At 67.6% G+C, this 352,707-nt stretch carries 330 protein-coding genes, 1 tRNA gene, 1 pseudogene and 1 riboswitch; of the genes and pseudogenes, 140 read left to right on the forward strand and 192 right to left on the reverse strand.

Annotated elements, in window-relative coordinates; all coding sequences use genetic code 11:
* Nucleotides 1–266 precede the first annotated feature (266 nt).
* Entirely contained in the window at nt 267–1,793 is a 1,527-nt protein-coding gene (locus HWX87_RS04860; RefSeq protein ID WP_176046041.1) for a mannose-1-phosphate guanylyltransferase/mannose-6-phosphate isomerase, read from the forward strand.
* Nucleotides 1,794–1,919: 126 nt separating this feature from the next.
* Here HWX87_RS04860 and HWX87_RS04865 read toward each other — a convergent pair whose 3' ends face one another.
* The 8 genes from HWX87_RS04865 to HWX87_RS04900 form a co-directional block, all read right to left on the reverse strand.
* Complete coding sequence (locus tag HWX87_RS04865) at nt 1,920–2,861, reverse strand: DUF6566 family protein (RefSeq protein ID WP_176046346.1); 942 nt, start codon at nt 2,859–2,861, stop codon at nt 1,920–1,922.
* 724 nt (nt 2,862–3,585) lie between these two features.
* A complete protein-coding gene (locus tag HWX87_RS04870) occupies nt 3,586–4,167 on the reverse strand; it encodes a DUF3501 family protein (RefSeq protein WP_176046042.1) in 582 nt (193 codons plus the stop codon).
* Between the two features lie 30 nt (nt 4,168–4,197).
* The gene (locus HWX87_RS04875) at nt 4,198–5,535 is read right to left on the reverse strand and encodes a heterodisulfide reductase-related iron-sulfur binding cluster (protein ID WP_176046043.1); all 1,338 of its coding nucleotides are present in this window, start codon (nt 5,533–5,535) and stop codon (nt 4,198–4,200) included.
* A gap of 122 nt (nt 5,536–5,657) precedes the next feature.
* Nucleotides 5,658–6,080, reverse strand: a complete 423-nt coding sequence (locus tag HWX87_RS04880; RefSeq protein WP_034185149.1) for a rubrerythrin family protein — start codon at nt 6,078–6,080, stop codon at nt 5,658–5,660.
* A gap of 221 nt (nt 6,081–6,301) precedes the next feature.
* Entirely contained in the window at nt 6,302–7,570 is a 1,269-nt protein-coding gene (locus HWX87_RS04885) for an RNA polymerase sigma factor (RefSeq protein WP_176046044.1), read from the reverse strand.
* The gene (locus tag HWX87_RS04890; protein ID WP_176046045.1) at nt 7,567–7,983 is read right to left on the reverse strand and encodes a glyoxalase/bleomycin resistance/extradiol dioxygenase family protein; all 417 of its coding nucleotides are present in this window, start codon (nt 7,981–7,983) and stop codon (nt 7,567–7,569) included. Before HWX87_RS04890 ends, HWX87_RS04885 begins: the two co-directional genes overlap by 4 nt.
* A 38-nt stretch (nt 7,984–8,021) precedes the next feature.
* Nucleotides 8,022–8,441 carry a YciI family protein gene (locus HWX87_RS04895; RefSeq protein ID WP_176046046.1) on the reverse strand — a complete coding sequence of 140 codons (420 nt, stop codon included), beginning with the start codon at nt 8,439–8,441 and terminating at the stop codon, nt 8,022–8,024.
* A 125-nt stretch (nt 8,442–8,566) separates the two neighbouring features.
* On the reverse strand, nt 8,567–8,920 hold the full coding sequence (locus tag HWX87_RS04900; protein WP_176046047.1) for a YciI family protein: 354 nt from the start codon (nt 8,918–8,920) through the stop codon (nt 8,567–8,569).
* Nucleotides 8,921–9,127: 207 nt separating this feature from the next.
* On the opposite strand from HWX87_RS04900, the gene HWX87_RS04905 reads away from it, so the two are divergent.
* From HWX87_RS04905 to HWX87_RS04920, 4 genes are all read left to right on the forward strand, one after another.
* Nucleotides 9,128–10,975: an ExeM/NucH family extracellular endonuclease gene (locus HWX87_RS04905; RefSeq protein WP_176046048.1), complete on the forward strand. Its 1,848-nt coding sequence runs from the start codon at nt 9,128–9,130 to the stop codon at nt 10,973–10,975.
* Nucleotides 10,976–11,260: 285 nt separating this feature from the next.
* Complete coding sequence (locus tag HWX87_RS04910) at nt 11,261–11,647, forward strand: DUF883 family protein (protein WP_176046049.1); 387 nt, start codon at nt 11,261–11,263, stop codon at nt 11,645–11,647.
* Nucleotides 11,648–11,723: 76 nt separating this feature from the next.
* Nucleotides 11,724–12,308 carry a YSC84-related protein gene (locus HWX87_RS04915; RefSeq protein ID WP_176046050.1) on the forward strand — a complete coding sequence of 195 codons (585 nt, stop codon included), beginning with the start codon at nt 11,724–11,726 and terminating at the stop codon, nt 12,306–12,308.
* A gap of 236 nt (nt 12,309–12,544) precedes the next feature.
* Nucleotides 12,545–13,597 carry an AI-2E family transporter gene (locus HWX87_RS04920; protein ID WP_176046051.1) on the forward strand — a complete coding sequence of 351 codons (1,053 nt, stop codon included), beginning with the start codon at nt 12,545–12,547 and terminating at the stop codon, nt 13,595–13,597.
* Between the two features lie 51 nt (nt 13,598–13,648).
* On the opposite strand, the gene HWX87_RS04925 is transcribed toward HWX87_RS04920, so the two are convergent.
* From HWX87_RS04925 to HWX87_RS04955, 7 genes are all read right to left on the reverse strand, one after another.
* On the reverse strand, nt 13,649–14,167 hold the full coding sequence (locus tag HWX87_RS04925) for a thioesterase (protein WP_176046052.1): 519 nt from the start codon (nt 14,165–14,167) through the stop codon (nt 13,649–13,651).
* Between the two features lie 194 nt (nt 14,168–14,361).
* The gene (locus HWX87_RS04930; RefSeq protein WP_176046053.1) at nt 14,362–15,378 is read right to left on the reverse strand and encodes an NADP-dependent oxidoreductase; all 1,017 of its coding nucleotides are present in this window, start codon (nt 15,376–15,378) and stop codon (nt 14,362–14,364) included.
* A gap of 37 nt (nt 15,379–15,415) precedes the next feature.
* Nucleotides 15,416–16,204 (reverse strand): SDR family oxidoreductase, encoded by a 789-nt coding sequence (locus HWX87_RS04935; protein WP_176046054.1) that lies wholly within the window; start codon nt 16,202–16,204, stop codon nt 15,416–15,418.
* A 435-nt stretch (nt 16,205–16,639) separates the two neighbouring features.
* Entirely contained in the window at nt 16,640–17,230 is a 591-nt protein-coding gene (locus HWX87_RS04940; RefSeq protein ID WP_176046055.1) for a phosphatase PAP2 family protein, read from the reverse strand.
* Between the two features lie 81 nt (nt 17,231–17,311).
* Nucleotides 17,312–18,628 carry an Nramp family divalent metal transporter gene (locus HWX87_RS04945; protein ID WP_176046056.1) on the reverse strand — a complete coding sequence of 439 codons (1,317 nt, stop codon included), beginning with the start codon at nt 18,626–18,628 and terminating at the stop codon, nt 17,312–17,314.
* Nucleotides 18,577–19,641 carry a helix-turn-helix domain-containing protein gene (locus HWX87_RS04950; RefSeq protein WP_176046057.1) on the reverse strand — a complete coding sequence of 355 codons (1,065 nt, stop codon included), beginning with the start codon at nt 19,639–19,641 and terminating at the stop codon, nt 18,577–18,579. Before HWX87_RS04950 ends, HWX87_RS04945 begins: the two co-directional genes overlap by 52 nt.
* 270 nt (nt 19,642–19,911) lie before the next feature.
* Nucleotides 19,912–20,061, reverse strand: a complete 150-nt coding sequence (locus HWX87_RS04955; RefSeq protein ID WP_176046058.1) for a hypothetical protein — start codon at nt 20,059–20,061, stop codon at nt 19,912–19,914.
* Nucleotides 20,062–20,127: 66 nt separating this feature from the next.
* Between HWX87_RS04955 and HWX87_RS04960 the strand changes: the two genes are divergently transcribed.
* Both HWX87_RS04960 and HWX87_RS04965 read left to right on the forward strand, forming a co-directional pair.
* Entirely contained in the window at nt 20,128–21,051 is a 924-nt protein-coding gene (locus tag HWX87_RS04960; protein ID WP_176046059.1) for a LysR family transcriptional regulator, read from the forward strand.
* Between the two features lie 101 nt (nt 21,052–21,152).
* Nucleotides 21,153–21,554: an OsmC family protein gene (locus HWX87_RS04965; RefSeq protein WP_176046060.1), complete on the forward strand. Its 402-nt coding sequence runs from the start codon at nt 21,153–21,155 to the stop codon at nt 21,552–21,554.
* A gap of 105 nt (nt 21,555–21,659) precedes the next feature.
* On the opposite strand, the gene HWX87_RS04970 is transcribed toward HWX87_RS04965, so the two are convergent.
* Nucleotides 21,660–22,541 (reverse strand): Dyp-type peroxidase, encoded by an 882-nt coding sequence (locus HWX87_RS04970; protein WP_176046061.1) that lies wholly within the window; start codon nt 22,539–22,541, stop codon nt 21,660–21,662.
* A 489-nt stretch (nt 22,542–23,030) separates the two neighbouring features.
* Here HWX87_RS04970 and HWX87_RS04975 point away from each other — a divergent pair, with 489 nt between their 5' ends.
* The gene (locus HWX87_RS04975) at nt 23,031–24,893 is read left to right on the forward strand and encodes an ABC transporter ATP-binding protein (RefSeq protein WP_176046062.1); all 1,863 of its coding nucleotides are present in this window, start codon (nt 23,031–23,033) and stop codon (nt 24,891–24,893) included.
* 205 nt (nt 24,894–25,098) lie between these two features.
* The gene (locus HWX87_RS04980; protein ID WP_176046347.1) at nt 25,099–25,812 is read left to right on the forward strand and encodes a riboflavin synthase subunit alpha; all 714 of its coding nucleotides are present in this window, start codon (nt 25,099–25,101) and stop codon (nt 25,810–25,812) included.
* Nucleotides 25,813–26,106: 294 nt separating this feature from the next.
* Here HWX87_RS04980 and HWX87_RS04985 read toward each other — a convergent pair whose 3' ends face one another.
* The 11 genes from HWX87_RS04985 to HWX87_RS05035 all read right to left on the reverse strand — a co-directional run bounded on the left by HWX87_RS04985 (nt 26,107) and on the right by HWX87_RS05035 (nt 41,897).
* Nucleotides 26,107–27,348 (reverse strand): voltage-gated chloride channel family protein, encoded by a 1,242-nt coding sequence (locus HWX87_RS04985; RefSeq protein ID WP_176046063.1) that lies wholly within the window; start codon nt 27,346–27,348, stop codon nt 26,107–26,109.
* A 79-nt stretch (nt 27,349–27,427) separates the two neighbouring features.
* Nucleotides 27,428–27,531, reverse strand: a riboswitch (Fluoride riboswitch).
* A 49-nt stretch (nt 27,532–27,580) separates the two neighbouring features.
* Nucleotides 27,581–28,600, reverse strand: a complete 1,020-nt coding sequence (locus HWX87_RS04990; protein ID WP_176046064.1) for a chemotaxis response regulator protein-glutamate methylesterase — start codon at nt 28,598–28,600, stop codon at nt 27,581–27,583.
* A complete protein-coding gene (locus HWX87_RS04995) occupies nt 28,597–30,906 on the reverse strand; it encodes a hybrid sensor histidine kinase/response regulator (protein ID WP_176046065.1) in 2,310 nt (769 codons plus the stop codon). Before HWX87_RS04995 ends, HWX87_RS04990 begins: the two co-directional genes overlap by 4 nt.
* Nucleotides 30,903–31,610, reverse strand: coding sequence for a chemotaxis protein CheW (locus HWX87_RS05000; RefSeq protein ID WP_176046066.1), 708 nt, complete (start codon nt 31,608–31,610; stop codon nt 30,903–30,905). Before HWX87_RS05000 ends, HWX87_RS04995 begins: the two co-directional genes overlap by 4 nt.
* A 45-nt stretch (nt 31,611–31,655) precedes the next feature.
* Complete coding sequence (locus HWX87_RS05005) at nt 31,656–33,056, reverse strand: CheR family methyltransferase (RefSeq protein WP_176046067.1); 1,401 nt, start codon at nt 33,054–33,056, stop codon at nt 31,656–31,658.
* Entirely contained in the window at nt 33,053–33,565 is a 513-nt protein-coding gene (locus HWX87_RS05010) for a chemotaxis protein CheW (protein WP_176046068.1), read from the reverse strand. The genes HWX87_RS05005 and HWX87_RS05010 overlap by 4 nt, the downstream gene beginning before the upstream one ends.
* The gene (locus HWX87_RS05015; RefSeq protein WP_176046069.1) at nt 33,562–35,238 is read right to left on the reverse strand and encodes a methyl-accepting chemotaxis protein; all 1,677 of its coding nucleotides are present in this window, start codon (nt 35,236–35,238) and stop codon (nt 33,562–33,564) included. The genes HWX87_RS05010 and HWX87_RS05015 overlap by 4 nt, the downstream gene beginning before the upstream one ends.
* Nucleotides 35,239–35,364: 126 nt before the next feature.
* Nucleotides 35,365–36,498, reverse strand: a complete 1,134-nt coding sequence (locus HWX87_RS05020) for a hybrid sensor histidine kinase/response regulator (protein ID WP_176046070.1) — start codon at nt 36,496–36,498, stop codon at nt 35,365–35,367.
* Nucleotides 36,499–36,976: 478 nt separating this feature from the next.
* On the reverse strand, nt 36,977–38,560 hold the full coding sequence (locus HWX87_RS05025; protein WP_176046071.1) for a Na+/H+ antiporter: 1,584 nt from the start codon (nt 38,558–38,560) through the stop codon (nt 36,977–36,979).
* A gap of 232 nt (nt 38,561–38,792) precedes the next feature.
* Nucleotides 38,793–40,226, reverse strand: a complete 1,434-nt coding sequence (locus tag HWX87_RS05030) for an aldehyde dehydrogenase family protein (protein WP_176046072.1) — start codon at nt 40,224–40,226, stop codon at nt 38,793–38,795.
* A gap of 30 nt (nt 40,227–40,256) precedes the next feature.
* A complete protein-coding gene (locus HWX87_RS05035; RefSeq protein WP_176046073.1) occupies nt 40,257–41,897 on the reverse strand; it encodes an acetolactate synthase large subunit in 1,641 nt (546 codons plus the stop codon).
* Between the two features lie 349 nt (nt 41,898–42,246).
* Here HWX87_RS05035 and HWX87_RS05040 point away from each other — a divergent pair, with 349 nt between their 5' ends.
* From HWX87_RS05040 to HWX87_RS05055, 4 genes are all read left to right on the forward strand, one after another.
* Nucleotides 42,247–42,564 (forward strand): type II toxin-antitoxin system RelE/ParE family toxin, encoded by a 318-nt coding sequence (locus HWX87_RS05040; RefSeq protein WP_176046348.1) that lies wholly within the window; start codon nt 42,247–42,249, stop codon nt 42,562–42,564.
* 3 nt (nt 42,565–42,567) lie between these two features.
* Nucleotides 42,568–42,867, forward strand: coding sequence for an addiction module antidote protein (locus tag HWX87_RS05045; protein WP_176046074.1), 300 nt, complete (start codon nt 42,568–42,570; stop codon nt 42,865–42,867).
* 360 nt (nt 42,868–43,227) lie between these two features.
* Nucleotides 43,228–43,515, forward strand: coding sequence for a type II toxin-antitoxin system RelE/ParE family toxin (locus HWX87_RS05050; protein WP_279612949.1), 288 nt, complete (start codon nt 43,228–43,230; stop codon nt 43,513–43,515).
* Between the two features lie 12 nt (nt 43,516–43,527).
* The gene (locus HWX87_RS05055; RefSeq protein WP_176046076.1) at nt 43,528–43,830 is read left to right on the forward strand and encodes a HigA family addiction module antitoxin; all 303 of its coding nucleotides are present in this window, start codon (nt 43,528–43,530) and stop codon (nt 43,828–43,830) included.
* A gap of 37 nt (nt 43,831–43,867) precedes the next feature.
* Here the strand turns inward: HWX87_RS05055 and HWX87_RS05060 are convergent, their stop codons facing one another.
* The 5 genes from HWX87_RS05060 to andAc form a co-directional block, all read right to left on the reverse strand.
* The gene (locus HWX87_RS05060; RefSeq protein WP_176046077.1) at nt 43,868–45,154 is read right to left on the reverse strand and encodes a DUF445 domain-containing protein; all 1,287 of its coding nucleotides are present in this window, start codon (nt 45,152–45,154) and stop codon (nt 43,868–43,870) included.
* A 201-nt stretch (nt 45,155–45,355) separates the two neighbouring features.
* Nucleotides 45,356–46,576 (reverse strand): anthranilate 1,2-dioxygenase system ferredoxin--NAD(+) reductase, encoded by a 1,221-nt coding sequence (gene andAa / locus HWX87_RS05065; protein WP_176046078.1) that lies wholly within the window; start codon nt 46,574–46,576, stop codon nt 45,356–45,358.
* Entirely contained in the window at nt 46,566–46,892 is a 327-nt protein-coding gene (andAb, locus tag HWX87_RS05070) for an anthranilate 1,2-dioxygenase ferredoxin subunit AndAb (protein ID WP_006479527.1), read from the reverse strand. The genes andAa and andAb overlap by 11 nt, the downstream gene beginning before the upstream one ends.
* Nucleotides 46,893–46,909: 17 nt before the next feature.
* Entirely contained in the window at nt 46,910–47,386 is a 477-nt protein-coding gene (gene andAd / locus HWX87_RS05075; protein WP_176046079.1) for an anthranilate 1,2-dioxygenase small subunit AndAd, read from the reverse strand.
* 14 nt (nt 47,387–47,400) lie between these two features.
* Nucleotides 47,401–48,672, reverse strand: coding sequence for an anthranilate 1,2-dioxygenase large subunit AndAc (gene andAc, locus HWX87_RS05080; RefSeq protein ID WP_176046080.1), 1,272 nt, complete (start codon nt 48,670–48,672; stop codon nt 47,401–47,403).
* A 213-nt stretch (nt 48,673–48,885) separates the two neighbouring features.
* On the opposite strand from andAc, the gene andR reads away from it, so the two are divergent.
* On the forward strand, nt 48,886–49,845 hold the full coding sequence (gene andR / locus HWX87_RS05085; RefSeq protein WP_176046081.1) for an anthranilate 1,2-dioxygenase regulatory protein AndR: 960 nt from the start codon (nt 48,886–48,888) through the stop codon (nt 49,843–49,845).
* 152 nt (nt 49,846–49,997) lie between these two features.
* On the opposite strand, the gene HWX87_RS05090 is transcribed toward andR, so the two are convergent.
* Complete coding sequence (locus HWX87_RS05090) at nt 49,998–50,888, reverse strand: LysR family transcriptional regulator (RefSeq protein ID WP_176046082.1); 891 nt, start codon at nt 50,886–50,888, stop codon at nt 49,998–50,000.
* A 91-nt stretch (nt 50,889–50,979) separates the two neighbouring features.
* Here HWX87_RS05090 and HWX87_RS05095 point away from each other — a divergent pair, with 91 nt between their 5' ends.
* Genes HWX87_RS05095 through catC form a run of 3 tightly spaced genes read left to right on the forward strand, consistent with a single transcriptional unit; the run spans nt 50,980 to nt 53,381 of the window.
* Nucleotides 50,980–52,113: a muconate/chloromuconate family cycloisomerase gene (locus tag HWX87_RS05095; RefSeq protein ID WP_176046083.1), complete on the forward strand. Its 1,134-nt coding sequence runs from the start codon at nt 50,980–50,982 to the stop codon at nt 52,111–52,113.
* Between the two features lie 31 nt (nt 52,114–52,144).
* Nucleotides 52,145–53,047: a catechol 1,2-dioxygenase gene (gene catA, locus HWX87_RS05100; RefSeq protein ID WP_176046084.1), complete on the forward strand. Its 903-nt coding sequence runs from the start codon at nt 52,145–52,147 to the stop codon at nt 53,045–53,047.
* Nucleotides 53,048–53,090: 43 nt separating this feature from the next.
* Complete coding sequence (gene catC / locus HWX87_RS05105; RefSeq protein WP_059237400.1) at nt 53,091–53,381, forward strand: muconolactone Delta-isomerase; 291 nt, start codon at nt 53,091–53,093, stop codon at nt 53,379–53,381.
* Between the two features lie 101 nt (nt 53,382–53,482).
* Here the strand turns inward: catC and HWX87_RS05110 are convergent, their stop codons facing one another.
* Together HWX87_RS05110 and HWX87_RS05115 are read right to left on the reverse strand one after the other, a co-directional pair.
* A complete protein-coding gene (locus HWX87_RS05110; RefSeq protein WP_176046085.1) occupies nt 53,483–54,670 on the reverse strand; it encodes a hypothetical protein in 1,188 nt (395 codons plus the stop codon).
* A 129-nt stretch (nt 54,671–54,799) separates the two neighbouring features.
* Entirely contained in the window at nt 54,800–55,585 is a 786-nt protein-coding gene (locus HWX87_RS05115; protein ID WP_176046086.1) for an NAD(P)H-dependent oxidoreductase, read from the reverse strand.
* A gap of 86 nt (nt 55,586–55,671) precedes the next feature.
* On the opposite strand from HWX87_RS05115, the gene HWX87_RS05120 reads away from it, so the two are divergent.
* Both HWX87_RS05120 and HWX87_RS05125 read left to right on the forward strand, forming a co-directional pair.
* Entirely contained in the window at nt 55,672–56,565 is an 894-nt protein-coding gene (locus HWX87_RS05120) for a LysR family transcriptional regulator (RefSeq protein WP_176046087.1), read from the forward strand.
* A 138-nt stretch (nt 56,566–56,703) separates the two neighbouring features.
* Nucleotides 56,704–57,114, forward strand: a complete 411-nt coding sequence (locus tag HWX87_RS05125) for a DUF2471 family protein (RefSeq protein WP_176046088.1) — start codon at nt 56,704–56,706, stop codon at nt 57,112–57,114.
* A 24-nt stretch (nt 57,115–57,138) separates the two neighbouring features.
* Here the strand turns inward: HWX87_RS05125 and HWX87_RS05130 are convergent, their stop codons facing one another.
* Complete coding sequence (locus HWX87_RS05130) at nt 57,139–59,172, reverse strand: NADPH-dependent 2,4-dienoyl-CoA reductase (protein ID WP_176046089.1); 2,034 nt, start codon at nt 59,170–59,172, stop codon at nt 57,139–57,141.
* 75 nt (nt 59,173–59,247) lie between these two features.
* Between HWX87_RS05130 and HWX87_RS05135 the strand changes: the two genes are divergently transcribed.
* Entirely contained in the window at nt 59,248–60,354 is a 1,107-nt protein-coding gene (locus HWX87_RS05135) for an AraC family transcriptional regulator (RefSeq protein ID WP_176046090.1), read from the forward strand.
* On the opposite strand, the gene HWX87_RS05140 is transcribed toward HWX87_RS05135, so the two are convergent.
* The 3 genes from HWX87_RS05140 to HWX87_RS05150 all read right to left on the reverse strand — a co-directional run bounded on the left by HWX87_RS05140 (nt 60,294) and on the right by HWX87_RS05150 (nt 62,634).
* Entirely contained in the window at nt 60,294–60,788 is a 495-nt protein-coding gene (locus HWX87_RS05140) for a DUF126 domain-containing protein (protein ID WP_176046091.1), read from the reverse strand. The genes HWX87_RS05135 and HWX87_RS05140 overlap by 61 nt on opposite strands.
* Nucleotides 60,781–62,028, reverse strand: coding sequence for an aconitase X (locus tag HWX87_RS05145; protein WP_176046092.1), 1,248 nt, complete (start codon nt 62,026–62,028; stop codon nt 60,781–60,783). Before HWX87_RS05145 ends, HWX87_RS05140 begins: the two co-directional genes overlap by 8 nt.
* 177 nt (nt 62,029–62,205) lie before the next feature.
* Nucleotides 62,206–62,634, reverse strand: coding sequence for a MarR family winged helix-turn-helix transcriptional regulator (locus tag HWX87_RS05150; RefSeq protein WP_176046093.1), 429 nt, complete (start codon nt 62,632–62,634; stop codon nt 62,206–62,208).
* 91 nt (nt 62,635–62,725) lie between these two features.
* On the opposite strand from HWX87_RS05150, the gene HWX87_RS05155 reads away from it, so the two are divergent.
* The 5 genes from HWX87_RS05155 (at nt 62,726) to HWX87_RS05175 (ending at nt 68,356) form a co-directional block, all read left to right on the forward strand.
* Nucleotides 62,726–63,646 (forward strand): LysR family transcriptional regulator, encoded by a 921-nt coding sequence (locus tag HWX87_RS05155; RefSeq protein WP_176046094.1) that lies wholly within the window; start codon nt 62,726–62,728, stop codon nt 63,644–63,646.
* An 81-nt stretch (nt 63,647–63,727) separates the two neighbouring features.
* Nucleotides 63,728–64,159: a MarR family winged helix-turn-helix transcriptional regulator gene (locus HWX87_RS05160; protein ID WP_176046095.1), complete on the forward strand. Its 432-nt coding sequence runs from the start codon at nt 63,728–63,730 to the stop codon at nt 64,157–64,159.
* Between the two features lie 64 nt (nt 64,160–64,223).
* Nucleotides 64,224–65,315 (forward strand): HlyD family secretion protein, encoded by a 1,092-nt coding sequence (locus HWX87_RS05165; RefSeq protein WP_176046096.1) that lies wholly within the window; start codon nt 64,224–64,226, stop codon nt 65,313–65,315.
* Nucleotides 65,316–65,328: 13 nt separating this feature from the next.
* A complete protein-coding gene (locus HWX87_RS05170; protein ID WP_176046097.1) occupies nt 65,329–66,903 on the forward strand; it encodes a DHA2 family efflux MFS transporter permease subunit in 1,575 nt (524 codons plus the stop codon).
* A 10-nt stretch (nt 66,904–66,913) separates the two neighbouring features.
* A complete protein-coding gene (locus HWX87_RS05175) occupies nt 66,914–68,356 on the forward strand; it encodes an efflux transporter outer membrane subunit (RefSeq protein ID WP_176046098.1) in 1,443 nt (480 codons plus the stop codon).
* Nucleotides 68,357–68,406: 50 nt separating this feature from the next.
* Here the strand turns inward: HWX87_RS05175 and HWX87_RS05180 are convergent, their stop codons facing one another.
* The 5 genes from HWX87_RS05180 to HWX87_RS05200 form a co-directional block, all read right to left on the reverse strand.
* Complete coding sequence (locus HWX87_RS05180; RefSeq protein WP_176046099.1) at nt 68,407–68,589, reverse strand: hypothetical protein; 183 nt, start codon at nt 68,587–68,589, stop codon at nt 68,407–68,409.
* A gap of 6 nt (nt 68,590–68,595) precedes the next feature.
* Nucleotides 68,596–69,228 carry a glutathione transferase gene (gene yfcF / locus HWX87_RS05185; RefSeq protein WP_176046100.1) on the reverse strand — a complete coding sequence of 211 codons (633 nt, stop codon included), beginning with the start codon at nt 69,226–69,228 and terminating at the stop codon, nt 68,596–68,598.
* Nucleotides 69,229–69,371: 143 nt separating this feature from the next.
* Nucleotides 69,372–69,782 carry a TIGR02594 family protein gene (locus HWX87_RS05190; RefSeq protein WP_176046349.1) on the reverse strand — a complete coding sequence of 137 codons (411 nt, stop codon included), beginning with the start codon at nt 69,780–69,782 and terminating at the stop codon, nt 69,372–69,374.
* A 230-nt stretch (nt 69,783–70,012) separates the two neighbouring features.
* On the reverse strand, nt 70,013–70,237 hold the full coding sequence (locus tag HWX87_RS05195; protein ID WP_176046350.1) for a hypothetical protein: 225 nt from the start codon (nt 70,235–70,237) through the stop codon (nt 70,013–70,015).
* Nucleotides 70,238–70,517: 280 nt separating this feature from the next.
* Nucleotides 70,518–70,721: a cold-shock protein gene (locus tag HWX87_RS05200; RefSeq protein ID WP_006485974.1), complete on the reverse strand. Its 204-nt coding sequence runs from the start codon at nt 70,719–70,721 to the stop codon at nt 70,518–70,520.
* 377 nt (nt 70,722–71,098) lie between these two features.
* On the opposite strand from HWX87_RS05200, the gene HWX87_RS05205 reads away from it, so the two are divergent.
* The 3 genes from HWX87_RS05205 to HWX87_RS05215 all read left to right on the forward strand — a co-directional run bounded on the left by HWX87_RS05205 (nt 71,099) and on the right by HWX87_RS05215 (nt 74,712).
* Entirely contained in the window at nt 71,099–72,010 is a 912-nt protein-coding gene (locus HWX87_RS05205; protein WP_176046101.1) for a LysR substrate-binding domain-containing protein, read from the forward strand.
* A 131-nt stretch (nt 72,011–72,141) separates the two neighbouring features.
* Nucleotides 72,142–73,458, forward strand: a complete 1,317-nt coding sequence (locus HWX87_RS05210; protein WP_122171927.1) for an MFS transporter — start codon at nt 72,142–72,144, stop codon at nt 73,456–73,458.
* A 12-nt stretch (nt 73,459–73,470) separates the two neighbouring features.
* Nucleotides 73,471–74,712, forward strand: a complete 1,242-nt coding sequence (locus HWX87_RS05215; RefSeq protein ID WP_176046102.1) for an amidohydrolase family protein — start codon at nt 73,471–73,473, stop codon at nt 74,710–74,712.
* A 200-nt stretch (nt 74,713–74,912) separates the two neighbouring features.
* On the opposite strand, the gene HWX87_RS05220 is transcribed toward HWX87_RS05215, so the two are convergent.
* A complete protein-coding gene (locus HWX87_RS05220; protein ID WP_176046103.1) occupies nt 74,913–75,209 on the reverse strand; it encodes a hypothetical protein in 297 nt (98 codons plus the stop codon).
* Nucleotides 75,210–75,826: 617 nt separating this feature from the next.
* Here HWX87_RS05220 and HWX87_RS05225 point away from each other — a divergent pair.
* Entirely contained in the window at nt 75,827–77,035 is a 1,209-nt protein-coding gene (locus HWX87_RS05225) for an AAA family ATPase (protein WP_176046104.1), read from the forward strand.
* The gene (locus tag HWX87_RS05230) at nt 77,001–77,783 is read left to right on the forward strand and encodes a DUF4276 family protein (protein WP_176046105.1); all 783 of its coding nucleotides are present in this window, start codon (nt 77,001–77,003) and stop codon (nt 77,781–77,783) included. Before HWX87_RS05225 ends, HWX87_RS05230 begins: the two co-directional genes overlap by 35 nt.
* Nucleotides 77,784–77,903: 120 nt before the next feature.
* Here HWX87_RS05230 and HWX87_RS05235 read toward each other — a convergent pair whose 3' ends face one another.
* The 6 genes from HWX87_RS05235 to HWX87_RS05260 all read right to left on the reverse strand — a co-directional run bounded on the left by HWX87_RS05235 (nt 77,904) and on the right by HWX87_RS05260 (nt 84,301).
* Nucleotides 77,904–78,365, reverse strand: a complete 462-nt coding sequence (locus HWX87_RS05235; RefSeq protein WP_176046106.1) for a lysozyme inhibitor LprI family protein — start codon at nt 78,363–78,365, stop codon at nt 77,904–77,906.
* A gap of 250 nt (nt 78,366–78,615) precedes the next feature.
* On the reverse strand, nt 78,616–80,478 hold the full coding sequence (locus HWX87_RS05240) for a methyl-accepting chemotaxis protein (protein ID WP_176046107.1): 1,863 nt from the start codon (nt 80,476–80,478) through the stop codon (nt 78,616–78,618).
* A gap of 169 nt (nt 80,479–80,647) precedes the next feature.
* Nucleotides 80,648–81,316 carry an OmpA family protein gene (locus HWX87_RS05245; protein WP_176046108.1) on the reverse strand — a complete coding sequence of 223 codons (669 nt, stop codon included), beginning with the start codon at nt 81,314–81,316 and terminating at the stop codon, nt 80,648–80,650.
* Between the two features lie 57 nt (nt 81,317–81,373).
* On the reverse strand, nt 81,374–82,138 hold the full coding sequence (locus HWX87_RS05250; protein ID WP_059237425.1) for a flagellar motor protein: 765 nt from the start codon (nt 82,136–82,138) through the stop codon (nt 81,374–81,376).
* Between the two features lie 13 nt (nt 82,139–82,151).
* Nucleotides 82,152–83,402, reverse strand: a complete 1,251-nt coding sequence (locus HWX87_RS05255; protein WP_176046109.1) for a cyclic nucleotide-binding domain-containing protein — start codon at nt 83,400–83,402, stop codon at nt 82,152–82,154.
* Nucleotides 83,403–83,638: 236 nt separating this feature from the next.
* Nucleotides 83,639–84,301 carry a glutathione S-transferase family protein gene (locus HWX87_RS05260; RefSeq protein WP_059237427.1) on the reverse strand — a complete coding sequence of 221 codons (663 nt, stop codon included), beginning with the start codon at nt 84,299–84,301 and terminating at the stop codon, nt 83,639–83,641.
* Nucleotides 84,302–84,590: 289 nt separating this feature from the next.
* On the opposite strand from HWX87_RS05260, the gene phaZ reads away from it, so the two are divergent.
* Complete coding sequence (gene phaZ, locus HWX87_RS05265; protein ID WP_176046110.1) at nt 84,591–85,946, forward strand: polyhydroxyalkanoate depolymerase; 1,356 nt, start codon at nt 84,591–84,593, stop codon at nt 85,944–85,946.
* A 108-nt stretch (nt 85,947–86,054) separates the two neighbouring features.
* Here phaZ and HWX87_RS05270 read toward each other — a convergent pair whose 3' ends face one another.
* The 8 genes from HWX87_RS05270 to HWX87_RS05305 all read right to left on the reverse strand — a co-directional run bounded on the left by HWX87_RS05270 (nt 86,055) and on the right by HWX87_RS05305 (nt 93,240).
* On the reverse strand, nt 86,055–86,519 hold the full coding sequence (locus tag HWX87_RS05270; RefSeq protein WP_176046111.1) for a hypothetical protein: 465 nt from the start codon (nt 86,517–86,519) through the stop codon (nt 86,055–86,057).
* Between the two features lie 62 nt (nt 86,520–86,581).
* Entirely contained in the window at nt 86,582–86,719 is a 138-nt protein-coding gene (locus HWX87_RS05275) for an HHHH-motif protein (RefSeq protein ID WP_006488624.1), read from the reverse strand.
* A 295-nt stretch (nt 86,720–87,014) separates the two neighbouring features.
* Entirely contained in the window at nt 87,015–87,449 is a 435-nt protein-coding gene (locus tag HWX87_RS05280; protein WP_176046112.1) for a cupin domain-containing protein, read from the reverse strand.
* Nucleotides 87,450–87,528: 79 nt separating this feature from the next.
* Nucleotides 87,529–88,524 (reverse strand): ABC transporter permease, encoded by a 996-nt coding sequence (locus HWX87_RS05285; protein WP_176046113.1) that lies wholly within the window; start codon nt 88,522–88,524, stop codon nt 87,529–87,531.
* A 1-nt stretch (nt 88,525) separates the two neighbouring features.
* Nucleotides 88,526–89,503 carry an ABC transporter permease gene (locus HWX87_RS05290; RefSeq protein ID WP_176046114.1) on the reverse strand — a complete coding sequence of 326 codons (978 nt, stop codon included), beginning with the start codon at nt 89,501–89,503 and terminating at the stop codon, nt 88,526–88,528.
* 33 nt (nt 89,504–89,536) lie between these two features.
* Nucleotides 89,537–91,093, reverse strand: a complete 1,557-nt coding sequence (locus HWX87_RS05295; RefSeq protein WP_176046115.1) for a sugar ABC transporter ATP-binding protein — start codon at nt 91,091–91,093, stop codon at nt 89,537–89,539.
* Between the two features lie 50 nt (nt 91,094–91,143).
* Entirely contained in the window at nt 91,144–92,172 is a 1,029-nt protein-coding gene (locus HWX87_RS05300) for an ABC transporter substrate-binding protein (RefSeq protein WP_176046116.1), read from the reverse strand.
* 132 nt (nt 92,173–92,304) lie between these two features.
* Nucleotides 92,305–93,240: an aldose 1-epimerase gene (locus HWX87_RS05305; protein ID WP_176046351.1), complete on the reverse strand. Its 936-nt coding sequence runs from the start codon at nt 93,238–93,240 to the stop codon at nt 92,305–92,307.
* A 306-nt stretch (nt 93,241–93,546) separates the two neighbouring features.
* On the opposite strand from HWX87_RS05305, the gene HWX87_RS05310 reads away from it, so the two are divergent.
* Nucleotides 93,547–94,587 (forward strand): LacI family DNA-binding transcriptional regulator, encoded by a 1,041-nt coding sequence (locus HWX87_RS05310; protein ID WP_176046117.1) that lies wholly within the window; start codon nt 93,547–93,549, stop codon nt 94,585–94,587.
* Between the two features lie 384 nt (nt 94,588–94,971).
* Nucleotides 94,972–97,290, forward strand: coding sequence for a PA14 domain-containing protein (locus HWX87_RS05315; protein WP_176046118.1), 2,319 nt, complete (start codon nt 94,972–94,974; stop codon nt 97,288–97,290).
* A gap of 72 nt (nt 97,291–97,362) precedes the next feature.
* Here the strand turns inward: HWX87_RS05315 and HWX87_RS05320 are convergent, their stop codons facing one another.
* The 9 genes from HWX87_RS05320 to kdpA form a co-directional block, all read right to left on the reverse strand.
* Nucleotides 97,363–98,130, reverse strand: coding sequence for an ATP-binding cassette domain-containing protein (locus HWX87_RS05320; RefSeq protein ID WP_176046119.1), 768 nt, complete (start codon nt 98,128–98,130; stop codon nt 97,363–97,365).
* 33 nt (nt 98,131–98,163) lie between these two features.
* Nucleotides 98,164–98,877, reverse strand: coding sequence for an ABC transporter permease (locus HWX87_RS05325; protein ID WP_014900181.1), 714 nt, complete (start codon nt 98,875–98,877; stop codon nt 98,164–98,166).
* Nucleotides 98,874–99,563, reverse strand: a complete 690-nt coding sequence (locus HWX87_RS05330) for an ABC transporter permease (protein ID WP_176046120.1) — start codon at nt 99,561–99,563, stop codon at nt 98,874–98,876. The genes HWX87_RS05325 and HWX87_RS05330 overlap by 4 nt, the downstream gene beginning before the upstream one ends.
* A gap of 174 nt (nt 99,564–99,737) precedes the next feature.
* Entirely contained in the window at nt 99,738–100,511 is a 774-nt protein-coding gene (locus HWX87_RS05335) for an ABC transporter substrate-binding protein (protein WP_176046121.1), read from the reverse strand.
* 281 nt (nt 100,512–100,792) lie between these two features.
* Nucleotides 100,793–101,515, reverse strand: a complete 723-nt coding sequence (locus HWX87_RS05340; protein WP_014900184.1) for a response regulator — start codon at nt 101,513–101,515, stop codon at nt 100,793–100,795.
* Complete coding sequence (locus HWX87_RS05345; RefSeq protein ID WP_244137599.1) at nt 101,512–103,152, reverse strand: DUF4118 domain-containing protein; 1,641 nt, start codon at nt 103,150–103,152, stop codon at nt 101,512–101,514. The genes HWX87_RS05340 and HWX87_RS05345 overlap by 4 nt, the downstream gene beginning before the upstream one ends.
* Before the next feature lie 125 nt (nt 103,153–103,277).
* Complete coding sequence (kdpB, locus tag HWX87_RS05350; protein WP_176046352.1) at nt 103,278–105,326, reverse strand: potassium-transporting ATPase subunit KdpB; 2,049 nt, start codon at nt 105,324–105,326, stop codon at nt 103,278–103,280.
* 59 nt (nt 105,327–105,385) lie between these two features.
* Complete coding sequence (gene kdpC / locus HWX87_RS05355) at nt 105,386–106,084, reverse strand: potassium-transporting ATPase subunit KdpC (protein ID WP_176046123.1); 699 nt, start codon at nt 106,082–106,084, stop codon at nt 105,386–105,388.
* A gap of 10 nt (nt 106,085–106,094) precedes the next feature.
* Nucleotides 106,095–107,798, reverse strand: a complete 1,704-nt coding sequence (gene kdpA, locus HWX87_RS05360) for a potassium-transporting ATPase subunit KdpA (RefSeq protein ID WP_176046124.1) — start codon at nt 107,796–107,798, stop codon at nt 106,095–106,097.
* On the opposite strand from kdpA, the gene HWX87_RS05365 reads away from it, so the two are divergent.
* The 4 genes from HWX87_RS05365 to hutC all read left to right on the forward strand — a co-directional run bounded on the left by HWX87_RS05365 (nt 107,797) and on the right by hutC (nt 110,812).
* The gene (locus HWX87_RS05365) at nt 107,797–107,967 is read left to right on the forward strand and encodes a hypothetical protein (protein WP_175845364.1); all 171 of its coding nucleotides are present in this window, start codon (nt 107,797–107,799) and stop codon (nt 107,965–107,967) included. The genes kdpA and HWX87_RS05365 overlap by 2 nt on opposite strands.
* Before the next feature lie 387 nt (nt 107,968–108,354).
* Nucleotides 108,355–108,669: a hypothetical protein gene (locus tag HWX87_RS05375; protein ID WP_244137600.1), complete on the forward strand. Its 315-nt coding sequence runs from the start codon at nt 108,355–108,357 to the stop codon at nt 108,667–108,669.
* A gap of 137 nt (nt 108,670–108,806) precedes the next feature.
* Nucleotides 108,807–109,934: a porin gene (locus HWX87_RS05380; RefSeq protein ID WP_176046125.1), complete on the forward strand. Its 1,128-nt coding sequence runs from the start codon at nt 108,807–108,809 to the stop codon at nt 109,932–109,934.
* A 182-nt stretch (nt 109,935–110,116) separates the two neighbouring features.
* Nucleotides 110,117–110,812, forward strand: coding sequence for a histidine utilization repressor (gene hutC, locus HWX87_RS05385; RefSeq protein WP_034205366.1), 696 nt, complete (start codon nt 110,117–110,119; stop codon nt 110,810–110,812).
* A gap of 15 nt (nt 110,813–110,827) precedes the next feature.
* Here the strand turns inward: hutC and HWX87_RS05390 are convergent, their stop codons facing one another.
* On the reverse strand, nt 110,828–112,069 hold the full coding sequence (locus tag HWX87_RS05390) for a glycosyltransferase (protein ID WP_176046126.1): 1,242 nt from the start codon (nt 112,067–112,069) through the stop codon (nt 110,828–110,830).
* Nucleotides 112,070–112,163: 94 nt separating this feature from the next.
* On the opposite strand from HWX87_RS05390, the gene HWX87_RS05395 reads away from it, so the two are divergent.
* The gene (locus HWX87_RS05395; RefSeq protein WP_176046127.1) at nt 112,164–112,784 is read left to right on the forward strand and encodes a TetR/AcrR family transcriptional regulator; all 621 of its coding nucleotides are present in this window, start codon (nt 112,164–112,166) and stop codon (nt 112,782–112,784) included.
* 122 nt (nt 112,785–112,906) lie between these two features.
* Here the strand turns inward: HWX87_RS05395 and HWX87_RS05400 are convergent, their stop codons facing one another.
* Entirely contained in the window at nt 112,907–113,521 is a 615-nt protein-coding gene (locus HWX87_RS05400) for a TetR family transcriptional regulator (protein WP_176046128.1), read from the reverse strand.
* 385 nt (nt 113,522–113,906) lie between these two features.
* Here HWX87_RS05400 and HWX87_RS05405 point away from each other — a divergent pair, with 385 nt between their 5' ends.
* From HWX87_RS05405 to HWX87_RS05415, 3 genes are all read left to right on the forward strand, one after another.
* Nucleotides 113,907–114,578, forward strand: a complete 672-nt coding sequence (locus tag HWX87_RS05405) for a DUF3313 domain-containing protein (protein WP_176046129.1) — start codon at nt 113,907–113,909, stop codon at nt 114,576–114,578.
* 34 nt (nt 114,579–114,612) lie between these two features.
* On the forward strand, nt 114,613–116,205 hold the full coding sequence (locus HWX87_RS05410; protein ID WP_176046130.1) for an MlaD family protein: 1,593 nt from the start codon (nt 114,613–114,615) through the stop codon (nt 116,203–116,205).
* A 177-nt stretch (nt 116,206–116,382) separates the two neighbouring features.
* A complete protein-coding gene (locus tag HWX87_RS05415) occupies nt 116,383–116,736 on the forward strand; it encodes a hypothetical protein (RefSeq protein WP_124455866.1) in 354 nt (117 codons plus the stop codon).
* A 35-nt stretch (nt 116,737–116,771) separates the two neighbouring features.
* Here HWX87_RS05415 and HWX87_RS05420 read toward each other — a convergent pair whose 3' ends face one another.
* From HWX87_RS05420 to HWX87_RS05435, 4 genes are all read right to left on the reverse strand, one after another.
* Nucleotides 116,772–117,569, reverse strand: coding sequence for an alpha/beta hydrolase (locus HWX87_RS05420; protein ID WP_176046131.1), 798 nt, complete (start codon nt 117,567–117,569; stop codon nt 116,772–116,774).
* 109 nt (nt 117,570–117,678) lie between these two features.
* Nucleotides 117,679–118,596 (reverse strand): LysR family transcriptional regulator, encoded by a 918-nt coding sequence (locus HWX87_RS05425; protein ID WP_021157347.1) that lies wholly within the window; start codon nt 118,594–118,596, stop codon nt 117,679–117,681.
* 166 nt (nt 118,597–118,762) lie between these two features.
* Complete coding sequence (locus HWX87_RS05430; RefSeq protein WP_012338561.1) at nt 118,763–119,008, reverse strand: DUF3717 domain-containing protein; 246 nt, start codon at nt 119,006–119,008, stop codon at nt 118,763–118,765.
* Between the two features lie 264 nt (nt 119,009–119,272).
* The gene (locus tag HWX87_RS05435) at nt 119,273–120,808 is read right to left on the reverse strand and encodes an amino acid permease (protein ID WP_176046132.1); all 1,536 of its coding nucleotides are present in this window, start codon (nt 120,806–120,808) and stop codon (nt 119,273–119,275) included.
* A gap of 587 nt (nt 120,809–121,395) precedes the next feature.
* On the opposite strand from HWX87_RS05435, the gene HWX87_RS05440 reads away from it, so the two are divergent.
* From HWX87_RS05440 to HWX87_RS05460, 5 genes are all read left to right on the forward strand, one after another.
* Nucleotides 121,396–122,928, forward strand: a complete 1,533-nt coding sequence (locus tag HWX87_RS05440) for a sensor domain-containing diguanylate cyclase (RefSeq protein ID WP_176046133.1) — start codon at nt 121,396–121,398, stop codon at nt 122,926–122,928.
* A 139-nt stretch (nt 122,929–123,067) separates the two neighbouring features.
* Nucleotides 123,068–124,138: an FUSC family protein gene (locus tag HWX87_RS05445; RefSeq protein WP_176046134.1), complete on the forward strand. Its 1,071-nt coding sequence runs from the start codon at nt 123,068–123,070 to the stop codon at nt 124,136–124,138.
* A gap of 329 nt (nt 124,139–124,467) precedes the next feature.
* Nucleotides 124,468–125,802, forward strand: coding sequence for an argininosuccinate synthase (gene argG / locus HWX87_RS05450; protein WP_176046135.1), 1,335 nt, complete (start codon nt 124,468–124,470; stop codon nt 125,800–125,802).
* A 212-nt stretch (nt 125,803–126,014) separates the two neighbouring features.
* Nucleotides 126,015–126,512 (forward strand): shikimate kinase, encoded by a 498-nt coding sequence (locus HWX87_RS05455; protein WP_176046136.1) that lies wholly within the window; start codon nt 126,015–126,017, stop codon nt 126,510–126,512.
* 370 nt (nt 126,513–126,882) lie between these two features.
* On the forward strand, nt 126,883–127,677 hold the full coding sequence (locus HWX87_RS05460) for a polysaccharide lyase family 7 protein (RefSeq protein ID WP_176046137.1): 795 nt from the start codon (nt 126,883–126,885) through the stop codon (nt 127,675–127,677).
* A gap of 81 nt (nt 127,678–127,758) precedes the next feature.
* On the opposite strand, the gene HWX87_RS05465 is transcribed toward HWX87_RS05460, so the two are convergent.
* A complete protein-coding gene (locus tag HWX87_RS05465) occupies nt 127,759–129,069 on the reverse strand; it encodes an MFS transporter (RefSeq protein WP_176046138.1) in 1,311 nt (436 codons plus the stop codon).
* Nucleotides 129,070–129,266: 197 nt separating this feature from the next.
* Nucleotides 129,267–130,349 (reverse strand): tartrate dehydrogenase, encoded by a 1,083-nt coding sequence (locus tag HWX87_RS05470; protein ID WP_176046139.1) that lies wholly within the window; start codon nt 130,347–130,349, stop codon nt 129,267–129,269.
* A 108-nt stretch (nt 130,350–130,457) separates the two neighbouring features.
* Between HWX87_RS05470 and HWX87_RS05475 the strand changes: the two genes are divergently transcribed.
* The 3 genes from HWX87_RS05475 to HWX87_RS05485 all read left to right on the forward strand — a co-directional run bounded on the left by HWX87_RS05475 (nt 130,458) and on the right by HWX87_RS05485 (nt 133,356).
* The gene (locus tag HWX87_RS05475) at nt 130,458–131,378 is read left to right on the forward strand and encodes a LysR substrate-binding domain-containing protein (protein WP_176046140.1); all 921 of its coding nucleotides are present in this window, start codon (nt 130,458–130,460) and stop codon (nt 131,376–131,378) included.
* 131 nt (nt 131,379–131,509) lie between these two features.
* The gene (locus tag HWX87_RS05480) at nt 131,510–132,088 is read left to right on the forward strand and encodes a helix-turn-helix domain-containing protein (RefSeq protein WP_244137601.1); all 579 of its coding nucleotides are present in this window, start codon (nt 131,510–131,512) and stop codon (nt 132,086–132,088) included.
* The gene (locus tag HWX87_RS05485; protein WP_176046141.1) at nt 132,085–133,356 is read left to right on the forward strand and encodes a HipA domain-containing protein; all 1,272 of its coding nucleotides are present in this window, start codon (nt 132,085–132,087) and stop codon (nt 133,354–133,356) included. The genes HWX87_RS05480 and HWX87_RS05485 overlap by 4 nt, the downstream gene beginning before the upstream one ends.
* Nucleotides 133,357–133,381: 25 nt before the next feature.
* Here HWX87_RS05485 and HWX87_RS05490 read toward each other — a convergent pair whose 3' ends face one another.
* From HWX87_RS05490 to HWX87_RS05500, 3 genes are all read right to left on the reverse strand, one after another.
* A complete protein-coding gene (locus HWX87_RS05490) occupies nt 133,382–134,383 on the reverse strand; it encodes a LysR family transcriptional regulator (RefSeq protein WP_176046142.1) in 1,002 nt (333 codons plus the stop codon).
* 99 nt (nt 134,384–134,482) lie between these two features.
* The gene (locus HWX87_RS05495; RefSeq protein ID WP_176046143.1) at nt 134,483–134,902 is read right to left on the reverse strand and encodes an ATP--cob(I)alamin adenosyltransferase; all 420 of its coding nucleotides are present in this window, start codon (nt 134,900–134,902) and stop codon (nt 134,483–134,485) included.
* Nucleotides 134,903–135,026: 124 nt separating this feature from the next.
* Nucleotides 135,027–135,827 carry a helix-turn-helix transcriptional regulator gene (locus HWX87_RS05500; RefSeq protein ID WP_176046144.1) on the reverse strand — a complete coding sequence of 267 codons (801 nt, stop codon included), beginning with the start codon at nt 135,825–135,827 and terminating at the stop codon, nt 135,027–135,029.
* 170 nt (nt 135,828–135,997) lie between these two features.
* Here HWX87_RS05500 and HWX87_RS05505 point away from each other — a divergent pair, with 170 nt between their 5' ends.
* Both HWX87_RS05505 and HWX87_RS05510 read left to right on the forward strand, forming a co-directional pair.
* On the forward strand, nt 135,998–136,624 hold the full coding sequence (locus HWX87_RS05505; RefSeq protein ID WP_176046145.1) for a LysE family translocator: 627 nt from the start codon (nt 135,998–136,000) through the stop codon (nt 136,622–136,624).
* A gap of 13 nt (nt 136,625–136,637) precedes the next feature.
* Nucleotides 136,638–137,390, forward strand: a complete 753-nt coding sequence (locus HWX87_RS05510; RefSeq protein ID WP_176046146.1) for a class I SAM-dependent methyltransferase — start codon at nt 136,638–136,640, stop codon at nt 137,388–137,390.
* A 30-nt stretch (nt 137,391–137,420) separates the two neighbouring features.
* On the opposite strand, the gene HWX87_RS05515 is transcribed toward HWX87_RS05510, so the two are convergent.
* The 4 genes from HWX87_RS05515 to HWX87_RS05530 form a co-directional block, all read right to left on the reverse strand.
* Nucleotides 137,421–138,110: a DUF2848 domain-containing protein gene (locus tag HWX87_RS05515; protein WP_176046147.1), complete on the reverse strand. Its 690-nt coding sequence runs from the start codon at nt 138,108–138,110 to the stop codon at nt 137,421–137,423.
* Between the two features lie 67 nt (nt 138,111–138,177).
* On the reverse strand, nt 138,178–138,564 hold the full coding sequence (locus HWX87_RS05520) for a cupin (protein WP_176046148.1): 387 nt from the start codon (nt 138,562–138,564) through the stop codon (nt 138,178–138,180).
* A gap of 50 nt (nt 138,565–138,614) precedes the next feature.
* On the reverse strand, nt 138,615–140,093 hold the full coding sequence (locus HWX87_RS05525; RefSeq protein ID WP_176046149.1) for a 4-hydroxyphenylacetate 3-hydroxylase N-terminal domain-containing protein: 1,479 nt from the start codon (nt 140,091–140,093) through the stop codon (nt 138,615–138,617).
* A gap of 36 nt (nt 140,094–140,129) precedes the next feature.
* The gene (locus tag HWX87_RS05530; RefSeq protein ID WP_244137602.1) at nt 140,130–140,657 is read right to left on the reverse strand and encodes a flavin reductase family protein; all 528 of its coding nucleotides are present in this window, start codon (nt 140,655–140,657) and stop codon (nt 140,130–140,132) included.
* 273 nt (nt 140,658–140,930) lie between these two features.
* Here HWX87_RS05530 and HWX87_RS05535 point away from each other — a divergent pair, with 273 nt between their 5' ends.
* Nucleotides 140,931–142,142 (forward strand): IscS subfamily cysteine desulfurase, encoded by a 1,212-nt coding sequence (locus tag HWX87_RS05535; protein WP_176046151.1) that lies wholly within the window; start codon nt 140,931–140,933, stop codon nt 142,140–142,142.
* Between the two features lie 40 nt (nt 142,143–142,182).
* Here the strand turns inward: HWX87_RS05535 and HWX87_RS05540 are convergent, their stop codons facing one another.
* On the reverse strand, nt 142,183–142,725 hold the full coding sequence (locus tag HWX87_RS05540) for a MarR family winged helix-turn-helix transcriptional regulator (protein WP_176046152.1): 543 nt from the start codon (nt 142,723–142,725) through the stop codon (nt 142,183–142,185).
* Between the two features lie 128 nt (nt 142,726–142,853).
* On the opposite strand from HWX87_RS05540, the gene HWX87_RS05545 reads away from it, so the two are divergent.
* Nucleotides 142,854–143,447 carry a nuclear transport factor 2 family protein gene (locus HWX87_RS05545; protein ID WP_176046153.1) on the forward strand — a complete coding sequence of 198 codons (594 nt, stop codon included), beginning with the start codon at nt 142,854–142,856 and terminating at the stop codon, nt 143,445–143,447.
* Nucleotides 143,448–143,477: 30 nt separating this feature from the next.
* Here the strand turns inward: HWX87_RS05545 and rtcR are convergent, their stop codons facing one another.
* Nucleotides 143,478–145,094: an RNA repair transcriptional activator RtcR gene (gene rtcR / locus HWX87_RS05550; RefSeq protein ID WP_176046154.1), complete on the reverse strand. Its 1,617-nt coding sequence runs from the start codon at nt 145,092–145,094 to the stop codon at nt 143,478–143,480.
* 338 nt (nt 145,095–145,432) lie between these two features.
* Here rtcR and HWX87_RS05555 point away from each other — a divergent pair.
* The 4 genes from HWX87_RS05555 to HWX87_RS05570 all read left to right on the forward strand — a co-directional run bounded on the left by HWX87_RS05555 (nt 145,433) and on the right by HWX87_RS05570 (nt 149,631).
* Nucleotides 145,433–145,505: transfer RNA gene (locus HWX87_RS05555), tRNA-Phe, on the forward strand.
* Nucleotides 145,506–145,762: 257 nt separating this feature from the next.
* Nucleotides 145,763–146,902: a slipin family protein gene (locus HWX87_RS05560; RefSeq protein WP_176046155.1), complete on the forward strand. Its 1,140-nt coding sequence runs from the start codon at nt 145,763–145,765 to the stop codon at nt 146,900–146,902.
* Nucleotides 146,903–146,962: 60 nt separating this feature from the next.
* Nucleotides 146,963–148,186, forward strand: coding sequence for an RtcB family protein (locus HWX87_RS05565; protein WP_279612951.1), 1,224 nt, complete (start codon nt 146,963–146,965; stop codon nt 148,184–148,186).
* A gap of 293 nt (nt 148,187–148,479) precedes the next feature.
* Nucleotides 148,480–149,631, forward strand: coding sequence for a DUF1176 domain-containing protein (locus HWX87_RS05570; protein ID WP_176046156.1), 1,152 nt, complete (start codon nt 148,480–148,482; stop codon nt 149,629–149,631).
* 9 nt (nt 149,632–149,640) lie between these two features.
* On the opposite strand, the gene HWX87_RS05575 is transcribed toward HWX87_RS05570, so the two are convergent.
* The gene (locus HWX87_RS05575; RefSeq protein ID WP_176046157.1) at nt 149,641–150,309 is read right to left on the reverse strand and encodes an O-methyltransferase; all 669 of its coding nucleotides are present in this window, start codon (nt 150,307–150,309) and stop codon (nt 149,641–149,643) included.
* A gap of 150 nt (nt 150,310–150,459) precedes the next feature.
* Here HWX87_RS05575 and HWX87_RS05580 point away from each other — a divergent pair, with 150 nt between their 5' ends.
* Complete coding sequence (locus HWX87_RS05580; protein WP_176046158.1) at nt 150,460–151,755, forward strand: aminotransferase class I/II-fold pyridoxal phosphate-dependent enzyme; 1,296 nt, start codon at nt 150,460–150,462, stop codon at nt 151,753–151,755.
* Nucleotides 151,756–151,917: 162 nt separating this feature from the next.
* The gene (locus HWX87_RS05585) at nt 151,918–152,643 is read left to right on the forward strand and encodes a hypothetical protein (RefSeq protein WP_176046159.1); all 726 of its coding nucleotides are present in this window, start codon (nt 151,918–151,920) and stop codon (nt 152,641–152,643) included.
* A 14-nt stretch (nt 152,644–152,657) separates the two neighbouring features.
* On the opposite strand, the gene HWX87_RS05590 is transcribed toward HWX87_RS05585, so the two are convergent.
* Together HWX87_RS05590 and HWX87_RS05595 are read right to left on the reverse strand one after the other, a co-directional pair.
* Nucleotides 152,658–153,161, reverse strand: coding sequence for a hypothetical protein (locus tag HWX87_RS05590; protein ID WP_176046160.1), 504 nt, complete (start codon nt 153,159–153,161; stop codon nt 152,658–152,660).
* A 66-nt stretch (nt 153,162–153,227) separates the two neighbouring features.
* Complete coding sequence (locus HWX87_RS05595) at nt 153,228–153,503, reverse strand: DUF4148 domain-containing protein (RefSeq protein ID WP_176046161.1); 276 nt, start codon at nt 153,501–153,503, stop codon at nt 153,228–153,230.
* Nucleotides 153,504–153,818: 315 nt separating this feature from the next.
* Between HWX87_RS05595 and HWX87_RS05600 the strand changes: the two genes are divergently transcribed.
* Nucleotides 153,819–154,979: a porin gene (locus tag HWX87_RS05600; protein ID WP_176046162.1), complete on the forward strand. Its 1,161-nt coding sequence runs from the start codon at nt 153,819–153,821 to the stop codon at nt 154,977–154,979.
* Between the two features lie 199 nt (nt 154,980–155,178).
* Here HWX87_RS05600 and HWX87_RS05605 read toward each other — a convergent pair whose 3' ends face one another.
* Nucleotides 155,179–155,430, reverse strand: coding sequence for a hypothetical protein (locus tag HWX87_RS05605; RefSeq protein WP_244137603.1), 252 nt, complete (start codon nt 155,428–155,430; stop codon nt 155,179–155,181).
* 296 nt (nt 155,431–155,726) lie between these two features.
* Between HWX87_RS05605 and HWX87_RS05610 the strand changes: the two genes are divergently transcribed.
* The gene (locus tag HWX87_RS05610; protein WP_176046163.1) at nt 155,727–156,014 is read left to right on the forward strand and encodes a DUF4148 domain-containing protein; all 288 of its coding nucleotides are present in this window, start codon (nt 155,727–155,729) and stop codon (nt 156,012–156,014) included.
* Between the two features lie 79 nt (nt 156,015–156,093).
* Here the strand turns inward: HWX87_RS05610 and HWX87_RS05615 are convergent, their stop codons facing one another.
* The 15 genes from HWX87_RS05615 to HWX87_RS05685 form a co-directional block, all read right to left on the reverse strand.
* Nucleotides 156,094–157,527 carry a heavy metal sensor histidine kinase gene (locus tag HWX87_RS05615; protein WP_176046164.1) on the reverse strand — a complete coding sequence of 478 codons (1,434 nt, stop codon included), beginning with the start codon at nt 157,525–157,527 and terminating at the stop codon, nt 156,094–156,096.
* Entirely contained in the window at nt 157,524–158,207 is a 684-nt protein-coding gene (gene irlR, locus HWX87_RS05620) for a heavy metal response regulator transcription factor IrlR (RefSeq protein ID WP_006490455.1), read from the reverse strand. Before irlR ends, HWX87_RS05615 begins: the two co-directional genes overlap by 4 nt.
* A complete protein-coding gene (locus tag HWX87_RS05625) occupies nt 158,207–161,419 on the reverse strand; it encodes a CusA/CzcA family heavy metal efflux RND transporter (RefSeq protein WP_176046165.1) in 3,213 nt (1,070 codons plus the stop codon). Before HWX87_RS05625 ends, irlR begins: the two co-directional genes overlap by 1 nt.
* Nucleotides 161,420–161,544: 125 nt before the next feature.
* The gene (locus tag HWX87_RS05630) at nt 161,545–163,020 is read right to left on the reverse strand and encodes an efflux RND transporter periplasmic adaptor subunit (RefSeq protein WP_176046166.1); all 1,476 of its coding nucleotides are present in this window, start codon (nt 163,018–163,020) and stop codon (nt 161,545–161,547) included.
* A 34-nt stretch (nt 163,021–163,054) separates the two neighbouring features.
* A complete protein-coding gene (locus tag HWX87_RS05635; protein WP_176046167.1) occupies nt 163,055–164,380 on the reverse strand; it encodes a TolC family protein in 1,326 nt (441 codons plus the stop codon).
* Nucleotides 164,381–164,694: 314 nt separating this feature from the next.
* The gene (locus tag HWX87_RS05640) at nt 164,695–165,447 is read right to left on the reverse strand and encodes a hypothetical protein (protein ID WP_176046168.1); all 753 of its coding nucleotides are present in this window, start codon (nt 165,445–165,447) and stop codon (nt 164,695–164,697) included.
* Between the two features lie 13 nt (nt 165,448–165,460).
* Nucleotides 165,461–166,147, reverse strand: coding sequence for a M35 family metallo-endopeptidase (locus tag HWX87_RS05645; RefSeq protein ID WP_176046169.1), 687 nt, complete (start codon nt 166,145–166,147; stop codon nt 165,461–165,463).
* 5 nt (nt 166,148–166,152) lie between these two features.
* Nucleotides 166,153–166,695 (reverse strand): hypothetical protein, encoded by a 543-nt coding sequence (locus HWX87_RS05650; RefSeq protein ID WP_176046170.1) that lies wholly within the window; start codon nt 166,693–166,695, stop codon nt 166,153–166,155.
* Nucleotides 166,692–167,375 (reverse strand): PAAR domain-containing protein, encoded by a 684-nt coding sequence (locus HWX87_RS05655; protein WP_176046171.1) that lies wholly within the window; start codon nt 167,373–167,375, stop codon nt 166,692–166,694. The genes HWX87_RS05650 and HWX87_RS05655 overlap by 4 nt, the downstream gene beginning before the upstream one ends.
* Nucleotides 167,376–167,950: 575 nt before the next feature.
* Nucleotides 167,951–169,141, reverse strand: coding sequence for a phosphotransferase (locus HWX87_RS05660; protein ID WP_176046172.1), 1,191 nt, complete (start codon nt 169,139–169,141; stop codon nt 167,951–167,953).
* A 42-nt stretch (nt 169,142–169,183) separates the two neighbouring features.
* The gene (gene pnuC / locus HWX87_RS05665; RefSeq protein ID WP_176046173.1) at nt 169,184–169,816 is read right to left on the reverse strand and encodes a nicotinamide riboside transporter PnuC; all 633 of its coding nucleotides are present in this window, start codon (nt 169,814–169,816) and stop codon (nt 169,184–169,186) included.
* Nucleotides 169,817–169,875: 59 nt separating this feature from the next.
* Complete coding sequence (locus HWX87_RS05670) at nt 169,876–172,107, reverse strand: TonB-dependent siderophore receptor (RefSeq protein ID WP_176046174.1); 2,232 nt, start codon at nt 172,105–172,107, stop codon at nt 169,876–169,878.
* A 578-nt stretch (nt 172,108–172,685) separates the two neighbouring features.
* Entirely contained in the window at nt 172,686–172,889 is a 204-nt protein-coding gene (locus HWX87_RS05675; protein WP_021164122.1) for a DUF2970 domain-containing protein, read from the reverse strand.
* A gap of 123 nt (nt 172,890–173,012) precedes the next feature.
* Complete coding sequence (locus HWX87_RS05680; RefSeq protein WP_176046175.1) at nt 173,013–175,106, reverse strand: pyridoxamine 5'-phosphate oxidase family protein; 2,094 nt, start codon at nt 175,104–175,106, stop codon at nt 173,013–173,015.
* A 36-nt stretch (nt 175,107–175,142) separates the two neighbouring features.
* Nucleotides 175,143–175,787, reverse strand: coding sequence for a glutathione S-transferase (locus HWX87_RS05685; protein WP_176046176.1), 645 nt, complete (start codon nt 175,785–175,787; stop codon nt 175,143–175,145).
* 127 nt (nt 175,788–175,914) lie between these two features.
* Here HWX87_RS05685 and HWX87_RS05690 point away from each other — a divergent pair, with 127 nt between their 5' ends.
* A complete protein-coding gene (locus HWX87_RS05690) occupies nt 175,915–176,868 on the forward strand; it encodes a LysR family transcriptional regulator (RefSeq protein ID WP_176046177.1) in 954 nt (317 codons plus the stop codon).
* A gap of 207 nt (nt 176,869–177,075) precedes the next feature.
* Complete coding sequence (locus tag HWX87_RS05695; protein WP_176046178.1) at nt 177,076–177,339, forward strand: fucose-binding lectin protein; 264 nt, start codon at nt 177,076–177,078, stop codon at nt 177,337–177,339.
* A 255-nt stretch (nt 177,340–177,594) separates the two neighbouring features.
* Here the strand turns inward: HWX87_RS05695 and HWX87_RS05700 are convergent, their stop codons facing one another.
* Nucleotides 177,595–178,248, reverse strand: a complete 654-nt coding sequence (locus tag HWX87_RS05700) for a TetR/AcrR family transcriptional regulator (RefSeq protein ID WP_176046179.1) — start codon at nt 178,246–178,248, stop codon at nt 177,595–177,597.
* Nucleotides 178,249–178,336: 88 nt separating this feature from the next.
* Here HWX87_RS05700 and HWX87_RS05705 point away from each other — a divergent pair, with 88 nt between their 5' ends.
* Nucleotides 178,337–179,239, forward strand: a complete 903-nt coding sequence (locus tag HWX87_RS05705; RefSeq protein WP_176046180.1) for an SDR family NAD(P)-dependent oxidoreductase — start codon at nt 178,337–178,339, stop codon at nt 179,237–179,239.
* A gap of 17 nt (nt 179,240–179,256) precedes the next feature.
* Here the strand turns inward: HWX87_RS05705 and HWX87_RS05710 are convergent, their stop codons facing one another.
* The gene (locus tag HWX87_RS05710; protein ID WP_176046181.1) at nt 179,257–180,318 is read right to left on the reverse strand and encodes an RNA-guided endonuclease TnpB family protein; all 1,062 of its coding nucleotides are present in this window, start codon (nt 180,316–180,318) and stop codon (nt 179,257–179,259) included.
* A gap of 92 nt (nt 180,319–180,410) precedes the next feature.
* Here HWX87_RS05710 and HWX87_RS05715 point away from each other — a divergent pair, with 92 nt between their 5' ends.
* Both HWX87_RS05715 and HWX87_RS05720 read left to right on the forward strand, forming a co-directional pair.
* Nucleotides 180,411–181,994: an NAD(P)/FAD-dependent oxidoreductase gene (locus HWX87_RS05715; protein ID WP_176046182.1), complete on the forward strand. Its 1,584-nt coding sequence runs from the start codon at nt 180,411–180,413 to the stop codon at nt 181,992–181,994.
* A gap of 7 nt (nt 181,995–182,001) precedes the next feature.
* Nucleotides 182,002–182,985 carry an alpha/beta fold hydrolase gene (locus HWX87_RS05720; RefSeq protein WP_176046183.1) on the forward strand — a complete coding sequence of 328 codons (984 nt, stop codon included), beginning with the start codon at nt 182,002–182,004 and terminating at the stop codon, nt 182,983–182,985.
* 57 nt (nt 182,986–183,042) lie between these two features.
* Here HWX87_RS05720 and HWX87_RS05725 read toward each other — a convergent pair whose 3' ends face one another.
* Entirely contained in the window at nt 183,043–183,441 is a 399-nt protein-coding gene (locus tag HWX87_RS05725; protein WP_176046184.1) for a carboxymuconolactone decarboxylase family protein, read from the reverse strand.
* A gap of 360 nt (nt 183,442–183,801) precedes the next feature.
* On the opposite strand from HWX87_RS05725, the gene HWX87_RS05730 reads away from it, so the two are divergent.
* The 4 genes from HWX87_RS05730 to HWX87_RS05745 all read left to right on the forward strand — a co-directional run bounded on the left by HWX87_RS05730 (nt 183,802) and on the right by HWX87_RS05745 (nt 189,266).
* Nucleotides 183,802–185,964, forward strand: coding sequence for a collagen-like triple helix repeat-containing protein (locus HWX87_RS05730; protein ID WP_176046185.1), 2,163 nt, complete (start codon nt 183,802–183,804; stop codon nt 185,962–185,964).
* A 120-nt stretch (nt 185,965–186,084) separates the two neighbouring features.
* Nucleotides 186,085–187,368, forward strand: coding sequence for an isoprenylcysteine carboxylmethyltransferase family protein (locus tag HWX87_RS05735; protein ID WP_176046186.1), 1,284 nt, complete (start codon nt 186,085–186,087; stop codon nt 187,366–187,368).
* Nucleotides 187,369–187,968: 600 nt separating this feature from the next.
* Complete coding sequence (locus HWX87_RS05740) at nt 187,969–188,637, forward strand: histone acetyltransferase (protein WP_244137604.1); 669 nt, start codon at nt 187,969–187,971, stop codon at nt 188,635–188,637.
* Between the two features lie 56 nt (nt 188,638–188,693).
* Entirely contained in the window at nt 188,694–189,266 is a 573-nt protein-coding gene (locus HWX87_RS05745) for an NADPH-dependent FMN reductase (protein WP_176046187.1), read from the forward strand.
* 79 nt (nt 189,267–189,345) lie between these two features.
* Here HWX87_RS05745 and HWX87_RS05750 read toward each other — a convergent pair whose 3' ends face one another.
* The gene (locus HWX87_RS05750; protein WP_176046188.1) at nt 189,346–189,651 is read right to left on the reverse strand and encodes a DUF4148 domain-containing protein; all 306 of its coding nucleotides are present in this window, start codon (nt 189,649–189,651) and stop codon (nt 189,346–189,348) included.
* A 246-nt stretch (nt 189,652–189,897) separates the two neighbouring features.
* Here HWX87_RS05750 and HWX87_RS05755 point away from each other — a divergent pair, with 246 nt between their 5' ends.
* Complete coding sequence (locus HWX87_RS05755; protein WP_176046189.1) at nt 189,898–190,401, forward strand: DM13 domain-containing protein; 504 nt, start codon at nt 189,898–189,900, stop codon at nt 190,399–190,401.
* A gap of 33 nt (nt 190,402–190,434) precedes the next feature.
* Here the strand turns inward: HWX87_RS05755 and HWX87_RS05760 are convergent, their stop codons facing one another.
* The 5 genes from HWX87_RS05760 to HWX87_RS05780 all read right to left on the reverse strand — a co-directional run bounded on the left by HWX87_RS05760 (nt 190,435) and on the right by HWX87_RS05780 (nt 196,230).
* Nucleotides 190,435–191,043 (reverse strand): DUF2894 domain-containing protein, encoded by a 609-nt coding sequence (locus HWX87_RS05760; protein ID WP_176046190.1) that lies wholly within the window; start codon nt 191,041–191,043, stop codon nt 190,435–190,437.
* Nucleotides 191,040–191,684, reverse strand: coding sequence for an OmpA family protein (locus HWX87_RS05765; RefSeq protein WP_176046191.1), 645 nt, complete (start codon nt 191,682–191,684; stop codon nt 191,040–191,042). The genes HWX87_RS05760 and HWX87_RS05765 overlap by 4 nt, the downstream gene beginning before the upstream one ends.
* A 3-nt stretch (nt 191,685–191,687) precedes the next feature.
* A complete protein-coding gene (locus HWX87_RS05770) occupies nt 191,688–194,495 on the reverse strand; it encodes a DUF802 domain-containing protein (protein ID WP_176046192.1) in 2,808 nt (935 codons plus the stop codon).
* A 10-nt stretch (nt 194,496–194,505) separates the two neighbouring features.
* On the reverse strand, nt 194,506–195,285 hold the full coding sequence (locus HWX87_RS05775; RefSeq protein ID WP_176046193.1) for a DUF3348 domain-containing protein: 780 nt from the start codon (nt 195,283–195,285) through the stop codon (nt 194,506–194,508).
* 306 nt (nt 195,286–195,591) lie between these two features.
* Entirely contained in the window at nt 195,592–196,230 is a 639-nt protein-coding gene (locus tag HWX87_RS05780; protein ID WP_176046194.1) for a LysE family transporter, read from the reverse strand.
* 151 nt (nt 196,231–196,381) lie between these two features.
* On the opposite strand from HWX87_RS05780, the gene HWX87_RS05785 reads away from it, so the two are divergent.
* From HWX87_RS05785 to HWX87_RS05810, 6 genes are all read left to right on the forward strand, one after another.
* Nucleotides 196,382–196,846: a GNAT family N-acetyltransferase gene (locus HWX87_RS05785; protein ID WP_176046195.1), complete on the forward strand. Its 465-nt coding sequence runs from the start codon at nt 196,382–196,384 to the stop codon at nt 196,844–196,846.
* Nucleotides 196,847–196,921: 75 nt separating this feature from the next.
* The gene (locus tag HWX87_RS05790) at nt 196,922–197,791 is read left to right on the forward strand and encodes a hypothetical protein (protein WP_176046196.1); all 870 of its coding nucleotides are present in this window, start codon (nt 196,922–196,924) and stop codon (nt 197,789–197,791) included.
* 52 nt (nt 197,792–197,843) lie between these two features.
* The gene (locus HWX87_RS05795) at nt 197,844–198,413 is read left to right on the forward strand and encodes a hypothetical protein (RefSeq protein WP_176046197.1); all 570 of its coding nucleotides are present in this window, start codon (nt 197,844–197,846) and stop codon (nt 198,411–198,413) included.
* Between the two features lie 171 nt (nt 198,414–198,584).
* Nucleotides 198,585–199,964: an FAD-containing oxidoreductase gene (locus HWX87_RS05800; RefSeq protein ID WP_176046198.1), complete on the forward strand. Its 1,380-nt coding sequence runs from the start codon at nt 198,585–198,587 to the stop codon at nt 199,962–199,964.
* A gap of 86 nt (nt 199,965–200,050) precedes the next feature.
* Nucleotides 200,051–200,953 (forward strand): LysR family transcriptional regulator, encoded by a 903-nt coding sequence (locus tag HWX87_RS05805; RefSeq protein WP_176046199.1) that lies wholly within the window; start codon nt 200,051–200,053, stop codon nt 200,951–200,953.
* A 123-nt stretch (nt 200,954–201,076) separates the two neighbouring features.
* On the forward strand, nt 201,077–202,066 hold the full coding sequence (locus HWX87_RS05810; protein ID WP_176046200.1) for a zinc-dependent alcohol dehydrogenase family protein: 990 nt from the start codon (nt 201,077–201,079) through the stop codon (nt 202,064–202,066).
* A 32-nt stretch (nt 202,067–202,098) separates the two neighbouring features.
* On the opposite strand, the gene HWX87_RS05815 is transcribed toward HWX87_RS05810, so the two are convergent.
* Nucleotides 202,099–202,992 carry an SDR family oxidoreductase gene (locus tag HWX87_RS05815; RefSeq protein WP_176046201.1) on the reverse strand — a complete coding sequence of 298 codons (894 nt, stop codon included), beginning with the start codon at nt 202,990–202,992 and terminating at the stop codon, nt 202,099–202,101.
* Between the two features lie 95 nt (nt 202,993–203,087).
* Between HWX87_RS05815 and HWX87_RS05820 the strand changes: the two genes are divergently transcribed.
* The 3 genes from HWX87_RS05820 to HWX87_RS05830 all read left to right on the forward strand — a co-directional run bounded on the left by HWX87_RS05820 (nt 203,088) and on the right by HWX87_RS05830 (nt 206,245).
* On the forward strand, nt 203,088–203,945 hold the full coding sequence (locus tag HWX87_RS05820) for a helix-turn-helix transcriptional regulator (RefSeq protein WP_176046202.1): 858 nt from the start codon (nt 203,088–203,090) through the stop codon (nt 203,943–203,945).
* A 160-nt stretch (nt 203,946–204,105) separates the two neighbouring features.
* Entirely contained in the window at nt 204,106–205,335 is a 1,230-nt protein-coding gene (locus HWX87_RS05825) for a cyanate transporter (RefSeq protein ID WP_176046203.1), read from the forward strand.
* Nucleotides 205,336–205,474: 139 nt separating this feature from the next.
* Nucleotides 205,475–206,245, forward strand: a complete 771-nt coding sequence (locus HWX87_RS05830) for an ABC transporter substrate-binding protein (RefSeq protein ID WP_176046204.1) — start codon at nt 205,475–205,477, stop codon at nt 206,243–206,245.
* An 89-nt stretch (nt 206,246–206,334) separates the two neighbouring features.
* Here the strand turns inward: HWX87_RS05830 and HWX87_RS05835 are convergent, their stop codons facing one another.
* Both HWX87_RS05835 and HWX87_RS05840 read right to left on the reverse strand, forming a co-directional pair.
* Complete coding sequence (locus tag HWX87_RS05835) at nt 206,335–206,931, reverse strand: DJ-1/PfpI family protein (RefSeq protein WP_176046205.1); 597 nt, start codon at nt 206,929–206,931, stop codon at nt 206,335–206,337.
* An 83-nt stretch (nt 206,932–207,014) separates the two neighbouring features.
* Nucleotides 207,015–207,908, reverse strand: a complete 894-nt coding sequence (locus tag HWX87_RS05840; protein ID WP_176046206.1) for a LysR substrate-binding domain-containing protein — start codon at nt 207,906–207,908, stop codon at nt 207,015–207,017.
* A gap of 165 nt (nt 207,909–208,073) precedes the next feature.
* Between HWX87_RS05840 and HWX87_RS05845 the strand changes: the two genes are divergently transcribed.
* From HWX87_RS05845 to HWX87_RS05855, 3 genes are read left to right on the forward strand one after another with little or no spacing between them, the layout of a single operon-like run.
* On the forward strand, nt 208,074–208,610 hold the full coding sequence (locus tag HWX87_RS05845) for a sugar ABC transporter (RefSeq protein WP_176046207.1): 537 nt from the start codon (nt 208,074–208,076) through the stop codon (nt 208,608–208,610).
* A complete protein-coding gene (locus HWX87_RS05850; protein WP_176046208.1) occupies nt 208,598–208,924 on the forward strand; it encodes a hypothetical protein in 327 nt (108 codons plus the stop codon). Before HWX87_RS05845 ends, HWX87_RS05850 begins: the two co-directional genes overlap by 13 nt.
* An 18-nt stretch (nt 208,925–208,942) precedes the next feature.
* Nucleotides 208,943–209,788 carry an MBL fold metallo-hydrolase gene (locus tag HWX87_RS05855; protein ID WP_176046209.1) on the forward strand — a complete coding sequence of 282 codons (846 nt, stop codon included), beginning with the start codon at nt 208,943–208,945 and terminating at the stop codon, nt 209,786–209,788.
* A 106-nt stretch (nt 209,789–209,894) separates the two neighbouring features.
* On the opposite strand, the gene HWX87_RS05860 is transcribed toward HWX87_RS05855, so the two are convergent.
* A complete protein-coding gene (locus tag HWX87_RS05860; protein WP_176046357.1) occupies nt 209,895–210,278 on the reverse strand; it encodes a hypothetical protein in 384 nt (127 codons plus the stop codon).
* Between the two features lie 79 nt (nt 210,279–210,357).
* Entirely contained in the window at nt 210,358–211,251 is an 894-nt protein-coding gene (locus tag HWX87_RS05865; RefSeq protein WP_176046210.1) for an AraC family transcriptional regulator, read from the reverse strand.
* 148 nt (nt 211,252–211,399) lie between these two features.
* Between HWX87_RS05865 and HWX87_RS05870 the strand changes: the two genes are divergently transcribed.
* The 3 genes from HWX87_RS05870 (at nt 211,400) to HWX87_RS05880 (ending at nt 213,885) form a co-directional block, all read left to right on the forward strand.
* Nucleotides 211,400–212,143: an SDR family oxidoreductase gene (locus HWX87_RS05870; protein ID WP_176046211.1), complete on the forward strand. Its 744-nt coding sequence runs from the start codon at nt 211,400–211,402 to the stop codon at nt 212,141–212,143.
* A gap of 73 nt (nt 212,144–212,216) precedes the next feature.
* The gene (locus HWX87_RS05875) at nt 212,217–212,738 is read left to right on the forward strand and encodes a GNAT family N-acetyltransferase (RefSeq protein ID WP_176046212.1); all 522 of its coding nucleotides are present in this window, start codon (nt 212,217–212,219) and stop codon (nt 212,736–212,738) included.
* 199 nt (nt 212,739–212,937) lie between these two features.
* Nucleotides 212,938–213,885: a helix-turn-helix domain-containing protein gene (locus HWX87_RS05880; RefSeq protein ID WP_176046213.1), complete on the forward strand. Its 948-nt coding sequence runs from the start codon at nt 212,938–212,940 to the stop codon at nt 213,883–213,885.
* 91 nt (nt 213,886–213,976) lie between these two features.
* Here HWX87_RS05880 and HWX87_RS05885 read toward each other — a convergent pair whose 3' ends face one another.
* The 8 genes from HWX87_RS05885 to HWX87_RS05920 form a co-directional block, all read right to left on the reverse strand.
* A complete protein-coding gene (locus tag HWX87_RS05885; RefSeq protein WP_176046214.1) occupies nt 213,977–214,459 on the reverse strand; it encodes a nuclear transport factor 2 family protein in 483 nt (160 codons plus the stop codon).
* A 124-nt stretch (nt 214,460–214,583) separates the two neighbouring features.
* The gene (locus tag HWX87_RS05890; RefSeq protein ID WP_176046215.1) at nt 214,584–215,438 is read right to left on the reverse strand and encodes a DJ-1/PfpI family protein; all 855 of its coding nucleotides are present in this window, start codon (nt 215,436–215,438) and stop codon (nt 214,584–214,586) included.
* 153 nt (nt 215,439–215,591) lie between these two features.
* Complete coding sequence (locus HWX87_RS05895) at nt 215,592–216,338, reverse strand: glucose 1-dehydrogenase (protein ID WP_176046216.1); 747 nt, start codon at nt 216,336–216,338, stop codon at nt 215,592–215,594.
* 197 nt (nt 216,339–216,535) lie between these two features.
* Nucleotides 216,536–217,996: an amidohydrolase family protein gene (locus HWX87_RS05900; RefSeq protein ID WP_176046217.1), complete on the reverse strand. Its 1,461-nt coding sequence runs from the start codon at nt 217,994–217,996 to the stop codon at nt 216,536–216,538.
* 103 nt (nt 217,997–218,099) lie between these two features.
* Entirely contained in the window at nt 218,100–219,578 is a 1,479-nt protein-coding gene (locus tag HWX87_RS05905; protein ID WP_176046218.1) for a sodium:solute symporter, read from the reverse strand.
* A complete protein-coding gene (locus tag HWX87_RS05910) occupies nt 219,575–219,787 on the reverse strand; it encodes a DUF3311 domain-containing protein (protein WP_176046219.1) in 213 nt (70 codons plus the stop codon). Before HWX87_RS05910 ends, HWX87_RS05905 begins: the two co-directional genes overlap by 4 nt.
* Nucleotides 219,788–219,826: 39 nt before the next feature.
* Nucleotides 219,827–220,897 (reverse strand): porin, encoded by a 1,071-nt coding sequence (locus tag HWX87_RS05915; RefSeq protein ID WP_176046358.1) that lies wholly within the window; start codon nt 220,895–220,897, stop codon nt 219,827–219,829.
* A 357-nt stretch (nt 220,898–221,254) separates the two neighbouring features.
* Complete coding sequence (locus tag HWX87_RS05920; RefSeq protein ID WP_176046220.1) at nt 221,255–222,151, reverse strand: IclR family transcriptional regulator; 897 nt, start codon at nt 222,149–222,151, stop codon at nt 221,255–221,257.
* A 294-nt stretch (nt 222,152–222,445) separates the two neighbouring features.
* Between HWX87_RS05920 and HWX87_RS05925 the strand changes: the two genes are divergently transcribed.
* Genes HWX87_RS05925 through HWX87_RS05955 form a run of 7 tightly spaced genes read left to right on the forward strand, consistent with a single transcriptional unit; the run spans nt 222,446 to nt 229,276 of the window.
* The gene (locus HWX87_RS05925) at nt 222,446–223,528 is read left to right on the forward strand and encodes an ABC transporter ATP-binding protein (protein WP_176046221.1); all 1,083 of its coding nucleotides are present in this window, start codon (nt 222,446–222,448) and stop codon (nt 223,526–223,528) included.
* A complete protein-coding gene (locus HWX87_RS05930) occupies nt 223,529–224,518 on the forward strand; it encodes an ABC transporter permease (protein ID WP_176046222.1) in 990 nt (329 codons plus the stop codon).
* Nucleotides 224,515–225,309 carry an ABC transporter permease gene (locus HWX87_RS05935; protein WP_176046223.1) on the forward strand — a complete coding sequence of 265 codons (795 nt, stop codon included), beginning with the start codon at nt 224,515–224,517 and terminating at the stop codon, nt 225,307–225,309. The genes HWX87_RS05930 and HWX87_RS05935 overlap by 4 nt, the downstream gene beginning before the upstream one ends.
* The gene (locus HWX87_RS05940; protein WP_176046224.1) at nt 225,309–225,659 is read left to right on the forward strand and encodes a (2Fe-2S)-binding protein; all 351 of its coding nucleotides are present in this window, start codon (nt 225,309–225,311) and stop codon (nt 225,657–225,659) included. Before HWX87_RS05935 ends, HWX87_RS05940 begins: the two co-directional genes overlap by 1 nt.
* Complete coding sequence (locus tag HWX87_RS05945) at nt 225,656–227,089, forward strand: NAD(P)/FAD-dependent oxidoreductase (RefSeq protein WP_176046225.1); 1,434 nt, start codon at nt 225,656–225,658, stop codon at nt 227,087–227,089. The genes HWX87_RS05940 and HWX87_RS05945 overlap by 4 nt, the downstream gene beginning before the upstream one ends.
* Complete coding sequence (locus HWX87_RS05950) at nt 227,082–228,233, forward strand: FAD-binding oxidoreductase (RefSeq protein ID WP_176046226.1); 1,152 nt, start codon at nt 227,082–227,084, stop codon at nt 228,231–228,233. Before HWX87_RS05945 ends, HWX87_RS05950 begins: the two co-directional genes overlap by 8 nt.
* Nucleotides 228,230–229,276 (forward strand): ABC transporter substrate-binding protein, encoded by a 1,047-nt coding sequence (locus HWX87_RS05955; RefSeq protein WP_176046227.1) that lies wholly within the window; start codon nt 228,230–228,232, stop codon nt 229,274–229,276. Before HWX87_RS05950 ends, HWX87_RS05955 begins: the two co-directional genes overlap by 4 nt.
* A 33-nt stretch (nt 229,277–229,309) precedes the next feature.
* Here HWX87_RS05955 and HWX87_RS05960 read toward each other — a convergent pair whose 3' ends face one another.
* From HWX87_RS05960 to HWX87_RS05990, 7 genes are all read right to left on the reverse strand, one after another.
* The gene (locus HWX87_RS05960; RefSeq protein ID WP_176046228.1) at nt 229,310–230,650 is read right to left on the reverse strand and encodes a serine hydrolase; all 1,341 of its coding nucleotides are present in this window, start codon (nt 230,648–230,650) and stop codon (nt 229,310–229,312) included.
* Nucleotides 230,651–230,698: 48 nt separating this feature from the next.
* Nucleotides 230,699–231,094: a BON domain-containing protein gene (locus HWX87_RS05965; RefSeq protein WP_176046229.1), complete on the reverse strand. Its 396-nt coding sequence runs from the start codon at nt 231,092–231,094 to the stop codon at nt 230,699–230,701.
* A 40-nt stretch (nt 231,095–231,134) separates the two neighbouring features.
* On the reverse strand, nt 231,135–232,193 hold the full coding sequence (locus HWX87_RS05970; protein WP_176046230.1) for a porin: 1,059 nt from the start codon (nt 232,191–232,193) through the stop codon (nt 231,135–231,137).
* Nucleotides 232,194–232,306: 113 nt separating this feature from the next.
* Nucleotides 232,307–233,605 carry an MFS transporter gene (locus HWX87_RS05975; RefSeq protein ID WP_176046231.1) on the reverse strand — a complete coding sequence of 433 codons (1,299 nt, stop codon included), beginning with the start codon at nt 233,603–233,605 and terminating at the stop codon, nt 232,307–232,309.
* A 44-nt stretch (nt 233,606–233,649) separates the two neighbouring features.
* Nucleotides 233,650–234,813, reverse strand: a complete 1,164-nt coding sequence (locus HWX87_RS05980; RefSeq protein ID WP_176046232.1) for a CoA transferase — start codon at nt 234,811–234,813, stop codon at nt 233,650–233,652.
* Nucleotides 234,810–235,997, reverse strand: coding sequence for an acyl-CoA dehydrogenase family protein (locus tag HWX87_RS05985; RefSeq protein ID WP_176046233.1), 1,188 nt, complete (start codon nt 235,995–235,997; stop codon nt 234,810–234,812). Before HWX87_RS05985 ends, HWX87_RS05980 begins: the two co-directional genes overlap by 4 nt.
* An 11-nt stretch (nt 235,998–236,008) precedes the next feature.
* Nucleotides 236,009–237,562: an AMP-binding protein gene (locus tag HWX87_RS05990; protein ID WP_176046234.1), complete on the reverse strand. Its 1,554-nt coding sequence runs from the start codon at nt 237,560–237,562 to the stop codon at nt 236,009–236,011.
* Nucleotides 237,563–237,664: 102 nt separating this feature from the next.
* Here HWX87_RS05990 and HWX87_RS05995 point away from each other — a divergent pair, with 102 nt between their 5' ends.
* Complete coding sequence (locus HWX87_RS05995; protein ID WP_176046235.1) at nt 237,665–238,555, forward strand: LysR family transcriptional regulator; 891 nt, start codon at nt 237,665–237,667, stop codon at nt 238,553–238,555.
* A 138-nt stretch (nt 238,556–238,693) separates the two neighbouring features.
* On the forward strand, nt 238,694–240,031 hold the full coding sequence (locus tag HWX87_RS06000) for an MFS transporter (protein ID WP_176046236.1): 1,338 nt from the start codon (nt 238,694–238,696) through the stop codon (nt 240,029–240,031).
* 11 nt (nt 240,032–240,042) lie between these two features.
* Here the strand turns inward: HWX87_RS06000 and HWX87_RS06005 are convergent, their stop codons facing one another.
* Together HWX87_RS06005 and HWX87_RS06010 are read right to left on the reverse strand one after the other, a co-directional pair.
* Nucleotides 240,043–241,053 (reverse strand): 3-hydroxybutyryl-CoA dehydrogenase, encoded by a 1,011-nt coding sequence (locus tag HWX87_RS06005; protein WP_176046237.1) that lies wholly within the window; start codon nt 241,051–241,053, stop codon nt 240,043–240,045.
* A complete protein-coding gene (locus HWX87_RS06010) occupies nt 241,050–242,156 on the reverse strand; it encodes an NAD/NADP-dependent octopine/nopaline dehydrogenase family protein (RefSeq protein WP_176046238.1) in 1,107 nt (368 codons plus the stop codon). Before HWX87_RS06010 ends, HWX87_RS06005 begins: the two co-directional genes overlap by 4 nt.
* 149 nt (nt 242,157–242,305) lie before the next feature.
* Between HWX87_RS06010 and HWX87_RS06015 the strand changes: the two genes are divergently transcribed.
* Nucleotides 242,306–243,274: an AraC family transcriptional regulator gene (locus HWX87_RS06015; RefSeq protein ID WP_176046239.1), complete on the forward strand. Its 969-nt coding sequence runs from the start codon at nt 242,306–242,308 to the stop codon at nt 243,272–243,274.
* Nucleotides 243,271–244,308, forward strand: a complete 1,038-nt coding sequence (locus HWX87_RS06020) for a LysR family transcriptional regulator (protein ID WP_176046240.1) — start codon at nt 243,271–243,273, stop codon at nt 244,306–244,308. The genes HWX87_RS06015 and HWX87_RS06020 overlap by 4 nt, the downstream gene beginning before the upstream one ends.
* A gap of 44 nt (nt 244,309–244,352) precedes the next feature.
* On the opposite strand, the gene HWX87_RS06025 is transcribed toward HWX87_RS06020, so the two are convergent.
* On the reverse strand, nt 244,353–245,471 hold the full coding sequence (locus tag HWX87_RS06025) for a porin (protein ID WP_176046241.1): 1,119 nt from the start codon (nt 245,469–245,471) through the stop codon (nt 244,353–244,355).
* A 410-nt stretch (nt 245,472–245,881) separates the two neighbouring features.
* Here HWX87_RS06025 and HWX87_RS06030 point away from each other — a divergent pair, with 410 nt between their 5' ends.
* A complete protein-coding gene (locus HWX87_RS06030; protein WP_176046242.1) occupies nt 245,882–247,279 on the forward strand; it encodes an MFS transporter in 1,398 nt (465 codons plus the stop codon).
* Between the two features lie 151 nt (nt 247,280–247,430).
* Nucleotides 247,431–248,420: a PDR/VanB family oxidoreductase gene (locus HWX87_RS06035; protein ID WP_176046243.1), complete on the forward strand. Its 990-nt coding sequence runs from the start codon at nt 247,431–247,433 to the stop codon at nt 248,418–248,420.
* 171 nt (nt 248,421–248,591) lie between these two features.
* On the opposite strand, the gene HWX87_RS06040 is transcribed toward HWX87_RS06035, so the two are convergent.
* The 6 genes from HWX87_RS06040 to HWX87_RS06065 all read right to left on the reverse strand — a co-directional run bounded on the left by HWX87_RS06040 (nt 248,592) and on the right by HWX87_RS06065 (nt 254,445).
* A complete protein-coding gene (locus HWX87_RS06040) occupies nt 248,592–249,512 on the reverse strand; it encodes a LysR family transcriptional regulator (RefSeq protein WP_176046244.1) in 921 nt (306 codons plus the stop codon).
* Between the two features lie 92 nt (nt 249,513–249,604).
* Complete coding sequence (locus tag HWX87_RS06045; RefSeq protein ID WP_059494762.1) at nt 249,605–250,525, reverse strand: LysR family transcriptional regulator; 921 nt, start codon at nt 250,523–250,525, stop codon at nt 249,605–249,607.
* Between the two features lie 65 nt (nt 250,526–250,590).
* The gene (locus tag HWX87_RS06050) at nt 250,591–251,304 is read right to left on the reverse strand and encodes an ethyl tert-butyl ether degradation protein EthD (RefSeq protein WP_176046245.1); all 714 of its coding nucleotides are present in this window, start codon (nt 251,302–251,304) and stop codon (nt 250,591–250,593) included.
* A gap of 3 nt (nt 251,305–251,307) precedes the next feature.
* On the reverse strand, nt 251,308–251,829 hold the full coding sequence (locus tag HWX87_RS06055; RefSeq protein ID WP_176046246.1) for a flavin reductase: 522 nt from the start codon (nt 251,827–251,829) through the stop codon (nt 251,308–251,310).
* Between the two features lie 38 nt (nt 251,830–251,867).
* Nucleotides 251,868–253,061, reverse strand: coding sequence for an acyl-CoA dehydrogenase family protein (locus tag HWX87_RS06060; protein ID WP_176046247.1), 1,194 nt, complete (start codon nt 253,059–253,061; stop codon nt 251,868–251,870).
* A gap of 49 nt (nt 253,062–253,110) precedes the next feature.
* Nucleotides 253,111–254,445, reverse strand: coding sequence for an MFS transporter (locus tag HWX87_RS06065; RefSeq protein WP_176046248.1), 1,335 nt, complete (start codon nt 254,443–254,445; stop codon nt 253,111–253,113).
* A 322-nt stretch (nt 254,446–254,767) separates the two neighbouring features.
* Between HWX87_RS06065 and HWX87_RS06070 the strand changes: the two genes are divergently transcribed.
* The 3 genes from HWX87_RS06070 to HWX87_RS06080 all read left to right on the forward strand — a co-directional run bounded on the left by HWX87_RS06070 (nt 254,768) and on the right by HWX87_RS06080 (nt 257,003).
* The gene (locus tag HWX87_RS06070; RefSeq protein WP_176046249.1) at nt 254,768–256,051 is read left to right on the forward strand and encodes an aromatic ring-hydroxylating dioxygenase subunit alpha; all 1,284 of its coding nucleotides are present in this window, start codon (nt 254,768–254,770) and stop codon (nt 256,049–256,051) included.
* Nucleotides 256,048–256,551, forward strand: coding sequence for an aromatic-ring-hydroxylating dioxygenase subunit beta (locus HWX87_RS06075; protein WP_176046359.1), 504 nt, complete (start codon nt 256,048–256,050; stop codon nt 256,549–256,551). Before HWX87_RS06070 ends, HWX87_RS06075 begins: the two co-directional genes overlap by 4 nt.
* A gap of 65 nt (nt 256,552–256,616) precedes the next feature.
* Nucleotides 256,617–257,003, forward strand: coding sequence for a tautomerase family protein (locus tag HWX87_RS06080; protein ID WP_176046250.1), 387 nt, complete (start codon nt 256,617–256,619; stop codon nt 257,001–257,003).
* A 44-nt stretch (nt 257,004–257,047) separates the two neighbouring features.
* Here the strand turns inward: HWX87_RS06080 and HWX87_RS06085 are convergent, their stop codons facing one another.
* A complete protein-coding gene (locus HWX87_RS06085; RefSeq protein ID WP_176046251.1) occupies nt 257,048–258,601 on the reverse strand; it encodes an ATP-binding protein in 1,554 nt (517 codons plus the stop codon).
* Between the two features lie 166 nt (nt 258,602–258,767).
* On the opposite strand from HWX87_RS06085, the gene HWX87_RS06090 reads away from it, so the two are divergent.
* From HWX87_RS06090 to HWX87_RS06110, 5 genes are all read left to right on the forward strand, one after another.
* The gene (locus HWX87_RS06090) at nt 258,768–259,961 is read left to right on the forward strand and encodes an acyl-CoA dehydrogenase family protein (protein WP_176046252.1); all 1,194 of its coding nucleotides are present in this window, start codon (nt 258,768–258,770) and stop codon (nt 259,959–259,961) included.
* Nucleotides 259,962–260,074: 113 nt separating this feature from the next.
* Complete coding sequence (locus HWX87_RS06095) at nt 260,075–260,452, forward strand: hypothetical protein (RefSeq protein WP_176046253.1); 378 nt, start codon at nt 260,075–260,077, stop codon at nt 260,450–260,452.
* Between the two features lie 8 nt (nt 260,453–260,460).
* Complete coding sequence (locus HWX87_RS06100; RefSeq protein WP_176046254.1) at nt 260,461–260,982, forward strand: nuclear transport factor 2 family protein; 522 nt, start codon at nt 260,461–260,463, stop codon at nt 260,980–260,982.
* Between the two features lie 31 nt (nt 260,983–261,013).
* A complete protein-coding gene (locus HWX87_RS06105) occupies nt 261,014–262,138 on the forward strand; it encodes an amidase (protein ID WP_176046255.1) in 1,125 nt (374 codons plus the stop codon).
* A gap of 59 nt (nt 262,139–262,197) precedes the next feature.
* On the forward strand, nt 262,198–262,941 hold the full coding sequence (locus HWX87_RS06110) for an SDR family NAD(P)-dependent oxidoreductase (RefSeq protein WP_176046256.1): 744 nt from the start codon (nt 262,198–262,200) through the stop codon (nt 262,939–262,941).
* 87 nt (nt 262,942–263,028) lie between these two features.
* Here the strand turns inward: HWX87_RS06110 and HWX87_RS06115 are convergent, their stop codons facing one another.
* Nucleotides 263,029–263,664: a response regulator gene (locus HWX87_RS06115; RefSeq protein WP_176046257.1), complete on the reverse strand. Its 636-nt coding sequence runs from the start codon at nt 263,662–263,664 to the stop codon at nt 263,029–263,031.
* Nucleotides 263,665–264,017: 353 nt separating this feature from the next.
* Between HWX87_RS06115 and hpaC the strand changes: the two genes are divergently transcribed.
* Nucleotides 264,018–264,563 carry a 4-hydroxyphenylacetate 3-monooxygenase, reductase component gene (gene hpaC, locus HWX87_RS06120; protein WP_176046258.1) on the forward strand — a complete coding sequence of 182 codons (546 nt, stop codon included), beginning with the start codon at nt 264,018–264,020 and terminating at the stop codon, nt 264,561–264,563.
* An 11-nt stretch (nt 264,564–264,574) separates the two neighbouring features.
* Here the strand turns inward: hpaC and HWX87_RS06125 are convergent, their stop codons facing one another.
* Together HWX87_RS06125 and HWX87_RS06130 are read right to left on the reverse strand one after the other, a co-directional pair.
* On the reverse strand, nt 264,575–265,825 hold the full coding sequence (locus HWX87_RS06125; protein ID WP_176046259.1) for a YbfB/YjiJ family MFS transporter: 1,251 nt from the start codon (nt 265,823–265,825) through the stop codon (nt 264,575–264,577).
* Between the two features lie 176 nt (nt 265,826–266,001).
* The gene (locus tag HWX87_RS06130; protein ID WP_176046260.1) at nt 266,002–266,547 is read right to left on the reverse strand and encodes an alpha/beta hydrolase; all 546 of its coding nucleotides are present in this window, start codon (nt 266,545–266,547) and stop codon (nt 266,002–266,004) included.
* A 116-nt stretch (nt 266,548–266,663) separates the two neighbouring features.
* Here HWX87_RS06130 and HWX87_RS06135 point away from each other — a divergent pair, with 116 nt between their 5' ends.
* The 3 genes from HWX87_RS06135 to HWX87_RS06140 all read left to right on the forward strand — a co-directional run bounded on the left by HWX87_RS06135 (nt 266,664) and on the right by HWX87_RS06140 (nt 268,615).
* Entirely contained in the window at nt 266,664–267,119 is a 456-nt protein-coding gene (locus HWX87_RS06135; RefSeq protein WP_176046261.1) for an Lrp/AsnC family transcriptional regulator, read from the forward strand.
* A gap of 361 nt (nt 267,120–267,480) precedes the next feature.
* Nucleotides 267,481–267,603 (forward strand): hypothetical protein, encoded by a 123-nt coding sequence (locus HWX87_RS38210; RefSeq protein WP_006766865.1) that lies wholly within the window; start codon nt 267,481–267,483, stop codon nt 267,601–267,603.
* A 58-nt stretch (nt 267,604–267,661) separates the two neighbouring features.
* Nucleotides 267,662–268,615 (forward strand): leucyl aminopeptidase, encoded by a 954-nt coding sequence (locus HWX87_RS06140; protein WP_176046262.1) that lies wholly within the window; start codon nt 267,662–267,664, stop codon nt 268,613–268,615.
* A gap of 19 nt (nt 268,616–268,634) precedes the next feature.
* Here HWX87_RS06140 and HWX87_RS06145 read toward each other — a convergent pair whose 3' ends face one another.
* Together HWX87_RS06145 and HWX87_RS06150 are read right to left on the reverse strand one after the other, a co-directional pair.
* On the reverse strand, nt 268,635–269,144 hold the full coding sequence (locus HWX87_RS06145) for a GNAT family N-acetyltransferase (RefSeq protein ID WP_176046263.1): 510 nt from the start codon (nt 269,142–269,144) through the stop codon (nt 268,635–268,637).
* Nucleotides 269,145–269,199: 55 nt separating this feature from the next.
* Nucleotides 269,200–270,231: an AraC family transcriptional regulator gene (locus HWX87_RS06150; protein WP_176046264.1), complete on the reverse strand. Its 1,032-nt coding sequence runs from the start codon at nt 270,229–270,231 to the stop codon at nt 269,200–269,202.
* A 263-nt stretch (nt 270,232–270,494) separates the two neighbouring features.
* On the opposite strand from HWX87_RS06150, the gene HWX87_RS06155 reads away from it, so the two are divergent.
* The 5 genes from HWX87_RS06155 to HWX87_RS06175 all read left to right on the forward strand — a co-directional run bounded on the left by HWX87_RS06155 (nt 270,495) and on the right by HWX87_RS06175 (nt 276,404).
* Nucleotides 270,495–272,210 carry a choline dehydrogenase gene (locus tag HWX87_RS06155; protein ID WP_176046265.1) on the forward strand — a complete coding sequence of 572 codons (1,716 nt, stop codon included), beginning with the start codon at nt 270,495–270,497 and terminating at the stop codon, nt 272,208–272,210.
* Nucleotides 272,197–274,647, forward strand: coding sequence for an alpha/beta hydrolase fold domain-containing protein (locus HWX87_RS06160; protein ID WP_176046266.1), 2,451 nt, complete (start codon nt 272,197–272,199; stop codon nt 274,645–274,647). Before HWX87_RS06155 ends, HWX87_RS06160 begins: the two co-directional genes overlap by 14 nt.
* Before the next feature lie 182 nt (nt 274,648–274,829).
* Entirely contained in the window at nt 274,830–275,384 is a 555-nt protein-coding gene (locus tag HWX87_RS06165) for a protein tyrosine phosphatase (protein WP_176046267.1), read from the forward strand.
* Nucleotides 275,385–275,745: 361 nt separating this feature from the next.
* Nucleotides 275,746–276,078 (forward strand): type II toxin-antitoxin system RelE/ParE family toxin, encoded by a 333-nt coding sequence (locus tag HWX87_RS06170; RefSeq protein WP_176046268.1) that lies wholly within the window; start codon nt 275,746–275,748, stop codon nt 276,076–276,078.
* Nucleotides 276,075–276,404 carry a transcriptional regulator gene (locus HWX87_RS06175; protein WP_176046269.1) on the forward strand — a complete coding sequence of 110 codons (330 nt, stop codon included), beginning with the start codon at nt 276,075–276,077 and terminating at the stop codon, nt 276,402–276,404. Before HWX87_RS06170 ends, HWX87_RS06175 begins: the two co-directional genes overlap by 4 nt.
* Nucleotides 276,405–276,419: 15 nt before the next feature.
* Here the strand turns inward: HWX87_RS06175 and HWX87_RS06180 are convergent, their stop codons facing one another.
* Complete coding sequence (locus HWX87_RS06180) at nt 276,420–278,438, reverse strand: LssY C-terminal domain-containing protein (RefSeq protein WP_176046270.1); 2,019 nt, start codon at nt 278,436–278,438, stop codon at nt 276,420–276,422.
* Between the two features lie 102 nt (nt 278,439–278,540).
* A complete protein-coding gene (locus HWX87_RS06185; RefSeq protein WP_176046271.1) occupies nt 278,541–278,993 on the reverse strand; it encodes a hypothetical protein in 453 nt (150 codons plus the stop codon).
* Between the two features lie 322 nt (nt 278,994–279,315).
* On the opposite strand from HWX87_RS06185, the gene HWX87_RS06190 reads away from it, so the two are divergent.
* Together HWX87_RS06190 and HWX87_RS06195 are read left to right on the forward strand one after the other, a co-directional pair.
* Nucleotides 279,316–279,963: a response regulator transcription factor gene (locus tag HWX87_RS06190; RefSeq protein ID WP_176046272.1), complete on the forward strand. Its 648-nt coding sequence runs from the start codon at nt 279,316–279,318 to the stop codon at nt 279,961–279,963.
* On the forward strand, nt 279,960–281,747 hold the full coding sequence (locus tag HWX87_RS06195) for a sensor histidine kinase (protein ID WP_176046273.1): 1,788 nt from the start codon (nt 279,960–279,962) through the stop codon (nt 281,745–281,747). The genes HWX87_RS06190 and HWX87_RS06195 overlap by 4 nt, the downstream gene beginning before the upstream one ends.
* Before the next feature lie 26 nt (nt 281,748–281,773).
* On the opposite strand, the gene HWX87_RS06200 is transcribed toward HWX87_RS06195, so the two are convergent.
* Nucleotides 281,774–281,965, reverse strand: coding sequence for a hypothetical protein (locus HWX87_RS06200; RefSeq protein WP_279612950.1), 192 nt, complete (start codon nt 281,963–281,965; stop codon nt 281,774–281,776).
* A 223-nt stretch (nt 281,966–282,188) separates the two neighbouring features.
* On the opposite strand from HWX87_RS06200, the gene HWX87_RS06205 reads away from it, so the two are divergent.
* The gene (locus HWX87_RS06205; RefSeq protein WP_176046274.1) at nt 282,189–282,866 is read left to right on the forward strand and encodes a hypothetical protein; all 678 of its coding nucleotides are present in this window, start codon (nt 282,189–282,191) and stop codon (nt 282,864–282,866) included.
* Nucleotides 282,867–282,878: 12 nt separating this feature from the next.
* On the opposite strand, the gene HWX87_RS06210 is transcribed toward HWX87_RS06205, so the two are convergent.
* Nucleotides 282,879–284,189 carry an MFS transporter gene (locus HWX87_RS06210; RefSeq protein WP_176046275.1) on the reverse strand — a complete coding sequence of 437 codons (1,311 nt, stop codon included), beginning with the start codon at nt 284,187–284,189 and terminating at the stop codon, nt 282,879–282,881.
* Between the two features lie 123 nt (nt 284,190–284,312).
* Nucleotides 284,313–285,329: an ABC transporter substrate-binding protein gene (locus HWX87_RS06215; RefSeq protein WP_176046276.1), complete on the reverse strand. Its 1,017-nt coding sequence runs from the start codon at nt 285,327–285,329 to the stop codon at nt 284,313–284,315.
* A 238-nt stretch (nt 285,330–285,567) separates the two neighbouring features.
* Between HWX87_RS06215 and HWX87_RS06220 the strand changes: the two genes are divergently transcribed.
* Both HWX87_RS06220 and HWX87_RS06225 read left to right on the forward strand, forming a co-directional pair.
* Nucleotides 285,568–286,233 (forward strand): response regulator transcription factor, encoded by a 666-nt coding sequence (locus HWX87_RS06220; RefSeq protein WP_176046277.1) that lies wholly within the window; start codon nt 285,568–285,570, stop codon nt 286,231–286,233.
* Entirely contained in the window at nt 286,220–287,641 is a 1,422-nt protein-coding gene (locus HWX87_RS06225) for a sensor histidine kinase (protein WP_176046278.1), read from the forward strand. Before HWX87_RS06220 ends, HWX87_RS06225 begins: the two co-directional genes overlap by 14 nt.
* Nucleotides 287,642–287,698: 57 nt before the next feature.
* On the opposite strand, the gene HWX87_RS06230 is transcribed toward HWX87_RS06225, so the two are convergent.
* From HWX87_RS06230 to HWX87_RS06265, 8 genes are all read right to left on the reverse strand, one after another.
* Entirely contained in the window at nt 287,699–288,151 is a 453-nt protein-coding gene (locus tag HWX87_RS06230; RefSeq protein WP_176046279.1) for a hypothetical protein, read from the reverse strand.
* Nucleotides 288,152–288,438: 287 nt separating this feature from the next.
* Nucleotides 288,439–289,299, reverse strand: coding sequence for an SUMF1/EgtB/PvdO family nonheme iron enzyme (locus tag HWX87_RS06235; protein ID WP_176046280.1), 861 nt, complete (start codon nt 289,297–289,299; stop codon nt 288,439–288,441).
* A gap of 186 nt (nt 289,300–289,485) precedes the next feature.
* On the reverse strand, nt 289,486–291,111 hold the full coding sequence (locus tag HWX87_RS06240; protein WP_176046281.1) for a sulfatase: 1,626 nt from the start codon (nt 291,109–291,111) through the stop codon (nt 289,486–289,488).
* 128 nt (nt 291,112–291,239) lie between these two features.
* Nucleotides 291,240–291,644 carry a BON domain-containing protein gene (locus tag HWX87_RS06245; protein WP_244137605.1) on the reverse strand — a complete coding sequence of 135 codons (405 nt, stop codon included), beginning with the start codon at nt 291,642–291,644 and terminating at the stop codon, nt 291,240–291,242.
* A 66-nt stretch (nt 291,645–291,710) separates the two neighbouring features.
* Nucleotides 291,711–292,748 (reverse strand): porin, encoded by a 1,038-nt coding sequence (locus tag HWX87_RS06250; protein ID WP_176046282.1) that lies wholly within the window; start codon nt 292,746–292,748, stop codon nt 291,711–291,713.
* A gap of 160 nt (nt 292,749–292,908) precedes the next feature.
* Entirely contained in the window at nt 292,909–294,396 is a 1,488-nt protein-coding gene (locus tag HWX87_RS06255; RefSeq protein ID WP_176046283.1) for a sulfatase-like hydrolase/transferase, read from the reverse strand.
* Nucleotides 294,397–294,427: 31 nt separating this feature from the next.
* Nucleotides 294,428–295,675 carry an MFS transporter gene (locus HWX87_RS06260; RefSeq protein ID WP_176046284.1) on the reverse strand — a complete coding sequence of 416 codons (1,248 nt, stop codon included), beginning with the start codon at nt 295,673–295,675 and terminating at the stop codon, nt 294,428–294,430.
* 34 nt (nt 295,676–295,709) lie between these two features.
* On the reverse strand, nt 295,710–297,767 hold the full coding sequence (locus HWX87_RS06265) for a glycoside hydrolase family 3 C-terminal domain-containing protein (RefSeq protein WP_244137606.1): 2,058 nt from the start codon (nt 297,765–297,767) through the stop codon (nt 295,710–295,712).
* A gap of 369 nt (nt 297,768–298,136) precedes the next feature.
* Here HWX87_RS06265 and HWX87_RS06270 point away from each other — a divergent pair, with 369 nt between their 5' ends.
* Nucleotides 298,137–298,757 carry a TetR family transcriptional regulator gene (locus tag HWX87_RS06270; protein ID WP_176046285.1) on the forward strand — a complete coding sequence of 207 codons (621 nt, stop codon included), beginning with the start codon at nt 298,137–298,139 and terminating at the stop codon, nt 298,755–298,757.
* A 169-nt stretch (nt 298,758–298,926) separates the two neighbouring features.
* On the opposite strand, the gene HWX87_RS06275 is transcribed toward HWX87_RS06270, so the two are convergent.
* Genes HWX87_RS06275 through HWX87_RS06295 form a run of 5 tightly spaced genes read right to left on the reverse strand, consistent with a single transcriptional unit; the run spans nt 298,927 to nt 303,895 of the window.
* On the reverse strand, nt 298,927–299,688 hold the full coding sequence (locus HWX87_RS06275; protein WP_176046286.1) for an ABC transporter ATP-binding protein: 762 nt from the start codon (nt 299,686–299,688) through the stop codon (nt 298,927–298,929).
* Complete coding sequence (locus HWX87_RS06280; protein WP_176046287.1) at nt 299,685–300,542, reverse strand: ABC transporter ATP-binding protein; 858 nt, start codon at nt 300,540–300,542, stop codon at nt 299,685–299,687. Before HWX87_RS06280 ends, HWX87_RS06275 begins: the two co-directional genes overlap by 4 nt.
* Before the next feature lie 13 nt (nt 300,543–300,555).
* Complete coding sequence (locus HWX87_RS06285) at nt 300,556–302,367, reverse strand: ABC transporter permease (RefSeq protein WP_176046288.1); 1,812 nt, start codon at nt 302,365–302,367, stop codon at nt 300,556–300,558.
* Between the two features lie 38 nt (nt 302,368–302,405).
* Nucleotides 302,406–303,599 carry an ABC transporter substrate-binding protein gene (locus tag HWX87_RS06290; RefSeq protein ID WP_176046289.1) on the reverse strand — a complete coding sequence of 398 codons (1,194 nt, stop codon included), beginning with the start codon at nt 303,597–303,599 and terminating at the stop codon, nt 302,406–302,408.
* Between the two features lie 14 nt (nt 303,600–303,613).
* The gene (locus HWX87_RS06295) at nt 303,614–303,895 is read right to left on the reverse strand and encodes a hypothetical protein (protein ID WP_176046290.1); all 282 of its coding nucleotides are present in this window, start codon (nt 303,893–303,895) and stop codon (nt 303,614–303,616) included.
* A 60-nt stretch (nt 303,896–303,955) separates the two neighbouring features.
* Between HWX87_RS06295 and HWX87_RS06300 the strand changes: the two genes are divergently transcribed.
* Genes HWX87_RS06300 through HWX87_RS06315 form a run of 4 tightly spaced genes read left to right on the forward strand, consistent with a single transcriptional unit; the run spans nt 303,956 to nt 307,556 of the window.
* Nucleotides 303,956–304,969 carry a LysR family transcriptional regulator gene (locus tag HWX87_RS06300; RefSeq protein ID WP_176046291.1) on the forward strand — a complete coding sequence of 338 codons (1,014 nt, stop codon included), beginning with the start codon at nt 303,956–303,958 and terminating at the stop codon, nt 304,967–304,969.
* A complete protein-coding gene (locus HWX87_RS06305; protein ID WP_176046292.1) occupies nt 304,966–306,390 on the forward strand; it encodes an NAD(P)/FAD-dependent oxidoreductase in 1,425 nt (474 codons plus the stop codon). Before HWX87_RS06300 ends, HWX87_RS06305 begins: the two co-directional genes overlap by 4 nt.
* Before the next feature lie 45 nt (nt 306,391–306,435).
* Nucleotides 306,436–306,966 (forward strand): hypothetical protein, encoded by a 531-nt coding sequence (locus HWX87_RS06310; protein WP_176046293.1) that lies wholly within the window; start codon nt 306,436–306,438, stop codon nt 306,964–306,966.
* Complete coding sequence (locus HWX87_RS06315) at nt 306,963–307,556, forward strand: peroxidase-related enzyme (protein ID WP_176046294.1); 594 nt, start codon at nt 306,963–306,965, stop codon at nt 307,554–307,556. Before HWX87_RS06310 ends, HWX87_RS06315 begins: the two co-directional genes overlap by 4 nt.
* Nucleotides 307,557–307,593: 37 nt before the next feature.
* Here the strand turns inward: HWX87_RS06315 and HWX87_RS06320 are convergent, their stop codons facing one another.
* Nucleotides 307,594–308,025, reverse strand: coding sequence for an Lrp/AsnC family transcriptional regulator (locus tag HWX87_RS06320; RefSeq protein WP_059687614.1), 432 nt, complete (start codon nt 308,023–308,025; stop codon nt 307,594–307,596).
* Between the two features lie 295 nt (nt 308,026–308,320).
* Between HWX87_RS06320 and HWX87_RS06325 the strand changes: the two genes are divergently transcribed.
* Both HWX87_RS06325 and HWX87_RS06330 read left to right on the forward strand, forming a co-directional pair.
* Nucleotides 308,321–309,400 (forward strand): ornithine cyclodeaminase, encoded by a 1,080-nt coding sequence (locus HWX87_RS06325; RefSeq protein ID WP_176046295.1) that lies wholly within the window; start codon nt 308,321–308,323, stop codon nt 309,398–309,400.
* 59 nt (nt 309,401–309,459) lie between these two features.
* Nucleotides 309,460–310,461 carry an arginine deiminase-related protein gene (locus HWX87_RS06330; RefSeq protein ID WP_176046296.1) on the forward strand — a complete coding sequence of 334 codons (1,002 nt, stop codon included), beginning with the start codon at nt 309,460–309,462 and terminating at the stop codon, nt 310,459–310,461.
* Nucleotides 310,462–310,596: 135 nt separating this feature from the next.
* Here the strand turns inward: HWX87_RS06330 and HWX87_RS06335 are convergent, their stop codons facing one another.
* The 4 genes from HWX87_RS06335 to HWX87_RS06350 form a co-directional block, all read right to left on the reverse strand.
* Nucleotides 310,597–313,398, reverse strand: coding sequence for an Hsp70 family protein (locus tag HWX87_RS06335; RefSeq protein WP_176046297.1), 2,802 nt, complete (start codon nt 313,396–313,398; stop codon nt 310,597–310,599).
* Between the two features lie 5 nt (nt 313,399–313,403).
* Nucleotides 313,404–315,245: an Hsp70 family protein gene (locus HWX87_RS06340; protein ID WP_176046298.1), complete on the reverse strand. Its 1,842-nt coding sequence runs from the start codon at nt 315,243–315,245 to the stop codon at nt 313,404–313,406.
* Entirely contained in the window at nt 315,242–315,823 is a 582-nt protein-coding gene (locus tag HWX87_RS06345; RefSeq protein ID WP_176046299.1) for a DUF2760 domain-containing protein, read from the reverse strand. The genes HWX87_RS06340 and HWX87_RS06345 overlap by 4 nt, the downstream gene beginning before the upstream one ends.
* Nucleotides 315,824–316,083: 260 nt before the next feature.
* On the reverse strand, nt 316,084–316,524 hold the full coding sequence (locus HWX87_RS06350; protein ID WP_176046300.1) for an Rrf2 family transcriptional regulator: 441 nt from the start codon (nt 316,522–316,524) through the stop codon (nt 316,084–316,086).
* A 140-nt stretch (nt 316,525–316,664) separates the two neighbouring features.
* Here HWX87_RS06350 and HWX87_RS06355 point away from each other — a divergent pair, with 140 nt between their 5' ends.
* Nucleotides 316,665–317,579: an NAD(P)/FAD-dependent oxidoreductase gene (locus HWX87_RS06355; RefSeq protein WP_176046301.1), complete on the forward strand. Its 915-nt coding sequence runs from the start codon at nt 316,665–316,667 to the stop codon at nt 317,577–317,579.
* Between the two features lie 25 nt (nt 317,580–317,604).
* On the opposite strand, the gene HWX87_RS06360 is transcribed toward HWX87_RS06355, so the two are convergent.
* From HWX87_RS06360 to HWX87_RS06370, 3 genes are all read right to left on the reverse strand, one after another.
* Nucleotides 317,605–319,050, reverse strand: a complete 1,446-nt coding sequence (locus tag HWX87_RS06360; protein ID WP_176046302.1) for an MFS transporter — start codon at nt 319,048–319,050, stop codon at nt 317,605–317,607.
* A 16-nt stretch (nt 319,051–319,066) separates the two neighbouring features.
* A complete protein-coding gene (gene psrA, locus HWX87_RS06365) occupies nt 319,067–320,203 on the reverse strand; it encodes an iron-containing alcohol dehydrogenase PsrA (protein ID WP_176046303.1) in 1,137 nt (378 codons plus the stop codon).
* Nucleotides 320,204–320,446: 243 nt separating this feature from the next.
* The gene (locus HWX87_RS06370) at nt 320,447–321,322 is read right to left on the reverse strand and encodes a LysR substrate-binding domain-containing protein (RefSeq protein WP_176046304.1); all 876 of its coding nucleotides are present in this window, start codon (nt 321,320–321,322) and stop codon (nt 320,447–320,449) included.
* Between the two features lie 129 nt (nt 321,323–321,451).
* On the opposite strand from HWX87_RS06370, the gene HWX87_RS06375 reads away from it, so the two are divergent.
* From HWX87_RS06375 to HWX87_RS06390, 4 genes are all read left to right on the forward strand, one after another.
* Nucleotides 321,452–322,411 (forward strand): LysR substrate-binding domain-containing protein, encoded by a 960-nt coding sequence (locus HWX87_RS06375; protein ID WP_176046305.1) that lies wholly within the window; start codon nt 321,452–321,454, stop codon nt 322,409–322,411.
* A gap of 128 nt (nt 322,412–322,539) precedes the next feature.
* On the forward strand, nt 322,540–323,670 hold the full coding sequence (locus HWX87_RS06380) for a DSD1 family PLP-dependent enzyme (protein ID WP_176046306.1): 1,131 nt from the start codon (nt 322,540–322,542) through the stop codon (nt 323,668–323,670).
* Between the two features lie 108 nt (nt 323,671–323,778).
* Complete coding sequence (locus HWX87_RS06385) at nt 323,779–324,750, forward strand: ornithine cyclodeaminase family protein (RefSeq protein ID WP_176046307.1); 972 nt, start codon at nt 323,779–323,781, stop codon at nt 324,748–324,750.
* A 23-nt stretch (nt 324,751–324,773) separates the two neighbouring features.
* Nucleotides 324,774–325,496 (forward strand): HAD-IA family hydrolase, encoded by a 723-nt coding sequence (locus tag HWX87_RS06390; RefSeq protein WP_176046308.1) that lies wholly within the window; start codon nt 324,774–324,776, stop codon nt 325,494–325,496.
* A 36-nt stretch (nt 325,497–325,532) separates the two neighbouring features.
* Here HWX87_RS06390 and HWX87_RS06395 read toward each other — a convergent pair whose 3' ends face one another.
* Entirely contained in the window at nt 325,533–326,150 is a 618-nt protein-coding gene (locus tag HWX87_RS06395) for a glutathione S-transferase family protein (protein ID WP_176046309.1), read from the reverse strand.
* An 82-nt stretch (nt 326,151–326,232) separates the two neighbouring features.
* Entirely contained in the window at nt 326,233–326,601 is a 369-nt protein-coding gene (locus HWX87_RS06400) for a YciI family protein (protein WP_176046310.1), read from the reverse strand.
* A gap of 81 nt (nt 326,602–326,682) precedes the next feature.
* Here HWX87_RS06400 and HWX87_RS06405 point away from each other — a divergent pair, with 81 nt between their 5' ends.
* The 4 genes from HWX87_RS06405 (at nt 326,683) to HWX87_RS06420 (ending at nt 329,633) form a co-directional block, all read left to right on the forward strand.
* The gene (locus HWX87_RS06405) at nt 326,683–327,150 is read left to right on the forward strand and encodes a MarR family transcriptional regulator (protein WP_176046311.1); all 468 of its coding nucleotides are present in this window, start codon (nt 326,683–326,685) and stop codon (nt 327,148–327,150) included.
* A 134-nt stretch (nt 327,151–327,284) separates the two neighbouring features.
* Nucleotides 327,285–328,046 carry an isocitrate lyase/phosphoenolpyruvate mutase family protein gene (locus tag HWX87_RS06410; protein WP_176046312.1) on the forward strand — a complete coding sequence of 254 codons (762 nt, stop codon included), beginning with the start codon at nt 327,285–327,287 and terminating at the stop codon, nt 328,044–328,046.
* A gap of 135 nt (nt 328,047–328,181) precedes the next feature.
* On the forward strand, nt 328,182–328,739 hold the full coding sequence (locus HWX87_RS06415; RefSeq protein ID WP_176046313.1) for a carboxymuconolactone decarboxylase family protein: 558 nt from the start codon (nt 328,182–328,184) through the stop codon (nt 328,737–328,739).
* Between the two features lie 48 nt (nt 328,740–328,787).
* The gene (locus tag HWX87_RS06420; RefSeq protein ID WP_176046314.1) at nt 328,788–329,633 is read left to right on the forward strand and encodes a helix-turn-helix transcriptional regulator; all 846 of its coding nucleotides are present in this window, start codon (nt 328,788–328,790) and stop codon (nt 329,631–329,633) included.
* Between the two features lie 33 nt (nt 329,634–329,666).
* On the opposite strand, the gene HWX87_RS06425 is transcribed toward HWX87_RS06420, so the two are convergent.
* Nucleotides 329,667–330,566, reverse strand: a complete 900-nt coding sequence (locus HWX87_RS06425; protein WP_176046315.1) for a LysR family transcriptional regulator — start codon at nt 330,564–330,566, stop codon at nt 329,667–329,669.
* A gap of 96 nt (nt 330,567–330,662) precedes the next feature.
* Here HWX87_RS06425 and HWX87_RS06430 point away from each other — a divergent pair, with 96 nt between their 5' ends.
* Nucleotides 330,663–331,541, forward strand: coding sequence for an aldo/keto reductase family oxidoreductase (locus tag HWX87_RS06430; RefSeq protein WP_176046316.1), 879 nt, complete (start codon nt 330,663–330,665; stop codon nt 331,539–331,541).
* A 51-nt stretch (nt 331,542–331,592) separates the two neighbouring features.
* Here the strand turns inward: HWX87_RS06430 and HWX87_RS06435 are convergent, their stop codons facing one another.
* Nucleotides 331,593–332,795 (reverse strand): MFS transporter, encoded by a 1,203-nt coding sequence (locus HWX87_RS06435; protein ID WP_176046317.1) that lies wholly within the window; start codon nt 332,793–332,795, stop codon nt 331,593–331,595.
* Between the two features lie 70 nt (nt 332,796–332,865).
* Between HWX87_RS06435 and HWX87_RS06440 the strand changes: the two genes are divergently transcribed.
* Complete coding sequence (locus HWX87_RS06440; protein WP_176046318.1) at nt 332,866–333,915, forward strand: AraC family transcriptional regulator; 1,050 nt, start codon at nt 332,866–332,868, stop codon at nt 333,913–333,915.
* A gap of 21 nt (nt 333,916–333,936) precedes the next feature.
* Here the strand turns inward: HWX87_RS06440 and HWX87_RS06445 are convergent, their stop codons facing one another.
* Both HWX87_RS06445 and HWX87_RS06450 read right to left on the reverse strand, forming a co-directional pair.
* Nucleotides 333,937–334,104: a hypothetical protein gene (locus HWX87_RS06445; protein ID WP_176046319.1), complete on the reverse strand. Its 168-nt coding sequence runs from the start codon at nt 334,102–334,104 to the stop codon at nt 333,937–333,939.
* A 56-nt stretch (nt 334,105–334,160) separates the two neighbouring features.
* Nucleotides 334,161–336,026 (reverse strand): DUF3857 and transglutaminase domain-containing protein, encoded by a 1,866-nt coding sequence (locus HWX87_RS06450; protein WP_176046362.1) that lies wholly within the window; start codon nt 336,024–336,026, stop codon nt 334,161–334,163.
* Between the two features lie 252 nt (nt 336,027–336,278).
* On the opposite strand from HWX87_RS06450, the gene HWX87_RS06455 reads away from it, so the two are divergent.
* On the forward strand, nt 336,279–336,437 hold the full coding sequence (locus HWX87_RS06455) for a hypothetical protein (RefSeq protein ID WP_176046320.1): 159 nt from the start codon (nt 336,279–336,281) through the stop codon (nt 336,435–336,437).
* Nucleotides 336,438–336,505: 68 nt separating this feature from the next.
* Here the strand turns inward: HWX87_RS06455 and HWX87_RS06460 are convergent, their stop codons facing one another.
* From HWX87_RS06460 to HWX87_RS06515, 12 genes and pseudogenes are all read right to left on the reverse strand, one after another.
* Nucleotides 336,506–338,476 (reverse strand): APC family permease, encoded by a 1,971-nt coding sequence (locus tag HWX87_RS06460; protein WP_176046321.1) that lies wholly within the window; start codon nt 338,474–338,476, stop codon nt 336,506–336,508.
* 193 nt (nt 338,477–338,669) lie between these two features.
* Nucleotides 338,670–339,668 (reverse strand): annotated as a pseudogene (locus HWX87_RS06465) (glucokinase); the annotation flags it as partial.
* A 39-nt stretch (nt 339,669–339,707) separates the two neighbouring features.
* A complete protein-coding gene (locus HWX87_RS06470) occupies nt 339,708–340,631 on the reverse strand; it encodes an aldo/keto reductase (protein WP_244137607.1) in 924 nt (307 codons plus the stop codon).
* Nucleotides 340,632–340,636: 5 nt separating this feature from the next.
* A complete protein-coding gene (locus HWX87_RS06475; RefSeq protein ID WP_176046324.1) occupies nt 340,637–342,055 on the reverse strand; it encodes a carbohydrate porin in 1,419 nt (472 codons plus the stop codon).
* Between the two features lie 148 nt (nt 342,056–342,203).
* The gene (locus HWX87_RS06480) at nt 342,204–343,352 is read right to left on the reverse strand and encodes a Gfo/Idh/MocA family oxidoreductase (protein ID WP_176046325.1); all 1,149 of its coding nucleotides are present in this window, start codon (nt 343,350–343,352) and stop codon (nt 342,204–342,206) included.
* A complete protein-coding gene (locus HWX87_RS06485; protein WP_176046326.1) occupies nt 343,349–344,158 on the reverse strand; it encodes a ThuA domain-containing protein in 810 nt (269 codons plus the stop codon). Before HWX87_RS06485 ends, HWX87_RS06480 begins: the two co-directional genes overlap by 4 nt.
* Before the next feature lie 105 nt (nt 344,159–344,263).
* Entirely contained in the window at nt 344,264–345,400 is a 1,137-nt protein-coding gene (gene ugpC, locus HWX87_RS06490; RefSeq protein WP_176046327.1) for a sn-glycerol-3-phosphate ABC transporter ATP-binding protein UgpC, read from the reverse strand.
* A gap of 35 nt (nt 345,401–345,435) precedes the next feature.
* Nucleotides 345,436–346,266 carry a carbohydrate ABC transporter permease gene (locus HWX87_RS06495; protein ID WP_176046328.1) on the reverse strand — a complete coding sequence of 277 codons (831 nt, stop codon included), beginning with the start codon at nt 346,264–346,266 and terminating at the stop codon, nt 345,436–345,438.
* A 1-nt stretch (nt 346,267) separates the two neighbouring features.
* Nucleotides 346,268–347,224, reverse strand: a complete 957-nt coding sequence (locus HWX87_RS06500; RefSeq protein WP_176046329.1) for a sugar ABC transporter permease — start codon at nt 347,222–347,224, stop codon at nt 346,268–346,270.
* Nucleotides 347,225–347,292: 68 nt separating this feature from the next.
* A complete protein-coding gene (locus HWX87_RS06505; RefSeq protein WP_176046330.1) occupies nt 347,293–348,570 on the reverse strand; it encodes an ABC transporter substrate-binding protein in 1,278 nt (425 codons plus the stop codon).
* 157 nt (nt 348,571–348,727) lie between these two features.
* Nucleotides 348,728–351,301, reverse strand: a complete 2,574-nt coding sequence (locus HWX87_RS06510; protein ID WP_244137608.1) for an ATP-binding protein — start codon at nt 351,299–351,301, stop codon at nt 348,728–348,730.
* Between the two features lie 34 nt (nt 351,302–351,335).
* Entirely contained in the window at nt 351,336–352,058 is a 723-nt protein-coding gene (locus tag HWX87_RS06515) for a response regulator transcription factor (RefSeq protein ID WP_176046332.1), read from the reverse strand.
* Nucleotides 352,059–352,707: the final 649 nt, after the last annotated feature.

The following is a 352,707-nucleotide window of genomic DNA, read 5'->3' on the forward strand; positions in this document are numbered from 1 at the left end:
TTTGAATTAATTCGGCAGGTTTTCCCGAATTGATCGGGAATCGAGAAGTTTTCGGAAACTTTACGTTCGCCGCGATCCCTTTCCAGTCAAGCGCTTGACGCCGATGCGCGGAATTATTTTTTATTTTTTTATTTGCATCCGATGCTATCGCGGAAAATTTTTCCAGATGAATGCCTGATGAATATCAAGCAATGGGCCCGGTTTTATTGTCGATTTACTTCATGCTACAACGACAGGCACTGACTTCAACCGTGGAGAGTGTCATCATGAATGCTCCGGCCGTGGCAGCCGAAACGCGCCATTCTTCTTCCGCCGCCCCCGCTACCGGCACGCGCCTCGCGGTGCAACCGGTGATTCTTGCCGGCGGCTCCGGCACACGCCTGTGGCCGATGTCGCGCGAACGTTTTCCGAAACAGCTGATCGGCCTGCTCGGCGATCATTCGCTGTTGCAGTCGACCGCCCTGCGCCTCGACGGCCTCGCGGCCGCTCATCCGCTGAACGACGACGTGCTGATCGTGTGCGGCGAGGATCACCGCTTCACGACCGCCGAACAGCTGCGCCTGACGGCCAAGCGCGCGACGATCATGCTCGAGCCGCTCGGCCGCGACACCGCGCCCGCGCTGACGCTCGCCGCGCTGCGGCTCGTCGCCGGCGGCAACGATGCGGTGATGACCGTGATGCCGGCCGACCATGCGGTCGCCGACCTGCCGCGCTTTCACGCAGCCGTCGCGGCCGGCGTGCACTGCGCCGCGCAAGGCAAGATCGCGACGATGGGCATCGTGCCGAAGCACGCGGAAACCGGCTACGGCTACATCCGCGTCGGCGCGCCGCTCGGCGATGCCGCGACGGGCAGCCTCGACGTGCGCCGCCTCGACCGTTTCGTCGAGAAGCCGCACCTCGAACTCGCGCAGCAGTACGTCGCGTCCGGCGAGTACTGGTGGAACAGCGGGATCTTCATCGTGCGCGCATCGGTCTGGCTGAAGGCGATCCGCCAGCTCGAACCGGCGATCTACGCCGCGTGCGAACAGGCCGTCGCCCAGGGCAAGGAAGACGGCGATTTCTTCCGCGTCGACCGCGACGCATTCGCCGCGTCGCCGTCGAACTCGATCGACTATGCGGTGATGGAGCCGCTCGCGAGCCTGCCGCAACTGTGCGAGAGCGTCGTCGTGCCGCTCGACGCCGGCTGGTCGGACGTCGGTTCGTGGGATGCGATCTGGCAGATCTCGCCGAAGGACGATGCGGAGAACGTCGGCCGCGGCAACGTGCTGTTCGAAGACGCCGAATCGACTTTCGCGCATTCGGAAAGCCGGCTCGTCGCGTGCGTCGGCACGCAGAACCTCGTCGTCGTCGAAACGCCCGACGCCGTGCTCGTCGCGGATAAATCGCGCGTGCAGGACGTGAAGAAAATCGTCGGCCGCATCAAGGCGCAACGCGGTGCGGAAGCCACCGATCACCGCAAGGTGCACCGCCCGTGGGGCCACTACGACTCGGTCGACATGGGCGAGCGCTTCCAGGTGAAACGCATCGTCGTGAAGCCGGGCGCGCAACTGTCGCTGCAGATGCACCACCACCGCGCCGAACACTGGATCGTCGTGCGCGGCACCGCGCGCATCACGCGCGGCGACGAAACGTTCCTGCTGTCCGAAAACGAATCGACGTACATCCCGCTCGGCGTCTCGCACCGCCTGGAGAACCCGGGCAAGATGCCGCTCGAACTGATCGAAGTGCAATCGGGCGCGTATCTCGGCGAGGACGACATCGTCCGCTTCGACGATACCTACGGGCGCCAGTGATGCATCAAACGCCGGCGGGCGCCGCTGTCGAAGCGGCGCCCGGCCGGCACGGCAGGCTTGAAGAGACGGCATTGCCGCGCGGGCGTCGTGGCACACGACGGCCCGCGCGTCGCATCGACACCGCGGTCAACCGACGCGGTATTCGTACTCGCGGCGCTCCGGCTGCACCGGATCGTTGCGGCCTTCGGTCAGCGCGCTCGCGTGACGCTCGGCGATGAAGCGCTTGATGTCCGACTCCGCACGCGCCAGCGCGGACAGGCCGGCCAGCACCTCGCTTTGCGGCTCGCGCGCCGGCTCGTCGCTCGCGCCGTGGCGATCGATCCACTGGCGCGCCCAGTCGAGCGCGAACTGCTCGGCTTCCTCGGCATCGGTGAAGCGCGGGCCGATGAGGCCCGAGCGCTCCACGCGCCGGTCGTCCTGCGAGATCTCGGCCCACGCGCGATACATCAGGTTCTGCACGGGCTGCGCGATGCCGCTGATCGTATAGCCGCGATACTCGTCGACTTGCGGTTCGGCCGCGGCGAAGCTCGCCGACGACGCATGTGCGTGGCGCAGCTCCGTCGCCGGCGCACCGGGCACGACGAACGACGTGTCGGACGGATCGATCACCGCATCGTCCTGCATCGCACTGACCGACGCACCTTCGCCCTCCCAAACGTTTGCCTGCGCAACCGGCAATTGCCACGACTCGGGGTTTTGCCAGAACACGCCGCGCAAGCGATCGTTGTCGGGTACGGGTTCCACCCGGCGCGCGGGAACGACCGGCACCGGCGGCGGCGGAATATACGCGAACGTGCGCCCGCTGAACTGGGTCAGCACGTCGATCATCTGCAGCAGCGTGCCGCTCGCCAGCCACTCTTCGTAGCGGCGACGGCACGTCGGCCCGGACGGATAACGACCGGGCAGCTTGGACCAGGCTTCCCCGGTCGTCAGGATCCAGAGCACCGCGTTCGCGACGACGCGCGGTTCGGCACGCGGACGCCCACGGCGATTCAGCCGGATGGGTTCATCGGCGATCAGCGTTGAAAGACGAAACCACTCTTCATCGTTAAGCTCATCGAAGAACATAGTAGATCTCTCCACGCAGCCAGGCCGGGCTGCGATTGGCGGCGCCATCGCGACACATCGGGTCGCGCGGCGGCCAGGTTGCACATTATGGTTATCCGGTGTTGTGCATGCCGGCTCGACACCGCACTTTCACGGTGCCGCGATTCCCGGCAATGGCGCACAAATCACGGTCTCACTCCAATGTGGGAATTTTTGTGCACGAAGCATACCATCCTCAGGGTTTATCTCAATATGACAATGACTTAATGTTACGCACTGAAACATCCAGCCATTGATGCGCAATCTATTTACGCTTGAATTTTTTTGCGAGATCTTTATGCCCGTCGCTGCAAAGGCCCGTCCGGCGGGGCTCTACAGGGTATGAAGAATAGCCTGAAATAAGCTGTTACAGGCTGATCCGGCCCTTGCCGGAAACAATTTCCCGGATTGCTTCCTAAAATCGGTAAATCACGGGAAAATTCGTAACAAGATATTCACGAATCGGTAAATCATTCAATTTCCGTTCACCTTAATTATCTCCGTGCACAATCTTTTTATTGTTTCTCTGCGAGTGATGAAAGTGCGGTGACGCGCGATGCACGGTATGTCTCCGCACGCAAACTCGTGACGCCTGTTACATCTTCTCGGCGACAGGCGCGCGGCAGCGCCGCCCGGCGAGCGGACATCCTGATTCGGGTCGGAACGGAAAAACGGAAACCGCCGTGCGGGACGCGCGGCGGTTGCGTCAGCGCAGATCGCCGGCCAGCGATGCGCTCACGTCCGCGTCCACGCGCTGCGGCGGCATTGCGTAGGCCGGGTGATCGCAGCCGATCGACAGCGCCGCCCCGCCCTTGAGCGCCGCGCGCATCGGCGCATCGAGTTCGAACCGCACGAAATGCACGGCCGACGTCTTCTCGGCGGTGTCGCGTTCGAGATCCTCGTCGGCGATCGCGTAGACGTTCGCATGCCCGTCGACCTGCACGTACACGCGATCCTCGACGCCGATCAGCCGCGCGAGCGCCGCGCGCCGCTCGGCCTCGTGCTCGTATTCGATCTGCATCGTCGCCTTCAGGTTGGTGCCGTCGGGCACCAGCGGCAGATAGGCTTCCAGTTCGCCTTCGATGCCGGCCTCGTCGAAGATCTTCTCGATGTGCAGCATCTCCTGGATCTGATAGCGGATCGTCGTCTCGTCCTCGAACAGGAAGCGCAGGTGGTTGCCGAGCGCCACCGCGCGGCGGCGCTTGTACGCGACGAGCCGCGCGTGTTCGGTCCTGCGGATCTTTGCGTATGCTTCGAGCGTCAGCAGGGAGTCGCGGGTCAGCGTCATGAGCAGTCCTCGTGGATGGCAGGCGTCGGATCAGATCCCGTATGCGCGGCGCAGCAGCGTGAGCGGATGCGCGAGCGGCGCGGACGGCAGCCCCTTCTCGTCAATGCCCTGCACGATGTGATGGCCTGCCAGCGCGCAGTCGGACGACACGACATCCGGTTGCGGCTCGGCCATCGCCTTGAACACGGGTGCGCCGATCCGCATCGCGTCCGCATGGAATTCCTTTTTCACGCCGAACGTGCCCGCATGGCCCGAGCAACGCTCGACGACGTTCACGCGCGTATCGGGCACGAGCGACAGCGCGTCAGCTGTCTTGCGGCCGATGTTCTGCACACGCGCATGGCACGGCACGTGATACGACACGGTACCGAGGCCGGTCTTGAAATCGGTCTTCAGCAGCCCGTCGCGATGCCGCGCGATCACGTATTCGAACGGATCCCAGAATGCGTCGGCCACCGCGCGCACGGCCTCGTCGCCGGGGAACATCAGCGGCAGCTCGCTCTTGTACATCAGCACGCAGCTCGGAATCGCGCCGATCAGCGCATAGCCTTCGCGCGCGTAGCGTTCGAGCACGGGCATGTTCACGGCCTTCTTCGCGGCGACGCCAGCGAGGTTGCCCTGCTCGAGCAGCGGCATCCCGCAGCAGGCTTCGCGTGTGACGAGTTCATACGGGATATCGTTGTGCGCGAGGATCGCGAGCAGGTCGTGGCCGATACCGGGTTCGTTGAAATTCACGTAGCACGTCGCGTAGATCGCGACCTTGCCGGGCGTGCGTTCGCCATCGCGCACGGGCGGGTTGCCGGAGCGCTTCGCGGCGCGCCGGAACTTGCGCGGCGCGAACTCAGGCAGCCATGCGTTGCGATCGACGCCGAGCGCCGCTTCGAGCGCGTGGCGCGCCGGCGGCGTGCGGTTCACCGCGTTCACCGCCTGCGTGACGATCGGAATGCCCGCGAAATGGCCGAGCGCGTCGGTATTCGACAGCACCTTGTCGCGCAACGCCACTTCGCCGCGCTGGTAGCGCGCGGCCTTGCCGCGCAGCATCAGGTGCGGGAAGTCGACGTTCCATGCGTGCGGCGGCACGTACGGGCATTTCGTCATGTAGCAGAGGTCGCACAGATAGCACTGGTCGACGACCTTGCCGAACGCTTCCTTCGGTACCTCCTCGATGTCGCCCATCGGCGTGTCGTCGACCAGGTCGAACAGCGCCGGAAACGCGCCGCACAGCGACACGCAGCGCCGGCACCCGGCGCAGATGTCGAACACGCGCGTCATTTCAGCGTCGATCGCGGCCTGGTCGTAGAACGCATCGGACTGCCAGTCGAGCGGATGCCGGGTCGGGGCTTCGAGACTGCCTTCCTTGTGGGGCATGGGGCGCTCCAGCGTGGCGCGCATGCGCGCGAGCGCGCCGCCCGCGCACGGCGGGCGGCGATGAACGAACAGCCGGCCGCGTGCCGGTCGCACGGCGCTGCCGTGCGGCCTGCGGCGGCCCGTCAGTCGACGAGACTGTCCAGCGCCTTCGTATAACGGTTTGCGTGGCTGCGTTCGGCCTTCGCGAGCGTTTCGAACCAGTTCGCGATTTCGTCGAAGCCTTCGTCGCGCGCGGTCTTCGCCATGCCCGGATACATGTCGGTGTATTCGTGCGTCTCGCCGGCGATCGCCGATTCGAGATTCAGCCGCGACGAACCGAACGGCAAGCCCGTGGCCGGATCGCCGACGGCTTCCAGGTATTCGAGATGGCCGTGCGCATGGCCGGTTTCGCCTTCGGCGGTCGAGCGGAACAGCGCGGCGAGGTCGTTTTGCCCTTCGACGTCAGCCTTCGAAGCGAAATACAGATAGCGCCGGTTCGCCTGCGATTCACCCGCGAATGCGGCCTTCAGGTTCTCTTCGGTCTTGCTGCCCTTGAGGTGAGCCATTTGCGCCTCCGTTCGAGTCGGCGCGGCCGCATGCGAAGCCGGGCCGATGAAGTATGTGGGGAACGATGCGTGTGCCGGGGCGCGCGCATCGTGCTCTTCAATCTAGGCGCTCGCGTTCGCATCCCCCAATAGGCTTTTTCAATGCGCGCGATAGTGTCGGGCCGGACGCGGGTGGCGCCGGGGGCAGCAACGACGGGGCACGCTCACGCGTGCATCATGCGTCACGCATCCGTCGCGCGCTTCAGCAGCAATTCGCGTTCACGCTCGTTGCGCGTCAGTTCCGCCGCGCGGCGGAACTCGCGCCTGGCCTCGTCGGCACGGCCGAGCTTCGCGAGCAGGTCGCCGCGCACGCTCGGCAGCCAGTGATAGCGCGCCAGTGCGGGATGGTCGCGCAGCGCATCGACGAGTTCGAGCGCCGCGGCCGGCCCGAAGGCCATCCCCACGGCTACCGCGCGATTCAGCTCGACGACGGGCGACGGCGCAACCTCGACGAGCGCGTCGTACAGCGCGACGATCTGCGCCCAGTCGGTATCCGACGCGTGCCGCGCACGTGCATGGCAAGCGGCCAGCGCGGCCTGCAGCGCATACGGCCCGTGCACGCCGCCGGGCTTCGTCGCCCGCTCCAGCGCCGCGAGGCCGCGCCGGATCAGCAGCGGATCCCAGCGGCTGCGATCCTGGTCGAGCAGCAGCACGGGCCGGCCCTGCGCATCGGTGCGCGCATGCATGCGCGATGCCTGCAGTTCCATCAGCGCGACGAGTCCGAGCACTTCGCTTTCGTCCGGCGCGAGCCCGGCCAGCACGCGGCCGAGCCGCAGCGCCTCGTCGCACAGCGCCGGACGCGTCCAGTCGTCGCCGGCGGTCGCCGCATGGCCTTCGTTGAACACGAGGTAGATCACTTCGAGCACCGACGCGAGCCGCGCGGGCCGCGCATCCGCGGCCGGCACCTCGAACGGCACGTTCGCGGCCGAGAGCGTGCGCTTTGCGCGCACGATCCGCTGCGCGATCGTCGGCTCGGGCGTCAGGAACGCGCGCGCGATCTCGCCCGTCGTCAGCCCGCCGAGCAGCCGCAGCGTCAGCGCGACGCGCGCATCAGTCGACAGCACCGGGTGGCACGACGTGAAGATCAGCCGCAGCAGGTCGTCGCCGATGTCGTCGTCGCTCGCGTCGGCGAGCGCCTCCGCGATGTCGGGGACGACGTGCGCTTCGAGCGCGTCCATCTCGTGCCCGAGCTGGTCGCGCTTCGCCGCATGCAGCGACTCCTGCCGGACGCGATCGAGCGCGCGACGCTTCACGGCCGTCATCAGCCAGGCGGCCGGGTTGTCGGGCACGCCGTCGACGGGCCAGTGCTCGAGCGCCGCGACGAGCGTGTCCTGCGCCAGCTCCTCGGCCACGCCGACGTCGCGCACCACGCGCGCGGCGCGCGCGATGATCTTCGGCGCCTCGATTCGCCAGACCGCTTCGATCGCACGATGCGTCGCCTCAAGCGTCACGACACCTGCCCCTGGCCGGACGCGTCCAGCGGCATGGCCATCAGCTCCCATGCGTGGCCGTCCGGATCGTCGAACCCGTGGCCGTACATGTTCGGGTACTCGCGCGGCGGCTGCGGCGCGGAACCGCCGGCCGCGAGCGCCTTCGCGACGATCGCGTCGACCTCGGCGCGGTTTTCGCACGACAGGCACGACAGCACCTGCACCTGCGTCGCCGGATCGATGATCGCCTTGCCGGTAAAGGTCTGGAAAAACGGCCGCACGAGCAGCATCGCGAAGATCGTGTCGCTGATCTTGATGCAGGCGGCCATGTCGTTGGTGTATTCCGGCACGACCTCGTAGCCGAGCGCCTGGTAGAACGCCTTCGAGCGCGGCAGGTCGGCCACGGGCAGGTTGATGAAGACCATCTTGTGCATGACGGGTGCTCCCGGTGAAGTTGGATTCAGATGGACGTTCAGGCGCCCTTGCGGCCGACGTCGAGCTCGCGGAACCGCTCGACCGCATCGCTCGGCGTAAGGTCGTCGAGTTCGAACAGCGGCCGCACCTCGATCTCGCAATCCATCTCGGCGCCGAACGGCGCGGGAAACCGGCGCGTCCATTCGAGCGCCTCGTCGCGCGAACGCACCTGGATCAGCGTGTAGCCGGCGATCAGTTCCTTCGTTTCGGCGAACGGGCCGTCGACCACCGAGCCCTTGCCGCCCGAGTACCGCACGCGCCAGCCGCGCGCGCTCGGCCGCAGCCCGTTCGCGTCGAGCAGCACGCCGGCCTTGGCCAGTTCCTCGTGATAGACGGTCATGGCCTCGACCAGCCGGTTGTCCGGCAACGCGTCGGATTCGCTGACGGCGTTCGCCCGGATCATGATCATGAATCGCATCGTTCACTCCTTGTCGTTGATGGAAGGAGGCGCCCGTTCATCGGAGCCTTATCCGGACGACGCGCGAACGACGGCCGGATCGACACGCGCCGCGACGCATCAGGGTAAATACCGAGTCGCGGTCGTTACAGGAAGCACGGACCGACCGCGCGAACCTCGACCGTGCACCATTGCGCCGCCGGGCACTGGCGTGCGATCTCGATCGCCTCTTCGCGTGTGTCGACGTCGACGAGGAAGAAGCCGCCGACCATTTCCTTTGCCTCCGCGAACGGGCCGTCGACCAGGCGCGTCTCGCCGTCGCGCACCTGCACGCGCGTGCCGCGCTCGGAGCGCTCCAGCGACTCGACGCCGCGCAGCACGCCACGCGCCTTCAGCGACTCGGCGAAATCGACCATCCGCGCGTACAGCGCCTGACCTTCGTCGAGCGTGCGCTCGGCGCGCTGTTCGGTTGGTTCGACTATCAACAGCATGTAAGACATGGACTTCTCCTGTGGGAACGGGGTGCGGCGACGTTCGCCGTGCGATCGGCAAGCGACACCCGATGCAAAAGCGTAGCAGCCGCGCTGCGACCTGCCGACATCGTTAGCCGATCGGCACTGGCCTGACGGCCAATTCGGCCGCTTCCTGACATTTTGCCTTCAGGATTCAGTCCCGAACTGTCGGATTTTCTTCCTGAGGATCGTCCCATGTCACGCCTGCTGCCACTGCTTGCCGTTGCACTGTCGCTCGCCCTCTCCGTCCGCACGGCCATGGCCGTGCCGCCGGTCAGCGCCGGCTGCGGCGGCGCGACCTCGGCGATCGCCGACCTCCGCCGGGGCGACGGCCCGTCGCCGGTGGCAGGACACACGACGTCGATCGAGGCCGTCGTCACTGCGGCGTTCAGCGGACCCGACGGCCTCGGCGGCTTCTTCGTCCAGCAGGCCGACGCGCAGCGCAAGCGCAGGCCGGGCGTCCCGGAAGGCCTGTTCGTGTACGCGCCGAACGCGCGCACGAACGCAGGCGATCTCGTGCATCTCACCGGCAGGGTCGACGATCGATACGGTCGCACGCAGTTCACGCTGACGGGCGGGATCGCCGTCTGCGCACGCGGGCAAAGCGTCACGGCCGCCACGCTCACGCTGCCGGTCGCCACGCCGGCCGTGCTGGCCGCGCACGAAGGCATGCTGGTGCGCCTGCCGCAAACGCTGACAGTCAGCGACACGCATGAACTCGGCCGCTACGGCAGCATCGTGCTCAGCAATGGCCGGTTGCGCATCCCGACCCAGGTCGCCCCGCCCGCCGAAGCCGCTGCGCTCGCAGCGGCCAACGCGCGCAACCGCATCGTGCTCGACGATGGCTCGAACCGCCGCGATCGCGCGGCCGTACGCTATCCGCCGCCCGCGCTGAGCGCCGCCAACACGCTTCGCTCGGGCTACACGGTGCGCGGCGTCGAAGGCGTGCTCGAACTGCGCCACGGCGCGTGGCGGCTGCAACCGGCCGCCGGCGCCGCGCCGGTGTTCGACGCCACGGCGAACCCGCGCACCGATGCGCCGGCCCGGCATCCCGACGCCGACGTGCGCATCGTGTCGTTCAACGTGTTCAACTATTTCAATGGCGACGGCCAGGGCGGCGGATTCGGTGCGGCGGCCAATCGTGGCGCAAAAACGCCTGCCGCGTTCGCGCGGCAGGAGGCGAAGATCGTCGCGGCGTTGCGCGCGCTGCGCGCCGACGTCATCGGGCTGATGGAAATCGCGAACAACGGCCACGGCGACGCGAGCGCCGTGCGGCGTCTCGCCGCCCAACTCGGCGACGGCTGGCGCGCGGTCGATCCCGGTACCGCGCGGCGCGGCCGCGATGCCATCGCGGTCGCGCTGCTGTACGACAGCCGCACGGTCGAACCGGTCTGGCGTGCCGCCACCGTCGCGCTCGGTGGCCGGCACCGGCCGCCGCTCGCGCAGACATTCCGGCGCGTCGGCGGCACGCGCGCGTTCACGGTCGCGGTCAATCACCTGAAGTCGAAGAACTGCCCGAACGCGAGCGGCGCCGATCGCGACCAGTCGGACGGCCAGGGCTGCTGGAATGCGGCGCGCACGCGGGCAGCCGTGCGCATCGCCGACTGGCTCGCGACGTCGCCGACCGGCGCCGCCGCCGACGGCGTGCTGCTGATCGGCGACCTGAACAGCTACGCGAAGGAAGATCCCGTTCGTATGCTCGAAGCGCGCGGCTACGCGAACCTCGTGGCCCGCTTCGCCGGCGATGCTGCGTACAGCTACGTATTTCGCGGCGAGGCCGGCAGCCTCGATCATGCGCTCGCGACGCCGGCACTCGCCGCGCGCGTCAAAGCCGCGCATGTCTGGCACATCAACGCCGATGAACCGCTTGCACTGCAACCCGTGCCCGATTACAAAACGGCCGCGCATCGGTCGTCCTATTACGCCCCCGACGCATATCGATCGTCGGACCACGATCCCGTCATCATCGACCTCGCACTGGGCAACCGCTCGCGGATGCCGGTCGCGGGCACAAACCCTGCTCGTCAGTACACCGTCGATTAGTGCATTTGCATCAGACCATCGCCTGCAACGGCACTATTTACCTCGCACCCCGCGCGACGCCATATTTACCGGACATTCACTGCGTGTCGCTGTCCGCTGCATGCGTTTTGCCCAATTGAGAATTTTTTGCAATCTTCGCGCCGCCCCGCACGACGGGGCTTCCCGGCGATCCTGCCGACGAATTGAAAAATTGTCTCGAAACTCAATCGGATCAAGTGAATCACATTAGTTGCTGGGATTCGTCTTATCTTCAAATTGGCCTTGAATCGAAGGAGGATAAACATCATGGCGCTCACCGACTCGATCGAACACAAGCTGGACCGCGGCCTGGCCGACATCCGTCGCACCGGCCGCCGCGTGGGACGCACGACGCGCTCTGCCGCCCGCGACCTGCATGCCGATGTGACCGACGATCTGCGCGGGCTGGTCGACGAACTGGAAGACCTGCTGAAAAACGATGGCGACGGCGATATCGCCGCGCTGCGCAAGCGCGTGCAATCCAGGCTCGATGAAGCGCGCAGCACGCTCGACTACGCGTCGGGCAGCGCGGCCGCCCGGCTGCGCGAATCGGCCGAACGCGTGTCGCAGGCCGTGCACGACAACCCGTGGCAAACCGCCGGCGTCGTCGCGGGTCTCGCGTTCGTTGCGGGCCTGCTCCTTGCCCGGCGTTGATCGCGGCCGGCCGCCCTGCTGCTCGCCCCGCTGCCCGCACCGCCCATCCTCAATCAGACAACGAAGGAGAACCGCCATGCAGAAATCCCTCGCCATGAAAGCCGCCGCCGCCGTGATGCTCGGCAGCCTCGCGCTCGCCGGCTGCACGACCACGCCCGACAAACCCGAAAACGCGTCGACCAGCGCATCGAAGCGCCAGTCGATCGACGCCAGCGTGAACGCCACGCTGTCGCGCCTCTATTCGACGGTGCCGGGCTCGCGTGAACTCGTCGCGAAATCGCGCGGCGTGCTCGTGTTCCCGAACGTGCTGCAGGCCGGCTTCATCGTCGGCGGCCAGTCCGGCAACGGCGCACTGCGCGTCGGCGGCAGCACCGTCGGCTACTACAACACGTCGTCGCTGTCGGTCGGCCTGCAGGCCGGCGCGCAGTCGAAGGCGATCGTGTTCCTGTTCATGACGCAGGATGCGCTCGACTCGTTCCGCAGGTCGGACGGCTGGGCCGCCGGCGCCGATGCATCGGTCGCGGTCGTGAAGGTCGGCGCGAACGGTGCGGTCGACACCACCACGGCCACCGCGCCGGTCGAGGTGCTGGTCCTGACCAACGCGGGCCTGATGGGCGACCTGTCGGTGAACGGCACCAAGGTCACGAAGCTCAACATCTGACGATGCGTCACGCGGCGTTGCGCCGCGTTCGCTTCCCGGCAGCGCCGCGGCCCCGGCCGCGGCGTTTTCGCTTGGGTCACGCGCAGCGGCTATGATGGCGGGACCTTTGCGGGCATACTCCCGTTCGGGCCGCCCCACGCCGCGTTCCGCCGCGAACCCGTGACGTTCGCGAGCCGATCGCGCCCCGGGCAACGCAATTCAATCAAACGAAGCAACAATCTGCGCGAACGCCATCCATGGAAAGCGGACACGATCACCAAAAATTCTTCTATTTCCTGCTGGCCGCGGTCACCGTCGGACTCTGCTGGATCCTCGCGCCGTTCTCCGGCGCCGTGTTCTGGGGCACCATACTCGCGATCCTGTTCCAGCCCGTGCAGCGCTGGCTCGCCGCGCGCTTCGGCAAGCGGCGCAACCTGGCCGCGCTCCTGACGCTGTCGCTGATCGTCCTGATCGTGATCCTCCCGCTCGTGTTCGTCGCGGCGACACTCGTGCAGGAAATCGCATACGTGTACCAGGAAATCAAGACCGCGCAGCCGAACTATTCGCAGTACTTCCAGGACATCATCCACGCGCTGCCGTCGTCGATCCAGCACCTGCTGCAGAAGTACGGGCTGACCAACATCCCGAGCATCCAGAAGAAACTGACCGATGGCGCCGCGCAGATCAGCCAGCTCGCCGCGGCCCAGGCACTCAGCATCGGTCAGAACACGTTCCAGTTCGTCGTGAGCTTCGGCGTGATGCTGTACATGGTGTTCTTCCTGCTGCGCGACGGCGGCGAAATCGGCCGCCGCGTGCGCCGCGCGCTGCCGCTCGACGACGAGCACAAGAACCTGCTGCTGGCCAAGTTCACGACGGTCGTGCGCGCGACGGTGAAGGGCAACATCGCGGTCGCGCTCGTGCAGGGCGCGCTCGGCGGGCTGATCTTCTGGATCCTCGGGATCGAAGGCGTCGTGCTGTGGGGCGCGCTGATGGCGTTCCTGTCGCTGCTGCCCGCGATCGGCGCGAGCCTCGTATGGGTGCCGGCCGCGCTCTACCTCCTGATGATCGGCGCGGTGTGGAAATGCGTGATCCTCGTCGCGTTCTGCGTGGGCGTGATCGGCCTCGTCGACAACCTGCTGCGCCCGATCCTCGTCGGCAAGGACACGAAGATGCCCGACTGGGTCGTGCTGATCTCGACGCTCGGCGGGATGGCGCTGTTCGGCATCACCGGCTTCGTGATCGGGCCGCTCGTCGCCGCACTGTTCATGGCGAGCTGGGACATCTACGCACGTTCGGAACAGGGCGAATGACGCGCCGCATGGCCGGCGTGCAGTGATCTGCACACCTGCGGAAACCGTCCGTCAAGGATGACGGATGCGGATCACGACGGGCGCTACGGCGCCCGTTTCACCATCTGCCGCAACCGTCATCACCCCGCCATACGGGCCGACGCGATGCGCACGGCCCGATACCAGCGGCACGCTTCGATCATCGCGTGCATCGCGCCACGTTGCGCGCACGCCCGCAACGGCATCCGGCTCGAACGGCGTGCCCCCGGCCGCGGCCAGCGTCACCTGCGCGCCCGGCAAGCGCCGGCCGTGCGCATCGAACCGGAGCGTCGCCGCCGCGCTGCCTGTCATCTCCCGCCCTTCAACAAAGGCGCCGGACGGCGCTTCGAACGTTACGTCGTAGAGATCGACGAGTGCGCCCGTGAAATGCACGACGCCGTCCGACGTGGCCTGCCCGTTTGCCATCGCATTCGACATGGCCAGCACGACACCGAGCCCGAGAGCGGTCCTCTGCACGGCGCCCGTACACCACACCATTCGATCGCACACCGCATCCGTTGCCGATGCAGCCCGTTTCGCGTCGTTTCGCATGTTCCCTCTCCCCTGCGCGTGGCCAGAAAAAAAGCGGCGTGACGCGTCGGTCACGCCGCCTGTCTGCTGGCAATCACTTTAGGGAGAGCGGCCGGAACAATATATGGGACAAGTCCTAAACTGCGGCCTGGTTGATCGTACTCACGGCCGTCGACCCCCGGTCGCGGCAACCGGCGGCCGGCATCGCACGCCCGTCACGCGTCCGGATCGACGCGCAGCACGAGCTTGCCGCGATGATCGCCGTCGAACAGGCGATTGAGCACGTCCGGTGCGTTTTCGAGACCGTCTGCCACGGTTTCCTCGGCCTTGAGCCGGCCGTCGCGCAACCAGCCTGAAAGCGTCTGCACGGCTTCGCGGCTCTTGCGGTAATCGAGGATCAGGAAGCCGCGCATCGTCAGCCGCTTCGAGATCAGCACACCGACGTCGTCGGCCGCGCGGCCGCTGTTGTAGTTCGAGATCACGCCGCACAGCGCGACGCGCCCGCCGATCACCATCCGCGACAGCACCGCGCGCATCACCTCGCCGCCGACGTTCTCGAAGTTCACGTGCACGCCGTCCGGCGTCGCGGCCTTCAATTGCTGACGGAAATCGTCGGCCTTGTAGTCGACAGCCGCGTCGAAGCCGAGTGTCTCGGTCAGGTAGCGGCACTTGTCCGCGCCGCCCGCGATGCCGACCACGCGCGCACCGTGAATCTTGCCGATCTGCCCGGCGATCGAGCCGACCGACCCGGCCGCCGCCGACACGACGAGCGTCTCGCCCGCCTGCACCGGCGCGATGTCGGTCAGCCCGTAATACGCGGTCAGCCCGCTCATCCCGCATGCGCCGAGCAGCGTCGGCAGCGGCAGGCCCGAGTGCGCGGGCAGCTTCACGAGCTGTGCGGCCTGGTCGGCCGGCACGACCGCATAGTCCTGCCAGCCGACGAGCCCCTGCACGAGCTCGCCTTCCGCGAAACCGGCATGGCGCGAGGCGACCACGCGCCCGATGCCGAGCGCACGCATCACCTCGCCGATCGCGACGGGCGGCAGGTACTGCGGCACGTCGCTCATCCACACGCGGTTGGTCGGGTCCATCGACAGGTACAGCACGCGCACGAGCACCTCGCCGTCTGCGAGCGCCGGCACCGGCGTCTCGACGAGCGAAAAATGTTCGCGGCCGACGCGCCCTTCGGGGCGCGTCTTCAGCAGCAGTTGGCGGTTCACGAGTGTCGACACGGTGTTCTCCTCCAGTCGTTGTGGTTCGGGATGCGCGTCAGACCGCGCACATGCCGCCGTCGATCACGAGTTCGGCGGCCGTCACGAAGCGGCTCTCGTCGGAGGCGAGATACACGGCCGCATGCGCGACGTCGTCCGGCTCGCCGAGCCGGCGCAGCGGAATGCCGCGCGCGAGCTTGCGTGTCGCGTCGCGTTCGCCGAGCGACTGGAACAGCGGCTCGACGATCCCCGTGCGGATGAACGCCGGGTGAATCGAATTGCAGCGCACGTCGATCTCGCGGCGCGCACAGTCGATCGCGACCGACTTCGTCAACGACGCGACCGCCGCCTTCGACGCGTTGTACGCGGTGAAATCCGGCTCGACCTTGAACGCGGCGACCGACGAGATGTTGATGATCGATGCGGGATGGCTCTCGGCCAGGTACGACAGCGCATGCTTGCAGCCGAGCACGATGCTCTCGACGTTGATCGCCATCACGCGCCGCCACTCGTCCAGCTCGATCTGCGCGGGCGAGCCGATCGAGCCGACACCCGCGTTGTTGACGAGCACCGACAGCCCGCCCATCGCATCGACCGCCTGTGCGAGCAGCGCCTGCCAGCGCGCTTCGTCGCGCACGTCCTGCGTCGCGGCGAACGCGACCGGCGTGGCGTGGCCCGCGTTGAGTTCCTGCGCGAACGCGTCGAGCACCGTCGCTTCGGCGATGTCGGTCAGGAACACGCGCGCACCCTGCTCGACCATCCGGCGCGCGATCGCGCGGCCGAGGCCGCCGGCGGCGCCCGTGATGTATGCGCACTTGCCTGCGAGGCGCGATGAAACGGCTGTCATGTGACTGGCTCCTGTCGTGAATCGTCGTCGCGGAACGCTGCCGCGACGGGGTTTTCGTGCGTATCCCGGCCGACACGGGCCGGTTGACCGTGCGTCGCCGTAACGACGCGCCGCACGGTTTCCGCGAGTATATCGAGATGACTGCGACGCGCACCGGGCAGTCCCGGCAGCCGGCCCCGGTTGAACGTCAGCCAGCGTACGCGAATGCCGCCAATCGATGAAATGAATATTCGTTATGCCCGGTCATAGAAATCGTTCATGACTTTCACGCGCCTGCGCCAACGCGCAAGCGGGCGCCGCCGATCCGGTGGAGCGGCCGATTCGTCTATTCGGGGAATGGCAAGGATGACGTTCCGCAACGCGGGACGTGCAATGGCGTTCGGGACAAGCAATCAGGGAACCGCCGGACGAAGGCCGGCGGGGCATCGCCAACCGTCAGAATCCGTCGCCCGACGGCGCGCGCACGAACGCGCAGAGCTGCGGCGAATGCATGTCGATCATCTGCTGGAACGGTGCGCGGTGCCCGTATGCGATGCCCGACACGAGCAGCAGGCAGACTGCCGCGATGCGCGGCGAGAACGCGCGCTGGCGCGCGCCGTCGTAGCCGCGCAGGAACACCAGCGCGACCAGCGCGCCGAGCATCCAGCCGACGACGACTTCCGGCACGGTGTGCGAGTGGTCGAACACGCGCGCGACGGCCGTGATCGCGCCGATGGCCAGCCCGGCCGCGATGCCGGGCGCCTTGCCGGACCGGAACGCCTGCCACAGCATCGACAACGCGACCGTCCACACGGACGTCGACAGCATCGTATGGCCGCTGATCACGCGGAAATCGAATTGCGGAAGCTCGATGCCGCACCCGGCATACAGGATCTTCGTTGCGCCGACGACGCCCATGCCGGCGGCGAGCAGCCCGCCCCAGCGGGCGGCGAGGCGCCAGTCGGTCAGCGCCAGCCATGCCGCGCACGTCAGCGCGATCGGCAAGGTCAGCGCGGCATCGCCGATGTTGCTGATTTCACTCCACATAACGGACTTCGGACAACGATGGAAAGGCAGCAGTTTACCGCATGCGCGCCCCGCGCCTGTGTCAGCCTGTGACAGGCTGTATCAGCCCGCGACACCGGTAATCAACAGCAGGTTCGTGCCGCTGATGACGACGAACAGCGCCCACGCGGCAACCTGCATCCCGCGGCCGATCGTGTGCTCGCCCATCGTGTTGCGATCGCTGACCGAGCGGATCAGCGGCCACATCGCGAACGGCAGCTGCAGGCTCAGCAGCACCTGGCTCCACACGAGCAGCTGCCCGACCGAGCCGTCGCCGAGCCACAGCACGCCGATCAGCGCCGGTACGAGCGCGAGCCCGCGCGTGATCAGCCGGCGCTGGTAGCACGGGATCTTCGTATGCAGGAAGCCGTCCATGATCACCTGGCCGGCGATCGTGCCGGTCAGCGTCGAACTCTGCCCCGACGCGAGCAGCGCGATGCCGAACAGCAGCGCGGCCGCACCGCCCGCGATCGGCGTAATCAGTTTGTAGGCCTGCTCGATGTCGGTCACGTTGTGCTGGCCGGTCGCATGGAACGCCGCGCCGGCAACGACCAGGATCGCCGCGTTGACGAGCATCGCGACGAACAGCGACACGCAGGTATCGATGCGCACGAGCGCGAGCGTGTCGCGGATCATGCCGCGCGCACCGCCGACGACACGCCGCGTCTGCACGACCGACGAATGCAGGTACAGGTTGTGCGGCATGATCGTCGCGCCGACGATGCCGAGCGCGAGCACGATCGCGTCCTTTCGGTCATGGCCCGGATCGCCCGGCACCAGCCCGCCGACCACCGCATGCCAGTCGGGCGGCGTGATCGCGACCTGCGCGACGAAACAGAACGCCATCGTCGCGATCAGCCCGAGCACGATCGCCTCGATCTGCCGGAAGCCCTTGCCCTGCAGGCCGAGCACGATCACCGTGTCGAGCGCGGTCAGCACGATCCCCCACGCGAGCGGCACGCCGAGCAGCAGCTTGAACGCCAGCGCGCAGCCGAGGACTTCGGCGATGTCGCACGCGATGATCGACACTTCGGCGGTCACCCACTGCACGACGCGGCCGAACCGGCCGTAGCGGTCGTAGCTGGCCTGCGCGAGATCCTTGCCGGCGACGAGGCCGAGCCGCGCCGCGAGCATCTGCAGGAAGATCGCCGCGAGGCTCGAGAACGCGACGACCCACAGCAGCGAATAGCCGAACTGCGAGCCGGCCTGGATGTCGGTTGCCCAGTTGCCGGGATCCATGTAACCGATCGCGACGAGCAGGCCGGGGCCGAAGAAACGCTTGAGCTTCTGCCAGCGCGGCGCGCCGGCGTCGATCGTGATGCTGCCCTTTACTTCCGACGGGCAGAAAGGGGCAGTGGCGGTAGTGGGGAGGAAGGGCATGGAAACCGGGAATCGAGATCGCGACAGGCCGATTCTACGGGTATCCGTCCCGTTTTCTCGTGCGCGTCGATGCACGCGTCGCAACTCGCCCCGCCGCCAGCGCAATACGCGGCGCCGAGCCCCTCGTCCGCATCGGGCGACACGGCGCCGCGATTCAGGATCTTGTCCCGCTCGGCGACGCGAAATTCGGTCGGCGACATCAGGAGGCGCTGGCGAAACAGCTTCGCGAGCCGCTCGCCGCTGCCGAACCCGGTACGCCGTGCAACCTTGTCGGCCGGCAGCGTCGTATGGATCAGCATGTGGCACGCGCGCTCGAGCCGGACGTGCTGGACGAACTCGGTCGGCGTCACGCCGATTTCCTTCTTGAAGCGCCGCAGGAAATTGCGCTCGCTCATCGCGGCCGCCTGAGCGGCGTTCGCGATCGAGATGCGGTTCACGCTCTGCGCGCGCAGCCGCTGCGCCGACATCCGGATCGACGGGCTCGCGCTCAGTTCGCGGAACGCCCACATCGACTGCGCATAGCGCTGCTCGACCGGCCGCATCAAATTGCAGGCGATCTCCTGCGCGGCGCTGTCGCCGAGGTCGACGCGGAACATGTCGAGCGCGGCCGCGAACACGTCGGTCTCGCCGGCCTGCAGCTCGATCGTCGTCGCGGTACGGCGCCCGCCTCGGCCGGGCCGCACGTCGATCGCCGCCGACGGCCACCGGGTGGCCGCGAGCGCGGGCAAATCCATCGCATCGACGATCCAGCGCGCATGCCGGCGAATGTCGGTCAGACGCCGCTGCAACGCGTCGTCCCAGTTGACGGCCGCGCGGTCGCCGTGAAGATGAAAGAACGCGAGTGCGCGACGGCCATGCTCGTCACCGAGCGGATCGGCAGCAATTCTCACGCCGGACGACGACTGCAACAGTCCCCCGCTTTCGGATACGTACTTCAACTGGTAATCCGCACTGTACGCATGCAGGCGATTCGCCAGGTTGAAGGCCTCGCCAAGACGCGCGGCCTGGGCCAACGAAAACCCCGTACTCAAATAGATAACGACCCACCTCTGATCTGCTGCATTCACTGGCCAAGCCCCCGACTTGTTCGACTTCTTCTAATACCGTCGAACTGTCAGGCTTATATTTGGTTTGAATGCGTGCGACAGGACGGCTATCCCGAAATATGAAGCGACGGCATCTTAGCCGAACGGGTAGCGCCTTTGGCACGAAATGGCCGACGTGGACAGCATGATGGCGGATTACTACAGGCTGTCATGCATTGCCGGTATGCCGGCACAGAATCACGCGTGCGACGACGTGCGATTGTTGCGGCCGTCTTGCGCGACGATGCTCGCGTCGTGTTGCACCGCGTATCGGATGAAGCCGTGCTCGCGTACCGGCTCGAACGGCATCGATACGCATCGAACGCGCTCGATCGACACGCACGACATGCGGCGCATCCGTTGCCTGCGCATCCTTTAGAATCGATCCACCGTCCACCACGCCAGCCGCGCTCCGTGCCCGCCGATCATCGTCTCGACCTGAACCTGTTTCGCGTGCTCGACGCCGTCTACGTGCACGGCGGCATCGGCGCGGCCGCCCGCGCGCTGCATCTCACGCAACCGGCCGTCACGCACGCGCTCAACCGGCTGCGTGCGCATTTCGACGATCCGCTGTTCGTGCGCCAGGGCAATCGCGTCATACCGACCGAACGCACGCGCTCGATCATCGCGGAGGTGCAGCTGCACCTGAAAGGCCTGCAACGCACCGTGCACGATCCGTCGGCATTCGATCCCGCGACGCTCGACCTGAGCATCGCCGTCGGCATTCGCGACGTGCTGGAATCCATTGCGTTGCCGCGGATCGTCGCCGCATTCGCCGACGAAGCGCCGGGCCTGCGGCTCGTGAGCCGCCGTATCGCGGTGCCCGACATCGAGCGCGAGCTCGCATCGGGCAATGCCGATCTCGTCGTCGATCGTCGCGTGCAGACGGGCCCGCGCATCGCGACCGAACACCTGCTCGACGATTCGCTCGTCGTCGCGCTGCGCCGCGATCATCCGCTGGCGTGCGACCCGCTGCGGCGCGGCGACTATTTCGCGGCGCAGCATATCGCGGTGTCGTCGCTCGGCGAGCCGCAATCGCTCGACGTGCTGCTCGGCAACGACGGACGCTTCCGCGATATCCGCCTCACCTGCCAGCACTATTTCGCCGCGTGCCAGATCGCCGCGACCGGCGACCTGCTGGTCACGCTGCCGCACACCTATGCGCTGCGGATGGCCGCGCTGCTGCCGATCATCGTGCGGCCGCTGCCGTTGCGGCTCAAGCCGTTTCCGCTCCTCGCGTACTGGCACGACTCGCGCGACACCGATCGCGCGCACCAGTGGGTACGCGAACGCATTGCCGCGCTCGTGCGCAGCAGCGCCGGCGTCGCGGACGCATAGATTGCACGGTGCGCGCACCGTCGCGACCGGGACGGTATGCTGACGGCTGCGCGCCGTCACGCGGCGCCCGCCTTCCACTTCCCGCTTACCGGAGACTTGCCATGTCGCTCATTCAAGCCGCTGCCGTACTCGATGCGGACGCACCCGATTACGTCGTCCAGCTGCAGGCCGGCACGCATGCGCTGACCGGCGACGAAGCGCCGCGCGAAGGCGGCCAGGGTCGCGGGCCGGCGCCGTACGAATTCGTGCTGGCCGGTCTCGCGCAATGCACGGCCGCGACGCTGCGCATGTACATGCAGCGCAAGACGTGGCCGGCCGTGCGCATCGCCGTACGCACCGAGCTGCATGCCGATCGTGAAGGCGTGCAGTACGTGCGACGCGTCGTGACGCTCGACGGCCCGCTCGACGACGCGCAACGCCAGCGTCTCGCGGAAATCTGCGAGAAGACGCCGGTCACGCAGTTCATCAAGCGCGGCACGCGGATCGAAACGACGTTGAACTGATGCACGCGGCGAGCGACATGCGACAAGTGTGTCGCCGCCTGGAATGCAAAACGGGCGGGCCGCGCATGATGCGCGACCCGCCCGTTCGTCGATGCTGCCTGGCGCTTACAGTCCGAGCGCGGACAAGTCCAGCTTGCCGCCCTTCATCGGCGGGCACCAGAAATACGCGCCCGTCAGCGGCCGCGTGAAGCGGAACAGGCCGTCGACGATCCCGTCGTCCGCACCGCTCATCCGGCGCATCTGCACGTCGAACGCGCGGAACGAGCAACCGAACGCGACGAAGTAAAGGCCCGCGCGACGCGCGTCCGACCACGGCGACGAACGGCGCAGCATGAACGCCTCGGGCTCGAAGCTTTCCTGCGCGGTGCGCTTCACGTGCGCGAACTCGGGTGCGTCGTCGAGTTCCTCGTTGTCCGAGCGGCGGCGCCCGATGATGTTGTCCATGTCGCCCGACGGAATGCGCTCCATCTGGTCGAAGTCGTGCAGCCATTGCTGCACCGCGACGAAACTCGCACCGTCGAGCCCCGCGCCCTGCCCCGTCACGACTGCCGCCGCTACCGCGTCGTCGCCTTCCGGATTCTCGGTGCCGTCTTCATAACCGGACAGGTCGCGATCGTTCGAATAGCGGAACCCGTCGACGGCATCCTGCAGCGCAAATGCCGGCGCGAGCGCGCGTTCGATCGCCCGCGCACGCAGCACGATCTCGCCGCGGTCGTCGGCGCGCAGCCAGACCCACACGTCGGCCGGCGTGGCCGGCAGCGTGCGGTCCTTCACCGCGAACGCCGGGAAGTCGGTCAGGCCCGGCACCGGACGCCCGAGGTGCGCAGCCAGCGACTGTCCGAAACCGACGACCGTGTCGCGTCCGTCGACGATCTCGCGCAGCGCGGCCAGTGCCGCTGCCACATTGCCGTCATTCGAAATCGTGAAAGTGAGGTATCGGGCTGCCGTGTCGATCGGAGCCAGGATGCCTTGCTGAACGTCGCTCATCGTTTCCTCAGGAGTGTATCGGGGGTGAATCTGCAGGGCCGCAGCAACGTGCGCCGCTGGACGCCGAAGTGTAATCGATGCGCCTGCCGGCCCCTGCGTCGTCGCGCCGCGGAACGCCCGCGAAAGCAGGGCCGAAACCCTGAATACTAACCGTATCGACGCCGCAACGCCCATTCGTCAGACGTTGCGGCGCGCCGTACACTGCTGATAGAATCTTTTCACGTCTTTTCGGCGTCCTTTCAACGTTCACTTCAGAGGAGGTGCAGATGTTCCGAATGCCAGCCACCTTCTCGAACGTGGTCCCACGGCGCAGCTGATCCAGCCCGCCGTCCGCGCCGGCTCCCGAGTTTTCCGCTAACCCGTCAGCCGCGCTTTTCCCGACAGCCCGTTTTTGCGCTCCGCCCGCGTTTGCCGCGCGGCCCGGCTGTTGCGTTTTCGACGTTCTCCGAACCGGAAAGTCCCGTCGCGCGATGCGCCGGGCAACGATAAATGACCAGAAAAACCTCCCATCTGGGCGGCCACGCATTCCAGGCCGTCTTCGGCTTCACCCTTCGTTACTGGCGCAAGCAGCCGGCGCGCATCGCCACGGTCGCGGGCTTCGCGCTGCTCGCCGCGCTCGCCGACGTCCTCACGCCGCTGTTCGCCGGCCGCCTCGTGGACGCGCTGTCGACCGGCCTGACCGACCGCGCCGCCGCGTGGCATTCGGCGCTCGTCGCGTTCGGCACGCTTGCCGCGCTCGGCATCGGCGCGACGGTGCTGCGCCAGGGCGTGTACCTGAACATCATCACGCTCACGCTGAAGATGATGAGCGAGATCGCCGCCGCGTCGTTCCACCGCGTGCAGCGCTTCTCGACCGACTGGCACGCGAACAGCTTCGCGGGCTCGACCGTGCGCAAGATCACGCGCGGCATCTGGGCGCTCGACCTGCTGAACGACACCGTGCTGATCGCGCTGTTGCCGTCGGTCACGATGCTGGTCGGCGCCACCGTGCTGCTCGGCACGCACTGGCCCGTGATGGGGCTCGTCGTCGGCGCGGGCTCGCTGCTGTACATCTCGGTGACGGTCGCGGTATCGCTCGGCATCGTCGCGCCGGCCGCGCGGCTCGGCAACCTGTGGGACACGCGCATGGGCGGCGCGCTCGCCGACGCCGTGAGCTGCAATGCCGTGGTCAAGGCATTCGGCGCGGAAACGCGCGAGGAAGCACGGCTCGCGCGCGTGATCGGCAAGTGGCGGCAGCGCACGCGCCGCACGTGGGTGCGCGGCACGTTCAACGGCGGGCTGCAGGGTGCGATGCTCGTCGCGATGCAGGCCGCGATGATCGGCGTCGCGCTGCGGCTGTGGGCGAACAACGAGGCGAGCGTCGGCGACATCGCGTTCGCGCTGACGATGTTCTTCATGCTGCAGGGCTACCTGCGCGACGTCGGCATGCACATCCGCAACCTGCAGCGCTCGGTGAACGACATGGAAGAACTCGTCGCGCTCGAGCGCCAGCCGCTCGGCATCGACGATCGCCCCGATGCGCCGGCCATCCGGATCGGGCAAGGCGAGATCCGCTTCGAGCACGTGACGTTCCGCTACGGCAACCATCCGGTGCCGCTGTACGACGACTTCTCGATGCGCATCGCACCGGGCGAGCGCGTGGGCCTTGTCGGCCATTCGGGATCGGGCAAGACGACGTTCATCAAGCTGATCCAGCGCCTGTACGACGTGTCGGACGGCCGCATCACGATCGACGGCCAGGACATCGCGCGCGTACGGCAGGATTCGCTGCGCAGCCAGATCGCGATCGTGCAGCAGGAGCCCGTGCTGTTCCACCGCACGCTTGCCGAGAACATCGCGTATGCGCGCCCCGACGCGAGCCGCGCCGACATCGAGCGCGCCGCGCGCCTCGCCAGCGCGCACGACTTCATCGTCGCGCTGCCGGACGGCTATGACACGCTCGTCGGCGAACGCGGGATCAAGCTGTCGGGTGGCGAGCGCCAGCGCGTCGCGATCGCGCGTGCGTTCCTCGCCGATGCGCCGATCCTGATCCTCGACGAAGCGACGTCGAGCCTCGACAGCGAAAGCGAACTGCTGATCCAGCAGGCGATGGAGCGGCTGATGGTCGGCCGCACGACGCTCGTCGTCGCGCACCGGCTGTCGACCGTGCGCGCGCTCGACCGGCTGCTCGTGCTCGATCGCGGCAAGGTGATCGAGGAAGGCAACCACGACGCGCTGATCCGCATCGACGGCGGCATCTACCGCCGGCTGTTCGAGCGGCAGGCGCTGGAGCTCGCGAAGGGGTTGACCGATTCGCCGCGGCGCATGGTGGACGACGCCGCCGGGTCGGTCGGCGAGCCGGCCGAGGTGTGACGCAGGCAGGTCGCGATGCGGCCCGACGGTGAGGTCATCACCGCCGGGCCGTGCCGGCAACCGGATCGAGGCCGTGCCACGCGCACGGCCTTTTTTTCGTCTGCGCGACGCGTTCGCCGCCCGCCGCCGAACCGCGCGCCGCCGCGTCGTCGTTTCCGGGATCACTTATCATGTCGACCAGGAAATTTGCAACGAGGGATCGACCATGTTTACAGGCATTGTTCAGGGTGTTGGCACCATCAAGACCGTCGCGGATCACGGGGAACTGAGAACCTTCAGCATTGCATTCCCCGAGCGGTTCACCGACGACATCGAGATCGGTGCCAGCGTGTCGGTCGACGGCGTCTGCCTGACGGTGACGGCCATCCATTCGCCGGAGCTGATCGACTTCGACGTGATGCTGCCGAGCCTGCGGATCACCACGCTGGCCGATCTCGTGACCGGCGCCCACATCAATGTGGAGCGGGCCGCGAAGGACGGCGCGGAAATCGGCGGGCATCCGTTGTCCGGCCATGTCGACTTCACCGGGACCATCCTGCACATCGCGGAGTCCGAGCACAACCGGATGGTACGCATCGGCGTGCCGGACGATTTCAAGCGGTATGTGTTCGCAAAGGGCTATATCGCGATCAACGGCTGCAGCCTGACGGTGTCCGACGTCAACCGCGACGAAGGCTGGTTCGATGTCTGGCTGATTCCCGAAACGCGACGCGCGACGACCTTCGAAACGAAGGGCGTGAACGACAAGGTCAACATCGAGATCGAGCGCAGCACGCAGGTGGTCGTCGATACGATCCGTGAGTCGGTCAAGGAAACGCTGGGTGAGCTGACCGGCGTCGTCACGGCGCTGCTGGCGGAAAAAGGCATCGACATCGAGGAACTGCTGGCGCGCAACGTCGCGCGACTGCCGAAAAAGTAACGGATGCCCGCGTACCCGGTGATCCGCTGGATCACCGGGCACCGGCCGCCGTCAAGAAACACCTCGACCCACGGTTCCGATTCCTCGAAGGTCCAGAGGACGAGATCGAGATCGACCGGTTCGTCGTCGTCCGCGAAGCGGTAGCGCTGGCACGGCCTGGCAAGACGTTTCGCCTCGGCCAGAAAGTCGTCGAGCGTCATCGAATGTCTCTCGGTTGGTGTCCGGTGTCCAGTGAACTGAAACACCGCTCGGCCGATGGAGACAGCCGGTGGTCACGCTCCCTTTCGCCCCGCCTCACTCCGCTTCGGCCTGCGTCCCCTTCCCCACCGCCACGCGCTGCGCGCGGTAAATCCCCGCGTGCCCCGAAAACAGATACGCAACGACACACGCGACGATTGCATACACGCCGATGTCCGCGCCGAACAGTTCGATCGCCATGATCGTCGACGCGATCGGCGTGTTGGCCGCGCCCGCGAACACCGCGACGAACCCGAGCCCCGCAAGTACCGGCACCGGCAGCGCCAGCACCTGGCCAAGCGCGTTGCCGAGCGTCGCGCCGATGTAGAACAACGGCGTCACTTCGCCGCCCTTGAACCCTGACGCGAGCGTGACGACGGTGAACCCGAACTTGCCCGCGAAATCGTACAGCGGCAGCGGGCCGTGAAATGCCGCTTCGATCGTCGGGATGCCGAGGCCGAGATACTGCGGCACGTTCAGCACGGTGGCCGCCACGGCGACCAGCAGGCCGCCGAGCACCGGCTGCAGCGGCGCGTAGCGGACGACGCGGCGGAACCACGCGGTCAGCGCATGCGTCGCGAACGCGAACAGCCGCCCGACCACGCCGAACGCGACGCCCGCGACGATCGTCACGGCCAGCCCCGTCGCCGACACGGCCGGCACGAACGGAATCGCATAGGCCGTGTGATGCACGCCCCATGCGCGGCACACGACGTCCGCGACGATCGCGGACGCGACGCAGGTCAGCAGCGCGTCGTACCGCACGCGCCCGATCGCGAGCACTTCGAGCCCGAACACGGCGCCCGCGAGCGGCGTGCCGAACACCGACGCGAATCCGGCCGCGATGCCGCCCATCAGCAGCACGCGGCGATGCTCGCGATCGAGGCGGAACACCTGCGTGACGCGATCGGCAAGCGCGCCGCCCATCTGCACGGCCGTGCCCTCACGGCCGGCCGAACCGCCGAACAGGTGCGTGACGACGGTCGCGACGAGCACGAGCGGCGCCATCCGCTTCGGCACGAGCGCCTTCGGATCGTGGATCTCGTCGATCAGCAGGTTGTTGCCGCGCGCGACCGACTGGCCGAAACGGTGATAGATCCAGCCGGTCGCGAAACCGGCGGCCGGCAACCCCCACAGCAGCCACGGATGCGTGACGCGCGTGCCGGTCGCCCAGTCGAGCGCGATCAGGAACAACGCGGAAGCCGTGCCGGCGAGCACGCCGAGCAGCGCCGAGAGCGCGAGCCAGCGGCACACGTAGCGCACGGTCGCGAGAAGATCGGAAGAAGTCGTGAAAAACATGATTTCCAGATTCGACGGAACATCAAAACCTGGGCGGCAGAATACCGCATGGACGGCCTGCGACCTCCTGACGACCCAGGAACACGCAGGCATCATCAGCCGGGCAAACCGGCGGTTGAGGGTCGCACCGCGCACAACGCGCCGGGAGCGGCCGCAGGGAGGCATGCCATCTCCGCAGGCCGCCATTCTACGCGATGCCGCGCATCGCCTGCAATGCGGCCCCGGCGCGCCGTCAGTCCCGCAGCGGGCGCGTGATGCGCGAGATCAGTTGGGGCGCGATCCGCTCGAGCGGCAGGATCGCCGACGCCGCGCCGATCGCCGCGGCCGCCTTCGGCATCCCGTAAACCGCGCTGGTCGCCTCGTCCTGCGCAATCGTGTAGCACCCCTTCGCGCGCATCGCCTTCAGGCCGAGCGCGCCATCGCGCCCCATTCCCGTCAGCAGCACACCGAGCGCGTCGCCCTGCCAGCCGTCGGCGACGCTGTTGAAGAACACGTCGATCGACGGCCGGTACGGCGTCTCGACCGGATGCTGCGTGTAGCCGAGCACGCCGCGCGGCGACAGGTAAAGGTGATCGTTGGTCGCCGCGAGCAGCACTTCGCCGGCCTGCGGCACGCTGCCCTGCCGCGCGACGCGCACCGGCAGCCGCGTATAGCCGTCGAGCCACTCGGCCATCCCGTACGCGAACGCCTGGTCGACGTGCTGGACGATCACGAGCGCGGCCGGGAAATCAGCCGGCAGCGCGCGCAGCAGCGCGGTGAGCGCAGTGGGCCCGCCCGCCGACGCGCCGATCGCGACGAGCGTCGGCTGGCCGCGCGCGGGCGCCGGCCCCGGCGCCACGAGCGCCGCGGTCCGGCTTTCGAGCAGCCGGCCGATCTGGTCGATCTTCGCGAGCAGCGCCTGCGGCGACGCGTCGGTCGACAGCCCGAGCGCGAGCGTCGGCGTGTCGACCGCATCGAGCGCGCCGGCCCCCATCGCCTCGTAGACCGACGACGTGTTCGCGCTGACGCTCGCCGTCACGATCAGGATCGCGCACGGCGCGCGCGCCATGATCTGGCGCGTCGCCGCGACGCCGTCGACCTTCGGCATCACGAGATCCATCAGCACGACGTCGGGCGGATGCGCGACGCAGAAATCGACAGCCTCGTCGCCATCGGTCGCGACCCACAGCACGCGATGATCCGCGCGCAGCGCGATCACGCGGCGCAGCGCCTCCACGGCCAGCGGCAGGTCGTTGACGATGCCGATGTTCATCCGCGCGCATCCCCGATCAGGTCCTGCACGGCATCGAGCAGCGCCTCGTCGTGGAAGCTGCTCTTCGCGAGGTAGTAGTCGGCGCCGGCGTCGAGCCCGCGGCGGCGATCCTCGTCGCGATCCTTGTACGACACGATCATCACCGGCACGCGCTTGAGCATCGGGTCACCCTTGATCAGCGTGACGAGTTCGATGCCATCCATGCGCGGCATGTCGACGTCGGTCACGACGAGATCGTACGCATCGCTGCGCACCGCGTTCCAGCCTTCCATCCCGTCGACCGCCACCGTCACGTCGTAACCGCGCTTTTCCAGCAGCTTGCGTTCGAGTTCGCGCACCGTCAGCGAATCGTCGACGACGAGCACGCGGCGGCGGCGATCGGCGAGCGCGAGCTGCGGGTCGCGCGTGAGCCGCGCCAGCTGCCCGCCGCGCACGAGCTTGTCGACCGAGCGGATCAGGTCCTCGACGTCGACGATCAGCACGGGGTCGCCGTTCTCGAGCAGCGCGCCGGCCGCGATGTTCTGGATCTTGTTCAGGCGGCTGTCGAGCGGCTGCACGACGAGCATCCGCTCGCCGAGGAAGCGGTCGACCGCGACGCCGTACAGCTCGGGCTCGCCGCCGACGACCACGACGGCCGTGCTGGTGCGCGCGGCGTCGGGTTCGCCAGCGTCGAGCAGCTGGTGCGCGGCGACCAGGCCCGCACGCCGGCCGTCGAACGGAAAATGCGGCTGCCCTTCGAGTACGTCGATGTCGGCGTGCGCGAGTTCGAGCGTGCGGCGAACATGTGCGAGCGGGAACGCATACGGCTCGCCGCCGACTTCGACGAGCAGGCTGCGGATCACCGACAGCGTGAGCGGCAACTGCAGCACGAAGCGCATGCCCGCGCCCGGCTCGTTGAAGATCCGCACCGCGCCGCGCACGCCGCGCACCATCTCCTGCACCGCATCGAGGCCGACACCGCGCCCCGACACGTCGGTCACCGCATCGCGCATCGAGAAGCCCGGCAGCAGCAGGAATTCGAGCAGCTCGGGGTCGGACAGCCGGGCGGCCGTCTCGTCGTCGGTCAGGCGCTGGCGCACGACGGCCGCGCGCAGCGCGTCCATGTCGACGCCCGGCCCGTCGTCGATCACGCTGACGAGCAGCGAACCGGCACTGTGGCGCGCCTCCAGCGTCACGCTCGCCTCGGCCGGCTTGCCGCGCGCGCGCCGCGCCTCCGGCGAATCGACGCCGTGGTCGATCGCGTTGCGCAGCAGATGGCCGAGCGGCGCGTCGAGCAGGTCGAGGATGTCGCGATCGACCTGCGTGCCCTCGCCGACGATCGAGAAGCGCACCTGCTTGCCGAGCGAGCGCGCGAGATCGCGGACGATGCGCGGATACGCACGCGTCGCATCGCCGAACGGCCGCATCCGGCACTGCAACGCCTCGTCGTACAGCTGCTCGGCGATATGCGTGCTGCGCCGCTCGAAGCGGTCGAATTCGTCCATGCGCTCGGCCAGCGAACGCTGCAGGTCGTTGAGCATGTGCCGCACTTCGTTCATCGACGCGAGCATGCCCGCGTCGAGATCGTCGGCGAACTGCTCGACCATCAGGTCGAGCGAACGGGCCGCATCGCGCTGCGCACGCTTCACGCGCAGCATCGATTCGGCGAACGGCTTGAGCCAGCGCGATTCGACCAGCGATTCGCCGGACAGGCTCAGCAGCCGGTTCAACGTATCGGCACGCACACGGCGCATCGCGCCGGCACCGGCCACGCGGCCGGCCTGCGCCGGATCGGGCACTGCGCCCGACACGGCGAGCGGCGGCACCGCGGCGCTCGCGCCGACCGGCTCGTTCGCGGCGCCTTCGTGGTCGCGATACGGCATGACCGACGGCGGGACCGGCGGCGGCATCGCGACAGGCGCCTGCATCGTCTGCGCGCCGTCCGCGCCCGTCAGCGCGGCCGCGAACACGTCGATCTCGGTCGACGTGACGGGCTGCGCCTGCGGATCGCCGACGCGCACGAGCAAATCGACGCCGGCGAGCAGCACGTCGACATGCGTGGCCGTCAGCGAGATCGTGCCGGCCTGCGCAGCGACGAAGCATTCCTCCATCCGCCCCGCGATGTCCACGCCGAGCGGCACGCCGACGATGCGCGCGGCGCCTTTCAGCGAATGCGCGGCGCGCATGCAGGCCTCGAGCGCGACGGAATCGGGCTCGCCCGATTCGAGCGCGAGCAGCCGCTCGGACAGCGCCTGCGTCTGCGTGCGCGTCTCCTCGCGATACAGCTCGAGCAGCGACAGGTGGCTCAGGTCGTCATCGCCGCTCATCGCATGCTCCGTGTCACGGCGTCGAACAGACGGTCGTCGTCGAGCAGGCCCACCGACTTGCCGCGCCACGACAGCACACCGCGCGACAGGCCGGCGCTCGCGCGCCCGACGGTCGCCGGCACGGGCACCCAGTCGGATGCGCCGAAGCGCAGCACGCCCTCGACTTCGTCGACCGGAAACACGACCGGTTCGCCCTGGTGCGCGGCGACCAGCAGCCGCGTGAAACGGCCGTCGCCGTCACGGTTGCCACCCTTGCCCGCATCGAGGCCGAGCAGCGCGCCGATCGAGATCGCGATGCGCAGCGTGCCGCGAATGTTGACCACGCCGCGCACGGCCGAATTGCGGCGATGCGGCAGCGAATGGATCGGGCGCGTGCCGGCGATCTCGCGCAGCACGCCGATCGGCAGCGCGAGCCATTCGTCGGCCACGCGGAACGCCAGCGCCGCATGGTGCGTGTCGCTGTCGCCGTCGCGCGCGTGCGGCGCACCGAACGCACTGATCCGGCGCGTCGCGTCGGCCAGCTCGGCGGCGTCGAGCGGTCGCTCGAGCAGCTTCGCCGCGTGATACGCGTAGACCGGGCAGTTCAGGCAGCGCAGGCAGTCGTTGAGCCGCTCGCACGAGCGGTCGCCGCGCGTGCCGATCCGGTTCCAGCAATCGTCGACGTCGATCGTCGTGTCGTCAATGGCAGCGGCGTCGCGGTTCATGAATTCCTCTGGTCATCGCGGTGTCGTCCCGATCCCGTCATTGTGTCAGCCGGCCGAGCGCCGTGCGCGCTCGAGCAGCCATTGCGCACCTGCGCGATCGCCGCCGACGTCGAGCAGCGTCGCGAGATGGGTCAGCGCTTCGTGGTGCGTGGGTCGCAGGTACAGCGCCTTCCGGTAGAAGTCGCCCGCTTCCGCGGCGCGCCCGCGCGCATCCGCGATCAATCCGTTCAGGTAGAACGCATCGGCATGCGGCCCGACACGCGCCGAGAACTGCGCGAGCACGCGCTCGGCCTCGTCGAATGCGCCCGCGTTCGCGAGCGCCTGCGCATCCTCGAGCGTCGGCGCGGTGCCTTCGGCATCCGGCGCCACTGCGTCGGCCATCACCACCGACAGGTCGGCCCGTGCGTCGAAGGTGGCCGTGTTCACGGCCGGCGGCGGCACCGCGAACGGCTGCCCCGCACCGCCAAGCCAGGACGGCGGCGCGACGGCCAGCACCGAGCGCGTCGCCGCGAGCGGCGCGACCGTGAAGCGCTCCGCGCGACGGTACGGCGCCGCTGCCGGCAGCGGCGCCGACGACCGGGCCGAGCCCGCATCGGCCACCGCGCCGGCCGGCTCACGATGAAACGCGAATGCCAGCGGCACGCGCGCCGAGCGCATCCCGTGCCGCATCGCGACGCCCGTTTCGGCCGGCCCGACGAACAGCATGCCGTCATCGACGAGCAGCGCGTCGAGCGAGCGGATCACGCGATCCTGCGCATCGCGGTCAAAGTAGATCAGCACATTGCGGCAGAACACGAAATCGTAGCGAATACCCGTATCCACGACCGGTTCGACGAGGTTGGCGTGACGGAATTGCACGCATGCGCGCACACGCTCGTCGAGCAGCCAGCCGTCATTGGCCGGCGTGAAGTGCCGTGAACGAAACTCCGTCGCCGTCCCGCGAAACGCGTTGCGTCCATAACAGCCGAGCCGCGCCTGGTCGATCGCGCGCGCACTGAGGTCGATCGCGTCGATCGTGAAACTGGCCGGGTCGAGCCCCGCGTCGAGCAGCGCCATCGCCGCCGAATACGGCTCCTCGCCCGTCGAGCACGGCGCGCTCAGCACGCGGATCACGCGGCCGGGCAGCGCGGCGAGCCGTTCGAGCGCGAGCCGCGCGAGCGTCGCGAACGCCTCGCGGTCGCGGAAGAACCACGTCTCGGGCACGACGAACAGATCGATCAGCGCACGCCGCTCGTCGGCCGATGCGTTCAGCTGCTGCCAGTACGCGTCGAGCGCCTCCGGCGTGACCGGCGGCCGCGCCGCCGACGGCAGGCGCTCGCCGTCCGCCTGCAGCGTTTGCACGCGCTCCGTCAGCGCCCGCGTCAGAAAATCGTTGCCGAGCGAATCGGGGTCGATGCCGGTCTCGCGCAACAGCCAGTCGCGAAATCGCGATTCGGACGCTTTCATGCGAACTCCCCCCCGTGGCCCGGCAGGCCGTCGAACAGATACTGGCGCGCCACATCGTCGATCAGGTCGGACACCGACACCTGCTGCACGACGCCGTCAGGCGTATTGGCGACGTGCCCGAGCCAGCGCGTGCGTGCGGTCGAGATGCCGCTCGCGTGAAACGCCGCGCGGTCGATCCGCATCGTCTGCGTCGCTCGTTCGACGATCAGGCCGAGCGTGCGCTCGACGCCGGCCTCGCCCGCGCGGTAGCGGACCATCACGAGCCGCGTCGAGCGCAGCGCATGCGCGCGCCGCCCGAGCGCCAGCATCGGCACGTCGATCACCGGCACCGGCTGGCCGCCGCGCATCAGCAGCCCGGCGATCCAGTCGGGTGCGCCGGGCACGGCCTTCGTGTCCGCGAGCGGCAGCACCTCTTCGATGCCGGCCGCGTCGAGCGCATAGCGCTCTCCGTCGAGCTCGAACATCAGGAACAGCGCATGCGCGCCGCTCTGCGGATCGGCGCGCGTCACGCGTCGACCTTGAAGCGCGACACGCTGGTACGCAACTGGTTCGCCACCAGTGTCAGGTCGTCGATTGCCTGCGACGACTGGCGCAGCGACTCGGCCGTCTGCTGCGCGGCCTCCGACAGCTGCGACAGCGCCTGCGTGATCTGCTCGGCGCCGTTCGCCTGCGTCTGCATCCCTTCGTTGACCATCTGGAAGCGCGGCGCGAGCGTCTGCACTTCGGCGATGATCTGCGACAGCTGCCCGCCGACCTGCTGCACGTCGAGCATCCCGCGGCGCACCTCTTCGGAGAACTTGTCCATCCCCATCACGCCCGCCGACACGGCCGACTGGATTTCCTTCACCGTCTGCTCGATGTCGTAGGTCGCCACCGCCGTCTGGTCGGCCAGGCGGCGGATCTCGGTCGCGACGACCGCGAAGCCGCGGCCGTACTCGCCGGCCTTCTCGGCCTCGATCGCCGCGTTCAGCGACAGCAGGTTGGTCTGGTCGGCCACCTTGGTGATGGTCGCGACCACCTGGTTGATGTTCAGCGCCTTCTCGTTGAGGATCGCGAGCTTCGCGTTCACCGAGCCGGCCGCGTCCATCACGCTGCGCATCGTCTCGCCCATCCGCGTGAGCCCGCTCTGGCTCACGCCCGCGAGCGTCGCCGACTGCTCGGCCACGCCGGCCACCTCGTTCATCGTGCGCAGCAGGTCGCGCGAGGTCGCGAAGATCTCGCGCGACGTCGCGCCGATCTCGGTCGTCGTCGCCGCGGTTTCGTTCGCGGTGGCCTGCTGCTCGCGCGAGGTCGCCGCGATCTCGGCCACCGACGTCGTCACCTGCAGCGACGACTGCTGCGCGCGTGCGACGAGCTCGGTCAGCTCGTCGGCCATCCGGTTGAAGCCCGTCTCGAGCGTGCCGAATTCGTCGCGGCGGCGCAGGTCGAGGCGGCGCGTCAGGTTGCCGGTGCGCATCACGTCGTGCACTTCGACGAGCCGCGCCATCGGCACGGTCACCGAACGGTACAGCACGTAGCCGAGCCCGAGCGCGGACAGCAGCACGACCGCGAGCGCGGTTGCGAGCACGACCTCGGTGTCCTGCACGGACTCGCGGATCAGCTTCGCGGACTGCTCCGCGAACTTGCGGTTTTCCTGCACCAGCACGTTCGCGTTGCGCACGACCTCGGTCCACGCGGGCAGCGCTTTCGCGTACGCGGCGACAGCCTCCTCGCGCGACACGCGGCTCTTCTGCACGGCATCGTTCAGCAGCGGCACGTAGCGGTCGTACGCGCCGCGGAACGCCGCGAAGCGCTGCCGGTCGTCGTCGCGGAACGTCGTGCTCTGGTAGTCGACCGACAGCGACTCGACGTCCTTCAGCGCATCGGAGATCTTCGCGAGATCGCGCTGCACGGTTTCGGACTCGGTGTCGACGAAGGTCGCCTGCTGCAGCAGCGTGAACGATTCGTTGACCGAACCGCGCAGCGACGACGCGAGGTAGACGCCGGGCAGCGAGTCGCGCTCGATGCTGACGGCTTCGGTATTGATCGCGCGCAGTCGCTCGTACGACACGCCGGCTGTCACCAGCATCAGCACGAACAGCACGCCGAAGCTGAGCAGGATGCGATTGCCGAGCGTCAGCCGGGCAGCGCCGATCGTCGGATGCAGGCTTTCATTGGTCGCGCGGGGCGTCACGGTGGCCATGTTCGTTATGGGCTTTCTAATATCAGCGTTGAAAAAATCCGCGCCCGCCTGCGCGCCGGAAGGCGCGCCACGAGCGCATCGGGGTCGGATGCGGACGACGCGGCGCCGGCAGGCCGCGCCGTGAAATCACCGCTCCGCTTGCGCCGGCAGCCGAAGCGCGACCATGAAGCCGCGCGCCGTATTGCGCATCAGGATCTGGCCGCGGTGCCGCGCCGCCGTCGCGCGGACGAACGCAAGCCCGAGGCCGAAGCCGCCGCGCGCCGCGCCGTGCGCGGATTCGAGCTGCACGAACGACTCGGTCGCGGCCGTGCGCTGCTCCGGCGCGATGCCGGCACCGGTATCCTCGACGCCGATCAGCCAGGCGCCGTCCTCGCCGCTCAGCGTGCAGTGCACGTCCGTGCCGGCCGGGCCGTACTTCAGCCCGTTGTCGATCAGGTTCGCGACCGCGCGCGTGAGCATCATGCGGTCGCCCATCGTCACGCACTCGGCGTCGGGCACGTGCGCGACGACCCGGCAGCCGAGCCCGGCGGCCTTCTCCCACAGCTGGTCGACGGCATCGACCACGATCTCGTTGAGACTCACGACCTCGTGCGCGCGGCGCTCGGACTGCGCGCGGGTCAGGTGGATGAAGCCGTCGGCGAGCGCGAGCGCGCGCCGCGCATGGCCGGCGATGCGCTCCATGATCGCCGGCATGTCGCCGTGTTCGGTGCGGTAGACGTCGAGCAGCGCGAGGATCGACGTCTGTGGGGAACGCATGTCGTGCGACAGGAAATCGAGCGCCTCGTCGCGCTGCCGGGACATCAGGTACGAATTCGAGTGATAGCGGATGCGCGCGGTCAGCTCCATCGCGTCGGGGAGCTTCACCAGATAGTCGTTCGCGCCGGCAATGAACGCCTCGCGCTTGACGATCGGCTCCTCCTTCGCGGACAGCACGATGATCGGCACGCGTGCGGTGCCGGCATCCGCGCGCCACGCGCGGACGAGATCGAGGCCGTCGATCTCCGGCATCACGAGGTCCTGCAGGATCACCGTCGGCTTCACGTCGCGCGCGACCGCCATCGCCCGGTGTGCGTCGGTGCACACATGCAGGTCGATGTCGTGTTCGCTGCGCAGCGCGCGACGGATCACCTCGCCGACGAACGGTTGATCGTCGACCAGGAGGACCGATAACCCCGATTCAAGACAATCCGAGGCATTATCACTGCTCGATTCTTTCATAAATACAGTTTCAAACGCCGAATCTCCAATCGATTCTTTCATAGGAGTTGTTTATCCGACTTGGACGCTATCTTATTTTGGCGGTTGAAAACCCCGCCTGATTCCGCCGATTTAGCCTGTCGGCACTGCCTTGCAGGGCTTCGGACGCCGATTCTTTCCCCGTTGGCGACCGCATTACCTCCGCATTCTTTCTCTCAATAAACATAACCGGCTGATTCTAAATGAAATTAGAACACAGCATCTATCTCCTTCCGGTTTAGTTTTGCCAAATATGCAGAAAGAGACGGAATCAGATAAATCAGATCATTTCCGGATTCGAAAGACGATAACGTTTGCGAGACCGGCGCCACAAGGTTTGCATGGGCTGCAAGGCTGTTTGCCGGACGTATTGAGGGCCGGATTCCGATACGTCGCATCGGCCGGCAGGCGGGAGCAAAAATCGCGCGGCGGGCAAGGGTCGGCCCGCGCGCCGTTCGGCGCCGGCAAGACGCCGGCCCGTGTGATGGCAGGTCGCGCCCGCTTACCCGCGCGCGTGCTGCGCGGACACTTCCTGCAGGTCGAGATCGCGTTCGAGCGCATGCAGCATTTCGTCGTGGATGCGCCCCGACCGATGCAGGCGCAACAGCTCCGCGCGCCCGGCACGGATCGCGGCCAGCACGACGTCGTAGTGCGCGGTGCGCACTTCCGCCGGGTACTCGGGCTCGTTCTTCGCGCGCTCGGTCAGCTCCGCGCGATACGTGTACTGCTCGAGCAGGCGCGGATGGATCACGACGCCGCGCTCGTCGCGCACGAGCGGCTGGATCGCCGCGAGTTGCGCAGCCTCGACATGCGCCCACGTCTGCGGCTCGGTCAGGTGATGCGCGGCGCGCTCCTCGCGCTGCGGCAGGCGCAGCAGCCGGATCAGCGGCCCGATCGTCGTGCCCTGCAGCAGCACCGTGACGAGGATCACCGCGAACGACGCGACCAGGATCACATCGCGACCGGGTAGCGCCTCGGGCAGCGACAGCGCGATCGCGAGCGTCACGACCCCGCGCATCCCGGCCCAGCTCATGATCGTCGCGGCCTTCCAGTCGGGTGCTTCGCCGCGCCGGGCAAACCCGCGCACCGGCCACTTCAGCGCCTCGACCGCATAGATCCACACGAAGCGCGACACGATCACCGCCGCCAGCACCGCGGCCACCGGCGGCACCATCGTGGCGAGCACCTGCTCGAAACCGCCGAGCCGGTGAATCGCGCCGCGCAGCGACAGCCCGATCAGCACGAACACCATCGATTCGAGCAGGAACACGATGACCTGCCAGAACGCGGTGCCGCGCGTGCGCACGGCCGCCGAGAACACCTCGTGCTGATGCCAGCCGATGATCATGCCGGCCGTGACGGTCGCGATCACGCCCGACACCTCGAGCATTTCGCCCGCGATGTACGCGATCCAGCCGGCGATCACCGCGACGGTGATCACGAGATAGTCGTCGTCGAGCAGCTTCAGGAACCACACGACGAGCTTGCCGACCACGAAGCCGACCACCACGCCGCCGAGCCCGAGCTCCGCGAAACGCACGACCGCGTGCTCGAGGCTGAACGCCCCGGTGAGCGCGGCCGCGACCGCGAAGCGGAACAGCACGAGGCCGGCCGCGTCGTTCAGCAGGCTCTCGCCTTCGAGCAGCACCATCAGCCGGCGCGGCAGCGCGACGCGTTCGAGCACGGCCTTTGCGGCGACCGCGTCCGGCGGCGACACGATCGCGCCGAGCGCGAAGCACGCGGCCCACGGCAGCGCCGGCACGACCCAGTGCACGGCGAAGCCGACCGCGAACGTCGTGAACACGACCGCGCCGATCGCGAGCATCAGGATGCCGCCGACGTTGCGCTTGAACTCCTCCCACACGGAGAAGTACGCACCGTCCATCAGCAGCGGCGGCAGGAACACCAGCAGCACCAGCTCGGGATCGAGGTTGATCGGCGGCAGACCGGGAATGAACGCGATACCGATGCCGCCGATCAGCAGCGCGGCCGCGGGCGGCAGCCGCAGCCGCTTGGCGATGCATTCGAGCGCGACGATCGCGAGGAATGACAACAGAACCAGCTTGAATGCCGAGACGGGGGACATGAATCGACCTCGTGAAGAATGAATTCGCGCTTCCCGGTGTCGCACCCCGGTCGGCAGTTTGGCGCGATTACATCACGAGGCGAGGCCCGTAGTCGAGCGTGCGTCGGGTGGGCCGTCATTCAGCGCACACACCGTGCCGGCCCGACGCGCGCACCGCAATGAAAAACGGCACGCAGGCCGGCCTGATCGCCTACCTGCGTGCCGTCGCGGAACCGCGCCGCGTGCCTGCGCGTTACCGGCGCCGCACGACCATCAGCCGCGGTTCGGTCATGTCCTCGATCGCGTAGCGGATCCCTTCCCGGCCGAGGCCCGAATCCTTCACGCCACCGTACGGCATGTTGTCGACACGGAACGACGGCACGTCGTTGATCACGACGCCGCCGACCTCCAGTTCATCCCACGCGCGCTGCGCATGCGTGAGCGAATCGGTGAACACGCCGGCCTGCAGCCCGAAGTCGCTGTCGTTCACACGTGCGAGCGCGTCGTCGAAGCGGTCGAACTTCTCGAGGATCGCGACCGGGCCGAACGCCTCCTTCCGGTACAGGTCCTGCTCATGCCCGACGTTTTCCAGCAGCGTCGCCTCGAACATCGCGCCGTCGACCTTGCCGCCCGCGACGATCTTCGCGCCCGCCGCGACGGCCGCGTCCATCCAGCCCGACAGCCGGCGCGACTCCGATTCGGAGATCATCGGGCCGACGAACGTCGACGGATCCTTCGGATCGCCCATCTTCAGCGAACGCGTCTTCGCGATCAGCTTCTCGCGCAGCGCGTCGTAAAGATCGGCATGCACAAGGATCCGCTGCACGCCGATGCAGCTCTGGCCCGACTGGTAGTACGCGCCGAACGCGAGACGCTCGACCACGTAGTCGAGCCGGTCGCGCTGGTCCGCATCGACGATCGCGGCTGCGTTGCCGCCGAGCTCCAGCACGACTTTCTTCTTGCCGGCCTTCTCCTTCAGCGCCCAGCCGACGGCCGGCGAACCCGTGAACGACAGCAGCTTGAAACGCTCGTCGGTCGTGAACAGGTCGGCGCCGTCGCGATGCGCGGGCAGCACCGAGAACGCGCCCTTCGGCAAATCGGTTTCCGCGAGCACCTCGCCGATGATCAGCGCGCCGATCGGCGTGCGGCTCGCGGGCTTCAGCACGAACGGGCAGCCGGCCGCGAGCGCGGGCGCGACCTTGTGCGCGGCGAGGTTCAGCGGGAAGTTGAACGGCGAGATGAACGAACACGGGCCGACCGGCACGCGCTTCGTGTAGCCGGTATAGCCCTGCGCACGCGCGGAGATCTCGAGGTTGATGATCTCGCCGTCGATGCGCACCGATTCCTCGGAGGCGACGCGGAACGTATCGATCAGCCGCGTCACTTCGCCCTTCGAATCGTTGATCGGCTTGCCGGCCTCGATGCACAGCGCCTCGGCCAGCTCGTCGAAGCGCTCGCGAAAGCGCGCGACGCAATGGTCGAGCACGGCCTGCCGCTTGTAGGCCGGCATCTCGCGCATCGGCTTCGCGGCGTCGACAGCCGCGGCAATCGCCGCATCGATCGCCTTCGCGTCGGCCAGCGCGACGCGCGTCGCGACCTTGCCGCTGAACTTGTCCGTCACGTCCAGATCGGTATTCGCGTAGACGGCTTCGTTGGCGAGGTAGTACGGATAGGTTTCCTTCAACATGGAACGACTCCTTCCTGTGAACGGGGGAATTCAGAGCTGCGCCGACAGGCGCTTGATCTCGCGGTTCAGTACACGCTCGTTGTCCGAGTAATCGATCGGCACGTCGATCACGTGCACGCCCGGCGACGAGAAGCACTCGCGCAGCAGCGGCTCCAGATCGTCCGCCGATTCGACGCGATGCCCGTGCGCGCCGTAGCTTTGCGCATACGACACGAAATCGGGGTTCTGCAGCGTCATCGCGTAATCGGGGAAATTCATGTTCTCCTGCTTCCAGCGGATCATCCCGAACGCGTCGTCGCGCAGGATCATCACGACGAGGTCGAGCTTCAGCCGCACGGCCGTTTCGAGCTCCTGCGAATTCATCATGAAGCCGCCGTCGCCGCACACGGCGATCACCTTGCGCTGCGGATGCACGATCTTGGTCGCGATCGCCGACGGCAGGCCTGCCCCCATCGACGCGAGCGCGTTGTCGAGCAGCAGCGAGTTCGGCTCGTGCGCACGCCAGTAGCGCGCGAACCAGATCTTGTACATCCCGTTGTCGAGACAGACGATGCCGTCGACCGGCATTGCGTTGTACAGATCGTTGACGATGCGCACCGGGTACATCGGGAAACGCGGGTCGTGCTGGCCCTTCTCCAGGTGCGCGTCGAAATGCTCCTTGATCATCGCGAAGCGCGCGAAATCCCAGTGCGGCTGCGGCGCGATCGCTTCCGTCATCTGCCACACCGCGTTCGCGATGTCGCCGACCACCTCGATCTGCGGGAAATAGACGGGATCGACCTGCGCGCCGAGGAAGTTCACGTGAATCACGGTCTTGTCGTCCGCACGCATGAAGAACGGCGGCTTCTCGATCACGTCGTGGCCGACGTTGATGATGCAGTCGGCATGCTCGATCGCGCGATGCACGAAATCGCCGTCGGACAGCGTCGCGTTGCCGAGCCACAGCGGGTGCGTCTCGTCGATCACGCCCTTGCCCATCTGTGTCGTGAAGAACGGGATGCCGGTCTTGTCGACGAATTCGACGAGGATCTTGCGGGTCGTCTTGCGGTTGCCGCCCGCGCCGATCATCAGCAGCGGATGGCGCGCGGCCTGGATCGCGTCGACCGCATGCGCGACTGCCTTCTCCTCGGCCACGGGCCGCCGGCTGTAGCTGCGCGGGATCGGCTTGCCGTCACCCTCTTCGTGCGCGATGTCTTCCGGCAGTTCGAGGTGCGCGGCGCCCGGGCGCTCCTCCTCCGCGCGGCGGAACGCCTCGCGCACGGCCGACGGGATGTTGCCGATCGACACGATCTGCCGCGTGAACTTCGTGAGCGGCTGCATCATGTCGACGACGTCGACGATCTGGAAGTGGCCCTGCTTGCTGGACTTGATCGGCTTCTGCCCGGTGATCATCAGCATCGGCATGCCGCCGAGCTGCGCATACGCGGCGGCCGTGACGAAGTTCGTCGCGCCGGGCCCGAGCGTCGCGAGACACACGCCGGTGCGCCCCGTCAGGCGGCCGTAGGTGGCGGCCATGAACCCGGCCGCCTGCTCGTGCCGGGTCAGCACGAGCTTGATCTTCGATCGCCGCAGCGATTCGAGCAGATCGAGGTTTTCTTCGCCGGGAATACCGAACACGTACTCGACGCCTTCGGCTTCCAGCGCCTTCACGAACAGATCCGATGCTTTCATGGGGGACTCTCGGTTATGCCGCCTGCCCGGCCTACGGACACGCGGCGTTCACAACGCGCGCCGGCCTACGGCACGCGGACGCTCTACCTACTGGACACAGACCACGGCACTTCCCGCCACGCAACGAACGATGCACGGCGGCGCCTCCTGATGCAGGAGGACGAACGGACCCGCCCGTGCGCGGCAAGCGCGCACGGGCGGCAAAGACGTGTTTGATTGTAGACGGATTCGGGAAATTTCGACTTCGGCCGAACGGCCATTTGGCGCCCGAACGACGCAGGCGGCCCTAATGTAGCGGCAACCGAACAGCCCGATACATCTGTGAACCATGGTTGACATGCCGCAATCAATGCCCTACAGTGCGCCTACGTTCAGCATCCGGACCACCGACGTCTTCGACGCATGGTTCGCCGGCCTGCAGGATCGCGTCGCGAAGCGCCGCATCCAGGCACGCATCGACCGCCTGTCGATGGGCAATCCGGGCGACTGGAAGTCCGCCGGCTCGCCGGTCATCGAAATGCGGATCGACCACGGCCCCGGCTATCGCGTCTACTACGTCCGGCGCGGAACGATCTGGGTCATCCTGCTTTGCGGCGGCGATAAATCGACGCAACAGGCCGACATACGCGCTGCGCACGCGATGCTCGCGCATCTCGACATGGAGTGATCGATGAACAAGATCAGCACCCGGCCGTGGGATTCGGCCGACCACCTGAAAACCGAAGACGACATGGCCGACTACTTCGAGGCCTGTCTGCAGGAAGCCGGCGACGATCCGGCCTTCATCGCGCACGCGCTCGGCGTGATCGCGCGCGCGCGCGGCATGTCGAAGGTCGCGCGCGATGCAGGCCTGTCGCGCGAAGGGCTGTACAAGGCGCTGTCGCACGACGGCAACCCCAGCTTCGGCACCATCCTGAAAGTCATCAAGGCGCTCGGCCTGCAACTGCACGGCGCAAAAGCGCACGCGTGACGCGCGGGCGCACGGCATCGCGCCTGCTGCGCGATCTCCGCGGCTACCTCACCGCAACCACCCCGTCGCCCGGCGCGCCAGCGGCGACGCCCGATACAAGCCCGACCCGGTCAGCGTTCCGTTGACGCAACAGATCGTCCGAATGGCATATCGGGCCCGTCAAGGCGCGGGGCGCCCCCATACTCGTCGGAACGACAGGAACCGACGGGCATGCATTGACGATACCCGTCATCCCGCATCGATCTCGCCCGTTCCCGATCGTTCAGGGTTCCTGTTCGTCATTTCACGTAGCGGCGCTTCGACACACGTCTCGCCGAATTCATCCCATTCTCATTGACGTATTACGCTTGACGTAATACCATGCCCGTAATGATCACATCGTTTCGATGCAAGGATACCCGGCTGCTGTTCGCAGGAGAGTCACCCAAGCGTTTCCGCACGATCGAAACCGTTGCCACCCGAAAACTGCAAATGCTCGCTGCCGCGAAAGAACTGCGCGACTTGCGGGCCCCGCCCGGCAACCGGCTCGAAACGTTGCACGGCGGTCGGGAGGGCCAGCACAGCATCCGCATCAACGAGCGATGGCGGATCTGTTTCGAATGGACCGACGATGGCCCCGCCCAGGTCGAGATCGTCGACTATCACTGACTGGAGCTTCGCATGGTCAAGAACGGCATGCGCCCGATTCATCCGGGCGAAGTCCTGCGGGAAGAATTCCTCGTACCGCTGGAAATGAGCGTCAATGCACTGGCGCTCGCGCTGAACGTGCCGGCCACACGCCTGCACGAAATCGTCAAGGAACGGCGCGGCATCACCGCCGATACGGCTTACCGGCTCGCGCGCTACTTCGATACGTCGCCGGAATTCTGGCTGAACCTGCAGGCCGCCTACGACCTGAAGACATTGCCGACGCGCAGCGAGATCGACCGCAAGGTCGAGCCGCGCGAGCGCACCCACGTTTAGGCCACGACCGGCGCCGCCGTTCGCCGGCGTGGCCGCGTCAGTGCAGCCAGCCGGCCGCCCAGCGCGGCACCAGCGACACCAGATACAGCCCGAGCCCGATCAGCCCGCCAACCAGTGTGCCGTTGATGCGGATGTACTGCAGATCCTTGCCGATGTTCAGCTCGATCTGCCGCGACATCTCGCGCGCATCCCAGTTGCGCACCGTATCGCGGATGTGGCGCATCAGGAAATCGGCGAAATCCGGCGCCATCTCGTGCACGGCCTTCTCCACGTGCTCGTTCAGCGACGCGCGCAGCGCGGGGCTCTCCGAAAGCCGCGCGCCGAGCCAGCCGCCGAGCGTCGCGGCCTGCCGGTGCAGTGAAGAATCGGGGCGCGCGAGATCGGCCTTCAGCCACGCACGCAACTGGTCCCACAAGTCGCGCACATACTCGTTGAACGCGTCGCCGTCGCGGATATAGCGCTTGATCTCCTCGCCCTTCGCGACGAACGCCGGATCGTGCTTCAGCCGCTCGGTCAGCCGTGCAACCGTCCGGTCGAAGCGCTGCCGCAGTTCGTGCTCGGGGTCGGCCGCCACGCCTTCGAGCACGCGGCTCACCGCACTCGCGAGCATCCGCGCGCCGTTCTCGCCGAACCACTGCGTCGGCATGATCTTCTCGACCTTCGGGTACTGCGTCTTCAGCCATTCGACGATGAAGCCCGCGATCACCTCGCGGTTCTCTTCCTTGTCGAGCACATCGACCACCTGCTCGATCGCGTCGTCGAGCAGCACCTGGTGGCGGCCGTCCTTCGTCAGCGTATCGAGGATCGCACCCGCCGATTGCGACAGGTCGACACGGTCGATCACCGCGCGAAACGCGTCGTGCACGAACGACTGGATCCGCGCGTCGTCGGTCATGTCGAGCGCGAAGCTCATCAGCTTCGTCACGTAACCGCCGAGCGCCTCGGTGTTCTGCGGTTCCCCGAGCCACGCGCCGAGCTTCTGCGCGGGATCGTGCTGGCGGATCTGCGCGGCAAGCGCGTCGGGGCCGAGGAATTTCTCGCGCACGAACACCGCGAGGTTGTCGGCGATCTTGTCCTTGTTCTTCGGAATGATCTCGGTATGGCGCGACACGAACGGAATCGGCACGCGGCGGAACAGCGCGACGACCGCGAACCAGTCGGCGAGCGCGCCGACCATCGCGGCTTCGGCCACGGCCTTGACGCCGTCGACCCACGGGCCGCGCGGCAGCAGGATCGTCGTGACGAACACCGCGACGGCGGCCAGCAGCAGCCACAGTGCGCGGCGTTTGCTGCGTTTCAGTTCGAGGGCTTTGTCTGGTGTCATGGAGGACCGGCGGATCGGCGATGCCGCTAATATCCCCGATTTCGCACCGGCCGACAAACGCGCGGCATGATCCGCGACGGGCCCGCGCGACCGCCGCCGCGCATCACGTCACCCGCCACGTCGCGCAACCGTCCGGCAAGCGACAGGATTGCCGACGCAATCCGCCCGCCGCGCCGGCCATCCTCGCCGCACCTGCTGCCGTTACAGAAACGTCTTCAGGTTCACCGCCGGATCGGCGAGTTTCACCGGATCGGGCACGGCCGCTGCCGCGATCAGCCGGCGCGATGCGCCGATGTCGCGCCCGAGGTTCGCCGCGGCCACCGCGACGATCCTGCCGTCGTCGCCCAGCCCGAACACCGTGAACGGCCCGCTCGCCGGATCGCCGCGCACGACGCTCGTGCGTTCGCCGCCGAACAGCCCGAGCATCTGCAGGTTGCAGTCGTACTGATCGGACCACAGCCACGGCAGCTCCGCATAGGCGTCGTCGGCGCCGAGCAGGTTCGCGGCCGCGACGGCCGGCTGGTTTTCGGCCACCTGCCACGACTCGATCCGCACGTGGCGCCCGAGCAGCGGATTGAAGTGCATCGTCACCTCGCCCGCCGCGAAGATCGCCGGATCGGCCGTTCGGCATCCGGCGTCGACGCGTATCCCGTTGTCGACGTCGAGCCCGGCCGCCTGTGCAAGCTCGACGTTGGGCACCACGCCGATGCCGACCACGACGATATCGGCCGGCACGTCGCCGCGATCGGTCTCGACGATCGCGCCGCCGCCCGGTGCGCGACGGATCGCGCGCGGCAGCGTCGCCATCTGGAACACCACGCCGCGGCCGTCGTGCAACTGGCGCGCATACGTACCGACCACCTCCGGCAACGCACGCTGCAACAAGCGCGGCGCCGGATCGATCACCGTCACGTCGCAGCCGAGCTGGCGCGCGGCAGCCGCCACCTCGAGCCCGATGAAACCGCCGCCGAGCACCGCTACGCGGCGGCCCGGCGCAAGTCGCGCCCGCAACGCACGTGCATCGTCGACCGTGCGGACGTAGTGCGGCGTGACGCCTGGGTCGACCGCCCCGCCGAACGTCCGTACGCGCGAACCCGTCGCGAGCACGAGCCGTGCGTAGGGCACCGTCGTGCCGTCGCCGAGCCGCACGCGCTGCGCATCGCGCTCGATCGCGTCGACGCGCATGCCGAGCCGCAACTCGATGTGTTGCGCGTCGTACCACGCCGCATCGCGCACGAACGCGCGCTGCTCGCCGCCGTCCGTCAGCAGCGCATCCTTCGACAGCGCGGGCCGGTCATACGGCAGTTCGCGCTCCGCGCCGATCATCACGATGCGCGCCGCCGCATCGCGTTCGCGCAGCGCTTCGGCCGTGCGCCGCGCCGCGTGGCCGGCACCAACGATCACGAACGGATCAGCCGACATTGACTTCCACCTGCCCGTCAACGATCCGGATCGGATAAGTCCGCACCGGCTCCGTGATCGGCGCACATTTCGGCGCGCCGGTGCGGATGTCGATCAGCCCCTGGTGCAGCGGGCATTCGACGCAGCCGTCCTCCACATAGCCTTCGGACAGCCGTGCATGGCCGTGCGTGCAGAGGTCGTGCATCGCGAACAGTTCGTCGCCGATCCGGAACACGGCGATCGGTTTCTGGCCGGCGACGCGCGCCGCCGGTTCGTCTTCGGAGAATTCGTCGAAAGCGCCGAGCGGATGCCACTCGGCCAGCGTTGCTTCGGTCATGTCGGTTCCTTGCTTCGTCAGATCGGCGTCGCGAGCAGCGTCTGCACGCGCGACGTGTCGTAGATCACGCGCTTGGTCTTGTAGCGCAACCCGTCGGGCGTGCGCACGACCGTGTCGTAGTACTTGCCGGCCTGGTACACGTTCGACTCGCCATTGCTGCGCGTCTGCACGACGACGTAGTTGCTCTCGGTGTCGATCTCGCCGTCTCGTTCCGCAACAATCGTCAGGCCCGACGTCATGTGCCGGTACGTGTGCTCTTCAAAGATGTTCGCGTGCCGCAGCGACACCACGCGGTCGCGCAGCATCCGCTGATTCGTACAGTGGACGATCCCGACCGGCAGCCCGAGATCGGCGTTCTCCTTCGGCACGATTTCGTACGTGCAGTCCTCGGTAAACATCGTCGGCCATGCTTCGAGCCGGTTGTTGTCGAGGTGTCCGATATAGCGGTTCTGGAGCATGTAAATCTCGAACCAGGTCTTCATGTCTTCCGTCATTTCGCGCTCCCGCCTCAATAGCCCATCAGCTTCTGGTAGCCGACCCAGAACTTGCGGATCAGGCTTTCAGTGATCACCGTGTCCTGCTGGTCCGGATTGCCGCGCGACATCTCGATCACCGACGTCGCGTCGCCGTCGCGCACCGTGCCGCGCTGCACGAGCTCGGTCGCCTCCGTGTCCTCCATCGAGATATAGCCGGCCGGCCCGACGAGGTTCGCCTGCTTGATGCGCAGCGCGCGCAGCTCGGGCGTGTCGTCCGCGTAACCGAAGAAATGGAAGATCAGTTCGAAGTTGTCGGGGCCCTTCGGCAGGATCTGGCGTGCAACCAGCGTGTTGTGGATCTGCTGGATCACGAGCTGCGGGAAGATCGGCTGGATATGGTTCGTGCAGTCCTCGTCGTATTCCGACACGAGATCGAGAATCGATTCGTCCTCCAGATGAAAGCCTTCGTCGAACGAGCGAATGTTCTGCTGCTTGTACGCGGCCGACGTATCGTCGCCCGTCTTCGTCACCGTGATGATGCTGTGCAGCCCGTGGTTCGCATCCGGGATCGAGCGCGCCTTCATCCCGACGCGGAAGATGTTGAAGGTCGTATGGAACAGGTGCAGCATGCTCGCGTGATACGGGTCCTTCACGTTCTCCATGTAAAGCTTCCAGTTCGACTTCGAATACTGGCGCGTGCAGCCGAGATACTCGATCGGCTTGTGGAAGATCCGGTCGATCCACGGGCGCATCTGCTCGCCGAGATAGTCGGGCAGCGGCATCACGTCGTCGCTGAAGGTGGCGAACACGAGCCCGCGATAGCTGTCGACCCGCAGCTTGCGCAGCCCGTGCTGCTTCGGATCGAAGTCGGCCGGCATCCCCGACATCCCCTTCTGGCCGCGCCGGAACGGCACGCCGAGCAGGTTGCCCGAGTTGTCGAAGCTCCACTGGTGATACACGCACGTGTGCGAACTCGCGTTGCCGCGCGACTTGCGGCACACCTGCGCGCCGCGGTGCGCGCAGCGGTTCACCCACGCGGAAAGCGTGCCGTCCTCGGTGCGCGTGACGACCACCGGCGTATCGCCGACGAACGTGCTCTTGAAGTCGCCGGCGTTCGGGATTTCCGCTTCCAGCGCGACGAAGTTCCACGTCGGGCCGCGAAAGATGCGTTCCTGCTCGCGTTCGTAGACGGCCTGCGAACTGAACACCTTGTACGGCACGCGCGAGCCGTCGTCGTGCGGAAAGCTCACGGCGGACGCGTCGTCGCGCGGGGCGAACACGACGGGCGATTCTGTCTGCTCCATGTCGGACTCCTTGTGGTTCCGTTTCATTAACAAGATGGAGTCCATTTTTGAAAGGCTAATATTCGCCGTCTATCCGGAAAGTGCGATTGCGGCGGTGCAATATCCACTTTCGGCGGATTTCTGCGCTAGCATGGCGGCACACACGACCCTGCGCACGATCGCGTCCCATTCATCGGATCGAAGCGCGCGTCGCACATACAAAGGCTGAGGCCCATGTCCCCAACGTCGTTCGAGCCGCTCGCGCTGCGCGCGCACCGGCTGTTCGAATCCCGCGATCTCGACGAGACGCGCGAGCGGATCTCGCGCGTGATGCAGCCGCATGCGCTGCTGCCGAACGGCCGCACGCATGGTGCGTCGCACATGGATTTCGTCAGGCTCGGCGGGCTCGGGATCGGCACGATCGCATTCGGCGACGCGATGCGCGTGCAGGTCGACGCGGTCGACGGCTACTACCTGCTGATGTTCTGCCTGTCCGGCCAGGCCGAGGTGCGCGCGATGGGGCGGCAGCTCGGCGTCGACGGCCAGACCGGCGTGCTGTGCGCGCCCGGGGAGCCCTTCGACGCGGTGCTGTCAGCCGATTGCGAGCAATTCGTGCTGCGCATCGACGCGGCAACGGTCGGCTCGCTGACGGGCGACCCGCGCGCGACGCTCGATCCCGTGCTGCATGTCAGCGACGCCGCACTCGCCGCGTGGCGCCAGCAACTGATGCTCGTCGCGCGTTCGCCTGAACTGCTCGAACGCGCGAACGCGAACCCGCGCGTCGCGTCGCAGCTCGAGCACCTGCTGATCGACCTGCTGATCGAAGGCCACCCGCCGTCCGTGCTGCACGCGTCACACCGCGACCCGGCGCCGGGCTTCGTGCGGCGTGCGCAGGAGTTCGTGAACGCGCACTACACGCAGCCGCTGCAACTCGCCGATATCGTCCTGGCCGCCAACGTGCCGGAGCGGACGCTGCGCGACGCGTTCCTGCAGTTCCGCGGAATGAGCCCGATGCAATACCTGCGCGCGACGCGGCTCGACCATGCGCGCGAGCTGTTGCGCGGCGCGATGTCCGACAGGCGGATCGCCGATGTCGCGCTCGATTGCGGGTTTACCCACCTCGGGCGATTCGCGATCGCGTATCGGGAAAAGTTCGGGGAATCGCCGTCGGAAACGCTCGACGCGAAGCGATAGCGGCGCATTCGCTGGCGCAGGCTGCGGCCAGTGACCTGTACGACCGGCGCGAAGCTTGCATCGGCACGCGCGACATTGCGACATCCTCTCCGCATTCGCGGCGCGCGCCGAAACAGACCGTTAGTTGCGATGCTTGAAGGCGGCAGCGCCCATCAGGCCGCCGCCCCGATCATCTCCCGCGCGATCGCGCAGAACGCGGCCGTGGCGGCGCTTTCGCCGTGCAGCCGTCGGCTCATGATGATCGGCGACGTCGCGGCCGGCTCCGGCAACCGCCGGTAGACGACCCCTTTTACGCGCACGCCCTCCACGCTCTCCGGCACGAGCGACACACCCACCTGGGCGGCCACGAGCCCGAGCGCCGTCTGCAGCTCGCGCACCTCGTGCACGGCGGCCGGCACCAGCCCGCCGTCGCGCAACGCGGACAGCTGCTGATCGGCAAAGCTTGGCCGCGGCGTGCTCGGATAGACGATCAGCGTCTCGTTCGCGATATCCGCGAGCGTCAGCAGCCGGGCCGGATCGGCGAGCGGATGCCCGACCGGCAGCGCCGCGATCAGCTTTTCCTCGATCAGCGCCTCGCGCACCAGTTGGTCGTCGTCGAACCGCAGCCGGCCGAAGCCTACGTCGATCCGCCCGCCCTTCAGCGCGCCGAGCTGCTCCAGCGTGAACATTTCGATCAGCGACAGCTCGACGTCCGGTTGCGCCTCGCGAAACGCGCGGATCACGTCCGGCAGCGCGCCGTACAGCGTCGACGGCACGAAGCCGATCACGATCCGCTCCGACAGTTGCGCGAGCCGCCGCGTCAGCGGGCCGAGTTCGTCGGCCTGGTCGACGAGGCGCTTCGCCTGCGCATAAAACACGCGGCCGGCATCCGTCAGCTTCAGCGGCCGCGCGCCGCGCTCGAACAGCGGCAGTCCGATCTCGTCCTCGATCGCCTGGAGCTGGCGGCTCAGCGGCGGCTGCGTCATGTGCAACCGCTCGGCCGCCCGCGTGATGTTCATTTCCTCGGCGACGGCAATGAAGTAGCGGAGCTGACGCAATTCCATTTCATGCCTCAAAGGTATGGAAGTAGTCGGAAAGAGTGTTGGACGACGCGGGGCGGGAATTCCTACCATGTGCACCAACAGGAGGAATCGCATGATAGCAACTGCCGCCACCATCGAACGCATCGAGACGTTGCTCGTCGACGTGCCGACGATCAGGCCCCACAAATTGTCGGTCGCCACGATGAACTGCCAGACCCTCGTACTGGTCCGTGTTCGATGCACGGACGGTATCGAAGGCGTCGGCGAGGCGACGACCATCGGCGGCCTCGCCTACGGCGAGGAAAGCCCCGAAAGCATCAAGGTCAACATCGACACCTACTTCGCGCCGCTGCTGCAGGGCATGGACGCGACGCGTCCGGGCGCCGCGATGGCGCGCGCCCGCAAGCTGTTCCAGGGCAACCGCTTCGCGAAGTGCGCGATCGAGACCGCGCTGTTCGACGCTCAGGCGCGGCGTCTCGGCGTGCCGCTGTCCGAGCTGTTCGGCGGCCGCCGGACCGATGCGGTGGACGTCGCCTGGACGCTCGCGAGCGGCGATACGCAGCGCGACATCGCGGAAGCCGAAGCGATGCTCGACGCGCGCCGCCACCGTGCGTTCAAGCTGAAGATCGGCTCGAACGCGGTCGCGGACGATGTCGCGCACGTGGTCGCGATCAAGCGCGCGCTCGGCGAGCGCGGCGACGTACGGGTCGACGTGAACCAGGCATGGAGCGAGACCGACGCGATCTGGGCCGGCGCGCGGCTCGCGGAAGCCGGCGTGAGCCTGGTCGAGCAGCCGATCGCCGCGACCAACCGTGCGGGACTGAAACGCCTCACGCAGCTCGCACAGGTGCCGATCATGGCCGACGAGGCGCTGCACGGCCCCGTCGATGCATTCGCGCTCGCGCAGGATCGCGCGGCCGACGTGTTCGCGGTGAAGATCGCGCAATCGGGCGGCCTGCAGGGCGCGGCGAGCGTCGCGTCGATCGCGGCGGCGGCCGGCATCGAACTGTACGGCGGCACGATGCTCGAGGGCGCGGCCGGCACGATGGCGTCCGCGCAACTGTTCAGCACGTTCGACTCGCTGAAATGGGGCACCGAGCTGTTCGGCCCGCTGCTGCTCACCGAGGAAATCCTCGTCGAGCCGCTGCGTTACCAGGATTTCAAGCTGCACCTGCCGGCGACGCCCGGCCTCGGCATCACCTTCGACTGGGCCCGCATCGAACGGATGCAACGCGGCACCCGTTGACCCCACACGACAACCGCAACCGGAGACACAGATGAACAAGCAAGCCATCGACGCACTGCTGAAGACCTTCGACGACGCCGCCGAGAAGCCGGGCAATCCGCGCGTGCGCGCGATCGTCAACCGGATCGTGAAGGACATCTGCTACACGATCGAGGATTTCGACGTGCAGCCGAGCGAGTTCTGGACGGCACTGAACTACCTGAACGAAGCCGGCCGGGAATTCGGGCTGATCGCCGCAGGCCTCGGCCTCGAGCGCTTCCTCGACGTGCGGATGGACGAAGCCGAGGAACAGGCCGGCATCCAGGGCGGCACGCCGCGCACGATCGAAGGGCCGCTGTACGTCGCCGGTGCGCCGGAATCGCTCGGCCATGCGCGTCTCGACGACGGCACCGACCCGGGCCAGACGCTGATCATGCGCGGCCAGGTGCTCGGCCACGACGGCGCGCCGCTTGCGAACGCGCTGGTCGAGGTGTGGCACGCGAACCATCTGGGCAACTATTCGTACTTCGACCAGTCGCAGCCCGCGTTCAACCTGCGCCGCTCGATCCGCACCGATGCCGACGGCCGCTACAGCTTCCGCAGCGTGCTGCCGGTGGGCTACAGCGTGCCGCCGGGCAGCAAGACCGAGCAGCTGCTCGACCAGCTCGGCCGCCACGGCCATCGTCCGGCGCACATTCACTTCTTCGTTTCGGCCGACGGTTATCGTAAGCTGACGACGCAGATCAACATCGACGGCGATCCGCATCTGTGGGACGACTTCGCGTTCGCGACGCGCGACGGGCTGATCCCGCCGGTCAAGCAGGCGGAAGGTGCGGAAGGCAAGCCGTATGGCGTCGACGGGCAGTTCGCGCTGATCGACTTCGACTTCTCGCTGCTCAAGGAAAAGCAGGACGTACCGGGAAGCGAAGTCGAGCGGGCACGCGCACAGGCCTGAGCGCCCTTCCCGTTCGACGTATCGACAACTCAAGGAGTGCAGGATGCTGTTTCATGTGGAAATGACCGTTCGCCTGCCGGCGGACATGGATCCGGTCAAGGCGGCGACGCTGAAGGCGGAAGAAAAGGCGATGTGCCAGCGGCTGATGAACGAAGGCGTCTGGCGTCATCTGTGGCGGATCGCCGGGCAGTATGCGAACGTCAGCATCTTCGACGTCGAAAGCGTACAGCAACTGCATGACCTGCTGAGCCAGTTGCCGCTGTTCCCGTACATGGAGATGGAAGTGCGGGCGCTGTGCCGGCATCCGTCGTCGATCCGCGACGACGATCGCTAGGCTCGCGGTCGAGCACTGACAAAACGGGCGGCCTGCGATTGCATCGCGGGCCGCCCGTTTCACTTCGTCATCCGCGGCGGCGGATCATGCCGCCGCGCGGCTTACTTCTGCGCATCCATCTTGTCGGCGACTTCGTCGCCATACACCTTGGCGACACGTCGTGCGACGATCGCCTGCATCAGCGTCTTGTCGAAGTCGTCGGCAGTCTTCCAGCCGGCGCCGTCCTTGACGAACGTGAAATCACCCTTCAGCTGCAGCATCGACGGCGCGCCGATCGCGCCGAGCAGCCGGTCGCGATAATCGATCAGCAACGGACACGACACATGGTCGCCGTCGATCTGCTTGCAATCGGCGGACGGTATGACGCCCAGCACGCTGCTCGTCAGCGTCGTCGGTTCGTCGCTGCCGGGCATCGGCTTGCCGTAGCTCGGCGAGCGCTCCGACACGCTCTTGTCGAGTTGCGCGACGCCCGTCATGAACGCCGTGCTGATGACGTCGCGCCCGAGCGGCGCGCCGAGCTTCGGGTTGAGGCCCTGCGCGCTGTAGCGGGCCGTCACGTATTCCGCCGGGAACGTCTGCACGACGAACTCGCTCTTGTCCTTGTCGTCGTGCCGGACCACATAGCCGAGCGTCGTGTGCTCGTCGGCGACGGTCAGGTCCGCCAGGCAGCCGCGCGCCTGGTTGGCTTCGTCGTAGCCGACTTCGCGGTGGTTGCTGACGCGCGGAAAAGGCGTGCTGCCCTTGTCGAGCATCTGCATCGGGTTCTTGCGCATCATGTCCATGCGCGCGTCGAACATCAGCGAATTCAGCGTCTTGACGGTGCTTGACGCACTGCACGCGGGCGCCGATGCGGGCCACAACAGGTAAGCGCCGACCGCCAGCGCGGCAGCCAGGCCGCCGAAGCCGATCAGCATCTGCTTCTTCTTTTGCTCGCGCTGGATCGATGCGACCGTTTCGTTCAGGCGCTGCTCGAACCAGGGCGGATCGATCTCCTCCAGCATCTGCATCAGGACGAGTTTCGCGCGGACGTCCATGGCGCGGCCGTCCAGCAGCGCCTGCGTCGCTTTCGCCTCGGCATCCGACGTCGTGTAGCCCTCGGCGATCAGCCAGTCGAGCAGTGTGCGGGCGGAATCGGTATCGGGAAGCTCGGCCGGGGTGTCCTTCAGGCGCTGCGTGACGCGCCCCGCCTGTTCCTCGGTGAGATAGCCGCCGGCTTCGAGCGCCATCAGCAGGCTGGCGCGATCGTCGTGTTCGGCCGGTTCCGATTGGCCCGTGGGTTCGAAAGGCATGATTGTTGTTCTCCGTCGAGACCGATTCGCGGTACGGGCCGCGCCGGCCCATTGTGCAGACGAATCGCGTCGATCTCCGGAAACTACTTGATTTGGCCGCACGTGTCGACATGACCGCGCGGCCCGCAATCAATGCTCATGCGCCAGATGCGCCGCAAACCCCACCTGCCCCGGCGCGATCCCGTCCTTCAGCGTCAGCGCCGGGATCGCGTAATCACCTGCGTTCTGCCGACGAAACGGAATCGGCTGCTCGGTCCACAGATCGTCGAGACGCCGGCCAAGCGCCGCACGCGTTTCCTCGAAGCGCGCGTCGTTCATCTTGCCCGTGCGGTAGATCACGAACGGCGGCAGCACGTCGAACCCCGGGTAATACAGCACGCCGTGCTGGATCGGGAACAGTATGTCGTCGATCGGCCCGTTGATGCCGCGCGGGCTGTAGTGCGATTCCCATCCGCCCGTCGTGACGATCACCATCGCCCGCTTGCCGGCAAACGAGCCTTCGCCGTAGCGATCGCCCCAGTGCGTATCGGAGTGCTCGCCAACGCCATACGCAAACCCGTATGCATACACACGCTCGACCCAGCCCTTCATGATCGCCGGCATCGAGAACCACCACAGCGGAAACTGCAGGATCACCGCATCGGCCCACTTCAGCTTGTCCTGCTCGCGCGCGATGTCTTCGCTTTGCGTGCCCGTCGCGAACGCGTGCTTCGAGTCCAGCGACGGATCGAACCGCGCGTCGGGCGCGCGATCGGTCACGTCGTTCGCGTCGAACGCCGCCTTCCAGTTCATCGCATACAGGTCCGTCACCTGCACGCTGTGGCCCGCCGCTTCGAGATGCTCGACGGCAAAGTCGCGCAGCGCGCCGTTCAGCGAACGTGGTTCGGGATGGGCATACACGATCAGCACATTCATGTTCGTCACTCCGTTGATTGAATGACTGCAGGATGCCGCCGCCGAAGGTATATTTAAAATGAATTCCTGATATTCCAGGTATAGCCATGAATAATCTCAGGCGACTCGATCTGAACCTGCTCGTCACGCTGGACGTGCTGCTCGCCGAGCACAACGTCACGCGCGCGGCCGAGAAGCTGAACATGTCGCAACCGTCGGTCAGCGTGCAGTTGCAGAAACTGCGCGACGTGTTCGGCGATCCGCTGCTGTTGCCGGGGCCGCGCGGGATGCGGCCGACCGCGCGCGCGGAAGCGCTGCGCGAGCCGTTGCGCGATGCGCTCGAGGCGGTCGAGCGCGCGGTGGTTCCGGCCACACCGTTCGATCCCGCTACCGCGACGAACACGTGGCGCGTGGCCGCGACCGACTACGGCGAATCGACGATCGTGTTGCCCGCGCTGAACACGCTGCGTTCGGCCGCGCCCGGTACGCGGCTCGCCGTCGTCGAACTCGTGCCGCCGCGCATCGAGCAGGATGCCGAACGAAACGGCATCGACCTCGCGTTCCATACGACCGAAGGATCGCCGGCCGGCATGCGGCGCCTGCCGCTGTTCGTCGAGCGCTACGTGCTCATCGGCCGCGCCGGGCATCCGAAGCTGAAGCGGCGCCCCACGCTCGCGCAGTTCGGCGCGCTCGAACACGTGATCGTGTCGCCCGACGGCGGCGGCTTCTTCGGCGTGACGGACCAAGCGCTCGCGAAGGTCGGCGCCGCGCGGCGCGTCGTGCTGTCGGTGCCGCATTTCCTGTTCGTGATGTCGGCCGTCGCGAGCACCGATCTCGTCGCGATGCTGCCCGAGCGGCTGGTGCGCGACGTGCCCGCGCTGCGCGTGGTGGATGCACCGGTCGACGTGCCCGGCTATGAAATGTCGATGCTGTGGCATGAACGCGTGCATCGCGACCCGGCGCATCGTTGGCTGCGGGAGACCATCGCGGCGGCGGTCTGAAACGGCCCGGTTGCCGAACGGCTGCCATCTGCTGTCATCGGGGGCTTGAAAGTGCGCCAGACACTGTATATATTTACAGTGTTTCTGCGTCATTTGACCCGAATTCCGTCCCCCGAGACGGTCTTTAGTGAGGCGACCATGTTCCAGTCATCCGCATTCGATCCCGAGCAACCCGGCTTCAACCCCGTCCACTTCGAGCGCGCCGCGCGGCAGGCGGTCGTCGATCTTCAGCGTGTCGTCGGCGGCCCCGCGCAGCGGGCGCTCGGCTTGCGGCGCCGCAGCCATCCGGCCGCCGTCCGCACGATGAGCTGGCAGGCGCTGCTGAATGTCGAGGAGCTGGCGTTCTCGAACTCCGGCTTCCTGAACCGCAACGATCCGATGGTCGTCGACGCCTTCATCCGGTTGCGCGACAGCCGGATGGTCGCCGCGGACGTCGAGGAATCCGTGGACTGGAAGCGCGACGACGACGATTTGCCCGCCGTCTACCTGATCGTCAAGGCGATGCTGGAAGCGGAAGAGCGCGAGGCGCAGCGCGTCGAGATGGAGTGACGGCGGCGACGCGCGGCCGTACCGTTACAGCCGCGCCGCGAGCCGCGCACCCTGATCGATCGCGCGCTTCGCGTCGAGTTCGGCGGCCAGTTCCGCACCGCCGATCAGGTGCACCGAGCGCCCGGCCGCCTGCAGTGGCGCGAGCAGCGCGCGCTGCGGCTCCTGCCCCGTGCAGAGCACGATCGTGTCGGCTTCGATCAGCTCGTGATCGGTACGCTGCTCGCCGTACGACACGTGCAGCCCGCGCGCGTCGATCAGCTCGTAGTTCACGCCGCCGATCATCTTCACCTGCTTCATCTTCAGCGTCGCGCGGTGAATCCAGCCGGTCGTCTTGCCGAGCCCCTTGCCGAGCGGCGCGGCCTTGCGCTGCAGCAGCGTCACCTCACGCGCCGGCGCCGACACCTGAGCACGCGTCACGCCGCCGCGCGTCGCGGCCGGGTCGGTCACACCCCACTCGGCCTTCCACTCTTCCAGATCGAGCGCCGGCGATTCGCCGTCCTGCACCAGATATTCGGCGACATCGAAGCCGATCCCGCCCGCACCGACCACCGCGACGCGCCGGCCGACCGGCTGCTTGCCCGCGAGCACATCGATATAGCTGAGCACGTTCGGCCCGTCCTGCCCCTGAATCTTCGGGTCGCGCGGCGCGACGCCCGTTGCGAGCACGATCTCGTCGTAACCGCCCGCGATCAGGTCGCTCGCATCGACACGGCGGTTCAGGTGCAGGTTCACGCCGGTCAGCTCGACCTGGCGGCCGAAGTAGCTCAGCGCTTCACGAAACTCTTCCTTGCCCGGCACCTGCTTCGCCATGTTGAACTGGCCGCCGATCTCCGACGCGCCATCGAACAGGTCGACGTGATGGCCGCGCTGCGCGAGCACGGTCGAACATGCGAGCCCGGCCGGCCCCGCACCGACCACCGCGATTCGCTTCGGCTGCTGCGCGGGCGTGTATTTCAGCTCCGTCTCGTGGCACGCGCGCGGATTCAGCAGGCACGACGCGACCTTGTTCTTGAACGCGTGATCGAGACACGCCTGGTTGCAGCCGATGCAGGTGTTGATTTCGTCGGCGCGGCCTTGCGCGGCCTTGACGACGAATTCGGCATCGGCGAGCAGCGGGCGCGCCATCGACACCATGTCCGCGCAGCCGTCCGCGAGGATCTGCTCGGCCACTTCCGGCCGGTTGATCCGGTTGGTCGTCACGAGCGGAATGCCGACCTCGCCCTTCATCTTCTTCGTCACCCACGCGAACGCGCCGCGCGGCACCGACGTCGCGATCGTCGGCACGCGCGCCTCGTGCCAGCCGATCCCCGTGTTGATGATCGTCGCGCCCGCGCGCTCGACGGCTTTCGCGAGCTGCACGGTTTCGCTCCAGTCGCTGCCGTCGGGAATCAGGTCGAGCATCGACAGCCGGTAGATCAGGATGAAATCGCGGCCGACCGCTTCGCGCGTGCGCTCGATGATCTCGATCGGCAGGCGGATGCGGTTTTCGTACGATCCGCCCCACTGGTCGGTGCGCTTGTTCGTATGCATCGAGATGAACTGGTTGATCAGGTAGCCCTCGGAGCCCATGATCTCGACGCCGTCGTAACCGGCTTCGCGCGCGAGCTTCGCGCAACGCACGAACGCGCGGATCTGCCGCTCGACGCCGCCCGCGCTCAACTCATGCGGCGCGAACGGCGAGATCGGCGACTTGATCTTCGACGGCGCGACCGCGAACGGGTGGTAACCGTAGCGGCCCGTATGCAGGATCTGCAGCGCGATCTTGCCGTCTTCTGCGTGCACGGCGCCGGTGATCTCGCGATGCCGCCGCGCGGCGGCCGACGTCATCAGCGTGCCGCCGAACGGCTTGGTCCAGCCGGCCACGTTCGGCGCGAAGCCGCCCGTCACGATCAGGCCGACGCCGCCGCGCGCGCGTTCGGCGAAATATTCGGCGAGCCGCGGCAGCGTCTTGCGGCTGTCTTCGAGGCCCGTGTGCATCGAGCCCATCAGCACGCGGTTCTTCAGCGTCGTGAAGCCCAGGTCGAGCGGCGCGAGCAGGTGGGGAAAGGTGGTTGTCATGATGGTCGAGCCTATAAGCGATGCCTGTCATCGTAGGCGCGCGCCGCCTTGAGCGTGAGGGGGCAAACAGCCATAATGCTTGTCATTTCCGGCCAAAACGACATGACCTCCCCACTCGCCAAGGACCGCCTCGGGCTGCGTCGGCCGACGATTCCGGTCGCCTATACGCGCCTGCTGCTGCAGGCGCTGGCCGCCCGCGGCGTCGACCTGGCCGCCGTGCGCGCCGGCACTGGCCTGCGCGATGCGGTGCTGGCCGAACCGGACGCGCGCGTCGCGCCGTCGCAATGGGGGCGGCTCGTCCTCAATGCGATCGAGATCGGCGGCGATCCGGGCATCGGGCTCGCGTTCGGGCTGCTGCTGAAGCCGACCGTGCACGGCTTTCTCGGCTACGCGACGCTGACCGCGCGGGACATCCGCGAAGCGCTGTCCGTCACGCAACGCTACTTCCGGATGCGCAATCGCCAGTACCGGCTGACCCATGCGGACGACGAACGCGGCGCGACGCTCGAACTGCACGGCGTGCAGGCCAGCCCCGTGCTGCAGCATCACGTGATGTTCGAGTTCGTGTTGACGGGGCTCGCGCAGAACATCTCGCAATGGTCCGGGCGCGCGTCGCCGCCGATCGAGCTGCAGTTCGCGTGGCCGGAGCCCGCGTATTTCGCGCGCTATCGCGACCAGTTGCCACCAGTGAAATTCGGCTGCGCGGCCAACGCGCTGTGGATCGCGCGCGACGTGCTCGACTGGCCGCTGCCGCTCGCCGATGAAGTCGCGCACCGGCAGGCGCTCGTGCAGGTCGAGCGCGAGTATGCGCAGGTGCGTCAGGAGGAAGGTGACCTCGTCGAACGTGTGCGCGCGGAACTGGCGCGTGCGGCAGGCGATTACCCTGGGCCGGACACGCTCGCGGATGCGCTACTCGTATCGACACGCACGCTGCGGCGCCGGCTCGAGGAAGCCGGGTCGAGCTATCGGCAGTTGCTCGACGAAGCACGGTTTCGCGACGCGAAGCAGTTGCTCGCCGCGTCGGATCTCGACCTGAAGACGATCGCCGAGCGGCTGCAATTCACCGACCCGGCGAATTTCACGCGCGCATTCCGGCGCTGGGCCGGGCAGACGCCGAGTGCTTACCGGGAGGCAGCCGGCCGGTTGGGGGAAACGGCGTCAGGTCCTGCGTCACCGAGGTAGATCCGCGCCCCACCATCGCCCTCGCCCGCTTCGATCCGCACATCGCCCGTCGCGGCGACGATCGCGTCGTACACGGCGTCGCTCACGCACACCACCGGCACCGCGATCGCATACAGCTCGGCGGCCACGATCGCGCCGATCGAGATGATCAGGTCACGCTCCTTCAGCACGATCGCGACCGGCCCCGTGCCGTTGCGCACGGCTTCCGCGAGCACGCTGCTGCTCGAACTCGAGCCCTTCGCATGCGGCATCACCATCACCTTGCCGGCGAGGCTCGCGCCGGCCTGCGGATGCCCGCGATCGACGATCCTGCCCGCGCCCGAGTCGTAACCGCCCCAGAAGCTGAGCGGCTTGTCGAGCACGAAGGGCCGCGCGCATGCGCTGCCCGGCACGAGCGTGTCGCCCGTCAATCCCTTGCCCGTCGCTTCAGTCATCGAATCGCACCTTTCCTTCGTACGCCGAGCGCACGCATTCGCGCATGCTGCCGTACGCGACCGTCACGCCGATGTTCGCGGGCGCATACGACGCCCATTTCCCCGAGTTGGTCATCACCAGCCCCGACAACTGCTTCATCACCGGCGTGATGTACGTGCAGGTATCGACGACGATCTGGATGCCGCGCGCCGCGAACTTGCCGGCGAGGCCGGTTTCCTCCAGCTCCCACAGGATGAAGCGGCTCGTGTTCACGTAGAAATCGCAGGCCGGCTTGCCGTCGAACGCGTCGAGCAACGTATCGAGCGTGCGAAATTCGGCCAGCGAAAAGTGCGGCGTGCCGAGCGCCACCGCGACGAGTGCGTCGCCGGCCGCGCCGTGGTTCAGCGTGCGGCGAATCTCGTCGAGATCGGTCATCGCGACGTCGACCGTGCGTTGCGCCGCTCGCCCATGCAGCGCGGCGTCCAGCGTCGGCGCCTCGGGCGTGATGCCCACCGCATGAAACAGCGCGACGGCGCCACTCGATGCGGCCGCCGCGCCGAGCGCCTTGAGTTCGTCTTCGGTGGTGTCCGCCGGCAGCCCGACGATCGCCGGCACGACCGCGCCCGCGATCTTGCCGATCAGCAGACCGAGCGCGGCGAAATAAATGTCGCGCGACGCCAGGCCGCTGAAATCCGGCGCGTTGAACACGATCCGCGCGGCGCGGTTCGCTTCGACATGCAGGCCCGCATACGGCGCGCGCCCGGTGATCGCGGCCGCCAGGTCGAGAAAATCGCCATACCGGCTCGTGCGCGCGCCCAGCACCGAGTTCGCGAACACGATCGCATTCGATTCGGCCCACGCGATCTGCTCGCCTTTCGCGGGACGGTTCTTCAGTTGATACGGCGCGCACGTGAAGCTCGATTCGCAGCCGAGTTGCAGATGCGCGTCCATCAGGCGCTGCGCATCGCGCTGGATCGTGCGGTCGCCGTGATACAGCTCGGGATGGATCAGGTCGAGCGACCCGACGTTCAAGGTGGTCGGCACCGCGACCTTCGCGCCGGTGTCGACGAAATACTCGACGAAGTCGAGGCTCGTCTGGCCGTGATAAAGACAGCCGTCGATATGGGCAGACGTAATGTCGATCAGGTGCGGCGCGGACATCACCTGCGCCGTACGCGCGACGATCCGCATCGCGCGCGCGACGCCATCGCCGAAATCCCCGCGCAACATCGCGTCGTCGCGGTCACTCAACTGCAGCATCGGTTGCTCCTCGTGACTCGTACCCGGCCGTGCGCCGGCCCGTGAAATCCGTCAGAGGACTCTACAACTGGAAATAAAAACTGTCCAGATCAGCATCGATCCGGACAGATTCAAAACCAATTCACACCATGAGAGGCCGCCAAAGCGACCGATGGCTCGAATTCCGTTCCAGTTCGCCTAACGTTCCGCCGTCAGGCTGAACAGCTCGCCGCGCAACGCCTTCGCGCGCTCGCTGCCGAACTGCGTCTCGAATTCGTCCTGCGCCGCCTGCCACGCGACCTTGGCTTGCGCGAACGTGCGCTCGCCGAGCTTCGTCAGGTGCAGCGCATGCGCGCGCGCATCGTGCTCGGACGCGGCCGTCGCGACGAAACCGTCGCGCTGCAGCGGCTTCAACGCGCGCAGCAGCGTCGTGCGATCCATCACGAGCTTGTCGGCGAGTTCGCTCATCAACAGGCCGGGCCGGGACGTCAGGTTCGCCATGATCGAGAACTGCGCGGGCGTCACGCCGACCGGGGCCAGATGGCGTTCGTACAGTTGCGTGACGAAGCGCGCCGCCTGACGTAGCGCGAGGCAGTTGCACGCTTGGGCAATCGAAGTGTCGTTCATGTTCGGCAATTTATATGTGCATATGCATAAAGTCAATGTACACTCCGCCGTAACCAGGCCGGCGGCCGGCCATCGCGTCAAGGAGACGGACATGGACTACATCGACAAGCTGCGGATTTTCCGGTCGGTGGTGGAAATGCGCAGCTTCACGCGCGCCGCCGACATGCACGGCCTCGCGCGGCCGGTCGTGTCGCGCGCGGTCGCGGATCTCGAAGCGCGCTTCGGCAGCCGGTTGCTGCACCGGACCACGCGTCAGGTGTCGCTGACCGAAACGGCCGAGCGCATCTACGAGCGCTGCGCGGCCGTGCTCGACGAACTCGACGCGCTCGAAGTCGAAGCGCAAACGCAAACGCGCGAACCCGAGGGCCTGCTGCGCCTCGTCGCGCACACGACGGCCGCGCTGAACCGGCTCGTGCCGCTGATCGCCGGCTTCAAGAGCGCGCACCCGAAGGTGCGCCTCGACGTCACGCTGACCGAGCGCCCGGTCGATCTGGTCGGCGAAGGCTACGACATCGGCATCGTCGTGCCCTACATGCTGACGAGCGAATCGACCGTCGTGCGGCTGGTCGAGCGCATTCCGGTCGTGATCGTCGCGACGCCCGCCTACCTGCGCGAGCATTCCCGCCCCGAGACGCCGGCCGATCTCGCCGAGCATCCATTCGTGCCGCTGTCGCCGTCGCTGCGCCGGCCCGCGCTGTCGTTTCGCGTCGACGGCGACCTGCTGACCGTGCCGTTTCGCTTCGACATCTCGTCGAACAGCCCCGTCTTCAACCGCGAAATGGTGATGCACGACTTCGGCATCGGCGTCGTCCCGAAAACGCTCGTCCAGAACGAACTCGCGTCGGGCGCGCTCGTGCAACTGCTGGCGGACGCCGACCTCATCGACGCGTTCGTCGAAATCAAGCTCGCGTACGCCAACCGCGTGCTGCTGCCCGCGAAGGTAAAGGCGTTCATCGACTACACGGCCGCCTATTGCGACCGCGAAGGCTGGATCGTCCCGGCGGCCGCCTGATGGCGATTGGTACAGCCACGACACCAATCTGATCCTGCCCCGCCCATCGCTTCACACAGCCCTGCGCCCTAACATGTGCACATGCACAAGATCACCCTCACCGACGACGATTGCTTTGCGGTCCGGCAAGCCGCCCGCCGGATCTCGCAGTTCTACGAGCGTTATCTGTCGCAGGCGGGCGTGACGCCGTCGCAGTACAGCATTCTCGCGCTGCTGCGCGACCGGCCGGGCCTGACGATGGCGGCGCTCTCGAGCGTGCTGGTGATCGAACGCACCGCGCTGCTGCGCGCGCTCAAGCCGCTCGTCGGCGCGGCGCTGGTGACGGGCATGATCGAGCCGCCGTACCGCCGCCAGACCTTCACGCTGACTGCCGACGGCGAAACGAAGGTCGCCGACGCGCACGTGCACTGGCTCGCCGCGCAGGAAGCGTTCGAGCGGCGCTTCGGGCCGACGCGGGCGGCCCGCCTGAGAGACGAACTGTTCCGGATCACGCACAACCTGCAGGAACGCTAGCCCCTTCCCCGATCGACGCGATGCCGTCGATCGTTTTGATTAGTGCATATACATAGGTGAAACGATGGAAACGACCCAAGCCGCTGCCGCGTCACGCGAAGCAGCCACAACCGAGCGGCCCGCAAAGCAGCGCAGCGTGCCGTGGATGCGCATCGCGGTAGGCGTCACCGTCGTCGTCGTGGCCGCGGCCGTGCTCGACTGGCTGTTCGTGCTGCGTTTCCAGGAGCGCACCGACGATGCGTATGTCGGCGGCGACGTGACCGTGCTCGCGCCGAAGGTCAACGGCTTCGTCGACAAAATTCTCGTGACCGACAACCAGCGCGTGAAGGCCGGCGACGTGCTCGTGCAGCTCGATGCGCGCGACTACGACGCGAAGCTCGCACAGGCGACTGCCGAAGTCGACAGCGCGCGCTCCGCCGTGACCGAACTCGAAGCGAAGCAGCAACTGCAGTTCGCGGTAATCGGCCAGCACGCGGCGGACAAGAACGCCTCCTCGGCCGAACTGACGCGCGCCGCCTCGGACCGCGTGCGCTACCGCGAACTCGTGAAATCCGACGCCGTGTCGAACCAGATCGTCGAGCGCGCGGACGCCGATTACTCGAAAGCCGGCGCGGCCGTCGAACGCAGCGACGCCGCGCTGCTCGCAGCGAAGCGGCAACTCGACGTGCTCGGCGCGCAACTCGCCGATGCACAGGCCCGCGTGAATACCGCGCTGGCCGCGCAGCGCGTCGCGGCGCTCAACGTCGAATACACGACGATCCGCTCGCCGGTCGACGGCTACGTCGGCAACCGCACGGGCCGCGTCGGCATGCTCGCGAACGTCGGCGTGCCGCTGCTGACGGTCGTGCCGGCTTCCGGGCTGTGGATCGATGCGAACTTCAAGGAAGACCAGTTGCGCAAGATGCGCGCGGGCGATCGCGTCGACGTCGCGCTCGATGCATCGAGCACGCGGCTGCACGGCCGTGTCGACAGCGTCGCGCCCGCGACCGGCGCGACCTTCAGCGTGCTGCCGCCCGAGAACGCGACCGGCAACTTCACGAAGATCGTCCAGCGCGTGCCCGTGCGCGTGCACCTCGATCCGCAGCCCGGTATCGAACACGTGCTGCGCCCCGGCCTGTCCGCGGTCGTGACCGTGCATACCGATCACGCGAACTGAGCGGGAGCAGGCGATGACCACCGCGTTTTCCGGCGACCCCGCGTCGCAACCGACCAGGCAGCGCGTATTCGCGTTCGCGCTGATGTGCATCGGCTTCTTCATGGCGACGCTCGACATCCAGATCGTCGCGTCGTCGCTGCGCGACATCGGCGGCGGCCTTTCCGCCAGCCAGGACGAACTGTCGTGGGTGCAGACGGCCTACCTGATCGCCGAGATCATCGTGATCCCGATGTCGGGCTGGCTGTCGAAGGTGATGTCGACGCGCTGGCTGTTCGTCGCATCGGCCGTCGGCTTCACGATCACCAGCATGCTGTGCGGGCTCGCGTGGGACATCAACTCGATGATCCTGTTTCGCGGGCTGCAAGGCGCGCTCGGCGCCGCGATGATCCCGACCGTGTTCACCACCGCGTTCGTGCTGTTTCCCGGCAAGCAGCGGCTGATCGCGTCGACGACCATCGGCGCGCTCGCGTCGCTCGCGCCGGCGATCGGCCCCGTGATCGGCGGCTGGATCACCGACCAATGGTCGTGGCACTGGCTGTTCTACCTGAACCTCGTGCCGGGCATCGCGGTGGCCGCGCTCGTGCCGCGCTACGTGCATATCGACGAGCCCGACCTCAGCCTCATCAAGCGCGGCGACTATCTCGGCATCGTGCTGATGTCGGGCTTCCTCGGCTGCCTCGAATACGTGCTCGAAGAAGGCCCGCGCAAGAACTGGTTCGGCGACGACGCGATCGTCATCTGCGCGTGGATCTCCGGCATCTGCGGTTTCCTGTTCCTCGTGCATGCGCTGACCGCGAAAGATCCGATCGTCGACTTGCGCGCGCTCGCCGTGCGCAACTTCGGGATCGGCAGCCTGCTGTCGTTCGTGACCGGCATCGGGATCTTCGTGACCGTGTTCCTCACGCCGCTGTTTCTCGCGCAGGTGCGTGCGTTCAGCTCGCTGCAGATCGGTATCGCGCTGCTGTCGGTCGGTGCGTTCCAGTTGCTCGCGCTGTGTGCGTATGCGTTCGCGGCGCGCTACTTCAGCATGCGTGCGCTGCTGGTGTTCGGGCTGATCTGTTTCGGCCTCGGCTGCTACCTGTACACGCCGATCACGCACGACTGGGGTTGGCAGGAACTGCTGCTGCCGCAGGCGCTGCGCGGCATCGGTCAGCAATTCAGCGTGCCGCCGATCGTGACGATGGCGCTCGGCTCGCTGCCGCAATCGCGACTGAAATCGGCGAGCGGGTTGTTCAACCTGATGCGTAACCTCGGCGGCGCGATCGGTATCGCGGTGAGCGCGACGATGCTCAACGACCGGCTGAATTTTCACTATCTGCGGCTGAACGAGCACGTGAGTGCCGGCGAACCGCAAGTCGCGTCGCTGCTCGATCGTCAGGCGGCTTACTGGGGCTCGGTGGCAGGCAATACGCTGAATACCGCGCAGGCCGGGCTCGCGAACCTGCATCGGCTGATTTATCGCGAAGCGCTGACGCTCACGTATGCCGACGCGTACTACGCGCTGTCGCTGTGCTTCGTCGTCGCGCTGCTTGCCGTCGTGTTTTCCAAGCCCATTACGTTGAACGCGCCGCCGCCGGACGCGCACTGAGATCTTCATCATGAAAAAGCTACTTCTCGCGCTGGCTGTCAGCGCATTCGCCGCCGGGTGCGCGGTGCAGCCCGCGCAGCATCCGGCGCTGCCCGAATCCGTTCGGACGCTCGCGCCCACCGCCTGGGACACGGACGTGCCGCGCGCGGACATCGACGCCGCCGCATGGTGGGCGCAATTCCACGATCCCGTGCTCGACAAGCTGATCGCAACCGTGCTCGACGGCAACCTCGATCTGCAGGCGGCCGCCGAACGCGTGAAGCAGGCGCAGGCGCTGACCGTGCAGAAGCGTGCGGTGCTGCTGCCCGAACTCGACGCGACCGCGCATGCGGCCGACGCGCGGCAGAACACGCCGCCGCCGCTCGGGTATGTCCGTCAGGCTGGCGCGGGGCTTGCGCTGAGCTGGTCGCCCGATGTATTCGGCGGCGAGCGGCTCGATTTGCTTGCCGCGCAGGCCGAACTCGTCGGGCAGAAACATGCGGAAGATGCGATGCGGCTCGCGCTTGCTGCCGATGCGGCATCCGCGTATGTCGATCTGCGCTGGGCGCAGCAGGAGTTGAAGATCCTGCAGGACAACGCGAAGATCCGGCAGCATGCGCTCGAACTCACGCGCAAGCGGCAGGCGTTCGGGTTGTCGACGGAACTCGACGTTACCCGTGCGCAGAACCAGCTCGATGCGCTCGAAGCGCGGATTCCGCCGACGCAGGCGCAGATCTCGCATCAGCTCAATCTGATCGCCGTGTATTCGGGGCGCACGCCGGAATCGGTCGATCGGCTCGTGTTGGTGCAGGCCGGGGACATTCCGGCGCCGCCGGTTGGCGCGCCGGGGACGCTGCCTTCGCAGGCGCTGTTGCGGCGGCCCGATGTACTGACGGCGTATGCGCAGGTCGAGCGGCGCGCGGCGCAAGTGGGCGTGGCGAAAGCCGAGCGGTATCCGAAGTTTTCGTTGAACCTGACGGACGGGATTCTGGCGGCTTCGTATCTCGGGTTGCCGACGTTGACCGATAACCTGTTCAGCGCGGCGTTGAGTGCGACGAGCCCGATCTTCAACGCGGGGCGGATTACCGCCGATATCTCGCAGAGCGAAAGCCGGATGCGTGAGTCGGAACTCGGGTTGCGGCAGACGATGCTGCAAGCGTTGCGCGAAGTCGAGGATGCGCGCGCGAATCTCGTCAGTTCCGATGAGGCGACGCGGAAGCTGGGTAGCGCGCTCTCGGCGTCGGACAAGGCGCTTGGGTTGGCGAATCAGCTCTATAAGGGTGGCGCGACGGATTTTCTGGATGTGCTGTCAGCGCAGGAGGTTTATCTGCGGGATTCGGATTCGCTCAATCAGCTCAAGCGGGAGCACGCGCTGGCGGCGGTGGCGTTGTATCGGTCGCTTGGGGGCGGGTGGAGCAGGAATGACGCGGCGGGTGGGCCGCAGACGGAAACTGACGCTGTGGCGAAAAACTAGGCGGGATCACGATACGGCGCCGGCTTCAATACTTGCCGGCGCCCCGCTCTTCAGCCGCACGATCCGAGACACTGGACCGTCGTCAACGCGATCGAGTAAGCCACGATCCACGCAATACCAAGCCCGACGATCACGGTGACGATACGTGTGACGAGCATGTGCCAGAACCGGACCGCAACGAACACGCCTGCCGCCAGCAGGAGCACGATGACGATCGGCCCGATCACATTCATCGCGAATTACAGCGGCGGCCGCTTCAGCTTCACCCAGCGCTGCACCGACGCCCGCTCCCACTGCGCACGCGCATAGTCGGCGAGGCGCTGCGGCACCGGATCGTCATTCAGCACCAGACGGTTCAGCATCACCGCCAGATCGACATCCGCAATGCTCCACTCGCCGAACAGGTTCACCGCGCCCGGCGCGAGCAGCTTGTCGGCAGCCGCGAACAGCTTCTGTGCGGCGGCCTGCGCGAGACTCGACAGCGGCTCGCTCGACGGGCCGTAGAACAGCACTTCGGTCGACCGTTCCGTGCGGATCGGCATCAGGTCGCTGCGCAGCCACGCCTGCACCTGCCGCGCCCGCGCACGCTGGCGCGGCTCGGCCGGATAGAGCCGTGCGCCGGGGAACGTCTCGTCGAGATACTCGGTAATCGCCGACGATTCCGACAACGCGAAATCGTCGTGCACGAGCGTCGGCACGCGTTGCGTCAGCGACGTCGCCGCATAGTCCGGCGCGAAATGCGCGCGGTTGCCGAGATCGACGGTCACCAGTTCGTAAAGCAGCGCCTTTTCCTCGAGCGCGACGAAGACCGACATCGCGTAGGGGCTCGTGTATTGCGCATCCGCGTAGAGACGGAGATTGCCGGTTTGCACTGCAGGCTCCTTGTGGGTGCGGAGATCGGCGACTGCCGGTTGGCGCGCCGACGGGCTCCGGGTGGTCGATGCGGTGTGTTCGACAGATTAGCAGCGGCGGGAATCGCGTTGTTTGCCGTTTTGTGTGCGCTGCCGCTGCGTGGTCATGCGGTGGCGGGCCAGCGGTATCCGATCACTTCGTTCAACGGGTACGCGAGTTCGCGGACTTCTTCCAGCTGGTTGCCGCCGAAGAGGTACACCTGTTCGGCGTCGTGACGCAGGTAGAAACCGACGTGCCCTTTCCAGCTCGTCGGGTCGTCACGCGTCAGGATCGCGATGCAGCCGTAGACCGGGCGGTCCAGCGGGCGGCCCCATTCGAGCCATGAGCGTGCCAGTGCGGAGCCGGTGCCGCGGAATCCGGCGTGTTTCATGCACCAGTTGACGAAGGACGAGCACCAGGAAATCTTGTCGTCGTAACCGACCAGGTTCGTCTGGTTGTTGTACTCGACGATGCGCGGGTTGATGCTACCGGGCGGATGGCGACGGATGCCGAGTTCGGCCAGGGCGACGGGCATCCACGGCGGATGGGCGGCCTCCGGGTTGCGCTCAGGATTTGATAGGGTCACGTCGTTCTCGGGCGAGTGTGATGTGTGCACAATCTTCGCACGAATGCGGAGGTTGGCAGCATCGTTCGGCCATCCAGCCGGATGGGTAGAGAATCGATCGCAGGCGAGGTTCGGGCGCGCGTTGTTGCGCGCCCCCGGGGACTCACATGTGCTGGGTGTCCGGTACCACGGTGTTGCCTTTAACCGCGCGTATCGACCCAGCGGCGTGCCCAGCGTGCCGAGTGCCGCAGCGCTTGCGCTTCACTCGCGAAGTAATCGAGCGAATAGAACTGGTAGCGGCCTTCCCCGGACGCGCTATCGATGCGTTCGAGCTGCAGGTTGGCTGAAAAACTGCCGTCGGGCAAACGATGCGCCGAGGGTTGGACGGCATAGCCGTTGTATTGATGATTTTGCATGTTTTGAATTTTTAATTTTAATAATGTTCGACTGCGCGCGTGCCGTGCGAAATGTGCACGGATGCGCCGACTCAAAGCCATTGCGGGCTGAATCAGAAGCAGTCGGAAAGCGAAAGCGAGGCGCTGTGGCCGGAGGGGGGAATGAAGTGCAACGAGGCGTGTGGCGCTTGATTAGCTGCTGAATGAACAGACGCAGCCAGGAACAATCGCGCCAACTTTAGGAGACAAAGCTCCGTGAGGATGTCGCTGCGACCCGGCGCCCATCGTGGGAGGCCGGGCCCTTCAAACTTTACAGCGGCTTGATGTTGGCCGCTTGCAGACCCTTCGGGCCCTGCTTCGTCTCGAAGCTCACTTTCTGGTTTTCAGCCAGCGTCTTGAAGCCGTCGGCACGAATTTCCGAGAAATGAGCGAACAGGTCGTCGCCGCCGTTGTCCGGCGTGATGAAGCCAAAGCCTTTGCTGTCGTTGAACCACTTGACGATACCGGTATCCATGAAGATTCCTTGAGAAAAAATATGAAGATTTGCCCTGTTGGAGAGCGCGTGAAGTTTCAAGGAGGGAGAGGACAACGAATACCGCCGAGGACAGCGAGCAATTGATGAACAGCAATCGGACTTCTTGGACTTCGGCGCATACACTAACCGCCGGGTTTGCTTGCGTCAACCGCTAACTTGTAACTGTTTTACCTCGCGATCCGCTTTTCGGACGAATCGATACGGCCCTAACAGGCTGCGCGCGTTGCCTGGCCGGGCGCGCGTTGCCCACGATCTCCGCACGAATACGCCGATCGGCCAGGCCCTTCCCGCCTTGTGATTTCCGTTCGATCCGACCGTATCATGTCGGCAGCCCCCGCCCCGATTCCCCGCCCGCCATGCGCATCACGCCGCTTCCGCCCCTGCAGTGCCTCGTCGCGTTCGAAGCCGCCGTGCGGCACGCGAGCTTCACGAAAGCCGCCGCCGAACTGCACCTGACCCAAAGCGCGATCAGCCGCCAGATCCAGCAGCTCGAGGAATTCCTCGGCCGCTCGCTGTTCGTGCGCGAGCATCGCTCGCTGCGGCTGACGATCGCCGGCGAGCAATACGCGGCGCAGGTCCACCATCTGCTCACGCAATGCGCGGAAGCCACGCACGACGTGATGAAACCGTACGGCGATCTCGAACTGACGATCGCGTGCTCGTCCGGCGTCGCGGTGCTGTGGCTGACGCCGCGGCTGCCGGACTTTCGCGCCGCGTATCCGAACATCAAGCTGCGCCTGATCGTGCGCGACGGCCTTGCGTCGATGTCGCCGGCGGAATTTGACGTCGGCGTCTACTACGTGCGCCAGCAGGCACCAGCCGAATACACCGTGCGCAAGCTCTTCGACGAGGAAGTGTTTCCCGTCTGCGCGCCGGGCTATCTGGCCGGCCGCACGCTGAACGCGGCCGACCTCGCGAACGAAACGCTGCTGCGCCTCGAAGACGGCCAGCGCCAATGGATGTCGTGGCCCGAATGGTTCGACATGAACGACGTCGACCGGCAGAAGCTGCAGCCGCAGGACATCATGATCAACTCGTATCCGCAGATCGTGCAGATGACGATTCTCGGCCAGGGCGTGTCGCTCGGCTGGCGCTACATGATCGACGCGTGCATCGAAGCTGGGCTGCTCGTGCGCGTAACCGAAGCGTCCGCGAGCCACGGCGGCGGCTATTACGTGATCTCGCCCAACGACCGCATGCAGAACCAGGCCGCCCGCCTGTTCACGCGCTGGCTGTTCGAACAGGCGGAGAAACAGACCGCGCCCTGAAGGTCTGAGCGCGATGCATGCGTGCAGCGCATGCGTGCATGCGAATCTTTCGTTTCAGAAAAAAATGCGCCTATCCGTAGCATGGGATTCACGCGGGGCAGCCGTCCCGTCTTCTGACAAAGGAAGAGACCATGCAAGGAACGCTTTCCCCGCGCGCCGCGCCTTCCGTCGATGCGGCCGTGCAGCAACGCCGCCGCGCCATCGTCGCGACCGTGATCGGCAACGGCCTCGAATGGTTCGACTTCACCGTCTACAGCTTCTTCGCGGTGATCATCGCGAAGCTCTTCTTTCCGACCGGCAACGAACTGACGTCCGTGCTGCTCACCGTCGCGACGTTCGGCGTCGGCTTCTTCATGCGACCGGTGGGCGGCATCGTGCTCGGCGTCTATGCCGACAAGGTCGGACGCAAGGCCGCGCTGTCGCTCACGATCCTGCTGATGGCGGCCGGCACCGCGCTCATCGGAATCGCGCCAACCTACGAACAGGCCGGCATCGCCGCGCCGCTCCTGATCGTCGTCGCGCGGCTGCTGCAAGGCTTCTCGGCCGGCGGCGAGATGGGCGGCGCCACCGCGTTCCTCACCGAATACGCGCCGCCGGAGAAACGCGCGTATTACTCGAGCTGGATCCAGTCGAGCATCGGTTTCGCGGTGCTGCTCGGCGCGGCGACCGGCACGTTCGTCACCACGTCGCTCGATACGCAGGCGCTGCATAGCTGGGGCTGGCGGCTGCCGTTCCTGCTCGGGATCATCGTCGGGCCGGTCGGGTACTTCATCCGCAGCCATATCGACGAGACGCCCGCGTTCAGCGCCGTCGAATCGCAGGCGAAGGAAAGCTCGCCGCTGAAGGAGGTGCTGTCGACCTACCCGCGCGAAACGTTCGCGAGTTTTTCGATGGTCATTCTGTGGACCGTCTGTACCTACGTGCTGCTGTTCTACATGCCGACGTATTCCGTGCGCACGCTGCATCTGCCGCAATCGACCGGCTTCGCGGCCGGCATGGTCGGCGGGCTGATGATCATGTGCTGCTCGCCGATCGTCGGCCGGCTCGCCGACGTGTGGGGGCGACGCGTGTTCCTGTCCGGCTCGGCGCTCGCGATCCTCGTGCTCGCGTGGCCGATGTTCGCGTGGATCAACCATGCGCCCGGGTTCACGTCGCTGATCGTGTTCCAGGCCGTGTTCGGCGTGCTGATTGCGACTTATACGGGGCCGATCCTCGCGGCATTCGCGGAGCTGTTTCCGACCAAGGTGCTGTCGACCGGGCTTTCGGTTGCGTACAACTTCGCGGTGACGATCTTCGGCGGGTTCGCGCCGTTTCTGATTACGTGGCTGATCGCACGCACGGGCAGCAACATGGCGCCCGCTTTCTACGTGATTCTCGCGGCGGCAGTCAGTTTCGTCGGGACGCGCTTCGTGAAGGATGCGAAGCGTGCGGCCTCCATGACTCGATAAGGAAATATCTCCATGACCATTACCGTGCTTCAAGGCGGCAACGTGCTCGACCTCGAACGAGGCGTGTTGCTCGAACATCATCATGTCGTGATCGAAGGCGAACGGATCGTCGAAGTCACCGATCGGCCGGTGGATTTTCCGAATGCGCAGGTGATCGATGTACGCGGCAAGACCGTGATGCCGGGGTTCATCGATTGCCATGTGCATGTGCTGGCTTCGAATGCGAACCTTGGTGCGAATGCAACGCAGCCGAATATTCTCGCGGCCATTCGGTCGCTGCCGATTCTCGATGCGATGTTGTCGCGCGGGTTTACCAGCGTGCGGGATGCAGGGGGAGCGGATTGGAGTTTGATGCAGGCGGTCGAGACGGGGCTGGTTTCAGGGCCGCGGATTTTTCCGTCGGGGAAAGCGTTGTCGCAGACCGGCGGGCATGGGGATTTTCGGCCTCGTGGCGATTTGCTGGAGCCCTGCTCTTGTTGCTTTCGGACGGGGGCGATTGCGCGGGTCGTTGACGGTGTCGAAGGCGTGCGGCTCGCCGTGCGTGAGGAGATTCAGAAAGGCGCGACGCAGATCAAGATCATGGCTTCGGGTGGGGTCGCTTCGCCGACTGATCCGATTGCGAACACGCAGTATTCGGAGGATGAGATTCGGGCGATCGTCGAAGAGGCCGAAGCTGCGAATACTTATGTGATGGCGCATGCGTATACGGGGCGAGCGATCGCGCGGGCGGTGCGATGCGGCGTGCGGACGATCGAGCACGGGAATCTCGTGGACGAAGCGGCCGCGAAGATCATGCATGAGCATGGGGCGTTTGTCGTGCCGACGCTCGTGACTTATGACGCGCTTGCCAAACATGGCGCGGAGTTCGGGATGCCCGCGGACTCCGTCGCGAAAGTGGCTTCCGTGCAGCAGAAAGGTCGCGAGTCGCTTGAGATCTATGCGAAGGCCGGCGTGAAGATGGGGTTCGGGTCGGATCTGCTCGGCGAGATGCATGCGTTTCAGTCGGGTGAATTTCGGATTCGGGCGGAAGTGCTCGGGAATCTGGAAGCGCTCAGGTCAGCGACGACGGTGGCGGCGGAGATTGTGAATATGCAGGGGCTGCTTGGGGTGGTTGCGGTGGGAGCGATCGCCGACCTCGTCGTGCTGGATGGGAATCCGCTCGAGGATATTGGGGTGGTGGCCGATGAAGGTACGCGGGTCGAGTATGTGTTGCAGCGGGGAGCGATTGTGAAGCGGCGTGACAGCGGGCGTTGATGTGGAGTCGTGCGGCTATTTCGGCAGGCGCAGTGCGGCCTCACGGGCCTTGAAGTCGTGACAGTTGTTGAAGGTGGCAGTGGGTGTGGGGCGCGGCGTTTGCGGCGATGGCCAGGGCGGTATCGCCCCGGCGGTCACTCGCGTTCGGGAAACGCCTGCGCTTCACTCGCTAGAGCTGCATCAAGCAGCTCTTGCAGGCGCTATAGCGACGACGGCTCCCAATCAGGATCGTGGTACGGCTGCTCTCGCAGAGCCAACTGGCTGTAGTCCGGCGTGATCGTGATCGTCCGGGTAACGTCGTTGACGTTGAGATACACGCGGTCGCCGGGCTTGAAGCCGAAGATCTTGAAATTGATATCGATCGCCTTCATCCACGGCAGGTACGGCCAGCCACGCTTGGGAAGATCCGGGTAGTTGCGCAGGACCAGTTCGAACGTCTTTTTCATGTTGACCGGTTTGTTCTTCCGGCGACGTGGCTTAGTATTGGCGTCAGCCATTTTCAACTCCTAGGGTGAGTTGTTGGTGGTCAGCGGGTCGTATGGGTTGCCGCCCATGCGGCCCGCGCTTCTTTAATGCCTCGGGTTTCCCCTTCTTTCTCCCCCTCTCGCTGTGTCTTGTTGGGCAAGACCGCTTTCTTTCGACCATCGGTGCGGAGGGGGACGTGGTCAACTTCCGATGGTGAGAAGCAAGGCTTCATGACCAGTGTAGTCGCGCTGGCATCTCAGAAATGGGGAATTGAGGGGGATTGGCCGTTAGATATAGGGAGACGGATGCTGTGAATTGGCCCCGAAACGCTCCAGAGTGTTCGTCGAATCGCTAAAGCCATTCGACCGAGGAAAATACAACTGACTGTTGCCGCCCCGTTTCCGTCACTCGGTGTGTTGAATCGTCAGAGGCCGTTCAGCAACGTTGTACGGTCATTGGATGCTGCGCGATCAGGAAAGTGTGCAAGCGCGGCGGTACGACCATCGAGCTACGTGCATGGAAGCTGCGATGTAGCTAATGTTGCGCAAGATCGCATGTTTTGAGTTCTGCCCGACACGCGTTGTCCTCGGGACATGCTACGATCCGCTCAAACTATGCTCCGTCAAGCATCTTCAACTGCCGGCATCCCATGAAACTACAATCTATCAGCTACAGCGAGTGGGAGAACAACCCCCAAGAGTGGAGCATCAACGACCTTACATTCGGCGATCGAAATCTGCTTGTTGGCCGCAATGCATCGGGAAAATCGAGGTCATTGGCGATCATTGGTTCCCTTGCAGGAAATCTGACTGGCTCGAGTCCACCTGCTCAATCGGGAAGCTATAGGTGTGTTTTTGACAATGAAGGCGAAACATATCTCTATGAAGTGGCCTACCACGAAGGTGCCGTCGTTCGTGAGAGGGTTGAGATAGGCGGCAGAGAGCTATTGTCGCGAGGACCCACGGGGATAGGCAAGATTATCGCGGAAAGAGTCAATAGCAATACGCCTATCGACTTCCAAACCCCAACCAATACATTTGCCGCTTTTGCCCGACGCGACTCAGTTCAGCACAGTTTCCTTGATCCTCTGGCCTCTTGGGCGGACTCACTTCGCTTCTATCACTTTGCCGGCAACCTCGGCAAGGGGCTTCTAACTCATTTTGTGCCGGGCACGCCAGCCCCTAGCGATCGCGATGAGCACGCCGTCGTTCCGCTATTCAGACAGGCTGAAAGAGAGTTCCCGGAGGATTTCGCGGAAGTAATGAAGAGCGACCTTAGAGCGCTCGATTATCCGGTCGACTATATAACCACGGGGACGCCGATTACCCTTCGCGTCAACGTTGTTGCGGCGCCACCAGGTATTCCGAGCGCCCAAATGCCTCCATCATTCCTGTGTTTGCAGGTAAAAGAATCAGGCTTAGAGGCGATAACGGACCAATACAGCATGTCGGACGGCATGTTTCGAGTCGTTGCTCTTTTGATCCACGTCAATCTGGCTCTATTACGGGGATCGGCGACAACAATCCTGATCGATGACATCGGCGAAGGTCTCGATTTTGAGCGTTCGATCGCTTTGATTCAACTGCTTCGCGACAAGGCTAGCGAATCAAATATTCAGTTGATAATGACAACAAACGACCGATTCGTGATGAACAAAGTCCCATTAGATGAGTGGACTGTTTTGCATAGACGAGGGCAGGAGGTGATCGTGAGAAATTACGGCAATTCCAAGGATCACTTTGATAATTTCATGTTCACCGGCCTCAGCAACTTCTCGTTTTTCGAAATGAATGTAAGTGATCTCGCCACTTACGATTCGAACGATGACGAAGAATACGACGAGGATGACGATGCGTAGGATCGCGTTTTTTGTCGAAGGAAAGACGGAACGCCTGTTCGTCACGCGTCTTCTAAAGGAGGCGGCCAATGAAGGTCAGCTTCTTATTGACGAAAAAACAGCGAGAGGGGGTGGCAAGACCGGGAAGCCGCTTATTTACACACAAATAAGCGCGACTCGTGCCACCACCAACGAGAAGTACTACGCACTTATAGTCGATTGCGGTAGCGAAGACAATGTCAAGGTCCGGCTCCATGGCGATCATTCGGATCTGACAAACAAAGGCTATGAGCGGATCGTCGGAATACGCGACGTTCGGCCCACATACGACCGCACTTCAGTCGATTTACTTCGAAAGAAGATGCGGGCGGCGATAAACAAACAACTCGCCCCCGTCAGCTTTGTGTTTCCGCTTATGGAAATTGAAGCATGGTTCCTTGCGGAACACTCGCACTTCATTAAAATTGCACCGGAAATTAGTCTGCCTGCGATTCAGCAAGCATTAGGGTTCAATCCAGAAACGGACGACATGTCAGAGCGCGACACGCCCGCGGACGATTTGCACGACTGCTATCAACTAGCCGGATTCGCCTACAAGAAAACGAATGCAATGCGTACCGTGAATGCGTTGGATATGACGTTTATGTGGGCTGACTTAGCCGAGAGAGTCCCGGCACTGCGACACCTAGTCCGCATTGTTAACGATTTTCTTGGATTGCCCCCCCCGCCTCAGGCAACTCTCGCAGACTTGACAGGCGAGGTTCAATAAGCGACGCGCTTGGCATCGGCCAACGGAGATCGGATGGCTATTCCCTCGGTGCGGAGGCCGTCCGAATCTTTGTTGGCATACGAGTTGCGACCAAAACGCCCAATGCCAACACTGGGCGGCTCATCTAGCGCCGCGCCAATCATGGCTCACTTGCTTAAGCCACACGCTTAACTCACGCGTCCGATTACGTGTTCTGTCGATTTCGCAAGTCAGTAGATCAAGATTACGATCCGCGCCTGCCTCGTTTATCAGATACCAAGCGGTACACTCCTTGTCGATAAAACGGACCCATTGCCGCTGAGCCTCGACAAACTTCACCTTAAGTTCCGGATAGTTGACGTACTCGTCACGTGGCCGAGACATCGACTTCAAAACCTTTTGGTAAGTGCGGTTCAATTCGTCGTCGGCTTGCTGCAATTCATCTTGACTACGCTGCAGCAAGCACTCGGGCGCCACGCTATCAGGTGCGCAACTCTCCGCTTGCGCAGCGGTGAACCACGAAAGTGTCATCGCCAGGGCGACGCCGAGCGCTGCGCGACGGGGGCTGGGCGCCAATGCGGCGATGTGCATTCTTGCTCCCATGCCTGTTTTCCTCACTCATATGGCGATCCGAGTAATTCTGGCGTCGGTCGCGGTCGACAGCACCGATTGAAGCACATATTGTCGACTTGCTTTAAGCAAGCGCGACCAACTTTGGAAAAAACGATTGTCAACGAACTACACGACCATGTCGAGTGACTGAAAATCGCCGGCAAGCGACCGCCCGCCGGCGCGATGCCATCAAACATCCATCTGCTCAGAGAGGCCCCAATTCCAAATCGCGAACCACCCCTTACTCATCCACCTTAAAAGCCGACACCAGCTTGGTCAATTCCGCCGCTTGCTGCTTCAAACTCGCCGCCGCCGCCGCGCTTTCCTCAACCAAAGCCGCATTCTGCTGCGTCATCTGATCCAGCGACTGCACCGCATCCCCAATCTGATCGATCCCGGCACTCTGCTCCAGGCTCGCCTCTGCGATCTCGCTCATCATCGCGCTCACGCCTTGAACCTGCGACACAACATCACTCATCACCTTCCCCGCCTCACTCACCAACCGCGACCCGGTATTCACCGTCCCCGCGCTATGCTCAATCAACGCCTTGATCTCCTTCGCCGCCTGCGCGCTACGCTGCGCCAGATTCCGCACTTCCGAAGCGACAACAGCAAACCCCCGCCCCTGCTCCCCCGCCCTTGCCGCCTCCACCGCCGCATTCAACGCCAGAATATTCGTCTGAAACGAAATACTGTCGATCATCACGATGATCTCGGAGATTCGCTGCGACGCGTCGCTGATCTGCTCCATCGTCGTCACGACCTCGCCCACCACCTGCCCGCCGCGCGCCGCCGTATCCGATGCGCCGTTGATCATCTTCGCGGCCGTCGTCGCCGTCTCGGTGTTGTTGCGCACCACGGCCGTGATCTCTTCCATCGACGAAGCCGTCCGCTCCAGGTTGCTCGACTGCCCTTCAGTCCGCTCACTCAGATCCGCATTCCCCGAAGCAATCTGCGCCGACCCGGTCGCAATCGACGCCGAAGCCGCGCGAATCCGGTGAACCAGCGTCGACAGCGACGACACGAACCGGTTGAACGCATCCGACAACTGCCCGATCTCGTCCTGGCTCTCGACCGTCATCCGGCGCGTCAAATCACCCTGACCGCTGGCGATCTCCGACAGCAGCGTCGCCGCGCGGCGGATCGGCGCGGCGATCGCGCGGCCCACCAGCCAGATCACGAGCAGCGCGACCCCGAGGCCCACCACTGCCGCAACCAGCGCCGCGCTGCGAATAGCGCTCGTCACCGGCCCGAGCAATTCAGCCTGCGGCACCTCGACAACAACATACGCATTCAACTCCGGAATGAACGAAGTCGCGATGAAGCGCGCGCCGCCGTCGCCCTCGTAGCTCAGGTACGCATACGGCTTGCCGGCGAGCAGCGTCGACGACGCATCACCCGGCAACCCCGGCTGATCCTTCAGGAAATGCTTGCCGTCGATCAGCGACGTATCGCGATGCATCATGAACGCGCCGTCGGGACGCACGAGATACGCGAACCCGGTCTGGCCGATCCGGTACGCAGAGATACCCTTCGCGAGCGCATCGACGGACAGGCTCATGCTCGCCGCGCCGATCGGCACGCCGTCGAGTTCCACGCGGCTGTTGATGAACATCATGTAGCCGCCGACGGTCACCTCGCGGTCCATGTTCACGTCGAACGCCTTGCCCGACGACAGGAAGCTGGTCAGCCACTGATCCTTGTCAGTGACCTTTCGTTGCAGGCCGGCTTCGTTGTAGTAGTTGCCGCTCTTCACCGACACCCACTGCACGGACGCGGCCTTCTGCTCGTCCTTCACGTTCTTCGCGAGCTGGATCCAGTTGCGCGTGCCGGCATCGGGTTCGCCGTCTGCTTCCCACTGCAGCAGGAACGCATCGCGCGCGAGGATGCGCGACGCGGCGATCGGGCCAGCCATCTGGCGCTGCACGTCGGCACGGATGCCGTTCACGGCGGTCGGCAGTTCTTCGCGGACGACGCGATCGCGCACCGCGTTGCCGATCAGGCGGACACTGAGTCCGCTCGAAATCGCGACGAACACGAGCAGACAACTCGTCATGCTGAGAATCAGCTTGTTCTGAATGGAAAGCTTGCGCCAGAGATGCATGGGGAACCCTCGATAACCGCTCGGTCTGAGCCAGTTTGGGTTATCGGCATGCACGCGCAGAACCGCATCGCTGATTTCAGATACCAGACATGCGAGATTCTTTATGTTGGTGACAGGCGGGCATATGCGGCCGCCTATAGATGTTGGAACAACGGAAATACAACGCCGATCAGTATGCAACGAAGATCGTGACACGCCGGTTTCGCGCCCTTGAAGCCGCGTCGTCGCCCGCCACGAGCGGCTGCGTATCGGCCCGCCCGATCGCCGCCAGGCGATGCGGTGCAACACCGCGCTCGGTCAGATAGCGCACGACACTCCCCGCACGCGCCGACGACAGTTCCCAGTTCGATTCGTATTTGGCGTTCGCGATCGGCACGTTGTCCGTGTGGCCTTCGACGAGGATGTCGCCAGTCGCGTGCTCGCTCAGTGCCTGCGCAATCTGATTCAGCACCGGCGATGAATCGGGCAGCAAGCGCGCATCGCCGACATTGAACAGGATCTTCGCGTCGATGCCGATCTCGACGCCGTGCGGCGCCTTCACCAGCGAAATCCGGCCATTCGACTTCAACGAATCGAGCAACGCGATCCACGGCGGCGCATGGTCGGGCGTAGCGGCATCGGCAGCACTCGGAGCACCACCGGCCTGCCGCGCAAGCGTCTGGTATCGCGCATCGAGCGCGTTGTATTTCGCGAGCTGCAGCACGTACAGCGCGAGAAACAGCACCATCAGTGTCGTGATGAGATCCGCGTACGAAATCAGCCAGCGTCCGGACTGCGAGCCTTCGAGTTCGTCATCGTCGCGATCGGCAGCGGATGCGCCGTCAGTTCGAGCTGTCATGCGGTCGAGAATCCCGGTTCGTCATACGGCGCTGGCGCCTGAACAAGCACACGCCCATCATGCAAGCGATTCCGCTGCACGCCCGCGCACATCGCCGGTCAGGCGCGTTTCGATCGTATGCGGCGACTCCTTGCGCGAAATCGCGAGCAAGCCGTCGAGATACAGCTTGCGGAATCGCATCTCGCTGTCGATCTGCGCGCGCAGCTTGCCGTACAGCGGCAGGAACACGAGGTTCGCAAACGCAAGCCCGTACAGCGTCGCGACGAACGCCACCGCGATGCCCGGCCCGAGCTGCGCGGGTTCGAGAATATGGCTCGTCACCTGCACGAGCCCGAGCACCGAGCCGAGAATGCCGAACGTCGGCGCATAGCCGCCGGCCTGCTGCCACACGCGCACGGCCGCCAGGCGGCTGCGCTCGTACGCATCGAGTTCGCGCTGCAACGCGTCCTCGAGCACGGCGGTCGACACGCCGTTCGCCAGCAGTTCGAGCCCGCGGCGCGCGAAAGGATGGATGCCGCTCACGTCCATCGATTCGAACGCGAGCAGCCCGTCGACTTTCGCGCGATCGCCCCATTCGAGCAGGTCGGACAGGTTCTTGCGATCGACCTCGCGCGCCCGCACGAACGCGAGCCGCAACTGCTTCACCGCGTCGAAGAAACGCGCCCATGTGTTCTGGATCATCACCGCGCCGAGCGTGCCGCCGAGCACGATCACGAGCGCCTCGAACTGGAACAGCATCGAGAAATGCCCGCCTTCCAGCGCGAAACCGAACACGATCGCCGCGCCGCCGAGCACCACACCGGCCAGGGTCAACAGATCCATATGCCTCTCCGTTTCACGCATCCGACGACGACGTCGACGCCACCGGCGCCACGCCCGCCGCAGGCGCCTTCGCGGCGCGCACGGCATCGAGCACACGCTGCTCGATCTCCTCGACCTCGATCGGATCGAGCTTGATCTCGCGGCGCATCACCCACGACACCTCGTTGCGCCGCGCCTCGGTCATCACGGAAAACAGCTTGTCGGCCACCGCGCGATCGTCGAGGTTCGCGATCAGCTTCGCGAGATCGTACGTGTCGAACGCGCTGATCACGTCGAACAGCGTGCGCTGGTCGACCCACACGAGATCCTCCAGCGCGCGCACGTCGCCGCCGCGACGCCCGTTGCGGCGCGAAAAGTACGCCACGCCCTTCTGCTCGACGTAACTGAGCACCTTCGATTTGCGGAACGCGAACACTTCGTCGGCGATCTCGCCGTTCGACAGCTTGTTGAGCAGCAGCGTCTTGTCGACGCCGATCAGCGATTCGAGATCGGCCAGTTCAATGAGTTCGAGTTCGCTGTTGATCGACAGGTCGAGATCGTGATCGGCCACCTGCTGCGCGCGATCGATCACGCGGGCGGCGTCGAAGGTGACGACCTGGCGCGCATCCGACGAAGCCGCATAGTCGGTTGCGCCACCGGCAGCGTCGGCCTGCGCGGCTTCGATCGAGACGAGATTGAGCTTCTCCATGCGCCGCAGCATCGCGAGCACGTGCGGGCGCGAGTGGCCGGCAATCGCACGGCATTTGCGGATCACTTCGGCGAGCGGCACCGAGGTTTCAGCCGCATGGGCCTGCATCGGCCGGCGCGCCCACGAGTCGCTGGTTTCCCGCGCATCGGCGTTCGCCATCAGCGCCAGCAGATGCGCATACGACAGCACGCCCGGCATGAAGTCCGCATGCGTGTAGGTCGCGAGCTGGTCGTCCTTGCGCTTCACGCGGCGTATCATCGTCCGCACGATATGGCGCAGCAGCGCGGACACACGCTCGATTTCGTCATCGAGCATGCCGGCCGGCACGACAGTGAGCTGACAGAACGACAGCGCCTTCGCGGTATGCGCACGTGGCTCAGCCGCGAGCAACGCCGATTCGCCGAAGAACTCGCCGCGGCCGAGCGTCGCGACGATGACGCGCTTGTCGTCGCATCGCGTGGACAGCTCGACCTTGCCGTCGGTAATCAGAAAGATGACGGGCTCGCCGGCGAAGCCCTCGGAATAAATGATTTCCCCGGGCGCCGCCGTACGCGTCCACGATTGCTGACGATTCAAGTCGATTCCCCTGCTGCGCTGGTTATTGCGGACTGCGCGTCGCACGTCGAAAGCATGCGATCACGAGTCATCCCCGTGACTCGTTTACGTCAGCGGGCTCAACATCCTTTAGGGAATTCATCCTCGTTTCGAACCGAAATCAAGGTAAAACGTTTGCGAGTTGCGCAAACGCATCGAACGTTCGTTTCGCCCCTTGCGCATGTAGTGAAATTGAAAGCGCGCGGCGGTCGCGTGCGTCAGAACTCCATGTCGAGTTCGTCGATGTCTTCATGCTCGGCCTTCGCCGCTTCGATCCACTCCGCGACGAACGGATGCGCGAGCACGCGCATGCAGTATTCGGCGACGTCCGGTTCGAGCTTCACGTCGTAAGTCAGGAAGCGCGTGACGACCGGCGCGTACATCGCATCGGCGATACCGATCTCCGCGCCGAACAACCAGGGCCCGCCGTATGCGGCCAGGCACTCGCGCCAGATCGTGACGATCCGCTGGATGTCGTGCTGCGCGCGCGACCAGATCCGGAAGCCGGGGAAATGCGCGCGCAGGTTCATCGGCAGCGCGGATCGCAATGCGCTGAAACCGGAATGCATCTCGCCGCAGATCGACCGGCAATGCGCGCGCGCATGCCGGTCGTCGGGCAGCAGCCGCGCCTGGGGCCGGATCTCGTTCAGGTATTCGGCGATCGCGAGCGTGTCCCACACCGTGCTGCCGTCGTGCGTCAGGCACGGCACGAGGATCGACGGCGACAGCAGCAGCAATTCCGCGCGCGATGCGGCATCGATCGGCACGCTGACCGTCTCGAACGCGAGCCCGCTCAGCTTCGCGAGCAGCCAGCCGCGCATCGACCACGACGAGTAATTGCGGCTGCTGATGGTCAGCGTCGTCTGTCCGGTGGATTCCATGTCGCTCCCTTGCTGATTGCCGTTCGTGCCCCTGCACCGAAAACGGACGCATCGCGCCGTTATCCGCACCACGCCTGTGCGGCCCATTCGCCGAACTGGCGCAGCGCGGCACCGTGGCGCGGCACGCATCGCACGCGAGGCCGGCGCGGCGGCGCATCGCCTTCGCCCATCCGTCGTCACGTACCGCTTGCGCCGCCGCGTTCCCGAACCGCGTGCAACGCGCGTGCCAGCCGCACGCTGGCACACGGCTTGCCTCGTTCCCTGCAACGCGGCGCAACGAGCGACGGTCATGAACCTGCTTGCCTATCCGTTTTATCAATGGTCTGCCGAATGCCTGCGCCCGGCGCGTGCATGGGCGGCCGCCACGCGCGCGACGATGTCGCTGTGGCCACCCGCGACGTCGACGCCCACCGGCCGCATGCTCGACGCGCTGTGCGAGCTGCTCGAATGCTGCGCGTTCTCGCACCGGCGTCCGCCGTTCGGGATCGAGTCGATCGTGGTCGACGGCGAAACGGTGCCGATCGTCGAGGAAGCGGCGGCCGTCACGCCGTTCGCGACGCTGCTGCATTTCCGCAAGGCGCGGCCGGTCGCGCGCCAGCCGCGCGTGCTGATCGTCGCGCCGATGTCCGGGCACTTCGCGACGCTGCTGCGCGGCACGGTGCACACGATGCTGGCCGATCACGACGTGTACATCACCGACTGGCACAACCCGCGCGACATCCCGCTGACCGCCGGGCGCTTCGGCTTCGACGAATACGTTGCGCACGTGATCGACTTCATCCACCAGATCGGCCCGGACGCGCACGTGCTCGCGATCTGCCAGCCGACCGTCGCCGCGCTCGCGGCGGTCGCGCTGATGGCGGCCGGCGGCGATCCGGCGCAGCCGGCGAGCCTGACGCTGATGGCCGGCCCGATCGATTGCCGCGTGAATCCGACCAAGGTCAACGCGCTCGCGACGAGCCAGCCGATCGAATGGTTCGCGCGCAACCTGATCAGCGTCGTGCCGGCGGGCTTCGCCGGCGCGCAGCGATGCGTGTATCCGGGCTTCGTGCAGGTGGGCGCGTTCATGTCGATGAACCCGGACCGGCACGCGGCATCGTTCGCCAATCTGTACTACGAGCGCGCGAAAGGCGATCCCGCGAAAGCCGACACGCTGCGACACTTCTACGACGAATATTTCGCGACGGCCGACCTCACCGCGGAGTTCTATCTGGAAACGGTCGAGAAGGTGTTCCAGCAATACGCGCTCGCGCGCGGCGAACTGACGGTCGGCGACCGGCTCGTCGAACCGGCGGCGATTCATCGCACCGCGCTGTTGACGATCGAAGGCGAGAAAGACGATATCTGCGCGGTGGGCCAGACGGTGGCCGCGCAGGAACTGTGTTCGGGGTTACCGCCGTATCTGAAGACGCACCACGTACAGACGGGTGCGGGGCACTACGGCGTATTCAACGGCAGCCGGTGGGAAACGCAGATCTATCCGATCGTGCGGGCGACGATCCATGACAACGAGCCGTACGATCGCACCGCGGCTGCGGACGGCGACACGAGCGGCACCCACTACGTGACGCTGCGCGCCCTGCTCGATGCGCGCACCACCGGGAGCGATGCGGCGACGGAAACACGATCGAATCACGCGCACTGAACGCGGGTGACGATACAAATGAATCGCCCCGCCGGAGAGGCGGGGCGACGTGTGCTGCAACGTCCGGACGACGCGCGAGCGCATGCACTCGCGCGCCGGCCCTGTGCGTTACGAGCAAGCCTTGCCGTGCGACGCGTGGTAGCCCTTCGCCTTCGCGTCGGCTTCCGACATGTAGCTGCCGTGCTTCGTCTTGCCGTAGTACTTGTCGGTCGAGCAGTGATAGACCTTCGTGCTGTCGTTCGCCCACACCTTGCCTCCACCGCCGCCCGGCGCGGCTGCCGTCGTCGCGGCGGCGCTCTTCGCGGGAGCGGCGCCCGATGCCGGCGCAGCGGAAGCCGCCATGGCCGGCGCCGCGGCCGGTGCGCTCGCCGCAGCGGCGGCCGATGCGCCGTACCACGTCTTCACGCCCTTGTGGCCGGCACATGCGCCCTTCTTCGACGCGCCCGAGTAGAACGAGCCGTCCTTGCACAGACCGGTCGTGCCGGCCGGCGCGCTGGCCGGAACCTGGGCGAACGCACCGATCGACACACCCATGCCGGCGACCAGCGCGGCGATCAACATCGTCTTTTTCATAGTCCTCTCCTGATTTGCCTGAATGATGAAAGCGTCCGGGACATCCCCGGGAATACCCACGGTTACCGCACCCAGCGGCACACGCGATGGTGGTGATGATCGAAATGGCACACGCGGTGCGAATGCGCTTCGGCCAGTGCCGGTACGAGCACGGCGCAAGCCAGTGCGGTTGCCGTCAGGATCTTCGCGATGCGGTTCATGGTGAGACTCTCCCGGATAGGTCAGCCGGTGATCCGGCTGGTACCTCCTTAACGCCGGCCGTCGACAGGCCGTGCACCGCCCATCCGTGCAATTGACGATCTTTGACATCGCATCGCCAATCGGCGGCCGAAGCTGACGAATGTCTTTCTTTTCTTTCCGGATCTTCAGCTTCCCGACCCTTCGGAATTCGAAGAAACGCGTTGAAGCGAAGGAAGCAGGTCGTGGGTGTCGGCGGATCAACAAAAAACCGCCCGAAGGCGGTTTGTCGAATGCGTGCGCAGAAGCGCGTGAAGGCTACGCGCCCGCCTCGCCCCACGGCGTCGGCGGCGGCACCGCGCACGGCCCGTCGACGTCGATCGACTTGAAATCGGCGGGCCCGACGATTTCCAGATACTCCATGTCCGGCGAGTAGTCGAACAGGTAGTGGACGATCCCCGGCGCCTGATGCACGCAGTCGCCGGCGGCCACCAGCGTCTCCTGTTCGCCGTACATGAAGCGCGCCCAGCCCTTCAGCATGATCACGATATGGAACTCGGCCTCGTGACGGTGCCAGCCGGTGCCCGCCACCGGTGCATGATTTGCCCTGACGAGTTGCGCGACGACCTTGCCGTTCGTCGCGGCCGCGATGCCGAGATCGCGATACAGGAAGAAGTCGCGCAGGCCTTCGCCGCGATACGCGGTGTCCTGCGGCCTGACGTGGGAAAAGGACGTGGTGGTCGGTGTGCTCATCGTCGTGCTCCTTCATCGAAAGGATCACGCGTGACAAGCATTTAGCGTTCCAGTTTGCAGCCGCGCGAAACCGCGCGCGTCACCGCTTGCGCCGCTTGCCGGTCAGCAGCGTCTGCGCGATCACCGCGAGCAGCAGGAACGCGCCGCTCGCGAGGTTCTGGTAGTACGGGCTCAACGTGCCGACCTGGTTGATCACGTTCTCGATCACGCCGAGCAGCAGCACGCCCGCGAGCGGCCCGAACAGCGTGCCGACGCCGCCCGTCAGCAGCACGCCGCCGATCACCGCCGCCGCGATCGACTGCAGCTCGTAGCTGTTGCCGGCGCCCGGCAACCCCGAATCGAGCCGCGACGCGAGCAACGCGCCGGCGAGCCCCGCGAGCGCCCCGCTCAACCCGTACGTGACGACCTTGAGCCCTTCGACGTTCACGCCGAGCATGCGCGCGGCTTCCTCGTTGCCGCCGATCGCGAACACGCCCGCGCCGTAGCGCGTGTGATTCAGCACGAACGCGGCGACGAGATACGCGACGAGCACGATCCACACGAGATTGCCGATCCCGAACAGCGAGCCGTTCGCGATCGTCGCGAAGAACCCGGGGTTCGCGATCAGCATGTCCTGGCTCGCGAGCACGAGCGACAGCCCTTTCAACCCGAGCAACGCGGCAAGCGTGACGATGAACGGCGCCATCCGCGCCCGCGCGATCAGCCAGCCGTTCATGAGCCCGACGATCAACCCGACGCAAACGGGGGCCGCCAGCGCAGCACCCCATCCGTACGGCGCCGCATACGCGGCGATCACGGTGCCGAGCCCGACGAGCGAGCCGACCGACAGGTCGAACCCGCCGAGGATGATCACGAAGCTCTGCCCGATCGTGATCAGCGCGACGAACGCGGCGGCCGCGACGATGTCGAGCAGGTTCGGCGCACTCAGGAAATGCGGAAATACGCGGCCGGCGATCAGGCACACGAGCACGAGGATCGCGATCGCGCCGCGCGCCTGCACGAGACGAACGATCTGCGCGCGGCGGGCGCGGCCGGCGTCATGCGCGGTATGCGTGGAAATCGGCGCGGTCGACATGTCAGGCTCCCGAGCGCTGCAGGTACAGCGCGCCGAGGATGAACGCGGCCTTCAGGATCTGCGCATACGTGAAGCTGATGTTGTTCATGATGAAGCTGGCATCGAGCAGTTGCAGCAGCAGCACGCCGAACACGGTACCGACGATCGATACGCGCCCGCCGGACAGCGGCGTGCCGCCGATCACCGACGCGGCGATCGCATCGAGTTCGAAATTCACGCCGACGTAGTTCGGATCGCCCGCGCCGAGCCGCGCCGTGGCGAACAGGCCGGCAAGCCCGGCCAGCGCACCGCTCGCCGCATACACCGCGAGCAGCGTGCGGCGCACGGGCACACCGGCGAGATGCGCGGCATCGCGGCTCGCGCCGACGAGGATCGTGTAGCGCCCGAAGGTCGTGTTGCGCACGACGAAGAACACGACGGCCGCGCACACGAGCGCGATCAGCATCACGACCGGCAGCCCGAGGAACGTGCCGATACCGATGAAATCGAACGCATCGGAAGGCGGCAGGCTCACGCGCGAACCGCCGAGCAACGCCTGCGCAAGCCCGCGCGCGGCAACCAGCAATGCAAGGCCGGAAATCAGCGGATCGATGCCGAGCCGCGCGACGAGCCCGCCGTTGAACAGGCCGACCGCCAGCCCGATCGCGATCGCCGCCGCGAATGCCGCGCCGGCGCCATACGGCAAGCACACGGCGATGATCGCGCTCGACAGCGCCATCACCGAGCCGACCGACAGGTCGATCCCGCGCGTCGCGATCGCCAGGTTCTGCCCGAGCGCGATCAGCACGATCGGCGCAGCCTGGAACAGCAAACTGCGTGCGGCAAGCGGATTCGAGAAACCGGGCGTGACGATCAGGTTGAAGACGGCAAGCGCGACGAACGCGAGATACACGCTGTGGTCGCGCGCCTGAGCGAACAGCGAGCGACGCGACGTTCGGCGTGCTTCGTCCGGTTCGCTCATCAGGTTGGCAAGGTTCACGCTTTCCTCATCCTCCAATCGATATCCGGCGCGCTAGGCCTGGTTCGCGAGCAGCGCGGTCACGTCGTCGGGGCTCGCGCCGCGCGTCGACAGCTCGCCGCTCGTCGCGCCTTCATGCAGGATCACGAGCCGGTCGGCCAGTTCGAGCAGTTCTTCCATTTCCGAGGACGTCGCGACGACCGCGAGCCCTTCATCGGCGAGCCGTTTGACGAGATCGTGCACTTCCGCCTTCGCGCCGACGTCAATGCCGCGCGTCGGATCGTCGAGCAGCAGCACCGACGGTTCGGTCGACAGGCAGCGCGCGATCAGCGCCTTCTGCTGGTTGCCGCCGGACAGCGTCGAGATCGGCGCGCCCGCATGCGACGTCTTGATGCCCAGCTCGCGGATGTAGCGCTCGACGAGCGCCTCCTGTTTGCGCACGGAGATGAAACCGAAGCGCGCGATGCGCGGCAGCACGCAGACGACGATGTTCTCGCGCACCGACAGCTTCGAGAAAATGCCTTCCGAGCGGCGATCTTCCGACAGGAATGCGAGCCCCGCGCGAATCGCCCGCGCCGGGTCCGCACCGTCGAGCGCATGGCCGCCGACGCGCACCGCGCCGCCATCCGGCGGCTGCGCGCCGAACACGGCCTTGAACGTTTCGGTACGGCCCGCGCCGAGCAGGCCCGCGAGCCCGACGATTTCCTTCGGCGCGACGCGGAACGACACGTCGCGCAAGCGCGTGCCCCAGCGCAACCCGTCGACGGCGAGCGCCGGTGCCTGCGCCGTATCGGCGGCGGCCGCTTCGGCCTGTTCGCGCGGGCCATGCGCGCCGACTTCGCGGCCGAGCATCGCCGAAATCAGCGCCATGCGCGGCAGCCGGTCAGGCGTATCGCTGCGCACCACCGCGCCGTCGCGCAGCACGGTGAGCCGGTCGCACATCCGGTAGCACTCGGACAGACGATGGCTCACGAGCACGATCGCAATGCCGGTCGCACGCAACTGGCCGACGACACCGAACAGCACTTCCACTTCCGCACCGCTCAACGCGGACGTCGGCTCGTCGAGAATCAGCACGCGCGCGCCGAGCGACACGCCGCGCGCGATCGACACCATCTGCTGCTGGCCGAGCCCGAGCGACCCGACCTTGTCGGCCGGATCGACGTCGAGCCCGTAGCGCTCGACGATCTCGCGCGTACGCGCCAGCATCTCGCGGCGATCGATCCACGGGCCGAAGCGGCGCGGCTCGTGACCGAGGAAGATGTTCTCGGCCACGCTGCGCTCGGGGATCAAGTTGATTTCCTGGTAGACCGCGCAGATGCCCGCGCGCTGCGCGGCACGCGGGCTGTCGAACGACACCGGCGCGCCGTCGACGCGGATCTCGCCCGCATCGGGCTGGTGGAAGCCGGTGAGGATCTTGATCAGCGTCGACTTGCCGGCGCCGTTCTCGCCCATCAGCCCGTGCACCTCGCCCGCCCGCAGCGTCAGCGACACGCCGTTGAGCGCGCGCACGACGCCGAACGTCTTGCCGACGCCGCGCGTCTCGAGCACGACGGGTTTGCCGCCGGCGCCCTCGTCGGCGCCGGGTGCGGCGGGAAGCATTGCGTCCATCGCGCGCCTCGCGTTCGCGTGTGAGCCGTTGCCGCTCGTTTGCCGGCCGGTCAGTAGACGAGGTTCGCTTCGAGCGAATGCTTCGCGTTCGCCTTGTCGTACAGCGCGTCGTCCATGATCTGCTTCTGCGCGACCGGCTTGCCGGCGAACCACGCTTCGAGCGACTTGAACGCGAGCGGGCCGAAGCGCGGGTTCGTCTCGACGCTCGCGGCGGTCGAGCCGTTCGCGATCGCGGTGACGAAATCCTTCGTGCCGTCGATCGACACGACCGTCACGCCGCGCTGCTTGCCGGCCTGCCGCAGCGCGGTCATCGCGCCGAGCGCCATCGTGTCGGCCTGCGCGTAGACGGCAGTCACGTCCGGGTGCGCGAGCAGCACCTGCTCCATCACCTTCTGCGCTTCGGTGGCCGACCAGTTGGCAGTCTGCGACGCGACGATTTTCATGTTCGGGAATTTTTTCAGGCCGTCGGCGAAACCGTCGGTGCGCTGGCTCTCGACGGTATTGCCGTAGCCGCCCTGGATCTCGACGATCGTGGCTTTGCCGCCGGTCGCATCGGCGAGCGCCTGCGCGGCGCGCTGCCCTTGCCGGAAGAAGTCGGAACCGAGGAACGTGATGAAATCCTGGCACGGCGTGCCGGCCGTCTGGCGGTCGATCGTGACGACGGGGATGCCCTTCGCGCGCGCCTGCGCGAGCGCGGGCTGCAGGCCGGTCGAATCGTTCGGCGCGACGATCAGCGCCTGCGCGCCCTGGTTGATCATGCTTTCGATATCGGCGACCTGCTTCGCCTGGTTCGCGTTCGCATTCGTATACAGCAGCCGCTTGACGCCGGCCGCCTTCGCGGCCGCACGCACCGACGCGGTTTCGGTCGCGCGGAACGGGTTCTGCTCGTTTTCCGACTGCGAGAAGCCGACCACCAGATCGGTCAGCTTCACGCTGCCCGGCTTCGGATTCGTGCAGGTCTGCGCGGAGCTCGACCCGACCTTCTGCGCATTGTCCTGCGCCTGCGCGATCGCGACGCATCCGAGCGTCACACCCATCGTCACCACGATACGTTGCAGCTTTGCACGGCTCGGCATCATCGTCTCCAAGTGTTGTGATCGGCCCGCACGCCGTGGCACACACGGTCGGCTTCGGCGTCACGAATTAATATTATTACTCGATATTATCGCCTGCCCGACTCGGGATAATCCCGTACCGCCGGGCCCCCTCGCTCAGATCGGGCCAGGCGTCCAGCGCAGCGTCGCTTCCAGCGACTCGCCGGGCGCCAGCACGCAGCCGCCGACCGGCGCGGCGCGGTCGCGCGCGCCCACGTTGAAGCAGTCGGTCGTGTTCGTCACGGGCTCGACGCACAGCGCATCGGCGCCGGCGGGCGCGAACACGACGAGCTGGTCGAACGGCTGCTGCGCGGACAACACGACCTGGCAGCCGCGCTCCGGCCAGATCACCGCGGCCTCGCGCGCCCAGCCCACGAAATTGTTGTCGAGATCGAATGCATCGACCCGCAGCCCGTCGCGCAGTGCATCGACGGCCGGATGCTTGCCGACGCGGGTCGGCAGCACGTCGTCGTCGATGTGCCACATCGCGTCCACGTGCGCCCTGACGAGCGTGCGCGACGTCCTGACGTAATACGGATGGTGGCCCATGCCGAACGGCATCGGCAGCGCGTCGAGATTGCGCGCGAACAGCGTGATCGACAGGCTGCCGCCATCCAGCCGGATCGTCTGGCGCGCCTCGTAGCGGAACGGCCAGTCGCCCTGCCGGCGGGGATCGGGCCGGTGCTCTAAGTGCAGTTCGACCGAGGTGGCGTCCTGTCGTCCGACCTGCCACGGCCGGCTCCAGCCGTGGCCGTGCAGCGCATGCCGGAACGCATCGTGCGGGCCCGACAGGTCGATCGTGCGGCCGTCGAATTCGAATTTCGCGTCGCGGATGCGATTGCAATAGGGGAACAGCGGGAAACTTGCCATGCCGAGCGGGTCGCCGCTCGCAAGCGCCTCGCCGGTGGCGGGCCGGAACCAGTGCCGCTGGCGGTCGCGCTCGTACTCGTAGTAGGCGGCGATCGAGCCGCCGACCTGCGGCGCGACACACACGCGGGCCGTGGCGCTGGTCAATTCGATCAGGTTGGCGCTGCGCGGTATTTCCATCGGCATCATCGATCATCCCCGGACGCGAGACTGACGACCCCGCCGGCCGGCATACGGCACCGGCCGCGGGCATGTGCGGCAAAGAATGGCACGGCGCGGCACGCATGGTCAATAATATTTGTTGATATTATTATCTAACCGTCGACGCATCCGGCAAAGCACGCGTAAAGCTTGATTGCCGGCCCGATTGGCCGATGTTACCGTCGGGTCAGATTGATCCGACCCGCTGTTCATTACCGATTTTATTTGTCCATCCTGCCGAGGCCGGACCGCGCCCCTACCGTGAAACGCTCTACTCAACGTCGCCCCACGATGACCGACATCGCCAAGCTTGCCGGCGTGTCGCAATCCACCGTCTCCCTCGTGCTGAACAACGCGGCGGGCACCAAATTCTCGGACACCACGCGCGAGAAGGTGCTGAAGACCGCGCACGAGCTCGGCTACCGCTTCCTGCCGCGCGAAGTGGCGATGACGCACGACGGCGAGCGCGACCTGATCGTCTATCTCGCCGACGAAATCTCGACGAGCCCGCACCCCGTCGTCAACATCGACGGCGCGCGCGACGCGGCCTATGCGAACGGCAAGCTGCTCGCCGTGTACTCGACGCACGGCAACGTCGACATCGAGCGCCAGGTGCTCGATTCGGTGCTCGCGATGCCGAACCTGCTCGGCGTCGTCTATGCAACCGTCTATACGCGCAAGGTCACGCTGCCGTCCGAACTGCTGCGCGTGCCGGCCGTACTGCTCAACTGCTATACGACGGACAGCGGGCTGTCGTCGATCGTGCCGGCCGAAGTCGCGGGCGGGCATGCGGCGACCGAATACCTGCTGCGCGCGGGCCACCGGCGCATCGGCTACGTCAACGGCGAGCCGTGGCAGGACGCCGCCAAGGATCGCCTGAAGGGCTATCGCACCGCGCTCGCGACGGCCGACATCCCGTTCGCGCCGGAACTCGTGCGCGACGGCGACTGGGGCTCCGATACGGGCTTCGAGCAGACGCTGTCGCTGCTGCGCGAGCCGCACCCGCCCACCGCGATCTTCTGCGCGAACGACCTGATGGCGATCGGTGCGATCGAGGCCGTCAAGCATCTCGGGATGCGCGTGCCCGACGACGTGTCGGTGCTCGGCTACGACGACCAGGAAATCGCGCGGCACACGCACCCGCCGCTGTCGACGATCGTGCTGCCGAACTACGAGCTCGGCCGCTGGGCCGTCGAGATCCTGTTGCAGGAAGAGCAGAACCGCGCGGTCGGGATGCCCGTGCGCCGCCGCGCGATCAAGCTCGACGGGCCGCTGGTCGAGCGCGGATCGGTGCGCACCGTCGAGACGGCCGCGCAATCGGCCAGCGCGTAAGCACCCGCCTGCCTTCCCGCTGAATTCCACACGGCGCGGCGCATGCGCCGCCCGCTCCCCTTGCCGCGCGCATCCCGCGCCGCCCTTCCCGTCCCGCTTGCCCGTGGCCGCCGCCTGCTTCAGGGTAAACACCATCGCTAAATTATTAGTAATAATTTAAAAGCATTTCTATACTTGCGTCGGCATCGGGCAGAACCCCGAGCCACGACACGGCAACACGACGAGACGGTGACCGGAAGCGAATGCGCGCGAACCCGCCGCGCTGCCCGCTCCGCCCGTCCGCACCTCACACGCCTACCGTTCCGCGACACGTCCTGTCCGGCACGGCTTCATCCGCATCGAGTCACCAGTCGTCCGCTTCTCCTCATTCATCCGGAGTCCAGAATGACTATCACGTCTCGTCTCAAGCCCGCCGCGCTGGCGGTCGTCGTACTGCTCGCGTCCTGCGGCGGCGATGATTCGTCCGCCCCGTCCGCATCGGCACTCGCGGCGCGCGCGTCCGTCGACGCCGCGTCGAGCGACAGCGCCGCCGCCGCGAATGCAGCTGCATCCGGCGATTTCATGAATGCCGGGCACGGCGGCCCGTCGCACTTCCCGAACCAGCTCGTCACGCTCGGCCTGCCGGGGCCGACGCCCGCGCTGCGCGTGTCGTCGCGCGGCGTGCCGCCCTACGCACCGCCGGCGCCGCCGGCCGCGACCGGCACGCAAACGCTGACGCTCGCCGACTTCGATACGTACGGCCCGGCCTGGACGAGCGGCGGGACGAACACGATCCAGATCGACGGCACGAGCACGGACGGCGCGAAGCTCGTCACGAACGCACAGCACCCGGCGTACGGTCACGCATCGTACGAAGCGGACGTCACGATCGGCGCACCGGCGCCCGGCGCAAATACCGCGAATGCGGGCTTCATCGTGCACGTGACGAACCCGGCAGTCGGCACCGACGCGCTGACGGGCTACTACATCGGGCTCGACGCGGTGCGGCACGTGGTGCAGGTCGGCCGCGAGCAGAACAACTGGACCGACTTCATCGACTATCCGGCGCCCGCGATCGTGCCGGGCAGCACGCATCACCTGAAGGTCGTCACGCGCAACAACGCAATCGACGTTGATGTCGACGGCACGCAGGTGATCAGCATCAACGACGCGACGAGCGGCCTGACGACCGCGCTGCGCGCGGGTGCGTTCGGGCTGCGCCGCTTCGGCGCGAGCGTCGCATTCAGCAACGTGACGGTGAACCGCTATCCGGACGTCGCGCCGGCAACCTACGACTTCTCGCGCGTGGTCGGCGCGGTGTACAACCCGTGGAACGCCGTCAACGCGATCGACTTCTGGCAGAACTACGATCCGGCGATCGTCGACCGCGAGCTCGATTACGCACAAACGTACGGGATGAACACGATCACCGTGTACCTGCACTACCTGAACTGGGTCAACGACCGCGACGCGTTCCTCGCGAAGTTCGACAGCCTGCTCGAGATCGCCGCGCGTCATGGCCTGAAGGTCGCGCCGATCTTCTACGACGATTGCTGGCACGTCGATCCCGCCTACGGCCCGCAGCCCGCGCCGATCTTCGGCGTGCACAACAGCCGCTGGGTGCAGTCGCCCGGGCAGTCGGTCGAGCAGCAGTACCTGCAGCCGATCGCGGCCGGCGGGTCGACGACGTACAAGCAGGACCTGCAGCACTACATCGCCGATTTCGTGTCCGCGCACCGCAACGACCCGCGCATCCTGTACTGGGAACCGATGAACGAGCCCGGCTGCAGCGGCAACGGCGCGTTGCAGCCGACGCGCGCGCTGATGATGAACGACGCGCGCATCGCGATCCGGAATGCGGGCGCGACACAGCCGATCAATTCGCCGAACGTGCAGGAACCGGAAGGCGACTACTTCTCAGACTTCCACGCGTTCCACCCGTACGCGATCAATGCGACGACGCCCGACTACGCGCTGCCGCCGAGCCTGCTCGACAGCCTGAATTCGGAAACGCTGCAGCGCGGCTGGCCGGGCGGCCAGGCAGGACAGACGATGGCCGGCATCGCGTCGACCTACGGCGGCAAGACCGGCTTCCTCGTGTGGGAACTGATGATCGGCCGCACGAACACGCGTTTCCACTGGGGGCAGACGGCATCCGCGCCGGCGACCGTCGAGCCGGCGACGCCGTTCCAGGGCACGCTCTACCCCGACGGCCATCCGTGGAGCACGGCCGAGGTGCAGGCGCTCGCGAGCGCATTCAGCTCGCGGCTGCGCGTGCTCAATGCGACGTACTACAACGACACGACGTTCACGACGCCGGTGTTCTCGTCGATCACGCCGCTGGTCGACTTCGACCTGAACACCGAGCGCGGCACCGATTCGCCCGATGCGTCGAAAGGAATGAATGCGACGAACTATGCGATCCGCTGGACCGGCGCGCTCGATATTCCGCAGGCCGACAACTACACGTTCAGCGTGACGAGCGACAACGTCGCGCGCGTGTGGATCGACGGGCGCAAGGTGATCGACAAGGAACAGCCGGGGCTCGCGACCGCGAAGGGCCGCATCCACCTCGCGCAGAAGCGGAACGTGCCGATCCGCGTGGAGTACGTGCATGCGAGCGGGCCGGCCAGCATGCATCTGCAATGGTCGAGCCCGGGTGCGGGCCGCGACAATCTCGTGCGGGTCGCGCAGCGGCCTTTGACGGACGCGCTCGCGCAATAGCAGGCCGCATTCGCGTCAACGCCCGTGAAGCCGCAACGGCATCACGGGCGCCGACGCCAAACCCGCGCGAAGTTACTTCAACCGCCCCGACAGGAACTGCCCGAGCCGTTCGCTCTTCGGATTCACGAGAATCTCCTGCGGATTCCCTTCCTCCTCGATCTTCCCCTGATGCAGGAAGATCACGTGATTCGACACGTTGCGCGCGAAGCCCATCTCGTGCGTGACGACGACCATCGTGCGGCCTTCCTCGGCGAGCTTCTGCATCACCTTCAGCACTTCGCCCACCAGTTCGGGATCGAGTGCGGACGTCGGCTCGTCGAACAGCATCACTTCCGGCTCCATCGCGAGCGCGCGTGCGATCGCGACACGCTGCTGCTGGCCGCCCGACAGGTGCGACGGATACATGCCTTCGACGCGCGACGCGAGGCCGACCTTCTCCAGATACTTGCGCGCCCGTGCGATCGCTTCATCCTTGCCGATCCCGAGCACCGCCATGGGCGCCTCGATCACGTTCTCGAGCACCGTCATGTGCGCCCACAGGTTGAAGTGCTGGAACACCATCGACAGCTTCGTGCGCATCCGCTGCAGCTGCTTCTGGTCGGCCACGCGCAGCGAGCCGTTGCGGTCGCGCGTGGTCTGGATCGGCTCGCTGCCGATCGTGATCTGCCCCGAGCACGGCTGCTCGAGGAAGTTGATGCAGCGCAGGAACGTGCTCTTGCCGGAGCCGCTCGAGCCGATGATGCTGATCACGTCGCCGGCCTTCGCCTTCATCGACACGCCCTTCAACACCTCGTTGTCGCCGAATTTCTTGTGCAGGTTGTCAACGGTAAGCTTGTACATGCTGGGTCCTTCCTTGCGAATCTTGCGAATGCGTTAATGGCCGCGCGGCGAGAGGTACGCGAGCCAGCGCGTCTCGAGCTTGCGGAACGCCCAGATGAGCGTGAACACGACGACGGCGTACAGCACGGCGGCAATGCCGTAGGCCTGGAACGACATGTACGTCGCCGAGTTGACGTCGCGCGTGACCTTCAGGATGTCGGGCACGGTCGCGGTGAACGCGAGCGTCGTCGCGTGCAGCATCAGGATCACTTCGTTGCTGTAGCTCGGCAGCGAGCGGCGCAGCGCGGAAGGCAGGATGATGCGCGTATAGAGCTTGAAGCGCGACATCCCGTAGGCCATGCCGGCCTCGATCTCGCCGGCCGACGTCGACTTGATCGCGCCCGCGAAGATCTCCGTCGCATACGCGCATTCGTTCAGCACGAACGCGAGCAGCGTGCAATTCATCGCGTTGCGGAAGAACGTGTCGAGCAGCACGTGGTTGTGCACGACCTGCAGGCTGTAGATGCCCGTGTAGCACATCAGCAGCTGCACGTAGAGCGGGGTGCCGCGGAACACGTACGTGTAGAGCCACACGGGGCCCGAGATCCAGCGGTTCGACGATGCGCGTGCGATCGCGAGCGGCACGGCGAGCGCGAAACCGAGCGCGATCGACACCACCAGCAACCACAGCGTGATCGCGAGGCCGCTGAAGCGGTAGCCGTCGGTATAGAGATAGCTTTGCCAGTACTGGCTGACGAGTTCGATCACAGTGCGAGCCTCCGGACACCGACGGAATAACGCTTCTCGAGGTGATGCAGCACGAGGTTGGACACCGTCGTGATCGCGAGGTAGATCGCGCCCGCAGCCAGCGTGAAGAAGAAGAAATCGAGCGTGCTCTTGCCCGCGTCCTGCGATGCCTTGACGACGTCGGCGAGGCCGATGATCGACACCAGCGCGGTGGCCTTCACGAGCACCTGCCAGTTGTTGCCGATGCCGGGCAGCGCGAAGCGCATCATCTGCGGGAACAGGATGCGGCGGAACACGCGCCAGCCGCTCATGCCGTACGCGAAGCCGGCTTCGAGCTGGCCGCGCGGCACCGAGAGGAACGCGCCGCGGAACGTCTCGGTGAAGTACGCGCCGTAGATGAAACCGAGCGTGATGACGCCGGCCACGAACGGGTCGATGTCGATCTGGTCCCAGCCGAGCATGTCGGTGAAGTTGTTCAGCAGGATCTGGATCCCGTAGAACAGCAGCAACATCAGCACGAGGTCCGGCACCGCGCGGATCAGCGTCGTGTAGAAGGTGCCGATCGACTTGAGCACACGGTTCGTCGACAGCTTGGCGCTCGCGCCGATGAGGCCCAGCACGAGCGACGCGGCGAGCGACAGCACCGCGAGCTTCACGGTCTCGACCGTACCGGCCCACAGCAGCGGGCCAAATCCTTGGAAGATCATATGAGGGATCCAGAACGAGGTGGCTGGATTGTCAATAGCCATTAGCCGCGCATCAAACGATATCTGCGCACTACCTGATGCAGGCTGCTCATCAAGTCGAACGCATCACGCGAAGCGGGTTGCACCCACGACAGACGCGGCGCGCGCCACAGCCGGTGCGCGCCGCATGGTGGGTCAGCCGCCGTAGACGTCGAACGCGAAGTACTTCTTCTCGAGCTTCTTGTACGTGCCGTCCTTGATGATGTCGGCGATCGCATGGTCGATCTTCGCCTTCAGGTCGCCATCGTCCTTGCGCAGGCCGATGCCCGCGCCGTTGCCGAGCGTCTTCGGATCGTCGATGTCCTTGCCGGCGAATTCGAAGTTCGCGCCGCGCGGCGTCTTCAGGAAGCCGATATCGGCCTGCACCGCGTCCTGCAGCGCCGCGTCGAGGCGGCCGGACATCAGGTCCTGGTACACGCCGTCCTGGTTCTGGTAAGGCACGACCTGCACGCCCTTCGGCGCCCAGTAGGCCTTCGCGTAGGTTTCCTGGATCGTGCCCTGCTCGACGCCCACCGACTTGCCCTTCAGCGATTCGGCCGTCGGCTGCAGGTTCGCGCCCTTCTTCGCGACGAGGCGCGTCGGCGTGTTGAACAGCTTGTCGGAGAACGCGATCTGCTCGGCGCGCGCCGGCGTCATCGACATCGACGACAGCACGCCGTCGAACTTCTTCGCCTTCAGCGCCGGGATCATCCCGTCGAAGTCGTTCTCGATCCACACGCATTTCGCCTTCAGGCGGGCGCAGATCTCGTTGCCGAGATCGACGTCGAAGCCGACGACCTTGCCGCTTGCGTCCTTCGATTCGAACGGCGGGTAGCTGGCGTCGACGCCGAACCGGATCGTCGACCAATCCTTGGCGTGGGCACCGACCGCGATGCAGGCAAGGGCAATACTGAGCGCGAGTTTCTTCATGGCGTTCCTGTCAGAGGCGAACTGGGCCGGGTTCCGGTCGGACTGCCCGCCGTGAACCCTTCCAACCCGGGAATCGCCTCTCCCGGCGACGCCCCAAGTTGTACATACAACTTTGCCTTTTCCGGGGTAGAGCCAGCAATCCGTGTTTATCTCTAATTGTCGGCGGATTCTTGCCGTGGGCTGCGATTTTCCTTAATTTTCAATTAATTATCGATTACATGATGCTGAATTCCGGCTTTCTCGCGGCGTAAGGCGGCAGCCGGACGAGGCGCGAAGCCTGTCTATACCTCCCGTGGCAAGCCGACCGTTTCCAGACCGACCAGCCGGTAGCCGAACTGCAACTCCGTCAGCAGGTGCCGCGGCCGCGCGGGCACCGGCTCGAGCTTCTGCCGCAGGTTCGTCATGTACACGCGCACGTAGTGCGCGCGATCGGCGTCATGGATGCCCCACACCTCGGCCAGCAACTGCCGCGCGGCGACCACGCCGCCGCGCGCGCGGATCAGCGCGGCGAGCAGCCGGAATTCGAGGCGCGTCAGATGGACGGGCTCCCCGCCACGGGCCACTTCGTGCCGGCCGAGATCGACGGTCACGTCGCCGAACCGCACGATCGACGACGACTGCCCGTCGGCCGTCACGAACGCCGCGCGCCGCAACTGCGCCCGCGCCCGCGCGAGCAGTTCGGGCACGCCGAACGGCTTGGGCAGGTAATCGTCGGCGCCCGCATCGAGCGCCGCGACCTTCTCCACCTCCTGCTGCCGCGCGGACAGCACGATCACCGGTACCGTCGACCATTCGCGCAACTCGCGGATGAAGGTCTTGCCGTCGTCGTCCGGCAGCCCGAGATCGACGATCACGAGATCGGGCTTGCTGCTCGACGCATACATCCGCGCCTCGCGGGCCGTCGACGCCTCGCAGGTGTCGAGCCCCTCCTGTTCCAGCGCCATCCGCACGAAGCGGCGGATATCCGCTTCGTCCTCGACGATGAGTACGCGCGATCTGATCATGTCCGGCTCTCGGGTTCGATGTCGGGCGGCGCGCCCAGTGGCAGACGAATCTCGAACCGCGCGCCGTGCGGAGCGAGCGGCACTGCGCGGATCGAGCCGCCGTGCGCGTTGACGATACTGCGACACAGCGCGAGCCCGAGCCCGACGCCGCTGATCGACGATTCCTTGCGTTCGCGCTCGAACGGCTCGAACAGCGGCTCGGTGTTGCGCGCGATGAAACCGGGCCCGTCGTCCTCGACGAACACGTACAGCGTTTCGCCGAACACGCGCGCGCGCACCGACACGGCCGCTTCCGCGCCCGCGTATTTCGCGGCGTTGTCGAGCAGGTTCATCAGCACGCGCTCGATCAGCAGCGCGTCGACGTCGATCAGCGGCAGGTCGGCCGGCAGGTCGGCGCTCACGTCGCGGCCGGCCAGCACGCCGGCCGAATGCGCGAGCGCGCTGCCGACGATCTCGTCGAGCATGTGCCACTCGCGATTGAGCCGCACGCCCTCGCTCTGCATGCGCGCGAGATCGAGCAGGTTCACGACGAGCCCGTGCAGCGCCTCGGCCTGGTTGCGGATGCCGTGCGCGAGCGCGGCCGGCTGCCCGTCAGCGAGCCGCTCGGGCCGTTCCAGCGTTTCGGCGAGCCCGCGGATCGCGGTGAGCGGCGTCTTCAGGTCGTGCGACACGGCGGCGAGCAGCGCATTGCGCAACCGCTCGCCTTCGATCCGCACCAGCGTGTGCTGCGCGACGCCGACGTAGTGCACGCGTTCGAGCGCCATCGCGATCGACGAGCACAGCGCGTCGATCAGGCGGCGATCGTCGGGATCGGTCGGCACCGGCTGCGCATCGCCGAACAGCACGAGCACGCCGCGCACGCGCATCGGCGCCTTCAGCGGCAGGTACTGCGCGGCCGCGCGCTCGAACGGCGGCATCCCGCAACCGGCAGCGCGTGCATGCTCGTAGACCCAGCGTGCGGTCGGCGCTTCGACGAACCGTGCATGCCGCGCCGGCGTCAGGTGATCGTCCGCATCGGGCAGCACGAGCGCGACACGCACGCCGAGCAGCGGCGCGATCGTGCCGGTGCAGATCGATGCGATCTGGTCGGTCTCGATCGCGGCCGACAGATCGTGCGCGACGCGCGCGAGTGCAGCCGAGCGTTTCTCGTTCGCACGCGCGGCGCGTGCCTCCGCGCGCAGGCGTGCCGCGAGCTGGCCGATCGCGAGCGCGACGGCGAGCATCAGCGCGAACGTGAACACGTATTGCGTATCGGACACCGCGAACGACAGCCTCGGCTCGACGAAGAAGAAGTCGAAGCAGCCGACGCAGACGAACGCGGCCCATGCGCCGGCCAGCCGGCCGAGCCGCAGCGCGATCAGCACGACGGTCATCAGGAACAGCATCACGACGTTCGACAGGTCGAACACGCGCAGCAGCGCGCTCGCCGCGAGCGTCGCCAGCGCGCAGACGAGCGTGGCCAGCAGCAGCGGCACCGCGTGCCGCGACACCCACACGTGCGTGCGCGGGCGCGCCTCGCGCACGGCCAGCGCGGGCTGCGTATCGGGCCCGGCGCCCGCGATGCGGTCGGCCATCGCCGCGCAGGCGCGCAGCATGCCACGCCAGCGGTCGCCGCCCGCGGCGGATTCCGGCGGCATCCTCGTCCGCCGATTCGCTTCGTTCACGTTCACATTCACATCCATGATCGCTTCCGGCAATAAAAACGCCGAACGGCCCCGCGCACGCCGCGAAGGCGTGAACGGGGCCGCGACGGCGCGTTCGGTCAGATAAACGGCGTCAACAGCATGTCGATCAGCTTGATGCCGATGAACGGCGCGACGATCCCGCCCACCCCGTAGATCAGCAGGTTGCGCCCCAGCAGCTTCTCGGCCGGCTCCGCGCGATACGTCACGCCCTTCAGCGCGAGCGGAATCAGCGCGACGATGATCAGCGCGTTGAAGATCACCGCCGAGAGGATCGCCGACGTCGGGCTGTGCAGCCCCATCACGTTCAGCGCGCCGAGCGCCGGATAGGTCGCGACGAACGCGGCCGGGATGATCGCGAAATACTTCGCGAGATCGTTCGCCACGCTGAAGGTGGTCAGCGCGCCGCGCGTCATGATCATCTGCTTGCCGACCTCGACCACCTGCATCAGCTTCGTCGGGTTGCTGTCGAGGTCGACCATGTTGGCCGCCTCCTTCGCCGCCTGCGTGCCGCTGTGCATCGCGACGGCCACGTCGGCCTGCGCGAGCGCCGGCGCGTCGTTGGTGCCGTCGCCCGTCATCGCGACGAGATGGCCCTTCGCCTGGTGCTCGCGGATCAGCCGCAGCTTGTCTTCGGGCGTCGCTTCGGCGAGGTAGTCGTCGACACCGGCTTCCGCCGCGATCGCGGCCGCGGTGAGCCGGTTGTCGCCGGTGATCATCACCGTCTTCACGCCGACCTTGCGCAACTCGGCGAAACGCGCGGCGATCCCGTGCTTGACGATGTCCTTCAGCTCGATCGCGCCGAGCACCGTCGAGCCATCGGCGACGACGAGCGGCGTACCGCCGCGCCGCGCGATGCCGTTGACGGCCGTTTCGACCGCTTGAGGAAACACGCCGCCGAGCGCATCGACATGCGCGCGGATCGCGGACGCCGCACCCTTGCGCACCTGGCGCTCGCCGATGTCGAGGCCGCTCATCCGCGTGCGTGCGCTGAACGGCACCGTGACGCTGCCGTCGGCGGCCGCCACGTCCAGCGAGAAGCGCTGCTTCGCGAGCGCGACGATCGAGCGCCCCTCGGGCGTTTCGTCGGCCAGCGACGACAGTTGCGCGGCCTCGGCCAGCGCGCGCTCGTCCACGCCGGGCGCCGGCCGGAACTGCACGGCCTCGCGGTTGCCGAGCGTGATCGTGCCGGTCTTGTCGAGCAGCAGCACGTCGACGTCGCCGGCCGCCTCGATCGCGCGGCCCGACGTCGCGAGCACGTTCGCGCGCATCATGCGGCTCATCCCCGCGATGCCGATCGCCGACAGCAGCGCGCCGATCGTCGTCGGGATCAGGCACACGAGCAGCGCGATCAGCACGGTCAGGCTCACGGCCGAGCCCGACGCGTTCAGCAGCACGCTGAACTGCGAGAACGGCAGCAGCGTCACGCATACGAGCAGGAAGATGATCGTCAGCGCGACGAGCAGGATCGTCAGCGCGATCTCGTTCGGCGTCTTGCCGCGCTTCGCGCCTTCGACCATCGCGATCATCCGGTCGAGAAACGCTTCGCCCGGTTGCGCGGTGATCTTCACGATGATCCAGTCGGACAGCACGCGCGTGCCGCCCGTCACCGACGAGAAATCGCCGCCCGACTCGCGGATCACCGGCGCGGATTCGCCGGTGATTGCCGACTCGTCTACCGACGCGACGCCGTCGATGACTTCGCCGTCGGCCGGAATCGTGTCGCCGGCCTCGACGAGCACGATGCTGCCGGCCGCGAGTTCGTCGCTCGGTACGCGATGGCTGGTGCTGCCGGCTTGCTTCGGCTCGTCGAGCACCTTCGCGTACACGCGCTTGCGCGCCGCCCGCAATGCGTCGGCCTGCGCCTTGCCGCGCCCTTCGGCCAGCGCCTCGGCCGCGTTCGCGAACAGCACGGTGAACCACAGCCAGCACGCGACCGCGAAGATGAAGCCGGCCGGCGCGTCGGCGGTGCCGGTCAGCGCCTGCAGCCACAGCACGGTCGTGACGATGCTGCCGAGATAGACGACGAACATCACCGGGTTCTTCAACTGCACGCGCGGCGCGAGCTTGCGGAACGCCTCGCGCAGCACCGCCGTCCAGCGCATCGGCGGCACGGCGCCGACCGGCATCGCCGCCGGATTGATCGGGGTTTCGATATGGGACATGAGTGACTCCGTGGTTCCTGCCATTACTTCACGCCGGCCGCGTGGCCGAACGTGCGGTCGAGCCCGAGGTTCAGGTCGAGCACGCGCACGCGCGGTTCGCCGAGCACGCCGAGTTGGCGCGGCGACGCGATACGATCGACGAGCGTCGCCACCTGCGCGGCATCGACGCCGCGTGCATGGGCGACGCGTGCCGCCTGCAACCGCGCGTTCGCGACCGAGATCTCGGGATCGAGCCCGGACGCCGATGCGGTGACGGCGTCCACCGGCACCGGCGTGCCGTCGGCGAGCGCGTTCTCCTGGCGGTACGCGCGCACCCGCTGCGCGATGTCGGCGAGCAGCTTCTTGCTGGTCGCACCCTGGTTGCTGGCGCCGCTGCCGGCCGCGTTGTACGGTTGGTCGACCGTCTTCGACGGATCGGCCGGATCGGTGCCGACCGTCGCGCTCGGCCGCGCGTGGAAGTAGCCGGCGCGCGTGAATGGCTGCCCGATCACCGCCGAGCCGACCGTCGTGCCGTTGCGCTGCACGAGACTGCCGCGCGCCTGCGACGGGAACAGCACGTTCGCAACGCCCGTGGTGAGCAGCGGATACGCGAGGCCGGTGACGAGCATGAACAGCACCGACGATGCGATCACGGGCCGCACGAGGCCGCGCGTCGCCGCGCCGAACGAAGAACCGGGTGCCGGCGCGGCGGCGGCCGCTGCCTGGCGATTGCCTTGCATCATGATGTTTCCCTCAGAACAGTTGGCCGCCCGACATCAGCAGGTGCTCGACGACCGGGCCGAGCGCGAGCGCCGGCAGAAACGTGAGACCGCCGACCACCAGGATCACGAAAACCAGCAGGCCGGCGAACAGGCCCGTCGACGTCGACAGCGTGCCCGCGCTTTCCGGCACGCGCTTCTTCGCGGCGAGGCTGCCCGCGACCGCGAGCATCGGCAGCAGCGTGAGGTAGCGGCCGATCAGCATCGCGAAGCCGATCGTCGTGTTGAAGAACGGCGTGTTCGCGTTCAACCCGGCGAACGCGGAACCGTTGTTGGCCGTACCCGACGTGTACGCATACAGCACTTCGCTGAAGCCGTGCGGGCCGAGGTTCGCGAGGCTGTCCATCGTCGAGTGCAGCATCGCGGCCAGCGCGGTGAAGCCGAGGATGCTGAACGGATGCGCGAGCACCGCGAGCATCACGAACTTCATCTCGCGCGCCTCGATCTTCTTGCCGAGGAATTCCGGCGTGCGGCCGATCATCATCCCGACCAGGAACACCGTGAGGATCGCGAACGTGAACAGGTTGATCAGCCCGACGCCGTCGCCGCCGAACACGTTGTTCAGCATCATCTGCGCGATCGGCACGAGCCCGCCGAGCGGCGTCAGCGAGTCGTGCATCGCATCGACCGAACCGGTGGTCGCGGCCGTCGTGACGGTCGCGAACAGGCTCGTCTGCGCGATGCCGAAGCGCATTTCCTTGCCTTCCATGTTGCCGCCCGGCTGCGCGGCGCTCATCTGCTGGTCGACGCCGAGCCCGGTCAGGAGCGGATTGCCGTGCTGCTCGGCCGAATAGATCACGGCGAGGAAGCCGACGAACATCACGACGAACGCGCCGAGAATCACCCAGCCCTGGCGGCGCCGGCCGATCATCGTGCCGAGCGCATAGGTCAGCGCGGACGGGATCAGCAGCATCGACAGCATGTGCAGCGTGTTGGTGAGCGGCGTCGGGTTCTCGAACGGATGCGCGGCGTTCATGCTGAAGAAGCCGCCGCCGTTCGTGCCGATATGCTTGATCGACTCGAGGCTCGCGACGGGCCCCATCACGATCTGCTGGCGCGCGCCTTCGAGCGTGGTCGCCCATGCATCGGCGGCGAGCGTCTGCGGCATGCCCTGCCATACGTATACGAGCGCCATCACGAAGCTGAGCGGCAGCAGCACGCGATAGGTCACGCGCGTGAAGTCGACCCAGTAGTTGCCGATGTCGGCCGCGCTCTTGCGGCTCAGCCCGCGGATGAAGCCGCCCGCGGCCGCGACGCCAGTCGCCGCGCTGACGACCATCAGGAACGTGATGACGGCCATCTGCGAGAAGTTCGACAGGCTGCTTTCGCCCGCATACGCCTGCCAGTTCGTGTTCGTGATGAACGACGCGGCCGTGTTGAACGCGAGGTCGGGGCTTTGCGACGCGCGCTGCAGCGTATCGAACGGCAGCGCGTCCTGGATACGCAGCAGCAGGTAGCCGAGCAGCATCATCCCGGCGTTACTGAGCAGCAGCACCATGCCGTAGCGCTGCCACGACATCGCTTCGTCGGGGTTCACGCCGAGCAGCGCATAGGTGCGGCGTTCGACCCACGCGTGGCGCGGGCTCGTGAAGGCGTGCGCAAGCCATTTCCCGACGACGGGCACCAGCGCCAGCATGATCGCGAGAACGATCGCGAATTGAATGAGATTGTTGAACATGTCGACGCTCGCTCAGATCCGGTCGAGGCCGGTGATGAAACCGGCCGTCAATGCAAAGAACGCGAGCGTGAAAAAAATGAAAAGCAGATCGCTCATGACATTCACCGATATTTTCGAATTCCTGTTGAATCGCGCCGATCAATACCGCTCGGGCTTGATCAACGCATGAAACAGATAGATAAAGAGCGCGAGCGATAGCGCGCCGGTGATCCACAACATGGCTTTCCCCTTTTGTTCGTATGCGCGGCAACGCCGCGCTACCGTCGCCGTAGCGGGCCATGCCGTGTCGGCACAACCCCCGGTGACGCCCCCATGCTCATCTGGCGAATGGGATGCGACAGTGTAGAAATCCGCGTATCAAAGCGGTGTTCAATTTCCTTGCAGGGAATAAAAAAGCCGTAAAGACGAAAGCCGGCGCGCACTGCGTTTTTATGGGTTCTTTTCAGGGCCGGGGCGAGTCTATACACCGTATCGTCATCGCGATTCTTAAAATGAGCGCCATGTCTAGGACGAGCTTTTCGCGTTGCGGAGCACGATGCGACCAGGGGAAGAAAGCATGAAACCGACCAGAACCGAATCCGCTGCTTCACACGATCTGCCACCCGTGCGTTCGCGGCGTCGCTTCCCCGCGGATGACCTCGTGCTGCTGTCGATCCGCGTCGAATCGGACAACCTCGCGGCCGTGCGACGCCGGCTGCATCAGGCCGTCGGCGCCGCGCTCAATTTCTACACGGCCGCGATCGACCGGCGCACCGGGCGCGCGTGCATCGAGCTCGAAGTCGCACGGTCGCAGGCATCGCCCGCGATCCTGTCGATCCTCCGCCTGCTGCCGGCCGCCGAGTTCGGCACGATCCGCCTGTTGCAGCACTAGTCGGCATTCGCCGCGGCCGCGCGTGACCCGCGTCACGCGCGCCTCCCTTTTCATCGATTCGAACGCGCGTGTCCGCACGGATGCGCGCGACGAATCGTCGTTCCCGTCGCAACGGGCCTTTCCAGGAAGCACACGCAATGAAAAAAGCAGTCGTCGGTACCCTCTCCCTCGCCTTCTTCGGCGCCGCCGCGCATGCGCAAAGCAGCGTCACGCTCTACGGGATGCTGGATGCCGGTATCGCCTATACGAACAACCAGTCGGGCAAAAGCGCTTGGCAGCAAGGCAGCGGCCTGCTGTCGAATACCGTCTTCGGCCTGAGCGGCAACGAAGATCTCGGCGCCGGCCTGCATGCGCTGTTCCGCCTCGAGAACGGCTTCAACCTGAACAACGGCACGCAGTCCTACAAGAACACGATGTTCGGCCGCCGCGCGTACGTCGGCCTGCAGAGCGACCGGTACGGCACGCTGACGCTCGGCCGCCAGTACGACGCGGTGGTGGACTATCTCGGCCCGCTCGCGATGGCGAACAACGGCGACGGCAACAACCTCGCGTCGCATCCGTTCGACAACGACAACATCGACGATTCGTTCTACATCGACAACGCGGTGAAATACACGAGCCCGACGCTCGCCGGCTGGCAGTTCGGCGGCCTGTACGGGTTCAGCAACGCGGCGGGCGGCTTCGCGAACAACCGCGCGTACAGCGCGGGCGTGTCGTATGCGAACGGGCCGGTCAGCCTCGGCGCCGCGTACCTGCAGCTCAATCGCGGCGGGCTGACGGCCGGCGGGGCACTGTCGACGAACGACGGCGCGAACTTCCCGGCCGTGCGCCAGCGCGTGATGGGCGCGGGCGGCAGCTACGCGTTCGACCGGCTGACGGTCGGCGCGCTGTGGACGCATTCGATGTTCGACGAAACGGCTGCGTCGTCGCTGCCCGGCGCGCTGAATGCGCTGCGCTTCGACAACTACGAGGTCAACGCGCGCTACGCGCTGACGCCGGCCGTCTCGCTCGCGGGCGCGTATACGTTCAGCGACGGCCGCTACGACGACGCAACCGGCAGCCACCGGCCGAAATGGCACCAGGTGACGCTGATGGCCGATTACGCGCTGAGCAAGCGCACCGACGTGTATGCGGAAACCGTGTACCAGCACCAGTTCGGCGTGCCGTCCGGCGCGACGCTCGGGTTCGCGAACGTGACGGGGCTCGCGGCTTCGTCGACGAACACGCAGGTCGTCGCGACGGTCGGCATCCGGCATCGGTTCTGACCACACGCCGGCGGTCGAAGGCCGGCCGCTCTGTGCAATCCCGCATGGACGCGCGCCGGCCGAACAGGGATCATTCGGGGAATCCGGGCCCGCTCGCCCGCGAAACCGGTACACTCGGCGCCGGGCGCGCGCCGGATCGGCATTCGGCAGCGAGCCGCCGCCGACTCTGGAATCGCGATCTCATGACCACACCGATCTATCAGGAAATCAAGGACTTCATCCTCGCCCGCATTCATGCCGGCGAGTGGGCGGAAGGTGACCAGGTGCCGTCGGAGAACGAACTCGCGCGCGAATTCAACGTCGCACGGATGACCGTGAACCGCGCGCTGCGCGAACTGACGGCCGAACAGGTGCTCACGCGCACGCGCGGTTCGGGCACGTATGTCGCATCGCCGAAGTACGAATCGACGCTCGTCGCGATCCGCAGCATCTCGGACGAAGTCGCCGCGCGCGGCCACGGTTATCGCGCGCAGGTGCTGCAGGTCGGCGCGGCCGTCGCCGATGCGAAGCTCGCCGACGAACTGCAGCTCGATACGGGCAGCCCGATCTTCCATTCGCGTGTGCTGCATTTCGAGAACGACACGCCCGTGCAGCTCGAGGAACGCTGGGTCAATCCGGCCTGCGCGCCGGAATATGCGTTGCAGGACTTCACGACGACGACGCCGAACCAGTACCTGACGCGCGTCGCGCCGCTGCAGCGCGTCGAATACCGGATCGAGGCCGCGATGCCCGACGCCGAAACGCGCCGCCACCTGACGATGGACGACCGCGAGCCGTGCCTGTTGCTGCATCGGCGCACGTGGTCGCAGGGGATGGTCGCGTCGGTCGCCAATCTGTGGCACCCGGGCAGCCGTTACCGGTTCACCGGGCATTTCTGATCCCGCGGCGCGGGTTCACCGCGCTGCGGCGCGCCCCCATCGCTCGATCGCACTGGCGGCGAGCGTCAAACCGTCCTCTTGCGCGATGCGCGTACCGAGTTCCGTGGCGCGCGCCTGCGTCTCGCCGCGATCAGCAAACGCGATGGCCCGCGCCAGCGCCGCCGCATCCACGCGCCGCCCCGCCACTGGCGCATCGGCCACACCGAGTCGCTGCAACCGGTTCGCCCAGAAGAACTGATCGCCCGCGAACGGCACGACGACCGACGGAATCCCGGCACGCGCAGCCGAATGCGTGGTGCCCGACCCGCCGTGATGAATCGCCATCGATACGCGCGGGAACAGCCAGTCGTGCGGCGTGTCGCCGATCACGCGGACGTGTGCCGGCAGCATCGACGCGTCGATGCCGCTCCAGCCCGGATAGAACAGTGCGCGCCGGCCGGCGAGCGCATGGTTCAGCGCGTCGACCATGGCAGCCCGGTCGAAGCCGGCCATGCTGCCGAATCCGATGTACACGGGCGGATCGCCCGATTCGAGAAACGCCGAAAGATCGGCGGGCGGCGCCCATGCACGCGCATCGATCCGCCACTGGCCGCATGCCTGCACATTCGACGGCCAGTCGGTCGGGCCCGACAGCAGCGCCGGCGACACACCGTACAGCATCGGATGATCGTTCCACACGTGCTTGCGCGGCGGCAACCCGCACACGCCGGCGCGCGCCGCGTTCGTCGACTTCCTGAACGCCTGCCACAGCAGCGCGTTCACGAACCGGTGGCTCACGCGGTTCAGCCCGCGCGGCACCTTCCCCGGCGGCAGGAACGGCGACGCGAATTCGGCGGTCGGCGTGATCGGGATCATTCCGGCGCCGATCGCCGGCACACCGCGATACTCGGCGACCGACAGCCCGACGAACGACGCAAGCCCCGACACGAGGATCGCGTCGCAGCCGTCCGACGCGTCCGCGACTTCGCGCATCCACGCAGCCGTGTTCGCATTCGCGATCGCCGCGAGCGCCTTCGACGTGTCGTTGAAACCGCCGCGCCCACGCACCGCATCGGCCAGCGCACCCTCCGGCGCGATCGCGCGGCGGATATCGCCGGACAACGGCGCAGACGGCACGCCGAGCATGGCGGCCGACCCGAGCGTCGCCGCGTCGGCCAGCAGCCGGACGTCATGGCCAGCATCGATCAGCGCACGGCCGAGCGCCGCGAGCGGGCGCGTGTCGCCTTCGGTGCCGTAGGTGGCGATGACGAGCTTCATGCGTCACTCCTCGTGCTCGATGGAAACGGGTGGAATCATAAAAATGCACGTCGTATACTAATGCAACTTGTGCACTTTCAGTCAATCCCCCGCCATGCCGATTCCGACCGACGATCCGGGCCGCCGCGCACGCAAACGCATCCAGATGCTCGCGCATCTCGCCGCCACCGGCGCGCGCCTGTTCGATGCGCACGGCTACGATGCCGTCACGATGGAGCAGATTGCGGCCGAGGCCGATGTCGCGAAGCGCACGCTGTACAACCACTTTCCGACGAAGGAAGCCGTGCTCGCGCACTGGCTCGAAGGCGAACTCGCGCGCGATCTCGCACATCTGCAGCGCGACGTCGCACGGCGCAGGACCTTCGCATCGCGCATCGGCTGCGTGCTCGACGCGTCGGCCGCGTGGTGCGAACAGCATCCCGCGTACCTGCTCGCGTACCTGCGGCACCGACTCGTGAGCATCGGTGCGGTCGAACCGGAAATTGATGGAGAGAACGGCAGCGATATCGCGCAGGTGTGGTGGCAACTGATCGTCGCCGGGCAGCGGGCCGGCGAACTGAACGGCACGCTGCAGGCCGAGCAGCTCGCCACCTGGTTCCACCACCTGTATCTTGCGGCGATGCTGCGCTGGCTGACCGTGCCGGGGTTGTCGCTGAAACGGGAGTTTCAGTCGATCGCGAAGCTGTTTATCGAAGGTGCGGAAGCGAAAAACTGAACAACGCCCGCCTTCGCATCGGGCATTCACACGCTCTTGCGCTTACAAGCGCCCGAGTACGACCGCGAGCAACGAGCGCCCGAAACGGGCGACCGCTGCACCGCATGCGACCAATGCGCGCTTCATTTTTTCCGCGACGCGTTCGCCGCCGGCGCACCGCGTTGCGCGGCGGCGTCACCGCCCGACGGCCATTGCGTCTCGTCGAGCAGCCGGTCGAACAGCCTGGCGCGCTCATCGGCCGACAGCGGGCACAGCCCGAACATCGCCGATAGCGCGAGCCCCCACGCGGCCTTCCATCGCAGCAGCGCGAGATCGGGATCGCCGGATTCGGCCGCCATGCGCTTCACGTTCCCGGCATCGGTCTCCCGCACCTTCTCCAGCGGCGCGGGATCCTCGACGAGCGCCGCCATGATTGCGAGCGCCGCCGACGGCTGCTGGTTGATCACCTCGCGCATCGTCGCGATCTGCGCGGACAGCGTCGGCTGCGCTTCGCGCGGATCGCGCGCGGCCAGATAGTCGCGCTGGAAGCGTTGGTAGGTGTCCTGCTGATGTTCCATCAGCGCGTTCAGCACATCGCCTTTCGTGCGGAACTGATGCATCAGCCCGCCCTTGCTGATCCCGCTTTCACGCGAAATCGCATCGAACGTGAGCTTGCCCGGACCGTCGCGCTCGAGGATCGCGAGCGCCGCCTGGATCGCGGCAGTGCGCGTTCGCTCGGAACGCGTCGGGTTATCCATGAACTGTCCCCGGTATGGAGTGATGCCATGCGACCGCACCGTACCGGTGCGATCGTATGAAGGAAGTGCGCGGAGTCTATCACAAACAAACCGCCTGGTCGGTTTACATCCGGAAATGGCGGTGCTACGATCGGCTCCCGCATCGGCCCCGGCCGGATGACGGGCGCGTCGCGCAACGCATGGTGCGACGCAAGGGCCGCCTGTGGCCGGGCTTTCCGGCCGACGACCGCCGCCGGATGGTCCATCGTCCCCGATCGTCATGCGGTCAATGCACCCCAAAAACAAACCGTCTGGTTGGTTTTTTTCATGAACCCGAGTGGCGATGCCACTCTGTTGCCCCCTTCGCACCGGCTCCACCGGCGCGAAGCCCGACCCGGAGAGTCAGATGAACCGAACGATCAAGCCCAGCCACCTGCTCAACGCCGCGCTTTGCGCCGCACTCGTCGCACTCGCCGGATGCGCCGGCGTCCAGCCCGCCCGCTACAGCGGTATCGAATCGTCGCCGTACCTGCGCAGCGATCCGCAGGACAAGTCGGGCCGCGTGCCCTACCGCTACGCGCTGCCGGCGGACTGGCACGCGTACCGGAAGCTGATCCTCGACCCGGTCGCCGTCTATCGCGGCACCGATCATCAGTTCGGCGACCTGACCGACCAGGACAAGTCGACGCTCGCCGCGTACATGGGCGACACGTTCGCGAAGAAGCTGGGCAAGCGCTTCGAGCTGACGAGCGCGCCGGGTCCCGACACGCTGCGCGTGAAGCTGACGCTGACGGGCGCCGTCACGACGACGACGTTTGCCGGCGCATTCGCGCATTTCGATCTCGCGGGCAACGTCTACAACGGCGTGCAGGCAATCCGCGGCCGCGAAGGCGCGTTCACGGGGTCGGTCATCTACGCGGTGGAGATCCGCGACGCATCGACGAACCGGCTGATCAACGCCTACGTGACGAAGCAGTATCCGAATGCGATGAACATCGGCGCGAGTTTCGGCGCGCTCAGCGCGGCGAAGACCGGCATCGACAAGGGTGCCGATGCGCTCGTCGCGCAATTCGACTGAAGCGTGCCGGCGTACGTTGGCACGCGTTGCGCGGATGCGTGCCGGGTGGGCGCGGGCGGCAATCTTCTGGATCGTTCCGCTCGCGGCCGCTGCATGCTGTCTCGCATGGGGCGTATCGTTGCCCGGCAGCCGCGGGCCGATGGTCACGATCGCATTCGCGACCGCCGACGGACTGCAAGCCGGCCGATCGACACTGCGGCTGCGCAACGTCGAAATCGGCCGCGTCACGCGTGTTCAGGCATTGCACGGGCGCCCGGGCGTGCTGATCGACGTGCGGCTGGACACCAACGCACGCGCACTGGCGGTGGCGGACACGCGTTTCTGGATCGTGCGGCCGCGCATCGGGCCCGGCGGCCTCTCGGGTCTCGACTCGCTGCTGTCCGGTTCGTACATCGCAGCCGCACTCGGTAGCTCGCACGAACCGCGCGCGCATTTCACCGGGCTCGATGCGCCGCCCATGACCGAGGACGGCGGCCGTCACTACACGTTGCGCGCGACATCGCTCGGCTCGGTCGCGATCGGCTCGCCGGTCTACCACCGGCGCGCACGCGTCGGCCAGGTCATCGGCTTTGCGCTCGATGCGGATGGGCACGGCGTGTCGATCGACGTATTCATCGCCGCGCCGTTCGCTCGCTACGTCGACGTCGATGCGCGCTGGTGGCAGGCCGGCGGCCTCGGCCTGCGACTCGACGCGGGCGGCATGCAACTCGACACGCCGTCGATTGCCGCGCTGCTCGCCGGCGCGCTCGCGTTCGCATCGCCGCCCGGACACGCATCGATCACGGCTGCGCCGGACGGCACGCGCTTTCGCGTGGCCGACAACGAGATCGACGCGATGCGCACGCCGAACGCGCCGGCCGCGCCGGTGGTGATGCGTTTCGATCGCTCGCTGCGCGGCCTCGCGGTCGGTGCGCCGGTGGATTTTCGCGGGATCGAACTCGGCAACGTGACGGCAGTCGGCACCGAATACGACGCAACACGCGGCGACGTCACGATGCGCGTGACGATGGCGCTCTACCCCGATCGTCTCGGGCAACGCTACCGCGCCGTGCTCGGCAACGGCGACACCGATGCAGGCAGGGCGCTGCTGCACACGCTGGTCGCACGCGGCTTGCGCGGCCAGTTGCGCATCGGCAATCCGATTGCGAACCGCTCGTATGTCGCGCTCGACATGTTCCCGCACGCGCCGCCCGCGTCGGTCGATACGGATCGCGAGCCGATTGCACTCCCGACCGTGCCCGGCACGCTCGACGTACTGCGCGACCAGATTGCCGACATCGTCGGTACCGTTTCCCGATTGCCGCTCGACAGAATGGGCGCACACCTGAACGCCGCGCTCGTGAAGACCGATGCGCTGTTCGCACAGCTCGATACCGAACTCGCGCCGCAAACGCACGATGCGCTGGGTGCCGCACGCCAGGCATTCACGACTGCGCAGGCCATGCTTCGGCAAGAGGGTGCGAACACATCGAATGTCCGCCGCACGCTGGCGCAGTTCGCGCGCACATCGAGCACGCTGCGCGCGCTGGCGGACGACCTGGAGCAGCATCCGGAATGGTTGCTGCCGACCGGTTCAGGCGCCACGCGGCGGGACAACGCACCGCATCCGGCCGGTACGGCGCGGTAAATGCGTCGCGCGCCGCACACACATTTTTACGACGAACGCACGCACCGCAAGCCAAATTTCCCGCGCGGCAGTATGCTGATGTCGTACGGCTGCGCACTGTGCATCGGGTAATCCCTTCGTTCGCACGTGATCGCGCCGCCGTCGCGACTGCAATCACGCGTTGCAAGGAGGGTTGTGATGGCTACCACGCATCAGCACTTCCACCTCGAACTACGGCACGCTACCGCGCCGACCTACTTCATCAGTTACCTGTTCCCCGCCTTGCTGTTCGTGTACGAACTGCTGCGCGTCGGCCAGTGGATCCGCGATCACGGGATGCAATTCGCCGCGTTCAAGCAGATGGGTTACGAGTACCTGCTGATGCTGCTGTTCGTCGGGCTGCAGATCGTCGTCGAGGCGATCTTCCTGCTCGGCGCCGCGATGCGCCGCGACAATCGCGACTTCGAGCACCGGCTGCCGAACGTGATCCTCGGCATCGGCTGCTCGATCGCGCTGCTCGCGATCGATCTCGCGATCCAGCTGTCGTTCTGACGGCCGGCGGGCCCAGCCCGCCGGTTGCCGGGCGCTCAGGCGCCCGCGTCGCGCAGGAACGTCGCGATGGCGGCCAGCACGTCGTCCGTCCGCTCGCGATGCGGCATGTGCCCGCATCGTGCCAGCAGCAGGAACGACGACGGCCCCGCGACGCGCGCGGCGATCCGCTTCGGGTGCACGTCGGACCCGTATTCGTCGTCTTCGCCGTGAATCGCGAGCGTCGCGCATTGCACGCGCGGCAAGTCCGCGTCGAGATTCCAGTCGCTGAATGCCGGCGACAGCCACGTGTCGACCCACGCGCGCAGCACCCATTCGGCCTTGTCGCCGTGATAGCGCGCGAGCCGGTCGAGCTGACCCGGTTCGTCGAACTGCTGCCCCGCCGCGCGAATGCCGTCGAGCGTGCGATCCTCGGCGAACGCCTGCGCGGCGACCGTCACGAGCGCGCGGCAGCGACCGGGATGCGCGGCGGCGCAACCCACCGCCATCCCGCCGCCGACGCTGTGCCCGAATGCGACGAACGCATCGACACGCAGTTGCTCGAGCACAGCGGCGAACGCATGATCGGCCTCGTCGCGCACGAACGTCGTGCCGAGCGTTCCCGGATGACGCTCCGAGCGGCCGAAGCCGAGGCGATCGTAGGCGATCACGTCACGCCGCGTGGCACGCGCGAGTTGCTCGGGAAAATCCCGCCACAGGTCGACGCAACCGAGCGAATCGTGCAGCAGCACGATGGGCGCTGCCGCATCCTGCGCCGGGCTCGCACGCCAGCGTTTCGCAAAGAGACGCCCTTGCGGCGTCTCGACGGTAGTCTCCTCGGTCACGATATCGGTCATGTGTCTGTCGTCTGCGTGAAAGCGGCCGCACGCCGGCGGCCGCATCGAATCCGGACATGGTGGCCTGCCGGCGCGCACAGCGTCAAGCAAGCCCCTACGGCCCGCGTGTTCATTCGGGCTGCGGCGGCAGGTACTCCATCTGCGCTTCGTCGTAGAGCCGGTAGATCAGCGCCTGCATCGCGCGGATGTCCTCCGATTCGTCGAGCATCCGCATGCTCATGATGATCGGCGACACGAGGTTCGGATCGTCGAGCGGCTTGTAGCTGATGTCGTCGCGCTTCAGCCCGTACACGCTGTGCGGCACGACCGATACGCCCTCGCCCATCGCGACGAGGCCGAGCGCGATCTGCAGCTCGCGCGTCTCGTAGATCTTGCGCGGCTGCAACGCGCGATCGTGGAAGGCCGCGAGCACCTGGTCCGCATAGCTCGGGCGCGGCGCCTTCGGGAAGATGATCAGCGTGTCGTTCACGAGATCGTGCAGCGACAGCACGGGCTTCGCGCTGTCGAGCACATGGCCGACCGGCAGCGCGACGATCATCCGCTCCTCGCGCAGCACGACGCGCCGTACGCTCGGATCCTCGTGGCGGATGCGCCCGAACCCGACGTCGATGCGCCCTTCCTTCAGCGCCTTGATCTGGTCCATCGTCGACATCTCGTGCAGGCTCAGCTCGACGGCCGGATACTCGCTGCGAAAGCGCCGGATGATCTTCGGCAGCATCCCGTACAGCGTCGAGCCGACGAAACCGACCGACATGCTGCGCTCGATCTTGCCGACCCGCTTCGTCATCGATTCGAGTTCGGTCGTCTGCGCGAGCAGCTGCACCGCGTGCGAATAGAAGAAGCGCCCCGCGTCGGTCAGTTTCAGCGGCCGCGCGTTGCGCTCGAACAGCGGCACGCCGAGCGCTTCCTCGAGCTGCTGGATCTGCCGGCTCAGCGGCGGCTGCGCGATATGCAGCCGTTCCGCCGCACGCGTGAAATTCCGCTCTTCGGCCACCGCGACGAAGTAGCGGAGGTGTCTCAACTCCATTTTGATGTCTCCCGGACAGCGTTCCGGCGCAACCCACCGCCGGATGATGTCGTCACGATACCGCAGGCGGCGCCCGCCGCCACGCGCCGCCCAAAGCAAAACGGGAAGCCCGCGAGCTTCCCGTTGCTTCATCGACGCCGTGTGGCGATGACGTCACGACCGCGCGTCACACCTCGGTCGCGTAGAGCGCATCGCGCTGCTCGTGGCTCAGCGAGTCGAGCGGCACGTCCGGCAGCTGGTAGCAGATCATCGTGCCGTACAGCTCGGCGAGGCAGTTGCTGCCGGCGTCCAGCGCGTAGCCGTCCTCGCCGTCCGGCGCGGGCGGGTACACTTCGCGCCACGCGTTGATCGCGGCTTCGATTCGCACGATGGAAACGGGTCCGGCCTTCCGCTCGGCGGGTGATGCGCTCATGGATTCCTCTGGGTTGCGCGCTCCGCGGGCCGTGCCGGCCCGGATGGAACGATGAAAACGCCGGGTATGCCGCCGGCCGCCGCGCGCCGCGCACGCCGGATGCCGATCCGCGCTGCGCCTGTCGCGCCGGCCGGGCCGTGGCCCGGTAGGGTCGGGCAATATAACCGGCTTTGACCCCGTGCAGGCAAAAGCCGGGCAAAAAAAACGGGAAGCACGTGGCTTCCCGTTTCATCGTGCGTCGCGCGGCCGCCTGCCGCGCCCGCGTCAGCCCGCGGTTTCGCGGTTCGCCACCGGCTGCCCCTGCGCGCCGCGGCTCGCGGCGATCCACGGCGCGATCTCCATGTCTTCGTAGCGCACGAAGCGGCTCTTCTTCAGGAACCGGTAGCCGAGCCACACGACGAGGAACAGCGGAATGCCGACATAGGTCGCGGTGACGCCGGCCCAGTCGACCCGGTTCGCGAGGAACGCCTGGTAATCCTGGCCGAGCGCGATCACGAGACACAGCACGAACGCGAACAGCGGGCCGAACGGGAACCACTTCGACTGGTACGGCAGCTGGTCGAGCGCATAACCCTGCTTCACGTAGCCCTTGCGGAAGCGGTAGTGGCTGACCGCGATGCCGAGCCACGCGATGAAGCCGGTCATCCCCGACGTATTCAGCAGCCACAGGTACACGGTCTTGTCGCCGTACAGCGACGTGAAGAAGCACAGCGCGCCGACGGCGGTGGTCGCGTACAGCGCGTTGCGCGGCACGCCGCCCGCCGACAGCTTCGCGAACACCTTCGGCGCGCGGCCTTCGGTCGCGAGGGTGTAGAGCATCCGCGTCGACGCGTACATGCCCGAGTTGCCGGCCGACAGCACGGCCGTCAGGATCACCGCGTTCATCACGCCGGCCGCGAACGCGAGGCCCGCGTGGCGGAACACGAGCGTGAACGGGCTCACGCCGATGTCGGTCACGTCCGTCTTCAGCAGGTTCGGGTCGGTGTACGGAATCAGCACGCCGATCACGAAGATCGCGAACACGTAGAACAGCAGGATCCGCCAGAACACCTGGCGCACCGCGCGCGGAATCGTCGTGCGCGGGTTTTCCGATTCGCCGGCCGCGACGCCGATCAGCTCGGTGCCCTGGAACGAGAAGCCCGCGATCATCGCGACGCCCATCAGCGCCGGCAGGCCGCCCGCGAACGGCGCGTCGCCGATCGTCAGGTTGCCCCAGCCGTTGCTCGGCGCGCCCTTCAGGATGCCGAAGATCATCAGCAGGCCGACGCCGATGAACGCGACCACGGTGACGACCTTGATCAGCGCGAACCAGTATTCGGCTTCGCCGAAACCGCGCACGGTGAGCGCGTTGAGCAGGAACATCACGCCGAGGAAGGCCGCGCTCCACCACACGCCCGGCACGTCCGGAAACCAGTAGTGCATCACGAGCTGCGCGGCGACGAGTTCCACCGCGATCGTCACGGCCCAGTTGTACCAGTAGTTCCAGCCGAGCGCGAAGCCGAAGCCTTCGTCCACGTATTTCGCGCCGTAGGTCGCGAACGAACCCGACACCGGCATGAACGCGGCCATTTCGCCGAGGCTCGTCATCAGGAAGTACACCATCAGGCCGATCAGCATGTACGCGACCATCGCGCCGCCGGGGCCGGCCTGCGAGATCGACGCGCCGGACGCGACGAACAGGCCCGTGCCGATCGAGCCGCCGATGGCGATCATCGTCAGGTGGCGCGCCTTCAGCGCGCGATGAAGCTTGGGTGGGTTCGCGGACGAACCGGGTTGGTCGGAATTCGGAATTGCGGACATAAACGAGACGAACGTTGAGCGGGCCGGCATCCGTAGCCGGCGCATGCGGAATCGGAGCGCGGTGCGCGTCCTGCGATGCATTCGATGCGGCCCCGATACGCGTTGCGCGGCGGGCGCCTGCGGCGAAGCGCGGATTCTACCTGATTCGCCACGGGGACCGCTCGGGTCGGCGCGCCCGCCATCGCGGGGAGATTTCGCAGAATCAAGGAGTTGGCTGCGTCGACGCGGCCATCACCGCGTGCCGGCACAAAAACCATGCGTTATTCGGGGTTATTCGGTTTTCCATTCGAGCCTGAATGCAGGCAATCCTGTCTCGATCCGCCAAATACCGCGTGGATATGCAAAATCGACCGGTCTTCACATCATTAATCAGACAAAACGACCGGGACTGATAATTGATTCAAATCAAATCGCCCGCGCGCGATGCGGTAATGATGCGTAACAGTTTCGAATCGCCGTTTCCGCATGCATGTTTTGCATGCGCACGCGAAAATCAGGAATTCGCGAGATAATGCCGATTAATTCGAAATAATCAGCGCGCGGAATCGCCAGCCACGCGAATATCCGCCGCCCCGCCACTCCCGAGGATGAAGTCACTCCCGCTGCCCGCCACGCTGCGCCGCCATACCGCGTCGATCGTGGCACGCATTCTGTCGCCCCGCGGCGTGCTCGTTGCGGGCATCCTGCTGCTGATGTTCAGTTGGGGACTTTCCACGTCGCTATTAATCGAGGCACGGCGCGACGCGTATGGCCATGCGGTCGAAAATGCGCGCAACCTGATGCTGCTGATCGAACGCGATATCGCGCGCAATATCGAACTCTATGATTTGTCGCTGCAAAACGTCGTCGACGGCGTCACCGATCCCGAACTGATGACATTGCCGCCGCGCCAGCGCCACCGGCTGCTGTTCGACCGCGCAGCGACCGGCGAGTATCTCGGCTCGATTTTCGTGATGGACCTGCACGGCAATATCGTGATCGATTCGAGTGCGTCGCCTCCCCGGCAAGGCAATTTCGCCGACCGCGATTATTTCGCCGTGCATCGCGACGGGCTCGCGCAAGGCCTCTACATCAGCCGGCCCTACGCTTCCCGGCTGCGCGGCGGCGCACTGACGATCGCGATCAGCCGCCGGATCACCCTGTCCGACGGCAGTTTCGGCGGCATCGTCGTCGGCACGCTCAGCATCGACTACTTCCGCGCGCTGCTCGACGGCCTCGCGGTCGGCCGGCACGGCAGCGCGGCGATCGTCGAGGACAACGGCACGCTCGTGTCGCGCCTGCCGTACGACACGCGCGTGGTCGGCCTCGACCTGCACGACTCGCCGCTGTTCATCGAGTCGCAGCGCAGCCGCAGCGGCGAGCTGACCGGTACCGGCGCGATCGACGGCGTGCGGCGCATCTATGTCTACAAGCATCTCGCCGGCCTGCCGCTGGTGGTCGACGTCGCGCCGGCCGAGATCGACATCTACGCGTCATGGCACCACCGCGCGGTCTGGACCGTCGTGCTGATGTGCCTGTTCACCGGGTTCATCGCGTGGGGATCGCTCGCGCTGTCGCGCGAACTGAAGCGGCGGCAGATCGCCGAGTCGAAGCTGTACCGGCTCGCCCACACCGATTCGCTGACGGGCCTCGACAACCGCGGCACGTTCGACACGGTGCTCGCGAAAGAGGCGCAGCGCGCGGCACGCAGCGGCCGGCCGCTGTCCGTGCTGTTCGTCGACGTCGATCACTTCAAGGCATTCAACGACTACTACGGCCACCCGGCCGGCGACGACGTGCTGCGCCGCGTCGCGCAATCCGCGTCGGGCTGCCTGCGCCGCAACAGCGACCATGTCGCGCGCTACGGCGGCGAGGAATTCGTCGTCACGCTGCCCGATACCGACGCGCAAGGTGCGGCCACGGTCGCCGAAGGCATCCGGCGCGCGATCGCGGGGCTCGGCATCGAGCACGTGAAGAGCCCGTACGGACACGTCACGGCCAGCATCGGCACGGCGACCACCGCCGACGGCCGGATGAACGCCGCGACGCTGCTGAGGCGCGCCGACGAAGCGCTGTACCGCGCGAAGTCAGGCGGCCGCAACCGCGTGCTGGAAGCGCCGCCGACCACGGCCGACGCGTGACGTCCCGCGTCGCGACCGGGCGCGGCACCTGCGCCGTGGACAGCCCGCGCGCGTTCGGTTAGCGTGACGTCTGCTGCGCAAGCGGCGTGCGCCGGCCCGCGCACGCCGCCGTGCGCGTTCCGGCCCCCCCCGCTCCGTCATGACCACCCCGCTCCCTACCCGGCTGCCGCCCCTGCTGCGCAATGCGCTCCGCCCGCTGCTCGACCCGTACCGCCGCTACCGGCACGCGAAGCTGATCCATGCGGCGCGCGTCGCGCTCGCGATTCTCGTGTCGATCGCGCTGTCCACCGGCCTGCACGTGCCGCACGGCGAGTGGTCGACGATCACCGTGCTGATCGTCGTCGGCGGGCTGCAGCATCACGGCAACATCCGCAAGAAGGCGGCCGAGCGCGCGCTCGGCACGTCGATCGGCGCGCTCGCGGGGCTCGGGCTGATCGTGCTGTATTCCGTCTCGCATGCGCCCGTCGCGATCTACCTGCTGATGGCCGTCGCATGCGGCTTCTGCGCGTATCACGCGATCGGCAAGGCCGGCTACATCGCGCTGCTGTCGGCGATCACGATGGTGATCGTCGCCGGGCACGGCGACAACGAGATCGTCGACGGCCTGTGGCGCGCGGTGAACGTGCTGACCGGCATCGCGATCGCACTGGCGTTCTCGTTCGCGCTGCCGCTCTATGCGACCTACTCGTGGCGCTACAAGCTCGCCGATGCGTTGCGTGCGTGCGCGGCCGTGCACGCACGGCTCGCGGGCGACCGCCAGGTCAGCGACGACGCGCACCTGAAGGAAATGGCCGCGCTGAGCGCGCTGCTCGTGCAGTTGCGTTCGCTGATGCCGTCGGTGTCGAAGGAATGCGAGACGTCGATGGCGCAGCTCGAGGCGATCCAGCGCAGCCTGCGCCTGTGCATCGGCTATCTGGAGATCCTGTCGAGCGCGGTGCCGGCCCGCGACGACGTGACGGCCCGCGAATACATGCGCGTCGAGATGAAGGCCGTGAACCGGCGTATCCGCGACACGCTGGTCGGTGCAAGCCGTGCGCTCAAGTTCGGCACGCCGAGCCGGCTCGCGGCGCGCCGCCGCCCGGCCGCCCCGCCGCACGACGCGCCGCCGCAGCAGCTGTCCGGCTATGTGTCGATCACGGCCAAGCTGGCCGGCGAAGTCGATCAGCTGCGCGAGAAGCTGCTGGATACCGCGCAGTCGTGGAATATCTGAGGGACTGACGGATTCCGGGTTTCGAGCGGTCGCCTTTCATATTTCTTTCGACTCGACCAGCCGGCATCCTGACGGCCGCAGCCGCGCCCGCCGGCCGGTCCGGCCCCGTCAACCCGGCCCGCGACCGTGCTCGCGCGGGCCCGTTTCAGCCGCGATTTCGTGCCTTCGGGCATCACGTTCTCCGCCTGGTTAACCGCCCGCCAGGCCCGCCCGACGGGCCGGACGACGATTTCGCGCGAAAATCAGCCCTTGCCCCAACTTCCCGGACAGCCGATACTCGCATATTCCGCGAAATACGATCCCACCGGCTTCAATCCACGGTTATTCCTATGAGCACGATTCTCGAAAGCCTCCCGACCGGCCAGAAGGTCGGTATCGCCTTCTCCGGCGGCCTGGACACCAGCGCAGCGCTGCACTGGATGAAACTCAAGGGCGCCGTCCCGTACGCATACACGGCGAACCTCGGCCAGCCCGACGAAGACGATTACGACGCGATCCCGAAACGCGCGATCGAATACGGCGCAGCCGGCGCCCGCCTGATCGACTGCCGTGCGCAGCTCGTCGCCGAAGGCATCGCGGCGCTGCAAAGCGGCGCGTTCCACATCACGACGGCCGGCGTCACGTACTTCAACACGACGCCGATCGGCCGCGCCGTGACGGGCACGATGCTCGTCGCCGCGATGAAGGAAGACGGCGTCAACATCTGGGGTGACGGCAGCACGTACAAGGGCAACGACATCGAGCGCTTCTACCGCTACGGCCTGCTCGTGAACCCGGATCTGAAGATCTACAAGCCGTGGCTCGACCAGACGTTCATCGACGAGCTCGGCGGCCGCGCCGAAATGTCCGAATTCATGAACCAGGCGGGCTTCGCGTACAAGATGTCGGCCGAGAAGGCCTATTCGACCGACTCGAACCTGCTCGGCGCGACGCACGAAGCGAAGGATCTCGAAAGCCTCGAAAGCGGCATCAAGATCGTGAACCCGATCATGGGTGTCGCGTTCTGGCGCGACGACGTGAAGATCGCCGCGGAAGAAGTGACGGTGCGCTTCGAAGCCGGCCAGCCGGTCGCGCTGAACGGCGTCGAGTTCACCGATCCGGTCGAGCTGCTGCTGGAAGCGAACCGCATCGGCGGCCGCCACGGCCTCGGCATGAGCGACCAGATCGAAAACCGGATCATCGAGGCGAAGAGCCGCGGCATCTACGAAGCCCCGGGCCTCGCGCTGCTGTACATCGCCTACGAGCGTCTCGTCACCGGCATCCACAACGAAGACACGATCGAGCAGTACCGCGAGAACGGCCGCCGCCTCGGCCGCCTGCTGTACCAGGGCCGCTGGTTCGACCCGCAGGCGATCATGCTGCGTGAAACGGCCCAGCGCTGGGTCGCGCGCGCGATTACCGGCGAAGTGAAGATCGAACTGCGCCGCGGCAACGACTACTCGATCCTGAGCACGAAGTCGCCGAACCTCACGTACCAGCCGGAACGCCTGTCGATGGAGAAGGTGGCATCGACGTTCTCGCCGCGCGACCGGATCGGCCAGCTGACGATGCGCAACCTCGACATCACCGATACGCGCGACAAGCTGCGCGTGTACTCGCAAGTCGGGCTGCTGACGCCGGGCGAAAACACGGCGCTGCCGCAGATCAAGGGCGACGACAAATAAGTCGTTTTGCTCGATACCGTGCCGCATCGCTGCATGCGGCACGGTCGGGCAGGCTGCATGAGTGGCGCATCATCGCGCACGCAGCCTGCCACCTCTTCCCTCTCCCGCTTTCCCCCTCCGCATACGCATCACGCCGCGTGACGCACCGACGGCACTGCATCGCCGCGCCCGTCATGGCAAGCTGCGAGTCGTTCGACTCTCCGCCTCTGCTCATGACCACCCTTACCGTCATCCACCTGAATGGCCCGATCAACAGCGGCAAGACGACGATCGGCCTCGCGCTCGCACGCGTGCTGCCCGACGCACGCTTCATCGACGGCGACGATCACGATGCGCCTGACGATGCGCCGTTCGACGTGAAGTGGGCCATCGCGCTCGAACGTCTCGTCACGCAGATCACGACCGCGCGCGAACGCCATCTGGTGATCGCCTATCCGATCGGCGAAGCGGAACACGAACGGCTGCGCGCCGCGTGCAACGCGCGTGAGGCGCGGTTGTTCGTCGTCACGCTTGCGCCGCCTGAGGCGATTGCCGCGTCGAATCGCGGCTCGCGCGCATTGACGGACTGGGAGCGCAACCGGATCGCCGAGATGTATCGCGAAGGCTATGCGTCACGGCCGTTCAGCCAGATGGTGCTCGATACGTCGGGCGCGACGCCCGATGCCTGTGCGGCGCGCATCGCGCAGCACGTCGCTGCTGCCGCGTCGTAACGTCCGCGCCTGTACGCGCGCCTCGGTATCGAAACGCGCATTACGCGCGCCGCGGCTCGGCGGAAAACGGCTTCATCACCCCATGAAGGAAAACGTTTACTCTTTTGAGGCTTCTTGCTAGCATCGTCCCCGACCGGCTGACCAAACCATCCGGAAAGCCGATCGCAAGCATCGAGCATTTCAGTGTCTTCCGCTTTAAACGTCTAGTTTCTCCAGTCGCGTTCGAGCCTTACCTGCTTTCTGTATTTTGGAGTGCTTTCTACAGGCTGCCGATCGCCTTCGCGGCGATCTCACGCCAAAAAAGGAAAACGTTATCCACAACGTGGCGCCCAGCCACGGACAATCAGAGAGAGAGAGAGAGAGAGACATCATGAAGAACCGGATCATCCCGTGCGTCGCCGCCGTCCTGTCCGTTGCGTTCCTGTCCGCCTGCGGCGGTGACGACCCGGCCAGCCCGGCCGCCGCCGCGCGCCAGCAGGCCACCGTCATGGCGCTCAGCCCGTCGAATCCGCCCGGCTCGAACTTCAACCTTGCGCCGTTCACGCTGCAGTTGCCGACCGGCTCGTCCGGCAACGTCACCACCGTGAGCGGCTCGTCGCTCGCGGGCGGCTACGTGAACCCGACGTATTTCTACACGGACGGCAGCGACGGCTCGATGGTGATGATGGACCCGACGCAGGGGTGGACAACGTCCGGCTCGCTGCATCCGCGCACGGAGCTGCGCGAGAACGCGATCTGGCCGACGTCCGGCACCAACCGGCTGAATGCGACGGTGGCCGTCACGCAAGTGCCCGATCACACGACGATCGGCCAGATCTTCCAGGGCACCGGCCCGAGCAAGCCGCTGTGCGAGTTGCAGTTCACGTCCGGCGGCGTCGTGCAGCTGCTGCTCGAAAGCACCAACCAGGGCGGCAAGTCGACCACCACGCCGATCACCACGGTTGGCGTCGGCAAGACGTTCAGCTATGCGCTGAGCCTGAGCGGCACGACGATCACCGTCACCGCGAACGGCACGACCAAGACCTTCACGATGGATTCGAGCTTCGACGGCGAGAGCTTCTACTTCAAGGCGGGCGACTACGACCAGACGGCCGTGTCCGGCACGCCGCTCACGACGCCCGGCACCGTCGTGAAGTTCTATGCGCTGACGCTCACGCACAGCTGAAGGGGATCGCGCGTCACGACGCACGGAGCCGGACGGGTATGCAACGCACACCCGCCCGGCTTTTCTGCGCGCATGCCACGCTTACGAGTGATGCCGCACGCCCGGCACGACCGCTTCCCGCGCGCTCTTGCGGCTCAGCATCAGCGTGACGACCGCCGACACCGCGAGCGTGCCGGCCACCACGTACAGCCCCGCCGCATACCCGCCCGTCGCATGCTTCAGCCAGCCGATCGCGAACGGCCCGACGAACCCGCCGAGATTGCCGATCGAGTTGATCATCGCGATGCCCGCCGCCGCGCCGGCACCCGACAGGAACGCGCTCGGCATCGCCCACAGCGGCGCCTTCGCGGCGCTGATCCCGATGTTGACGACGACCAGCGCGAGCACGGTCAGCAGCGCGGTGCTCGCCTGCCCCGCGAACACGAAGCCGATGCACGCGAGCACGCACGGAATCACGACGTGCCAGGTGCGCTCGCCGGTGCGATCCGAATGCCGCGCCCACACGATCATCGCGACGACGGCGGCGATGCTGGGGATGCCGGTCAGCAAGCCCGTCTGCAACGCGGTGAAGCCGAACTGCCTGACCATCAGCGGCGCCCACAGCCCGAGCGTATAGAGCCCCGCCGACGTGCCGAAGTAGATCAGCGCGAGCGCCAGCACGCGCGGATCGCGCAGCGCCTGCCACGCGCCGGCCGTGTGCCCGGCGTGCGTATGCCGTGCGTCGGCTTCGGCCTTCAGCTTCGCGATCAGCCAGTCGCGCTCGTCGGCGCGCAGCCATGCGGCCTTCGACGGCGAATCGGTCAGGCACTTCAGCACGACGAAGCCGAGCACGACCGCCGGCAGCGCTTCGACGATGTACAGCATCTGCCAGTCGGCGAGCCCGAACATCGGCGGCATCTGCATGATCGCGCCCGACAGCGGCGAACCGATCGCGGTCGAGATCGGCGCGGCCGCCATGAACCATGCGGCGGCCACCGCGCGCTGCTTCGCGGGGAACCACAGGCTCAGGTACAGGATGATGCCGGGGAAGAAGCCGGCTTCGGCCATGCCGAGCAGGAAGCGCAGCACGTAGAAGCTCGTCGGCCCGGCCGCGAATGCGGACACGGCCGACACGATCCCCCACGTGATCATCACGCGCGCGATCCAGATGCGCGCGCCGACACGATGGAGGATCAGGTTGGACGGCACTTCGAACAGAAAGTAGCCGATGAAGAACAGGCCGCCGCCGAACCCGAACGCGGTCGGCGACAGGCCGATCGCCTTGTTCATCGTCATCGCGGCGAAGCCGACGTTGACGCGATCGAGAAAGCTGACGAAGTAAAGCAGCATCACGAACGGAATGATGCGCCACATCAGTTTCCGCGAGACGCGGGTTTCCAGATCCGCTTGCATGTGTCTCCTCCTTCGAGGTCGAGCCGTGCTCTGTCTGTGAATGTTCGGCGGCGCCGGGATGAAGCCGGCGACGGGCAGCCGGCGACGGGCAGCCAGCGGCCGGCGCCCGGCTCGCGTCGGATGCGCGAGTCCCGGGCAGGAAAATCCGCGGACGGCGCCCGCCTGCCGCTTGCGCAGGCGCGCCGCCAGCCCGTTCGTCAGGCCGCGACCGCCGCGTGCGCGACGCGCTCGCACACGGCCGCCGTCACCTGCGCGGTCGTCGCACTGCCGCCGAGATCGCGCGTATGCAGCGACGGGTCGGCCGTCACGGCCTCGATCGCTTGCATCACGCGCGCGGCGGCGTCCGTTTCGCCGAGATGCTCGAGCAGCATCACGACCGACCAGAACGTGCCGACCGGATTCGCGAGCCCCTTGCCCATGATGTCGAACGCGGAACCGTGGATCGGCTCGAACATCGACGGGTAGCGACGCTCGGGATCGATGTTGCCGGTCGGCGCGATGCCGAGGCTGCCGGCCAGCGCGGCGGCGAGATCGCTGAGGATGTCCGCGTGCAGGTTGGTCGCGACGATCGTGTCGAGCGACGCCGGCCGGTTGACCATGCGCGCGGTCGCTGCATCGACGAGTTCCTTGTCCCACGTCACGTCGGGGAATTCCTGCGCGATCTGCTTCGCGATCTCGTCCCACATCACCATCGCGTGGCGCTGCGCGTTGCTCTTCGTGATCACGGTCAGCAGCTTGCGGGGGCGCGACTGCGCGAGCCGGAACGCGAAGCGCATGATGCGTTCGACACCGGCGCGCGTGAGGATCGACACGTCGGTCGCGGCTTCGATCGGATGGCCCTGGTGCACGCGGCCGCCGACGCCCGCGTATTCGCCTTCGGAGTTCTCGCGGACGATCACCCAGTTCAGGTCGTCCGGCCCGCAGCGCTTCAGCGGCGCGTCGATGCCCGGCAGGATGCGCGTCGGGCGCACGTTCGCGTACTGGTCGAAGCCCTGGCAGATCTTCAGGCGCAGCCCCCACAGCGTCACGTGGTCGGGCACGTCGGGGTCGCCCGCCGAGCCGAACAGGATCGCGTCCTTGCCGCGCAGCGCGTCGAGGCCGTCGGCCGGCATCATCGCGCCGTGCTGGCGGTAGTAATCGGCGCCCCAGTCGAAATCCTCGAACTCGAAGGCAAAGCGGTCGCTGCCGCGGGCCAGCGTTTCCAGCACCTGCTTGCCGGCCGGCACCACTTCCTTGCCGATGCCGTCGCCGGGAATCGTTGCGATACGGTAGGTCTTCATGCGGACATCCTCGATTGATCGTGAGCGTGAACGCACTTTACCGAACCAGGAGTGTAGAAACCGGGGCTATACTCAAAGCATCTTTAACTTCAATTCACAAATCCCGTCATGTCGGATACTGTCCAGCCGGCCGATCTCGGTTTCTTCTCGACGCTGGCCGCGTCGGGCAGCCTGAGCGCGGCCGCGCGCGAACTCGGGCTGACCGCCGCGGCCGTCAGCAAGCGGCTCACGCAGATGGAGCGGCGCGCGGGCGTGACGCTCGTCAACCGCACGACGCGGCGGATGATGCTGACGCCCGAGGGCGACGTGTATCTCGACTACGCGCGCCGGATCCTCGACCAGATGGACGAACTCGGCGAACTGCTCGGCAGCGCGAAGCAGCGGCCGAAAGGGCTGCTGCGCGTGAACGCGACACTCGGGTTCGGGCGCAGCCACATCGGCCCCGCGATCTCGCGCTTCGTCGCGCGCTATCCGGAGGTGTCGGTGCAGCTGCAGTTGTCGGTGATGCCGCCGCCGCTCACCGACGATGCATTCGACGTGTGCATCCGCTTCGGCGAGCCGCCCGACACGCGCGTCGTCGCGCGGCGGCTCGCGCCGAACCGCCGGCTGCTGTGCGCGGCGCCCGCCTACCTCGCGCGGCACGGCACGCCCGGCACGCCGCACGACCTCGCGCGGCACAACTGCATCGGCATCCGGCAAGGCGACGAAGGGTACGGCGTCTGGCGCCTGACGAGCGGCCGCGGCGCGGCGCGCCACACGGAAGCCATGCGGATCAACGGCAACCTGACGACGAACGACGGCGAGATCGCGGTGAAGTGGGCGCTCGACGGACACGGGATCCTGATGCGCGCGGAGTGGGACCTGCGCGACTATCTCGCCGACGGGCGTCTCGTCGTCGTGCTGCCCGATCACGAAACGCCGAGCGCCGATATCTACGCGGTGTATGCGCAGCGTCACCAGATGTCCACGCGGATTCGCGCGTTCGTCGATTTTCTGGCGGAAGAACTGGGGCGGTTGAAGGCGGCGTAGGAATCGGAACGGCACGCGTGGCGGCTCCGCGCGCAGGGAACGCACACAAGAACGCCAATATTTTGGCTATTTTTTGTTGAAATCACCAAAATATTAGCATCGCGGACATCCATCCAGCCCTCAAGATGTCCATGAACCATGCCAATGGTGCTAATATTTTGGCATCTTCGTTAGCAAAATATGGAAATATTGGCTTCATGGCAAAGAAGACCGCCCCGCTCCTGCCTGTATCGAACCAGTTGCTCGCCGAATTCGGCGAGCGGCTGAAACTTGCGCGCCTGCGCCGCAAACTGACGGCCAAGCAGGTCGCGGAACGCGCCGGCATGTCACCAATGACACTCCGCTCACTGGAAGCCGGTGGGTCGGGCGTCACCATTGGCGCTTATCTGTCCGTCATGCAGGTTCTGGGGCTCCAGAACGATCTGGAAAATCTCGCCGCCACGGACGAATTCGGCCGCCAGCTTCAAGACGCGCGGCTCGTCCAACCGCGGCCCGAACGACGAACCGCGCCACGTCCGTCCTCTGCCGCATCGTCTGGGCCCGAGCGGCACAATCGTGCAACCGCTTCTTCCGCCACGAAAACGACCGACGCAGACAGCGCAGCCTCCGACACCACCGACCGCGGCGATGCCCGCAGCACGACGGCCGCCGATCTTGCCGCGTTGCTGAAGCCGGCACGAAAACGGCATGGGGAGCATCACGGGAAATGACCACGATCGGTGTCTACGCAGATTGGGACGGCTTGCCGGCTCCGCAAAAGCTCGGACTCCTGCACAGCCGCAAGACGCGGGCGAGCGAGCGGTTCGAGTTCCAGTATGCGTCTGCCGCGCTGGCGGCACCCGAATTCGCAAACGTGCAGATCGATCCGGCAATCGGTTGCTTCGAAGGCCCCCAATATCCGGCCCCGCCGCGCGACGCGTTCGGCGCCTTCGCGGACTCCAGCCCCGATCGATGGGGCCGCATGCTGATGGATCGCAGGCTGGAGCGTGACATTCGCGCCGGCCTGCAACCGAAAGGCACTCGCCTGCACGAATCGGACTACCTGCTTGGCGTGCACGATCTGTATCGCGTCGGCGCATTGCGTTACAAGCTCGACGACGCCGGAGCGTTCCTCGACGACCGTCACGATCTCGCCGCCCCACCGTTCGCCGAGATTCGCGAACTGGAGCACGCGAGTCGCGCGCTGGAGGAAGACGTCGACAATACCGCCCCGAATGGCCGCGACTGGCTGTCGATGCTCATCGCCCCTGGCGGCTCGCTCGGCGGCGCAAGACCCAAGGCAAGTGTGGCCGACGATCAAGGCCGCCTTTATATCGCGAAGTTTCCAAGCGCACGCGACGACTACGATGTCGGTGGTTGGGAGATGGTCGTCAATGCGCTGGCGGTGGGTTGCGGCCTCAACGTCGCACACGCCGAAGCAAGAAAATTCGCCAGCGATCACCACTGCTTCCTGGTCAGGCGATTCGATCGGACGGAGAAGGGCCGACGCCTGCATTTCGCATCGGCGATGACCATGACCAACCACGTCGACGGCGACGATGCGTCGACTGGCGTCAGCTACCTGGAACTGGCCGAAGTGCTCATGAGGCACGGCTCGCAGCCGAACGCCGACTTGCGCGAGCTGTGGGCGCGAATCGTCTTCAACCTGCTAGTTTCGAACACCGACGATCATCTCCGCAATCACGGCTTCATTCTGGTGCCGGGTGCGGGGTGGCGGCTCTCGGCGGCCTACGACATGAACCCAGTCGCGATCGCGGACGGGCTCAAGCTCAACATTACGGAAGCCGACAACGCACTCGACCTCGAACTCGCCCGCGAGGTCTGCGAGTATTTTCGGCTCAAGCTGCAGGACGCCGACGAGATCATCGACGACTTCAGCGACATCGTCGGCCAGTGGAGAACGCTTGCGACGCGGCTCGCGCTCCCTGCCAGGGAACAGGAGCGAATGGCCGGCGCGTTCCATCTCGCGAGCGCTTGATCGTTCTTCGCCCACCGCGCATCCTTCACGCCATCGCGACCTCACTACCCTCGCGATCGTCGACCTCGATCGTTTCCGGCGCCGGCCGCCGCGCCACGCCTCCCGCGACGACGAGCCCTTCGAGGTCCCGCGACGCGTCCGAAAAACGCTCGGCGATCCAGTCGACGAACGCGCGCACGCCGGGCGATACATGCGGGCGCTTCACGTAGACCGCCGACACGGCAGCCGCCTCGGGCTGCCAGCGCGGCAGCACTTCCCGCAGCCGACCGGCGTCGATCAGCGGCTGCGCGGCGATGCGCGTCGGCTGGATCAGCCCGAGGCCATGCACGCCGCAGGCCAGATACGCCTGCTCGTCGTCCACGCTGACGATGCTGTCGAGCCGGATCTTGCGCACGACGTCGTCCGCGACGAAATCGAGCTCGGCCGTGCGCTGGCCGGACACCGGCGTGCCGCCGACCGCACGGTGCGCCGTCAGCGCGTCGAGCGTGCGTGGAATGCCGAAGCGGTCGAGATACGCGGGGCTCGCGCACGTCACGCGCTCGAGCGTGCCGAGCCGGCGCGCGACGAGTGACGAATCGGGCAGCGCACCCAGCCGGATACGGCAGTCGATCGCGTCGGCATCGCGATCGCCCGCGCGCCCGGCCACGCCCAGCATCAGCACGAGATCGGGATGCCGTGCATGAAACGCGTCGAGCGCCGGCAGCACGATCGCGCCGGCCACCGACGCCGGCACCTCGACGCGCAGCGGCCCGCTCGGGTGCCGCGCTGCGCCGCGAATGCTGGCTTCGAGCTCGTCGACGTCCGCCGTGATGCTCACGCAGCGCCGGTAATACGCATCGCCTTCGGACGTCGCCCGCAGCGCGCGCGTCGTGCGCACCAGCAGCGGCGTGCCGAGCGCCGCTTCGAGTTCCTGCACGGTGCGCGTCGCGGTGGCGCGCGAGATGCCGAGCGCCAGCGCCGCGCGTGTAAAGCTCTTCATTTCGACGATGCGCGTGAAGATGCGCATCGCGCGGATCGGATTGTCCACCGCTCACCCCTGCGTGGTTGCGACATGCCGCGGCGCGCATGCGCACCGTGCATGTGTGTCGTTGTCGACGAAAGCCGCGCGGCTCGCGCGGCGGCCGGTTCAGGCGTTCGCCGCCGCCATGCTGCGCGCGGGTTCCGCAAGCAGCCGCTGCGCGAGCGCCAGCGCGTCGTCGCGGGTCGCCGCCGCGTTCAGCGGATAGCCCCAGACCTTCTCGAACGTGCCCGAAAATGCATCGAGCGCGACACGCCGCGCCGCATCGGGCTCGATCGCGATCATCGCGGGGATCCACTCGCGCGACTGCGCACGGTTGGCCTTGCTCCACTTCGCGAGCTGCTTGCGCATTTCGTGATCGGCGTCGCCGCGATCGTCGCCGGACGGCGCATCGTCGGTCAGAAGAACGAAACGTTCGCCGCGTGCCAGCAACGCATCGAGCTCGGCGATCAGTTGGGCGGGTTCGAGGTGCGTCGAACCGCTGTAATGCAGCCAGACAAACGGGAATTCAGTCGTGGTGATTTGCATGTCGACCTCCAGATGAGAACGATTCTCATTTTATGGATCGAGGCCAGACACGTCATTTCTCATCCCGGCCAACTGCTTTTTCAATCCGGCCAAACGTGCGTGAACGCCGGTGTGCCGCGGTCGTTCAGCGCTGCCGGTCGGTCAGGAATTGCGTCGGCGACTTGCCGGTCGCCTTGCGGAACATCGTTACGAAGCTGCTCGCGCTCTCGTAGCCGAGGTCGATCGCGATCTGGTGCACGCGGCGGCCGGTCGTCAGCATCCGCAGCGACAACGCGACGTGCAGCCGCCGGCGCCAGTCGCCGAGGCTCATCCCGAGCTCCTTCGTCGCGAGCCGTGTGAGGCTGCGCTCGCTGACGCCCGCGCGTCGCGCGAGTTCGGGCAGCGGCGACTTGTCGGCCGGATCGTCGAGCAGATGATCGATCAGCTTGCGCAGCCGGCGGTCGGTCGGCATCGGCAGGTACAGATCCTCGACCGGCGCCGCCACGAGTTCGTCGAGCAGCGTCGCCATCAGCCGCCCTTGCGGCCCGTCGACGTCGTACAGGTTCGGGAAGCTCGCGGCTTTCAGCAGCAGCTCGCGCAGCAGCGGCGACACGGACAGCGTGCAGCAGCGTGCGGGCAGGTCGAGCGCGGCGTCGGGTTCGACCAGCACCGCATAGAAGGTCGCACCGGCCGAGCCGCGCGCGGCATGCGGGACGTCGCCGGGAATCCATACCGTGCATTGCGGCGGCGCGCTCCACACGCCGCCGTCGATCTCGCAATAGACGACGCCGCTCAGCGTGTAGAGCAGCTGCGCCTGGCGATGGCTGTGCCGTTCCAGCCGCCATTCGGGCTCGACGACCGAGCCGCCGAACACGACGAGCGGACGCGGCACGTGATAGACGTCGGCGTCCGCGGCGGGATCGGTGGTCGGTGGAAGCTCGCGCATGAAACGATGGGCGGTGGAGGAAGCCGGACGCCGTGCTGCGCGCCCTTTCGTGCTTATACCAGAAAGGCGCGCGTCCAACCGGGTCGTCCAGCGGCCCGCCAGCGGCCGCGCGCCGAACCGAATACAATGCCCCGATCCCCCCGCCGCTGCGCCAACCTGCCGGAGCCGCCATGTTCGACCTGACCACGCTGACCACCTTCACGGCCGTCGTTCTGGGCCTGTTTCTGATCCCCGGCCCCGCCGTGCTGCTCGTGCTGAGCCGCACCGTGCAGGGCGGACGCAAGACCGGCATCCTGACCGGCCTCGGCGTCGCGAGCGGCGACTTCGTGCACACGCTGTTCGCGGCCGTCGGGCTGTCCGCGCTGCTGATGACGTCGGCGCTCGCGTTCAACGTCGTGAAACTGGTCGGCGCCGCGTACCTGATCTATCTCGGCGTGCGGGCGCTGCTGGAAAAGGCGTCCGATCCGTCGCTGCCGCAAGTGTCGCCCGTCACGCCGCTCAAGGCGTACCTGCAGGCCATTCCCGCCGAAGTGCTGAATCCGAAGACCGCGCTGTTCTTCCTCGCGTTCATGCCGCAGTTCGTGCATCCGGAGCGCGGCTCGACGTTCGTGCAGTTCGCGGTGCTCGGGCTGATCTTCGTCGTGCTCAGCTCGATCTACACGACGCTGATCGCGTGCTCGATCCGCCCGCTCGGCCGCATCGTGAAACGGCTCACGTGGCTCACGCGCTGGCAAGGCAAGATCATCGGTTCGATCTTCATCGCGCTCGGGCTGCGCGTGGCCGTGCAGCAGCGCTGATACGCGCGGCCGCATGACGCCTGCCGACCCGGAGCGCCTCTACGCCGATCCGCGCCTCGTCGCGGTTTACGACCTGTTCAACGCGGGCGATCACGACTTCGCGTTCTACGCATCCGTGATCGGCGCCGCGCCGCAACGCATCCTCGATCTCGGCTGCGGCACCGGCACGTTCGCGCGCCGGCTCGCGGCGGCCGGACATGACGTCGTCGCGATCGATCCGGCGCCGGCGATGATCGAATACGCACGACGCCAGCCGCGCGCCGACACCGTGCGCTGGTTCGCGTGCGAACTCGGCAGCCTCCCGCCCGGCGCGCCGTTCGATGCGGTCGTGATGACCGGGCATGCGTTCCAGTGCCTGCTGACCGATGACGAAATCGACGCGGCGCTGCGTGGCGTGCGGCACGTGCTCGCCGATGGCGGCCGCTTCCTGTTCGACACCCGCAACCCTCGCCTCGAGCCGTGGCGTGCGTGGACCCCCGCGCATTCGGCACGCAGCGTCGAATCGCGCGACTTCGGCCGCGTCGATCTCCATCACGCAGTGCGTGCGGTCGACCGCGCAATCGTGACGTTCGACACGCACTACCGCTTCCACCGCGACGATACGGTGCTGACGAACACGAGCCGGCTGCGTTTCATCGGGCAACCCGAATTGCAGGCACGCGTGGCGGCAGCCGGATTCGCGTCGGCCGACTGGTACGGCGGCTGGCAGCATGCGCCATTCGACGAAGCGGCCAGCGCGGAGATCATCGCGATCTGCCGCGCCTGAGTGCGCTTGAGTGCGCGAGCGTCGACGACGTCAGCCCGCAATGGGCAGCGCATCGACCGCATACGCATGTCGAATCGTGCGGCCCAGCACCGGATCTTCCAGCTCGACCTCGAACCGCTCGGCCGGCCGGATGCCGCCGATCGCGGCCAGCGTGCCGCACAGCATCGCGGTGCCGTCGACGAAGCGGCCATCGTCGCGCGCGAACTGTGCGAGCAGATCGTCCGGCGCGCGCATCGCCGTCACCTTGCCTTCCTGATACAGCACGCGCTCGCCGTCGATCGTCGCGTACGCGCGCAGCACGAGCTGATCCCAGTGCCCGGCCACGTCGTCGAATTTCCACAGAGTGTTCGCGCACGGCTTGCCGCACATCTGCTTCGAGACGGTGATCCCGTACGTCTCGACCTCGCGATCGGTGTGGTCGGACGCGATGCCGACGAACGTCTCGCCGCCGTCGCGCACCAGCACGAACTCCGCCTCGCCGCTGCTCTGCCCGCCCGATACCTGGATCGCGGGCGACAGGTCGAGGCGATCGGCCGCGACGCGGTAGAACACCGGTGTCGTCGCCGGGCGCTTGACGCCGAGTGCTTCCAGCTCGCGGATGTGCTTCTCCATGGCGACCGTGTCGCGTCCGGTCCAGCCCGCGATCACGAGCGTGTCGATCGCGATCGCGCGCTCGGTGCGGCCGTCGCGACCGTCGATCGCGAACGTGATGGTTTTCATCGAATGCTCCTCGTGGCGGGCAGCGCACGATACTGCGCTGCCCGCGATGTGTCGTGAATGGCCGCGCTTATGCCGGGTCGTAGTAGTGGATCTCGAGCAGCACGCAGCCGCCGTTCGACTTGAACGGGCCGTGCCATGCACCGGGCGGACGCACCGCGTACGTGTAGCCGTTGAACGGCGTGCCGCCGTCGCCGTGCTCGTCGTTGCCGACGGTCAGGTCGCCTTCGACCAGAAACACTTCTTCCCAGTAGTCGTGCACGAACGGCTTCTTCGTATGCAGTCCGGCCGGCAGGCGCAGCAGGCGCGTGCGGCTGCCGCGCTTGCGCTCGGTATCGAGCGCGCCGGACAGGATCAGCTCCTGCGCGCCGGATGCCGGGTCATAACCTTCCGGCAACTGCCAGTCGCGCTGCATGTCCAGCGTATGGAATTCGTCGTGAAGCTTGTTGATGGCCATCTGTCTCTCCTGAATGCGATAGCGGGTGAAGTTGGATGCGACCGGACGCGTCAAGCGGCGCGTGGCGTCGACAGTTCCTGGTTCAGCGAATAGCTGCCGAGCATCGAATCGACGAGATGCGACGCGCGCTGCCAGTCGTACGTGCGGTACGCATGCCCCTTCGTGACGAACGACGCACCGGCATAGAACAGTTCGTACTGGTTGTGGCGCGACGCGAATTCGGAGCCGACCGCGTCCCACGCGAGCTTGAAGAACTTCACGCGCTCCTCGGACGAGCACACCGGCGACTTCTGCGTCTTCTCGATGATGCGCAGCAGGTCGGGGTTCTCGAAATCGCGCACGCTGGACGGCAGCATGATCATTCCGCCGCCAGCAAGCTCGCGCAGCGTGTTGAGCACCTTCGAATACAGCTGCTGCGTGACGACCTGCGAGCCGTACAGCATGTTGCGGTCGGGCACGTAGAAGCCGTTGACGACCGTGCCCTTCGCCTCCATCCCGTAGACCCACGCCTCGACCATCGACGCTTCGGCCGCGAGCTGGCCCAGCGTCTCGCGCACCTGCGGGAACGCGTTCGTCCCGTTGACCTCGGAGATCTTCAAGCCGAGCCCCACCAGGAAGCGCAGCTTCGTCATCAGGCGCACCTGGCATTGATAGTTCTGGTACACGTGGGCAGGCGTCGCGTGAAACTGCTTCGCGCACATCGCCGTATTGCCGGCGACGAAGATCCGTTCCCACGGCACCTTCACGTCGTCGAAGTACAGCACCGCGTCGTTCTCGTCGAAGCGGCTCGACAGCGGGTTGTCGAACACCGACGTCGCGTTTTCCTCGTACGACTTGCGCGACATGATCTTCATGCCCTTCGCGTTCATCGGCACCGCAAACGACAGCGCGTACATGTCGTCGCCTTCGCGCAGCGGCTGGATGCAGCTGCAGAACACCTCGTTCGCCATGATCCCGCTCGTCGCGAGCATCTTCGCGCCGCGCACCGTGATGCCTTCGGCATCCTGGTCGACGATGCCGACCGCGAGGTACTTGTCTTCCTGTTCGTGTGCGGCCTTCGACTGGTTCGCCTGCGGATTCACGATCACGTAGGTCAGGAACAGGTCGTTGTCGCGTGCGTAACGGTAGTAGTCGCGCAGCGCGCCTGCACGCGCCGGATCGTATTGCTCGAATACGTCGGCGCCCATATACATGCCCGCCAGGCACGACGCAACGTGGTCGGGCGAACGGCCCATGAAGCCGTAATGCAGCTCCGACCACGCTTCCAGCGCGGCACGGCGCTCGACGAGTTCGGCATAGGACGCCGGCAGTTGCCAGATCCTGCTCACGCGGTTGCCCGTGTCGGGCGACACGAACGTCATCTTCTCGACGTTCTCGTCGCGCGCCTGGTAGTCGTACAGGCTCGCGTAGCTGCGAATCGAATTGCGGAATGCCGCATGCGCGGTCACGTCGCCGACCGGCTGCCCGTTCAGGTAAACCTGCCGACCGTCGCGCAGCGACGCGATGTGCTGGGTCCCGTTCTTGATCATGATGTCCTCCTGGGTGGAATGAATCGTGGGTTGCGTTCACACGGACGGCGCGAGCGCGCCGTCGAGCGCGCGGTAGCGACCGCCGAAGAAGATCAGCGGGCGCCCTTCCGAGCGCGCGCGGTGCCGCGTCACGCGGCCGACGAAGATCACGTGGTCGCCGCCGTCGTACTGCGCATAGGGTTCGCATTCGAACGTCGCGAGCGCGTCGGGCAGCAGCACCGCGCCGTCGTCGTCCGCCGCGCCGGCGCGCCAGCCCCATTTGTCGCCGTTCGCTTTCGCAAAGCAGTTCGACAGGTGCTGCTGCGTCTCGTCGAGCACGTTGACCGCGTAGCCGTCCGCGCCGGCCAGGTCGCCGAGGCTCAGGCTGCGGCGATCGACCGAGAACAGGATCAGCGGCGGATCCAGCGACACCGAATTGAACGACGCGACCGTGATGCCGACCGGCATCCCCTCTTTGCGCGGTGCGGTAATCACCGCGACGCCCGTCGCGAACATCGACAACGCGCTGCGAAAGCGCCGCTGCTCGTCGGCGCCCGCGCCGGCTCCGGCATGGTTCTCGCTCATCTCGTCCTCCTTGGGTTGCATCGCTGGATCCCGCCGTGGAATCCAGCCCAACAAAGCACCGTTATTTAGCTTTGTTATTTAGCTTTTATTAAATGTAAACACAAAGGCGGGTTCAAGCTGTCGTAAACCCTGATCTTGAAAGCTTTGTTTGAAAGACAACCCTACTGGCGTGATGGATGTTGCGCGGCGCCCGCGAATGTCCACGTACACTGCGGCAACCGTATTCCCCGGCTTTCGCGCCCCGCGAGAGACCCGCTTTCCGGAGCCCTTTCGATGTCATCCCGTCCAATCTACATGGACTACAGCGCGACGACGCCCGTCGATCCGCGCGTGGTCGACAAAATGGTGCCGTTCCTGCACGAGCAGTTCGGCAACCCCGCGTCACGCAGCCACAGCTATGGCTGGGATGCCGAGCAGGCCGTCGAGGAAGCGCGCGCGCACGTCGCCGCGCTGCTGGGCGCGGACCCGCGCGAAATCGTGTGGACGTCCGGCGCGACCGAGGGCAACAACCTCGCGATCAAGGGCGCCGTGCACTTCTACCAGGGCCATGGCAAGCATCTCGTCACGGTGAAGACCGAGCACAAGGCCGTGCTCGATACGTGCCGCGAACTCGAACGGCAGGGCTTCGACGTCACGTATCTCGACGTGCGGGAAGACGGCCTCGTCGATCTCGATGCGCTGCGGCAGGCGCTGCGCGGCGACACGATCCTGGTGTCGGTGATGCTCGCGAACAATGAAACGGGCGTGATCCAGCCGGTTGCCGAGATCGGCGCGCTGTGCCGCGCGCGCGGCATCGTGTTCCACTGCGACGCCGTGCAGGCAGCCGGCAAGATTCCGGTCGACGTGAATGCGTTGAACGTCGACCTGCTGACGGTGACCGCGCACAAGGTGTACGGCCCGAAGGGGATCGGCGCGCTGTACGTGCGCCGCAAGCCGCGCGTGCGCATCGAAGCGCAGATGCACGGCGGCGGCCACGAGCGCGGGATGCGTTCGGGCACGCTGCCGACGCACCAGATCGTCGGGATGGGCGAAGCGTTTCGGCTTGCGAAGGAAGAGATGGGAGAAGAAGGCCGCCGCGTCGGCGCGTTGCGCGACCGGCTGCTGGCCGGGCTGTCGACGCTCGACGAGGTTTACGTGAACGGCGACCTGACGCAGCGGATTCCGCACAACCTGAACGTCAGCTTCAACTTCGTCGAAGGCGAATCGCTGATCATGGGGATCAAGGGCGTGGCGGTATCGTCAGGCTCCGCGTGTACGTCGGCGTCGCTGGAGCCGTCTTACGTGCTGCGTGCGCTCGGCCGCAGCGACGAACTCGCGCACAGCTCGATCCGCTTCACGCTCGGCCGCTTCACGACCGAAGCCGAAGTCGACAGCGTGATCGCACAGGTGCGCGACACGGTCGGCAAGCTGCGCGCGCTGAGCCCGTTGTGGGACATGCATCTGGAAGGGGTCGACCTGAACACGATCGAGTGGGCCGCGCACTGAGCGTGGCCGAGGCATCGCGCCGGCCCGCGGCCGGCGTGCGTCAGCTTTTTTCCTGGCGCGCGATCATGTGCGCGAGATCGAGCGTCGCGCGATCACCGTTGGTGACGAGGCGGTCGATCACCGAGCACATCACCTTGAATTCGGTCTTGGTCACGCCCTCGAACAGCACGTTGTTGATCCGCTGCTGGGTGGGCGCCAGCGCCTTCAGCAGCTTCGTGCCGGCCGACGTGACCGTGAGCCGCATCTTGCGCTTGTCGTCCGGGTCCGCCCGCTTGTCGATCAGGCCGAGCTTCTTGAGCTTGCCGGTTTCGATCGTCACGAACGCGCCGCTCAGGTGCAGGTGATCGGCCAGGCGGTTGACGGTCACGACGTCGTCGTGAGACAGGTGCGCGACCGACACGAGCAACGAATACTGGATGCCGGTCAGCCCGGCGATCGAGCCGAAACCGTCGCGCACCGACAGCAGGCGCGCCGCGAACGGCAACAGCCCGTTGATCAGGTGACGGAATTCCGTGTCCGTGCCGTCGATCAGGCAGGCCGGGTTGGTAATGGTCAGAACGGACTCCTCTTGCTGCTTGGCCATGACGTCGACGCTCCATGCAGTCATGCGAATTTAGCTTTGAAACGAAATTATACGGCAAAGGCACATGCGCCCCGGCCAGGCCCGGCCGCCCGCATGCGGCCCGATTTTCCGACACTGGAGGTTCGACCATGCCCTTCCCGCTTCATCCCGCGACGGTTCGCGCGCTGCTCGAATGCTATCTGCGCGCGAAAGACCTGAACCGTCCGTCACTGATCGCCGACTGCTTCGCGGCCGATGCCGAGCTGAGCTTTTCGCTCGCCAACGACGATATCGATTTTCCGCCGCGCGTGACGGGCGCGGCCGCCATTGCGCGCACGCTGGTCGAGGAATTCGGCGAGCGATTCGAGCGGTGCCGGACCTATTACGTCTGCACGGAACCGGATGTCGACAACCATGGCGTCAGCAACATGCCGTGGCTGGTCGTGATGCGGCAGAAGGACAGCGGCGCGCTACGGATCGGGCATGGCGCGTATCGCTGGCAGTTTGCGGGAGATGACAGCGGCGACGACGTTGCGCGGATCGCCGCGCTGCACATTCACATCGCGCGGATGGATACCGTCGACGATCCGCAGTCGGTGAAGCTCGGCGCGCTGCATGCGGCGCTCGGGTATCCGTGGCTGCCGGCGCGTGCGTTTGCGCACGGGCTGGCGGATGTCGCGGCGGCGCACCCGGATTGGGGATTCCTGGCGCCGTTTCACGACGCGGCGACTGCGGCGGCCTGACCGATCGCGCCGGCTGCGCCGCGGCGCGCGTCATGCCCCGTCGAGCGCCTGCCTCACCGCCTCCCAATCGAGCCCGAACCGCGCGAGATACTTGCGCAGCCGGTCCGCATCGTTCGGCTGCTTCTTGCTCTGCCGCGACACCGCGAACAGCGTGCGCCCGGCTTCCGACAGGCTCGCCGAGGTGCGGCACACGTCGAGCACGCGTTCGAGCTGCGCCCGGTCGAACAGGTCGAGTTCCGCCGCGCGCATACCGAACACCGCGTCGACGCACGATTCCGGCACGCGCGCGCCGCCCGGCGACGACCACGTGCGCGTCAGCCGCTCGACTTCCTGCTCGGCAAGCGCCTCGGTAATCCGCCCTGCATCGGCCAGCGTCGCCATCCGCGTGACCGACGCCGACAGTTCGCGGAAGTTGCCGGCCCACGTTGCGCGCGGTGACGCCGCGAACGCGAGATAGCGCCGCTTCGCCTCCACGTTGAATCGCACCAGCTCGCCCTGCTCGCGGCCGAAGCGATCGAGTTCGAATTCGAGATTCGGCTCGATGTCCTCGCGGCGTTCGGCGAGCCCCGGCAGTTCGTACGTCCACAGATTGATCCGCGCGTAGAGATCCTCGCGGAACGTGCCGACCGCCACCATCTGCCGCAGGTCGCGATGCGTGCCCGCGATCAGCTCGAAATCGCTGGTCGCCTCGACGTCCGCGCCGACCGGCAGGAAACGCTTCTCCTCGATCGCCTTCAGCAGCATCGCCTGCTCGTCGAGCCCGAGTTCGCCGATCTCGTCGAGAAACAGCAGCCCGCCGTCCGCCGCGCGCAGCAGGCCCGCGCGCGCCGTCTGCGCGCCGGTGAACGCGCCCTTCACGTGCCCGAACAGCGTCGACATCGCCGCGTCGCCGCGCAGCGTCGCGCAGTTGATCTCGATGAACGGCCCCGCGAGCCGATGGCGGCCGCGCTTCAGCTCGTACACGCGCTTCGCGAGAAACGATTTGCCGGCGCCCGTCGGCCCGACCAGCAGCATCGGCGCGCGCGACCGCACGGCCACACGCTCCAGTTGCTCGATCAGCGCATTGAAACGCGCGTTGCGCGTGGCGATGCCGGCCTTCAGGAACGACACCGTTTCGTCGCGCTCGCGCGTGAAGCGTTGCGCGATCCGGTTGTAGCGCGACAGGTCGAGATCGATCACCGATATCGTGCCCGGCCCGCTCGGGCCTTCGTCGGTCCGCTGCGGCGGGCCCGTCTGCACGAGGCGCGCGGGCAGGTAGCGCGCTTCCGCCAGCAGGAACCAGCAGATCTGCGCGACGTGCGTGCCGGTCGTGATGTGGATCAGGTAATCCTCGTGCTCGAGGTCGAACGGATACGCGCGCGCGAAGTCGTGCAGCGTCGCGTAGACCTTCTCGAAATCCCAAGGATCGTGGAGCGTGACCGGCGTCAGCCGCACGTCGGTATACGGCGACAGCTGCGCGAGATCCTCCCGCACGTGACTGGCGAGACGCAGGTACTCCTGCGGATACAGCAGTTCGAGCCGGTCGATCGGCAGGTCGGGGTGCTCGCACAGCGAAATCGTCGGCCGCCATTTCGGGTAGCGACGCGCCGTGCGATCGCCCTGGTCGAGCACGGTACCGAGAAAACCGATCGCAACGGTCTTTCGCATGTTTATCTCATGAGATAAAAGACGATCTGATTGTATCGGAATTCCGTAATCACGCGAGGCTGAAAGCATCGGCACCCAATACTGCACATCAAACAAAACCCCTTTATTTTCAACGAACTAAAAAATATCCCGAGCGCAAACACGCCCACTGGCACGCTCCTCGCTAAATAGAACACGCCGGATGTCCCGCTGGCCCGCGAGCCAGGGTTCAACAAGCCCTGCTGGTGCGCCGCCGCCGAACCTCGTTCGTCGCGGCAGCGCATGCCGCCATGGACAGATGAAGGCAAAGGGGCGCGCGCCAGGATGCCTCGTCCGGGTTCGAATCCCGGAGCGCCCATTGTTCGGAAGCTCAGCCAGGTGGAGCAGCCGGCGAAAGCCGGCCGGTGGCGGGTTCGAATCCCGCTCGAACACTGTCCGTAAAGACAGTCTTGTGATGAAAGCAGTACCCGCCGGTGCGGGCCGACAGGCCCGCCGCGCGTCGGACCGGTCGAGGTTCCGCGCGATCGGCCGGGCGGCCGCACGGCCTGCGCGGATGCGCACGACGACGCGATGCAGGATGCGTCGCCGTGTGCTTCGACGCCGGCCGGCGCGCCGCCCGCCCGGTTGCGTCGCACCCCGATTCGCACGATGCGCGTCACCCGGCGGCCGTTGAAAAAAAGGACAAAAATATGTGGATGCGACATGTAGTGAAAAAGAACGAACGCGCGCTGCTGATGAGCGAAGGCGATTTCGTGAAGGTGCTGGAACCGGGCGTGTTCAAGGCCTTCGATCCGTTCAAGCGTCTGTCGGTGCAAACCGCGCGTCTCGACGCGCCGCTCGCCGACGCCGCGCTGGCCGACTACCTGCGTCACGACGCACCGGACGTGCTCGCGCAGTCCTTCGTCGCGATGGATCTCGCCGACGACGAAGCGGGCCTGCGCTATGAAGACGACGTGCTCGTCGAGATCCTGGCGCCGGGTACGCGCCGGCTGTACTGGCGCGGCCTGACCGCGCACCGCCTCGAACGCGTCGACCTCGCGCAGGACAGCATGCTGCCGGCCGCGCTCGTGAAGCGCATCGCGCAACCGGCGCTGCGGGCGCGCGGCGTGGCGGGCCTGACGGGCGTGCTGCTGGCGCAGGTGCCGGCGTACCACGTCGGCGTGCTGAAGATCGACGGCAAGATCGAGCGGTTGCTGGATGCGGGTACGTCGGCGTTCTGGCGCTTCAACCGCGACGTCGCGGTCGACCTCGTCGACCTGCGCCTGCAGGCGATCGAAGTCGGCGGACAGGAAATCCTGACGCGCGACAAGGTCGCGCTGCGGCTGAACCTGTCGGCGACGTGGTGCTATGCGGACGTCCTGCATGCATTCGGCCAGTTGCAGAAGCCGGTCGAGCACCTGTATCGCGAGCTGCAGTTCGCACTGCGCTCGGCGGTCGGCACGCGCTCGCTCGATGAACTGCTGGAGGACAAGCAGTCGATCGACGAGGTCGTGATCGCGCAGGTGCGTGCCCGTCTCGGCGATTCGGGCGTCGACGTGCGCAGCGTCGGCGTGAAGGATATCGTGCTGCCGGGCGACATGAAGACGATCCTCGCGCAGGTGGTCGAGGCGGAGAAATCCGCGCAGGCGAACGTGATTCGCCGCCGCGAGGAAACGGCGGCCACGCGTTCGCTGCTGAACACCGCGAAGGTGATGGAAGAAAACCCGACCGCGCTGCGGCTCAAGGAGCTGGAAACGCTCGAGCGCGTCGCGGAACGGATCGACCGCATCTCGGTGTTCGGCGGCCTCGACCAGGTGCTGAACGGACTCGTCAGCATCAAGGGCGCGTAATGCAGGACACGGCGCGGCACGCGTGTGCCGCGCCGGACAACGGAATGAAGGGTGAAGCAAATGAATGACATGGGTTACCAGGTGATGGAACTGGCGAACGGCAAGCCGGTGAAGATGTGGACGCAAGGCGTCGCCGTCGAGGACGAAGCGCGCGCGCAGCTGCGCAACACCGCGCAGATGCCGTTCGTCTTCAGCCACATCGCGGTGATGCCGGACGTCCATCTCGGCAAGGGCTCGACGATCGGCAGCGTGATCCCGACGAAGGGCGCGATCATCCCGGCCGCGGTCGGCGTCGACATCGGCTGCGGGATGATGGCGGCACGCACGACGCTGACGGCGTCCGACCTGCCGGATTCGCTCGCGGGGCTGCGCAGCGCGATCGAACGCGCGGTGCCGCACGGCCGCGCGCCGGGGCGTCGCGATCCGGGCGCGTGGGGCGATCGCACGCCGGCCGCCGTGACCGAATCGTGGAAGTCGCTGCTGCCCGGTTTCCAGCGGATCGTCGACAAGTATCCGAAGCTGGAAAAGACGAACCACTACGCGCATCTCGGCACGCTGGGCACCGGCAATCACTTCATCGAAGTGTGCGTCGACGAGGCGGACCACGTGTGGTTCATGCTGCACAGCGGCTCGCGCGGCGTCGGCAATGCGATCGGCAGCCTGTTCATCGAACTCGCGCAGGCCGACATGCGTCAGCACATCGCGAACCTGCCGGACCGCAACCTCGCGTATTTCACCGAAGGCAGCCGGCACTTCGACGACTACGTCGAAGCGGTCGGCTGGGCGCAGGACTATGCGCTTCGCAACCGGCAGGCGATGATGGACGCGGTGATCGCCGCGGCGCGCGGCGTGATCGCGAAGCCGTTCGCGGTCGACGAGCACGCGGTGAACTGCCACCACAACTACGTGCAACGCGAACGTCACTTCGGCGAAGACGTGTTCGTGACGCGCAAGGGCGCGGTGTCCGCGCAGATGGGGCAACTGGGGATCATTCCGGGCTCGATGGGCGCGAAGAGCTTCATCGTGCGCGGGCTCGGCAACCCGGAAAGCTTCTGTTCGTGCAGCCACGGCGCGGGCCGGACGATGAGTCGCACCGAAGCGAAGCGCCGCTTCACGGCCGACGACCAGGCGAAAGCCACGCAAGGCGTCGAATGCCGGAAGGACGCGGGCGTCGTCGACGAAATCCCGATGGCCTACAAGGACATCGACGCGGTGATGGCGGCCCAGCGCAGCCTCGTCGAAGTGGTGCACACGCTGCGCCAGGTGGTGTGCGTGAAGGGGTAGCGCGGTGCGGCGTGTCGATGCCCGACACGTTCCCGTGCGAGGTTTTCGACAGTCGATGAAAAGCAAACGGCGCGGTGCCTGGCGGCATCGCGCCGTTTGTCCGTCTGCAGCGGCCTCTGCGCGGCCAGCAACGCACGCACGCGCGCACTACGGGTCGCCACATCGGGCGCCTCCCGTCGCAGCGGTATACTTGACGCCGTTCGCGCCGCTGCACTCGACCTGCACCGCTTGCTGACGATGCGCTTGCAGTCCGGCATCTTCCGCCCGCCCTTTCACCGTCGATACGAACCGTCATGTCGCACCGTTTTTCGCTTGCCCTCGCCGTCCTCCTCTCCGTTTCCCCATTCGCCGCACAGGCCCGTCCGCTCGCGCGGCCGCCGGTCGAGCGCGATTTCAAGAACTGGTCGGTCGTCTGCGACAACGGCAATCGCTGCGTGGCCGAAAGCCATGCGGACGATATCGACGATGCACGCACCCGCCTCATCCTGCGCGTGACGCGCGACGCCGGCCCCGATGCGCAACCGTCGCTCGACCTCTACGCGTCGGCGCCGCTGGACCTGCGTACCGCACGCGTCGACGGCCGCCCGTTCGATGCGGTGCCGGCCCAATGGCATGCGTTCGGCGACAAGCCCGACGACGAAGCACACCCGTTCCGGGTCCGCACGAACGATCCGGCAACGGTTGCCGCGTGGCTTTCCGCGTCGCGCAACGCACAGCTGCTGAGCTTCGGCGATCCGGCGTCGGCACACACCGCGCGCACGCCGTTGTCGGGGTTGAATGCCGCGCTGCTGCTGATCGACGATACGCAGGGCCGCGTCGGCACGGTCACCGCGCTGCTGCGCCCCGGTACCAGGCCTGCGTCGTCGGTGCCGCCCGCACCGGCGCTGCCGCCCGCCGTCACGCCGGCGCCGCCGCCCGTCTCCAGCCTGTCGGCAGCAGAACAGCGTCCGCTCGTCGACGCGGTGCTCGCGAAATTCGGCACGGACGTGAAGCAATGTGCGGCCGATGTCGAAGACGAAATGTCGGCAAGCGATCGCAGGAAGGCATCGACCGCCGTCGCGATCTCGGCCGACGAGGCGCTCGTCGCGATCCCGTGCCAGACCAGCAGCATGTATAACCACACCGACCTGTGGTATCGCATCCGCCGCACCGCACCGTACGCACCGACGGCCATGAATTTCGGCGAGAACGCAAATGCGGGCCTCGATTCGGCATCCTTCGCGAACGAACTCACCGACGCCGGCTACGACCCGTCCAGCGCGATGCTGTCGAGCAAGGTCCGATTGCGCAGTGCCGGCGATTGCGGCTCGACCGCGTCGTGGATCTTCGACGGCCGGCGCTTCCTGCTCGCCGACATCGCAACGCACGGCACCTGCAACGGCCTGTTCCAGGATCAGTGGCCGCGCCTGTATCGCCGCGCCGACGCGACCGCAAGCGCGCACTGACGCATCACGTCACGCGCCGACGATCGAGATCGAGAACCCGTCCCAGCCCTTCTGCCCGACCGTCTGCACGGCCGTCGTCGTGAGCGCCGGCTCGGCCACGAGACGCGCGAACCCGTCGCGCACGCCGACCACGTCAGGCTCGCGATTGTCCGGATCGGCCACGCGCCCGCGCCGCACGACGTTGTCGACGACGATCACGGTGCCGGGCCGCGACAGCTTCAGCGCCGCGTCGAGATAGACCGCGTTGTTGTCCTTGTCCGCATCGATGAAGATGAAATCGAACGGCGCCTCACCGGCGTCGACGAGCCGCGCGAGGCTGTCCTTCGCGCTGCCGACCACCACCGACACGACCTCCGCGAACCCGGCGCGCGCGATGTTCTGCGTCGCGACCTTCGCATGGTCGGGGTTCAGTTCGAGCGTCACGAGCGCGCCGCCGGGCGGCAATGCGCGTGCAAGCCAGATCGTACTGTAGCCGCCGAGCGTACCGACCTCGAGGATGCGGCGCGCGCCGCGGATCGTCGCGAGCAGCTGCAGCAGCTTGCCCTGGTTCGGCGCGACGTTGATCGCGGGCAGCCCGGCCGCGTCGCTTGCCGCCAGCGCGGCATCGAGCGCATCGTCGGACGGCACGAGCGTCGCGGAGAAATACGCATCCACCTGGTTCCACTGATCCTGATCCATCGCGCACCTTTCGTCTGCGGGAAAAAGGCATTCTATGCGCGACGCCCCCATAAGCAACACACCATTCGTTCTAAGGACAGCAGCGCACGTGCTCCTATAATCGCCGGACGGCAGGACCCCTCGACCTTCACAACAACAAACGGAGCACCCATGACCGATCAGGCCAATCCGAACTGGCGTCTCGAAACCATCGCCGTGCACGGCGGTTATCGTCCCGACCCGACCACCCGCGCGGTCGCCGTCCCGATCTACCAGACCGTTGCGTACGCATTCGACGATACGCAGCACGGCGCCGACCTGTTCGACCTGAAGGTCCAGGGCAACATCTACACGCGGATCATGAACCCGACGACGGACGTGCTCGAGCAGCGGATCGCCGCGCTCGAGGGCGGCATCGGCGCGCTCGCGCTTGCATCGGGGCAATCCGCGGTCACGTACGCGATCCAGACGATCGCCGAAGCCGGCGACAACATCGTGTCCGCGAGTTCGCTGTATGGCGGCACCTACAACCTGTTCGCGCATACGTTGCCGCAATACGGGATCACCACGCGCTTCGCCGATCCGCGCGACCCGGCGTCGTTCGAACCGCTGATCGATGCGCGCACGAAGGCGATCTTCGCGGAATCGGTCGGCAACCCGCTCGGCAACGTCACCGACATCGCCGCGCTCGCGGAAGTCGCGCATCGGCACGGCATCCCGCTGATCGTCGACAACACGGTGCCGTCGCCGTACCTGCTGCGCCCGTTCGAGCATGGCGCGGACATCGTCGTGCACTCGCTGACGAAGTACCTCGGCGGGCACGGCACGAGCCTCGGCGGCGCGATCGTCGATTCGGGCAAGTTCCCGTGGGCCGAACACGCCGACCGCTTCAAACGGCTGAACGAGCCGGACGTCAGCTACCACGGCGTCGTCTACACGGAAGCGTTCGGGCCGGCCGCGTATATCGGCCGCGCGCGCGTGGTGCCGCTGCGCAACATGGGCGCGGCGATCTCGCCGTTCAACGCCTTCCAGATCCTGCAGGGCATCGAGACGCTGGCGCTGCGCGTCGAACGGATCAGCGACAACGCGCTGACGATCGCGCAGCATCTCGCGCGCCACGAGCACGTCGAGTGGGTGAACTACGCGGGCCTGCCCGATCACCCCGACCATCCGCTCGTCGCACGCTACCTGTCGGGTCGCGCGCCGGGCATCCTGACGTTCGGCGTGAAGGGCGGCCGCGACGGCGGTGCGAAGTTCCAGGACGCGCTGAAGCTGTTCACGCGGCTCGTCAACATCGGCGATACGAAGTCGCTCGCGACGCACCCCGCCTCGACGACGCACCGGCAACTGTCGCCGGCCGAGCTCGCGAAGGCCGGCGTGAAGGAAGAAACGGTGCGACTGTCGATCGGCATCGAGCATATCGACGACCTGCTCGCCGATCTCGACCAGGCGCTCGCGCAACTTTGACGGGAACGGGCGCGCCGGCTGGCCGGTACGCCCCGCGTCAAATGCCTTGACCTTGAAGCGGCTTCAAGGTGTTCAATCCCCGGTTGATGCCGGGGCACCGCCCGGCGCGTACGAACCGTGCAATGCAGCACCTGCTGTTGCACGCCCACTGCCCGAGGCCACATGACACCGACCGCGAAGCTTGCGCTGCTCACGTTACCGCCCGTGCTGGCGGCCTGTTTCGGCGCCCTCGCGGCCGCGTGGCGTGCGCCCGGCCCGAAAACGTCGAGCGTCATCCAGCATTTCACCGGCGGCATCGTGTTCGCGGCCGCGGCGCTCGAACTGCTGCCGCAAGACCGCGCGCATGCGCTGTTTCCGGTCGTCGTCGGGTTCGTGCTCGGCATCGCGCTGATGCTCGCGATCCGTGCGCTGTCGGGCACGATCGAGACGCGCTTCGAGGACGCGCGGCTGCCCGTGAGCCTGATCATCGTCACCGCGATCGACCTCGTCATCGACGGCCTCGTGCTCGGCATCGCCTTCTCCGCCAGCGACGAAAGCGGCATCATCCTGACCGTCGCGCTGACGCTCGAAGTGCTGTTCCTCGCGCTATCGGTCAGCGCCGCGCTTGCCGCCGCAGGGATCGGCCGGATGCTGTCGATCGTCGTGCCGGTCGGGCTTGCCGCATTGTTGAGCATCGCGGCCATTGCCGGCAATGCGGCGTTTGCCGGCCTGCCGACGAATATCTACGCGGCGCTGCTGGGGCTCGGCACCGTCGCGCTGCTGTACCTCGTGACCGAAGAACTGCTGGTCGAAGCGCACGAGGTGCCCGAAACGCCGTTCGCGACGGCCGCGTTCTTCATCGGCTTCATCGTGTTCTTCCTGATCGAAGGGTCAGTCAAGGCGGGATAAGCCGGACGCGGCGGCTACCACGTCGTCGCGCCTGCCGGATAGGTGTCGACGATCCGCGTGCCGTTCACGGGCGTGACGCCCTCGTTGCGCAACGCAGCCCACAGGTCGATCGCATGTTCGCGCGACTTGCGGCTGCCGTCGTCGGTCAGCACGTTCAGTGCGATCACTTCGTCGCGCGTCGTCAATTGCAGTTGTTCCTTCAACTTGCGCGACTGATGCGACGCGGTGCGGACGTCGCCGAGCACGATCCGCTTCTCCGTCATCGTCGCCCCGCTTCCCGCATCGGCCGGCACGAACGTCAGCCGGCCGTTGGCGACTTCGCATTGCCCGCGCGTGAACGTCGCCGTCCACGCGCCAGCAGGCACCGCCGCGAATTCGCAGTGCATCCGCTCGTTTGCACGGCTGCCGACGTCATGCGCCGGCGCGTGCGACAGCGCACGTTCCGGCCAGCCGGCCGCCATCGCGGCCGTCGACATCAGGCACACCGCAAGCACGATTCCTTTCGCGATAGTACGCATGGCACTCTCCTTTACGCGGGTGGATCCAGCCGGCGGGCATCGCGCCGCCCGGCCGTGAATGAACGATCAACGCACCGCAAAGCGGTTGTCGTGCGCATCGACCATCGGCGCCGGCTCGCCGCGATGAACGGTCGAGCGATGAATTTCCTGATTCCGCGCGACAGCAGCCGGGCTCGCCGGGTAATCGTGATTCGGGCTCGGGATCACGCCGTCGTGCCGCGCGCGCACCAGTTCCTGACGCACTTCCTGCCGGGTCTTCGATTGGGCGGCGACCGCCGGTGAGAAGGCCGCAATCGACAGTGCGGCAACGGCGATGGCGATCATCGGTCGCGGAATGTTCATGTTGTTGGCTCCTTGCTGGAAATCCGTGACGGGAGCGTTCACTGTGAGCCGACGCCGGTGCGAAATCGTGATCGCAGCATGACGGTTTCGTCACCGTCCCGGCATCTGCTGCGTCGCAGTACGAATGAAATTCCCCGCCTGATTCCGCGCACATGACACGGCGATGACATTTTTCTCATTTGTCCCTCACCTCCACGATCCGAACGCTTTCCAGAATCGCCAGCGCAATCGCGATATTCCGGCTCGCCCCCATAAGGCTCCACACCGGAATCGAGCGATGCACGAAACGATCTTCTTGAACCTCAGGGGCACACCATGAAAACTCCAGTTCGGCTCGTCATGATGTCGAGTACGTTGCTCGCGGCTACCCACGCGGCGCATGCGACGGAAGTCACGCTGTACGGGCTGTTCGATACGTCGCTCACGTACGTGTGGAACGCCGACGCGGGCGGCAAGAACCTCGTCGGCCTCGGCAACGGCAATCTGCTCGGCAACCGCTTCGGCGTGAAAGGCGCGGAAGACCTGGGCGGCGGGCTGAAAGCGATCTTCACGCTGGAAAACGGCTTCAACCCGAACACCGGCGCGCTCGGGCAAGGCAACCGGATGTTCGGCCGGCAGGCGTTCGTCGGCCTTGAAAGCGCCCGCTGGGGCACGCTGACGCTCGGCCGCCAGTATGACGCGCTTGCGGACGTCGCATGGCCGGTCACCGGCGACTTCTACTTCGGCAGCGTGTATGCGACACCCGGCGACGTCGACAACTACGACACGTCGTCGCGCACCGACAACGCGGTGAAGTACACGTCCCCCGTAATCAGCGGATTCCAGTTCGTCGGCATGTATGCGCTCGGCGGCGTGGCCGGCAAGAGCGGCGCGGGCCAGACCTGGTCGGCCGGCCTGTCGTACAGCAACGGCCCGGTCGACGTCGCGGGCGGCTACTACTACGCGGCCAACCGTTCATCGCTCGCCAACGGGATCCGGACTGGCTGGAACGGCACGTCCGACGGCACGTTCGACGGGTCGCTGGTCAACGGCGGCTACATCTCAGCGAAATCGATCGGCATCGCACGCGGTGCGCTGCGCTACAACTTCGCCCCCTTCGCGATCGGCATCGACTACAGCAATGCGCTGTACAAGGCCGACGCGATGTCCGCGTTCCGCAGCACGCAGAAGTACGACACCGCACGCGGCTTCTTCAACTATCAGGCGACGCCGAGCCTGCTCGTCGGCCTCGGCTACAGCTACACGCGTGCCCGCGGCGATACGGGCGCGACCTACCATCAGGTGTCCGCCGGGGCCGACTACGTGCTGTCGAAGCGCACCGATCTCTATGCGGTCGGCGCCTGGCAGCGCGCGAACGGCGAGCAGCGCACGCTCGACGGCGGCACGCAAACGGCGCAGGCATCGATCGGTTCCTACGGCTACGGTGGCACGCGCACGCAGGGCATCGTGAATCTGGGGTTACGCCACCGGTTCTGATCGCGGCGGCCGGCTCCACGCGCTGCGTGACGAAAATTTCATGTTGCGATCAGGTTCTCGATGCGTGAGGTCGCTACGATCGGAACGGTAACGGGCCCTGCCCGTTCCCACCCACGCAGCGGGTCGTTGTCGCACGGCACGATCACGCGTTAGGCCCGGACTCGTCGAGTGCCGGGCCTTTTTTTCGCGCGCAGGACGATCACTGTGCGGAATTGCGTTGCGGAAACAGGCACGGATGCGTTTTCACATGCAGGTTCGGATTGCCGCAGCGGTGACCGGCATAGTCGATCTGCTCGCCGGGCATCAGGTCGGCCGGCACCGGCTGGCGTGCGGCCGAAGACGTGGCGGCAGGCGTGGCCGCGGAGGTGCCGGAGCGAGTCGATGCGCAGCCTGCGAACAGCGGGACGATCAGGACTGCGATCAAGGTCAAACGAATGGCGGGACGATGCACGTTTCGGTCCGGAATGGGAGGCTGGACAGGGCCGCCCGCTTTCCATGCTGCTGTCGCGAACGGCGCGAATGCCGTTGGCCCTGTCGGCCAACGGCAGACTTCATGTTCCGCTTCCCGCTCATCGTGCCCATGACGCGAACATGACGGTTACGTCATGTCAGTCAGGTTCCAACGACGCGCTGCCTGCTTGCGTTATCTGACGATTTTTTCATCTTGCGATCACGATCACGCACGGCTGCTTTCGCATACTGGGTCCATGGTTCGCCACCCGGCGACCTGATCAAGGAGAGCACTCGATGAAAACGGCAAAACTCGCAGCACTGTTCGTCACCGCCACGCTGTCGCTCGGGATGGCCACGCAGGCCGCCTTCGCGGAAACGCAAACGCAGGGCAAGACCCGCACGCAGGTCGTCAACGAACTGAAGCAGGCGCAGCACGAAGGCGTCGTGCCGACGGGCAAGACGCAATACCCGCCGACCAGCGAGATGGTCGCGCGCAACAAGGAGCTTCACGGGATTTCGGTGCATGGCGGCGAGAAGAAGCCGCAGGCCGACAACCACGACAACCTGACCGCGCAGAAATGACGCTCGGCCGCACGACCGCGGGCAGCACGCCGCGCGCTACCGCCTCATGGCGAACGCGCGAGCGTACCCGCCCGCGGTGTCAGGTGCCGATGGCCGCCGGCCGGTCCGGCTCGGCCGGCCGGCGCGGAAAGCGCAGCCAGAACGTCGTGCGCCGGCCGGGATCGCTGTCGACACCGCATTCGCCGCCGTGATTGTCCATGATCGACCGGACGATCGCGAGGCCGAGCCCCGTGCCCGACGCGGAATTGTGCCGCGACGGATCGACACGATAGAAGCGCTCGAAGATCCGCCCGACATGCTCCGCGGCGATGCCGGGCCCCGTATCCGACACGGCGATCGTCGTCGCGCCGCCCTGCTCGACGCAATCGATCGTCACGACGCTGCCGCGCGGCGCATAGGTCAGCGCATTGGACAGCAGGTTGCTCAGCGCACGCTGGTACAGCGTCAGGTCCGCATCGACCCACGCGTGGCCGTCGACCTTCACCGTCACGCCCTCGTCTTCCGCCAGCGGCTCGTAGTAGCCGGCCACCCGCTCAGCCTCCTCCGCCGCATTCAGGCGCCGCACGCCGATTGACGTGCCGGCCTGTTCCGAGCGCGCGAGAAACAGCATGTCCTCGATCATCCTCGACAAGCGCTGGTATTCGTCGATGCTCGACTCGATCACGTTCCGGTATTCCTCCGCGCTGCGCGGCTGCGACAGCACGACCTGCGCGGCTGCCTGCAGGTTCGTGAGCGGCGTGCGCATGTCGTGCGCGAGATTCGACGAGAACTGGCTCAGCCGCGTGAACGACTCGTTCAGCCGTTCGAGCATCCCGTTGAAGGCATGCTCGAGCTCCTTCAGTTCGCCGGACGTATCGAGTTCCGGCAGCGGATGCGCGAGCCGGCTCGTCGACATCTGCTCGGCCCGCGCCGCGAAGCGCCGCAACGGGCTCAGCCCGAGCGCCGCGATGCCGTATGCGATCGCGGCCGCCAGCACCACGCCGAACACCTCGATCACGACAATCGTATAGGCATGCGTGCGCAGCAGCAGCACGTCGGCGCTGCGGTCGTACTGCACGGCGACGCGCACCACGGGCGCACCCGCCCCGGCGCCGCCCGCGAGCGGCACATTCGTCACCAGATACTGGTGCCGCGCGCCGGGCGGTGTGACGGCGACCGGCACGCGCCCGGCGTTCAGCGACATCAGCGGCGCATAGGGACGGAATCCGGGCGTACTGACGAGGCGCGCGCCCGTTGCATCGAAGATCGCAAGATCCATGTTCTGGTGACCGTGCAGCTGGTCGATCCAGATGCCCGGGTTGCGCGCGACGTCGGCCGTCGTGTCCGCTCCGCCCAGGTGCGTGCCGAGCGCGGCGGATATGCCGGCCATCTGCTCGGCGGCCGTCATCTCGACACGGCTGCTCAACGCCTTGTAAAGCGCGACGCCGCTCGATGCGAGGATCACCGACGTCGACAGGATGATCAGCGCGGTCAGGCGTCCGCGCAGCGTGCGCGGCAGCAGACGCGCGATCATGCGGCCGCGCCGCCGCGCGCTTCGAGCACGTAGCCCATGCCGCGCACCGTGTGGATCAGTTTCGGTTCGTACGCGTCGTCGATCTTCGAGCGCAGCCGCCGGATCGCCGAATCGACGACGTTCGTGTCGCTGTTGAAGTTCATGTCCCACACCTGCGACGCGATCGTCGCGCGCGGCAGGATCTCGCCCTCGCGGCGCATCAGCAGCCACAGCAGCGCGAATTCCTTCGCGGTCAGCAGGATCGTGTCGCCCTGCCGCGTGGCCTTGCGGCGTGTCAGGTCGAGCTCGAGATCGGCCACGCGCAGCGTGTTCGAATCGCGCGGCTGGCCGCGCCGCAGGATCGACTTGATGCGTGCGGTCAGCTCGACGAAGTCGAACGGCTTCGCGAGATAGTCGTCGGCGCCGAGCTCGAGGCCCTTCACGCGATCGCCGACGTCGTCGCGCGCGGTGAGGAACAGCACGGGCGTCGACTTGCTGCGCCGCAGGTTCTGCAGCAGCGTCCAGCCGTCCTGGCCGGGCAGCATGACGTCGAGCACGAGCAGGTCGTACTCCTCGGTTTCGGCCTGGTGCTGGCCCGTGATGCCGTCCTCGACCCAGTCGACGACGTAGCCGGCCTCGGTGAGGCCCTTGCGCAGGTACGCGCCCGTCTTCGGTTCATCCTCGACAATCAGAATTCGCATCACGCATTACCCTTGAAGAAACCCAGCCGGCGCAGCACGCCCGCGCCGAGGCCGCCGCGAAACGCCGCGCGCCACGACACCGCATGGCTCACGCGGTACAGCACCGGCAGCACCAGCAGCGTCAGCGCCGTGGACGACAGGATACCGCCGATCACGACCGTCGCGAGCGGGCGCTGCACCTCGGCGCCGGTGCCGGTCGCGAACGCCATCGGCAGGAAGCCGAGCGACGCGACCAGCGCGGTCATCAGCACCGGCCGCAGCCGCGTGAGCGCACCGTCATGCACGGCAGCCTCGAGCGGCATCCCTTCGTCGCGCAGGTTGCGGATGAACGAGATCATCACGAGCCCGTTGAGCACCGCCACGCCCGACAGCGCGATGAAGCCGACCGCCGCCGTGATCGACAGCGGAATCCCGCGCAACCACAGCGACACCACGCCGCCGCTCAGCGCGAACGGGATGCCGGTGAACACGAGCAGCCCGTCCTTCACGTTGTTGAACATCACGAACAGCAGCACGAACACCATGAACAGCGCGAGCGGCACAACAAGCTTCAGGCGCTCGCTCGCGCTTTGCAGCTGCTCGAACTGGCCGCCCCACGACACCCAGTAACCGGCCGGCACGCGCACGTCCTGCTGCAGCTGCTCGCGCGCATCGGCGACGAACGAGCCGACATCGCGGCCACGGACGTTCGCGCTGACGACGACGCGCCGCTTGCCGTCCTCGCGGCTGATCTGGTTCGGGCCCGGCGCGACGTCGATCGTCGCGAGTTCCGCGAGCGGCACGTACGGCGCCGCCGCGAGCGGCGCGCTGGCGCCGGCGGCCGGCGCGGGCAGCGCGATCGGCAGCCGCTTGATCGCCTCGATGTCCGAACGCAGCTCGTCGGGCAGCCGCACGACGATGTCGAAACGGCGGTCGCCCTGGAACAGCGTGCCGGCCTTCTGCCCGCCGACAGCCGCGGCCACCGAGTCCTGCAGGTCGGCGACGCTCACGCCGTAGCGCGCGAGCTTGTCGCGGTCGAGGTTGACGGTCAGCACCGGCAGGCCGGTGGTCTGCTCGACCTTCACCTCCGATGCGCCCGGCACTTTCTGCAAGGCGGCCGCGATCTGCTCGCCCGTCTGGTTCAGCACGGCCATGTCGTCGCCGAAGATCTTCACCGCGACGTCGCTGCGCACGCCCGAGATCAGCTCGTTGAAGCGCAGCTGGATCGGCTGCGAGAACTCGTACGCGTTGCCCGGCAACTCGGCGAGCGCCGCCTCGATCTCGCGCACGAGCTGGTCGCGCGGCTTCTTCGGGTCGGGCCACTGGTCGGCCGGCTTCAGCATGATGTAGCCGTCCGACAGGTTCGGCGGCATCGGGTCGGCCGCGATCTCCGCCGTGCCGGTGCGCGCGAACACGCGTTCGATCTCGGGGAAGCGCGCCTTCAGCGTCTTCTCGATCGACTTCTGCATCTCGACCGACTGCGACAGGCTCGTGCCGGGAATCCGTAGCGCGGAGACGGCGAGATCGCCTTCGTTGAGGCTCGGGATGAACTCGCTGCCGAGCCGCGTCGCGAGCCCGAGCGTGACCAGCACGATCGCGCCGGCGCCGATCATCACGCGCGCCGGGCGCGTCATGAACGCGGCGAGCACCGGTTCGTACGCGCGCCGCGCCCAGCTCATCACCCGGTTCTCCTTTTCCTCGACACGCTCGCCGATGAACAAGGCGACTGCCGCCGGAATGAACGTGACGGTCAGCACCATCGCGGCCGCAAGCGCCATCACGACGGTAATCGCCATCGGGTGGAACATCTTGCCTTCGACACCCGTCAGCGCAAAGATCGGCAGGTACACGACCATGATGATCAGTTGCCCGAAGATCAGCGCGCGCCGCGCTTCCTGCGACGCGCCGAACACCTCGGCGAAGCGCTCGTCGCGCGTGAGCGGCCGGCCGGCCGTCGCCTGCGCATGCGCGAGCCGCCGCACGCAGTTCTCGACGATCACCACCGCGCCGTCGACGATGATCCCGAAATCGAGCGCGCCCAGGCTCATCAGGTTCGCGCTCACCTTCGCGTTGACCATGCCGGTGAAGGTCATCAGCATCGACAGCGGAATCACGAGCGCGGTGATCAGCGCCGCGCGGATATTGCCGAGGAACAGGAACAGCACGGCGATCACGAGGATCGCGCCTTCGAGCAGGTTCTTCTTCACCGTCGCGACGGCCTTCTCGACGAGCACCGTGCGGTCGTACACGGGAATCGCCTTCACGCCGGCCGGCAGCGTGCGGTTCACGTCCTCCATCTTCGCGGCGACGGCCTTCGCGACCGTGCGGCTGTTCTCGCCCATCAGCATGAAGACCGTGCCGAGCACGACTTCCTCGCCGTTCGCCGTCGCGGCGCCGGTACGCAGTTCGCGGCCGATGTCGACGACGCCGACGTCCTTCATCCGCACCGGCACGCCGCCGACGTTGGTCAGCACGATGTTCGCGATATCGTCGACGGTACGCGCCTGGCCCGGCACGCGCACGAGATACTGCTCGCCGCGCTTTTCGATGTAGCCGGCGCCGACGTTGTCGTTGTTGCGTTCCAGCGCGCGCACGACGTCGGCGAGCGTGAGCCCGTACGACATCAGCTTGGCCGGATTCGGCGCGACGCGGTATTCCTTCACGTAGCCGCCGATCGAGTTGACCTCGGTCACGCCGCGCACGTTGCGCAGCTGCGGCCGCACGACCCAGTCCTGCAGCTCGCGCAGGTCGGCCGCCGTATAGCGCGTGCCGTCGGGCTTGCGCGCGTTGGCGTCGGCCTCGACGGTCCACAGGTAGATCTCGCCGAGGCCCGTCGACGTCGGCCCCATCGCGGGTGCGATGCCGGCCGGCAACTTGTCCTTCGCTTCCTGGATGCGCTCGTTGACGAGCTGCCGCGCGAAGTAGATGTCGGTGCCGTCCTTGAAGATCACGGTGACCTGCGACAGCCCGTAGCGCGAGATCGAGCGCGTCTGCTCGAGGCCCGGCAGCCCGGCCATCACGGTCTCGACCGGATAGGTGATGCGCTGCTCGGCCTCGAGCGGCGAATAGCCGGGCGCGGACGTGTTGATCTGGACCTGCACGTTCGTGATGTCGGGCACCGCGTCGATCGGCAGCTTCTGGTAGCTGAACACGCCCAGCGCGGCCACGGCCGCGATCGCCAGCATCACGAGCCAGCGATGCGCAATCGCAAAGCGGATCAGGCGCTCAAACATGTCGGGATTCCTTGAAACGGGGAACGGTCGCCCGCACCGGACGGGCCGCCCGTCCGGTCACTCGACGGGCCGGAAAGCGGGCCGCATATCGGGCCGCGAGCCGGGAAACGGCGCACACGTATCGCTCATTCATGTTCGGCGCTCCCCTTGCCGAGCTCGGCCTTCAGCACGAAGCTGTTCGACGCCGCATATTCCTGACCCGGCTTGAGCCCCTTCAGCACCTCGGTCGCGCGCTCGTCGCGCCGCCCCGTTTCGACGGCCTGCGCGACGAATCCCTTCGGCGAGCGCACGAACACCGACGGCGCGCCGTCGACGTCCTGCAGCGCGTCGCTCGCGACCGCCAGCGGCACCGCCTGCTTGCCCGCGTCGACCGACACGTTCACGAACATGCCCGGGCGCCACACGCCGTCCGGGTTCGGCAGCACGACACGCGCCGGCGCGGTGCGCGTCTGTTCGCCGAGCAGCGACCCGACGTACGCGATCGGGCCGCTCGAACGCGATTCGAACGCCGTCGCAATCACGGTTGCGTCGCGGCCGACGCGCACGTCGTTGAGCCGCTGTGCCGGCACGGCCATCTCGGCCCAGACGGTCGACAGATCGGAGATCACGAACATGCTCGCATCAGCGGCGATCGCCTCGCCGGGCGTCGCATGCTTCTCGACGATCGTGCCCGCGAACGGCGCACGCAGTTCGTAGCGGTTCAGCGCGCCCGCACCGACCGGCGCGTTCAGCGCGGCGAGCTTCTGCCGGGCGTTCTGCACGGCGATCTCGGCCTCGCGCAACTGCACCTGCGCCTGCTGGTAGTCCTGCTCGGCGGAGATGCGCTCCTTCCACAACGTGCGTTCGCGCTCGTAGGTCGCGCGCGCACCCGACAGCCGGCGCTCGGCCGTCAGCAGTTCGCTGCGGCGGTCGGCCAGATCGGTGCTTGCAATCACGGCGAGCACCTGCCCCTTCGCGATGTTCTGCCCGAGCGATACCGACACCTGCTCGACGATGCCGGCCACGCGCGGGACGACGTGCGCGGTACGGTCCTCGTTGAACTTGATCTCGCCCGGCAACTGGAACGGCGTCGCGATCTGCGCGGGGCCGGCCTTCGCGAGCGCGATCTTCGAGGTCGCGAGTTGCGCGTCGGTCAACGCGATCGCACCGTCGGCGCGTGCGAACGGGAACGACGCGGCTTCATTGCCCGACTTCACGTCGATCGTCGCATCGAACACGTGCGGCTTGGCGATCGACTGCGCGGACACGAACTTCTGGCCTGCCGCGTCGAAACGCAAGGGTTCGTGGGTGCGGTCGTAGCGCACCAGCGTGCCGGACACGGTGACGCCCTTGGTCGCAGGCTTGCCGTCGACGAACGGATAGACGACGAGGCGCGCATCGCCGGGCTTCTCCGTCATCACGATTTCGACGGACAGCTTGCCGCGCTTGAGCACGACACCGCCGCGCTCGCCGGCGGCTTCGGCGGATGATGCGGCTTCGGGAGCCGCCGACGCGGACGCGCCGTTGCCGCCGCTGTTGCGCGTGACGCCGAGTGCGCCGAGGACGATCCCGGCACTGCCGAGCACGACCGCCGCGATGATCAGGATTCTGCTGCGTGACATGATGATCCTTCAGGTAATGGACGCGTCTGTTGCGCTATTGCGTGACAGGTGCAAGCGGCGCGAGCGGCGTACCGACGAGCCGGCCGATGTCGGCACGCGCCGTATGGGCATCGGCAAGCGCGCGCACGTATTGCGACTGGCCCTGGAACAGCGTGCGCTGCGCGTCGAGCACGTCGAGGAAGCTGAACTTCCCGAGCTCGTAGCCGCGCGACATCGCATCGAGCGCGAGGCGCGCGGCCGGCAGGATGTCGGACTTCAGCCGCTGCGCCTCCTGCGCGGCGGCTTCGAAATTCGCATACGCCTGCGTGAGTTCCAGCCGCAGGCGCGTGCGTTCGCGATCGAGATCGGCGTTCGCGCGCTCGGCCTTGTGCGTCGCCTCGAGCAGCGCGCCCTTGTTCGTGTTGAACAGCGGAATCGGGATCGACACGCCGACCACGGCCTGGTTGTCCGGCACGCCGCCCGTGGTCACGCGCTTCACGCCCGCGCTGATCGTCACGTCCGGAATGCGCCGTGCGCGTTCGAGCGATACGGCCGCGTTCGAGCGCAGCATCTCGGCACGCGCGATCCGCGCGAGCGGCGCGTCGTCGAGCTGCGCGGTCAGCGCGGACAACGACTCGACCGGCGGCACGGTTTCCAGGTCGCCGCGCACCGCGAGGCGGCCGTCGCGCGCTTCGCCCATCACCGCGTTCAGCTTCTCGCGTGCGACCTCGACACGGCCGCGCGCAGTCACGACTTCGATCTGCACGCCGGCCGCCGCCACATGCGCCTTGGTCGCTTCGACCGGCGACACCTTGCCGGCCTGTGCCCGGCGGCTCGCGAGATCGGCCGAGCGTGCGGCGATCGCGGCCGATTCCTCGGTGACCTGGAACTGGCGCTGCGCGGCGAGCAGCCCGTAGAACGCGGCGATCACGTCGGCGCGCACGACGGCACCCTGCTCGTCGAGCGAGGCATTGGCCGCTTCCCTGCCGTACGACGCGACGTCGAGCCGCGCGCTGCGCTTGCCGCCGAGTTCGATCGTCTGGTTGATCAGCGCGGTCGACGTACGTTCGGCGCGGCGAAAGCCTTCCTGCAGGAACGACACTTCGGGATTGGGGCGCGCGCCGGCCTGCATCAGCGCGCCGGCCGATGCATCGACGTCCGCGCGCGCACCGCGCAGCGCCGGATTGCTGCGCGCGGCCGTGTCGAGCGCATCGGCGAGCGTCAGCGGCGCGGCAGCGGCCGTGTCGGCTTGTAGCGAAACGGACCGGTGCGCAACGGCTGCGGGCAGCTCGCCTGGCGCGACGGGTGGCGGGTACGATTGGGCGTGCGCGGTCGCCGCCGTCGCAAGGACGGCGAGCGCAACCAGAGTGTGCGTAAACATGTGCGAGCCTGCGGTTACTGTTTCGCGACCGATGCTACGGAGCAACCGCAGTGCAAACATGAGGCGAAGATGATATTTCCGTCATCTTCGGCGCCGCGGCGCGTGAGCGCGCAGCAATTGGATAAAGCGATGTATCACCGCACTGATCTGCTGGAGCGACGTAGGCCGCTCATCGATAGGTGAGCGGCGCACATCGCATCGAATGCGGTAATTGTCCAGCAACGCGCCGGAGATCACGGTGCCATGAACCTCGCGGTGCCGCTTCACTGTCCGTGGAGTGCCCACCTCCCGGTGGACAATCCGTGTTACCCGATCTAGTTCTTGGTCGCGTCGACCTTTACCTCAATCCTCGTATATTCCGGTCCTAACAATTGCATTCGCTCAGTTTGCCCGCGCTCGTCCGTCATCCCGACATAGCGTGTCGCACTCGTGGTGATTCGGTAACAAACGTGCGCAAGCGGCTTCGAGGAAGATCCAAGGAGCAACGCTTTATCTTCGGTGCGCGGTGTCCATCTTTCCGTCGTGACGATACGCGCCGTTGCAGGCTGGCGCTCGTCGCCACAGGCAAAAAGATCGACGTCACGCGCGGGACCGGGTGTAGCCGCCGTAACTGCATAGCTGCTAACACCCCGCAAACCCGGCAGATTGCATAGACTCTGACAACCTTCGGATGGGCATTTCGGAACAAATTCAACGCCGACTTGATGCGCGTCGTCGGGGGCACGATTGCCGTCCTTGCCCTGAATGATCCGCTCGTTAATCCATACGTCCTGGGGATTCATTCCCAGTTGTACAAGGAAGGATTTCATCGCCTCGCCGCGCAATTTTGCCAACTCCTTCGGATTGCGCTCCCACGCAAACGCGGCCGCATCTATAGTTGCGGATGCCCCTTCACGTGTCCACTCTCTCGCAGTCAGGAAGTGCCTAACAAGGCTCAACCGATCGCTGTTGCCAATCTCGATAGAGTTCAACGCCAATTGCATATTGTCTTGTTCCAGAACCTTACATGCATAGGCCTGCGACGAGCAGTTCGCAAACACCAGAAGAAGCAATATCAATCGTTTCATTTTTTTGGACCGGCTAACGCGCCAAAACGAACCACGCGATGCTGTCTGCATTTCCAATAGCCTGCTCAGGATGTTCTTTCGCCAATCGTTCGCAAGCCCAACGACCATACGCATTCGGGTAGTCCTCGGAACCAAACGTATCTATAAAATGCGAACACTCGTGAACTATAGTAAGTTGCTTCGAGGATAGATTGCTCGCGGAGCGATCAGGCAGCGAGCAGAAATGGATATTAATCGCAATCGTATGCGTCGCAGTATCCGGACGACAGACGTGTGCCACTTCTCCGTCGAGATCCTTCATGTTTGGCAAGCAGCCAGTAGCCAAATCCGCGTCAGAGCCGGGACGCACGAAGTTCTTGGCGGTCAGGTCCGACATGACTATCACGAGAGCCCTGAGGCCCGCAGCCAACCAGGTTCTGATCGCTTTGTCAGGCGAACCAAACCACACGGCAACCCGGGCCTGTATATCGGGTGTCCAACGCGCCAGCTCGGCTATTCTCTGCTTGGTAATGACGACGGCCTCATCTCGCAACCCCAGAACAAGCTTCCTGAATTCTGCATCGGTCATGTTAGGGCAGATAGGCGGACCATTCAGTGACAACGGAATGACGACTTTCGAACCGAGGACCGTGTTCGACTCCCCCTTCCCGACGTGAATCCAGTCACCATTGTCTTGCGTATTTGCATCGTCTGTTGCCATGTTCTTTACTCTCCCACATGAATCTCGACGTCCATTGTTTCTCGGCTCGACGTAACAATTCGGCTGGTATGGCCGGTAGCATCCGTAGCGCCGCAGAATACTTTTCCGGACGCGGTACGGATGCGATATTTCACGTGTGCCAAGGGTCGGCCAGTATCGGCGTCGCACAGAAAAAATTGTTCGTCGTGTTCAGTGTGAATCTCCAACAACGAACGTGGAGTGCCTTTCCCCGTCAGCGCTGCCGCTTCCTCTGTCGTGAAAATCATCCTCATGTTGCGTTCCGCGTAGAAAACCGGCGGCGGACTGCAGTCGCACACGTTGACATCGCCGCTCAATGCCCATTGCTTGCCGTTCGGGCCCGTGCCGGGCCAGCGCGGCCCCTTCGGCGCAATAAACCCTTCTTGCTTGCAAGCCGTGCAGTAGGTTTTCATGCCGAGCGTGGCGATTTGTACTGCCGGCGGCGGATTAGAACAGGTCACAGTGTCGAGACCCTCGGTGATGATCGCGCTCCCGGCGCGGTCGCCCTGGGCGAGAAAAGTCCGGATCATGTCGCTGCCTCTTGGTCAACCATGATCGCCAATTTCACCACCGTGAAGGTATCGGCGAAGCCCCTGCCTTCACGCTCCGGGGAGTCCGTCACCGTATCGCCGTTTGAGAGTTCGCTACCAACGAAGGCGAGCGGCGTGAAGTCCGGGTAATCCGCGATGCCAAGGCCGCTGACTATTCGGGCGGTTGAGCCGTCCTCATAGTGGACGACGTTTCCCACGACAGCAGACTTGCCGAGCGATTCGCCCACGTCCCACGTTCCGGTTGCTTCGCGCAACACGCCGCCCCTTGCGGTCGTCGCCCCTTTCACGGCCAGCCGATAGCGTGGGCGCGCGGGCGGCGGTACGTAGGCCGAATCGAACAAGCCGGGAATCGACTCGTCATCGGTTACCTGGATGCCGGCTCCGTCTTGTAATGTTTGAGTGATGACGTCACCGTTGCTCAGTCGCGAGCCGACCAGCGCGATCGGCTTGCCCTCCGACGTGGCGGCAAACCCCGCCCCGTCGACGACAACGGCCTCGCTGCCGTCGTCGTATTGAACGACGTCGCCGACGCGGGCCAGCGTCAGCCCGCGATAGCTCGTCTTACCCGCGACTTCGGCAACCCAGCCGCCGCGCTCGGTACGTGAGCCGATGGTCGCGAAAAGATGGATAAGCGCTTTTGCTTCTTGTTCGGTCGGCATACTGCATCCCTCTCCGGTTAAGTGGGTGAAATGTGCTCCACGCCAACTTAAAGCCAACCCGACAGGGGGATCAATCGTCCGTGTACGAAAATTCGGAAACAATTATCTGGTATCCGAACGAATTTTACGAAAAACTATCCAACGCACAGTTGTGGCCATGATTTCCGGGCATCGGGCGGTGCGGTGTCGGGCCGGATGCCTGCGCTGTTCGAAATTTTTGTCCGCGATGCCCACACGTCACCCAGTTCGCCTAAAGCAACTGAACGCCCGGATTCGCGAGTTCAGACACCGGACGCACGTTTCTGGCGCTCGTCTTTATTGACCGCTGACTCCCACCCGGATCGGCTGTGCGGTGGATTTCGTATTGGAGTGGTGCGGGAACGCGCTGCGCGATGACAGCACCCGCCATCCGGGGCACGTAGCGCGCCGCCGCAATCAGCCATCAGATCGCCATAATCATTGGCCACAGCGCGCAAACTAGCTGCGATCTCAGGCTTGCGGGCGGCCGCTCCGGGGGGAATTCACGCGCGATGCGACAGCACGCGCCACACACGTCCCAGTGCCAGATACATCACTCACGTCTGCCGGCTCCTCATCCTCCGGCGACGTTGCAGCCATGCGAGCAACTGCCGACCGTCACGTTCGCCGAACCAGCGCGCGTGCCCGATCAGGTAGCCGTCGTACGCGATGTCGACGATAGCCGGCGCATCGATGATGCAGCCGAAGTAAGCCACTTCCGACAGGGCGAACTCCGTATGCACGATCGGCAGCAGCGCGACCAGCGCCGCATGGGCTTCGTCGCCCAGCGGTTCGAGCGACTCATACCCGTCGAGCAGCGCGTCGATCTGCGCGTACTCGACGCGGCGCGCATCGGCCGGCGCCATCCAGTCGACCGTATTGCGCTCGATCGCGAGCGCGAGGTCCATCACCGCGCAGGTGCGATCCGACAGCCCGAAATCGAGCACGGTCCGCACCTGCGCGCCGGGCCCCGCCTCGGTCCACAGCAGGTTCGACGCGTGCCAGTCGCCGTGCGTCCACAGCGGCGGCAGCGCGGGCAGCAGCGGCGCGAGGCGCGCGTGATACGGGCCGATCGCGTCGGCCACGTCGCCGCGCCAGTCGCGCGCGCCGAGCGCACGCACGAGCAACGGCTGCGCCTCGACCCAGCGTTCGAGCGCGCCCGCCAGATCGCCGGACGACAGCACGCGAAAACTCGACAGCAGTGTGCGCACGGGCCGCGCCGGCGCATCGTAGCCGGCCGACGCGCGATGCAGTTCGGCCAGCGCGCGGCCCGCCGCGTACGCGTGCGACACATGCGTGAACGGCTGCCACGACATCACGCCGCGATACGGGTCGACGCCGGGCGCGAGCACATGCACCTCGTAGGTCCAGTCGCCGGACGAGAATGCGGTCGCACCGTCGCGATCCGCGAGCACGTCGACCACCGGCATGCCGCGTTCGCGCAGATGCGCGATGAAGCGATGCTCTTCCTCGAGCCCCGCGACGTCGCGCAGGCTCGCGTGATGCCGCTTGACGAACAGCCCGCGCCCGTCGGCCATCCGCACCAGCACGGCCGCCGCGAACTGCCGCGGGCTGTGCCATGTCAGCCGCACGGGCTCGCCGGCGCCGTCGATGCGTGCGAGTACCGCCGCCACCTCATCGTGCGTCATCAACGGCCAGTCGCGTTCGGCCTGCTCGCCGTCGACACCGAATTGCGGCGGCGCGACGTCACGCGACAGGGATCCGTCCGGCTCGAGTGGGAATGACATGAACGACGTTGCTCCGTAGTTGAATCCGAATCGGCGCGCGGATCAGCGCGCGCCGCCGCCCGTTGCCAGCGCTCCGCCGGCCGCCGCGCGCAGCGCCGCGGCCGTGCGACTCCAGTCGCGCCAGCCGACGACGGCCAGCCCGATGAACAGCGCATAGAGTCCGGCTGTCAGATACAGTTCCTTGAACACGAACATCCCGACGTACACGACGTTCACGACGATCCACAGCCCCCACGACGCGATGTAGCGCCGCGCGGTCCAGTATTGCGCAACGAGGCTGAATGCGGTCAGCGACGCATCGACGAACGGCAGTGCCGCGTCGGTCCAGCGCGCCATCATGCCGCCGAGCAGCGCGCTGCCGACGACGGCCGCGATCAGGTCGGGCAGCATCTGCATCGGCCGCACGCCGGTGACGGGCGCGACATCGCCCGCCGGCGCCGCGCTGCCGTCGGCAACGCTGGCGCGTTGCGCGAGCCAGCGTTGCCAGCCGTACACCTGCAGCACCGCGAACGCGCCCTGCAGCAGCATGTCCGAATACAGCTTCGCATCGAAGAAGATCCAGCCGTACAACGCGACCGACACGAGCCCGACCGGCCAGCACAGCATGCGGCGCTTCGCGGTCAGCCAGATCGCGAGCGCGCTGACGATCACGCCGGCGATTTCGAGTGGGGACATCGTCTGTGCTCTCCTGGTTGGCTGCCGGGGCCGCGCGTCACGCGGCCGGATCCGGACGATCAGAAATCATAGGTCAACGACACGCGGGCGGTACGCGGCGCACCCGGGAACAGGTACGCGTCGCCCTGCTGCTCGCCCGCATCGCGCCAGTAGAACTTGTTGAACAGGTTGTCGACCGACACGCGCAGCACCGTGCGATGCCCGCCGATCTTCGTCGTGTAGCGCGCGCCGAGATTGAACACGAACCACGACGGCACGCGTGCGGTGCCCTCCTCGTTCGCGTTGCGCGCCGCGCTGTACTCGACGCCGCCCAGCACGTTCAGCCCCGCGACGCCCGGCACCGCGTAGTCCGCATACACCGACGCGCGCAGCGCGGGCACGTTGATGATCTGGTGCCCTTCGTACGCCGGCGAACCCGAATCGTACGCGCGCGCGCGAATCGCCGCGACGCTGGCCGTCAGCCCGAGCCGCTCGGTCACGCGCCCGGCCGCGCCGAGCTCGATCCCCTGGTGGCGCTGCGTGCCGCGCTGCACGAACGTGTACGACGTGCCCGACGGATCCGGGTCGGCGAACTGGAACGGCTTGCTGATCGAGAACACGGCGGCCGTGAGGCTCAGCCGGTCGAGCCAGTCGTATTTCGCGCCGACCTCGATCTGATGGGATTCGACCGGCGGCAGGAACGCATACGCGTTGGTCGCGCGCACGGGCGCCTGGTCGCCGAGCGACAGCGCCTTGCTGTACGACGCATACAGCGAAAGCACGTTCACCGGCTTGTAGACGAGCGCGACCTGCGGCAGGAACACCGAACGGTCGGTATGCGTCGTGTCGCCGTCGAGGCTGCTCCAGCTGCGCTGGCGCAGCAGCACTTCCTTGCCGCCCGCGAGCACCTGCCAGTGTTCGCCGATGCTGATGCGATCGAGCCCGAACACGCCGTACTGCCACGCGTCGAGGCGCGGATACGACGGCCCAGGCGAATTCGGCGACGGCGAGAAGGTCGTGTCGGGCCCGTAGATGTTCTCGCTGCCCACGTAGTCGTACACGGCGTCGGCCATGCTCACGACGCGGCGCTGCACGCTCACGCCGAGCGTCAGCTCGTGCCGCAGCGGCCCCGTCGCGAACTTGCCCGTCGTGACCGCGCGCAGGTCGTCGTTGCGCCGGTATTCGCCGGGGCTGCGGAAGTCGTACACGTCGTAGTCGCCGTTCGCGCCGAAGAAGAACGGCGACGTCGCGCCGGCCGTGCAACTCGCCGCATACGAGCAGCCGTATGCGAACGCGCTGTTGTCGTCGATCATCGTGCGACTGCGGCCGGCCGCGATGGTGGCCTTCCAGTCGTCGTTGAACTGGTAGTCGAAGCGCGCGTTCAGGTTCAGCGCGTCGGTCGTCACCGGTTTCGCCCACGGCTGCGTGCCGAGCGCCTTCGACGTCGTCTTGACCGACGGCACGACGGTGCCGCCGAGCAACTGGTAGCCGGGCGCGGAACGCTGGATCCACTGCTGGAACTCGGCGTTGAGCTGCAGGCTTGCGCGCGGGCTGATATCCCAGTCAGCGGCGATCGAGCCGAACGTACGCCGCCCGTTCGTGCCGTCGATATACGAGTGCATGTTCTCCTTCGCGGCATTGATCCGGAAGCCGAACTGATGGTCGGGGCCGAAGCGGCGGCCGAGATCGACGGCCGCCGACGTCGAGCCGCGGCTGTCGACGCCGCCCGTCACGCTTGCGACGTTCGCGGAACGCTTCGTCACGAAGTTGATCACGCCGCCGGGCGCGACGACGCCGCTGTCGATGCCCGCGAGCCCCTTCAGGATCTCGACGCGCTCCTTGTTCTCGAGCGGCACGTTCTGCTCGCCGGACACCGTCAGCCCGTCGATCCGGATCGCGCTCGCGAGATCGACCGGAAAGCCGCGGATCGCGAAGCCTTCGAAATAACCGACCGGCGCATAGTCGTTGACGACCGATGCGTCGTTGCGCACAACGTCGCTCAGCCGCTTCGCCTGCTGGTCGTCGATCAGCGCGCGCGTGATGACGTTCACCGAGGCCGGCGTGTCGCGCAGCGGCGCGTCGTCGAGCCCGGCGACCGAGGCTTCGCGCGCGCGCAGCGTGCTGCCGCGCTCGCCGCTCACCGTGATCGCGGGCAGCGTCGCGGTGCCGGCCGCGTCGGCGTCCGGCGCGGGCGCGTCGCCCGGTGCCGCGGCGGCCTGCGCCGCGAAAAGCGTGATGCCGAGGCCGACTCCGAGCCCGACCTTCGTGCGCCGCCGCCGTGCGGGCGTCGCTGTTGTTCTATTCACCGTCATTGTTCTGGATGGAAAACTCGCCACTCGACCCTGTCGAAACACGTTACGAAGCTGCGAAGCGTGCCCCCGCGGACGCGTGCGACGACACGATATTCATCAGACGAATCGGACGATACGGCACGCACGCGTGCCGGTCGGTCAGGAAGACGCAGGATGGGACATCGGATACAGGTGACGCACCGGGCACCGACGCAGCCGTCGACGGATTCGTCGGGAGCGGGCGGGCGGCCGGCGGCATCGCGCGGTCGTGTCATGCGGGGGACGCTTCGAACGCCCCGGCGCAGGCGGCGGGCGCTTGCGCCGGCCGTTCATCGGAACGGCGGCCTGCCCGTCGCGCGCGACATCGCGGCGTGGCGCGCATTTTACCCCGGGCGGGAACGATGGCCGTGGAATCGGGTGGAACGGGAGGCGGGAACGGCGGAATGGGGGAAAGGTACGGCGGGTGATGCGACAGCGGCGGCGATGCGATCGTTGTGCTCGTCCTGCGAGGCAACCGCGACAACCGGTGCAGTCACGCGCCGGTCGAACGGGCGAAAACCGGCGCGGGAATGACGGCCCGCTGCCGGTTCACCCGCCCCTCAGAACCCCTGCATCGTCGCGGTCGGATCGACGACCAGGTGCACGACGCCGTAGATGACCGCGCCGACGAGCAGCGCGAGCACGATCGCCACGAACGGCAGCAGCGTGTAGTTGACGTTCGCGAGATCGGCCGCGTGCGCCTTGCTGTTGCGTACGCCGAAGAAACTCCACAGGACCAGCTTGATCATGCCGAGCAGTTTCATGGTTGTGCTCCTTTCATCGAATCGGTTGACGCTATCGTCGATCCGACCGGCATCCGAAAAAAGAAGCAGTTGCGCACGCTTTTCGCGCAGCAGGCCGTCTGCGGCGGCATGTCGCAGGGGCCATCAGCGGTCGAGCACGAGCGGCTCCGTGGCGCCTGTCGCGGGCCGCGCGACGCACAGCAGCGCGCAGCCCGGTTCGACCTGTGCGTCGGGCATCTGCTCGTAGTCGACCGCACCGGACAGCACGCGCGTCGCGCACGTGCCGCATGAGCCCGACCGGCATTCCGACGGCACGGCAACCCCCTGCCCCTCGGCGAACTCGAGCAGCGGGCCGTCGGCGGATGTCCATGCGGCTTCGCGCCCCGTGCGCCGGAAGACGACCGGCACGCTCGCCGCCGGCGTGGCAGACGTGCGGGCCGCGCTGCGCGCAACGCTCGACGGCCCGAACGCTTCGAAGCGGATGCGTTCGTCCGGCACGTTCAGCGCGCGCAGCCCGTCGTACAGGTCGCGCATGAACGCCGCCGGCCCGCACAGGTAGAAGTCGTAGTCGTCGAACGACAGGATCCGCTTCAGCTGTGCGATGTCGATGCGGCCGGCTTGCGCCGCCGAGCGTTCGTCAGGATGACTGTCGAACCAGTGGAGCGAGAACCGTCCGTCGGCGGCCGCCATGCGCGCCAGCTCCGCCGCGAACGGCCGGTCTGCCGCTTCACGCGCGCCGTGTACGAACACCACGCGGCGCGCCGGTTGATCGTCGGCCAGCGCGCGGCGCAGCATCGCAACCATCGGCGTGATGCCGATGCCGGCCGACACGAGCACGGCCGGGCGCGGGCTCGCGACATCGAACGTGAAGCGGCCGCGCGGCATCTGCGCGTCGAGCGTCATGCCCGCCTGCGCGTGATCGTGCAGCCACGCCGATACGCGCCCTTCGCGCTTCACCGTGATCCGGTAATGCGCGCCGCCCGGCGCATCGGACAACGTGTAGCTGCGAATCGCCCGCGCTTCGCTGCCCGGCAGCGCGACGCGCAACGTCAGGTGCTGCCCGGCGTCATAGGCCGGCAGCGCGCCGCCATCCGCCGGTTCGAAATGAAACGAGCGAATCGCGCGCGCTTCGTCGACGATCTTCGCGATGCGCAGCGGCCGCCAAGCGGGTGCCGATGCGGAGAGCGATTCGGATGCCGTTGCCGGTGGGGTTGCCGATGCCGATGCGGACTGCACCGGGCTGCCCGCCGCACCCGCACCCGCGCCCGCCGCCATCGCCGCAAACTGCGGCGCGCGTTCGACCGCCGACCACCGGAAAGGCAGTACCGCGCGCAGCCGTCGCACTTCCCGCACATGGAACCGCACGACGCGCTGCGCGCCGTCGAACGACGCGACGAGCGGCCCGTCCCATACGATTTCCGCCCGCGCGGCGACGACCAGCAGGTCGCCGCTGTCGAAATCGATGAACAGCAGCCCCGCGCGCGGATCGTGCTGCAGGTTGCCGAGCGTGTTGAAGAAGCGGTTGCCGCTGAAATCCGGCGTCGTCAGCGTGTGTGCATCGTCGACGCGCACGAAACCCGGCATCCCGCCGCGATGCGACACGTCCGCGCCGCGCGCGGCGCCGGCGTCCGCCGACGTGTTCGCGCTCGCGACGAAGAACGTATCGGCCTGCGCGAGCAGCGCACGATCGGCCTCGCTCAATGCGTCCGACACGTCGGGCTCGACGGCGGCATCGACTTCGCGTGCCACGAAAGTGGGCTTGCGGCCCTGGATGTACTTCGCGCAGTTGCCGAAGCTCTGCTCGACCGCGATCGTCAACGCATCGCCGTCGACCGCGCGCACGACGCCGTTCACGCGATTGCGCCGCCGCGTGTCGAATTCGATCCCGAGCCCGCCGAGCGGCGCGCCCGGCTGCCACGCGCCCGCCAGCGGGTCGCCCGGCAGCGCGCGCGCCGCGATGCGCAGCGTGCGGGCGTCCGGCGACGCGACGAAACCCGGCTCGCCGGCGCGCAGCGTCGCCCACGGCTGGCCGTGCGCATCGACGCCGCCGAGCACGAAGAACGGCAATTGCGCGAAGAACGTCCGATGCTGGTCCGGCATGAAGCGCCGGATCCCGCGCCGGCCGGCCGCGCCCGCAGCCTCCGTCACGCCCGCGCGCTGCTGCACGGCGAGCTCGCCTGCATGAAACGGCGCGGTATCGAGTTCCCAACCCGGTACGACGGCGGCCGGTGCGTTCATCGCGTTCTCCCTGAACAGGCGCGGCTTCGTTGGTCGTTACGCGGCGAGCAGGCCCGCGCGCGTCGTCGGCATGCCGACGAAGCCCGGCAGCGCCTCGACACGCGCCAGCCACGCACGCACGTGCGGATACGGTTCGAGCGACACGCCGCCTTCCGGGGCGTGCGCGATATACGTGTACGCGGCGATGTCCGCGATCGTCGGCTGCGCGCCGGCCGCGAACGGCTTGCCGGCCAGCTCGCGATCGATCACGTCGAGCACCTTCGCGGCCGTGCGCTTGGCCGCCTCCGGATCGAGCGGCGCGCCGAACACGGTCACGAGCCGTGCAGCGGCCGGGCCCGACGCGATCGGGCCGGCCGCATACGACAGCCAGCGCTGCACCACGGCCGCGCCGACCGGATCGTCGGGCAGCCAGTGCGCGTCGCCGTAGCGCTTCGCGAGGTACACGAGGATCGCGTTCGAATCGGCGATCACGGTGCCGCCGTCGTCGATCACCGGCACCTGCCCGAGCGGATTGAGCGCGAGGAACGCCGGCTCGCGTTGCGCGCCGGCCGCGAGATCGACATCGACGGTCTCGGACGGCAGGCCGAGCAGCGCCAGGAACAACCTGACGCGATGCGCGTGCCCCGAGAGCAGGAAGGAATAGACGCGGATCGGCGACGCGGGCTTGCTGGCGGCAGACATGGAAAACACTCCGGAATCTCGCGCCGCCGGGAGTCGGCGACGAACGGCTCCAGCGTAGCGCTCGCCGTTCATCGCCAGAAGACGGATAATCGCTGAAACATTATCCGCTCTCATAGGACAATCGACGATGGCCGATCTGCGCGACGTGAACCTGAACCGGCTGGCGATCTTCGTCGCGGTGGTCGATGCCGGCTCGCTGACGGCCGCGGCCGAGCGGCTCGGCCTCGCGAAGACGGTCGTCAGTACGCACATGCAGCGCCTCGAATCCGAGATCGGCGCGAACCTGCTGGTGCGCACGACGCGGCGGCTGAGCGTCACCGATGCGGGGCGCACGTTCTACGATGCGTGCCGCGACATCGTGCGCGCAACCGAGACCGCGCTGGATGCGGTGTCGTCCGACGCGGGGCCGCTGCGCGGCACGCTGCGCGTGAGCGTGCCGATCGACTACGGCGCGCTGGTCGTCGCGCCGGCCGTCGTCGCACTGCGCGACCTGCATCCGGGGCTCGATGTCGAACTGGTCGCGAACGACCGTGTCGTCGACCTCGTCGCCGACAACCTCGACGTCGCGATCCGGATCGGCCGCCTCGCCGATTCGAACTATCGTGCGGTGCAGCTCGGCACCTACGAGAAATGGCTGGTCGCGAGCCCCGCGTTCATCGCGCGACACGGGCTGCCGCGCGATACGGATGCGCTCGCCGCGCTGCCGTTCGTGATGCTGTCGACGCTGCCGCGCCCGCATACGCTCGAACTCGACCACGTCCGCGGCGGCAGCGCGGCAGTCCGCTGCGTCGCGCCGGTCGTGTCGAACACCGCGACCGCATGCCGCGCGATCGTGCTCGCGGGCGGCGGCTTCGGGCTGCTGACGGATTTCTCGACCGCGGACGACGTCGCGGCCGGCCGGCTCGTGAGGCTGCTGCCGGGGTGGCACACCGCGCCGGCCGGGATCCATGCGGTGTATCCGTCGACGCGGCTGCCGTCGCCGAAGGTGCGGGCGTTCATCGACGCGATGAAGACGCGGATCGGCGAGACGCCGCCGCCGGCGCCCGCGCGCCCGGTTCGATCGACACGCGCGGACGGCTGAATCCGGATCGCCACGCACTCATATTCCGCTTCGAACCCCTTTCGCAAAACTTTTACGCCCCCGAACAAATACGCCCCTTTATTCTTCATAAAAATATCGCTTTGCTTTCCAGATTTTCTACTAGTCTTGTTTCCGGTAATACGCAAACACGCGTTTACCGAAACGTTTCAATTCTCCATTTTGTTCAATCAATCAAGGAGTCTGGAAATGCAAACCGCCGCAATTTCATGGGGAACCACGCCGTCGATTCGTGTCTACACGGCCAACGGCAACAAGATCACCGAACGCTGCTACGACGGCCAGAACTGGTACACGGGCGCGTTCAACCAGGCAGGCGACAACGTGTCGGCCACGTGCTGGCTGGTCGGGAGCGCCATCCACATCCGCGTGTACGCGACCAGCGGCGGCACGACGACCGAGTATTGCTGGGACGGTGACGGCTGGACCCGCGGCGGCTACACGGGTTCCTGATTCCGTGTCCCGCCCGCGCGGCACCGTCCGCGCGTGACACCGCGCAACGCCAGTCTCGATTGGCGTTGCGTTTTATTTTTCAATTCCAATTCAAATTTCTTAAATTCACCAATCGGAAATAAAAACCCGAATTCTAAAAATGACAACCAGGTTAAATTCTGCGCCTTGCGAATATCAATCCGCACCCGTTAATTATCAAAACGGATCGCGAATATATTCACGAAACGGGATGCGCGGGTAATTCGCCGATCGGAATCAGGTCGCCTGCAATGTTCCCAGCAGCACTTTTCTGCAACTCGCGATCATCTGCGCCTCCGAATCGCGATATTCGGTGAGCAACCACGCCGCGCCGACGTTCGTCATCGCGCCGACGAGCGCGAGCCCGATCAGCCGCTGCTCGGTGCGCTCCGCGGGCGTCGCCGCTTCACGCGGCGCGCCGATCGCCATGATCAGCTTGCCGAAGTCGATCAGCATGCGCTGGTACGTCATGTCGGTGTCCGCGCTCACGCCCATCACCTCGAGCAGCAGCACGCGCGCCGCGCACGGGTCGCGCAGGAACGCGAAGAACGCGGCAAGCCCCGCGTCGACGCTCTCGCGCAGGTCGCCGCCGCGCGCGGCCACCGCTTGCGCGACCGCGTCATGCAGCTGCTGCGCGTGATGCAGGTAGGTGCAGCGCAGCAAATCCTCGGTGCTGTCGAACGCCGCATAGAAATAGCGATCGTTCAGCTTCGCTTCCTGGCAAATCGACCGCACGGTCGCCTTGCGGAACCCGACCGTGCCGAACACGCGCGTCGCCGCGCGGATCAATGCGTCGCGGCGCTCGGCGGCCCGCACTTCGGGCGCGACGCCGCCGTACGACCGGCCCCTTTTTTCCGTTTCGAGTGCTTTCTCCATTCCGCTATTTGACATCAGGACACCCGAAAACTAAAGTGGTGACGACCAACACCACAATAGACGCGCCGCCGGTGCAGCGCAAGCGGAACGGGAGGAACGACGGATGAAGGGGTTTTCCGGGAAGGTTGCCGCGATCACGGGCGCCGGTTCGGGCATGGGCCGCAGCCTCGCGGTCGAGCTCGCGCGGCGCGGCTGCGAGGTCGCGCTCGCCGATGTCAACGAAACCGGGCTCGCCGGCACGGCGGCTGCCTGCGCGCAGCACGGCGTGCGCGTGAGCACGCGGCGGCTCGACGTCGCCGACCGCGACGCGGTGTTCACGTGGGCCGATTTCGTCCGCGCCGAGCACGGCAAGGTCAACCTGATCTTCAACAACGCGGGTGTGTCGCTGGCCGCCAGCGCCGAGACCGCGCGCCTCGCCGATCTCGAATGGATCGTCGGCATCAATTTCTGGGGCGTCGTGCACGGCACGCAGGCGTTCCTGCCGCACCTGCGCGCGTCGGGCGACGGTCACATCGTCAACACGTCGAGCCTGTTCGGCCTTGTCGCGATGCCGACGCAAAGCGCGTACAACGCCACCAAGTTCGCGGTGCGCGGCTTCACCGAGGCGCTGCGGATGGAACTCGAACTCGACGGCGCGCCGGTGAGCGCGACCTGCGTGCATCCGGGCGGCGTCGCGACCAGCATCGTCGACGCGGGCCGTGTCGACACCAGCATCCACGCGCTCACGGGCCAGGACGAAGCGACCCATCGCCGCCAGGCGAACCGCCTGATCAACGCAACGACGGCCGACGACGCCGCGCGGCAGATCCTCGCGGGTGTCGAGCGCAATGCGCGCCGCGTGCTCGTCGGCGTCGACGCGCGCCGGCTCGACCGGATCGCGCGCCTGCTCGGCGCCGGCTACCAGTGGCTGATGCTGCGCCACGTGCGCCGCGCCCGCGCACGCAACCTCGACCGCGCGCATGCTCCGGCCGCGCTCCCGACCACGCCGACCAAGGACCCCGCTTGACGTCCTCCTCCGCCTGCCTAAGGGCGGGGGATTCCCACATCTGGCGATGCACGTCCGCATCGGAGAATGTTCAGCGCAGCGTTGATATCACGATCATGTGCGACACCACAGTTACTGCAAGCCCACTCTCTTACTCGCAGTCCCGCGATACCTTTCGGCCGCGTCGTGCTGTCTTTCGACCCGCACGCCGAACAGGACTGGGTGGAACCACTTTCGTCGACTTCCTCAAACGTGACTCCGTGCGCCATCGCCTTGTAACGGAGCTTGTCCCGGAAGGACGACCAGGATGCGTCATAGACGCTCTTCGCCATCCTGGTTCTGGCGAGTTTGACGGCCGACACGTTGCCGACCGCGATGTAGTCGAAGCGTCGCATCAAATCGAGCGCGAGCTTGTGCTGGAAATCGGCGCGGGCGTTCGCCACCTTGGCGTGCAGCTTCGCGATATGCCGCTTGTGCTTGCGTGCTCGCTGCGCTTTCGCCAGCTTGTCCGCTGCACGGCGGCCGAACTGGTCGTTGGGCAGTTTCTCACCGGTCGAAAGTGTGGCGAACTCTTTCAAGCCGAGATCAATGCCGACGCCAAAACGGATCGGGCGAGCCTGAACATCGGGCATCTCGATCACGATGTTGAGAAACCAGTTGCCCCGCGCATCCTGCGCAAAGTTGGTTCCGTCCTTGATCTTGCCTTCGGGAAGCGGGCGGCTGTTGAACACGCGAAAGGTGTTGCCGGAGAAACGGAACGCATCGCCCTCGCGCTTCAAGTCTCGGCCCTTCAGCGGCACCCAGCCGAGCGATTTCCTGCCGCGATAGCGCAGGTAAGGTGGTCGATGCGGTCGATGCTGGCTACGCGACTTCGCGTATTGCTCGCACGTTGCGTTGACCGTTCCGGAATGGATGCCGAGTTCCTTGCTGCTGCCGGTCGTCAGCATGTTGAGGTCAAAACCCGTCGGCCACTTCTTGTGCCACTTGAGCGCGTGCTTCTGCGTGTCGTTGCAGAAGTTCCAGACGTAGCTCACCGCACGGCTCTGTTTGTTAAGCAGTCCGTTGAGCGACTTCACTCGGTAGCGGTAGACAAGAATCATACCGATGATCCTAACCCGTGGAAGAAGCTGCCTGTCAACAGCATTCCTTTCCTTCCCGCCATCAATGGCGGGGTTTCTCGGAGCAATTCGCGATGACCTCGACGACGACCGACCGGCGCGATGCGCCGCCCGCCCCCGGCACCCGCCGCGACAGTGGCGACAACCGCGACCTCGACGTGCTGATCGTCGGCGCCGGCCTGTCCGGCATCGGCGCCGCGTACCACCTGAAGCAGCGCTGCCCGTATGCGAGCGTGGCCATCGTCGAAGCGCGCGACGCGATCGGCGGTACCTGGGACCTGTTCCGCTATCCGGGCGTCCGTTCGGATTCCGACATGTTCACGCTCGGCTACAGCTTCCGCCCGTGGCACAGCGACAAGGCGATCTCGGACGGCCAGACGATCCTCGACTACATCCGCGACACCGCGCGCACGTACGGCATCGACAAGACGATCCGCTACGGCCAGAAGGTCGTCGCGGCCGACTGGGATTCGAACCGCGCGCGCTGGACGGTACGCATCGAGCGCACACAGGGCGGCTCGACCGACACGCTCGTGTATACGTGCCGCTTCCTGTTCATGTGCAGCGGCTACTACGACTACGACGCCGGCTACCGGCCCGACTGGCCCGGCATGGACACGTTCGGGGGCAAGCTCGTGCATCCGCAGCACTGGCCGAAGGACCTGTCGTACGCGAACCGGCGCGTCGTCGTGATCGGCAGCGGCGCGACGGCCGTCACGCTCGTGCCGTCGATGGCGGCCGACGCGCAGCACGTGACGATGCTGCAGCGCTCGCCGACCTACATCGTGTCGCTGCCCGCACGCGACAAGATCGCGAACGCATTGCGGCGCGTGCTGCCGTCGCGGCTCGCACACCGGCTCGTGCGCGTGAAGAACGTGCTGCTGACGATCTACCTGTACAACGTGTCGCGCCGCAAGCCCGACCAGACGAAGAAGTTCATCATCCGCGCGGCCAGCAAGCAGCTCGGCCCCGACTTCGACGTCGCGAAGCACCTGACGCCGCGCTACATGCCGTGGGACCAGCGCGTGTGCCTCGTGCCGAACGGCGACCTGTTCAAGTCGATCCGCGCGGGCCGCGCGTCGATCGTCACCGACGAGATCGAGCGCTTCACGCCGACCGGCCTCAAGCTGAAGAGCGGCCAGCAACTCGACGCGGACGTGATCGTCACCGCGACCGGGCTGAAGGTGAAGATGCTCGGCGGCGCGCGCGTCACGGTCGACGGCCGCGCGGTCGACCTGCCGGAGACCGTGTCGTACAAGGGCATGATGTACAGCGACGTGCCGAACCTCGCGTCGTCGTTCGGCTACACGAATGCGTCGTGGACGCTGAAGGCCGAGCTGATCGCGCGCTACGTGTGCCGGCTGCTCAACCACATGCGCGCGAACGACTACGACACGTGCGTGCCGCGGCTCGGCGCCGGCGAACTCGGCGACGTGCCGGCCGTCAACCTGAGCTCGGGCTACATCCAGCGCGCGGCCGGCATCCTGCCGAAGCAGGGCCATCACAAGCCGTGGAAATTCCACCAGAACTACGTGCGCGATCTCGCGTCGCTGAAGTTCAGCGCGCTCGCCGATTCGGCGATGCATTTCGAACGCCGCGCGAAAGCCGGCACGGCCGCCGCGGCGCCGGTTGCCGAACCCGCACTCGAAACCCGTTGAGGTCCACATGACTGCTACGCTCCATCTGATCCAGAACGTGCTGCTCGGCGTCGTCGCGGTGCTCGCCGCGCTCGCGCTGTTCACCGGTTACGTGGCCCGGCGCGTGACGCGCGCGTTTCCGCCCGAAGGCCGCTTCGTCGACATCGGCGGCGACCGCATCCATTACGTCGAATACGGCAACGGCCCGCCGATCGTGTTCGTCCACGGGCTCGCGGGGCAGTTGCGCAACTTCGCGTACCTGCCGCTTGCGCGGCTCGCGCAGCAGCATCGCGTGATCCTCATCGACCGGCCGGGCGCCGGCCGCTCGCTGCGCGGTGCGGGTTCGCAGGCGAACGTGTACGCGCAGGCCCGCACGGTCGCCGCGTTCATCGACGCGCTGCGGCTCGACAAACCGGTGCTGGTCGGCCATTCGCTCGGCGGCGCGATCGCGCTGGCGGTCGGCCTCAACCATGCGGACCGCGTGAGCCGGCTCGCGCTGATCGCGCCGCTGTCGCACGAGCAGACCGAGCCGCCGGCGCCGTTCAAGCCGCTGATGCTGCCGTCGCCGCTCGTGCGCCGCTTCGTGTCGTGGACCTTCGCGATCCCGCTGACGATCCTGACCGGCCGCAAGGCCGTGCGTCAGGTGTTCGCGCCGGAAGACGTGCCGCGCGACTTCCCGGTCAAGGGCGGCGGCCTGCTCGGGATGCGCCCGCACGTGTTCTACGCGACGGCGACGGACCTGCTGTCGGCGCCCACCGACCTGCCCGCGATGGAGCGCCGCTACGCGGACCTCGCGCTGCCGGTCGACGTGCTGTACGGCCGCGCCGATCCGATCCTGAACTGGCGCGAGCACGGCGACGCGCTCGCGAAGAAGTCGGCGCGCGTGCGGCTGAAGGTCGTCGACGGCGGGCACATGCTGCCGGTCACGATTCCGGATGCGACGGCCGACTGGCTGCTCGAAGTCGCCGCCGCGCCGGCCGAGGTGGCCGCGCCGACGGCACGCATCGCGTAAGCCGCGGCCGCTTGGCCGCGCCTGATTCCGCGCCCCGCAGCCGGCGCGGCGGCGAAATCAGGCTTCTTCGTCGGGCACCGACAGCCCGAGATCCGATATCACCTCGCGCGCGCTGCGGAACGCCTCGACCGCGGCCGGCGCGCCCGCATACAGCGCGCTGTGCAGCAACACCTCGCGGATCTCGACGAGGCTCGCGCCGTTGTTGAGCGCGCCGCGAATGTGCCCCTTCAGTTCCGTGCCGCGGCCGAGCGCCGCCAGCATCGCGCACGTACACAGGCTGCGCGTCTTCAGGTCGATCCCGCCCCGCTGCCACGTGCTGCCCCACGCGTGTTCGTTCAGCCAGTCCTGCAACGGACGCGAAAATCCGTCGAGGTCGCGCATCGCGCGCTCGACGAACGCCTCGCCCATCACCTCGATCCGCCGCGCCTTGCCGTATTCCCTGTCCTGTTCGCTCATGTCCGTGTCCTGGTTGAAGTCGTGGCCGCTTCGGCATCGCCGGCAGCCGGGCGTTTTCGGGCCATGTTCCCGGGGCCCGGACGTTTCGTCAAAGACGCGGCCCTCGGTTCGCGGCCGCCCGTGTCGCGCGATGTCGAACGCTACGTAACATCGTGCCGCGCGTTACGTCGGCTTACGGGAACATCGCAACGAACCCGTCCGCGCACCGTACGTGCCCGTCGCGCGAAACCGCCATTACTCCGTTTAAATCGCGTCGATATTCCCGATTCCTGCAACAAAGCGCCACACCGTTTCGGGAAACCGGTCGTGGCGCGGAATTTGCAGAGGAGGCTTGGACACACTTCCAATGTCGAGGCCAACATGCACAAATTCTTCAAGAAGACGACGGTAACGATGGCCGTCTCGTCACTGCTCGCGCTGTACGGCTGCGGCTCGGTCGATGGACCGACGACCCCGCCGACGATCAAGCCGAGCACGTCCGGGACGGGTGGCAGTTCGGGGACTTCGGGTACGTCAGGCGGTGGGACGTCGGGGGGCGGGACGTCGGGTAGTTCCGGTACTTCCGGTACGTCGGGTACTTCCGGCACGTCGGGTACTTCCGGCACGTCGGGCACTTCCGGCACGTCGGGCACCTCCGGTACGTCGGGCACTTCCGGCACTTCCGGCACGTCAGGCACTTCCGGCACGTCGGGCACCTCCGGTACGTCGGGTACTTCCGGCACCTCGGGCACGTCGGGTACTTCCGGCACCTCGGGCACGTCGGGCACGTCGGGTACTTCCGGCACTTCGGGCACCTCCGGTACGTCAGGCACTTCCGGCACGTCGGGTACTTCCGGCACCTCGGGCACCTCCGGTACGTCAGGCACTTCCGGCACTTCGGGTACTTCCGGCACTTCGGGTACTTCCGGCACCTCGGGTACTTCCGGCACCTCGGGCACCTCGGGCACTTCCGGTACGTCGGGCACTTCCGGTACGTCGGGCACTTCCGGTACGTCAGGCACTTCGGGCACTTCGGGTACTTCCGGTACCTCGGGCACTTCCGGTACCTCGGGCACCTCGGGCACTTCCGGCACCTCGGGCACTTCCGGCACGTCGGGCACGTCGGGCACTTCGGGCACCTCCGGCACGTCGGGCACCTCCGGCACTTCCGGCACGTCGGGCACCTCCGGCTCCGGCGTCACCCCCCTCGGCAATGTCCTCCAGAAATCCGGCAACCTCGTCACGGCGCTCGGCACGACGGTCGCGAACGGCGGCGGCCAGATCGGCGGCGTGCAGATCCCCGGCACGAACCCGACGACGGCCACCAGCGTCGGCAACGCGGTCACGAGCCTCGGCAACGGCGTGCAGGCGCTCGGCAACGGTGTCGCGGCGGGCCTCGGCTCGATCGGCGTGTCGGCGAACCCGCTCGGACCGACGCTCACGTCGACCACCGGCCTGCTGACCGGCGCCGGCGGCGCGGTCAACAACCTCGGCAACGCGGTGAAGAGCCTCGGCTCGGGCCCGCTGTCGCCGCTGTCGCCGGTCACGACGCTCGTCGGCGATCTCGTCAACACCGTCGGCGGCGCCGTCAACTCGACCGCGTCGGGCCTGAACACGGCGCTGAACAGTTCGCCGGTCCAGCAGCTCGAAACGCAGATCGGCAAGGTGATCAACCCGATCACGAACACGCTGACCGGCGGCGTCACGACGCCGGGTGCGACGCAGACGCTCGGCGGCGTCACGCTGCTCGGCACGCCGCTCAACGGCCTGCTGAGCACGCTCGGCAACGGCCTCGCGCTCGCGGGCACGAAGGTCGGCGGCGCCACCGACAACCCGGTCGGCACGGGCCTCGGCGGCGTCGTGGCCCAGCTCGGCAACACGGTGACGTCCGCCGGCGGCCTCGTCCACGACACCAACGCGGGCAGCTCCAGCAGCGGCTCGGGCGGCAGCAACCCGCTCGCCCCGATCACCGGCCTGCTCGGCACGCTGACGGGCGGGCTCGGCGGCGGCAGCTCGAGCGGTTCGGGCGGCACCAGCGGCACGAGCAGCGGTGGCCCGCTCGGGCCGGTCACGGGCCTGCTCGGCTCGCTGACGGGCGCGCTCGGCGGCCTCGGTGGCACCAGCGGCACCGGCGGGACGAGTGGCACCGGCGGCACCAGCGGTACCGGTGGCGCGGGCCTCGGCAGCCTGCTGGCGCCGGTCACGAACCTCGTCAACTCGCTGACACCGCTCGGCGCGAGCCTCACGGGCACGGTCACGACGCCGGGCGGCAACGTGACGGGCACCCTCGGCGGCCTGCTGTCGAGCGGCCCGGTCGGCACGCTGACGGGTGCGTTGACGACGCCGGCCGGCGCGGCCGGCGCCACCGGCACGGTCAGCCCCGGCGGCGCAGCCGGCACGGTGACGACGCCGGCCGGCAGCGGCTCCGTGGTTGGCGGCCTGACCGGCGGCTCGAACGGTGGCGCCGCGGGCGGTGCCGGCAACCTGCTGTCGCCGGTGACCAACCTGCTCGGCGGTCTGCTGGGCGGCGGCACCAAGAAGTAACGCTTCACCTATCAGAACGACAGGCCAATGGCCGGGCGCGCATCCATACAAAGCCCGGCCGACGGCCGGCGTCACCCGCCAAGCGGGGGCGCCGGCCCTCATCCGTACGAGGATCCGATCATGAACTCCACGCTCGACGGCATCGTCGCTGCCCAGGACCGCCCGCCGCGTTCCGCCACGCCCTTCCGTGCCGGCCTGCTCGGCATCACGGCAGGCCTCCTCGCGCTGTGGATCACGCGCGACCATCCGACGCTCGACGCGGCCACGCGCGCGGTCATCGCCAGCCTCGCGATCATCGGCACGATCGCGCTGCACGAACTCTTCATCTCGCGCGTCTACCTGCGCCCGAGCGCGGGGCTGTCGCGCCAAGCCGTCCGGCCGCTCGGCATCGCGCGCGTCGCGACGCGGCTCGGCGCGCTGACGTCGATCTACGCGGGCATCGGCACCCTCTACTGGCTGCTGCCCGAATACCATGGCGCGTTCTACCTGCCGTTCTGGTCGCTGCTGCGCTCGCTCTCGCCATACGTGATCGTCGCCGCGCCGTTCTACTTCGCGTGGATGGACCGTCACCAGCGCGAAACCGACGACGCGTACCTGCTGTGGGGCCGCTTCCTGTTCCGCCGCGAGCAGCCCGCGAGCTGGAAGCCGGTGCGCGAGATGCTCGCCGGCTGGGGCGTGAAGGCGTTCTTCCTGCCGCTGATGACCGTCTACCTGTCGAAGGACGCCGATCACCTGAGCGCGTCGCTCGCGAACGCGATGCACGCGCCGATGTCGATCGCGGCCTTCGTGTTCATGTACGACCTATCGTTCACGATGGACCTGATGTTCGGCACGGTCGGCTATCTGTGCACGTTCCGCATCCTCGACAGCCACGTGCGCACCGTCGAGCCGACGACGCTCGGCTGGGTGGCCGCACTGATCTGCTACCAGCCGTTCTGGTCACTGATCTCGAACAACTACATCCGCTACGAAGGCTCGGTGTTCTGGGACAACTGGCTGCTGTCGGCGCCGACGCTGCGCGTGATCTGGGGCGCGGTGATCATCCTGCTGCTGCTGACCTACGCGCTGTGCACGATCTCGTTCGGGCTGCGGTTCTCGAACCTCACCAACCGCGGGATCATCACGTCGGGCCCGTACCGCTTCACGAAGCATCCGGCGTACATCACGAAGAACCTGTCGTACTGGATGGTGTCGGTGCCGTTCGTCGAGCCGCTCGGCTGGCAGATCGGGCTCATGCACTGCGCCGGGCTCGTTGCAGTCAACCTCATCTACTACACGCGCGCGAAGACGGAAGAGCGTCACCTGATGCGCGATCCCGACTATCGCGCGTATGCCGAATGGATCGCGCAGCACGGGCTGTTCGCGCGGGTCCGGCAGGCGTTCGGGGGGCGGCAGCCGGCGTGACGTCTCCGGTTGCGGCCGGTGCCGGGGCGGCGGTGCACGCCGTTCCGGACGTCGCACGGGTGGCAGCAGCCTCGCACTGACACCGGGTTCGCCACGCACGCCTTCCGCCACCTGACGGGCGCATGCCCGCCCGCATCGCCGAACGCATCGATGCACGGCCCCTTGCGGCCAATTGTCGCGAAACGACGCGATTCTCCGCTTTTCGTCGCTTTTCTCCGCCGGCCCGATTGCCCGCCCCTGGCACCTCGCGTATGGTGCTGGCCGTCCGCGTGCAATACGACGCCCGACTGGTGCGCCGTCGCCCGGACTCCGACCGTCGTCCCGCACGACGGCCGTGCGGGCCGTGCCCGCCGCTCACCGTCTCCGCGATGCCGCCCGCCGGCGCCGCGCATTCATGAGGAAAGAGGCGTGATCCACAAAGTCCTGATCCTGTTCGCACTCTGCATCGCGGGCCTCGCCGCGATCGCCGCCGGTTTCCAGCATATCCCCAGCTGATTCGCGGCCCCGGCTCGCCTCGCCGAGCCCGGGGGCCGCACCCATTCCTGTTCCCTTTTGCGATGAACCACTTTCTCGAACCGCCCGGGACGGGCGACCTTTGCCATGCGTATCGACGTACAGCATTCCCAGCACGACATCGACGACGAACTCGACACACTTCATGAGCGCCTCCACCAGCCGGGCCACCGCCTGCACGGCCTGCCGGCCGTCGCGCTCGGCCGCTCCGGCCTGGTCGTCCGCCACCGCGAAGCGGACGGTGAATACTTCCTGTACGTCGAGGATCCGGCCGCGCGCCAGCTCGCCGGCTACACGGTATTCAACCGCCTGCCCGAAATCCCCCGCCGCGCCGATCGCTACCTGCGCGCGCCGCATACGCGGCTGCGCGGTTCGGCGCAACGCAAGGGGCTCGCGACGACGCTGTACCGCTGGGGGCTCGACGCGGGCCTGTGCCTGATCAGCGGTGCGCGCCAGTCGGTCGGCGCCGCGCAGCTGTGGACGGCGCTCGCGCACGATTACCGGCACGGCTTCGTCGATGTCGAGGGCCGCGCGCTGCGCTATCTCGGCGATACCGTTGCCGACGACGTGCATGGCGCACTGCATACACGGCGGCTGTTGCTCGGCCATGGATGGACGATGAAGGAATTCGCGCGGGCGGCCGGGATGAGCGACGCAGACCCGGCCCGATGCGATCCCGCGACGATTTTCAACGCGGCACCGCGCGGTGCAAGCGTCGGCAGCGCCCGCCACGCCACGCGAACGCCGATGCGATAATCCGTCCGGACCGCGCGATGCGGCTACGCACTGCGCGCCAACCGACACACCCATCGATGACCACCGATCCCCGAACCGACGCCGAGCGCCGCATCGACATCGTCGCGCTGTGCGGCAGCCTCCGCGCGCAGTCGTACAACGCCGCGCTGCTCGACGCGGCCGCGCTTGTCGCGCCGCGCGGCATGCATGTCACGCGCTTCGATCGCCTCGGCGAATTCCCGTTGTTCAATCCCGATGCCGAATATCCGTCGCCCGCCGCCGTGCGCGACCTGATCGATCGCCTGAACGCAGCCGACGGCGTGCTGATCGCAAGCCCGGAATACGCGCACGGCGTGACGGGCGTGATGAAGAATGCGCTGGACTGGGTCGTGGGATGCGAGGCCGTCGTATACAAACCGGTCGCGGTGCTGAACGCGTCGCCGCGCGCGACGCATGCGGACGCGGCACTGCGCGAAACGCTGTCGGTGATGTCGGCGCGCATCGTCGAACCTGCATCGATCACGCTGCCGGTTCTCGGCAGCCAGCTCGACGCGGCGGGCATCGCCGCGCATCCGCCGTTCGCGGCGGCGCTGGCCGACGCGTTGCACGCACTCGGCGCCGTGATTGCCGAAAGCAGGTCAACGCGCTGACGTTGGGTATCCGGAAATCCATCGCAGTCCGGATTGATTGGACGCTGCGCCCGCCAACAGGCGCAACGTCCGGCCCGGATCATCGTCCGCGATAGATCGGCCGGTCGGCTGCGATCGGACCCGATTCGCTCGCGGCCGGTGCTGCCGTTCCGTATCCGCTGGTATCGGCCGTCGACGTGCCGGTCGAGCCGATCTTCTTCAGCGCTTCCGACAGCCGCGCCGGATAGTACGGGTCTTCGCCGGACTGGCGGTAGCCGGCCGCGCGCAGTGCGGCCAGTTCGGCCTTCACCTCCGCGCGCGTCACGGTGGACTGCGGCGCGGCCCATGCGGAAACGGAAGCGGTCGCGGCAACCGTTGCAAGAACATACAGAGCAAGCTTGTTCATTTGATCTCTCCTGAGCATCGACGACGTTGTCGATGGAGAGTGAGTCGATCCGTGTGCGCAAAGATGACACGCGCCGACGAAAAAAATCCGGCGCCGCACTGCGATGCAGCAGTCGCGCCGCGTGCCCGGCAGAAACGGCGAATCCAGCGGAAAGGGAAAGCCGATCGGCTGTCAGATTCCGCCGGCCCGCGCGACTACAGGCATGTGGCGCTGCGCCACCCTCTGTTCTCGTTCAAAGGGTCCGACATGAAAACCGGAATCTGGATACTGATCGCATCGCATCTCGCGACGGGTCTCGCGGCGTTTGCCGCGGGCATCTACGTGCTGCCGATCCTCACGGCAGCGGAAGGCGCGAGCGCCGTCGAACTGCAACTGGCCGCGGAAAACGCACGCCATACCGGCCGCTTCGAACGCGGCCTGCCGGGAAGCGACGCGTTGCACTGGGCAGACGGCAAGCTGACGATCACCGATACGTCGATCGCGTTCGAAGGCGACGTCGCACCGGGGCCCGACTACAAGATCTATCTCGTGCCGGAATTCGTCGACACGCAGGCGTCGTTCGTCGCGATCAAGGCGCGTGCCGCGCGCGTGGGCGACCTCAAGACCTTCGGCAATTTCGTCGTGCCGCTGCCCGCCGACGTGAATCCCGCGCAATACACGTCAGTCGTGATCTGGTGCGAACGCTTTTCGAAATTCATCAGCGCGGCCCGGTATCAACACGCGGCGACGTCGGGCCAGCGATCGATGTAGCCGGCCGCCGCTTCCACGGTGCACGCTCGCGCGCTAGCGGCTCTTGCTCCGCGTGGCCTTCTTCACCGTCTTCGCACGCGGCGCTTCCTTCTCGGGCTGCGCGCCGCCGCCGGCGAGATCCTCGAGCCATGCGAGCGCATCGACGTACGACAGGAACTGCTGCAGATATTCCGGCGACAGCTCGCGCATCGTCGCGAGCGACCGGTGCACGAGACTGTTCGAATTGAGCGGCCCCGCGTTGCGCGGCACCTGGTCGAGCGACTGCCGGTACTGTTGCTCCGTGCGGACTTTCGACCACATCGTGCGGAAGTAGTCGACCAGTTCGGGATCGAGCCCGCGCCGGTCGGCCTGCGCATCGCGCGCGAGCCGGTCGACCAGCGCCGAGAGCGTGCCGCGCGGCGACGCAACCCGTACCGCGTCATCCATGACCGGAGCTTGCTCCGCCCGCGCGACCACGTCCGCGTAGCCTTCGATCAACGTCGCCAGCCGCGCGTCGAGCAAGGCGCGCGCGTCGCCGCCGAGCGCGGCCGCGCGCCGTTCGAGCGCGTCGATCCGGTGAAAGCGCACGGGATCGAACCGGTCGGCGCCCTGCTCGCGCCATGCGTCGAGCGTCGCGCGCACGTGCGTCGCGGCGTCGGTCACTTCGCCTTCCCTCCGTTCGATGCCGACTTGCGCGGCACCGGCGCAATCTCCACGCGGCGGTTCTTCGCGCGGCCTTCGTCATCCGCATTCGAGCTGACCGGCTGCTCGGAACCGAACGCGGCCGCGAACACCGACGACGCCGGCACGCCGGCGTCGATCAGCGCACGCGTGACCGTCAACGCGCGCTTGGCCGACAGTTCCCAGTTGTCCGCGAACAGGCGGTTACTGGCATGCACCTGCTGGTCGTCGGCGAAGCCGCTGATCATCAGGATCTCGTCGCGCGTCTTCAGGTACGTGGCCAGCGGTACGGCCAGCGTCTTCAGCAGGTCGCGGCCCGCGGGCTGCAACTGGTCGGAGTTCAACGCGAACAGCACGTTGCCGCTGATGCCGATGCGCCCGTTCACCAGCGTCACCCGGCCGGCCGCGAGCGGCCCGGCGAGCGCCTGTTCGAGCGACTTGCGCTGCTGCGCTTCGAGCTGGCGCGCCCGCACGGCTTCCTCGAGCTTCGACGTGAGTTGCAGCTGCATGCCGATCACGCCGACGAGGATCAGCACGAACGCACCGAGCAGCACCGACATCAGGTCGGCGAACGCGGGCCATACCGGCGCCGATTCCGCGCCGCCGTCGATTTCGTCGTGCATGCGTTACGCTCCGACGGGCGCGCGCCGGCCGGCGAGCTGCTGCAGATCCTCGACGATCTGCTTCTGCGACATCATGCTCAGGTCGATCACCTCGCGCGCCTGCGCGACGTAGTACTCGAGCTGCTCGTCGCTGCGCGCGAGCGATTTCTCGAGCGCGGCCTCGATGCGCTGCAGATGGGTCAGCAGCTTGTCGTTCGATTCGCCGAACACCTGCACGGCCATCCCGAACGCATCGCCGAGGCTCGCCACCTCGACGGCGCCGGCCGTGACCTGCGCGGCGACCGAATCGAGCTTGCGCGTTTCGGCATCGACGGTGTCGTTGAAGCGTGCGCCGACGCGATCGAGCAGGTCGGCCGACGTGCTGACGAGCGCGTCGATCGCGGTGCGCTGTTCGGTCGACGCGTGGTTGACCGCGCCGAGCAGCGTTTCGAGCGTCGCGAGCAGGCGGCTGCGCTCCTCGACCATCGCGGTGTCGTGCACCAGGCTGTCGGACAGGCGCTGGCGCAGCTCGGCGACGACGTCGGCCGCGGCCTTCGGCGCTTCCGACGCGGCTTGCACGAGGCGCGCGATCTCGTTGATCGTGTCGCTGGCGTGCACCTGCGCCTGTGCGGTGATGTCGTTCGCGGTGCGGGTCAGCGTGTCGCAGATGTCCTGCTGGCGCGTCGCGGCTTGCGCGCTCGTCTGCGCCCATTCGTCGCGCAGCGCGGCCGCCATCGCGGCGAGCGAATCGTTCCATGCGCCGAGGCGCTGTTCGTCGCGCGCGGCCAGTTGCGTCTGCAGGCCCGTGTGCGAATCGCGAATCGTCGACAGCAGGTCGTTCGAACGTTGTTCGAAGGTCGACGCCTGTGTGGTCAGGTCGCGCGTCGTTTGTGCAAGCGCGTCGCAGATTTCCTGCTGACGGCCCGCGCTGTGCACGCCTGCGCGCTGCCATTCGTCGCCGAGCTTCGTGGCCATCGCGGCCAGCGAGTCGTTCCATGCCGACAAGCGTTCTTCGTCGCGAGCGGCGAGCTGCGATTGAAGACCCGTGTGCGATTCGCGGATCGTCGACAGCAAATCGGTCGAGCGTTGCTCGAACGTCGAAGCCTGCGTGGTCAGATCACGCGTCGTTTGTGCAAGCGCATCGCAAATTTCCTGCTGACGGCCCGCGCTATGCACGCCTGCACGCTGCCATTCGTCGCCGAGCTTCGTGGCCATCGCGGCCAGCGAGTCGTTCCACGCCGACAGGCGTTCTTCGTCGCGCGCCGCCAGTTGCGATTGAAGGCCCGTGTGCGAATCGCGGATCGTCGACAGCAAATCGGTCGAGCGTTGCTCGAACGTCGAAGCCTGCGTGGTCAGATCACGCGTCGTTTGTGCAAGCGCATCGCAGATTTCCTGCTGACGGCCCGCGCTATGCACACCCGCACGCTGCCATTCGTCGCCGAGCTTCGCGGCCATCGCAGTCAACGCACCGTTCCAGGCCGCGAGGCGCTGTTCGTCGCGCGCAGCCAGTTCGGTCTGCAGCCCCGCGTGCGACTCGCGCATCGCGGCGAGCGTCGCGCCCGAATGGCGCTCGAACGTCGCGGCGGCGTCGCCCAGCGCGCGCGCGTGCTGGCTCGCGAGCGTCTCGCCGGCCTGCGCCTGGCGCGACAACGCATCGCGCCACGCATCCGACAGGCGGCCTTCGGTCGATTCGAGGCGCGTCGCGACGCCGTCGAGCAAATCCGTCGAGCGCTGCGCGAAGGTTTCGGTGAACTGGCCGAGCGTCGTCTGCAGTTGCTGCGCGACGGCGTCGCCCGCCTGCCGTTGTTCGTCGATCGCGCGGTGCCAGACGGCCGTCACGTTGCCGGTGGTCTTCTCGAAACCGTCCGTCAACCCGTCGAGCTGACGCTGCACGGCGCCCGTCACGGTGTCGCGCAGCGCGGCCATCTCCTGCGCAAGCCCCGTCATCGTCGCGGCGACGACCGGCTGAAGCGCCGCGCCGGCCACACGTGCGCTTTCGGCGGCGCTTTCCTTCAGCGCATCGCCGACGTTCGACGCGAGGCCCGCGTACGCGCGCTCGGTCCGGTCGAAAAACGCCTGCTGGCTTTCGATCTGGCGATCGTGCAGCGCGATGCTGCGCGCTTCGAGCGTCGTCATCATCGTCTGCAGCCGGTCGACCAGCGCCGGCATCACGTCGGCCTGGCGCTGCAGCAGCCGGAACGATTCGTCGCGCTGGTGCGCGGACGAATGCACGCGCAGCGTCGTCGCGATCTTCGCGTCGAGCTGCCCGGCCGCGTCGATCCGCTCGCGTCGCACGAGCGCGGACAGCAGCCCGAGCATCGCGGACGTCGCGACGCCGGCGATCGACGTGCCGAACGCGAACCCGAGACCCTTCACCGGCGCGATCAGCGATGCGCGGATCGCATCGAGATCGGTCGCGCTTTCGAGCGCGGCGCCCGTGCCCTTCAGCGTGACGACCATCCCGAGCAGCGTGCCGAGCATGCCGAGCAGCACGAGCAGGCCGACGAGGTAAGGCGTGAGCGCCGGGCCCGGCAGCGCGACGCGCGCGCCTTCGACCCGTGCGCGCACGGCGCCGCGCAGGCCCGGGGGCAGCGTGTCGAGCCACGCGTCGAGCTTCGCGGGCGGTTCGGTCAGGCCGGCCACCGCGCGCGACAGCGTGGCGGTCGCCTGGCGGTAGCGCAGCAGTTCCCATGCGCCGGCGACGTAGCACGTGCCGATCAGCAGCGTAACGGCCGACGCCAGCGGGTTCGACGCGACATAGCCGACACCGATCCAGCCCACTGCGAGCAGACCGGCGACGAAGACAACGAGATCAAGGCGAATTCTGGACATAGCGTGTTGATTAGCAGGTGCGAAGAGCCGCGAGCAGCCCGTCTACCGTTTGAAACCGGACTTCGAGTTCGGCAAGCAGGATGCTTTGCATCTCGTCGCGAAACGTATCGAGCCATGTGCCGGGCACGATCGCCGCGACGGCCGGGCCGTCGGCGACCACCGCGCTGTTATCGGCCGGATCGGCTGCGGCTGCGGCCGTGGCTGCGGATTCGGCATCGGCCAGCGCCTGCCGTTCCGCGTCGCGCAACCGCCCGAAACGCGTGCCGAGCAGCGCGGGCACGGCCGACAGCAGGCCGCGCTCGCGCGCGCCGAGCACGCGCTCCATGATCGTGTCGAGCGTCGCGAGCCGCGCCATCCCGGACGAGCGCGCGGCGAGCGCGACCCGCAGGCGGCCGCGCAACTGGCCGATCGCCGTCTCCATATCCTGTTGCAGCGTCAAGTAACGCTGGCGGAAGTCCGCGAAATCGGCCGTATCGGCGGCCGGCGGCGGCAGGTCGCCGGGCCGGCGCCGCGCACGCGGCCGGTTGGTGGCCGTGATCGCCTGCGCAAGGTCGTGGCGCACGCGCGCGCAGTCGCGTTCCGCATCGTAGCCGCGCACGCCGGCCGCGACGCCCGGCGGGCTCGCGGTCAGCGCGGATGACAGCGTGATCGCGTCGGTCCAGCCGAGCCACTGGCTCAGCCGGTCGGACAGCGTCTGCCGGGATTCAGCGACGTCGGCATCGGCCAGGCGCGCGAGCAGCCGGACGAGCGTCGGACCGCTCAGCGCCGGACGCGGAGGTGCTTGCACCATGCTGCAAACCGTCAAAAAAGGCAGCAGTTTACACGTCGCCGGGAGGTCGCCCGTCAGAATCGGGGAAGCGGCGCCGGCCGGCGCGCCGTGCGGCACACGCGAACGCCCGTCACGCAAGGCTCGGCGGGCGGTGGCCGGTATCCGGGAGGAGGGGCGGCGGCGGCCCGCTGAACGGCCGCATCAAGAGAAAAGGAAGGCGTTTCGGGAAACCTGCTGCGCATTCGCGCGGCGGCCCCGGCGGTTCGCTCCGGCGGCCAGCCCGGGGGAATGGCCGGCCGCCGTGCGATGCCGATCGGGAATGAACGGTCAGATCCCCGCTTTCGGCGCGTTCAGGATCAGCCGCAGCCCGAGCAGCGTGATCGCGCCGGCCGCGATGCGGTCGACCCACTTCTTCGCGCGCAGGTAGAGCTCGCGCGGCCGGCGCGTCGAGAAGCACAGCGCGACGATCGTGTACCAGCCGAATTCGACGGCGAACACGAGCGGCGGCAGCGCGAGGTAGCACCACAGCGGCGGATGCTGCGGGAGCAGCGCCGCGAAGATGCTGCCGTACCAGATCGCCGTCTTCGGGTTGCTGAGCTGGGTCGTGAGGCCCGTCAGGAACGACTTGCGCGCGCTGCCGCTGGCCATCGCCTGCGGATCGTCCATCGCGATCGGCCGGTCGGCGCCGCGCCAGATCTTCGACGCCATGTAGATCAGGTACGCGCCGCCCGCGACCTTGAGGCCCACGTACAGCCATTCGACGGCCTGCAGCAGCGTGTAGAGCCCCGCCAGCGCGACGCCGCCGAACACGATGCCGCCGATGCCCATGCCGAGCGCGGTGGCGAGCCCGTCGCGGCGCGACAGCCCGATCGAATTGCGGGCAACCAGCACGAAGCTGGGGCCCGGAATCATCGCGCCGAGAAACAGCGCAGCCAGGATGGCGAGTACGGCAGCGGATGCAGTCATCGAAGTCTCCTTGGTCAGCGACGCCGATTCGCCGGCGCCGGCGTGTCGTTTCCGACGGTCGAGCCGCCGATTCTGGCACGCTTCGCGCGTGGCCGAAAGCGGCTGCACGCTGCTATGCTGGCCCTCTTTCCAGCCATCCCGCACCGCCGCCATGATCGAGATCCGCGCCGCCCGCTATCCCGACGACGCCGCAGCCGTCGAAGCGATCTTCCGCGAGTACATCGCCAGCCCGACCGTCAGCCTCGCATTCCAGGACTACGAGCCGGAGATCGCCGCGCTGCCCGGCAAGTACGCGGCGCCGCGCGGGCTGCTGCTGCTCGCGTGGCACGGCGGGCGCGTGGTCGGCTGCGCGGCGTTTCGCGAAATCGACGACACGGCGTGCGAGATGAAGCGTGTGTACGTACGCCCCGAGGCGCGCGGGCTGAACGTCGGCCGCCAGCTCGTCGAACGGCTGCTGCACGACGCGAAGGCGGCCGGCTACGCGCGCATGTGTCTCGACGTGCTGCCCGAGTTCGTCGCCGCACGGCAACTGTATGCGTCGCTCGGTTTTACGCCCGCGCCGCCCGTCGCGTTCAATCCGGTGCCGGGCACCGAATTTCTCGGGCGCGATCTTTAACCGCCGCACCTTGCACGACCGGCCGCGCGCCCTGCCCGGCGCACGACGGCCGGCACTCGACCACCCGGAGCCCCCGTGACCAACCCGACGATGACGCGCGAACAGTTCGAGCGCGACGATTTCAACGACCGCTGCCTGTTCACGGGCGTACCGATCGCAGGCAAGAAGAAAGGCGAGCATGTGATCCCCCGCTGGCTCATCGAGGACTACGGGCTCAAGGCCCAGCGAATCGAGATGGGCGACGCGGCGCGCCAGGCGGCCATGAAGGAATTCCGCTCGCCGGCCGATCCGGTTGCCAACGGGAAATTCGGCCCACTGGAAGACAAGATCAAACGCGGCGTCGCAAGCATCGACGAACTGCATCTGTGGCAAAAGAAGATTTCCGCCGGCATGGTGCTGAATCACTGGCGCATGGCCCGCAACGACCGCCATCCCGGTGCGCCGCTCCAGTTCGACGCACGCTATCTCGCGTTTGCACTCCAGGACTTCCGGAACGAATTCGGCGCGTATCTGGCGGGCCCCTACACGCGCACGGGTTCGACCCTGTGCCTGCCGACCTGCATTCCGTCCGGCTGGATCGCCCATGCGTTCGGTTCGACCGTCAAGGAGCACGATGCGGGCCACGACGCGATCCTGCCGTTCGCCATGGTGGCGGTCAGTCACGGCGGGCAGTTGATCGTGTCCGTCCTGTTCGACCCGGAACACACCTTCGAATCCCACCGGTTGAAGCAGGAATGGGCTGCGTGCAAACTCGACGTCAGCGCGTCCCCGCTGCCCGTCCAGGCCGCGTTGGCCACCGGCTTCGCGGAGCACATCACGACAGCCGGCGAGGCCGCATTCGGCGAGCCGCTCGCATTCGATCCGCTGCTCGAGCTGGTCGCCTGTCAGCTCGGCGTCGAAGTCGATCCCGAGACCGCGCAATATCGCCCGCGTGCAGCCGGCTGACACCGCGCTCGCCCGATCCATCCGTCACCCTCGCGAGATCCCGCCCCCGATCATGCCGCCCCTCCGCCCGCTGCTCCCGCTGCTTGCCGCCCTGTCGTTCAACGCATGGGCCGGCGACCTGCCGAAGTCGATCGCCGCGCAACTGCCGCCCGGCTACCAGCCGCTGCTCGCGCAAGCCGGGCCGGAGCTCGACAACGGGCGGCACAGCTTTCTCGTCGTCGTGCATCGCGCGGTCGATACGCGCGAACAACCGTCGCCGCGCCCGCTGCTGATCTACGAGGAACAGGCCGATCACACCTACCGGCTCGCCGCGCGCAACGACCAGGTCGTGCTGCGCGCGAACGAAGGCGGCCAGTGCGATCCGTTCGATCCCGAAGATGCCGCCGACAACGGCGTTGCGGTGAAGGGCCGCTATTTCACCGTGCAGAACGTCGTCGCATGCGGGCAGCACTGGAGCGACTACGTCACGTTCCGCTACGACCCGCGCACGCACGGATGGCTGTTCTCGAACCAGATCGTCACCGAATCGTTCCCGCTCGACGACACGCCCGACCACGTCACCGTCACGCGCGCCGACACGCACCGGCCGGTGTCGTTCGGCCAGTGGAAACGCAAGGACTGACGCCGCCACGCTGCCCGGACCGATCGTCCCCGCCCGTCACCCGCCGGCCGGTACTCGCGAGCGCACGCCAACAGGACTACCATAGGCGCTCGCCGTCGCGCGACCGTGCGCCGGCATCGCACGCGGCTCGCCCGCACGCCGTCCCTCGCCGCACCCGCACAGGAGGACGTCATGACGCAACACTTCGACGCGATCGTCATCGGCACCGGCCAGGCCGGGCCACCGCTCGCCGCGCGGCTGTCGGCTGCCGGGATGAAAGTCGCGATCATCGAACGCGGCCGCTTCGGCGGCACCTGCGTGAACACCGGCTGCATCCCGACCAAGACGCTGATCGCGAGCGCATACGCCGCGCACCTCGCGCGGCGCGCCGGCGAATACGGCGTATCGGTCGGCGGCCCCGTCACCGTCGACATGAAAGCCGTGAAGGCGCGCAAGGACCAGATCTCCGGCCGCTCGACCCACGGCGTCGAGCAATGGGTGCGCGGCCTCGCGAACACCGCGGTGTTTCAGGGTCACGCCCGATTCGAGCGCGCCGACGCCGTGCGCGTGGGCGACGAACTGCTGGAAGCCGAACGCATCTTCATCAACGTCGGCGGCCGCGCGCAGGTGCCAGCGATGCCGGGCCTCGACTCGGTGCCGTACCTGACCAATTCGACGATGATGGACGTCGACTTCCTGCCCGAGCATCTCGTGATCGTCGGCGGCAGTTATGTCGGGCTCGAATTCGGCCAGATGTATCGCCGCTTCGGATCGAAAGTCACGATCGTCGAGAAGGGCTCGCGCCTGATCCGCCGCGAGGACGAAGACGTGTCGCAGGCCGTGCGCGAGATTCTCGAGAACGAGGGAATCGACGTGCAGCTCGACGCGAATTGCCTGAGCGCGCGGCGCGACGGCGAAGGCATCGTGATCGGCCTCGATTGCCCGGGCGGCGGCCGCGAGGTCGCGGGCTCGCACCTGCTGCTCGCGGTCGGCCGCGTGCCGAACACCGACGACCTCGGGCTCGACCGCGCGGGCGTCGGCACCGACGCGCGCGGCTACATCGCCGTCGACGAGCAGTTGCGCACGAACGTGCCGGGCATCTGGGCGCTCGGCGACTGCAACGGACGCGGCGCATTCACGCACACCGCGTACAACGACTACGAGATCGTCGCGGCCAACCTGCTCGACGACGATCCGCGCAAGGTGTCCGACCGCATCACGGCCTATGCGATGTATATCGATCCGCCGCTCGGCCGCGTCGGCATGACGCTCGCGGAAGCGAAGCAGACGGGCCGCCGGCTGCTGGTCGGCACGCGCCCGATGACGCGCGTCGGCCGTGCGGTCGAGAAAGGCGAAAGCCAGGGTTTCATGAAGGTGATCGTCGACGCGGACAGCCACGCGATTCTCGGCGCGTCGATCCTCGGCGTGACAGGTGACGAAGTCGTGCACGGGATGCTCGACGTGATGGCCGCCGGCGCGCCGTACACGACGATCAGCCGCGCGATGCATATTCACCCGACCGTGTCGGAACTCGTGCCGACGCTGCTGCAGGATCTGCATCCGGCCGAATGACGCACGGCGTGCGGCGGTGCATCGCCGCCGCACGGGTGTCGATCGGTATGCGAAGATGACCGCTCGCCACGACACCCGGGAACGCCATGGACCGCCTGCAAGCGATGCAGATCTACGTACAGATCGTCGAGCGCGGCAACTTCACGCAAGCCGCCGACGCGCTGCAACTGCATCGGCCGGCCGTGACGAAAGCCGTGCAGCAGCTCGAGCAGGAACTCGGCGTGCGGCTGCTGAACCGCAGCACGCGCCGCGTGAGCGTGACGGCCGAAGGCGAGGCGTTCCATGCGCGCTGCGTGCAGCTGCTCGGCAGCATCGACGACGCGTTCGCGTCGTTCCCCAAACAACGCGCGGTGCCGAAAGGCCGGTTGCGGATCGACATCGCGCTCGCGCTCGCGAAGACGGTCGTCATTCCGGCGCTGCCCGAGTTCCAGCAGCGCTATCCGCAGATCGAGCTCGTGCTCGGCGCGAGCGACCAGCCGGCCGACCTGATCGGCGAAGGCATCGACTGCGTCGTGCGGGTCGGCACGCTGAAGGATTCGAGCATGGTCGCGCGCACGGTCGGCGCGGTGCCGATGGTCACGTGCGCATCGCCCGCCTATCTCACGCGCCACGGCTTGCCGCGCACGCTCGACGAGCTTCGTACGCATCGCGCGGTGAATTTTTTCACCGGCGGCAATCGCCGCATACTCGAATGGACGTTCCGCCCGCACGGCGAAACCGTCGCGGTGAAGCTCGCGAGCAGCCTGCTCACCGACAACTCGGAAGCGCTGCTGTCCTGCGGGCTCGCCGGCCTCGGCATCGTGCATGCGCTGCGCCCCGCGCTGCAGCCGAGCATCGACGCGGGCCTGCTGATCGAACTGCTGCCCGGCGTGCCGGCCGTGCCGAAACCGGTGTCGGTGCTGTACCCGAACCGCGCGCACCTGTCCGACAAGGTGCGCGTGCTCATCGACTGGCTGACCGAGCTGTTTGCGCGCCGGTATCCGGCGTAGAACAGGTTCGCGCCGATTGTTATTTCTCGAATAACAATCAATGATTCCGGTGCGCGTTTATCCAGCGCGATCCCCCGCCTACGATGCTGCTTCATCGACACCCGTTCATCGAAGGAGCATCCCATGTCCCGCATCGTCCGTTTCCACCGCATCGGCGGCCCCGAGGTCCTGCAGATCGACACGGTCGACGTACCCGCGCCGGGCCCCGACGAGATCCAGCTGCGCGTGAAGGCGATCGGCCTCAATCGCGCGGAAGTCATGTTCCGCAGCGGCGAATACACGTTCATGCCGCGCTTTCCGGCAGCGCTCGGCTATGAAGCGTCGGGGGTGGTCGCGGCCGTCGGCAACCACGTGACGGCGTTCGCCGCAGGCGACGCGGTGAGCGTCGTACCCGCGTTCTCGTTCGCCGACTACGGGATGTACGGCGAAGTCGTCAACGTGCCCGCGCATGCCGTGGTCAAGCATCCGGACAGCCTGTCGTTCGAGGAAGCGGCCGCGACGTGGATGATGTTCGTCACGGCCTGGGGCGCGCTGATCGAACTCGGCGGGCTGCAGCGCGGCGATGCGGTGCTGATCGGCGCCGCATCGAGCAGCGTCGGGCAGGCGGCGATCCAGGTCGCGAACCACATCGGCGCGGTACCGATCGCGCTGACGCGCGGCGAATCGAAGCGCCAGGCACTGCTCGACGCGGGCGCGAAGCACGTGATCGCCGGCAGCCCGGCCGACCTGCCGCAGCAGGTGGCGGAGATCACCGGCGGTGTCGGCGTGCGCCTCGTGTTCGATCCGGTCGGCGGCCCCGATGCGGCGAACCTGCTGCGCGCGCTGGCCACGAACGGCACGTTCTTCCAGTACGGCGCGCTCGACACGCGCGACATCCCGGTGCCCGTGATGGACCTGCTCGCGCGCCACCTGACGCTGCGCGGCTACGAGCTGTTCGAGATCACCGGCGACGCGCAACGGCTCGAGCGCGCGAAGCGCTTCATCGTCGACGGGCTCGCGGCCGGTGCGCTGAAGCCGCTGATCGACCGCACGTTCGCGTTCGACGACATCGCCGATGCGCACCGCTACATGGAAGCCGGTGCGCAGGTCGGGAAGATCGTCGTCACGGTCTGACCCGTGCGCGGCGGGCGGCGCACGCCGCCCGCTCAGCTTTCGAAGTAGCGCGGCCGGTCGATATCGGCCAGCAGCCGCGGCTGCGTCGGCGCCCAGTCGAGCCATGCCCGCGTGCGCTCGCTGGTTGCCGGCGCATCCATCCCGGCAAACATCGCGAACCAGCCGAAATGCTCGCCGGCTTCCGCCACCGGCTTCGCGACGACCGGCACGTTCAGCCGACGGCCGATCACTTGCGCGATCTCGCGAAACGGCACACCGGTATCGTCGACCGCGTGATAGCGCGCGCCGGCCGCGCCGCGTTCGATCGCGAGCCGGTACACGCGCGCCGCGTCGAGCCGGTGCACGGCCGGCCAGCGATTGTCGCCGTCGCCGACAAAGGCCGACGCTCCCTTCTCCCGCGCAAATGCAATCAGCCGCGGCACGAAGCCGTGATCGCCGTCGCCGTGCACGGACGGCGGCAGGCGCACGACCGACGCATGCACGCCGCGCGCCGCCAGCGCGACCGCGGCCGCTTCGGACGCACGCGGATAGGTCGACGACACGGATACGTGCGGATCGTCCTCGGTCGCCGCGCGGCCGGGCGCGACGAGCGCGAGCCCCGACGTGACGACCAAGGGCCGCGACGAGCCCGCGAGGACCGCGCCGATCGTCTCGATCGCGCGGCGGTCGAGTTCGCAGTTCTGCGCGAAGCGCGAGAAGTCGTGATTGAATCCCGTGTGGATCACCGCGTCGGCGCGTTCCGCGCCGCGCGTCAGGCTGTCGAGATCCTCCAGCGACCCGCGATGCACGTCGGCTCCCGCGGCCGCCACCGACGCGGCGGCCGCATCGGAGCGCGCCAGGCCGAGCACCGAATGCCCGGCGGCCACGAGTTCGGCAACGACGGCCGAGCCGACGAATCCCGACGCTCCAGTTACAAAGACACGCATGTTCAGCACCTCCGGATGGAATGGAGGCTTACTATCTGCCGAGGGCCGCGCGCGGTGAAGTCGTGACGGTTTACCGGTAAACGAACTAACAGGATATGGCTGACGCCCCCGACAACCTGCTCGGCGCGTACCTGCGGGACCGCCGCGAGAAACTCGACCCGGCCGCGCTCGGGCTGCCGGCCACGCGCCGCCGCACGCCGGGCCTGCGACGCGAGGAAGTCGCGCAGCGCGCCCACGTGAGCGCCGCGTGGTACACGTGGCTCGAACAGGGGCGCGGCGGCGCACCGTCGGCCGACGTGCTCGACCGGCTCGCCCGCGCGCTGATGCTGAACGACGCCGAACGCGAGCACCTGTTCCTGATCGGTGTCGGCCATCCGCCCGAAGTGCGCTATCACGCACCGGCCAGCGTGACGCCGCGCCTGCAGCACGTGCTCGATTCGCTCGACGCGAGCCCCGCGATCGTGCGCTCCGCGACGTGGGACGTCGTCGCGTGGAACGACGCGGCGGCCGCCACGCTGACCGACTATGCGACGCTGCCGCCGGCCGCGCGCAACATCCTGCGGCTGATCTTCGTCGACGCGGGGGTGCGCTACGCGCAGCCGAACTGGGAGCGCGTCGCGCGGTTCGCGGTCGGCGCGTTTCGCGCGGACGTCGCGCGCGGCGGCGCGACGAGCGCCGTGCAGACGTTCGTCGACGAGATGCGCGCGACGAGCGCCGAATTCGACGCGATGTGGCGCGACCACGATATCCATTCGCATGACGAAGGGACGAAAGAGATCCGCCACCCGCAGGCCGGCCGGATCGCGCTCGAATATTCGGCGTTTTCGGTGACCGGCCGCCCCGACCTGAGTCTCGTGATCTTCACGCCGGCGACGCCGGCCGACCGCGCACGCATCCGGGCGCTCGTCGCGGCCCGCGAACGGGCCGGCGCGATGCAGGCACCGGCCGCATAGGCACGCGGCGGGCCGCGCCCATCCGGCCCCGCCGGCCCGCGCGCGCCATCGTATTCCGCACTGATTCCCAGTCGAATATTTAATTTTCTCCTGGCGTAGCGCGCGCTTACCCTTTCGGCATCGCATCACAGGGCCACCGGCCCCTCCCTGGAGCATTCCGATGACCGACCCCGGCACCGCGCAAGCCGCACCCCGCCCGCACGCGGCTTCCGTGTCCTATGGCGCGCTCGCGCTGCTGGTGCTGGCCGGCCTCAACCTGCGCCCGTTCCTGACCGCGTTCGGCCCCGTGCTCGACCTCGTGCGCGCCGACACGGGCCTCGGCTTTCGCGCGGCCGCGCTGCTGACCACGCTGCCGTTCGTGCTGATGGGCGTCGTCGCCGGTGCCGGCGTCGGGCTCGCGCGGCGCATCGGCGAGCGGCGCGCGCTGACCGCCGCCCTCGCGCTGATCGCGGCCGGCTGCACGGCGCGCCTGTGGACCGGCGGCAGCACGGGCCTGATCGCGACCGCGATCGCGGCGGGCGCCGGCGTCGCGGTCATCCAGGCACTCGTGCCGGGCCTCGCGAAACGCTGGTTCGTCGATCGGCTGCCGCTCGTGATGGGCCTCTATTCGGCCGCGCTCGTCGGCGGCGGTGCGTTCGGCGCGGTCGCCGCACCGTGGCTTGCCGCACACGGCGGCTGGCATCTCGCGCTCGCCGTGTGGGCCGTGCCTGCGCTCGTCACGCTCGCGCTGTGGCGCGCGAAAGCGCCGCGCGACACCATGCACGCTGCCGCCGCCACGTCGTCGATCAGCGCGTTCGCCCGCGTTCCGCGCGCATGGCAGCTCGCGCTGTTTTTCGGCCTCAGCAACAGCGGCTATGCGAGCCTCGTCGCGTGGCTGCCCGCGTTCTACCGCAGCGTCGGCATGAGTCCGCAGGCGAGCGGCAACCTGCTCGCGTGGATGGCGCTGTTCCAGGCGACCGGCGCACTGGCGATGCCGATGCTCGCGAAGCATTCGCCCGACCGCCGCCACGTGCTGTGGCTCACGCTCGCGCTGCAGGCGGCCGGCTTCGCCGGGTTCGCGACGCTGCCTGCCCTCGCGCCGTGGCTCTGGGTCGCAAGCGTCGGCCTCGGTCTCGGCGGCTTCTTCTCGATGAGCCTGATCGTCACGCTCGACCACCTGCCCGACGCGCGGCTCGCGGGCGCGCTCGCCGCGTTCGTGCAGGGCATCGGCTTCCTGACCGTCGCGGCCAGCCCCTGGCTGATCGGCTGGCTGCGCGACGCGGGCGGCGGCTTCGCGATCGCGTGGTGGATGCATCTCGGCGTGATCGCATCGATGGCCGTGCTGAACGCCGCGCTCTCGCCCGCCGGCTACCGGCACAGCATGGCGCGCATCACCGGCGCCGCCCGCTGACCCCCTTCGAATCCGGACGTTTCGCCGCCGCTTCCGGCGGCCGTCCAGCCGCCCGCGCATGGCCGGGCGCGGGTCGTCACGCCCATCGGCCGCCTGTTCGCTTCACGACAAACAACATCAACCGGTAATGGAGACACTCATGAAAAAGCTCGTTCTGGCCGTCGCGCTCGCGCTGACGGCAAGCGCCGCCGCCGCGAAAGACCCGGCGGTGCTGCGCCTCGGCGTCGATCCCAGTTATGCGCCGTTCGAATCGCTCGCACCCGACGGCAAGCTCGTCGGCTTCGACATCGATCTCGGCAACGCGATCTGCGAGCGGATGAAGGTGCGCTGCGTGTGGGTCGAAAACGCCTTCGACGGCATGATCCCGGCCCTGAAGGCGCGCAAGTTCGACGGCGTGCTGTCGTCGATGAGCGTGACCGAGAAGCGGCTCGCGCAGATCGCGTTCACCGACAAGATCAACAACGTGCCGCCGCGCCTCGTCGCGCGGCGCGGGTCGAACCTGCAACCGACGGCCGAGTCGCTGCAGGGCAAGAGCGTCGGCGTCGAGCAGGGGTCGACGCAGGAAACCTATGCACGCACGTACTGGGAACCGAAGGGTGTGATCGTCCGCACGTACCAGACGCAGGATCTCGTGTACCAGGACTTGCTGTCGGGCCGGCTCGATGCGTCGCTGCAGTCGTCGGTGCAGGCCGACCTCGGTTTCCTGAAGACCGCGAAGGGTGCGAACTTCGAATTCGCGGGGCCGGCGCTGCATGATCCGAAGACGCTGGGCGTGGGTTCGGCAATCGGCGTGCGCAAGGACGACGACGCACTGCGTACGCAGATCAACCAGGCGCTCGCGAGCCTGATTCAGGACGGGACGTATCAGCGGATCGCGAAGAAGTATTTCTCGTTCGATATCTACAACTGACGGACGCGGGTGGAGTCGACGAAGGGGCGTCGCGCATCGGCGCGCGACGCCCCTTCGCGAATCGTCGTGAATGCCGTTCGGGAACGCGATCAGAGGAACGGCGCAATGTTCCCGATCGCACGCGTCACGTAAGCCTCCTTCTCCCCCACCGGCGCGACGTAGTGGATCGCGCTGCGCGCGGCCTCGACGCCCTCCAGGCGCGCGATGACCCAGGCCGCCAGATAGTGCGACGCCAGGCAGCCGCCTGAGGTCGCCACATTCCCCCGCGCCACGAACGGCTGATCGAGCACGGCCACGCCCGCCTCCTCGACCCACGGCTTGGTGGTCAGGTCGGTGCAGGCCGGCACGTCGTTCAGCAGGCCCAGCTTCGCGAGTATCAGCGTGCCCGAGCATTGTGCGCCCAGCAGCTGGCGCGCCGGATCGAGCTTCAACTGCGCCATCAGCGCGGCATCGCGCACGACATCCCGCGTCAGCGAGCCGCTGCCGACCAGCACGGCGTCGGCATCGCATGCCTCCTGCAACGACACGTGTGCGTCCAGCACCAGACCATTCATCGACCGCGGCCGCGGCACCGGGCTTGCAATCGATACGCGCCAGCCGGGCGTCTTGACCCGGTTAAGCAGGCCGAAGGCGATCAGCGAATCAAGTTCGTTGAAGCCCTCGAAAGTCAGGATGGCGATGTGCATGGCGTCCTTGCATCGTGGCGTGGTTGTATCGCGCCTATCGTAGATCAATCACGACGCATTCGCGGCGCGCATCGGTGGCTGCTTCAACGCGCGACGCCGCCGGCCTCTTCCAGCATCCATGTCGCGAAAGCCCGTACCGGCCCCGCGCTCGATTCGACCGGCTCCGGAAGCACGAGGCAGAAGGTCTTGGTCACGGCCTTCCCGTCCGGCCAGGGCGCGACCAGGCGGCCCTGCTCGAGCTCCGCCCCGATGTAAAGACGCGGCACCAGTGCCACGCCCAAGCCGGCCAGTGCCGCCTCGATCAGCATCGAATGGAGATCGTAGCGGGGGCCGACCGCCGAATTGGTCAGCGCAATACCGGCCGCTTCCGCGTACGCCTGCCAGGCATCGGGATTCTGCCGCCGGTGCAGGCGCGGCAGCGCGTCGAGCGACACGTTCTTCCCCGCGCCCTTCAGGAGCGCCGGACTGCAGACCGGCACCAGCACCTCCTCCAGCAGAGGATGCAGATGCATGCCGGCCCATGCCGGATGCTCGAAATGAATGGCCGCGTCGAACCCGCTGCCCGCGAGCAGGAACGGGTCCATCCGTTCGGCGAGATGCACGGTGATGTTCGGGTGACGATCCTGAAACCGCTTCAACCGGGGAATCAGCCAGCGCGTGGCGAAGGTCGGGATCGCGGCAATCTCGAGGCTCGCGCCCTCGACGGGCTGCCCCATCAAATACAGGCTGTCGCGCTCCAGCCGGTCCAGGATCTCGCGCACCTGCACCGCGTATCGCGTGCCGTTCGGCGCCAGCCGGACCCGGTTTCCGACGCGCTCGAACAACGTCACGCCCAGAAACGCCTCCAGCCGGCCGATCTGGCGGCTGACCGCGCCTTCGGTGCGTGCCAGCTCGTCGGCCGCGCGGGCGAAGCTCCCGTGTCGGGCCGCCGCCTCGAAGGCCAGGAGCGCGGAATTGCTTGGAATCTTGCGTCGCATGGAGGTCTCGCCGATCGGGGGGATTCGACGCCAGCTTGAGCAAACATCACTGAAGGCTGACTTTTTGTCGATATTGACGCGGGAAACATCAGATTAGCATTACGTCACTGCACTGAGCATCGTGCGCTCGCCGCAGGATGCCCCTCCGTTACGAAGGACGAACTGATGATCTACACCGTGGAATGCAGCTTCGCCGACCGCGACAGCGAAGCCGAATGGAACGACTTCTACAGCCTCGACAAGCTGCCGGCCCTCATCTCGGTGACGGGTTTTCATACGTCGCAGCGCTTCAAGGCGATCGGCGACGGTTGCCCCGTCTACCTGGCCGTCCACACGATCGATGGGCTCGACGTGCTGGCCGGGGACGAATATCGCCGGAAAGGCGGTGGCAATTTCGCGAGATGGCAGCAGCACATTACCGACTGGCACCGCAATCTCTACAGCGATATCGGCGTCGCGCCGGCGGTCGCGGCCGACGAACTGCTCGTGCTGTGCGAAAGCGGCCCCGAGCCGCTGATCCGCATGGGCCTGACCCCGCTGGCCATGCAGGCCGTCGCGCTGGAGAAGTTTCCGGCGCGCCGCTGGCTCGGCGTCCTGCCCCGGCGCGACGCCCGGCTGGCCGGGCACGCCGCGGCCGGCCTTTACCTTTACGCACCGATCACCACGCAACTGACCAAGGCAGGCCAGCCATGCCGAACGTGACTTTTCATATTCAGGCGGGACGCATGCCATCTGACGGCGATCTTGCCGCGCTGTCCGGCGACTGCGTCGACCTTTGCACCGAAGTCCTCCACGCAGCGCTCGAGAACGTTCATGTGATCTTCATGGAAGTCCGGCACGGACACGGGCATCCCGTTTTCGCGGAAATCCAGTATCGCGTCGACGCGTTTCGTTCGCCCGACATCATGAACCGGTTCATGGCGGCGCTCGATCACGCGATCGTGCGCCGCACGGGCCTGACCGCGCGCATCCGCTGTTTTGGCCATGCCGCGCCGAACATTCACGCGCGAAACTAGCTTGCCTGGAGAAGCCTTGTGTCCACCGTTACTTTTCCCTTTCAGCGAGTCGGCGATTTCACGGTCACGGCGATCAGCGACGGCTACCTGACCGCCAGCCTCGATTTCCTGTCGAATATCGACACGGCGGAGGCCTCCCGAATGCAGCACGATGCCGGGCAGCAGGAACCGTCCGCCATCCATATCAACTGCTACGTGGTGCGCGGCGCGGACCGCACGATCCTCATCGACGCCGGGGCCGGCGGCATCAGGCAATGGGGCGGCCGCCTGATCGCCAATCTGTTGCTGGCAGGCATCGACCCGTCCGCGATCGACACGATCCTGCTCACGCACGCGCATCCCGACCATGTCGGGGGGCTGGTGAATGCCGCCGGACACGTGACGTTTCCGCAGGCGGAGCTGGTCGTCCATCGGCGGGAGGTCGGCTTCTGGCAGGACGACGCCAATCTGAGCCGCGCCAGCGAGCGCGCCCGCGGCAACTTCCTGATCGCGCGCCAGGTATTCGACGGCTATCGCGACAGGCTGCGTCTGTTTGACGAAGGCGACGTGTTGCCGGGCATCCGCGCGATGCCGCTACCGGGGCATACCGATGGGCACACGGGATACGTCGTCGAATCCGGCGATCAGGGCCTGCTCGTGTGGGGAGATATCGTGCATTTCCCGCACATCCAGATCAAGCGGCCCGACGTGTCGATTGCATTCGATCAGGACTCGACCCTGGCCGCGACCACGCGATCGCGGCTGCTGGACCGGGTCAGTTCGGAGCGGCTATTGATCGCGGGCATGCATTTAGGAGAACCCGGTTTCGCCCGCATCGCGCGAACGAAAGGGGAATATGGTCTGCTTTACGAGACCGAAGCGTGATTTCATGAACGGAGCAAGTCACATCCGGCGCGCGGATCCGCGGTCATGACATCCGCGTCGATCCGCGCGTGGCGCGGTGTCGCGCCATTCGGCGTGCGGCCGGATACTACGCCGCGCGTTGCAACAGATCCGTTGCGAACGACTGCGCGTGCGCGACGGCTTCCTGCGCGTCGCCGAATACACCGAGCTGATCCCAGTGCTCTTCGGCCGCGAAGGTTCCTTTCACCGCGAGCGCGCGCTGCACGCACAACTGCGCCGCATAGGTGCCGTCGTCCAGCGGCCTGGCTGTCGCGACGACCTTGTGCGGCGGGCTCGCCCGCTCCGGCTGAACCAGCTCGACGTGGCCGACCACCGTGCCGATATCCATCAACTCGTTCCTGGTCTTGCAGTCCGGACAGTAGAAACACCACCCGGCGTCCTCCTGGCGAGTCTTGACCTGCCCGCGCGCCAGCACGGCACGACATTCAACGTTTTCGCAGATGAACGGCATCACGGCGTCTCCGAAGTTGTTTGACGGAAATCCTAGCATGTCCGCCGGCGGTCAACCATCGGCATTGTTGCCGCACCCGTCAGGCGCTCGCCAGCGCCTTTCGTGTTGCCGTGTCGCGCTTCGGCGGCGTGTTGAACAGGCGCCCGTACTCGCGGCTGAACTGCGACGGGCTTTCGTACCCGACACGGAACCCCGCCTCCGCCGCCCCCAGCCCTTCGGCCAGCATCAGCCGACGCGCTTCCTGCAAGCGGATCTGCGCACGAAAACGCAGCGGGCTCATGTGCGTCGCGACCTTGAATTGCGCATGGAACGTCGACACGCTCATGTCCGCCAGCGCGGCGAGGTCATCGATCGCGAAGTCTTCGGTGAAGTGATGGCGGATGAACGCGATCGCCCGCTGAATCCGGTTGATGCGACCGGTCTGATACGCGACCTGACGCAACATGTCCGCATGCGGGCCGCGCAACAGGCGATAGAGAATCTCGCGCTCGATCAGCGGCGCGAGCGCCGGGATGTCGTCCGGCGCGTCGAGCAGATGCAGCAGCCGCGCGGCCGCGTCGATCAGGTGCGGCGTCGCGGCTTCCACCGCGATCGCCGGTGACCCGCGCGCGTCGCCGCGCCCGGGTTTCGTCGAATCGTGCATCAGCATGTCGGCGAGCGCCGGACGATTCAGCGGCAACCGCACACTGAGATACGGCTGCGCGACGCTGGCCTCGATCACCGCGCCGATCACCGGCAAGTCGAGGCCGACGATCAGGTAGTTCGACGGATCGTACCGATACTCGCGGCCACCGACCACCGCGCGCTTCCGGCCCTGCGCGACGATGCAGCAGGAAGGCTCGTAGAGCGTATGCACGGGCTCCGTCGCGGCCGACGAGCGCAACAGGCCCAGACCCTTTATCGCCGTTTCCACCGCGCCGTCCGCCTGCGCATGGCGTGCGATCAGCGCCGCGAGATCGTCGATTTTTTCCATGTGCCGAGTGTCGCACGCCGAATCGCGGCGCGTATCGCCTTCGCTGCATTTTCGGAGAATCGTGCAAGAAATGCGGATTCGCAGGATAACGGCCGCGCGCCCTTCCGCGCGATCCTGTCGACTCTTCACCCTGAACCGAGGAACGAACATGTCCAGCCACAACATCGAACAGAAAGTGATCCTGATCACCGGCGCAAGCAGCGGGATCGGCGAAGCCACCGCCCGCTATCTGGGCGAGCGCGGCGCGCGCCTGATGCTCGGCGCGCGTCGCACCGAGCGTCTTGCGGACCTCGCCGGCAACATCCGCGCCAAGGGCGGCACGGCGGCGTGGCGTGCGCTCGACGTCACGAAGCGCGACGACAACGACGCGTTCGTCGAAGCCGCGCTCGCCGAGTATGGCCATATCGACGTCATCGTCAACAATGCGGGCGTCATGCCGCTGTCGCCGATGGCGTCGCTGAAGGTCGACGAATGGGACCGCATGATCGACGTCAACATCAAGGGCGTGCTGTACGGCATCGCGGCCGCATTGCCGGTGATGAATCGCCAGGGTTTCGGCCAGATCATCAACGTGTCGTCGATCGGCGGGTTGCGCGTCTCGCCGACGGCCGCCGTCTATTGCGCGACGAAGTATGCGGTGCGCGCGATTTCCGACGGCTTGCGGCAGGAGAACGACAAGCTGCGCGTCACGAGCATCTGCCCCGGTGTCGTGACGTCCGAGCTGGCCGACACGATCACGGATCCGGTCGCCGCCGAAGCGATGGCGCGGTATCGCAGCATCGCGCTCGAACCGGAAGCGATCGCGGCGGCCATTGCGTATGCGATCGCACAGCCCGCCGATGTCGACGTGAACGAGATCGTCGTGCGCCCGACGGCGACGATCACCGGTTAGCGGGTAACGATGCACCGGCCGGATGTCGCTCGCGATACACTGTTCGCCCGACTACCGAAGCGAGACACTTCCGATGTTGATCCGCGTTGCGACACTGGCCGATGCAGCCCCGCTTGCCGACTTGAAGCGCGATACGTTTCGCGAAACCTTTCTGCAGGACGGCTTCGACATCAACTACCCGCCGAACGATCTTGCCGCGTACGAGGCCCGCAGTTACTCGGTCGCAACGGTCAGCGAGCAGCTCGTCGACCCGCAGTGCCGTACGTGGGTCGCCGAAAGCGACGACGGCACGCTGGTCGGCTATGCACACGCGGGGCCATGCAAACTCCCGCACCCGGAAGTCGCGGAAGGGTCGGGCGAGATCCATCAGATCTACCTTCGACGCGGTACGCAAGGTACCGGCGCCGGACGCGCGTTGTTCGACGCCGCGCTGGATTATCTCGCCGACGAACGCCCCGGGCCGGTATGGCTGGGCGTGTGGTCCGGCAACGCGAAGGCCATCGCGTTCTACGAGAAGGCGGGCTTCCAGCAGGTCGGCACGTACGATTTCCAGGTCGGCGAATCGACCGACCTGGAATACATCTACCGTCGCTGATCTCCGCAACCGCATGACGACCGCGCCCCGCCGGCAAACGACGGGGCGCTTCGCGTTTACGGCTCGCCACGTCTTGTCGGCCATGCAGGCAATCGATGGTGACGTCAACGACGTTTCTCCCTCGTTTCAGGCCGAATGACACTATTTGAGGGTTCTCGGTAAAATACGCCCTTCCCGAGTTTCCGGTATCCGCCCTGTCATGCATCGAATTGGATTCTTCGTTTGCCGAGGCTACGATGCGCTTGATCTTGGCGGGCCGCTGTCGGCCTTCAATCAGGTGGCCACGGCGGCCGGCCATACGCCCTATGACCTTCATGTCATCTCGCAAGCCGGCGGGCCGATTCAGGGCAATACGGGTCTGTCGATCGAGACCAGGCCGGTCGGAAGGCGCACGTTCGACACCGTCGTGTTCGTGGGCGGCGACATCGAGCCGATGCAGACACCGGAAAATGTCGCCGCGGCCAAAAGACTGACCGCCAGGACCTCGCGGGTCGCCAGCGTGTGTACGGGCGCGTTTCTGCTCGCGGAAACCGGCTCGCTGGACGGCCTGAGGGCAGCGACGCACTGGCGGTACGCCGCGCTGATGCAGTCGCGCTTCCCTCGCATCAAGGTCGACGGCGACAGTATCTATGTCGTGGATGGCCGCGTCTGGACGTCGGCGGGCATCGCCTCCGGCATCGACCTGGCGCTCGGCATCATCGAAACCGACATGGGTGCGGAGATTGCGCGCGCCGTCTCCCGGCTGCTGGTCGTTCCGTATCGCCGGCCAGGCGGGCAGTCGCAATTCTCCGCGATGTCGCAGATGGAACCGGAGTCGGATCGGATCCGCATCGCGCTGAATTTTGCGCGGGAACATCTGGCAGAGGCGTTGCCTGTCGAACGACTCGCGGATGCCGCGCGACTGAGCTTGCGGCAGTTCGGGCGCGCGTTCCGGCGGGAAACCGGTGAAACACCCGCGAAGGCGGTCGAGCGCTTGCGCGTCGAAGCCGCGAGGCTGCGCCTGCAGGGTGGCAGCGAACCGATCGAACAGATCGCGCTGGCGGTGGGATTCACCGATCCGGAACGGATGCGGCGGGCCTTCATCAAACTGCACGGGCACCCGCCGCAAGCGATTCGGCGCGAGAGCCGATCGAACGCGGCGCGCTGATCGACCGCCGGCCGATCAGCACGCCGTGCGGTCAACGTCCGTCTGGCGGGCTAGCAACGCATCGGTACGCGACGCGCCAATCGCCGGACGTTCAATGGCCGTCCGTCTTGACGGGCGCGTAATCGTTCCACATGTCGCGATGCAGCTTCCAGGCGCCCCCCTGCTTCAGAAAGACGAGAATCTGCTTCGCGCGAATCTTGAGCTTTCCTTCGTGGTCGCGAACCTCCGCATCCGACACCTCCGTCACGACCCGATCGTCACCGTAGAACTCGTCATTGCTGAACGAGACGGTGCCGGGTTTCGATCCGGCGTAACCGCTGGCGAAGTACGCCACGATCGCGCGGCGCCCCGTGACCTTGTCGCCGCCGGGCGGCAAGAGTGCGCCGTCGTCGGTATAGAGGCGGCCGATCGCCTCATAGTCCCCTCGCGCAAAGGCATCGGCCCACCGCGCGTTTTCGGCCTTGATGGCCGCTTCGGGCAGGCGTTGCGAACCACCGGCGACAGCCGGCGCGGTGGATGCGAAAAGGGACACGCACGCTGCAAGCGCAGCAGTACACAAACGAATCTGTTGCATCGAGTGATTTCCGGTTTGGGCTTGAATTGAAGCGCCTGCCCGAATGGGCAGGTTACGCAGGCAGCGTCGCCTGCGGCGTTCGTCGAGGCCGGCGGATGGCCTCGCGCACATCGACTGCAGGCGTTCAGCGAACGCCGGGGATTCGTGCGAGCCCCCTCGATGCGCCCGGCAGTTCCTTGTCGACCATCGCGATCACGTCCGGCCGTGCGTCCCTCGGATGACCGGAATGGAACGGCGGAGCGGGATCGTATTCGATCACGAGTTGCGTGAATTCGGCGGCCCGTTGGCCGCGCAGCTTCGCGGCCACGCGAAGGGCGAAGTCGATGCCTGCCGTCACGCCGCCGCCGCTCATGAAGCGGCCGTTGTCGTCTTCGACGAAGCGCTCGGGAACGGGAATGGCGCCGTATTCGGACAGCTTGTTGACGAACGCCCAGTGACAGGCGCTGCGCTTGCCCTTGAGCACGCCCGTTGCGGCAAGCACGAGCGATCCGTTGCACACCGACGTCACGTGTTTCGCGCCTTGTGCCAGACGCCGGATCTGCGCCTGATACGCCGGCCGCATCGGCACACTCAAATCGGACCCGCCGGGCACGAGAATCACGTCGGTCTTCTCGATATCGGCGAGCCGTTCGGTATTGCCATACACGACGCCGAATTCGAGCGTCACGTTGCCGCCATCGAGGCTCGCGTAGCGAACGTTCGTATTCGGCAGCCGGTGGAAAATCTCGCTGGGCCCCGCGAAGTCGAGAAGCGTTCCGCCGTCGTAATTGACGATCAGGATATTGAGCGGATCGTTCGGGGCAAGGACGCCGTCGCTGCCTGCCTGTGCGAGCGCGGGTGTTGCATGCCCGAGCAAGGCGCCGCCGCCCAGCACGGCGCCGAGCGTGGCGACGCTGCCCAGCTTGAGAACATCGCGGCGCGAACGACCGGCCTGGGTGAGTTGGCTTACGGAAGCCTCGTTATCGCTACTGTCGGTCAAGATGATTTCTCCTTGCACTGCGGCCCCCTCTGCGAACGCATCACGGCCGGGCCGGATTGAACAACCGCCACGACGAACGGCGTGGCGGACGTGAGATCAGGGTGTGGATGAGCCGCGATGACGTATCGGGCTCCGGAATCGCGAGCTGCGGGCTTAAAGCTGCGACGCACCGCCATCGACGACCAGTTCGGTGCCGACAACGTAGGAGGATTCGTCGCTGGCGAGATACAGTGCCGCGTTGGCAATGTCCTCGGCCTTGCCCATGCGGCCAACCGGGATCGTTTCGGCGAATTCGGCCTTGCGGTCGCGAACCCATTCGTCGGGCATGCCCCACCTGGAGAGCAGCGGGGTGTCGATCGCACCGGGGGCGATCGCGTTGAAGCGGATTTTTCGATCGAGGAACTCGTAGGACCAGCTGCGGGCCAGCGATCGCACTGCTGCCTTCGCGGCCGCCGTCAACGAGATGCCATGCTTGCCGGTCTGCGCGACGAACGATGTATTCAGGATGACGGACGAACCTTCCCGCAAGTCCGGCAACACCGCCTGAAGCGTGAACACCACGCCCTTGACGTTGATGTCCATGATCTCGTTGTAGAGTGCGTCGTCGATGTCGTTGGCCGCGGACGGAAACGCCCAGCCGGCGTTGGCGAACACGATATCCAGGCCGCCGAACTTTTCCTTGACCTCCGCGGCAATCGCCCGCATGTCCGCGAGCGAACGGACGTCGCCCTTGAGGACGATCGCGTTCTCGCCAAGCTCGGCCTTCACGCGCTCGAATACGGCATCGTCGCGGCCGGTAACCGCTACGCGGGCGCCTTCCTCAATGAAGCGCTTCGCGGTGGCGAGACCGATGCCGCTGGTGCCACCCGTGATCAACGCTGTCTTGTTCCTGAGCCTCATCTTCGGTTCCTTTTCATGTCGTGATGAATCAGGCCGGAAGCTCGAAACGCCATCGCGTTCGTGCGCTGTTCCCGGCTTGATCTTCGACTGAAGTATGGAACCTGAGGCAGAGGGCGCAAAGGTCGTATAACCCTCGAAAAACGCCACTCGATTCAAACGGGCGCCGCGCCATCCGCCGGCCGCGACCTCGCGATGCCTCAGTAGTGACTACGCCCCCACAGCGTCTTCGGCTCGTCGAGCAGATGATGCAAGCCACTGCGCCGAATCATCGTTTCCGCGACTTCGTTCACGCGCTCGAGCACCTCGCCTTCATCGACCGACAGCACGCGACGGTCCTCCATCAGCACACGGCCGCCGACCATCGTCATGCACACGTCGGCCGCATTCGCGAAGCACGTCACGCGATACACCGGCATGTTCATCGGCATCATGTGCGGCCGGAACAGATCGACGAGGATGATGTCGGCGAACTTGCCGGCTTCGAGCGAACCGACTTCGTGATCGACCGACAGCGCCTTCGCCGCATCGATCGTCACCATCTCCAGCACCTTGCCGTGCGGCAGCACGTCCGGGTCGCGGAAATGCCGGCGGTGGTAGTGCATGCACTGCCACATGTGGCGGAACATGTCGTAGCCGCGATCGGGCGCCGCACCGTCCGACGCGATCGCCACCGTCACGCCCGCATCGATCAGCTCGGGCACCGGGCAGCGCCCGATGATCGACATGATCGCGCTCGGGTTGTGGACGATCGCCGTGCCCGTTTCCACGCATGCCGCGATGTCGTCGTCGGTCAGGTCGATGCTGTGCGACATGAACGACGTCGGCCCGAGCAGCCCGAGCTCGCGATGCGCGAACGCGAGCGTGCCGGCACGATGGCCGTCCTGCGTGAACGTCAGCCCGCGCCCGCGCGCGAGTGCGCCGTAGCGCACGGCCTGGTCGCGGAAGTCTTGCTCGTACTGCGCGAGCTCCGGGTCGTGCTCGGGGCCGTACACCGGCAGCGTCAGCGCGATCCGGATGCGGCCGTCGGCATCGCCGTGGCATTCGTCGACGATGCGCTCGCATACGTCGTACATCGTGTCGAAATCGATGTCGCGCGTATTGCTGCCGTCCGGCGTATGGCGCGTGTACGCGCGCGGCGCGGGCGGACGCGACGGGCCGACCGCGACGATCGAGCGCGTGCCGGTGCGCACGACCGCGTCGCAATGCCGTCGCGCATAGACCGGGTCGTCGACGCGCATGATCGAGTTGCCGCCGCCGAGCAGCGACACGCCCGTCGTCACGCCGGCCTTCAGCCGTTCGAGCGCGGCGAGATGCGATTCGGTTTCCCAGAACGCCTCGTCCGATGCGCGCGTGTAAATCGTCTCGGCCGCGGCCGACCATGCATCGCCGTCCGCGCCGCCGATCGTGCGCAGCATCGCGTGGCCCGCGTGCGCATGCGCATCGATCAGGCCCGGCAGCACGGCCTTGCGGCGCGCGTCGATCGTGCGCGTCGCACGGTAGCGCGCCTGCAGTTCATCGGTGCTGCCGACGGCGACGATGCGATCGCCCGCCACGGCAACCGCGCCGTTCTCGATCACGCGCCGCTGCGGGTCCATCGTGATCACGCAGCCGTTCGCGATCAGCGTGTCGATCGTTTCGCGCTTGTCCTCGGTAGTCATGACGTGTCGTCCTGTTGTCGTTCGAATGGGTCGGGGCGCCGTCGAACGGCAAAGCCGCCGGGCGGCTGCCCGGCGGCCTGACCGCGAAACGGCGAAGCAACTGTCACGCGGAGCGCACCGGCGCCGCAACACGCGCCTTCAGCTTGCGCTGTACCGCGCTGATCGCGATGAACACCACCGCGTTCACCGCGAGCGCGACGAGCCCGGGGTTGATCGACGTGAACGTGTTCGATGCGCCGGGGAACAGCGATGCGAGCGTCACGCCATAGTAGTTCGTCATCGCGATCACGATCGCGCCGGCGACGATGCCCGCGAACGCGCCTTCACGCGTGCCGAACGGCCGCTTCAGGAAGCTCGATGCGAGCATCGGCACGAGCTGCGTGAGCAGGCTCGACGAGAAGATCGCGAGCGTCACGAAGGTCGCACCGCCGCGCAGCACGAAGTAGACGACCACCAGCGTGAAGATCGGCAGCGCGATCCGCGCGACGCGCGTCACTTCGCGGTCGGTCGCGTTCGGCGCGAAGCCTTCGCGGTAGATGTTGCGCGCGATCGTCGTCGACGCGTTGAGCATGATCAGCGAGCCCGGCACCAGCGCGGTGAGCAGGCCCGTGCCGCCGACGATGCCGACGAACCACGCGGGGAACGTCTGCTTCACGAGGCGCAGCAGCGCGAGATCGGTCTGCGCGCCTTCGAGCCCGTGCACGGTCATCACGGCCGCGAAGCCGACCAGGAACAGGAACGCGATCAGCACCTGGTACAGCGGCATCAGGATCACGTTGCGGCGCAGCGCGCGCTCGTCCTTCGCGACATAGATCGCGGTGAAGCCGTGCGGATACAGGTAGTAGCCGAGCGACGTGAGCAGGATCGTCGAGTTGTACCAGCTCAGGTTGAAGCCGTGCTCGGGCATGCGCAGCAGTTCGGGATGCGCGGCGTCGATCTTCGCGAACATCTCGCCGAGGCCGCCGTAGTAATGCATCGGCAGGTACAGGCCGAGGAAGATCGCGATCGCGAGGATCAGCACGTCCTTGAAAATCGCGATGCTCGCCGACCCGTGGATGCCCGACACGACCATGTACACGGCCATCAGCGTCGCGGCGATCCAGATCGCGGCCGACTGCGGAATCAGCCCGTACGACATCTCCGACACGATCACGCCGAGCCCGCGCAGCTGGATCATCAGCAGCGACACCATCGCGAACACCGCGACGATCGACACCAGCACGCCGATCGCGCGGCTGTCGTACTTCGACGCGAAGTAGTCGGCGAACGACACGAGCCCGCGTTCCTTCGCGTAACGCCAGATCGCGGGCAGCATCCAGTAGCCGATCACGAACGCGAGGCAGCCGTACGACAGGATGTAGAACGCCGGCACGCCCTTGCTGTAGGTCCAGCCGCTCGCGCCGAGGAACGAGAACGTCGAGAACGCCTCGCCGGCCATCAGCAGGAACGTGAGCAGCGAGCCGAAGCCGCGCCCGCCGACCGCCCACTGTTCGAGCGTGAGCTTGCGGCCGCGGCGCGCCATCACGCCGATCGCCAGCGCGAATACGGCGAACGCCGCGATGATGATGATCGAAGCGTTCATCGCTCGTCTCCCGAACAGCCTGCGCGGGCCGCGTCGCGCTCGTCGAGATGGAACAGGATCGCGAGGATCACGGCGGTCGCCGCCATCCAGATCAGGTTCCAGACGAGCAGGAACGGCAGCCCGAACAGCAGCGGACGCGCCTCGGCGAGCGAGCCGCCTGCATACATCCCGACGAACGGCAGCGCCGCCAGCAACAGTTTGAATTTCATGTGAGTCTCCTCCGGAAGACGCGCGAACGCGTCAGGACATCAGAACTTCGTGCGGATGCCGGCCACCACCGCCACTTGCGACGTCGTCGACGACGGGCCGTCGGCGCCCTCGATCCACGCGTTGCCCACCGACGACGACGCCTTCTGGTAGAAGCCGTTCACGTACACGTCGGTGCGCTTGGACAGCAGGTACTGCACGCCGGCCGACACCTGCTGGTAGTGGCCGCTGTCGCCGCCGCGCGCGACCTTCGTATAGGTGTAGCCGCCGGCGGCCATCAGTGCGGGCGTGACCAGGTAGCGCAGGCTGCCTTCGTAGTTGTTGAAGCGCAGCGCGCCGCCCGTCGCCTGCCCGAAGTTCGAGCCCGTGTACAACAGGCCGAGCGTCGCCGGCCCGATCGCGTAGCTGCCGCCCGCGCCCCAGATCTGCTGGCGCACCGCGCTCGACAGGCCGGCGCCGAACACCGAGGCCGACGCGGGGAAGTAGTTGTCGGACGCGACGGCGCCCGTCGCGCTGCTCGCCGGGTGGTTCACGCGCGCATAGGCGGCGCCCGCGTTGAGCGGCCCGTTCACGTACGTGACGCCCGCGCTCCACGTGTTGTCGTTGGAGAAGCCCGTCGAGTTCGAGAACCCGACCATCAGGTTCGCCTGCAGGCCGGCGATCGTCGGCGAGATGTACTTGACCGCGTTGTTGGTGCGGAACGTGTTGTTGATGTCGTCGTTGTCGAACGGGTGCGTCGAGTACTGCGCGAGGAAGCTGCTCATCTGCAGCGAACCGAGGATGTCCTGCGTCGAGTTGTACTGGCGGCCGAGTGTCACCGCGCCCCAGTTCGCGCCGCTCAGGCCGACCCACGCCGACCGCCCGAACATCCGGCCGCCCTGCCCGAGCGCGCCGTTCGCGACGTTGAAGCCGTTCTCGAGCTTGAAGTTCGCCTTCAGGCCGCCGCCGAGATCCTCGGAGCCGATCAAGCCCCAGCGCGGGCCCGACTCGTTGCCGCCCGTGAACTGCCACAGCGAATGGCCCTTCGTGTTGTTGGTATAGGTCACGCCCGCATCGACGATCCCGTACAGCGTCACCGTCGACTGCGCGTGCGCGGCGCCGGCGAACAGCATCGCGATCGCAGCACCCGCTGCGGCGCCCGTCTTCCCACCCTTGATTCGCACCATCTCCATCATCTCCTCTCCAGACCTGCTCATCGATGTTGTGATTTATTGATCCCGCCCATACGCGCCGGTCGGCTTGTCTAGACAGTGGCTGGATGGTATCCAGCCGTAACGGCATCAAGAAATGAAATGTTCAACTGGGCAGCAGTTGAAAATCGAATGGGAGGCGATGAAGAGAAAATGAGCGGGGATCACGCGACCCCGCAAGAGAAACGAAAGCCCGCAGGCCGGCTGGACGCGGTGCGTTTTGATCGGACGTGAATGGCACGCGTAAGCAAGCTGACGAAACGGCGACGTACGAAGCGGCTATGCGGTTTTCCCTGATAGCCCGTGCATCGGCCGCCGCAACGCGGCATCGAACGGATTGGTCCGTGGCCCGATCGTGTCGGCCTGGCGCCGCAGCAGTTCGACGACCATCGGCATCCGGTCGTCGCCGAGGCGTGACGCGAGCGTGCCGACGCTCAACGCGCCGACCGGATAGCCGGTGCGATCGAGGATCGGCACCGCGACGCCGGCCATTCCGTCGAGCACGCCGCTGTTGCGGCCCGCGTAGCCGAGCTGCCGCACGCGTTCGATCTCGGTACGCAGGTACACCTCGTCGAGCACGCCGTAGCCGCGAATGCGCGGCACGTTGAAGCGGATCACTTCCTCGCGTTCGGCGTCGGGCAGGAACGCGAGGATCGCAAGGCTGCCCTGCCCGACGCCGAGCGCGATGCGGCCGCCGATGTCACCGGTAAACGAACGGATCGGGAACGGGCCTTCGCACAGGTCGAGACACACCGCGTCGAAGCCGCTCTTCACGAGCAGGAAGATGGTCTCGCCGAGGCTCGCGCACAGCCTCAGCAGCGCGGGACGGCACAACGTGCGCATGCTGCTCGGGTTGCCGGCCTGCGCGGCGAGCGCGAAAAAGTCGACACTCAGCCGGTACAGCTTCGACTGCTCGTCCTGTTCGACCATCCCTTCGGCGATCAGCGATTGCAGGATCCGGTGCGCGGTGCCCTGCGTGAGACCGACGGTCTTTGCCAGATGCGTGACGCGCACGCCGTCCTGCTGCATGCCGGCCAGCGCGCGCAGGATCGCGAACGCGCGCTGCAGCATGCCGGCGCCCGGTGCGCCGCCCGCATCGGCCGGGTCCACGGCGTCCTCGTCCGCGCGCGGCGCGCGTGCAGCCGGCGACGTTCCGGTCGAATGGGGTTCCTGCATGCCGGCTCTCCTCGATGATTTCATTGAACGGAATACGGTAGCCGCCATTGTCGTCCCGCCGAAATGCCACGGGCATCCGGGTGTGCACGGGATTGACGCGTGCGTTTCGCGGCTTTGCCACGCATCATCCAGCGGAACGATTCGCTCGCGATTCCCTCAACCGTTCCGTTCAATGGAATTTTTCCGAAATTCCTCCCGTTCAGCAGAATTCGAAATTGACGCTCCGGAATATGGCTGGCTAGAGTCCGCCACATCGGTACACCGGCCACGCGGTGTGCGAACCCGGAGCTTCCCATGTCGTTTCTCACGCTTACGGATCTGACGAAAACCTTCGGCGAGCTCACCGCCGTCGCCGACGTCAACCTGTCGGTCGAACAAGGCGAATTCGTGTCGCTGCTCGGGCCGTCCGGCTGCGGCAAGACCACCACGCTGCAGATGATCGCGGGCTTCGTCGACGTCACACGCGGCCGCATCGCGCTCGACGGCCAGGACATCACCGACCTGAAGCCGAACCGGCGCGGGCTCGGCATCGTGTTCCAGAGCTATGCGCTGTTTCCGCACATGAGCGTCGCCGAGAACGTCGGCTTCGGCCTCGACATGCGCGGCGTCGACAAGGCCGAGCGCGCCGAGCGCATCCGCGCGGCCCTCGCGCTCGTGCGTCTCGACGCGCTCGCGCACCGCTTCCCGCGCGAGCTGTCGGGCGGCCAGCGGCAGCGCGTCGCGATCGCGCGCGCGGTCGTGATCGAGCCGCCGGTGCTGCTGCTCGACGAACCGATGTCGAACCTCGACGCGAAGCTGCGCGAGGACATGCAGTTCGAGCTGCGCGCGATCCAGCGCAAGATCGGCACGACGACGATCATGGTCACGCACGATCAGTCGGAAGCGCTGTCGATCAGCGACCGCGTGGTCGTGATGGAAGCCGGCCGCATCACGCAGACCGATACGCCGTACCGCGCGTACGAGCGCCCGGAAAACCGCTTCGTGTCGCAGTTCATCGGCAAGGCGAACCTGCTGCCCGGCACGATCGTCGCGCACGACGGCGACGCCATCCGCATCGACCTCGGGCACGACCTCGCCGAGACGGGCCGTACGGCATACCTGCCGCCGCGCGAGCGCGACGTGCGCGTCGGCGATGCGGTGTCGGTCTGCATCCGTCCGGAGAAGCTGCGGCTGTGCGCGCCCGATGCCGGCCGCTTCGCCGCGACCGTCACGAGCCGCTTCTTCCTCGGCAGCCAGTGGCTGTACCGCGTCGACAGCGCGCTCGGTGAAGTGCTCGTGTGCTGCCAGAACGAAGGAGCGGAGCCGCTCGCGGAAGGCGCGCCGGTCGGGATCGACTGGCACAGCGACGCGGTGCGCGTGATGCGCCGGGAGGCCTGAATGGGACACCCTGCCCGTCCGCTCCCGACCGATGGCGCGCCGGCCGCGCTTGCGCAATCGGCCGCGGTTCCCGCCGACGCCGTGCCGGCACGCGCAGCCGGGCACACGACCCACACGATGCGCGCGACGTGGCGCGCGCATGCGCCGCTGTGGCTGATGTGCGCGCCCGCGTTCGCGCTGTTCGCCGCGCTCGTGCTCGTGCCGCTCGCGATGACGTTGATGCTGACGTTCTACCGCTTCGATCCGGCCACCGGCCCGATCGCCGCGTTCCAGTTCGGCAATTACGCGGAAGTGCTCGGCTCGTCGTACTTCCACACGATCTTCGCGCGCACGTTCGGCATCGCCGCGCTGACGACCGCGATCTGCGTCGCGATCGGCACGCCGGAGGCGTACGTGCTGTCGAAGATGCGCGATCCGTGGCGCTCGCTGTTCCTGCTCGCGATCCTCGCGCCGCTGCTGGTGTCGGTCGTCGTGCGCGCGTTCGGCTGGAGCATGTTGCTGAACACGAGCGGGCTCGTGAACCAGGCGCTCGGGCTCGCCGGCCTCGGGCCGTACAAGCTCGAGTACACGACCTTCGCGATCGTGATCGCGCTGGTGCACGTGATGCTGCCGTTCATGGTGATCCCCGTGTGGACCGCGCTGCAGCGGCTCGATCCGCAGACCGAGCATGCCGCGCTGTCGCTCGGCGCATCGCCGTTCACGACGCTGCGCCGCATCGTGCTGCCGCAGCTGATGCCGGGCGTGCTGTCGGGCAGCCTGATGGTGTTCGGGCTGTCGGCGAGCGCGTTCGCGATTCCGGGCCTGCTCGGCGGACGCCGGCTGAAGGTCGCGGCCACGGCCGTCTACGACGAATTCCTCGGCTCGCTGAACTGGCCGCTCGGCGCGACGATCGCGGTGCTGCTGCTGGTCGCGAACCTCGTCGTGATGCTCACTTACTACCGCGTGCTCGAACGCCGCTACGCGCGCAGCCTCGGAGGCGCATCGCGATGAGAAAGAACGGCCCCTTTGCCCTCGCGTTCCACACGCTCGTGATCCTGTTCGTGCTCGCGCCGCTCGTGATCGTCGTGCTCGTCGCGTTCACGCCCGACGAAACGCTGACGCTGCCGACGCACGGGCTGTCGCTGCGCTGGTTCCGCGCGATCCTCGACTATCCCGACTTCGTCAGCGCGTTCTTCAACAGCGTGAAGCTCGCGTTCGCGTCGGCGACGCTGTCGCTCGCGATCGCGCTGCCGGCGGGCCTCGCCATCGGCCGCGCGACGTTTCCCGGCCGCGCGTTCCTGAACGGGCTGCTGCTGTCGCCGCTCGTGATTCCCGGCCTCGTGCTCGGTATCGCGTTGCTGCGCTTCTTCGCGCTGATCGGCGCGACCGGCTCGTTCGCCTGGCTCGTGCTCGCGCACATGATCGTCATCACGCCGTTCGTGATGCGGCTCGTGCTCGCATCCGTCGCGGGCCTCGACCGCAGCATCGAGCAGGCCGCATGCTCGCTCGGCGCGGACCCGTGGACGACCTTCCGCCGCATCACGCTGCCGATGATCGTGCCCGGCATCACAGGCGGCTGGCTGCTCGCGTTCATCAACAGCTTCGACGAACTGACGATGTCGATCTTCGTCACGTCGCCGCAGACGGTCACGCTGCCGGTGCGCATGTACATGTATGCGACCGAGTCGATCGACCCGATGATGGCGTCGGTATCGGCGCTCGTCATCTTCATCACCGCCGGCGCGATGCTGCTGCTCGATCGCGTGTACGGCCTGAACCGCATCCTGATCGGCCAACACTGATGACGACTTCCGTTTCCCGTTCCACCCGCATCGCGGACGACGGCGCGCAGTTCGTGCGCGTCGCCGAACGCGAGCGTGCCGCCGTCGCGTTCACGCTGGACGGCCGCCCCGCGCTCGCACTCGCCGGCGACACCGTGCTCACCGCGATCCTCGTCGCGCAGCGCCGGGTGCGCGTGAGCGAATTCAGCGGCCAGCCGCGCGCGGGCTTCTGCCTGATCGGCGCGTGCCAGGACTGCTGGGTGCGCACCGAAACCGGCGCACGCGTGCGCGCATGCTCGACGCCGATCGCCGAAGGCATGCGGATTCTCACGGCCGCCCGGCCGGCCGCCGCCGCCGGAGACGCATCGTGAACGCCGCACTGCAACCGGTGATCGTCGGCGCGGGGCCGGCCGGCGTGCGCGCGGCCGAAGCGCTGGTCGACGCGGGGCTGCGCCCGGTCGTGATCGACGAGAACGCGCGCTGGGGCGGACAGATCTACCGGCAACCGCCGGCCGACGGCACATTCGCGCGCGACAAGCGCACGCTGTACGGCTTCGAGGCCAGGAAGGCCGACGCCGTGCACCGGACGATGGCCGCGCTGCTGCCGCACGTCGACTACCGGCCGAATACGCTCGCGTGGTCGTGCGGTGCAGGCCGCGTCGACACGTTGCAGGACGGCCACGAAGTAACGGTGCCGTACTCGCACCTGATCATTGCGAGCGGCGCGACCGACCGCATGCTGCCCGTGCCGGGCTGGACGCTCGCGGGCGTCTATACGCTCGGCGGCGCGCAAGTGGCGCTGAAGGCGCAGGGCTGCGCGATCGGCCGGCGCATCGTGTTCGCGGGCACGGGCCCGCTGCTCTACCTCGTCGCCTACCAGTATGCGAAGGCCGGTGCGCAGGTCGCGGCCGTGCTCGACACGAGCCCGCTGCGCCGCCAGGCCGCCGCCGCGCCCGCGCTGCTGCGCATGCCGTCGACCTTCGCGAAGGGGCTCTATTACATCGGCTGGCTGCGCGCGCACGGCGTCGCGATCGAAACGGGCGTCACGCTCGAGCGCGTGCTCGGCGACCAGCACGTGACGGGCGTCGCTTGGCGCGCCGCCGGTGACGGCGCACCGCCGCGCCTGCTCGACTGCGACGCGCTCGGCCTAGGCTTCGGCCTGCGGTCCGAAACGCAGCTCGCCGATCTCGCCGGCTGCCGGTTCGGGTTCGACCCGCTCAATCGCGCGTGGCTGCCCGAGCGCGACGCGGCCGGCCGCACGTCGGTGCGCGGCCTCTACGTCGCCGGCGACGGCGCGGGCATCGCGGGCGCCGACGCGGCCGAAGCATCGGGCCGGCGCGCGGCGCTCGCGTTGCTCGACGACGCCGGCATCGCGTCGCCCGCGCCATCCGGCAAACCCGATGCGGCGACGCTCGAACGCACGCTCGCGCGCGTCGGCGCATTCCGCGCGGGCCTCGAAGCCGCGTTCGCGCCGCCGGCCGAGCAGGCCGCACGCTGCCCCGACGACACGATCGTGTGCCGCTGCGAGGAGATCGACGCCGGTACGCTGCGCCGCTGCGTCCGCGACGGTGCGGCAACCGAGCTGAACCGGCTGAAGGCGCTGACGCGCGTCGGAATGGGCCGCTGCCAGGGCCGCATGTGCGGCGACGCGGCCGCGCTCGTGCTGGCCGCCGAAACCGGCCGCCCGCTCGCCGACGTCGGCCGGTTGCGTGCGCAACCGCCCGTGAAGCCGTTCCCGATCTCGGCCGCGCTCGCGGGCGACGAAGTCGCGGCGATTCCCGACGAGGCGCGCGATGAATGAGATCAGGCATTACGACGTCGCGATCGTCGGCGGCGGCCTCGTCGGCGCGTCGGCCGCGCTCGCGCTCGCGCGGCGCGGCTTGCGCACCGGGCTGTTCGAGCGGCGCGACTGCGGTGCGCAGGCAAGCGGCGTGAACTACGGCGGCGTGCGCTGCCAGGGCCGGCCTGCCGAGCAACTGCCGCTCGCGCTGCGCGCGCGGCGCATCTGGGATCGCCTGCCCGAACTGATCGGCATCGACGGCGAATTCGTCGTGTCGGGCCACCTGCGGCTCGCGCGCAGCGACGCCGATCTCGACGCGCTCGATGCCTACGCGACGCTCGCCGGCGAACACGGCCTGGCGCTGCAGGTGATACGCGGCGATGCGTTCCGCCGCCGCTACCCGTGGCTCGGCCGCGCGGCGCTCGGCGGCTCGCTGTGCGAGACCGACGGTCACGCCAACCCGCGCCTCGTGTCGCCCGCGTTCGCGCGCGCGGCCCGCGCGGCGGGCGCGGACGTGTTCGAGCACACCCCCGTCGACGACGTTCACCACGACGGCACGCGCTTTCACTTTCAGGCAGGCGGCCGCGCCTGCACCGCGACGTGGCTGATCAACTCGGCCGGCGCGTGGGCGAACACGATCGCCGAACGCTTCGGCGAAGCCGTGCCGATGGAGCCGATCTACCCGAACATGTGGGTGACCGAACCGTTGCCGCCGTTCATCACGCACAACCTCGGCGTGTACGGCGGCGGCGTGTATGCGCGGCAGGTCGCGCGCGGCAACTGCGTGATCGGCGGCGGGCGCGGCCGCGGCGACGGCGAGTTCGGCCAGCCGTCGGTCGATACGACGCGCGCGGTGATGCGCGATGCGTGCGCGCTGCTGCCCGCGCTGCGTGACGCGCTGCTGATCCGCACGTGGAGCGGCGTCGAAGGCTGCACGCCCGACCACAATCCGATCATCGGCGCGAGCCGCACGACGCCGCGCCTGCTGCATGCATTCGGCTTTTCCGGCGGCGGCTTCCTGCTCGCGCCGGGCGTCGGCGACGTGCTCGCCGATCTCGTCACGGCCGGCGAAACCGCCACCCCGCTCGATGCATTCTCGATCGGCCGCTTCTTCCGCGAAGCCGCGCCGACCGCCCCTTTCCGTCAAGAGGAGACCCAACGATGAAACTGTTCGGAACGATCGCGGCCGCCGCCGCCCTCTGCATCGCGGGCGCCGGCGCGCCCGCGTTCGCGCAAACGAAGACGATCTACGTCGGCATGAACGGCGGCCCGATGGAGAAGGCCTACACGAGCCAGGTGCTGCCCGACTTCGAGAAAGCGAACAACGTGAAGGTGGTCGTCGTGCCCGGCACGTCGTCGGACGTGCTCGCGAAACTGCTCGCGAACCGCAACAAGCCGCAGATCCACGTCGCGTTCCTCGACGACGGCGTGATGGCGCGCGCGGTCAGCCTCGGCGTGTGCCAGAAGCTCGACGATTCGCCGGTGCTGAAGGAGTTGTATCCGTTCGCGCGGATGAAGGACGACGTCGGCGCGGGCGTGCAGCTCGGGATGACCGGCATCGCGTACAACAAGAAGCTGTTCGCCGAGAAAGGCTGGACGCCGCCGACGTCGTGGATGGATTTCGCCGATCCGAAATACAAGGGCAAGGTCGTGTTCCAGTCGGCGTCGAGCAGCACGTTCGGGCTGCACGGCTTCCTCGCGATCAACCGGCTGCTCGGCGGCAGCGAGCAGAACGTCGAGCCCGGCTTCAGCAAGTGGGCGAGCACGGTCGGGCCGAACGTCGTCGAATACATCCCGAACTCGGCGAAGATCTCGGAGATGGTGCAGACCGGCGAAGCCGGCCTGTTCCCGCTCACGCCGACCGGCGTCGGCGACCTGCAGGACAAGGGCATCCCCGTCGCGTACGCGAACCCGAAGGAAGGCCCCGTGCTGCTGCTCGTCGACCTGTGCGTGGTCGCGAACAATCCCGATCCGCAGCTCGCGCAGAAGCTCGCGCAGTTCCTGCTGTCCGCGCCCGCGCAGACGAAGGCGGCCGAGGCCGGCAAGCAGATTCCGACCAACCGCGTCGCGAAAATGCCCGCCGCGATGCAGCAGAGCCTCGGCAATGTCGACGATCTCGTGCGCAAGGTGACCGTGGTCGACTGGACCGCGATCAACGCGCGCCGCGCGCAGTGGGATACGCGCTGGAACCGGCAGATCGAGCGGTAACGCCGCGCAGGTGCGGTTGCGGGTGAGGTTGCGTTACCGCAGCTTCTCCGCGACCGCGCGCGCCACCATGCTCAGCGCGTCGCCTCGTTCGAGCGCCGCGCGCGGCCGTGTCGTCTGGCCCTGCGCATCGAGCGCACGCGGCGCGAAATCCGGCGACGACGAGAACTTGACGATCGTCAGCGCGGTCTTCGGATCGACGAGGATCGACTGGCCGAACCGCCCCGCCGCGGCGAACGAGCCGTCACCGTCGTTCACCTGATACCAGTAGTCGCGATACGCATAGCCGTCCTTGCCGGGAATCACGTTGCCCTGCGCGAACAGCGCCGCGTTGTTCGCCGGTTGCAGTGCCGCGCGAACCGTCGCGGCCGGCAGCGTGCCACGCACGCCGCCGAGCCCCGTGCGCACGCGCTCCGCGAAGCGCGCGGCGTCGCGCAGCGTCGTATACAGCCCGCCGCTGGCCATCGCCATCGCGTTGCGGTCCACCGCGACGTACGCATCGTCTTCCGCGAAATCGCGCCACAGCCAATGCTCCACCAGCGCACTCCACGACTGCCCCGTCGCGCGCTGCATCGCCCACGCGACGGCTTCCGGCGAACCGTTCTGGTAGAACCATGCGCTGCCGGGCGCCACATCCGGCACGCGCCGCACGGTCAGCAGGAAGTCGGCGATGCTGGCCGGCGCGCCTTCGTGGCGCGGCACCAGCCCGACCGCGCCGAACAGACCGATATCAGGCGCAATGCCCGGCGTATAGGCAGTCGGCACTTCCATGTCGAGGTTCTGCTGCAGCGTCGCGCTGCCGAACGGCGTGTCGGCGAGTTCCGGCACCGTGCGCGACAGTGGCGCGCCTGCGTCGAGCACGCCCGATTCGATCATCTGCGCGGCCAGCAGCCCCGTCACCGATTTCGTCATCGACGCCCAGGCGTGTGTCTGGTCGGGCCGGAAGCCGTCGAAATAGCGTTCGTAGACGATCCGGCCGCGCTGCAGCACGATGAAACCGTCCGTATGCGTCGCGCGCAAATACGCGTCGAGTGTCAGCGTCTCGCCGCCGATCGTCACGGGCAGCGCGTCGAAACCGGGTACCGGCTGCTCGGGGAGCGGCATCGGCGCCGCCGCGTGCCGGATGCCGGCCGTCGGCGCGAGCAACCGCGTATTGCTCAACGCCCAGCGCAGGCTGGCCGGCGTGAACACGTTCTTCTTGTTGACGATCTGGTCTGCCGGCGGCGGGAAGCCCTGCATCATGCCCGCCGGCGTCGCGCCGTCGGCTGCGGTGGCGGGTGCGGTGGTCGCGGCGAGCGCGAGCCCGCCGGCCAGCATCAAGGTGCCGGCGAGCCGGCGGGGACGCCGGTCGGCCGTAAAGCGTCGATGAATTCGCATCGAATGAGTGCCTCGTCGTTAAAAGAGAATGGGCGGCACGCCCGGACGTTACGGCTGCTGGCCGTCGATACGCAACAGGTTCGACACCGACGTCACGCCGTCGACGCCCCGCGCGACCGTCGCCGCGAGATTCACCTGGGTCGTATCCGTGACCGAGCCGGACAGCGTCACGCTACCGTCGCGCACGCGCACGAGGATGCGCGTCACGTTCAGGTTTTTCGTCCGGGCCAGCGCCGTGCTGACGCGACGCTTCAGCTTGCGGTCGGCCGCCTTGCGTTGCGCCGGCGACGGGCTGGCCGATGCCGGCGCTAGCGCCGCTTCCCGCGCAACCGGGGCCGCCAATGACGGAACCGCCGCGCTCGCGGCATCGGGTTGCGCGCAGGCCGTGATGCTCCAGCACGCTGCCGTCAGCAGCGCCGCGACAAGTCGGAATGAAGTACGCATGATCGGATCACGCTCCTTGAAAGCCATTGAAAAGAACACCTCAGAACTGCGTCATCAGCCCGATCGACACGCCGGTCGTCGCACTCGCACCGCGCCGCAGGTTCAATGCCGCGATCGTCGCCGGATCACGCATGTACGCGCCGGTCATCCCGTTGCGGTCGACTTCGACATACAGCTCGGTACGCTTCGACAGGAAATACTCGGCGATCGCGTAGGTCGTCAGCTTGTGGCCGTCCGCACCCGATACGTTGCCGAGATTGCGCGCACGGTCGTAGAACGCGGCCGCGCTCAGTTGTACCGACGGCAGCGGCTGCACGACGACGCCGAACGACGGGATGTCGTCGCGCCGCGACGGTGCGCCGGCCTTGTTCGCGCGCACGTTCAGCGACGCATAGCTCAGGTAGAAACGCGCGCGGCCGAGCTGCAGCGTGCCGCCCGCCTGGATCGTCTGTGCGGATTGCGAGCCGTCCGGGCTATACGTCTTCGCATATGACACGCCGCCCATCAGGTCCGAATACGTGTACATCGCGGCCGTCGAATAGCTGGTGCCCGCGTGCGCGCTGCCCGCGACGCCGCCGGGCGAATAGTTCGCGCCGAAGCGCAGGCCGCCCACCTGCCCGAGATACTTGATCGTGTTGTTGAAGCGCGAATCGAGCGTGAAGAAGTTGCCGTCGAACAGCACGCCCGGCTCGACCGCGAGCGACTGCCCGCGCCCGCCGAGCGGATCGAGCGCGATGCCGAGATCCTCCGCGACGTTGAACTGGCGGCCGAACGTCACGCGGCCGAAATCGCCCGTGAGGCCGACGTACGCGGCCTGCGAGAACAGCGTGCCGGACGTCTTCAGCGCGCCGGTGCCGCTGCTGAACGCGCCGTCCAGCACGAACAACGCCTTCACCCCGTTGCCGAGATCCTCCCGGCCGCGAATGCCGAACTCGTTGCCCGCGATGATGTTGTTGTTGAAGCCGACCTGACTGCCGCCCGGCAGCCCGTTGACCCAGCGCACGCCGCCGCCGATCCGGCCGAACAGCGTCACGCTCGACTGCGCGTGCGCACTCCCGCACAGCGCGCCGACCAGCGCCGCTGCAATCATCTTCTTCATGTCTCCTCCTGCCGCGTCGTCGCGCGGCGTATCGTGGTGCTGCTACCGTCGAAAGGCGCCGCCGCCCGGCAAGCGGGCCGCACGCCGAAAGCGATGTGATGCGATGTGCGGCGCTAGCGGCCGCACGCGCCGACCGGCGGCGCGGCGTGTTCCGCGTCACCGGCGAGGCGCCGCAGCGAGCGTTGCGGATCGAGGCACCAGGCGCCGAGCACGCCGCAGGCGATCAGCACGACGCCGCACACGATGCTCGCCTGCTCGAAGCCATGCGCGACCGACGCGCCGGCCCCCTCGATCAGCATCCCGGTAATGACCGGCGCGCCGAGGCCCGCGAGCGATGCGAAGCCGTTGCTGAGTGCGAGCACGCCGCCGCGCTGCGAATCCGGCGTCACTTCGGCGAGCATCGCGGGACCGATCGAGTACATCGTCAGCGTCAGCCCGCTGCCGAGCGTCAGCAGCACGAGCTTCGCCACGCGCGGCATCTCCGGCACCGGCAGCAGGGCCAGCATCGCGCCGGCGATCGCGAGCGTGACCGCGATGAACGTGCCGCGCCCATGCCGCGACGGCATCCCGCGCGCGAGCAGGGTTTGCGACAGCCACGCGAGCGCGAGGCTGAGCGGCGACGTGACCGCGACGAACAACGCGAACATCCGGCCGGCCTCGTGCGGCCCGAAGCCGAGCCCGAGCTGCAGGTAGGTCGGCATCCACGTGAGCGTCATCGCGAGAATCCAGTTCGCCGCGAAATGGCCGAGGAAGTTGCCGAGCACCGTGCGGTCGGTCAGCAGCCGCCCGTACGGCACGCGGTCGCCGCCGGCCGCGCGTGGCGCCCGCGACAGCGTGCCCTCCTCGCCGGCCACGGCCCACGCGATGCACCACACCATCCCGAGCAGCGCCAGCACCGCGAAATTCGCGCGCCAGCCCCAGTGCGTCGTGATGACCGGGATCGAGAGCCCCGCGATCAGCAGGCCGAGCGCGCTGCCCTGGTGCAGCAGCGCAACTGGGAGGTTGCGCCGCGTATCGGGAAACCACTTGTAGATCGCGTGCGTCGCGACCGGCGACGCGGGCCCTTCGCCGATGCCGAGCAGCACGCGGCACGCGATGACGACCCAGATCGAGCTCGCGGCGAGCATCGGCAGTTGCAGCAGCGCCCACGCCGCCGCCATCGCGAACAGCAGCCATTTCGCGGGCCAGCGGTTCGCGGCGATGCCGCCCGCGACCGCCGCGACCGCGAACAGCCAGTTGAGGCTGCCGCCGATCAGGCCGAACTGCGTCGGGCTCAGATGCAGGTCGCGCATCATCGGCACCGACACGAGGCCGAGCACGACCTTGTCGAGAAAATTCACCAGCATCATCAGCGCGAGCATCGTCGCGATGGACCACGCCCGTCCGGGGCGGTATTGCGCGCCATTCGTCATGGCTGTCTCCTGTTTCGTTATCGTCGGCGACCGGGTGCGTCGCGCTACCCGCCGCCGTGCTCGCCGGGTGCCGGCACACGGTCATCGCCGTCCGGCAAGCCGAGCGAGAACTTCACCGGAAAGCGCACCGCGAGCGTGTGGTCCGCCGCCACTTCGCGCGCGACGCCGCGTGCACGCACGTGCGGATCGTCGAACACCTCGCCGGCCGCCGGCACGCGCGACACCGGCAAACCGAGCGCACCGAGCACGCGCATCCAGTCGTCCAGCGTGCGGGTTGCGAACGTGGTGCGCAGCAGCGCGCCGAGTGCGTGCCGATGCTGCTGCCGGCCTGCCCGTCGGGCGTAGCGCGGGTCGCGCAGTGCCGGATACGCGTCGCCGAGCGCATCGGCGAACGCGACCCAGAACTTGTCCTCGAACGTCGCGAGCACGATGTACCGCCCGTCGGCGGTTTCGAACAGGTCGTTGTCGGGCATCACCCAGCGTGCGGTGTCCGGCGTATCGCGGCCCGTGCGCAGTGCCCATGCGGCCGGTGCGGTCCACGCGAACATCGCGTCGTGGATCGACACGTCCAGGTGCTGGCCGACCCCGTTCGCGCGCGCGCTCATCACGGCGACGGCGAGCGCGAGCGCCGCATGCATGGCGGCCGCATGATCGGCCAGCCGCACGCGCGGCCGCGCGACGGCGTCATGCAGTTGCGCGGGCACCGACCAGTAACCGGCGTCGGCAAGAAAGTTCAGGTCGTGGCCGGGACGGTTCGCATACGGGCCTTCCTGCCCGTAACCGGTGATCGAACACAGCACGACGCGCGGGTTCACGCTCGCCAGCGCGGCGTAATCGAGCCCGAGCCGCGCCATCACGCCCGGCCGGTTGCCTTCGACCACCGCATCGGCAGCGCGCACGAGATCGAGAAAGCGCGCGCGGCCATCGGGCGTTTTCAGGTCGAGCACGATCGAGCGCTTGCCGCGGTTGAACTGCGCGAACGTATCCGCGCCGAAGTGACGCAGCGCGTCGCCGCCCGGCGGCTCGACCTTGATCACGTCGGCGCCGAGCTGGCGCAGCAGCGCGCACGCATGCGGCCCGGGCAGCAACTGGCCGGCATCGATGATCCGCACGCCGCGCAGGCACGACCAGGCGGGCGCGTGGTCGTCGCCGGCCGGCCACGGGTCGTGCAGGCCGGCTGCACGTTCCGTGTCGTCGCGCGCCGTCATGCTTCGCGCCCCGCGCCGGCCGGTTCGAGAATCGCCTTCGCGATCGCGTTGCGCTGGATCTCGCTCGTGCCGGTCAGGATGCGGAACATCCGCAGCTTGCGGAACGTCTGCTCGACCGGGTGGCCGCGCGTCACGCCGACGTTGCCGTGGATCTGAACAGCCTTGTCCGCCACTTCGAAGCAGCGCTCCGACACATACAGCTTGCATGCCGATGCCGTCATCCGCAGGTCGGCTCCCGCGTCGGCCAGCGCGGCCGTGTGCGCGATCATGCTTTCGCACGCCCACAGCGCGGCGGCCATGTCGGCGAGCATGTGCTGGATCGCCTGGAAGCGCGCGATCGGCCCGCCGAACTGCCGGCGCGTGCGCGCATGATCGAGCGACGCGCGATATGCGGACATCGCGAGGCCGAGCATCGTCGGGCAATGCAGCAGACGGTTCACGTTGATGCGCGACATGCCGAGCTTGAAGCCGTTGCCGACCCCGCCGAACACGTTCTCGCGCGGTACGCGCACGTCGACGAAGCGGATGTCCGCGTCGATGTGCTGGCCGGACATCGGCACGTACTCGTGCTCGACGCTCACGCCGGGCAGGTCGAGATCGACGAGCACGGCCGTGATCTGCGGCGGCGTCGCGGTCGCATCGGTCACGCACATCACGATCGCGAAATCGGCGAACGGCGCGCCGCTGATGTAGTGCTTCGTGCCGTTGATGACGAGCGAATCGCCGTCCTCGACCGCCGTCGTGCGGATGCTCATCGCGTCCGAGCCCGAGTGCGGCTCGGTCAGCGCGAAGCACGTCGATTTCTCGCCGCGCATCACCGGCTTGAAATAGCGTTCGAGCTGCGCGGGCGTCGCGTACTTCAGCATGTTGCCGATGCGCGGCGGCCCGCCGAGTTCGCCGAGCACGTGCGGCGCGAGTGCCGCGCCGCATGCGGCGAGGTCGGCCTTCAGCGCGCAGACCTCGGCGATCGACAGCCCCTGGCCGCCGATCTCGACGGGCAGGCTCGCGGTGTAGAAGCCGAGCGCGGCCGAACGTTGCCACACGCGGCGCAGCACGTCGCGCGGCCACACGTCTTCCGAGTCGAGCCGCAGCTCGCGCTCGATCGGGCGCAATTCGTCGTCGACGAAGCGCAGCACGGCCGCGCGCAGCGTGACGAATTCGGGGCGTTGCAGATGATCGAACATGGCGGGCTCCTTCAGTTGACGCGGCGCGTGACACCGCGCCAGTACGGCTCGCGCACGAGCTTGCGGGCGATCTTGCCGCTCGCGTTCTTCGGCAGTTCCACGACGACATCGATGGAGCGCGGCGCCTTGTAGTCGGCGAGCCGCTCACGGCAGTGCGCGACGAGATCGGCCGCCTGCGCGCTGCGGCCCGAACGCAGCACGACGACGGCCTTCACGGCCTCGCCCCACTTGTCGTCGGGCACGCCGACGACGCACGCCTCGAGCACGTCTTCATGCCGGTACAGCGCGGCTTCGACTTCGGTCGGATACACGTTGAAGCCGCCCGAAATGATCATGTCGTGCTTGCGGTCGACCAGGTAGATGAAGCCGTCGCGGTCGGTGCGCGCGAGGTCGCCCGTGTACAGCCAGCCGTCGACCAGCACCTCGCGCGTCAGCTCCGGCGCGTTCCAGTAGCCCTGGAACACGTCCGCGCCGCGGATCACGATCTCGCCGATCGCGTCGCCTTCGACTTCGCGCCCGCCTGCGTCGACCACGCGCACCTCGGTCTCGCCCAGCGGCCGGCCGCACGACGCGAGCCGCTCGCGGTCGTAAAGCAGCGCATGCGCGTGATCGGCGATGCCGAGCCGCGTGACGCCCGACGTCGATTCGCTCGCGCCATAGCCCTGCGACAGCACGGGGCCGATGCGCGCCCAGGCTTCCTCGATGCGCGCCGGCGCCATCGGCGCCGCGCCGTAGCCGAGCACCTTCAGGCTGCACAGGTCGGCCTGTGCCAGCTCGGGCACGTTCAGCAACATGTTGACCATCGCCGGCACCATGAACGTGTGCGTGATGCGCTGGCGCGCGACTTCGGCGAGGAAATGCGCGGGCTCGAACGCGTCGAACAGCACGAGCGTCGCGCCGCAGAACAGGTACGGCTGCATCAGCATCCCCGACGCGTGCGTGATCGGCCCGATCAGCGCGAGCCGGTCGCCGGGCTGCGCGGGGCGATCCATCCCGAGCACGATCTTGCGCAGCGACGCGAGCCGGTTGCCGTAGCTCTGCATCGCGGCCTTGATGCGCCCGGTCGAGCCGGACGAGAAGTGCAGCACCGCGAGGTCGTCGGCCGCCGGCGTGTAGTCGGGCGGCGTATCGCCGCCCTTCGCGAGCAGCGTTTCGTAGTCGAGATAGCCGGCGACCGCGCCGCCGAGCGACACGAACCGCTCGACCGCCCCGAAGCCCGGCGAATCGGGCGTGTAGTCCGTATAGCCGCGCCCGCCGATGAACGCGACGGGCGTGCAGTTGCCGACGACGTCGGCAGCCTCGGCCGCCGTGAAGCGCGGGTTCAGCGCGGCCTTCACGAGACCGGCCTTGTACAGCGCGCATTCGATCTCGACGAGCTCGATGCAGTTGCGCGACTGCACGGCGATGCGCTCGCCGCGCGCGAAGCCGAGGCCGCGCAGCGCGTTCGCGAGCCGCGTCGAACGCTCGTCGAGCTGACGATAGGTGACGGCGCGGTCGCGGTGGATCACGGCGGGCTGGCTGCCCCAGTAGCGGGCCGCGCGCCGCAGGAAGTAGGCGAAGCTCAAAACGATTCTCCTGGTCGAACAGTGCCGCCAGTCTGTAAGATGCCTAGGCATCACCACAATGCATCACTGGATATAAAGTCATAACCGACAGGAATCCCCTCGATGGATACGCGCGATCTGGAGTACCTGCTGGCCGTGGAGCGGCACGGCAGCATCGGCAAGGCGGCCGAGGCGCTGGGGTTGTCGCAGCCCGCGCTGACCAAGGCCGTGCAGCGGCTGGAGGCGCAGGTCGGCGTGACGCTGTTCGAGCGCACCGCGAACGGGATGACGCCGACGCCGGCCGGCGCGCGCTTCGTCGCCCGCGCGCAGCGGATCGCGCTCGAATTCGACGATGCGATGCAGGAGATGCGCGCGATCCGCGGCGGCGAACAGGGCATCGTGCGGATCGGCTACTCGCCGACCGTGCCCAACGCGTTCGTGCTCCGCGCGTGCCGGCAGCTGATCCGCGAACGGCCGGCCGCGCGGCTGCGGCTGCGCTGCCGGCTCGCGCGCGAACTGCTCGACCTGCTCGCGGCCGGCGAACTCGACCTCGTGATCGCGCCCGAACCGCAGCAGCCGGACTCTGCACTCGACACCATCGCGCTGCTCGACGACCGGCTGACGGTGCTCGCCGACGCCGCCCACCCGCTGCAGCGCAAGCGCGCGCTCACGCTCGCGGATCTCGCCGACCAGGAATGGCTGCTGCCGGAAACGACGATCCCGGTGCGACACCGGATCGACGACGCGTTCCGCGCGCGCGGGCTGCCGGTGCCGCGCCTGCGCATCGAGACGGATTTCGGCAACACGTCGCTGTTGCAGCTGCTGCACGGCACGTCGCTGCTGTGCGTCGGCGGCGCCGATGCACTCGACCAGGTGACCGGGCTGCGCGCGCTCGACCTGAAGGCGGGCGAGCTCGAACTGGACCGCCGCATCGGCGCGATGCACCGCGCGGGCGCGTACGTGCCGCCGCTTGCGCAGCGGATGATCGCGCTGCTGCAGGACAACGTCGCGTAGCGGCGCGCGGACCATCATTTGCGGGAGTGATGACACTCCCCTTTTTCTGCGGATTTGACCGGGGGCACGGTGCCGACAACACTAGCCCGCAGTGCTGCACAAGACGGCACGCGCCTGCCTCCCCCTTCAGAGTCCGCCATGTACCCGACCGACACCGTGCAATCCCCGAGCGCCGCCCGGCCGCTCGCCGACCGGCAACTGCGCCGGATCGTCATCGCCTCCGTCGCCGGCAACGCGATGGAGTGGTACGACTTTTTCGTGTACGGCACGGCCGCGGCGCTCGTGTTCGGCCACGTGTTCTTTCCGCCCGGCGCATCGCCGCTCGCCGGCAGCCTCGCCGCGTTCGCGGCGTTCGCGCTCGGTTTCGTCGCGCGGCCGCTCGGCGGGATCGTGTTCGGTCACGTCGGCGATCGCTACGGTCGCAAGGCGTCGCTCGTGTGGACGCTGCTGATCATGGGCGCGTCGACCTTCGCGATCGGCCTGCTGCCGACCTATGCGCAGGTCGGCCTGTGGGCGCCGGCGGCGCTCGTCGTGCTGCGGCTGCTGCAGGGCGTCGCATCCGGCGGCGAATGGGGCGGCGGCGTGCTGATGATCAGCGAAAACGCGCCGCCCGAGCAGCGCGGCTACTACGCGGCGTGGAGCCAGCTCGGCGTGGGCGGCGGCTTCGTGCTGTCGTCGGCCGCGTTCCTCGCCGCGCAGGCACTGCCGGACGACATGTTCCGCGCGTGGGGCTGGCGGCTGCCGTTCCTCGCGAGCATCGCCATCTTCGCGATCGGCATCTACATCCGCCGCCATCTGCCGGAAAGCCGCGACTTCGAGCAGGCCGGCAAGCGCGGCGCGCACACGCATCTGCCGATCGTCGAGTGCATCCGCCGTCATCCGAAGGAAATCCTGCTCGCGATGGGGCTGCGCGTGGCCGAGAACGGCGGGGCGTACATCTTCCTCGCGTTCTCGCTCGTCTACGGCAAATACGTCGGCATCCCGAACGGCGTGATGCTGACCGGCGTGATGATCGCGATGATCGTCGAGATGGGCGCGATGCTCGCGTGGGGCCGGCTGTCCGACCGGATCGGCCGCAAGCCCGTGTACCTGATCGGCGCGCTGAGCCTCGTCGCGTGCGCGTTTCCGTTCTTCTGGCTGCTCGACACGCGCGTGACGCCGCTCGTCTGGCTGGCGCTGACGGTCGGCACGGCCGTGAGCCACGGCGCGATGATCGGCACGCTGCCCGCGCTCGTCGGCGAGCTGTTCAGCACGGAAGTGCGTTACTCGGGCGTCGCGCTCGGGCATGAAGTCGCGTCGATCTTCGCGGGTGGAATGTCGCCGCTGATCGCAACCGCGCTGCTCGCGCGCTATCACGCATCGTGGCCCGTCTCGCTGTTCCTCGTCGCGCTCGGCCTCGTGACCGTCGCGACGCTGTGCGTGATGCGCGAGACGCGCACCACGCACACCGACGGTCCGCGCGGCGACGCCGCATGACCGCGCGACGGTCAGCGCCCGGCGTCGCGCCGCGCGCTGTCGAACGCCGGCGCAAGCTTCAGGTGATCGAGCAGCCGCGCGAATTCGCCGAGCCGCTGCCGCATGTACGCGGGCACGTCGACCTCCGCATAGTCGTGGAAGCCGGCGCCCGTACGCACGCCGTCGCGCCCGGCTTCCATGTTGCGCACGACGCTCGCGGCCGGTGCGAAGCGCGGGCCGATCTCGCCGGCCAGGTACGTCGACGCGTAGTACAGGATGTCGCAGCCGCCCCAGTCGATGAATTCGAGCAACCCGAGCACCGCGAAGCGCGGCCCGAAGCCGGTGCGGATCGCCATGTCGATGTCCTCGGCGCTTGCGACGCCCTCCTCGACCATCCGCGCGGCTTCGTTCATCGCGAGCGCCTGAATGCGCGGCACGATATAGCCGGGCGCCGGCCCGCAGATCACCGGCTTCTTGCCGACGCGCTCGAGCAGCGCGGCAAGCATGTCGACGATCGCTTGATCGGTCGCGTCGCTGCGGCTGATCTCGACGAGCGGCATCAGCAGCGCGGGATTCAGCCAGTGCGCGTTCAGCATCCGCCCCGGGTGCGCGACATGGCGCTGCAGCTCGGTGACGACGAACGTCGACGTGGTCGACGCGATCGTGGCATGGGTATCGACGTGTTCGCCAAGCCAGCGCAGCGCGTCGGCTTTCGCGTCCAGCATTTCGGGCAGCGCTTCGAACACGAGATCGGCGTGACGTACCGCGTCCGCCGCGCCGTCACGCGAGACGAGCACGATGCGCGCGACGACGGCGTCGGCCTGCGCGGCGTCGATGCGGCCGAGCGCGACCTGCGCGTGCAGCGGCCGCACGATCTCGTCGCGCGTGCGCGCTTCGAATGCCTGCCAGCCAGCCGCATCGCGCTGCTTGAAGTCGACCAGCGTCACGTCGAGCCCCGCAAACGCGAACACGAGTGCGATCCCCTGCCCCATGCGTCCCGCGCCGAGCACGTGGATGCGCGTCATATCGGCGGCCGCCTTCATGCCGGGTACCCCGCGTCGAGCAGCGCGCGCAGCGTGTCCTTCGACAATGCGGCAAGCCCGAGCCGCTCCAGCGTGCGGCCTTCCGCATACAGGTCGCGCACCGCGACCACACTTGCAATACTCAGCAGCCCCTGCGCGACCGGCGTCGGCACGCCGGCCCAGCGCCCGCACGACACGACGAACGACAGCCCGAGCCGGGTGTCTTCGAGCATGTAGCGATGCGTGCGCAGATCGATCTTCTCGCGCCAGTCGCCGCTATCGGTCAGCTTGCCGTGCGCGCCGCGCCCGTACATCCATTCGTCGCCTTCGGCCGCGTAGTGATCGGCGAGCGGGAAATGCGGCGCCTGGTAACCGAGCGCTTCGCGCACCGCGATGCGTTCGGCGTCGAGCGCGTTCGTCACTCGGCGGATCGACGGCTGCGTGCCTTCGTTGTGGATGTCCCACGCATCGAAGTGTTCGAGCGGCCCGGCATTCATCAGGATCAGCGGCGGATGGATCACGGGGCCCGCGTTCATCAGCGCGCCGGACAACGCGTCCTCGACCGGCTCGACCGACGGATAGCCGGCGCGCAGCACGTCGAACGCCCGGCCGGCCGCATTCGCCGGAAACACGCCGGTCGGCAGACGTGTCGCGTATGCGCTGATCACGACCTCGTTGTCGCCATGCTTGCGCACGAGATACGGCAGCGTACCCGTTTCGGCGAACGCGACGCGCGAACGGTTGCCGGCATCGGCCGCCGCACGCGCGAACACGAAGCTGCCGAACGTGCCGGGCGGCAGGAAGACGACCTGGCCGTCCTCCAGCAGCGGGGCGACCTGCGCGGCGAGCGCGTCGTGCGACGTGGACGGCAGCGGCACCACGACGAGCTGCGCGCCGCGCAGCGCGGCCGCGAGATCGTCCGTCAGGCGGATCGCGCCGGGCCCATCACCGAGCGGCACCGTGCGCTTGCCGCGATAGTCGGTCACGTTCAGCACGCCAAGCTCGCGCAGCCGCGCGTGCGGCTCGCGGTCGCGCCGCCACCACGTCACGTCGTGGCCTTTTTCGAGCAGGTCGATCGCCGCCGCATGGCAGCCATGGCCGCCGCCCAGAACACATGCCTTCATCGTTTTCTCCCGGTGATTGAGTGTTTCCGAGACTACGCGGCCGCCCTCGCCGCGTCGCTTCAAAACGCGCAACGACACGCCCGTTCGCGCAACGCAATCGCGGCGACGCGCATGCCGCCACGCCCCTGCATCCGTTTCGAGGTCTATCGATGGACATCGCCCTTTCCCGCCATGCGCCGAACCGGCTCGGCACGCTGCAGGCGCCCGACGAAGTCGAACGCGCGGTCGCGCACCGGCTCGGGCCGCACCGGATGGCCGCGTACGGCCGCGATCCGTTTCATGCGGAGCTGTATGAAGTGCCGCTGCATCACGGCGCGCTGCTCGAACTCTGCTACGGCCGCGAAACGCGTATCGATTTCGGCGACGACGCCGATCACTTCCTGTTCAGGCTGACGCTCGCCGGTACGTGCGAGCTGCAGGCCGGCAGCATCGTCGCGCGCGCGGGCCCCGGCGAGCTGACCGTGTCGTCGCCCGCGCTCGCGAGCCGCCTGAGCACGAGCCCCGATTGCCGCAACCTCGTGCTGCGTCTCGAACGCGGCGCACTCGAACGCAAGCTGCAGGACATGCTGCAGGCAACGCTCACGCGGCCGCTGCAATTCGAACTCGCAAGCGGCGGCGCGGGCGCCGCGCTCGTATTGCCGACCTTCGAATACCTGTGCCGGCTCGGCGTGCAGCCGGGCATCGGCGCCGCGTCGCCCGTGTTCGGCGCGGACCTCACCGCGTGGCTGATGTCGCTGCTGCTCACGCACCTGCCGCACTCGTACAGCGACGCGCTCGCGCGCGGCACGCCGCCGTTGCCGGCGCACGTGCGCCGCGCGTGCGACCACGTCGACGCGCATCTCGGCGAATCGCTCGCGCTGGCCGCACTGGCGGCCGTCGCGGGTGTCGCCCCGCGCACGCTGCAGCACGCGTTCCGCGCGTTCCTGCACACCACGCCGGCCGCGTACGTGCGCGAGCGCCGGCTTGCGGCCGTGCACGCGGCGCTGCAACGCGGCGACACATGCAGCGTGACCGACGTGTTGATCGCGCACGGCATCCATGGCTTCGGCCACTTCGCGAAGGCGTATGCGCGGCGTTACGGCCACGCGCCTTCGGTCACCGCGAGGCAACCCCGATGACGCATCCCGCCCCCGGCCGCCCGGCGACGCCGGCCCGCCCCGACCCTTCCGCGCACGATGCCGATTCGCTCGACGGCCTGCGCGTGCAGGATCTCGATCTCAACTTGCTGAAGACGTTTCGCGCGGTCTACGAGGAGCGGCACGTCGGCCGCGCGGCGCTGCGGCTGGGCGTCACGCAGCCGTCGGTCAGCTATGCGCTCGGCCGGCTGCGGCTGATGTTCCGCGACGCGCTGTTCGTGCGCACCGGCACCGGCGTCGAGCCGACGCCGCGTGCGCAGCGGCTCGCGATCTCGGTCGACAAGGCGCTCGCGATCCTGCAGGACGTGCTCGACGAAGGGTCGCGCTTCACGCCCGACAGCACGCAGCGCGTGTTCCGCCTGCACATGAGCGATTTCGCGGCGAGCGCATTCCTGCCGACGCTGCTCGCCGCGTTCGACCGGCGCGCGCCGGGCGCGGTGATCGAGACGCTGCACGTCGACGAATGCCAGCTCAACGTCGCGCTCGAATCAGGGCGCATCGATTTCGCGCTCGGGCATTTCGCCGACGCGTCGAGCCACTTCCAGCGCACCGCGCTGCTGCACGAGCGCTGCGTGCTGCTGATGCCACGCCGTACCGCACAGCGTGTCGGGCTGCCCGACGATTTCGTGCTCGACGGCACCGCGCCCGACGCGCTGCGCTTCGTCGCGGTCACGTCGCATCCGCAGTCGATGCAGTTGCTGGAACGACACGGGCTGATGCCGCGCGTGCGCGCGGCGCTGCCCGATTTCATGGTGGTGCCCGCGCTGCTGCAGGACGGCGACTACGCGCTGATCCTGCCGGAGACGATCGCGATCACGTTCGCCGCGCGGCAGCCCTGCGTGCTGTACGAGATTGCGGGCGCCGGCGAATGGGCCGTCAATGCGTACTGGCACCGGCGCTTCGACGCGGACCCCGGCCATCGCTGGCTGCGCGCGTTGCTGCTCGAACTGTTCAATATCGGGCAGCAGGCGCCGTTCGACGCATGGCTCGCGCCGCAGCCGCCCGCCTGCGCGTAGCGGCGCAAGCGGGCCCGCGCACGGGCGCGTGCCCGCCGGCACGCTCAGAACGACGTGAGGATGCCCGCGACGATCGAGCTTGCGGTCGCGCCCGGCCTGGCGACCGCGACGCCGCCGCCCGCCGCGCCGTTGACGACGAAGCGCGCATGCGCGCCATTGCGCACCATCGCGGCGCCCGTGTACAGCACCGTGCGCTTCGACAGCGGATAGTCGAAGCGGATGCCGTACGAATCCGCGTTGCCTTCGCTGTCCGCGACCTTCCGGTAATGGCCGACGCTCAACAGCAGCGACGCACGCCCGATCGGCACCGTCGCGCTCAACTCCATGATGTCGCTGTGCGGATACGCGCTCTGGCTGTCGATCGCGGTCGCGACGTCGGGGCCGCCGCGATGGCGCATGTACAACGCGGCGACCTTCACAACATTGAAGTCGTACGAAATCGCGCCGAGCGTGTAGTTGCCGTTCGCGGCCGGGCTCGTGTCGCCGAGCGCGGACGCCGCCACCGGACTGAACTTCTGCTGCATGTAGTCGACGTCGACCGACAGGCCGCCGTGCACGTAGTTGACGCCCGCGCCGTACGTATCGCCGAGCGTCGCCGGCTGCCCGGCCGCACCGTTGGTGCCGCGCGCGGCCATCGCGCGCAGCAGGAAGCCTGCGTAGCGCGGCGACGTATAGCGCATCGAGTTGCGCACGCGCAGGAACGCGGGCCCGACGAAGTTGTTGGTCGCGTTGCCCCATGCGAGCCCCGCGCCGAGGCCGGGCAGGCTGTACGTGACGAGCGTCGTATGCAGGATCGTGTAAAGCTCGCCGAACTGCACGCCGCCGAACGGCCCCGTGATGCCGACCCACGCTTCGCGGCCGAACAGCGCGCTGCTGTTCGACAACGCACCGCTGCCCGCGTTGAAGCCGTCCTCGAGCTTGAAGATCGTCGCGTAACCGCCGCCGAGATCCTCGACACCCTTCAGCCCCCACTGCGATGCCCACAGGTTGCCGCTGCCCATGCGCGTCACGTGGTTCGGCCCGGCGTTCGCGTATTCGATCGCGGTGTCGATGCGGCCATAGAGCGTCACGCTCGACTGCGCGGCGGCCGGCAGCGCGATGCAGGCGAGCAGCGCGGCAAGCGGTACGGCAAGCCGGTCGGCCCGCCCGTTCGGTTGGTTCATCTTCGTCGTCCCGTAGAAATGCCGGCGCCGGTCGGCGTCGCGCCGCGTGGTGTGATGCGCGTTCGCCGCAAGCGGCCAACGCTGCCGATCAAAAACGGGCCGAGTCTAGGAACGACAATTTCGGACGTCGACGCAATGCGCTCTATAACGCTTATAGATGCGCCGCATGATGCGCGCGCGCCCCGCCGCACGCGCGCTGCGCGGCGGCCCGCGCGCACCGCCTCGGTGTTTTCTTTATCCGGGTCGGTAAATGTCCGTGTGGCGCCGCTGTCACTCCGGCTATGGCGGCCGAATTTGGCCGACTACGCTGCGTCTCCGATCGTGTCACCCGCACGCTTTCGCGCCGCGACGGCGCCCGGCCCGCAAGGCCGCTGCCGCGCTTTTCCACCGCCCGCTCCTGGAGAATCCGCATGTCCGCATCCACGGCCCGCGCTGCCGACGGCAAGCGCTATACGTACGAATGGTATGTCGTCGTCATCTGCATGCTCGCGTACGTCTTTTCGTTCGTCGACCGCCAGGTCCTCGTGCTGATGATCGAACCGATCAAGCGCGACCTGCACCTGTCCGACACGCAGTTCAGCCTGCTCAACGGCTTCGCGTTCTCGTTGTTCTACGCGGTGATGGGGCTGCCCGTCGCGTATCTCGCCGATCGTTATGCGCGCCCGCGCATCATCTCGATCGGCATCGCGCTGTGGAGCGTCGCGACCGCCGCATGCGGGCTCAGCCAGCATTTCGTGCAGATGTTCATCGCGCGCATGGGCGTGGGCGTCGGCGAAGCGGCGCTGTCGCCCGGCGCGTATTCGATGCTCGCCGACTACTTCCCGAAGGAGAAGCTCGGGCGCGCGATCGCCGTGTATTCGCTCGGCTCGTTCATCGGCGGCGGCGTCGCCTTCCTGATCGGCGGCTACGTGATCGCGCTGCTCAAGCATGCGAGCGCGTTCACGCTGCCGGTCGTCGGGCAGGTGCATGCGTGGCAGGTCACGTTCCTGATCGTCGGGCTGCCGGGGATCCTCGTGGCGCTGCTGTTCGCCGCGACCGTGCGCGACCCGCAGCGCAAGGGGCTCGCGCAGGATCGCTCGGGCGCCGTGCGGCGCGTGTCGATGCGCGATTCGCTGCGTTTCGTCGGCACGCATCGCGCGACCTTCTCGTGCCACTACCTCGGCTTCTCGTTCTACGCGATGACGCTGTACTGCCTGCTGAGCTGGACGCCGGCGTTCTATATCCGCCGCTTCGGGATGACGGCCGTCGAAGCCGGCTACACGCTCGGCATCGTGCTGCTGGTCGCGAATACGGCCGGCGTGTTCTGCGGCGGCTGGCTCAACGACTGGCTGCTGCGACGCGGCCGTGCCGACGCACCGATGCGCGCCGGCGCGATCGGCGCCGCATGCATGGTGATTCCCGCGACGCTGTTCACGCAGCTCGACAGCCTGCCGGCGTCGCTCGCGATGCTCGTCGTCGCGATGTTCTTCGCGTCGTTCCCGATGCCGACGTCGACCGCCGCGATGCAGACGCTCGCGCCGAACCAGATGCGCGCGCAGATCTCCGCGCTGTTCCTGCTCGTGTCGAACCTGATCGCGCTCGGGATCGGCACGACCGTCGTCGCGCTGTTCACCGACCGCGTGTTCGGCGCACCGGCGGCAGTCGGCCATTCGATGTCGATCGTCAACGTAGCGGCAGCCACGCTCGCCGCGCTGCTGCTCGCCGCCGGCTGCCGGCATTACCGCCGCAGCCTCGATCGCGAACGCGGTCACGCATCGGCCGCGGCGCCGCTGGCAGCCGACGCCGGCGACGCGATCGCCGCGCGCTGAGCACACTCACGCCATCCAACCATCATCCATCCCACTGATTCAGGCATCGCTTTTTAATCGATTTGATTTATGCGATGCCCATCCCTATTCTCGATCGCATGACGGCGCGGTGTCTGCCGCGCCGCGTTCCTCCTACCCCACGGAATTTCCCATGCAAGCGAACCGCCACCAGGTCCGGATCGACGCGCTGATCGACGCGGCGCAGGACATCCGCTGTTTCCGGGTTTCGCGCGTCGACGGCCAGCCGTTCGATACGTACGAACCGGGCGCCCATATCGACGTCACCGCACCGTCCGGCATCACGCGCCAATACTCGCTGTGCGGCAACCCCGACGAGCGCGGCAGCTACCTGTTCGCGGTGAAGAAGGAAGCGCAGTCGCGCGGCGGCTCGCGGTCGCTGCACGACGACGTGGCCGTCGGCGCCGAGCTGTCGATCGGCGCGCCGCGCAACCTGTTTCGTCTGACGGATGACGCGAGCGAGCACGTGCTGATCGCGGCCGGCATCGGCATCACGCCGCTGCTGTCGATGGCGTACGCGCTGCATGCGCGCGGCGCGCGCTACCGACTGCACTACTTCGCACGCAGCCGCGAGCATGCGGCCTTTGTCGACGAACTGTCCGCCGAGCCGTTCGCGTCGCACGTGACGTTCCACTACGGCGTCGAGCCCGCTGCGCTCGCGGTCGAACTCGACCGCTGCGTCGCGGCGGTCGATGCGCACGCGCATGTCTACACGTGCGGCCCCGGACCGTTCATGGATGCGGTCGTCGCGGCGGCCGCGACGCGCGTGCCCGAAGACTCGATCCATCTCGAACGTTTCGCGGCGGAACCCGTCGCTGCCGATGCGGGCCACGCCGAAGCCGGCGCCGGCCCGGCCGACGGCTTCGAAGTCCGCCTGCAGCGCAGCGGGCAATCGGTGCGCGTCACGCCCGACACGTCGATCGTCGATGCGCTCGCGCGGATCGGCATCGAAGTCGATACGTCATGCGGCGAAGGCGTGTGCGGCACCTGCATGGTGCCCGTCATCGACGGCGAGCCCGATCATCGCGACCACTGTCTCAGCAAGGCCGAGCGCGCGAGCAATACGGTGATCTGCTGCTGTGTGTCGCGTGCGCGCTCGGCGGTGCTGGTGCTCGATCTCTGACGCTTGCGGCACACGCGGCGCCGGTTCAAGACGTCCCGTGTCGTCGAACCGCTCGACGACATCGGCCGGCAATCCGCATTGCCGTCGTCCTCATGAGTCGCGCGTCGTCGAACCACTCGACGCTTCCGGCCGGCAACGCACGCATCCACGCATCGCCTTCGTCCTCAAGACTCACGCGTTGTCGAACTGCTCGACGAGTTCGGCCAGCAACATGCGCATCCACGCATTGCCTTCGTCTTCATGGAAGTGCTCGTGCCAGTGCATCGTCACCGGCGCGGGCGGCAGCGTGACGGGCAGGCCGTACAGGCGGAATGCATTGTCGCGGTTCAGGATCTGCGCGAGCCGCTTCGGCAGCGTCGCATAGAGATCGGTGACCGACAGCACGCTCGGCAGCGCGACGAAGTGCGGCACTTCCAGCGCGATGTTGCGGCCCACGCCCTGCGTGCGCAATGCGTCGTCGAGCGCGTGATGGCTGTGCTCGACCGACTTCACGTTGACGTGCGCGGCGCGCACGAACTGCTCGAGACTCAGCGCGGCCCCGCTCGGCAACCCGCGCCGGCGGCCCGTCATGCACACGTAGGTTTCCTCGAACAGCATCTGGTGACGCGTGCGCGGCATCAGCTCCGGCAGGTTGCCGATCGCGAAATCCAGCCGGCTCGCGCGCAGCGCTTCCTCGATCTCCTCCACCGGCAGCGGCTGCACGCTCAGCGTCACGCGCGGCGCGCGCTCGCGCAGCGCCTGGCAGATCGCGGGCAAGTACGCCATCTCCCCCGCATCCGACAGCGACAGCCGGAACGTACGCGTGCTGGTCGCCGGATCGAAGCGCTCGGCGTAGCGCAGCGCGACGCGCACCATGTCGAGCGCCTTGCCGACGATCCCCGCGAGCTCGAGCGCGACCGGCGTCGGCTGCATGCCCGAGCGCGTGCGCACGAACAGCGGATCGTCGAACAGCGTGCGCAACCGCCCGAGCGAATAGCTGACGGCCGGCTGCGACAGCGCGAGCCGCTCGCCGGCCTTCGTCAGGCTGCGTTCCTCGACGATCGCCTGGAACACGCGCAACAGGTTCAGATCGAGATGATCGACCGACGTCATGACCGCCTCCACTATCACTATTCGTCAAATTGATGCGTGAACGCATTCTAAATCAGTGAAGCGGATTTTTACGCAGGTGCGCGCCATCGCCGTCAGGCTTCCGGGCGATGGAACATCTCGTGGATCACGCCGCGCAGCCACGCAATGCCCGGGTCCGCCGCGAACTGCACGTGCGTGTGCATCTGGATTTCGATCGGCGGCAGCACGAACGGCAACGGGAAGATCCGGAACGCGCGGCCGCGGTTGAAGCGCTCGGCGACGCTGCGCGGGAAGATGATCGCCAGATCGGTGTGCTGCACGATCTCCGGCGCGACGATGAAGTGCGGCAGCCGCAGCACGACGGTGCGCTCGACGTGCAACGCGTCGAGCCACTTCTCGACCATCCGGTGGCCGGTCGCATTGCTGCTTGCGTAGATGTAGCGCAGCGCGGTCAGGTCCTCCTGCGTCGGCGCGCGCTTGCGCAGCGGATGGCCGGCCCGCACCATGCACACGTGCTCGTCCGAGAACAGCGTTTCGCTCACGCAGCCGGGGCCCGGATCGGGCACGTAGCCGAGCGCGAGATCGATCTCGCCGCTGCGCATCGCAGCGCCGACCGCGTCGACCGTCGCGCTCGCGATATCGACGCGAATACCGGGTGCGACGTCCGCAAGCCTCGCCAGCAGCGGCGGCAGGAAATAGAACTCCGACATGTCGGACATCGACAGCCGGAAGGTGCGGTTCGCGGTGGCCGGATCGAAGTGCGCGACCTGCTGCACCGCGAGATCGATGATGCCGAACGCGCGCGTCAGCGGGCCGTGCAGCTGGCGCGCCGTGTCGGTCGGCGCCATGCCGGTCGGCGTGCGCACGAACAGCGGATCGTCGAACAGGTTGCGCAGCCGCCGCAACGCGTGGCTGACGGCCGGCTGCGTGAGCCCGAGCCGCTCGCCGGCCGCGGTCAGGCTACGCAGCTCCGAGATCGCGAGAAACACGCGCAGCAGGTTGAGGTCGGTGACGACCGGACGGGATTGGGTCATGGCGCTCGTGAGCCGCGGCGGGGGCGTCGACGCGGCGGACCCGCAATCGCGCGACGCGGCGCGGACTACTCGATCGATGTTATCTCAAAACTTTCGCTCGTCATCGGGAAATGTGGCGTGGCACCGGTGAACGGCGGCAGCGCGTCGAAATCCCTGCGCATCAGCAGACGGACCGGCGACGCCAGCGCGTGCTCCAGCGCACCGGCATCGTCGAACACGACCTTGTTGCGCTGCATCGCATCCGCGCGCGGCACCGGCAGCGCGGTCCGGTAATCGATGCGCGTATAGATCTCGATCGCGCGGATGCCCGGCAACTGCGCCATCAGCGGCGGATGATGATCGAGATAATGCGACAGCCACGCGTTCGGGTCCGCGGCTTCGCCGTCGTAGCTGACGAGGTAGGTGCAGCTTTGCGCGGCCGCGCGCGGGCCGGCCAGCGCGATCGGGCGTACGGCCATCGCCTGCTGGACGACGCGCCGCCCGGCTGCCTGCCAACGCGCGACGCACGCGTGCGCGGCCCCCGTCGGCGCAAGCATCGCTTCGAGCGTGCCGAGTTCGGCAAAGTAGCCTTGCACCACGCATGCCGGCGACGGCGGGCGCGCGACGGGGTCGGCGCGATCGGCGGCCAGCGCGGCGGGCCGATGCACGACCAGCCGCGTCAGCCCGGGCACCGCGCGCAGCGCCGCCATCGCATCATCGAGGCCCGGTGGCGGCCCGCCGGCGTCATCGTGAAAGGCGTCATCGCCACGATCGACGATCAGGAACAGGCAAATGTCCATCCGTCACCCCGCCTGCACGGCCAGCGGATGCGCGAGCCGGTGGAACGCGCGGCCGAAGTAGATCAGCCCGTCGGCCGCCGCATGCAGCGCGATATGGTCGACCTCGACGAACATCACCGAATGCGAGCCGACCGTCTTGCTGTCGATGATGCGCCCTTCGAGGCTGACGTTCGCGTCGGCCAGCACCGGGACGCCGGTTTTCCCGTCCCGCCAGCGCGCATCGTCGAAACGCGTGTCGCCCGGCGCCATGCCGGCGAACGCCCTCGCGACCTCCTGGCACGCGGACGGCAACAGGTTGATCGCGACGCGCCCGTTGCCGTGCATGATGTCGTGCGCACGGCTGCCGCGGTTGACGCACACCAGCATCGTCGGCGGCGTGTCGGTCACCGAGCAGACCGCGCTCGCGGTGATGCCCCAGCGGCCGTGCGTGCCGTCGGTGGTAATGACGTTGACGCCGGCCGGCAGGCGCGACATCGCCTCGCGAAAGTCCTGGCGCATGTCGTCGTGGATCGTTGCATCGTTCATCTCAAGCTCCTGCTGCGAAGAATCGGCGCGATCGCCGGTCACGGATACGGCGTCACGGGTGCGATGCCGGCGAACACGGCGCCGGAGCCGTCATAGGTCGCCTCGCCGAGAAACGCGTGCTGCGTGACGACGATCGAATCGCGCACCAGTTGCTGCAGCCGGTTCTCGCGATAGATCGCGGCCGTGCCCGCGAGCTGGTACGCCTGCATCACGACCTTCGCGCACACCTGCGCCGCGTGCGTCGCGCTCAGCCGCAGCAGGTTGGCCTGTTGCGGCGACACCGGACGGCCGGCGGCCAGCGACGCCCACGCGGCTTCCGCCGTCTCGTAGAAAAACGCGCGCGCGCTGCGCCAGTCGGCCTCGGCCTTCGCGAGGCCCTCGCGGTAGTACGGACGATCGGCGAGACGCGGCGCACCGGTCGTCGTCTTCGTCGCGCCCGACATGGCGGTGAGCAGGTCGAGCGCGGCGCGCGCGATGCCGACGTTGACCGCCGCATGCACCTGCGCCTGGTAAGCGACCGCCGGATAGCGGTACAGCGGCTCGTCGACGGTCGGCTCGCCGCCGCGCACGAAGGTCCAGGCTTCGTCGACGAACCGGTCGTTCAGCGCGAGATCGTGACTGCCGGTGCCCTGCATGCCGACGACACGCCAGTTCTCGACGATCTCGACGTCGTCGGCGCGAAACACGGCCGTGAACGGCTTGCCCGGCGCCCCGCCGTCGGCAGGCGCACCGCCGATGCCGACGCCGATCCAGTCCGCGCCCTTGCAGCCGCTCGCGAAGCGCCAGCGCCCAGTCACGCGGTAGCCGCCCGGCGCGCGCTGCGCCGGCTGCAGCGGGTACAGACCACCGGCGAACACCTGGTCGGGACCGTCCGCATAGATCATGCGTTGCGTGTCGAGCGGCAGCGCGGCGAGGTAGGTATTGGCCGAACCGAATGCCGCGACCCACGCGGCCGACCCGTCGGCGACCGCGATCCGTTCGAGCATCGCGAGGAACACGTGCGGCGGCAGCGCGTCGCCGCCGAAGCGGCCCGGCGTGCCGGCGCGGAAGATGCCCGCGCGCTTCATCATCGCGATCACGTCGCGCGGCACGTGCGACAGCCGGTCGAACTCGTCGCGCCTGCGTTCGACTTCGGCGATCACCGCCTCGAGAGGCAGCGGCGAGCGGTCGGCCGGTTGCGGTGACGCGGGCGCGTCGGGCACGACGGCACGAATGGTGGAATTGGCTTGCATGGTGACTTCCTGAAAGGGCGAAGGGTCTGGACGAAAGGCGTGGCGACGGTCAGCGCGAGCGGGCTGCATCGCGCATCGCCTTCGGGTGGGTTTCCGGCGCGATGCAGGTCGCGACGACCGTGATCGCACCGAGGATCACGAGATAGATGACGATCGGCGTCGCGCTGCGGTAATGCGCAAGCAGCGCGGTCGCGATCACCGGCGACAGCCCGCCGCCGAGCACCGACGCCATTTCGCGGCCGATGCCGAGCCCCGAGAAGCGCAGGTGCACGGGCAGCAGTTCGCTGATGAACGCCGGCTGCGCACCTTCGAGGATGCCGATCGCGACGCTGTTCGCCAGGATCAGCGCGACGATCACGTGCGAGAAGCGGCCGGACTGCAGCAGCGTGAAATACGGATACGCGATCAGCACGACGGCGACGGCGCCGAGCAGGTAGACCGGCTTGCGGCCGACCCGATCGGTCAGGCGGCCCGCGAACAGCGTCACCGGAATCATCAGCAGCATCGAGATCACGAGCCCGCTCAGCAGCCACGAAGCATCGAGGCCGATGAACTTCCCGTATGCGAGCGAGAATGCGAAGAACAGATACGACACCGCGCCTTCGCCGAACCGCAGCCCGAACACCGTCAGCACCTCGCGCGGGCATTCGCGCAATACGTCGACGAGCGGCGTCGCGCTGGACTTCCGCGTCGAACGCGCTTCGGCGAATTCCGCGCTTTCGCCGACCGAGCGGCGCATCCACAGGCCGAACCCGACCAGCACGATGCTCGCGAGGAACGGGATGCGCCAACCCCAGCGCTCGATGTCGGCGGCCGGCAACTGCTGCACGAGCAGGAACGCGGCGGTCGACAACACGAAGCCGAACGCCGCGCCGCACGGACTCCACGCGGCCAGCGCGCCGCGCCGCCCGGCCGGCGCGTTCTCGTGAATCAGCAGGATGCTGCCGCTCCATTCTCCGCCGGCGGCGAGCCCCTGCAGCACGCGCAGCAAGACGAGCGCGACCGGTGCAGCGATGCCGATCTCTCGATAGGTCGGCAACAGCCCCATCCCGACCGTCGCCGCGCCCATCGTCAACATCGTCAGCATCATCACGGTCTTGCGGCCGTAACGATCGCCGATGTGCCCGCACAGCAGGCCGCCGATCGGGCGCGCGACGAAGCCGACCGTGAAGCCGCCGAACGCCGCGATCGTGCCGGTCAGCGGATCGCTGCCGACCGGAAAGAACAGCTTGCCGAACAGCAGCGCGGCGGCCGTCCCGTACAGGAAGAAGTCGTACCATTCGAGTGCCTGCCCGAGCACGGCCGTGGTGACCGCGCGTCGAACCGAATTCGTGCCGCGGGAAGCGGGCAACGCAACCGCAGACAGGGGCGCCGGTGAGTTCATGTGGAGTCCGAATAGAGTCAGTTGTCCTGCCGGTCCGTCATCCGGCGGCAGGTCCGCGATCGAATCTGTTCACTGCGTCCGACCACGATAAGAGCGCAGCCGGACCCGGTCAAATTCCCGCCAAAAATGCCGCCCATGAATCGCATGCATGGTCGCGACGCATCGCGAGTCGCCCGCCTAATTATTCATCCGGCTTATTTGACTGCATTTTTTAGATCAATTTGACGGATGGAATCACGACGACGAAACTGGTCCCGCTATCCGCACGAGGTCCGCCCGACCGGGCCTTGCGCTTCCTCGCGACTCTTTCCCCACGACGACGATGAGCGACATTTCCTACCAGACGATCGACACCAGCGCGTTGCACGGTCTCGCGCAACCCGACCGCATCGCACCGGCGATGTATCACGATCCCGCGCTGTTCGAAGCCGAGCTCGACCGCATCTTCTACCGCACCTGGATCTGGGTCGCGCACGAAAGCGAGCTGCCGAACCCGGGCGACTTCATCACGACGACGATCGGCCGCCAGCCGGTGATCGTCGTGCGCGACAAGACCGGCGAGATCAACGTGCTGCAGAACCGCTGCCGCCATCGCGGCGCGACCGTGTGCGAATCGCACAAGGGCAACGCGAAGGGTTTCACGTGCCCGTATCACAGCTGGTCGTACGCGCTCGACGGCACGCTGCGCGCGCTGCCGTACGGCGACGGCTACGAAGGCGTGTGCGAGAAAGGCGACCTGCCGCTCGTGAAGCTGCGCGTCGGCGTGTACCAGGGCCTGATCTTCGCGAGCTTCAACGACGCGATCGAATCGCTCGAGGATTTCCTCGGCGGCGCAAAGCCGTGGATCGACCTGTTCATGAAGCAGGGCGCCGGTTACCCGATCAAGGCGAACGGCGAGCACAAGTTCAAGTTCAAGGGCAACTGGAAGATCCAGCTCGAGAACACGACCGACCTCTACCACTTCCCGGTCGTGCACAAGTCGTGGATGAAGTCGATCGACGACGAGACGGCTGCCGCGATCACGAGCTTCATGACGAGCGAGGACGCGTTCTGCCGCGGGCTCGGCAACGGCCACAGCCTCGCGGTGCTGATGCCCGAGCTGATCGACCTCGACGAAGACGACGGCGCGCCGCTGCCCGAGCGCTTCGCGCCGCTCGCGGCAAAGCTCGCCGAGCGCCATTCGCCGGAAGAAGTGCGCCGCATCGTGCGCTCGCTGATGGGCGTCGGCTTCAACCTGAACCTGTTCCCGAACCTCGCGCTGTCGATGGCGTTCTTCCGCGTGTTGCGGCCGATCTCGGCGAACGAAACCGAGATCCGCCACGTCGCGCTCGCGATGGACGGCGGCCCCGACGAAGCGAACCGCGAGCGGCTGCGCATCCACGAGCATTTCCAGGGCCCGTTCGGCTTCGGCAGCCCCGACGACGCGGAAGCGTGGGAACGCGTGCAACGCGGCGCGCATGCGGGCCCCGACGTGCCGATCCTCGTGAACCGCGGGCTGAACCGCGAGACGACCGCCGCGAACGGCGAAAAGACCGCCCATGCGACCGACGAGACCGGCATGCGCGAGGCCTACCAGCAATGGCGCAAGATGATGGAGCAACAATAATGGACGACCGCAACGCCCTCTTTTCCGAGCAGACCTTCGCCCGCGCGGTCGAATTCGTGTGGCGCGAGGCCGAGATGCTCGACCGCCGCGACTATCGCGCCTGGCTCGACCTGTGGGATCCGGCCGGCCATTACGTGGTGCCGATCGATCCCGACACGACCGATTTCGCGGCGACGCTGAACTACGTGTTCGACGACCAGGACATGCGCGAGAAGCGCGTGCAGCGGATGGTGTCCGGCTACTCGGCATCGGCGGCCGACGCGGCGCGCACCGTGCGCACCGTGTCGCGCTTCACGCTGGAAAGCGGCAGCGCCGACACCGTCGAGCTGAAATCGGCGCAGGTCGTCGTCGCGTACAAGCGCGGCGTCGCGACGCTGTTCGCGGCCGACGTCACGCACAAGCTGCACGTCGATGCCGAAGGCGAGATGCGGATCGCCGGGAAGGTCGTGCGCCTGATCGACTCGACCGAAGCACTCAGCGCGATCGGCTTCCTGCTGTAAGCCGTGGCCGGTTCGCCTCTGCACGCGCAAAGGTGAACCGGCAACCTTCACCTTTGCGGACCACCATGCCCACACTCGAGGTTTTCCTGCCGGCCGGCCATGACGACGCGCGCAAGGCCGAGCTGATCGCACGGCTGACCGGTGCAACCGTCGACGCGATCGGCGCACCGGTCGAATCCGTACGCGTGCTGCTCACCGAACTGCCCGCGACGCATATCGGCCTCGGCGGCCGCAGCGCCGCCGACGGCGCGCCGCCGTCGCTGCCGGTGATCGTCGCGATCCTGATCGCCGGCCGCACCGACGAACAGAAGCGCGCGCTGATCGCCGCGTTGTCCGATGCGGGCGCGAACGTGCTCGATGCACCGCTGCAGGCCACGCGCGTGATCATCAAGGACATTCCGAATACCGACTTCGGCATCGGCGGCCGGACCGCGCGGGCGCTGGGGCGCTGATCGTGCGCCGCGTGCCGCTGCCCGGCCGTGACGCGACGCAGCGGCTACGCGTGCGTGCCGGCGAGCGGCAACGTCACGCGGCAGTCGAGCCCGCCGCCGTCGGCCGGGCTCGCCGCGATCCGCCCGCCGTGACGCGTGACGATGCTCTTGCACAGCGACAACCCGATGCCGTTGCCGCCGGCCTTCGACGACGAGAATCCGTCGAACAGCCGGTCGTGCGCACCGTCGGCAATGCCCGGACCGTTGTCGATCGCACGCAGCTCCGCCAGCCCGGCGAGCTCTGCCGTACCGAGCGTCAGCGTGCGCGGCGTGCGCTCGCAACTGGCGAACGCCTCGATCGCATTGAACGCGAGATTCAGGATCACCTGCCCGATCAGCACGCGCTCGCAGCGGATCGGCAGCGGTGTACCGGCCTGCACGATCGCGACCGTCACGCCGGCCTCCTTCGCGCGCAACTCGATGAAGTAGGCGACATCGGCAAGGATGTCGCGCAGGTCGGCAACCGCGACGACCGGTTCGCGCTTCACGATGAATTCGCGCACGCTCTTGATGATCAGCGCCGCATGCTCGGCCTGCCGGTCGGCGCTGCGCAGCCCCCAGATCGCGTCGTCGACGGCGCCGCGCCCGTTCAGCCGCTGCACCGCCCCTTCGATGAAGTTGCGCACGGCCGCGAGCGGCTGGCTCAGCTCGTGCGCGATCACGCTCGCCATCTCGCCCATCGCGTTGTAGCGGCCCGCGTGTTCGAGCAGGCGCGCTTCGGCGCGGCGTGCGTCCTCGATCGCGACTTCGTCGCTCACGTCGCGGAACTGCACGAGCAGCCCGTCGAGATCGCCTTCGATCTCGACCTGCCGGCACAGGATGCGCAGCCAGCACGACGAGCCGTCGCGCCGCACGATCCGGTAGCGCTGCGGCGCGGACGGGTACGCCGACGGCGCATCGCGCAGTTGTGCGACAAGGCGGTCGCGATCGCTCTCGGAGCAGTAGTCGAGCACCTCGCCGAGCGGTTCGTCGGCTGCGAGCCCGAGCACGCGGCGCCCCGACTCGCTGATGAACTGCACGCCGCCGTGCGGCGTCACGACCGCGATGCCTTCGTCGAGATCCTGCATGAATTCGCGCAGCCGCGCCTCGTAGCGGCGCAGCTGCTGGCGGACCGCCTCTTCCGCGCTGATGTCGCGGAACTGCACCATCACGACGTCGCGCCCGCGCAGCGGCACGTAGGTCGCGGTAGCCTCGGACAGCATGTCGACGCCCGTCCGCGATCGATAGCACCATTCGTACACCTGCGGCCCGTCGACGAGCGCGCGATCCCATGCGCTCACCGCGATCTCGCGCTGGTATTTCGGCTCGGGACGCGTCATGTCCGGCGCCTTCAGCGGCAGCAGTTCCTCGACGGAAAAGCCGAGCGCGATGCACGCGGCGCGATTCGCCCACACGATCGCCTTCGTCTGCGCGTCGTGCAGCAGCACGCAGGTCGTCAGCGCGTCGAGCAGCCGGTGGAAATCGTCTTCGTCGGGGAAACTCATGATCGGATCGGGATGAAGGCGCGCGGCGTCGCGCGGCCGGAAACCCAACATAGCACCGGCGCGCGCCGGTCGCATCTGAAGATTTCTTTAGGCCGGCACGGAACCTCACCAGTCGCGCGGCCCAACGCACCAATTGCTGCGTGTTTTCGGCGTTTCTAGACTGGTTGCATCGTCGTGTTGCCACCCAGAACAGCACGCATGCCGCCCCGCATCCGAACCCTTATCCGCCCAGGAGACAACCATGCCGCAAGCCGCCCTCGCGATCGAACCCGCGCCGTCCTCCCAGCCCGTGGCAGGCGCCGCTGCCGCGCAGTTGTCGCCGCTCGACGCGGTGATCGAAACCGTCGCCGCGCGCCGCGAGGAATTCGACCGCCTGTCGCATGTGCCGCGCGACGTGATCGCGCTGTTCAAGCAGGCCGGCATCTATCGCGCGGGCACGCCGCGCCGCTTCGGCGGCGATGCGCTCGCGCCGACCGCGTTCCTCGACATGATCGAACGGATCGCGACCGCCGACGGCTCGGCTGCGTGGGTCGCGAGCTTCGGCTCCGCGAACGTCTATCTCGCCGCGCTGCCGCTCGAGACCCAGGCCGAGCTGTACGCGAGCGGCCCCGACCAGGTGTTCGCGGGCGGCCTGTTTCCGGTGCAGCCGGCGCAGGCCGCGCCGGGTGGCTGGCGCGTGAACGGCACGTGGAAATTCGCGAGCGGCTGCAAGGGCGCCGACTGGCTCGGCGTCGGCATCGCCGTGCCGGGCGCGCAGGACGCTGCACCGAACAAGCCGCGCACGGCCGTGTTCCGCGCGGCCGACGTCGAGATCGTCGAGAACTGGAGCGTGGTCGGCATGCAGGGCACCGGCAGCCATGACCTGCGCGTGAACGACCGCTTCGTGCCCGAAGCGTGGACCTTCGTGCGCGGCGGCGAACCGACCGTCGACGAACCGCTGTACCGCTACCCGACCGTCGCGTATGCAGCGCAGGTGCTGGCCGTCGTGAATCTCGGCCTCGCGCGCGCCGCGCTCGACGTCGTGAACCGGATGTCCGGTGGCCGGCAGACGACGACCGGCGCGCCGCGTCTCGCCGATCGCGCGTACTACCGCATCGAGCTCGCGAAGGCCGAGGCGCAACTGCGCTCGGCGCGCGCGTTCTTCTACGATGCGACCGACGCCGTATGGCAATCGATCCTCGCCGGCAACCCGGTGACGCCCGACCAGGTCAGCCTGCTGCGGCTCGCGGCGACGCAGATCGCGCGCGAAGGCGCGAGCGTCGTCGAACGCGCGTACCGCCTCGGCGGCACGGCGGCGATCTATCGCACGCATCCGCTGCAGCGGCTGCTGCGCGACGCGATGGTCGTCACGCAGCACGCGTTTCTCGGCGAGGGCAACTTCGACGGCGCCGGCGCGGTGTTCACCGGCGTGACGCCGTTTCCCGGCTATCTGTAACCCGCGTCGACCGAATTGTTTTTCAACGCGCATGACGCCGATGCCGATGCCGATGCCGAACCACCGTCGCCGGCCGGTTCATGCGCCTGACCCTTTCCCCTGGAGAACCTGATATGTCCGACTCGAATCCGCTGCCGCTGCGCGTCCTGTTCTGCTGCGGCGTGTCGCAGAACTTCTTCGACCTGCCGCGCGAGAAGATCAGCGAAGTGTGGCAGGCGTACGGCGCGATGCTCGCGGCCGTCGAGGCGATGCCCGGCGTGCGCGTGCTCGGCGTGATGGACGACGACCGCCTCGTGGTCGGCCAGGCCGACGGCGCGCCGTGGACGTTCTACATCATGGCCGACGTCGCCGATTTCGACACGACGGTCGCCGTGTGCAACCTGTACCGCACGACGCCGGTCGGCGAATACAACCTGTGGCGCTACGGCAAGATCGAAGCACGCGTCGGCCGCGCGCTGACCGTGCCGCCGGCCGCGAAGCCCGCAGCGTGAGGCACGCGATGGCCGACCTGTCACCGGATCCGATCGACGCGCTCGTGCAGCGCATGGCGGCGCTCGACGCCGAGCGTGCGGTGCGCGCGACGATCACGCGCTACATGGCGCTGTGCGACGTGCCCGAGGATGCCGGCGACGGCCCGTCGCTCGCCGGGCTGTTCACCGCCGACGCCGTGTGGGAAGGCATCGGCCCGCAATACGCGCGGAAGTTCGGCCGCCTCGAAGGCACGGCCGCGATCGTCGCGATGCTGGGCCGCTACCTGCCGCCCGACCCGCACTTCTCGGCGAACCTGCACTTCCTGACGTCGGAGTCGATCGAGATCGGCACCGGCAACGCCAGCGCGCGCGGCCGCTGGATCATGCTGCAGGCGTCGCGCTACGCGGACGGCACGGCCGAACTGATCGCCGCGCGGCTGACCATCGATTTCGCGCCGGCGGCCAGCGGCGCCGCATGGCTGATCCGTCATTTCCGCACCGAACGCGTGCTCGACGGCCCGTGGCCGCTCGCCGCCGCGCCACGGTCCTGATGCATTCCACCGCTTTCGCACGATACCGACCATGACAGGCTTCATCGACACCTTCACGCTCGGCGGCCCCGGCCCCACGATCGCGATCAAGGACACGATCGACATCGCGGGCCATCCGACCCGCGCGGCGAGCCGCGCGCTCGCCGACGCGCCGCCGGCCGCCCGACACGCGGACGTGGTCCGCCTGTTGCTCGACGCCGGCTGGCAGATCGCCGGCAAGGCGAACATGCATGAACTCGCGTTCGGCATGACGGGCATCAACGACTACACGGGCACGCCCGTCAATCCGCAAGACGCGACGCGCATCCCCGGCGGCTCGTCGAGCGGGTCCGCGTCGCTCGTCGGGCTCGGCGCGGTCGACGCGGCGCTCGGCACCGATACCGGCGGCTCGATTCGCGGGCCGGCCGCGTGCTGCGGCGTGGCCGGACTGAAGCCGACGTTCGGCCGCGTATCGCGGCGCGGCGTCGCGCCCACCGACACGACGCTTGATTGCGTCGGGCCGTTCGCGCGCGATATCCGCACGCTCGTCGCGGTGATGGCCGCGATCGCGCCGGGTTTCGATCGTGTGCAAGCGGCGGCGTCTGCGGCAGGCTGTACCGTCGCGCACGTCATCGTCGAAGCCGATCCGGCGATCGCCGCCGCGCTCGATGCGGCCGTCCGCGCATCGGGCCTGCGTTCGCACGCAGTCGTACTCGACGACATGCCGGCCTCGTTCGCGGCCGGGCTCACCGTGATCAACGCGGAAACGTCGCGCGCGTTCGGTCATCTGGTCGAAACCGGCCTGCTCGGCGCCGATCTCGATGCGCGCCTGCGCACGGCCGCGGCGACGACACCCGCGGCACTCGCGGAAGCCGAAGCCGTCCGCGCACGCTTCACCGCGCAGGTCGATGCGGCGCTCGACCATGCGGACGTGCTGGTGCTGCCGACGCTGCCCGCGCTGCCGATCACGCTGCAGCAGGCGCGCGACGGCGTGTCGGTCATCGCGATGTCGTCGCTGATCCGGCCGTTCAACCTGAGCGGCCATCCGGCGCTCAGCCTGCCGCTGCCGCTGGCCGGCTCGCCGCTGAAGGCCGGCCTGCAGATCGTCGGGCGCAAGGGCGCGGACGAACGGGTCTGCGCGATCGCGGCACACTTCGAAGCGGCACTCGCCGCGTGAATCACGATGCGGGCGGCGCTTGCTCCGGCGCGCACCCGCGAACCAGGGAACTACGCACCATGTCAGATCGAGTCGTCCTCGTCACCGGCGCCGCGCGCGGGCTCGGTGCCGTCATCGCCGAGCGCTTTCATGGAGCCGGCTACCGCGTCGCGCTCGCCGATATCGCCGCCGACGCCATTCACGCGCATGCGCGCGACCTCGACCCGAGCGGCGAACGCGTGATCGCGCTGCCGCTCGACGTCACGTCGAAACGCGATTTCGAAGCCGCGCGCGATGCGCTCGTCGCGCGCTGGGGCGCGATCGACGTGCTCGTCAACAACGCGGGCGCCTCGAAGGTCGTGCCGGCGATGGAGATCACGGCCGAGCAGTTCGACCAGGTGATCGACGTGAACCTGCGCAGCGTGCTGTTCGGCTGCCAGGTGTTCGGCCGGTATTTCGCGGAGCGTGGCGCGGGCCGCATCGTCAACATCGCCTCGCTCGCCGGGCAGAACGGCGGCTCGGCGACCGGCGCGCACTACGCGGCCGCGAAAGGCGGCACGCTGACGCTGACCAAGGTATTCGCACGCGATCTCGCGGCGCAGGGCGTGACCGTCAACGCGATCTCGCCGGGCCCGCTCGACCTGCCGATCGTGTATGAAAGCGTCGCGCCGGAAAAACTGCGTCAGGTGCTGGCGAGCCTGCCGGGCGGCAAGCTCGGATCGGCCGCATTCGTTGCGGATGCAGCCATCTTGCTCGCGTCGGGCGACGCGCATTTCGCGAACGGCGCGTGCTGGGACATCAACGGCGGGTTGTACATGCGCTGAGCGGCGGCGCGCACCGATTGCGCTGTGCCGACCGGTGCCGCACGGGACACGTGCGGGTACGCGTACGCCCGCGTGCCTGCGGCACTGCTATCGCGGCGGCTCTCCGTCGTCGCCCCACACGACCATCACGTCGCGCACGAGCGCGGCGATCGACGTCGCGCCGAGCTTCTCCTTGATGCTCGCGCGATGCACGTCGACGGTCTTCACGCTGATCGACAGGTCCGACGCGATCTGCTTGCTGCCCTTGCCGTCCACGACGCCGCGCAACACTTCCTTCTCGCGCGCGGTCAGCGCATCGAGCCGCTGGCGCAACTCGCGGTGGCGCTGGCTCACCGCATGCCGCTGCTGCGCGAGCCGCAGCGCGCGCTGCACGCGTTCGAGCATCTGCTGCGAGTTGTACGGTTTCTCGACGAAATCGATCGCGCCGTTCTGCAGCGCGCGCACCGACATCGGAATGTCGCCGTGCCCGCTGACGAAGATCACCGGCAGCGTCGCGCCACGCGCATTCAGTTCGGCCTGCACGTCGAAACCGCTTTTCTCCGGCATCCGCACGTCGAGCACCAGGCACGCGGGCAGGTTCACGTCGAAGCGCGCGAGAAAGTCGGCGGCGTTCGCGAACCCTTCGGACGCGATGCCGACCGATTCGAGCAACCACGCGAGCGACGTCCGCATGCCGCTGTCGTCGTCGACGATGTATACGATCGGTGCGGGTGACGTCGTCATCACGGGTGTCTCGCTGAATATCGGTATGGGTATCGCACGCGCTGCGCGAGAGGCCGGTGGCCGGCGTGCCGCGCGCGTCGTTCGCTGGGGGTGTGCGGCACATCATAACGAGCCGAAAACCCGCTGGAAACCCCTTCACGTGCCGCACGAACGCGTAATCGCGGTTTTTTTCGGGCGATGCGTCGCGCATCTAGGTAGAACCTTTAGACACGTTGGCGAGAACGCCATCTTCATCGTCAATCGTGCGAATGGTCGGCCGCATTTTCGCGACGTACGCTCGGGTCATCGTCGGCGATCCGGCGCTGCAGCGGCAGCGCTGCGCAACCGCCGCTTTCGTCCAACCAGGAGCGCCCATGTCTTCCACGACCGATAACCAGCGACCGGCGCGCGTCGAACCGACCGACGCGCAAAAGGCCTTCCGCCAGGCGATGGCCCACCTCGGCGCGGCCGTCAACGTCATCACCACGGCCGGGCCGCACGGCCGCTGCGGGATCACCGCGAGCGCCGTGTGCTCCGTCACCGATACGCCGCCGACGCTGCTCGTGTGCATGAACCGGTCGAGCGCGATGCATGCGGCCTTCGAGCGCAACCGCCATGTCTGCATCAACGTGCTGCCGGCCGAGCACGAGCTGCTCGCACGGCACTTCGCCGGGCTCACCGATGTGCCGATGGAGCGGCGTTTCGACCTGCCCGTGTGGGATCGGGGCGAGCAGGACGTGCCCGTGCTGCGCGACGCGCTCGCGAGCCTGCAGGGCACGATCGCCGAGATGAAGGAAGTCGGCTCGCATTCGGTGATGTTCATCGAGGCGACGTCGATTCGCGTGCGCGACGACGGCGACAGCCTCATCTACTTCAGCCGCGCGTTTCATCGCGTGTCGCGCACCGCGTGCGTGCGGTGACGTACGCGTGACTACGCGGGCGTTCGCAAGGCGCGCTGCCCGGCCGCAAGCGCCGCGCCGGCAAACAGCGTCAGCGCCGAATACACGAGCCCGCGCGCGAGCCCCGCGCTGTCCGATACCCAGCCGATCGCGACCGGCCCCGCGATCTGGCCGAACGCAAAGACCGTCGTGAACGCGCTGATCCCCTTCGCCCAGCCGTCGGGCGGCAGGTTGTGCCGCACGAAGGCCGTCGTCGACGCGACGGCCGACAGGAACGTCGCGCCGAACAGCACGCCCGACGCGAACGCGGCGGCCGGATGCACGAACATCGCCGGCATCAGCGTCGCGATGCCGAGCAGTGCGTTGAGCACCGCGAGCGCCTGGCCGCCGCGCATCCGGTCGAGCAACCCCGACCACAACCGCGCCGACACGACGGTCGCGACGCCGAGCATCACGTAGAACGCGGAGACCACCGTGCCGCTCACGCCCGCGCCGCGCAGCAGCGCGACGATGAACGTCATGTAGCCGATATAGCCGACACCGAACAGGCCGTAGCCGGCCAGCGCGAGCGAGAAGCGGGCCGGGCTCGCGGTCGCGGCCGGCGGCGTGCCGTCGCGCGGCCTGGGCGGCGCCGCATGCACATGCTCGATGCGGCGCGCGCCCGACACGGCCACCGCCGAGAACAGCACGCATGCGACCGCGAGCGCGAACCATGCCGGCTGCCAGCCGTGCACGCCATGCGTGAGCGTGGCCGGCACGAGCAGCGACGACGCGACGATGCCCCACCCCGTGCCGCCGTAGTAGAGACCCAGCAACAGCCCCGCATCGCGCGGCGACGCCGACGCGAGCCGCGCGGCCAGCACACCGCCGCTGATGAAGATCAGCGCGCTGCCGACGCCCGTTGCCAGCCGCTGCACGAGCAGCGCGTGCATGCCGGCCGTGAGCCCGCATGTCGCCATGAGCACCGCGGTCAGCACACAGCCGGCCGCCAGCAGCGTGCCCGCGCGCCAGCGCCGCGACAACAACGGAAACGCGAGCGCGCCGATCAGGTAGCCGGCCGCGTTCGCGGTGTTCAGCGCGCCGGCCTGCGCGAACGTCCAGCCGAGATCGGCCTTCATCGGCGGCAGCAGCAGCGCATACGAAAAGCGCGCGAGGCCGAGCGCGATCGCGCTGCCGAGCGACAGGCAGATCGCGAGCCGCCACGCGGCCATGCGATCGGGATCGGTTGCGCCGGCGTCCGGCCGCGAGGGGCCGGCATGCTCCGGTTGCGGCGCTGCGCGCATCGGGTCGTCTCCATCGTTGTTCGGATTCGAGGCTTCCGCCATCGTCGGTCGATCATACTTGAGCTGCCGCATCACCGGCGTGCCTCGGCGGCAGAATCCCGACGGCAGCCGCGCCCGGATCCAATTCCTCCATGCAACGACCTGAGGACTCGGGAAAACGACAAGCGCTCGCAGCGCTACCGTCCCAGTCCCGCGGCAAATGCGTCGAGCAGCGCCCGCCCCTCGCGCCATTCCGCCAGCCCGGACGCCACGTTCAGGTGGCCGCGCGCGCCGATCGGAAGCGGCGTCGCGCCGCGTTCCGTTACCCACTCGAGCGCGCGCCCCGACGGATCGTACGGGTCGTCCGAGCTCGCGACCGCAAGCACCGGCAAGCCGTCGAAGCGACCGTTCGGCAGGCGCGCGAACGCGCGGGCGGCAACCGGGAAACGCGGCCCCTCCGGATCGGGCACGGCCACGAGAAACGCGCCGCGCACCGCACGCGCCGCCACGGCATGCCAATGCGCGAACAACAGACAACCCAGCGAATGACAAATGACCAGCGGCGGAGTCCGCGCGTTTGCGACGGCCGCATCCAGCGCCGCGATCCAGTCGGTCAGGTCGGGCGCATCCCATGAAGCCGGCGCGATGCGCACGGCGTCGGGCAGCGCCGTTTCCCAGTGACTCTGCCAATGCTCCGGTCCCGAGTTGCCGATACCCGGCACGATCACGCTTGCTCGATCCATCATCACCTCCGTGAAAGGGAAGCCCGCAGTGTGACCCCGCGCTCGTCCGCCCGGAATGGCAAGTCATCGGTTATTGAGACAAAATGCCGATGAATCAACGGTACTGGAGGACGGCCATGCCGGACGAAGCACTGGATCGCCTGGATCTTGCGATCCTGGAAGCCCTGCAGGAAAACGCGCGGACGCCGCTGTCGGAGGTGGGCCGGCGTATCGGGCTGTCGCAGCCCGCAACCTCGGAACGCGTCAAGCGGCTGGAAGAGCGCGGCATCATCGCCGGCTACGGCGCACGGATCGATCCGGCTGCGTTGGGCCTGGGAATGACGGCCATCATCCGGCTGAAGACGACACACGAACACATCAAACCCGCACTGCGCGCGTTTGCCGAGATGCCGCATGTCATCGAAGTCCACCGCATGACCGGAGACGATTGTTTTCTGCTGAAGGTGCTGGTGCCGACACCGGGCCAGCTGGAGACCCTCATCGACGCGATTGCCCGTTTCGGCTCGGTCACGACTTCGCTGGTGTTGCGATCCGAACCGGTCAAGACGATCGGAAAGGCGCTGCTCGGATGACGCACGCATGCGGACCGGCCGCGTGGCGCCGATCCGGTCATTACATCGATCACAATAATCCGGGCAATTGATTTATCGATTAAAAATCATTGAATCAATTGCATCGATCGAGATTCAATCCACCGGAAATTGGCGTCGATTCCGTTATGTGCTTTATCCGGCTTTTTTCACGCATGAATCACAAACATCCGGTGTTTAGCACGCGTTGGCTAAAATCCTTGCAACGCATTGCATTCGCAAAATCGTCAGACTAATATCGACGCCACTTGTCCGGCATTCACAAAATGCTGAACGAGGAGCGGAAATATTTTTTACCGCGCTTTCATGTTGAATCACTCATGTTCACCACAGGAGAATTGACATGCAGGACACCCAGCAGATCGAATTGCTTGACTGGATGCAGGAAGACACGCACCCCGAGGCCGTCGACATGATGGTCGAGGACGCCGTGGTGCCGTTCGGCACCGCGCTCTGGCCGGTCTGAGCGGGCCACCCGTTCTCGCGGAAGGGCCGCGGCCCTTCCGCCGCTTCCGGAGATACGCATGCTGAACCTGCACCGCGCGCTCGGGTTTCACCCCGCGCTACGCGACAAGCTGGCGCGCGGCGAGTCGGGAAAACTGCTGGTCGGCTATGACACCCGCAACCGCGACATCGCGTTGCGCGCGTTTTCCGCCCTGCCCGCATCGCTCGACGCCACGACCCTCTGCCTCGAAAGCACCGCACCCGCCGACATCGCCGCCGCGCTCAACGACGCCGACCTGTTCGTGCTGCTGTACGACTCGTCGTGCCTGCCGACGCCGTCGCCGAGCGGTCCGCCGTTCCTCGCCGCGATCCGCCCGGCGATCGTCGAGCACTGGAGCAAGTCGGTTTTGTTCAAGGACTACGGCCCGCACCTCGACGAGGCGTTCGCCGAATCGCTCGACGACATCGCCGCACGCAACGGCCGGCTGATCGACGCGGCCGCACACGCATCGCAGATCCGCTTCATCGACGAAGCCGGCAACACGCTGACGGGCTCGCTCGCGCCGGACCAGAAATGGACGAGCGTGGACGGCATGGGCAATCTCGACGTCGTGCCCGGCGAGATCGCGACGCACGTCACCGACCTGAACGGCTCGGTCGTGTTCAGCGGCACGTTTCTCGGCACGGTGCCGTTCGCGATCAAGTACAAGGTGGCCGAGCAACTCGCGACGCTGCGGGTCGAGAACAGCACGATCGTCGATTTCGACACCGACGATGCGGGCTTCCGGCGCGATTTCTCGACCTATCTCGACCGGCACGCGAATCATCGGCGCATCGAGGAATTCGGCATCGGCACGAACCTCGGCATACGCGGGCTCTACGGCCGCAACGCGGGATTCGAGGAGCGCCATCCGGGCCTGCATCTCGGGCTCGGCGGCGGCGCAAACGGCAGCCACCACCTCGACCTGATCTTCGCGCGCGGCACGCTCGCGCTCGACGAGCGGATCGTGTTCGACGGCGCGTTCGCCGTCTGACGAGGAAGGGGGTGCGTGCTCAGGCTTCGGCGGCAGGCATGTCGCCGAGCCACTTGAACATCACGAGGCAGTCGACGAAGCCGAGCCGCGCGTGACGGTATGCGCGCGGCAGCCGGCCGACGATCTCGAATCCCAGCTTCTGCCACAGCGCGACCGCGACCGCGTTCGTCGCGACCACCGAGTTGAACTGCATCGCGAGGAAACCGCGCTCGCGCGCGACCTGCTGCGAGTGCTCGCACATCAGGCGCGCGACGCCGCGACCGCGCGCGGCCTCGCTCACCATGTAGCCGCAATTGCTCACGTGCTTGCCGGGCCCCGCCGCGTTCGCCTTCAGGTAGTACGAGCCGAGCACCACGCCGTCCTCTTCGGCGATCCACGTGCAAAGGGGTGCGGCGAGCCACAATGCGCGCGCCGCTTCCGGTGTCGGCTCCGGATCGAAAGCATAGGTTTCCTGAGCAGCGACGATGGCGCGATAGGTCGGCCAGAAACGCGGGAAATCGTCCTCGGTCATCGGGCGAATCGTGATCATGCGGGTTCTCTCGTGATTGGGATGTCGGCAGGCAAGCGATCGATCGTACCGCGATTCATCGACGGTCGCTTTCCCGTTGCGCCGCGCTGCGATACGCGCCCGGCGGCACGCCGTACCAGCGCTTGAATGCCTGCGAAAAACTCGACAGGTCGCTGAAGCCGAGCCGCTCGGCCACTTCCGCGAGCGACAGCCGCGCATCGCCGAGCAGCGTCTCGGCCATCGCGCCGCGTGCCTGCGCGAGCAACGCGCGAAACGTCGTGCCCTCCTCCTGCAGCCGCCGCTTGAGCGTGCGCGGGCTCGTGTTCATCAGCCGCGCCATGTCCTCGAGCGAGAACGGCGCGCTGCCGGGCGTCGAGCCCAGGTACTGGCGCACCATCTCCGACGTGCCCACGCGCGCGCGCCGCGCTTCGACGAGCTGGCCGCACATCTGCTCGCACATCGACACCGTCAGCGGATTCGCATGCGGCAGCGGCCGGTCGAGAAACGCGCGGTCGAACGCGAGGCTGTTCGCGCGCGCCGAGAACGCCGGCTCGATGCCGGCGATGCGCGGCGCGGCGAGCGACGGCGAGCGCGCGGCCTGCAGCGTGAAGCGCGACAACGTGAAATCGCCGCTGGCGATTTCCTGCAGCAGCACGGCCGCGGCCGTCATGTCGCGCTCGACGAGGAACCGGCTCAGGTCGCCGTCGAGTTCCGGCGCGCCGAAGTTGAGCACGCCCGTATCGGGCGCCTCGCGGTACGTGATGACGGTGTACGCATACGTGAGCGGCAGGAAGCGCATCGCCAGCGCGAGCGCGTCGCGCCCGGTCGCGCTGGCGATCAGCCCGTAGCCCCACACGCCGTACGCGGAGAAGTGATAGCGCAGGCCGACCTCGAACCCGAGGCCCTGCGCACGGCCGAGCGCACGCAACAGGTTGCCGGTCAGCCGCAGCTCCTGCGCGGCCGTCACCTCGACTTTCGGATCGTCGAGTTGCGCGTCCGCGAGCCCCGTGCCGGCCAGCAGCGCCGTGTGCGACACGCCGCGTTCGTCGCCGAAATCGACCAGCAGCCGGGCGCTGGCCGGACTCCGGGTGAAGTCCCAGAAGCTCATGCGGAGAAACCCTCGAAGCGCCGATTTGGCCCAAATACTAAAACAATTGTCCCCAAGCAGCATTGGTGTTTTCCCATGCGGCCCGCACCATCGGCGTCATCCAGTCGTCGTCCGAACGACGCCATCGCCCCAGGAGGAGACACCATGCGACCGAGTCGCCCGACCGAACCCGCCGCCCGCCTTGCACGCAGATGCGCCGCCTGCGCCCGCCTGCCGGCGCGCGCCGACTGATCCATCGACTACCGAAGAAAGGAGACGATTCCATGAGCAAGACTTTCGACTACATCGTCGTCGGCGGCGGGTCGGGCGGCTGCGTCGTCGCGGGGCGCCTGACCGAGGACCCGGCCGTGACCGTCTGCGTGCTCGAGGCCGGCGGCCGCGGCGACAGCGCGGTCGTCAACGTGCCGACCGGCGCGGTCGCGATGATGCCCACACGCCTGAACAACTGGGCGTTCGACACGGTGCCGCAGCCGGGGCTCGGCGGGCGCATCGGCTACCAGCCGCGCGGCAAGGCGCTCGGTGGATCGTCGGCGATCAACGCGATGGTCTATATCCGCGGCCATCGCGTCGACTACGACGGCTGGGCCGCGCTCGGCAACGAAGGCTGGGCGTACGACGACGTGCTGCCGTACTTCCGCCTGAGCGAGCACAACGAACGCTTCGACGATGCGTGGCACGGCCGCGACGGCCCGCTGTGGGTCAGCGACCTGCGCACCGGCAACCCGTTCCATGCGCGCTACCTGGAAGCCGCGCAACAGGCCGGCCTGCCGCTCACCGACGATTTCAACGGTGCGCGGCAGGAAGGCATCGGGATCTACCAGGTCACGCAGAAGCACGGCGAACGCTGGAGCGCGGCGCGCGCGTACCTGCTGCCGCATCTCGGCCGCCGCGACAACCTGACGGTCGAGACGCACGCGCAGGTACTGCGCATCCTGTTCGACGGCACGCGCGCGATCGGTGTCGAGGTGCGGCAGCACGGCGAAGTCCGCACGCTGCGCGCGCGGCGCGAAGTCGTGCTCGCGGCCGGCGCGCTGCAGACGCCGCAGTTGCTGATGCTGTCGGGCGTCGGCCCGGGCCGCGAACTCCAGCAGCTCGGCATCGCGGTGCAGGCCGACCTGCCCGGCGTCGGCCGCAACCTGCAGGATCATCCGGATTTCATCTTCGGCTATCGCACACGCAGCGTCGACACGATGGGCGTGTCCGCGCGCGGCGGCCTGCGGATGCTGCGCGAGTTCGCGCGCTTTCGCCGCGAACGGCGCGGGATGCTGACGTCGAATTTCGCGGAAGGCGGCGGCTTCCTGAAAACGCGTGCCGATCTCGCCGCGCCGGACATCCAGCTGCATTTCGTCGTCGCGCTCGTCGACGATCATGCGCGCAAGCTGCACGCCGGCCACGGGCTGTCGTGCCACGTGTGCCTGCTGCGGCCGCGCAGCCGCGGCTCGGTCACGCTGAACAGCGTCGATCCGCTCGCGGCGCCGCGCATCGATCCCGCGTTCTTCGACGATCCGCGCGATGTCGACGACATGGTCGCGGGCTTCCGGATCACGCGCCGGCTGATGGAAGCACCGGCGCTCGCGAGCTGGCTCACGCGCGACCTGTTCACCGCGAACGTGACGACCGACGACGAAATCCGCGACGTGCTGCGGCGGCGCACCGACACCGTGTATCACCCGGTCGGCACGTGCCGGATGGGTCACGATGAAATGGCCGTCGTCGATCCGCAACTGCGCGTGCGCGGCCTGCAGGGGCTGCGCATCGTCGATGCGTCGGTGATGCCGACGCTGATCGGCGGCAACACCAACGCGCCGACGATCATGATTGCCGAGAAGGCCGTCGACCTGATGCGCGGCGTGCGCCGCGTGCCCGCGCGGTCGCATGCCGAAACCGTCGGTCCGTCGACGAAGCGCGACGCCGTTCTTGCCGCGTGCGCCACGCACGATGTCGTCCAGCCCGAGGAAACCCGCCATGCTGTCGCCTGACCTTTCCCGTTCCGCCGGCTCCGCCGCGCCGCTTGCCGCGATCATCATCGGCGCCGGCTTCGCCGGCATCGGCATGGCCATCGCGCTGCAACGCGCCGGCATCCACGATTTCGTGATCGTCGAACGCTCGCACGACGTCGGCGGCGTATGGCGCGACAACAGCTACCCGGGCGCCGCGTGCGACGTGCCTTCGCACCTGTACTCGTTCTCGTTCGAACCGAATCCAGCCTGGTCGCGCGTGTTCGCGCCGCAACCGGAAATCCATGCGTACCTGCAGCATTGCGCGCGCAAGTACGGCCTCGCGCGCCACCTGCGCTTCGGCGCCGAAGTCGAGCACGCGCGCTACGACGAAGCCCGCGCGCTGTGGCACGTCACGCTCGCCGACGGCACGACGCTCAGCGCCGCCATGCTCGTCAGCGGCACCGGCCAGTTGAGCCGTCCGGCGATGCCCGACCTGCCCGGCATCGACACGTTCCGCGGCCGTGCATTCCACTCCGCGCACTGGGATCACGACTATTCGCTCGCCGGCAAGCGCGTGGCCGTGGTCGGCACCGGCGCGTCGGCGATCCAGTTCGTGCCGGCGATCGCCGGCAGCGTTCGGCACCTGACCGTGTTCCAGCGTTCGCCGGCCTACGTGATACCGCGCCCCGACCGCGCGTATCGCCCGTGGGAGCAGGCGCTGTTTCGCCGGATGCCGTGGGCGATGAAGCTGCACCGCGCTTCGATCTACGTGCGCTACGAATCGCGTGCGATCGCGTTCACGCGCCTGCACGGGCTGATGAAAGTAGCGGTCGGCCGACCGTTCCGCAAGCTGCTTGCGCGCGACGTGCCGGACCCCGCGCTGCGCGCACGGCTCACGCCCGACTACCCGATCGGCTGCAAGCGGCTCCTGCTGTCGAGCGAATACCTCGCGACGATGAGCCGCGAGAACGTCGAACTCGTCACGCAACGGATCCGGCGCGTGACCGAGGACGGGATCGAAACCGTCGACGGCGTCCATCATCCGGTCGATGCGATCGTCTACGGCACGGGATTCGCGGCGACCGAGTTCCTGTCGCCGATGCGCATCACGGGCCGTGACGGGCTCGACCTGAACGACGCGTGGCGACGCGGTGCGCAGGCCTATCTCGGGCTCACCGTGCCCGGCTTCCCGAATTTCTTCATGCTGTACGGCCCGAACACCAACCTCGGGCACAACTCGATCGTCTACATGCTCGAAAGCCAGATCGCGCACGTGATGCGCTGCGTGCGGGCGATGCGACGCGACGGTTCGCGCGAGATCGACGTCGATGCGCGCCGCTACCGGCGCTTCAACGCGCACGTGCAGCAGCGGCTCGCCGGTTCGGTGTGGAGCGGCTGCCAGAGCTGGTACGTCGATGCATCGGGGCACAACAGCACGAACTGGCCGGGCTTCACGCTGACCTACCGGTGGATCACGCGGTTCACCGGCATGTCCGCGTATCGCTTCACGCGTCCGTTGCCCGAGCCGGCCGCGCCGACGCGCGGCGCGGTGGTCGCGCCACCTGCCGGCGGGCTGGAGGCGCTCGCCGCCGCTGCGCTGCGCGGCTTCCTGCGCGTCGCGTTCCGGCCGCTGATCGGGCCGCCGTTCGGCGCGCGCATGCAGCGCCGTGTCGTCGCGCTGCTGTCGCCGCTGATGCCCGGCGTGGGCGGCACGCTGCGCTACCGCCTGTCCGCGCACCGCGTGCCGGTCGAAGTCGTCGCGCCGAAGCGCGGCGATACGGGTGGCGCGATCCTGTATCTGCATGGCGGCGCGTTCTGCCTTGGCGGGCCGCATACGCATCGCGGCGTGACGACGCGGCTCGCGAACGATGCGGGCCTGCCGGTGTGGGTGCCCGATTACCGGCTCGCGCCCGAACACCCGAGCCCGGCCGCGCTCGACGATGCGCTGGCCGTGTACGACGCGATGCGCGCGCAAGGTCATGCGCCGCACCGGATCGTGATCGCCGGCGACTCGGCCGGCGGTGCGCTGGCACTTGCGCTCGCGATCGCGCTGCGCGAGCGCGGCGACCCGGCCGCCGCTGCGCTGCTGCTGATCTCGCCCGTGACCGACCCGGCGCTCGGCGGTGCGACACTCGCCTCGCGCCGCCACGACGATCCGATGATCCGGCGCGGCTGGCTCGAACAGGGGCTGCGCTGGTACCACGGCGCCGGCTCGGCCGCCGCGCGCGGCCCGCTCGACACCGACCTGCGCGGCCTGCCGCCGATGCTGGTCCAGGCCGGCGACCAGGAGGTACTGCTGTCGGACGCGCAGCGGCTGGCCGATCACGCGAGCGCGTGCGGCGTGCCATGCCGGCTGGAGATTCATGCGGCGCGCTGGCACGTGTTTCATCTGCAGGCGTTTTACCTGCGGTCGGCGCGCGATGCGTTGCGGACGCTGGCGGCGTTTGCGGTGGAACGGGTGGCTGCGACGGCATGACGATCGGGCGGCGATGCGTGGCGATCCGCGCATGCGCGTATCGCCGCGCCCGCTTGCAGCAAAGCGACACCGTCTTGCGAAAAACGGCGCTTTATTTTTTTCCGTCACGCGCGGCCGTCATGATCTCCGCAAGCCCCGGCGCGCGGCCGGGGCGACCACCACCCCACTCAGGCGGAGACATCATGAAAAGAAGGCACACCCTCAACGCACTTGCGCTGCTCTGTTGCGTCGGCATCCAGTGCGCGACGTCGGCGTTCGCCGACGAGCCGAAGAAAGTCGCGTTCGTCGACACGGGCAACACCGGGCGCAGCGTGATGGCCGAAGCGATCGCGGGCCAGCTGATCGCGCAGCGCCATGCGCACATCGCGGTGATCTCGCGCGCGGTCGACGAGGATCCGTACGACGAAAAACCGGAGGAGAACGGTGTGATCCTGATGAAGCGGCGCGGCATCGACACGTCCGCGCACCGCTCGGTGCAGTTGAACGCGAACGACGTCAAGCATTCCGACGTGATCCTGACGATGACCGACAAGCACAAGGAGAAGGTGCTCGCGCTCTATCCGTCGGCGGCCGGCAAGGTGTTCACGCTCGCCGAGTATGCGTCCGGGAAGCACCTCGACGTACCCGACGCGTGGGGCAAGCCGATGGATTTCTACGAATCGGTGACCGCGCAGCTCGACACGTACATTCCGGCCGCGCTCGACAAGGTCGCGACGGCCGCGCCGGCGAAGCAGTAACGCACGAAGGCCTGTCGGCTCGCCAGGCACGCAATGTGCCGGCGCCGACAGGTTTGCCCTTCGCGCCATTCCCTCCAGCACACCCTGCCCACCGCGCGCCCGTCATCGGGCCGTCGACTTTGGCCATTCGGCCGAATCGTCACCCGGCACACCGGATGAAAGAATGATCGTCGTCCGGGAAGCCGGTTTCGCTGCCTGAAATCCCGCCCCTCGAAGATGCCGCATGCACTGCAACTGCCACGCATGCGGCGTTGTGTGTCGCCCCGACTCGCCAATGTGCGTACGACGCTGCGCGCACCAACCGGCAGTTCGCACGACCCCCTCCATTTCCACCCACCTTTCGCGTAGCTTATAAGTTACAATGCTCTCCAAGTTCGAACTTCTTCGCTACCAGCGCGACGATGGTCGCGAGCCCTTCACCGAATGGCTGAACGCCGTGCGCGACAAGCTCGCTCAGGCACGGATTCGTGAACGCCTGCGCCGCGTGCAAACCGGCAACTTCGGTGATTGCGAGCCTGTCGGCGAAGGCGTGATCGAACTGCGCGTCCACGTCGGTGCCGGCTATCGCGTGTATTTCGGGCGGCATGGCGGCGCACTGGTACTGTTGCTGTCAGGCGGCGACAAGCACAGCCAACCCGACGACATCAGGCGCGCCAAGGAACACTGGTCGAACTGGAAACGGAGGCAATCATGACCAAACTCAAAGGCGCGGTATCGCACCACGACGCCGAAGTCGTCGAACTCGGCGCCGACCGCGAACTCGCGGTCGCCTATCTGCGCGTCGCGATGGAGTCGCTCGACGATCCCGACAATCGCGCGGCCGGCCTGCTCGCGCTGCGTACGGTCGCGGAAGCCTACGGCGGGCTCGGCGCGGTCGCGGCCGAAGCCGGCATCAGCCGCGAATCGCTGTATCGCACGCTGTCCCCGAACGGCAACCCGACGCTGAAAACCCTGCTCGCGGTGCTCAAGACCGTCGGCCTGCGCCTGTCCGTCGTCCCCGCGCAGCCCGCGCACGCATGAGCGGCACCCTCCCGCTCACGGCCTGACCATCCACACGAGCAGCATCTCGGCCGGCGCGGCCGTCATCCCCGCCGGCGGACGCTCGATCGTCGGCTCGACCGCCAGCGCCTGCGCGATCGCCGCCGCGTCGTCGATCGGCGTCGTGCGCACGATCGTCATCAGGCGCGCCGGCCGGTGCAGCGCCTCGCGATACAGCGCGCCGTACCACAGCGGTCGCATGCCGAGCGCGTCCTGCAGCACGTACGGATAGCGCCACAGCCGCAGTACGAGGCGGCTGTCCGGGTGGGCCGGATCGACGCGCACGAACACGCGGCGCGTGCTTTCGCCGTGCGTGTAGCGCGGCAGCACGGGCAGCGCATCGGCCGGCGCCTGCGGCAACAGCCAGCGCAGCGCGGTGGCCGGCGACCACGGCGTCGCGCGCTGCCAGCCGGCCTGCGCGAGATGCCGGTCGAGCGTGTCGGATGTCGCACTCCATTGCAGCGGCAGATATTCCTCGCGGTCGCCGCCGATCTCGGTGCGCCGCGTCGGCACGCGCTGCCACCCGCCGCGCAACCACTGGTCGACGGTCATCGCGACCACGTCGCCGACATGCGGGCGCGCCGCGCGATCGAGCTGCCATTGTGCAGGGACCGTCCATACGCCGGCCGTCGCGAGCACCACGAGCACCGCGACGAGCGCGCCCCGCGGCTGCACATGCTCGCGCACACGCCAGTACGCATACGCGCCGGCGAGCAGCGCGAACCAGGCCAGCCCGAGGCTCCATCCGCCGAGCAGCCCCGACAGCCAGGTATCGCCGACGTACAGCCGCGCGAAACCGCCGAGCACGATCCACAGCACGACCGCCGTCACGACCGGAATGCGCCACAGCGCGGGCCGGTCGCGCGTGATCACCCAGCCGAGGCCGCTGCTCGCGAGAATCGCGAACGCGGCATCTGCATCGGGCAGCGGTACGTGCAGCGCGCCGGGCGGCAGGCTCGCGGGCGTCGCGCCCGGCACACCCGCGCCGAACGCCGGTACGAGCACGACGGCGACACCGACCGTCGCGAGCCACCACGCGGCAGTCAGCCAGCAGCGATGGATCATCAGCCAGACCAGAAACGCGGCCGCGACGATCAGCCCCGTATCGTGCCCGTGCAGCACGGCAAGCGCACTCATCGCGGCGTCGACGGGCGGTGTGCGCAGGTTCTGCAGGAACGCATACAGCCCGATGTCCGCGTGCATCAGCGGATCGTTCGCGACGACATCCTGCACGATCCCCGCGAACAGCCACACGCAGCCGACGAACAGCAGCGCGAGCACGGGCACCGCACCGGGCAGGCCGCGCAGATGCGCGATCGCGTCGTGCAGCCGCGCGCCGAACCGCGGCCAGCGGCGCGCGCATGCGTGCACGGCTTCGACGAGCGCGCGGCGCAGCAACGGCCAGCCGCGCCGCAGCGCGACGCGCACGCCGATCCACACGAGCGCGACCAGGGCGGCGACGACCAGCAGGATCACGGCGACCCGCACGCTGATCGCCGCGGCCAGCGCGGCCGATGCGCCGAACAGGATGCCCGGCGCGACGTGGACGGGCGCCCACACGAGCGCCGACACGACGTTGACCGGATAGAACGACCGGCGTGGCAGCGTCGCGCAGCCGACGACGACCGGCACGACCGCACGCACCGGTGCGAGGAAGCGCGCGAGCACGATGCTCTTCATCCCGTGACGCAGCACGAACTCCTCGCCGCGCGCATACGCGTTCGCATAGCCGAAGCGCGTCCACACGTTGCGGATCATCCCGCGATAGTGCCGCCCGAGCTCGTAGCTGATCCCGTCGCCGACCACCGCGCCGACGGCCGCGACGCCGATCGTCGTCCACCCGTCGAGCGCGCCGGCGCCGATCAGCGCCCCGGCCGCGAACATCACCGCGCCGGCCGGCACCACCGTGCCGATCAGCGCGATCGCCTCGGCGCACGCCGTCACGAACACGATCGCCAGCACGAGCAGCGGATGCGCGCCGATCGCGCCGATCCACGCGTGGATCGTGTCGCTCATCGCGCGCCCCGTGGCGAAACGATCCGGCGGACGAACACCGGATCGGCGATGGCAGGGGGAACGGTCATGGCAGGGTGCGCGCGGTCGCGCCGGCTTAAGCGGTCAATCGAACTCGTGCTGCCGCGCATCGGCCTCGAGCGGCGCATCGTGGTAGCCGACCGTCGCGATCTCCTGCAGATAGCGCGCCAGAAATGCGCCGATCGACCCGGCGGCCTCGTACTGATGCACGTGACGGAATTCGTGGGTCAGCAGGCGGCGCGTGTCCTGCCCGCGCAGCACGTACACCGCATGGCCGAGCGTCAGGCCGATCGTCCCCGGCGACAGCAGCCCCGTGTCGCGGGCGATCGCGGCAAGCGTTGGCGTCTCGGGGAACGGCATGCGATCGACGATCACCACGCGGATCCGTTCCGGCCGGGCAACGCCCACCGTGCGTGCATCGTCGGCCTGCGCCGGCGTCAGCGGCGTGCCCTGCGCGATCCCGCGCGCCGCCTCCGCTTCGGCCCACGCGACGGCGGCGGGTAACGCGGACGGCAGGATATCGGCAAGGTCGATCATTGCGGGGCTCCCCGGTGGGTGTAGTGGCATCGGGCACCAGTTTAGTCCCGATTCGTAGCGCTTCGAGACGCGGTTCGCGTCGCACCGCGCCGGTCCAGCCCAGGCATGGCAACGATCAGGGAATACCCTTATCGTCGCGCACTACCCGCCATGCGCTTTCCCGTCGATTATTTCGTTTCAGTACACATTCCGCGACCAGCTATCTCGAAAATTTCCCGGATGAGTACCGTTTTCGGATTCGACGGAATATATTGGTCAGAAGAACAGCCGCGGCGATAACCGGACAAGCAGTTCGCGGCGTGATCCCGAAGAGGACCGCTAGATGATCAGGGTAATTCTGGCTGACGATCACGCAGTCATGCGGGACGGACTGCGTTACATCCTGGAGATGGCCGGCGGTTTCGAGATCGTCGGCGAGGCGAGCGACGGCTCGGCCACGCTCGCGCTCGCCGAACGCGCGGCCGCCGACGTGCTGCTGCTCGACCTGTCGATGCCCGCGCCGACCGGCATCGAGCTGATCCGGCTGGTCAAGAGCCATGCGCCGTCGCTGCGCACGCTCGTGCTGACGATGCACGCCGAGGCGCAGTACGCCGCGCGCGCGTTCAAGGCCGGCGCCACCGGCTACCTGACGAAGGACAGCGCGACCGCCGAGCTCGTCGAAGCGGTCGGCAAGGTCGCGGCGGGCGGCATCTACGTGAGCCCGTCGGCAGCCGAAAGCCTCGCGCGCACGCTGCGCGCGCCGGCTGTGACATTGCCGCACGAGCGGCTGTCCACCCGCGAACTCGACGTGATGCGCCGCATCGTCGCCGGCCAGACCGTTACGCAGATCGCGTCCGAACTCGCGCTGAGCGCGAAGACGGTCAGCACGTACAAGACACGGATCCTCGAGAAGATGGAACTGCCGCACGAAGCCGCACTGGTCCGCTACGCGGTGCGCCACGACCTCGACCCCGGCGCCAACGACGCATGACGGCCGCCTTCCGCTTCCCGCCCGCGCCGCCGGACGACGACGATCCGGACGCGTCGCGCCTGTTCATGTCGTCGCTGCCGCCGGGCCGGCGCGAACGGCGGTTCGCGCTCGCGACCGTGCTCGTGTCGGCCGTGATCTTCGCCGCGCTCGCGCCGTTCGCGGGCATGCCGCTCGCGCCGGGCTGGGCGTTCATTCCCGTGTACCAGTCGGCGATCGTCGTCAACGACATGGTGACGGCCGGCCTGCTGCTCGGCCAGTACGCGATCCTGCGCCAGAAGCCGCTGCTCGTGCTCGCGGGCGGCTACCTGTTCACGGGCTTCATGGCCGGCACGCACATGCTGACCTTCCCCGGGCTGTTCGCGCCGCACGGCCTGCTCGGCGCCGGCGACCAGACCACCGCGTGGCTGTACCTGTTCTGGCACGGCGGCTTTCCGCTGGCGGTTTCCGCCTATGCGCTGCTGCGCGCGACCTTGCGCACCCGCCCGATCCCCACCCCGCAGCGCCGGGCGGCGATTCCGGTGGTGTTCTGCATCGCGTCGGCGGTCGCCGCGACGGTCGCGCTCGCGCTGCTCGCGACGGCCGGCCACGACCTGTTGCCACGCATCATGAACGGCAACCGGATGGCCGCGACGATGACGAACGCGATCACGGTCGTCTGGGGGCTGAACCTGGTCGCGCTGATGCTGATGTGGTGGCAGCGGCGCCGCCATTCCGTGCTCGACTTGTGGGTGATGACGGTGCTCGTCGCGTGGCTGTTCGACATCGCGCTGTCGTCGATGCTGAATCACGGGCGCTACGATCTCGGCTTCTACGCGGGGCGCGCGTACGGCCTCGTCGCGTCCGGCGTCGTGTTGTTCGCGATGCTGTTCGAGAACGGCCGGCTGCATGCGCAAACCGTGCGCGCACTGGCCGGCGCGCGCTATCAGCATCTGCTCGTCGTGCAGAAAAGCGCGCAGCTGAACGACGCGAACGAACGGCTCGAACAGCGCGTCGCCGCGCGCACCGCGCAACTGAGCGCGTCGAACCGCGATCTGCGGCGCGAAGTCGAGGAGCGCGTGCGTGCGGAGCGCGCGCTGCAGGCGTCACGCGAAGAACTGCGCGAGATTGCCGCGATCAGCGCCAGCGCGCGCGAAGCCGAGCAACGCCGCATCGCGCGCGAACTGCACGACGAACTCGCGCAGACGCTCGCGACGCTGAAGAACGATCTCGAATGGCTGATCGACCGCGTGCCGCAGGACGACGCGCAACTCGCGCGCAAGATCGCGGCGATGCATACGCTCGCGCGCGGTGCGGTCGCCGCGACGCGACGCATCGCGTCCGATCTGCGCCCGCTGATGCTGGATGACCTCGGTTTCGCCGCGGCGATGCAATGGCTCGTGGAAGATTTCCGGCACCGTCACGGGATTGCGTGCTCGCTGCACGTCGAACCGCCCGAGCTGCAGCTCGACGAGCCGTATGCAACGGCCGTGTTCCGCATCGCGCAGGAAGCGCTCGCGAACGTCGCGCGGCATGCGGCCGCGTCGCATGCGGACGTCGAGCTCGTGCACGGCGGCGATACGATCGCGCTGACGATTCGCGACGACGGCGCGGGCTTCGATCCCGGCGTGCCGCGCAAGTCTGGGTCGTTCGGGCTGGTGGGATTGCGCGAGCGCGCGTATCTGGTCGGCGGCACGCTGCGGATCGCCACGACGCTCGGCGAAGGCACGACGGTCGAGGTCGAGATTCCGCTGACGCGTGCGCCTGTTGCGGCCGCGCACGGCGGGGATGGGGTTTTGCGGAGGTAAACCGGGTGAATGCCGAAGGCAATGGCTTAGTCGCCCGCCTTCGTCGCGCGTGCCACGTTCAACATGCGCTCGAGCTCCGCCTGAACGCTTGCAGCCTCGATGTATTCACCGGTCCGTCGCGCCTCGTCACGCGACGCCAGGCCGCGTGCCACAAACTCGCGCTGCACGCGTCGGCGCGCAACACCATCGCGAAACATACTCATCATCGTCATTTTCATTTTCTCGCTCCATACGTCGCATTTGCAACGCATGGTAGCGCATCGACTTGATGCGCAACGGCCCACCGACCGCGATTCATTTCCTGCTCGGCACTTCGCGCTTGCCATCATCCCGTGGTGCCATTGTTCGTCCCGGCCCTGGCACGACGCTACAATTCGTCGCGCCCCTCCACATCAGCCGTTCCATTGCACCGGCCGACCGGACTTCCCCCCCTTCGCCACGATGAAAACCCTTCGCAGCTATGTCCTTTCCTTCTGCATCGTCGTAGTCGGCTGGCTTGCCGTCTCGCTGCTGTGCTGGCCCGTCCTGCTCGCGCTGCAGGCGCTGACGACGGCCGTGTTCATTCCGCATCCGGCCGGCAGCTACATCGGGCTCGGCTTCGTGTCGACCGCGCGGCTCACGGATTTTCCGACCAACTTCGTCGGCGCCTTTTCGGTGCCTTTCATGAACGTGCCGATCGGGTTCATTGCGATCGCCTGGTGGTTCGGCGTAGGCCTGATCGTACCGTCCGCTTACCAGCGCTACCGCACCAAGCCGCGCGGCCGCGTATCGCGGGCCGTCGTGTGGCGCGCGGCCCGCTCGCTGGCGATCCTGACCGCCGTGGTGTTCGTCATCGCGACACCGTTCCTGCGTCGCTACGAAATCGTGACGCCGGATCACCTCTACGTGCGGCACCTGTTCGACTGGCACGAACGCGCGTATCCGCTCGCCTCGCTGCGGGAAATCCACGTGGACGATCCCGGCGGCAGCCGCAGCATCATCACGTGGGATTTCATCTTCGACGGCGACAACCGCTTCACGACGACCGCACCCGACATCAAGGCGCTCAAGTACCTGATGTCGAATACGCACGCGTCGGCCAATTTCACGTTCGTCGGGAACCGGTTGACGATGCGATAGCGACGCGCCGCCTCACACCCGCGCCGCCACCATCCCCCGCTCCGAGCGCGTCCACGCGACCAGCGCGCCGATCCCGAGCAGCGCGAGGCACACGATCGGCACGATCATCGGCCCGAACGCGGTGCCCGTCACCTTGCCCGCGAACGGCATCAGGTTCTGGCTGAAGAAGCCGCCGAGGTTGCCGATCGAGTTGATCGCCGCGACGCTCGCCGCCGCCCGCGCGCCGGTGAAATAACGCGGCGGCATCGACCAGAAGCACGGATACAGCAGCGGGATGCACGCACCGCCCAGCACGAGCGCGATAAAACGCAGCGGCGTCGACGGCAGCACCAGACTCAGCAGGAAACCGAGCGCGCCCAGTGCCGCGACGATCGCGATCGTGCGCAGGATGCTCTTCGCGCGGCGCAGTTTCCCCGGCAGCCGCACCAGCAGCAGCACGGCAAGCGCCCACGGCAGCATGCTCAGGAAGCCGTTCGTCGTGCTCGACACGCCGAACGATTTCACGAGTGTCGGCAGCCAGTACGTGACGCCGTACAGCGACGTCGACATCAGCATGTAGGTCGCCGCGAACAGCATCACGCGCGGATCGAGCAATGCCTTCCACGGCTGGCCGTGCTCGGCCTGCGCGGGCTTCTCGCGTTCGAGCGCGGCCTCGACGATCTGTTTCTCGCGGTCGTCCAGGAAACGGGCGTCGCGCACCGATGCGGGCAGCACGCGGAACACGACGATCGCGACGATCACGGCCGGGATGCCCGTTGCAATGAACACCCACTGCCAGCCCGCCAGCCCCCACACGCCGTTCAGGCTCAGCAGCACGCCGCCGACCAGCGAGCCGAGCATGTTCGCGAGCGCGCTGCCGAGCGTGAAGATGCCGAGCACCTTCGCGCGGTAGCTCTGCGGGAACCACAGCGTCAGGTAGTAGATCACGCCCGGATAGAAGCCGGCCTCGGCGATGCCGAGCACGAAGCGCAGCGCGCAGAACGCGGGCATCGACGTCGTGAAGCCCATCAGCACCGTGATGAGCCCCCACGTCAGCATGATCCGCGCGAGCCACACGCGGGCGCCGTAGCGATGCAGCGCGAGCGTGCTCGGCACCTCGAACAGCAGGTAGCCGATGAAGAACAGCGACGACGCAAGCCCGAACGCGGCCTCCGTCATCCCGAGGCTGTGCACCATCTGCAGTTTCGCGAAACCGACGTTCTGCCGGTCGATGAACGCGATCAGGAACATCACGACGAGGATGGGCAGCAGGCGCCGCGCCATCTTCGACATGATGCGCTGTTCTTCGGCGGACGCGGGGTCCAGGGTGTCGGTAGCGTTCACTTCAGGCTCCTTGCGTGAATCGGTTGCATGTCGGTTTCAGGTCGGTTGCGTATCGGTTGAATCGGCGCTTCGCGCGGCAAGCGCGCGAGCGCAGGATGTCTCGCCGGATGGGGGCGGCGGCAGTCAGCCCGACCGGTAGGCGTCGAGCATCGGCGCAAACATCTCGTGCCACGCGCGCGGCTTTGCCTTGATCGTGCCGGCGAGGTACAGGAATTCGACGTAGTCCATCAGCTGGTTCGGCAGCACCGAGAAGCGCGTGTCGGGCGCGGCGAGCATTTGCATCACGTCGTCGTGCGACACACCGACACCCGACGACGCCGCATACAGCGCAGCCGCCGCGCGCGGGTCCCGCGCGATCAGGCGGTTCGCTTCGTCGAGCGCGCCGAGAAACGCGACGGCCAGTGCGGGCTCCGCATCGACGAGCCGCTTCGGCGCGAACACGACGTCGAGCGTCAGCGGGCCGAGCACGTCGACCGAACTCACGACGCGATGAATGCCCGGCTGCCGCAGCTCGAGCGTCGAGAACGGTGGCGACGTGAAGTGCGCGGTGACGCCGTTCTCGCGGCGGATCAGCGCCTGCATCGCCTGCGGATGCGGCAGGTTCACGGTGATCGAATCGAGTTGCGCGAAATGCTTCGGGCCGAGCTGCCGGCCCGCGACCATCTGCAACACGACGGCCGACAGCGACGTGCGGATGCCCGGCACCGCGATCCGGTCGGACGGCGTGAAGTCGCGCAGCGACGTCAGGCCCGGACGGTTCGCGTTCAGCGACAGCGACGTGGTCGACAGCCCGCTGATGCCGATCACTTCGACGTTCGGAATGCCGCGGGCCCGCGCCCACAGCTCGATGAAGCCCGGCGCGCCGGCGCCCGCGAAATCGAGCGTGCCGGCCATCATCGCGTCGTTGACGGAATTGCCGCCGTCGAGCAGCACCCAGTCGACCGCGACGTCGCGCACGCCGTGGCGCGCTGCGTGCTGCTCGAACAGCCGCTGCTTCTCCATCACGAGCAGCGGCAGGTACAGCACGCCATAGCCTTTGGAAATCCGCACCGTGCGCGGCTTCGCCCGCACGAGCGCCGGCGCGGCGAGCACGCCGAGACCGGCGGCGATCAGTGCGCGGCGGCGCGGCGACGTCGTCATGCGCACGCCGCCATGCGACGGACGGCAAACGGCCACGCGAAGGCCGCCGGCGCGCTGCGTCGCACGTTCGTCGCTCCCGTGACATGCTGCATGTTGCCGTCTCCTTGAATAATTCTGGTATTAATGCCGTCCTTGCCTGCTGCTTCCGGCTCGACACAGGTTATCGACCGAGTCTGAGAAAATGCTGACATCCCGTCCTCGGGAAAACCCCTAATCCACCTACCTGCAAAACGGCACCATGCGCATTCTCGTCGTGGAGGACGATGCCGAAATCGGCGCGGCGATCCGCAGCCGCCTGGCGCGGCTCGGCCACGCGGTCGATCTCGAAACCGACGGCGCGACCGCGCACGGGTTGCTGCGCGTCGAGCGCTTCGACCTCGTCGTGCTCGACGCGAACCTGCCCGGCATGGACGGCTTCACGGTATTGCGCCACCTGCGCGCGTCGGGCAGCACGACGCCCGTGCTGCTCGTGACCGCGCGCTCGGCGATCGACGATCGCGTGAGCGGCCTCGGCCTCGGCGCCGACGACTATCTCGTGAAGCCGTTCGACTATCGCGAACTCGACGCGCGCGTGCAGGCGCTCCTGCGCCGCAACAGCGGCCATGCGAACGACGTGCTGACGCTCGGCGGCCTCGCGATCGACCGCAGCAGCCGCCTGGCAGAACTCGACGGCCAGCCGCTGTCGCTGTCGCGCCAGGAATTCGCGCTGCTCGAAATCCTCGCGAGCCGGCCGCAGCGCATCTTCTCGAAGGACGAACTGCTGAACCAGCTGTTCAGCTTCGGCAACGAGCCGACCACGAACGCGGTCGAGCAGTACGTGACGCGCGTGCGCAAGAAGCTGCAGGGCAGCTCGGTCGAGATCCGCACCGCGCGCGGGATGGGGTATCAGATTGTCGCGCATTGACTGGTTCCCGAAGACGCTGTTCGGGCGCACGCTGCTGTTCATCGCGCTCGTCGTCGCGACCGGCGCGCTCGCGCTCGCGGCGATCGCGCGATATTACGCAGGCGTCGCGGCCGAACGCGCGTACGACCAGTTGCTTGCGGGCGCATCGATCCAGGTCGCGGAAAATCTCTACGTACAGGGCGGCGTGCTCGCGCTGAATCCGCCGGTGGCCGCACTGTCGACGCTGTCGCGCTACGACCTCGTCTATTACAAGGTCGTCGATTCGCGCGGCGTCGTCGTGGCCGGCTACAACGATCTCGCGAGCCCCGCGACGCTCGCCGCCGCGAAACAGGGCCCCGCGTTCGCGAATGCCGTCTACCAGGGGCACCGGATCCGCACCGCGACGATCGCGCGCTACATGCCCGAGGAAAGCACGCCGGGCTGGGCGCTCGTGACGGTCGCGCAAACCACCAACGCCCGCCAGCAGCTCACGAACGACATGAGCATCAAGGTGTGGACGCTGATCCTGCTGATGAGCGTGCTCGCGATCGGCGCAAGCGGCCTCGCGATCCGGCGCGGCCTGCGCCCGCTCGCGCAGATCGGCACGATCATCGCCGCGCGCGACCCGGCCGACCTGCGGCCGGTGGCCGTCGATACGCCGAGCGAGATCGACGCGATCATCGGGTCGATCAACGGGCTGATGCGCCGCCTCGCCGAACGCATCAACGCGATGCAGCGCTTCATCGCCGACGCCGCGCATCAGATGCGCACGCCGCTTGCGCGGCTCGACGCGCAGATCGAGCTGCTCGACGGCGAATCCGATCCCGCGCGTCACGCGGCGCGGCTCGACGCGCTGCGCGCGACCTCCTCGGACGTCGGCCGGCTCACCGGCCAGTTGCTCAATCACGCGATGGTGATTCATCGCACCGAGGTCGTGCCGCTGCACCCCGTCGAACTCGTCGCGCTCGCGAAAGAGGTACTCGGCCGCACGATTCCGCTCGCGGGCGAACGCGATGTCGCCGTGGCATTTGCGAGCGATGCGCCGCTGGCGTGGATCGACGGCGACGCGATCAGCCTGCAGGAGGCGCTGTCGAACGTGCTGCACAACGCGCTGCTGCACGGCCATGCCGACGACATCGTCGTATCCGTCGCGACCAAGGGCAATGCCGACGGCACGGTCACGCTGACCGTCACCGACAACGGCCGCGGGATTCCGCGCGAGCACTGGGACGCGGCATTGCAGCCGTTCGTACGAATCGCGCCGGACGGCAGCGAGCGGCGCACGGGGTCGGGCCTCGGGCTCGCGATCGTGCAGGAAGTGATGAAGGCGCACGGCGGGCGCGTCGGGTTTGCGTTTCCCGACGCGGGCGGGTTCGCGGTCGTGCTGACGTTTCCGCGCGCGGCGATGGCCGGCAAGGAAGAGACGTAGACCGCCGGCATCGCGCGTGCGGCCGCACCCGATGCGGATGCGAAGACGACGCAGCGGTCAATCGTCGCTGTCGTCGGTAGCCGCCGTTGCGCTGCGCTCCGCATGCCGCGCCGCCAGCCGGTCGAGTTCGTCGTACTGGCGATCGCAAAACAGCCGGCACAACGTGTCGACATCCGCGCGCGATTCGATGTCGATCGTTTCGACGTTCCGCTCCAGCTTGCCCTTTCCGAGACCGAACAGCCCCTTCTTCATCCGCATCGAGACAGCGAACAGCTGGAAGCCCGCCGCATGCGCATCGCTGAGCGCGGTCACCCACAACTCCCGCTGATCGTCGGCATGCTGCAGCACGAGGGCCGGCAACGGGCCCGTCTGCGTGTCGTCCCACTGCGCATGCTGCGCGACCCACGGGAACGCATCGAACGCGTGCATGAACGACGCGTAGTCCGTCGCGCCTTGCGGATCCAGCTGATCGAAGGTGTAGCCGACTTTCTGAACGGAATAGGTCAACATGCGCGGCACTCCATGGCGTTCGAGATCGCGAGAACGTCAATCTACCTTGAATGCCGCCATCGATCATTATTTTTCGCAGGCCTGACGGAACGGCAAGGGAGCCACATGACGCGACGTGGCCCGGCAAACCGGGCCGGCCTCCCGTGCATCGCCGCGACATCGACACGGTTTGACATGGCGTCGATCGGGAACATGGCCGGCGTGCCACGATCGATTCGCCACCGTTGCGGCATGCGGGCCGTCGAGCCATTCAAGAACGTCCGGCCGCTCCGCTCGCGCGCCATCGGTCACTCGTGCGCGGCGTCGTACGCAATCCGGAAACCCGTGTGTCCGGTCGACGTATCCCGCGGCCGGCCTGTCCGGGCGGCGATGCGGTAGCGATAACAGTAGTCGCGATGACACAGATACGAACCGCCTTTCAGCGTGTGCTCCCGCTCCGCGAGCGCCTGACGGTTCCGGGCCTTTCCCGCGCTCGACAACGACTGCGTCAGGAACGGATCGGCGCACCATTCCCACACGTTGCCGCTGCAGTTGTACAACCCGGCGGGATTCGGTGAAAACGCATCGACCCGAACCGTGCCGGCATACCCGTCCGGCGACGTGTTCAGATGGGGAAACACGCCGTGCCAGATATTGCAGCACTGCATCTCGTCGGACGGCTCCTCATCGCCCCACGGATACCGGCGCGCCTGCGCGCCCCCTCTTGCCGCATGCTCCCACTCGGCCTCGGTCGGCAGCCGGCCGCCGCACCACGCCGCGAAGGCGCACGCGTCGTTCCACGACACATGCACGACCGGATGCTGCTCGCGTCCGGCAAGCGACGAACCGGGCCCCTCCGGCGCCGCCCAGTTCGCGCCATCGATCGCCAGCCACCACGGCGCGTCCGCGGTGCCCACCAGATGGTTCGCCGAAACGGCGGACGATCGAAACACGTAGCTCCAGCCGATGCGCTCGGCTTCCGTGCGATACCCGGTCGCGGCGACGAACTCCGCGAACCGCGCATTCGAGACGGCATAACGATCCATCCCGAACGCGCGCAGCGTGACGCGCCGCCGCGGCCCCTCGCCGTCCGCCTTGATGACGGGCGTATCCGTGCCGACCCAGCTCCTGCCTGCCTCGAACCAGACGATGTCCCGCCTCGACGGCATGCCGGCGCCCGTGCTGTGGGTGCCCGATGCGCACGCATGCGCCGAAACGGCGGACAGTTGCTGGCGTTTTCCCGCGCCGGGACAGCACGATCGATGCTTGTCGTTACTCAATATTCCTCCTCGCCGGACCACCGTTTCCCCGTATCCGCCGGCCGCCGCATGTCAAACCCCGGATTGCATCGCACGTCAACCACCCGACGTCGGCGCGGCCTGCGCCGCGCGCTTGCGCTCGATCTCGGCGCGCATTGCCTGTGCCTGGACAGCAAGGTGCGCGCGCAACCGCTCCGCGCGATCCGCGTGACTGCGTGCCAGGAGTTGTGCGGGCTCGATTGCGCCCGTCGACGGCAGCCCGAGCCGCGTGTATTGCTCCTCCGGCGCGTCGTTGGCCCGCATCAGGTCGCGCATGAGTCCGGCCATCCGCAGTTCGACCGACTCGTCGTACAGCGGACGCTCCTGTTTCGGATCGTCATGCAGGTCGAACAGCAGCGTTCCCGAACGGTACGCATACCCGATCGGCCGGCTCGCGATCTTCATCGTCCGCACACCCTTCGTAAACGAAAAGGGTTCCGACAATTCGATGTCCTGCAGTTCATCGACACCGAACATCTCCCGCATGTGGGTCGGCATCAACGTATATTCGTAAAGCGGTTCGTTACGGTCCGGGTTGGGGCCCGAGCGCATGTACACGTAACGACCGTCGGTCACGTTGACCTGTTCGCCATGCATGCCGAACAGCGCGGCCTCGCGAACGGGAACGTCCTCGTCGATCGTTTTCCCGAGCGCGCCGCCCTGCATGTCCGGCGTGGGTTCCAGCCCGAAGAAATCGAGCAGCGTCGGCGCGATATCGATCATCTGAACGAGCGACTGGCGCCGCACGCCTGCCCGACGGCACCGCGGATCCCAGATGAACAGCGGCGTATTGGCGAGTTCGTTGAACCACGGCTGGACCGTTTTCGCCCACCACCCGTGTTCGCCGAGCATGTACCCGTGGTCGGTGCAGACGATCAACATCGTGTCGCGCCACAGATCGAGCTCGTCCATCAGGTCGAGAACCCGCCCGAGCGAACGGTCGCACATGGACACGAGCGCGGCGTACCCGGCTTGCGCGGTACGCATGTCGCCGTCCGTCTCGCCGGCGGAGACGGGGCCGTAGGGCGGCCAGTCGAAGTGCGCGTCGCCTCGATCGCCCGGGTAAAGGTCGCGATACTTCGGATAGCTGGCGAACGGCTCGTGCGGATCGAACGTCTCGATCTGCAGGAACCACGAATCCTTGTCGTGATTTTTTCTCAGGAACGCTTCGCCCGCATCGAAGGTCAGCGTTTGCGGATGGAGATCCTCGGTCGGGTAATACTGGCGGTTCACGAAATCCTGCCGCGCCGAGGTCTCCTTCAACGCGCCCTTGAGCCGGGCCGGCATCGGAGGCGGCCCGAGCTCCGCCTTCCATGGGTCGCCCTCCTGCCCACGGAAGAATTCCCAGCTGCTGTATCGCGTGTGGTAGGTCGCGCCGCCATCTTCCCAGTAGTGCGGATGATCGCTCGCCAGATGGGCATGAATGCCCTTCTTGCGCAGCATGGCCGGCATCGAATCGTCGAACGGCTCCAGCGGCCCCCAGCTGCGATGCAGAAAATTGTAGCGCCCGGTATGCAGTTCCCTGCGTGCCGGTATGCAGGCCATGCTGCCGATATAGCAGTTTTCGAAGGTCGCGCTGCGGTCGGCGAGCCGCTGGAAATTCGGCGCGTGGACCCAGGTGTTGCCGTACGGCGGCAGCATGTGCCGATTCAGGCTGTCGTACATCACGAGTATGGCTTTCATGATCGGTTCAATTCACTCTGCGTTTGATGCGTTGTGCGTGGCTGCCTCGTTCACGCGGGTTGCGCCGCCGGAACGGTCGCGCCGCCATGCCCGATGCAACGCATGCGATGATTCAAAGGGTTCCCGTCTCAGCGGGTCTGCGGACTGATGCGCAGCCGATTGCGCACCTCGCCGACGCCCGGTACGCGCTGCGCGGCCGACACGGCCAGCGCGGCCTGCTCGGCATCGGCCACCTCGCCGGACAGCGTGACGACGCCGGACTTCGCGAAGATCAGCAGGCGGCTCGAATCGAGGCGTTTCGTTCGCGCCAGCGCGCCCGCCACCTGTTTGCGCAACTTGCGATCGGCCACCTTCGTCGCCTTGCGCGACTCGCTGCCCGAGGCCGACGCAGCTGACGCTGCCGCCGCCGTTGCCGATACCGCTTCCGGCATCGATGCCGCCCCACCCTGCGATTCCTGAGCCGCCGCGCTCAGCGCACTCAATGCGATCATCGCTGCCGCAAGGCAGCGGCATCCCGTTCTACCAACCTGCATGTCGTTTCTCCCGTGATGCCCTGGCATCGCGCCGCTTCATGCGCCGCGACGCCATGGGCAATATCTCTAGAACTGCGTCATGACGCCGATCGATACACCGCTCACCGTGCGCCCGTCGGGACGCAGGTTCAGTGCCGATACGTTCGTCGGATCCTTCTTGTAGGCCCCCGAGAAGCCGTTCCGGTCGAACTCCACATAGAGTTCCGACCGTTTCGACAGGAAGTACTCGAGCATCGCGTACGAAGTCGTCTTCCGGCCATCCGCCCCGGCAACGTTTTTCAGATTGCTGGCCATGTCGTAATAGGTGGCACCGGTGAACTGCAACGTCGGCGTGATCTGGTAGACGATGCCGACCCCGGGAATGTTGTCGCGCCGCTTGCTGCCGGCCGCGCTCGCCGCGGTAACCGCCAGCGCGCTGTAGTTCAGGTACAGCCGCGTCGGCCCGAGCTGCCACGTCGCGCCGCCCATTGCGGTTTGCGCCCACTGGTTGGTGGTGGCGCTGTAGGTCTTCTGATACGCGGCCGCGAGCAGCAGCGAGCGGAACTGATAGCTGGCGCCGACGGCCAGGTTCGTACCCGTGTGCCAGTCGCCGGCCACGCCTCCCGGCGAATAACTGGCTCTGAGCGCGAATCCGCCGAGCCGGCCGACGTATTTGACCGTGTTGTTAAAACGGGCATCGAGCGTAAAGAAATTGCCGCCCCAGACAATGCCGGGCGTCATCGCAAGCGTCGAGCCGTTGGCCTGGTTCGGATCGAGTTGAACGCCGATATCTTCGGCGGCGTTCAGCTGTCGTCCAAGCGTCAGCCGGCCGAATCCGCCCTCCAGTCCGACGTACGCCCGCTGCGAGAAAAGCGTATTCGACGATTTCAACGCACCGGTGCCCAGATTGAAGCCGCTTTGCAGCATGAACACGGCCCTCATTCCGCCGCCCAGGTCCTCCTTGCCCGTGAAACCGAGGGTGTTGCCCGCAATCGGATTGCTGTCGAAGCCGACCTGCTGCCCGCCCTTCCCGCCATCGGTCCATCGAACGCCGCCGCCGAGCGTGCCGAACAGCGTCACGCTCGACTGCGCGTACGCGCCTCCGCCAATCACCAGCGCAACCATGCCTAATGTCAGTCTCCTCACCACGCCGCTCCTCCAATAATTAATAATCCTTATTAAATTGCATGTTCAACCTGCCTGCATCGAACCGGGCTTCTCCGAGCCTTGTGCGAGCCGGACGCGAATGCGCGCTTGACCTGCCGCCTTCGCGCCCGGTTATTGCCTATCGATCGTCCTGCGCACGCCACTCGCCGGGTCGCGGCAAATCGACGGGCGGGAAACGGGAGCCTTTCGCGGCGGGCAGGACGTCAGCCGTTTCGACTTGCCATCGCAACAGGCGCTCCAGCAGCCCGGCCTCGATGTCGGCAAACTCCGGCTTGCCGGCCAGGTTCGTCGTCTCGCTCGGATCGGTCGTGCGCCGATACAGCTCGGGCGCCTCGTAGAGTCGCCACACATACGTCCACTCCGGCGTCCGGATGACCGCGGCCTTGCCCACGGTCTCCGGCTGCCCGCTTTGCAGCTTCGCCTTGATGTCGTACGGAAAACCGGCCTGCTCGAAATGGTCGACTTCGCGGGTCAGGAAGCCGCCCTCGCTGAACACCTGCTCCCGATGCGTCTCCCCGGCCGCCAGAAGGCAGGGCGCGAAGCTCTTCCCGTAGTGCGCATGCGTCGCTTCCAGCCCCGCCAGCTCGAGCAGCGTGGGAAACACGTCGATCATCTCGACCATCGCGTTCGAAGTCGTGCCGGCCACGTCCGGCCCGGACGCGCCCGATACGATCAGCGGATTGCGCAACAGGCATTCGTGCACGCCCGACGGCCACTTCTCGGCGAGCCCGAAATCCCCGAGGTATTCGCCATGGTCCGAAAAGAACGTGGTGATCAGGCGCCCCGGCTCGGTGACCCGGCCGGCCGCCTCCATCACGCGGCCGACATGATGATCCAGTCTCGACACCATGCCGTAGTACACGGCGCGCAGTTCCCGCCATTGCGCATCGGTCAGCTGGTCCCATCCATGCGCGTTGGACAGCGCATCGACATACGCCGGCATCCGGCCACTGCCAGCGACGCGCTCGGGCACCGCGGCGCGGTCGTACATCGAGAACCACGGCTCCTCCGCTTCGAACGGCGGATGCGGCGCAAACAGCGGGACATACAGCACCCACGGTTCGCGGGGCGGAGCGGCAAGCCAATGCTCCGCCGTGCGGATCACCACTTCGTCGTATTCGATCGCGGCCTGCTCCTGCGAACGCTGCCCCCGAAAGAACGCGCGCACCATCGGGTCCGCGGGATCTCCTTTCGTCTTGCTCTGCAGGAATTCCGCCGCGCTTCGCCGCGTCTCTTCCGGCAGGAAGCCGTACTCATGCGCCGAACGCTCGGTCGCGCCGGGCGCGAACGAGTCGCCGCGGCCGCCGGCCATCGCAACGTGATAGCCGTTTTCCTTGAAGACGCGCAAGAAATTCGGCTCGTCCGGCCCCAGCAGGTAACCGAGCGTGCGATGCCCGGCCACGTGCGGATACTGTCCCGACAGGAATGACACGCGCGACGGCGAACAGACGCTGTGTTGTCCGAACGCCTGCGTGAATGCGACGCCGCCGGCGGCGAGCCGATCCAGGTTCGGCGTGAGAACGGGCGTCGCGGGATGGACCGCGTGAACGCAGTCGGCACGCAACTGGTCCGCGACGATGATGACGAAATTGGGCTTCGTGGTCATGAAATATCCGGTAGAAAAATACGAGTCGATGTCAGCGAACCGACCTGATCGCGGCGATGACGAGCCCGCCGAGCAACGTCGCGCAACTTGCCGCGATGAACAGCGCGTCGAAGCGGATCGCACCGCCCGGCCCCGTCAGCCAGGTGGCGAGAAGGGAAAGGGACAGCTGCGGAACGACGTTCGCGAGATGGAACACGCCCATGTCCTTTGCCGCGGCATTGCGGTCGGGCAGCACTTCGGTCACCAGCGCAAGGTCGACGGCCAGATACGCGCCCTGCGCCACGCCTATCCAAGCGATCACGACCAGCAATTGCGAGAACGTCGTGCAGGACAGGAGCACCGGAAACCCGAGCGCCATCCCGATGCCGGCCCCGATCACGAAGACCTTGCGACGCCGCAGCCGATCCGACAGGCGACCGAATACCAACGCGCTGGCCGTCATGGCCGTCGTGGCGACCAACAGGCACATGAACATCGCGTGAGGCGTCTCTTTCGTCGACAGGCCGATCCGGTCGCGCAGATAAAACAGCAGGTAGTACTGCAAGCTGCTGACGCCGAACAGCACCAGCGCACGCGACAGCCACGCGATCGCAAAATCGGGATACTTGACCGGATTGGTCCAGAAGCTTGCCGCCACTTGCCGCCACTGCAACGGTTTCACCTGTTGGGCATCGAGCCGCCGGTCGTTGGCGAGCACGACGAAGCAGGTAATCGCCACCAGCGCGATCGCCCCCTGTACCAGCGCGATCGAAACGAGATCGGGAGCCAGGTGCCTCGCGATCCCGACGCCCAGAAGAATGCCGATCGGCGGCGTGAATCCGACGATCGACGAATAGAAGCCGAGCTTGTCGGACCGGACCTGATCCGGAAGCACCGCGTTAAGGCCGCTCAAGATCGAATTGAACGTCAACGCCATCAGCCCCCATCCGAGCGCGAGCTGCGCGGGCGTGCGAGCGGTCGCCATGACGGCCATCGCACCGAGCCCGCCCAGCATGCCGCCGAGAATCCACGGCTTGCGCATGCCCCAGCGCGAGCGCGTGTGATCGCTCAGCACACCGAAGATCGGCTGCGCGACCAGGCCGATGAACGAGCCGATACCGAGCGCCCGCGCCAGCACGGTTGCCTTGTCGGTCGGCGAGATTCTTTCCGCCAGCATCGGCAGGATCATCATCGGATACGGCAACATCGCCAGCCAGACGCCGACGAAGGCGACCGTCAGCGTCACGCCGAGATACCGGTTGCCCGTTTTGCGGGCCGATACATACATCAATTCGTCCATACTCCCTCTCCATTCATCGTCCGCCGCCTTCCGTTCAGCGCCCGAACACCCGCCCGTCGAGCTGCACCGACCCGACGATCGCGTGATCGGTCGCCGCATGCGCCAGCGCGACGCGATACGTGCCGGCCGCGATCCGCCACTGCGCTGCCTGCCCGTCGAACCGGGCCAGCAGGCGCGGATCGACCGTCAGCGACACGCGCACCGATTCGCCCGCGCGCAGCGTCACGCGCTCGAAACCGAGCAGCCGCGCGCGCGGCTCGTTGCCGGCATCGGTCAGGTAGAGCTGCGGCACGTCGTCGCCGTCGCGCGTGCCTGTGTTGGTCACCGTGAAGCGCGCCGTCACCGTGTCGCCGCCTTCGAGCCGCAGATCGTCGTACGCGAAGCGCGTATAGCTCAGCCCGAAGCCGAAGCCGAAACGCGGCGACCGCCCCGTCCGCGCGAACCAGCGATAACCGACGTCCGCGCCCTCGTGGTAGTGCACGTCGATCGGCGTGCCAAGTTCGACATCGGCGCCCGGCAATGCCGGATGCGGCGTATCCGCGATGTCGACCGGAAACGTGACCGGCAACCGGCCCGACGGATTGACGCGCCCCGTCAGGATCTCCGCGATCGCCTGCGCGCCCGCCTGCCCCGGATACCACGCCTGCACGATCGCGGCGACTTCGCCGCTCCACGGCATCGCGACCGGGTTGCCGGTCTGCAGCACGACGACCGTATTGGCGTTCGCGCGCGCCAGCGCGTCGATCAGCGCATCCTGGCCGAACGGCAGCGTCATGTCCGGACAATCGAAACGCTCGCCTTCGTGACGGATCGCGTTGACGATCACGACGTCGGCGCGGCGCGCGAGCGCGACCGCGTCAGCGACGTGCGCGCCGCTGTCGTAGTCGACGATCGCGTCCGGCAGCTGCGCGCGCAGCGCCGCGAGCGGCGACGCGCCGCCGATGCACATCGCGGTCGGCCCGAGCAGCGGATGGCTGCGCATCGGCACGACCGCCGCATAACCGCCCTGCGGCATCACCTGGCTGGAGCCCGAGCCGGACAGCACGCCCGCCTGCGCGAAACCGCCGATCACCGCGATGCGCCGCACCGTTGGCGCGAGCGGCAGCACCTCGCGTTCGTTCTTCAGCAGCACGATGCCCTCGCGGGCGATCTGCAGCGCGATCGCGTCGTGCGCGGCGAAATCGACCGGCTCCGGCGCGCGCGCGCGATCGATGCCGACCGCGTAGCAGGAACGCAGGATGCGCGTCACCATCTCGCCGATGCGTGCCGGCGGCACCTTGCCTTCGTCGTACGCGCGCCGCAGCGGCTCGTTGAACCACTCGGCCTCGTCGAGCTGCGCGCCCGAATGCTGGTCGAGGCCCGCGAGCGCGGACTCCCAGCCGTACACCGCGCGCCAGTCCGACATGATCCAGCCCTTGAAGCCCATCGCGTCCTTGACGACATCCTGCATCAGATGCCGGTTGCCGCTCGTGTACTCGCCGTTGACCAGGTTGTACGCCGTCATCAGCGCGCCGGGATCGCCTGCCTCGATCGCGATCTGGAACGCGAGCAGGTCGCTCTCGCGATGCGCGTCCGGATCGATCACGGCGTTCAGGAAGAACTTGTTGGTTTCGCTCGCATTGAGCGACACATGCTTGAGCAGCGCGATCACGCCCTCGCGCTGCGTGCCGGCCACCACGCAGCCGCCGATCCGCCCGGACAGCAGCGGATCTTCCGATACGTATTCGAAGTTGCGGCCGTTGCGCACGTCGCGCACCAGATTGATGCCGCCGCCCAGCGCGACGTTGAAGCCGCGTGCGCGCGCCTCCTTGCCGATCGCTGCGCCCATCGTGCGCGCCAGCGCCGGATGGAAGGTCGCGCCGAGCGCCAGCCCGGCCGGGAACGCGGTCGCGCGCTCGTCCGCGGTTTCGGTATGGCGCAGGCCAAGGCTGGCGTCGGCCAGCTTCAGCGCCGGCACGCCCAGGCGCGGCACGCCGGGGACGTAGCCGGCGATGACGGGCAGGTCGGCCGGCACGCGCGGCTCGCGGCCGGTGCGGCCGAACACGCGCACCATCAGGCTGTAGAGCAGCGAAAACCGCTCGTCGTCGGTCATGCGGGCTTCGGTTTCCCGCGCACGGGCGTCGGGACCATCCGCCGGCGCCATGCTCGCGGCGGCCGGGGATTCGATGGGGGTCTGCAGTCGAGTCGAGGATGTCATCACGCGTTACTTCGTATGAATGGGACCGGCCGACACCGCGCTTGCACCGTCAGCCGAACTGTTTGCGTCGAATAATTATCCGAGTGGATAATTATTGTTTTGAGCGTGTGTGTCAAGCGGGTGAAGGCGGAAACAACGGCGGGGTTTTCCCCGACCCGGGCGGGGCATGAGGCCGCATCGGCGCGCAGCGGCCGGACGGGACGGCCCGTTGCGGCCGATCCGCGCGGACGGCACAATCCGGGGATTCGATCAAGGACAGGACAGATGCAGATTGCCCGGCAGGCGCAGCAGGAACGCAGCGAACAGACCCGTTCGGAAATTCTGGGGATCGCGCTCGAACAGTTCTCGACCCGCGGTTTCGACGCGGTCAGCCTGCGCGACATCGCGGACGCGGCAGGCGTGAACCACGCGATGATCCGCTACTACTTCGGCAACAAGGAGAACCTGTGGCGCGCCAGCGTGACGCAGTTGTTCGACCGGTTCATGGAAGGGGTCGCATTGCCGGACCCGGCGTCGGACACGTTCTCGATCGACGCCGTCAAGCAATACATCCGCAACTACGTGCGCTATTGCGCCGCGCATCCCGAGCACGCGCGGCTGATGATGCAGGAGGCCAACCGCGATTCGGAGCGCCTGCAGTGGATGGCGGAAACCTTCGTGCGGCCGCGCCACGATCGCTCGGTGCCGCTGGTGCGCTACGTCAGCGAAACGACCGACGGGCTCGCGCGGATCGACCCGGTCGTGCTGCTGTACATGATTACCGCGATCGCGCAGGTGCCGTACCTGCTGACCGCGGAAATGCGCTACGCGCACGGCATCGACGCGCTCGACGAGAAAGCGATCGATGCGCATTGCGACGCCGTCGTCGCATTCATCTTCCGTTGAAGCGGCGGGTGCGCGGTTAGGGCCTGTTCACGTTAATAACGGGCTTGCGAACGAGCCTTGCCGGCTGTCCCCCAAGGGGACAAGCGACGCGCGACGCCGCAATGCGGCCGGCAGGGTTCGTTCCCCGGTTCGGAAAAATGCATTCGTGGGGCTGGCCCGGGTCGCGCGATCAGGCAGCGACCTCGCCGCCGAGATACGCATCCCTGATCCGCTCGTCGTCGAGCAGCGCCCTCGCCGGGCCTTCCAGCACGACGCGCCCGGTCTGCAGCACGTACCCGTAATGCGCGATCTCCAGCGCGAGGCTCGCGTTCTGTTCGACCATGAACACCGTCACGCCCTGCTTGTTGATCGCATCGATCAGTTCGAGCACCTTGTCGACGTAAAGCGGCGACAGCCCCATCGTCGGTTCGTCCATGCAGATCAGCTTCGGCCGCGCCATCAGCGCGCGCGCCATCGCCAGCATCTGCTGCTCGCCGCCCGACAGCGTGCCCGCGCGCTGCGTCAGCCGCTCGCGCACCCGGGGAAACAGGTCGAGCACGCGTTCGTAGTCCTCCGCCACCGCCGTGCGGTCGCCGCGCGTGTACGCGCCCATCAGCAGGTTCTCGCGCACGCTCATGTCGCCGAACAGCCGCCGCGCCTCGGGCACGGCCGCGATCCCGCGCCGCACGCGCTGCGGCGTCGCGAGCGCCGTCACGTCGTCGCCGTCGAAGCGCACGACGCCGCGCTTCGGCCGCATCAAACCGAGAATCAGCTTCATCGTCGTCGACTTGCCGCTCGCGTTGCCGCCGAGCAGGCTGACGATCTGCCCGCGGCCGACCTCGAAGTTCACGTCGAAATGCACCTGCACCGGCCCGTAGAACGTATCGAGGTGTTCCAGTTTCAGCAGCGCGTCGGTCATGGTCGTGTCGGGTTCGGAAGATAGCGCGGTCATGCGGCCGCCTGCGTGGTGCGTACCGCGTCGGCACCGCCCGCATGGCGGCGGCCGAGATAGGCTTCGATCACGCGCGGATCGTGCCGCACGTCACGCGGCACGCCTTCGGCGATCTTCACGCCGTTGTCGAGCACCATCACGCGGTCGGACACGCGCATCACGAGTTCGAGCTTGTGCTCGATCAGCAGGATCGTCAGGCCGCGCGCCTTCAGCGACTGGATCAGTTGCAGCATCTCGGCCGTCTCCGTCTCGTTCATCCCGGCCGTCGGTTCGTCGAGCAGCAGCAGGCGCGGATGCAGCGCAAGCGCGCGGCCGATCTCCACGCGCCGCCGGTTCGCATACGACAGGCTGTGCGCCGGATGATCGATGCGCGGCGTGAGCCGTTCGCCGAACCCGGCGACGATCGCACGCGCCTCTTCGCGCAACGCGGCTTCCTCGCGCCGCACCGCCGCCGGCCGCACGAGCGCGCGCAGCACTTCGGCCGCTGCGCCGAGCGCGGGCCAGCCGGGCCGCGCCGCGCGCAGCCGCGCGTGCGCACCGATCAGCACGTTGTCGAGCACGCTCAGGTTGCCGAACACGCGGCCGTGCTGGAACGTGCGCGCGATGCCGAGCGCCGCGAGGCGTTCGGGCGCCGTGCCCGTGATGTCGCGGCCGTCGAACGTCACGCGGCCGGCGTCGGGGCGGTCCGCACCCGCGATCAGGTTGAACAGCGTCGACTTGCCGGCGCCGTTCGGCCCGATCACGCTCAGCAGTTCGCCGTCGGCGAGCGTCAGGCTCGCGCCGTCGAGCGCGGTCACGCCGTCGAAGCGGCGCGTCAAACCCCGCACTTCAAGCAAAGGTCCAGTGGTGGTCATCGCATTCCTCTCCTCACACCGTACCGAGCAGGCCCTGCGGCCGGAACCGGACGAGCAGCAGCAACACGAGGCCGTAGATCAGCATCCGGTAATCGGCCGCCCAGCGGAACAGCTCGGGCAGCCCGATCAGCGCGATCGCGCCAGCGATACCGCCGAGCACGTTGCCGAGCCCGCCGAGGATCACCATCGTCAGTGCGAGGATCGACACCTGCGAATCGAAGGTCTGGTGATTGATGTAGCTGTACAGGTGGGCGGCAATCCCGCCGCTCACACCGGCCGCGACGCCGCCGACCGCGAACGCGATCGCCTTGTAGCGGTTCGGTGCGATACCGTGCGCGCGCGCGGCGACGTCATCCTCGCGCACCGCGCGCAGCGTGCGGCCGAGATGCGAGCGCAGCAGCCGCACCTGCACGAGCGCGAACCCGACGAGCACCGCGAACGTGAACCAGTACGCGGCCTGCGCGGTCGTCGCCCACGGCAGCGGCGCGATGCCGGTGATGCCGAGCGGGCCGCGCGTGAGGCCGTCCCAGTTCAGGATCACGAGGCTCACCACTTCGCCGATGCCGAGCGTCGCGATCGATACGTAGTGCCCGCGCAGCCGGAACGCCGGATAGACGAGCAGCGTGCCGAGCACGGCCGTGATGACGCCCGCGCACGGAATCGTCACGGCCGGCGACCAGCCGAGATCCGACGACAGCAGCGCGGACGCATACGCGCCGATCACGAGCAGCGCCGCATGGCCGAGCGAGATCTGCCCGACCGTGCCCGCGACGAGCGTGAGGCTCAGCGCGAGCAGCCCGTACAACCATGCGTTGGTGAGCGTCTGCAGCACGTACGGCGACGCACCGAGCCACGGCAGCACGGCCGCCAGCGCGATCAGCACGACGAGCACCGGGCGCGGCACGCGCACGGCCTTCGCGGCCGCGAGGAACGTGCCCGTCATCGGCTCGGGCGGCAGCGCGCGGTTCGCGCTGAACAGGCCGTTCGGCCGCCACACGAGGAACACGATCAGCAGTCCGAACGCGAACAGGTCGCGATAGCTCGTGCCGAACAGCGCGACGCCGTAGCTTTCGACGAGACCGAGCAGCAGGCTGCCGGCGATCGCGCCCGGCACGTTGCCGAGCCCGCCGATCAGCAGCGCGACGACGCCCTTCAGCGTGGCCTGGAAGCCCATCGCCGGATCGATGCTGTTGTAGTACATGCCGACCAGCAGCCCGCTCACGCCGCCGAGCGCGCATGCGATCGCGAATACGGTCTGGTTCACGCGATCGACGTCGACGCCCATCTGCAGCGCCGCGTCGCGATCCTGCGCGGTCGCGCGCACGGCCCAGCCGAGCCGCGTGAAGCGCAGGAAGCCGTACAGCAGCGCGGCCGCCGCGATGCCGATGCCCGCGATCAGCAGGTCGAGCGAGCCGAGCGTCGCGCCGGCGATCCGCACGTGCCAGTCGGGCAGCGGCGTCGGCACCGCACGCGGGTCTGCGCCGAAGGCGAGCTGCGCGAGCTGGTCGAGGATGAAGCTGATGCCGATCGTCGCGAGCAGCGGCGCGATGCGCGCCGCGTGGCGCAGCGGCCGCAACCCGATCCGCTCGATCGCGACGCCGAGCGCGCCGCAGCCGACGACGACCGCCGCGAGCGCGACCGGCAGCGGCAGCCCGAAGCGCGTCAGGCACAGCCAGCCGATGAATGCGCCGACCATGTAAACCGAGCCATGCGCGAAGTTGATCAGGTGCGACACGCCGAAGATCAGCGCGAGCCCGACCGCGAGCAGCGCGTAGATGTTGCCGACGATGAGGCCGTTGAGCGTGTAGTCGAGCCAGGAAGCCATCACGATGCGTCCGTCACTTGCATGCGGTTCATGCGAAATCAGCGTGCGGCGAGCTGCGGCTTCGCGCCATCCCACAGCGCCCACTGCCCCTGCTTCACGACGAGATACACGGTGCGCGCGCCCGCGACGCGGCGCGTCTGCGGGTCGAAGCGCACCTTGCCGAAGATCACGCTCGGCACGTCGCTGACCTTCGCGAAGCCGTCATGCGCGGCCTGGCGCGTCGTGCCGTAGCGGCGCAGCACCTCGGCCGACAGGATCAGCGCGTCATAGGCGCGCGCGACGAACGAATCGGGATCGGTATGGAATTTCGCGCGATAGCGCGTCACGAACGCCTGCACCTCGGGGCGCGGCTCGGCCGGGAAGAAGTTCGATTCCGTATAGACGCCTTCGACGGCCGTGCCGCCCAGTTCGAGGAATTTCGGTGAATATACGGAGCCGACCGCCGCGATCGGCAGCGTGACGCCCGACGTGCGCGCCTGCCGCACGATCTGCGCGCCGTCCGCGTAGTACGAGATCAGCACGATCGAATCGGGCTTCGATGCGCCGATCCGCACGAGCGTCGAGCGGAAATCCTTCTCCGCCGGCTGATAGCCTTCGGCCGCGACGACCTGCGCGCCGAGCCCGGCCACCGCCTTCGCGAAGATGTCCTTGCTCGTGCGGCCCCAGTCGGTGTTCAGGTACAGCACCGCGATCCGCTTGAAGCCGAGTTCCTTCACCGCGTAGCGCGCGAGCAACGGCTGCTCTTCGGCCTGGCTCAGCGCGGTGCTCCACAGATAGTCACCGCCCTTCGTGAAATCCGGATGCGAATTCGTGAAGCCGAATTGCACCAGTTGCCCGCGCTGGTAGATCGGCGACGCGGCCATCGACGTCGCGCTCGAGAAGTCGCCAAGCTCGATCGCGATGCGCGGATCGGCGACGAACTTCTGCGCGATCGCGACTGCCTGGCGCGGGTCGCTGCGGCTGTCCTGGAAGTCGATCGCGAGCGGCCGGCCGTGAATGCCGCCGCTGCCGTTGATCTCGTCGAGCGCGAGATCGAAGCCGCGCTTCCATTGCTCGCCGTATTGCGCGTCCTGGCCCGTGAGCGGCCCGCTCACGCCGACCACCACCGGCTCGCCCGACACGCCCGCCGCGAGCGCGCCGCCCGTCGACAAGCCCCATGCGGCAGCGAGCGCCGCCACCGTGCCCAGCACGCGCCGCCATGCGCCGCGTACGTCGTTCCCCGAAACGTTCATCCCGCCCCCCACCTTCAGTCAGTCGAAAAGAGTGAGGGCATGTAACCATCCGGTTCAGGGCGATCCAACGAAGTTTTGCGCATATCGATATCGCGTGCCGCGCGAAGCGGATCGCGCTCGCGAACGGTCATCCGTTCGACCCGCTTGGCACGCGCCATCGACGCACATCGCATCGCGTTGATTCGATTGGCGTTTCCTTCGCGTCGCGACGCGCAACCGATGTGCAGGCTTGTGCAACCGGACGCCGCAGCAATCGCACGCTTCGCAGTTTTCGCGCTGTCGATAGCAAAAATCATTATATGAATCACGCATGCTCACACTTCTACAATGCGCAAATCGCATCATCGGAACGCGTCATGGAGCTGCATCAACTCGAAGCCTTTTCCGCGGTCATGTCGGCCGGCAGCGTGACCGGCGCCGGCGAGCTGCTCGGCCGCTCGCAGCCGGCCGTCACGCGGCAGATCCAGGAGCTCGAAGCCGATCTCGGCTACGCGCTGTTCGACCGGCACGGCCCGCGCGTCACGCCGACGCGGCGCGCGTTCCTGCTGTACGAGGAAGTCGAACGCTCGCTGGTCGGCCTGCGTGCGATCGAGGCACGCGCCCGCGCGCTCGGCGATGAAACGGCCGAACCCGTACGCATCGCGGCGACGCCGTCGCTCGCGGCCACGCTCGTGCCCGCCGCGCTTGCCGCACTGCCCGACGACGCACACGCGCCGAACTATCAATTGCGCAGCGAGTCGGCCGAGCATGTCGTGCACGAAGTGCTGGCCGGCACGGCCGACGTCGGCGTCGTCACGCTGCCGATGGCGCATGCCGGGCTCGACGTGCACTGGATCGCGCAAACGCCGTGCGTCGCCGTGCTGCCCGCCGGCGATCCGCTCGCGGCGAAGCCGCGCATCGCGCTGCGCGATCTCGCGCGCCGCCGCATCGTGACGGTCGCGAACCGGCACCGGCTGCGCCAGCGGATCGACGCAGCGTTCGCGGCCGCGCGCGTCGATGCGCGCGTGTTCATCGAAACCAATGCGTCGCTGAATGCGGTGATGGCCGCGCGTGCGGGTATCGGGATCGGCATCGTCGATCCGGCGACGGGCGTCGCGCTGCCGGTGGACGGCGTCGTCGCACGGCCGCTCGACGTCGACATCCCGTTCGCGTTCGGCGTCGCGACGCCGGCCGGCAAGCCGCGCACGGCAGCCGTCGATGCGCTGCTCGACGCGCTGCATCGCACGACACGCACGCTGCTCGACGACGTGATCTTTCACGACGCAGCCGCGCATGACGCGCTGCTGCGCGGCGACCGGTTACGCAGCGAACGGACGACTCGCCCACCTCGCACGACACGTGCGCGCCGCACGCGCCCGGAGGCCGCATGACGACACAGCTCGACGCACTCGAAGCACGGCTCGCGCAGGATCTGCGCTGGCTCGACCTGCCCGCGCCGTCGTGGGTGCCGCCGCGCGAAGCCGACGGCACGCGCGTGCTCGACGTCGCGATCGTCGGCGGCGGCATGGCGGGGCTCGCGGCGTCCGCCGAACTGCGCCTGCTCGGCATCGACAACCAGTGCGTGATCGACCGCGCGCCGGCCGGCTACGAAGGGCCGTGGGTCACGTTCGCGCGGATGGACACGCTGCGCTCGCCGAAGCAGCTCGCGGGCCCCGCGCTCGGCCTGCCCGCGCTGACGTTCCGTGCCTGGTTCGAAGCGCAGTACGGCCGCGATGCATGGGAGGCGCTCTACAAGATTCCGCGCACGCAATGGATGGACTACCTGCGCTGGTACCGGCGCGTGCTCGACCTGCAGGTGCGCAACGATACGACGCTCGTCGCGCTGCGCCCGCGCGACGACGGGCTGCTCGCGCTCGACGTGCGCGGCAACGGCGAAGCGCAGACGCTGCTCGCGCGACACGTCGTGCTCGCGACCGGCCGTGACGGGCTCGGCGGCCCGTATGTGCCCCCCGTCGCGCACCGTGTGCCACGCACGCGCCGGGCCCATTCGTCGGAACCGATCGACTTCGCGGCGCTCGCGGGCAAGCGCGTGGGCGTAGTCGGCGCGGGCGCGTCCGCGTTCGACAACGCGGGCACCGCGCTCGAAGCCGGCGCCGCGCGCGTCGACCTGTTCTTCCGCCGCGCGGACATTCCGCGCATCAACAAGCTGACCGGCATCGGCAGCCCAGGGCTCGTGTACGGCTATGCCGATCTCGACGACGCGACGAAGTGGCGCTTCATGCACTACGCGATTACGTCGCAGACGCCGCCGCCCCGCGACAGCGTGCTGCGCGTGTCACGCCACGAACATGCGCATTTTCATGCGGGCAGCCCGATCGAGACACTTGCCGACCACGCGGACGGCCTCGACGTCACGACGCCGCGCGGGCGCTACACCGTCGACTTCCTGATCTTCGCGACGGGATTTCATTCGGACTGGACGACGCGCGAGGAATTTACGTCGTTCGGTTCGCAGGTGCGGCGCTGGAAGGATCGCTATCGACCGGAACCTGGTTTGTGGCTCGACGAACTCGCGGAGTCGCCCGATCTCGGCCCCGCATTCTCGTTCCAGGAGCGCGAGCGCGGCGCATGCCCGGCCGTCACGCGAATCCATTGCTTCAACCATGCGGCGAGCCTGAGCCACGGCAAGCTGTCCGGCGATATCCCCGCCATCAGCGCGGGCGCGAAGCGGCTCGCGCGCGGAATCGCGAGCCGGCTGTTCGATGCTGACCGCGATCGTCACTACGACGCGCTCGTCGCGTATGCGAATGCCGAGCTGCAAGGCGACGAATGGCACGACGCCGATGCGTGAGCGCGCGTCCATCGATCACACAGACGAAGAAGGGAAACCGAAACGATGACTGATTCCATCACGCCGGCCGTCGTGCCGGATACGATCGACGCGGTGGCCGGCCTGCGCGACGGCGATGCCGTCGCCGCGCTGCGCCGCGCACGCGACAAGGTGCTGCGGCACACGCAACTGAGCGAGGCCGCGCTGTTCGACCCTGCATTGCGCGATCTTTCGCTGGTCGAGCGGCTGCATGCGGCACGCTATGTCGCGCGGACATCGAATGCGCACGCACTGGCCGACACTTATCGCGCCCGCCTGCTCGATGCAGGCGGCACGATCGACGACATTAAACAAGCCGATGCCGACGCGTTCGACGCGCTGCCTCGACGTCTTGGCGCAATCCTCGCGCATTCGAAGCGCCTGACGCTCGCCCCTGTCGACGCACGCGCATCCGATCTCGACGCACTGAAGTCGGCCGGCCTCACGACACCCGCGATCGTCGCGCTGTCGCAGCTCGTGGCGTTCGTCGCGTATCAGTTGCGCGTCGCCCTTGCCGCGCAGGCGCTTCAGGCGCGTGCCGCCAGGGAGGCTGCATGACGACGGCCACGCATGGCTTCACGTCCGACACGCTCGGCTGGCGCGCGTGGCTCGACACGGTATCGCTCGATGCCGCGACGCCCGATCAGCTGGCCGTCCTCGAAGCAAGCCACCCGCACGCGAAGACGTCCGACTATTACCTGCTGCTCGTGCATCTTCCCGAGATCCTGCGGCAACGCTCGGGCGTGTTCAACGCGATCATGTACGGCCCCGGCGGGCTGTCGCGCGCCGAGCGCGAACTGGCCAGCACGGCCGTGTCGCGCGTGAACGGCTGCGTGTATTGCGCGTCGGTGCATGCGCAGCGCTTCGCACAGCTCGCGAAACGCACCGACGCGATCGAGCAGGTATTCGACGATCCGGCGACGGCCGGTACGACGGCACGCGAACGCGCGATCATCCGCTATGCGATCGCGTTGACCGACCGGCCCGATGAGATCGACGAAAGCGCCATCACCGCACTCGAAGCCGAAGGGCTGACGCATGAAGAAATTCTCGACCTGTCGCACGCGGTCGCGATCTTCGCGTGGGCGAACCGGTTGATGCTGACGCTGGGCGAACCGGTGTTTCCGGAACCGGCGACCCGCGCCTGACCGCCCGAAAAGGAGCGTGACGCAGGCGCCGCCCGCGTCACGCCTTGTGCGTCGACAGCAGGATACTCGTCTCGGTATTCGCGATCCCGTCGATCAGCCGGATCGCACCGAGCACGCGATCGAAGTGCTCGAGCGAATCGGCATGCAGCTCGGCGACGAGATCCCAGCGCCCGTTGGTGCTGTGGATCGACGCGACGTTCGGATGCCCGCGCAGCACCTTCACCACTTCCGCGCCGCGATTGCCCTGCACGGCGATCGACATCAGCGCGCGAATCCGGTGGCGTTCCGCCGCCGGCTTGAGCCGCACCGTATAGCCGACGATCACGCCGTTTTTCTCCAGCCGCGTCAGCCGGTTCTGCACGGTCGCGCGCGCGACGCGCAACTCCTTCGCCAGCGTAACGACGGGCAGTCGCGCGTTGTCGCGCAGCAGTGCGATGAGCTGCCGGTCGACGTCGTCGAGCGTGATCATGAACGGGCCTTCCTGTTGAGCGTGAGCCGGCCGCCAGCGTGCCGGAGACTGCGCATTCCGACCAGCGAAAACCGTACAAACTGCCGGAATCGGCCGGCAATCTGCCAAGTCTATCGAGAAATCTGCCACTTTTGCCGTCTTTTTGTTGGCTCGACTCACGGAAATAATGACTCCATCGACCGGCAGAACACGCCGCGCCGCGCTTTTCAGGAAGCCCGAGGCCCGCGCCGAAGCACCGCCCGGTCGACCAGAACGCCAGGACACCCGTACCGGCACTGAATATGGAGACAGACCGATGACCCGCTTCCTCGACGTTCCCGCCACCGCCCGCCTGATCGCCAAGACCGGCGTCACGACGTTCCTGCGCGAACTCGTCGACACGCTGCGCGCCGATTACCTGCACTGGGCCGACTTCGACAAGTCGCCGCGCGTCGCCTGCCATTCGCGCGACGGCGTGATCGAACTGATGCCCGTCGCGAACGCGTCGCTGTTCGCGTTCAAGTACGTGAACGGCCACCCCGTCAACGCGGCGCGCGGCATGCACACGGTGATGGCGTTCGGCGCGCTCGCCGAAGTCGATACCGGCTACCCGTTGCTGCTCGCCGAACTCACGCTCACCACCGCACTGCGCACGGCCGCCACGTCGGTGCTCGCCGCGCAGCTGCTCGCGCGGCCCGATTCGCGCACGATGGCGCTGATCGGCAACGGCGCGCAGAGCGAATTCCAGGCGATCGCGTTCCACACGCTGCTCGGCATCGACGAGATCCGCGTGTTCGACGTCGATCCGCTCGCGACCGACAAGCTCGTGCAGAACCTCGCCGCCTATCCCGGGTTGCGCGTCGTGCGCGCCGCATCGACCGCCGACGCCGTGCGCGGCGCCGACATCGTGACGACCGTCACCGCCGACAAGGCGTACGCGACGATCGTCACGGCCGACATGATCGAGCCCGGCATGCACCTGAACGCCGTCGGCGGCGATTGCCCCGGCAAGACCGAACTCGAGGCGGGCGTGCTGCATGCAGGCCGCGTGTTCGTCGAATTCGAGCCGCAGTCGCGCATCGAAGGCGAGATCCAGCAGATGCCGGCCGACTTCCCCGTCACCGAGCTGTGGCGCGTGCTGCAGCGCGAGACGACCGGCCGCGAACGCGCGGACGAAGTCACCGTGTTCGACTCGGTCGGCTTCGCGCTCGAGGATTATTCGGCGCTGCGCTACCTGTACGCACTTGCGCAGCAGCACAACGCGGGCGTCGAGATCGCGCTGATTCCGCCGGCCGTCGATCCGAAGAACCTGTTCGCGCTGATCGACGACCCGGCTGCGATCGCGCAGGGTCACGCGACGTTCGTGACCGAAGCCGTCGCCGCGTTCGCGCGCTGACCGTCATCCGCGGGCGGCCCGTGCGCCGCCCGTTTTCCTGCCCTTCGCTCCTGCCTTCCATGAATCTCGTATCGATCCAGGCACCGGCCGCCGTCGTGATGATCCGGCCGCACCGCTTCCTGCCGAACCCGCAGACCGCGGCCGACAACGCGTTCCAGTGCACGGCCGGCGGCAGCGCGAGCGACACGTCCTCGGTATCCGGGGCCGCGCGCGACGAAGTCACGGCCGCCGCGCAGACGCTCGCCGATGCCGGCGTGCGCGTGCATGTATTCGACGATCACGGTGAGCGCGACACGCCCGACTCCGTGTTCCCGAACAACTGGTTCTCGACGCATCCGGGCGGCCACGTCGCGCTGTTTCCGATGTATAGCGCGAACCGCCGCCGCGAGCGGCGTGCGGACGTGATCGAGATGCTGAAGGCCGAGTATCGCGTGCAGGACGTGATCGACTACTCGGGCCTCGAATACGACGACGTGTTCCTCGAAGGCACCGGTGCGATGGTGCTCGACCACGTCGCGCGCATCGCTTACACCGCGCGTTCGCGCCGCGCCGATCCGGTCGCACTCGAACGCTTCTGCACGAACTTCAATTTCGAGCCGATCTGCTTCGATACCGCCGATGCGAGCGGGCGGCCGATCTATCACACGAACGTGATGATGAGCGTCGCGACCGAGTTCGCGATGGTCGGCCTCGACCTGATCGCCGACAGCCGGCGCCGCGGCGAGATCGCGCAACGCCTTACCGAAACGGGGCGCGCGGTGATCGCGCTCGATCAATCGCAAATCGAAAATTTCGCAGGGAATACGCTGGAATTGTCGGGCAAGGACGGGCGTGTGCTTGCACTGTCGCGACGCGCATTCGATTGCCTCACGCGCGACCAGCGCGCGGTGATCGAGCGTTCCGCGCGGCTGCTGCCGCTCGACGTGCCGACGATCGAACTGGCCGGCGGGTCGGTGCGCTGCATGCTCGCGGGGATTCACCTCGCGCGGCGAACCGCTGCGCCGGACGCGATCGCCGTGGAGTCGGCCGCACCGTTGCATGAAGCGATGCCGCAGGTCTGACCGACGTACGATCGTGCAAACGAAAACGGCTGCCGATGCAACGGCAGCCGTTTTTTTAAGTCGTCGAACCCGTGAGCATCGACAGCATCGCGGCATGCTCAGGTATCCGGACGATACCGTCACACCCCGTACCGCTCACCCCGCCAGCAGCTTCAACCCGGCCGGCAACGTCTCGCCGAACACGCGCACCGTGTCGGCTTCGTCGAACGCGATCGCTTCGCGCACCATGTCGATCCAGGCCGACGATGCATTCGCGGCCGACAGGCGCTTGATTACGGCTTCGCGCGTATCGTCCGGCAAATCGCGTGAACGGTCGCCCGTCATCCGCGCAATCTGCGCGACCGCGAACGCAGCCGGTTCGACCTGCTTCCAGTCGAGCGCGAACAACGCATCGAGCCAGCCATTGGCGATTTCCGCCGGCACGACACTGTGCGCGCTGCCATAGAACGGCCGGCGCGCCCCGATACGCCCGAGTGCCCATGCGCACAGCGCGCGCTCGGCCGGCTTCTGCAATTGCACGATCAGGCGCTCGGCCAGTTCGACCTTGCGCTCGACGGGCAGCCGTTCGAGCGACGCGGACAGCCGCGTCATGTCGGCCGGACCGACCTTGCCCGGATCGAACGGCAGCTTGCGCCGCTTGTCGTCGGACGGTTCGAGGAACGCGATCGCGTCGCGCACCTGCGTCTGCGCATCGTCGTCGAGGCCGCCGGCCACGCGCCGCCACAGCGTCCACCACTCGGACCACACCTGTCCGTCGGTCACATATTGAATGCCATCGTCGAACAACGGCCACAGCTGCTCGATGCGCCATGCGTCGAGCGGATGACCGAAGCCCGGACGCAGGCAATAACCGGCGAGGTTCAGCCACGCGCGTTCGTGATCGGCCGAACGGCGGCGACGCCGTGCACGTGCGAGCAGCGCATCGAACAGTTCGCGCGCGAGCGCGACGTCCCACTCCTCACGCGCGCCGAGCACCTGTTCAAGTTGCGCGCGCAACCGGCGCGTGTCTTTCGGCGTGACATCGGCGGCCTTGCTGCCGAACGAGCGCTCGATCAGCTCGATCGCCTGGTCGAGCCGCGGATGCCGCGCAGGCCCCGCATCGTCGCCGTGAACGGGCGCATCGCCGCGCAACTGGAATTCGAGCCGCCAGCGGCGCGCCGCGTCGTCGGTCGCGATGCAGTGCATTTCGAGCGTGCCGACTTCGGTCAACGACGCGGTGAGCTTCACCGGCGTTTCGCGCGTGTCGCTGCCCGCCTTCGCATCGACGACCGTCGCGATCGGCGGCAGCCGCACGAAATCGCCGCCGTCGAGATCGACGAGATCGCCGGGTTGATACTGGGTCTCGGCCACCGTCGACACGAGGTGGAAACGCACGGGCTGTCCGAGCTGCAGCGCGAACGTGCGATCGTCGAGCCGGATCTCGCGGCCCTCTTCCGAACCACGCGGCAGCAGGCAGACGCCGCGCGCGGCGGCGTCGGCCGCGCCGTCGTCGAGCACGAGGAAATAGCTGCGCGCCGACCCGCCGCCAATACGCGGTGCATGCCCGGCGCGCGCCAGCCCGTACGCCACCGCGCCGCGCGCGACGGCCACGTCCGGATGCGCGTTGTGCAGCACGTCGAGCGGTGCGCCGCGCCACGCGCCGAGCGTCTGCGCGAGACGGCCGGCGAGCGCGCCCGCACGGAACACGCCGCCGTTGAGCAGCAGCGTGTCGGGCAGCGGGCCTTCCGCATGACGATTCAGGAACGCGGCGACGTGGCGCGTAACGGCCGCGTCGCTCGCATACGGCAAGCCGAATTCGACGATCGCCGCACGCGCACGGCGCGGCAGCTCGCCCGCTTCGACCTGCGGAAAGAAACCGTCGACGACGATCTGTTCGACTTCCTCGCGCGTCAGCTCGGCCGAGCGCGCGCCGCCAACGAGCTTGCTGCCCGCGCCGAGCAGCGTGACGGTGACGGACGCCGGCGCATCGTCGCCGAGCAGCCGCTCCTTCGCCGCACGGCAGCGCTCGACGAGCTGCGACAGGCTCGCGGCCGACAGCCGCGTGCCGGGCTCGGTCAGCCGCGTCTCGACCAGGCGCGCGAGCGCGAGGTCCATGTTGTCGCCGCCGAGCATCAGGTGATTGCCGACGCCGACGCGCGTGAAGGCCGGCTCGCCGTCGTCGCCCGGCGCGACATCGACGAGCGTGAGGTCGGTCGTGCCGCCGCCGACGTCGCAGATCAGCACGCGCCGCGCCGTGGCAAACGTATCGCGCAGCTTGTCGCGCTGGCCGTACAGCCAGTCGTAGAACGCGGCCTGCGGCTCTTCCAGCAGCCGCAGCGCGGGCAGCTTCGCGCGCCGCGCGGCCTCGACCGTCAATGCGCGCGCGCCGTCGTCGAACGACGCGGGCACCGTCAGGATCACGTCCTGCTTCGCGAGCGGCGCATCGGGAAAGCGCGCGTCCCACGCGTCGCGCACATGCGCGAGATAGCTCGCGCTCGCGTCGACCGGCGACACCTTGTCGACGCCGTCGGCCGCGCCCCACGGCAGGATCGCCGCGAGCCGGTCGACCGCTGCGTGCGACAGCCAGCTCTTCGCGCTCGTGACGAGCCGGCCCGGCACCTGCGCGCCGAGCGTGCGCGCGTAGCGGCCGATCACGGCCGGCGGCGCGTCACCGGTGCCGCTGTCACGACCGATTGACCGGCCGTCACGGCCGCCGCCCGAACGGGCGGCCGCGTCGCGCGCGCCGGCCGCCTGCCACGGCAGCCGCAGCGCGTCCGGCGGCAGTTCGCCGGCCGCCGGGTGATAACGCACCGACGGCAGCAGCGGCTGCGCGGCCACCGCGCCGGGGCCGACCAGCTGCTCGACGTCGAACACGCGGATCGCGTCGGAACCGGCCTCGACGTACGCGACGACCGTATTGCTCGTGCCGAGGTCGATGCCGACCGTATAACGCTTCATCGTGCTCAGGCGGCGCCGCGCACGTCGAACTCGACCTTCCAGCGCTCGTGCGTGCCGCTCGGGATCGCCTCGAGTTCGAGCGTGCCGGCTTCGGTCACGTGCGCATGCAGCTTCACCGGCACGACTTCGCCGACGGTGCGCCCTTCGGCGGGCAGCGTCGCCTGGATTTCTTCAAGCTCCTGCAGCTCTTCCGCCGACCAGTAGTCGAGCAGCGTGCCGACCTGGTCCTGGCGGCGCACCGACGAACCGAAGAAGCGGAACTGCACCGGTTCGCCGACGACGAGGCCGAATTCCTGCGGCGGGAGCGCCGCGTCCGAACCTTCCTCCATCCCGAACGGCGCGACGCACAGCGCCTGCACCGGCGGTTCGAGCCCCGGCACCGCGGGCATCGCCGATTCGATCGCGACGTAGTACGCACGCGCCGTGCCGCCGCGAATGCGCACGCCACGGCCGCGCTTCACGTAGCCGTAGTACGCCGCGCCGCGCGCGACCGCGAGGTCGAGATCGGCGCCTTCGAGCAGGCGGGCGGGCGGCGCGCCTTCAGCGGCGAGCCAGCTGTTGAGCGTGTCGAGCACGCGCTGCGTGAGCAGCGTCGACTTGAACACGCCGCCGTTGAACAGCACGGCCGTCGGATGCAGGAACGTCGCGCCCTGCGGCAGCGTGCGCTGCACGCCTTCGAGCGAGTCGAGCGCCGCGACCTGACGGCCGAGGAACGCCGCGAGATGGCGCGTGATGCCCGCGTCCTGCGCATACGGCAGGCCGAGCTGCGTCAGGCCGACCCGTGCGCGGCTCACCGGGCGCGCAGCCGCATCGACCTGCGGGAAGAAACCTTCGAGGATCGTCTGCGTGAGTTCGGCGCGCGTGAGTTCCGTGCGGATCGAGCCGCCGATCAGCTTCGAGCCGCGGCTCGGCACCACGAGCGGCACCGCGTCGGTCGACGGATCGGACAGCAGCGTTTCCTTCGCGGCGCGGCACGCGTACGTGAGCGCCCGCAGTTGCCACGGATCGGCCTGCGTGCCCTGCTGCGCGAGCTTGCGCGCGACCACGTGCGCGAGCGCGAGGTCCATGTTGTCGCCGCCGAGCAGGATGTGCTCGCCGACCGCCACGCGATGCAGTTCGAGATTGCCTTCGCGCTCGACCACCGCGATCAGCGACAGGTCGGTCGTGCCGCCGCCGACGTCGACGCACAGGATCAGGTCGCCGACCTGCACCTGCTTGCGCCAGCCGCCCTGGCTCTTCTGGATCCAGCTGTACAGCGCGGCCTGCGGCTCCTCGAGCAGCGTCATCCGCGAGTAGCCGGCGGCGCGGGCCGCCTCGGCCGTCAGTTCGCGCGCGGCCGGGTCGAACGACGCGGGGATCGTGACCGTCACGTCCTGGTCGGCGAACGGCGCGTCGGGATGCGCGTGGTCCCACGCTTCGCGCAGGTGCGTCAGGTAGCGGATCGAGCTTTCCAGCGGCGACACGCGCGACACTTCCGGCGGCGCATCGCTCGGCAGGATCGCCGCGCGGCGGTCGACGCCAGGGTGGCACAGCCAGCTCTTCGCGCTCGATACGAGGCGGATCGGCGTGCCGGCGCCGCGCGTGCGCGCCATTTCGCCGACCGCGAAGGCGCGCGAGGCCGTCCACGGCAGCGTCAGGTCGCCCTGCGTCAGCTCGCTTTCATGCGGCAGGTAGAGGAACGACGGCAGCAGGTCGCGCGATTCCAGCGCGCCGGGCGCCGTGAGCTGCGCGATCGGCAGCACCTGCTGCGTGATCTTTTCGCCGTCGCTTGCGCTGCTGTCGACATACGACAGCGCACAGTGGGTCGTACCGAGATCGATACCGATCGAATAGCGCGGATCGCTCACAGTTCCACCTCCGCCGGTGCGACCACCGAAGCGTCGTGGCTGCCCGTCAGCTTGGGCAGGCGCACGTCGGCCACGCGCCAGCCGCGATGGCTGACCGTGCCCGTGAACGGCGCGGCGCCGACCACGTTGCCCGTCACGCGCACGGCCGTCGCGTCGAAGCCGGCCGGCAGCGTCACGCGGCTGCCTTCGGCTTCGTCGCGCACCGGCACGATCGTGAAATGTTCGCGCAGCGTGGCGCGGCAGCCGTCGTGCACGAGGCGTGCGGCGGCGCCGATCTCGGCGTCCGCGTAGCCGGCGATGTCTTCCTCGACGAAATCGATGAAGCGCGCATCGCGCTGCAGCAGGCCGAGCAGTTGCAGCGCGGCCTGCGGGCTCGCTTCGCGCAGCTCGGGCGCCGGCGCCTTCACGGGTGCAGGTGCGGGCGCGGGCGCGGGTGCAACGGGCGCCGCGACCGGTGCCGGGGCGCCGTCACGCACGCGCAGCACGCCGGCCGCGAACTCGCGGTTGCCGAGCACGGAGAAAAACGTGCCGACGGCCAGCGACAGCCGGCCGAAGAAGGACAGGTTGGATTCGGGCATGGGGTCTGGACTCCTGTGGGCTCGCGACATGGCGAGCGATCTTGCCTGGGCGCCCGGCGGCCGCGTGCGGATTGCGCACTGCCGCCGCCCGGCGCGTGATTCGGTCGCGCCCTCGCGGGTGCGGAAAACCCGTATTTTGCCCTGTGGCGGGCGAACCGGGCAGAAGTTGGGGGACAGAACATCGCGGCGCGACGGTTTTGGCCACGCCGGATCGTGACGGATGGCACGTCAGGCGCGATCGATCGCGATGCTGCGCCGCGTCAGCGCGTGTAGCCGCGCAGCACCGCCTTCGCTTCGAAATCGCGCGACAGCATACCGAGCGTGACTTCGCCGAAGCGCGCCAGCAGCGACGCTTCGGCATCCTTCAGGGTCGCCGACAGATGCGCGTTGACGGCCTGTTCGACCAGGCATTCGGGCTCGTCCTCGGGCACCAGGTCGGAAAACAGCGGCGGCTCGCCCACTGCGCGATAGACGTCGAGCAGCGTGATGTCGTCGAGCGCGACGCTCAGCACCCAGCCGCCGCCGTGACCTTTCTCCGACTGCACGTAGCCGCAGTCGCGCAAGCCGCCGAGCAGGCGCCGCACGACGACCGGATTCGTGGCCAGCATCGTCGCGATCGTCTCCGACGTCAGCGGGCCGTCGGCCTGGTCCATGTGGATCAGCGCATGCAGCATGCGCGACAAACGGCTGTCGGTTCTCACGGGCGGGATTCCCCTTTCTCGAAACTTCTAAAGTTGCATGAATGATACCATCGCCCTATCATGCAACTTCTCGTGTTTCATGAGTTGGCCGCCAGCGGAGCACGTGTGTCATTCACGCAGGTTCGGAAAGGAGTTGATGCATGGATACCCATCATGAAGTGATCGTGGTCGGCGGCAGCTTTGCAGGACTGTCGGCCGCGATGCAGCTCGCACGCGCACGCCGGCGCGTGCTCGTGATCGACGCGGGCCGGCCGCGCAACCGGTTCGCCGAACACGCGCACGGCTTTTTCGGGCAGGACGGCAAGCCGCCCGCGCAGATCGTCGCGGAAGCTTCCGCGCAGCTCGCCGCGTATCCGACGGTGCGGCGGATCGAAGGCGAGGTGCGCACGGCCGGGCGCGATGCCGACGGGCGCTTTCACGTGACGCTCGCCGACGGCAGCCGCGCGAGCGCCGACCGGCTGATTCTCGCGACCGGCATCCGCGACGAATTGCCCGCGCTGCCGGGGCTCGCCGAACGCTGGGGCATCAGCGTGCTGCATTGTCCGTACTGCCATGGATACGAGGTGAGCGGCCAGCGGCTCGGCGTGCTCGCCACGCATCCGCTTTCCGTGCATCAGGCGATCCTGATTCCGGACTGGGGCCCGACGACGTGGTTCACGCAGGGCGTGGTCGACGCGAACGAGGAGGAAGCCGCGTTGCTCGCTGCGCGCGGCGTGCGCATCGAGCGCTCGCCCGTCGTCGGGATCCTCGGCGCTGCGCCGCGGATCGACGCGCTGCGGCTTGCCGACGGGCAGGTCGTGCCGATCGACGCATTGTTCATCGGCGCGCGCACCGGCATGGCGAGCGACCTCGCGCAGCAGCTCGGCTGCGCGTTCGACGACGGGCCGCTCGGCCACGCGATTCGCGTCGATACGTGGAAGCAGACGAGCGTCGCCGGCGTGTATGCGGCCGGCGACGCGTCGAGCCTGATGACCAACGCGACGTTCGCGTCGGCGTCGGGCGTCGCGGCCGGCGTGGGTGCGCACCGGTCGCTGATCTTCGGGCTGCACGCGTAAGCGCGAGGCGGCGTGCAGCCGGATGTCACGCGACGCGCGGCGCGGCGTCCACCGCCGGTTGCTCGCCGACTTCCGTGCTGCACTCTTCCAGCGACATCCGCCGCGTCTCGCGCCCGTTCAGCCACCACAGGCCGGCCGCGAGCGGCCCCGGCAACGCGAGCACCAGCAGCACGACCAGCGCGGCCGACGGCGAGCCGGACATCGCATAGACGTTGGTCAGCATCAGCGGCGCGACCACCGCGCCGAGCCGGCCGATCGCGACCGACACGCCGAGCCCCGTCGCGCGAATCCGCGTCGGCAGGATCTCGGACGACACGACATAGCCCGAGATGTACGCCCACGTGACGCCGAACTGGATCAGGCAGTAGCCGAGCACCATGCCGGGCAGCGCGTGCATCGCGTAGATGAACACGATCGCCGCGACGGTGAACGTGTAGCTGACGAACAGCGACGCGCGCCGCCCCCACGCCTCGACGAGCACCGCCGCGACGATGCCGCCCGCGAGCGCCGCGGCGTTGCCGATCATGTAGTAGAGCGGCATATCGGTCGACGGCACCTTCATGTAAGGCAGGATCACGAGCGCCATCAGCGACAGCACGCCGTACACGACGGCCGCCTGCGAGAAGTTCAGCGCTCCGGCCAGCGCGCAGCGCGCGCGATACGCGCCGAACAGCTCGCCGACGTTGCGCCAGAACGCAGGCGCCTGATGCGTGAAACGGGTCGGCACATAGCGTTTCGTCAGTTGCGCGCGATCGGCCGGTGCGTGCGAATCGCGCGCCGCGCTCGCGACGATCTGCTCGACGATCGCATCGGCCTCCGCCACGCGCCCCTGCTGGATCAGCCAGCGCGGCGATTCCGGAATCACGCGGCGAATCCAGAAGAACACCAGCGCCATCGTCGTGCCGAGGCCGAAGCCCACACGCCACGCCCACTCGGCCGGCAGCTGGTTCAGCACCAGATACGACACCGCCGCCGACAGCAGCGCGCCGACCGGAAAGCCCGACAGGATCAGCGCGTCGGTGCGGCCGCGATGGCGCTTCGGGATGAACTCGCCCATCGTCGCGGTCACCGCCGAATATTCGCCGCCGACGGCCAGCGCCGTCATCGCGCGGAAGAACAGGAACGACTCGTAGTTCCACGACAGCACGGTCGCGACGCTGAAGAACGCGTACCAGAGCAGCGTCGCGAGAAACAGGCGCTTGCGGCCGTAGCGATCGGCCAGATAGCCGAACGCGATCGCGCCGACCAGCATCCCGAACACCCAGATGCTGACCGCGAGCGAGCCCTGCGCGGCGCTCAGGTGCCAGTGCGACTTGAGCACGCCGAACACGCTGCCGATGATGTTGGTTTCGAACGAATCGAGCGCCCAGCCGACGCCGAGCGCGACCAGCATCAGCGTGTGGAAGCGTGTCCACGGCAGGTTGTCCAGACGCGCGAGCGCGTCCGTTTCGATCGGGTGAGACGGTTTCATGATGGAAGGTTCCTCGTCAGTGAAGCGCCAGTCCGGGTTGTGCCGGACTGAAGTCGAGATGCGGAAAACGCGCGCGCGTGCCGATGAAGTTGCGGCCGCGCGCGCCGTCGAATGCGTGGTCCACGATCCGCGCCCATTCGTGCGCGCCGATCCCGTAGGCGGCCGGGTGGCTCGCGACGCCGAGCGCGCCGAGCAGCGCGTCGAGCTGTGCCGGCGCCGACGCCGTGTCGCCGAAGATCTCTCGCAACGCGGCGTCGCATGCGGCGTCGACGCCGAGCGCCGCCTGCATCACAGCCGGCAGGCAGAACGAGCACGCGATCCCGTGCGCGACGCCGCGCGTCAGCGTGATCGCGTACGAGATGTTGTGCGCAAGCGCCGTATGCGTGTTCGAAAACGCCAGCCCCGCACGCAGCGCGCCGAGCGCCATGTCGCTGCGCGCGCCGAGATCGTCGGGATGTGCGCTCACGCGGCCGAGGCCGTCGATCAGTTCGCGCGCCGCCTGCACGGCCAGGCCGCGCGTCACGGGGTTCGCATGGACGTTCCAGATGCTTTCGAGCGCGTGCGACAACGCGTCGAGGCCGCTCGCGAGCGTCGGCTGCATCGGCAGGCCGACCATCAGGCGCGGATCGACGATCACCGTTTCCGGATAGAGATCGGGCCGCGACAGCGACAGCTTGCGTGCGTTGTGCGGATCCCAGACGGTCGCCCAGTGCGTCACTTCGCTGCCGGTGCCGGCGGTGGTCGGAATCGCGACGATCGGCAGCGCGGGCCGCGCCGCCTGGCCGTCGCCTGCGTCGCCGGACAGGATGCGCAGCACGCGGTCGAAATCACCGTGCTCGGCGGCGAGCACTTTCGCCGAATCGATCACCGAGCCGCCGCCGAGCGCGACCAGCACGCCGGGCTTGTCGCGCAGCGCGGCGAGCTGCCCGCACGCGCGCCGCAGCATCGGCAGCGACGGGTTCGCCTCGACGCAGTCGATCCGCGCGCGCGCCGGCCCGAGCTGCACTTCGACACGGTCGGCGAGCCGCGCGAACACCGCGTCGGGATAAGTGACGATCGCGTAGCTGCGGCCGGCGAGCGCATCGTCCAGATCGGCCAGCGCGTCGACGCCGAAGCGGATCCGGACAGGATTGTGGAAGTGCCAGTCGCTCATGCCGCCGCTCCCGCGCGACACGGCGCGCCATGCACGCGCACGGCAGGATAATCTGCATGACGAATCAAGTTGAAGGGCCAATCTGCTGCGGAATTCATGCGCGTCCCTGGGTGGAATGGGGATGAACAGCAGGTTAGGCATCCGCGATGACGCGTTCATGATCGAAAATCCCGGTCGTCGACTATGAATCGATCGAATTTTTCGATCGATCGCCGCCGCGGGCCGGCACCGGAGGGGCCGCCGTCACGCGTCGAGCGGCCGGCACCGCGCGACCGCATCGAAGAAGGACGCGACCAGCCGGCTGTCGCGCCGCTCGCTCAGGCAGCACACGTGGATATGGGTTTCAACCGGGTCGCCGTCGATGCGCAGCGGCCGCAGCCGCTCGTCGGGCACGTATTCGGCCTGCGACACGGTGCCGACGCCGAGCCCGCGCGCGACGGCCTCGCGCAGCGCCTCGCGGCTGCCGATGTCCATCGCGATGCGCGGCGTCAGGCCGGCTGCCTCCATCGCATCTTCGAGCGCACGGCGCGTCGTCGAGCCCGATTCGCGCATCAGCAGCGGCTCGCCGGCCAGTTCGCGCAGCGTGATCGCATCGCGCTGCGCGAACGGATGCGTCGCGCGCACGAACGCGATCACCGGAAAGCTCGCATAGCGCTGCGTGAAGTAGCGCGCGTCCTCGAATGCGCGCGCCACCACCCCGACGTCGCACACGTACTGGTCGAGATCGCGCAGCACGGTCTCCGAATTGCCGAGCGCGACCGACAGGTGCATGTGCGGATGAATCGCGTGATACGCCTCGATCATCTCGGTCACGTGGAACGGCCCGACCGCGCCAAGCTTCAGCGAGCCTCGCTGCAATGCGCCGCTGTCGCGCAGCAGCGCGGCCGCGTCGCTCTCGTCGCTGCAGATGCGGCGCGCGATCGGCAGGAATTCGAGCCCGACCGCCGACAGCTCGACGCGCCGGCCGCGCCGGTGGAACAGCTCGACGCCGTGTTCGTGTTCGAGCGTCTGGATCTGCGACGTGATCGTCGTCTGGCTGGTGGACAGCGCGCGAGCGGCCGCGGTGAAGCCGCCATGCTGGACGACGGCAATGAAGCTGCGAAGCTGGGTGAGGGTCATGACGGACGGTCGATCGATCGGGAAATTCGTGCCGAGTGCCGGGCGGCATCGGGAAATTCAATGTATCGGCCGAATGTGACAAGCGCGTTCCCGCCACGTCGATGGCTTCGCCGCATGAAGTGCGGTTTAATGCCCGACATCACCTGCATTAAGAGACTTGAAATGCTCGATCTCGACGACCTGCGACTCGTCCGCGCGATCGGCGCGTCGCGCTCGCTGGCCGCTGCCGCACGCCTGCTCGATCTCACGCCGCCCGCGGTCACGATTCGCCTGCAGCGGATGGAAGCGCGCCTGGACGCCCGGCTCGCAGTGCGGCAGCCGAAAGGAATTGTGCTGACGGACGAAGGGCAGCGGCTGTACCAGGAAGCCGTCGGCATCCTGGAGCGCGTGGAGGCGCTGCCGGTCAGCATCGCGGGCGACCACGGCGACGTGCAGGGCACGCTGCGCGTCGTCGCCCCGCTCGGCTTCGGGCGCAAGTACGTCGCGCGGATCGTGCGCGACGTGCAGCGTGCGCATCCGAAGCTCGAAATCTCGCTGTATCTGTCGGACAGCCCGTTGACCAGCGCACCGGGGGCCGACGTGGTCGTCCACGTCGGCAGCCTCAAGTCGTCGTCGTGGGTCGGCTACCCGCTCGCGCCCAACGAGCGCTTCCTGTGTGCGAGCCCGGCTTATGCGCGCCGCATCAAGGACCTGAACCATCCGGCCGATCTCGCGCGATACGACTGCCTGTGCCTGCGCGAGAACGACGAGGACATCCCGCGCTGGCGGTTCTCGCCCGATGGCGACGTCAAGGGCGAGTCGCGGCGGCCTGCCGTCATTCGCGCCACCGGCGCGCTGTCGTCGAACGACGGCACCGTCATCACCGAATGGGCATTGGCCGGGCTCGGCATCGTCGAACGCTCCGAGTGGGACGTCGCCCCGCTGCTGGCGAGCGGCAAGCTCGTCCGGTTGTTGCCGGACTGGCGCCTGCCGCCCGCGCCGGTGACGGCACTGTTGCCGTCTCGAACCGGCCGTTCCGCACGGCAACGGGTCTTTCTCGACGCCGCACGGCAGTTTCTCGATCCGCCGCCGTGGCGCGCCAAGGCATGAGTCGCGCCGTGGCCCGATCGATTCAACAGATTAAACGACGCTTAATGGCAAATTAGTCCCGCGTTAAACACGGCGCTTGCCAACCGCCCTACTGTGTCCACGTCGACAATCTTCCCATCGAACGCATCGTGGACATTCAAACCCTCAACACCCCGGCCGCCTTGATCGATGTCGGCCGCATGCGCGCCAACATCGACCGCATGCAGACGCATCTCGACGCGCTCGGCGTCACGTTCCGCCCGCACGTCAAGACCACCAAATGCCGGCACGTCGTCGACGCGCAGATCGCGGCCGGCGCGCAGGGCATCACGGTGTCGACGCTCAAGGAGGCCGAACAGTTCTTCGCGGGCGGCGTCCGCGACATCGTCTATGCGGTCGGCATGGTGCCCGCCAAGCTTGGCCACGCGCTTGCGTTGCGCCGGCAAGGCTGCGACCTGAAGATCGTCGCCGACAGCTTGCCGGCCGCCCATGCCATCGCCGGGTTCGGGCGCGAACACGGCGAGTGTTTCGACGTGTGGATCGAGGTCGACGTCGACGGCCACCGCTCCGGCATCCCGCCCGACGCCGGGCTGCTGATCGACGTCGGCCGCGCACTGGTCGACGGCGGGATGGCGCTCGGCGGCGTGCTGGCCCATGCAGGCTCCAGCTACGAATACGACACGCGCGAAGCACTGGTCGCGATCGCCGAACAGGAGCGCAGCCGCACCGTGCGGGCCGCGGAGCGCCTGAGAGCCGCCGGGCTGCCCTGCCCGGTCGTGAGCATCGGCTCGACGCCCACCGCGCTGTCGGCGCAACGCCTCGACGGCGTGACCGAGGTGCGCGCCGGCGTTTACGTGATGTTCGACCTCGTGATGCACAACATCGGCGTATGCGGACTGTCCGATATCGCGCTGTCGGTGCTGACGACCGTGATCGGACACCAGGAAGAGAAGGGCTGGGCAATCGTCGATGCGGGCTGGATGGCGATGAGCCGCGACCGCGGCACGCAGCGCCAGGCGCACGATTTCGGCTACGGGCAGGTCTGTACCGAAGGCGGCGATGTGCTCGGCGACTACGTGATGAGCGCGGCCAATCAGGAGCACGGGATCGTGTCGCGCACGGGCACGCCGGACACGGACATCGCGCAGCGGTTTCCGATCGGCACGCGCCTGCGCATCCTGCCGAATCACGCGTGCGCCACCGGCGCGCAGCACCCGGAATATCAAGCCCTCAACGCAGACGGCGTCGCGCAGGCCTGGCCGCGCTTCTACGGGTGGTAGGCGGCACCCGTCATCGACACCGTCTTGCGCAAATGTTGACTATTTGTCTAAATCTGGACACACTTTAAACCTTGCCGTTTCACCGTGCGCCGGAAAGGCGTATCCGACATGCCGACAGACGCCCGACTCCTCCTTCTCGACCGCGATGCCGTCGAACCCGCCCTTCAGGCCGAGCAGGTGATGGCGGCGGTCCGCGAAGCCTTCGTGCTGCACAGCCAGCGGGCCGGACGCGTGTTCCCGGTCGTGCGCGAAAAGCTGCACACCGGCGGCGTGTTCGGCATCAAGTCGGGCGACGTCGCGGGCCAGGACCTGCTCGGTTTCAAGGCGGCCGGGTTCTGGCCCGGCAACCGGCGCCTCGGCGGCGAGCCGCATCAGGCCACCGTCGCGCTGTTCGACCCGGCCACGGGCCGCCCGCTGTGCATCATGGACGGCAATGCGATCACCACGGCCCGGACCGGCGCCGCCGGCGGCCTCGGGCTGCAACAGCTGGCCCGCCGCGACAGCACGCGGATCTGCGTGTTCGGCACGGGCGTGCAGGCGCGCGTCCAGCTCGACTACGCGCTCCGGCTGCTGCCGCAACGGTGCACGGTGCAGTACGTGAACGTCAGCGGCGAGCCCGACCCGGTGTTCGAATCGGCCTTCCTGGCGCGATGCACGATCGGCGTGGCACGCGACCGGCATGACGCGGTGGCCAACAGCGACGTGGTGATCACGGCAACGCCCGGTGGCGGCGCGCTGTTCGACGCGGATGCCGTGCAGCCGGGCACGCATCTGACCTGCGTGGGCGCCGATACGGCAGGCAAGCGCGAACTCCCGGCCGGCCTGCTGGAACGCGCGCGCATTTTCGTCGACGATCACGATCAGGCGCGCAGCATCGGCGAGTGCCAGTGGGCGCCCGATTTGCCGCGCACCGAAATCGGTGACATCCTCGCCGGTGCGGCATCGGTCGGCCGTGCCGCGCACGAGATCACCGTCTTCGACATGACGGGGCTCGCGCTTCAGGACCTGACCGTCGCGCGCTTCCTGTATCGGCACGCCCTCGACAACGGCACCGGCACCGCCGTTCCGTGGCCGTGGTAAGCAACCCTCCTCGTTCAACCGCCATGCGTCTGACCAAAGTTTCCGCCCTCTCCTTCGATCTCGACGACACCCTGTGGCCGTTCGGGCCGTCGGTCATACGAGCCGAGGCGATGCTGCGCGCATGGTTGATCGAGCACGCGCCCGATACCGAGAGCGTGCTGCCCACGCAACAGGCGTTGAGCGAACTACGTGAGGAATACGAACGGTTGCGCCCGGACCTCGCCGGCGATTTTCGTGCGATGAGAATCGGATCGATCCGCATCGCACTGGAGCGCGCGAACGAGGATGTCTCGCTGACCGACCGGGCATACGACGTGTTCTATGCAGCACGGAACCGCGTCGAATTCTACGAAGACGCGTTGCCTGCGCTGGCATGGTTGAGCGCCCGCTTTCCGTTGATTGCAGTGACCAACGGCAACGCGGATCTCCGGCTGACCGGCGGCGGCGAATTCTTCCGCACGACGCTCAGCGCGCGTGCATTCGGCTTCGCGAAGCCGGAACCCGAGATCTTCCATGCGGCGGCGGACGCACTCGACGTGCGTCCGGCCGAACTGCTGCACGTCGGCGACGACTTCCACCTCGATATCGTCGGCGCACTGAACGCGGGGCTTCAGGCCGCATGGGTCGTGCGCGACCCGCATCCGGAGGTCGAGCACGCGCCGCAGCATGCCGCGACGCCGCACCTCACGCTGCGCGACCTGTCGATGCTGTGTCGCGCGCTCGGCGGCCCCGACGACGTGTCGTGACCGCAACCGGGTGCGGCGCATGCCCGCGCCGTGCCATCACGCTGCCTTGCGTGCGTCGGCGATCCGCTGCGGCGCCTTCGGCCGCGCATACAGCCGTTCGAGATACGCGCGCAGCTGCGGGAACGGTTCGATCAGATGGCATTCGCTCGCCCAGTCGATCAGGTAGACCGTCACGCAATCGGCCACCGTCAGCGAATCGCCGACGATGAATTCGCGCCCTTCGAGATGCTTGTCGAGGACCGCGGCCATCGTCGTGAAATCCTCGCGCGCCAGTTCGATGTCGGCCGGCGAGCGCTTCTCAGGCGGATAGAGGAACGAATGCCGCGTGGTCCGCCACAGCGGCTGCTCGAGCTCCGTTACCGCGAACATCACCCACCGATACGCCTGCGCGCGCAACGCCGGATCGACGGGCAGCAGCGCCTTCTCCGGATACTTGTCCGCGAGATACAGCACGATCGCGGCCGACTCGGGAATCACGAGGTCGCCGTCCACCAGCACGGGCACCTTGCCAGCCGGATTGAGACGCAGGAATTCGGGCCGCTTGTGCTCGCCCTGGAGCAGGTTGACCGACACGAATTCGAAATCCGCATCCAGTTCCTTCAGCCCCCACAGCGCGCGCTGCGAACGCGTGCCGGCAAATCCGTAAAGCTTCATCGCCAATCTCCATCCAGAATGTCGGTAAAAATCCGCACATGAGCCATGGCACGTCGACGCGACGCGCGGCACCACGGGTCGCTCACGCGCCGGGAATCGCCAGCACCGGCATCACGTCGATCGCCACGCCCGGGAACAGCGTGAAATGCGGATGGCCTTCGAACAGCGCGGCCGCTGCATCGTGCGACGCCGCGCGCACGACGGTAAAGCCGCTCAGCGCGTTGGCCGTATCCTTGACGCCGCCTGCGTCGATGGTCTTGGTCTTGCCGAGCGGCCCGCCCATCTCGACGATCGCGTCGCGATGCCGGTCGACCCATGCATGCCACGCGGCAATGCCGTCGCGCTCGCGCGTGCGCCGCTCTTCCTCCGGAAGCGCCACCCACGCCTTCATGGCCGGGCTATCCTGGGTCCCGAGAAATACGGCGAGATACAACTGCTGTTGAGCACTCATGCCTTCTCCTCCGATGACGGGCTCGGCGGGCTGCCGCGCCTCGACCTTGACAAGATAGGTTGATATCAACACAATTGCAACATGGCACGAAAAGAAAAGCTTCCTTTCGAAACGACGCTGATGGTGCGCGATTGCTGCCTGTGCCTGCACATGCAGCGCGCGGCGCGCAATCTTGCGCGCATCTTCGACGATGCGCTGCGTCCGCTCGACCTCACCAACGGCCAGTTTTCGCTGCTGATGTCGCTGAACCGGCCGCAACCGGCGCCGATGAAATCGGTCGCGTCGCTGCTCGCGATGGACCGCACCACGCTCACCGCCGCGCTCAAGCCCCTCGAGCGGCGCGGCCTCGTGACGATCGTGCAGGACCCGGACGACCGGCGCAGCCGCCTGCTCGAACTGACGCCGGCCGGCCACGACCTGCTCGCCGAAGCGTTCCCGCTGTGGCAGCAGACGCATGCTGACATCGAGCGCCCGTTCGCACCGGGCGAAGTCGATCAGTTGCGCGGCCAGTTGCGCGCGCTGTCGGTCGATCCGGCTGCGCGCGACTGAGCCGACGCACGGCGGTCGCTCGCCTCCTGCCATTCCTTGTCAGTTGTCATTGCTCGAATGCCTCGCGGCGCCCGATTCGGTGGCAATATCGCTCGGCACGACAACCGATCCGGTATTCACAAGGAGGGACGAGCATGAGCAGCAATGAGAAAGGCGCGTATTTCCGTTCGCTTCACCGCGCGGGCCAGCCACTGGCGCTGTTCAACGTGTGGGACGCCGGCAGTGCGCGCACGGTGGCCGACGCGGGCGCCGTCGCGCTGGCGACCGGCAGTTGGTCGGTCGCGGTGGCGAACGGCTTCGTCGACGGCGAACAGATGCCGCGCGCGCTGATGATGGAGGTGCTCGAGCGGATCACGCGCGCGACGGACCTGCCCGTCACCGTCGATCTGGAAAGCGGTTACGGCGAGCGGCCGGACGATGTCGGCGACACGATCACGCTGAGCATCCACGCCGGCGCGATCGGCTGCAATCTCGAGGACAGCGTTCCGGCAACGGGCGAATTGCGCGACGCGGACGAAGCGGCGGCCCGTATCGCGGCGGCACGGCAGGCGGCCGATCGCGCGGGCGCCGACTACTTCATTAACGCGCGTACCGACGTGTTCTTCAAGGCAGCCGCAGATACGCACGACGAACGCTTGCTCGAGGCAACGCTCGCTCGTGCCCGCGCCTATGCCGCGGCCAGCGCCGACGGCCTGTTCGTGCCGGGCCTTCGCTCGCCGGCGCTCATTCGCGCGCTGACGGCCGCATCGCCGCTGCCCGTGAACGTGATGCGCGTGTCGGAAACGCCGACGCTCGCGGATTTCGCCGACTACGGCGTGGCACGCATCAGCCACGGGCCGTATCCGTACCTGCAGGCGATGAAGACGCTGGCTTCGCTGGTCAAGCAAGGCGGCTAACGGATTCGCGGGGCGGGAGACGCCCTGTCGCGCGTCAAACGATTACATCCCATGTAATTGGCGCGCGACAGGCACGCTCCTACGCTTCGGGTGTCGCGCCGCCATTCCGGCGGCGCTCATCGCCCCGGAGACATCATGTCCGCCTATCCGCTTCATACGATCGATTCCGCACCGGCCGAATCGAAGCCCGTCCTCCAGCAACTCCAGCAAACCTTCGGCATCGTCCCGAACATCGCGGCGGCCATGGCCGCGTCGCCGGTGCTGATCAACGGCTTCATCGGCCTGTTCGAGCGCGTGCACGCCAGCAGCCTCACCGAGCCGCAGATCCAGACGCTGCTGCTCACCAACGCGGTCACGAACGCAAGCGAATGGCCGGTTGCGTTCCACACCGCGCTCGCGCTGAAACAGGGTGTGACGCACGCCGACGTCGACGCGATCCGCCGCGGCGGCCTGCCCGCCGACGCGATTCTGGCCGCGCTGTCGGCCATCGCGCGCAAGCTGATCGACACGCGTGGACGGATCGCCGACGCCGACCGGCAGTCGTTCCTCGACGCCGGATTCAGCGCCGAGCAGTTGCTGGAAGTGATCGCCGTCGTCGCCGCATCGACGATCACGAACTACGTCGGCAGCGTCACGCGGCCCGCGCTCGAAGCGCCGTTCGACGCATTCGCGTGGCATGCGCGTGCCGTGTGAGTCCGCTATAGTCGTTCGCGTCGATCACGGAACGACCAGGGACATCCGATGAACGCCAGCCGCCGCGATCCGGACACGCCGCCGCACGAACTGGGCCAGTTGCTGCGCTACTGGCGCGACGTGCGCGGCGTGAGCCAGCTCGACCTGTCGCTCGACGCGGGGATCTCGCAGCGCCAGATCAGCTTCATCGAAAGCGGGCGCAGCGTGCCGGGCCGCGACACGCTGCTGACGCTTGCGCAGACGCTGGATGTGCCGCTGCGCGAGCGCAACGCGCTGCTGCTCGCGGCCGGCTATGCGCCGGTGTATTCGGAAGCGCCGTGGGACGCGCAGGAGATGCACGGCGTGATCCGCGCGCTCGAACGCGTCGTGCGCCAGCACGAGCCGTTTCCGGCGATCGTGATGGACCGGCACTGGAACGTGCTGATGACCAACGATGCGGCGCCGCGCTTCTTCGGCTGCTTCATCGACATGGCTGCACGCGAAGGCCCGCGCAACCTGCTGCGCCTGATGTTCGATCCGCTCGGCATGCAGCCGTTCGTCGCCGACTGGGACACCGTGTCGCGCAGCCTGCTGCAGCGCGTGCATCGCGAATCGGTCGGCCGCGTGATCGACGACGAAACCCGGCGGCTGCTCGACGACCTGCTCGCCGCCCCCGAGGCGCCGTGCGACTGGAAAACGCCACCGGCGCCGGCCGCGTCGCCGTCGCTGCCGGTCATTCCGATCGGCTTCATTCACGAAGGCGTCGTGCTGCGCTACTTCTCGCTGGTCACGACGGTCGGCACGCCGCAAAGCGCGGCCGCGCAGGAACTGCGCATGGAGTGCATGTTTCCGGCAGACGACGCGACCGACGCGCGCCACCGGCAGTTGCTCGACGCGCACGCGCCGGTGCGCTGAGCGGCGGGCCGGCGCGGCGCCCGCCCGCATCGCTCAGGATGCCTTGATGAAATCGATGAACGCGCGCAGTGCCGGCGGCACGAGACGTCGGCCGGGGTAATAGAGGAACGGCCCTGAAAACGGCCGCCACCAGGGTTCGAGCACGGGTTCGAGGGCGCCGCGCTCGAGATGCGGACGCAGCCAGTCTTCGAACAGATGCACGATGCCCGTGCCGGCGATCGCCGCATCGACCATCAGGTCCGACGCGCCGCCGACCTGCACCAGCAGCGGCCCGGCGGCCGGCTGGATCCGCACGACCTCGCCGTCGCGCTCGAACTCCCACGGCGGCATCGACCCGCTCGCGAAACGTCCGCGCAGGCAGCGATGGTCGAGCAGGTCGCGCGGATGCCGCGGCCGGCCGTGACGATCGAGATAACCCGGCGCGGCCGCGGTCGCGAACCGCTGAATGCGCGGGCCGATCGGCACCGCGATCATGTCCTGTTCGAGCCGCTCGTCGTAGCGGATGCCCGCGTCGCATCCCGCGGCCAGCACGTCGACGAAACTTTCGTCGGCGATCACTTCCAGCCGGATGTCCGGGTACGCGTCGAGGAAGCGCGGCACGATCGAGGGCAGCACGAGCCGGGACGCGCTGACCGGCACGTTCAGCTTCAACGTGCCGGCCGGTCTGTCCCGGAAATCGCCGATACCGTCGAGCGCCGCCGCCACTTCGGTCAGCGCGGGCCCGACGCGCGCGAGCAGGCGCTCGCCGGCTTCGGTCGGCACGACGCTGCGCGTCGTGCGGTGCAGCAGCCGGACGCCGAGCTGCGCCTCCAGCCGGCGCACGGCCTCGCTCAGCCCCGACGCGCTGAGGCCCGTCACGCGTGCGGCGTCACGGAATCCGCCGGCGCGCGCCACGGCCATGAACGCATTCAGATCGCCCAGATCGGCTTGCATTGTTCGCCTTTTCGTACAACCCGTGCGGATTATGACGGCTTATCGCGCAGACGGCCAATCCCTATGCTGGGCGGACTCATCAACAGGAGCAGAGTCATGTCCGACATCCGACACACCGCCGCCTTCAGGCTCGGCAATCGCAACGTCAAACGAATCGGCTACGGCGCAATGCAGCTCGCGGGCCCCGGCGTGTTCGGCCCGCCGAAGGATCGCGACGCGGCGCTGAACGTCTTGCGCGAAGCCGTCGCGTCCGGCGTCGACCATATCGACACCAGCGACTTCTACGGCCCGCACGTCACGAACCAGCTGATCCGCGAAGCGTTGCATCCGTATCGCGACGATCTCGCGATCGTCACCAAGATCGGCGCGCGCCGCGGCGACGACGCAGCGTGGCTGCCCGCGTTCGCGCCCGACGAACTCGAACGGGCCGTGCACGACAACCTGCGCAACCTCGGACTCGACAGGCTCGACGTGGTCAACCTGCGCATCATGTTCGACCCTCACGGGCCGGCCGAAGGGTCGATCGAAGCGCCGCTGAGCGTGCTCGCCGAACTGCAGCGGCGCGGGCTCGTCCGCCACATCGGCCTGAGCAACGTGACGGCCGCGCAGGTCGCGCAAGGTCGGCGGATCTGCGACATCGTCTGCGTGCAGAACCACTACAACATCGCGCATCGCGGCGACGATGCGCTGATCGACGCGCTGGCCCGTGACGGTATCGCCTACGTGCCGTACTTTCCGCTCGGCGGCTTCTCGCCGCTGCAGTCATCAACGCTGTCCGGCGTGGCGGCACGCGTCGGCGCGACGCCGATGCAGGTCGCGCTGGCGTGGCTGCTGCGCCGCGCACCGAACGTGTTGCTGATTCCAGGCACGTCGTCGGTCGCGCATCTGCGCGAGAATCTCGCGGCGGCCGACCTCGATCTGCCGGAAGACTCGCTCGCGGAACTCGACCGCATCGCGACTACCGGCGCGGCCTGACGGACCGACGACCGCCGGCGGGCCCGCGAAACGCGGGCCCTGCCCGGCCGGTCAGGACACCGCGACACCGACCCGCTTCGGCACGCCGGTCACGATCGTTGCAACGGCAACGGCCAGTACGACGGCCGCACCGACGAACACGCCGGCCGCACCGTTCGCGTCGAACACGACGCCGCCGGCCGCCGCGCCCGTCGCGATCGCCAGCTGGATCGCCGCGACGATCAGCCCGCCGGCACTCTCGGCCTCGTCGGGCACGGTACGCGTGACCCACGTCGACCACGCGACGGGCACGCCGCCGAACGCCATCCCCCACAACGCGACGAGCACCGCGTCGATCATCGGCGCGCGGCCGAGCGCGACGAGCGCGATGCCGAGCACGACCATCAACGCGGGCATGCCGATCAGCATCGGCCGCAACCGGTGTTCGAGCACGCGGCCGGCCAGCGACGTGCCGACGAAGTTCGCGATGCCGTAGCCGAGCAGGATCGCCGACAGCCCGTTCACGCCGACCCCGGCCACCTGCTCGAGGAACGGCCGCAGATACGTGAAGAACGCGAAATGCCCGGTGAACACGAGGATCGTCGCGAACATCCCGAGGCCGACGGTCGGCCGGCGCAGCACGTCGATCAGCGTGCGCAGCCGCGTCGTGCCGCTCGGCGGCATCGACGGCAGCGTGAGGATCTGCGACACGAACGAAAGCCCGCCGAGCGCGGCCGCGATCAGGAACACGTTGCGCCAGCCGATCAGGTGGCCGAAGTAACTGCCCATCGGCGCGGACGCAATCGTCGCGACCGCCACGCCGCTGAAGATGATCGACAGCGCGCGCGGCACCATCGACGTCGGTACGAGCCGCATCGCGGTGGCCGTCGCCATCGTCCAGAAGCCGCCGAGCGCGATGCCGAGCACGACGCGGCCGATCAGCAGCGTCGTCAGGTTCGGCGCGAACGCGACCGCCAGGTTCGACGCCACGAGCAGCACCGAGAACACGAGCAGCACGCGCCGCCGGTCGATCGTGCGCGTCAGCGCCGAGATCAGCAGGCTCGTGACGAGCGCGACCGTCGCGGTGGCCGTGACGGCCTGCCCGGCCACGCCTTCGGTCACGCCGAGGCTGTCGGCCATCGGCGTCAGCAGGCTCGCCGGCAGGAATTCGGCCGTGACCAGCGCGAACACGCCGAGCGTCATCGCGAACACCGCGCCCCAGGCCGGTTCGCGGGGGGCCGCCGTCGAGGCGGCCGAGGAGATTCCGGGATTCATGCGTGGTTCCGTGTCGGTTAGGGAAAATACTGATGAGGGCGTATCGTAAGGAACCACGTCAGGACGGTCTATGACATACAATCCGCACTTATTGATCGAACGTCCGAATCTCGATATGTCCGAACCCCTTCTGCCCCCGATTCCCGATGTGCACGACCTCGTCAGCGAGCTTCTGCTGGGGATGCGACTGAGCGGCGTGCAGTACCGCCGCATCCAGGTCGCGCGGCCATTCGGACTGAATTTCGGCCATGTGACGGGCCGCGCGCAGTTCCATTTCGTGGTGCGCGGGCCCGTGCTGCTGCGTGACGCGTCGGGCGACACGATGCGGCTCGAGGCCGGCGACGCGATCCTGCTGCCGCACGGCCGCGTGCACGCGCTGGTGTCCGACGCGGATGCGCCGTGCCGCGAGCTCAACGGCTTCGAGGTCGCGAAGATCTGCGATACGGTCGCGTCGGTGGCGTCGGCCGGCGCATCGCCGGCCAGTTGCGCGACGACCGAGCCGGGCGCCGGCGATGCGCTGATCTTCAGCGCGTGCATGGAGCTCGATCTCGGCGGCATGCAGCCGCTGGTCGGCACGATGCCCGAGTTCATGCACGTCGGCACGCTGCTCGCGCGCTACCCGGAAATCCGCCCGATGCTCGACGCGATGGAACGCGAAGCGTGCACGGCGCGCGCGGGCTTCGCGGGCATCCTCGCGCGGCTCGCGGATGTGGTCGCGGCGTTCATCGTGCGCGGCTGGGTCGAGTGCGGATGCGGCGACGCGACGGGCTGGGTGCAGGCGCTGCGCGAGCCGAAGCTCGGCCGCGCGATCGTCGCGCTGCATCGCGACCCCGGTCGCAACTGGAGCGTCGCGGAACTCGCAACCGAGGCGGGCGTGTCGCGCTCGGTGTTCGCCGAACGGTTTCTCGCGGCCACCGGGATGACGCCCGTGCGCTACCTGACCGATCTGCGGATGCGGCTCGCCGCGCAATGGATCGCACGCGACCACGAGTCGATCGAAGCCGTCGCGTACCGGCTCGGCTACGGTTCGCTGGCCGCGTTCAGCCGTGCGTTCAAGCGCGTGGTCGGCAAGCCGCCGGGCGCGGTGCGCGCGGATGGCGAGGTGCGCGCCGAAGCGTAACGCCCGACGCTGCTTCAGCGCTCAGCCGCTGCGCGCCTCGAGCTTGTCGACCAGCGCCGTTGCGCACTGCACGGCAAGCGCCGCACACTGCTCCGCATCCACGGCCGCGCCGTTCGCGACGGCACCCTGCACGATCCGGCCCAGCAAGTCCTTCGAGAGATCGGCAATCTCGTCATCCCGTTCCGTCATGATGGCCCTCCCGCGCGTCGACCGATGGCGGCGACGCGCTCGATGCCGCTACCCGTTCAACGCCCTTTCGCCCGCACGACGATCTGTGCCTGCGTGTCGCGCTCGATGCGCTCGAGCGACGCGCGCAGCGCGGTAAATTCGCCGGGCGTGCACACCTGGCGGCCGAAATCCGCCTTCATCCGCCGCGTGACCTGCACGACGCGCGCGGCCGCATCGAACACGTAATGCGACGTGAAGTCGACAAAGCCGTCGTGCACGGCCGCGTCGGCCGGCAGGTCGGTCACGACGACACCGGCCGGCAACGCGATCTGGCCCGTCTCGTCGAACGTGCCGCCCAGGCAGCCCCACGGCTGCGTGCGCACGGGCTCGGCCAGCCAGCTCTCGACCTGCGTCGCGATACCGCCCGTGAGGCTCGACAGCGCGGGCAATGCGGTCGTGCCATCGGGCCATACGAAATGATCGAGCGTGCCCGCGACCGTCACGTCGAACGGCCCGTCGGTCACGCGCCGGTCGCTGGTCGACAGTTGCGCGCGGCCGCGCAGGCCGCTTTGTCGCAAGCGCTCGGTCGCGAGCTGATCGATGCGGTCGTGCGGTGCGCGACGAAAGAGGTTGCGTTCGAGTTCCGCCGTCCAGCCGCTGTCCTCGACGTACGCATGAAAACGCGCGGCGCCCGGCTGCGCGGCGTCGATCTCGACGCGCGCCACGCGGCCACGCGGCTGCGTGGCCGGCGTGCGCGACAGCACGCCCGTGTCGACCAGCAGCGCCGGGCGGTCCATCACGATCGGCGGCAGGTAACCGAACGCGATGCCGGCCGTCGTCGTATCCGCGTAAAGCGCGAGATCGGGCAGCCACGTGATCGCGTGGTTGATCGCGCCGCCGCCGTAACCGGGTACCGACGGCAGCGTATAGACCGAACCGAGATTGATCAGCACCGGCTCGCTGCGGATGCCGACCGCCGCGAGCAGCGCGCCGAACAGCGCGACGTGATCCTTGCAATCGCCGTAGCGGTTGCGCAGGATGTCCGTCGCGCGATGCGGGGCGGCGGCCGTTTCGCCGAGGAACAGCCCCACGTAGCGCACGTTCGCCTGCACCCAGTCGTACAGGATGCGCGCCTTGTCGCGCGGATCGGCAGCATCGGCGGTGAGCGCGCGCGCCAGTTGCACAACGGCCGGATCGCCTGCGCTCGGGTCGACAGCCGCGTTGCGGTAGCGTGCGGCGAATGCCGCGTAGTCGGGTAGCGTCGAGACGACGAGCCGGTCGCCGTAGGTCGGGTAGCCGACCGCGCCGCTCTCGATGCGCTCGTACGGGCCGTGCCGGTAATCGAATTCGTAGCGCGTGCGGCCGTTCACCGTGACCGGCGGCAGCGCGACGTAGCCGCGCGCATCCGCGTACAGCGGCAGGTCGGCCGGTACGTCGAAGATCAGCCGCTGGCTGTCGACGGGCTCGCGCGACGGCTCGACGTAGTAGCCGAAGTAGCCGCGATTGACGGGCTTCGTGCGCGTCTTGCGGAACGCCACTCGCGTGCTGGACCCGGCTTCGACGCCGGGAAACACGACGGTGCGCAACAGCCCGTCCTGAAACGTCGGCGCGCCGGCCGAGCGCGGCTCCTGCACGTCGCGAATGCCGTCCGCGCCGACCGGATGCGCGACGCCTTCGCGATCGATCGTCTCGGCCGCGAGCAGGTCGACCTGCTCGAGATTCTTGTCGAACCATACGTAGCGCTGCGCGACCGCGTCGATACCGTTCGCGTTGTTCGCGCGCAGCGTCGAATCGTCGTGCTCGTCGAGCGAGCCGTCGTGCTGGATCACGAATTCGTGGACGTCGCTGACGAGCGTGACGGGCGCTTCGTCGGCTGTGTCGTTCGCGCCCGTCGTCGCATCGACGGCGTTCGACGTACCGAACGCGGCAACGCATGCCAGCATCCAGCCGGCCAGGCCGACAGAAAAGCGCACCACATCGCACCTCGTCGCGGTTCACGGAAAGCGCGGTTGCGCGGCGATCAGGGTCAACCGCGCGACACTCGTGGGGCCAGTGTGGGCGACGCATACGCACGCGTCAAGCCGGTGGCCGCCGGCCTAGAATGAGACATGAAAGCGTCGTCGCGTGCGGCCGCCGGCATACGCCCGATCGCCCAACGCTGACGAAGGATCGCACGCCTGCGACCGGGAGGCACCATGGAAAACGGGATCGTGGAAATCGTCGTACTGCTGGCGTTTGTCGCGCTCGCCGTGCTGTTCTTCGTCAAGCGTCCGGGGCGCGACCGGCTGCGGGCCAAATTCCGTCATCCGTCGCTGCGGCGGCCTCACCGCCCGCATCGGCATCATCAGCCCTGACGGCTGCGGCCAGCAGTCGCCCGCGCGCTTGCCGCACCACGTCAAGCGAACGTGTGCGTGCCGCCATGCTACCCGACGTTCATCGGCAGCAACACCATCTGCTTTCCCTCGACATGCAGCCGCGCCTGCAATTCGACCGGCGTCTGATTGTGCAGCCACGCGGTCAGGAAATTCACGCGCCGGAAGATCAGCTTGCTCGCGAAGCACACCGCGTTCGGATAGTCGTCGAGCGTCGACGACGCGAGGTTCATGAATTCGACGACGGGGTTCGTGCCGAATGCGATCCGGTAGTCGGCCGCGATGCCGTTGCGGCGGCAGTGCGCGACATAGTAGTCGAGCGATTCGGTGATCGCGTGACGCAGCCGTTCGAGATGTTCGTGCCCGTCGTATGCCTTCGCATCGACTTCGCCGACCGCGAGGAAGATCACGTTGCGGAAGTGGCCGGGAAACAGCCGGTTGACCCACAGCAGCGCATGCATGCTCGCGCCGCGATGCTTGCCGACCAGCAGCACGGCGGTCGGCTGCGACGGGTCGGGCTTGCCCGGCGCGACGGCCTCGTCCACTTCGGGCGGCTTCCCGGAGAACAGCGCGTCCTCCTTCGCGAGCTGCGTGCGCGTATCCGCATAGTGGCGGTTGATCATGAAGCACAGCGCGATCACCGCGCTCGTCACGAGCACCGTCAGCCAGCCGCCCGCCGTGAACTTCTCGATCAGCGTGATGACGAGCACGGTGGCCGTCACGCTCAGCCCGAGCGCCGACAGGAAGAAGTGCTTGAACCAGCCCTGCTCGCCGCGATGGCGCCACCAGTACGTGCACAGCCCGAGCAGCGACATGCTGAACGTGAGGAACACGTTGATGCTGTACAGCACGACGAGCACGTCGACGTTGCCGTGCGTCCACAGCAGGATCAGCAGGCTCGACAGGCCGACGACGATGATGCCGTTCTGCCGCACGAGGCGTGTCGACAGGTCGCGGAAATGGCGCGGCACCCACGAATCCGACGCCATGTTCGACAGCACGGCCGGGCCGTCGAGGAAGCCCGTCTGCGCGCCGACCAGCAGCAGCCCGGCCTCGAACGCGAGCACGGCCGCGAGCAGCGCATGGCGCGCGAACGCCGAGCCGAGCCCGAGATGATCGATCACGCTGCCGAACACGACCGCGTTGAGCGTCTCGCCTTCGACGGGCCGCGCGTGCCACAGCATGTACAGCAGGATGATGCCGCCGGCCGTGAACGCGAGCGACGTCGACATGTACCACATCGTCACCTTGCCGTTCGGCACGCGCGGATCGGCGAGCATGTTCACGTTGTTCGACACGGCCTCGAGGCCCGTATAGGTGCCGCCGCCCAGCGAGAACGCGCGCATCAGCAACGCGAGCATCACGAACGCGCCGACCGACTGCGACATGCCGTGCGCCTCGTGCACGGCGTCGGGCACGATCATCGCGAGGTTGCTGCCGTGCGCGGCGACGCCGTACACGATCAGCCCGAAGTGCAGCACGACGAAGCCGATGAAGATCGGCAGCATCACCATGATCGATTCGCGCATCCCGCGGAAGTTGAGCCCGGTCATCAGCAGGATCAGCACGATCTCGGTCGTGAGCTTGAACGCCTGCGCACTGACCGGCAGCAGGCTGAAGAACGCGTCGACGCCGCTCGCGAGCGACGTCGCGACGGTCAGCACGTAGTCGACCAGCAGCGCGGCGCCCGATACCAGCCCCGGCTTCGACCCGAGCAGCGACGTCGCGACGCGATAGCCGCCGCCGCCCGTCGGGAACAGCTCGATCACCTGGTTGTAGCCGAGCGCGATGATGAAGACGGTCGCCGCGGTTGCAAGCGCGAGGAACAGCGCGAGCGGCGTGTGGTGCGCGAGCGCGAGGAACGCCTCTTCCGGGCCGTAGCACGACGACGACAACCCGTCGGCGCCGAGCCCGACCCAGGCCAGGAGCGGCGTCACGGCGATCGCATGCCGCGTGCGCGGATCGAGCGGATCCAGCGGTTTTCCGACGAGCAGCTGCCACACCTTCTGGAATGCGGTCACGACTCCTCCGGAACGCACGACGCCTCGGCGACACTCCTCTAAAAATAAATGAGTTCCGGGACGACTTCCAGTCGGCGTATTCCATAGGGCAGCGTCGCGCGCCGGATTTCTTTCGACATGCCGACTTTTTTCAGACAGTCGCACTACAACCCCGCAAGCCGGACTCGCGTCAGCCGGCCTTGCCCAACGCACGGGCGAGCAGGTGCGACACGCCGACGAAGGCCGGATGCGGCGCGGTGATCACGAAGGTCGGAATCTTCGCGAGGTAAGCGGCAAAGCGGCCCTTCGCCTCGAAGCGGGCTCGAAACGGCGACGCATCGAACCATGCACCGAGGCGCGGCACGACGCCCCCGCCGATATGGATGCCGCCGGTCGCGCCGAGCGTCAGCGCCAGGTTGCCCGCGAACGTGCCGAGCATGCCGCAGAAGCAATCGAGGGTCGCCGCGCAGCGTGCGTCGCCGGCAAGCGCGCGATCGATGATGGTGGCCGTATCGGCCGCGTCGGCCCGCGGTGCGTCGCAGCCGTCGCGCACGGCAAGCGCCGCGTGAATCACCGCGATGCCGGGGCCCGCGACCAGCCGCTCGAACGACACGTGCGGCCAGCGCGCCCGCGCGTACTGCAGCACGTCGGCCTCGCGTGCATCCGCGGGCGCGAACGACACATGCCCGCCCTCGCCGGACACCGGCACCCATGCGTCGCCTGCGCGCACGAGCGCCGAGACGCCCAGCCCCGTTCCCGCGCCGAGCACGCCGATCGTACCCGCGGGCGCCGCGCGCCCGCCGCCGACCTGCCGCCGTTGCTCCGCGGGCAGATGCGGCACGGCCATCGCCAGCGCCGCGAAGTCGTTGAAGACGTGCAGCGTGTCGAACCCGAGCGCGCGACGCGTCGCGTCGATCGAGAAGCGCCAGTCATGATTGGTCATGCTGATCATGTCGCCGTCCACGGGATTGGCGATCGCGATCGCCGCATCCCGCACCCGCGCGCCGCCCGTGTCGCGCAGGAACGCGCGCACCGCGTCGTCCACGCCGGCATGGGCGCTGCATCGATAGACGCGCACGTCGCCGATCCCGCCGAATGCGGTCTCCAGCGCGAAGCGCGCATGCGTGCCGCCGATATCGGCCAGCAAGCGGGGTTCTCCGGTGCGGACACCGCACGGCGCAGCCGGATCACCGTTGAGGGTTGCTACGCTCATCGTCTCTCCCGAATTGTCATCATGTGTCGATCGCAACGGTCATGGCACCTCCACGCCGCGCGCCGCGCCCAGCAGTTCGAACCATTGCTCGCGCCCGAGCGCGATGCGGGTCGCCGCGACCGCTTCGCGCAGCGCCGCGATCCGGCTCGACCCGACGATCGGCAGCGGCCGGCATGGCAGCGCGAGCAGCCACGCGAACAGCACCGTCGTCGCGGACACGCCGAGCGCGTCGCCGATCCGCGTCGCACTCTCGCGCACCCGCGTCGCGGCGGGCGACGCCTCCGTCAACAGGCGTCCGCCCGCGAGCGGCGACCACAGCATCGGCGGACAGCGCCAGTGCTGCGCCTGGTCGAACGTGCCGTCGTCGAGCGGCGCGACGTGCAGCAGCGAGCATTCGACCTGGTTCGTCGCGAGCGACATGCCGTGTGCCGCCATGCGGTCCTGCAGCAACGCAGCCTGCGCCGGCGTAAAGTTCGATACCCCGAACGCCCTCACCTTTCCGTCACGCCGGAGCGCGTCGAAGGTCGCGGCGACTTCGTCGGCATCCATCAGCGGATCGGGACGATGCAGCAGCAGCAGATCGAGCCGGTCGGTACGCAGCGCGCGCAGCGACTGCTCGACCGACGCGACGACATGCGCGGCGCGCGTGTCGTAATGCTTGATCCCGTGCGCGGGCCGGCGCGCGGACACGAGCCGGATCCCGCACTTCGTGATGATCTGCATCCGTTCGCGCAGGTGCGGCGCATCGGCCAACACGTCGCCGAACAGGCCCTCGGCCGTGTAGTCGCCGTAGATGTCCGCATGATCGAAGCTCGTCACGCCGAGTTCCAGCGCCGCCTCGATCAGCGCACGTCGCTCGCGGACCGACAACGCCCAGTCGCCGATCCGCCACATCCCGAACACGATGCGCGAGAACGGCGCGGCATCGGCCCCCATCGATATCGTCGTACAACGTTCCGTCATCGCGCTCACCACCACCATTCGACCTGCGCGCCAACCGTCGAACCCGTGCGCGACGTGCCGAAGATGCCCGTCGTCGACAGCGGATCGCCGGGCGCCGCCGCATCCTGCGCGGCCTGGTTCCAGCGCGCGTACGTGTAGAACACGCGGAATTCCGGCCGCGACCAGAACGAGCGGTCCATCGCCAGCGTCAGCGCGACGCTCGCCTTCAGCAGCGTGCGCGTCGGGCCACCGGACGGCGTCACGCGATCGTGCCCGAGGTCGCCCTGCAGCTTGATGTGCTGCGTGAACGCGTACACCGGCCGCACGCCCATCGAGATCCAGGTCTGCGACCCGCCCGACGGCGCGATGTCGCGCTGGTAGATGCCGACCACCTGCCCGCTGAAGTCGCGCGTCACTTGCCAGTCGAACGCGTCGAGCACGCGGAAACTCTTGTAGCGGTTGTCGTTGGTCAGCGTGCCCGTGTAGCCGAGGCCCGTGCCCGGACCGACGCCGTACTGGAACGCGAGCTTGTTCTTGCCGCCGAGCAGGTTGGTCTGCACGTGCTGGACCGTGAACGACCAGCCGCTGTGTGCGTCCTGCAGCACGCCGCCCGCGTTCAGCACCGGTGCGCGGGCCGGGATGTACGACAGCCCGAACTGCAGTTCGCCGCCGGGGTTCGGGTGCACGCCCGACAGCTGCAGGTCGTGGCGCGTCGCGTAGTTGGGCTGGTCGATGTAGTCCTCGCGGAACAGCGCATAGCTGAGCTTCAGGCCGCCGCCGATCGGCACGTTCTCGACGCCCGCGCCGAGGCCGCTCGGGTTCCAGTAATAGAAGTCGTTCATGTGGACGTCGTTGCGCCGGTAGTAGATGCGCCCGAACCAGATCCGCATGTCGTCGAGCCCCGGAAGGTTCGTGAGCTGCACGTACGATTGCGGCAGGCGCACGCGGCCGTGATCGCCGTTGAAGGTCGGCGCGCGATCGAGATCGTTGACGAGGCTCGCCATCCCCACCGCCGACAGTTGCATGCCGTTCGAGAACTTGTACAGCGTCTGGTCGATCTCCAGCTCGCTGTAGACCTGGCATTCGTTGCCGAGCCGGTATTTGCTCTGTGCGCCCGGCAACTGGAAGCAGGCCTGCGAATGACCATCGCTCGTGCCGACGCCGGCCCGCATATAGCCATGGAACTGCGTCCACGGCGTCAGCTGGTTCCAGGCCGACGACGGCGTCGGCGTCGCCACGTTGGCGGGGCTCGTGTCGGCCGGCACGACGCCGGTGGCCTGCGAGAGCCCGCCCGGCGCGCTGTCGGCGGCGACCGTCGTGACCGGGTCCGGCGCCGCATGCAGCGCGGCCGATGCGACGGCCAGCGAGAAAACGGCGGCGAGCCGCGTGAGCCTGAACGGGGTGCGTGCTGCGCCGCGCGCGGCGCAGCCTGCTTCGTCGATCATGAACGTGTCTCCAAACGTTGTCTGTGCGCCGCGTGCGATGCGCGGCGTCATCGAATAGGTGTGTGTGCTGCGTCGTCCGTCATGCTGCTGACGGGCCGGCGCGGTGGACGATCCGCGCGCCGGCCCGGTACGAAATCGGCGCTCGACGTCAGCCGGCGACGTCGAGGTCCACCACCGGCGCCGCGTCGACGGCTGCCGGTCCCGGCGCGTGAATGCGGATCGGCTCGCCCGCGGCCGCGCTCGCATAGATCGCGTCGAGAATCTCCATCACGATCAGCCCTTCCTCACCGGGCGCGGGATGCGGGACGTCGCACAGAATCGCCTCCGCGTAGTCGTACATCGCGGAATGCGCGCCTTCGGCGGGCGGATTCAGCCGCATGTCGAACTGCGCGCCGTTCTGCTCGATGAACACGTGCGCGTCGAACGTGTAGCCCTCGTTCAGGTTCTTCTGCAGCAGCCCGGCACGCGTGCCGAGCAGGCGGGTTTCCATCAGCTCCGCCTCCTGGATGTTGGTCGCCCACGATGCCTCGAGCGCGAGCGTCGCGCCGTTGTCGAAGCGGATCATCGCGGCGGCGAGATCCTCGACGTCGAAGGTCTTGCCCGCGCGCGCCGCCAGCTCGCGCGCGATCGGATCGTAGGTGCTGCCCATCACCCACACGGGTTTCGGATAGCCCATCAGCCACAGCGCGAGATCGAGACGATGCACGCCGAGATCGATCAGCGGCCCGCCGCCCGCCAGCGCCTTCGTGCCGAACCAGCCACCGAAGCCGGGCATCCCGCGCCGGCGATGCCAGACCGTCCGCCCGAAATAGAAGTCGCCGAACAGGCCGCTTTCGACCTGCGCCTTCAGCGCGCGCGACTGCGCGCTGAAGCGGTACGAGAAATTGATCATCAGCCGCTTGCCGGCGCGCTGCGCGGCGATCAGCATCTCGCGCCCCTCGTCCGCGTTCAGCGCCATCGGCTTCTCGCACAGCACGTGGCAGCCGGCGTCGAACGCGGCGAGCGTCAGCTCGCGATGGAACTTGTTCGGCGTGCAGACGCTGACGACGTCGAGCCGCTCGGCCGCGAGCATCGCGTCGGCCGACGCGTAGCGCGCGTCGATGCCGAACGCGTCGCCGACCTTCGCGAGCCGCTTCGCATCGGGGTCGGCAATCGCGACCACGTCGACGTCCGGATGCTCGCGCCAGCCTTCGATATGCTTGCTGCCGATCCCGAGCCCGATCACGCCGACGCGCAGGCGCCGGCCGCGTGCAATCACCGCCGCTTCCGGCAGCTCAACCTTGTAGTCGTCGTTCATGCGAGGTCTCCTGCGCTTTGCTGGATGCCGACGTGCGCGAACTGCTGGCTTTTCTCGCTGAGCTGTTCGAGCGGCGGCGAGTTCGGGCAGCTATCGGCGAGGTTCACGCGCGGCGCGGCCCACTGCACCGCGTTCGCGATCACGCGCTGCACGTTGCGGTCGTGATAGGTCGGGTAGGCTTCGTGCCCGGGGCGGAAATAGAAGATCCGGCCGTGACCGCGCTCCCAGCAGCAGCCCGAACGGAACACCTCGCCGCCCTCGAACCACGAGATGAACACGGTGCTGTCCGGCTGCGGGATGTCGAAACGCTCGCCGTACATTTCCTCGTGCTGCAGCTCGAAGTACTCGCCGAGCCCGGCCGCGATCGGATGCGACGGTTCGACGACCCACAGCCGTTCCTTCTCGGCCGCCTCGCGCCACTTCAGCGAACAGTTCGTGCCGAGCAAGCGGCGGAAGATCTTCGAGAAGTGCCCGGAATGCAGCACGATCAGGCCCATCCCCTCGAGCACGCGGCGCTGCACGCGCTCGACGATCTCGTCGGAGACCTTCGCGTGAGCCTTGTGCCCCCACCAGATCAGCACGTCGCATGCGGCGAGCCGCGCTTCGCTGAGGCCGTGCTCGGGCTGGTCGAGCGTCGCGGTGCCGATCTCGAGCGGCAGCGCACCGTGGCCGAGCGCCGGCGTCTCGGCGAGCGCGGCGGCGATCACCTGGTGCAGCCCGTCCGGATAGATCGCGCGCACACCCGCATTTTCCCGTTCGTGCTCGAACTCGTTCCATACGATCACTGAAAGCTTCTTGTTTAGCATGACTATCCTTTATCGATGATTTGGCGCCCATTCGACAGCGGCCATGCGCCGTGGCCGCCTGAAACCTGTAGCTGGATTCGCCGGGTACCGGGTATCGCGCGCCGCTCAGGCGATCGCGAGCGCCGGTGCGGCAGGCTCGCGCGGCGTGCGTACCGCCGCGCGTCCGTCCGGATGAAACAGATGCAGCGCGGCGGCCGGCAGATCGACGCGCAGGCGCTCGCCGACCCGCGCACCGGCGGCATCGGTCTTAGCGACGATCGGCTGATCGCACAGCGGCGTGTCGAGATACAGATAGGTGTGTTCGCCCATCTGCTCGACGTGCGCGACCTGGCCGGTGACGGCGCCGGACCCGACCCGCACGTGTTCGGGGCGGATGCCGAGGGTCACGGCGGCGCCCGTCTCGAGGCCGTCGCCGGACACGTCGGCGCCGAGCGGATGGTCGCGGACCAGCACGCGAACCTCGCCGCTGCCGGCCGCCGCGACGCTCGCCGGCAGGAAGTTCATCGCGGGCGAGCCGATGAAGCCGGCAACGAACTGGCTCGCCGGACGGTGATACAGGTCCAGCGGCGTGCCGATCTGCGCGACGCTGGCGATCCCGCTGCGCCCTTCGAGCGGCCGCAGCAGCACGATCTTGTCGGCGAGCGTCATCGCCTCGACCTGGTCGTGCGTCACGTAGACCATGCTGGTGCTGTCGAGGTTGCGGTGCAGCTTCGCGATCTCGACGCGCGTCTTCACGCGCAGCGCCGCATCGAGGTTCGACAGCGGCTCGTCGAACAGGAACACTTTCGGCTTGCGGACGATCGCACGGCCGATCGCGACGCGCTGCCGCTGGCCACCGGACAGTGCGCCGGGCTTGCGTTCGAGCAGCTCGCCGAGGCGCAGCGATTCAGAAGCGAGCCGCACCCGCCGGTCGATCTCGTCCTTCGGCAAACGCAGGTGACGCAGGCCGAACGCCATGTTTTCGTAGACGGACATGTGCGGATAAAGCGCATAACTCTGGAACACCATCGCGATGTCGCGCTGCGCAGGCGCAAACGTGTTGACGCAACGGCCGTCGATCCACACGTCGCCCTCGCTCTGCTCCTCGAGGCCGGCGACGATCCGCAGCAAGGTCGACTTGCCGCAGCCCGACGGACCGATGAAGACGCAGAACTCGCCCGGCTCGACCGTGAGATTCACGTCGCTGAGGATGGGGGTCGTGCCGAACTGCTTGCGAAGACCGCTCAACTTGATCTGACTCATGTTTTCCCTCTTGATCCTGTTCGGGCCGAGACGCGTCAACCCTTGACCGCACCGGCGGTCAGGCCGGAGACGATTTGCCGCTGAAACACCAGCACCAGCAGCACGAGCGGCACGGTGACGATGACCGACGCGGCCATGATGGTTCCCCACGGCAACTCGTAGCTGCTCGCGCCCGAGATCATCGTGATCGCGACGGGCACCGTGCGCTGGCTCGACGAGATCATGAAGGTCAGCGCGAACAGGAACTCGTTCCAGGCCGACACGAACGCGAGCAGCGACGTTGCGGCCAGCGCCGGCCGCAGCAGCGGCATGAAGATCCGGAAGATCAGCGTGAACACGCCGACGCCGTCGACGAGTGCCGCCTCCTCCAGCTCGCGCGGCAACTCGCGCATGAACGTGACGAGAATCCAGATCGTGAACGGCAGCGTGAAGATCAGGTCGGACAGCACGAGCGCGCCGAGGTGGTCGTACAGGCCGAGCGAGCGGACCAGCTCGAACAGGCCCGACAGGATCGCGACCTGCGGAAACATCGACACGCCGAGAATGCACATCATCAGCACGCCGCGGCCGCGGAACGACACGCGGCCAAGCGCGTACGCGGCGAGCACCGACACGGCGAGCGACAAAGCGACGGCCCCGCCCGCGACGAGCGCCGAATTCAGCAGGTACGCGCCGAACGGCTGGCCGCGAAACAGCTGGCGGTAGTTGTCGAGCGACGGGCTCGCGGGGAACAGCGACGTATCGAACAGCGCATCGCCATGCTTGATCGACGTACCGATCATGTAGACGAACGGGAACAGCGCGATCACCAGCACGAGCGCCGACAGCAGCCAGTAAATCGCGATATCGAGCGGATGCTTCTTCATGTCACGCCTCCTGCAGCCGGCGGCGGCTGAGCGCCATGTAGCCGATGGTGAACAGCACGATCGTGACGAACAGCAGCATCGCCGACGCCGACCCGAACCCGACCTGCTGGAAATCGATCAGCTGTTCGCGCACATAGATCGACATGCTTTTCGTGATCCGGCTGTTCGACGTCATCACGTAGATCAGGTCGAACACGCGCAGCGCGTCGAGCGAGCGGAAGATCATCGCGACCAGTACACCCGGCAGGATCAGCGGCAGCGTCACCGAGCGGAACACGCGCCAGCGCGGCACGCCGTCGACCCGCGCGGCCTCGTAGCAATCGCGCGGCACGGTCTGCAGCGCGGCGAGCATCAGCAGCGCCATGAACGGCGTGGTCTTCCACACGTCGACGAGCACGATGGTCGGGAAGACGAGGCGCGCGTCGGCCGTGAAGGCGAGCGGCTCGTGGATCGCGCCGATCGACATCAGCATCGCGTTGACGATCCCGAACTGGTCGTTGAGCATCCAGCTCCAGATCTTCGCCGACACGACGGTCGGGATCGCCCACGGCACGAGCACGGCCGCGCGCAGCAGCGTCCGCAGCCGCGACGGCACGTCCAGCAGCAGCGCGACGCCGAGGCCGGTGGCCGTCTCGAGCACCACCGACACGACGGCGAACAGCACGGTATTGCCGACGGCCTGCCACCACGCCGGGTCGCGCAGCACGCCCGCTGTGCCGAGATAGTTGTCGAGGCCGACGAAATGACGCTGCGACAGGTCCGACAGCTGCGCGTCGGTCAGGCTGAACCACGCGGTGCGCAGCAGCGGCCAGCCGGCGATGGCCGCCAGCGTGAGCAGCGCGGGCGCCACCAGCAGCCACGCCTGGCGCCGGCGCGCTCGGGCGAGCCCGGCACGGGCCTTGACGGGCACCTGCACGAACGCAGGACTACTACTTATCTCGATGCTTCCGGTTCTCATTCGATGTCTCCTGTCAGGCCGGCACCCTGCGGAGGCCGGCCCGATCGATCAATCGCGCGCCGCGGCGCTCAGTGCCAGACACCGCCCGGCGCGAGCCGGTTGAGCGTGGCGGCGAGCCGTGCGAGCGCGCTCGCTGCGGTGTCGCTGCCGGCGAGCACGTCGTGCGCGGCATTCCAGAACTGGTTGCTGACCTGGTTGTACTTCGCGCCGGTCACGGTCGACGGCCGCGCGACCGCCGTGCTGAAGGTCGGCAGCAGATCGGCCATGAACGGGTTGGCCTGCAGGATGTCCTTGTCCCGGTAGAGCGCCGGCATCGTCGGGTTGAACGACGCCTGGATCGCGCGCATCTTCTGCACTTCCGCGCTCGCCATGTACATCACGAGATCGGCGGCCAGTTTCGGGTTCGGCGAGTAGCGCGACACGGCGAGCTGCCATCCGCCCAGCGCGGCAGCCGGACGGCCGTCGGCGCCGCCCTTCGGCAGCGGCGCGATGCCGACCTTGCCCTTGATCGGGCTACCGGTGCGATTCGCGATCGCCCATGCGTACGGCCAGTTGCGCATGAATACGGCGTTGCCGGCCTGGAACACGCCGCGGGCTTCTTCTTCGCCGTAGTTCAGCACGGCCTTCGGGCTGATCGTGCCGACCCATTTCGCCGACTGATCGAGCGCCTTGATCGCGCCCGGGTTGTCGATGGTCACGCGGCCCTTGTCGTCGACCACCGTGCCGCCGTTGTAGCTGCTGACCCATTCGAGCGCCGCGCACGTCAGCCCTTCGTAAGCACGCCCTTGCCACACGTAGCCCCAGACCTTCTCGTTGCCGGCGGCGCGCTCGCCCGACTGGATCTTGCGCGCGGTGGCGTCGAGCTCCTCCCACGTGGCGGGCACTTTCACGCGGTACTTGTCGAGCAGGTCCTTGCGGTAGTAGAGCAGCCCCGTATCGATGAACCACGGCATCGCGACCAGCTTGCCGTTCACCGTGTCGTTCGCGACGATGCTCGGGAACGACTGGCTTTCCAGCCCCTTGCTGTACGGCTTCAGGTCGATCAGGTGGTTCGCGAGGATGCCCGGCCAGACCGTATCGATCTGCATCACGTCGATCTTGTCCGAGCCGCCGCCGAGCAGTTGCTGATAGAGCGCCAGCGTTTCGCTCGAGTTGTTGGGCATGCTGATGAACTCGACTTCGTTGCCGGTCTTCTCGGCCCACCGCTTCGCCGAGACCTGGCAAATGTCCTGGTCGACGCCGGCTGCGCCGCATGCGATCCGCAGCGTCGCCGCGCCGGCGCTGGTGGCCGTGGCGGCCGCCACCGCGAGCGCCATCGTCAGCAAACCTGCCTTGAGCTTCATCATTCGGTGTCTCCAGTTTTTTTCGAATCGTTCGAATCGTGCGCCGCGGAGTCGCGAGCGCGTCGCCGGGTGCCGTGGGTCTATGAGACTCCAGTCCGGTTAATCGAAAATTTCGGAAACGCGCCGCGCCATTAACAATCGAAACAATCGCCGCCGCGCGTCAGCCCAGCAGCGCGGCGAGCGCCGCGAGATCGAACGGCTTCGGCACGAACGGCAGGTCGGCTCGCCAGTCGGGATGGGTCTGATGAATCTCGGGCGGCAGGCCCGAGGTCAGCGCGACGCGCTGCGCCGGCCAGCGCTCGGCGAGCCGCGCCGCGAACGCGATGCCGCTGCCGCCCGCGCCGAGCGAGATGTCCGACAGCACGAGCGTGACGGGGCCGTGCTCGGCCAGCCAGCGCAATGCCGCGTCGCCGGTCGCCACCGCGTCGGCCCGCGCGCCGAGCGCCGCGAACTGGCTGAGCGCCGTGTCGCGCACCTCGGGATCGTCGTCGACCACGAGTACGCGGGCACCGGCCTGTCCGGCAACGGGCGCGGCCGCGACGGCGGCCGGCGCGCCGCGCCGTTCGGGCGGGGCGCTCTCGGGCAGCCACAGCTCCACGCATGTGCCCCGGCCGACCTCGCTGTGGATGCGCAGATCGCCGCCGCTCTGGCGCACGAAGCCGTAGACGCTGCTGAGCCCGAGCCCGCTCCCCTCGCCGGCCGCCTTGGTCGTGAAGAACGGCTCGATTACCTTGTCGAGCAGCACCGGGGCGATCCCGCAACCCGTGTCGGTGACGCTCAGCACGATCGCGTGCGGCGCGGCGGCACCGTCGGGCGCCGGTGCGCGGCGCGCGGCCAGTGCCAGCGTCCCGCCGCCCGGCATCGCGGCGGCGCTGTTGAGCGCCAGGTTGAGGACGGCGTTCTCGAGCTGGCCGCGGTCGACGTTCACCCACATCGCGTCGGCGGCCGGCTCCAGCACGACGGCCACTCGCTGGCCCGCCGAGTATTCGACGAGATCGAGCATCTCCGCGAGCATCGCCCTGACCGACACGCGTTCGGCCTGCAGCGGCTGGCGCCGCGCGAACGCGAGCAGCCGCCGCGTGAGCCGCGACGCGCGTTCGGCCGCGCGGCGCGCCCGCTCGGCCATCGTCTGCGCATCCTGCTGGCCGTCGAGCCGCGGCAGCAGCAGTTCCAGGTTGCCGAGTATCGCGACCAGGAAGTTGTTGAAATCATGCGCGACGCCGCCCGTCAGCTGGCCGAGCACGTCCATCTTCTGCGCCTGGCGCAACTCGGCCTCGACCGCGCGCCGGCTCGTCAGGTCGCGGCAGACCGCCACCCAGCCGCCGTCCGGAAGCGGCTGGCAGTGGAATTCGAGGGTCCGCTGGTCGCGCAGGTGCAGTTCGGCCGACGCGGCAATGCGTGCGCCGTCGGATGTGCGGGTCGCGGTCTCGCGCGACACCTGGCGCCAGCGCGCAGGCTGATGCATGGCCTGCCGGAGCATCGCGAGCGACAGGCCCGCGTACAGCGTGCCCGGGTCGATCCCGAGCAGCGTCGCGAAGGTCGGATTCCACGCGATCAGGCTGCCGTGCGTATCGTGGACGGACACCCCGTCGTTCATCGAGTTGAGCACCGACTCCTGCAGGCGGCGCTGCGACTCGAGCCCGTGGGTCAGTTGCTCCTTCTCGATCAGGTTGGTGCGGAACACCTCGAACGCGCGCGCCAGCTCGCCGATCTCGTCCGGCCGGTGCGTCGACGGCATCCGGTCGGACGTGATCCCTTTCGCGAGTCGCGCCATCACGCGCGTCATCGCCTGCAGCTTGTGCAGGATGCGGCTCGCATACGCGACGCCGAGCAACGCCACCACGACGCCCGCAACCGCCAGCAGCAACAGGCCCGACTGGCTGGAGACCGCGACCTTGCGCACCTTGTCGCTGCGCTCGCTGGCGATCTGCCGCAAGCGCTCGACGTAGCGCGCCGACTTGCCGCTCAGGTGATCCGCGTGGCCGCGCAGGAGCGTGACGAGATAACCCGTCTGCGCTTCGCTCGACAGAAACTCGCGGCGCACCGCGAACACGCTGCGCGCGCCGCCGTCGAGTTGCTGCAGCGCCTCGGCAAGCGCCGGCTGGCGGCGGTCTTCGGCGCGTTCGCGCACGCGCAGCCACAGCGCCTCGTTGTCGCTTTCCGCGCTGCCGAGCTCCGCCGCGTTGGCCGCCTGCAGCGCACCGGCCGTACGGGCCCAGATCTCGAGCAGCGTCGGCGCCTGCTGCGCGATCACGCTCTTGTCGCGCGCGATGCCGTCGCCGATACGGTCGTTCGCGAGGCGCAGCGCGCTCAACTCCTCCTTGAGCTGGCGCTGCCGGCCCGACACGATCAGCAGCCGGGCGAGATCCTGGTCGATCGCGTCGAGATCGTCGATCACCGCGAGCTGCTCGCCCGCCTTCGCGGCGGGGCCCGGCTGTTTGCCGAAGCCCGGCGACAGCCGCCGGATATCGCCGAGCAGGCCGCGCATCAGCTCGGTGTCGTTGTGCAGCAAGTCCGGCGAATCGGTCAGCATCATGCTCGGCGCGACCGCGGCGAGTTGTGCGACCTTGTCCGACAGCTCGAGCGCGCGGGCGATCTCGGGTACGACGTTCGCCTCGTATTCGTCGAGCGCGTTCTGGTTCGCGCGCATGCCGAGCACGCCGACCACCACGACCGCGAGCGTGATGCCGAACAGCAGCAGAAACGTCGCGATCAGCTTGGCCCGGACACTCAAGGGCGGCAACAGCCTCACCGTCGTGCGCATCGCATCACACGCGCGAGACGGGCACCGCGAACACGTAGCCGATGCCACGCTGCGTGCGGATATAGGTCGGCTGCTCGGGGTTCGGCTCGATCTTGCGGCGCAGGCGCAGGATCAGCACGTCGATCGTCCGGTCGTACACGTCGATGCCGAAGCCGCGCGTATGTTCGAGCAACTGGTCGCGCGACCAGACCCGCGAGGGCTGCTGCACCATCGCCGCGAGCAGCTCGAATTCGCCCTGCGTCAGCGCGCACGGGCCGCCGTTGTGCGTCAGCGTGCGCGCGGCCAGGTCCATCGTCCAGCCGTCGAAACAGTAGCGCGGGCCGCCGCCGTTCGACGCGGGGCGCGGCATCGACAGCTCGATCGTGCGCCGCAGCTGGGCGCGCACCCGCGCGATCAGTTCGCGCCCGGAGAACGGTTTCGTGACGAAATCGTCGGCCGCGGTCTCGAGGCCGAGCACCCGGTCCGTCTCGTCGCCCAGGCCGCTGATCATGATGATCGATACGTCGGACCGGCGCCGCAGCTCGCGGGCCACCGTCAGGCCGTCCTCGCCGCGCAGCTTCAGGTCGAGAATCACGAGCGCGTGCGGCGCGGCCGCGAGCTGCTGCTGCATCCGGGCAGCGCTGTCGACGGCCGAGACCTCGAACCCGGCCTCTTCCAGCACGCTCTTCAGCCAGACGCGCACTTCCGGATCGTCGTCCAGCACCAGGATCCGATGTTTTTCTGACATGGGTGTTCTCCTCCAAGCCGGTCGCGCGCGCCGATTCGGTCGGCCGTGCGGTGCGGACTGGCATTTCTGTCGGTATGTGGCCGGACCACGGCGGGATGACGCAGTCGGGCCGGAAGCGAATGGTGGCCGATCCGGGCCGATCCTGGCAAGTTCCCGTGAACGCGCATCGGCATGAGGATGGGCGGGGTGCCACTCGCGCCTTCGCGCGGCACATACAGGACGCGCGCGGGATTCTAACGTCGAAAAATTTCGACGCAACCGCGCCGCGATCGGTGAATACCCTGCCCGAATTGCGGCCCGAACGGACGAGTCGGCGGTACGGAATGCCACGCCGTTGCACCAGGCGCGCGGGCCATGCCGCGCCCCGTGCCCGACCCGGATCGGGCCACCGGCACGTCACGCACGCACGACGCATGCATCGATCCACGACGATTTCGCGAATCGATCTGCATGACGAACGAATTCGACGTCCCGTTGCCGATACCCCGATCACGATCGTCCGCGCCGTGTGCAACGTCATGGTGCGCCCCGTTACTATCTTCACGCCCCGATAATCGGGGCTATGGCCAGCCAGGCCCGGCATGATTCCCGCCCCCAGTCGCAGTCATGATCCGGGGGGTGTTGTCACCGGGCCTGGTGGGTGGCTGGT

It is taken from the genome of Burkholderia sp. BCC1644, assembly GCF_902833225.1.
In the GTDB taxonomy this organism is placed as follows: Bacteria; Pseudomonadota; Gammaproteobacteria; order Burkholderiales; family Burkholderiaceae; genus Burkholderia.

Excerpts from the sequence above, each read along its gene's own strand:
- HWX87_RS05045 (WP_176046074.1), top strand. The coding sequence starts at position 42,568 with ATGAACAAGATCAGCACCCGGCCGTGGGATTCGGCCGACCACCTGAAA.
- HWX87_RS05135 (WP_176046090.1), top strand. The coding sequence starts at position 59,248 with ATGCTTGTCATTTCCGGCCAAAACGACATGACCTCCCCACTCGCCAAG.
- HWX87_RS05730 (WP_176046185.1), top strand. The coding sequence starts at position 183,802 with ATGCACAAATTCTTCAAGAAGACGACGGTAACGATGGCCGTCTCGTCA.
- HWX87_RS05970 (WP_176046230.1), bottom strand. The coding sequence starts at position 232,193 with ATGAAGAAGATGATTGCAGCGGCGCTGGTCGGCGCGCTGTGCGGGAGT.
- HWX87_RS05315 (WP_176046118.1), top strand. The coding sequence starts at position 94,972 with ATGACTATCACGTCTCGTCTCAAGCCCGCCGCGCTGGCGGTCGTCGTA.
- HWX87_RS05420 (WP_176046131.1), bottom strand. The coding sequence starts at position 117,569 with ATGACCGATATCGTGACCGAGGAGACTACCGTCGAGACGCCGCAAGGG.
- HWX87_RS06200 (WP_279612950.1), bottom strand. The coding sequence starts at position 281,965 with ATGAAAATGACGATGATGAGTATGTTTCGCGATGGTGTTGCGCGCCGA.
- HWX87_RS05515 (WP_176046147.1), bottom strand. The coding sequence starts at position 138,110 with ATGAAAACCATCACGTTCGCGATCGACGGTCGCGACGGCCGCACCGAG.
- ugpC (WP_176046327.1), bottom strand. The coding sequence starts at position 345,400 with ATGAGTCAGATCAAGTTGAGCGGTCTTCGCAAGCAGTTCGGCACGACC.
- HWX87_RS05230 (WP_176046105.1), top strand. The coding sequence starts at position 77,001 with ATGACGAAGAATACGACGAGGATGACGATGCGTAGGATCGCGTTTTTT.
- HWX87_RS06440 (WP_176046318.1), top strand. The coding sequence starts at position 332,866 with ATGACATACAATCCGCACTTATTGATCGAACGTCCGAATCTCGATATG.
- catA (WP_176046084.1), top strand. The coding sequence starts at position 52,145 with ATGAACAAGCAAGCCATCGACGCACTGCTGAAGACCTTCGACGACGCC.
- HWX87_RS05330 (WP_176046120.1), bottom strand. The coding sequence starts at position 99,563 with ATGATCTTCCAAGGATTTGGCCCGCTGCTGTGGGCCGGTACGGTCGAG.
- HWX87_RS05345 (WP_244137599.1), bottom strand. The coding sequence starts at position 103,152 with ATGCCGCCGGAATCCGCCGCGGGCGGCGACCGCTGGCGTGGCATGCTG.
- HWX87_RS05270 (WP_176046111.1), bottom strand. The coding sequence starts at position 86,519 with ATGAAAAAGACGATGTTGATCGCCGCGCTGGTCGCCGGCATGGGTGTG.
- HWX87_RS05695 (WP_176046178.1), top strand. The coding sequence starts at position 177,076 with ATGCAAACCGCCGCAATTTCATGGGGAACCACGCCGTCGATTCGTGTC.
- HWX87_RS05700 (WP_176046179.1), bottom strand. The coding sequence starts at position 178,248 with ATGTCAAATAGCGGAATGGAGAAAGCACTCGAAACGGAAAAAAGGGGC.
- HWX87_RS04875 (WP_176046043.1), bottom strand. The coding sequence starts at position 5,535 with ATGCCCCACAAGGAAGGCAGTCTCGAAGCCCCGACCCGGCATCCGCTC.
- HWX87_RS05130 (WP_176046089.1), bottom strand. The coding sequence starts at position 59,172 with ATGACAACCACCTTTCCCCACCTGCTCGCGCCGCTCGACCTGGGCTTC.
- HWX87_RS06295 (WP_176046290.1), bottom strand. The coding sequence starts at position 303,895 with ATGATTTTTGCTATCGACAGCGCGAAAACTGCGAAGCGTGCGATTGCT.
- HWX87_RS06450 (WP_176046362.1), bottom strand. The coding sequence starts at position 336,026 with ATGCTGGCATGCGTTGCCGCGTTCGGTACGTCGAACGCCGTCGATGCG.
- HWX87_RS05095 (WP_176046083.1), top strand. The coding sequence starts at position 50,980 with ATGATAGCAACTGCCGCCACCATCGAACGCATCGAGACGTTGCTCGTC.
- HWX87_RS06515 (WP_176046332.1), bottom strand. The coding sequence starts at position 352,058 with ATGTCAGAAAAACATCGGATCCTGGTGCTGGACGACGATCCGGAAGTG.
- HWX87_RS05875 (WP_176046212.1), top strand. The coding sequence starts at position 212,217 with ATGTTGATCCGCGTTGCGACACTGGCCGATGCAGCCCCGCTTGCCGAC.
- HWX87_RS06435 (WP_176046317.1), bottom strand. The coding sequence starts at position 332,795 with ATGAATCCCGGAATCTCCTCGGCCGCCTCGACGGCGGCCCCCCGCGAA.
- phaZ (WP_176046110.1), top strand. The coding sequence starts at position 84,591 with ATGAACCTGCTTGCCTATCCGTTTTATCAATGGTCTGCCGAATGCCTG.
- HWX87_RS05380 (WP_176046125.1), top strand. The coding sequence starts at position 108,807 with ATGAAAAAAGCAGTCGTCGGTACCCTCTCCCTCGCCTTCTTCGGCGCC.
- HWX87_RS06130 (WP_176046260.1), bottom strand. The coding sequence starts at position 266,547 with ATGGATCGAGCAAGCGTGATCGTGCCGGGTATCGGCAACTCGGGACCG.
- HWX87_RS05180 (WP_176046099.1), bottom strand. The coding sequence starts at position 68,589 with ATGAATGTGATCGGGCCGATCGTCATCGTGCTCCTGCTGGCGGCAGGC.
- HWX87_RS06080 (WP_176046250.1), top strand. The coding sequence starts at position 256,617 with ATGCCCACACTCGAGGTTTTCCTGCCGGCCGGCCATGACGACGCGCGC.
- HWX87_RS06035 (WP_176046243.1), top strand. The coding sequence starts at position 247,431 with ATGCAAGCGAACCGCCACCAGGTCCGGATCGACGCGCTGATCGACGCG.
- HWX87_RS05920 (WP_176046220.1), bottom strand. The coding sequence starts at position 222,151 with ATGCAGGAACCCCATTCGACCGGAACGTCGCCGGCTGCACGCGCGCCG.
- psrA (WP_176046303.1), bottom strand. The coding sequence starts at position 320,203 with ATGAGCGACTGGCACTTCCACAATCCTGTCCGGATCCGCTTCGGCGTC.
- HWX87_RS05295 (WP_176046115.1), bottom strand. The coding sequence starts at position 91,093 with ATGGACGCAATGCTTCCCGCCGCACCCGGCGCCGACGAGGGCGCCGGC.
- andAd (WP_176046079.1), bottom strand. The coding sequence starts at position 47,386 with ATGACGGAAGACATGAAGACCTGGTTCGAGATTTACATGCTCCAGAAC.
- HWX87_RS06385 (WP_176046307.1), top strand. The coding sequence starts at position 323,779 with ATGCCGACAGACGCCCGACTCCTCCTTCTCGACCGCGATGCCGTCGAA.
- HWX87_RS06065 (WP_176046248.1), bottom strand. The coding sequence starts at position 254,445 with ATGAACTCACCGGCGCCCCTGTCTGCGGTTGCGTTGCCCGCTTCCCGC.
- HWX87_RS05165 (WP_176046096.1), top strand. The coding sequence starts at position 64,224 with ATGGAAACGACCCAAGCCGCTGCCGCGTCACGCGAAGCAGCCACAACC.
- HWX87_RS05770 (WP_176046192.1), bottom strand. The coding sequence starts at position 194,495 with ATGTCCAGAATTCGCCTTGATCTCGTTGTCTTCGTCGCCGGTCTGCTC.
- HWX87_RS05710 (WP_176046181.1), bottom strand. The coding sequence starts at position 180,318 with ATGATTCTTGTCTACCGCTACCGAGTGAAGTCGCTCAACGGACTGCTT.
- HWX87_RS04980 (WP_176046347.1), top strand. The coding sequence starts at position 25,099 with ATGTTTACAGGCATTGTTCAGGGTGTTGGCACCATCAAGACCGTCGCG.
- HWX87_RS04870 (WP_176046042.1), bottom strand. The coding sequence starts at position 4,167 with ATGACGCTGACCCGCGACTCCCTGCTGACGCTCGAAGCATACGCAAAG.
- HWX87_RS06420 (WP_176046314.1), top strand. The coding sequence starts at position 328,788 with ATGAACGCCAGCCGCCGCGATCCGGACACGCCGCCGCACGAACTGGGC.
- HWX87_RS06020 (WP_176046240.1), top strand. The coding sequence starts at position 243,271 with ATGACGCATCCCGCCCCCGGCCGCCCGGCGACGCCGGCCCGCCCCGAC.
- HWX87_RS06445 (WP_176046319.1), bottom strand. The coding sequence starts at position 334,104 with ATGACGGAACGGGATGACGAGATTGCCGATCTCTCGAAGGACTTGCTG.
- HWX87_RS05205 (WP_176046101.1), top strand. The coding sequence starts at position 71,099 with ATGCGCATCACGCCGCTTCCGCCCCTGCAGTGCCTCGTCGCGTTCGAA.
- HWX87_RS06135 (WP_176046261.1), top strand. The coding sequence starts at position 266,664 with ATGCCGGACGAAGCACTGGATCGCCTGGATCTTGCGATCCTGGAAGCC.
- HWX87_RS05395 (WP_176046127.1), top strand. The coding sequence starts at position 112,164 with ATGCCGATTCCGACCGACGATCCGGGCCGCCGCGCACGCAAACGCATC.
- HWX87_RS06140 (WP_176046262.1), top strand. The coding sequence starts at position 267,662 with ATGCTGAACCTGCACCGCGCGCTCGGGTTTCACCCCGCGCTACGCGAC.
- HWX87_RS06190 (WP_176046272.1), top strand. The coding sequence starts at position 279,316 with ATGATCAGGGTAATTCTGGCTGACGATCACGCAGTCATGCGGGACGGA.
- HWX87_RS06395 (WP_176046309.1), bottom strand. The coding sequence starts at position 326,150 with ATGAAGCTTTACGGATTTGCCGGCACGCGTTCGCAGCGCGCGCTGTGG.
- HWX87_RS05200 (WP_006485974.1), bottom strand. The coding sequence starts at position 70,721 with ATGGATACCGGTATCGTCAAGTGGTTCAACGACAGCAAAGGCTTTGGC.
- HWX87_RS05960 (WP_176046228.1), bottom strand. The coding sequence starts at position 230,650 with ATGCGAATTCATCGACGCTTTACGGCCGACCGGCGTCCCCGCCGGCTC.
- HWX87_RS05480 (WP_244137601.1), top strand. The coding sequence starts at position 131,510 with ATGAACCATGCCAATGGTGCTAATATTTTGGCATCTTCGTTAGCAAAA.
- HWX87_RS06250 (WP_176046282.1), bottom strand. The coding sequence starts at position 292,748 with ATGGTTGCGCTGGTGATTGGCGGAGGCGCGTACGCGCAGTCGAGCGTG.
- HWX87_RS04975 (WP_176046062.1), top strand. The coding sequence starts at position 23,031 with ATGACCAGAAAAACCTCCCATCTGGGCGGCCACGCATTCCAGGCCGTC.
- andAc (WP_176046080.1), bottom strand. The coding sequence starts at position 48,672 with ATGGAGCAGACAGAATCGCCCGTCGTGTTCGCCCCGCGCGACGACGCG.
- HWX87_RS04945 (WP_176046056.1), bottom strand. The coding sequence starts at position 18,628 with ATGCCCTTCCTCCCCACTACCGCCACTGCCCCTTTCTGCCCGTCGGAA.
- HWX87_RS06090 (WP_176046252.1), top strand. The coding sequence starts at position 258,768 with ATGCCGCAAGCCGCCCTCGCGATCGAACCCGCGCCGTCCTCCCAGCCC.
- HWX87_RS06315 (WP_176046294.1), top strand. The coding sequence starts at position 306,963 with ATGACGACGGCCACGCATGGCTTCACGTCCGACACGCTCGGCTGGCGC.
- HWX87_RS05780 (WP_176046194.1), bottom strand. The coding sequence starts at position 196,230 with ATGACTGCATCCGCTGCCGTACTCGCCATCCTGGCTGCGCTGTTTCTC.
- HWX87_RS06070 (WP_176046249.1), top strand. The coding sequence starts at position 254,768 with ATGAGCGACATTTCCTACCAGACGATCGACACCAGCGCGTTGCACGGT.
- HWX87_RS06060 (WP_176046247.1), bottom strand. The coding sequence starts at position 253,061 with ATGCAAGCCAATTCCACCATTCGTGCCGTCGTGCCCGACGCGCCCGCG.
- HWX87_RS05815 (WP_176046201.1), bottom strand. The coding sequence starts at position 202,992 with ATGCGTGTCTTTGTAACTGGAGCGTCGGGATTCGTCGGCTCGGCCGTC.
- HWX87_RS05460 (WP_176046137.1), top strand. The coding sequence starts at position 126,883 with ATGAAGAACCGGATCATCCCGTGCGTCGCCGCCGTCCTGTCCGTTGCG.
- HWX87_RS04925 (WP_176046052.1), bottom strand. The coding sequence starts at position 14,167 with ATGCGAAACGACGCGAAACGGGCTGCATCGGCAACGGATGCGGTGTGC.
- HWX87_RS05040 (WP_176046348.1), top strand. The coding sequence starts at position 42,247 with ATGCCCTACAGTGCGCCTACGTTCAGCATCCGGACCACCGACGTCTTC.
- HWX87_RS06470 (WP_244137607.1), bottom strand. The coding sequence starts at position 340,631 with ATGACGGAACGTTGTACGACGATATCGATGGGGGCCGATGCCGCGCCG.
- HWX87_RS06045 (WP_059494762.1), bottom strand. The coding sequence starts at position 250,525 with ATGACCCAATCCCGTCCGGTCGTCACCGACCTCAACCTGCTGCGCGTG.
- rtcR (WP_176046154.1), bottom strand. The coding sequence starts at position 145,094 with ATGCGAAAGACCGTTGCGATCGGTTTTCTCGGTACCGTGCTCGACCAG.
- HWX87_RS05535 (WP_176046151.1), top strand. The coding sequence starts at position 140,931 with ATGTCATCCCGTCCAATCTACATGGACTACAGCGCGACGACGCCCGTC.
- HWX87_RS05475 (WP_176046140.1), top strand. The coding sequence starts at position 130,458 with ATGTCGGATACTGTCCAGCCGGCCGATCTCGGTTTCTTCTCGACGCTG.
- HWX87_RS06330 (WP_176046296.1), top strand. The coding sequence starts at position 309,460 with ATGAATCTCGTATCGATCCAGGCACCGGCCGCCGTCGTGATGATCCGG.
- HWX87_RS05805 (WP_176046199.1), top strand. The coding sequence starts at position 200,051 with ATGGACCGCCTGCAAGCGATGCAGATCTACGTACAGATCGTCGAGCGC.
- HWX87_RS05660 (WP_176046172.1), bottom strand. The coding sequence starts at position 169,141 with ATGTCATTCCCACTCGAGCCGGACGGATCCCTGTCGCGTGACGTCGCG.
- HWX87_RS04890 (WP_176046045.1), bottom strand. The coding sequence starts at position 7,983 with ATGCACAAGATGGTCTTCATCAACCTGCCCGTGGCCGACCTGCCGCGC.
- HWX87_RS06220 (WP_176046277.1), top strand. The coding sequence starts at position 285,568 with ATGCGCATTCTCGTCGTGGAGGACGATGCCGAAATCGGCGCGGCGATC.
- HWX87_RS05680 (WP_176046175.1), bottom strand. The coding sequence starts at position 175,106 with ATGAACGCACCGGCCGCCGTCGTACCGGGTTGGGAACTCGATACCGCG.
- HWX87_RS06240 (WP_176046281.1), bottom strand. The coding sequence starts at position 291,111 with ATGAAAGCCATACTCGTGATGTACGACAGCCTGAATCGGCACATGCTG.
- HWX87_RS05340 (WP_014900184.1), bottom strand. The coding sequence starts at position 101,515 with ATGATCAGATCGCGCGTACTCATCGTCGAGGACGAAGCGGATATCCGC.
- HWX87_RS05520 (WP_176046148.1), bottom strand. The coding sequence starts at position 138,564 with ATGGCCATCAACAAGCTTCACGACGAATTCCATACGCTGGACATGCAG.
- HWX87_RS05050 (WP_279612949.1), top strand. The coding sequence starts at position 43,228 with ATGCCCGTAATGATCACATCGTTTCGATGCAAGGATACCCGGCTGCTG.
- HWX87_RS05245 (WP_176046108.1), bottom strand. The coding sequence starts at position 81,316 with ATGACAGCTCGAACTGACGGCGCATCCGCTGCCGATCGCGACGATGAC.
- HWX87_RS06095 (WP_176046253.1), top strand. The coding sequence starts at position 260,075 with ATGTCCGACTCGAATCCGCTGCCGCTGCGCGTCCTGTTCTGCTGCGGC.
- HWX87_RS05005 (WP_176046067.1), bottom strand. The coding sequence starts at position 33,056 with ATGAAAGCGTCCGAATCGCGATTTCGCGACTGGCTGTTGCGCGAGACC.
- andAb (WP_006479527.1), bottom strand. The coding sequence starts at position 46,892 with ATGACCGAAGCAACGCTGGCCGAGTGGCATCCGCTCGGCGCTTTCGAC.
- HWX87_RS05795 (WP_176046197.1), top strand. The coding sequence starts at position 197,844 with ATGCCGCCCCTCCGCCCGCTGCTCCCGCTGCTTGCCGCCCTGTCGTTC.
- HWX87_RS04915 (WP_176046050.1), top strand. The coding sequence starts at position 11,724 with ATGCAGAAATCCCTCGCCATGAAAGCCGCCGCCGCCGTGATGCTCGGC.
- HWX87_RS06055 (WP_176046246.1), bottom strand. The coding sequence starts at position 251,829 with ATGAACGATGCAACGATCCACGACGACATGCGCCAGGACTTTCGCGAG.
- HWX87_RS05825 (WP_176046203.1), top strand. The coding sequence starts at position 204,106 with ATGACCGACCCCGGCACCGCGCAAGCCGCACCCCGCCCGCACGCGGCT.
- HWX87_RS05610 (WP_176046163.1), top strand. The coding sequence starts at position 155,727 with ATGAAAACGGCAAAACTCGCAGCACTGTTCGTCACCGCCACGCTGTCG.
- HWX87_RS04955 (WP_176046058.1), bottom strand. The coding sequence starts at position 20,061 with ATGTCGTGCGTGTCGATCGAGCGCGTTCGATGCGTATCGATGCCGTTC.
- HWX87_RS05425 (WP_021157347.1), bottom strand. The coding sequence starts at position 118,596 with ATGGAGTTGAGACACCTCCGCTACTTCGTCGCGGTGGCCGAAGAGCGG.
- HWX87_RS06050 (WP_176046245.1), bottom strand. The coding sequence starts at position 251,304 with ATGGACATTTGCCTGTTCCTGATCGTCGATCGTGGCGATGACGCCTTT.
- HWX87_RS38210 (WP_006766865.1), top strand. The coding sequence starts at position 267,481 with ATGCAGGACACCCAGCAGATCGAATTGCTTGACTGGATGCAGGAAGAC.
- pnuC (WP_176046173.1), bottom strand. The coding sequence starts at position 169,816 with ATGTCCCCACTCGAAATCGCCGGCGTGATCGTCAGCGCGCTCGCGATC.
- HWX87_RS06025 (WP_176046241.1), bottom strand. The coding sequence starts at position 245,471 with ATGAACCAACCGAACGGGCGGGCCGACCGGCTTGCCGTACCGCTTGCC.
- HWX87_RS05840 (WP_176046206.1), bottom strand. The coding sequence starts at position 207,908 with ATGCGACGCAAGATTCCAAGCAATTCCGCGCTCCTGGCCTTCGAGGCG.
- HWX87_RS05705 (WP_176046180.1), top strand. The coding sequence starts at position 178,337 with ATGAAGGGGTTTTCCGGGAAGGTTGCCGCGATCACGGGCGCCGGTTCG.
- HWX87_RS05595 (WP_176046161.1), bottom strand. The coding sequence starts at position 153,503 with ATGAACATTCCGCGACCGATGATCGCCATCGCCGTTGCCGCACTGTCG.
- HWX87_RS04970 (WP_176046061.1), bottom strand. The coding sequence starts at position 22,541 with ATGAGCGACGTTCAGCAAGGCATCCTGGCTCCGATCGACACGGCAGCC.
- HWX87_RS05720 (WP_176046183.1), top strand. The coding sequence starts at position 182,002 with ATGACTGCTACGCTCCATCTGATCCAGAACGTGCTGCTCGGCGTCGTC.
- HWX87_RS04880 (WP_034185149.1), bottom strand. The coding sequence starts at position 6,080 with ATGGCTCACCTCAAGGGCAGCAAGACCGAAGAGAACCTGAAGGCCGCA.
- HWX87_RS04935 (WP_176046054.1), bottom strand. The coding sequence starts at position 16,204 with ATGACAGCCGTTTCATCGCGCCTCGCAGGCAAGTGCGCATACATCACG.
- HWX87_RS05800 (WP_176046198.1), top strand. The coding sequence starts at position 198,585 with ATGACGCAACACTTCGACGCGATCGTCATCGGCACCGGCCAGGCCGGG.
- HWX87_RS05115 (WP_176046086.1), bottom strand. The coding sequence starts at position 55,585 with ATGAATGTGCTGATCGTGTATGCCCATCCCGAACCACGTTCGCTGAAC.
- HWX87_RS05035 (WP_176046073.1), bottom strand. The coding sequence starts at position 41,897 with ATGAAAGCATCGGATCTGTTCGTGAAGGCGCTGGAAGCCGAAGGCGTC.
- HWX87_RS05390 (WP_176046126.1), bottom strand. The coding sequence starts at position 112,069 with ATGAAGCTCGTCATCGCCACCTACGGCACCGAAGGCGACACGCGCCCG.
- hpaC (WP_176046258.1), top strand. The coding sequence starts at position 264,018 with ATGTCTTCCACGACCGATAACCAGCGACCGGCGCGCGTCGAACCGACC.
- HWX87_RS06085 (WP_176046251.1), bottom strand. The coding sequence starts at position 258,601 with ATGCGACCGGCGCGCGCCGGTGCTATGTTGGGTTTCCGGCCGCGCGAC.
- HWX87_RS05865 (WP_176046210.1), bottom strand. The coding sequence starts at position 211,251 with ATGGAAAAAATCGACGATCTCGCGGCGCTGATCGCACGCCATGCGCAG.
- HWX87_RS06175 (WP_176046269.1), top strand. The coding sequence starts at position 276,075 with ATGACCAAACTCAAAGGCGCGGTATCGCACCACGACGCCGAAGTCGTC.
- HWX87_RS05400 (WP_176046128.1), bottom strand. The coding sequence starts at position 113,521 with ATGGATAACCCGACGCGTTCCGAGCGAACGCGCACTGCCGCGATCCAG.
- HWX87_RS06390 (WP_176046308.1), top strand. The coding sequence starts at position 324,774 with ATGCGTCTGACCAAAGTTTCCGCCCTCTCCTTCGATCTCGACGACACC.
- HWX87_RS06415 (WP_176046313.1), top strand. The coding sequence starts at position 328,182 with ATGTCCGCCTATCCGCTTCATACGATCGATTCCGCACCGGCCGAATCG.
- HWX87_RS06170 (WP_176046268.1), top strand. The coding sequence starts at position 275,746 with ATGCTCTCCAAGTTCGAACTTCTTCGCTACCAGCGCGACGATGGTCGC.
- HWX87_RS05090 (WP_176046082.1), bottom strand. The coding sequence starts at position 50,888 with ATGGAATTGCGTCAGCTCCGCTACTTCATTGCCGTCGCCGAGGAAATG.
- HWX87_RS06495 (WP_176046328.1), bottom strand. The coding sequence starts at position 346,266 with ATGAAGAAGCATCCGCTCGATATCGCGATTTACTGGCTGCTGTCGGCG.
- HWX87_RS05430 (WP_012338561.1), bottom strand. The coding sequence starts at position 119,008 with ATGAGCGCATCACCCGCCGAGCGGAAGGCCGGACCCGTTTCCATCGTG.
- HWX87_RS05170 (WP_176046097.1), top strand. The coding sequence starts at position 65,329 with ATGACCACCGCGTTTTCCGGCGACCCCGCGTCGCAACCGACCAGGCAG.
- HWX87_RS05030 (WP_176046072.1), bottom strand. The coding sequence starts at position 40,226 with ATGTTGAAGGAAACCTATCCGTACTACCTCGCCAACGAAGCCGTCTAC.
- HWX87_RS05150 (WP_176046093.1), bottom strand. The coding sequence starts at position 62,634 with ATGAACGACACTTCGATTGCCCAAGCGTGCAACTGCCTCGCGCTACGT.
- HWX87_RS05560 (WP_176046155.1), top strand. The coding sequence starts at position 145,763 with ATGTGGATGCGACATGTAGTGAAAAAGAACGAACGCGCGCTGCTGATG.
- HWX87_RS05215 (WP_176046102.1), top strand. The coding sequence starts at position 73,471 with ATGACCATTACCGTGCTTCAAGGCGGCAACGTGCTCGACCTCGAACGA.
- HWX87_RS05785 (WP_176046195.1), top strand. The coding sequence starts at position 196,382 with ATGATCGAGATCCGCGCCGCCCGCTATCCCGACGACGCCGCAGCCGTC.
- HWX87_RS05060 (WP_176046077.1), bottom strand. The coding sequence starts at position 45,154 with ATGACACCAGACAAAGCCCTCGAACTGAAACGCAGCAAACGCCGCGCA.
- HWX87_RS05835 (WP_176046205.1), bottom strand. The coding sequence starts at position 206,931 with ATGCACATCGCCATCCTGACTTTCGAGGGCTTCAACGAACTTGATTCG.
- HWX87_RS05755 (WP_176046189.1), top strand. The coding sequence starts at position 189,898 with ATGAAAACCGGAATCTGGATACTGATCGCATCGCATCTCGCGACGGGT.
- HWX87_RS06275 (WP_176046286.1), bottom strand. The coding sequence starts at position 299,688 with ATGACCGCGCTATCTTCCGAACCCGACACGACCATGACCGACGCGCTG.
- HWX87_RS05745 (WP_176046187.1), top strand. The coding sequence starts at position 188,694 with ATGACCACCGATCCCCGAACCGACGCCGAGCGCCGCATCGACATCGTC.
- HWX87_RS05220 (WP_176046103.1), bottom strand. The coding sequence starts at position 75,209 with ATGGCTGACGCCAATACTAAGCCACGTCGCCGGAAGAACAAACCGGTC.
- HWX87_RS06310 (WP_176046293.1), top strand. The coding sequence starts at position 306,436 with ATGACTGATTCCATCACGCCGGCCGTCGTGCCGGATACGATCGACGCG.
- HWX87_RS05155 (WP_176046094.1), top strand. The coding sequence starts at position 62,726 with ATGGACTACATCGACAAGCTGCGGATTTTCCGGTCGGTGGTGGAAATG.
- HWX87_RS06000 (WP_176046236.1), top strand. The coding sequence starts at position 238,694 with ATGTACCCGACCGACACCGTGCAATCCCCGAGCGCCGCCCGGCCGCTC.
- kdpB (WP_176046352.1), bottom strand. The coding sequence starts at position 105,326 with ATGCCGGTCGGCGCCGTGCCGCCGATGCGCTGGACGGCGGTGCTGCGC.
- HWX87_RS06235 (WP_176046280.1), bottom strand. The coding sequence starts at position 289,299 with ATGCCGTCGAGGCGGGACATCGTCTGGTTCGAGGCAGGCAGGAGCTGG.
- argG (WP_176046135.1), top strand. The coding sequence starts at position 124,468 with ATGAGCACGATTCTCGAAAGCCTCCCGACCGGCCAGAAGGTCGGTATC.
- HWX87_RS06265 (WP_244137606.1), bottom strand. The coding sequence starts at position 297,767 with ATGACCGACGACGAGCGGTTTTCGCTGCTCTACAGCCTGATGGTGCGC.
- HWX87_RS05565 (WP_279612951.1), top strand. The coding sequence starts at position 146,963 with ATGAATGACATGGGTTACCAGGTGATGGAACTGGCGAACGGCAAGCCG.
- HWX87_RS05435 (WP_176046132.1), bottom strand. The coding sequence starts at position 120,808 with ATGTCCGCAATTCCGAATTCCGACCAACCCGGTTCGTCCGCGAACCCA.
- HWX87_RS05305 (WP_176046351.1), bottom strand. The coding sequence starts at position 93,240 with ATGCCGATGGAAATACCGCGCAGCGCCAACCTGATCGAATTGACCAGC.
- HWX87_RS05670 (WP_176046174.1), bottom strand. The coding sequence starts at position 172,107 with ATGACGGTGAATAGAACAACAGCGACGCCCGCACGGCGGCGGCGCACG.
- HWX87_RS05765 (WP_176046191.1), bottom strand. The coding sequence starts at position 191,684 with ATGCACGACGAAATCGACGGCGGCGCGGAATCGGCGCCGGTATGGCCC.
- HWX87_RS05280 (WP_176046112.1), bottom strand. The coding sequence starts at position 87,449 with ATGAGCACACCGACCACCACGTCCTTTTCCCACGTCAGGCCGCAGGAC.
- HWX87_RS05570 (WP_176046156.1), top strand. The coding sequence starts at position 148,480 with ATGTCGCACCGTTTTTCGCTTGCCCTCGCCGTCCTCCTCTCCGTTTCC.
- HWX87_RS05845 (WP_176046207.1), top strand. The coding sequence starts at position 208,074 with ATGATCTACACCGTGGAATGCAGCTTCGCCGACCGCGACAGCGAAGCC.
- HWX87_RS06285 (WP_176046288.1), bottom strand. The coding sequence starts at position 302,367 with ATGGCTTCCTGGCTCGACTACACGCTCAACGGCCTCATCGTCGGCAAC.
- HWX87_RS04905 (WP_176046048.1), top strand. The coding sequence starts at position 9,128 with ATGTCACGCCTGCTGCCACTGCTTGCCGTTGCACTGTCGCTCGCCCTC.
- HWX87_RS04990 (WP_176046064.1), bottom strand. The coding sequence starts at position 28,600 with ATGAACATCGGCATCGTCAACGACCTGCCGCTGGCCGTGGAGGCGCTG.
- HWX87_RS06360 (WP_176046302.1), bottom strand. The coding sequence starts at position 319,050 with ATGAAACCGTCTCACCCGATCGAAACGGACGCGCTCGCGCGTCTGGAC.
- HWX87_RS05635 (WP_176046167.1), bottom strand. The coding sequence starts at position 164,380 with ATGTTTACGCACACTCTGGTTGCGCTCGCCGTCCTTGCGACGGCGGCG.
- HWX87_RS06410 (WP_176046312.1), top strand. The coding sequence starts at position 327,285 with ATGAGCAGCAATGAGAAAGGCGCGTATTTCCGTTCGCTTCACCGCGCG.
- HWX87_RS06100 (WP_176046254.1), top strand. The coding sequence starts at position 260,461 with ATGGCCGACCTGTCACCGGATCCGATCGACGCGCTCGTGCAGCGCATG.
- HWX87_RS06105 (WP_176046255.1), top strand. The coding sequence starts at position 261,014 with ATGACAGGCTTCATCGACACCTTCACGCTCGGCGGCCCCGGCCCCACG.
- HWX87_RS05900 (WP_176046217.1), bottom strand. The coding sequence starts at position 217,996 with ATGACTACCGAGGACAAGCGCGAAACGATCGACACGCTGATCGCGAAC.
- HWX87_RS04920 (WP_176046051.1), top strand. The coding sequence starts at position 12,545 with ATGGAAAGCGGACACGATCACCAAAAATTCTTCTATTTCCTGCTGGCC.
- HWX87_RS05545 (WP_176046153.1), top strand. The coding sequence starts at position 142,854 with ATGCCCTTCCCGCTTCATCCCGCGACGGTTCGCGCGCTGCTCGAATGC.
- HWX87_RS05905 (WP_176046218.1), bottom strand. The coding sequence starts at position 219,578 with ATGAACGCTTCGATCATCATCATCGCGGCGTTCGCCGTATTCGCGCTG.
- HWX87_RS06165 (WP_176046267.1), top strand. The coding sequence starts at position 274,830 with ATGAAAAGAAGGCACACCCTCAACGCACTTGCGCTGCTCTGTTGCGTC.
- HWX87_RS05025 (WP_176046071.1), bottom strand. The coding sequence starts at position 38,560 with ATGTCCCCCGTCTCGGCATTCAAGCTGGTTCTGTTGTCATTCCTCGCG.
- HWX87_RS05880 (WP_176046213.1), top strand. The coding sequence starts at position 212,938 with ATGCATCGAATTGGATTCTTCGTTTGCCGAGGCTACGATGCGCTTGAT.
- HWX87_RS05015 (WP_176046069.1), bottom strand. The coding sequence starts at position 35,238 with ATGGCCACCGTGACGCCCCGCGCGACCAATGAAAGCCTGCATCCGACG.
- HWX87_RS05160 (WP_176046095.1), top strand. The coding sequence starts at position 63,728 with ATGCACAAGATCACCCTCACCGACGACGATTGCTTTGCGGTCCGGCAA.
- HWX87_RS04985 (WP_176046063.1), bottom strand. The coding sequence starts at position 27,348 with ATGTTTTTCACGACTTCTTCCGATCTTCTCGCGACCGTGCGCTACGTG.
- HWX87_RS06230 (WP_176046279.1), bottom strand. The coding sequence starts at position 288,151 with ATGTTGACCTATTCCGTTCAGAAAGTCGGCTACACCTTCGATCAGCTG.
- HWX87_RS06110 (WP_176046256.1), top strand. The coding sequence starts at position 262,198 with ATGTCAGATCGAGTCGTCCTCGTCACCGGCGCCGCGCGCGGGCTCGGT.
- HWX87_RS05575 (WP_176046157.1), bottom strand. The coding sequence starts at position 150,309 with ATGGATCAGGATCAGTGGAACCAGGTGGATGCGTATTTCTCCGCGACG.
- HWX87_RS05285 (WP_176046113.1), bottom strand. The coding sequence starts at position 88,524 with ATGTCGACCGCGCCGATTTCCACGCATACCGCGCATGACGCCGGCCGC.
- HWX87_RS06375 (WP_176046305.1), top strand. The coding sequence starts at position 321,452 with ATGCCCGACATCACCTGCATTAAGAGACTTGAAATGCTCGATCTCGAC.
- HWX87_RS06355 (WP_176046301.1), top strand. The coding sequence starts at position 316,665 with ATGGATACCCATCATGAAGTGATCGTGGTCGGCGGCAGCTTTGCAGGA.
- HWX87_RS05910 (WP_176046219.1), bottom strand. The coding sequence starts at position 219,787 with ATGAAATTCAAACTGTTGCTGGCGGCGCTGCCGTTCGTCGGGATGTAT.
- HWX87_RS05725 (WP_176046184.1), bottom strand. The coding sequence starts at position 183,441 with ATGAGCGAACAGGACAGGGAATACGGCAAGGCGCGGCGGATCGAGGTG.
- HWX87_RS05375 (WP_244137600.1), top strand. The coding sequence starts at position 108,355 with ATGAAACCGACCAGAACCGAATCCGCTGCTTCACACGATCTGCCACCC.
- HWX87_RS06185 (WP_176046271.1), bottom strand. The coding sequence starts at position 278,993 with ATGATCGACCTTGCCGATATCCTGCCGTCCGCGTTACCCGCCGCCGTC.
- andR (WP_176046081.1), top strand. The coding sequence starts at position 48,886 with ATGTCCCCAACGTCGTTCGAGCCGCTCGCGCTGCGCGCGCACCGGCTG.
- HWX87_RS05175 (WP_176046098.1), top strand. The coding sequence starts at position 66,914 with ATGAAAAAGCTACTTCTCGCGCTGGCTGTCAGCGCATTCGCCGCCGGG.
- HWX87_RS05580 (WP_176046158.1), top strand. The coding sequence starts at position 150,460 with ATGACCGATCAGGCCAATCCGAACTGGCGTCTCGAAACCATCGCCGTG.
- HWX87_RS05485 (WP_176046141.1), top strand. The coding sequence starts at position 132,085 with ATGACCACGATCGGTGTCTACGCAGATTGGGACGGCTTGCCGGCTCCG.
- HWX87_RS05235 (WP_176046106.1), bottom strand. The coding sequence starts at position 78,365 with ATGGGAGCAAGAATGCACATCGCCGCATTGGCGCCCAGCCCCCGTCGC.
- HWX87_RS06345 (WP_176046299.1), bottom strand. The coding sequence starts at position 315,823 with ATGCCCGAATCCAACCTGTCCTTCTTCGGCCGGCTGTCGCTGGCCGTC.
- HWX87_RS06015 (WP_176046239.1), top strand. The coding sequence starts at position 242,306 with ATGGACATCGCCCTTTCCCGCCATGCGCCGAACCGGCTCGGCACGCTG.
- HWX87_RS06040 (WP_176046244.1), bottom strand. The coding sequence starts at position 249,512 with ATGACGTCGGTCGATCATCTCGATCTGAACCTGTTGCGCGTGTTCCAG.
- HWX87_RS05300 (WP_176046116.1), bottom strand. The coding sequence starts at position 92,172 with ATGATGCCGAGCCGTGCAAAGCTGCAACGTATCGTGGTGACGATGGGT.
- HWX87_RS05625 (WP_176046165.1), bottom strand. The coding sequence starts at position 161,419 with ATGTTTGAGCGCCTGATCCGCTTTGCGATTGCGCATCGCTGGCTCGTG.
- HWX87_RS04940 (WP_176046055.1), bottom strand. The coding sequence starts at position 17,230 with ATGTGGAGTGAAATCAGCAACATCGGCGATGCCGCGCTGACCTTGCCG.
- HWX87_RS05600 (WP_176046162.1), top strand. The coding sequence starts at position 153,819 with ATGAAAACTCCAGTTCGGCTCGTCATGATGTCGAGTACGTTGCTCGCG.
- andAa (WP_176046078.1), bottom strand. The coding sequence starts at position 46,576 with ATGTCGGCTGATCCGTTCGTGATCGTTGGTGCCGGCCACGCGGCGCGG.
- HWX87_RS04860 (WP_176046041.1), top strand. The coding sequence starts at position 267 with ATGAATGCTCCGGCCGTGGCAGCCGAAACGCGCCATTCTTCTTCCGCC.
- HWX87_RS05590 (WP_176046160.1), bottom strand. The coding sequence starts at position 153,161 with ATGCGTACTATCGCGAAAGGAATCGTGCTTGCGGTGTGCCTGATGTCG.
- HWX87_RS05240 (WP_176046107.1), bottom strand. The coding sequence starts at position 80,478 with ATGCATCTCTGGCGCAAGCTTTCCATTCAGAACAAGCTGATTCTCAGC.
- HWX87_RS06320 (WP_059687614.1), bottom strand. The coding sequence starts at position 308,025 with ATGATCACGCTCGACGACGTCGACCGGCAGCTCATCGCACTGCTGCGC.
- HWX87_RS05140 (WP_176046091.1), bottom strand. The coding sequence starts at position 60,788 with ATGACTGAAGCGACGGGCAAGGGATTGACGGGCGACACGCTCGTGCCG.
- HWX87_RS05495 (WP_176046143.1), bottom strand. The coding sequence starts at position 134,902 with ATGCAAATCACCACGACTGAATTCCCGTTTGTCTGGCTGCATTACAGC.
- HWX87_RS06500 (WP_176046329.1), bottom strand. The coding sequence starts at position 347,224 with ATGAGAACCGGAAGCATCGAGATAAGTAGTAGTCCTGCGTTCGTGCAG.
- HWX87_RS05985 (WP_176046233.1), bottom strand. The coding sequence starts at position 235,997 with ATGTTCGATCATCTGCAACGCCCCGAATTCGTCACGCTGCGCGCGGCC.
- HWX87_RS05120 (WP_176046087.1), top strand. The coding sequence starts at position 55,672 with ATGAATAATCTCAGGCGACTCGATCTGAACCTGCTCGTCACGCTGGAC.
- HWX87_RS05310 (WP_176046117.1), top strand. The coding sequence starts at position 93,547 with ATGACCGACATCGCCAAGCTTGCCGGCGTGTCGCAATCCACCGTCTCC.
- HWX87_RS05505 (WP_176046145.1), top strand. The coding sequence starts at position 135,998 with ATGTTCGACCTGACCACGCTGACCACCTTCACGGCCGTCGTTCTGGGC.
- HWX87_RS06430 (WP_176046316.1), top strand. The coding sequence starts at position 330,663 with ATGTCCGACATCCGACACACCGCCGCCTTCAGGCTCGGCAATCGCAAC.
- kdpC (WP_176046123.1), bottom strand. The coding sequence starts at position 106,084 with ATGATGCAAGGCAATCGCCAGGCAGCGGCCGCCGCCGCGCCGGCACCC.
- HWX87_RS05335 (WP_176046121.1), bottom strand. The coding sequence starts at position 100,511 with ATGAAGAAACTCGCGCTCAGTATTGCCCTTGCCTGCATCGCGGTCGGT.
- HWX87_RS06005 (WP_176046237.1), bottom strand. The coding sequence starts at position 241,053 with ATGAAGGCGGCCGCCGATATGACGCGCATCCACGTGCTCGGCGCGGGA.
- HWX87_RS05955 (WP_176046227.1), top strand. The coding sequence starts at position 228,230 with ATGAAACTGTTCGGAACGATCGCGGCCGCCGCCGCCCTCTGCATCGCG.
- HWX87_RS05935 (WP_176046223.1), top strand. The coding sequence starts at position 224,515 with ATGAGAAAGAACGGCCCCTTTGCCCTCGCGTTCCACACGCTCGTGATC.
- HWX87_RS05975 (WP_176046231.1), bottom strand. The coding sequence starts at position 233,605 with ATGACGAATGGCGCGCAATACCGCCCCGGACGGGCGTGGTCCATCGCG.
- HWX87_RS06205 (WP_176046274.1), top strand. The coding sequence starts at position 282,189 with ATGAAAACCCTTCGCAGCTATGTCCTTTCCTTCTGCATCGTCGTAGTC.
- HWX87_RS06155 (WP_176046265.1), top strand. The coding sequence starts at position 270,495 with ATGAGCAAGACTTTCGACTACATCGTCGTCGGCGGCGGGTCGGGCGGC.
- HWX87_RS05885 (WP_176046214.1), bottom strand. The coding sequence starts at position 214,459 with ATGCAACAGATTCGTTTGTGTACTGCTGCGCTTGCAGCGTGCGTGTCC.
- HWX87_RS06145 (WP_176046263.1), bottom strand. The coding sequence starts at position 269,144 with ATGATCACGATTCGCCCGATGACCGAGGACGATTTCCCGCGTTTCTGG.
- HWX87_RS05260 (WP_059237427.1), bottom strand. The coding sequence starts at position 84,301 with ATGGAATCCACCGGACAGACGACGCTGACCATCAGCAGCCGCAATTAC.
- HWX87_RS06150 (WP_176046264.1), bottom strand. The coding sequence starts at position 270,231 with ATGAGCTTCTGGGACTTCACCCGGAGTCCGGCCAGCGCCCGGCTGCTG.
- HWX87_RS06370 (WP_176046304.1), bottom strand. The coding sequence starts at position 321,322 with ATGACCCTCACCCAGCTTCGCAGCTTCATTGCCGTCGTCCAGCATGGC.
- HWX87_RS05410 (WP_176046130.1), top strand. The coding sequence starts at position 114,613 with ATGCGTGCCGGGTGGGCGCGGGCGGCAATCTTCTGGATCGTTCCGCTC.
- HWX87_RS05740 (WP_244137604.1), top strand. The coding sequence starts at position 187,969 with ATGCGTATCGACGTACAGCATTCCCAGCACGACATCGACGACGAACTC.
- HWX87_RS05540 (WP_176046152.1), bottom strand. The coding sequence starts at position 142,725 with ATGGCCAAGCAGCAAGAGGAGTCCGTTCTGACCATTACCAACCCGGCC.
- HWX87_RS05055 (WP_176046076.1), top strand. The coding sequence starts at position 43,528 with ATGGTCAAGAACGGCATGCGCCCGATTCATCCGGGCGAAGTCCTGCGG.
- HWX87_RS05810 (WP_176046200.1), top strand. The coding sequence starts at position 201,077 with ATGTCCCGCATCGTCCGTTTCCACCGCATCGGCGGCCCCGAGGTCCTG.
- HWX87_RS05715 (WP_176046182.1), top strand. The coding sequence starts at position 180,411 with ATGACCTCGACGACGACCGACCGGCGCGATGCGCCGCCCGCCCCCGGC.
- HWX87_RS05525 (WP_176046149.1), bottom strand. The coding sequence starts at position 140,093 with ATGATCAAGAACGGGACCCAGCACATCGCGTCGCTGCGCGACGGTCGG.
- HWX87_RS05640 (WP_176046168.1), bottom strand. The coding sequence starts at position 165,447 with ATGAAACGATTGATATTGCTTCTTCTGGTGTTTGCGAACTGCTCGTCG.
- HWX87_RS05870 (WP_176046211.1), top strand. The coding sequence starts at position 211,400 with ATGTCCAGCCACAACATCGAACAGAAAGTGATCCTGATCACCGGCGCA.
- HWX87_RS06160 (WP_176046266.1), top strand. The coding sequence starts at position 272,197 with ATGCTGTCGCCTGACCTTTCCCGTTCCGCCGGCTCCGCCGCGCCGCTT.
- HWX87_RS06405 (WP_176046311.1), top strand. The coding sequence starts at position 326,683 with ATGGCACGAAAAGAAAAGCTTCCTTTCGAAACGACGCTGATGGTGCGC.
- HWX87_RS04995 (WP_176046065.1), bottom strand. The coding sequence starts at position 30,906 with ATGAGCGGCGATGACGACCTGAGCCACCTGTCGCTGCTCGAGCTGTAT.
- HWX87_RS05915 (WP_176046358.1), bottom strand. The coding sequence starts at position 220,897 with ATGCTGTTCGCCGGCGCCGCGCACGCGCAGTCGACGGTGACGCTGTAC.
- HWX87_RS05655 (WP_176046171.1), bottom strand. The coding sequence starts at position 167,375 with ATGCCGACCGAACAAGAAGCAAAAGCGCTTATCCATCTTTTCGCGACC.
- HWX87_RS05320 (WP_176046119.1), bottom strand. The coding sequence starts at position 98,130 with ATGTACAAGCTTACCGTTGACAACCTGCACAAGAAATTCGGCGACAAC.
- HWX87_RS05860 (WP_176046357.1), bottom strand. The coding sequence starts at position 210,278 with ATGCCGTTCATCTGCGAAAACGTTGAATGTCGTGCCGTGCTGGCGCGC.
- HWX87_RS05675 (WP_021164122.1), bottom strand. The coding sequence starts at position 172,889 with ATGAAACTGCTCGGCATGATCAAGCTGGTCCTGTGGAGTTTCTTCGGC.
- HWX87_RS05685 (WP_176046176.1), bottom strand. The coding sequence starts at position 175,787 with ATGTCTGCCGCCAGCAAGCCCGCGTCGCCGATCCGCGTCTATTCCTTC.
- HWX87_RS06480 (WP_176046325.1), bottom strand. The coding sequence starts at position 343,352 with ATGAACGACGACTACAAGGTTGAGCTGCCGGAAGCGGCGGTGATTGCA.
- irlR (WP_006490455.1), bottom strand. The coding sequence starts at position 158,207 with ATGCGAATTCTGATTGTCGAGGATGAACCGAAGACGGGCGCGTACCTG.
- HWX87_RS06425 (WP_176046315.1), bottom strand. The coding sequence starts at position 330,566 with ATGCAAGCCGATCTGGGCGATCTGAATGCGTTCATGGCCGTGGCGCGC.
- HWX87_RS05445 (WP_176046134.1), top strand. The coding sequence starts at position 123,068 with ATGACCACCCCGCTCCCTACCCGGCTGCCGCCCCTGCTGCGCAATGCG.
- HWX87_RS06115 (WP_176046257.1), bottom strand. The coding sequence starts at position 263,664 with ATGACGACGTCACCCGCACCGATCGTATACATCGTCGACGACGACAGC.
- HWX87_RS06305 (WP_176046292.1), top strand. The coding sequence starts at position 304,966 with ATGACGACACAGCTCGACGCACTCGAAGCACGGCTCGCGCAGGATCTG.
- HWX87_RS06475 (WP_176046324.1), bottom strand. The coding sequence starts at position 342,055 with ATGATCGACGAAGCAGGCTGCGCCGCGCGCGGCGCAGCACGCACCCCG.
- HWX87_RS05275 (WP_006488624.1), bottom strand. The coding sequence starts at position 86,719 with ATGAACCGCATCGCGAAGATCCTGACGGCAACCGCACTGGCTTGCGCC.
- HWX87_RS06400 (WP_176046310.1), bottom strand. The coding sequence starts at position 326,601 with ATGAGTGCTCAACAGCAGTTGTATCTCGCCGTATTTCTCGGGACCCAG.
- HWX87_RS06455 (WP_176046320.1), top strand. The coding sequence starts at position 336,279 with ATGGAAAACGGGATCGTGGAAATCGTCGTACTGCTGGCGTTTGTCGCG.
- HWX87_RS05530 (WP_244137602.1), bottom strand. The coding sequence starts at position 140,657 with ATGAGCGAGAACCATGCCGGAGCCGGCGCGGGCGCCGACGAGCAGCGG.
- HWX87_RS05930 (WP_176046222.1), top strand. The coding sequence starts at position 223,529 with ATGGGACACCCTGCCCGTCCGCTCCCGACCGATGGCGCGCCGGCCGCG.
- HWX87_RS06300 (WP_176046291.1), top strand. The coding sequence starts at position 303,956 with ATGGAGCTGCATCAACTCGAAGCCTTTTCCGCGGTCATGTCGGCCGGC.
- HWX87_RS05020 (WP_176046070.1), bottom strand. The coding sequence starts at position 36,498 with ATGAAAGAATCGATTGGAGATTCGGCGTTTGAAACTGTATTTATGAAA.
- HWX87_RS05650 (WP_176046170.1), bottom strand. The coding sequence starts at position 166,695 with ATGATCCGGACTTTTCTCGCCCAGGGCGACCGCGCCGGGAGCGCGATC.
- HWX87_RS05470 (WP_176046139.1), bottom strand. The coding sequence starts at position 130,349 with ATGAAGACCTACCGTATCGCAACGATTCCCGGCGACGGCATCGGCAAG.
- HWX87_RS06255 (WP_176046283.1), bottom strand. The coding sequence starts at position 294,396 with ATGACCACGAAGCCCAATTTCGTCATCATCGTCGCGGACCAGTTGCGT.
- HWX87_RS05510 (WP_176046146.1), top strand. The coding sequence starts at position 136,638 with ATGACGCCTGCCGACCCGGAGCGCCTCTACGCCGATCCGCGCCTCGTC.
- HWX87_RS05500 (WP_176046144.1), bottom strand. The coding sequence starts at position 135,827 with ATGCGCGAGCTTCCACCGACCACCGATCCCGCCGCGGACGCCGACGTC.
- HWX87_RS06325 (WP_176046295.1), top strand. The coding sequence starts at position 308,321 with ATGACCCGCTTCCTCGACGTTCCCGCCACCGCCCGCCTGATCGCCAAG.
- HWX87_RS05895 (WP_176046216.1), bottom strand. The coding sequence starts at position 216,338 with ATGAGGCTCAGGAACAAGACAGCGTTGATCACGGGTGGCACCAGCGGC.
- kdpA (WP_176046124.1), bottom strand. The coding sequence starts at position 107,798 with ATGTTCAACAATCTCATTCAATTCGCGATCGTTCTCGCGATCATGCTG.
- HWX87_RS05250 (WP_059237425.1), bottom strand. The coding sequence starts at position 82,138 with ATGGATCTGTTGACCCTGGCCGGTGTGGTGCTCGGCGGCGCGGCGATC.
- HWX87_RS05940 (WP_176046224.1), top strand. The coding sequence starts at position 225,309 with ATGACGACTTCCGTTTCCCGTTCCACCCGCATCGCGGACGACGGCGCG.
- HWX87_RS05225 (WP_176046104.1), top strand. The coding sequence starts at position 75,827 with ATGAAACTACAATCTATCAGCTACAGCGAGTGGGAGAACAACCCCCAA.
- HWX87_RS05440 (WP_176046133.1), top strand. The coding sequence starts at position 121,396 with ATGAAGTCACTCCCGCTGCCCGCCACGCTGCGCCGCCATACCGCGTCG.
- HWX87_RS04965 (WP_176046060.1), top strand. The coding sequence starts at position 21,153 with ATGTCGCTCATTCAAGCCGCTGCCGTACTCGATGCGGACGCACCCGAT.
- HWX87_RS04900 (WP_176046047.1), bottom strand. The coding sequence starts at position 8,920 with ATGTCTTACATGCTGTTGATAGTCGAACCAACCGAACAGCGCGCCGAG.
- HWX87_RS05965 (WP_176046229.1), bottom strand. The coding sequence starts at position 231,094 with ATGCGTACTTCATTCCGACTTGTCGCGGCGCTGCTGACGGCAGCGTGC.
- HWX87_RS06270 (WP_176046285.1), top strand. The coding sequence starts at position 298,137 with ATGCAGATTGCCCGGCAGGCGCAGCAGGAACGCAGCGAACAGACCCGT.
- HWX87_RS05850 (WP_176046208.1), top strand. The coding sequence starts at position 208,598 with ATGCCGAACGTGACTTTTCATATTCAGGCGGGACGCATGCCATCTGAC.
- HWX87_RS06030 (WP_176046242.1), top strand. The coding sequence starts at position 245,882 with ATGTCCGCATCCACGGCCCGCGCTGCCGACGGCAAGCGCTATACGTAC.
- HWX87_RS05995 (WP_176046235.1), top strand. The coding sequence starts at position 237,665 with ATGGATACGCGCGATCTGGAGTACCTGCTGGCCGTGGAGCGGCACGGC.
- hutC (WP_034205366.1), top strand. The coding sequence starts at position 110,117 with ATGACCACACCGATCTATCAGGAAATCAAGGACTTCATCCTCGCCCGC.
- HWX87_RS05210 (WP_122171927.1), top strand. The coding sequence starts at position 72,142 with ATGCAAGGAACGCTTTCCCCGCGCGCCGCGCCTTCCGTCGATGCGGCC.
- HWX87_RS04865 (WP_176046346.1), bottom strand. The coding sequence starts at position 2,861 with ATGTTCTTCGATGAGCTTAACGATGAAGAGTGGTTTCGTCTTTCAACG.
- HWX87_RS05645 (WP_176046169.1), bottom strand. The coding sequence starts at position 166,147 with ATGGCAACAGACGATGCAAATACGCAAGACAATGGTGACTGGATTCAC.
- HWX87_RS05775 (WP_176046193.1), bottom strand. The coding sequence starts at position 195,285 with ATGGTGCAAGCACCTCCGCGTCCGGCGCTGAGCGGTCCGACGCTCGTC.
- HWX87_RS05950 (WP_176046226.1), top strand. The coding sequence starts at position 227,082 with ATGAATGAGATCAGGCATTACGACGTCGCGATCGTCGGCGGCGGCCTC.
- HWX87_RS06010 (WP_176046238.1), bottom strand. The coding sequence starts at position 242,156 with ATGAAGGCATGTGTTCTGGGCGGCGGCCATGGCTGCCATGCGGCGGCG.
- HWX87_RS06290 (WP_176046289.1), bottom strand. The coding sequence starts at position 303,599 with ATGAACGTTTCGGGGAACGACGTACGCGGCGCATGGCGGCGCGTGCTG.
- HWX87_RS04910 (WP_176046049.1), top strand. The coding sequence starts at position 11,261 with ATGGCGCTCACCGACTCGATCGAACACAAGCTGGACCGCGGCCTGGCC.
- HWX87_RS05830 (WP_176046204.1), top strand. The coding sequence starts at position 205,475 with ATGAAAAAGCTCGTTCTGGCCGTCGCGCTCGCGCTGACGGCAAGCGCC.
- HWX87_RS05615 (WP_176046164.1), bottom strand. The coding sequence starts at position 157,527 with ATGATCGCGCGTCTGCTGCCGCGCACGCTGCGCGGACGCCTGACCGCG.
- HWX87_RS06195 (WP_176046273.1), top strand. The coding sequence starts at position 279,960 with ATGACGGCCGCCTTCCGCTTCCCGCCCGCGCCGCCGGACGACGACGAT.
- HWX87_RS05000 (WP_176046066.1), bottom strand. The coding sequence starts at position 31,610 with ATGAACCGCGACGCCGCTGCCATTGACGACACGACGATCGACGTCGAC.
- HWX87_RS05585 (WP_176046159.1), top strand. The coding sequence starts at position 151,918 with ATGACACCGACCGCGAAGCTTGCGCTGCTCACGTTACCGCCCGTGCTG.
- HWX87_RS06505 (WP_176046330.1), bottom strand. The coding sequence starts at position 348,570 with ATGATGAAGCTCAAGGCAGGTTTGCTGACGATGGCGCTCGCGGTGGCG.
- HWX87_RS06180 (WP_176046270.1), bottom strand. The coding sequence starts at position 278,438 with ATGAGCGACACGATCCACGCGTGGATCGGCGCGATCGGCGCGCATCCG.
- HWX87_RS05365 (WP_175845364.1), top strand. The coding sequence starts at position 107,797 with ATGTCGACGCTCGCTCAGATCCGGTCGAGGCCGGTGATGAAACCGGCC.
- HWX87_RS05735 (WP_176046186.1), top strand. The coding sequence starts at position 186,085 with ATGAACTCCACGCTCGACGGCATCGTCGCTGCCCAGGACCGCCCGCCG.
- HWX87_RS06335 (WP_176046297.1), bottom strand. The coding sequence starts at position 313,398 with ATGAAGCGTTATACGGTCGGCATCGACCTCGGCACGAGCAATACGGTC.
- HWX87_RS05110 (WP_176046085.1), bottom strand. The coding sequence starts at position 54,670 with ATGCCTTTCGAACCCACGGGCCAATCGGAACCGGCCGAACACGACGAT.
- HWX87_RS05415 (WP_124455866.1), top strand. The coding sequence starts at position 116,383 with ATGGCTACCACGCATCAGCACTTCCACCTCGAACTACGGCACGCTACC.
- HWX87_RS04895 (WP_176046046.1), bottom strand. The coding sequence starts at position 8,441 with ATGCGATTCATGATCATGATCCGGGCGAACGCCGTCAGCGAATCCGAC.
- HWX87_RS05750 (WP_176046188.1), bottom strand. The coding sequence starts at position 189,651 with ATGAACAAGCTTGCTCTGTATGTTCTTGCAACGGTTGCCGCGACCGCT.
- HWX87_RS05690 (WP_176046177.1), top strand. The coding sequence starts at position 175,915 with ATGGCCGATCTGCGCGACGTGAACCTGAACCGGCTGGCGATCTTCGTC.
- HWX87_RS06260 (WP_176046284.1), bottom strand. The coding sequence starts at position 295,675 with ATGGACGAATTGATGTATGTATCGGCCCGCAAAACGGGCAACCGGTAT.
- HWX87_RS05405 (WP_176046129.1), top strand. The coding sequence starts at position 113,907 with ATGAACCGAACGATCAAGCCCAGCCACCTGCTCAACGCCGCGCTTTGC.
- HWX87_RS06125 (WP_176046259.1), bottom strand. The coding sequence starts at position 265,825 with ATGCGCGCAGCGCCGCAACCGGAGCATGCCGGCCCCTCGCGGCCGGAC.
- catC (WP_059237400.1), top strand. The coding sequence starts at position 53,091 with ATGCTGTTTCATGTGGAAATGACCGTTCGCCTGCCGGCGGACATGGAT.
- HWX87_RS05925 (WP_176046221.1), top strand. The coding sequence starts at position 222,446 with ATGTCGTTTCTCACGCTTACGGATCTGACGAAAACCTTCGGCGAGCTC.
- HWX87_RS06245 (WP_244137605.1), bottom strand. The coding sequence starts at position 291,644 with ATGCAGGTTGGTAGAACGGGATGCCGCTGCCTTGCGGCAGCGATGATC.
- HWX87_RS05190 (WP_176046349.1), bottom strand. The coding sequence starts at position 69,782 with ATGCCCGTCGCCCTGGCCGAACTCGGCATCCGTCGCCATCCGCCCGGT.
- HWX87_RS05820 (WP_176046202.1), top strand. The coding sequence starts at position 203,088 with ATGGCTGACGCCCCCGACAACCTGCTCGGCGCGTACCTGCGGGACCGC.
- HWX87_RS05630 (WP_176046166.1), bottom strand. The coding sequence starts at position 163,020 with ATGTCACGCAGCAGAATCCTGATCATCGCGGCGGTCGTGCTCGGCAGT.
- HWX87_RS05455 (WP_176046136.1), top strand. The coding sequence starts at position 126,015 with ATGACCACCCTTACCGTCATCCACCTGAATGGCCCGATCAACAGCGGC.
- HWX87_RS05145 (WP_176046092.1), bottom strand. The coding sequence starts at position 62,028 with ATGCTGCAGTTGAGTGACCGCGACGACGCGATGTTGCGCGGGGATTTC.
- HWX87_RS06215 (WP_176046276.1), bottom strand. The coding sequence starts at position 285,329 with ATGACGACGTCGCCGCGCCGCCGCGCACTGATCGCCGCCGGTCTCGGC.
- HWX87_RS06485 (WP_176046326.1), bottom strand. The coding sequence starts at position 344,158 with ATGCTAAACAAGAAGCTTTCAGTGATCGTATGGAACGAGTTCGAGCAC.
- HWX87_RS06280 (WP_176046287.1), bottom strand. The coding sequence starts at position 300,542 with ATGACCACCACTGGACCTTTGCTTGAAGTGCGGGGTTTGACGCGCCGC.
- HWX87_RS05980 (WP_176046232.1), bottom strand. The coding sequence starts at position 234,813 with ATGACGGCGCGCGACGACACGGAACGTGCAGCCGGCCTGCACGACCCG.
- HWX87_RS05465 (WP_176046138.1), bottom strand. The coding sequence starts at position 129,069 with ATGCAAGCGGATCTGGAAACCCGCGTCTCGCGGAAACTGATGTGGCGC.
- HWX87_RS05125 (WP_176046088.1), top strand. The coding sequence starts at position 56,704 with ATGTTCCAGTCATCCGCATTCGATCCCGAGCAACCCGGCTTCAACCCC.